A 458,484-nucleotide genomic window follows, 5' to 3' on the forward strand; every position below is an offset into this window, starting at 1 on the left:
GATCGCCGCCGCCGAGGAGTCCGCCGCCCACCTTCAGCTGCAGGAAGCTGAGGATCACCGCGTACACGCCGGGTGCGACGGTGAACAGCAGTAGCAGGATGACGGCGGGCGCGACGAGGAACACGGGCAGAAGCGTGCGCCTGCGGCGGGGTCGCCGTGCGGTGCCGGCTCCGATGACGGCCATGGGCGGGTCTCCAGTTCGGTGGGTGCGGGCGGTGGATGCGGGCGGTGGATGCGGGCGGTGGATGTGGTGAGGTTTCGGCGGGGACGACGTGGGGGTCGCCGCCCCCGCCGGGGGAAGCAAGGTCAGCCCGTGACCTTGAACCCGATCTTCTTCATGTCGGACACCGTGCTCGACTGCATCTTGTCGAGAGCCGCGGCGAGCGGCGTCTTGTTCTGCAGTGCGTCGCCGAAGGCGTTCGAGTAGGAGTCGAACGTGACGTTCGCGTTCGGTCCCCAGATGTCGAAGGTGCGGACGCCCTTCGCCAGCGTGCCCATGAGGGTGTAGTAGTCCGGCTGGTTCGACATGAACGGCGGCGGGGTCTGGAGCTCCGGAGCCGTCTGGTTCGACAGGCTCGCGGGGAAGACCTGCACGTTCTTGATCAGCGAGGCGACGCCCTCCTTGGAGGAGTTCATCCACTTCACGAACTTCGCGGCCTCGGCCGGGTGCTTCGAGTTGGCCGTCACGGCCTCGGTCTCGCCGCCCCAGATGCCGACGCTGTCGTCTCCGGCCGTCCAGGCGGGGAGGGGCGCCGCGACCCACTTGCCCGCGGTGTCCTTGGCGATGGACGGCAGCTGGTTGGGCGCCCACTGCGCGCTGACCCAGCCCACGAGGGTGCCGTTGTTCATGTCGGTGTTCCACTGGGCGGACCAGTTCGGCTCCGGGCTGACGACGCCCTGGTTGACGAGCCCGCTCCAGTAGTCGGCGACCTTCTTGGAGGCGGCGTCGTTGATGGCGACCGTCCACTCGTCACCGGAGGCCTTCCACCAGTCGGCGCCCGCCTGCTGGGCGAGCCCGGCGAACCAGCCGGGGTCGGCGGCGGTGAAGTTGCCGATGAACTTGGACGGGTCGGCCGCGTGGATCTTCGCGGCGTCAGCGGCGTACTCGTCCCAGGTCTTCGGTGCGGTCAGGCCGAGCGAGTCCCAGATGTCCTTGCGGTAGAAGAACACCATCGGGCAGACGTTCTGCGGGACGCCGTACGTCTTGCCCTCGAACTGCACCTGCGCCAGCGTCGACTTCGAGAAGTCGCCGGAGAGGTCGCCGACGTACTTGTCGATCGGGACGACGACCTTGTTGGCGATCAGGGCCGGGAGCGCCTGGTACTCGACCTCGGTGACGTCGGGATTCGTGCCGGCCTTGTTGTTGGTGATCAGCTTGTTGTACAGGGTGTACCCGGTGCCGGACGGCTTGGTCAGCTTGACCTGGATGTCCGGGTTGGCCTTGTTCCACTCGTCGACGACGGCCTGCATGCCGCCGTCCCAGTTGACGTAGGACAGGGTGACCTTGCCGCCGGAGGACGACGAGGTCCCTCCGCCGGAGCTCGAGCAGCCGGTCAGGACCGTGGCCGCGGCGGCGGCCACGCCGACCACCGCGCCGATGGTCCTCAGCGTTGACTTCCTCACTGTGTGCATCTCCTTCGATGATTCGTGGTGCGTTCTCGTGGTGCGTCGGGTGGGTTCAGCCCTCGGCCCATGCGGGGTAGCGCACGGGGGTGGTCTGGATGCCGATCCACTGCCGATGGGTGAAGCCGGCGAGCTGTCCCTCGCCGCCGTGGCGGGCGTACCCGTCGTTGACATGGACCTCGTTGCTCTTCACCTGTTCCGCGAACGCGAGTCCGCGCATCGGGTCGCCGGTGAAGACGGAGTTCATGAGCGTGCGGTGCCTGTTGACGAGGGCGAGTGCCTCCGCCTCACTGTCGACGACGGTGATCGGCATCACCGGGCCGAAGATCTCCTCCGTGAACACCGGCATGTCGGGGGTGACGCCGGTGAGGACGGTGGGCTGGTAGAAGAGGCCGTCGTGATCGCCGCCGACGGCCACGGTGGCGCCGGCCGCGATGGACGGCCGGACCAGGCCATCGGCGAAGCGGCGCAGCTGGGTCTCGCTGATGATCGGCCCGAGGTCGACGTCGTCGCGCAGCGGGTCGCCCACGCGGAGGGCGCGCACGCGCTCGACGACGGCGTCGGTGTATGCCGCCGCGACATCCCGGTGGACGATGTGGCGCCCGGCGGTGATGCAGGTCTGACCCTGGTACCAGAGCGACGACCACACGGCGCAGCTGGCGGCCTGGTCGATGTCGGCGTCGTCGAGCACGACGAAGGCGTTGTCGCCGCCGAGCTCGGTGGCGACGGGCCGGAAGGATCGCGCGGCGAAGTTGGCGATCTGGTGGCCGACCTCGAACGATCCGGTGAAGTGGATGAGGTCGAGGTCCGGGTGCTCGCTGAGCGTGCGGCCCGTGGTCGGCCCGTCGCCCGGGACGACCGCGAACACGCCGGCCGGGACGCCGGCCGCGAGCGCGGCCTCCGCGAGGATCTGGCCTCCGGCGATCGGGGTCAGCTCGGCGGGCTTGAGCACGACGGCGTTCCCGTAGGCGAGCCCGGGGGCGAGCGCACGCATGGCCAGGCTCATCGGGTAGTTCCAGGGGACGATCAGGCCGATGACGCCGAGGGGGACGGCGCGAGAGAGCGAGAGCTTTCCCGACTTGTACGGAGGGAGGATGCTCCCCGCGTTCTCGGTGAGCTGGGTGGCGGAGTTCTCGAGCTGCGTGATCGCCTGCCCGAGCTCCTCCTCCGCCTTCTCGAGCGTTCCGCCGGTCTCGCGGATGAGCAGGGTCAGGAGCTCGTCGCGCCGGTTCTCGAGCTCCGCGGCGAACCGGCGGATGATCGCGGAACGCGTGTTCCCGTCCACCTGCGCCCAGGCGGGCTGCGCGTGGCGGGCCGCGGCCACCGCGCGGTCGACCTGTGCGGGGGAGGCGTTGCCGTAGCTGCCGAACGGCACGCCGGCCGCTTTGTCGAGCACGGGGATGCCGTCGCCGGCCTCCGGTCGCTCGAACCGGCCGTCGATGAACATCTGGACGTCGTAGTCGCGGAGCTCGCGCATGGGGGATGCCTCCTGGATCGAAGGGGTGGTGGGTACGGTGACAGTCTCAGGCAACGGCGATCAGAGCTTCCTTCGTGACGGGATGTTCGGCCGGCTCCCCGGCGACGAATCGTTCGATCTCGTGCCGGGCGCACTCTCCCAGGCGACGGACCTCGGTGCCGAGCGCACCCGCGACGTGGGGTGTGAGCACCACTCCCGGCAGAGACCGCAGCGGGTGCTCCGCGGGGAGGGGTTCGGGCTCGGTCACGTCGAGGACGGCGCGCAGGCCGCGGTCGCGGACCGCGGCGGTGAGTGCCTCCTGGTCGACGATCGGGGCGCGGGCGGTGTTGATCAGGGTGGCGCCGTCGGGCAGCAGGGCGAGCTGCGCGGCGCCGACCATCCCGACCGTCTCGGGCAACAGCGGCGCGTGCACGCTGACGATGCTCGATCCGGCGAAGAGGTCGTCGAGGGTCACAGCCCGCGCTCGCTCGAGCACGGGGTCGCCCTGGCGCACTTGCGGGTCGTACAGCAGCACGTCGATGTCGAACGGCTCGAGCAGCTCGATCACCCGGCGGCCGACGCGGGAGGCGCCGATGATGCCGACCGTCCGGCGGAAGTTGCCGATCGCCGGGTCGGCCTCGCGCTCGTAGAGGGCCGGGTCGGTCGCGTATCCGCGGATGTAGTCCGGCACGCCCTTCCCGGCCAGCAGGATCATGGCGAGCGTGTACTCGGCGACGGGATAGGCGTTGGCGTTGGCCGCGCTGGTGACGAGCACTCCGCGATCCCACGCGGCGTCGTCGATGTGGCCCTTCACCGTGCCGGCGGCGTGGACGATGGCCCGCAGCAGGGGCATGCGGTCGAGCTCCGCCGGCCCGATGTGCGGGGCGCCCCATCCGGTGACGAGGATCTCCACGCTGTCGAGCAGCCCGGCGGGCGCGGTGGCGAAGTCGGTGATGGTGACGGTGGCGTCCAGCACGACGATCGACCGGAGGGCGGCGAGGTCGTCGGACGAGAACAACAGAGCCGGCAGGTCCGGTCGCATGGCGAAGGCGGCGACGGGCGTGCTCGCTGCGGTCATCGTCGACTCCTCGGGTGGGGCGGTGGTCCGGATTGCGCATTCCCAGAATGCGCATTCCCAATAATGCGCATCCCGGGTCGCCACGTCAAGCACGAATTTGGGAGAGCCCGGAAGCGGCTCAGGAGACGAGGCGACGCACCGCCCGGCGGAGGATCTCGCGGTGGGTCTGGGCGTCGTAGGAAGCGGCGTCATGGCCGAGCGCGTCGTAGAAGATCGTCGCAGGGCCGTACTCGCGCTCCCACATCAGTGGATGCTCGGTGCCGTCGTGCTCGTGCGAGGCGAGCGCCAGCACGTCCGGCTGCACGCGCAGGTCGGTGTACCGCTCGTCCGTCACCGAGAAGTCGTCGAGCCCCGCCACGATGGGGCTGCGATCGGCGTGAACATGGATTCGGGCCGGCCCGTAGTCGGGGTGGAACGTCGTGCCGCGCACCCAGACGCCGCCGAGGATGCTCTCCCACTCGGGGATGCCGCGCAGCGAGGTCGACGTGACGTGCGACGCGAGCAGCGGCCGCCCGGAGGCGAGGTACGCGAGCAGGCCGTCCCGGCCGCGGCGTTCGGCCTCCGGGTCCGGGGTGCCGGTGAGCGCCGGGTCGCCGATGTTGAGCACCAGCAGGTCGGGCGCGTCGGTGGTCAGCGCGGCCATGCGCGCATCCACCTCTTCGGAGATCTCGACCTCGAGCCCTTCGTCGCGAAGGATGCCCGCGAGTCTCTCCGACGTCTCGGCGAACGGGTGCCAGGGATCGGCGTACCGCCCGGCGCCGCTCAGGATCAGTGCTCGCATCACAACCTCCGTCGGTTCGGGTTGACACCCGCGAAACGGGGTCTATCGTAACGCGATGGTAAGCGCTTTCTCGCGCGCGTGCCGATCACCGTCGATCGGAAGGGAACCTGTGTCCGACACTGCTATCGCCTCCACCCGCCTGAACCCCGACCAGCGCAACGCGTTCATCGCGTCGCTCCTCGGCTGGATGATGGACGCCTTCGATTACTTCATCATCGTGCTCGTCTACGCCGAGATCGGGGCCGAGTTCCACGTCCCGCTCGAGCAGATGGCGTACCTCACGACCATCACGCTGATCATGCGCCCCGTCGGCGCGTACCTGTTCGGTCTATGGGCCGACCGGATCGGCCGGCGCATCCCGCTCATGGTCGACGTGTGTTTCTACTCGGTCGTGGGATTCCTCTGCGCCTTCGCCCCCAACTTCACCGTGCTCTTCATCCTGCGGCTGCTCTACGGCATCGGGATGGGCGGCGAGTGGGGCCTCGGCGCCGCGCTCACGATGGAGAAGGTGCCGCGCACCCGTCGCGGCTTCTACTCCGGCATCCTGCAGGCCGGCTACTCCGCCGGCTACCTGCTGGCGTCGCTCGCCTTCCTGCTGGTGCACTCGGTCCTCGGGCTGAACTGGCGGTGGATGTTCGCGCTGAGCATCCTGCCCGCGCTGATCACGCTCATCATCCGCTCCCGCGTCAAGGAGTCGGAGGTGTGGGAGAACACCCGCGAGAAGATGCGGAAGGCCGACACGTCCATCCGCCGCGTGTTCTTCGACGGCAAGGTGCTGCGCCGGTTCGTGTACCTGGTGCTGCTGATGGCTGCGTTCAACTGGATGAGCCACGGCACGCAGGACATCTACCCGACGTTCCTGAAGTCGACCGAGAACGGGGGAGCCGGACTGGATGCGGCGACGGCCGGCTGGATCGCCGTCGTCTACAACATCGGCGCGATCGTCGGCTGCGTCGTGCTCGGCTCTCTGTCGGACCGCTGGGGCCGGAAGGCGACGATCATCCTCGGGGCGGCTCTGACCATCCCGATCATCCCGATCTTCGCGTTCTCGCAGACGGCAGGGCTGCTGTGCCTCGGCTCCGCGCTCATCCAGTTCACGACGCAGGGGGCCTGGGGTGCCATCCCGGCGCACCTGAACGAGATGTCGCCGAACGCGATCCGCGGGTTCTATCCGGGCGTGACCTACCAGCTGGGCAACGTGATCGCGGCGTTCAACCTGCCCATCCAGCAGGCACTCGCTCCGCAGCTCGGCTACGGCTGGGCGATGGCGTCGACGGTCGGCATCGCGGCGATCGCCGTCATCCTGCTGACCGCCTTCGGCAAGCAGGCGCACGCCATCGACTTCACGCGGGACGACCCGGTGTCCGCCTCGATGCCCGCAGCGCGTCGAGCCGCGTGACCCCGCCCCGTTCGCGATTTGGCGCAAATCGCGGGAATCGCTCACCGATAACCGCGATTTGCGCCAAATCGGCGCGGGGGGCGGGCGGCTTGACCGGGCGGGGCGGCGGGCGTTAGGCTCGGTAAGCGCTTTCCAATCGAGTGCAGCACATACGAAGGAGTACACGTGTCGTCGATCGGCATCATCATGAACGGCGTCTCCGGGCGCATGGGATACCGCCAGCACCTGGTCCGCTCGATCCTCGCCATCCGCGACCAGGGCGGCGTCGAGCTGTCCGACGGCCGCCGTGTGCAGGTGGTGCCCCTGCTGGTCGGACGCAACGAGGAGAAGCTGGCCGAGCTCGCGAAGCGCCACGACATCGCCGACTACACGACCGACCTCGACGCGGCCCTCGCCGACGACCGCTGGCAGATCTACGCCGACTTCCTCGTCACGAAGGCGCGCTCGGCCGCCATCCGCAAGGCCATCGCCGCGGGCAAGGCGATCTACACCGAGAAGCCGACGGCCGAGAGCTTCGAGGAGGCGCTGGAGCTCGCGCGCCTCGCCGACGACGCGGGCATCAAGAACGGCGTCGTCCACGACAAGCTCTACCTGCCCGGCATGCGCAAGCTCAAGCGGTTGATCGACTCCGGCTTCTTCGGCCGCATCCTGTCAGTCCGCGGAGAGTTCGGGTACTGGGTGTTCGAGGGCGACTGGCAGGCGGCGCAGCGGCCGAGCTGGAACTACCGCGCGGAGGACGGCGGCGGCATCGTCGTCGACATGTTCCCGCACTGGAGCTACGTGCTCGAGAACCTCTTCGGCCGTGTGGAGTCGGTGTACGCGCAGGCGGTCACCGAGATCCCGCAGCGCGTCGACGAGCGCGGGGAGGCGTACGCGGCCACCGCGGACGACGCGGCCTACGCGATCTTCCAGCTGGCGGGCGGCATCACCGCGCAGCTCAACTCCAGCTGGACCACCCGCGTCAACCGCGACGAGCTGGTCGAGTTCCAGGTCGACGGCACGCTCGGGAGCGCGGTCGTGGGTCTGTTCGGCTGCAAGATCCAGCCCCGCAACGCGACGCCGAAGCCGGTGTGGAACCCGGACCTCGCCGACGCGCACGACTACGCGGCCGACTGGATCGAGTCGCCGGCCAACGAGGTGTTCGAGAACGGGTTCAAGACGCAGTGGGAGGAGTTCCTGCGGCACGTGCTCGAGGGCGGCCCCAACCGGTTCGACTTCCTCGCGGGTGCCCGCGGCGTCCAGCTGGCCGAGCTCGGGCTGCGCTCGTCGCGGGAGGGACGGCGGATCGAGTTGCCCGAGGTGACGCTCGACACCACGTCGGCGCCGACCGCGGGCGCCGCTGATCTGGAGGCGGCGGCACGATGACGGCCGCCGCGCTCTCCACCGCGACCGCCGTCACCCTGATCGGTGCCGACGGCGCCACGTCGTCCGCCGATCTCGGCTCCGCTCCGGCGTTCACGCGCCCGGCCGCCCCGCTGCGGTCGCGGGTCGCCTACGCGGCGGCTCACGTCATCCCGAAGCCCTGGGCGGAGAACGTGCCCGGAGCACCCGCCGACATCGACTGGGAGGCGACGCTCGCGTTCCGCAGGCACGTGTACTCCTGGGGGCTCGGTGTCGCCGACGCGATGGACACGGCCCAGCGCAACATGGGTCTGGACGCGGCGGCGACGCGTGAGCTGATCTCGCGGAGCGCCGCCGACGCCCGGGAGGTGGGCGGCTCGGTCGTCGCCGGTGTCAACACGGACCACGTCGACGAGCTGGTCATCCCGCTGGATGCCGTCATCGACGCGTACAAGACGCAGCTGCACTTCACCGAGGAGGCCGGTGCGGGGGTCGTCCTCATGGCCAGCCGGCACCTGGCCCGCGTGGCGGAGTCGCCGGCCGACTACGAGCGCGTCTACGGCGAGGTGCTCGCCGCGGCGTCCACGCCGGTCGTGCTGCACTGGCTCGGCCCGGCGTTCGACCCCGCGCTCGACGGGTACTTCGGCTCCGCCGATGTCGCGACGGCCGGCGAGACGGTGCTGCGGATCATCGAGGCCGCCGACGGCCGGGTCTCCGGGATCAAGATGAGCCTCCTGGACGCCGCGGCGGAGCGCTCGCTGCGGGCGCGCCTGCCCGAGGGCGTGCGCATGTTCACCGGCGACGACTTCAACTACGTCGAGCTGATCGAGGACGACGGTTCCGGCCACTCGGACGCCCTCCTCGGCGCGTTCGCGGCGCTCGCGCCGGCGGCGTCCGTGGCGATCCAGGCGCTCGACCGCGGCGACTCCGCACAGTACCGGAGCATCCTCGAGCCGACGCAGCAGCTCTCCCGCCAGGTCTTCGCGGCGCCGACCTTCTACTACAAGACCGGCGTCGCCTTCCTCTCCTGGCTGAACGGGCACCAGCAGTCGTTCTCCATGGTCGGCGGACTGCACTCCGCGCGCAGCCTGCCCCATCTGTCCGAGATCGTCCGGCTTGCGGGGGAGTGCGGTGCGCTGGAGCGACCGGACCTCGCCGCCGAGCGCTGGACGTCGCTGCTCCGGCTGAACGGGGTCGACGCATGACGGCCGATCCGCGCCTGTCGATCAACCAGGCGACCATCAAGTACGCGAACCTCGCCGAGGCGCTGCGCGTCGTCGGCTCGGCCGGAGTCGAGGCGATCGGCCTCTGGCGCGAGCCCGTGGCCGAGGTCGGGCTGGATGTGGCGGCTCGGATGCTCGCCGACTCCGGTCTGCGCGTCTCGAGCCTGTGCCGTGGCGGCTTCTTCACCGCGCCGGAGGGCGCCCAGCGGCGCGCGGCCCTGGACGAGAACCGGCGCGCCATCGAGGAGACGGCGGCGCTCGCCGCGGCCGGCGCCCCCGGCTCGGCGGCCGTCCTGGTCCTGGTCGCCGGCGGGCTGCCCGATGGCTCGCACGACCTCCCCGGTGCCCGCGCCCGGGTCGCGGACGCGATCGCGGAGCTGGAACCGGAGGCCCGCGCCTCCGGCGTCACCCTCGCCATCGAGGCGCTGCACCCGATGTACGCGGCCGACCGTGCAGTGGTGTCGACGCTCGGGCAGGCGCTCGACATTGCGGAACCCTTCCCGACCGAGTCCGTCGGCGTCGTCGTCGACACCTTCCACCTGTGGTGGGACCCCGACCTGTTCGCCCAGATCGCCCGCGCCGGTCGTGACGGTCGCATCGCCAGCTACCAGGTGTGCGACTGGGTGACGCCGCTCCCCGCCGACGTGCTCCTGGCGCGCGGGATGATGGGCGACGGCCACATCGACTTCGCGCCCATCAGTGCGGCGGTCGCCGAGGCGGGCTACACCGGCGATGTCGAGGTCGAGATCTTCAACGAGGCGATCTGGGCGGCGGACCCCGCAGCGGTCGTCGCGCGCACCGTGGACGCGTTCGATCGCGCGGTCGGACTGCGGTCGGCCGAGCGGGCGTGATCCGCGGGCCGGTGCCGGGGCGCGGCCACCGCATCCATGCGAAGGTGGGGGCATGAGCGTCATCGTCGTCGCGCCGGACTCCTTCAAGGGCTCGGCGTCCGCCGCCGAGGTCGCCGCTGCTCTCGCGGAGGGCTGGGCCTGCGAGCGCCCGGGTGACCGCGTCGTGCTCGCGCCCATGGCGGACGGCGGCGAGGGGACCCTCGACGCGTTCGAGGCGGCGGTGCCCGGCGCCGTCCGGCATCCCGTCCGTGTCGTCGGCCCCGACGACACGGAGGTCGACGCCTCGTGGTTGATGCTCCCAGACGGCACGGCGGTCGTCGAACTCGCCGAGACGAGTGGGCTGGGCAGGATGCCGCGGCTGGCGCCGTTCGCAGCGCACACGGTGGGGTTCGGACAGGCGATCGCGGATGCCCTGCAATCGGGGGCCGGGTCGCTGCTCCTGGCGATCGGGGGCAGCGCGTCGACGGACGGCGGCGCGGGGGCGCTCACTGCGCTCGGCGCGCGGTTGGTGGATGCGGCCGGGCGCGACATCGCGCGCGGCAACCACGGACTGGCGTCGCTCGCGCGGGCCGATCTCTCGCGCCTCGCGGCGCTCCCGGCCGGCGGCGCGCGCATCCTCAGCGATGTCACGAGTCCCTTGCTCGGTCCGCTCGGGGCCGCCGCGGTCTTCGGACCGCAGAAGGGCGCCGGCGAGCAGGATGTGGCGGTGCTGGAGGCGGGACTGCGGCGCCTCGCCGAGACGCTGCGGGCGGCCGGCGCTGCGACCGACCCGGACGAGCCCGGCGCCGGAGCCGCGGGCGGAACCGGCTTCGGCCTCCTGGTCTGGGGCGCGCGGATGGCGCCGGGCGCGGCCGCGGTCGGTGAGGCGCTGGGGCTGCCGTCGACGATCGCGGCGGCGGATGCGGTCATCACGGGGGAGGGGCGCTTCGACAGTCAGTCGGCGTCGGGGAAGGTGCCAACGTACGTCGCCGGTCTGGCGCGCGACGCGGGCGCGCGCGTCCTGCTGGCTGCCGGCAGCATCCAGGCGCCCACCGCCGGCTTCGCCGACGCCGTCGCCCTGACCGACCTCGCCGGCTCGTCCGCCGCCGCGATCGCCGACCCCGCACGCTGGGCGCGCGCCGCCGGCGCTGCCCTCGCCAGCCGCTTCCGCCCCTGACCCTCGCCCCCTCCCCCCACCGTCGAGTCCGCAAACTTTGCACACGATTCGCCATGTGGGCGTGCAATTTGTGCGTACTCGACGGTGGGCGGGAGGGGGCGGAGGGGAGGGATAGGGCGCGTCAGCGGGTGAGGGCGGCGCTCGCCTCCTCCACGATCGCGCGCATCGCGGCCTCGGCGGCTGCGGCGTCGCCCCGACGGACCGCCGCGGCGACCTCCTCATGCAGCCGGATCGCCTCCGGGTTCGCCGTGTCGGGCATCAGCGCGTGCACGGTCCGCCCGTTCAGCGCCTCCGCGACGGCGTCGCTGAGCGCCGAGAACACCGGGTTGCCGGATGCCTCCAGCAGCACGCGGTGGAAGTCGCGATCGTGCGCCAGATACTCCTCGCGGTCCGCCGACCGCTGGGTCGCCGACATCCCGACGATCGCGGCGGTGAGCGCGCCGCACTGAGCCGGCGTCGCCCGGGCGCTCGCCAGCCGCGCGGCGACCGGTTCGATCGCCATCCGCAGTTCGCCGAGCTCCGCGAGCGCGGTCAGCCGGTCGGGACCGGCGAGACGCCAGCTGAGGATGCGCGGATCGAGCGCCTGCCACGACGACTCGGGCAGCACGACCGTCCCTCGACGCCGCCTGGCCTGCACGAGCCCCAGCGACTCGAGCACGCGGATGCATTCCCGCAGGACCGTCCGCGAGATCCCGAGCCCTTCGGGCGTGAGCACCGCTCCGACGGGGATGTCGCCCGCGACGATGCGGGCGCCGAGGGAGGCGATCGCCTGCTCGTGCTGGGAGGCCTGCGTTGCCTGAGTCACGCTTCATTATCTGCGTACGGATGTGATCGGGTCAAAGCGACACGCATTGCCCATAAACCCGTCATTATTTACCTCGATTAGACACAAATCAGGTTTATTCCTAGAGTGTTCGTGCCCTATCCGGATTCACGACCAAGGACGTTCATGACCCCCACCCTGCTCGCTCACCTGGCGGCTGCCGCTCGCACTGCGGCCCCCGCCCCCGCTCCAACTCCCAGCGGCCCCGAAGGCCAGCTCATCTTCGCCGCCCTGGCGGGCATCGCGGTCATCGTCGTGCTGATCACCTGGCTCAAGCTGCACCCGTTCCTCTCGCTCCTGCTCGGCTCGCTCGTCGCGGGCCTCGCCGCGGGACTGGCGGCGGACGCGGCGATCGCCAGCTTCATCACCGGCTTCGGAAACACGATGGGCAGCGTCGGCGTGCTCATCGGCCTCGGTGCGATGTACGGCAAGCTGCTCGCCGATTCCGGCGGCGCCGACCGTATCGTCGACACCCTCGTCTCGCGCACCAGCGCGCGCCTGCTGCCGTGGACGATGGGCGCCGTCGGCGCGATCATCGGTCTGCCGATGTTCTTCGAGGTCGGCCTCGTGCTCCTGATGCCGGTGATCATCCTGGTGACCCGCCGGTCGGGCCTCCCGCTGATGCGCATCGCCCTGCCGACCATCGCGGGCCTCTCCGCCATGCACGGGCTGGTGCCGCCGCACCCCGGACCCCTGGTCGCGATCAGCGCGCTCGGCGCCAACCTCGGCCTCACGCTGGCCTTCGGCGTGCTCGTCGCCATTCCGACGATCGCCGTCGCGGGCCCGCTGTTCAGCCGGCTGGCCGCGCGCTGGGTTCCGGTCGGCGTCCCGGACCTGTTCGTCCCGGAGGAGGGCGACGGCCCCGCACGCCGCCGGCCGTCGTTCGGGGCCGCGCTGATCAGCATCCTGCTACCCGTCGTCCTCATGCTCGGCAAGGCCGTCGCCGACATCGCCGCCCCCGACGCGGCCCCCGTGTGGAAGGTCGTGCTCGACTTCCTCGGCACGCCGGTCATCGCCCTGACGGTCGCCGTGCTCGCCGGACTGCTGCTGCTCGGTGTCGGCGGCGGGATGGACCGCAAGGCCATGCAGACCAGCCTCGGCGCCTCCCTGCCCCCGATCGCGGGCATCCTCCTCATCGTCGGCGCGGGCGGCGGGTTCAAGCAGGTCCTCGTCGACACCGGCATCGGTCAGGTGATCGCGGACTGGGCGACCGGTGCGAGCGGGATCCTCGTGCTCCTCCTCGCCTGGACTGTCGCGGCGCTGATCCGCATCGCCACGGGCTCGGCGACGGTCGCGACCGTGACAGCCGCGGGCATCCTGCTCCCGCTCACCGAGCACCTGTCGACCCCGATGGTGTCGCTGATGGTGCTGGCGATCGGCGCGGGATCGGTGTTCCTGTCCCACGTCAACGACGCCGGCTTCTGGCTGGTGAAGGAGTACCTGGGCCTGAGCATCCCGCAGACCCTGAAGAGCTGGACCGTGCTGGAGTGCCTGGTCTCGATCGTCGGGCTGGCGGGTGTCCTGATCCTGAGCCTGTTCGTCGGCGGCCTCGGGTGACGCCGGTGCGCGCGGTCGTCGTCATGGGCGTCGCCGGATGCGGCAAGTCGACCGTCGCGGCGCTCCTCGCCGAGCGTCTGGGCTGGGAGCTGCTGGAGGGCGACGGACTGCATCCTGCGACGAACGTCGAGCGGATGAGCGCGGGGGTCCCGCTCACCGACGACGACCGCGCGCCCTGGCTCGCCGCCATCGCCGAGTGGATGCGGGAGCGGCTCGACGCCGGACGTCCGGTCGTCGTCGCCTGCTCCGCGCTCGCGCGGAGGTACCGCGATGTGCTCCGCCGGGACGACGTGCTGTTCCTGCACCTGAGCGGTTCGCCGGAGCTCCTCGAAGCCCGCTTGGCGTCGCGCGAGCATCACTTCATGAAGTCGGGCATGCTGCAGAGTCAGCTGGCGACGCTCGAGCCGCCCGCCGACGACGAACGCCACCTCACCCTCGATATCGCCGAGCCGCCGTCCGCCCTCGCCGCCCGAGCCGCCCTCGCCGCATCCGCCCTCACCCCCTGAACCCCACCGTCGAGTACGCAAACTTTGCACGCGAATCGCCGCGCGAGCGTGCAATTTGTGCGTACTCGACGGTGGAGGGTCAGGCGCGGGCGGCGGCGTACTGGGTGCGGATGACGGAGCGCGTGTCGACGGGGAGCGCGGCGGACGTCTCGACGGTCCAGGACGGACGCGTGCCGGTCAGCGCCCATGCGGCCTGCACCGCGCCGCCGTCCGCGACGTACTCGCCGGGCGCCGGCACCTCGACCGGCGCGTCGAACACCTGCGCGGCGACCTGCGCCACGGCCGGGTTCTGCGCCGCTCCGCCGATGAGAAGGATGCGGCGCTCGCGCACGCCGGCCGCCCGCACGGCGTCGAGGCCGTCGGCCAGCCCGCACAGCATCCCCTCGATGGCAGCACGCGCCAGGTTCGCCGGGGTCGTGGAGGCGAGGGTGAGCCCGTGGATGCTGGCCTTCGCGTCGGGCAGGTTGGGGGTGCGCTCGCCCTCGAAGTACGGGACGAGCACCACGCCGCCGGATCCGGGTTCCGCCGAGAGCGCCAGGGCGGACAGTCCGTCGTGGTCGACCGACAGCAGCCCGGCGACGGAGCCGAGCACGCGCGCGGCGTTGAGAGTCGCGATGAGCGGCAGGGAGAGGCCGGAGGCGTCCGCGAAGCCCGCGACGGTGCCCGACGCGTCCGCGATGGGCGCATCGGTCACGGCGAAGACCGTTCCGGACGTGCCGATCGAGACGACGACGTCGCCTTGCGCGGCGCCGAGTCCGAGGGCCGCACCGGCGTTGTCGCCCGCGCCCGGTCCGACGAGCACACCGGATGGCGTCCGTCCGGCCGACTCCGACGGGCCGAGCACGCGCGGGAGGACGACCGCGTCGCTCCCCGCACCGGCCGACGAGCCCGCCTCACGGCCCGGCCGGCCGAGCGCCCGCTCGAACAGGTCGAAGTCGTATGCGCCAGAGGCCGCGCCCCAGTAGGCGGTGCCGCTGGCGTCGGAGCGGTCGGTGGTCAGCGCCTCGAGGTCCGGTCCGAGCTCGCTCTCGCCCTCCGGCCCGTAGCCGCGGAGGCGCCAGGTCAGCCAGTCGTGCGGGAGCGCGACCGCGGCGACCCGCGCGGCGTTCTCGGGTTCGGCATCCCGCAGCCAGCGCAGCTTGGTCGCGGTGAAGGAGGCGACGGGAACCACGCCGACGCGGTTCGCGTACTCCTCGGCCCCGACCTCGTCGATCAGGTCGCGGGCGGCCTGCGCCGAGCGGGTGTCGTTCCAGAGCAGGGCGTCGCGGATGACCCGGCCCTGCGCATCCAGCACCACCATCCCGTGCTGCTGCCCGGCGACGGCGATCGCGTCGACGTCATCGAGCCCGCCTGCGGCCTCGATGGCCTCCTGCAGCGCGCTCCACCATGCCGCGGGGTCCACCTCGGTGCCGTCGGGATGCGCGGCGCGGCCGGACCGCACCAGCGCACCGGTCTCGAGGTCGCGCACGACCATCTTGCAGCTCTGCGTCGAGGAGTCGACGCCGGCGACGAGAGTCACGGGTGTCCTTTCACGGGCGATCCCACCCGCCGTCGAGTCCGCGAACTTTGCACGTTTTCGGAGCGAGAACGTGCAAAAAGTGCGGACTCGACGGAGGGTGGGAGCGGGAGGGGAGGGGGTGGATGCGGATCAGCGCGCGCCGAGCAGGTGCTCGAGGGCGAGCTGCTGCAGGCGGACGAACCCGAAGCCCTTCGCGCCGAAGTAGGCGCTCGGGTCGAAGTCCTCGTAGGCGCTGCGGTCGGCGAGCAGGTCGTCGTACGACTCGCCCTCGCCGAGGGTCGGGCGGGACAGCTCGATGACGCGGGACGCCTCCAGCTGCTCCTGCACCTCCGGGTCGGCGCGGAACGCCTGCGCCCGCTCCTTGAGCAGGAGGTAGGTGCGCATGTTCGCTGCGGCCGAGTCCCAGACGCCGGTGATGTCCTCGGTGCGGGACGGCTTGTAGTCGAAGTGGCGCGGACCCTCGTAGGCCGGGCCGCCGTCGGGGCCGCCGTTCTCGAGCAGGTCGACGAGGGCGAACGCGTTCTGCAGGTCGCCGTGACCGAAGACGAGGTCCTGGTCGTACTTGATGCCGCGCTGGCCGTTGAGGTCGATGTGGTACAGCTTGCCGTGGTACAGCGCCTGGGCGATTCCGGCGGCGAAGTTGAGGCCCGCCATCTGCTCGTGGCCGACCTCGGGGTTGAGGCCGACGAGCTCCGGGCGCTCCAGCGAGTTGATGAACGCGAGCGCGTGGCCCACGGTCGGAAGCAGGATGTCGCCGCGCGGCTCGTTCGGCTTCGGCTCGATCGCGAAGCGGATGTCGTAGCCCTTGTCGGTGACGTAGTCGCCGAGGAGGTTGACGGCCTCGCGGTAGCGCTCGAGCGCGGCGCGGATGTCCTTCGCGGCGTCGTACTCGGCGCCCTCGCGGCCGCCCCACATCACGAACGTCTTGGCGCCGAGCTCGGCGGCGAGGTCGATGTTGCGGAGCACCTTGCGGAGGGCGAAGCGGCGGACGGCACGGTCGTTGGAGGTGAATCCGCCGTCCTTGAAGACCGGAGCGCTGAACAGGTTGGTGGTCACCATCGGCACGATGATGCCGGTGTCGGCGAGGGCCTGCTTGAGGCGGTCGATCTGCTTCTGGCGCTCGGCGTCGGTCGAGCCGAACGCGAACAGGTCGTCGTCGTGGAAGGTGAGGCCGTAGGCGCCGAGCTCGTCGAGCTTGTGCACCGCCTCCACCACGTCGAGCTGCGGGCGGGTGGGGCCGCCGAACGGGTCGGTGCCGTTGTAGCCGATGGTCCACAGTCCGAACGAGAACTTGTCGGCGCGGGTGGGGGTGAGGCTCATGATGTTCCTTCAGCGTCGTCGGTGATTTGTTGTTTCAATAAACTTATACAGCACTGGCGGGGCGAGCGCGAGTCCGGGGAGTGAACTCGCGGCCCCGGTCAGCGGGCGTCCGTGAAGACGGCATCCACGGTAGCCGTCTCGACGTCCGCCGTCACCAGGCGGGCGTCCGCCGGGGTGACCTCGTGAACGGGACCGGTGATCGTCAGCGCCGCCGTGGTCTCGCGCAGGTCGCACGACGGCCCGACCCACAGGTCCACCGCGCCGGGCTCGACGATGCGGGTCAGCGACCGGTCCGAGAAGGCGAGGCGGGTCGTCGGCACGGCGAACCGCACGACGGCCTCCTCGCCCGGCTGCAGCTCCACCCGGCGGTAGCCGAGCAGCTGCGCGACCGGACGGGTGACGCTCGCCTGCACATCCCGTGCATACAGCTGCACCAGATCGGTTCCGGCGCGCTCACCCGTGTTGCGGATGCGGACGCTCGCGGCGAACGTCCCCCCGGCGGCCACCTCCCCGTCGACCACCAGATCGCTGTGCTCGAACGTCGTGTACGAGAGCCCGTGACCGAATGGCAGCACCGGGGTGCTGTCCGCGCTCGTGATCTCGTTGGGGCCGCCGAGCACGGGGTGCAGGTACGAGTACGGCTGCGCGCCGGCCGAACGGGGGAGCGAGACGGGGAGGTGCCCGGAGGGCGAGATCCGTCCCGAGAGCACCGCGGCCAGCGCACGGCCTCCCTCCTCGCCCGGGAAGAACGCCTGCAGCACCGCCGCGGGGGCGGTGACGCCCTCGACCGCCCAGGCGATCGCGTACGGGCGGCCGGAGAGCACGACGAGCACGACCGGCGTGCCGGTCGCGACGACACGCTCCACCAGCTCGCGCTGGATGCCGGGCAGCTCGAGGCTCTCCACGTCGTTGCCCTCGCCGACGGTCCCGCGGCCGAACAGGCCGGCGCGATCGCCGACGACGACCACGGCGACGTCCGCTGCGCTCGCCGCGGCCACCGCTGCGGGGATGCCGGAGCGGTCGTCGCCCTCCACGTCGCAGCCGCGCTCATAGGCGACCGAGGCGGATGGGAACTCGGCGCGCACCGCCTCCAGCACTGAGGGCAGCTCGAAGCCGAGCGGCACCTCCGGATGGTGTGCGAGCACGTGGTTCGCGAACGAGTAGCAGCCCATCAGGGCTTCCGGGGCGTCGGAGTTCGGGCCGAGCACCGCGATGCTCGCCGGTGCCGACGCGAGCGGCAGCGTGCCGTCGTTGGTCAGCAGCACCAGCGACTCCTCGGCCAGCCGCAGGGCGACATCCCGGTGGGCGGGAGTGTCGAGATCGATGGATGCGGGGGGCGCGTCGAAGGTCTCGTCCAGCAGGCCGAGCTCCTCCTTCTGCGCGAGCACACGGAGGACGGCGCGGTCGACCAGCGCCTCGTCGACCTCGCCCGATCGGATGCGGGAGGCCAGCGGCTCGAGGAACGCGTCGCCCGTCGGCAGCTCGACGTCGATGCCGGCCGCGAGCGCGATCGCCGCGGCCTCTCCCAGGTCGGAGGCGACGCCGTGCATGGTGTGGAGGAAGGCGACCGAGAAGTAGTCGGAGACCACCGTCCCGTCGAAGCCCCACTCGTCGCGCAGCACGCCCGTGAGGTATTCGGCACTCGCCGCGACGGGGATGCCGTCGATCTCGGCGTACGAGTTCATGACCGACCGGACGCCGCCGTCCCGCAGCGCCATCTCGAACGGAGGCAGCAGGGTGTCGCGCACCTCGCGGGGTCCGGCGTGAACCGGCGCGTGGTTGCGGCCCGCCTGCGACGCGGAGTACCCGACGAAGTGCTTCAGCGTCGCGTGGACGCCGGCGCCCTGCAGCCCGCGCACGTATGCGGTGCCGAGCGTGCCGACGACGTACGGGTCTTCCGCGATGCACTCGTCGACGCGCCCCCAGCGCGGGTCGCGGATGACATCCAACACAGGAGCGAGCCCCTGATGGATGCCCAGCTCGCGCATCGACATGCCGATCAGGCCGGCCATCTCCTCCACCAGCTCCGGGTCGAAGGAGGCGCCCCACGCCAGCGGCGTCGGGAAGGTCGCCGCCTTCCAGGCCGCGAGCCCGGTCAGGCACTCCTCGTGCACCAGCGCGGGGATGCCCAGCCGGGTCTCCTCCTTCAGCCGGCGCTGCTCCGCCCACAGCCAGGCCGCGCGCTCGACCGGCTCGACCGGTCGCGTGCCGTAGACGCGGGTGAGCTGCCCGAGGCCGTGCACGGTGGCGTCCGCGTACGCGCCCGGGTTGCCCATCTCGCCGGCCATCGGCGCCACGAGCTCGTCGCCCTTGTCGACCCAGAAGCCGACCAGCTGGGCGAGCTTCTCCTCCAGCGTCATGGAAGCGAGGAGGGCGCTCACGCGCTCGGAGGGCGCAGTGGAGCGCGGGAGGGATTCGGTCATGTCGATCTCACACTTCTTGACGTGCGGGCGTCAGCCCTTGACGGCGCCGGTCAGGCCGCCGACGATGCGGCGCTCGAACAGGCTGAAGAAGATCAGCGCCGGGATCATGGACAGCGACGTGAACGCGAGCACCTTGGCGGTGTCGACGGAGTACTGCGACGAGAACGCCTGCACCCCGAGCGGCAGCGTGAACGTCGCCTCGTTGTTGAGGAGGAAGAGGGGCAGCAGGTAGCTGTTCCAGCTCGCGATGAAGGCCAGGATGCCGACGGTGATGACGCCGGGAAGCGACAGCCGCAGCACCATCCGCCAGAAGAAGCCCAGGCGGCTGCAGCCGTCGATGAAGGCCGCCTCCTGGATTTCGTCGGGGATGGCGCGGAGGAACGGCACCAGGATGATGATCGTCGTCGGCAGGGCGAAGGCGATCTGCGGGAGGATCACCCCTCCGAGCGAGTTCATCAGGCCCAGGTTGCGGACCACGATGTACAGCGGGGTGATCGCCACGGTGATCGGGAACATCAGCCCGGCGGCGAACAGCGCGTAGAGGGCGCCGCGGCCGCGGAACTGGTAGCGGGCGAGCACATAGCTGGCCATCAGTCCGAGGATGATCACGCCGACCGTCGTCACGACGGCGACGATGGTCGAGTTGAGCACCTCCTGCCAGAACACCCCGCCCGTGAGCACGCCGATGTAGTTGGCGGCGTTCCACGGGTTGGGGAAGCCGGCCGGGTCGACCGTGATCTGGGAGTTGGTGCGGAACCCGCCGATCACGATGTACGCGATCGGCGCCAGCATCAGCGCGATGACGACGAGGGCGACGAAGTAGACGGTGGGGGAGCCCCAGGGCAGCCCCTTGGCCTTCTTGCGGTCGGGCGCATCCAGGACGCCCGGCGCGTCCGGCGCGTCGGGGATGACGGTGAAGGCGCTCATCGCTTCTTCCTTCCGGTGCGCCTGTCACCCGTGAGCGCGCCCTCGGTGTCGCGCCGCAGCACGAACCGCTGGTAGAACAGGGCGACGATCAGGGAGATAAGGAAGATGACGACGGCGACGGCGTTTCCGTAGCCGAAGTTGCCGGCGTTGCGGCCGTTGGCGACCATGTAGGTCGCCATGGTCGAGGTGCCGGCGGTGGAGGCGACGTACTGGCCCCAGATGATGTAGACGAGGTCGAACAGCTGGAGCGCTCCGATGATGGAGAGGAACGCCCAGATGCGCAGCGTCGGGCCGAGGAGCGGCAGGGAGATCCGTCGCTGGATCTGCCAGTACGACGCGCCGTCGAGGGCGGCCGCTTCGTACAGCTCCTCCGGGATGCCCTGGAGGCCTGCGAGGAAGAGGATGACGGCGAAGCCGACGTACTTCCAGGTCAGGATGGCCAGCAGCGTCCAGATCGCCAGGCTCGGGTTGGACAGCCAGTCCTGGGTGAGGAACCCGAGCCCGAGGTTCTCCAGGAGCCCGTTGAGGGCGCCCTTCGTGGAGAGCATCAGGCTCCACCCGGTGCCGACGACGACCTCGGCGATCACGTACGGCACGAAGATCAGGACGCGGATCAGGGACTGCCCGCGCATCTTGCGGTTGAGCAGGAGCGCCAGCAGGATGGCCGCCGGCCCCTGGAGCACCAGGGAGCCGATCACGATGATCCCGTTGTGCAGCAGAGCCTGCTGGAAGGCGGAGTCCTGGAGGATGGTGATGTAGTTCTGCAGGCCGATGAAGTCGGTGGCCGGCCCGTATCCCTGCCAGCGGAAGAAGCCGTAGTAGGCGGCGATCGCGACCGGGAAGATCACGAAGGCCAGGAAGACGATGGCTGCGGGTCCGGCCAGCAGAGCGATCTCCAGGCGCATGGCCCAGCCGGTGCGCTTGCGGCGGCGCGGCTGCGACGGGGGCGACGCGACTGCGCCGCCCCCGCCGTGCTGCGCGAGACCCGCGTTCGGCACGAGGCCGGGGGACGTGTTCTCGCGGATGTGTGTCACGAGGAGAGTCCTCAGCCCTTCTTGGCGGCGTCGTTGGCCGCCTGGATGAGCTGCTTCGGGTCGCTCTTGCCGGCCAGCATGTCGACGACCGCCACGTTGAGCGCGTTGCCGACGTTCTGTCCGAGAACGGTGTCGAGCCACTGCGAGACGTACGGGGCTGCGTTGTAGGCGGCCAGCACATCCTTCAGGTAGGGCTCGGTGACGACCTTCTGCGCCTCCGAGTTGACCGGCGGGGCGTTAAAGGCCTTGTAGTAGGCCTCCTGCTGCTCCGTCGATGCGACGAAGTTGAGGAAGTCGGCGCACTCCTTCGGAGCCTTGACCGAGCACGAGTAGCCGTCGACGCCGCCCATGATGGAGCCGGGCTCGCCCTTACCGCCCGGAACCTCCGGGAACGGGTAGAAGCCGAGGTCGGGGAGGGGCTTCTGGTCGGGGGTCAGGGACGCGATCACGCCCGGGTCCCACGCGCCCATGAGCTCCATCGCCGCCTTGTGGTTGGCGACGAGGCCCGCCGAGCTTCCGGCGCCCTGCTGTGCGGTCGTCGTGAGGAAGCCCTCGTTGAACGGCTGGGTCTTGGCGAAGTCGTTGAGGTCCTCAGCGGCCTTCAGCCAGCACGGGTCGTTGAACGACTTCGAGTCGGCCGACTTCTCCATCGTCGACCCTGCGCACTCGCGCAGAGCGAACCAGTAGAACCAGTGCGCGGCCGGCCAGGCGTCCTTCGCGCCGAGGGCGATCGGGGAGACCCCGGTGGCCTTCAGCTTGGTGACGTCGGCGTTGAGGTCGTCGATCGTCTTGGGCGCCTCGGTGATGCCTGCCGCCTTGAACAGATCCTGGCTGTAGAAGAGACCGCCCGGGAGCACGGCGATGGGCATGGCCCACACCTTGTCCTGGTAGGTCTCCGCCTTGAACGAGCCTTCGGAGATGTTCTTCTTGGTCTCGGACGACACCTTGTCGGTGATGTCCATCAGCTGACCCGCGTTGACCATCGCCGCCATCTTCCCGCCGCCTCGCTGCAGGAAGATGTCGGGTGCGTCGCCGCTGTTGAGAGCGGTCTGCAGTTTGCCGTCGAGGTCCTCGTTCTGGATGGACTGGACCTTGATGGTGACATTCGGGTTCGCCTTCTCGAATGCTGCGACGGCGTTCTTCCAGAACTCCTGGCCGGGGCCGGTGGTGGAGTTCTGCCAGAGGGTCATGTTGACCTTGCCGTCGCCGGAGCTGTCGGAGCCGCCACTGCACCCGGTGAGTGCGAGTGCGCCGGCCATCACGACGGCGGCCCCGGTGAGGAGCTTGGTGCCTTTCATGTGATTCCAACCTGTTCTCTTCGTTGAGGTGGGGACGTCGGAAGTGTCGCAAGCGACGGGGATTGTGTCAAACGTTTTCGAAAACCTTTTCTACGCTATGCTCGGTCGCCATGGGACGGCGTCCGACGATCAGCGATGTGGCTGCTGCTGCCGGCGTCTCGGTCGCCACCGTGTCCAAGGCCGTGAACGGCCGGTACGGTGTCGCGACCTCGACGGTGGAGCGCGTGCTGCAGGTGGTGCAGGAGCTCGGCTACGAGTCGAGCCTCGTGGCGAGCAGCATGCGCTCGCGACGTACCGGCGTCATCGGCGTGCTCGTCGCCGACTTCGAACCGTTCTCCGCCGAGATCCTGAAAGGTGTCGGGACCGCGCTCCACGACTCGCGCTACGACCTGCTCGCCTACAGCGGCTCACGCCAGCCGTCGAGCGAGGGATGGGAGCGGCGCTCGCTGAGCCGGCTCAGCGGCACGCTCATCGACGGCGTGATCATGGTCACTCCGACCGTCGTGAACGCCAACGCCGACGTCCCGATGGTGGCCATCGACCCGCACGCAGGACGCGCCGACCTGCCCACCGTCGAGTCGGACAGTTTCGGCGGCGCACGCAACGCGACCGCCTTCCTGATCGGGCTGGGCCACCGCCGAATCGCCTTCGTCGCCGGCCGGCCGGACCTCCGCTCGTCGAGCCTGCGCGACGCGGGATACCGCCGCGCGCTGGGCGAGGCCGGCATCCCGTTCGATCCGTCGCTGGTGGCCGTCGGCCGCTACGAGCACGACACCGTGCGCGAGGTGGCGCTGCCGCTCCTGCGGCGGGCGGACCGCCCGACGGCGGTGTTCGCGGCGAATGACATCTCCGCGATCGCGGTCATCGAGGTCGCGGCCGAGCTCGGCCTCGATGTTCCGCGCGACCTCTCGGTGGTCGGCTTCGACGACATCCCCGAGGCGTCGCAGTTCAGCCCGCCCCTGACCACCGTGCGGCAGCCGATGCAGGGCCTGGGCGCGACGGCCGCCGACCTCCTGATCCGGCTGATGAACGGCGAGACGCCGGAGCGCATCCACGTCCGCCTCCCCACCCGGCTCGTCCGCCGCGCGACGACAGCCCCGCCCGCCTGACCTTCCGCCTCTGCTGACACCGGTCCGGCCGCGATTTGGCGCAAATCGTGGTTATCGGAGCGCGAGAACCGCGATTTGGCGCAAATCTTCCGATGGGGAGGGGACAAGGGGTGCGGGCCGCGGTCAGCGGAAGCGCGGGGCCAGCCAGGCCGCCTGCGTGCGCCAGTGGGCGCCGCCGCCGCCCTCGTGGTCGTTGAACGGGTACACCTCGATCGCGCGGTCGGACGCCGCGACGTGGTTGTACGCCGCGAAGGTCGTCGACGGCGGCACCACCGTGTCCATCAGCGCCACCGAGAACAGCGAGGGCGCGTGGATGCGGCGGGCGAAGTTGACCCCGTCGAAGTACGACAGGGTGCGGAACACGTCAGCGACCTCGTCGCGATGCACCGACAGATAGGTCGCGAGCTCCAGGAAGGGTCCACCGGCCGCCACCTCCGCGCCGCGGCGGAACGCGCAGAGGAAGGCCACATCCGGCATCACGGCCGTGACGTCGCCCGCGAGTGCGCCGGCCGCGAGGGCGATCCCACCGCCCTGACTGCCGCCGGTCACAGCGATGCGGTCGGGATCGACGAACGGCAGCGACCGCGTGGCGTCGACGGCGCGCACGGCGTCCGTGAAGACGCGGCGGTAGTAGTACGTCTCCGGCGAGTGGATGCCCCGGGTCATCACGCCCGGAGTGGCCGGACCCGAGCCGTGCGGGTCGGGCGTGTCTCCGCCGCTGCCCCATCCACTGCCCTGCCCGCGGGTGTCGACGAAGACGTGCACGTAGCCGGCCAGCGCCCACGCCACGTTCTCGCCCGGCAGCCCGCGGCCGCCGCCGTACCCCTGGTACTGCACGACCGCAGGGAGCGGCCCGTCGTCGTGGAGCGGCCGTGACACCCAGGCGCGCACCGGCTCGCCTCCGAACCCGGGGAAGACCAGGTCGTCGATGCGCAGCTGCGTCACCGGCGAGTCCGCAGGGGTCAGCTCCGGCACGCCACCGGCGGCGCGCGCCTCGGCGATCGTGCGCTCCCAGAAGGCGTCGAAGTCGGCGGGCTCCTGGACCTCCGGACGGAAGGCGAGCAGTTCGGAGTGGGTCAGGTCGGTGAGCGGCATCGGTCTCGCTTTCTGAACGGTTTTCGCAACGCGGGCGGCAGGAGGCTGGGCGTCATTGTGGCACAGCCGGGCGCCGAGCGGGGGACCGGCCCGGCGTGCGACGGTGTGTGCGACAGTGGCTCCATGCCCGCTCCAACGCGCCCCACCCTGGAGGCCATCGCGCGCGAGGCGTCCGTGTCGCTGTCGACGGTGTCGAAGGTGCTCAACGGTCGCCCCGGCGTGTCCGCCGACACCCGCCGACGCGTCGAAGAGCTGCTGCACGACTCCGGGTACGCCCGCCGCGGTGTGGATGCGGAACGCGGCGAGACCGTCGAGCTCGTCATCGAGAACCTGGCGAGCGAGTGGTCCGTCGAGGTCATCCGCGGCGTGGAGCGCGTCACCCGCGAGAACGGGCTGGCGATGACCCTCTCGACCATCGGCGACTACCACGCGGTCGGAGACGAGCTGATCACCGGGGTGCTCCGCCGCAAGCCGATCGCGATCGTGCTGCAGTTCTCGAACCTGACGGCCGACCACCGCCGCCAGCTGCGCACCCGCAACATCCCCTTCGTCGTCGTCGATCCCGCCGGCGACCCTCCGCCGGACGTGCCCGCCATCGGGGCCACCAACTGGGCGGGCGGCGTCGCCGCCACCCGTCACCTGCTGGCGCTCGGCCATCGGCGCATCGCGGCGATCGCCGGCCCGCCCGATCTGATGTGCTCCCGCGCCCGGGTCGCCGGATACCAGTCGGCCCTGCAGGAGGCCGGCCTCCCTGTGCCGTCGGAGATCGGCGGGGGAGGGTTCTCGCGCGCGGAGGGCGAGCGGGAAGGGCGCAGGCTGCTCGCGTCGCCGGACCGCCCGACCGCCATTGTCTGCGGCAACGACATGCAGGCGCTCGGCGTGTACGACGCCGCCTTCGCGCTCGGCCTCGATGTGCCTCGGGATGTGTCGGTCGTCGGCTTCGATGACGCGCCGTCCGCGGCGTGGGCACGGCCGCCGCTGACGACCATCCGTCAGCCGCTGCAGGAGATGGCGGAGGAGGCGACGCGCCTCGCGCTGCGGCTCCGGGCCGGCGCGGTGGAGAACACCCGGCTCGAGCTTGCGACCGCCCTGGTCGAGCGCGGGTCGACGGCAGCGCCCGCCGCCTGACGAAAGTTTTCCAACCCCCGCAGGAAACTTGCTCCCCCGCCGCCCGCGAACTACCGTCGCACGGGTACCGCCAGACGAAGGGCCGACGATGACCGACGACAAGCCGCAGCTCCGGGTCGCCATGATCGGGTACGGGTTCATGGGCGCAGCGCACTCGCAGGGCTGGCGCACCGCCCCGCGCTTCTTCGACCTCCCCGCCGAGCCGGTCATGTCCGTGATCGTCGGCCGCGACGCCGCCCGCGTCGAGGATGCACGCCGCCGGTTCGGCTGGCAGCGCGCCGAGACCGATTGGCGCGCCGTGATCGACGACCCTGAGATCGACGTCGTCGACATCTGCACGCCCGGCGACAGCCACGCCGAGATCGCGATCGCCGCACTCGACGCCGGCAAGCACGTGCTCTGCGAGAAGCCGCTCGCCAACACCGTCGCGGAGGCGGAGGCGATGACCGCCGCCGCCGAGCGCGCCGCCGCCCGCGGCATCCGCTCGATGGTCGGCTTCAGCTACCGCCGGGTCCCCGCCATCGGCTACGCCCGCTCGCTGGTGCAGGCGGGGCGCCTCGGCGCCATCCGCCAGGTGCGAGCGCTCTACCTGCAGGACTGGCTCCGCGACGAGGACGGCCCGATGACCTGGCGCCTCGACAAGGCGCTCGCCGGCTCCGGCTCGCTCGGCGACATCGGGGCGCACGCCGTCGACCTCATCGAACACCTCACCGGCTCCCAGCTCGCTGCTGTCTCCGGGACGCTGACCACCTTCGTCGAGGAGCGCCCGCTGCTCGGCGAGGGCGTCGGCCTGTCCGGCACCGCATCCACCGAGCGCGGCAAGGTCACCGTCGATGACGCCGCCTGGTTCACCGCCCGGCTCGAAGGCGGGGAGGCGGATGGCGCCATCGGCGCCTTCGAGGCCACCCGGTACGCGACCGGCCGCAAGAACGCGCTCCGCATCGAACTCAGCGGCTCGCGCGGTGCGATCGCGTTCGACCTCGAGGAGATGAACGAACTGCAGTTCTACGACGCGACGGCCCCGGCCGGGGAGCAGGGTTTCACGCGGATCATCGTCACCGAGCCCGAGCATCCCTACATGGCCAACTGGTGGCCGACCGGTCACGCGATCGGCTACGAGCACGCGTTCAGCCACGAGGTCGTCGACCTGGTGACCGCCATCGCGTCCGGAACCGACCCCGAGCCGTCGTTCGCCGACGGCCTCCACATCCAGCGCGTCCTCGACGCCGTCGAGCGCAGCGCCGCCGACGGCAGCGCCTGGACCCCGATCCCCTGAACCACGCCCGCAGCTCCTGAGTTTTTCGGCCGAATCGCGTGCGAAGAGCAGAGAAACTCAGGAGCCGGCGGCGACCACCGGAAGGAAGCATGAGCAAGCAGGCACTGATCGTCCGTGGAGGATGGGATGGGCACATGCCCGTCGAGACCACGGAGCTGTTCCTCCCCTTCCTACGCGAGAACGGCTTCGACACCCGGGTCGAGGAGGGCACGGCCGTCTACGCGGACGACGCCTTCATGGACACCGTCGACCTCGTCGTGCAGGTCAACACCATGAACACGATCGAGGAGCCTGAGTTCCGCGGCCTCCAGCGGGCCGTGCTCAACGGGACGGGGATGGCCGGCTGGCACGGCGGGATCGCCGACTCGTACCGCAACAACGCCGACTACCTGCACATGATCGGCGGACAGTTCGCCCATCACGCGGGCAAAGATCCGGCCGAGCGCGTCGGCGAGCAGTCGGACAACTACATCCCGTACACCGTGCACATCACCGACTACGGCCGGACGCATCCCATCACGCAGGGGATCGACGACTTCGACCTGGTCACCGAGCAGTACTGGGTGCTCAGCGACGAGTACAACGACGTCCTCGCCACCACCACCCAGAGCGTCCGCCCGTGGGATGCGTGGAACCGCCCCGTCACCGCTCCGGCCATCTGGACCCGGCAGTGGGGGAAGGGACGCATCTTCGTCTCGGCACCCGGCCACCGGCTGGAGATCGTCGAGAGCCAGCCCGTCCGCACCATCATCGAGAGGGGGATGCTGTGGGCGTCCCGTTGAACGTCGGCGTCATCGGCGTCGGCAACATCAGCCGGCAGTACTTCGAGCACTTCCCGCAGCTGCCGAACCTGCGTCTGACCGCCGTCGCCGACCTGGATCTGGAGCGCGCCTCCGCGGTCGCCGCCGAGCAGGGCGTGCACGGGCTCTCGGTCGACGAGCTGCTCGCGCATCCCGAGGTGGATGCGGTACTCAACCTGACCATCCCGCAGGCGCACGCCGAGATCGCCCTCCGCGCGCTCGCCGCGGGCAAGCACGTCTACGGCGAGAAGCCGCTGGCTCTCTCGACTGCGGAGGCGGCACCGGTCCTCGAGCGGGCTGCGGCGCAGGGCCTGCGGATCGGCAGCGCTCCGGACACCGTTCTGGGCACCGGCATCCAGACCGCCCTCGCGCTGCTCGACGATGGGCGGATCGGCCACCCGGTCGCTGCCGCCGTCGCCTGGAGCGCACCGGGCCACGAGCTGTGGCATCCGGCTCCGGCGTTCTACTACCAGCCGGGCGGCGGCCCGCTGTTCGACATGGGGCCGTACTACCTGACCAGCCTGGTCAGCTTCTTCGGTCCGGTCGTGCGGGTGTCGGGGGCGACCGGCCGGTCGACGCGCGAGCGCACGGTCGCGACCGGCCCGCTCGCCGGCTCGACCATCCCGGTGGATGTGGACACCCACGTGACCGCCCTCCTCGAGCATGCGTCCGGCGTCATCTCGACCGTGACCGTCTCGTTCGAGGTGTGGGCGACGCGCGCTCCGAAGTTCGAGGTCTACGGGACCGCGGGGACGATCGCCGTGCCCGACCCCAACATGTTCTCCGACCCGGTGGAGCTGGCCACGGCCGACGACCGCGAGTTCCGCGAGGTGCCGGTCGCCGCCGGCTACGCGGACGCCGGTCGCGGCTACGGCCTCGCCGACATGGCGCGTGCGATCGAGACGGACCGCCCGCACCGGGCCTCCGGCGAGCTCGCCTTCCATGTGCTCGAGATCATGGAGTCGGTGATCCGGGCCGGGGCGACCCACACGGTGGTGGAGCTCGCGTCGACCGTCGAGCGTCCGGCCCCTGTGCCGCTGGGCGCGCGTCCGGAGAGCTGGTGAGCGACCGAACCCGGTGACCGAGCGGCTGCACGCCGCGCGTTATGGTCATTCCATGTCCGCATCCGAGCTGAGCACCGTGCGCCCGTCGTCGGGCGGCGCCACGGATGCGCTGCGCCGCAGCAACCTGGCGACCGTGCTCGGTTTCGTGCACCGCGACGGAGCTCTGTCGCGCAGCGACCTGACCCGCCTGACGGGGCTGAACCGCTCGACCGTGGGCGACCTGGTGGCGGAGCTCGCGGCCCTCGATCTGGTGGAGGTGGACGAGACGCCGGGAGGCGGTCGCGCCGGTCGTCCGAGTCCGGTCGTCCGCGTCTCGGGCAGTGTCGCCGCCGTCGCGGTGAACCCCGAAGTGGATGCGGTGATCGTCGGCCTCGTCGGTCTCGGCGGCCGTGTGCTCAAGAGGGTCCGCATCGAGACCGCGTCGGCCCGGTCGGCCGCGGAGACCGTCACCCTGGCCTCCGCGGGGATCGCCGGGATGCTGGCGGGGGAGTCCGGCATCCGCATCGCCGGGATCGGCGTCGCGGTGCCCGGCCAGGTGCGGCTGTCGGACGGCATGGTCCGGGAGGCGACGCACTTCGGCTGGGTGGACGAACCGCTGGCCGGGATGCTCTCCGCCGCGACCGGCTACCGGGTGTGGGCGGCCAACGCGGCCGTCCTCGGCCTGCGGGCCGAGAGTGCGTTCGGCGCCGGGCGCGGCGTCGACGACCTCGTGTACATGATCGGCGGAGCGTCAGGGATCGGCGGCGGCGCGATCGGCGGCGGCCGTCTGCTGACGGGTGCCGCCGGATACGCGGGGGAGTTCGGGCACACGTTCGTCCGGTCGGACGGCCGGCACTGCTCCTGCGGATCGCGCGGGTGCCTGGAGGCCGAGGTCACCCAGGCGGAGCTGCTGGCATCGGTGGGCCTCGCGTCGGCGGAGGCCGCATCCCTCGCCGATCGGCTGGTCGCCACGGAGGATCCAGCGGCGCTCGCCGTCATCGAGCGCGACTACGCACTGCTGTCGATCGCGGCGCGCAATGCCGTCAACGTGTTCAACCCCTCGCTGCTCGTGCTCGGCGGCTTCCTCGCCGCCCTGTACCGGGGAGCCCGCGCGCACGGCGCACCCGACCTACTCGACGATGTCGTGCACTCGGCGAGGGAGGGCGTCACCGTGGTCGAGGCGGAGCTCGGAACCGATCAGCTGCTCATCGGCGCGGCCGAGCTGGTGCTGGCCGACCTGATCGCGGACCCCGCTCGAGCGCTCGCCGCCGCCTGAGCCTGCGGGCGCCGCCGGGCGAGAATGCGCCCGCAGCGGCCCGTATGTTGTTGCCGAAAACTAACTGTTCTACCCAGCAATTGTGCGGTTTAGCATCCAAATGCGGACTTGCTTTCGCCACCTTCGTCGCTTATGTTGTGTTCACCAACAAAATGCATCGGAGTGGCTGCGAGGCCTGCAGACGCGCGTCCACTCCACTACAAGGAGGTAACAGATGCGCAAGAGGCACCTCGCAATCGGCGCCGTTCTGGCCGCCGGTGCCCTGCTGCTCGCCGGATGCTCCGGCACGTCCGGTTCGTCGTCCGACAGCACCGACGGGAAGGGCAAGACCCTCACCCTGTGGCACTTCGAGAGCGAAGACTCGGCGATGGGCAAGGCCTGGAACGAGGCCATCAAGGAGTTCGAGTCGGAGACCGGCGCCAAGGTCAAGTTCGAGGCGAAGGCCTTCGAGCAGATCCGCTCCACCGCGTCCCAGGTCCTGAACTCGGACCAGGCCCCCGACATCCTCGAGTACAACAAGGGCAACGCGACCGCCGGCCTCCTCGCCAGCCAGGGGCTGCTCACCAACCTCGACGACGCCGTCAAGAAGTACGGCTGGGACAAGAAGCTCGCGCCCAGCCTGCAGACCACGTCGCGATACGACGACAAGGGCATCATGGGTTCCGGCTCGTGGTACGGCATCCCGAACTACGGCGAGTACGTCGAGGTCTACTACAACAAGGACATGTTCGCGAAGTACGGCATCGAGGTGCCGAAGACGCAGGACGAGTTCGTCGCCGCGCTGCAGAAGTTCAAGGACAACGGGGTCACCCCGCTCGCGGAGTCGGCGGCCGAGTACCCGCTCGGCCAGCTCTGGTACCAGCTCGCGCTGACCAAGGCCGACCGTTCGTTCGTCGACGACTACCAGCTCTACAAGGGCAAGGTGAACTGGCAGGGCAGTGAGCTCCTCTCCGCCACCAAGACGGTCGACGACTGGGTGCAGAAGGGCTACATCTCCAAGGACGCCTCCGGCCTGAAGGCCGAGGACGCCGGGACCGCGTTCATCTCGGGCAAGTACCCGATCTTCTTCTCGGGCAGCTGGTGGTACGGCCGCTTCCAGACGGAGATCAAGGACTACCAGTGGGGCACGTTCCTCTTCCCGGGCACCAAGCTCTCGCCCGGATCCGCGGGCAACATGTGGGTGATCCCCGAGAAGGCGAAGAACAAGGGTCTCGCCGAGAAGTTCATCGACATCACGATGACCCCGAAGATCCAGGCGCTCATCGGCAACAACGGCGGCGTCCCCGTCGCGGCCGACACGGCCGACATCACCGACGAGAAGTCGAAGGAGCTCATCGCGAACTTCAACACCCTCACCGGGGAGGACGGCATCGCGTACTACCCCGACTGGCCCACGCCGACCTTCTACGACCAGCTGAACGCCGGTCTGCAGGAGCTCATCAACGGCACGAAGGACCCGTCCGCGGTCAACAAGGAGCTCGGCTCCGAGTACCAGGACGGCGTCGACCAGATCGTCAACCAGTAAAACTCCCCAGCCCCCACCGTCGAGTCCGCACAAATTGCACGCGCCACGCCGTTCCAGCGTGCAAAGTTCGCGGACTCGACGGTGGGGGAGGGAACGCAAAGGAGAGAACGCATGGTCGACGTGAGCGTGCGCGCGCCGGAAGGGCGCAAGCGGAAGGCGCAGAGCGAAGCGCTGGTGCCCGGCCGAGGGCACGGCCGGTTCTGGCTGTACCTGCTGCCGGGATTCGTCCTGCTGACGGTGATCGTCCTCGTCCCGCTGGTGTGGAACGTCTACCTCAGCTTCACGAGCTACCGCGGCATCCGCCCGCCGAAGTTCATCGGGCTGAACAACTGGGTCCGCCTGATGGGCGACGACAAGTTCTGGACATCGTTCGGCAACTCCATCGCGATGATCATCGCGATGGTCGTCATCCCGACCCTCGTCGGCCTCATCCTCGCGGCCATGCTGTTCGACCTGGTCGGCAAGAAGTTCGGCGGCAAGCTCGCCAGCTTCCTGCGGGCCACCTACTACCTCCCGCAGATCCTGCCCGTCGTCATCGCGGCGATCGTGATCGGCTGGATCCTGCGGCCCGACAACGGCGCGCTCAACACCATGCTGCAGGCCGTCGGTCTGGGGCAGTTCGCCCACAACTGGCTGGGCAGCCCGGACACGGCGCTCGCCTCCATCATGGCCGTGATGGTCTGGGTGCAGATCGGCTACCCGGTCGTGATCTTCATGGCGGCGCTCCAGCGGGTCGACCCCGAGCTGTACGAGGCGGCCGAGCTCGATGGAGCCAACTGGTTCCAGCGGTTCCGCTCGATCACCGTGTCCATCATCCGGCCCGAGATCTTCGTCGTCACCCTGACCTGCACCATCGCGGCCCTCAAGGTCTTCGGCCCGGTCTACACGCTGACCCGCGGTGGGCCCGGCACGGCGACCATGGTGCCCAGCTACTACTCCTACAGCGAGTTCTTCCAGAGCCAGCAGGTGGGATACGGCGCCACCATCGCGACCGCGCTGACGGTGGTCATCATCGCCGTCTCCGTCCTCTTCATGATCGCCCAGAACCGCGCGGAGCGCAGGGAGAACCAGATCTGATGTCGACCACCATCGAGCGCCCCCGCACGGATGCGGCGACGGCGCAGCCCCGCCGGCTAAAGCGGCAGAAGCCGCGCAAGACCGTGACCGACTGGGTCATCCTCGTCGTCGCGATCCTCATCGGGATCGGCATCGCCTTCCCGTTCCTGCTGATCCTCATCAACTCGTTCAAGAGCCCGGCCGACTACAACTCGGGTGGTCCGCTGCAGCTGCCGACGTCGTTCTACACGGACGGCATCGTCAACTTCTGGAACCGCGTCAACTTCCCCGAGAAGCTGTGGAACTCCATCTTCATCTCCGGGATGGTCGCCCTGCTGTCGGTCGTGCTGTCGGTCCTCAACGCGTACGCGCTCGGCATCGGCCGGGTGAAGGCGCGCACCTGGATCATCGTGCTGTTCCTGCTGGCCAACATGCTGCCGCAGGAGGCCCTGCTCTACCCGCTGTATTTCATGTTCAAGCAGGTCGGCCTGTACGACAATCCGTGGGCGGTCATCATCATCTTCACGGTGATCCAGAGCGCGTTCGGCACGTACCTGCTGTCGAGCGTGTACGGCACCTTCCCGAAGGAGGTGCTGGAGGCCGCATCGCTCGACGGCGCCGGCCGCTGGCGCATCCTGTGGCGCGTCGTCGTCCCGATCTCGCGCCCGACCCTGAGCGTCCTGCTCATCTTCTTCTTCATCTGGACGTGGAACGAGTTCCTGATCCCGCTGACCTTCCTGGTGTCGAACGACAACCAGACGGTCCCTGTCGCGATCAGCGCCCTGCAGGGCGACCGGCTGATGGATGTGACGACCACGTCCGCCTCGGCACTGCTCGGCCTCATCCCCACGCTCGTCTTCTTCCTCATCTTCCAGCGCACCCTGACCCGCGGCATCACCGCCGGCGCGGTCAAGTAACCGGAGCAGTCACCGCATGAAGTTCACCGATGGTTTCTGGATGCTGCGCGACGGCGTCACGCCCGTCTACGCCCAGGAGGCGTACGACGTGGTCGCCGGCGACGGCAGCATCACGATCACCGCGCCCGCCAAGGTCATCGAGCGCAGGGGGGACACCCTGAACCGCCCGACGCTGACCGTCACGCTCACTTCGCCGCTGCCCGGCGTGGTCGGCGTCCGCGTCGACCACTGGCAGGGCACGCAGCCGGAGCGCGGCTTCGACCTCAACGTCGAGGAGGGGCACGCGCACGTGTCCGTCGACGACGAGGCGGGCGTGCTCACGAGCGGCGGCCTCACGGCGACGGTGAAGCGCGGGGCGCCGTGGTCGCTGACCTTCTCGGCGGGTGACCGCGTGCTCACCTCGAGCGGACACAAGTCGCTCGGCTACATGACCGTCGCCGGCGAGGGGACGTTCGTCCACGAGCAGCTGGCGCTCGGCGTCGGCGAGCTGGTCTACGGCCTGGGGGAGCGCTTCGGACCGCTGGTGAAGAACGGCCAGGTGGTCGACATCTGGAACGCCGACGGCGGCACGTCCAGCGAACAGGCGTACAAGAACGTCCCGTTCTATCTGACCAACCGCGGCTACGGCGTGCTCGTCAATCACCCCGGCCACGTCTCGTACGAGATCGGGTCGGAGTCGGTGGAGCGCGTCCAGTTCTCGGTGCCGGGCGAGAGCCTGGAGTACTACCTCGTGTACGGCCCGACTCCGAAGGAGATCCTGGAGCGGTACACCGCACTGACGGGTCGGCCGGCGTCGGTCCCTGCCTGGTCGTACGGCCTCTGGTTGTCGACCAGCTTCACCACCGACTACGACGAGGCGACCGTCACCTCCTTCATCGACGGCATGGCCGAGCGCGACCTGCCGCTGTCGGTGTTCCACTTCGACTGCTTCTGGATGCGCGAGTTCAACTGGTGCGACTTCGAGTGGGACCCGCGCACGTTCCCGGACCCGGAGGGGATGCTCGCGCGCCTGCACGACAAAGATCTCCGGGTCTGCGTGTGGCTCAATCCCTACATCGGGCAGCGCTCGCCGCTGTTCGCGGAGGCCGCCGAGGCGGGCTTCCTGGTGAAGCGTCCGAACGGCGACGTCTGGCAGTGGGACCTGTGGCAGGCCGGGATGGGCCTCGTCGACTTCACGAACCCGGATGCGACCCGCTGGTACCAGGACAAGCTGCGGGGCCTGGTCGCCCAGGGCGTCGACTGCTTCAAGACCGACTTCGGGGAGCGCATCCCACTCGAGGTGGACTACTTCGACGGCTCGTCGCCGGAGCGCATGCACAACCTCTACACGCAGCTCTACAACGAGGCCGTGTTCGAGGTGCTGCAGGAGGCGAAGGGCGTCGGCGAGGCCGTGCTGTTCGCGCGATCGGCGACCGCCGGGGGTCAGCAGCTGCCCGTCCACTGGGGCGGGGACAACACCTCCAGCTACGAGTCCATGGCCGAGACCCTGCGCGGCGGCCTCTCGCTGGCGTTCAGCGGCTTCGGCTTCTGGAGCCACGACATCGGCGGCTTCGAGGGCACCCCCGACCCGGGCGTCTTCAAACGCTGGACCGCGTTCGGGCTGCTGTCGAGCCACTCGCGCCTGCACGGCAGCGACTCGTACCGGGTGCCGTGGGCGTTCGACGAGGAGGCCGTCGAGGTCACGCGTCTGTTCACGAAGCTGAAGCTGCGGTTGATGCCGTATCTGTTCGCGGCGGGCCAGGAGGCGCACGTCGCGGGGACGCCGGTCATGCGGCCGATGCAGCTCGAGTTCCCGGGCGACCCGGCCGTCGACTACCTCGACCGCCAGTACATGCTCGGAGCCGACCTCCTGGTCGCGCCCGTCTTCTCGCCGTCCGAGGTCGAGTTCTACCTGCCCGACGGCACGTGGACCGAGTACTTCTCGGGCCGGACGGTGGAGGGCGGACGCTGGCTGCGCGAGACCCACGGCTTCGACAGCATCCCGCTGTTCGTGCGCGAAGGCACCGTCCTGCCGCTCGGCGGCCGTGACGACCGCCCGGACTACGACTACCGCACCGACCTCACGCTCGCCGTGTACCCCGGGCCGGACGGAGTGCGCACGGTGACAGTCACGACCCCCGATGGCGAGGTCGCCGAGTACACGGTGAGCCGCCGCGGTGAGGCGCTGACGGCGACCGGGCCGAGCGGGCATCCTTTCACGCTGCGGGATGCGGTCACCGGCCGCACCGCGGCCTCGGAGTCGGGGACGGCGACCCTCGGCTGAGCCGGCGCATCCAGCCCGGCGGGCCGGTGGCGTGGGCGCGCGCCTGGCGCCCACGTCACCGGAGGCCGCGCCCGACGGTACAGTTACGCGGAGTATGAACGGCAGGGCGACGGGGACGAACCTCGACACGGTGCGGCGGCACAATCTCGCGACCGTGCTCGGGCTCGTCCACCGCGAGGGTCCACTGGCTCGCTCGGCGCTCACGCAGGCGACCGGACTCAACCGCTCGACCGTCGGCGCCCTGGTCGCCGAGCTGGCGGACCTGGGCCTCGTGCAGGAGCGCGAGCCCGAACTCAGCAACCGGGTCGGGCGGCCGTCTCCCGTCGTCGCGCCGGACGGTCGCGTCGTCGCGCTGGCCATCAACCCCGAGATCGACGCGGTGACCGTCGGCGTCGTCGGTCTGGACGCGACCGTGCATCGCCGCGTGCGGTACCCGACCGGGCACATCCCGTCGGCCGCGGAGGCCGTGGCCATCGCCGCAGCGGTCGTCGACGGACTGCGCGCGGACCTCGCGAAGGCCTCGCGCGTGGTCGGGATCGGCGTGGCCGTCCCCGGGCTCGTCCGCGAGGAGGATGGCGTCGTGCGGCTCGCTCCCCACCTCGAATGGGCCGAGGAGCCGTTCGCCGCCGAACTCGCCGCGGCCACCGGGTACCCCGTGCTCGCCGCCAACGACGCGAGCCTCGGCGCCGACGCCGAGCGGCTCTTCGGCGCCGGACGCGGTGCGAGCGACCTGGTGTACCTCAACGGCGGCGCGTCGGGCATCGGCGCCGGGGTGATCGTCAGCGGTGCGCCCCTCACCGGGATCAGCGGGTACGCGGGCGAGCTCGGGCACACCCTCGTCAACTCGGCGGGCGTCCGCTGCCACTGCGGCGCCGTCGGCTGCCTCGAGACCGAGGTGAGCCAGAGCGCGCTGCTGCGCGTGCTCGGGATGGATGCGGCCGACCCCGAGGAGCTCGACCGGGCGCTCTCCGCGGCGATCGCGGCGGGCGATCCGGCCGTGACCGCGGAGGTCGACCGCCAGGTCGGGTTCCTCGCGACCGCGCTGCGCAACGCCACCAATGTCTTCGACCCGCAGCTGATCGTGCTCGGCGGCTTCCTCGGTGCGCTCCACGCGCTGGATCCCGAGCGGCTGCCACGGCTCGTCGGGGAGCAGGCGCTCGCCGCCAGCGCCGAGCGGCTCTCGATCGTCCGTGCGGGGCTGGGCTCGGACATCCTCATGATCGGTGCGGCGGAGCTGGCCTTCCGCCCGCTCCTGGCCGCGCCCGCATCCTGACCGCATTCCGCTCGCATCCTGTCGCGTCGCCTCTGTGCGCCTCCGCGGTGCTCGAGATTTGGCGCAAATCCACCTTCTGGCGCCGCGATAACCGAGATTTGGCGCAAATCCATGTCCCGGCGGCGCTCTAAGGCGAAGAGAACCCGATGTGCACGTTCACATTCGGGGGCTGTACGGTATAGGATTCCTTGTAGTCGATCAATCGAATCGATTCGAACCACCACTCCCGACAGCACCGCTTCCGCGCGGTGCTGTTGTCATTGCGTCCGACGGCGGGCGCGGCCTCATCCACCTCGACCTGCCAAGGACCCTTTCGTGACCACCGTCGTGCATCCCGGAGACTCGCTCTCCGGCCGCCAGCGCCTCGCCTACATCCTGATCCTCGGCGCGCTCACCGCACTGGGCCCGTTCACGATCGACACGTACCTGCCCGCGTTGCCGACGCTGCAGAACGACTTCAACGTCTCGACTGCGGCCATCCAGCTGACCCTCACCGCCACGACCATCGGCTTCGGCGTCGGCCAGCTGCTGGTGGGCCCGTGGTCGGACAAGATCGGCCGGCGCACGCCGCTCATGGTCGCGACCGGGGTGCACATCATCGCGTGTCTGGCGGCCGCGATCGCCCCGAACGTCGAGCTGCTCGGCGTCGCGCGTGCCCTGCAGGGCATCGGCGCCGCGGCCGGTGGTGTCGTCGCGATGGCCATGGTCCGCGACCTCTTCGGCGGGCGTCCGCTGGTCCGGATGCTGAGCCGCCTCGCCCTCGTCAACGGCCTCGCTCCGGTGCTCGCGCCCGTGCTCGGCTCCTGGCTGCTGCTCGTGATGCCGTGGCGCGGAATCTTCGTCGTGCTCGCCTGCTACGGCCTGTTCGTGGTCATCTGCGTCGCCCTGTGGATCGTGGAGACGCTCCCCAAGGCGCGGCGTCACGACGCCGGGCACTCGACGGTCGGTCAGCGGTACAAGGCCGTCCTCAGCGACCGGGTGTTCGTCGGCATCGCCATCGTCGGCGCCGCCAACTTCACCGGCCTGTTCTCGTACCTCTCGTCGAGCTCGTTCATCTTCCAGGAGATCTACCGGTTCAACGCGCAGGAGTACGGCCTGCTGTTCGCGATCAACTCGATCGGAATCATCATCGGCGTGCAGTCGGCCGCACGCCTCACCAAGTACGTCGGTCCGCAGTGGATCCTGGCGTGCTCCACCATCGTCATGTTCCTGGCATCGGTGACCATCGTGGTGCTCGACCAGTCGCACGTCGGACTGTGGGGAACGGTCATCCCGCTGTGGTTCTTCATCGCGGCGTGCGGTTTCGGGTTCCCGTGCGTCCAGGTGCTCGCGCTCAACGGCCACGGTCACGAGGCGGGCACGGCGGCCAGCCTGCTCGGTGCTCTCAACTTCGGCATCGCCGGCATCGTGTCGCCGGTCGTCGGCATCCTCGGCGTCGGCAGCGCCGCCCCGATGGGCGCCGTCATGGCCATCTGCGCGCTCGTCTCGATCGCCTCGCTGTGGATCGTCGTGCGGCCGCGCACCGTCCCGCAACTCGCGCACTAGCCGCCGAGCCCCTACCGCCCACCGTCGAGTACGCGAAAACTGCACGCGCGCGCGGCGATTCGTGTGCAGTTTTCGCGTACTCGACGGTGGGCGGACTGTGGGCGCGGGTACGTTTGGGCGCATGACAGAATCGCATCCCGCTCCGCCGCCGCCCGAGGATGCTGAAGGCCACGACGTCGTCAAGGCGGCGCGGGTCACGCGGAGGTGGCCGGTCGTGGCGGCGTCGGTGGCCGTCGTTCTCGTCGTCGGCCTCGGCCTCATCATCGCGCTCCGTCCGCGGGAGCCGTTCGCGATCGACGCCGAGTGGATGGGTGAGATCGTCGAGCATCGCTCCCCGCTCTGGCTCGGACCGGCGCTCTTCTTCAACTACGTCGGGGGCAGCATCCTCGGTTCGGTCGTGATCCCCGTCCTGATCTTTCTGCTGCTGCTCGCGTTCCGGAGGCCCTGGGGCGCCACCTTCTTCGCGATCGCCAGCGTGCTGTCGGTCGTCTGCGTGCAGCTGATCAAGCACACGGTCGGACGAGCCCGCCCGACGGAGATCCTCGTGAACGCCGACACCGGCTCATTCCCGTCCGGGCATACGGCGAATGCGGCAACGATGGTGGTCGTGCTCGGCATCCTGTTCCCGAGGGTGTGGGTGTGGATCCTCGGCGTGGTGTGGGCAGTTCTCATGGCGGTCAGTCGCACGTACCTCGGCGCGCACTGGATCAGCGACACGATCGGCGGGCTGCTGCTCGGCGCCGGGGTCGCCGTGATCGTGTGGGCGCCACTCGCACACCGCCTCGCGAGAGAGGCGGCGGAGCCGCATCCATTCTGGCTCGTACGCCGTCACGCGCCAGTAGAGTGAGCCGCATGAGCGACGCGGACGCGCTGGCGAAGGCGCAGGCGGAAGCACTGGCGGCGGCCGAGGAGGCCGAGCGGCTGCAGGCGGAGGCGGCCGAGGCCGTCCGGAGGGCGCAGGAGGCGTCGGCCGCGGCGGAGGCCCAGGCCGCATCCCTACGCGAGGCCGCTTCGACCGCGGCGGCCGCGGCGACCGCTGCAGCGGCAACGCCCGCGGCTCCCGAAGCCGGCACCCCGCCGACCACCCCGCCGCCCCCGACCTCCGGCCCGCTGGACGCCGCAGAAATCGAGACCATCCGGGCCGGCTACGCGTTCGAGGGCGATGTGCTGGAGTTCGGCGCCCTCGTCAACGGCGATCCGCTGCCGGACGTGCCGATCCGCATCCCGATCGCCATGACCAACCGTCACGGCCTCGTCGCCGGAGCGACCGGCACCGGCAAGACCAAGACGCTCCAGGTGCTCGCCGAGCAGCTCTCGGCGGCGGGCGTCCCGGTGTTCGCGGCCGACATCAAGGGCGACCTCTCCGGCATCGCGGCACCAGGCGAGCCGAACGACAAACTGCTCGAACGCACCGGAGGCATCGGCCAGGACTGGGCGCCGCACGCGGCGACGACCGAGTTCTTCTCGCTCGGCGGCGTCGGCCGCGGGGTGCCGGTCCGGGCGACGGTCGCCGGGTTCGGACCGCTGCTGCTGTCGAAGGTGCTCGGCCTCAATGCGACGCAGGAGTCGAGCCTCGGGCTGGTCTTCCACTACGCGGAGCAGGCGGGGCTGCCGCTTCTCGACCTCGCCGATCTGCGTGCCGTGCTGACGTACCTTGCGAGCGACGACGGCAAGGAGGAGCTGTCGGGGCTGGGCGGGCTGTCCGGTTCGACCGTCGGCGTCATCCTGCGCGAGCTGATCGCCTTCGCCGACCAGGGCGCCGACGCCTTCTTCGGCGAGCCGGAGATCGACACGGCCGAGTTCCTCCGCACGGCTCCCGACGGCACGGGCGTCGTGAGCCTGCTGGAGGTGCCCGGCGTCCAGGACAAGCCGGCCGTGTTCTCCACCTTCCTGATGTGGCTGCTCGCCGATCTGTTCAACGACCTCCCCGAGGTCGGCGACCTCGACAAGCCGAAGCTGGTGTTCTTCTTCGACGAGGCGCACCTGCTGTTCCGGGATGCGTCGAAGGACTTCCTGGCGGCGATCACGCAGACGGTCCGCCTCATCCGCTCGAAGGGCGTCGGCATCTTCTTCGTCACCCAGACGCCGAAGGATGTGCCCTCGGAGGTGCTCGCGCAGCTGGGCTCGCGCGTCCAGCACCAGCTGCGGGCGTTCACACCGGATGACGCCAAGGCGCTGAAGGCCACGGTGTCGACGTATCCGACCTCCGGCTACGACCTCGCCCAGGTGCTGCAGTCGCTCGGCACCGGTGAGGCCGTCATCACGGTCATGAACGAGAAGGGCGCGCCGACGCCGGTCGCCTGGACCCGCCTCCGCGCACCGCAGGGCTCCATGTCTCCGGCTCCCGAGCAGCAGGTGGATGCGACGATCGCCGCCTCCCCGCTGCAGGCGAGATACGGCACCCCGCTCGACCGCGACTCCGCCCGCGAGATGCTCGGCCGGAAGCTCGACGCCGCCGCGGCCGCCGCAGCGAAAGCGGAGGCCGAGGAGGCCGCGGCCAAGGCGGCCGCCGAGGCGCAGAAGGCGGCCGAAGCGCAGGCCAAGGCCGACGCGAAGGCGCGCGAGGCCGCCGAGCGCGCAGCGCAGAAGGAGTATGACCGCATCCTGCGCCAGACCTCGCCGCGCAGCACGACGCGGCGCACGTCATCCGGCTCGTCGAAGACCGTGCTGGAGCAGGTGCTCGGTTCGAAGGCGACCCGCGACATCCTGGGCAGCGTGGTGGAGGGCATCTTCGGCACCCGCCGACGCCGCTGAGGCGCGCGGCCGGATCGCTGCGCCCGGGTCAGAGCCCGAGGAGCGTCCGCGCCCGCTGCGCCACACCGGCCGCCGAAGTGCTCGCGGTGCCGTCCTGCTCCGCCCAGACCGTGGATAAGGCGCCCCAGGCCAGCGCCCACCGCAGCACCCTGTTCTCGCTCAGGCCGGTCTCCGCGGCGATCACCGCGACCGCGCGCTCCAGGCGACCCGGCGCGAGCGCCGTCGCGGGGTCGGGGTTGCAGAGGATGTTGGCCGCGTCGAAACCGGGGTCGCCGTGCAGCGGCTTCGGATCGATGGCCAGCCACCCGCGCGGCCCGAAGTCGAGCACGTTGCCGTGGTGCAGATCGCCGTGCAGCACGACGTCCCCGTCGGGACGCTGCAACAGCTCCTCGGCGACGACGAACAGATCGTCGCCGGCCGCATCCCCTCTTTGCAGGAGATCGCGGAACCAACGGCGGAGGTCGAAGAGGCCGTCCGGGCGCGGCCCGGTCCCCGCCGCATGCAGCCGACGGCCGGCCCGGCAGAGGATGCGCGTCGCCTCGTCGTCGCCCGCGGCGCCCGAGCGCGAGAGCTGCCCGAGGTCGCGGGCCCCGGTCGCACGCTCGAGGAGCACAGCATCCGCGTCGGCTTCGACGACGGCCGCGGCTCCCTCGCCGCTCCACCAGGCGATCACGGTTCCGCCCGCCCGTTCCTCCTCAGCGGTCGCGACCTTGAGGAAGAGGGGCTCCCCACGGTGTCGGACGAGCTGGAGAACGCTCGACGCTGTCGTGAAGGCCTCCCCGTCGGGGTCGAGCTGCCACCGCTCACGCCACGGCGCCAGCGCGGCGTCGAGGTCGGTCACTCCTGCCCCTCGGCTGCGGTGTAGGCGCCGGGCGTCGAGCCGATGACCGACTTGAACTCCCGGCTGAAATGCGCTTGGTCGGCGTAGCCCAACTCCGCGGCGAGGTCCGCGAGCGGGGGAGGGGTGCTCGATCGCAGGGCGGCGGCCGCCTCCTGCAACCGGTACCGCTGGATGAGCCACTTGGGTCCGAAACCGATGTGCCCGGCGACCAGGCGCTGCAGGTGCCGGACGCCGAGCCCGAAGCGGTCGGCGAGCTGCTCCACCCGCAGGAGGGTGCGGTCCTCCTCCACGGCCGCGACGATGCGGTCGACCAGGCGGGCGTCGTCATCCGGCGCAGGGATGCCGTCCAGCCACGCCTCGAACGTGGCGATCGCGCCCGCGTCGTCGCCGTCGGCCATGCGCTCGCGGACGGCGGCCACCATCCCCGCCGCGCCCTGCCCGATCGGCAGCCGGTCGAGCGGGATTGAGGGCGGCAGGCCGCGCAACGAGGTGCCGGCCCACCCTCGCGAGACACCGGGATGAAGGAGCACGCCGAGCGCCCATCCCGGGCCTTCCAAGGTGCGGGAGCTCATCCCGCGGTGCGCCCGGTACAGCGCGGCGGACCGCTCCTCCACAACGAGGTTCGCCGTCGGGTACTCGAGCACGTCCTGTCGAATGCTCGTCCCGTCCGGAAGCTGCCAGCGGGGGAGCCAGTAGTGCCGCACGAACGCCGCCGCCCGACCTCCTGCGGCGTGCCGCGCGATGGATACCGGGGCGGCCGGGGCGATCCGGCTGGGCGTGAGCAGACCCTTGCTGCGCGGCTCGACCTCGGTGCGCGGCGTCACGCTGTCATCCTGCCACGCCCGCTGGGTGCGGGGCGTCGACTCCGGCGGGGAGCCGTCGGCGGCTCAGCGACCGACCGGGATGCGCTCGAACCAGTAGAGCAGGCGCGGCCACGCGCGGCGCAACTGCCCGTGCGTCATGGGCTCCTCGGGCCGGGTGACGGGCACATCCAGCTCCTCCGCGATGCGCTCCATGTCGTCCGCGGACCAGAACTGACCGCGCATGCGGATGAGCAGCCGCCCCTCGGGGGACGCCACGAAGAGCTGGGGGAGGACGTCGAGGGTGCTGCGCTCGTAGACCTGCACCAGGATCACCGCGCCCGCCTCGCCGTGGCCGACGCGTACGGTCCGCCCGAAGAATCCGCGCTCGCGCACGCCGTCCGGCCCGTAGGTGATGGTCGTGTTGAGGAACGATGCGACGCCGACGACCGTCGCAGTGATCACGACGAGGTGCGCGATGAGCACGAAGACCCAGGCCCCGGACGGGATGGTCAGCCAGTAGAGGACGGCGAACACCGGTGTGGTGAGTGCCAGCACCGCGACGATGCCCCGTGTGAACAGGTGCCGGTGCGGACGGAGGACGGTCTCACGGGTCGTTGCCACATCCGTCCCCACCTCGGCTGGTTCACTCACCAGACGAGCCTCTCCCAAACCGCAAGCGCTCGGTAGCGGCATTTTGGGGGACACCCATTCGTGGGACGGGCGGCTCCCGTCGCCGCCCGGATCAGCCGGCGGCGGTGCGCACCAGCTCGCGGATGCGCTGCTCCTCCTCCGGTCCGAGGTCCAGGATGGCGAACGCCGTCGCCCACATGGGCCCGTCGTCCAGCTTCGCCGGGTCGTTGAAGCCGAGCGTGGAGTAGCGGGTCTTGAACTTCGACGCCGGCTGGAAGAAGCAGAACGTCTTGCCCCCGATGGCGTAGGCCGGCTGCCCGTACCAGAGCTTCGGCCAGACGTCCGGCACCGTCTCGGTGACGATCGAGTGGATGCGCTCGGCGAGAGATCGGTCGTGCTCCGGGAGCTCGGCGATCTTGGCGAGCAGGTCGCGGGTGTCGTCCTCGCGCGTGGTCTTGCCCTTGCGCGCGGTCTTCACCTCTTTCGACCGCTCCTTCATGGCGGCGCGCTCCTCGTCGGTGAAGGCGGGAGCCGTGGATGAGGTCTCGGTTGTCTTGGTCATAGTCCGACCGTAGAACGGGCGGGGTGCTGTGCGCTTCTCCGAAACTGCTCACCTGACCGCTATGCGGTCGCCGCGGACTTCCGCCCATCGGTCCGGGCGGTGCCCCGCTTGCGGACCTCGCGCAGCACGATCTGCTCGGGGCAGACCGTCGACAGGAAGTCGCCGACCGAGAGCGCCAGCCGTTCGCCCGCCAGCGAGTACAGGATGCGGTTCGCATCCCGTCGTTCGGTGACGAGGCCCGCCTGGCGGAGCACGCTGAGGTGCCGGGAGATGGTCGGCCCGGTCGCGTTGAAGCGGGCGGCGATCTCGCCGGCCGCGAGCTCCCCGTCTTTCAGGTCCTGCAGGATCTGCCGCCGGGTCGGGTGGGCCAGCGCGGCGAAGATGTCGCTCGCTGAGTCTGTCATGTTTGCACTATAGCACCATTGCTATATACAGTTTAGCTACATTGCTAATAAGCGAAGGAGTGAAGGATGCGAACAGCCATCACCGGAGGGACCGGCTTCATCGGCCGCCATCTCGCCGAGCGTCTCGGCGATGAGGCCGTCGTGGTCTCGCGCCGCACCGGGGTCCACATCGACGACGTGGATGCGCTCGCGGCGGCCTTCGCGGGCTGCGACACGGTCGCGCACTGCGCCGGGATCAACCGTGAGATCGGCGACCAGACGTTCCAGCGCATCCACATCGACGGCACCCGAGCCGTGATCGAGGCGGCACGGCGAGCGGGTGTGCGCCGCATCGTGATGGTCAGCTTCCTGCGGGCACGGCCCGACTGCGGTTCCGGCTACCACGAGTCGAAGTGGGCGGCGGAGGAGCTGATCCGGGCCTCAGGCATCGACCACACCATCCTGAAGCTCAGCATGGTCTACGGCCCCGGCGATCACATGGTGGATCACGTCACCCGCGCGGTCCGGACCCTCCCGGCCTTCGCGACGGTCGGGTTCCGCGAGCGGACCGTGCGCCCGGTCCCGGTCGATGACGCCGTCGACGTGCTGGTGGCGGCGCTGCAGGGCCGGGTCGCGGAGCCGACTGTCGCCGTGATGGGTGCAGAGGAGTTCACGCTCGGCGAGGCGGTGCGCCGCATCGCGCGGGTGGCCGGCCGTCGTCCGATCTTCTTCCCGGCGCCGGTCTGGACGATCCGCGCGCTGGCGCAGCTGACCGAGTGGACGATGGTGGTCCCGCTGGTGGCGAAGGCGCAGGCCCGGATGCTTGCAGAGGGCGTCGCGGAGTCCGCACCGCACGCTCCGGAGCTGCCGGCCGACCTGCGGCCGTCGCGTCCGTTCAGCGACGACAGCATCCGCGCCGCGATGCCCGAGGGTCGCTTCTCTCTCGACGACCTGCGGATCGTGCGCGCCCTCGGCCGACGGCGCCGGGCGCTCGCGCACTGAGCCGGCCCTGATCAGCGCGGGTCGACTCGGACAGTGGCCGCCCGCGTCTTCGCGGTCACCATCGGCGGGTAGTAGGGACTCGAACCGTACTTCGCCTCGTACGCGCTGTCGATCCGGTCGTTCAGGGCGGTGTCGTCGATCGGCGTGAAGGTGACGTCCTTCTGGATGCCGCCCGCGGTGATGCGCCCCGCGCGCTGTGCCAGCGCCGACTGGTACCAGCGCGAACCCGTCCCGTTGTAGGCGCGCACGTAGACGCCGTCATCGACGACCACCGACCAGATCCAGGTGAGGGTGCCGAGCGTGACCCCGTCGGACCGGAAGGGCGCGATGTGGAAATCGTCGGTCGTGGCGATGGCGTGCAGCTCGTCGGGTGTCCAGGTTCGCTCGTCCATGCCCTCGAATCTATGTCGCTGTAGTCCGAGAAGGGATGCCCTGCCAGTACACCTCTCGTCAGGGACTCCCTCGATCGCGCCGACCACGGTGTGCTTGAGTGCGTGACAGCCTCCCTCACTTCCGCCTCCGTCTCGCGCGTGCGCGTCGGCCGTCCGCTGGCGACCCTGCTCCTGGTGCTCACGGTGTTCGGGCCCATCTCGATGGACCTCTACCTTCCTGCGCTGCCCGCGCTGACGAGCGAGCTCGGCGCGGCGACCTCGCTGGCGCAGCTGACCGTGACTGCGTGCCTGATCGGCCTGGCCGCCGGACAGCTGATCGCGGGTCCGCTCTCCGACCGGTTCGGACGCCGACGGCCCGCGCTGATCGGCGTGGTGGCGTATGTCCTCGTCTCTGCGCTGTGCGCGGTGAGCCCGACCATCGACGCCCTCGTCGCCGCCCGGCTGGTGCAGGGGCTGGCAGGCGGGGTCGGCATCGTGATCGCCCAGGCCGCCGGCCGGGACGTCTACGAGGGCGGTCATCTGATCCGCTTCTACGGGCGACTGACCGTCATCGGCGGGTTCGCCGCGATCGTCGGCCCGCTCCTCGGTGGGGCTCTGACCGCCGTTCTCGACTGGCGCGGGCTGTTCGTGGTCCTCGCCGCCATCGGTGCGATCATCCTCCTGTGGGTGGCGGTCGGCTTCCCGGAGACCCTCGACCGGGATGCTCGCACAGCGGCCGGATTCGCGGTGATCGGCCGCGACATCCGGCTGCTGCTCTCCGACCGCCGGTTCGTCGGTGCGGTGATCGCGCAGGGCTTCGTCTACGCCGCGCTCTTCGCGTACCTGAGCGGCGCGACCTACGTGCTGCAGGGCGTCTACGGTCTCTCCCCGCAGGGCTACGCCCTCGCGTTCGGCCTGAATTCGGCCGGCTTCATGGTGTTCGGCTACCTGGCCGGACGGGCCAGCGAGCGGTGGAGCGTCACCGGCACGCTGATCGTCGGACTCGTGGTCGCGGGTGTCGGCGCGGCGGGAGTCCTGCTCGCCGGCCTCACGGCCGTCCCCCTGGCGGTGGTGATTCTGTCGCTCTTCCTGCTCGCGGCGGGCACGGCGATCACCAGCCCGCCCTCGACGACGCTGGCGCTGGCGGACTATCCGCAGATGGCGGGCACTGCGTCTTCCTTGCTCGGCGCCGCGCGATTCGCATTCGGGGGAGTGGCCGCCCCGATCGTCGGGGTCGCCGGGTCGTTGAGCATCCTCCCGCTCGGCCTCGTCACCACCGCCTCGATCGCCCTGGCCGCTGTCGCGGCGACGATCTTCCTGCGCCGTCCTAGACAGGCGTCCGCTCGTCGGCGCGGCCGGTGATGAAAAGCAGACCGGAGGTGGCCGGGGGAGAGCCGCCGGACTATCTTGGGCGTCGAGCGCAAAAGGGGGCGCCAATCATGCCGTTCTTCGTGATCGAAAGACACTATGCGGAACATGTCGACGTCCCACTCGAAGCCGCCCCTGAGATCAATGTGATCAACGACGAGGAAGACGTCCGCTGGCTCTACTCTTTTCTCTCGATCGACCACCGCCGAAGCTACTGCCTCTATGAAGCTCCCTCCATTGAAGCGATTCGCACGGCTGCGGCGCGGGCCGGGTTGCCGGTCGACTCGGTGGTCGAAGTAGAGGGCGGCATTATACTGCCGAGCGGACAGTTGAGCCCGCTTCCCTAGCCACCGTGCTATCAGAGCAATCCTTCTTCGCGCGCGAACATGGCGGCCGCCGTGCGGTTGTTCGACCCGGTCTTCGCGAGGATGCTCCGCACGTGATTGGCCGCGGTGTTCTCCGTGATGACGAGCACGGTCGCGATCTCCTTGTTGCTCCGACCTTCCGCGACCAGCCGCAACACTTCGACCTCGCGGGGTGTCAGTCCGTGCGGGGGCGTGATGTGCTCCGGGCGTTTCGCGTCCAGCAGCCGCAGCACACGCGTCAGCCCGGCCGGTTCCGCGATCGATCGGGCTCGCGAGAGCAGGCCGGCGCCTTGCTCTGAATCCGGGGCGTCGCGGCGCAGCCACGCGGCCTTCGCGACCAGTGTGTATGCGACGTGCAGCGGAGCATCCATCCGCTCGTTCAGCTCGAGCGCCGCGGCGAATCGGTCGGCCGGCCTCCCGAAGCCGCACAGGGACTCGACCTGGCCCAGGTAGCAGTCGGTGCTTCCGAAAACGGCCACGAAGTAGCCGGCCATGAGGTTGAGGCCCTGATACTCGAGCAGCCAGGGATGGACGGCCGCGGCGAGGTCGACGTCGCCCAGCCATAGGGCGGCCTCCGTCATGAAAGCGAGGGACGCCGGCCAATCGGAGGAGTCGTGCGCAGCCGGAATGTCGTGCGCGAGCATCCAGGTCAGCACGCGGCGCGCGGGGTCGACCAGCCCGAGCTCGGTATAGAGCGCGAGGAGGCCGGGCGCCCATCGCCCGTCGGGAGACTCGTCGCCGGTGACGAACGGCCGTATGGTGTCAAGCGCGCCGCTTTCACGCCGGAGCATGAAGCCTTGCAGGGCGGCGACGCCCGAGGTGACGTCCGACCGGAACTCGTGCTCCGCACGATGGATCTCCCGGATCGCCGCCCGAGTGTCGCCGAGCGCACCGCGCGCGAGGGCGCGTCCGAAACGGACACATCGTTCGAAGTAGTCCCAATACGAGCCCCAGTGCCGCGCTGTCGAGGCCAGATCCAGCTCGCTCAGGTCGAGCTCCTCCCGATCGCCGACGACGTACGCCGTCGCGCTCCGCACATAGGCTGCCGCTCCGAACGCCTCATCGCCCGGTCCCCCGACGAGCCGCGCAAGTTCGATGCTGCGGGCGAGTCGTGCGGCGATGTCACGGGGCCCGAACGTCTGCGTGACCGTCACGCGGAGTGCCTCGGCCAGCACCTCGCGGTCTCCCAGCCGGCGTGCTGCGGCTATCGACCGGTCGCCGAGGTCCGTCGCTTCGTCCACATCCCCGGTGAAGGCAGTGGCCCGGCCAAGGGCCGCCAGCCCTCGCAAGTAGAGCCCTTCGTCGTCGGCAGCGTGCGTTTCGGACAGCGCCGTGCTCACCAGGGCGCGCGCCTCGCCTCCGTGGAGCCCCGGTCGCCAGGAGGCCTCTTCGTACTCGATGGCCGCACGCAGCCGCGCGCTGGGGTCTCCCTCGTGTATCACCCGGAGCGCCGTCGCCCGGGCTCGCGCGAAATCGGAGGCCAGAATCCAGCTGTGCACCGCTCGGAGCCGGAGGGAGTCGCGGACCGCCGGGTCGAGGGACAGGTCGGCAGCACGCTCGAACGAACGCGCAGCGTCCTCGTGCGCGAGCCGCGCGTCCGCCCCCTCCGCCGCACGAATGAGATACGCGGCCGCGAGGTCGGCGTATCCCAGAGCGCGCGCCTCCGAGTAATGATGAGCGAGTCGCTGGACGAGGCGGGGCGCCGTCGGGAAGCGCGCCTCGAGCGTGCGAGCGACCAGGGCGTTCATCGCCATCACCTCCGCGCTCGAACACTGCTCGATGACCGCCTGGCGGGCGATCGCGTGGGGGAAGCGCAGAGCGTGATGCGAACTCCGCGGCGCTTCAAGGAGGCCGGAGGACACGGCGACGTCTATCGCGGAAAGGGTGGCCTCTGTTGTCTCGCGACTCACGGCGATCAGTTCGGAGAGATCGAATTCCTGACCGAGAACCGCCGCCATCGCGAGTACATCGCGCTGTGGTCCCGTCAGCGCGGCGATGCGCGGCCGAAGGAGGTCCGGAGTCGCACTCGGCAGATCGAGCACGACGGTGTCGGCCGCGCCTGCGGATACCCACGAAGCGACGACGCGCTGCCAGGTCGCCCGCACCAGGAACGGATTGCCGCCCGTCAGCGCACGGAGGGCGAGTGCGGAGCCGGCGGCAGCGTCGGGCGCCACATCGCCGGCGGCACGGACGAAGCGGGCGATCTCCTCGACCGTGAAAGCGGCGAGCTCACATCTCTGGACGCCCGGCAGCCTGCCGACCGTGGCGAGCACATCGCCCAGTTGACCCGACTGGTCCGGACGGGTGGAGCGCAAAGTGCCGATCAGGAGCAGACGCGCATCCATTGTGTTCTCGACGATCCAGGAGAGCAGGCGCAACGCGGTCGGCGCCGCCCAGTGGAGGTCCTCCGCCACAAGGATGACCGGATGCACCTCGGTGACGGCCAACAGCACGTCGATGACGGCCTGGAAGAGGCGCGCCTGCCCAGCCTCCACCCCGTCCGTCGCAGGCGACCGACCGAACGCCCGGCCCAGCAGTTCGGCGGAGCGGGCGAGGTCGGAGTCGTCATCCGTCACGTGGACCATCGTGAGGAGGGCGCGGATCGGAGCATCGAACGGCTCATAGGGTGCGGCGAGATCCTGCACGCATGTTCCGGTCAGGACGACGGCGCCACGTTGATGCAGGGCGGTGCAGACCGTGGTGATCAGACGGGACTTGCCGATACCGGGTGCACCCTCGACGAACACCGCGCGGCCCGCACCAGACTGGGCGTCTGACCACGCGGACTCCAGTTCCGCGACCTCTTCGCGTCGGGCTATGAACGGCGGTTGACCGGGCACTCCCCATCGTGGCGGAAGGGTCGGGGCGGACCGATCCCGCATCCCCACAGGCTAGCGCGGGACTCGGCGACGGTGGATGGCCGGAAATGACCAGATCTCCGGACGGCAAGATGATCAGTTCTGGTCAGGTGCGCGATTCTCCGATGACCTAGCGTCGGACATGAGGGCGGAGCGGCCAGACGCTCGTCCTTGAGGAGGTCATCATGACCGTGACGACGAGCCAGCCGGGGGCGTCGGCCCAGGGGTACGCATCGGGCTTGCGCTCTTTCGAGCGATTCCTTGTCGACGGTGAGCGTCACTTCGGCCCTCTGGGCGCGGACGACCGCGGCCACTTCGCCGCATTCGTGCAAGCCCTCCCCGATGACCTGCGCCCGGCTGTCGAGTCATATTTCCGCGGGAGCGTCCCGAGGCAGCCGTTTGCTCTCGCGGCCCCCGCTTCGTCGGAGCCGAGCGGTTCGTTCGGGGGAGTGCCTGACTCCGTCGTCCGGGAGCATGGAGCGCCACCTGCGGGCCGCGTGGGCCGCGTCGAGCTACTGCTCGAGGAGCTGATGATCGACCCGTGCCGGACAGATCGGGCCGGGCGGCGTATCTCCATCTTCTTGGACGTCACCGCGATGGATGCCCTAGGACGGCTCCAGACGACGACCACCAAAGCATGCCTGCGGAGGGACTGCCTGCCTGCCGCATTCTGTGACACGGTGCTCGCGACGGTCGAGCTCGGTCCATTCGACGACGATGTGCCCCGGACGGTGTCATTCGCTGTGGCCGCAGCCGAGGGGACCGATGATCGCCTGCGGGAGCTGATCGAAGCGTCTCGCCACTATCTTCGATGGGACCTCGATGCGACTCGGGAGGCCGGGTGCGCGGCGCCGACCGGTGGCATCCTGCCCCAGAGTCGCGCGGCGCTGGTCGCCTCGCACACACGTGCGTGGCTGGACTGCCTGCTCGTCTGGTCGGGGGACGTTCTTCCGTCACTGGGCAAGAAGGCGGAGGCCCGGCTCGGCGGCGAGGCCCAGTTCACCGCGACCATCGTCGGGCCGGAGCTCGACTACGTCTATCGGAACACGTCCACCGGACGACTCGTGGAGATCATCGGCAGCAGCCGGGTGCGCGGAAGGCCCATGGTCCAGACGTTCTCGTCGGGGGACGCGGATCTCATCGGCCGGTTCCGGATGGGTTTCCGGACGTGCCTTGCGGCGCCCGCCCTCGTGGCGGAGAAGCTGCCTCGAGCCTTGCAGGAAGTCGGCAGGTAGTGCCGCACAGGGCGCTGGGATAGTGGACTCAGGCCCTGACATCGAACGTCCGAGTCGAGGGAGAAACGACGATGAAGAACACACCAGGGTCTGTCGACGCCGGGTTCGACGAGCTGGCTGCTCAGCTGAGCGGAACCGTGACGACAGCGCGTGACCCGGGGTACGACCGGGCCCGCTCCGTCTACAACGCGATGATCGACAAGCGTCCGGCAGCGATCGCCTCCTGCCGTGACTCCGCAGACGTGGCCGAGTGCATCCGTTTCGCCCGAGCGCACGGGAGGGAGATCGCGGTACGAGGAGGCGGCCACAACGCAGGCGGGCTCGGTGTCTGGGACGACGCTCTCGTCATCGATCTCTCACCGTTGCGCGAGATCGCGGTCGACGCTGAAGCGGGTACCGTCCGCGTCGGCGGCGGATGTACGTGGGCTGAGGTGGATCAGGCGACGGTGGCTCTCGGCATGGCCACACCGGCCGGCATCGTTTCGTCGACCGGTGTCGGGGGCCTCGCGCTCGGCGGTGGTATCGGCTATCTCGCCCGCCGGTTCGGCCTCACGGTCGACAACCTCCTGTCCGCCGATGTCGTGCTCGCCGACGGCTGGTCCGTGACCGCTGACGAGCGCAGCCATCCCGACCTGTTCTGGGCTTTGCGCGGCGGCGGCGGCAACTTCGGCGTGGTCACGTCTTTCACGTTCCGCTGCCACGAGATCGGGGAGCATGGCACGATCATCGGCGGACCGGTGCTCTACGACTTCGCCGACACCGCCGCGGTCATGCGCTGGTATCGCGAGACGCTGCCCGAGCTCCCGGAGGAGCTGAACGGGTGGCTCGGCATCCTTTCCATTCCGGCCGGGCCACCATTCCCGGAGGAACTGTGGGGTCGGAAGGCATGCGGGATCGTCTGGTGCTACACCGGGCCTCCGGAACGGGCGGACGCCGTCCTCGAGCCGGTCCGGACCTTCGGCTCACCCCTGTTGGTGGGCATCCAGCCCATGCCGTACTCCGTGCTGCAGGCGGCCTTCGACGCCATCTATCCAGCGGGGCTGCAGTGGTACTGGCGGGCCGATTTCTTCACAGAACTGACGGACGCGGCAATCGACGCACACGTCGAGTATGGGACGAAACTGCCGACCGCACTGTCGACGATGCACCTCTATCCGATCGACGGAGCCGTGAGCCGCGTGCCGGCGGATGCGACAGCGTTCGCCTACCGCGACGGCGGCTGGGCGGGCGTCATCGTCGGCGTCGACTCCGACCCGGCGAGCGCGGAACTCATCTCCCAGTGGGCACGCGAGTACTGGGAGGCACTGCATCCCACGTCGGCGGGCGGCGGGTACGTCAACTTCCTGATGAACGAAGGTGCAGATCGTGTCAGGGCGTCGTACCGCGGGAACTACGCGCGACTCGCGGCGATCAAGGAACGCTACGACCCGGACAACGTGTTCCATGTCAACCAGAACATCCCGCCGGACGGCAGGGGAGACCTCCTCGCCGGGTGAATCGTGCGGAGTGTCCGCCACAGACGTGCTGGAGTTCCGCGGGCCGACCCCGGATGCGGTGAGCGGTCAGGCCGCGGGCGTCACCCGCCCCTCGAGAGCGGCGCGGTACCGCGCGTACTTGCGCGAGCCGACCCACCGCCAGGCCAGGGCGACCGGTGCGGGGAGGTTCTTCCCGAGCCATTCCTTGCCGCCGTCCGGCTGCGCGGCGAGGATCGCTCCCAGCATGTTCCAGGTCTGACCCTTGGGCGTGCTGGCCCGTCCGTGCTTCGCGAACCACTCGACTTCGGGCTCGGTGAGCGTGTACTCCATCACCGGGACGATGTTCGCCTCCTCGTCGGGGAGGTGTTCCGCCAGGGCGGCGTTGATGCCCATCAGCGCCGCCTGCACCGGCGCGGCCGTCGTCGCGCCCGGCGCCGCCCTCCATGCAGGGACCGCGCGGTCCAGCTCCTGAAGGTGGACGAGCATCGCGGCGTGCTGCTGTTTCATCCGTTCGACGTGCAGGGCGCAGGAGGGACGCCTCTCGTCGATCGCCGGCCATAGCCGGGCGTCCTCTCCCTCGTGATGGCCGTGGAGCGAGACGGACACGAGGTCGAGCTGCGAGGCGACGACGTCCGCGTGCGCGGTGTCGCCGTCGGCCACACCCTGGACCAGGCCGGGAGCCTCGGCGAAGGAGTGGCGGAACAGCCGATGGATCTCGATCATCCCGCTCGCGTCGCAGGTCTTCGGGCCGGTGAGGGGAGGTTCGCCGGAGGAGGGCAGGGAGGTCGCCGACATGGCGGAACTCTACGACCCCGCGGCGGGATGCGCGCTCCCCAATTTCCCGCGACGAGCGGCATCCGAGGCTCACCGTGCGCTCTCGCCGGGCGTGAGTAGCATCCAGAACGTGACCGCAACCCTCCCGACCGACGCCGAACGCCGACTCGCCCTGCGGCGGATGAAGGCCCTCGCGACGAGCCTGCTCGCCGTGGCCGCCGTGGTGTTCGCCGTCGCCTTCGCACTGCAGGACCGCTACCCGTGGCTCGGGTTCGTGCGCGCCGCCGCCGAGGGGGCGATGGTGGGCGCGCTCGCGGACTGGTTCGCCGTGACCGCCCTGTTCCGGCATCCGCTCGGGCTCCGCATCCCGCACACGGCGATCATCCCGACCCGTAAGGACGAGATCGGGGCGACCCTCGGCGACTTCGTCGAGACCAACTTCCTCTCCGACGAGGTCGTCGCCGGCAAGCTTCGGAGCATCGACCTCGCCGGGGCGGTCGCCGACTGGCTCTCCGAACCGCAGAACGCGCGTCGCGTGGTGGCGGAGTCCTTCCGTGGCATGACCGGGCTGGCCGCGCTGCTCGACGACGATCGGATGCGGGAAGCCATCGAGGGCGTCATGCGCACGCACGTCGTCGCGCCCGAGTGGGGTCCGCCGCTCGGACGACTCGGGGAGCGTGTGCTCAGTTCGGGCGGCCACCATGAGGCGGTCGACCTGCTGCTGGACCGGCTGGACGAGTGGCTCGCGGCGAATCCGGAAGCGTTCGGACCTGTGGTGTCGCGGCGTCTCCCGTCGTGGCTGCCGTCGTTCGTGGATCGCGTGATCGACGAGCGTCTCCATGCGGAGGCGCGTCGGTTCGTCCGCGAGATGCGGGACGACCCGGACCACCGCCTCCGCCGCTCGCTCGACGACTACCTCGCCCAGCTGACCGACCGGCTGCAGCACGACGAGGCGACCATCGAACGCCTGGAGGCGGCGAAGGGCCGCGCGTTCGACGACCCGCGGATCCGCGAGCTCGCCGCATCCACCTGGTCAGCCGCACGCACGGCCGCGCTGGATGCGCTCTCGGAGGAGGACAGCGACCTGCGCCGCCGCGCGGAGGCCTTCGTCGCCGACGTGGCCCGGCGCGTCCTGGCCGACGACGACATGCGGGCATCCCTCAACACCCGGCTGACCGACGCCGCCCTGCACCTGGTGACGAACTATCGCAGCGAGATCTCGCACGTCATCACCGAGACGGTCCAATCGTGGGATGCGGCCGAGACCACCGACAAGATCGAGACCCAGGTCGGCCGCGACCTGCAGTTCATCCGCATCAACGGCACGGTCGTGGGCGCGCTCGCGGGCCTCGCGATCTACAGTGTGGCGACGGGTATCTCGGCGCTGCTCTAGCGTCGTGGTCACTCGTCGGCGAGAAGAGCCCTTCCGCGGCGCCAGACCTGGCGGATGTTGAGGGTGTCCGCGATCCGCGTTGTCGGATCGCCGTCCACGAGCACGAGGTCGGCTCGCAGCGATTCCCCGATCCGTCCACGGTCGTCGAGACCGAACCGTCGCGCGGGGACCGCTGTGGCGGCGCGGAGCGCTTCCGTGGGCGTGAGGCCTGCGCGGACGAGGAGCTGGAGTTCGTGGTGGACGCTGGCCCCGTGGGCCATCCCGCCGAGCGTGGGCAGCGGGAACGAAACGTCCGTACCGACGAGGATGTCGACGCCGGCTGCGTGGAGCGCGCGAACGGACGCGAGAACGTCGTCGAGGTCGCCCTGCGGGTACCGGTTGTAGCTGCTCTGCAGGGTGGAGATCCAGGCGTCGTCGAGCTTGGAGCGGACGCGCGGATCCTCGGCGAACTCGGCCGCGGAGATCCCCATCATGGAAGCGTTCAGGACGACGCAGGGTACGACGAACGCCCCGGATGCTGCGATGGTGTCGATGATCTGCGACGTGTGGGGGCGGTCCATGAAGAGGTGGACGAGTCCGTCGATGCCACCCGCGATCGCCGAGGCGGTCGCGTCCACGGTGAGTGTGTGGGCGACGGTCAGGAGGCCGCGGCGGTGGGCTTCTTCGACGCCGGCCGCGATCGTCGCGTCATCGAGCAGGGGGAGGCCGGGGGCGTCTTCGACGGTCCCGTCGTCGATCATGAACTTGATGTAGTCGGATCCGGTGGACTGGAGCCGGGGGATGAACGCCACGGCCTCCTCGGGCGTCGTGGCGAACGGCATGACGATGTCGGCCCACTGGTCCGCGTCGGCATCATCCGCCTCCCACGGAGCCTCGTCGCCGTCGTCGTGCCCCTCGCCGCCCATCAGCTCGCTGGGATGTCCGCCGGGCGGGGTGATGCCGAATCCCGCAGAACGCACATCTGCGACCCGATCGTCATCGGTGACCTGGCTCCGTCTGTTCCGGGTGAACATCCCCTGCATCTCCAGTTCGGTCGTCACCCCGAAGGTGAGGGCCAGCTCGAGCCCCTCCAGGGACGTGTGGACGTGCGAGTCGATCAGGCCGGGGATAACCGTCCCGCCGCGGCCGTCCACGACGTGCGCCCCGTCGGGGATGTCGTCGCCGATCGACCGGATCCAGGTTCCTTCGATCACGACCGACGCGGCGGGGAGCACCTCCTCGCCGTCGAAAATCCGTGCGCCGACGATCGCTGTCGTGTTCATCGCTTCTCCCTTGGTGTTCGTCCCGTTGCGGGATATCGTTTTCTGTAGTGACTACAGAAAACTAGTAATACCATAATTGAAGCTGCTGCCTCGATGCAGTACGCTCGTCTCGTGGCAGCCGGTACAGGACTTCGCGAGCGCAAGAGGGCGCAGACCCGTCGCGCCCTTCACCGCGCCGCCGTCCGGTTGTTCGTGGAACGCGGATTCGATGATGTGACCGTCGCTGAGATCGCCGATGAGGCGAATGTCGCGTTGACGACGCTTTTCACGTATTACCCGGCGGGCAAGGTCGGCCTGGTCTTCGAGCAGGAGGAGGACCGCGCGGCCGCGCTGGTGCGGGCCATACGCGATCGCCCCGCCGGGACGGACCCGCTGAGTGCCATCGAGGCGTTCATGGAAAGCCGAGTCCCGTTCGACGACGGTGACCCGCGTTCCCGGGAACTCCTCGATCTGATCTTCTCGACGCCGCAGCTTCGCGCCTACGTCCGGCAGAAATGGACCGACTGCGAAGATGCATTGGTCTCTGAGCTCGCCGCGGAGTGGCAGGAGCCCGACGGCGCGGCCCTCCGCTCCCTCGCGCGCTTCATCCTCGAGAGCCCCGACATCGCCGCGCGCGAGCCATCGCCCGAAGGCGCGCTACGGCTCATCTTCACGAATCTGCGCCGCGGCTGGAGATAGCGCCGTCCTGGGTTACGTGGTTCAGGCGGCGGTGTTGGCCGCGGTCGCGATGGCAGTGAGGACCGTTGCGTAGAGCCTTCGCGTCACGTCGAGATATGCGCTTTGCTGGGCCTCGTCTTGGAAGACCAGGTCATTCCAGGACCCCATGCCTCCGAAGACCCACGCTTGAACTGCGGCGGCCAGAAGCTGCCGGTTCTCTGTGGGAGCAGTCGACGGGGCGAGGTCGGGGTTGTACGGGATCACTGGTTCGCTCGTGTCGAGGAGCCCGAGTGCCTGAGCAAACCATCCCGCCCAGGAGCGGAGATCTGTCGATTGTGCAAAACGCTCGATGGCCTGCAGTGCAGTCCGGAGGTCAGTGCGCGCGGAGCCCAGATCAACGACCGGTTCCATCGCTGCGGGCAGGTCCCGGCTGGTCATCTCGACGGCCCAGATTCGATTGTTCGGGTCTGCCCGGTCTCGAACAGACCATGCGCAGAACCAGATCCGCGGCCGAGGGCCATCGGTGCATATCGCCCAGCGACCGCCGTTCGCGAACGATGCCTCTATGTGGCCTGGAAGCCCACTGGACGCGGCGCCGTCTCCAATGAGCAGTGTGAGCCGCTGGCTTCCGCCTTCCTTGACGTGCTGGAGCCAAGCGGCGACGCCGTCGCCCTCCCATGAACGGTGGCGGAACAGGCCGCGCTCCGAGCACTGCGACCGCCACGAGCTCACAAATCGGAAGGCCGAATTCGATGCATCCAACGCGGGTGCGGGCTCGGCGCTCCTGGACACCCAGTCGTTGCCATACAGGCACAGCGCAACAAGGGCTGCCAGTTCGCCGTTCATGCCTCGATCATGCCCGAGGATTCCCGAACCCGGATGGACGCTGCGCGGCATCCCAATTGGCGGAGAATGGGGGTTTCGAACCCCGGATGGACGCTGCGCGCGCACCCGGTGACGCATCCCAATTGGCGGAGAATGGGGGATTCGAACCCCCGAGGGCTTGCACCCAACACGCTTTCCAAGCGTGCGCCATAGGCCACTAGGCGAATTCTCCTGGTCGTCGCCTTTCGCTGTCGCGGCCGGCGGCTCCCAGTATCTTACCCGAATGCCGGAGGGCCTCGCGCACACGGCTCCCATCCGTAGCCGCTACAATTGTTGATGGCTCCCCACGTGGCGCCATCCAGGCCAACTCCCCCAGGGCGGAAACGCAGCAAGGGTAACCGGGCTCTGGCGGGTGCGTGGGGAGTCTTTTCATGTCCAGCCGCGTGTCACCGCCGCCGCGTATATTGTGGCCACCAGTGCCGGATCTTCTACGCCCTGTAGAATGGTCCGTGTCTTCCGTGGAGCGATGGACGGACGGGGTGCCGCAGTGACCGATCAGCTGATAGAGCTGTCGACCGAGGCGTACGTGGTGGGCTTCCCCCTCGTGTTCGACCTGGAGCAGGTCGTCCGGTTCACGGAGGAGGGCATCGGGTCGGTTCCTCCGACGCCGTACAACTCGTTCGGGCACGCGCGCGAGCTGGCCGGACCCGACGACACGTTCGTGTCGATCAACAACGACACCGTGTACTCGATCGCCCAGGTCGATCTGGGGGTCGGGCCGGTGAGGCTCAGCGTCCCCGCTGCCGGTGACCGCTATTTCGTCCTGCAGTTCGTGGACGCCTGGACCAACAACTTCGCCTACATCGGCACGCGGGCCACCGGGGGAGAGGGTGGCGAGTTCCTGCTGCTGCCGCCCGACGACGAGGCCGCGCCCGACACCTCCGGACTCCCGGCCATCCGCTTCCCCACACGCGTTGCGACGATCGTCGGACGGTGGGCGGTCGACGGCGCCGACGACCTCCCTGCCGTCCACGCGCTGCAGGACGCATTGATGCTGACGCCGCTCCGCCAGACCCTCGTCCCGCCGCAGGGCGTCCCCGCGGTGGACGGCGGCCAGGGCGAAGCGCTCGACTTCTTCGAGAAGCTGCGGGTGTGGTCGCAGGCCTTCCCGCCGGCGCTGCGCGATCGGCCCGCGCTCGAGTCGTATGCGCCGCTCGGGCTGGTGAGCCCGTACACGATCGCCGAACAGCCGGAGGGGGTGCGCCAGGCGCTCGCCGCCGGGTACGCCCTCGGCAAGGACGCACTGGAGTCGGCACTGCGCACCTCCGGGACGCTGACCGACCACTGGGCGGTCAACCTCCACGTCTTCGACTACAACCTCGACTTCTTCGAGCTGGGGGCCATCGACGCGCCCGAGTGGAAGCTGAACGACCCGCGCACCCGGTACGCGCACCGCGCTGCGGCGGCGCTCGGCGGGCTGTGGGGAAACCACGCCTACGAAGCGGCCTACATCATGACCTACGAGGACGCCGACGGTGAGCCGCTCAGCGGCGAGCACGTCTACCGCCTGCGGCTGAACCCCACGCCGCCGGTGGGCGCCTTCTGGTCGCTGACCATGTACGACCTCCCGCACTACTACCTCGTCGCCAACCCGATCGACCGCTACTCGGTCGGCGACAGGACCCGCGGGCTCGTGTACGACGACGACGGAGGACTGACCATCACGATGAGCGCCACCCGACCGACCGACGAGAAGGCGGCCGCCAACTGGCTGCCCGCACCGACCGGACGTTTCCGCCCGATCCTCCGCCTGTACCTGCCGGGTGACGAGGTGCTGGACGGGCGCTACGGAATCCCGGCGATCGAGCGGATCGGCTGACGTGGCGCGCTCCATCTACATCACCTCCGCCGAAGGGCACACCGGCAAGTCCACCGTGGCCCTCGGCGTGCTCGAGTCCCTGCGTCACTCGGTCGAGCGGGTGGGCGTGTTCCGACCGATCGCGCGGTCGACCGACGAACGCGACTACGTGCTCGAGCTTCTGCTCCAGCGGATCACGGCCGACATCTCGTACGAGGATGCGCTCGGCGTGACCTACGACGACGTCCATGCCGACGCGGATGCGGCCCTCGCCGAGATCGTGCAGCGCTTCCGCGCGGTGGAGGCGCGCTGCGACACCGTGGTCATCCTGGGCTCCGACTACACGGACGTCGGCAGCCCGACCGAGCTCGGGTACAACGCCCGGATCGCCGCGAACCTGGGCGCGCCGGTGCTGCTCGTTCTCGGCGGACGGATAGGCCAGGGTTTCGGGGAGCGCCTCGGGCAGGCCGACCCGCGCTCGCCGGAGGAGCTCCGCCAGCTGGCGGAGATCGCCGTCGCCGAGCTGCGGACCGAGCACGCCGGACTGCTCGCGGTCATCGCGAACCGGGCGGACGACGGGATGCTGGATGAGATCGTCGCAGCGGTCGGGTCGGTCGTCGGTGCGGCGGCGGCCGCGGCCGGCAGTGCGGACCGTCCGCCGGTGTGGGCCATCCCGGAGGACCCGTTCCTGGTGGCGCCGAGCATCCGCTCCATCATGGAGGAGACCGGTGCGACCCTGATCGCCGGCGAAGAGGCGCTGCTCACCCGCGAGGCGCTGGGCGTGGTCGTCGCCGGGATGTCGATGAACAACGTGCTCCCGCGCCTGGTGGACGGCGCGGTCGTCGTCGTGCCGGGCGACCGCACCGAGGTGCTGCTGGCCGTGCTGATGGCGAACGCGTCCGGCACCTTCCCGTCGATCGCGGGCATCGTCCTCAACGGCGGGTTCGACCTGCCGGAGCCGATCCAACGGCTGCTCGCCGGCCTGCGGTCGCCGCTGCCGATCGTGCGGACCGGGCTCGACACGTACGACACGGTGGTGCGGATCACGCACGCGCGCGGCCGGCTCGCCGCCGACTCGCAGCGCAAGTACGACACCGCGCTCGCCCTGTTCGAACGGCACGTGGATGCGGGCGCGCTCCTCGCCCGCCTCAACGTCTCCCGGCACGACGTCGTCACCCCGCTCATGTTCGAGTACGACCTGATCGAGCGCGCGCGGGCGGCGAAGAAGCACATCGTCCTGCCCGAGGGGGAGGACGACCGCATCCTGCGTGCCGCCCACACCCTGCTGGCGCGCGGGGTCGCTCAGTTGACCATCCTCGGCGAGCCGTTCGAGGTGCGTTCGCGGGCGATCGAGCTGGGTCTCGACCTCTCCGGCGCCGAGGTGCTCAGCCCCTTCGACGATGTGATGCGGCTGCGGTTCGCGACCGAGTACGCACGGTTGCGCGCGCACAAGGGCATCACGATCGAGCAGGCGTCCGACACCATCACCGACACGTCCTACTTCGGCACGATGATGGTGCACCTGGGGCTCGCCGACGGGATGGTGTCCGGCGCCGCGCACACGACGGCGCACACCATCCGGCCGGCTTTCGAGATCATCAAGACGACCCCGGGCGTCTCGGTCGTGTCCAGTGTCTTCCTGATGGCCCTCGCCGACCGCGTGCTCGTCTACGGGGACTGCGCCGTCATCCCGGACCCGACCTCCGAGCAGCTCGCCGACATCGCGATCTCGTCCGCTCGGACCGCCGAACAGTTCGGGATCGAGCCACGCGTCGCCATGCTGTCCTACTCGACCGGCGACTCCGGCGCCGGGGCGGACGTGGAGAAGGTGCGGACGGCGACGGAGCTGGTGCGGGAGCGCGCGCCGCAGCTCGCGGTGGCCGGCCCCATCCAATACGACGCCGCGGCGGATGCGGCGGTCGGCGCCGCCAAGATGCCCGGATCGGAGGTGGCCGGGCGGGCGACCGTGTTCATCTTCCCTGACCTCAACACCGGCAACAACACCTATAAGGCGGTGCAGCGGAGCGCGGGCGCCGTCGCGATCGGCCCCGTGCTGCAGGGCCTGCGGAAGCCGATCAACGACCTGTCCCGCGGCGCGACCGTCGACGACATCGTCAACACCGTGGCGATCACGGCGATCCAGGCGGCGCTGTCATGAGCGCCGTCCTGGTCGTCAACAGCGGTTCGTCGTCGTTCAAGTACCAGCTGATCGACAGCGAGACCGAGGAGTCGCTGGCCTCCGGGCTGGTGGAGCGGATCGGCGAGTCGAGCGGGCACACCACGCACCGCGGGCCGAACGGCACGACGGAGCGCACGCTTGAGATCCCGGACCACACGGCCGGGTTCCGCGCGATGCTCGACGCGTTCGCGGCGGAAGGCCCCAGCCTCGACGAGAACCCGCTGGATGCGGTCGGCCATCGCGTGGTCCACGGCGGCAAGCGCTTCTTCGAGCCGACGATCGTCACGCCGCTCGTCGAGATCAACATCGAGGACCTGTCCGACCTCGCGCCGCTGCACAACCCGGCGAACCTCGAGGGCATCCGTGCCGCCAAGAAGGCGTTCCCGGACGTACCGCACGTCGCGGTGTTCGACACCGCGTTCCACCAGACACTGGCGCCGGAGGCGTACACGTACGCGATCGACGCCGAGCTGGCCGACCGCCATCGCGTGCGGCGGTACGGCTTCCACGGCACGTCGCACAAGTACGTCTCCGAGACGGCGGCGGAGTTCGTCGACCGCCCGCTCGGCGAGCTGCGCCAGATCGTCCTCCACCTGGGCAACGGAGCGTCGGCCTGCGCGATCGACGGCGGCCGCTCGGTGGAGACGTCGATGGGCATGACGCCGTTGGAGGGCCTGGTCATGGGGACGCGGTCGGGCGATCTCGACCCGGCAGTGCTCATCCACCTGGCGCGGCGCGCGCAGCTGTCGACGGACGCCCTGGACGAGTTGCTGAACCGTCGGAGTGGCCTGCTCGGTCTCTCCGGCCGGGGCGACATGCGCGATGTGCGTCAGGCGGCGGGTCGAGGGGATGACGCTGCGCGCCTCGCTCTGGATGTGACGGTTCACCGGCTGAAGCACTACATCGGTGCGTACACGGCGCTGCTCGGGCGCCTCGACGTGCTGACCTTCACTGCCGGAGTCGGCGAGAACGACGCAGTGCTCCGCGCGGAGGTGCTCTCCGGGCTGGAGGTGCTCGGCATCCGGCTCGACCCGGAGCGCAACGCGAGCACGTCGCGCGACGCGCGGGTCATCTCGGCCGACGACTCCGCCGTGACGGTGCTGGTGGTGCCGACGAACGAGGAGCTCGAGATCTCCCGGCAGTCGCTCGAGGCGGTCCGGGCAGCGACCGGGGGCTGACGGGAGCGGAGAGGCCATGCGGCGACGGCGCGGCGACGGCGAACGGCACGGGATGCCGCGACGCGTGTCCGCCGCGCGCCGCCCGGGCCTGCTGCCGCGGATCGTGGCGGCCGTCGCCTCCGCACTCGTCGCGGTCACCGCGCTCGCCGGGTGCGCGACCGGGGACGTGGCGGCCGGCGCCCGGTTCGTGACCTCACCGCTCGTCCGCTACAGCGCCGTGCTCTGGCCCTTCCCACTGGAGCTGGTGGGCGCCGAGCCCGGGGCGCGCTTGCGGCTGACCGCGCGGCTCGCCACGGCGCACGGCACCTGGACGTCGGCGGCGACCTACACGGTCCCGGCTTCGGGGACGCTCGACCTCGCGTCCGCCCGGCCGCAGCTCGCCCCGTTCACCGAGCCCGACTCGGCCGGGCTGTTCTGGACGTTGCGCGGGCCGCAGCTGTCGGGTGAGGCGGCTGCCCGGCAGTGGATGCGCGACACCATCCGCGTCACCGTCGCCGCCTCCGACGCCGGCCGCGTCGTCGCCTCCCGATCGTTCGAACTCGACGGGCTGGCGTCGTCCCTCGCTGTGCGGACCATCTACACGCGCGACCTGCGGCCGGCCATCGACCCGCGCCTGCCGCGGCAGACGCACGAGGACGTCGCACTCGCCACCTTCTACAGCGCGGCGAGTCTGGAGCACCCGCAGACGCCGGTGGTGCTGATGTTCGACGACGCGCGGCCGGGTGCATCCGGCGACTACGTCGCCCCGGTGATCGCGCAGTTCGGCGCCTCGGTCCTGCGCATCCCGGTCGCCGCGGCGGCGGACGGCGTGCGTTCGACCGGCATCGTCGCGGACACGACCGTGCAGGCCGTGTTCGACTGGCTGTCGGAGCGTCCCGACATCGAGCAGGACCGCGTCTACGTCTACGGCACCGGGGCGGCCGAGCAGCTGGCCGTCTGGGCGGCGACACGGTTCCCGTCGCGCATCCACGGGCTGTTCGTCGCCGGGGGCGCGCCGGCGCTGCTGTGCCTGCCCGCGGCGCGGGTGGCCCCGGTCTTCGAGGACTCGTCCGGCCTTCCCTGCCTCACCGACGCGGAAACCGTCGTCCCCTCCGCGGTGCCGTCCATCGACGGCGTGGACGGCCCGGTCGTGCTGGCCTGCGGCACGCAGGACGCGACCTTGCCGTCGTCGTGCGCCTGGCAGCGCGCCCTGGCGGCCACCCGGGAGCCGCGCCCCGGCGACCGGACGATCTACGCCGACGGCGCGACGCATCCCGTCAGCGTGCCGCCGGGCCTGCCGATCGCCCTCCCGGCGACCGGCGGGCAGCCGACCGAGAAGGCCCGCATCGCGTTCTGGAACGCGGTCGGCCGCGACCTGCTCCGGGCGGTGCTCGGATGACCAGGCGGTGGGCGTGACCGGGCGGTGGGCGCTGCGACGGCTGCTGCGGGTCGCGGTGGTCGGAGCGGTGGCGGCACTCCTCCTCTCGGCCTGTGCGACGGGCTCGGGAGGGGGCGCGCGGTTCGTGTTCAGCCGGTTCGGCGACGGGATCACCGAGCCCGTCGGCATCCAGGTCGTCGGCCTGGAGCCGGGCGAGCCCGTCGTGCTCACCGCACGCGCGCACTCCAGCGCCGGCTCGTGGTCGTCGCGGGCGGTCTACGCCGTTCCGCCCACCGGCAGCATCCGGCTGTGGTCGCAGGAGCCGACGGCAGCGCCCTACCCGCGACCGGACAGTTCCGGTCTGTTGTGGAGCCTGACGGGACCGTCGCTCAGCCAGCAGCAGCTGGAGGCGCAGTGGGTGTACAGCCCGCTCGACATCCGGTTCTCGGCCGAGCAGGCGGGACACCAGGTGGCCTCCGGCGAGCTCCACCGCACTCCGCTCTCGGCGGGGACCATCAGCCGGGATGTGCTGCGCAGCGATCTCATCGACACCGGCGACCCCGAGGCGTCCGGGCTCGCGTCGACGGCCACCGTCGGGACGCTGGTCGACTCGGTGCCGACGCCGGTCGACCTGCGTCCCGGCGTGATCGTCATCGACGGCGACGACGGCGGAGCGTCCGGCGCGTTCGTCTCGCGGCGGATCGCATCGGCCGGCTTCCCCGTCGTCGTGCTACCGGCGTTCGTCCCGGCCGGGCGCATCCCCGGATCCGCCGCGCTCTCGGTCGAGACGTTCGACGCCGTGCTGACCTGGTTCTCCTCTCTTCCCGTCGTGGATGAGGGACGCATCTTCGTCTACGGAACCGGTCGTGCCTCGTCGCTGGCCCTCTGGTTCGCCGCGAACGACCCGGATCGCGTCCACGGAGCGTTCGCCGCCAGCGGCGCGACGGCGCTGCAGTGCACGTCGTCCGCGGGCAGCCCGCTGCTCATCCAGCACGGGAGGGCGCTGCCGTGCGCCAACCCGGAGCGCACGATCGCGGGCACGGACATCCTGCCGCTGCAGCGCATCAGCGGGCCGCTCGTGCTCGCCTGCGGCACCGATGACCGGCTGCTCCCGACCGCGTGCGACTGGACGCGGGCGGGGGAGCAGGTGCGCGGCGACGAACCGGGCGACGCCTTCCTCTACCTGGACGGCGCCGGCCACGACGTCACCACGCCGCCCCTGCTGCCGATCGGGCTGAGCGACCTGACTCCGGCGACCGCGCAGGCGACCGAAGCGGCGCGGGCGCAGTTCTGGCAGGTCGTCATCGCGAAGTTGGCGGGGGCGATGCGGCCGTGAGGCGGATGGTGGCGGGCGTGGTCCTCGCGCTGCTGGTCGCATCCCTCGCCGCCTGCGTCGCCGTTCCGGGCGCCGGGGGACCGCGCGTCGAGGTCAGCGAGGAGCCGAGCGGGGTGTGGAAGCCCGTCCACGTCCGGGTCGTCTCGCTGCCGCCGGGTGGACGGGTGACGGTGCGTGCGACGGCGCGGTCCGGCGCGGCGGTGGGTGAGCGGTGGAGCTCGCAGGCCGTCTACAGCGTCCCGTCGTCCGGAGTCGTCGACCTCGACCATGACGTGCCCGCCGAGGCCCCGTTCGGCGGAGCGGACGGGATGGGCCTGTTCTGGACGCTGCAGAGCGACTCGGGCCGCGAGGCGAACTCCCCGCAGGTGTGGGGCGGCTCGACCATGACCGTCGACCTGGAGGCCGTCATCGACGGTCGCCGGGTCGCCGCCCGCCGCCTGCACCGGGTCGGGCTGACCTCGGTGGCCCCGTCGCGGGCGGTGTTCGACGACGGGATCACGGGCGACTACTTCCAGCCCGCGTCGGCCGCCGCGGCGCCGCGCCCGGCGGTGCTCGTCTTCGACGGGACCGAGCCGGATGTGCAGAGCGGTGTGCTCTCGGCGGCCACCCTCTCCGCGATGGGGTACCCGGCGCTCGCCCTCTCGACCTACGGGTCGGCGGGCCAGCTCGGGCCGGTCCGCGTGCTCCCCGCCGAGCGCGTCGTCGCGGCGCTGAACTGGCTGCGCGCACAGCCGGGGGTGGATGCGCGGCGCGTCTTCGTCTTCGGGACCTCGCGCGGCGCGCAGCTCGCCCTGTGGACCGCGGTCGCGCATCCCGAGCTGGTCTACGGCGCCATCGCGCCCGCCGGCACCACCGGGCTGGTCTGCCCATCGCCCGTTCCCGGCCCGGCGATCACCGTCGGAGGCTCGTGGGTGCCCTGCCTCAGCGGCACCCACGTGGTGACGCGGGCCGCCGTGCTCGACCTGGACCGCATCCCCGGTCCGGTGGTGCTGGGATGCGCGGGAGAGGACGAGCAGCTCGGGAACGGCTGCCGGTGGCTCGACGTCGCGGCCGAGGTGCGGCCGGCGCGCGGGGGAGACGCGTACGTCCGGGCACCGAAGGCGACGCACACCTTCTACCTCCCGCCGTATACACCGCTCGACCTGCCTCCGGCGCCGCAGGCGCAGCCGACGGAGGACGCCCGGGTCGCCCTGTGGTCGGCGATCGGTCGTGCCCTCAACGTCCGGGGGCCGTGATCGTCGCCGACCCAGCCGAATGTCGGCGGCGGTGAGTAGCATGTGTGAGTGGTAACCGCCCTGTATCGCCGCTACCGGCCCGACACCTTCGCCGAGATGATCGGCCAGTCTCAGGTGACGGAGCCGCTGATGACGGCGCTGCGCACCAACCGGGTGAATCACGCCTATCTGTTCTCGGGTCCCCGCGGCTGCGGCAAGACCACTTCGGCCCGCATCCTGGCCCGCTGCCTGAACTGTGCAGAGGGGCCCACCGACACCCCGTGCGGGAAGTGCGCCAGCTGCATCGAGCTGAGCCGCGACGGCGGCGGCTCCCTCGACGTGGTCGAGATCGACGCGGCCAGCCACAACGGCGTCGACGACGCGCGCGACATCCGCGAGCGTGCGATCTTCGCCCCGGCCCGCGACCGCTACAAGATCTTCATCCTCGACGAGGCGCACATGGTCACCCCGCAGGGCTTCAACGCCCTGCTGAAGATCGTGGAGGAGCCGCCGGAGCACGTGAAGTTCATCTTCGCGACGACGGAGCCCGAGAAGGTCATCGGGACCATCCGCTCCCGCACCCACCACTACCCGTTCCGGCTCGTCCCTCCCGCGCAGATGCTGGAGTACGTGCAGAGCCTGTGCGACAGCGAGGGCATGACGGTCGCACCGGGCGTCCTCCCGCTGGTGGTTCGCGCGGGTGGCGGTTCGCCGCGCGACACGTTGTCCCTGCTCGACCAGCTGATGGCCGGGTCCGAGGGCAGCGCCATCGACTACGAGCGGGCGGTCGCCCTCCTCGGTTACACGCACGCCGCGCTGCTCGACGACGTCATCGACGCGATCTCGGCTCGGGATGCGGCGGGCGCCTTCTCCGCGGTCGACCGCGTCATCCAGACGGGACAGGACCCCCGGCGGTTCGTCGAAGACCTGCTGGAGCGGCTGCGCGACCTGATCGTGGTCGCCGCGACGAGTGTCGAGGGGGCTGCGGCCGTGCTCCGCGGCGTCCCGCAGGACGAGCTCGACCGGATGGGCGTGCAGGCCATGAAGTTCGGCGCGGCCGAGCTCAGCCGTGCCGCCGACATCGTGAACGCCGCGCTCACCGAGATGACCGGTGCGACATCGCCGCGGCTCCACCTCGAACTCATGATCGCCCGCGTGCTCGTGCCGTCGAGCGACGAGAGCGAGCGCGGTGCGCTCGCCCGCGTGGAGCGGCTCGAGCGCCGCGTCGGCGTGAGCGACGCCATCGGCTCAGAGCCCGGTCGTGCCGAGTCCGGTCGGACGGAGCGTGCGGGCGCTGAGCGCGGTGCGCCGGCCGCGGCGAGCTCTGCTCCGCCGCGCGAGCAGGTTCGTGCCGCAGCTGCTGCCCCCGCTGCTCCCGCGCCGGAGTCCGCTCCCGCGCCCGTCGCCGCATCCACTCCGGCCGTCGGTCCGGCTCCCGATGCTGCCCCGGCAGATTCGGGTGCCGAGGCAGAGCCCGCCGCAGAAGCCGCGACGGTCACGCCGCCGGCGGAGAAGCCCGCCGCGGCGCCGGCTCCCCCGGAACAGCCCTCCGCGCCCGCTGCGTCTCCGGCTCCCGCGGCGGCCGCCGTCGGCCCCGTCACCACGCAGCAGGTCAAGGACGCCTGGCCGCAGATCCTCGACGCCGTGCAGCGGGCGAAGCGCAGCGCTTGGATGGTCGTGTTCACCGCGCAGGTGCGCTCGCTGAACGGCGACGTCCTGTCGCTGTCGTTCCCGAGCGACAACGACGTCCAGAGCTTCCGGCAGCCCGACGCCGGCGGTGCTCCGGGCGTCAGCGAGTACCTCCGTCAGGCGATCGTCGACGTCCTCGGCATCCGCGTGAAGTTCATCGCGAAGGCCGACTCGGCTCCCGGGTCGGGCGGGTCGCCCCGTCCCTCCGCCGGTGCGCCCGCCGCGCCCGCGGCCGAGGCCTGGCCGGGCGCCGAGCCCGGCGACGCTCGCGAGGCGACGCCGGCCGCCCGCACGGCATCCGCTCCGAGCACTCCGGTTCAGCGCGACACCGCCTCCCCGCGGTCGACGGCAACCGACGCGGCGTCGACTCGCACCGCGTCCTCGGACGCCGCCGCCCCGGCGGCCGTGGTCACCGAGTGGGCGACCGTCACCATCCCCTCGTCGCGCGAGACGGCCGAGGCGGCCGCACCGGTGACGTCCGCGGTGGCGACCATGGAGCGTCCGGCTGCGCCGGCCGCAGCACCTCAGGCACCTGCGCCTGCCGCCGCTCCGCAGGGCGCCCCAGCGCCGGAGGAGCCGCCGTACGACGACGTCCCTCCGCCCGAGATAGAGCCGCCGTTCGAGCCGCCCGTCCCGGAGGAGCCCGTGGGCGACTGGGCCGCCGCTCCGTCCGCGACGGCCGCCGCCGCTCCGTCCGCAGCCCCGTCGGCGCAGCCCACGCGCAGTGCCGAGAGCGCATCGTCCGGCGATGCCTCACGCGCCGCGCGCCCGTCCTCCGCCCCGGCCGCAGGCTCCCGAACTCCGACCTTCCAGCAGCCGCAGCGGTACGGCGAAGCTGTGGTGCGCGAGATCCTCGGAGCCACCTTCATCGAGGAGCAGCCTGCACCTCCGACCCCGGGGATGAGGTAGCCGGTGTACGAAGGCATCGTCCAGGAGCTGATCGACGAGCTCGGGCGGCTGCCGGGCATCGGCCCGAAGTCCGCTCAGCGCATCGCGTTCCACATCCTTCAAACGGAGACGTTCGACGTCACCCGCCTCGCGGAGGTGCTGCTCGAGGTGCGCGACAAGGTGCGCTTCTGCGAGATCTGCGGAAACGTGTCGGAGGAGGTCACCTGCTCCATCTGTCGTGACCCGAGGCGCACGCCGAACCTCATCTGCGTGGTGGAGGAGGCGAAGGACGTCGTCGCGATCGAGCGCACCCGCGAGTTCCGCGGGCTGTACCACGTGCTCGGCGGGGCGATCAGCCCCATCGACGGCGTCGGGCCCGACGACCTGCGCATCCGCCAGCTGATGCAGCGACTCGCCGACGGCACGGTTCAGGAGGTGATCATCGCCACCGATCCGAACCTCGAGGGCGAGGCCACCGCCACCTACCTCAGCCGCCTGCTCACCACGCTCGAGATCCGCGTGACGCGGCTCGCCTCCGGCCTGCCGGTCGGCGGCGACCTCGAGTACGCCGACGAGGTCACGCTCGGTCGCGCGTTCGAGGGCCGCCGCCAGGTCTCCTGACCTCGCCCGGCCTGACCACCTGCGCTCAGCCCCCACTCCCGCGGTGCAGAACGGAGGAGCCTCACCCGCCACGCCGTGTGCCGCTCCTCAACGGAGGAAGACGACTCCGGAACGCCCCGCGAACTCCTCCGTTCGGGCACACCGCACGCACACCTCCTCCGATGACCGTCCTTGTCAACAGGTGTCGTCACATGAAGGAACGGTCATATCCCGATCGGTAGGATGGGAAGCCCGTGAGTTCAGGAGAGTCTGTGGCCCTCATCGTCCAGAAGTTCGGCGGTTCGTCCGTCGCGACAGCTGAGAGCATCAAGCGCGTCGCGAAGCGCATCGTCGAGACGCGCAAGGCAGGCAACGAGGTCGTCGTCGCCGTCTCCGCGATGGGCGACACGACGGACGAGCTGATCGACCTGGCGCACGAGGTCACCCCGATCCCCGCGCCTCGCGAGCTCGACATGCTGCTCACCGCGGGCGAGCGCATCTCCATGGCGCTGCTCGCGATGGCGATCAAGAGCATGGGATACGACGCGCGCTCCTTCACGGGCAGCCAGGCCGGCATGATCACCGACGCGCAGCACGGCTCCGCGCGCATCGTCGACGTCACGCCCGGCCGCATCCAGGATGCGCTGACCGAGGGCGCCATAGCGATCGTCGCCGGATTCCAGGGGTTCAGCCGCGAGTCGCGCGACATCACCACGCTCGGCCGCGGCGGGTCGGACACGACGGCCGTCGCCCTCGCCGCCGCCCTCGGCGCGGAGGTCTGCGAGATCTACACCGATGTCGACGGCGTCTTCACCTCCGACCCGCGGCAGGTGCCCCTCGCCCGCAAGATCGACCGCATCACCAGCGAGGAGATGCTGGAGTTGGCGGCCGCCGGCGCGAAGGTGCTGCACATCCGCGCCGTCGAGTACGCACGGCGACACAACGTGACGCTGCACGTGCGCTCGTCGTTCTCCAACAAGGAGGGCACGTATGTCCTCAACGAAGCAGCGGCCGCCGAGGCCGCCAAGAAGGATGGAACCGTGGAAGAGCCCATCATCTCCGGCGTGGCCACCGACCTGAGCGAGGCCAAGATCACCGTCGTCGGCGTGCCCGACGTGCCCGGCAAGGCCGCGCAGATCTTCAAGATCGTCGCGAAGGCGAACGCGAACGTCGACATGATCGTCCAGAACGTGTCCGCTGCGGCGACGAGCCTCACCGACATCTCCTTCACCCTCCCCAAGTCGGAGGGGCAGCGCGTGCTGACCGCCCTCACCGCCGAGCGCGACGAGGTCGGCTACCAGTCGCTGCAGTACGACGACCAGATCGGCAAGCTGGCCCTGGTCGGCGCCGGGATGCGCACCAACTCCGGCGTCTCCGCGAAGCTCTTCGAGGCGCTCTACGACGCGGGCATCAACATCGAGATGATCTCGACCAGCGAGATCCGCATCTCGGTCGTCACCCGCGCCGATACGGTCGCCGAGGCCGCCCGCGTCGTCCACACGGCCTTCGGGCTCGACGGAGACGAAAAGGCCGTCGTCTACGCCGGCACCGGCCGGTAGTTCGCACGCCGAACGGGAATGGCCGCGCGACCGGCGCGGTTGACCACACGAAACGACCCAAGGGGCTGACATGACCGAGTTCACCGATTTCGACAGCAACGGCGTCCGTCTGGCCGTCGTCGGCGCGACCGGCCAGGTGGGCGGCGTGATGCGCCGCCTGCTGGAGGAGCGCGCGTTCCCGGTGAAGAGCATCCGCTTCTTCGCCTCCTCCCGCTCGGCCGGAACGACCCTGCCGTTCAAGGGCCAGGAGATCACGGTCGAGGATGTAGCGACCGCCGACGTCTCCGGCATCGACATCGCGCTGTTCTCGGCGGGTGCCACCGGGTCGAAGGCTCACGCCCCCCGGTTCGCCGAGGCCGGCGCCATCGTGATCGACAACTCGAGCGGCTGGCGCATGGACCCGGACGTCCCGCTCGTGGTGTCGGAGGTCAACCCCGACGCCATCGCCGATGCGCGCAAGGGCATCATCGCGAACCCGAACTGCACGACCATGGCGGCCATGCCCGTCCTGAAGCCGCTGCACGACGAGGCGGGCCTGTCGCGCCTCGTGGTCAGCACCTACCAGGCGGTCTCGGGCTCCGGCCTCGCCGGCGCCGAGGAGCTCGCCGAGCAGGCGCGCGCCGCGATCGCGGACGAGCACCTGCTCGACCTGGTGCACGACGGCTCGGCGGTGACCCTGCCCGCGCCGGTCAAGTACGTCCGTCCGATCGCGTTCGACGTCATCCCGCTGGCCGGCTCCATCGTCGACGACGGGTTCAATGAGACCGACGAGGAGAAGAAGCTGCGCAACGAGTCGCGCAAGATCCTCGACCTGCCGGGTCTCCTCGTGAGCGGCACCTGCGTCCGCGTCCCCGTGTTCACCGGTCACTCGCTCTCCATCAACGCCGAGTTCGAGAAGCCGATCAGCCCCGAGCGCGTCGCCGAACTGCTGGCCGACGCCCCTGGCGTGCAGCTGACCGACGTCCCCACCCCGCTGCAGGCCGCCGGAAGCGACCCCAGCTTCGTCGGCCGCATCCGCGCGGACGAGGGAGCACCGGAGGGCCGCGGTATCGCGCTGTTCATTAGCAACGACAACCTGCGGAAGGGTGCGGCACTCAACGCGGTGCAGATCGCCGAGTTGGTGGCCGAGCGCCTGACGAATCCCGTCACCGCCTGATCCACTCGGGCCGTTCGGTCGCGGCGAGCGGAGTTGTCTCGATATCGAGACAACTTCCTCGCCGTCGGCCGTGTCCGCGCCTGCGGGCGGTCGGGTGGCCGCCGCATCATAGGATTGACGGGTGAGCAATTCTCCCATCGACGTCGTCCTGATCGGCGGCGGCATCATGAGTGCGACGCTCGGGGCCATGATCCAGCGTGTCCAGCCCGACTGGAGCATCCGCATCTACGAGCGCCTGGGCGAAGTGGCCCAGGAATCGTCGAACCCGTGGAACAACGCCGGCACCGGCCATGCCGCCCTCTGCGAGCTCAACTACATGCCCGAGGCCTCCGACGGCACCGTCGACCCCGCCAAGGCGATCAGCATCAACGAGCAGTTCCAGCTCAGCCGGCAGTTCTGGGCGAGCCTTGTGGCCGCGGGTGACCTGCCCGAGCCGCACACGTTCATCAACTCCACGCCGCACATGACCTTCGTGCGCGGCCGGGACAACGTGCGCTACCTCCGGAAGCGCTACGAGGCGCTGAAGGACCAGCCGCTGTTCGCCGGCATGGAGTACTCCGAAGACCCTGCCGTCATCGGAGAGTGGACGCCGCTGCTCACCAAGAAGCGCAACGCGAAGCAGCGCATCGCCGCGACCCGTCAGACGTCCGGCACCGACGTCGACTTCGGCGCTCTGACGCGTGCGCTCATCGACAACCTGATCGAGAACGGCGCGGAGCTCGCGCTCAATCACACCGTCCGCAGCATCAAGCGCACCAAGGACGGCCTCTGGCGGCTCTCCGTCAAGCACGAGGTCGGCAACACCCCGCACGTCGCGACCGCACGGTTCGTCTTCGTCGGCGCGGGCGGCGGCGCGCTGCACCTGCTCCAGAAGTCCGGCATCCCGGAGATCAAGGGCTTCGGCGGCTTCCCGATCTCGGGTCAGTTCCTGCGGACCACCAACCCGAAGCTGGTCGCTCAGCACCAGGCGAAGGTCTACGGCAAGGCCGCCGTCGGCGCCCCGCCGATGTCGGTGCCGCACCTCGACACCCGTGTCGTCGACGGCCAGGCCTCGCTGCTGTTCGGCCCGTACGCCGGGTTCAGCCCGAAGTTCCTGAAGACCGGCTCCTGGTTCGACCTGCCCGGCTCCGTCCGCCCCGGCAACATCGGCCCGATGCTGGCCGTCGCCCGCGACAACTTCGACCTCATCAAGTACCTCGTCGGCGAGCTCCTCGCCAACCGCGCGAAGAAGCTGAAGGCGCTGCAGGAGTTCATGCCGACCGCCAAGATGGAGGACTGGGAGCTCATCACCGCAGGCCAGCGCGTGCAGGTGATGAAGAAGGATGCCAAGAAGGGCGGCGTCCTCCAGTTCGGCACCGAGGTGGTCGCGGCGGAGGACGGCTCGATCGCCGGTCTCCTCGGAGCCTCGCCGGGCGCATCCACCGCCGTCCCGATCATGGTCGATCTGCTGAAGCACTGCTTCCCCGACCGTTTCGGCGACTGGCTGCCGACGCTGAAGGAACTGATCCCGACGGTCGGAACGACGCTGAACGATCGCCCGGACGAGGCCAAGCGCGTGCTCGACACCACGGCGGAGACCCTGCAGCTGCAGCAGTAGTCCTCTGGACAGCCGCGTGGACGGCCTGGTATGGTCGTCCACGCTATGAAGTGAGAACCTCCTGACGTCCCGCGCCTGAGGCGCCGTCGATGTGAGTGAGGACCCTTCGGTCGCTGCGCTGCCCGGTCAGGCACCTGGGCGCTCCGGCGCCACTCACGACGGAGATCGCCCGGCGGGAAACCGCTCCTCGTGGAGCGCCCGGAAAGGCGGTTCCCCATGCCAACGATCACTCTCACCCCGCTGCGCGCCGACGGCGTCTCTGTCACCTACGGCGAGCGTCGTGTGCTCACCGACGTCTCGCTCACGGTCGGCCCCGGCGCCCGGCTCGGCCTCATCGGCGAGAACGGTGCAGGCAAATCCACTCTTCTGCGCGTCCTGGCCGGTGCCGAGACACCGGACGCAGGCGCGCTGACCCGGCCGGAGCGGACCGGCTTCCTCTGGCAGGAGGTGCGGTTCGAGCCGGGCGCGACGCTCGCAGCGCTGATCGAGGATGCGCTCACCGATGTCCGTGCGATCGAGCGCGAACTCGAGGAGGCGGCCTCCGCGCTCGGCTCCGGCGACCCGGTCTCCGATGCGCGATACGACGCCGCCCTCGCGGCGGCCGAACGCGCCGAGATCTGGAGCGTCGAGGCGCGCCGGGACGAGTTGCTCGATGGACTCGGGGTCGGTGACATCCCGCTGTCGCGGAGGCTGAGCGAGGTCTCCGGCGGTCAACGCAGCCGGTTCGCTCTCGCCGCGCTGCTCCTCGCCCGCCCGGAAGCCCTGCTGCTCGACGAGCCGACGAACCACCTGGACGACGAGGCGGCGGCCTTCCTGGAGCGACAGCTGCGGGGGTGGGCGGGGCCGGTCGTATTCGCCAGCCACGACCGCGCGTTCCTCGATGCGGTGGCCACCAGCCTGCTCGACCTCGACCCCGCGCGCTCGGGCACCACGGTCTTCGGCGGAGGGTACAGCGCGTATCTGGCCGAGAAGGAGGCGGAACGGGCGCGATGGGAGAAGCAGTACGCCGATGAGCAGCACGAGCTCAAGGAGCTCGAGCATGCCGTTGACGTTACTGCCCGGTCCATCGCCTGGTCGGGGAAAGTGCGCGACAACGACAAGTTCGTGAAGTCGGTCAAGGGCAACGCGCTCGATCGCCAGATCAGCCGGCGCATCCGCAACGCGGACGGGCGGCTGCAGGAGCTGCGCGCCGGCCAGGTGCGGAAGCCGCCTGCGCGTCTGGGCTTCGCGGGCATCCCGTCGGGGTTCCAGGTGCTCGGCGACGGTTCAGAGCTGCTGGTCCAGGCACGCGGGGTGCACATCCCGGGCCGTCTCCGGGTCGAGGAGTTCGTCGTCGCGCCCGCGAGCCGCATCCTGGTGACGGGGGCGAACGGAGCGGGCAAGTCGACCCTGCTGTCGGTGCTCGCCGGCCGCCTCGAGCCGGCGAGCGGTGCCGTGCAGCGACGGCGCGGTCTCCGCGTCGGATTGCTGGAGCAGGATGTGCGGTTCGCCGATCCTGCGCTCTCACCGCGCCGGATCTACGAGTCGGCGGTGGGGGAGCGGCGGTCGGAAGCGGTGCCGCTCACCTCGCTCGGGCTCATCGCCCCGCGCGACGCCGATCGGGCGGTGGGCACACTGTCCGTCGGTCAGCAGCGGCGACTCGCGCTGGCTCTGATCCTCGCCCGTCCGCCGCACGTGTTCCTGCTCGACGAGCCGACCAACCATCTCTCGCTGACGCTCGCGTCGGAGCTGGAGGACGCACTGGGCGCCTATCCGGGCGCGGTCGTGGTGGCGAGCCACGACCGCTGGCTCCGCTCGGGCTGGAGAGGAGAGACGGTGCATCTTGCTTAAGATTCGAACATATGTTCGAATAGAGACATGCGCTGGAGTGGTCAGGAGTTGTCGGTCGATGAGCCGTCCGCCCTGCCCGGGCTTGCGCGGCTGAACAACCTGGTGCGCTCGGTGCGCACTCCCGACTTCGCCGGCATCACGTTCCACGAGGTGCTGGCGAAGTCGGCGCTCAACCGCATCCCGGGTGGTGGAGGGCCGATGCCGTTCGGGTGGACGATCAATCCGTACCGCGGGTGCTCGCACGCCTGCGTGTACTGCTTCGCCCGGCCGACGCACACCTACCTCGACCTCGACTCGGGCAAAGACTTCGACAACGAGATCATCGTCAAGGTGAACGTGGCCGAGGTGCTGCGTAAAGAGCTCGCCAAGCCCAGCTGGGGTCATCATCCGGTGGCTCTCGGCACCAACACCGATCCGTACCAGCGGGCGGAGGGGCGATACGGACTGATGCCCGGGATCATCGACGCGCTCGCCGACTCGGGCACGCCGTTCAGCATCCTCACGAAGGGATCCCTGCTGCGGCGCGATCTCGACCGACTGGTCGAGGCGAACAAGCGGGTGCCCGTCGATCTCGCCATGTCGATCGCGGTCTACGACGACGATCTGCAGCAGTCGATCGAGCCCGGCACTCCGACGACCAAGGCCCGCCTCGCCACGGTCACCGCGGTGCGCGAGCACGGCCTCGACTGCTCCGTGTTCCTGATGCCGATCATCCCGTACCTGACAGACACCCGGGCCCATCTCGACGAGGCGCTGCGGCAGGCGAAGGAGGCAGGCGCCACCTCCGTGCTCTATTCGGCGCTGCATCTGAAGCCGGGCGTCAAGGAGTGGTTCTACCTCTGGCTCGGGCGGGAGCATCCCGAGCTGTTGCCGCAGTATCGCCGCATGTACGGGCGCGGCACCTACGCGCCGCAGGAGTACCGCCGGTGGCTGGCCGGGCGCATCAAGCCCCTGATCCGAGCGCACGGTCTGGAGCGCGGCCGCGAAGACCCGATGACCGGCGGGGTCCGCTCCAGTGCGCTCGGGATGCTGCGCGACGACGAGGGGGAGCGCCAGTTGGTGGGGTCCGCTGTGCGTGCGGCGGGGTCCGCGGCGGGGTCGGCGGGATCCGCTGCGTCGCAGGGGGAGGCGCCGGACGCGGCGTCGATCGTGAGCGCCTCCCTGACGGGCTTGGGGGTGCAGCCGACCCTGTTCTGAGGGTGGTCCTCTCGCAGCCAACTCCACAGAGACATCTACGCCAGCCATGTCCGGGCGATCGGGGTACGAGCGACCGGGGTACACAGAGTCCGCGTCGGATGCCATAATCCGGGAGGGACCGATGAGTGCTCGGATCCGGAAGGGACGACGACGTGTCGCTCGGTCTGCCCAGCCATCTGGCACGACCTGCGAACTCGCGCGCCCTCGCAACGGCTGCCCGCTGGGCCGGCCTGATCTGCCTCGCCGCCGCCGTCGTGAACGTCGGCAGCGCCAGTCTGGCCGACGGCAACGTGACCTCCTGGGTGACATTGCTCGTGCTGGTGCCGATGGTCGCCCTCCTGCTGGCGCTGGCGCGCGGGCGCACCGCGGGGCTCACGATCGCGTACCTGCTCGTCGGCACCGTGTGCACGTATTTCTACGTCGTCGCCCTGTTCACCAGCACGCCGGCGTACCGGGACACCAACCTCTTCGTGGTCGCTCTGCCGGTAGTCGCGATGACGTTGGTCGGCGGGACGGGCACGGGGGCGCTCGCCGGGATCCTCTGGGCGACTCTCGGCTTCGCCCTCGCGGAGGCGGCCGTGATCTTCGGTGCTGCGACGACCGGCCGCGCCTACATCCCCGACGCCATCTCGCTCGGGGCGTACCTGCTGCTCGTCGGAGTGCTGACGTTCGACGGGCTGACCCGCGGAACGCGTTCACGTGCGCAAGCGGCTCTGCATCGCGCTGTACGCGATGCCCGGCTTGTCGACCTCCGCCGCGAGCTGCTGGCCGCATCCACCGCCGACCTTCACGACACGGTTCTCAGCGAGCTGGTGGCCGTCGCCGGTGCGCAGCCCGGGTCTCTAGACGATCGTCTCGCGCGTCGTATCGACGCCGACCTCCGCGGTCTCGCCGCTGGCGTGCCGGCAGCGGAAGGTGGCGGGGCCGAGGTGGCCGGGGTGGCCGGGGTCGCAAGGGTCGCGGTGCCTGACGCGGACCCGTGGTACGACAGCGAACTCCACCGCGCCATCGAGGCGGCCCGCGACGAGGGGCTCACGGTCGACATCTCGGGAGACCGCACGGCGTACACCACCCTCGGTGACGAGGCCCGTCGTGCCCTGGGGCTGGCGGTCCGGCAGTGCCTCGTGAACGTCGTCCGGCATTCCGGCAGCCCGAGCGCCGAAGTGGCCCTGTCTGCGGGCGGCGGGTCCCTCTCCGTCATGGTGGTGGATGGCGGCAGCGGCTTCCCGGCGTCGGCCCCCGCAGCCGATCGCCTGGGGCTCCGCCAGTCCGTCGGCGACCGGATCGCCCGGGTGGGCGGCACCGTCGACATCTACTCGAGTGCCGATGTGGGCACGACCGTCATCCTGACCGTTCCGATCGGGCCGGAAGCAGCCGTCTCCGAGGGGCGCGCCGGATGACCGCACTGAACCCCCGCACGATCGTCGGGGCCCGATCGGTGACGCTCGAGCGGACGCCTCAGCGGCTCGACCCGCTCGGAGCCCAGTCGGCGTGGCCGCTCGTGCCCCTGCTCGGGGCGGTCGCGCTGGCGTACGCCGTGTACTCGACGATCATCCACGCAGGCCAGCTGCGGAACACCTCCCTCGCGATCGTCGCCATCGGCGTCCTCCTCCTTGCCGTCGTGATCGCCGCCATCCGCACCCATCCCGGGTTCGCCCCGTTCGGGCGCTGGTCCCATTTCTCGGTCGTCGCGTTCGCTGTCACCGCCGCAGCGCTGTTCGACTCGGCCGTGTGGGGCCGCAACGAACGCATCCAAGACGACTGGGGGCAGATCGCCGTCGCCCTCCTGCTCGTCGCGATGCCGCTCTATCGCCCGATCGGAGAGGTCGCCGGCTCGGCGCTCGTCGCCGCGATCGTCCTCGGCGGATTGGCCGCGGTCCAGCACTCGCTCGTCATCGCGAATGACCCCCTGGTGTACGCCACGGTGGCGGCGACGCCGATCCTCGCCTTGGCCGCAGGAGGTGCCGGGTACGCCTGGACGTTGACGGGGGAGACGTTGCGCTGGCGGGAGGTCGCGCGGGAGGGTCAGCTCCGGTTGGAGTCCGAGCTCCGCCAGGCGGCCGAGCGCATGATCGCTCAGGAGCGCATGACCGCGCTGAACGCGGAGGCTGTGCCGTTCCTGACGGCCGTCGCGCATCGCGGCGCCGTGACCGAAGAGGACACCCTGCGCGCCCGCGCCATCGCCGAACGCCTCCGAGGGATGTCGGTGCGCGCCGTCTCGCGCACCTGGCTGGAGGACACCCTCGAGCTCGCCCTCGCCCCTCGACTGGTGGAGGCGCCCATCACCCCCGTCGACGAGGAGACCGGCCCGCGGGTCGACGACCCGGACCGCCTCGAGCGTGTGCTGACCGCCGACCAGCGCGCCATCGTCGGAGCCCTCATCGCCACCGTTGCCGCTCGCCCCGGCCTCGACCCTCGCTCCGTCCTCCTCGAAGCAAGCGACCCCGAACAGCCGTCGTTCGCACTGCATGCGAAGATCGCAGAGCCCCGCGCCGAGCTGCGTCGCGAGCTCCTTCCGTTCGTCAGCTCCCTCAACTCCGTCGCAATGCGCGCCACGATGCGGCTGCGCGGTGGCGACGTCACCATCCGATTCGCCTACCCCCACGGCGGATTCCCCGACAGCGAAGGCAGAAGACGATGAGAACCATGCGTCCGGATGACCCCGGAGCGCCGGCGACCTCGGCCGCCGGACGATCCACGGAGCCGCCGATCCGTCTGGCGATCCTGGACGACCACGAGATCCTGCTCGACAGCCTGGCGTCGTGGATCGAGAAGAACGCCCCCGAGTTCGACCTCGTCGTCCGCGCCGGCAGCTGGCTGGAACTGGTGCACAGCGACGCCTTCCCGACCGACCTCGTCATCATGGACCTGCAACTGAAGGAGTCGGTATCCATCGGCGCCCGGGTCCGCACCTGCCGTGCCGCGGGCGCGAAGGTCGTCGTCCTCAGCGCCGTCGACACACCGGAGGACCGGGATGCGGCGCTCGCCGCCGGAGCCGTCGCCTACGTCACCAAGTCGCAGCCGATGACCGAGCTGGTCGCCGCAGCGCTGTCGGCGTCCGGACGCGGTGTCGGCCGGACCGCCGCACCGACAGCCTGGCGCCCGAAGCCCCTCATCCCCGAGTCCGCCCGGCCGCGGCTGAGCGACGGCGAGCGTCAGGCCCTCGTCCTCTACGCCGACGGGCGGACCACCTCCGAGGTGGCGCGCGCCATGAACGTGCAGTACGAGACGGCCAAGACCTACCTGCGGCGGGTGCGCGAGAAGTACGGCAAGGCCGGACGTCCGACGAGCTCCCGCGCCGACCTGATCCGCCGGGCGGCGGAGGACGGATACCTCACCTGACGCGCCATCGGGCTTCCGTCATCCGTGCCGCATAGGATCGGTGCGTGGCAAAACTGTATTTCCGCTACGGAGCGATGAACAGCGGCAAGAGCACGGCCATGCTTCAGGCCGCCTACAACTACGAGGAGCGCGGCCACCGCGTCCTGCTCACGAAGCCGTCGATCGACACGAAGGGCGACCTGGGCATCCTCTCCCGCCTGGGCGTCACCCGGGAAGTCGACTTCCTCATCGCGCCCGAGACCGACGCGTACGGCGCCTTCCAGCGGCACCGCGAACGCACCATCAAGCGCTTCGACACCGACGTCAGCGCGCTCCTGGTCGATGAGGCCCAGTTCCTGACCGAGGCGCAGGTCGACGACCTCCTGCGCATCGCGCTGCTCGACAACGTCCCGGTGCTCGCGTACGGCATCCGCACGGACTTCCAGACCGTCGCGTTCCCGGGGAGCCGCCGGCTGCTCGAGGTCGCGCACAGCCTGGAAGAGCTGAAGACGATCTGCCGCTGCGGGCGCAAGGCGATCTTCAACGCCCGCAAGATCGACGGGGTGTTCGTCTTCGACGGCGACCAGGTCGCGATCGACGGTGCATCGGTGTCGTACGAGTCCCTCTGCGGGAACTGCTACCTTCAGGAAAGTCGAGGGGTGCTCAACAACGGCCGACGGCATTGGCCGGTCGAGGCGGCTCCCGCCTACGTCGACGAGCCCGACCCCGACTTCACCTGATCCGCACCACGCCCGAAGGCGACCTCACCCGAAGGAACTGCACACCATGAGAATCTCCGTGATCGGCTGCGGCTACCTCGGAGCGGTCCACGCCGCCTCGATGGCCCACCTGGGCCACGACGTCGTCGGTATCGACGTCGACGAGGCCAAGATCGCCCTCCTCTCCGCCGGTCGTCCGCCGTTCTTCGAACCCGGGCTGCCGGAGGTGCTCGAGTCGGCCGCGCCGTCCGGGCGCCTGCGCTTCACCACGGATTTCTCCGCCGTGTCCGAGGCCGACGTCCACTTCGTCGCCGTCGGCACGCCCCAGGTTGCCGACGGGGATGCGGCGGACATGCGCTTCGTCGACGCCGCATTCGCCTCCCTCCTGGAGCACGTGAAGCCCGGCGATCTCATCGTCGGCAAGAGCACCGTCCCGGTCGGGACCGCCGCGCGTCTGGCGGAGCTAGTCGCGCAGGCGCAGCCGGAGGTCACACTCGCCTGGAACCCCGAGTTCCTCCGCGAGGGATTCGCGGTGAGCGACACCGTGAGCCCCGACCGCCTCGTGTACGGCGTTCCCGAGGGCGAGTCGGGGGAGCGCGCCGCACGCCTGCTCGACGAGGTCTACGCGTCCGCGGTCGCCGCGGGCACACCGGTCATCGTGACCGACTACGCGACTTCCGAGCTCGTCAAGGTCTCGGCGAACGCCTTCCTCGCCACGAAGATCTCGTTCATCAATGCGATGGCCGAGATCGCCGAAGTGACCGGCGCGGATGTGACCAAGCTGGCGGACGCGATCGGGCACGACGCGCGCATCGGACGCCGCTTCCTCAACGCGGGAGTCGGGTTCGGCGGCGGCTGCCTCCCGAAGGACATCCGCGCATTCAGTGCCAGGGCCCGCGAGCTCGGCAAGGGCGACGCTGTCCGGTTCCTCGACGAGGTCGATCAGATCAACCTGCGCCGTCGGACGCGTGTCGTCGAACTGGTGCGCGAGGAGGCCGGTGGACTGGCCGGCGTGCGCGTCGGTGTGCTGGGACTCGCCTTCAAGCCGCACTCGGACGACATCCGCGACTCCCCGGCGCTGGATATCGCCATGCGACTCGCCGACGCGGGGGCGATCGTCACCGCGACCGACCCTCAGGCCGTCGAGAACGCACGACGTCGTGCGCCCCAGCTGCGCTTCGCAGAGACGGCGGAGGACGCGGTCCGGGATGCGGACGTCGTCGTCCTGATCACGGAGTGGCCGGAGTTCACGGGCCTGGACCCGGCAGCGGTCGGCGAGCTCGTGGCGCATCGCACGGTGATCGATGGACGCAATGCGCTCGACCCGGCGGCATGGCGCGGAGCAGGGTGGACGTATCGCGGTTTGGGCCGCTGAGCACCCTCCGCAGAACTCGCCCCATTTGGGGGCCGCCAAAAAAGTGAGGATTTGTTAGATTTGTCGCATGGCGACAGGTCTCACGGAGCCGGACGCGCCGCCGCGTCCCGCGGTTGGGCCGTCGGTCGCGCCGCGAAGACGTCGCAGGCTGCGGCATCCCGTCCTCGTCGGCATCCTCGTCGGGCTGGGCGCCATCCTGCTTTTCACCATCGTGTGGATCGGCGTCCGCGGCTTCCTGGCCCAGCGCGCGCTCACTGACGCCATCCCGGCAGCCGAGCAGGTGAAGACCGCGATCGCGACGGGGGACCTCGCCGCCGCGGGTCGCGCCGCCGACTCGCTCAGCCGGAAGACGCACGAGGCCGCGGCGCTCACCTCGGATCCGGTCTGGGTCACCGTCGAAGCCGTCCCGTGGCTGGGGCCGAACCTCGCGGCGGTCCGCACTGCTGCGGCCGCGTCCGACGATGTGGCCTCACGGGTCGTGCGGCCGCTGGTCGCCGCCGGCACCGGCGTGGACCTCCGCGCTCTGGCCATCACGGATGGCCGGATCGACCTCGCACCGATCACGGCGGCGCAGCCCGCGGTCGCGAAGGCCCGGTCGGCCTTCACCGACGCTCGCGCGAGCGTCGCGACCATCGAGACCGGCGCTCTCGTGAGTCCGGTCGCGTCGGGAGTCGATCGGCTGCACGATGTGCTCGACAAGGCGGCTCCGGAGATGGATGCGCTCGGCAACGCCGTCCGCCTGCTTCCTTCGATGCTGGGCGCCGACGGTCCGCGCGACTACCTCCTGGCCGCCCAGAACCCGGCCGAGCTCCGCGCGACGGGCGGTCTGATCGGCGCGGTCGCCCTCGTCCATGCCGACAACGGCGCTGTCACGCTGCAGCGTCAGGAGGCCGGCACCTCCATCGGTCCGTGGAAGACCCCGGTCGCCGACGTGCCGCTCAACACGGAGGGCCTCTACGGACCGCTCGTCGGCCGCTACCTTCAGGATGCCAATCTCACTCCGGACTTCCCGCTCGCGGCGGCGACCGCCTCGCGGATGTGGACGACGACCTACGGTGGCACCGTCGACGGCGTGATCGCCGTCGACCCGGTCGTCCTCAGCGGCCTCCTCAAGGCGACGGGCCCAGTGACGCTGCCGACCGGCGATCGGCTCACCTCCGCCAACGCCGTGAAGATGCTCCTGAGCGACGTCTATCAGCGCTACGAGGATCCGGCGCAGCAGGACGCCTTCTTCGCGTCCGCCGCGAGTGCCGTGTTCGACCGGATGTCGTCCGGGAACGTGGATGCGAAGAAGCTGCTGACCGCGCTGGCGGACGCCGGCGAGTCGCGCCGTGTGCTGATCTGGACCACGCACACCGAGGACCAGAAGGTGCTCGCGGGCACGACGCTCGCCGGAGGCCTTCCCGCGTCCGATCTGTCGACCGCGGGCATCGGCGTGTACTTCAACGACGCGACCGGCGCCAAGATGGACTACTACCTCCGCACCTCGGTCGCTGCCGGATCCGCCGTGTGCCGCGCGGACGGCAAGCCCTCGACGGTCGTCACGGTCACGCTGACCAACCGGGCCCCCGCAGACGCCGGGACGACCCTGCCTCGTTACGTGACCGGCGGTGGCACGTACGGCGTGACTCCCGGCAACATCCGCACGCGGGTGGCCGTCTACGGGCCGACGGGAGGACTCCTGGCCGCGACATTGAGCGGCGGGGAGAACTACACCACCGTTGCGGGCGTCGATCGCTCGCGGCCGGTCAGTCTGTACACGGTCGAACTGGCTCCGGGGGAGTCGAAGACCGTCACCGTGCAGTTCCTGAACGACCAGCAGACGTCGTCGGACCTCAGCGTCGTGACCACGCCGACGCTTCCGGGGGACGGTACGACCCCCGATGTGGGGGCACGCAACGCCGTCGCGCCCATTGTCGTACAGTGCTCGTCCGTCGTAAAGTGAGTATTACTCAACTAACCCGACCGTGAGCCGGGCCCCAACAGAAAGGCGGCCGATGTTCAAGAAGATTCTGGCGGCTATCGCCGTGACCGCGGGGCTGCTGCTTGCGGCTCCGGCCGCGGCGAACGCCGTCAACTACACCGACGGCGCCCAGTGCAAGTTCGATGTCAGCGTCGCAGAGGCGGGCGGCACGGCCACCCTCATCTGCATCCCGGGCACGTGGTCGCCCGGTGAGGCGATCAACTGGACCGTGACCGGCCAGGACGGCGCGGGCTTCAAGCTCGCCTCGCTCCGCACCGCCGACAGCAGTCTTTCGTTCGTGAAGCACGCGAACGCGGACGGCAGCGACGTCCTCACCGTGACGCTCCCCGCGAGCGCCTCGGGTACCTACAGCGTCGTCGGACACGGACAGAGCAGCGGCCACGAGTGCCCCGCCTCCCTGACCGTCCTGCCGGCCGACCAGGCGAGCACCGTCCTCGACCCGGGCAGCAGCGACGGACTGGCCCACACCGGTTCCGTCGTCGCCACCTGGGCGGCATGGATGGGCGGCTCGCTCGTCATCCTCGGACTGATCGCCCTGGCGATCGTCGGCTGGGTGCGCAAGCTCAAGGCGTCCTGACGATCCATACCCGGTGATTCCCGGTCGGCCTCGCGCCGACCGGGAATCGCTGTGTCCGGGGCTGCGTTGCACCTGGGGTGAGCAGCATCCCCCTCAACGTCCTCGACCTCGCCAGCCGCCCCGCCGGGGGCACCAACGCCGATGCCGTCGCCGGCACCATCCAGCTCGCGCAAGCGGCCGAACGGCTCGGCTACGAGAGGTTCTGGGTCGCAGAGCACCACGGCATGCCCGCCATCGCGTCGAGCGCCCCGGCTGTTCTCATCGCCGGAGTCGCGGCAGCGACCGAGCGCATCCGGGTCGGCAGCGGCGGTGTGATGCTGCCCAACCACGCGCCGCTGGTCGTGGCGGAGCAGTTCGGCACCCTGCGCGCCCTGTACGGCGACCGCATCGACCTCGGCATCGGCCGCGCGCCGGGAACTGACGGCGCCACAGCGATGGCTCTGCGCCGGAGCCCCGAGGGACTCGGCGTCGAGGACTTCCCACAGCAGCTCCTCGACCTGTACGGCTTCTTCTACGGCGGCATGAGCGACGCCAACCCTCTGCACGGCATCACCGCCATCCCCGGCCTCGGCGACGCGCCTCAGATCTGGCTGCTGGGCTCGAGCGGCTACAGCGCCCAGGTGGCCGCCGCCCTCGGCATCCCGTTCGCGTTCGCCCATCACTTCGCAGGCGAGAACACCGAGGCCGCGCTCAACCTGTACCGCTCGCGATTCGAGCCGAGTGACACCCTCGCCGAGCCGCACACGATGATCGCGGTCAATGTCATCGCGGACGAGGACCCGCAGACCGTGCGCGCCCTATCCCTTCCCGGCCAGCTGTCCTTCCTGCGGATGCGTCAGGGACAGAAGCCCGAGCCGGTCAGCGTGGAGGAGGCGCTCGCCCACGAGTTCACCCCGCTGGAGGAGGAGTTCATCGCTGCCCGCAACGCCCGTCAGGCGATCGGGACGCCCGCCGAGGTGAAGGCGCGACTCGAGGCGCTGCTGGCCTCCACCCAGGTGGACGAGCTGATGGTCTCGTCCGGCGCCGCGACGCTGGAGGGGCGCATCCGCTCGCTGGAGATCGTCCGGGAGCTGTACCCCGCAGCATGACGGACCGTGACGCCGCCCCGAGCGATGCGGGGCGGCTCCGGGTACCGTTGGGCGAAATCCCGGTCCCCAGCCAGAAGGCGGTTCCCACATGTCGCATCCACTCAACGTGGTCGGAGTGAGCGGAAGCCCGACCCACCCGTCGCGCACCACCGTGCTCGTGGACGAGGTCACGCGCGCCTATGCCGAGGCGTCCGGGGGCATCGCCCGCACCATCCGGCTGGCGCCTCTGCTGCCGGAGCTCGGCGCCGGTCCCTTCCGGAGCAGTCTCAGCCCGACGGTCACCGAGGCTCTGGAGGCGGTCGAGAACGCGGACATCCTCGTGGTCGGGTCACCCGCCTACCGGGCCACGTACACAGGCCTGTTCAAGCTGTTCTTCGACCACGTCGGCCAGTACGCCCTTGTCGACAAGCCGGTCGTCCTGACAGCCACGGGGGGCAGTGACCGGCACGCACTGCTGGTCGAGCACCAGATGCGTCCGCTGTTCGGGTTCTTCCAGTCGCTGACCCTGCCCCTGGGCATCTACGCGGCCGAGAGCGACTTCGAGGACTACGAGATCCGCTCCCAGGACCTGCGGGATCGCATCGACACCGCTGTGGCTCGGACGTTGCCTCTGGTGCGTTCGCGGATCGACCCGGAACTGCGGGTGGCAGAGGTGGAGTTCGCCCGGCCGGATGCGTTTTAGGTCATCACTTCTCCACGGGGGTCGCGCGGTGCGCCCCACCCGCTACCCCAGACGCCGGTCCTCGCTGGCGCTCGGAGCGGCGCCCGGGGCCCCTCGCGGGCGGGGACCCCAATAGACATCAGCGAGTAATGAAAAAGAGGAAGCCCCGGCTCGCATCGCGAGCCGGGGCTTCCTCTTTTTCATTACGTCGGGGTGACAGGATTTGAACCTGCGGCCTCTTCGTCCCGAACGAAGCGCGCTACCAAGCTGCGCCACACCCCGAAGGCCTCATCCAGGATACACGAGCGGGGGAGTGGTCATGACCACAGCACCCTGCTCGGCGCCTCGATTCACGGCGCGGGCGTCAGCGTGACCAGCGACGCCTCCGGCCGGCAGGCGAAGCGCACCGGCGCGAAGATCGACGTGCCGAGGCCCGCCGACACGTTGAGGTACGCAGAGCGGAAGGCATGGCGCCAGACGCTCAACCCCTTCACCTGTGCGCGTGGGATGTCGCAGTTCGTGACCAGCGCGCCGAACCCCGGAACGCAGACCTGACCGCCGTGCGTGTGGCCCGCGAAGATCATCGACGCACCGTAGGTGACGAAGGCGTCGAGGATGCGACGGTACGGCGAATGCGTGACACCGATGGTGACCGCCTGCCGCTGCTCGCTCGGGCCCTCATCCGGCCAGGCGTTGTCATCCGAGAACGGGTCGTCCTCGCGCAGCTGGTCCAGAGCGCCGGGGATGGCCTCCACCCGGTCGAAACGGATGTGCGGGTCGTCCACACCGAAGAACTCGAGGTGCGTTCCCCGGACCTCCAGGCCGGCCGCCCGGTTGTCCAGGTCGGTCCAGCCCAGATCGCGGAAGTACGCCGTCAGGGCGGCCGTGTCGAGCCGCGGGGCGGTCGACGGGCGCTTCTTCGACGGGCCCAAGAAGTACTTCAGCGGGTTCTTCGCCTGCGGGCCGAAGTAGTCGTTGGATCCGTGCACGAAGACGCCCGGGATGCCGCGGAAGCCGTCGTAGGCGGCACGGACGCCCTCGAGGCCCCGGGCATGGCCGAGTACGTCTCCGGTCTCGACGATCAGGTCCGGCTTCAGCCGGGCGAGGGAGCGGATCCACTCCTGCTTGTCCCGCTGCCAGGGCGCCATGTGCAGGTCGGAGAGGTGGAGCACGCGGATCGGCTGCGCCCCGGCCGGAAGGACCGGCGCGCTCACCTCGCGCAGGGTGTACGCGCGACGCTCCACCAGCGAACCGTAGGCGAACGCGGCGGCGCCCGCCCCGGCGAGGAACGCCAGGGCGGACGCCGCCGGTCGGAGGACTCCGCGCGCCACTATCCGCCCGTGCCCGGTGTCGGCTGGACGGCGGGTGCGGTCAGGGTCAGGGTCACCTGGGTTCCCGGCTTGGCAGGGGCATTGCCGGCGGGATCCTGAGCCTGAACGGTCGCGGTCGGACTGTTGCCGCCCGCGGTCTTGACCTTGAATCCGGCGGCAGTGAGCGTAGCGAGCGCGTCGCCGTACTTCTGGCCCACCACGTTCGGGACCGCCACGAGGGACCCGTTGCTGGTGAACAGGGTGATGGCGGTTCCCTTGGTGACCTGGGTTCCCGGGGCCGGATCGGTTGCCGAGATCGTTCCGGCGGGGGCGACCGAGTCCTGCGGGCCGCCGTCGGTCGAGTCCAGCCCGAGGCCGGTCAGGATCGACTTCGCCTCGTCGGGCGTCTTACCCGTCAGGTCGGGAACTGCGACCTGGACGCCGCGCGTCAGCTTGTCGGGCGCCGCCGGGAAGTCGTCGCCGCCGTACTTGCCGACCGCCGCGGTCATCATGATTCGCATGACATCGGTACGAGCCGACGCGGGCGACTTGCCGTGGGTCGGGTACACCTTGCGGAAGTCGACGTGGTTGTTGATGTTGCCGACCCAGTAGGCGCCGGCGACCTTCGTCGTGGCCGCCACGAGCCAAAGCTGGTCGTTGTACTCCGTCGTTCCCGTCTTGCCGAGCATGTCCTTGCCGGTGCGGTTCATCCCCGCCGCGGTGCCGTTCTGGATCGGACCCTGGAGCGCCTTCGCCATCGTGTTGGCGACCGCCGGATCGACGGACTGCGTGCAGGCGCTCTGCGGCACCTTCACGTCCTTGCCGTTCGCGTCGAGGATCTTGTCGATGGCGATCGGCGAGCACGTCATCCCGTTGTTGGCGATGCCCGCGAAGGCGGTGGCCATGGTCAGAGGGGCGATGTAGTTGGTGCCCAGCACCGACGCGGGGTTCGTGTCCAGAGGCTCGCCCTTGGCGGTGTGGACTCCGAACGCTTCGGCGTCCTTCTTGATCTCGCACAGGTCCACCTGGGAGGCCATCGAGATGAAGGCCGTGTTGATGGACAGCGTGGTCGCGCTCTGAGCGTTGCGGATGCCGGTCTCTCCCGGCGAGTCGTTCTGCGGCGTGTAGGTGCCGCTCCAGTTCCCCGCGCACGAGTCCTTGAACGACTTGTAGGTCCGGATGTTGGCGTTGACGGGCTCGCTGAGGGAGTGGCCCTGCTTGAGCCATTCGGCGAGGGTGAAGACCTTGTAGGTGGAGCCGACCTGGAATCCGCCCGAGCCGCCGTACTTCTGGTCGGTGGCCAGGTTCACGGAGGAGAAGTCGGTGCTCGTGTTGAGCACCTCCGGGTCCTGGCTGTACTTCTTGTTCTGCGCCATGTAGAGCACGCGCCCGGTGCCCGGCTGCACACCCACCAGCACTCCGCCGATGTCGGCCTTGGGATAGGAGGCCGGCACGTAGGAGTTGATGGTCTCCTCGGCGACCTGCTGCAGCTGGAGGTCGAGGCTGGTGTAGATCTTGTAACCGCCGCGGTTGAAGTTGGAGGTGCGGGTGTCCTCGTCGGCGCCGAAAGTGGGGTCGTTGAGGATGATCTTCTGGACGTAGTCGCAGAAGTACGCCGACCCGCCCGCGGTCTGGCAACCTCGCTCCGAGGGGGTGATCACCGGCTGGATCGGGGTCTTGACCGCTTCCTCGTACTGCGCCTTCGTGAGGCGCTTGTACTGGTACATCTTCTGAAGGATGTAGTCGCGGCGCTCCTTGTTCTTCGCGTAGCCGTTCGCGGCGCCGTTGGTCTCCGAACCGGGGTTGTCGATCTTCAGGCTGGTCGGCTCGTTCACGATCGCGATCAGGCTGGCCGCCTGCGCAGGCGTCAGCGCTGCCGCAGTCGTGTTGTAGTAGTAATGCGCTGCGGCCTCGATGCCGTAGACGGTGCCACCGAAGCCTGCGATGTTCAGGTACCCGACCAGGATCTGGTCCTTGGTGTACTTCTTCTCGATGCCGATCGCGTACTTCATCTCCTTGACCTTTCGGTCGGGAGACACGCCCGTGGAGTCATCCACGCACTGCTGGTACTTGGCCTTCTGCTCCTTGGACTTCACCGGGAGCGCCTCGCACTTCTGCAGCAGCACGTTCTTCACGTACTGCTGGGTGATCGAGGATCCACCCTGCACACCGCCGCCGGCGACGGTGGAGAGCACGCCGCGCACGGTGCCCTGGATGTCGACACCGCCATGCGTGTAGAACCGGGGGTCCTCACCCGCGATCGCGGCATCCTTCGCCGCCTGCGAGATCTGGTCGAAGGCGACCGGCAGGCGGTTCTGGGAGTAGAACGTGGCGAGCGGAACGTCCTGGTCGCCGTTCTTGGCATAGATGGTGGTCGGCTGGGCCAGCTGGTCGACGTTCAGGTACTCCGGGAGTCCCTCGAACACGCCGATGCTGTTATTGGCCGCCATCCCCGTCACAGCGATCGCAGGCGTGACGGCGGCGGTGACCAGAAGACCGGCCACAACACTCATGCCGATGAACGCACCGGCGGCGCCGAGCACACCTCTAGCCTGTGGTTTTTGCGCAGACATAGGATCAGAGTAGGTGATGAACCTGCAAAATCCCCCGATCCGAGGAGCACGATGCCGCGCTGGGAGTACCTGACCACCCCGCTGATGATCCACAACACCGCAGCGATCCTGAACAACTGGGGGTCGGAGGGCTGGGAGCTGGTGCAGATCGTCACCGGTCCGGAGGGCGGACTCGTCGCCTACCTGAAGCGCCCCGTGGCGGACGGGGAGCAGGCCTGATGGCGGACGTCGAGGCGCGTCTCGCCCAGCTCGGGATCGACCTGCCGGACGTGGTCCCTCCGGTCGCGGCATACACGCCGGCGGTGCTCGACGGACACCACGTCTACACCTCGGGGCAGCTGCCGATGGTGGCCGGAGCCCTTCCGGCGACCGGCAAGGTCGGTGAAGGTGCCGGCCTCGTCCCGCCCGCCGATGCCAAGGAGTACGCACGGATCTGCGCGTTGAACGCGCTTGCCGCCGCGAAGAGCGTCCTCGGCTCGCTCGATCGAGTGACCCGTGTGGTGAAGGTCGTCGGCTTCGTCTCCTCCGACCCCGCGTTCACCGGCCAGCCTGCGGTCATCAACGGGGCGTCCGAGGTGCTCGGCGAGATCTTCGGCGACGCCGGTGTCCACGCCCGCTCCGCCGTGGGCGTCGCCGTGCTGCCCCTCGACGCGCCGGTCGAGGTGGAGCTGATCCTCGCCGTCGACTGAGCGCGGATACGACGAAGGGGCGACACCGACCGGTGCCGCCCCTTCGTCGTCTCCGGCTAGGAGAGCTTGGCCTGGATCGAACTCATCACCGCGGTGTCCGCCAGGGTGGTGGTGTCGCCGACCTCCCGGCCCTCGGCCACATCCCGCAGCAGGCGTCGCATGATCTTGCCCGATCGCGTCTTGGGCAGCTCCGTGACGATGAAGATGTCACGGGGACGCGCGATCGCACCGATCTGCTCGGCGACGTGCTTGCGCAGCTCGGCCGCGACATCCATCGCGCCGGCCTGCTCCAGCTGGTTCTGCTTGATGATCACGAACGCGACGACGGCCTGGCCGGTCGTCTCGTCGTTCGCCCCGACGACCGCCGCCTCGGCCGTGAAGGGATGCGCGACCAGGGCGGACTCGATCTCCGCCGTCGACAGGCGGTGGCCCGACACGTTCATGACGTCGTCCACCCTGCCCAGCAGCCAGATGTCGCCATCCTTGTCGTAGCGCGCGCCATCGCCGGCGAAGTACTTGTCGCCGAACTTCGACCAGTAGGTCTCCCTGAAGCGCTCCGGGTCTCCCCAGATGCCGCGCAGCATGCTCGGCCACGGTTCCGTGACGACCAGCAGGCCGCCCTGGTCCTTGCCGACGGGTGTGCCCGACTCGTCGAGGATGTCGATCGAGATGCCCGGCAGGGGCACCTGGGCGCTCCCCGGCTTCAGCGTCGTGACCCCCGGGAGGGCCGAGACCATGATCGCGCCGGTCTCGGTCTGCCACCAGGTGTCCACGATCGGGGTCGTGTCGCCGCCGATGACCTCGCGGTACCACATCCACGCTTCCGGGTTGATCGGCTCACCGACCGAGCCGAGGACGCGCAGGCTCGACAGGTCGAACTGCTGCGGGTGCTGGCGGCCCAGCTTCATGAACGAGCGGATCGCGGTCGGCGCGGTGTAGAAGATCGAGACCTTGTACTTCTCGATCAGCTCCCACCAGCGGCCGGGGTGCGGCGTCTCGGGCGTGCCCTCGTACATCACCTGGGTCGCGCCGTTCGCGAGCGGCCCGTAGACGACGTATGTGTGGCCGGTGATCCATCCCACGTCGGCGCTGCACCAGTACACGTCGGACTCGGGGTGGAGGTCGAAGACGAACTTGTGCGTGAACGAGGCCTGCGTCAGGTACCCGCCGGTGGTGTGCAGGATGCCCTTCGGCTTACCCGTCGTGCCGGACGTGTAGAGGATGAAGAGGGGCTGCTCGGCGGGGAACGCCTTCGCCACGTGATCGGCGTCGACCAGCGCGAGCTCGTCGTGCCACCACAGGTCGCGGCCCTCGGTCCAGGCCACCTCGTTCTCGCCGCGCTTGACCACGAGCACGTGCTCGACCGTGGTCGCGTCGCCGGTGAGCGCCGCATCCACCGCGTCCTTCAGGGGGAAGACGCGGCCCTTGCGCCAGCCGCCGTCCGCGGTGATGACGAGCTTCGCCTCCGCGTCGTCGATGCGCGAGCGGAGGCTCTCGGCGCTGAAGCCGCCGAAGACGACGGAGTGCACCGCGCCGATCCGTGCGACAGCGAGCATCGCGATGACGGCCTCGGGGATCATCGGGAGGTAGATCGCCACGCGGTCGCCGGCGCGGATGCCCAGACTGGTGAGCAGGTTGGCCGCCTTCTTCACCTCGGCCGTCAGCTCGGCGTACGTGATCGTGCGGGTGTCGCCCGGTTCGCCCTCCCAGTGGATCGCGACACGGTCGCCGTTGCCGGCAAGCACATGCCGGTCGAGGCAGTTGTAGGCGACGTTCAGCTCGCCGTCGTCGAACCACTTGGCGAAGGGAGGCTCGCTCCAGTCGAGCGTGCGCGTGAACGGCGTGTGCCAGTGCAGCAGCTCGCGAGCCTGGTCGGCCCAGAATCCCAGCCGGTCGGCGGCCGCGCGCTCGTACAGGCCCGCGTCGGCGATCGCGTTCGCGGCGAACTCGTCGCTCGGTGGGAACCGGCGGGCTTCGTGCAGCAGGTTGTCGATTGTGTTGCTCATGGGGAGTCTTTTCGCTCCTTTGCGATGCGGTCGATACGGGTCGTGGCGCGACAATGCCTGACTCTACAACCTGCTCGAGCGACCGCCCCAGGAGACTTGCGTTTGCATCGATTCTGCGTAAACTGGACCCCGGCCGAATGTAAATTCGTGCGTGCGGCGCAATCGATTCCCCCCAATCCTGCGCCGCAGTGGCCGCACCTGTTCCCCCCAATAGGTGCGGCCCCCCTTTTTTAACCGGCAGGTCGACTCCTCCGGGCGGTTGTTCACAGCTGGATGCGGTGGTGGCTTCTCCACCGATGTGATGGAGAGTCGCCGGCCGTGGGTATGGCATCTCTAGCGTCGTCGCATGACGAACCACCAGCGCGGCGACGAGTCTCCCGGACTCTGGCGCACTTTCGGACCACTCGCTCCTTACCTCCTGCGCCCCGGGGTCACCGACCTCTTTGTGACCGCATCGGGGGAGCTCTGGAGCGACGGGCCACCGGAGGGGTTACGGCGGGAGGGCGGCTGGCGCGCAGACCGGTCGAGCGCGCGGGAGCTGGCGGTTCGGCTGATCGCCGCGGGTGGTCGCCACATCGACGAGGCGACTCCGTTCGTCGATGTCCGGCTGACCGGCGGCGTGCGAGTCCATGCGGTCCTCCCGCCGGTGTCGACCGGGGGCGCGCTGCTGTCGATCCGCGTGCCAGCGCGGGAGCAGCCGACCCTGGACGAGCTGGTCGCCCGCGGCGGGATGGAGCCGCTCGAACGGGATCGGCTGCTGCGGGCCGTCCGCGCCAGGACGAACCTGCTGATCACCGGCGCCGGCGGCGCGGGCAAGACGACGCTCCTGGCGGCGCTCCTCGGGAACGCCCCGCCGGATGAGCGGATCGTGGTGATCGAGGATGTCGCGGAGCTGCGCATCCGTCATCCGCACGTCGTCGGTCTCGAGACCCGGCAGCCGAATCTCGAAGGCGCCGGCGGCGTCGATCTGAGCCGGCTGGTGCGGGAGGCCCTGAGGATGCGCCCGGACAGGCTCGTGCTCGGCGAATGCCGGGGTGAGGAGGTGCGTGACCTTCTCGCCGCGCTCAATACCGGCCACGACGGCGGCGCCGGGACTCTGCACGCGAACTCGCTGGAGGACGTTCCCGCCCGGCTCGAGGCGCTGGGCGCATTGGCCGGGCTGGACGACCACGCGTTGGCGAGGCAGGCGGTGAGTGCGATCGGGCTGGTCGTGCACCTGTCGAGGGCCGACGGCGTGAGGAAGGTCTCGGGCTTCGGACGGCTGCACCTGGATGGAGCGGGCCGGTTGGCGATCACACCGCTCGGCGCCGGCGGCGGTGTGGTCGGCGACGGCGGTGCCGCCTGTGCCGGTTCGGGACCGTGAGACGACCGCGCGCGCCGGCCGGAGCGCAGCCGGATGCTGTCGCCGCACTCGCCGAGTCGCTCGCCGTGCTGCTCGATGCGGGACTGCCCCCGCGGTCCGCCTGGGAGGCCACTGCCGGGTACGGAGCGCATCCTCTGGCGGATCGGGTCGCGAACACCCTCAGGCATCAGCTGTCGTGCGCGTCCGCTCTTCTGCAGGCAGCCGACACCGACGACGTCCGCATGCTCGCGGTGGCGTGGCGGGTCGCCGAACGGGCGGGCGCACCGCTGGGCCACGCGCTGCGTGCGATGGCGGAGACGCTGAGAGACGCGGCGGAGACGGAACGGGAGGTGGACGTCGCCCTGAGCGGTCCCCGCGCGACGGCGCGGCTCGTCTCGTGGTTGCCGGCGGTCGGGGCGGTACTGGCTGGAGCGCTCGGAGCGGACCTCGTGGGCGCACTGGGGTCGGCACCCGGCGCGATATCCGTCGGTGCTGGCGTTCTGCTCATGCTGGCCGGCCGGTGGTGGATGCGTGCACTGGTCACATGCGCGGTCGCACGCCCGCTGCCGCAGGGGCTTGCCGAGGAGCTCATCGCCGTCGGATTGGCCGGTGGCGTGTCGATCGGCGCGGCGCGGGAGATCGTGAGAGAGGCCGCGGAGGAATCCGGGCTTGGCTCGCTGGATGAGCGAGGTGCCGCACGAGTACTCCGGCTGGCCTCCGCGGCCGGGGCACCCGCCGGCGAGCTGCTGACCGCCGCCGCGCGCCAGCAGCGCCGAACGGCCAGGGCCGAGGGTCGTCGACGCGCAACCACGCTCGGCGTCCGGCTGATGGTGCCCGTGGGCGCCTGTGTCCTCCCCAGCTTCGTTTTGCTGGCCGTCGCGCCGCTGGTGCTGTCCCTGTTGTCGTCCACAACCGCGGGTCTGTGATGACTGTCCACAGATCGGCCGTCCCGCATCCGCCAGGCGGCCCCGAACCGAAGGATGGAGTCATGAAGCACATGACGATCGAAGAACGAACGGGCGAGGGCGTTCCGCGTTCCCTCGGCAGCGACGGGCGATCCGCGCTGCGGCGACTCGGGCGACGATTCGGCCGACGGTTCCGGCGACGACTCGCCGACGACCGGGGCGCGGCGACCGCCGAATACGCCATCACGATCCTGGCCGCTGTCGGGTTCGCCGGGCTCCTTGTCGCCCTGTTGAAGGGCGATGAAGTGAAAGGAATCCTCTCCGACCTGGTGCATCGTGCGCTGTCGGGCGGATGACGGTCCGCGTGGCGTCCGTCCGAGACCTCCGCGACGAGCGGGGCAGCGTGACGGCCGAGTTCGCGGTCGTACTCCCGGCGGTGCTCGCGTGTCTCGCGCTCTGCATCGGCGCTCTCCATGGAGCGGTTCAGTACGGATCGCTCGCGGCCGGGGCGGCCGTGGCAGCGCGGTTGGAGGGCAGGGGAGACGACCCGGGTGGTTCGATCCCGGCTGGAGCGACAGCGATGGTCGAGAGGGAGGGGCGGACCGTATGCGTTCGACTGACGGCGGCAGGCGACACGGTTCTCAGCCGTCTCGGCGTCCTGCTCAGCGCGAGGGCGTGCGCCCTGGACGAGGCGGAGGCGGGATGAAGGGGAGGGTGTCCGAGTCGCCCGGTTGCCGGTCGGCGGTCGTGGCTGCACTGCATTCGGACGGGGGGAGCGGCTCGGTGCTCGCGCTCGCAGCGGTGTGCGCGATCGTCACGGTGTCGACGGGCGGAGTCGCGGTGGTCGGAGCCGGAGCGGCGCACGCGCGCGCAGCCATGGCGGCCGACCTGGCGGCGCTTGCCGGCGCCGACGTGGCGAGCGGCCGTGCGGGAGGGGTGCCCTGCGACGTGGCCCAGAGCATCGCGCAGCTGAACGGAGCGGCGATGACCGACTGCGATCAGAACGGGACGGTGGTCACCGTGACCACATCCACCCCGTACCTCGCCTTTGCCTCGACGGCATCGGCGCGTGCCGGACCGCCCGGCGGGTAGGTTCCGAAGCCGGAGGTGTCCGCGCGACGCCGACGGGTTCCGATCAGTCGAAGACGGTCTCGAGGTAGCGGTATGAGACGGCGGTGGGGCGCTGCCCGCGGCCGTCGTCGGAAGCGTATTCGAGCTCGGCCCCCGACGCTCTCACATAGAGGTAGTGCTTGGAGCCCACGGGTGCCGAGATCTCCAGGCGAGGGCGGGCGTCGCCGGAGTCGAGGAAACCGGTCGAGATCGTCTTGCCCTCCAGAGGTCCGTCGATCAATTTGGCGGTGTACATCATCGTCGTTGCCATACACGTATTGTCCTCCCCACGGGATCGTCGGCATAGGGTCGGTGGGTGCTCCGTCCCTGGGGCCGTCCGTTCGGTCCGGCGCGGGGAGGGCGTTCGCCTGGGCTGCGCCGACGGCGAACGCCGAACACTCGATTAGGCGGACAAGCGGCGAAGGTGTGTATGGTTTGCCTGTCGGCCGCACGGACCATCCCAACAATGGATCGGCGCCTTCAGGGGGAGCGCGCCACGCCGGTCCAGTCGTGACGACAACCGTGAGCTGTGGCGACACAGTGTGTGCATATATAAGAGGAGTCAGGTGCCTGACACGAAGAAGCTCGTCATCGTCGAGTCTCCGAACAAGGTGAAGTCGATCGCCCAGTATCTCGGCGACGGCTACGAGGTCATGGCCTCGGTCGGGCACATCCGCGACCTCATCGAGCCGAAGAACCTGCCGCCCGAGCTCAAGAAGGGGTCGCTGGGCAAGTTCTCCGTCGACGTCGAGAACGAGTTCGAGCCCTACTACGTGGTGTCCGACCAGAAGAAGAAGACGGTCGCCGACCTCAAGCGTGCTCTCAAGAACGCCGACGAACTCCTCCTCGCAACGGATGAGGACCGCGAAGGAGAGGCCATCGCCTGGCACCTCGTCGAGGTGCTGAAGCCCAAGGTGCCCGTCAAGCGGATGGTCTTCCACGAGATCACCCGCGAGGCCATCGAGAAGGCTCGCGACAACACCCGCGAGATCGACACGGCTCTGGTCGACGCTCAGGAGACCCGCCGCATCCTCGACCGGCTCTATGGCTATGAGGTGTCCCCCGTCCTCTGGCGCAAGGTCGGACCAGGCCTCTCGGCCGGTCGCGTCCAGTCCGCGGCCACCCGGCTCGTCGTCGACCGCGAGCGCGAGCGCCTGGCGTTCGTCCCGGCCTCGTACTGGGGGCTGACCGCACAGCTGGCTCCGGAAGACGCGAACGCCTTCGAGGCACGCCTCGCCCGGATCGACGGCGACCGCGTCGCCACCGGCCGCGATTTCGACGACCACGGCCGCCTCACCACGAAAGCCCGGACGCTCGACGAGGCCTCCGCGACCACGCTCGCGGCGGCGATCCGTCAGCCGAGCACGACCGTCGCCGTCTCCAAGGTCGACTCCAAGCCCTACTCGCGGCGCCCCGCCGCCCCGTTCACCACCTCGACCCTCCAGCAGGAGGCGGCGCGCAAGCTCCGCTTCTCCGCGCGGCAGACGATGAGTGTCGCGCAGACTCTCTACGAGAACGGGTACATCACCTATATGCGCACCGACTCCGCGTCGCTGTCGCAGCAGGCGACGAACGCTGCGCGGACGCAGGCGGCGAAGCTGTACGGTCCGGAGACGGTCCCCGACAAGCCGCGCACCTACGCATCCAAGAGCAAGAACGCGCAGGAGGCGCACGAGGCGATCCGTCCGTCGGGCGAGACCTTCCGCACCCCTGCCGAGCTGGAGCGCTCGCTGCGCGGACCCGAGCTGCGTCTGTACGAGCTGATCTGGAAGCGGACCGTCGCCTCCCAGATGGCCGACGCGAAAGGCCAGACGGCATCCGTCACCGTCGAGGCGCGCGTCTCGGAAGGACCGCTCGACGGCACCGTGGCCGAGTTCACGGCCAGCGGCACCGTGATCACGTTCCGAGGCTTCCTGAACGCCTACGAGGAGAGCCGGGACGAGGAGCGCAACAGCAGCGACTCGGCCGAGGCCAAGCTTCCGCCGCTCACCGAGAAGCAGGCTCTGACCGTCCGCGACATCGCCGCCGACGGCCACGAGACCACCCCGCCACCGCGCTACACGGAGGCGAGCCTCGTCAAGACGCTCGAAGAGCTCGGGATCGGGCGCCCCTCCACCTTCGCGAGCATCATCTCCACCATCATCGACCGCGGATACGTGACCCAGCGCGGCCAGTCCCTCGTCCCCAGCTGGGTCGCCTTCTCGGTCGTCCGGCTGCTCGAGGACTACTTCGGCGACCTGGTGCAGTACGACTTCACCGCCGAGATGGAGGATGACCTCGACCGCATCGCCGATGGCGAGGCCGAGCGCATCGACTGGCTGAACAGCTTCTACTTCGGCAGCGACAAGCACAAGGGTCTCCGACGGGTCATCGACAACCTCGGCGACATCGACGCCCGCAGCATCAACTCCATCGCCATCGACGACGGAGTGACGCTCCGCATCGGCAAGTACGGCCCCTACCTCGAGGTGTCCGAGCCCGATGCCGGTCCCGACGCCCAGCCGCGCCGCGTCAACATCCCGCCGGAGCTCGCTCCCGACGAGCTCACGCCTGCCAAGGCGCACGAGCTGATCGAGGCGCCGGTCCAGACCGACCGCGTGCTCGGGACGAACCCCGACAACGGCAAGCTCGTCCTCGCCAAGGACGGCCGCTTCGGACCGTACGTCACCGAGGCCGACCCCGAGGACGAAGCGGCAGCCGATCCCAAGACCGGTGAGGTGAAGGAGCCGGCGAAGACCAAGAAGACCGCCGCCGCCAAGCCGCGCACGGCATCCCTCTTCAAATCGATGGATCTGGCGACCCTCGACCTCGACACCGCGCTCAAACTGCTCGACCTCCCGCGGGTCGTGGGAGCCGACCCGGAGAGCGGCGAAGAGATCCAGGCGCAGAACGGTCGCTACGGCCCGTACCTCAAGAAGGGCGCCGACACCCGGTCGCTCCCGAGCGAGGATGACATCTTCGACATCGACCTGCCGGGCGCGCTGGAGCTGTTCGCCCAGCCGAAGTACGGCAACCGCCGGGCGTCGAGCGCTCTCAAGGAGTTCGACGCCGATCCGGTCAGCGGCAAGCCGATCCGCGTGAAGGACGGCCGCTTCGGCCCGTACGTCACCGACGGTGAGACCAACGCCACGATCCCGCGCGGCGAGACCGTGGACGAGGTCGACTTCGACCGCGCGGTCCAGCTGCTCGCCGACAAGCGAGCGAAGGGACCGGCCAAGAAGCCGGCGCGGAAGACCGCTGCGGCCAAGACGACGACCGCCAAGACGACGGCCAAGAAGCCCGCCGCCAAGAAGCCGGCGGCCAAGAAGTCCACGACCGCTGCGGCGAAGAAGTCCGCCGAGTGAGCGAGGGCCTCTTCATCACGCTCGAGGGCGGCGACGGGGTCGGAAAGTCCACGCAGGCGGCGCTCTTGGAGGAGTGGCTCACCGGGCGCGGCCGCACCGTCGTGCGCACCCGCGAGCCGGGCGGCACGGACGCCGGCGTCGAGATCCGCGAGATCGTCCTCCACCACCGCGGAGACATCGCGCCGCGTGCCGAGGCACTCCTCTACGCAGCCGACCGTGCTCACCACATCGCCACGGTGGTCCGTCCGGCCCTGTCCCGCGGCGACATCGTCGTTCAGGACCGGTACATCGACTCCTCCGTCGCCTACCAGGGCGCGGGGCGGGTCCTTGACGCGCAGCAGATCCGCGACCTGTCCCTGTGGGCGGCCGAGGGGTTGCTGCCGGACCTCACCATCCTGCTCGACCTCGACGAGGACACCGCGCGCACCCGGCTCGACTCCGCGCGCACCCGGTACGACCGCCTGGAGGCGGAACGCTCGGACTTCCACGCCCGCGTCCGCGCCGGCTACCTCGCGCTGGCCGAGCAGGAGCCCGAGCGCTTCCTGGTCGTGGATGCGAGCCGGCCCGTCGAGGAGATCGCCGCGGAGATCCGCGACCGCCTCGACCTGCGCGTCTGAGGACCGTCGTGCGGAGACCGAGCAAGCGTGTCCGTCGTGCCAGCTAGCCTGGACACCATGACGGTGTGGGACGAGCTCACGGGGCAGGACGAGGCGATCGAGGTCGTCCGCGCTGCCGCGATCGGCTCCGCCGCAGGCAACGGAGCCGGTGCTCCCGGCCGCGGGATGACGCACTCCTGGCTCATCACCGGCCCGCCCGGCTCCGGCCGATCGAACCTCGCATACGCCTTCGCGACAGCGCTGCTCAGCCCCGGCACGCCCGAAGGCGACCTCGCCACGCGCCGTCAGGTCGACGCCCGCACCCACCCCGACCTCGCCGTCCTGAGCACCGAGCGCGTCATCATCTCCATCGACGAGGTCCGCGCCCTCGTCGCCAGCTCGCAGTTCGCGCCGTCGGTCGGCAGATACCGCGTGATGGTGATCGAAGACGCCGACCGGATGACCGAACGCACCTCCAACGTCCTGCTGAAGGCGCTCGAGGAGCCGCCGGAGCGGACCGTCTGGATCCTCTGCGCGCCGAGCGACGCCGACCTTCTCCCGACCATCCGCTCCCGGGTCCGCACCGTGCGGCTGCGGGTGCCCAGCGTCGACGATGTCGCCCGCCTCATCCAGCGGCGGGACGGAGTGGATGCGGAGACCGCGGAGCGCGCTGCCCGCCACGCGCAGAGCCACATCGGCATGGCGCATCGCCTCGCCACCCACGAGGAGGCCCGCCGCCGGCGCGAGCAGACGCTCGAGCTGGCCCTCGGAATCCGCTCCGTCTCCGACGCCGTCCTCGCGGCGGCGACCCTGCTGGAGATCGCCGGCGCCGACGCGAAGGCGATCACCGAGGAGAGGGATGCCGAGGAGCGCGAGCACGCCCTGCGCTCGCTCGGAATCGAGCCGGGCGGGACGATCCCCCCGGCGCTCCGCGGCCAGCTGCGCCAGCTCGAAGAGGATCAGAAGCGCCGAGCGACCCGCAGCCTCCGCGACGGGATCGACCGCATCCTCGTCGACCTGCTCTCGCTGTACCGCGACGTGATGATGATCCAGCTCGGCAGCGACAGCGAACTGGTGAACCGCGAGCTGCGCGCCGAGCTGGACGCTCTCAGCACCCACACGACTCCGGCCGCTACGCTCGCCGCGATGGACGCCGTCGCGACCGCGCGTGAGCGCATCGACGGCAACGTCGCCCCGGCCCTCGCCCTCGAGGCCATGCTGACCACCATCCTGCGCGGCACGACCGCTCGAAAGGGGACCGACCTGTGATCACCCGACCCGGCCGTGCCCCGGTACGCGACCAGGCCGCGAGACGGCGCACCGCCCGCACCGCGGCCGTTGCGCTCGCCGCCGTCGTCGCCCTGACCCTCAGCGGCTGCGTGACCTGGTTCCTGCCCGCGAAGACGGTGACGACGTCCACTCCCGCTCCTGACGACGTCTCCGCCGAGCTGCAGCCGTACTACAGCCAGGTGCTGCACTGGACGAACTGCAGCGGCGGCAAGCAGTGCACGACCGTCAAAGCCCCTCTCGACTGGGACCACCCCGGCAAGGGCGACGTCGAGCTCGCGCTCATCCGTCAGCCCGCGAAGGGGACCAAGCAGGGCTCGCTGCTCACCAATCCCGGCGGCCCCGGCGCATCCGGCTTCGACTTCGTCAAGGACTCGGTCGACTTCGTCGCCGACGACACCCTCCAGCAGCACTTCGACATCGTCGGCTTCGACCCGCGCGGCGTCGGCCGGTCCACTGCGGTGAAATGCTACGACGCCGAGCAGATGGACCAGTACCTGTACGGCATCACCCCCGGTGAGCGCGGCTCCGACCAGTGGATCGCCGAGAACACCACCATCGCCAAGGACTTCGGCGAGGCGTGCAAGAAGAACACCGGCGCTCCGCTGCCGAAGGTCGACACGGTCAGCGCCGCGCACGACCTCGATCTGCTCCGGGCGACGCTCGGGGACAAGAAGCTCAACTACCTCGGCTACTCGTACGGCACCTACCTGGGCGCCGTGTACGCGGGGCTGTACCCGGGAAAGACCGGGCGGCTCGTGCTGGACGGCGCGCTCGATCCCGCCGCGACGAACTTCGACGTGACCGAGGTGCAGGCCAAGGGATTCGAGAGCGCGCTGCGCGCCTACCTGACCGACTGCCTGACCCGGAAGGACTGCCCGTTCACCGGCACGGTGGACGACGCGATGAGCACGGTCGGGCAGCTGCTCGCGTCGGTCGAGAAGAGCCCGATCCGCAACTCCGACGGTCGCGAGCTCGGCGCGAACACCCTCGTGACGGCGATCATCACGCCGCTGTACGACGCGACCGCGTGGTCGTACCTCGACAAGCTGTTCGAGTCGGTGATGAAGGGGAGCGCATCCGTCGCCTTCTCGCTGGCGGACACCTACAACAACCGCGACGCCGACGGCACGTACTCGGACAACTCCACCGAGGCGTTCGTCGCCATCAACTGCCTGGACTACACCTACGACGCCGATCCCGCGCTCATGCGCCAGCAGGCGGCGGAACTGGCCAAGGCGGCCCCCGTGATCGGCCCGTACATGGCCTACGGCGACATCGGCTGCGCCAACTGGCCGTACCAGTCGACCGGACAGCGCGGGCCGATCTCCGCGGACGGCTCGGCGCCCATCCTCGTCGTCGGCACCACCAACGACCCCGCGACGCCGTACGTGTGGGCCAAGAATCTCGCCTCCCAGCTGCAGAACGGGCACCTGCTCACCTATAAGGGCGAGGGGCACACCGCGTACAACAAGTCCAACTCCTGTGTGAACGACACGGTCGACGACTACCTCGTCAACGGCACCGTTCCGACCGACGGGAAGACCTGCTGATCCGTCGGCGTCCGCCGTTCGGGTGAGTGGTGCAATTTTGCAGGGAGTGAAATAATCGAAGTCGTGTCAGTGGCCCCCGATTCCACGCTGAACGAGCTCGGACTCCGCGAGCGGAAGCGCATCGCAACCCGTCGCGCGATCCAGTTCGCCGCCGTCGAGCTCGCCAGCGAGCGCGGATTCGACCGCGTGACGATCGACGAGATCAGTCACGTCGCGAACGTCTCGCCGCGGACCTTCTTCAACTACTTCCCCTCGAAGGAGTCCGCCATCATCGGCGAACTCCCGGAGCTCCCGGACGAGGAGACCATCGAGGAGTTCATCTCCGCGGGGCCGAGCCAGCCGATCCTCGACGGAATCAGCACCCTGCTGGTCGCCGCGATCGACCTGGGCGAGACCGTCGACGGGGAAGCCGAAGCGCCCCAGGCGCCCGAGAGCGTCCATCGCCTGCACACCCTCCGTCGGGCCCTCCTCAAGGACAACCCGGAGCTCTTCGCGCTGCGCATGGCCAGCATGCACAAGTTCGAGGATGCGCTGAGCGGCGTCGTCCAGCGCCGCCTCGCGCACGACGACCCGGCTCTCGCTGCCGACGAGGAAGCCCTGCACCAGCGCGCCCGATTGGTGACCTACGTGGCCTTCGCGGGTATGCGGCACGCGTGGTCCTGCTGGGCCGACCACGGCGGCGTCGAGCCGCTCTCCGACCGCCTGCGCAGCTCGTTCGAGCAGCTCTCAGCGCTCGGAACGCAGGTCCGCTGACGCCGTCCCGGCATGGTCGGCAGCACCCCGCATGATCGGGTAAGCTATCTTCCTGTGCGTCGGACGGAAGTCCGGCCCACGCCGCCCTAGCTCAGTCGGCAGAGCATCTCACTCGTAATGAGAAGGTCAAGGGTTCGATTCCCTTGGGCGGCTCCATCACTTCCTTCTTCCGAACATCCGGACAGATTCCTCGTGCACATGCGCGCCCCTCGGAGTAGCCTGAGGGCACAAACTGAGGATCAATCAAGTCTGCCCGAGGCTGTCATGGATGCAACATCGAAGTCCCGCCGGGCGCGTGCGCTCGGGCTGTTCACCGCGGTGCTGAGCGCGCTGCTGCTGATCGGGGGAGGTGTCGCAGGCCCGGCGTCGGCGGACACCATGCCACCCGATCCGAATGACCCCGCTTCTCCGCCCACCGTGGGGGCGACCGCGCTTCCCACCGTCCAGATCGACGGCGTCGCCTGGGCGCAGACCGTCGTCGGCGACACGGTGTATGTCGCGGGCAAGTTCGGCACGGCGCGCCCGGCCGGTTCGCCCGCCGGATCGAACACCACCCCGCGGAGCAACTTCCTCGCCTACAACATCACGACGGGCGCCCTCATCACGAGCATCAACGTGCCGCTGAACGGGCAGGCGCTGGCGATCGCGGCATCCCCCGACGGTTCCCGCGTGTATATCGGCGGCGACTTCACGTCGGCAGCCGGAGCCACCTACTACCGCATCGTGGCGATCAGCACGGCCACCGGCCAACCCATCAGCTCATTCCGGCCCGTCATGGAGAGCCAGGTCCGTGCACTCGCGGTGACGAACACGGCCGTCTACGCCGGTGGCACGTTCTCCAGCGTGAACGGCGTCTCCCGCGGCTACATCGCCAAGATCGACGCCTCCAACGGGTCGCTCGTCACCTCTTGGTCGGCATCGGCAGACAACGTGGTCGACGCGCTCGCGGTGAGCCCGGACGGGAACCGCGTCTACGCCGGTGGCCGCTTCAAGAACGTCAACGGATCCGCGCACTACGGGCTCGCGATGCTGAGCGGTTCGAACGGCTCGGCCCTGCCCTTCCCCGCGAACAGCGTGGTCCGGGATGCCGGAGCGAACGCCAGCATCACCTCCCTCCAGGCGACCAGCGACCGGGTCTACGGCTCCGGTTACGTGTTCGGCAGCGGGGGCAACCTCGAAGGGAGTTTCGCGGCGGACGGCGTGACGGGCGCCCTGATCTGGCTGGAGGACTGCCACGGCGACACCTACTCGATCGTTCCGCTCAACAATGCGCTGTATGCGGCCGGCCACCCGCATGACTGCCGCAATGTCGGCGGCTTCCCCGAGACCAATCCGCGTACGTTCCACCACACGATCGCGTTCTCGAAAGCTCGCACCGGGACGCTGACCAACGACGGCAACTCGTCGTACGCGAACTTCCGCGGCCAGCCGTCGCCGACTCTCCTCAACTGGTTCCCCGACTACGTGACGGGGTCGTACACCGGTCAGGGTCAGGCGGCATGGAGCGTTGCGGGAGACAGCCGCTACCTCGTCGTCGGCGGCGAGTTCCCGGCCGTCAACGGGACGGCCCAATACGGCCTCACCCGCTTCGCGGCCGATTCGGTCGTGCGCAGCACCACGGGCCCGAACAACAACACGGCGCTGACACCGAACGCCACCTCGCCGACGGCCGGGCAGGCGAAGATCAGCTGGACGGCGACGTACGACCAGGACAACGTCTCCCTCACGTACGCACTGGCACGGGACGGCGACACGGCGCATCCCATCTCCCAGGTCACCCGCACCTCCACCTTCTGGAACCGGCCCGGGATGTCCTTCACCGACACCGGACTCGCCGGCGGCAGCGCGCACACGTACACGCTGACGGTCACGGACCCTGACGGGAATCGGATCGCCCGGACCGGCAACCGCGTCGTGATCCTCGGCGGCGGCGCGAACCAGCCGCCGACGGCGAGCTTCACCGCCGGCACGAACGGCCTCGCGGTCGCGGTCGACGGCAACGCATCGAGCGACCCCGACGGCGCGATCGCCTCGTGGAACTGGAACTTCGGAGACGGCGGCACGGCCACCGGGGCGACCGCCGGACACACCTATGCGAACGCCGGCACCTACACGATCACGTTGACCGTGGCGGACAACGTCGGCGCCACCGCGTCGACCACGCGCCAGGTGACCGTCGCAGCGACCAGCGGAAGCACGGTCGCGAAGGACGGCTTCGAGCGGACGCTGACCAGTGGATGGGGATCTGCGGAAGTCGGCGGCGCGTGGACCGCTTCGGGCACGGCATCCTTCTACACGGTCTCGTCCGGCACCGCACGGATGAACGTCCCGGCCGGCTCGACCCGGACCGAGACGCTCGGCAGCGTGTCGTCGAGCCGGACGGACACTACGGTCACCTTCACGACGGATTTCGCCCCGACCGGCGGCGGGATCTTCGTCTCGGCGATCGGACGGCAGCTCGGTTCGGCCGTGTACGAGGGTCGTGCCTGGCTCAGCGCCAGCGGAGCCGTGCAGGTGCAGTTGCTCGCCAACGGAACGACGCTGCAGGCAGTGCCTGTCAGCGGGCTGACCTACAGCGCGGGGCAGCAGCTCTCGCTGCGGGTCCAGGCTGTCGGCTCCTCACCTACGACGTTGCGGGCGAAGGTCTGGCCGTCGACCCAGGCCGAGCCGGCCGCGTGGCAGGTCACGGCGACCGACTCGACGGCAGGCCTGCAGTCGGCCGGGGGTGTCGGACTCCGCGCGTACCTCTCCGCCTCCGCGACGGCGACGCCGGTCACGGTGCGCTTCGACAACTTCCTCGTCACCGCGGTGCCCTGACCCTCGCGCACGGTCGCTGTCGGTGGTTTGCTGCGGTCATGGCGGACGAACTGAAGCATGGCGACCATGTCGAGTGGTCCTCGCACGGCGTGGATGTGCCGGGCGAGGTCGAGAAGAAGCTCACCGACGACACCGAAGCGGCCGGACGGGCCGTACGGGCGTCGAAGGACGACCCGCAGTACCTCGTGAAGAGCGACAAGACCGGCAAGGAGGCCGTGCACAAGCCGGACGCGCTCCACAAGAAGAAGTGACGGACGGCTCCCGTCAGCCTCGAAACGATCCGTGCTCATACCCTCTACTATCCGCAGGCGCGCGGATCGTTCCCTTTTGGATCTGGAGGAATCGTCGCGTTCGCCGGCCGAGGGAGCGTAGCAGCATTCAGAAAGCCCAGGTAACATACCCGGATGCACGAATCGGATCAGCCGGTCACCGGACCCGACCCGTCGAACCTCCCGACCACTCCCACTCCGCTCGCCGACTCCGCAGCCGGCTCGGAGCCGGCCGCGACCACAGGTTCCGGCCGTCGCGCTGCCGCGCGGCCTGCGAAAGCCGCCGGCCTGTCGGGTGTTGCGGCCGGGGTGCTCGCGACGATCCGGAAGCACCCGAAGACGTGGATGGCCGCAGCGGCCGCCGTCGTCTTCCTGCTGCTCGGAGGCGGCAGTGTCGCGCTCGGGGCCACCGTCGGCTCGCCGGCAGCCGCGGCGGGACCCGTCAGCAGCGCGACCCCCTCGCCGACCCGTACGGCGACCGCCACCCCCACACCCACCCCGACCGTCGACCCGGCGCGTCCCGTTCCGGCGAACCAGGCCGCCGCGACGCGCGTCCGCACCTGCTCGGTCGCCGGTCTCGCGGCCGACGGCCGCCTCGGCAACCTCGAGGCGCAGGTCGTCAACGCCAAGACGGGTCAAACCCTGTTCGATCGCAACGGCGTGAAGCCCGGCCCGACCGCCTCCGTGCTCAAGACGCTCACGTCGGCCGCAGCCCTCGCGACCCTCGGTCCCGACTACCGCGTCTCGACGACCGTGGTTGCCGGCAGCACGCCCGGCCAGGTCGTCATCGTCGGCGGCGGGGATGTGACCCTGTCGCGGCTGCCCGACGGTCAGGCGTCCTTCTACACCGGAGCGCCGAAGATCCAGGACCTCGCCAACCAGGTGAAGCAGGCCATGGGCGGCCAGCAGATCACCTCGATCGTGGTGGACGCGACCCTCTTCGGAGCTCCCTTCTGGCAGCCGAGCTGGGACGAGCGCGAGGAGCGCGTCGTCGAGGGTTCGACCCCGTACATGACGGCGCTCATGGTCGACGGCGACCGCGACGACCCGACCGCCGTCGAGTCGCCGCGCAGCACCGATCCGGTGGGTCGCGCCGTGCAGTACTTCCAGCAGTACCTCGGCACCAATGTCGGCGTGAGCCAGGGCGTCGCGCCGGCCGGTGCTCGCCAGCTGGGCGTCGTCCAGTCGCAGCCGGTCACGACTCTGATCGATCAGGCGATGCGCGTCTCCGACAACACGATCATGGAGGAGCTCGCCCGCCTCGTCGCCATCAAGAACGGCGCGGGCAACACCTTCGACGCGCTGAACGCCGGCGTGCTCGCCGGGCTGAAGGGCTACGGGATCGACACCGCAGGCATCCACATCGCCGACGGCTCCGGCCTCAGCGGTGACAACGCCGTTCCGCCGTCGTACCTGACGCAGCTGTTCATCAAGGTGCTCAACCGCCAGAACGGCCTCGGCGTCGTCTACGACGGACTGCCCGTGGCCGGCCAGTCGGGAACGCTCGGCCCCGGCTACAACCGGTTCACCGGAGCCAACTCCGTCGCGCGCGGCGCGGTGTTCGCCAAGACCGGCTGGATCGACAACGGGTACACCCTCTCCGGCATCATCAACGCGGCCGACGGCACACCCCTGACCTTCGCTGTATTCGCGCTCGGACCGGTGAGCGACAACGCGAAACAGGCGATCGACACGCTCGTCACCGGCTTCTACAAGTGCGGTGACAACCTCTCCAACGGCTGAGCCTGCCGGCGCAGCGACGACCATCACCGGGAGGACGGGAATGGGCAAGGCGCTCTTCATCGTGGACGTGCAGAACGACTTCACCGAGGGAGGCGCGCTCGGCGTCGACGGAGGGGCCGCGGTCGCGGCGGGCGTCACCGCCTTCCTCCAGGAACACGCCGACGAGTACGAGGTGATCGTCGCCAGCCGCGACTGGCACGACGCCGACAACGACAACGGCGGCCATTTCGCGACCGACGACGAGCCGGATTTCGTGGAGAGCTGGCCGCGGCACTGCGTCGCGGGTACTCCCGGCGCCGAGTATCACCCGGCGTTCGACACCTCCCGCGTGACGTTCCACGTCCGCAAGGGCCAGGGCGTCCCGGCGTACTCGCTCTTCGAGGGCCGTACGGAGGAGGGCGCGACCGTGCACGAGATCCTCGAGGAGCGCGGCATCCACACCATCGACGTGACGGGGATCGCGACCGACTACTGCGTTCGGGCATCGGCACTGGATGCGCTCGCCCACGGCCAGCGCGTGCGCGTGCTGACCTCGCTGGTCGCCGGAGTGGCGGAGACGTCCTCGCAGGCGGCCCTCGCGGAGCTGGCGCACGCAGGGGCGGAACTGGTGGACTGACGCCCGCGGGCCTCCGCGTGGACGCTCGGCCGCATCCACGGTATGGTGATTGCTAGCTCATCTAGTAATCAGGAGGCGAAGTGTCGAAGGAAGCCCCCGAGCGGACCGCGCCGGCACGGGTGCCGGCGCGCTGGCTGCGCATCGTCGTGCCGACCGTGCTGGTGCTCATCTGGCTCGTACTCGCCGGTATCGGCGGTCCGACCTTCGGCAAGCTGTCCGGTGTCTCCAGCAACGACCAGGCGGCGTTCCTCCCGGCCAGCGCCGAGTCGACCGAGGTGCAGGACTGGCAGAAGCGGTTCACGGACTCCGGCTCCATCCCGGCGATCGTCGTCGTCGAGGCCGACGAGGCTATTCCGAAGAGCGAGCTGGGCACCACCTACGCCGATCTCGGCACGAAGCTGGGCGGAGTCGACGGTGTGGAGCCGGCACCCGAGGGGCAGCCCACGAGCGTCGCCGGCCCCATCCCCTCCGAGGACGGGCGCGCCGTCGAGTACATCGTCCCGATCTCCGACTCCGACGAACTGAAGACCGTGGTCGCCGACCTCCGCACGGTGGCAGACGGCGCCGTGCCCGAGGGTGCCCAGGCATGGGTCACCGGTCCTGCCGGCCTGACTGCGGATCTCGTGAACGCCTTCGGGGGCATCGACGGCATCCTGCTGCTGGTCGCCGTCGCGGCGGTCTTCGTCATCCTCCTGCTCGTCTACCGAGCGCTGCTCCTGCCGTTCCTGGTGCTGCTGACCTCGGTCTTCGCCCTGTGCGCGGCGATCCTCATCGTCTACCTCTTCGCCCTCTGGGGATGGATCAAGCTGTCCGGCCAGAGCCAGGGCATCCTGTCGATCCTCGTCATCGGTGCGGCGACCGACTACTCGCTGCTGCTCGTCTCGCGCTACCGGGAGGCGCTCGAGGTCGAGGAGTCGCGGTGGGTGGCCATCCTGCGCGCGTGGAAGGCGTCGTTCGAGCCGATCGTCGCCTCCGGTGCGACCGTGATCCTGGCTCTGCTGTGCCTGCTCTTCTCCGACCTGAACTCGAACAAGAGCCTCGGACCGATCGCGGCGATCGGCATCGTCTTCTCCCTGTTCTCGGCGCTGACCTTCCTGCCCGCCCTGCTCGCCGTGTTCGGGCGGGCGTCGTTCTGGCCGTTCCGGCCGGTCGTCGGCGGGCACGCGCACAAGCACGCCGACGGCACCACGCTGACCGGCCTCGAAGGAGTTCGCGGCGTCTGGCGACGCGTCGGCGGCCTCATCGCCCGCCGCCCGCGCGTCACCTGGATCGTGTCGTTCGTCCTGCTCGTGGCGTGTGCCCTGGGGCTCACGCAGCTGAAGGCGAACGGCGTGCAGCAGACCGACGTCATTCTGTCGCAGTCCGATGCCGTCGACGGCCAGGCCGTGGTCGCCAAGCACTTCGACGCCGGTTCCGGCTCGCCGGTGCTCATCGTCGCGCCGGAGAGCGAAGCGGAGGCGGTGCTCACCGCGACCGAGAAGACGGACGGCATCGCGTCGGCCGCCTACTACACCGGAGGAGGTCGGCCCCAGCCCGGAACTCCGGCCGACCCCGTCGTGAAGGACGGCCACGTGCTGATCCAGGCGACCCTCGCCTCCGAGCCCGACTCCGCTCAAGCCGAGAAGGTCGTGAAGGGACTCCGGGAATCGCTGTCGACCGACGGCTCGGTGCTCGTGGGCGGAGTCACCGCCATCGCGCTCGACACCAACGAGACGGCGCAGAGCGACCTGATCAAGATCATCCCGATCGTGCTCGCGGTGATCCTTCTCATCCTGATGCTGCTGCTCCGGTCGATCGTCGCGCCGGTGATCCTCATCGGCAGCGTCGTGCTGTCGTACGCGGCGGCGCTCGGCGTCTCGGCGCTCGTCTTCAACCATGTCTTCGGCTTCCCGGGGGCGGATGCGGCGGTGCCGTTGTTCGGGTTCGTCTTCTTGGTGGCGTTGGGCGTGGATTACAACATCTTCCTGATGACCCGGGTGCGGGAGGAGTCGCTGCGCATCGGAACGCGGCCCGGCATCCTGCGCGGTCTGGGGCTGACGGGTAGCGTCATCACGTCGGCCGGGATCGTGCTGGCGGCGACCTTCGCGGCGCTCGCCGTCATCCCGATCCTGTTCCTCGTGCAGATCGCGTTCATCGTCGCGTTCGGTGTGCTCCTCGACACGGTGGTGGTGCGCTCCCTGCTGGTCCCGGCCGTGTCGTACGACATCGGCCGCGCCATCTGGTGGCCGTCGAAGCTCTCGCGTAGCAAGATGCATAGTGAAAGGGCCGAAGTCTCGTCCTGATCGGACAGTCTGACCAGCTGGCACTGTGCGTGTTGCTCGATCATGGGCGGTGCGCGAAAGTGGCGTCATGACCATGACCACCACCGAGCGCGCCGCCGCGGCGCGCCCCGACGACGCAGCGCTGCTCCGGCGGCTGTACCGGACGATGGCGACCGTCCGGCGCCTCGACCTCGACGGGGTCGCGATGCAGCGCCAGGGCATCATCCCCGGCTACGCCCCGATGCGCGGTCAGGAGGCCGCCCAGGTGGGCAGCGCCGCCGCACTCGACCTCACCCGCGACTTCGCCTTCCCGACTTACCGCGAGCTCGGCGTCGCGGTCGCCATGGGCGTCGACCCGGTGGCGTACCTGGCATCGCACCAGGGCGCCTGGCACGGCGGACTCTGGGATGCGGCTGCCGCACGGCTCGCCCCGATCAACGCCGTGGTCGGCGGCGCCGTCACCCACGCCGTCGGCTGGGGGCTCGGCGCGAAGCTCGACCGCACCGGGGGAGTGGCGATCGCCTACTTCGGCGACGGCGCCAGCTCGCAGGGCGACATCCACGAGGCCATGAACACCGCGGCCGTCTCGCAGCTCCCCGTCGTGTTCTTCTGCCAGAACAACGGCTGGGCCATCTCCGTGCCCACCGAGCAGCAGGTCGCCGGCGGGTCCGTCGCGGCGCGCGGGGCCGGATACGGGATGCCGGGCGTGCGCATCGACGGAAACGACGTCCTCGCCGTCTACGACGCGACCACCGAAGCCCTCGATCGCGCCCGTACCGGCGGCGGACCGACCATCATCGAGGCGATGACCTACCGCATGGGCCCGCACTCCACGTCCGACGACCCCGGACGTTACCGCACCCTCGACGAGGAGCAGAGCTGGCTTGCCCGCGACCCCCTCGCCCTCTGCGAGGAGCAGCTGCGCCAGACCGGGACCGTCGGGGACGAGTTCTTCGCCGAGGTCGCCGACACCGCAGGCGCCCTCGCCGACCGGGTGCGCGACGACGTCGCCGCCCTCGGCGGACGCCCCGCCGAGGAGATGTTCGACTTCGTCTTCTCCGACCCGCCCGCCGCCCTCCTCGGGCAGCGCCGAGCCTGGGAGGAGTCGCGCCTTGGCTGAACTCAGCACGATGCAGCGCGCCCTGAACCGCGCGCTCGACGACGCGCTCGCCGCCGACGACCGCACCCTCGTCTTCGGTGAGGACGTCGGAACCCTCGGCGGCGTCTTCCGGGTCACGGATGGCCTGAAGGCCAAGTACGGCGGCGACCGCGTCTTCGACACCACGCTCGCCGAGTCCGGGATCATGGGCATGGCGGTCGGGCTCGCGATGGCCGGCTGGCGGCCGGTGCCGGAGATCCAGTTCGACGGCTTCTCCTATCCCGCCGTCGACCAGATCGTGAACCAGGTCGCGCGCATGCACTACCGCAGCCGCGGCGCGTTCGGGATGCCGATCACGCTGAGACTGCCGAGCTTCGGCGGCATCCGCGCGCCCGAGCACCACGGCGAGAGCCTGGAGGCGCTGTTCGCGCACGTCCCCGGCCTGAAGGTCGCGGTGCCCTCGACGCCGGCTGAGGCCTACACGCTGCTGCGGCAGTCGATCGACGACCCGGACCCGGTCATCTTCCTGGAGCCGAAGTCGCGCTACTGGCACAAGGAGCCGGTCTCGCTGGACGAGCCGGAGGAGCGCCTGCCCGTCGGGACCTCTCGCGTCGTCCGTCCGGGAAAGCACGTCACCCTGGTGGCGTGGGGTGCCATGGTCGCCCGCTGTCTTCAGGCAGCGGAGCTCGGCGCCGAGGACGGCGTGGAGATCGAGGTCGTCGACCTACGCTGGCTCAAGCCGATCGACGCCGACGGGGTCGCCGCCTCCGTCGCACGGACCCGCCGAGCCGTCGTCGTGCACGAGGCGCCGCTCACCGCCGGGCTCGGCGCCGAGGTGAGCACCCTCATCACCGAGCGCTGCTTCGACGACCTGAAGGCGCCCGTCCAGCGCGTCACCGGGTGGGACGTCCCCTATCCGTCGCCGGTGCTGGAGGATGAGTACCTGCCGTCCATCGACCGCATCCTGGACGCCGTCCAGAAGACCCTGGAGTACCGCCGTGGCTGAACGAACCTTCGACCTCCCCGACCTGGGTGAGGGCCTGCAGGAGGCGACCGTGCTGGAGTGGCTGGTCGCCGAGGGCGACCACGTCGAGCGCAACGCGCCCCTCGTCGAGGTCGAGACGACCAAGTCGGCCGTCGAGCTGCCCTCCCCGCAGTCCGGCGTGGTCGCGCGCTTCCACGTCGCCGAGGGCGAGGCGCTCGAGGTGGGCGCCCCTCTCGTGACGTTCACCGTCGAGGACGACCAGGCCGGCATCGTCGGCACTGTCCCGACGGAGGAGGCCCCGCGCCGCCGCGTTCGCCTCTCGCTGCCGGAGGACTGACCCGGGATGCGCATCCACGTCGACAGGTACCCGGGCGACGACCCCGTGCTGCTGGTCCACGGCTTCGCGTCGACCGGCTCGCTCACCTGGGACGCGACCGGCTGGATCCGTGCGCTCGCCGAGGCGGGTCGCGGCGCGATCGTCCCAGACCTCCGCGGTCACGGCGCCAGCGAGGCGCCGCACGACGCCGACGCGTACTCGCCCGACATCCTCGCCGGCGACGTCCTGGCCGTCCTCGACGAGCAGGATGTCGAACGCGTGGATGTGATGGGCTACTCGATGGGCAGCTGGGTGTCGCTCGCGCTCGCCGCACTCGCGCCCGATCGCGTCCGCCGGCTCGTGATCGGCGGCGTCGGCACGGTCGAGCAGTTCGGTCACTGGGGCGTCTCGGCGGTGCAGTCCGCCCTCCGTGACGACGCCTCCGCCCTCGACCCCGCCAGCCCGCTGGCGCCACTGCTCGCATCGCTACGCCAGGCTCCGGGCGTCGATCGCGAGGCGCTCGCGGCCTGTGCCGCCGGCATGGCCGCGCATCCGCTCCCGCTGGCGAGCTCCGTGCCCACGATGCTCGTCGTCGGCGATGCGGATCCCGTGGCGGAGGGTGCCGACGAGGCTGCGCGTCTGTTGAGCGCCGAACTCGTCGTGCTGCCGCGCCGCAACCACGTCACCACGTTGAGCGCCCGCGGCTTCAAGCAGGCTGCTCTGCCCTTCCTGGGAGCTTCGGTCAGCGTGCCGTAATCTTCTATCTGATATTCGCGTCATGAACGCGAACGAGGTGCGTCGTACTTAGTGTGCGGCGCATTTCTCATCTCCCCTCCGCAGCTTCCCGGCTGCTTCTCTCCGTCCTCGCCACGGCGCTGCTCTGCGCCGGGCTGACGCTGGCTGCTGCGCCGCTCGCGGCCACGGCAATCACATCCGCGGCGGCGCCGTGTCCCGCCACGGCGGACGTCGCCGCCTGCGACGCCGATCGCGACACCATCCCGGACACCGTGGAACGGGCCGTCTGCGGATCCGCCACCTGCGCGTCCGGTCGTGAGGACCGCGACGATGACGGCGTCCCCGACTGGGTCGAGGTCCTGGCGTGCGGCACGACCGCGTGCGCATCCCCGACGAAGGATTCCGTCGGCGATGGCATCCCGGACTTCGCCCGCCAGATCGTGTGCGGGTCTGCGACGTGCTACACGGGCAACGCCGATCTCAACGCCAACGGAGTTCCGCGCTGGGCCTCGGTCGTCATCTGCGGCACGACGGCGTGTGCCACCGGGCATGAGGACTACGACGCCGACGGTGTGTCCGACGCGATCGAGCTGGCCGCCTGTGTGATCGGAAGAGACGGTCTGGCCAGCACGGGGGCGACCATCGCGATCTGGCTGATCGCCGCACTCGCCGCCGGGCTGATCGCCACGGGCCTGGTTCTGGCACGCAAGCGTCACCTGTTCGCCGCCGCCGTTCGCACGGACGCGGTCGTCTGATGCGCGCAACCATCCTGCGCGGCCTCGTGGCCGCGACGGCGATCACCGCGCTGACCGTCAGCGGTACGGCGACCCCAGCAGAGGCGTCGCCCTGGGAGACGGCGCGGCGTACCGCCGCCGCGACGCTCGCCGAGGTCCGCGCGGCGGCGACGGAATCCGCGGTGCGAATCGCGGCCGCGACGCAGCCGCCGGCGCCGGAGACCGAGGGCACCGTCCGACCGGACGCAGAAGTGACGATCTCCGCCAAGGACGCGGGTGTCTCGGCCACGTTCTCCGGCAACGATCTGCCCGGAGAACTGTCCGTCTCCGTCGGCGCAGCCGCGCGAGACGCCCTCGTGTCCGCGCGGGCGGAGCAGCCAGGAGGCGGAATCCCGGTCTCCGAGCCGGTGCAGATCAGTGCGACCGACGCGGCGGGTGAACCCCACACCGCGTTCCCGGCCAAGCGCGTGCATACCCGCGGAGGTGGCAAGAAGGGTCCGATCGTCTCCGACATCGTCCCCGGAGTCGCGCTCTCCATCGCACCGGACACGGATGCGATCGAGGCGCAGGGCGTCGACCCGGCGAGCTTGAAGATCTACACCCGTGAGAAGGCGGGCGAGCCCTGGGCGGCCCTGCCGTCGTACTACGACGAGAAGAAGGGCGTGGTGCGGGGCGAGTCCACGCATCTCTCGCAGTTCGTCGTCATCGGCATCAAGTTCGTCCCACCGCCGGGCCCGGTCGTCGTTCTCGACCCGGACAACGATGAGGGCCATGTGACGACGCCGGCGCCGCCCGTCTCAGAGCTCGGATACAACATCCGGCTGGCCCAGCAGGTGGCAGCGCTTCTGCGGCAGGACTGCCGCGCCTCGGTCGTGATCACCCGTGAAGATCCGTCCGTCCCGTTCATCAGCCGGGAGACGCGAGCCGGCATGATCGCGGCGTCGAGCCCGGTTGCGACGTTGGGCATCGGCTTCAACACTCTCGACGGCGAATCGTGGGGTGGCGCCGATCCCGCGCTGGGCGGCTCTCAGGTCTACTCGCGCGGAAGGGCTCCTGACGACGCACTGTCGAACTCGCTTGTCGGGAACCTGCCCACCTATACGACGCGACCGGCGAAGAACATGGGGAACAACGGCAACTTCCCCGGCAGCGAGTTCGACGGCGTGCCCGGGGCGTTCACGCATCTCGAAGCCCTGTTCCTCGACAACAACCTCGACCGCGCGATGGCGGATGCCGGCTTCTCCTACATCGCAAGTGGAGTGCTCACCGGCTTGGGTAAATGGCTCGAGACGCAGGGCTTCGACTGCACCGACCCCGTCACCGGCGGCTGGCCCGCGCCGCCGACGGCCGCGGAGATCGCCCGCTGGCGCATGCTCGGACTGCAGAACTACCTCACCTACGGCGGCGAACCGTTCTCCTTCTCCACCGGCAATCTCGTGGAGCAGGAGAAGCTCTTCTCCTTGCCCGGGCTCGGCGGATCCAGCACCGAACTGACTCTCTTCTACAACTCGCAGGACGGCCGGCTCTCCCGCGTCGGGGCGGGATGGTCGTTCGGTCTGGGCGCGCGAGCCCAACGGTTCAGCGACGGCAGCGTGATGGTGGTCCGGGGCGACGGAGCGAGCTTCGTCTTCGCGCCGGACGGCCACGGAGGCTACTCCGCGGAACCGGGGTTGCATCAGACACTTTCCGAACAACCCGGCGGACACCTGCAGCTGAAGGATGTCTCCGGCGAGTCGTGGGTTTTCGATGCCGGCGACATCGAGGGCATCGGCGAGTTGATCTCTCACACGGACGCGAGCGGGAACACCACCGCGCTGAGCTATGGCCCGGCGAATCCCGAGGTGCACCAGTTCGCGCCGCTGAGCTCGATCACCGTCCCCGGAGGCCAGGTGATTCAGGTCGAATCGGATGCCGTCGGTCGCGTGGCGGCCTTCGTCCGACCCGGCGGAGACCGGTGGTCGCTGTCCTACGACGCGGCGGGTGACCTCACCACCGTGACTCTCCCGGACGGGCGGACGCATCGCTTCGGCTACGACGCCACGCATCAGCTGGTGACGGCGATCGATGCGACAGGCACGCAGTATCTGAAGAACGAGTACGACTCCGCCGGCAGGATCACCAAACAGTGGGATGCAGGGGGGAAGCTCCGGACGCTCGACTACTCCACCCCGGGCCAGACGACCTATACCGACACCCTCGGACGGGTCAGCGTCTACTCCTTCGACGCTTCGTTCCGGGTGACGAAGGTGAAGCATCCTGACGGCTCGACGGCATCGTTCCGCTTCGACGGCCAGAATAACGTCACGCGTTCGACGGACGAGAACGCGCACACCACGACGTACACGTACGACGGTTCCGGCAACATCCTGACCGAGACCGCCCCCAACGGCCGAGTGACCACGTACACCTACACACCGTCGGGTCGTGTCGCGACGAAGACGGACCCCGGCGGTGCGAAGGGTGCCGCCCGGACGTGGGCATACGAATACGACGGGGCCGGTCGCCTCACGACGATCCATCAGCCCGATGGAACCACCGTCACGAACCGGTACGACGCGAGCGGCAACCTCGTCTCCGTCACGCAGCCGTCGGGCGCCGTGACGACCTACGGCCACGACGCGTCGGGCAACGTCACGACGGTCACCGACCCAACCGGAGCCATCACCCGCTACGCGTACGACGGTGCCGGGCGCATCACCTCCGTGACGGACCCGAACGGCCAGGCGACCGCCTACGGGTGGGACAGCGGCGACCGGCTGACGCAGGTGACCGACGCCGCCGGCGGTGTGACCGCCTACGACTACGAGCCGAACGATCACGTCGCCGCGATCACCGATCCCCTCGGAGCGAAGAGCACGTTCGCGTGGGACGCGCTCTTCCATCTCACGTCGTCGACCGGCCCGAGCGGAGGGTCGATCGCCTATTCATACGATTCCGAAGACTCTCTGCTTGGTCAGAAGGATCCCCTCGGCGCCGCCACGACGTATGCGACAGACGGTCAGGACCGGGTGACCACGACGACCGATGCCAACGGCGGGACCTGGACCCGGGCATACGACGGCGTGGGGAACGTGACGTCGGTCACGTCACCAAGCGGCGCGACGACCACCTACCGGTACGACGCCATGGGCAACCTCATCGAGCAGAAGGACGCGACCGGCGCGACCACGCGGTACGGCTACGACGCCGTCGGCCGAATGGTCCAGCAGGTCGATCCGGACGGCGTCCGGACCCGCTACACGTACGACGTGCTGGATCGGGTCACCCGGATCACGGACGGCTTGGGCAAGCACACGGACTACGGGTACGACGTGGATGGCAACCTCACGTCGGTGACGAACCGCAATGGTCATGCCACTCTCTTCGCTTACGACGCGGCCGGTCGCGTCACCGCATCCACATCCCCCCTCGGCGAGACCACCTCTTTCGCGTACGACCCGGCGGGAAACCTGACCACGACCACCGACCCGCTGGGCCGGATCTCGAGCACCGCCTACACGCCGACGGGCCAGGTCGCGTCCACGACCGACCCTGCAGGCAACGTCACGACCTACGCCTACGACGCGGCCGGGCAGCAGACGTCGGTGACGGATCCCAACGGTCACACGACGCGGTTCGCGTTCGATGCAGACGGCAGGCAGATATCGGTGACCGACCCGACCGGCGCCGTCACCTCATACGGCTACGATGCCGCCGGCCAGCAGACCTCGGTGTCGACGCCGAATGGCAGCACGACGCGCTACAGCTACGACCCCACGGGCCAACTGACCGCGGTGGTCGAGGCCTACTCGAAGGGCGGGAAGACCACTCCGACCGCGAACGTCACAACCGGCTACGCGTATGATCCCGACGGCAATCTGGCCCGAGTCACCGATCCGAACGGTCATGCCACCACGTACACGGTGGATGCCGCCGGCCGGGTCACGAGTGAGCGCAACGCCGTCGGCAACACGACCAGGACCACCTACACCGCGGCGGGCCGGACGGCGTCGGTCGTCGCCGGGACCGGCGCGACGACGGCGTACAGCTACGACCGTCGCGGAAGCGTGACGCGTCAGGACGCGGCCGGCGCCGTAGCGTCCTTCGAATACGACGCCGAGCAGAATCTCATCGCGGTGAAGGACTCGGGCGGCGTCACCGGCTTCGTCTACGACGAGGACGGGCGCACGACGACGCAGGTGGACCAGCAGGGCGGCAGGCTGTCGACCGCTTACGACAAGGCAGGTCAGACCACTCAGGTGACGCTGCCCACGGGCCAGAAGCTCATGTACACCTACGACCAGGCGGGCAACGCGACGTCGCAATCGTCGCCGTGGGGCTCCCTGTCCTACCGGTGGGATGCGGCAGGGCTTCTGACGGAGCAGACACGCTCGACGGGCGTGACCAGTCGGTACACCTATGACGCCGCCGACCGGGTGACCGGGATCACCCACACGACACCGCAGCCGGCAAAGCCGTCCACGCCGTCGCCGACTCCGACCGCCGCGCCCTATGCGAAGGGCGATGCATCCGCAACGAAGTGCACGGGCGTCGCGGGCTACCTCGGTGCGCGCGCCCGGTCGACGAGCTCGGCCCCGCTCTGTGAGAGCACCGACGCCTACCTGAACGGTCGGGCGGTGCCCGCTCCCGCACATCCGGTGGCTGACGGCGGCTCGCTCTCGTACGGGTACACCTACGACGGAAACGGCAACGTTGTCGCGGCATCGCGGTCGATCCAGTCGGCGCCGAACCAGTTGGCGGAGGCCGGCTCCGACGGGCCGGTGAAGCCGGTCTCGGTGAAGAAGTCGACGGTGACCTATGCGTATGACTCGTTGGACCGGCTGACTGCGTCCAGGTCGTCGTCGGGTGAGAAGAACACGTACGCGTACGATCCGGCTGGGAATCGCACCGGGTGGTCGCGCTCGGGCGCGAAGGATGGCGATTTCCGTCAGCAGGCGACGTTCAACGACGCCAACCAACTGACCCAATCCGAGACGGCCGGCCGCGGTCGGGGCGTCGCGGCGGGGATCGCGTCGTACTCCTACGACGGCGCCGGCAACCGGGTCTCGCAGTCGGTGGGCGGAACCGCGACCCGGTTCGGCTACAACCCGGCCGGGCAGACCACGCAGGTGAGCCGGGAGGGCCGGACTACCTCGTACGGCTACGACGGTCTGGGTCGCCGCACCACGGCGACGGAGGAGACCCGGTACGGCACCTCCACCACGCGCACGAGCTTCGACGGCCTGGATCCCGTGCAGTCGACCACGACGGGTGCCGGCACGACGACGCTGATCCGGGATGCGGTGGGTGCGCTGGCCGAGCACGTCACCGCGAACGGGGAGGCGACCTGGGATCTGCTGGACCGGCTGGGTTCCACCGTCGCCGGTGCGACCGGTGCCTCGATCACCCAGCTGTCGTCCTACGACGACTGGGGTTCCCAGCAGTTCGAGACCAGCGGCTGGTCGGCCCCGGAGAACTTCACCGGTGAAACCACGGACCCCACCGCGGGCCTGAACCGCTACTACGCGCGCGCCTACGACCCGTCGGCCGCCGCCTGGACAAGCCAGGATCCGTGGCGGGGGACCACGGATGAGCCGCGGTCGCAGCACCGATACGGGTACACCTGGAACAACCCGACGAGCAATCGCGACATCGACGGCAACCTCTGCGCACGCGTAAACCCGAAATCCGATGCCCTCCCCGTGGGTTGTGGTGCGACTCCCGTGCAGGCGTACACCAACGTCGCGGACCGCTCCAAACCACCCGTCGCACCGCAGTACCCCCGCGAGACCCCGAAGGTGGACAAGCCGAAGGCCGTCGGGCCCAACTCGCAGAACGACGTCACCGATTCCCACGGGTGTGCGCCGGGCCAGCGCTGGTACACCAATCCGTATACCAATGGCCAGTGCATCAATTCGAAAGAGGCGGAGTCATTCTTCCAATGCGACGTGAACTGCCAGGGCGCCTGGGGCTCGTTCGGTGCAATGCTTGGCGACGTTTGGATGGAACTATCTTCGTTGGGAGCGTGCATCGCATCGCTGATCGCAAGGAATCCGGCGGGATGTACGAGTTGGGATCCCGACGCAGAGGCTTGGGCCGCCTTCTTCGTAGACCTAGACAAGTTCCTTCGCTACGAGGCCAACGTATGGGGGAACGTGCTTGGAGGCAATAACTACACTCCGATCCCCATACCGAAATAGAGAGTCTGATGCAACTAGTCGTTTTTGGCCGCCAACTCGCAAAATGGCCGCCCGCGTATCGAGTGCTTATCGTTACAGTCAGTTTGGCCTCATCAATTGGCGGGACATTGATTGTCACGTCGGCGATGGATGTCGTGCGGGTTTGGATGAAATCGAGCTTTCCAGCGGTTCCCGGTGTCCTGATGTTTGTGGTCGCCGTCCCGGCGGCGTGGTTCCTATATTTCCTCGTTCCGCAGTTTGCGCTCTATGCCGCCTCCACGCGCCGCGCCTGGGGAAAATGGGGGCTGACCGCCGCAGGTGTTATCTTTCTTGGGGCCGCCTTCCCGTATGGATCTGATCTCCTCACTTGGCTCCCGAGCGTGCTCGCCGGGATGCTGCTATCGACAGCAGCAGTAGTGTCGTGGGTTGCCTGGCGGCAAGCGCGTCGGAATCCGGCGGGCAAGGGCGCGCCACCATTGCGAACCCGAGCGAGCGGATCTGTGCGCACTGCCCGCAGATATTTCGTCTTCGGTGGTTTGCTTGGGCTCCACAGCATCTACCTTGGACGCGGCTGGCAAGCTGTGCTTTACATGTCGATGCTGCTGCTTTCCTTTCTCAACACAGGGACAGGGGCTGCAGTTCTTCTCGCGGGAGCCGTGTGCGTAATGCTGACGGTCGACTTTCTGCGGTTGGATGACTTCAACTCCCGACGGCCGAAGTCTTCCCTTTGGTGAACGAGGTATGGGCATGTATTGCGCAAAACGCGCCCGGGGCACTGCCGGTGAAGTCGGTCTCGGTGAACAAGTCGACGGTGACCTATGCGTATGACGCGTTGGACCGGGTGACCGCGTCCACGTCATCGTCGGGCGAGAAGAACGCATACGCGTACGATCCGGCTGGGAATCGCACCGGGTGGTCGCGCTCGGGCGCGAAGGATGGCGATTTCCGGCAGCAGGCGACGTTCAACGACGCCAACCAGCTGACCCAATCCGAGACGACCGGCCGCGGTCGGGGCGTCGCGGCGGGGATCGCGTCGTACTCCTACGACGGTGCTGGCAACCGGGTCTCGCAGTCGGTGGGTGGAACCGCGACCCGGTTCAGTTACAAACCGGCCGGGCAGACCACGCAGGTGAGCCAGGAGGGCCGGACCACCTCGTACGGCTACGACGGTCTGGGTCGCCGCACGATGGCGACGAACCACTATTTCGCGCGCACATACGACCCGTCAGCGGCCGCCTGGACAAGCCAGGATCCGTGGCGCGGGACCACGGATGCGCCGCGTCGCAGCGCCGATACGGGTACGCCTCGAACAACCCGACCAGCAACCTCGACATTGACGTTTCGGGTCACCGTTTACCGATGGGATTTCGCATGAGACCGAGCAATCGGACGTTCGACAGAAGCGTGAGAGCGGGGTTGATTGCCATCGGCCTTTGCTTCTTTGTCGCCGGCTGTTCGAGCGAGAACAGTCTTCGGACGTGGGGGCAAGTCATGGAAAGCCGGGGCATCAATGATGCCCGGGCGCGTGCCGAGTGCGAGCTCTGGCTCGGCTACAGCGCCACAGAGGAGCCCACCTGGAGGATCGTGGCTGCCGAAGACTCCCGGATAGAGGAAATCAGAGAGCAGGCGTTCCAAACCGGCTTGGACTTCTCCAATGATCCAAATCTTTCAGGAACGCGCGAGGGCTACGCTGCACTCTGCCTGGCTAGTCCTCGAAGTAGTCCAAGCCATCGGCAATTCGGCTATCAGCTTCCCGATGGCCAGAGCGGGCTCCTCGGCGAGTGGACCGTTGAGTCGTCTGGTTCGGTCGGCAGCAGCGTCGGATGATCTCTGACCGCTGCATGGCCGGCGTCGGCGTCGGGTGCGCTACGAGGAGTGTCGCGCGTTATGGATATTAGGTTCGCGAGCATTCTCTATTGGTCTCGAAGTCCGTTGAATGGTGCTGCATGGCTGCCGTGCATGCTATCGCTCGACGGAAGTGCGGTTGAACTCTTCTCCGAACGGGGCGTCGAACTCCGGTGCCCCGCCTCCGATCTCGTCGTCGAGGTGACCGGATTGGGCAACCTTCGGCTCATCTCTGCGCAAGGCAGCTTTGTGCTGTCGGTTATTGGAGGTACGACGGTTCCTTTACCCCTGCCAGCACTAGAAAAGCGTTTGAGATCCTTCCGACCGGCGGGATCACCGGGGGAGTCGTTGATGGACCCCGTGACTCAATGGCACAAGCTGATCGTGACAGCAGGAGCTCATCCTCGCGGTCGCACTCGTAGCCATTTGCGTTTGCTCTTGGTGCTGTCCGCCAGCGCTTTAGTAGCCGTGTTCACCAGCTTGGCGTTGTTGATCGGGTATGTGGCAGCGCGGTGACATCGACTGCACGAACTGAGACATCTCTGACCATCCAGTCCAAGGTTCAGCGGGAAGTGGCGAAAACCGATGTTTGATGACTGGGACTGGCAGGCACGGAAGCGATTTTTCTTCGCGGCCAAGCTGGCTGCGTGGGCGTTGTCGGTTCCCGTCATCTTGGTTCTGGTGAACCTCATGTTGCCGGGCATCTTCGCTGTACCCTGGCTCGCGTTGGTGGTCTGTGCGGGATTCTTGGCCGTACCCGCGTGGCTGCAGGTGATGTGGACGAACGAACCCGGCTACTTCATGATCTCCAGGCTGAGCTACGAGGACGCGGTAGCGCGTCAGGTCTCGCTGGCTGAACGCCGACGGTCGCTCGGGGCCGGGTCTGCCCCCGAGTCCGACTGGAAGAACCTCGTCACCAGCCCAAGAGACACCCGAACACCGCACTCACGGGTGTCCCTCCGGACCGATTGGGATCAGTGGCTCTTCGTCAGTGCGATGCTCCTCGGCGTCCAAGACCCGGATCCCCGCACGAGCTCGACTGCCCGAGTGGACGTGTCGCCCGAAGGCATTCGCATCCTGCCCGGTTACTTGTGGCCCGGCGTCATCCTCGATCTGGCCGCATCTGAGATCGTCGGCATCTGGATGGGCTCCGAGCTGACCACCATCGGCGGCAGGCAGGTTCTCGTCCTCACCGTCAGGAGCGGCCAAGATCAGATCCTTCTGCCCTTCCAGGTCCATAGCTGGCGAACGGAAGAGGGACGATCCAAGAACGTCGGTGACCTCGTGGCCGCTCTGGAACGCGTGTGGGGCGTGAGCAGGGATGTGCCCCCGCCCGCCCCGCCCATTCGCCCGCGCCGGATTCGATAGTGAAAAGCGGAAGCGCGGTGATGAATCCGATGGTCGAGCACAACGGGTTCGCCCTCATCGCTGTTGCAGTCGTACTGCTCGGCGTGCTCTCAGCGGCTGTCGCCCACGCTCTGGTCACCCGGCGCACCTGGCGCGATGGTGAGCCGGCACGAACGTCGAATGTCCGAAAGCTGGTGGGAGCGGCGCAGACGTTCAATGCCGTCTGGGGGCTGGACACCATATATGCGGTCAAGAAGATCGCGAAGCTCCGTGGCGGAAGCACACGACCGCGGGTGAGCCCCCACTTCGTAGTCACAGTGTCGAGCGAAGGTCTGTCGATCGTTCACGGGCATCGGGGCGACCAGGGCCTCACGGTTGTCCATCCCGCCGAGTTCCGGGGCATCCAGACAGGTGTGGCCGGTCCCGGCGCCTACACCGCTTGGTACCTCTCCTGCGAAGTCGAAGGAGCAAAGGTCACACTCCCGATCCGGGTGAGCCATCCCTCGAGCGACTTCCTCGTCGCCGAGTATGCCTGGGCGCAGGAGGCTGCTGCAGCTATTTCCGAGATCCTCGGACCACAGACTCCACCACGTTGAGCGCCCGCGGCTTCAAGCAGGCTGCTCTGCCCTTCCTGGGAGCTTCGGTCAGCGTGCCGTAGGCGCGTACCCTGCGTCGTACGATGTGCGAGGACCGAAGGAGGCCGCATGATCGACAAGCTCGACGCCGATCTGATCGCGCTGCTCACCGAGGAGCCGCGGCTCGGCGTGTTCGAGGCCTCGCGGCGTCTCGGGGTGGCACGGGGGACCGTGCAGGCGCGGCTGGATCGGCTCCAGCGGTCCGGGGTCGTGCGCGACTTCGCGCCGACGATCGACACCGACCGGCTCGGGTACCCGGTGACCGCTTTCGTGACCGCGGAGATCGCCCAGGGCGACCGGGATGTCACCGTCGTCGAGCACCTGCAGGCCATCCCCGAAGTGCTCGAAGTGCACACCATCACGGGTGCCGGTGACCTGATGATCCGCGCCGTCGCCCGCTCCAACACCGATCTGCAGCGGGTGATCGACCGCATCGTCAGCGATCCGGGCATCATGCGGACGTCCACGGTCATCGCCCTCGCCACCAAGATCGATCACCGAGCGGTACCGCTCGTCCAGGCGGCGGTGGCCCCCGACGACGACACGAAGAACGACGACACCCAGAACGATGCGCAGAACGACGCGAAGAACGAGGAGGAACGCGGCTGATGGATGAGAAGGCTCTGCTAGAGCGTGTGCCGGACGGACTCTACATCGGAGGGGAGTGGACGACCGGATCGGCGGGTACCTTCCCGGTGTACGACCCGGCGACGGGCGACAAGCTCATGGACATCGCCGACGCGTCGCCCGAGGACGGCATCCGTGCGCTCGACGCCGCCGTCGCCGCAGCCGATGCCTGGGCCGCGACGCCTGCCCGGACTCGCGGCGAGATCCTCCGCCGCGCCTTCGACCTGCTGCAGGAGCGGCGCGACGAGTTCGCGCTGCTGATGACGCTCGAGATGGGTAAGCCGCTCGCCGAGGCGAGCGGCGAGGTCACCTACGGCGGCGAGTTCCTCCGCTGGTTCTCCGAGGAGGCCGTCCGCATCTCCGGCCGCTACGGGAGCAACCCGGAAGGCACCGGGCGGATGATCGTCTCGCAGCATCCCGTCGGCCCCTGCTTCCTGATCACTCCGTGGAACTTCCCTCTCGCGATGGCGACGCGGAAGATCGCTCCGGCGCTCGCCGCGGGCTGCACGGTCGTCATCAAGCCGGCGGAGCTCACACCGCTGACTACGCTCTACTTCGCCAAACTGCTGGAGGATGCGGGGCTCCCCGGCGGCGTGCTCAACGTCGTCACGACGACGACCTCGGGCAAGGTATCCGCTCCGATCATCGCCGACCCCCGGCTGCGGAAGCTGTCGTTCACCGGCTCGACGGAGGTCGGCCGGAAACTGCTGCAGCAGGCGTCCGAGAACGTGCTCCGCACCTCCATGGAGCTCGGCGGCAACGCGCCGTTCGTCGTATTCGACGACGCCGACCTCGACAAGGCGGTCGACGGCGCGATGTTGGCCAAGTTCCGAAACATCGGCGAGGCCTGTACGGCGGCCAACCGGTTCATCGTTCACGAGGACGTCGCCGACGAGTTCGCCCGACGCGTGACCGAGCGCGTGAACGGGCTGAAGGTCGGCCGCGGAACCGACGACGGCGTCACCATCGGCCCCCTCATCAACGAGGATGCGATCGACAAGGCGTCGGAGCTGCTCCAGGATGCGGTCAGCCGAGGCGCGTCCGTGCTCACCGGCGGCTCGCGCGTCGGCGGAACGGGTACCTTCTTCGAACCGACGGTCGTGACCGATGTGCGTCCGGGCAGCGAGATCCTCCGCCAGGAGATCTTCGGGCCGGTGCTGTCCATCATCCGCTTCTCCGATGAGGACGAGGCGGTGCGGCTCGCGAACGACACCGAGTACGGGCTCGTCTCCTACGTCTTCACCAAAGACCTGGCCCGCGGCCAGCGGATGATCGAACGCCTCGAGACCGGGATGATGGGCCTCAATGTCGGCGTCGTCTCCAACGCTGCGGCTCCGTTCGGCGGTGTGAAGCAGTCCGGACTGGGACGCGAGGGCGGCTTCGAGGGCATCCATGAGTACCTGAACACGAAGTACACGCTCACCCCGAACCCGTTCGGAGCCTGACATGGCGCTGTCCGAAGCGGTCATCGTCGACGTCGTCCGCACTCCTTCCGGGCGCGGCAAGCCGGACGGAGAGCTGTCCGACATCCATCCGGCCGACCTCCTGGCCGGCGTGCTGCTCGAACTGGTGGGACGCACCGGCATCGATCCCGCCATCCTCGACGACGTGATCGGTGGATGCGTCACCCAGTCGGGCGAGCAGGCCGGCAACATCACCCGGACGGCGGTGCTGAGCGCGGGGTTCCCGGAGAGCGTCCCCGCGGTGACGATCGACCGGCAGTGCGGCTCCAGTCAGCAGGCCGCAGCGTTCGCGGCGCAGGGCGTGATGTCGGGGGCGTACGACGTGGTGATCGCCTGCGGTGTCGAGTCGATGAGCCGCGCGCCGATGGGGTCGAACGTGCAGGGCGCATCCCTCGGCGGCGAACTGCTGAAGACGCGGTACCCGGACGGACTGGTGAACCAGGGCGTCGCCGCCGAACTGATCGCCGACCGCTGGGGTTTCAGCCGGGCGCAACTCGACGACTACGCCGCGGACTCGCACGGCCGCGCCGCCTGGGCCGCGGCGAGCGGCGCGTTCGAGGGGGAGCTTGTCGGAGTCCCGACGCCCGACTCCGGCAGTGTCGTCGCGGACGAGACCATCCGTCCGGGGACGACCGTCGAGAAGCTGGCGCAGCTGCAGCCGGCGTTCCGCACCGACCGCCTGGCGGAGCGCTTCCCGCAGCTCGAGTGGCGCATCACCGCGGGCAACTCGTCGCCCCTGACCGACGGCGCCTCCGCCGCCCTGATCATGAGCGCCGATGCGGCCAAGCGGCTGGGCCTGCGTCCGCGCGCCCGATTCCACTCGTTCGCCGTCGCCGGGAGCGACCCGTTGCTGATGCTCACCGGCATCCTTCCCGCCACCCGCAAGCTGCTCGACCGCAGCGGGGTGCGGATGGAGGAGATCGACGCGTACGAGGTCAACGAAGCGTTCGCGCCGATCCCGCTGCTCTGGCGGGAGGAGTTCGACGCGGACCCGTCGCGGCTCAACCCGCACGGCGGGGCGATCGCGCTCGGGCATGCGCTCGGCTCGTCCGGCACGCGCCTGCTGGCGACGCTGCTCAATGAGGTCGAATCGCGTGGCGGACGCTACGGCCTGCAGACCATGTGTGAGGGCGGCGGCACCGCCAACGCGACCCTCATCGAAGTGCTGCGCTGACCGCGCATCGACGCAACGGCCCACAGAACGACACGAAGGAGAACCATGCTGCTCGACGGATGCTCGGCCATCGTCACCGGGGGAGCCAGCGGACTCGGAAACGCCACCGCACGCGCACTCACTGAGGCGGGCGCCCGTGTCGTCATCCTCGACCTCCCCAGCTCGGAAGGCGAGAAGGCCGCGATCGCTCTCGGCCCCGGCGCCCGGTTCGTCGCCGCGGATGTCACCGACGAGGCGCAGGTGCAAGCGGCGGTGGACACCGCATCAGGTCTCGCCCCGCTGCGCGTGGTCGTCAACTGCGCAGGCATCGCCACTGCCGAGAAGGTGCTGGGTCGCGACGGCGTCATCCCGCTCGAGCACTTCGAGCGCGTGATCCGCGTGAACCTGATCGGCACGTTCAACGTCGTGCGCCTCGCGGCCGCGGCGATCGCGCAGACCGAGCCGGTCGGCGAGGAGCGCGGCGTGATCGTCAACACGGCGTCGGTTGCCGCATTCGACGGCCAGATCGGCCAGCCGGCCTATTCCGCGTCGAAGGGCGGGGTCGCGGCCATGACGCTGCCGTTGGCGCGGGAGTTCGCGCGCAGTCTCATCCGCGTCATGACGATCGCGCCGGGGATCTTCGAGACCCCGATGATGGCGGGGTTGCCGCAGGCGGCGCAGGACTCATTGGCCGCGCAGGTGCCGCATCCCTCGCGGCTCGGCCGGCCGGCGGAGTATGCCGCGCTGGTGCGCGCGATCGTCGAGAACCCGATGCTCAACGGGGAGACGATCCGCCTCGACGGCGCGATCCGGATGCAGCCCAAGTAGTCCGGGTCCGCCTCGCGATTTGCGCCAAATCGCGGGAAAGGGCGGCCCAATCCCGCGATTTGGCGCAAATCTCGCACAATAGGCAGGCGGGTCACGCGCCCGAGTGCGCCTCCAGGAACGCGTACACGTCGGAGTCGTCGACGCCCGGGAACGACCCGGACGGCAGCGGCGACAGGATGTGCGCGTGCAGCCGCGCGCTCGGCCACGCCTTGCCCGCCCACCGTCCCGACAATGTCGCGGGCGGACGCTTGCAGCACGACTCGTCGGGGCAGCGCGACTCGGCGCGCACGGTCGTCTCACGTCCGCGGAACCACTTCGCCTCATCGAACGGCACGCCGACGCTGATCGAGAAGCCGCCCTCTGCGGTCGTGCCGGTCTGCGTCGCGCACCAGTAGGTGCCGGCCGGGGTGTCGGTGTACTGGTACAGCTCCGTGGTCCGGTTGGTGTGGGTGAACGCCGTGCGTGCTCCCCACTTCCGGCAGACGACCTGGCCCTCGATGGATCCCGTCACGTCTGTCGGCAGCGGGAGCCCGTCGTTCTCGTAGCCCTTGTACAGCGCTCCGTCGTCGCCGACGCGGAGGAAGTGCATCGTCATGTCGAGGTGGCTCGTCGCCAGGTTCGTCAGCCGGAGCGCGGCCGCCTCATGCGTGACACCGAAGGCGTCGCGGAAGTCCTCGACGGCGAGGTCCTTGTCCTTCTTCGCCTGCTGCAGGAACGCGACGGCGGCTTCGCGCGGCATGAGGCAGCAGGCCGCGAAGTAGTTGATCTCCAGACGCTGCCGGAGGAAGTCCGCGTACGACGCGGGGCGGGTGTGCCCGAGCAACCGGTGCGCCATCGCCTGGAGTGCCATCGAGCGGAGGCCGTGGCCGCCGGGGATGGACGCGGGCGGGAGGTAGATCCGCCCGTTCTCCAGGTCGGTGATCGACCGCGCCGACCGCGGGAGGTCGTTGACGTAGATGAGCTCGAAGCCCAGCTGCTCGGCCATGACGCTGACCTCGCGGTGTGTCAGGGCTCCGCGGACATGGCCCGATGCCCGGACCCGCTGCTCCGCGAGCTCCTCGATCTCGGGCACGTAGTTGTGCTGGGCGCGCATCCGCTCGCGCAGTTCGGTGTTCGCCCGCCGAGCCTCCTCGGGCGTCGCGATCGCCTCGCTCGCCCGTCGGCTCAGCTCGCGGTGCAGGCCGACGATGACCCGGAGCGTCTCGGTCGGGGTGCCCTTGGTCGGCTTGACCGTCGGCAGCCCGAGCGAGGCGTACAGCGGCCCGCGCTGCGCCCGGGCGAGTTCGATCTCGAGGGCGGCGCGCTCGTCCGGCGGCTCGGCCGACAGCAGGTCGGCCGGCTGGACGCCGAGCGCGGCCGCGAGCGAGCTCAGAAGCGAGATGCGGGGCTCGCGCTTGCCGTTCTCGATCAGCGACAGCTGGCTGGCGGCGACACCGGCCGCCGCGCCCAGTTCGTCGAGGGTCATGCCGCGCCGGGTGCGGAAGTGCCGGATGCGGTGGCCGAGCGTGGCGACGTCGATGTCGCCCGTGTCCACGGGAGTGCTCATCGCTTCACGATAGCGAAAGATTCGCAATTCTTACAGGGGAATTCGCGGTCACAACGCCCAGAACCTCGCGGATGCTAGAGGTGACTCCACTTCTTACGACGAAAAGGACTCCGTCATGAGCATCGCCGAGCTGACCCTCACCGACACGGCCCCGTCCGACGGGATGGACGCCGTGCGCGCCTGGGTCGACGACATCGCCGCCCTCACGCAGCCCGACGAGGTCGTCTGGTGCGACGGCTCCCTCGCCGAGACCGACCGGCTGACCAAGCAGCTCGTAGCGGAGGGCAAGCTCATCCGGCTGAACCCCGAATGGCGGCCGAACAGCTTCCTGGCGCGCACCGACCCCGGCGACGTCGCCCGGGTCGAAGACCGCACGTTCATCTGCTCGGAGGACGAGACGGACGCCGGCCCGACCAACAACTGGCGGGAGCCCGACGCGATGCGCGCCGAGCTCCGCGAGGTGTTCGCGGGCAGCATGCGCGGGCGGACCATGTACGTCGTCCCGTTCTCGATGGGACCCGTCGGCGGCCCGATCTCGCAGGTCGGCATCCAGCTCACGGACTCGGCGTATGTGGCTGTGAGCCTCGGGATGATGACCCGCGTCACCGAGACCGTGCTCGATCTGATCTCGGCCGGGCAGCCGTGGGTTCCGACCGTGCACAGCGTCGGCTTCCCGCTCGTCGACGCCGAGGGGACCCGTCGCGACGATGTGACCTGGCCGTGCAACACGACCAAGTACATCGTTCAGTTCCCGGAGACCCGGGAGGTGTGGTCGTACGGCTCGGGATACGGCGGCAACGCCATCCTCGCGAAGAAGTGCTTCGCCCTGCGGATCGCGTCGGTGATGGCCCGCGACGAGGGCTGGCTGGCCGAGCACATGCTCATCATCAAGGTGACGTCGCCCGAGGGCCGCGTCTTCCACTTCGCCGCGGCGTTCCCGTCGGCGTGCGGCAAGACGAACCTGGCGATGCTGCAGCCGAGCATCCCGGGCTGGACGGTCGAGACGATCGGCGACGACATCGCCTGGCTGCGCCCGGGTCCGGACGGCCGGCTGCGCGCGATCAACCCGGAGGCGGGCTTCTTCGGCGTCGCGCCGGGCACCGGCGAGAGCACGAACCGCACGGCGGTCGAGACGCTGTGGGGCAACACGATCTTCACCAACGTGGCACTGCGCGACGACGGCGACGTCTGGTGGGAGGGGCTGACCGACGAGCCGCCTGCCCACCTGATCGACTGGGAGGGGAAGGACTGGACGCCCGACAGCGGTCGCCCGGCCGCGCATCCGAACTCCCGCTTCACCGTGAGCGCCGCGCAGTGCCCGTCCATCGCCGACGACTGGGATGCCTTCGACGGGGTGCCGATCGACGCGATCCTGTTCGGCGGCCGGCGTGCGACGAACGTCCCGCTCGTGGCGCAGGCGCGCGACTGGCGGCACGGCGTGTTCATCGGGGCGACGATCTCGTCGGAGCGCACCGCCGCGGCCGAGGGGACGGTCGGCGAGCTGCGGCGCGACCCGTTCGCGATGCTGCCGTTCTGCGGCTACAACATGGCCGACCACTGGGCGCACTGGCTGGAGATGGGGGAGCGGCTCGGCGAGCACGCGCCGGCCGTGTTCCAGGTGAACTGGTTCCGCACGGGGGACGACGGGCGCTTCCTGTGGCCGGGCTTCAGCGAGAACGCCCGGGTGATCGAGTGGATCGCCCGGCGTGTGGAGGGGAGTGCGGGAAGCGTCACGACACCGATCGGGCAGTTGCCGGTGGTGGAGGAGCTGGACCTGGAGGGACTCGATCTCCCGGAGCGGGATGTGGAAGCCCTGTTCGAGGTCGACCCTCAGAGCTGGCTCGCGGAGTGCGACCTGACGGACGAGTTCTTCGCCCGTTTCGGCTCCCGTGTCCCCGCCGCTCTCCGCGCCGAGCTCGCCTCCCTCCGCTACCACCTCCGCGCCTGACCGCCCCCCGTCGAGTACGCAAAAACTGCACGCGATCCGAGCGGATCGCGTGCAGTTTTTGCGTACTCGACGGTGGGGGTAGGGGTCAGACGAGGAGTTGGTGCTTGGCGAGGTCGCGGTAGAGCGGCGTGGTCTCGACGAGCTCGGAGTGCGTGCCGCTGCCGATGACGCGACCGTGGTCGAGCACCACGATCTGGTCGGAGTCGACCACGGTGGACAGCCGGTGCGCGATCACGAGCAGCGTGCGGTCCTCCGCAACGGCGTCGATCGCCTCCCGCATGAGCTGCTCGTTGCGCCCGTCGAGGCTCGACGTGGACTCGTCGAGAAGCAGGACGGGCGGAGCCGCCAGCAGAGCACGGGCGATCGCGAGACGCTGCCGCTCGCCGCCGGAGAGCATGATGCCGTCCTCGCCGACCGGTGCGCCGAGGCCGAGCTCGCTCCGCTCCAGCACCTCGGTCAGGTTGACGGCGTGCAGGACGTCGATGCACTCCTGGTCGGTCGCGCCCGGCGCCGCCAGCGTCAGGTTGTCGCGCAGCGAGCCGGCCAGCACGGGCGCATCCTGCTCCACATAGCCGATCTGGGAGCGGAGGGAGACGCGGTCGAGGGTGCGCACGTCCATCCCGCCGAAGCGCACCTCGCCCGCCTGCGGGTCGTAGAACCGCTCGACCAGCGCGAGGATGGTCGACTTGCCCGCACCGGACGGCCCGACGAGCGCCGTCCGCTTGCCGCGCGGGACGCGGAAGCTGACGCCCTGCAGCACTCCGCCGTGCCAGTGTGTTCCCTCGTCCGAGCCGGCTCCGGCCGCAGCCTCCGCCTCGGCGACGACGTCCGCTCCGGTCAGCGCCTCGAACGCGAGTCGCTCCGGTGTCGGCTGCTCGGGCGTCTGCTGCTGGCCGCCGCTGGCCGTGCGGGACCCATCCGCCGAGTCCTCCGGCGCGGTGCCCTCCGGGTACGCGAACCGCACATCCACGAACTCGATCGCAGGCGCCTCCGGCGCGAGGGCCTCGTTCGCGGCGCCGACGGTCAGGGCCAGCGGCGCGATGTCGCGGTCGTGCTGGTCCTCGGTCGGCAGGTCGAGGATCTCCTGGATGCGGCCCAGCGCCCCGAGCGCCGAGTTGACCGCCGCGATGGCGCCGAACGCCTGTCCGAGCGGCAGGATCATCATGAACAGGAACAGGATGAACGCGACCAGGTTCGCGACCGTGATGGCCCCGCTGGCGACGCGGAACCCGCCCACGCCGAGCACGACCAGGAACGACACCTGCATCGCGATGCCGGCGACGGGGACGACGAGCGCCGAGATTTTCGCGACCCGGATGCCCATCCGCCAGGCTCCGGTCGCGTCCTCGTCCACCGCCGCGATCTCGCGCTCGGTGGCATTGGAGGCGCGGATGGTCCGCACCGAGCTGATCGCCCGCTCGACCGCGGCGGCCAGGTCGCCGACCTTGTTCTGCGCCTTCTGGCTCGCGACGCGGATGCGGCCGGAGAGCAGCACGACGACGACGATCGAGACCGCGACGACGAGCACGGTCAGCCCGAGCAGCACCGGGTCGATGATGAGCATCGCGATCAGGGCGCCGATGAACGTGAGCGCCCCGCCGATCGCCTCGACCAGGCCCTGCGTCAGGACGGCACGCAGCAGCGTGGTGTCCGAGCCGACCCGGGAGACCAGATCGCCCGTGCGCCGGGTGTCGAACTCGCTGATCGGCAGCCGCAGCAGCCGCCCGACGAGCTTGCGCCGAGACGACAGCACGACGCCTTCGCCGGTGCGCTGCAGCAGATAGTGCTGGTACCCCGAGATGATCCCGGAGATCACCACGAGGGCGATGAGGCCCCACACCAGGCCGCCGAGCGGCTCCTGCTTTCCGACCACCTCGATGACCTGGCTGACCAGGAGCGGCTGGGCGAGGCTCGCCGCGGCGCCCAGGATGCTGAGCACGATGACGAAGGCGAGGACGCGCTTGTGCTCCAGCAGGTACGGGAGCAGCTGCGAGAACCGCGCGCGGGGGCCGGCGTCGTCGGTGGGCCGTCCGAAGCCGCGACGGCGGCGGGCGGGGGCTGACGTGGTGGACATGACGGTGTCTCCGTTCGGGGGAGGAGGAGGGGCGTCGGGATCGTTGCTTTGCGCTAACTCCGACCGTACTTCTTGTGAACTGCCTGTTTGCTGACACCGAGGGCGAGCGCGATCAGCTGCCAGGTGGCGTTGGCGTTCCGGGCGCGCCGTACGGCGACCGCTTCGAGGCGGTCGAGCTCGCGGTGCATCTTCGCGATGGCCCGGAGGGCGACGATCGGGTCGTCGGAGTCGGCGTCGCCGGCGAGGGTCTGCAGTGTTCCGGAGTCCATGGCGTCAACCATAGTTGACCCCACGTGCAACGTCAACCTGGATTGACTTTTGCTACCCCCTCCGAATGTCCCCGGTCGCGGCTACAGTGCTGAACTATGCCGACGCCCGTCATCGCCGCCCGAGACCTGGTCAAGAAGTACAAGGACTTCCCGGCCGTCGACGGCATCAGCTTCGAGGTGGAGCCGGGGGAGTCGTTCGGGCTCCTCGGGCCGAACGGCGCGGGCAAGTCCACCACGATGCGGATGATCGGCGCGGTCTCCACCCGCACCGCCGGTTCGCTGAGCATCCTCGGTCTCGACCCTGACACGTACGGGCCGGAGATCCGATCGCAGCTCGGCGTCGTGCCGCAGGCGGACAACCTCGACACCGAGCTCCGTGTGCGCGACAACCTCATCGTCTACGGGCGCTACTTCGGCCTGCCGTCCTCCCGCGTGCGCGCTCGGGCGGACGAGCTCCTCGCCTTCGCCCAGCTCGAGGACAAGGCCAAGGCGAAGGTCGACGACCTCTCGGGCGGGATGAAGCGCCGGCTCACCATTGCCCGCGCGCTCATCAACGACCCGCGCATCCTGCTTCTCGACGAGCCGACGACCGGCCTCGACCCGCAGGCGCGCCACATCCTCTGGGACCGCCTCTTCCGCCTCAAGGAGCAGGGCACGACGTTGGTGCTGACCACCCACTACATGGATGAGGCCGAGCAGCTCTGCGACCGCCTGGTCGTCGTCGACAAGGGCACCATCATGGCGGAGGGTTCTCCGGCGGCCCTCATCCGCGAATACTCGACGCGCGAGGTGCTCGAGGTCCGTTTCGGCTCGGAGCGCAATGCGGAGGTCGCGGAGCGGCTCGACGGCATCGGCGACCGCATCGAGGTGCTGCCCGACCGCATCCTCGTCTACAGCGACGACGGCGAGGCCGAGCTGGTCCGCATCGCCGAGCGCGGACTGCATCCGCTGACGAGCCTGGTGCGACGGTCGAGTCTCGAGGACGTCTTCCTCCGGCTCACCGGACGGAGCCTGATCGAATGAGCGTGGCAGTCGGCCCCGCCGGGGGAGCGGCCGGCGACCCGGGCCCCGAGACCCGCGCCGAGGCGCGGGAGGCGCTCGCCGCTGCCGCACGGCCACGGCGCTTCGGCGCCTGGTACGTGGCCGAGCACCGCTTCCGGGTGATGCGCTCGTACCTGCAGACCGTGCTGGTCACCGGGTTCGGCAACCCGCTGCTCTATCTTCTCGCGATGGGCCTCGGGCTCGGCTCCCTGGTCAGTGCCAACATGGGCCCGAACGCCGTGGACGGCGTGAGCTACCTCGCGTTCGTCGCCCCTGCGCTCCTCTGCACGGCGGCGGTCACCGTGGCGAGCGAGGAGTTCACCTACCCGATCATGCTCGGGTTCAAGTGGAATCCGACCTTCTACGGCATCAACGCCTCGCCGATCTCGCCCGGCCAGATCATCGACGGCGTCGTCATCGCCGTCGTCGCCCGCATCCTGGGCACGAGCGCCATCTACTTCGCGTTCATGGTGCTGTTCGGCGCGGTCCCGAGCCCGTGGGGCTGGGTCAGCATCCTGGTCGGCACCCTCGGAGGCCTCGCCTTCGGTGCGCCGATCATGGCGTACGTGGCGACGCTGGAGCAGGACACCGGCCAGATCGCCATGCTGATGCGATTCGTGCTGCTGCCGATGAGCCTGTTCTCCGGCACGTTCTTCCCGCTGTCCTCCATGCCGTGGTTCCTCCAGTGGATCGGCTGGATCTCGCCGCTCTGGCACTCCACCGAGCTGAGCCGCGTGTTCACCTACGGCATGAGCGAGCCGCTCTGGCTGTCGGTCGTCCACGTCGTGTACCTCGCTGCGCTCTTCGTCGCCTTCTGGCTGTGGAGCCGCCGCATCGCCGCGAGGAGGTTGAACAAGTGACCGCGACCGACCAGCGTCTCGCCTCCTCGACCGCACGCCCGCGGGCGATGCGTGCGCTGTACGCCGGCAACGCCCGCTCCGTGATGCAGCGCGGCTGGTCGGCGACGCGCAGCACCAACTGGTTGGTGATCGTGTCGGGCTTCTTCGAGCCGATCTTCTACCTGCTCTCGCTCGGCATCGGCTTCGGAGCGCTCGTCGGCGACGTGCAGACGTCGTCCGGTCAGACGGTGCCGTACGCGGCCTTCATCGCTCCGGCGCTGCTCGCGACCGCGGCGATGAACGGCGCCGTGTACGACTCCACCTGGAACGTCTTCTTCAAGATGCACTTCGCGAAGCTGTACGAGGGGATGCTGGCCACCTCGCTCGGGCCGCTCGACGTCGCGCTGGGCGAGATCCTGCTGGCCCTTCTGCGCGGTGCGCTGTACGCGCTCGGCTTCATGCTGGTGATGCAGGCGCTCGGACTCAACCTGTCGTGGTGGGCCCTGCTCGCGCTGCCCGCGGTGCTGCTCATCGCGTTCGGCTTCGCCAGCTTCGGGATGGGCATCACCAGCTACATGAAGACGTTCCAGCAGATGGACTGGATCAACTTCATCCTGCTGCCCATGTTCCTGCTGTCGGCGACCTTCTACCCGATCACCGTGTACCCCGAACCGATCCAGGTGATCATCAAGGCGCTCCCGCTGTGGCACGGTGTCGAGCTGGTCCGTGGTCTCACCACGGGCATGGTCGACTGGGGGATGCTCTGGCACGTCCTGTACTTCCTGGTCATGATTGTGCTCGGCCTGATCCTGACCACCCGCCGTCTGCGCGCTCTCTTCCTCGACTGAAGGGAGAGACGGAGCGCGTCAGCTCACGTTGTCGGTGAATTCGATGTCGCGCGTCTCCTTCGAGAGCAGGAGGGCGATCAGCGTCAGCACACCGGCGAGCGACAGGTAGACGCCGACCCAGAATGTGCTGCCGTCCGCGAGTGTCCACAGCCACACCGCGATGGTCGGTGCGACGGCCGCACCGAGCACGCTGGACAGGTTGTAGGAGATCGCCGAACCGGTGTAGCGGACGTTCGTCGGGAACAGCTCCGGCAGCTCCGCGCCCATCGGCCCGAAGGTGAGTCCCATCAGCGTGAAGCCGATGATGAGGAGCGCCATCGTGCCGACCGTGCCGCCCGCGAACAGCGGGACGAACAGCAGACCGAACACGATGATCCCCAGGGTGACCCAGATCAGCGTCTTGCGGCGGCCGAAGCGCTCGGCGAGCGGACCGGCGACCAGCGTGAAGATGCCGAAGAACACGACACCGATGATGAGCATGACGAGGAAGTCGTTGCGGCTGTAGCCGAGGCCGGGCACGAAGGTCGACGCGTCGAAGGGCTTTCCGGCCTTCTCCGCCGCGGCCTGCGCCTGCTGGGCGGACGCCGCCGTGGTGCCGTAGGTCAGCGTGAACGCCGTCATCAGGTAGAAGAGCACGTACGTGGCCAGCATGATGAAGGTGCCGAGCACGATCTGCCACCAGCTGGTGCGGAAAACGCGGGCGAGCGGCAGCTTGGCGACCTCACCCGTGTCGACGACCTTCTGGAACGCCGGGGTCTCGACGAGCTTCAGGCGGACGTAGAGGCCGACGATGACGAGCACGGCGCTCAGGAGGAACGGGATGCGCCAGCCCCAGGCGGCGAAGGCGTCGGGGGAGATCGTCAGGCTGAGGATGAGGAACAGCACGTTCGCGACGATGAAGCCGATGGGAGCGCCGAGCTGCGGGAACGTCCCGTAGATGGCGCGCTTGCCGGCCGGGGCGTTCTCGGTGGCGAGCAGCGCGGCGCCGCTCCACTCACCGCCCAGGCCGAGGCCCTGGCAGAACCGCATCACGACGAGGAGGAACGGCGCCCAGAACTCCCAGCCCGGCACCTGCGCGGTCGGCAGGCACCCGATGAGCACCGTGGCGATGCCCATGGTGAGCAGCGAGCCGACGAGGGTGCCCTTGCGGCCGATCCTGTCGCCGAAGTGGCCGAAGAGAATGGAGCCGACCGGCCGTGCGATGAAGGCGACACCGAACACGGCGAACGACGACAGCAGGGCGGTCGTCGGGTTCTGGTTGGTGAAGAAGAGGGAGGGGAACACCAGGACGGCGGCGGTCGCATAGACGTAGAAGTCGTAGAACTCGATCGACGTGCCGATGAGGCTGGCGAGGATGACGCGTCCGCGGGTGTTCGCGGGCGCCGGGGTGGTGACGGGGGCCGTCGTAGACATGCGTGTGGAGAGCTTCCGGTGAAGGCGAGAGAGACCGCATGGCGTGCGCGGCGTCGGTCGGGCGGAAGGCGCGCGTGGGCGGGAGGTCGGAAAGCGCTTGTGGCGCACCTTCTACCCTATGCGGCCTCACGCGAGCCCGCCGAATCGGTGTGCTCGGTACGCTGAGGGCATGGAAACACTGTTCGCTGTGCTGCACGTCGTGACCGCCGTGTTCATCGTCGGCCCGATGGCCATCCTTCCCATGACGGCGATGCGCGCTGTCCGCGCGGGCGACGCCCGCCAGGTCGAGACGCTCGCGAAGTCGACCAACCTGCTGTCGCTGCTCTCCCTGCTGGTCGTGCTGTTCGGCTTCGGCGTCATGGGTCTGGCGGACAAGAAGTACGACCTCAGCGTGACGACGCCGTGGATCCTGTGGTCGATCATCCTCTACGTCGTCGCCCTGGGTCTGACGCTGTTCGTCGTCGTGCCGGCCATGCGCCGCGCCGCCGAGGCGCTGCGTGACGGCACCGCGTCCCGGTACCCGCAGATCGCCGCGGGGTCGGGGGTCGCGAGTCTGCTGCTTCTCACGGTGGTCGTGCTCATGGTCTGGAAGCCGTAGTCGCATCCGCTCGCTGCGCGCTCCGCTCTTGACGCGGGGCGCGCATTCTTCTACTCTCGTATTCAACAGAAACATTGATAAAGGAAACGGTTGATCATGCAGGATGAGGACGGTCTCGACCGGGCGTTCGCCGCTCTGGCGGATCCGGTGCGCCGGGCGATCGTCGCCCGCCTCAGCCGGGGTCCGGCGACGGTGAACGAGCTCGCGGAGCCGTTCGACATCACCCTGCAGGCGGTGTCGCGGCACATCGCCGTGCTCGAGGCGGCCGGCCTGGTCTCGCGAACGCGCGAGGCCCAGCGTCGCCCCGTCCACCTCGACGCCGCAGCGCTCGAGCGCCTCACCTCCTGGATCGACCGCTATCGCCTCGAGGCGGAGGCGCGTTACCGCCGCCTCGACGCCGTCCTCACCCACCAGCAGACCAGCAGCACCCCGAACAGGGAGAAGAGACCATGAGCAACCCCGTCGTCATCGAAGCCGTACCGGGCACGTCGTACGCCGACCTCACCCGGGAGTTCGACGCTCCCGCGGAGGCCGTCTTCCGCGCCCACGCCGATCGTGAGTCCTTCGCCGAGTGGATCGGCCCGCGCAGCCTCAGCACCACCATCACCGAGTGGGACTTCCGCACCGGCGGCGCGTACGCCTACGAGCAGCGCGACACGGACGGATCCGTGTACGCGTTCCGCGGCGTGTTCCACAGCGTCGTCGAGAACGAGCTGATCATCCAGACGTTCGAGTACGTCGGGATGCCGGACGAGGTGGCGCTCGAGCGCATGCGCTTCGAGCAGCTGCCGGACGGCCGCTCCCGCCTGTCCGCCCGGTCGGTCATGAGCTCGCGCGAAGCGCTCGAGAGCATGATCGAGAACGGGATGGAGTACGGCGTCCGCGAGGGATACGAGAAGCTCGACGAACTGCTGCTCCGGCGCGGTGCGTAAGCGGCGGAACGGCAGAAGGGACGCGACATGAGCACGACCTATCTCCACGCGGTGGCGTCGCTCGACGGCTTCATCGCCGACGACCACGACGACGTCGGACCGCTGCACGACTGGTACTTCAACGGCGACCATCCACTCGAGGTGGAGGACCATCCCGAAGTGCACAGCGGCCCGTTCCGGGTCTCCGCCGCCTCGGTCGACTACGTGAGCGGGATGTGGTCGCGGCAGGGCGCGCTCGTCATCGGCCGCCGGCTCTTCGACCTCACGAACGGATGGGAGGGGCACCCGCCGGCGAGCGAGCACGTGGTGGTCGTCTCCCACCGTCCGAAGCCGGACGGCTGGCATCCCGAGGCGTCGTACCATTTCGTCGACTCGGTGGACGGCGCGGTAGCGCTCGCGCAGGAGCTCGCCGGCGACGGCGAGGTCGGCGTCGCCGCCGGCGACATCGGCGGCCAGGCCCTCGCGCTCGGTCTCATCGACTACCTCGCGATGGATCTGGTGCCCGCCGTCTTCGGCAGCGGCAAGCGCTACTTCGGCTCGTTCCCGGGCGGACCGCTCGTGCTCGACGATCCGGACATCGTGATCCCGGGGGAGCGTGTGCTGCACCTGCGCTACCCGGTGCGCCGCGGACCCGCGTCGCAGAACACCCACCAGGAGGCATCATGACTACCGCTGACCCGCGTCGCAGAACACCCACCAGGAGGCATCATGACTACCGCTGACCCGACCGCCAATCCCACCGCCAATCCCACCCCGCCCGTGCCCGCCGGGGCGATGATGCTCGAACTGGTGATGCTGCCGGTCTCGGATATCGACCGCTCCCTCGAGTTCTACCGCGACCACGTCGGCTTCACGCTGGATGTGGATGTGCGCCCGGCGGAGGGCGTCCGCGTCGTCCAGCTGACGCCGCCGGGTTCCTACTGCTCGATCACGATGACGAGCGGGATCGGGCAGGCGCCGTCGGAGCCCGGCTCCGTGCGCGGACTGCATCTTGTCGTCGCCGACATCGAGGCGGCCCGCGCGGCGCTCGTCGAGCGCGGCGTCGATGTGTCGCCGGTCCAGGACATGGGCGGAGTGTTCTACGCCTGGTTCGCCGACCCCGACGGAAACACGTGGGCGCTCCAGCACATGCCCTGGCGGGCATAGACCGGAGCGCCCAGGCGCTTCGTCGTATCCTGCGTGATCAGCCGCGCAGCGATCGGAGGGCGATGGCCGTCGCGAGGGCGGCGTGAGCGGCCTCGGCGCCCTTGTCCTCCTTGGAGCCCTCGAAGCCGGCGCGGTCGATGCCCTGGGCCTCGTCATCGAGAGTCAGCACGCCGAACCCGACCGGCTTCCCGGTGTCGATGGCGACCCGGGTGAGGCCGTCGGTCGCGGCGGCCGACACGTACTCGAAGTGCGGGGTGCCGCCGCGGATGATCACGCCGAGCGCGACCACCGCATCCGCCCCCGCCTCCAGCGCGGCCTTGGAAACGACGGGCAGCTCGAAGCTGCCGGGAACGCGGACGAGCGTGTGGGTCGCGCCCGACGCATCCAGGGTCCGCTTCGCGCCGGCGATGAGGCCTTCGCTGATCGTCTCGTGCCAGCTGCCGGCGACGACGACGACGTTCAGGCCGCTCCCGTCGATCCGCTCCTCGGCGTTCGGGGCTCCCGCTCCGCTCATCGTGCAGTCCTCTCCGCCGCGAGTCCCGCGGCCGTCTCGGTGGTCGTGGACACCGGATCGATGTCCCCGATCGCGTGACCCATGCGGTCGCGCTTGGTCTCCAGATACCCCTCGTTGAAGGCGCCGACGCCGACGACGAGCGGAACGCGCTCCTCGACCTCGATGCCGTGCTCCTCCAGCTGGCGCACCTTCTCCGGGTTGTTGGTCAGCAGGCGCACCGACTCGATGCCGAGGTCCTGCAGGATGGCCGTGGCCGCCCCGTAGTCCCGGGCGTCGATCGGAAGGCCGAGGGCGAGGTTGGCGTCGAGCGTGTCGAGCCCCTCCTCCTGCAGCTTGTAGGCGCGCAGCTTGTTGATGAGGCCGATGCCGCGGCCTTCGTGTCCGCGCAGGTAGACGACGACGCCGCCCTCCCGCTGGATGGTGTCGAGCGCCGCGTCGAGCTGCGGACCGCACTCGCACTTCAGCGAGCCGAACGCCTCACCGGTCAGGCACTCCGAGTGGACGCGGATGAGCGTGCCCTCGCGCTGCGGGTTGCCCGCCACGATGGCGACGTGGTCGGCGCCCGTCATGCGGTCGCGGTAGGCGCGCATCCGGAACGGCCCGTGCGTCGTCGGCACGGTCGTCTCGACCTCGAAGATCACGCGGGAGGTCTCGGGGATGGGCGTCACCGTCTCCAGGGGCTGGTCGCAGTGGAACTCCTGCAGGTAGGCGATCAGCGACTCGATCGTGACGACGAGCACGCCCTCGCGCCGGCCCAGTTCGATGAGACCGGGGAGGCGCATCATCTCGCCGTCGTCGGCGACGATCTCGGCGATGGCGCCGACCGGCGTCATCCCGGCGAGCTTGAGCAGGTCGACCGCTGCCTCGGTGTGTCCGTCGCGTTCGCGGACGCCGCCCTCCACCGCACGGAGCGGCAGGATGTGGCCCGGCCGGTGCAGGCTCGACGGCGTCGAGTCCAGGTCGGCGAGCACGCGGAGGGTGTGCGCGCGGTCGGCGGCGCTGATGCCCGTGGAGAGGCGGTCCGCCGCATCCACGCTGACCGTGTAGTTGGTGCCGCGGGCGTCCTCGTTGTGGGCGACCATCACGGGCAGCTCGAGGCGGTCAGCGATCTCGTTCGTCATCGGCGCGCAGATGAACCCCGAGGAGTTCTTCACGGTCCAGGCGATCCACTCCTGGCTCGCCAGCTCGGCGGCGAGGACGACGTCGCCCTCGTTCTCGCGGCTCTCGTTGTCCACGACGATGACGGGCCGGCCCGCGCGCAGCTCCGCGAGGGCCTCGGGGATGGTGGCCAGGCTCATGATGCGCTCCGTTCGCTCAGTGCCGGTTCGAGCGCGAGCATGCGCTCCACATGACGGGCCAGGATGTCCGTCTCGATGTTGACCCTGTCACCCACGACCCGGTCGCCGAGGGTCGTCGCGGCCAGCGTCTCGGGGATCAGCGAGACCTCGAACCAGCCGTCCTCGCGTCCGCCGCCCACGGCGCTGACCGTGAGGGAGACGCCGTCGATCGCGATCGATCCCTTGCGCGCGACCAGCGGCGCGTGCTCGGGGTCGAGGCTCAGCCGCACGACGCGCCAGGCGCTGCCGTCGGTGATCGCCAGCACGGTCGCCGTGCCGTCGATGTGACCCTGGACGATGTGGCCGCCCAGACGGTCGCCGACCTGCGCCGCGCGCTCCAGGTTGACGCGCCGGCCGGGCTGGACGCCGTCCAGCGTGCTGATCGCGAGGGTCTCGGCCATCACATCCGCCGTGAACGTCTCTGCGTCCTTGTCGATGACGGTCAGGCAGACACCGCTGACCGAGATGGAGTCGCCGTGCCGGGCATCGCTGACGGCCAGCGGGCCGCGCACGGTGACGCGGGCGGCGTCCTCGGTGTGCTCGACGGCGGTGATCTCGCCCAGCTCTTCGATGATTCCGGTGAACATGATCGTCAGCCCTCCTGGCCGGTGGGGATCTGGGGTGTGGGGAAGATGTCGGCGCCGGCCACATCGACGCGATCGTTGATGGGTGCGGCAGTGCGGGGTGCGCCGTCGGGGAGGGGGACGGCTCGGATGAGCAGATCGCCGCCGAGGCGCTCGACGTCGATCACGCGCAGGCGGCGCTGGTCGGCGATGGTCTCGACACCGAGGTCGCCGAGGGCGACCCGCGGGCCGCCGAGGAGCGTCGGCGCGAGATAGATCGCGTACTCGTCGACGAGGCCGGCGGCGACGAACGCGCTCGCCAGCGTCGGACCGCCCTCGACGTAGACGCGGCGGAAGCCGCGCTGGTGCAGGTCGGCGACCACGTCGTCCAGGTCGTGCGTTCCCTCGAAGACGACGGGGTTGGGGTGGCGGAACACCGCCGCGTCCTTCGGGATGGCGCGGGTGCCCACCACGACCGGCGTCGGCTGGGCGCCCATCAGCTCGCCCGCGTCGCCCCGCGCCGTGAGGCTCGGGTCGTCGGCGAGCACCGTCCCGGTGCCGACGACGATGGCGTCGGACGCCTCCCTCTGCTCGTGCACGCGCTGCCGGGCCGCTGCGCCGGTGATCCACTTGCTGGTGCCGTCGGCCGCGGCGGCCCGGCCGTCGAGGCTGCTCGCCCACTTGACGACGATGTACGGCCGGCCGAGGCGGGCGGCGGTGAGCCAGTCGCCCAGGAAGGCGTCGATCTCGTCGCGCAGCACGCCGCCGATGACCTCGACGCCGGCCTCGCGGAGGCGCTGGGCGCCGCCGCTGGAGTGGTGACCCGGGTCGTCCGTTCCGTAGACCACGCGGGCGACGCCCGCCTCGATGAGTGCCTCGGAGCACGGGCCGGTGTGGCCCCAGTGGTTGCACGGCTCGAGCGTGACGACGGCCGTCGCCCCGCGGGCGCCGCCGTCGGGCAGCTGGCTCAGCGCATCCACCTCGGCGTGCGCGGTGCCGACGCCGCGGTGCCAGCCCTCGGCGAGCACGTGGCCCTCCGCGTCGAGGATCACGCAGCCGACCCGGGGGTTGACGCCCCGGGCGGGACCGTTCGCGGCGAGCTCGAGAGCCGTGCGCATGGGGGCTTCCCACGTCATCCCGTTGCCATCCTGTCTCGTGTCGAGACGTGTCGCCGGGGTCGCGTGGGCGCCAGCCCATGCGGGCTGCCCACCGTGCTTCCTCCCATCCGGACTGAGCGAGCGGGCTTTCGCCTGCACGCATTACCGTCGGTGCCGGAATTCCACCGGCTCAGCAGGACGCCTGGGCGTCCCGCTCGCGGACTGTCACCGCCGGTTCGGACTTTCACCGACCCCGGAGCACGTATTTCGTTGTCGAGTCTAGATCAACGCGCCGTCGCGCCGTCTATTCCCTGGTCGGTGCGACGCCGCGTTACGCGGCGGCGACGGCGGTCGGCTCGCCCGCCGGCTCCACCTGCGCGGGCTGCGTCAGCTGCACGAGCGCCCGTGCCGTCCCCTCGTCGACGATCAGGTCGGTGATGAGTCCGGCGGCGAGGGCGCCACGGAGGCTGTGCACCTTGGACGGGCCGGAGACGATGCAGACCCGGCGCGGCACGCGCTTGATCAGGTCGATGTCCGGGCCGCTCGCCCGTTCGTTCAGCGGGATGCCGTGGTGGCTGCCGTCCTCGCGGAAGAAGACGGTCGCGACGTCGCCGACCACACCGGACTCGTCGAGCGACGCGTAGTCGGCCTGGTCGAGGTAGCCGCCGGCATAGACGTGCGAGCGGACCTCCGAGAACGGGGATCCGAGACCGAAGAGGGCGACATCCATGCGCTCCTGGATGTCGAGGATGCGCCGGGTGCTGCGCTCGCGCCACATGGCGGTCTTGGTCTGCGGGTCGTCGAAGAGGGCGGGCACCGGGAACTCCTGGATGGTGCCCGAATACGTGTCGCCGAACCGGCGCAGGATCTCGGACGCATACAGCACACCGGTCGTGTAGGTGTTGCCGGCGCCGTTGAGCTGCACGAACTCGACGTTGTGCAGCTCCTTCGGGATGAGGTGCCTGCTCAGAGCGCTCATGGTCGAGCCCCACGCGACCCCCACGGTCTGGTTGGAGTCGATGAACCTGTCGAGAATTCGTGCAGCGGAGATGGCGACGCGCTCCAGGCGGTCGACGTCGCTGATGGCGCTCGGCATGGGGACGATGTGCGCCGCGATGCCGAAGCGGTCGTGGATCGTCTGCTGGATGCGGCTCGCACCTTCGTGCGGCTCGGCGATCTGGATGGTGACGAGTCCGGACGAGCGGGCGTAGCTGAGCAGCCGGGAAACGCTGGAGCGCGAGGTGTGCATCTCGTGCGCGATCGCTTCCATCGTGAGGTCCTGCATGTAGTACAGGTGGCCCGCCTTGAGGGCGTCGCGGACCTTGTCGGGCAGGTGCTCGGTGTCGGGCTGGGGCATTCGGGGCCTCTTTCTCCTCCGGCACGTTCTCTTCAAGCGGATCGGGGGGTGTGCACGTATGTGCATCCGGCTTGATCGAAGTTGTGCCGCCACGAAAACTATAGCTGCAGCACCACCCCAGAAGAGAAGCGATACAGGAGAAGACCGTGACGACGAAGTCGACCACACGCACCGAGGTCCAGCGCCTCCGCGAACGCCCCCGAGCACAGGTGCTCGTCGTCGGCGGCGGCATCAACGGACTCGGCACCTTCCGCGACCTCGCCCTGCAGGGCGTCGACGTGATCCTCGTCGAGCGCAACGACTTCGTCTCCGGCGCATCGGCGGCCTCCAGCCACATGATCCACGGCGGCATCCGCTACCTCGAGAACGGGGAGTTCCGCCTCGTCAAGGAGTCGGTGACGGAGCGCAACGGCCTGCTGAAGATCGCGCCGCACTACGTGAAGCCGCTCGAGACCACCATCCCGATCTTCTCCACCTTCTCCGGCATCCTCGCGGCCCCGCTCCGCTTCCTCACCCACAAGCAGGGCAAGCCGAAGGAGCGCGGCGCGTTCCTCATCAAGACCGGCCTGACGATCTACGACTCCTTCTCGCGCGACGGCGGCTCGGTACCGCGGCACACTTTCCACGGCCGCAAGAAGTCGCTGGAGACCCTGCCGGCGCTCAACCCGGACCTCAAGTACACGGCCACGTACTTCGACGCATCCGTGCACGACCCGGAGCGTCTCGCCCTCGACGTCCTGGCCGACGGCCTCGCCGCCGGTCCGCACGCCCGCGCCGTCAACTACGTCGAGGCGATCGGCGCGCGCGACGGCGGTGTGCTGGTGCGCGACCGCGAGACGGGTGAGGAGTTCACCATCACGGCGGACGTCGTCGTCAACGCCTCCGGCCCGTGGACCGACCTGACGAACGAGGCGCTCGGACAGGAGACGCGCTACATGGGCGGCACCAAGGGGTCGCACATCGTGCTCGACAACCCCGCGCTGCTGGAGGCCTGCCAGGGCCGCGAGATGTTCTTCGAGAACAACGACGGCCGCATCGTCCTCATCTACCCGCTCAAGGGCCGGGTCATGGTCGGTACGACCGACATCGACGCCGACATGTCCGAGCGCGCGGTCATCACCGAGGACGAGATCGACTACTTCATCGAACTGGTCTCGCACGTTTTCCCACGCATCCCGGTCACCCGCGAGCAGATCGTCTACACGTTCTCCGGCGTCCGCCCGCTGCCGCACCACGACGACACGGCCCCCGGCTTCGTGTCGCGCGACTACCGGATCGTGCCGGGCACCGTCGCAGGTCTCGGCGACACGACGGTGCTCAGCCTGGTCGGCGGCAAGTGGACGACGTTCCGCGCGCTCAGCGAGCACCTCGCCAACGAGACGCTGAAGGCGCTCGGCGCGACCCGCACCGTCCAGACCCTCGGACTGCCGATCGGCGGCGGCGCCGGCTTCCCGACCACTCCGCAGGCGGAGCGCGACTGGATCGCCCGCTACGGCGCGGATGTCGGCGACGAGCGGGCCGCGACGCTGCTCCACCGCTACGGCACCAAGGCCACCTATGTCCTCGATGCGATCGCCGGCTGGGACGGGGACGACGCCCCGCTCGCCGCAGCCCCGTCGTACTCCCGCGCGGAGATCGACCATGTCGTCCGGAGCGAGCACGTCGTGCACCTCGACGACGTGTTCCTGCGACGGACGAGCCTGGCGTTCACCGGTGCGGTGAACCTCGAGCTGGTGCACGAGATCGCCGAAATCACGGCAAACGCGCTCGGATGGTCGCCAAATCGACGCGCGGAGGAGGAAGATTCGTTCGTAGCGGACCTCGCCGACGCCCACCGGGTGCAGTTGAAGTCGGGGGACGGGAGCGAAGCCGCGGCGCTTCGATAATGCACGAACGTGCATGACACGGTTCTTGTCACGGTGGGCGTGACCGCAATAGCGTTCAAATGCCCACCCTGACAAGAGCCGCACCAGAACGCACAACAGGGTGCGGGTCAACTGAACAACTGGAAGGTCAACGTGGACAATATCGGTGTAGATTTCCTGTCCGAGCTGGTGGGCACAGCAATGCTGGTCCTGCTCGGTACCGGTGTCGTGGCGAACGTCGCCCTCATCAAGAACAAGGGCTTCAACGGCGGGTTCCTGATGGTCAACTTCGGTTGGGGCATCGCAGTGTTCTCGGGTGTGGTCGTGGCTTACAACTCGGGAGCGCACCTCAACCCGGCTGTGACCCTCGGACTCGTCGCCAACGGCGCCAAGACATTCGGCTCCGCGGCGGCGCACACCCTGGTGCCGGTCAACTTCATCACGGTGCTGCTGTACATCCTGGCTCAGCTGATCGGCGCGATCATCGGCGCCGTGCTGACGTTCCTGGCGTACAAGCGGCACTTCGACGAGGAGCCGGACCCGGCGAACAAGCTCGGCGTCTTCTCGACCGGCCCGGCCATCCGCGGCTACGGCTGGAACCTGGTCACCGAGATCATCGGCACGTTCGTGCTGGTCTTCGTGGTGATCGCGTTCGGCCACCAGCCCGGCCAGGCGGCCGGCCTCGCCGCCCTCGGCGCTCTCCCCGTCGCCCTCCTCGTGATCGGCATCGGTGCGAGCCTCGGTGGTCCGACCGGGTACGCCATCAACCCTGCTCGTGACCTCGGTCCTCGCATCGCTCACGCGATCCTCCCGATCAAGGGCAAGGGCTCGAGCGACTGGGCCTACTCGTGGGTGCCCATCGTCGGCCCGATCATCGGCGGTCTGATCGCCGGATGGCTCGCGCTGGTGCTCCTCCCGCTCATCAAGTGACATCGGGGGCCGGCCGGGAGCGATCCCGCCGGCCCCTCTCCGTTCCACCCCCAAAGAACAAAGGAGTTACCTATGGCCGACTACGTCGTCGCCATCGATCAGGGCACGACCAGCACCCGGGCGATCATCTTCGACAAGTCCGGGTCGATCGTCTCGACCGGACAGCTGGAGCACGAGCAGATCTTCCCGAAGGCCGGATGGGTCGAGCACAACCCGGTCGAGATCTGGAACAACACCCGCGAGGTCATCGGCCAGGCGCTCTCCAAGGCCGACCTGACCCGCCACGACATCGCGGCGGTCGGCATCACCAACCAGCGCGAGACCGCGGTGGTGTGGGACAAGAACACCGGCGAGCCGGTCTACAACGCCATCGTCTGGCAGGACACCCGCACGCAGCCGATCGTCGACCGCCTGGCGGCCGACGGCGGCACGGAGCGCTTCAAGCAGATCGTCGGCCTCCCGCTGGCGACCTACTTCTCCGGCACCAAGATCGTGTGGATCCTGGAGAACGTCGAGGGCGCCCGCGAGCGCGCCGAGGCGGGCGACCTGCTGTTCGGCACGACCGACACCTGGGTGCTCTGGAACCTCACCGGCGGCCCGGACGGCGGTGTGCACGCCACCGACGTGACCAACGCCTCCCGCACGCTGTTCATGGACCTCGAGACGCTGAGCTGGCGCGACGACATCCTCGAGGTGTTCGGGGTGCCGAAGTCGATGCTCCCCGCGATCAAGAGCTCGTCCGAGGTCTACGGTCAGGTCGAGGCGTCCAGCCTCCTCCGCGAGGTTCCCGTCGCGGGCATCCTCGGCGACCAGCAGGCCGCGACCTTCGGCCAGGCCGCGTTCGACACAGGCGAGTCCAAGAACACGTACGGTACCGGCAACTTCCTCATCTTCAACACCGGTGAGGAGATCGTCCACTCGAAGAACGGTCTGCTGACGACCCTCGGCTACAAGCTCGGGGACGCGGCGCCGCACTACGCGCTGGAGGGATCGATCGCTGTCACCGGCTCGCTGGTGCAGTGGCTGCGCGACAACCTCGGGATCATCTCGAGCGCGCCGGAGATCGAGGAGCTCGCCAAGACGGTCGACGACAACGGTGGCGCGTACTTCGTGCCGGCGTTCTCTGGCCTGTTCGCCCCGTATTGGCGGGCGGATGCGCGCGGTGCGCTCGTCGGACTCACCCGCTACGTGAACAAGGGCCACATCGCCCGCGCGGTGCTGGAGGCCACGGCCTTCCAGACCCGCGAGGTGCTGGACGCCGTCAACGCGGACTCGGGCGTCGACCTCACGGAGCTCAAGGTCGACGGCGGCATGATCGCCAACAACCTGCTCATGCAGTTCCAGGCCGACATCCTCGGCGTCCCGGTGATCCGTCCGGTCGTCGCGGAGACGACCGCCCTCGGTGCCGCGTACGCCGCGGGGCTCGCGGTCGGGTTCTGGTCGGACCTCGACGACCTGCGCAAGAACTGGCAGGAGGACAGCCGCTGGACCCCGAACATGGATGCGGAGGAGCGCGACCGTCAGATCCGTCTCTGGAAGAAGGCCGTCACGAAGACCTTCGACTGGGTCGACGACGACGTGCGCAACGCCTGAGCCGTCCACTCCACGAAGCGCCGTCCGGCATCCGCCGGGCGGCGCTTCGCCGTTCAGGCCAGGAGGGGAGCGAGCTCGGCGAGCGAGGCGATGGTCCGGACGCCGGCGGTGGCCGCGTCGAGTTCGTCCTCGGGGGAGGGGACGGCATTCCGCCGGTTGAGCCACACCCCGGTGAGGCCGGCCCGTGCGCTCCCGATCGCGTCCGTGCGGAGCCGGTCACCCACGTAGGCGGCCTGATCCGGTCGCACGCCGAAGGCGTCACACGCCGCGTGGAAGATCGCCGCGTCGGGCTTGGCCACGCCGACCTCGCCGGACGCGATCAGGTGCTCCATGCGAGCGTCGAGCCCGACCGCTTCCACCTTCCGGCCCTGGAAGGCCAGGTCGCCGTTCGTGATGAGGCCGAAGCGGACACCGGGGAGGGCGGCTTCCAGTGCATCCAGGGCAGGGAGGGCGTCGTCGTGCAGCGACCAGGCGGCCACGTAGTGCTCGAAGTAGTCGGCGAACCAGGCGCTCGCCTGGGCGTCGTCCAGCTCGACGCCGTGGCGGGCCGCGAAGTCGCGGGCGCGCGCCTGTCGCTGCCCCTCGAAGTCCAGGTCACCCGCGAGGTACGAGTGGTAGTGCTCCTCCTCGAGGTCGTGCCAGAGCGTGACGACCTCGTCCGCCTCGGCCGTGCCGTAGGGCGGCCCGAGCGTCTCGGCATACCGCAGGATGCCCGCCTCGACGGCCGCACGGTGCGCGAACAGGGTGTCGTCGAGGTCGAACAGCACGACGCGGATGTCGCTCACGCCGGAACCTGGACGAACGAGACATCGGGCCAGTCGCCCGCGGGCCGTCCGGCGTCCTGCGGCAGGAGAGTGCCACGCCACTCATCGAACCGCTCGCCCCGCTGCTCGGCGCCGCCCGGCACGATGCCGTCCCAGCGGAAGCCGGCACGGCGGGCGACGGCCGCGCTGGCGGCGTTCCCGGCGAGCGCACGCCACACCAGCTTGCGCAGCGCCAAGCCGCCCGGAGCCGGCGCGAAGCCGTAGTCGACGACCAGCGCTGTGGCCTCGGACATGATGCCCTTCCCGCGGGCCTCCGGCGCCATCCAGTAGCCGATCTCGCCCTGGTGCTCGCGGATGTCGCCGATGCTGATCATGCCGAGCAGCACGCCATCGACACGGACCGCCCACGTGCAGACCCGGCCGCTCGCCCAGCCGTCGGGGACGACACTCGTCACGAAACCCACGGCGTTCTCACGCGTGTAGGGCGACGGCACGGTCGTCCAGCGGGCGATGGCCGGGTCGGCGCAGACCTCGGCGATCCGGTCGACATCCGCGTGCCCGGGCGTCGAGAGCGTCACACGCGCGCCCGTCAGGACGACCGGCGCCGGCATCAGCGCGCTCGCCGGAGGAAGCCGATGCGGTCGTACGCCTTCTCGAGGGTGCCCTCGGCGACATCGCTCGCGCGCTCGGCGTTGACCGCGAGGATGCGGTCGAGCTCGGCGGGGTCGGCGAGAAGGTCGAGCGCGCGCTGGCGGATGGGAGCGAACTCCTCGACCACCACCTCCACGAGGCCCTTCTTGAAGTCGCCGTAGCCCTTGCCCTCGTACTCCAGCTCGATGGACTCGATCGAGCGGCCGCTGAGCGCCGAGAAGATCGAGAGCAGGTTGGAGATGCCCGGCTTGCCCTCGCGGTCGAACGACACGACGCCGTCGGTGTCGGTGACCGCGCGCATGATCTTCTTGCGCGTCACATCCGGCTCGTCGAGCATCCAGATGATGCCGGCGCCCGACTCGGCGGACTTCGACATCTTCGACTCCGGGTTCTGGAGGTCGTAGATGCGGGCGCTGTCCTTCAGGATCATCGCCTGCGGCACGACGAACGTCTGGCCGAAGCGGCTGTTGAAGCGCTCGGCCAGGTCGCGCGTCAGCTCGACGTGCTGGCGCTGATCGTCGCCCACGGGCACGACCTCGGTGTCGTAGAGCAGGATGTCCGCAGCCATCAGCACCGGGTACGCGAAGAGCCCGACCGAGGTCGCCTCGGCGCCCTGCTTCTGCGACTTGTCCTTGAACTGCGTCATCCGCGACGCCTCGCCGAACCCGGTAATGGTGTTCAACACCCAGGCCAGCTGCGCGTGCGCGGGCACGTGGGACTGCACATAGAGGGTGGAGGCGGACGGGTCGATCCCGGCAGCGATGTACTGCGCCGCCGTGCGGCGCGTCTTCTCACGCAGTTCCGCCGGATCCTGCGCCACCGTGATGGCGTGCAGGTCGACGACGGAGAAGAACGCGTCGTGCGTGCTCTGCAGCTCTTTCCACTGCAGGAGTGCGCCGATGTAGTTGCCGAGGTGCAGCGAGTCGGCCGACGGCTGCATGCCGGAGTAGAGGCGGGGGAGGGTTGTCATGGTTCTGCTTTCGAAATCTGGAGGGATGCGGAGGCTTAGGGCCGTCAGAGCGCGTAGTCGACGACCACAGGCGTGTGGTCCGACCATCGCTCGTCGTAGGCGGCCGCACGGTCGACCGACCAGCCCGTGACCCGCTCCGCGAGTGCGGGGGTCGCCAGCTGGTAGTCGATGCGCCATCCGGTGTCGTTGTCGAACGCCTTGCCGCGCCACGACCACCACGTGTACGGCCCCTCGACCTCGCCCGCGTGCTTGCGGACGACGTCGACCCAGCCGAGCCCGGCGCCGGCGTTGTAGGCCGGATCGCCTTCGGCGCCGAGGATGCGGTCGAAGTACTCCCGCTCCTCCGGCAGGAAGCCGGCGCGCTTGACGTTGCCCTTCCAGTTGCGGATGTCGAGCGTGCGGTGGCCGACGTTGAGGTCGCCCATCACCACGGCGAGCTCGTTGTGCTTCTGCAACTCGGGAAGCCGCGCCTCCATCGCGTCGAGGAAGCGGTATTTCTCGGTCTGCTTCTCCGTGCCGGCCTCGCCCGAGTGGACGTACGCGCTGACGACGGTGATCACCGTGCCGCCGACCTCGTAGTCGGCCTCCAGCCAGCGGCCCGCGCTGTCGAACTCGCTCGGGCCGAGCTCCACGCGGTGGATGGATGCGCGGTGCCTGCTCGCGATCGCGACTCCCGCACGGCCCTTGGCCGTGGCCGGGTCGTGGACGATGTCCCACTCGTCGCCGAGGAGGCCCTGAAGGTCTTCGGACGAGGCCCGGACCTCCTGGATGGCGAGGATGTCGACGTCGCGCCCGTCGAGCCAGGCGCCCATGCCCTTGCGGAAGGCGGCGCGGATGCCGTTGGCGTTGATCGTGGCGATGCGCAAGCGACTCGAGGGCATGGTTCCAGCCTACCGGGGGCGGCCGACAAGGTTTCAGGCGACCGGTTCTCCGTCGAGGAGGTCGTTCAGCCGCTGCTCCGCCCGGGCGACGCGGCGCTGCGCGGGCAGCCGGGAGAACCACCTCGCCGTCGCCAGATCGTCCTGTGCCTGCGCCAGTTCCGATCGAGCGACCAGCACACGCGCCTCGTGCTCGGCCGCGGCGCGCTCCGCGGCCGCCTCCTCCGGCGTGACGGCGCGCGGCGAGAGGCCGCGGTCGGCCATCCCGATGGCGATCCACGACGCCGACAGCAGGATGACGCGCGAGATGAGGTTGAACCACAGCAGGAGACCGATGAAGACGGCGAATGTCGCCAGGAGCGGGTTCTTGTAGGCGGCCCCGAGAAGCAGACCACCCAGGGCGCTCAGCCCGGCGAGCACGAGCGCGCCCAGCAGCGCGCCGAAGAACAGGTTGCGCCACGGGATCGCCACCCGGGACATGATGCGGAACATCGCCCCCAACGTGACGATGTTGAGCGCGACCGACACGACGAGACCCGAGAGACGCGTCGCAGCGTTGGTCCAGAACGAGTCCGACAGGCCCGTCAGATCCAGGAGGAGCGTCAGCGCCTGCGTGCTGACGATCGTGAGCAGCGCCGACAGCACGAACAGCACGCCGAAGATGAGCGCGAGTCCGAGGTCGCGCACCTTCTGGAGCACATAGCTGGTGGTGTCGCGGCTGAGGCGGAACACCGCCCGGACCGCCTGCCGTGTGTAGTAGAGCCAGCCGATCGCTGTCCAGATCAGGCCGATGGCGGCGATGACACCCGTCCAGCCGAAGGAGGAGGCGTTGCGCAGCTGCTCCTGCGGGATCACCCCGACCGTGGCGCTCGTCTCGATCAGGCCGGGCACCGCCCGGTTGATCAGGGCCACGAGAGCGTCGAACACTGCCTCGTTGCCGGAGAGCCAGTAGCTCGCGACGGAGAATCCCACCCACACCGCGGCGAACACCGCGAAGAGGGACTGGTACCCCATTCCGGCCGCGCGCAGGTTGCCGTCCGAATACGAGTAGTTGATGTAGACGCGATACGGCCGCAGAGCCTTGACCCACTTCGCCCAGACCGAGACGCGCGCCACCGGGCGCTCGAACCGGCGCACCAGGGGGTCGGCACGCTCCACCAGGCGCTCCCTCAGAGACTCGTCCACGTGCGGCTCCACGTTGCCCGCGGCGCGCTGGAGGTCCGGGTCCGGCGGGGAGGGCTCGCCTCGGGACTTCTTGGCCACGCCGTCAGGATAGCGAGCGGGCGTACCGCTCGGAGATGCACGACGGCCCGCTCCGATGCGGAGCGGGCCGTCGTGGACGTGTTCGCGGCTCGATCAGGCCTTGCCGCGCATGATCGCCTGCTTCACCTCGGCGATCGCCTGCGTGACCTGGATGCCGCGCGGGCAGGCGTCGGTGCAGTTGAAGGTCGTGCGGCAGCGCCACACGCCCTCCTTGTCGTTGAGGATGTCGAGGCGCACCTGGGAGTTGTCGTCGCGCGAGTCGAAGATGAAACGGTGCGCGTTGACGATCGCGGCCGGGCCGAAGTACTGGCCGTCCGTCCAGAACACCGGGCAGGACGATGTGCACGCGGCGCAGAGGATGCACTTGGTGGTGTCGTCGAAGCGGGCCCGGTCGGCGACCGACTGGATGCGCTCCTTGCCCTTCTCCGGCTTCGAGTTCGCGACGAGGAACGGCTGCACCTCGCGGTACGACTCGAAGAACGGCTCCATGTCGACGATGAGGTCCTTCTCGAGCGGCAGGCCCTTGATCGCCTCGACGTAGATCGGCTTCGAGATGTCGAGGTCCTTGATCAGCGTCTTGCAGGCGAGGCGGTTGCGGCCGTTGATGCGCATGGCGTCGGATCCGCAGATGCCGTGGGCGCACGAGCGGCGGAAGGTGAGCGAGCCGTCCTGCTCCCACTTGATCTTGTGGAGGGCGTCGAGGATGCGGTCGGTCGGGAACAGCTCGACGTCGAAGTCCTGCCAGCGCGGCTCGCTGTCCACATCCGGGTCGAAACGGCGGATGATGAGCGTCACGGTGAACGACTCGACCGGGGCCTCGGGGGCCGGGGGAGTCTCGAGCACGGCGTTCGACATCAGTACTTCCTCTCCATCGGCTGGTAGCGGGTCACCACGACCGGCTTCCAGTCGAGCGTGATGTGGTCTGCCGCATCGGACGAGTGCGGGTCGCCGGTGAGGTAGGCCATCGTGTGCTTCATGTAGTTCTCGTCGTCGCGCTTCGGGAAGTCGTCGCGCATGTGGCCGCCGCGGGACTCCTTGCGGTTGCGCGCGGAGTAGACGACGACCTCGGCGAGGTCGAGCAGGAAGCCGAGCTCGACGGCCTCCAGCAGGTCGGTGTTGTAGCGCTTGCCCTTGTCCTGCACCTGCACGTTGCGGTAGCGCTCGCGCAGCTGGTGGATGGTCTCGGTGACCTTGGCGAGGGACTCGTCGGTGCGGAACACCTGGGCGTTCCGGTCCATCTCGTCCTGCAGCTCCTTGCGGATGGCGGCGATGCGCTCGGTCCCGGTGGAGCCGCGGAGGTCGCCGATCATGCTGCGGACCGCGCCGGCCGGGTCCTCCGGCAGCGGGACGAACTCGGCGGTCTTGACGTACTCGACCGCGTTGTTGCCCGCGCGCTTGCCGAAGACGTTGATGTCGAGCAGGGAGTTCGTGCCCAGGCGGTTGGAGCCGTGCACGGAGACGCAGGCGCACTCGCCGGCGGCGTAGAGGCCGGGGACGACCGTCGTGTTGTCGCGCAGCACCTCAGCGGCCGTGTTGGTCGGGATGCCGCCCATGGCGTAGTGCGCGGTGGGCATCACCGGGACCGGCTCGACCACGGGGTCGACGCCGAGGTAGGTGCGGGCGAACTCCGTGATGTCGGGGAGCTTGGTCTCGAGCACCTCGGCGCCCAGGTGCGTGCAGTCGAGCAGCACGTAGTCCTTGTGCGGTCCGGCGCCGCGGCCCTCGGCGACCTCCTGCACCATGCAGCGGGCGACGATGTCGCGCGGCGCGAGGTCTTTGATGGTCGGGGCGTAGCGCTCCATGAACCGCTCGCCGGACGCGTTGCGGAGGATGGCGCCCTCGCCGCGGGCGCCCTCGGTGAGGAGGATGCCCAGGCCGGCCAGGCCGGTCGGGTGGAACTGGAAGAACTCCATGTCCTCCAGCGGCAGCCCCTTGCGCCAGATGATGCCGACGCCGTCGCCGGTCAGCGTGTGGGCGTTGGAGGTGGTCTTGAAGATCTTGCCGAAGCCGCCGGTCGCGAAGATGATCGCCTTCGAGTGGAAGACGTGCAGCTCGCCGGTGGACAGCTCGTAGGCGACGACGCCGGCGGGCTGGGGGACCCCGTCCACCTCGTTCATGATCACGTCGAGCACGTAGAACTCGTTGAAGAAGTTGATGCCGAGCTTGACGCAGTTCTGGAACAGCGTCTGCAGGATCATGTGGCCGGTGCGGTCCGCGGCGTAGCACGCCCGGCGGACCGGAGCCTTGCCGTGATCGCGGGTGTGGCCGCCGAAGCGGCGCTGGTCGATCTTGCCCTCGGGCGTGCGGTTGAACGGCAGGCCCATGTTCTCGAGGTCGATGACCGCGTCGATGGCCTCCTTGGCGAGGATCTCCGCCGCATCCTGGTCGACGAGGTAGTCGCCGCCCTTGACGGTGTCGAAGGTGTGCCACTCCCAGCTGTCCTCCTCGACGTTCGCGAGGGCGGCGGCCATGCCGCCCTGCGCCGCACCCGTGTGGGAGCGCGTCGGGTAGAGCTTCGAGATGACGGCGGTGCGGGCGTGGGGCCCTGCTTCGATCGCCGCGCGCATGCCGGCGCCGCCGGCTCCGACGATGACGATGTCGAACTCGTGGTAGTGGACGCCGTCGATGACGGTGGATTCAGTAGCTTCTGTTGTCACAGGTCTTCCGTTGTCGAAGGATCAGCGTGCCGGGCAGAAGGACGGCAGGTCGGAGGCCGCGGCGCCGGCCGGGCACGGGTCGAACGTGAAGATCACGAGCGTTCCGAGCACGATCAGCACGACGACCGCGGCGAGGACGGCCCACTTGAGGATGCGGTTGACCACCCGGTTGTAGGCGTAGTCGTTGATGAGCGTCCGCATCCCGTTGCCGCCGTGGATCAGGGCGAGCCACAGCATCAGGAGGTCCCAGACCTGCCAGAACGGCGTGGCGTACTTGCCGGCGACGAAGGCGAAGTCGATCTGCTTGACGCCGTCGCCGAGGACGAGGTTGATCAGCAGGTGGCCGAAGATGAGGATCACGAGCAGGACGCCCGAGAACCGCATGTAGATCCAGCCCCACTTCTCCCAGTTCTTGCCGCGGGAGGATCGGGCTGCGGGGGTGCGCGGCGCCTCGATGGTCGTCACGTCAGTTCACCTCCGAGAAGATGTGGACGAGCTGGACGGGCACGAAGCCGGCCATCAGGATCACCCACAGCGCGATGACGATCCAGAACATGACCTTCTGGTACTTGACGCCCTTGCTCCAGAAGTCGATCAGGATGATGCGGATGCCGTTGAAGGCGTGGAACACGATTGCCGCGACGAGGGCGATCTCGCCGAGCCCCATGATCGGGTTCTTGTAGGTGCCGATCACCGCGTTGTACGCCTCGGGGCTCACGCGGATGAGTGACGTGTCCAGGATGTGGACGAGAAGGAAGAAGAAGATGGCGACGCCGGTGATGCGGTGGAGGACCCACGACCACATCCCCTCACGGCCACGGTACAGAGTTCCGCCGGGCCGGGTCTTGGCCGGCTGCAGGGTCCCTGTCGCTTGGTCTGACACGGACAACCCTCCCTGGTTGCTGATCGCTGATGCGGCGCGGTGAGCGCAGCGCCAGTCTATGCCGGGTGGGGTCCAGCCGCCTCTTAGGGTGACCTCAGTTATCTCGATGTCGAGATAACCCGCCCTGTACGCCGGGATCGGCCGAGCGTACCGTCCACGCCATGACACAGGACGAACCGATCATGCAGGGAAGCACCGACGCGACGGACGAGAGCAAGGTCGCCGGCATCGTCGAGCAGGTCCGCGCGGACATGCAGCTGCGGGGCTCCGAGGACAGCGAGCGGCTGCTGAAGCAGCGGCTCGACGAGGCGGGCATCCAGCTCCCGCAGGAGGAGGTCTCGCGGCTGGTGCACGAGGTGCAGAACGGACCGTCGGTCGTCGACTGACTGACCGACCGACCGACCGACCGACTAGAGGACGTCGGTGGATCCGGTGATCTTCAGCGCATCCACCACGGCCTTCACCCGCTGCGCGTTCTCGCTCGTGGTGACGAGCAGCGCGTCCGGAGTGTCGACGACGACGATGTCCTTGACGCCGATGAGGCTGATCACCCGCTTGCTCTGGCTCACCACGATGCCGCTCGACGAGTCGGACAGCACCCGGGCGTTCTCGCCGAGGATGGCGAGGTCCGACTTGCGGCCGCCCGAGTTGAGCTTCGCGAGCGACGCGAAGTCGCCGACATCGTCCCAATCGAAGTAGCCGGGGATGACGGCGAGGCGACCGGCAGCGGCCGCCGGCTCCGCGACCGTGTAGTCGATGGCGATCTTCTCGAGCTCCGGCCAGATCCGGTCGACGGCGGGGCCGCGGGTCGCGGGGTCGTCCCACGCCTCCGCCAGCTCCAGCAGTCCGGCGAGCAGCTTCGGCTTGTTGCGGCCGATCTCCTCCAGCAGCTTGTCGGCCCGCGAGATGAACATGCTCGCGTTCCACAGGTACGAGCCGTTCGCCAGGTAGCGCTCGGCGGTCTGCAGGTCCGGCTTCTCCTTGAAGGAGTCGACGGCCAGCGCGCTGGGTGCGCCGGCGATCTCGAGCCGCTCGCCGTAGTGGATGTAGCCGAACCCGACCGCGGGCTCCGTCGGCTGGATGCCGATGGTCGTGATGTAGCCCGCGCGCGCAGAGGCGGCCGCCTCGCGTACGGCCGACTGGAAGAGCGGCAGGTTGTTGATCACGTGGTCCGCGGCGAACGAGCCGATGATCACGCCGGGCTCGCGGCGCTCCAGGATGGCGGCGGCGAGGCCGATGGCCGCGGTGGAATCGCGCGGTTCGGACTCCAGCACGACGTTCGGGTCGGTGAGCGACGGCAGCTGCGACTCGACGGCGGCGCGGTGGGCCCGGCCCGTGACGACCATGATGCGCTGCTCGCCTGACAGGGGAGCGACGCGATCCCAGGTGTCGCGGAGCAGCGTCTGGCCGGAGCCGGTCAGGTCGTGCAGGAACTTCGGGGCGTCCGCCCGCGACAGGGGCCACAGCCGCGAGCCGATGCCGCCGGCCGGGATCACGCTGTAGAAGCGCTCGATGGGCGGGCCCTGTGTGATCCTGCGCTTCTGAGTCATGCCGAAAGGATAGCGAGCGTCGCCGGACACCGGCTGTTCACGGTGACGACACCGGCGCCGCCTAGCGTGGCGTCATGCGGGTCGCGGTGGTCAGCGAGAGCTTCCTCCCCACAGTCAACGGGGTCACGACGAGTGTGCTGCGGGTGCTCGACCATCTGGCGGCCGAGGGACACGATGCGATCGTGATCTGCCCGGATGCGGGGGCGCCGGCGGAGTACAACGGGTTCCGCATCCACCAGGTGCCGTCGGTCGCGTACCGTCAGTTCCCGGTCGGGCTGCCGAGCCCACAGGTGCAGCGCATCCTCGCCGGCTTCGGCCTCGATGTGCTGCACGCCGCCTCGCCGTTCTTCCTGGGGGCGCAGGCGATCGCGGCGGCCAACCGGATGGGTGTGCCGTCCGTCGCCATCTACCAGACGGACGTCGCCGGCTTCGCGCGCCGCAACGGGCTGGGCGTCACCTCGGCCATCGCCTGGAAGTACGTCCGCTGGGTCCACGAAGGCGCCGACCTGACGCTCGCGCCGTCGGCGGCGAGCGAGTACGACCTCCGCACGGCCGGCGTCACACGGGTCGCCCGCTGGGGACGCGGCGTCGACCTGGTGCGGTACCACCCCAATAAGAGGAGAACGCCGGCGGCGGCCGCTCTGCGGGAGCGCCTGTCGCCCGACGGCGAGACCGTCGTCGGGTACGTCGGCCGCATCGCCCCGGAGAAGCAGGTGGAGCGGCTGCGCGCACTCCGCGGGATCGGGGGAGTGTCGCTCGCGATCGTCGGCGACGGCCCGTCACGCGACGCCGTCGCCCGCGAGCTCCGCGGCATCCCGGTGACGTGGCTCGGCCGGCTCGGCGGCGAGGATCTCGCCGCCGCCTACGCCGCCTTCGACGTCTTCGCGCACACCGGATCCGAGGAGACGTTCGGCCAGACGGTTCAGGAGGCCCATGCGTCGGGACTCCCGGTGGTCGCGCCGCGCGCGGGCGGCCCGATCGACCTCGTCGAGCACGGCGTGGACGGGCTGCTGTTCCGCCCGTCCGACGACCGCGCCTTGCGCGCAGCCGTCTCGATGCTCGTCCGCGATGGCGCCCTGCGTCGCCGCATGGGGGAGGCCGGACGCCGCGCCGTGCTCGGACGCAGCTGGGATGTCGTGTGCGGCGAGCTGACGCGCCACTACGAGCGCGTGATCCTCGACGCCGTCGCGGCGGTGGATGCGACCCGCGTCCAGCGTCCGGAGGGTTCGCGAGCGTACAGTTAGGTGGCCCCTCGGGCCGTCCTGAACTCGTGTCGACTCGACGTCGTCCGGACCACGGAGGTGACTTATGGCCAACCAGAACCGACGCGGCATCCCCATGCCCTTCGTGACGCGCACCCGCCGGGTCGAGCCTCCCTCTCCGGCCGTCGCGACGTCGCCGGTCGAAACTCCCGCGGGCCGGCGCAGCATGGTCGACAGCGCGATCTACGCCGACGGCGTCCGCGTCGCCTCCCCGACCTCCCTCGCCGAGACGTACGCGGCGCTCGACCGCACCCCGGGCGGGGTCGCCTGGATCGGCCTCTACCGGCCGAGCGAGCAGGAGCTGCTGTCGCTGTCGGAGGAGTTCAACCTCCACCCGCTGGCGATCGAGGACGCCATCGTCGCCCACCAGCGTCCCAAGCTGGAGCGCTACGACACCGTCCTCTTCGTCGTGCTCAAGGCGGCGAACTACCTGGACGTGCCGGAGGAGGTCGACTTCGGCGAGCTGCACCTCTTCGTCGGGCGCAACTTCGTCATCACGGTCCGCCACAGCGAGTCGCCGGACCTCTCCCACGTCCGGCAGAGGATGGAAAGCGAGCCGGAGCTGCTCGCGCTCGGGCCGCAGGCCATCCTCTACGCGATCATCGACGCGGTCGTGGATGCGTACAGCCCGGTCGTCGCGGGTCTCGCCAACGACATCGACGAGATCGAGACGCAGGTGTTCGGCGGAGACGCCCTGGTCTCCCGGCGCATCTACGAGCTGTCCCGGGAGGTCATCGACTTCCAGCGGGCGACGCATCCCCTGTCGGCGGTCATGCTGGCGCTCGAGCGCGGCTCGGTGAAGTACGGCGTGACGCAGGAGCTCGAACGCCGGCTCCGCGACGTCGCCGACCACCTCACGCAGGTCAACGAGCGCGTCGACGGGTTCCGCTACCTGCTGCGCGACATCCTGACGGTGAACTCGACCCTCGTCTCCGAGAGACAGAACGAGGAGATGACACGGTTGGCGCACTCCAGCAACCGGCAGGGCGAGGAGGTCAAGAAGATCTCCTCGTGGGCGGCCATCCTGTTCGCGCCGTCGCTCATCGCCGGCATCTACGGCATGAACTTCACGCACATGCCGGAGCTGTCCTGGCCGTTGGGATACCCGCTCGCGGTCCTGGCGATGCTCGGCCTGAGCGGTCTGCTGTACACCATCTTCAAGCGGCGCGGCTGGCTCTGAGCACCCCTCCCCGAATGGGGGACGGGCTGCTCGAATGAGCACGTGCCAACCGGGTGAGCGTTTGTAACGCTTGCATGAAGAACCCGGATTTTCGAACGGAGTGGTTCGTCACATTCGGTAACGTGAACCGCAGAAGCCTGCGATTACCCGCGCGGCTACGCATCTTGGAGGAACAACCTTGTCAATCACAGCCCGAAAGGCCGGACTCCTCGGCCTCGCGGCGGTCGGCGTCATGTCGCTGCTCGCTGCCTGCTCGGCTGCCCCGTCGGACAGCTCGTCCGGTGGCGCCGCGAAGAGCGACTTCCTGCCCTGTATGGTCTCCGACTCCGGTGGATTCGATGACCACTCGTTCAACCAGCTCGGCTACGAGGGTCTGCAGCAGGCCGCGAAGTCGCTCGACGTGAAGTACAAGCAGGCGGAGTCGAAGAGCGAGAACGACTTCGCTCCGAACATCCAGAGCATGGTCGACGCCAACTGCAACCTCGTCGTGACGGTCGGCTTCCTCCTCAAGGACGCGACCGAGAAGGCCGCGAAGGCCAACCCGGACGTGAACTTCGCGATCATCGACGACAACGAGATCCAGGCGAAGAACGTCAAGCCGATCATCTTCGACACGGCCCAGGCCGCGTTCCTGGCCGGCTACGCAGCCGCCAGCTACTCGAAGACCGGCATCGTCGGCACCTTCGGCGGAATGCAGATCCCGACGGTCACCATCTTCATGGACGGCTTCGCCGACGGTGTGAAGTACTTCAACGACCAGAAGGGCAAGTCGGTCAAGGTCGTCGGCTGGGATGTCGACAAGCAGAACGGCCTCTTCACCGGTGGCTTCGACGCCAACGAGACCGCGAAGAACACCGCTCAGGGCATCATCGACCAGAACGCCGACGTGATCATGCCGGTCGGCGGACCGATCTACCAGTCGGCCGCTCAGGCGATCAAGGACTCCGGCAAGCCGATCGCGATGATCGGTGTCGACGCCGACGTCTACGAGTCCGACCCGACCGTGAAGGACCTGCTCCTCACCTCGGTCATGAAGGGCATGAAGCCGGCGACCAACGACGTCGTCACCCAGGCCGCCAAGGACAAGTTCGACAGCACCCCGTACGTGGGCACGCTGAAGAACGACGGCGTCGGCATCGCCCCGTTCCACGACTTCGAGTCGAAGGTGGACTCGGGCCTGCAGGGCGAGCTCGACAAGATCAAGGCCGGCATCATCGACGGCTCGATCAAGGTCACCTCGCCCTCGTCGCCCAAGCAGTAACAGCGACGAGAACGCTCGACGGGGAGGTCAGCCACGGCTGGCCTCCCCGTTCCGTTCCCTCCCCGCCTTCCTCGCTCATCTGAGCACACACTGACATCTGCGCAGGAAGGTAGGGTTGAGGATGCGCGACGAGGCCACCAGCCGTTCCGCGTGCCCCCTCCTCACAAAGGCTCTTCGCTCCCCCCGGGCGAGTAGAGAAGGAAACCCACCCGAATGAAGCTCGAACTCCGCGGGATCACCAAACGGTTCGGTCCCCTGGTCGCGAACAACCACATCGATCTGACCGTCGAACCCGGTGAGATCCACTGCCTGCTCGGCGAGAACGGTGCAGGCAAGTCCACCCTCATGAACGTGCTCTACGGGTTCTACCAGCCCGACGAGGGCGAGATCCTGCTCGACGACGTCGTCCAGCACTTCTCCGGCCCGGGTGACGCCATGAAGGCCGGCATCGGCATGGTGCACCAGCACTTCATGCTCATCCCCGTCTTCACCGTCGCCGAGAACGTCATGCTCGGCCACGAGCAGACCAAGTTCGGCGGCCGTCTCGACCTCAACGCCGCCCGGGCCAAGGTCCGCGAGATCTCCGCCCGCTTCGGCTTCGACGTCGACCCGGATGCGCTGGTCGAAGACCTCCCGGTGGGCGTCCAGCAGCGCGTGGAGATCATCAAGGCGCTGTCGCAGGACGCCAAGGTGCTCGTCTTCGACGAGCCGACGGCGGTGCTGACACCGCAGGAGACCGACGAGCTCATGGCGATCATGCGCCAGCTCAAGGAGCAGGGCACCGCGATCGTCTTCATCACGCACAAGCTTCGCGAGGTGCGCGAGGTCGCCGACCGCATCACCGTCATCCGGCTGGGCAAGGTGATCGGCGAGGCGCAGCCCACCGCCACCAACGTCGAGCTCGCGTCGATGATGGTCGGCCGCGCGGTGTCGCTCACGGTGGACAAGAAGCCGGCGACACCGGGCGCCCCGGCGCTCGTGGTCAAGGACCTCTCGGTGATCGACCCGATCGGGCAGATCGTCGTGAACAACGTGAGCTTCGAGGTGGCCGCCGGTGAGATCCTGGCGATCGCCGGCGTTCAGGGCAACGGCCAGACGGAGCTGACAGAGGCGATCATCGGCCTCCAGCCGCGTGTGCAGGGCGAGATCCTGCTCGACGGCAAGCCGATCCAGGGCCACAGCGTCCGCAAGGTGCTCGACGAAGGTGTCGGGTTCGTGCCGGAGGACCGCAACGAGGACGGCCTGGTGGGGGAGTTCTCCATCCAGGAGAACCTCATGCTCGACCGCTCGACGAGCGACCCGTTCGTGAAGGCCGGCAACATCCAGTTCTCCTACCTCAAGCAGTTCGCCGAGGACAAGGTGCGCGAGTTCGACGTGCGCGCGCAGTCCATCGACGAGAAGGTCGGCCGGCTCTCTGGCGGCAACGCGCAGAAGGTCGTGCTGGCCCGCGAGCTCAGCCGCGAGCTGCGGCTTTTCGTGGCGGCGCAGCCGACGCGCGGTCTGGACGTCGGCTCGATCGAGTTCGTGCACAAGCGCATCGTCGAGACCCGGGATGCCGGCATCCCGGTGATCGTCGTGTCCACCGAGCTCGACGAGGTCGCCGCCCTCGCTGACCGCATCGCCGTGATGTACCGCGGCGGAATCGTAGGAATCGTGCCGGGCAACACGTCTCGCGACGTACTCGGCCTCATGATGGCCGGCGAGTCGCCGGAGCAGGCAGGAGCAGCAGCATGACGGGGACCCCCACGCCCGGCCAGCCCGTGGCGCCGGCCCAGCCCGTGGAGCCCGGCACGCCGGCTCCCGCACCAGCGGGCGAAGAGCCCTCGCGCTGGAACCAGGCGGTCCGCGAGATCATGAGCGGGCCCGTGGTCATCTCGATCCTCGCGGTCGTCCTCGCCCTGATCGTCGGCGCCATCCTCATCGCGGTCACCGACCCCGAGGTGCAGCGGGCGGCGGGGTACTTCTTCGCCCGGCCCGGCGACACCTTCGCCGCCATCTGGACGTCGGTCTCCGACGCGTACGTCTCGATGTTCCAGGGCGCTATCTACAACTTCCGCCGACCGTCGTTCAGCGCGGGGATCCGGCCGCTGACCGAGACGCTCACCTTCGCCACCCCGTTGATCGTCAGCGGTCTCGGCGTCGCGCTGGCCTTCCGCGTCGGCCTGTTCAACATCGGTGGTCAGGGGCAGATCCTCATCGCCGCCGCAGCATCCGCCTGGGTCGGTTTCTCGTTCGACCTGCCGCCGGTCATCCACCTGGTGCTGGCCGTCGTCGCCGGCATCGTCGGCGGAGCGATCTGGGCCGGCATCGTCGGCCTGCTGAAAGCGCGGACCGGTGCACACGAGGTGATCGTCACGATCATGCTCAACTACATCGCGTTCTATCTGATCTCGTACATGCTGCGCACGCAGGGGCTCCTGCAGGCGCCGGGGTCGAACAACCCGAAGGCGCCGGCGGTGCACGCCAACGCGATCTTCCCTCCGCTGCTCGGTGCGCAGTACAACCTCACCTGGGCCTTCGTGCTCGTGATCGGCGCGACGGTCTTCGTGTGGTGGCTGATCAACCGATCGAGCCTCGGCTTCCGCTTCAGGGCGGTGGGTGAGAACCCGAACGCCGCACGGGTCGCGGGCATCAACGTCAAGAACGTGTACGTCTACGCCATGCTCATCGCCGGTGGACTGATCGGCATCACCGGCGCCAGCCAGGCGCTCGGTGTCTTCCCGCAGGGCATCAGCTCCGGTGTGGATGCGGGCATCGGCTTCGACGCGATCACGGTCGCGCTGCTCGGTCGGTCGCGTCCGTGGGGTGTGTTCATCGCCGGCCTCCTCTTCGGAGCTCTCAAGGCCGGTGGGTACACCATCCAGGCGGCGAACGACATCCCGATCGACATCGTCCTGATCCTGCAGTCCCTCATCGTCCTGTTCGTCGCTGCGCCGCCGCTCGTGCGCGCGATCTTCCGCCTGCCTGCTCCGGGGAGCACTCCCCGGAGACAGCGCCCCATCGTCACGAAGGAGGTGGCGGCCAAGTGAGCACCACCGCCCCCGTCGTTCCCGACTCCTCGCCGATCGTCCTGGAGAAGGCGGAAATCCGCTCCTGGAAGGCGCCGATCGCTTTCGGCATCTTCGTGCTGGTCAGCCTCATCCTGTTCTTCGGGTTCTCCCGGCACGGCGAGAGCACGTTCCGCTTCTCGGAGAAGTCGGATGCCGTCCGTCTGCCCACCCTGACGGTCGACAGCTTCGTCACCACCACGGTCGTGACCATCCTCCTGATCGCGCTCACCCTGTGGAGCGCGTACCTCTCCTACCGGGCACGCAGGACGCCGATCTGGGTCGTCATCGTCTTCTCGCTTCTGTTCATGTTCGGCTTCCTGACCTGGGCGGACTCGGGCAGCCCGTATCCGGTTCCGGTGACGGGCCTCCTGCTCGGCACGATCAGCCTCGCGGTCCCGCTCGTCTTCGGCGCGCTCGGCGGCGTGGTCTCCGAGCGCGGCGGCGTGGTGAACGTGGCCATCGAGGGCCAGCTGCTCGCCGGCGCGTTCGTCTCGGCCATGACGGCGACGCTCACCGGCAGCTGGGTCGTCGGCCTCATCGCCGCGATGGTCGCCGGTGTGCTGGTGTCCTTCCTGCTCGGCGCGTTCGGGATCAAGTACCTCGTCGACCAGGTCATCGTCGGCGTCGTGCTCAACGTGCTCGTCGTCGGTCTCACGAGCTTCCTCTACTCGAAGGTGCTCGCGGGCAACCCGCAGCTGCTCAACCACCCGCCGCGCCTGCCGAACTGGCCGATCCCGGTGCTCAGCGAGATCCCGATCGTCGGCAAGGTGCTGTTCGACCAGTCGATCATCGAGTACCTCATGTACATCGCCGTGTTCCTGGTCTGGTTCGGCCTGTTCAAGACGCGTTGGGGCCTCCGGCTCCGGTCCGTCGGCGAGCACCCCGAGGCGGCGGACACCGTCGGCATCAAGGTCAACAGCACCCGGTTCTGGAACGTCTCGCTCGCTGGCGCCATCGCGGGCCTCGGCGGCGCGTACTACACGCTCGGCTCCGTCGGCGCGTTCTCGAAGGAGATGACCGCAGGTCAGGGCTTCATCGCCCTCGCGGCCGTGATCTTCGGCCGCTGGGATCCCATCAAGGCAACGCTCGCCGCCCTGCTCTTCGGCTTCGCCACGAACCTGCAGAACGTGCTCAGCACCATCGGCTCGCCGGTCCCGAGCGAGTTCATGCTGATGCTGCCGTACGTCGTGACGATCCTCGCCGTTGCGGGTCTCGTCGGCATCTCGCGCGCTCCTGCTGCCGACGGAAAGCCGTACATCAAGTCATGAGCGCCGTGGATCAGAACCCCGATTCGATCGACTGGGATGCGCTGCGGTCCGCCGCGATAGAGGCCATGTCGCACGCGTACGTCCCGTACTCCGAGTTCCCGGTCGGTGCGGCGGCGCTCGTCGACGACGGCCGGATCGTCAGCGGCTGCAACGTCGAGAACGCCAGCTACGGCGTGACGCTGTGCGCCGAATGCGGGCTCGTCTCGTCGCTCGCGATGACCGGCGGCGGCCACCTCGTCGCGTTCACGTGCGTGAACGGCGACGGCGACATCCTGATGCCGTGCGGCCGCTGCCGCCAGTTGCTCTACGAGCACTCGGCGGAGGGGATGCTGCTCGAGACGGTCTCCGGCATCCGCACCATCGACCAGGTGCTGCCCGACGCTTTCGGGCCGCGCCAGCTCGCCGCTTACGCGGCCGAGCACAACAACGACTGAACAGAGGAACACCTTCGTGACCGACCGTGCAGGAGAGGTCGAGGCGTTCGACGCCGTCGACCTGATCAGGACCAAGCGCGACCGCGGCGAGCTGAGCACCGCCGAGATCGACTGGCTCGTCGACGCGTACACCCGCGGCTATGTCGGCGACGAGCAGATGTCGGCGATGACCATGGCGATCTTCCTCAACGGGATGACGCGCCGCGAGATCAAGGACCTCACTCTCGCGATGATCGTCTCGGGCGAGCGGATGGACTTCTCGGGCCTCGGCAAGCCGACCGCCGACAAGCACTCCACCGGCGGCGTCGGTGACAAGATCACGCTGCCGCTCATGCCGCTCGTCGCGACGTTCGGCGTCGCCGTGCCGCAGCTGTCGGGGCGTGGTCTCGGTCACACCGGGGGCACCCTCGACAAGCTCGAGAGCATCCCGGGCTGGCGTGCGAACCTCAGCAACGAGGAGATGTTCGCCCAGCTCCGGAACGAGGGCGGCGTCATCTGCGCGGCCGGCTCGGGCCTCGCTCCGGCGGACGGAAAGCTCTACGCACTGCGCGACATCACCGGGACGGTCGAGGCAATCCCGCTGATCGCCTCCTCGATCATGTCGAAGAAGATCGCCGAGGGCACCGGCGCGCTGGTGCTCGACGTGAAGTTCGGCTCCGGCGCGTTCCTCAAGGACATCGAGCGCTCGCGCGAGCTCGCCCGCACGATGGTCGAGCTCGGTCGGGATGCCGGCGTCGCCACCTCCGCTCTGCTGACCGACATGAACGTCCCGCTCGGCCTCGCGATCGGCAACGCGAACGAGGTCCGCGAGTCGGTGGAGGTGCTCGCCGGCGGCGGGCCCGCCGACATCGTCGAGCTGACCGTCGCGCTCGCCCGCGAGATGCTGACCCTCGCCAGCCGCCCGGACGAGGACGTCGAAGCGGCCCTGAAGGACGGCCGGGCGATGGACAAGTGGCGCGAGGTCATCCGCGCCCAGGGCGGCGACCCGGATGCCGACCTCCCTGTCGCGAAGGAGACGCACACCGTCGTCGCCGACCAGGACGGCATCCTCGTCGAGCAGCAGGCGCTGCCCTTCGGCATCGCCGCCTGGCGGCTCGGCGCCGGACGCGCGCGCAAGCAGGACCCGGTGCAGCACGCGGCCGGGATCGACCTGCACGCGAAGCCCGGCGACGAGGTGCGGGCGGGTCAACCGCTGTTCACCCTGTCGGCGGACGAGCCCGCCCGGTTCGAGCGCGCACTCGAGGCTCTGGAGGGCGCCTACCGGATCGCCGCCCCCGGCACCCCGTACGAGCGCGGCCCGCTGATCGCCGACCGCATCGCCTAGGGTTGGACTCATGAGCGACGCCTGGAACGAGTACACGCTGGCCGACGGCACGGAGATCCGCCCGCTGCCGAAGGTCTCCCTCCACGACCACCTCGACGGCGGCCTCCGCCCCGCGACGGTGCTCGAGCTGGGCCAGGAGATCGGGCTGGAGCTGCCGGCGCAGGATGCGACCGAGCTGGGCCGCTGGTTCGCCGAGAAGTCGAACTCCGGCTCGCTCGTCGAGTACCTGAAGACGTTCGACCTGACCACGGCCGTGATGCAGTCCCGCGAGGGTCTCGTGCGGGTCGCCCGCGAGTCGGTCCAGGACCTCGGGGCGGACGGCGTCGTGTACGGCGAGCTCCGCTGGGCGCCCGAGCAGCACCTGTCCGGCGGCCTCAGCCTCGACGAGACGGTCGAGGCGGTCCAGGAGGGTATCGAGCAGGGCATCGCCGACGTCCGTGGCGCCGGGGGGCGCATCCGCATCGGTCAGCTCGTCACCGCCATGCGCCACAACGACCGCGGCCTCGAGATCGCCAACCTCGCCGTCCGCCATCGCGACCGCGGCGTGGTCGGCTTCGACATCGCCGGCGCCGAGGCGGGCTTCCCCGCATCCAACCATCGCGCCGCCTTCGACTACCTGGCGTCGGAGTTCTTCCCGGCGACCGTCCACGCGGGCGAGGCCGACGGGCTCGAGAGCATCCGCAGCGCCCTCCTCGACGGCCGGGCTCTGCGCCTGGGCCACGGCGTGCGTCTCGCCGAGGACATCACGGTGGAGCGCCAGGACGACGAGAACACCTATGTCACCCTCGGCACGCTCTCGCAGTGGGTCAAGGATCGTGAGATCGCCCTCGAGACGAGCCCGACGTCGAACCTGCAGACCGGCGCCATCGCCGCGTGGGGCGACGACATCCTCGACCACCCGTTCGACCTGCTCTACCAGCTGGGCTTCCGCGTCACCGTCAACACCGACAACCGGCTGATGAGCGGCACGACCCTGACCCGCGAGCTGAGCATCCTCGCCGACGCGTTCGCCTACGACCGCACCGACCTGGAGATCTTCCAGCTCAACGCCGCGGCGGCATCCTTCCTCCCGCTGGAGGAGCGCGAAGAGCTCGCGGAGATCATCACAGCAGGTTTCGAGGGTTCGTAACCCCTCGGGCGTTACGCTGAAGATATGTCACTGCCACCGCTGCCTGATTCCGCCATCACCGTCGGCGCGCACGCCGCCGACTGGCGTGAAGCGGTCGAGCTGGCAGGGCAGGCGCTGGCGCGCTCCGGAGCGACGGAGCAGGGCTACGCGCAGCGAATGATCCAGGTCATCGAGGAGTTCGGCGCCTACATCGTCATCGCGCCGGGCCTCGCTCTGGCGCACGCGCGACCCGGTCCCGACGTGAACGCGGACGGCCTCTCCGTCGTCACCCTCGACGAGCCGGTGGTCTTCGGTCACCCGCACAACGACCCGGTCTCGGTGGTCCTCGGCCTCGCCGTCTCGACGCCCGAGGCGCATGTGACGAGCGTGGCCGAACTGGCGAACGTCTTCAACGACCCGGAGGCGATCCCGGCCTTGGCCGCGGCGACGGACGTAGCCGACGTGCAGCGCATCCTCACGCTGAGCGAGGAGGCGTCGCGGTGAAGATCGTCGCGATCTGCGGCGTCGGCGTCGGCACGTCCGGCATCCTCAAGGTCAACGCCGAGCGCGTGCTCGACCGGCTGGGGATCGACGCGGACGTCACGGCGTCCGACGCGGCGAACATCGCCGAGGCGGCGTCCGACGCGCAGGTCGTGCTCACCTCGCCGGAGCTCGTCGACCGCATCGGTCGCACGAACGCCGACGTGATCGTGGTGGAGAACTACTTCGACCTGGACGAGCTGGAGCGGAAGCTCGACGAGGCGCTCGGCTGACTCAGCCCTGCAGAAGGGCCTCGACGAGCCCGGGGAAGCGGTCGTCCAGCTCCTCACGACGCAGCTGGATCTCGTGCGTGCGGCCGGAGACGATGGTGCGCGTGACACCGGCCTCGCGCAGCGTCTTGAAGTGATGCGCCATGGTCGACTTCTGGATGTCGACGCCCCACTCGGTCATCGACTTGGGATGCGGGCGGCCGTCCGCGAGGACCCGGACGATCTGCAGCCGAATGGGGTCGGCGAGGGCGCGCAGCACATCCACGAGCTGCACATCGGCCATGTCGGGCGTGGGGTAGTCGGTCATCTCACCACAATTGTTTGACAATCATCGAACAATAGTCGTACCGTAACGGTATGACGTTCATCGAACAATCATACCGCAGGACGCTTCCGGCCCTGCTGGTACTCGCCCTCGCCCTGTTCGTCGTCGGTACGAACGCGTTCGTGATCGCGGGCCTCCTGCCGCGCGTCGGCGAGAGCATCGGCGCGACGGCGACCCAGGTCAGCTGGTCGATCACCACCTACTCGCTGGTCGTGGCGGTCGCTGCACCGGCCGTCTCCATCCTCCTTCCGCGCGTGCCGCGCGCGACCCTCATGGCCGCCGGACTCGCGATCTTCGCCATCGGGACGGCCGCCTCGGCGCTTGCTCCGAACCTCCCGCTGTTCATCGCCGGACGCACCTTCTCCGGCCTCGGCGGTGCCGCCCTCGTCCCGACGGCCACCGCGGCGGCGGCCTCGCTCGCCCGGCCGGGCAAGCGTGGACAGGCCCTCGCGATCGTGGGAGCCGGTTTCACGCTGGCCACGGCGGTCGGTTCGCCGCTCGGCACCGCCCTCGGAGGCGTCGCGGGCTGGCGCTTCGCGCTCTGGTGCATCGTCGGCATCGCCGTGCTGCTGGTGGTGGCCATCCCGCTCGTCGTTCGCGGTGTGCCTGTGCCTCCGGCGGTCAGCCTGCGCCGACGGCTGGCCCCGCTGGCCGACCTCCGTATCGTGGCGCCGCTCGGGACCACGCTGCTCATGGTCGCCGGCTTCAACATCGTCTACATCTTCTCGGCGTCGGTGACCCATGCCTCGACCGGCGGCTCCGGGTCGCTGCTCGCCGTCCTGCTGCTCGCCTACGGTGTCGCCGGAATCGCGGGCAACTCGGTCGCGGGTCCGCTCACCGACCGCTTCGGCAGCAGGATCGTCGCGATCGTCGCGCTCGCCGGGCAAGCCGTGATGCTGGTGGTCCTGGCCTTCGCCGAAGCGTCCTTCGTCGCGTCCGTCGTCGTGTTCGCGCTGTGGGGCGTCGCGGCGTTCGCGATCGCCATCCCGGTGCAGCACCGCCTCGTCCACGTCGACCCGGAGAGCTCGGCTCTCGCGCTGTCGTGGTACTCGACGGCGATGTACGTGGGGATCGCGATCGCGCCGCCGATCGGGGCGCTCGCCCTGTCGGCGGGAGGGGCCGTGGCCGTGCCGCTGGCGGGAGCGGTGGTCACGCTCGGTGCGCTGGGCGTGTTCGTCGTCGGTTATCTGGCGCGGACTCCGCGCGCGGTGACCGTCTGAGGCGGGCCGAGCAGGTCTGAGCCAGGTCGGCCGGTCCGACGCGGCCCCGCGAAGGCGGGACCGCGCCAGACCGTCCGGATCAGGCGACGAGCAGGCGCATCGCCTCGGCCAGTGCGGCGACCCGGTTTGTCGCCGTCTGCCGGCGCTCCTCGACCGTACCCTCGTCGCTCGATGCGTCGATGTAGATCTTCAGCTTGGGCTCCGTGCCGCTCGGGCGGACCATGACGCGGGAGCCGTCTTCCAGCAGGATGCGCAGCACATCGCTCGGAGGCAGTCCGCCGAATCCGTCGCGCAGGTCGTCGATCTGCGTCACGCGCACGTCGCCCAGATGACTCGGCGGGGTGGACCGCAGCGCCGCCATGATCTCGCCGATGCGCGAAAGGTCCGTCACCCGTAGCGAGATCTGGTCGCTCGCGAAGAAGCCGAACCGCTCGGCGAAGGCCTCCAGGCGTCCGGCGATGGTGACGCCGTCCGCGGCGAGCCCGTTCGCCAGATCGAGCAGGGCGACGGCGGCCGAGATGCCGTCCTTGTCACGGACGGTGTCCGGATTCACCAGGTAGCCCAACGCCTCCTCATAGCCGTAGACGAGGCCAGGGGCGCGGGACACCCACTTGAACCCGGTGAGGGTGTCGGCGAAGTCGAGCCCATACGCGTGTGCGACCGCAGCGAGGGCGGGCGACGAGACGACCGAGCAGGCCAGCGTCCCGAAGGCGCCGCGCTCATCCGCTCGCTCTACAGCGATCTCGGCGGCGCGCCAGCCGAGCAGGGCGCCGACCTCGTTGCCGGAGAGCCGTCGGTAGCCGTCCGGACTCGACGGGTCGGGCACCGCGACGGCGAGCCGGTCGGCATCCGGATCGTTCGCGATCACCAGGTCGGCCCCGGCGTCACGGGCGGTCTGGAACGACAGGTCCATCGCGCCCGGCTCCTCGGGGTTCGGGAAGGCGACGGTCGGGAAGGCGGGATCCGGGTCGATCTGCGCCGTGACCGGGGTGGGGGAGGCGAATCCGGCACGCGCGAACACCTCGCGTGCGGTGCGCCAGCCGACGCCGTGCATCGCGGTGTACACGAACGACACGGCGTCACGCGGGGTGTCCGTGACGGCCACAGCGACGGTGGCGTCGAGGTAGGCCTGCTCCACGTCGTCGGGGGCGATCTCGTAGCGGTCGGAGCGCGGCAGGTCGGCCACGCTGCCCTGAGCGACCTCGAGGATGTGCGCGGCGATCTCGGCGTCGACCGGCGAGACGATCTGCGAGCCGTGGTCCTCTCCGCCGAGATAGACCTTGTACCCGTTGTCGTTCGGCGGGTTGTGGCTGGCGGTCACCATGACGCCGGCGCTCACCTCCAGGTGCCGGACCGCGAACGCCAGCACCGGAGTCGGCAGGAGGCGGGGGAGCAGCACGGCGCGGATGCCTGCCCCGGCCATCAGTTCGGCGGTGTCGCGGGCGAAGACGTCGGAGTTCTTGCGTCCGTCGTACCCGATCACGACCGACGGCGTTCCGCCCTCGGCGTGCTCCAGCAGCCAGCGCGCGAAGCCTGCGGCCGCCTGGGCCACGAGCACGCGGTTCATGCGGTTGGGGCCCGCGGCGATGGCGCCGCGCAGACCGGCAGTTCCGAACGCGAGCCGCTCGTCGAACCGCGAGTGCAGGTCGGCGATCGCCTCGGCCGAGCCCGCCTCGGCGGCGACGATGAGCGCATCCAGCTCGTCACGGGTCTCCGGGTCGGGGTCCTGCGCAAGCCAGGCGCGGGCCTCGCTGAGCAGCTCCGGGGTGTCCTTCTTCGTGGACGTCGCGTTGTCGGTCACAGGGCCTCCACGATCTGGGCGAGAAGGGCGCTGATCACCGGCTCCGCGGCACGACCGGCGTCGATGACCTCCTGGTGGCTGAGCGGCGTCTTCTGGATGCCCGCCGCCAGGTTGGTGATGAGCGACATCCCGAGGATCTCCATGCCGGCCTGGCGGGCGGCGATCGCCTCGAGCGCTGTCGACATCCCGACGATGTGGCCGCCGATGGTCTTGGCCATCTGGACCTCGGCCGGCGTCTCGTAGTGCGGACCGCGGAACTGCGTGTACACGCCCTCGTCGAGGCTGGGGTCGATGGTCCGGGCGAGCGCACGGAGACGCGGAGAGTAGAGATCGGTGAGGTCGATGAAGGTGGCGCCCTCGAGCGGGGAGTCCGCCGTGAGGTTGATGTGGTCGGAGATGAGGACGGGCGTGCCCGGCTTCCAGTGCTCCTTGATGCCACCGGCACCGTTGGTGAGCACCATCGTGGTCGCTCCGGCGGCCGCGGCGGTGCGGACGCTGTGCACGACCCGGCGCACGCCGTGCCCTTCGTAATAGTGGGTGCGCGCGCCGATCACCAGCGCGTGCTTGCCGTTCGGCAGCCGGATGGAGCGCAGCGTTCCGACGTGGCCCTCGAGAGCCGGCTTACTGAAGCCGACGATCTCGGTGGCGGGGACGGTGGCGACGGTCTCGCCGATCAGATCGGCGGCACGGCCCCAGCCGCTGCCCAGCGTGAGCGCGATGTCATGGCGCTCGACGCCCGTCTTCTCGGCGAGCTGGCCCGCGGCCTCCCGAGCGACCTCGAACGGGTCGGCAGAGGGGTCGTCGAGCGGGTTCGTGATGGATTCCAGCATGAGCCAACTCTACTGAGCGGCCGGCTTTCCACAGGCTCGGAGCCGAATGCGCATCGGTGCACCCCATACGGAAGAATGGAGCGCATGGCGTACGAATTCGAGCGGAAACAGCGCATCGCGGTCCTCGGCGGCGGCCCCGGCGGTTATGAGGCGGCGCTCGCGGGCGCGCAACTCGGCGCCGATGTCACGCTCGTCGAGCGCTCCGGCGTCGGCGGGTCCGCCGTCATCACCGACGTCGTGCCGTCGAAGAGCCTCATCGCCACCGCGGAGGCGACCAATGCGCTCGCCGAGGCGGCCGACCTCGGTGTCCAGTTCTTCTCGCGCGGAGAGACGGGCAAGCCCGTGCGCCCGGAGATCGCCGTGAACCTCGCCGCGGTCAACAAGCGGCTGATGGGCCTCGCGCGCCAGCAGTCGGAGGACATGCGGGCCGAGCTCGTGCGCGCCGGCGTCCGCATCGTGACCGGAGAGGGTCGGCTCGACGGGTCGAGCGCGATCATCGTCTCCACCTCGAAGGAGGCGGGGACCGACTTCGACCGGGTGGAGGCGGACACGATCGTGGTCGCCGTCGGCGCCCGGCCCCGCGTGCTGCCCTCCGCCGTGCCCGACGGGGAGCGCATCCTCACCTGGACCCAGCTGTACGACCTGCAGACGGTGCCATCGCACCTCATCGTGGTGGGCTCGGGCGTCACCGGCGCGGAGTTCGCTTCGGCGTACACGGCGCTCGGCTCGAAGGTGACGCTCATCTCGTCGCGCGACCAGGTGCTCCCGGGCGAGGACGCCGACGCCGCGCGTGTCATCGAGAACGTCTTCAAGCGGAACGGCATGCAGGTCCTCTCGAAGTCGCGCGCCGAATCCGTGGTCCGCACCGAGGACGGCGTCGTCGCCACGCTCACCGACGGACGCACGATCGAGGGCTCGCACTGTCTCATGGCGGTCGGCTCCGTCCCGAACACCGCAGGCATCGGGCTCGAGGAGGCCGGGGTGCAGGTGACCAACTCGGGGAACATCCGGGTCAACCGGGTCGCGCGCACGTCCATCCCGAACATCTACGCCGCCGGCGACTGCTCCGACTCCCTACCGCTCGCCTCTGTCGCGTCGATGCAGGGCCGCACCGCCGTCTTCCATGCGATGGGCGACGCGGTCAACCCGATCGAGCTGCGCAACGTCAGCTCCAACATCTTCACCCAGCCCGAGATCGCCACGGTCGGCTGGAGCCAGAAGCAGATCGAGGAGGGCATCGCCCAGGGCGACATCTACAAGCTGCCCCTCAAATCCAATCCGCGCGCCAAGATGCTCGGAATCCGCGACGGTTTCGTGAAGCTGTTCGCGCGCACCGGGTCCGGCACGGTGATCGGAGGCGTCATCGTGGCCCCGCGGGCATCCGAGCTGATCTTCCCGCTCGCGCTCGCCGTCGAGCAGCGTCTGACGGTGGATCAGGTGGCCCGGGCGTTCACGGTGTACCCGTCCCTCTCCGGCTCGATCACCGACGCAGCGCGCGCGATGCACATCGTGCTCTGACGGGAGGCCAGGGGGATGGAGGTCGGGCTCGTCATCGGAGTGCTCGCGGTGCTCACCATCGCCGCGGCGACGACGTTCGGGCCGCGGTTCGGCGTCGCGTCGCCCCTGATCCTGGTGGTCATCGGCATCCTGGTGAGCCTGTTGCCGTTCGTGCCGGCGATCGAGCTCGAACCGGAGTGGATCCTCGCGGGGGTGCTCCCACCGCTGCTCTACTCGGCGTCCGTGTCCATGCCGGCCATGAACTTCCGGCGCGAGTTCGGGGCGATCGGCGGGCTCTCCGTCCTGCTCGTGATCGTGAGTTCCGTGCTGCTCGGGCTGTTCTTCGCCTGGGTCATCCCTGGCCTGGGTCTCGGCTGGGGGATCGCCCTGGGCGCCATCGTCAGCCCGACCGACGCCGTCGCCACTGGCATCGTCAAACGAGCGGGCGTCTCGCCGCGCGTCGTGGCCATCCTCGAGGGCGAGAGCCTGCTGAACGACGCGACCGCGCTCGTGCTCCTGCGAGCAGCGGTGGCAGCCGCCGGCGCGTCGTTCACGATCGGCGCGGTCACACTCTCGTTCGTGTATTCGGTGCTCGTGGCCGTCGTCTTCGGCGTGGTGGTCGGCTGGCTGAACCTGCTCGTCCGTGCTCGCGTGAAGGACGCCACGGTCAACACCGTCATCTCGTTCACCGTGCCGTTCCTCGCCTCGATCCCGGCCGAGGCGCTCGGCGCCTCCGGCCTCGTCGCCGCTGTCGTCGCCGGCCTCGTGACCGGCAGCCGCGCGCCGCGCGTGCTCTCGCCGGAGCACCGGTTGTCGGACGCGCAGAACTGGCGCACGGTCGAGCTCATCCTCGAGGGGCTCATCTTCCTGACGATGGGCCTGGAGCTGTTCGGAATCGTGCAGGACGTGCAGGAGGACCATTCCGGGGTGGCGCCCGCCATCGGAATCGCTGCGGGCGCTCTCCTTCTCACAATCCTGGTGCGCGCCGCGTTCGTCGCGCCCCTGCTCGCTCTGCTTGCCCGGCGCAGCAAGCGAAGGCAACGGATTCGGCCGCGCCTGGAGCAGCTGCAGGAGCACCTGAGCGATCCGGAGGCGGTGCGGCGGGGGATCGCCGAGCGCATCGCGAAACCGGGGGAGCAGCGGGCGCTCGCGGCCGGCTCGTCGGCGGCCGCGGGGGAGGTCGGAGACGAGTCCGGCGCGGGATCGGGTGCCGACGTGCCGGCGGACACCTCGCCCGACCCGGCCGCCGCTGCGTCCTCCGCCGTCGCGGCGGCCGTTGTGCCCGATCCGACATTCCCGGACCCCGCGTTCCCGGACCCTGCCTTCGGCGACTCCGACGGCCGACGCCCCCTCTCGCCCAAGCAGGCCGAGCGGCGGCGTCGCCTGCTCGCGCGTCGCGGCATCCCGACCGTCGAGAACCTGACCCGTTTCGGCACGCGCCTCCGACGACTGCTGGCCGACATCGAGTACTTCACGGGAGCCCCGCTCGGGTGGCGTGAGGGCACGATCGTGGTGTGGGCGGGGATGCGCGGCGCCGTCACCGTCGCGGCCGCCCAGTCGCTGCCCGACAACACGCCGGGCCGCTCGGTGCTCGTGCTCATCGCCTTCCTGGTGGCGACGGGCTCGCTGCTTCTCCAGGGCGGCACCCTTGGGCTCGTGCTGAAGGCTGTCAAGCCCGCGGCGGCCGACCCGGAGGCCGAGCGGCAGGAACGGCGCAAGCTGATGGAACTCCTCTACGACGCGGCGAAGACCGTCCCGGTGCCGACGACGACCGAGCGCACACCGGAGGCGTTCGCCGAGCACAAGAGGGCGCGGCTCGCTCAGCTGCGGGCCCAGCGCGATGCCCTCCTCGATGCGCGCGACGACGGCGCGTTCAGCGCCGACGTCCTCGCCGGCGCGCTGAGCAACCTCGACGCCGACGAGATCAGCATCGACCTGAAGGGCGACCCAACGGAGGCGACCGGCTGACGCCTGCCGCTGGGCCGCCCGCGGAACGGAGGTATTCCGGCGGGTTTCCCGTCCCGATCTCCTCCGTTCGTGGCGTTCCGGCGGCGTGTCGGCAGCGATCTCCTCCCTTTCCGTCCCGCGGGATTCACGGTGTGCACAATCGACACCCGAGTGGATCTCTCCACAGATCGCCCCTGTCCGTCCTGAGGGCAGCCGCCGTTTCCGCAGGATGGGGACATGGATTGGATGACGGAACTCACTCGCCTCGGTGGCGCAGCGTCGCTCGGCCAATTGAAGGAGGCCGGGGCGCGGGGGCACGTCCTGTCCGCCGCCGTGCGCGAAGGTCGCCTCCTGCGGCCGCGGAACGGTCGCTATGCCCTTCCCGGGATCGGTGAGGCCGCCATTTCAGCCCTGCGGGCCGGCGGGCGCCTCTGCCGTGTCACCGCCGCCCGCACATACGGATTGTGGGGCGGCCAGGACGAACGGACACATCTGCTGGTTCCTCCCCACGCCGGACGGGCAGGAGCCGCCGATGACCGGACGGTCCGTCATTGGGGTCGCGCAGAGCGGCACAGCGAGGTGTGGCGTGTTTCGCTGGCCGATCGTCTGCGCAGCGCCGTGCGGTGCGCAGAGGACGAGACCGCCATCGCGGTGCTCGACACGGCGATCTCTACCGGCCAGGTGACACGCCACGGGCTGCGACGGGTGTTCGCGGATGAACCGCATCGGTCCAGACGTCTCGCCGAACGTGCGCGGCCCGGTTCGGACTCCGGTGTCGAGTCCTTCCTCCGGCAGCGTCTCACGGCTCGCGGTCGCATCGTCGAGCAGCAGTTGGCCGTCGACGGAGTGGGGCGCGTCGATGCCCTGGTGGATGGGGTGCTCTATCTGGAGATCGATGGATTCGAGTTCCACGCCGATCGCGAAGCGTTCGAGCGCGATCGCCGCCGCGATGTCGCCATGACACTGCAGGATCTGCCGAGGTTGCGGCTGACGGCGCGTCAGGTACTTCGGAGCCCGGACGCGACGGTGGCGACCATCGAGGAGTTGCTCGGGTCGCTGGAAAGGGAGGAGTTGCGTCGTGCGGCGGCGGGATGAGGCGCGAAAGGGAGGAGCTTCCGCCCGAATGTCGGCGGTGCTCCTCCCTTTCGCAAGGTGGTTGGCGGCGCGTCGGGCGCGCGTTATGGCGCGACTCGCGACGCGGACGCCGGTGTCGGACGATGCGGTGGTGCCAGACGATGCGGTGGTGTCAGACGATGTTGAGCAGCAGGTGGCCCGACGAGACGGTCTCGCCGACGCTCGCGTTGATGCCGGAGACGGTGCCGTCCTTGTGGGCGGTCAGCGGCTGCTCCATCTTCATGGCCTCGAGCACCAGCACCAGGTCGCCCTTGACGACCGGGTCGCCGTCGGCCACGGCGACCTTCACCACGGTGGCCTGCATCGGAGCGGTGACGGAGTCGCCGGTCGCGGTGTCCACCGCGTGCGCGGCGCCGCGGCGACGCGGAGCGGGGGCACCGGACGGCTCGCCGGCACCACCGCTGAGGAGGCGCGCGGGGAGGGAGACCTCGATGCGCTTGCCCTCGACCTCGACGACCACGTTGCTGCGGCGCTCCGCGGCCGGCTGGTCGCCGAGCTCGCCCGACCACGGCTCGATCTCGTTGACCCACTCGGTCTCGATCCAGCGCGTGTAGACGGAGAACGGCTCGCCGTCCTGCGGTGCGAAGGCGGGGTCGCGCACGATGGCACGGTGGAAGGGGAGGACGGTCGGAAGGCCCGCGACCTCGAACTCGTCCAGCGCGCGGCGGGAGCGCTCGAGGGCCTCCTCGCGGCTGGCGCCGGTCACGATGAGCTTCGCCAGCATGGAATCGAAGGAGCCGCTGATCACGTCGCCCGCCTGGATGCCGCTGTCGACGCGGACGCCGGGGCCGCTCGGGGCCTTGAACACGTGGACGGGCCCGGGGGAGGGGATGAAGCCGCGTCCCGCGTCCTCGCCGTTGATGCGGAACTCGAACGAGTGGCCGCGGGGAGCCGGGTCGTCGTAGTCGAGCTCGCCGCCCTCGGCGAGTCGGAACTGCTCGCGGACGAGGTCGATGCCGGTGACCTCCTCCGAGACGCAGTGCTCGACCTGGAGGCGCGTGTTCACCTCGAGGAACGAGACCGTGCCGTCCTTGCCGATGAGGAACTCGCACGTCCCGGCGCCCTGATAACCGACCTCCTTGAGGATGGCCTTGGACGACGAGTAGAGCTTCTCGGTCTGCTCGGGGGTGAGGAACGGCGCGGGCGCCTCCTCGACGAGCTTCTGGTGCCGGCGCTGCAGCGAGCAGTCGCGGGTGGAGACGACGACGACGTTGCCGTACGCGTCCGCGAGGCACTGGGTCTCGACGTGGCGCGGCTGGTCGAGGTACTTCTCGACGAAGCACTCGCCCCGGCCGAAGGCGGCGATCGCCTCACGCGTGGCCGACTCGAACAGCTCCGCCACTTCCTCGCGGGCGCGGGCGACCTTCAGGCCGCGGCCGCCGCCGCCGAACGCCGCCTTGATGGCGACCGGAAGCCCGTAGACGTCGACGAAGTCGAGCACCTCGGCCGCGTCCTTGACCGGGTTGAGCGTTCCGGGGGCGAGCGGCGCCCCCACCTTCTCGGCCACATGACGTGCGGAGACCTTGTCGCCCAGGCGCTCGATGGCCTCCGGGGACGGGCCGATCCAGGTCAGCCCGGCGTCGATGACGGCGCGGGCGAAGTCCGCGTTCTCGGCGAGGAAGCCGTAACCCGGATGCACGGCGTCGGCACCCGAGCGGCGCGCGACCGACAGGAGCTTGTCGATGACGAGGTACGTCTCGGCGCTCGTGGTCCCGTCCAGCGCGTAGGCCTCGTCGGCGAGGCGGACGTGGAGGGCGTCCCGGTCCTGGTCCGCGTACACGGCGACGGAGGCGATCCCGCTGTCCTTCGCCGCACGGATGACGCGGACGGCGATCTCGCCGCGGTTGGCGATCAAAACCTTGGTGATACGTGGCACAGTTCCCTAGCCTATTGCTCGAAATCGGAGTGGATTTGGGTGATCCCCACAAAAATGGGCGACCGAAGACTCCGGCAGCCTACAACGGCTTGCGTCAGTGCCCGCGGTTCCAGAGCGATGTCCACGGCACGCCGAGCTCGCGCACGAGCTCTCGCAGCGTCGAAAGGGAGAGGCCCACCACCGTGCTCGGATCGCCGTCCACCCGGGTGATGAAGGGTCCGCCCAGGCTGTCGATCGTGAAGGAGCCCGCCACCTCGAGCGGCTCGCCGCTCGCCACGTAGGCGTCGATCTCGTCATCCGTGACGTCCGCGAACGTGACGGAGGCGACGGCGGTCGCGCCGGCCGCGGCGTTCTCCCGACCGTCGCGATGGTCGATCAGCCAGTGGCCGGAATGGAGGGTGCCCGTGCGTCCGCGCTGCTGAATCCAGCGCTCGCGGGCGACCTCGGGGAGGTGGGGCTTGCCGTGGATGGCGCCGTCGATCGCGAAGGCCGAGTCGCCGCCCAGGATCAGCCCGTCGATTGGCTCGCCGTCCAGGGTGCCGCGCACAGCCTCCGCCTTCAGCCGCGCGAGGAGCTGGACCATCGCGTCGGCGCTCAGCGGACCGTGCTCGGCCTCCGCCGCGGCGACAGCGGCCGGTTCGTCGACGTGCGAAGGAACGACCACCGGCTCGACGCCGGCGGCGCGCAGCAACGCGAGGCGGGCGGGCGAGGTGGAAGCGAGGTAGAGGCGCATGGTCACCTGTGGGATGCTCGAAGGATGCCCCAGAAGGACGAGGTCGAGCTCGACATTACCAACGTGGCCCACGGCGGGGTGTTCGTCGCACGCCACGAGGGCCGGGTCGTCTTCGTGCCCGACACGATGCCGGGCGAGCGTGTTCGCGTCCGCATCGCGGACACCAGCCACGAGCGCTTCTGGCGCGGAGAGGTCGTCGAGGTCGTCGAGGCCGCGCCCGAACGGCAACCGCACGTGTGGAGAGCCGCCGCCATCGAGCGCCGGCCCACCGAGCGTGCGGGTGGCGCCGAGTTCGGGCACATCCGGCTCGACCACCAGCGCGAGCTGAAGCGGCGCGTGATCGAGGACGCCCTGCAGCGCACCGCCAAGCTGCCCGCCGACGCGATCGCGGCAGCCGGGGTCGACGGCTCCCCGGTCCGCGTCGAGCCGGTGGAGGGCGAAACGGGCGACGGCACGGGATGGCGCACCCGCGTCCGTCTGCAGGTCGACGGCGCCGGCCGCCTCGGTCCGTACGCGCAGCGCTCGCACACCGTCATCCCGGTCACCGACCTGCCCCTCGCGACCGACGCCGTCCAGGAGGCCACCCCGTTCGGGCAGCAGTTCCCCGGAGCCGAGTCGGTCGACGTCGTCGCCACCGGGCTCGGCGCCTCCCACGTGCTCGTCAACGACAAGCCCGTGCGCTCCGGACGGCGGAACGTCCGACCGCGGCGCCGTCCGGTCCCCATCCGCGAGCGTGTCGGCGACCGCGAGTTCCGGCTGGATGCGCGCGGCTTCTGGCAGGTGCACCGCGCCGCTGCCCAGACCCTCACCCAGGCGGTGCAGTCCGCCGTCGACGAGGCGCTCTTCGACCCCCGTGCGGCGAACCTCGACCTGTACGGCGGTGTCGGCCTCCTCGCCGCCGCGCTGGGCGACCGCTTCGGCTCGACGCTCCGCATCACCTCCGTCGAGAGCGACGAGGCCGCGACCGACGACGCAGCCGAGAACCTCGCCGACTGGGTCGGCGCCTCGGCGATCACCGACCGCGTCGAGCGCTACGTCACCCGGCTCGCCGGAGAGGCGTCGGCGGCGGAGCGCGCCCGGCTGCGGGCCGCGACGGTCGTCCTCGACCCGCCCCGCTCCGGTGCCGGCCGCGAGGTCGTCGACGCGATCGCCTCCCTCTCCCCCGCTCAGGTGGTCTACGTTGCCTGCGACCCCGTCGCGCTCGCCCGCGACCTCGCCTTCTTCGCCGGCCACGGCTACGACCTCCGGGGAATGCGCGCTTTCGACCTCTTCCCGAACACCCACCACGTCGAAGCCGTCGCCTCCCTCACCCGCTGATGGGCTGACGGGTTGACGGGTTGACGGGCTGACGCGCGGGCGCGAGTCGACGACCGACACGCGCCCACACGGACGCGCTGACGTCCGGACGACCCTCCGCATGCATTCACCCCCTACGATGGTCAACATGGTGCGGGTGGCAATCGTCGACGATCACGAGTCCGTGCGTCTCGGGCTGAAGGCGGCCTGCCAGGACGCCGGCTATGACGTGGTCCTGACCGCTCCGACGGTGGACGACTTCGTCGCCCAGCTCGGCTCCCAGGAGTGCGACGTCGTCGTCCTCGACCTGTCGCTCGGCGACGGCTCCAAGGTGACCGACAACGTCAAGCGGGCCCAGGCGACCGGGGCCGCAGTGCTGGTGCACAGCATCGCCGATCGCGTGGCCAGCGTCCGCGAGGCGCTCGCCGCCGGAGCTGCAGGCGTCATCCCGAAGTCGTCACCCACGACGACGGTCATCAGCGCCATCGCGACGGTGGCCCGAGGCGACGTCCTCAACAACCTCGAATGGGCGACGGCGATCGACGCCGACAGTGACTTCGCCAAAGCGCAGCTCGGGCGACGCGAACGCGACGTCCTGCACCTGTACGCCTCCGGCCTCCCTCTGAAGGCGGTCGCCGCCCAGCTGGGCATCGCGAACTCCACCGCCCGCGAGTACCTCGACCGCATCCGCGTCAAATACGTGGAAGTCGGGCGGCCGGCGCCGACGAAGGTGGACCTCCTCCGACGCGCCGTGGAGGACGGCATCCTTCCCGGGCTCGACCCCGAGACAGGCAATGAGCGCTCCTAGCGGGGTTCGCCCCGGGGCGCCGCTCGAACCGGCCAAGCCCCGCAACCCCCTCAGCCGGGCGCGGATCGAGCGCATCGCCGACCGCACGGTGTCCGCCTTCGGGCTCGTCTTCGGTCTGCAGACCCTCCCGACGGCACTCGGCCAGCTCAGCGCGCTCCGCGAGCCGTGGGGCGCCGTCTGGATGATCGGGATCTTCGGCGGCCTCGCCCTCACCGTGATCCTTGCGGTCGTTCAGCGCGGGGTGAAGATCGCGATGGGCGTCCTGTCGGTTCTGTACCTCGCGGCGATCGTCACCTGGCCGCTGCTCGTCCGCGACCCGAGTGCGTTCAGCTCCGACAAGCCGTGGGTGTGGTTCCTGTGTTCCGTCTTCACGGCCTTCGCGGCTGTCGCCTACCCGCTCTGGCTCGCGATCGCCTACACGTTCATCGCGCCCATCGCCTACGGCGTCGTCCGGGCGCTTCCGGCCGGCGGCGGCGTCGGATTCGAGTTGGGTGCGCTCGACGCGATCTACGCCATCATCCTCGGCGGTGTCATCCTCGCGATCATCGCGATGATGCGCCAGGCGTCGAGCGCGGTGGATGCGGCCCAGAGCCAGGCGCTCGCCCGGTACGCCACCGCGGTCCGCCAGCACGCGACTGAGGTCGAGCGCGTGCAGGTCGACGCCATCGTGCACGACAGCGTGCTCACGACCCTGCTCTCGGCCGCTTCCGCGAGGACACCGGAGCAGAAGGAGCTCGCGGCGGCGATGGCCGCCGACGCGATCGGGCACCTGCACGCAGCCGAGGCATCCACGCCTGAGGACCAGTCCCTGGTCGGCCTCAACCAGCTCGCAGAGCGCCTCGTGACCTCCGCCAACGCGTTCTCATCGCCGTTCGAGGTCGAGGTGCGCGACGTCGAGGTGCACATGCTGCCTGTGAACGTCGCCGAGGCGGTCTACTCGGCCGCGGTCCAGGCGATGGTGAACAGCATGCAGCACGCGGGCGGCCCGGAGGTGCACCGCGGCCTGTCGATCCGCGGCGGCGGACCGGCGGCCACGGTCGAGATCATCGTCGGCGACGACGGACGCGGGTTCACCGAGGCGGAAGTGCCGGCGGAGCGGCTCGGCCTGCGCATCAGCATCCGCGACCGTCTCGCCAAGGTCGGCGGTCGCGCGGACATCCGCTCCGAACCGGGCGAGGGCACGACCGTCACGATCCTCTGGCCGTCCGCCGAACCGCAGCCCGTCGGCGCCCAGGCGCCCGGGGCGGCCCGCTTCGATCAGCAGGGTCCTTTCGCGCCGGGCGAGGCGCGAGAGACGGAGGCGGCGGAGTGATCACCCTCAATCGCGTCCTCTTCCTCATCCTCGGCGCTCTTTTCTCCGCCTATCACCTCTTCCTCGCGCTGTCGTCGCTGTGGATGCCGCGCACGGCAGGCCCGATCGTCGTCGCGATGGTCTTGTACGGTGTCGCGACGGTGATGAGCCTGTGGCCCACCAGCCCGACCAAGATGCCGCTCTGGCTCGCCGCCTTCGACCTCGCCGTCTGCGTCGTCATCCCGATCCTCGTCACGAGCCAGCTGGATCCGTCCAAGGACAACGGATACGCCACCTGGTACGTCGCCGCCGTCGGCACGCTGATGACCATCTGCGCGGTCCGCCGGCAGCAGATCGTCGCATGGGCCGGCGTCGCCTTCCTGGCCGTGCAGACGGTCGTCTGGGCCGGTCTCGGCGCGCTCGCCGGGCTCGGCGTCATCGGCTCGGTCGTGTGGGTCGGTGTCGCCGTCGTGATCTCCGGCTCGCTCGCGAAAGCCGGCCGCGATGCCCTCCAGTTCGCCCGTGCCGAGCGCGAGGCGACGGAGTGGCAGGCCGCCCAGGAGGCGCACGTCATGGAGCGCCAGCTGCGGCTCCGCCAGACCTACCGGGTCGCCGCTCCGATGCTCGCCGAGATCGTCCGCCGCGGGGGAGACCTCACCGAGGCGGAGCGACGTGAGTGCCGGTATCTGGAGGGCGCGATCCGCGACGAGATCCGCGGCCGCCGCCTGCTCAATGATGACGTCCGGCGCGAGGTGATGGATGCGCGCCGCCGTGGCGTCGTCGTCAGCCTGCTGGACGAGGGCGGCATCGACGACATCGACCAGCGCGGGCTCGAGACCGTGCTCCGGCGGCTGGCCGACGCCATCCGCGGGACGACGACGGACAAGCTGATCATCCGGACCGTACCCCGGTCGTCGAAGACCGCGGTGACCGTCGTGGGCCTGCGCATGTCGGACGATGGCGCGGCGAATGCCCTCGGCGCGGAGTCGGAGGACGACGAGGTCGACCTCTGGTTGGAGATCCCCCGGCCGGTCGGCTGAACCTCGCCCGAGTTCGGTCGTCCCTGCCCGTGACGGGGAGAACGGCCCTTAACGAGGAGAAAGGGGCCGACACCCGAATTGTCGGCCCCTTTTCAAACCCCGAGTCAGGGCGACAACCCGAATATCGCCCTGACTCGCCCCCAAAGCACTCGCCCGCTTACCCTAGTCGGCGAGTGATTGGCGGTGTGACTCACGAGGAGAGACACCTAGCAATATCTATAGTGGCTGCGCTCCCAGAAAATACATAGTCGTCATTTTGGAGGACACCTGGGGGACATATCACGACCCCCGTTCGCGGGACATGCCGATGAATCCGCGTGTCCCTTACTCGGGGGACGCCCGGATCGGGGTACATCTCAGCCCGAGAACGACCGCCAGGCACCCGCTCCGGGCCGGAGCTCGCCGCGCAGGTTCCGCTGCGTGCGTGCCCAGGCATCCGGGCCCTGCTCGGCCCTGGCCTCCCGACCGGCGGCCGCCTGCTCGGCGGCAGCGGCGGTCAGGACGGCGGTGACGGCCGCGATCTCCTCCGCGGTCACGCCGCGGGTGAGGAACCGCAGCTGCGACGGATCGAGCGGCGCACCGCTCTGGGCCTCCTGGCCGGTCACAGCGGGATGTTCCCGTGCTTCTTCGGGGGCAGCGTGGCCCGCTTGGTGCGGAGCGCGCGCAGCGCCTTGATGACCGACACGCGCGTCGCCGCGGGCTCGATCACGCCGTCGAGTTCGCCGCGCTCGGCCGCGAGGAACGGGCTCGCGACGTTGTAGGTGTACTCGTTGGCGAGCTTCGTGCGGACGGCCGCCACATCCTCGCCGGCCTCTTCCGCGCGCTTGATCTCGCCGCGGTAGAGGATGTTCACGGCACCCTGGCCGCCCATCACTGCGATCTCGGCGGTGGGCCACGCGAGGTTCATGTCGGCGCCGAGCTGCTTGGAGCCCATGACGATGTACGCACCGCCGTACGCCTTGCGGGTGATGATGGTCACGAGCGGCACGGTCGCCTCGGCGTAGGCGTACAGCAGCTTCGCCCCGCGCCGGATCACGCCCGTCCACTCCTGGTCGGTGCCGGGAAGGTAGCCGGGCACATCCACCAGGGTGAGGATCGGGATGCTGAAGGCGTCGCAGAAGCGGACGAACCGGGAGGCCTTCTCGCCGGCGTCGATGTTCAATGTGCCCGCCATCGCGCTCGGCTGGTTCGCGACGATGCCCACCGACCGGCCCTCGACGCGGGCGAACCCGATGACGATGTTGGGGGCGAACAGCGGCTGGATCTCGAGGAACTCGCCGTCGTCGACCACGCCCTCGATGATCGTCTTCACGTCATAGGGCTGGTTGGGGGAGTCCGGGATGATCGTGTTCAGCCGGCGATCGGCGTCGGTGATCTCGAGCTCCGGCTCGGCCTGGAAGGTCGGCAGCTCGGCGAGGTTGTTCTGGGGCAGGTAGCTGAGCAGGGTCCGCGCGTAGTCGAGCGCGTCCTCCTCGTCGCTGGCGAGGTAGTGGGCGACGCCGGAGACCTTGTTGTGGGTCAGCGCGCCGCCGAGCTCCTCGAAGCCGACGTCCTCGCCGGTGACCGTCTTGATGACATCCGGGCCGGTGACGAACATGTGGCTGGACTTGTCGACCATGATGACGAAGTCGGTGAGGGCGGGGGAGTACACGGCGCCGCCGGCTGCCGGGCCCATCACGATGGAGATCTGCGGGATGACGCCCGAGGCCGCGGTGTTGCGGCGGAAGATCTCGCCGTACTTGCCGAGGGCGACGACGCCCTCCTGGATGCGGGCGCCGCCGGAGTCGAGGATGCCGATCATCGGAACGCCCGTCTTGAGCGCGTGGTCCATGACCTTGATGATCTTCTCGCCGGCCACCTCCCCGAGAGAGCCGCCGAAGATGGTGAAGTCCTGGCTGAACACCGCGACATTGCGGCCGTGGATGGTGCCGACGCCGGTGACGACCGCGTCGCCGTACGGGCGCTTGGCCTCCATGCCGAAGGCGTGGGTGCGGTGGCGGACGAACTCGTCGAACTCCACGAAGGAGCCCTGGTCGAGCAGGAGGTCGATGCGCTCACGCGCGGTCAGCTTGCCCTTGGCGTGCTGCTTCTCGATGGCCGCCTGACCGCTCGCGGTGACGGCCTCGTGGAACCGTTCCTTCAGGTCGGCGAGCTTGCCGGCGGTGGTGGTCAGGTCGGGGAGCTGATCGGTCTGACGAGGTTCGGTGTCGGTCACGTCGTTCACTCTACCGGCCAGCCGAATGGCCGTGCCGTTGACGAAACCCTACAAATCCACCGGCCTGCGCTGGCAGACTGGCCCAGTGCGAGAGACTGACCCCGTGGACTTCCGACGCAGCCGAACCATCGTCCCCGTGCTCGAGGTGCTCCCCGAGGCGGGTTCCACCAACGACGTCCTGAGTGCCCGGGCGGGCGACCTCCCGGACCTCGCGGTGGTGATCACGGGCAACCAGACCGGCGGTCGCGGCCGGCTCGGCCGGGTGTGGGTGACGCCGCCCGGGAGAGCGCTGGCGATCTCCGTTCTGCTCAAGCCGGTCGGCCTGCCGCCGGAGTCGTTCGGCTGGTTCCCGCTGCTCGGCGGCCTGGCGATGAGCCGCGCGCTCGGCCGGTTCGTCCCTGGCGGCGTGCAGGTCAAGTGGCCCAACGACGTCCTCATCGAGGGCGACAAGGTGTGCGGCATCCTCGCCGAGCTGCTGCCCGGGATGTCGGGGCTGGTGATCGGCGCGGGAGTCAACCTCACGCAGACCCGCGACGAGCTCCCGACCGAGACCTCGACCTCGCTGGCACTCGCCGGCGCGCACGATGTGGACGCGGATGCCGTGCTCTCGGCCTACCTCATCCAGTTGACGACGCTGTACCGCGAGTTCCTGGCCGCCGACGGCGATCCGCTCCGCAGCGCGCTGCGCGATGAGGTCGCCGAGGCCTGCCACACCATCGGCCGGCCGGTCCGCGTGCAGCTGCCGTCGGGCGACGACCTCCTCGGCACCGCCGTCGGCATCGACGAGAGCGGGAGGCTGATCGTGGAGTCGGATGCGGGCCGCACCGCAGTGGCGGCGGGCGACGTGACGCACCTGCGGTATTAATGGAGCATGAGCAGCAGCCCGGACGGGATACCCGCCCAGCCGCCCGAGCGCGTGGTGGCCCGGCTGCGTTCGAACGCCCGCCGGCTGTTCTTCCCGAGCCTCGTGCTGATCGCGACCGCCGGCGCGGTCGGGTACCTCGCGGGCCGGGACGGTGAGGTCTGGGAGATCGTCCTGCTGTGGTCCGCCGCGGCCGCCGTCGTGCTCCTGCTCTTCCTCCTGCCGCTGGCGGCGTGGCTGAGCCGCCGCTACACGATCACCAACCGCCGTCTGATCATCCGGCACGGATTCTTCGTGCGCGTGCGCCAGGAGCTGCTGCACAGCCGCGGCTACGACGTGAGCGTGCGGCGGACCTGGCTGCAGAGTATGTTCCGGTCCGGCGATGTGCTGATCAACTCGGGTCTCGACCATCCCGTCGTCCTGAAGGATGTGCCGAAGGCCGACCAGGTGCAGCGCGCGTTGTCCGAGCTGATGGACCACTCGCAGACCGTCGTGGCCGTGCGGCGTCAGCAGGCGCAGTCAGTCTCCGACGAGACCACGGTCTGGGGCGCTCGCTAGGGTCGAGCCGGTGATCGGCGCCTTCTCGCGGCCGCGGGCGGGCACGTGCCGGCTGTCCGAGACGGCGCCACGACGGCCGGAGCGAGCGATCGCGCGGTCGGGCGAGAACACCCACCAGCGGTAGAACGCGAACCGGAAGACCGTGCCGAGCGCGAGACCGACCACGTTGTTGGAGATGTTGTCGGCGAGCAGGCTCTGGTAGCCGAGAAGGTAGTGCGACACCCAGACGCAGAGGAGCGGGATGGCCATGCCCGCCAGGCTGACGATGAAGAACTCGATGCCCTCACGCGTGGCGTTCTCGTTGCGGTTGCCGGAGAACGCCCAGTAGCGATTGCCGATCCAGTTCGTGCCGATGGCGACCAGTGTCGCGATCGCCGTCGAGAAGAGCGTCTTGTGCGGCACGTTCACCAGCACGAAGAGCATCAGCACGTTGAACACGAGCAGATTGACCACGAAGCCGACGGCTCCGACCGCGCCGAACTTGATCAGTTGCGGGAGGAGCCGTGCGCGTCGCGCCGGTGTGCTGGTCTCGGTCGTCATGCCCCTGCCTGAGATGCGGGAAGATGGTCAGTACGTTCGTCACAGTACGCGGACCAGGTTTCGCGTTCCTGTGAGTCTTCCCGGCCAGCATGAAAAGTATCAGAGGAGCGGATGGTCCATGGCTAGTCACATCGTCGGAGTGATCGGCGGAGGTCAGCTGGCACGGATGATGATCCCCCCGGCCATCGAGCTCGGGGTCGACATCCGCGTGCTCGAGGAGGCGGAGGGCATGAGCGCCGACATCGCCGCGTCGGGCGTCGGCGACTACCGCGACCTCGACACCGTGCTCGCGTTCGCCGAGACGGTGGATGTGATCACCTTCGACCACGAGCACGTGCCGCAGGCGATCCTCCGCGAGCTGGTGTCCCGCGGCATCCCCGTGCACCCGGGACCTGACGCGCTCCTGTACGCGCAGGACAAGCTGCAGATGCGGGCCAAGCTCAGCGAGCTGGGGCTGCCGGTGCCGGACTGGGCCGCGGTGGAGTCCGCGGACGAGCTGGGCGCCTTCCTCGCCGATCACGGCGGCCGGGCCGTCGTCAAGACGGCGCGGGGCGGCTACGACGGCAAGGGCGTCCGCGTGGTGTCCGACGCGAGCGGGGCTGACGATTGGTTCCTGGCGCTCGCCGAGGACGGCCGCGGCGGGGCGCTTCTGGTCGAGGAGCTCGTGCCGTTCCGGAGGGAGCTCGCACAGCTCGTCGCGCGCCGTCCGTCGGGGGAGATCGCGGCGTGGCCGGTCGTCGAGACCGTGCAGCGCGACGGCGTCTGTGCCGAGGTGCTCGCGCCGGCCCCCGGCGCAGCCGGCCGGGTGGCGGAGGCCGCCGCCGACATCGCCCGCCGCGTGGCGGACGGACTCGGCGTCACCGGGGTCCTCGCCGTCGAGCTGTTCGAGACGACGGACGGGCGCGTGCTGATCAACGAGCTGGCGATGCGGCCGCACAACAGCGGCCACTGGTCGATCGAGGGCGCCGTCACCAGTCAGTTCGAGCAGCACCTGCGGGCCGTCCTCGACCTTCCGCTCGGGTCGACGGAGCCGCGCGCCGACTGGTCGGTCATGGTGAACATCCTCGGCGGCCCGTCGGAGGGCAGCCTCCAGGACCGCTACCCGGCCGCGCTCGCCGCGCATCCCGAGGCCAAGTTCCACGGCTACGGCAAGGAGCCGCGGCCCGGCCGCAAGGTCGGTCACGTGACCGTCGTTGGCGGTGAGGACATCGAGGACGTCGTGTACCGGGCCCGCGCGGCCGCAGCGTTCTTCGAGGGCTGAGCAGGCCGAGCAGGGCTGAGCCGAGGGCGGCGGGCCGCCGGTCAGCTCCCCTTCGGCTTCGCCGTCGCGGGGTTCACCGCCTGGCGCACCAGCTCCTGGATCTGCGCATAGTCCGGCTCGGTCGGGTCGATCGTCGGCGGCACCAGCTCCAGCTGTTGCACGGGCAGCTTGCGCGTCTTCATGCCCAGGTCGACGAAGTAGCCGAGCATCGACTGCGGGATGTCGGTCTTCATGACCTGCGCACCGGCGGTCGCGATGCCCTGGAACTTCGATACGACGTTGACCGGGTTGACCTGCTTCAGGATGGCGTCCTGCAGCTGCCGCTGGCGGGCCATGCGGTCGTAGTCGCTGGAGCCGTGGCGAGCGCGGGCATACCACTGGGCGTGGTAGCCGTCGAGGTGGCGCTTGCCCGGCTCGATCCACTCGGCGACCCCGTTGAGGTTCTCGTCGCCGCCGATCGGCACGCGGTCCGTGACGGTGACGTCGACGCCGCCGAGGGCGTCGATCAGGTCGGCGAAGCCCTGCATGTCGATCAGGACGTAGTACTGGATCTTCAGGCCGGTCGCGCCTTCGAGGGCGTCGCGCATGGCCTCGATGCCCGGCTCGCTCTTGTTCTTCTTCGCGTTCGGGTACAGGTCCGGCTTGTACAGCTCCACCTCGGTGTAGATGGAGTTGAGCTGGCAGACGTCCACGTCGCAGCGGTCGTTGTAGCCGTAGCCGTCCGGATACTCGGCGTGCAGGGGGGACGAGGCCGGGAACGGCACGGGGTCGAGGTCGCGTGGCAGGCCGATGGTGACGGCCTGACCCGTGTTCGCGTCGATGCTCACGATGGACATACTGTCCGGGCGCAGGCCGTCGCGGTCGGGACCGGCGTCGCCACCGAGCAGCATGATGTTGTAGCGGCCGTCGACGGGAGGCTGTGACGGCCCTGCCGAGAAGATGTCGCCGAGCGCACCCCGGGCGGAACCGGCGACGACCGACGCGTAGCCGGCGGTGCAGGCGAGGCCGACGAGGACGAGCACCGAGAACGCGGCGATCCAGCCGCGGGCGTTCGGTGCGGTGCGGATGAGGCGCACGAGACGGAGAGTGTCCAGGGTGAGCACGACCCAGAGCACCGTGTAGACGATCAGCAGTGTCTGGACGAGGGTCAGGCTGCCCGCCTGCGTGAACAGCGTGTAGATCGACGACGGCGAGACCAGGTAGACGACCAGCGTCACGATGCCGAGCAGCCAGAGCAGCAGGGTGGCGAGCACGCCGACCCGGCCGAGGACACGGTTTCCAGCGACGACCTGGGCGGAGCCGGGCAGCAGGATGTTCATGGTGACCAGCCACCAGCCCCGCTTCGTCATCGTCTGGGACGAGGAGGCGTCGGGGTGGCGCAGCGGCGTGGCGATCGTCATCGGGCGGTTCTCACAGCTGGGCTTGCAGGGCCCGGTTCTTCTGCTCGACGCTCGCCTCGAGGTCGGCGGCGAAGCGCGCGAGAGCCTCGGCGAGGGCGTCGTCGGAGGTGGCCAGGATCTTGACGGCGAGGAGTCCGGCGTTGCGCGCGCCGCCGATGGAGACGGTGGCGACCGGCACCCCGGCGGGCATCTGGACGATCGAGAGCAGGGAGTCGAGCCCGTCGAGACGGGCGAGCGGCACCGGGACGCCGACGACGGGGAGGGTCGTGACCGCGGCCAGCATGCCCGGGAGGTGAGCTGCGCCGCCCGCCCCGGCGATGATCACCCGGACGCCACGCCCGGCGGCCTCCTTGCCGAACGCGATCATCTTCTCCGGCGTCCGGTGGGCCGAGACGACCTCGACCTCGTGCGCGACGCCGAACTCGGTGAGAAGGCGCGAAGCCTCCTGCATGACCGTCCAGTCGGAGTCCGATCCCATGACGACGGAGACCAGCGGTGACGTGGATGCAGGCATAGCGAACATGCTAGGTGCCGCCCCGCGCATGACGGCGCCGCCACGCGGATGACCGCTCTCACGCACCCAGCTGACCCCTGAACGGGTCACAGGAACTGCCCAGGGCGCATGGGTACCGTCGCCCGCCTATGACGGGTACAGGTGTAACGGTGGCAGAGAAGACGAAACAGACGACGGGCGGCCGTTTGGCCGCGCTGGACGGTCTGCGCGGCATCGCCGCGGTGGTCGTCCTGCTCCACCACGCCGTGTACACGAACCCGGACTTCCCGGGCGCGCCCGGCACCGGATCCGCGCCGACGGGCTCCGCGATGTGGTGGATCAGCTACACGCCGCTGAAGCTCGCGACCGCCGGTGTCGAGTCGGTCATCGTCTTCTTCGTGCTCTCCGGGCTGGTGGTCACGCTTCCCGTGATCCGTCACCGCGGCTTCGACTGGATCGCCTACTTCCCGCGCCGCGCCGTCCGGCTTCTGGTGCCGGTCATGGCGTCCGTCGTACTGGCGGCCGTCTGGGTGATGGCCATCCCGCAGGTGTCCACCCAGCCGAAGGGCACCTGGCTGAGCAGCTCCTCCACCCCGAACTTCAGCTGGGAGTACATCGTCAAGGCGTGGGACCTCCTCGGCGGCGACGGGCAGATCAACAACCCGCTCTGGTCGCTTCGCTGGGAGCTGCTGTTCTCGCTCGCCCTGCCGATCTTCGCGGTGGCGGCCCTCGCCGTGCGGAAGTGGTGGATGGGCGGCCTGGCCGCCGCGTGCGCCCTCACCTACTTGGGCGTGCACGCCGACTCCGGTGCGCTGCAGTACCTCCCTGCGTTCTTCGTCGGCGCGGTCATCGCGGTCCGCCTCGAGGCGGTGCGCAACGTCGCCGACCGCATCAACACGCACTGGTACCGACACCCGCTGTGGGCCGGGCTCACCGTGGCCAGTCTGCTGCTCCTGATCGCTCCGTGGCTGGTCGGGCCGAACGTCGGCGAGATCCCCGAACTCGAGCCGGTGCTGAAGGGCCTGGTGCCGCTCGCCGCGGCCGGGCTCGTGGTGGCAGCGCTCGGCTGGAAGCCGCTCCGCGCCGTGCTCGACACGCGCCCCGTGCAGTTCACCGGGACCATCTCGTTCAGCCTGTACCTGGTCCACGTGCCGATCCTGATCTTCAGCACCTACCTCTTCGCGGACGAGCCCTGGTACGTCCCGCTGCTGTTCGGCATCCCGGTCGCGGTCCTCGTGGCCGTCGGTTTCACCTGGCTGATCGAGAAGCGCAGCCACGGCTGGTCGAAGGCGGCCGGGAAGTGGGCGTCCGACCGGTACCGCACCTGGTTCGGTCGCGACGAGGAGGAAGAGCGTGCGTCGGGCGCGAAGGCCGACGAGCGCACTCCGCAGGAGGCGGGTCAGAGGTCGGCGTGAAGCTGCCAGACCCGCTCGGCGGAGTCGCGCCAGCTGAACGCCCGCGCGCGGTCGGAGGCGAGCACCCGCAGTCTGGCGCTCAGCTCGGCGTCTGAGAGCACACGGCCGATGGCGGCCGCGAGACGCTCGGCGTAGGGCTCGTCGTCCTCACCCGGTGCCGGACGCTCGACGACGACACTCGCACCCGCGGCGACCTCGACGAGGGCGGCGTCGTCCGAGTGGATGACGGGCAGACCGAACTTGAACGCCTCGACGATCGGGAGGCCGAACCCTTCGGCGATGCTCGGGTACACGAAGAGGGTGGCGCGGTCGAGGGCGACGGCAAGGTCTCCGTCGTCGAGACGGCCGAGCGCGCGCACGCGGTCCTCCGGAAGCCCGGCCGCTGCGGCGACCCCGGTCGCGGAGCGCTCGCCGACGCGGTCGCGGCCGGCGATCAGGAGGGGGATGCCCTGTGCCTCGGGTCGGGCGATGGCGCGGATGAGAGGAGCGATCCCCTTGCGCGGCTCCACCGTCCCCAGCGTGAACGCGTAGCGCTCGGGGAGGCCGAGGCGCTCCGCGCGCTCATCGGCGTCCGGCGGCAGGCGCAGAGCGGTCGCGGGAGCCCCGCCGATGACGCGAACGCGATCGCCGAAGTCGAGGAAGTCACCGAGCCGGTCGGCGACGGCGTGGGTCGGAACGACGATCGCGTCCGCGTGCTTCCTGGCTCGTTTCGCCATCGTCTTCGTCCAGATCGTCGCGGCGGAGCCGAGCGATTCGGGATGCGTCCACGCCAGGGTGTCGTGGATGGTGACCGCGATCTGCTGCGGGGTATCCAGCTGCACGTGCTTCCGCAGCGGCGCGAGGAGGGTCGGAGCGTGCAGCATCCCGGGCGGGCCGCCCACCGAGAGGCCCGACTGCCAGGCCAGGGCCAGCTCCCGCCGGGCGAGAGGCAGGCGCGTGACCGCCGCGACGCCCGGCAGGCGGTCGCGGACCGCCTGCACCTGCTCGTCGCTCACGTTCGAGATGACGGCCTCGACGACGCAGTCGCGCGGCGCTGTGGCGATCAGCTGACGGGTCAGCTCCTCCGTGTACCGGCGCGCGCCGCCGGGCTCGTCTCCGACGAGCTCGTCGACGATCACACGGAGAGTGGTCATTCCGCGAAGAGGCCTTCCGCCGTCGCCGCGGCGAGGGCGTCCTCCCACGGACGCAGGGGAGCGAGGCCGGCGCGGACCCAGCCGTCGTGGCCGAGCACCGAGTACGAGGGGCGCGGAGCCGGCCGGACGAAGGTCGTGCTGTCCGTGGGCTTCACGCGCTCCGGGTCGAGTCCGGCCTGCGCGAAGACCGCACGGGCGAACCCGTACCAGCTCGTCTGGCCCGAGTTCGTGCCGTGGTACACCCCCGCCGGGGCGTCGCTGTCGAGGAGCGCGACGATCTGCGCGGCGAGGTCGCCGGTCCACGTCGGCTGGCCGAGCTGGTCGTCCACCACGCTGACGGTCTCGTGGCTGCCCGCGAGCTTCACCATCGTCTTGGCGAAGTTCGGGCCGCCGGCCCCGTAGAGCCAGGCGGTGCGCACGACGAACGTGCCGTCGGGATGCGCCGCGAGTGCAAGCTCCTCGCCCGCGGCCTTCGTGCGGCCGTAGGCGTTGATCGGGTCGCGCGGTGTGTCCTCGGCGTACGGCTCCGTCGCGTGGCCGTCGAAGACGTAGTCGGTCGAGACCGTGACGAACCGTGCGCCGTTGCGTTCGGCGGCGACCGCCAGGTTCTCGGTGCCCAGCGCGTTGATGGCGTAGGCGTCGTCCTCGTGCGTCTCGGCGTCGTCCACCTTGGTGTAGGCGGAGGCGTTGACGATCACGTCGTGGCCGGCGGCGGCCGCCAGCACGGCGTCGCGGTCGGTGACGTCGAGGTCGGCACGGGACAGTGCCGTGACGTCACGACCGGCCAGAGCCTTCTGCAGGTCCTGGCCGAGCATCCCGGCCGCGCCGGCGATGAGGATGCGCATCAGTTGTCGAGCGCGGCGCGGGCCTTCAGCGGCTCCCACCACGCGCGGTTGTCGCGGTACCACTGCACCACGTCGGCGAGACCCTGCTGGAACGGCACCAGCGGCTCGTAGCCGAGCTCGGACTGGATCTTGGAGATGTCGACCGAGTAGCGGAGGTCATGGCCGAGCCGGTCGGCGACGCGGTCGACGTATGACCAGTCCTTGCCGGTGGCGTCGAGCAGCAGCTGGGTGAGCTCCTTGTTGGTGAGCTCGGTGCCGCCGCCGATGTTGTAGATCTCGCCCGCGCGGCCGTTCACGAGCACCATCGCGATGCCGCGGGTGTGGTCGTCGACGTGCAGCCAGTCGCGGATGTTGTTGCCCTCGCCGTAGAGCGGGACGTGCTTGTCGTCGATCAGGTTCGTGACGAACAGCGGGATGACCTTCTCGGGGAAGTGGTACGGCCCGTAGTTGTTCGAGCAGCGCGTGATCGAGAGGTTGAGCCCGTGCGTGCGGAAGTAGCTGCGGGCGAGCAGGTCGCTTCCGGCCTTCGACGCCGAGTACGGCGAGTTGGGCTCGAGCGGGCGGTCCTCCGCCCACGAGCCTTCGGCGATCGAGCCGTAGACCTCGTCGGTCGAGACGTGCACGAAGCGCTTCAGGTTGTTGCGCAGCGCCGCGTCGAGCAGCTGCTGGGTGCCGAGCACGTTGGTCTCGACGAAGATGGAGGCGTCGCGCACCGAGCGGTCGACGTGCGACTCCGCCGCGAAGTGGACCACCGCATCCACCGTGGGGAACAGCTCGTCGAGCAGGCCGCCGTCGCGGATGTCGCCCTTCACGAAGGTGTAGCGGGGCGAGTCGGCCACCGGCGCCAGGTTGGCGAGGTTGCCGGAGTACGTGAGCGCGTCGAGCACGACCACCTCGGCGCCCTCCAGGCCCGGGTAGGCATCCTGCAGGGTGCGACGGACGAAGTTGGAGCCGATGAAACCGGCGCCGCCGGTGACGAGAATCTTCATGGGGATGTTGGGTGCCTTCTCCTACGATGGTCGCGAGCAATCCTAGCGAAAGTGTTCCCGGGCCACCTGAGACTCTGCAGCGCACCCCACGACGACTTGGAGACCGATGACCCGCCGCGTCGACCTGATGGACATGCTCGCGCTCTCGCGCGACTTCCTGCGCGACCCCGCGAAGCGGCAGGCGCTGCGGGCCGCGGCCGCCGCGTACGACGCGCAGCGGGGCGCTCCGGACGCGCCGGTGCCGGCCGTCGTCGTCGAGGAGACTCCGGCCGCTCCCGCGCGCCCGTCGTCGCCGTATCGCGGGCTGACGCCGTTCTCGGAGTCGTTCCTGCACTGCACCATCGCCGACGCCGACGCCGCGCTCGACCTCGTGCTGCCCGAGCTGCATCCCGACGGCATCTTCGCCGGGGTGAAGACGGCGCTCGAGTTCGCCGCGGCCCTCGGCCGGCGTCTCGGCCTGCCGGTCCGGATCGTGCTGCTCAAAGCGACGGACCAGGCTGACGCGATCCGCGCGCGCCTCGATGCGTTCGGGATCGGCGACGCCGCCATCGTGTCGGGCGACGAGATCGACTCCGCGACGTTCTCGCGGTCCGACCTCTGGGTCGCGACGCACTGGTGGACAGCGCACGCCCTGGATGTCGCCGCGCGCACGGGCCGGATCGCCGCGTCCGACGTCGTGTACCTCATCCAGGACTACGAGCCGGGGTTCGTGGGCTGGTCGACGGACTCCGCGGTGGCCGAGTCGACCTACCGGGCCGGGTTCGCTCCCGTGGTGAACTCGACGCCGGTCGCCGCCTACCTCGCCCGCAGCGGAGCGCCCGAGGTGGATCCGGACTTCGTGTTCGCGCCCTCCTTCGACCTCGACGCCCTGCGGGAGACGGCCGAGGCGCGTCGCCGGGCGGACACCGTGCGCATCTTCTTCTACGGCCGCACCGCGCGCCCGCGCAACATGTACGGGCTCGGACTCGCGGCCCTGCGGTACGCCTCCCGTCGGCTGGCCGCCGAGGGCATCCCCGCGTCGTTCGTCATGGCCGGTGAGGACGGCCCCGATGTCGACCTCGACGGCGCCGTGCTGGTCAACCGCGGCGTGCTGACGCGCGACGACTACTTCGCCCTGCTCTCGGAGGTGGATGTCGGCCTGAGCCTGCAGGCCAGCCCGCACCCGAGCCACCCGCCGTTCGACCTGGCGATCTCGGGGGCCGTGTCCGTCACCAACGACGTGGACGGCGCGCGCGGCGGCCTCCACGAGCGGCTCCGTGCGGTCGAGGCGCGACCGGACGTGCTCGGGGAGGCGCTCGTGACCGCCGCCCGGCAGGCGCTCGCCGAGGAACCGGGGGAGTGGGCGGCGCCCGCAGCACTCGGCCGTCCCTTCGCCGAGGTCGTCGACGCCGTCGCCGCGGCGCTCGGCGACCGCCTCGGGCGGAGCGCTCAGGCCGTCGAGGTCGAGGCACCGGTGCCCGCGAGCGAGTCCGTCCCGTACCGGCCCGCGGCCGGTGCCGACGATCGCACCGCCGGGTCGACCACCGTGACCGTCGACCCGAGCCGGGGATCCGGCGACTCGTGGGCGTCGGAGGCCAACCGCCTGCTCTCCACGGTCTCCACGCGCCACGCGCTCCTTCTCGACCCCGCCGTCCGGCTGGGCGACGACGCGGCCGCCGAGGTGCTGCGCGTTGCGGTCTCGACCGGCGCCGCGTTCGTCCAGCCCGTGATCGTACGGGAGTCGGGGACCGTCGTCGACGCCGGAGCGGTCTTCGCCTCACGCGGCGCCCCGCCGCTCCGACTGTTCGAGGGGCACCTCCCCGCCGACCTGCCCGCGGGCGAATCCCTGCCCGCGCGGGTGGTCGTCTCTCCGGCGGTCCTCGTCGACCTCGCCGTGTTCGACGGGTTCGCGCCCGGAGCCCCGGCCGACGTCGCGCTCGCCCGGGCCAGCGTCGGGAGCGGCGCCGTCGTCGCCCTGCGCGCCCGCGCCGAGATCGCCGACGCCGACAGCCGCAGGCTGGCCGCATCGCCCTCCAGCCGTACGGCCTGGAGCGGGGTGCCGAGCGAGAGCCTGGTCGAGCCGACGCCGTCGGCGGTCTACGGCCATGCCGGCCTCGCCCTCGTCGGGCTGGCGGGCGATCCGGTGCCCGACCTGCGGCGCCGTATCGTGCGCAACGACTTCGACGATGTGGCGCGCCGCGCCCGGCCGATCCTGGTGCGTGAAGCCGAGCAGGGGCCGGCCGACGCATCCCGTGCGCTCCGCTGGTCGATCCGCAGCGGCGCGCCGCTCGGTCCGGAAGGGCGCGTCTGGGGAGACACCTACTTCGCGGAGGACCTCGCCGCGGCCCTGCGCGAGCGCGGGCAGCAGGTCGTCATCGACACCCGGGAGTCGATGGTGCGGCCGGACTCCGACCACCTCGACGACGTGTCGATCGCGCTGCGAGGGCTCTACCGCCTGCCGACCAATCCGGCGGCCGTCAACATCCTCTGGGTCATCAGCCACCCCGAGCTCGTGACGCTCGACGAGATCGAGAGCTACGACCTGGTCTTCGCCGCCGGGCCGCGCTGGGCGGAGCGGATGGATGCGCTGTCGGCGGTTCCCGTCCGACCCCTGCTGCAGGCCACCTCGCCTACCCGTTTCGGGCCGGAGCCCTCGGACCCTGCTCTGGCGTCCGATGTGCTCTTCGTCGGGAAGACGCGGAACGTATTCCGCCCCGTCGTCCGCGATGCCGTCGAAGCCGGCGCCGACCTGGCGGTGTACGGCGACGGCTGGGAGCGGTTCATCGACCCGTCGTACATCCGCGCCGAGTTCCTGGACAACGACCGCGCCTCCGCCGCCTACGCCAGCGCGCGGATCGTACTCAACGACCACTGGCACGACATGGCGGCGGAGGGATTCCTCTCGAACCGCTTGTTCGACGCGGTCGCCAGCGGGGCGCGCGTCGTGACCGATCCGATCGACGGTCTCGAGATCTTCGGGGGTGCCGCGCGCGCCTACACCTCGGTGGACGAGCTGCGCGGGCTGATCGGCTCGGACGCCGGCTGGCCCGACCGGGAGGCGATGGTCGGTATCGTCGAGAGCATCCGGCAGCACCACTCGTTCGGTGCCCGCGCGGACGTCCTGATCGAGGCCGCCCGCGAGACGGCGCGGGTGCTCAGGAGGCCCTTGCTAGACTCCTCGGGTGCAAATCCGCGAGCTCTCCATCCCTGACGCCTACGAAGTGACGCCGCAGCAGCATGCGGACGACCGCGGCGTCTTCTTCGAGTGGTACCGCTTCGATCGGCTGGAGGAGGCGGTCGGGCACCCCCTGAACCTGCGCCAGGCCAACAGCTCGGTCTCCAAGCGCGGTTCCGTGCGCGGCATCCACTTCGCGGACATCCCGCCGAGCCAGGCGAAGTATGTCACCGCCCCCAAGGGCGCGGTGCTCGACTTCATCATCGACATCCGCGTCGGGTCGCCGACGTTCGGCAAGTGGGACAGTGTCCTGCTCGACGACGTCGACCGCCGCGCGGTCTACGTGGCCGAGGGCCTCGGGCACTGCTTCGTCGCCCTCACCGAGGGCGCGACCGTCAGCTACCTCGTCACCGACACGTACAACCCGACCCGCGAGCACGGAATCAACCCCCTCGACGCGGACATCGCGCTGCGCTTCCCGGACGAGGCGGGCGAGCCCCTGCTCTCCCCGAAGGACACCGACGCCCCCGGCCTGCACGAGGCCGCCGAGGCGGGACTCCTCCCCACGTGGGAGGCCGCACGCGCCTTCTACGCGTCACTCGACCAGGCAGCGAACCAGGGAGGCAAGTAACCCATGCGCGGAATCATCCTCGCCGGCGGATCCGGCACGCGGCTCTGGCCGATCACCAAGGGCATCTCGAAGCAGCTGATGCCGATCTACGACAAGCCGATGATCTACTACCCGCTGTCGACGCTGATGATGGCGGGCATCCGCGAGATCCTCATCATCACGACGCCGGAGTACAACGAGCAGTTCCAGGCGCTGCTCGGCGACGGGTCGTCGCTCGGCATCCGGCTCGAGTACGCGGTCCAGCCGTCGCCGGACGGCCTTGCGCAGGCCTTCATCATCGGCGAGGAGTTCATCGGCGACGAGTCCGTCGCGCTGGTGCTCGGCGACAACATCTTCCACGGCGCGGGCCTCGGCTCGTCGCTGCGCAACCACAACGACATCGACGGCGCGCTGATCTTCGCGTACCACGTGAGTAACCCGAGGGCGTACGGAGTCGTCGAGTTCGACGACAGCTTCACCGCGCTCTCCATCGAGGAGAAGCCGACCTCGCCGAAGAGCAACTACGCGGTCCCCGGCCTCTACTTCTACGACAACTCGGTGGTCGAAATCGCCAAGACGATCACCCCGAGCGCACGTGGCGAGCTGGAGATCTCGACCGTCAACGAGCGCTACCTCAACGCCTCGAAGCTGCAGGTGCAGGTGCTCGACCGCGGCACGGCGTGGCTCGACACCGGCACATTCGAGTCGATGATGCAGGCGTCCGAATACGTGCGCGTGATCGAGGACCGCCAGGGTTTCAAGGTCGGCTGCATCGAGGAGATCGCCTGGCGTGCCGGGTGGATCGACGACGAGCAGCTCGCCGAGCTGGCCAAGCCGCTCGTGAAGAGCGGCTACGGCACGTACATCATGGCGCTGCTCGCCGCGGAGGCCTGAGGCCGTCCTTCCCGGCCTTCGGCGCAGGCCGCCTCAGGCGCGACGCCGAAGACGGCCGACCCATTCGGCACCGGCCCGCAGGGGAGCGGTGATCCGCCAGGACGAGCTGGCCTCCATGCCTGCGACTCGCTTGCGCAGGTCGGCGGTGATCTGGTTGCGCTGGGAGATGACCCCCCGGACGCGATCCGCAGCCGGGTACGGCGCCCGCACGTAGCGAACCAGCGGTTCCAGGGTGGTCGACCAGTGCATCCGACCGGCGAACGCCTGTACGTTCTCGCGGATCCGCTCACGCTCGGCGTCATCGAACAGGAGTTCGCCGAGCGCTGCCTCCAGCGACTCCACGTCCTGCGGCGGCACGATGCGCCCCAGCCCGTTTTCGCGGACGAGCGGCGCGAAGGTGTCCCCGTCGGTGGCGACGACAGGCAGGCCCGCCCACCAGTAGTCGAGCACCCGGGTGCGGAAGCTGTAGGCCGTCTCGATGTGCTCGAGGTGGGTGCTCACGCCGAGGTCCGCATCGAGCAGGAAGTCCGCCCGCTGGTCGTAGGGCACCCAGGTCTCGTTGAAGAAGACCACGGAATCGGTCAGGCCCAGCTCGTCCGAGAGGCGGCGCGCTGCGCGCTCCATCTCCATCTGCGGCACGTCCGGGTTGGGGTGCTTCACCCCGAGGAAGAACAGCCGGACTTCGGGATGCTCCTTCGCGAGCCGGCCGACCGCCGAGATCAGTGTGAGCGGGTCGAACCAGTTGTAGACGCCGCCGCCCCACAGGATGACCTTGTCGTCCGCTCCGATGCCGTCGACGACACCGCGGATGCCGTGGGCCTTCTGCAAGGGAGGGGCGTCCTGAATACCGAACGGAGCGACATCAAGCAGGTTCCGGAGGGTGGGGTCGGCCGCGTACGTTGCCGGGTTCACCCGCGTCATGGCCGCGAGCTGGCCGAGCCAGAAGTCGCGCTGCTTCTCCGAGGCGCACACCATGAAGTCGGCGCGCTCGATCTGGTCGTTCATGACCTCGACGGCGTCGATCGTCGATGCGTAGTAATCGGCTTCTGGGAGGTCGCGGCCCTGTTCCAGCCATTCGAGATGGACGGGATCGTAGATGTCTGCCACGAGCAATCGGTCCATTGCCTTCATCCACGGGTGGGTCCGGAGGATGTGCCCCTGGAAGATGATAACGTCAGCCCACTCTGCATGAGGCTTGAGCGCCTCGCCACCGGCGTGAATGATAGAGAACCCTGGCGCGGTCACGGTCGCACCGACCGTGGACGCCAGCCGGACCTCGCCCACCTCGGTCAGCGCTTCCGAGATGTGCCAGGCACGGATCGCCGGGCCGGCCATTCTCTCCCCGATGGTGTCCGGGGTGACCACGAGGATGTGCGTACGGGTTTCGGGCATCAGTCGGATCCTTCTCTCATCGTGTGACCCACCACTGCCGCACACGGAGGCCGACCCACAGGACCACACGGACAGGCAGCAGGTACCAACCGGTGTATTTGCGCGACAGGTAGCGGTACGCACTCTCGTGGTGGACGGCCTCCATGCGTCGGGAGGCGGTGCTCGTCGAGTGGGCTCCGGTGTGCACGACGCTCGCTGTCGGCGCGTAGAGGTTGGCCCAGGCGGCCTTGCTGAGGCGGGCGCCGAGATCGACGTCCTCGAAGTACATGAAGTACGACGTGTCGAAGCCGCCGATCTGCTCGTAGGCGTCACGACGCACGACGAGGCAGGCGCCGGACAGCCAGCCGACCGGACGGACGGCGTCGCTCTCGTAGTCGACCCCGCGGTAGCGTCTCGTCCACGGATTGCCCGGCCAGATGCGGCCGAAGATCGCGTGCCCGATGCCCGTGCGGAGCGAGGGGAGGCTGCGGGCGGACGGGTATACGGTGCCGTCGACATTCAGGATACGCGGCCCCGCGGAGCCGGCGGCAGGCCGCTCACGCAGCACGCGCACCAGCTCGTCCACCGATCCGCGGGAGAACTCCACGTCGGGATTGGCGATGACCAGGAACTCGGCGTCGGGCGATCCGTGCCGGACGCCCTCCTCGATACCGCCGCCGTAGCCCAGGTTCTCGTCCAGCGCGAGGAACTCCGCGCCGAACTCGGCGCACGCTTCCCGCTCGACGGTCGTGTCGGCCGAGGCGTTGTCCACGACGACGATCTCGGTGGGCGCAGATGTCGCGGTCCGTGCTGACCGCAGGAAAGCGCGCAGCACCTCGCCGGTGTTGTGCGTGACGGTGACGATCAGGATGGGCGGGGAATCGGCTCCGGGCATCTCAGCTGCGAAGCCTCAGTCGCCGACGATCGAGAAGGTCGGCTTGGCGTAGAGCATCCCGACGGTCGTCGGATCCTGTGCCACGTCGAAGCTGGTCGCCTGCGGAAGGTCAGCGAAGTGGCGGCCCGTCGGGTCCATCAGAGACACATTGACGAAGTACTTGCCGGACCCGAATTGCGGCCGCTCGAGCTTCAACTGGACCGTCTGCGGTCCGGTTGTCGCGGGAAGCTTCATACCCGCACGCGGTGTCGAGGTGCCGAAGGCGACCTGGCCCATCGCATTGTCAATCTGGATGCCGCACGTCCAGCCCTCGACCGCCTGATAGTGGTCGATCTGCACCGTGATCACGAGGTTGTCATCACGCTCCAGGGGCGTGCCGACCGTACGACCCTCGGGCTTCGCCGACACGACGTTGATGCGCGCCTCACGGTCCGGCGCCGCCGGGCGACCCTGCGCATCGACTTCCGAGACGCGACGCTCCTCGAGGAGGTCTCGGAACTTGGACACGGCGTCGCGCGGCTCCCCGTCGAAGACCATCTCGCCCTTGTTGAGCAGGATGGCGCGGTCGCAGAGTTCCACGACCTGGCTGAGGTTATGCGTCACCAGCACGATCGTCCGGCCCTCCTCTTGGAAGGAGCGGATCTTGTCGAGGCATTTCCGCTGGAAGGCCTCGTCACCGACCGCCAGCACCTCGTCGACGAGAAGAAGGTCGGGGTCGGTGTGGATCGCGACGGCGAACGCGAGCCGCACATACATCCCCGACGAGTAGAACTTGACCTGGGTGTCGATGAAGTCGGCGATACCGGAGAACGCCACGATGTCGTCGAATTTGGACTCGGTCTCCGCGCGGCTGAGCCCCATGATGGACGCGTTGAGGAAGACGTTCTCGCGACCCGTCAAGTCGGGGTGGAAACCGGCGCCGAGCTCCAGGAGAGCGGCGAGGCGTCCACGGCGGCTCACCGTTCCGCTCGTCGGGTCGACGATGCCGCCGATCACTTTGAGCAGCGTCGACTTACCGGAGCCGTTGTGACCGATCAGAGCGACGGTGTGGCCGGCGGAGATGGTCGCCGAGACATTGCGGAGGGCCCAGAACTCCTCGCGGTGCTTCCGGCCGCGGCCGAAGGCGACGAGACGCTCCTTGAGCGAGTTGTCCTTGCGCAGAACGAAGCGCTTGGAGACGTCGTCGATCACTACGATCTCGGGAGAGGACTCCGCTGCCGTCGACTCGTGCTGCTTGGTCAAGTTGTCCGTCATACCGTTTCCTAGAGAGCCTGCGCGAAGTTGCCCTGGAGGCGCTGGAATACCCGCTGGAAGACCACGAGCAGCACGAGGCCGATGACAAAGGCGATGCCGAGCCTCAGCCCCAGGCCAGCAGGGTATTCAGCGACACCCTGGCCGCCCATCCAGAAAGCCTTCTGGAACCCCAGGACGGCGAGCGTGATCGGATTGTTCGTGTAGATCTGGAGAGCCAATCCGTTGCCGAGGATGCCCTTCACCATGCCCCACGAATACACGATCGGCGAGGCCCACAGCAGGAGGAGGAGCAGCACCTCGACAAGGTACTGGATGTCGCGCAGGTACACGTTGAGCGCCGAGAGCAGCAAACCGAAGGCCGTGCCGTAGACCAGCAGTACCAGCAGCGCCGGGAAGAAATAGAAGAAGTCGGGCGACCACGGGAAGGAGCCGACGATGGCCGAGAAGATCAGCAGGATTCCGAGCTGAATGGCGAAGTTGAACAGCGCGGAGCCGACGCTCGCCAGCGGGAACACCTCGCGCGGGAGGTACACCTTCTTGATCAGTCCGGCGTTGCCCACGATCGACGCCGTTCCGCCGCCGATGATCTCGCTGAGCAGCCCGTAGGCCGTCAGACCGGTGAAGACGTAGACCGCGAACTCGGGGATGCCGCGCTCGGCCTGAAGGAACTTGCCGATGACGATGTAGTAGATGAACAGCTGCGTCAGCGGCCGGATCAGCGTCCAGACGAAGCCGAGGGCGCTGTCCTTGTAGCGGGACTTCAGGTCGCGCCGGACGAGGAGCGCGAGCATCTCGCGGTGCGAGAAGATCTCCTTCAGCGCGGCAATCGATCGTCGTCCGGTGGGCGAGGCGGCTCCGACCGGCGCCAGTTTCTGGCGGGAGAGAGCATCGAATCGCGCCTGGGCTGACATGCACTTCTTTTCGTCGGGGGCGGGGGACCTCGCAAGTATAGTCGGCCGTTCGCCGAGGGAGCCGAGCGGTCGCTGAGTACGCTCGGTCTCGAATCAGGCGCGGTCGCGGCGCGTGGAAACGCCCCGGACGACGCGGGCGATTTTGCTGGAGAGGCGCTCATCGGCGCGCGTGCGGGCCTCCTGCAGCGCAGTCGACAGCTCGCCGATGCGGGCGTTCAGGTCGTTGACCTGATCGCTCAGGTCGAAGATCATGTCACGCTCGCGCACGCCTTGGCGCTCCAGTTCACGGATGCGTAGCTCCGAGGCCCCGAGCTCCCGGCCGTAGGCGTACTCCTGCGCGTACGCCTGCTCGTCCACCGGCTCGTCGGCCACGGGTGAGGGCCAGCGGTCGGCGATGCGCCGCTCCAGCCGGAAGGAGCCGTCGGCGAGTCCGCGCTCGAGCTCGTCGGCGGTCGGATTGCGCACCAGGTACGACGCAAGCAGGGTGCCGGCGCGGAGACGGCGGTAGTCGCGCATCCCATGATGATTCGGGCTCGGCGTGAGTTCCGGGTTGCTCTCGTACGCGAGCCCGGCATTCTCGACCTTGTGCGCGAATTGCCGCCATGACCGCCACGGGAAATGGAGCACCTCCACCGCATAGGCGGGATCGGGCTCGCCCCCGCTCTCGAGGTTCACGAAGTGGTTGCCCTGCGCGACCTCGATGCCGGGCTCGCCGACGTGCACTGCGTCTGGCGTGGAGTGGGCGTGCAGGCCGACGGCGTTCAGCTGCTCGACCGTCCGCTCGTCGCGGTAGATCAGCCGCTGCAGACCGGTGCCGTCAAGCGCTGCCGGGCCCGCCATGTCGACGACCGGAACGGTGAACGCGCGGAGCGCCGGGTCGATGTGCTCGAACGCCTGCTTGAGCGTGAGCGCAGGGTCGCGGGTGATCCAGAACTCGTCGGCGTCGGCGTTGATGACCCAGTCCGCTCCATAGCGGGTTGCCGCGTCGCGCGCCATTCCCGTCACGACGGAGCTCTGCTGCTTGCGTTGCACGGGATCGTGCCGCAGGTCGATCAGGCCGCTCGCGGCGAACTCGCCGAGGATCTCGGCGGTGCCGTCGACGGAGCCGTTGTCCGTCACGATCAGGACGTCGACCCCCTGATCGAGATGGTGCTCGATCATCGGCCGGATGATGTCCGCCTCATCGCGGACCATCACCGTCATAGCGAGTTTCACGGGTTTCCTTACCTGAGGAGCGCATCCTTCACGGCGAGCAGGAACGTCCGGCCGAAGCGCTGCGACGGTTCGAGCACAGCAGACTCCGCCCACTCGTTCCATGCGTTCACGAAGACGATGCGATGTTCGGGTTCACGGTCGGCGATGGCGGAGATAGTCGAGTTCAACCAGCGCCGGAACGTGTACGGATTGGAACCATACCAAAGATCAGGGCGCCACTGGCGCCGGGCGGTGTTGTCGAAATTGACCATCACGCCGGGGTACCGCGTGGGTTCGACCGGGTGGGCGAGGACGAGTTCGGAGTTGCGCGCCATCTCGGGATAGCTCATCACATGACCCTCGAAGCGGCTGTCGATCCCGTCGAGATCGGCGGGATTGAGCAGGCTCCAGCGTCGGTTGTGCGGTGCGAATTCGAGGAAGGCATCGATGTCGTACTCGCTCAGCTCGTCGACGCCGTCGAGCTCGCGGCCCACGTCGACCGTCACGATGAAGAGACCGGGGAGCCCTTCGCTGATCGCACGCTCCCGCCAGTGCGCCAGGGTGGCGTTGATATCCGGAAGCTGCGCGATCTTGTAGACGGCGATGAGCGGCTTGCCGTCGACCCGGATGTACCGGGGGTCGAGGAGCAGGTGCATCACGTCGTCGATGAACTGTTCGGGAGGCACGCTGTCGTAGTCCTGGGCGATGAGGATGCTGGCGTCGCTGCCGTCCCACCGCCGCGACCAGTTCTCGTTGGCCCACATCAGGCAGAAGGGCTGGTCTCCGTCGGCGGCGTGCAGCCGCTCCAGCGGGAGGTCCATGAGCTTCTTCCCGGAGAACCAGTAGTAGTAGTACATGAAGCCCTCGATGCCGGCGGACCGGGCGAGGTCGTACTGCCGGTCGCGCACACCCTCCACCGAGAGGTCGTAGAAGCCCAGCTCCGACGGGAGCAGCGGCTGGTTGTGCCCTTCGAAGACGGGCCGAGCCGCCGTGACGTTCGACCACTCGGTGAAGCCCGGTCCCCACCATTGGTCGTTCTCGGGGAACGTGTGGAACTGCGGCAGGTAGAAGGGGATGACGCGGGCGCGCGGAGTGCGGTCGGCGTCCAGCTCGAAGTGCCGCCAGCCGTCGTCGGCGGGGGCATCGACGGTTCCGCGGCCGGCGATCCGGTAGCCCGCCTCGAGCGTCACCAGCCCGAGCGCTCGCTCGACCGCGTGCGCGGTCGTGCCGTCGACCTGACCGGCCTCGGGCTCGAAGTCCTCCGCATCCATGGCGAACGCGCGCAGCCCCTGGAGCAGGAAGCCGCGGATCCAGTACACCGAGCCCGAGGCGAAGCGGAGGTCGTGCTCGCTGACCGAGAGTTGCAGACGGCGCATGAGGGCTCGCGTCCGCTCCAGGTCGCCGCCCCAGAACTCCGTGCCGACGATGTCCTCGTCCGCGGTGACGATCCCGATGCTCGGGTCTTCCGCGAAGGCGCCGAGCACGGTCTGCACGTTGTCGGCCGAGCCGAGCACGGTGCCGTAGAGAGAGGAGCGCCAGTCGTCGCCCGTGCCGGACAACTCGGCGTGCTCCTCCCGCCAGGTGCTCTTCTTCGTATGCACCTTGAGGACGAGCTCGTACGGGTCGAGGAGTCCCGCGTTGACGACCTCGATCATCGGCAGGATGTCGCGGCCGTGATTCGCGACGGGCAGCACGGCGACGTGCCCGGCCAGCGGGACGTCCTCCAGGGGAAGGTCCAGCTCCTCGCCGCTCGCGTTGGTGACGATGAGGTCGAACGGCACAGGGATGTTCCGCAGCTGTTCGCACAGCTCGGGAACCAGATCCGTGTAGAAGACGTGCATCAGCACGCCGATGCGGGCCGGCGCCGACGGGTACTCGTAGAGTCGGGACCACGCGTCGGGGAGGGTCGGGCGCAGCTTTCCGCTACGTCGATCGACCCACGCTTCGTGGTCGGCCGGGTGCGGCTTCGGCGGGGTCACCACCTCGTGCGGAGCGATGCCGCTTGCTGCGATCTGAAAGACGGCGCTGAGGTTCCGTCGGATCTGTCGTGCTCGCGACACGGGTGCCGCTCCTTCCTCGTCGCTCACAGCCAGTCGGCGATGTCGACGCCGAACCGCTCGCGGATGATCTCGGGGGCCCGGCGTGCGTCATGTGCGACAGTCGGGTTCTGGATGATCTCGCGCTTCACGAACGGGAAGCCCAACTCGACGAGCTTCTGCCAACCGTTGATGACCGGGTTGTCCGTCGGAGCGACGACGCGCTCGGAAGCGAACCACGCGCTCGATGTGAGGCCTTCGGCACGGAGGAGGCCGCTCAGCCCGAGTTCGTAGTCGCTGATGATTCGCGACTTGTCCTCCAAGTGATGGATCGAACGCCAGAATTGGCGCACGGCCGGATCGGCGAGGGCTCCATCGCGGAACCCCAGGAAGTAGCTCTGAAGGTGCGGTGCATATTGGAGAGTGCTCGTCGCACCCCAGACGTCGCTCGTGGATGCCTCAAAGGATGCGCTCATCTCGTCGAGGGGTGCGAACGGGCCCACCATGGAGTCATTCGCCAGGATCACGTGACGGCGCTTCGTGATGGACGGGAACATGTCGAGGGCGACGGCCCAGGAGCCGAAGTCGTAGCCGATGTTCGGCTTCCGTACGACGATCGTCGACGATGGCGGCGCTTCCGGCCATCTCAGCGGCGAGTGGTCATCGCTCGCCCTCACGACGATGACCGGATATCCGACCGCGTCGAGGGATCGGACGAGCTCCGCGAGTGACAGGCTGACCTGACCGTTCTGCCCCCAGCTGGCCACGACCGCGACTCGGTCGCCACGAGGGGGCCGCGAAGGCCCGCGCTCGATCGTGACATTTCCGCGGACAAGGCGAAGGACGCGCTCGGAGGCGCGAGGCTCAGCCATGCCGTCAGCCCCGGCGCCGCGACAGCATACGCAAGGGCTTCGTGATGCGCCAGGAGAGGGATGAGCGCAGTGCGGTGATCTGTCGTTGATACCGCTCGGCCTGTTGCTCGGCCGCCGTTACCTGTCGGCGCAGATCGTCGATCAGAGGGGCGCTCTCGGCGAGTGCGGATCGGAGCGCCCGGATCTCCTGCCTCGCTGCGGCGAGTTCGTTGTCCAAGAGCGGACGGGTTTGCGGGGAGGCCATGTCAACCGTTCTCTCTACGTACGTGCATCCATAGTACCGACCGCATCGTCGGAGCGGCAATTACCAGAAATGTTTCATACGATACCGGTATGGAAACCACATGTGTTAGTAAGCGCGCTTCCCTTCTGCGTCGTTCGGCGCTGGTGTTCGCTGCATCCGCATCCATTGCCGCGAGTCTCGTCGGCTGCGCCGAAGGTGGGTCCGTCGCGTCTAGCAAACCGTCGGTCACGACGACTGCTTCTCCGCGGCCTCACGTCCCGTCGGCGTCGGCGCGACCGAGTACTCCGCAATCGACGAAGCCGACGTCGTCGGCCAAGTCCGAAGGAGGACCCACTGGGGCTCCCGTCACTGGGGAGTCCGCCGCTGAGCCGGCTCCGGCTGTGCGCCAATACGCAGCTGATGCTTGCAAAGCGCTGCTCGACTCCGGCATGGAGTTCGAGAAATTGCCCGGAGCGTACTCGCTGGCCGTCGACTTGAGCGACCGGGCGGCCGCCGGCGACGGGGCCTGGCGATCATTCGCGCAGGTCGTGCGCGCATCGAAGAGATCTTTCGAAAAGGTGTCGGACGGCGCGGCGAGCGATGCCGAATTCCAGGCCTACCAGCGCGACGCCGCGTCGCTGGACTCTGCCTGTGCCGAGCTCGGTATCCGGCTTTTGGAGAACTAGCCATAAGCATGTAAAACGAAGATATGAAGTTATTTAATCGAACACTCAGTATTTTAGGTGTGAGTGCCGTCCTGACAAGCTTTGCCGTACTGGCCCCGAGTGCCAACGGCGAGCCTGCGAGCGCCGCGACGACGACCTGCACTGACGCTGCCTGCGCAGGAATCCCCGGTGATCGGGTAGGGGTCGCTCAGCTCCTGATGAGCTTCACTCAGGGCACGGCGGGCGTGCCTGGCCTGTCGGGCCTGTATCCGGGCATCATCCCGACCATCAGGGATATCGCGTCGGGCAAGACGCCCCTCGGTGGCGGGTGCGACGTCGATCTTCGCTCGCTGCAACTGGTGGCGATCGTGGCCAAGAAGTACGGCAGTGTTCAGCTGACCGACCTCAACCGCAACTGCGCAGGCGATTCGGGCGCGACCTGCGACGGAAAGACCATCTCCGTCAGCCCGGTCCATTGCGTGGAGAAAATGTCTCCCCCGCAGGGAATCGACTTCGGCTGGATCGGAGGCTTGGGGTCACCGTCGAAATCCACCTCGGAGAAACTGCTGACCTTCCTATCGGGTGTTGTTCCGGAGGGCTCGCGGGCGGAGACGAACTGCGAGTCAGCTGGTTACACCAACTTCTCGCGATTCGCGGCGACCGGTTGCAACCATCAGCACGTCGACTTCCTGAACTCGCAGGGCGCTGCCTTGAGAATTCCTGCGGCCTCTGCGCCAGCGCCCGCATTCCCCGCCCTGCGTAACAACTTCACCATCGGATACCAGACGTCCGCCGGAACTCTGCAGACGGTCAACAGCAGTGTGCAACTCAGCAACTGGGCTCGTCCGATGGCCCCGAAGACCAGCCCGTCGATCGCCTATCTGACGAAAGATACGTGGCAGATGGCGTACATCGGCAGCGATAGCACGCTGTGGATGCTCAACTCGGCCGGTCAGCTCGCTCATCCCGGAATGGCCGTAGCGCCGGGGACCAGCCCTTCGATCACGGTTCTCCCCAACGGCAAGTGGGTCGTTGCTTTCGTTGGTAGCGCCTCGGTTCTGTACACGCTCGACAGCGACTCGAATGTGCAGAATCTCGGGAGACCGATGGCGGCCGGCACCAGTCCTTCGATTGCGGCGCTTGCCGATAACCGATGGCTGGTCGCGTACCAGACCAACACCGGAACGCTCAGCATGGTCTCTAGCTCGCTCGAGATCAGCGCGTACGGCATCGGCATGGCGAAGGATTCCAGTCCCGACATCGCAGGTATGTCCAACGGCACCTTCGCGCTGACGTTCGTGGGGGCCGACAACGCGCTGTACGTCATCAACCGGTCGGGGCTCTCGAAGTTCGGTCATTGGATCGCTGGGGGGACGAGCCCGTCGATCGCGGCAATGCCCAACTCCGAGTTCGTCATCGCGTATCAGAACGCCGACTGCACGATCAGCGCGCAGACCAGCTCCCTGAAGATCGCTAACTACGGGATCTGCATGGCGGCAGGTTCGAGTCCCTCAATTCAGATGAGTTCCGACGGTAGGTGGTTCACCTCGTTCGTCACGAACACAAACCTCCTCTACGTTGTCGACAGCAACCAGAGCCTGTCGAACTTCGGCCGGCAGATCGCGCCAGGATCGAGCCCGTCTATCAACTAGGGTCGGGCGACCGCGAGTCTGGGATCCCCCATAAGGGGGGATCCCGGATATTGCAGCCACACGCTCCAGCTCCTCTCCTTCTGCACGAACCTGTCGTAACCTGAAAAACAGATGTGCATCCGACCTGCACGTCCGGGTCCCTGACGTCAGCCGCTGCAAGCGTCTCGGGCGACTCTCCGCCGATCGAGGAACCCCCACAATGAAGCGTGTCCTCTCCATCCTTGGTGCGCTGGTGCTCGCCGTCGCCGTTCTGGTGCCAGTGACCCAACTGTCATCGCCATCCCCGGCGCAGGCGGTCAGCGGAAGTGACTTCCAGGCCGGCAACATCATCAGCGACGGCAACTTCTACAACCCGGCGGCGATGACGGTTGCAGACATCCAGAATTTCCTGAACGCCCGGGAGCCGAGCTGCCAGTCGGGGTACACCTGCCTCAAGAGCTACACGCAGAGCACCTATAGCCGGGGCGCAGACCCCATGTGCAAGGCGTACGGCGGTGCCTCGAACGAGTCCGCGGCTCAAATCATCTTCAAGGTTCAACAGGCCTGCAGCATCAGCGCCAAGGTCATCCTGGTCACGCTCGAGAAGGAGCAGGGTCTCGTCTCCTCGACCGCCCCGTCGGCGGGCAGGTACCAGATCGCGATGGGGTATGCATGCCCGGACACCGCCCCCTGCGACTCCGAGTACTTCGGCTTCTACAACCAGGTGTACAAGGCCGCGTGGCAGTTCAAGCGCTACGGGAACCCGGCCGGAACCAGCCAATTCTTCACCTGGATCCCGGTCGGCGGCACCGCGAACATCCAGTACAACCCGAACGCAGCGTGCGGCACGAAGCCCGTGCAGATCCAGAACGCTGCGACCGCGGCCCTGTACTACTACACTCCGTACACTCCGAATGCGGCTGCGCTCGCCAATATGTACGGAACGGGCGACGGATGTTCGTCGTACGGAAACCGCAACTTCTTCCGCATGTATACCGACTGGTTCGGCCCGACGATCGCACCGTATTCCGGCGCGCTGGACACCGCTGTCGGCGTCTACAAGGGCATCCAGATCAGCGGCTGGTCGTACGATCCTGCGGTCAAGCAGTCCGGCGGCTACGTCTGGGTCAACATCGATGGTCAGGGCGGCCCCTACAACGCGAACAAGCCGCTCAGCTGGTTCAACAACATGTTCCCCGGCTGGGGCAACAATCACGGATACTCCGAGACGATTCCCGCCTCATCTGGTCCGCATCAGGTCTGCGTGTACAGCATGCTGGCCAGCACGAGCCCGCTGATCGGCTGCAAGGACGTCGTCGTGCCTTACGGCGACGGTCACTTGGACACCGCTACCTGGACCTGGGGCGGCGTGCGCGTGACCGGCTGGTCGGTGGACTTCAGCACGACGGCTCCCTCATACATCTGGATCAACGTGGACGGCCAGGGCGGCCCGGCGAACGCCAACCTGCCGACTTCGTGGGTGAACAACTATCACCCGGGGTCCGGCGTGAACCACGGGTTCGACACCACGGTGAAGGCGTCGCCAGGAACTCATCGCATTGACGTGTACGGCATGTTCGGTCCGGCGAGCGGAACTCTGCTCGGCTCCGCCACCGTCACGGTGCCCCGCGGTACAGGAGCTTTCGATTCGGTGACGGCAGTGCCGGGTGGATACCAGGTGACCGGATGGTCCGCCGACTACACGTCGCCCGATCAGTCCTACGTCTGGATCAACCTCGACGGATACGGCGGCTTCTACAAGACCAACAAGGCTCTCAGCTGGCTGCCTAATTACCTGCCCGGCATCGGTGCAGGCAGCGGATTCGACATCTTCATCCCCGCTTCGAAGGGCACCCATCAGTTGTGCGTCTACGGTGTCGGTGGCACGGTCAATCTGGGCTGCAAGAGCGCCACAGTGACGCAATCGGATGCCGGCGCCCTCGACGGGGTGGAGGCGGTCGCCGGAGGTCTCCGCGTGCACGGGTGGGCGGTCGACCTGACCCAGCGCAGCGTGCCGTCGTACGTCTGGATCGACATCAACGGCACGGGTACCGCGGCCAAGGCCAGCATCCCGCTGAGCTGGTTCAACGGCTTCTACGCCGGCGCCGGACCTAACCACGGGTACGACGTCACCATCCCGCGGCCACCGGGGACATATCAGGTCTGTGTGACGACCATGTCGGCGTTGACTCCGCTCGGCTGCCGCTCCGTGACCGTCCGCTGACAGTCGCGGCGCAGCCGTCGCCGAGGGGCCGATTGCTAAGATCGGTTTCCGCAAGCGAACAGGAAGGCCTCTATGCCGAACCTCCGTCCCGGCGTCGTCTCCGTCGTTCTCGTGAACTTCCGCGGGACCGACGACACCCTCCAGGCGATCCGTCATCTGCGTGAGCAGGACTGGCCCGCCGAGCGTCTCGAGATCGTCGTCGTCGAGAACGGTTCGGGGGACGACAGCGCCGAGCGGCTGCGCGCGATCGAGGGGATCACCCTGATCGTCTCGAAGAAGAACCTCGGCTTCGCCGGCGGGTGCAACCTCGGCGTGCGGTCGTCCTCCGGCGACATCGTCGCGTTCCTCAACAACGACGCCCGCCCGGATGCGCGATGGATCGCGGCCGCCGTCGAGCGCTTCGGCGAGAGCAGCGCGATCGGCGCCGTCGCGAGCAAGGTGCTCGACTGGGACGGCGAGCTGGTGGACTACATCGGCTCAGCCCTGACCTGGTTCGGTCAGGGCTACAAGCCGCTCACCGCCCAGCCCGTGCCCTCCAGTGCCGACGAGCCCGCCGACGTGCTGTTCGGCACCGGATCCGCGATGTTCGTCCGCCGCGATGTCTACGATGCGCTGGGCGGATTCGACGAGCGCTACTTCATGTTCTTCGAGGACGTCGACCTGGGCTGGCGGCTCAACCTGCGGGGCTGGCGCTACGTGTACGAGCCGCGTTCGCTCGCGTATCACAAGCACCACGCCTCGATGAGCAAGTTCGGGGCGTTCAAGGAGACGTACCTGCTGGAGCGCAACGCGCTGTACACGCAGTACAAGAACCTCGGAGATGAGGCGCTCGCCGACGCCCTGCCCGCCACTCTCGCGCTGGCGGTCCGTCGTGCGGTCTCCAAGGGCGACCTCGACTCCGCCTCCTTCGACCTCCGTCGGGGGATCGACGACGCGCCGACGCAGGAGGTGTCGCGCGAGACCCTCGCCGGCGTCTTCGCGATCGACCAGTTCGTGGAGAACCTTCCGTCGCTGGCCGAGTCGCGGCGCGAGATCCAAGCGTCGCGGGTCGTCTCGGACGCGCGACTGTGGTCGTTGTTCGGCGAGACGGACGCACCCTCGTTCCAGAACGACCACTACCTCGAGGGCTACGACAAGCTCGCGACCGCGTTCGCCGTCACCGAGCCGCCGCAGGTGACCCGTGTGCTGATCATCACCGGCGACCCCATCGGCGAGAAGATGGCCGGTCCCGCCATCCGGGCCTGGCACATGGCCGAGGCGCTCTCCGCCGACAACGAGGTCACCCTGGTCTCGCTTGCCGGCGTCGAGCCGGTCTCCGCGCCGTTCCGCGTCGCGCATGTCCGCCCCGGAGACGACCGCGCGATGAAGCCGTTCGAGCGCGAGGCCGACGTCATCGTCTTCCAGGGTCTGGCGATGGCGTTGTTCGACAGCATCCGCACCACCGACAAGATCATCGTCGCCGACATCTACGACCCCATGCACCTGGAGCAGCTGGAGCAGGGCCGCGAGCTCGGCGCGGCGCAATGGAAGAAGCAGGTCGGCGACGCGACGGACGTCCTCAACGAGCAGCTGGAGCGCGGCGACTTCTTCCTGTGCGCGTCAGAGCGCCAGCGCCACTTCTACCTCGGCCAGCTGGCGGCCCTCGGCCGCATCAACCCGTCCGTCTACGAGACCGACCCCGACCTCGAGCGGCTGATCGATGTCGTGCCGTTCGGACTCTCCAGCACGCCGCCGCGGCACGAGCGCGAAGTGCTCAAGGGCGTCCGCCCCGGCATCGGCGTCGACGACAAGGTGCTGCTCTGGAGCGGCGGGCTCTACAACTGGTTCGATCCGACGTCCCTGATCCGGGCTGTCGCCGCACTGAACGAGACGCACCCCGACGTCCGGCTGTTCTTCCAGGGCACCAAGCACCCGCATCCCGGTGTCCCGGAGATGGGCATCGTCGCGGAGTCGCGGACGCTCGCGCGCGAGCTCGGCGTGCTCGACAGCGCGGTGTTCTTCAACGACTCGTGGGTCGACTACGCCGACCGGCAGAACTACCTCACCGAGGCGGATGCTGGCGTCAGCACGCATTTCGCCCACATCGAGACGACCTTCTCGTTCCGGACGCGCATCCTCGACTATCTGTGGGCCGAGCTGCCCATGGTGGTCACCGAGGGCGACCACTTCGCCGACCTCGTGCGCGAGGAGAAGCTCGGCATCGTGGTCCCGTCCGGTGATGTCGCCGCCCTGCGCGATGCGCTCGAGAAGATCCTGTACGACGAGGCGTTCATCAAGGCCGCGAAGCGCAACATCCGTCGCGTGCGCGAGCGGTACTTCTGGGAGAACGTGCTGCGCCCGCTCACCGCGTTCGTCTCCGACGCCCGGCACGCGCCGGACCTCGTCGAGAGCGGTGCAGTGCGGTCGGCGCGACCGGTTGCCGGGCGCCCTGCGCGTCGCAAGAAGCACGGCATCCGCCACGACGTCGGGCTCTTCTTCCACTACCTCAGCAACGGCGGACCGAAGGTCGTCGCGAAGAAGATCACCAGCCGGGTCAAGCGGTCGCTGTGACCGGGCCGTCGGTCTCGGTCGCGCTGTGCACGTACAACGGCGCGGCCTTCCTCGATGCACAGCTGCGGTCGATCCGGGCGCAGACTCTGACACCGACCGAGATCGTGCTTTCGGACGACGGGTCCGACGACACCACGGTCGCCGTAGCAGGGAGGGCGCTCGCGGGGTTTCCCGAGGCACGACTGCTGCGCAACCCTCACCCGCTCGGCGTCGTCCGCAACTTCGAGCAGGCCGTGACCGCGACGCACGGCGAGTTGATCGCGCTGAGCGACCAGGACGACCTGTGGGCGCTCGAGAAGCTCCAACGGATGGCGGCGCGGTTCGCGGACGATCCTCGGCTCCTCCTCCTGCACACGGACGCCCGGTTGATCGACGGTGTCGGCGCGCCGTCCGGCGCGACGCTTTTCGGATCCCTCGAAGTCACCCGTACCGATCTAGACGCGGTGCACGCGGGCGACGCATTCCGCGTGTACCTCAGGCGAAACCTCGCTACCGGCGCGACCGTCGTGTTCCGGCGATCCCTGCTGGAGGCGGCCCTCCCATTCCCGGAGGAGTGGGTGCACGACGAGTGGCTGGCGATCATCGCCGCTGCACTGTCGGGTGCCGACGTACTCGAGGAGCAATTGACGGACTACCGCCGCCACGGTTCCAACCAGATTGGCGTCGCCGACCCGACGCTGCGCGGCAAGGTCGCTCGCGTGCTGCAGACGCGCGGCGATCGGAACCGTGGTCTGGCCCGTCGAGCCGCGCTTCTGGTCGAGCGGCTGGAGGCCCTGGGTGACCGCATCCCGCCCGCGACGCTGGATCTGGCGCGTGACAAGCACGCCTTCGAGGCGACCCGCGCAGCGATGCCCGCGATGCGGCTCGCCCGCCTCCCAGCGGTGGCCCGGCTGGCGCTGCTGCGCGACTATCGGCGGTTCGCCAGCCGCGGAAACGCTGACATCGCGCGCGATCTGTTGCAACCGGCGTGACGTTCCGGGTGATGTGCAGGTGATTGCTAAGCTGGCCCGCGACGAGCTCCGGTCGCCCGACGACACAGTCCGCCCGATGCCAGGCCCGCCTGCTGGGATTCCCGATTGACCGCAGCCAGGACACAGGAAGCGACGGATGGCGAAGTTCTCAACAGTTTGGCGCGCTACGAGAATGGCGCGGGTGGTGCTCGTTCCCGTGCTCGCGCTGGTGGTGCTCCTGGGCTGGGCGCTCGCGTCCCCGATCGAATCGAGTCCCGACGACGGCTTCCACCAGGCGAGCATCTGGTGCGCCGGCGGCGAGCAGAAAGGGATCTGCGAGGCCGTCCCCGGTCATCCCGATCAGCGGGCTGTCCCCGGTGAGGTCGAGGGCAACGGCGCCCCTTGTTACGCTGCCAGGCCCGACGTCAGCGCGTCCTGCCTGGCGCCGACGACGCGGGACGGGATGGTCCCGACCGAAAGGGTGAACTCGCGCGGTCAGTACCCGGTCCTCTACTACACCGCGATGCGCTTGTTCGTGTCGCCCGATGTGACCGTATCGCTCATGATCATGCGGGTCGTGAATGCTCTGCTCTTCGTCGGGCTGTCGACCCTGGTGTGTCTCCTGCTGCGCGGGTCGCGCCGGACGACGCTGGTGTGGGGATGGTTCATCTCCATGGTCCCGCTGGGGATCTTCCTGATCCCATCGGTGAACCCGAGCTCGTGGGCTCTGACCTCGGCGGGGCTGTTGTGGATCTCGCTGGTCGGCTACTTCGAGACGCGCGGATGGCGTCAGGCGGCCCTGGGAGCGCTGGCGGTGATTGCAGCCCTGATGGGCGGAGGAGCCCGGTCGGACTCGGCTCTGTACTCGATTCTCATGGTCGGAGTGGCGATGTTGCTGGCGGTCCGGTGGAAGGATCGGCGGTTCTGGCTGCAGTCGATCCTCGGCTTCGCCATCGCGGTCATCTCGTTCCTCCTCTACCTGACCGCGCAGCAGAGTCACAGTCCCCTCGGTCAAGGCGATTTCGTAGGGAGCCGGGTCGACCTGGCGTTCCACGACCTCATCAACATGCCGCTGCTCTGGGCGGGCACAGTGGGTCAGGAAGGACTCGGCTGGCGTGACACGCCCCTGCCGACGTCGGTATGGGTGATCGGGCTTGTGGCCTTCGGCGCCCTGACCTTCGGCGGTCTGCGGGCGATGAACGTCCGCAAGGGGCTCGTACTCGCAGGCGGCGTGGTCGTCCTCATCGTCCTGCCTCTCTACATCCTCGTATCGATCCGATCCGTGGTCGGGCCGTGGCTGCAGCCGCGATACCTGCTGCCCCTGATCATCGTGGTGGCCGGTGTCGCGTTGTTCCAGATCGGCAAGCACCGCATCGGCTTCACCCGCGTGCAATGGGCAGTCCTGGGCATCAGCTTGATCGTCATGCAGACCGTGGCGTTGCACGAGAACATTCGCCGCTACGTCACCGGCAACGACGTCTGGGGCTTCAACCTCAGCGCCAACGTCGAGTGGTGGTGGCACCTGCCCTTCGGGCCCCAGGCCCTCTGGGCGTTCACGAGTCTGGCCTTCGGCGTTCTCGTCGTGTTCGCGATCACCGAGTTCCGTAGCTGGACGCCCACGTCGGGCGTCGACGAGCCCGAGCTCGCCGGCCGCCGCGACGTTCTCGCATGACCGGGAGGCTCGCCGACGCCTGGCGTGCGACGCGGATCGCCAGGATCGTACTGGTGCCTCTGCTCGCACTGGTGGTGCTACTGGGGTGGGCGCTCGCGTCCCCGGTGCTGGCGAGCCCCGACGATGACTTCCATCAAGCCTCGATCTGGTGCGCCGGCGGGGAGCAGAAGGGTGTCTGCGAGGCCGTGCCGGGCCACCCGGACCAGCGGGCCGTGCCGCCCGGTGTGAGCACCAACGGCGCTCCATGCTACGGACACCTGCCCGCGGTGAGCGCCTCCTGCCTGGCCGCAACCACGCCCGAGGGTATGGTCACCACGGACCGCGTGAACTCTCACGGCCAGTACCCGGTGCTGTTCTACGCGACCATGCACTTGTTCGTGTCGAAAGACGTGACGACATCCGTCCTGATCATGAGGGCGGTGAATGCGCTGTTATTCGTCGCACTGTCGACGGCGGTCGCCCTGCTGCTGATCTCCTCGCGCCGCACCACGCTGGTGTGGGGATGGCTCATAACGCTGATCCCGCTGGGGATCTTCCTGGTGCCGTCCGTCAACCCGAGTTCATGGGCGCTCACCTCGGCAGGGCTGCTCTGGATCTCGCTCGTCGGCTACTTCGAGACGCGGGGCTGGCGCCAAGCGGGCCTCGGCGCGCTCGCGGTCGTGGCGGCCGTCATCGGGGGAGGTGCGCGGTCGGATTCCGCCCTGTACTCGATTCTGAGCGTCGGGGTCGCCATGCTGCTGACCGTTCGCTGGAAGGACCCCCGGTTCTGGCTCTCGTCGATCCTCGGCATTGTCATCGCCGTCATCTCGTTCGTGCTCTACCTCACCGCGGGCCAGAGCCACAGCCCCCTGGGACGGGGCGGATTCACAGGCAGCCTGCTGACACTCGGCTTTCACAACGTGCTGGACGTACCCCTCTTGTGGGCGGGCATCTATGGCGTGAACGGCGGGACGGGGTGGCTCGACACCACGATGCCGGCCTCCGTGTGGGTGATCGGCCTGGTCTGCTTCGGCGCGCTCACATTCGGCGGTCTGCGGGCGATGAACTGGCGTAAGGGACTGGTGCTCGCCGGCGGGGTGGTGGTGCTGGTCGCGCTGCCCGTGGCGATGCTGACCGCTATCCGGTACACGATCGACCCCATCCTTCAGCCGCGATATCTGCTGCCGCTCATCATCGTCGTTGCCGGTGTCGCGCTGTTCCAGATCGGCAGGCACAGGATCGGATTCACCCGGGTGCAGTGGGCGGCAGTGGGCGTGAGCCTCTTCGCTATTCAGGCGGTCGCGCTGCATGAGAACATCCGTCGCTACGTGACGGGGACCGAGGTCTGGGGGGCCAACCTCAGCGCGAATGTGGAGTGGTGGTGGCATCTGCCGTTCGGTCCGATGGCGATGTGGGCCGGTATCACTGTCGCCTTCGGGCTGCTGACCTTCTTCGCCGTCTCCGAGTTCCGGACCTGGACACTGCCGTCGCGCGGAGGGGAGCCGGCTACGGCGGCGACACCGCGCACTGAGGCACCGGTAGAATGATCGATCGTGCGTGCTGAACGGAGGAGGGGACGATGACGGCTGTGGTCCTCACGGGAGCCCGCGGCTTTCTCGGGTGGCATGTCCGGTGCGCGCTGCGAGCGAAGGGCTCCGATTCGCGGCCCATGGCGGTCGGTGACGGCTTCGACCTGATCTCCGCTACGGAGGCCCTGGAGGGTGCCGACCGGTTCATCCACATCGCCGGTGTCAACCGAGGCAGCGACGAGGAGGTGGCGCAGGGCAACCTCCGGTTCGCCCGTCAGGCGGCCGAGGCTCTGCGGGCGGCCACGACGCCGCCGTCGACAGTGGTGTTCGCCAACTCGACCCAGGCACTCGGCGACTCCGTGTACGGCTCGGCGAAGGCTCGGGCGGGCGAGATCCTGCGCGCGGCGGCTGACGCCGTCGGTGCCGACTACGAAGACGTCCTCCTGCCGAACCTGTTCGGCGAGCACGGGGTTCCGTTCTACAACTCCGTGGTCGCGACCTTCAGCCACCTCCTGGCGACCGGGGGCGCCCCGACCATCCAGACGGATCGCGAGCTCGACCTCCTGCATGCGCAAGATGCGGCAGAACTGCTCATCGGTACCGTCGCGTCTGTCGACGAGCGTGTCACCCGCGCGTCCGTGAGTGCGGTCCTTGCGAAGCTCACCGAGATCTCCGGGCTCTATCGGTCGGGCGAGATCCCCGACATCGGGCGAGCGTTCGACCGCGACCTCTTCAATACGTACCGTTCGTTCTCCTTCCCGGTCGACGGCCCCTTCGAATTGCGCGCGAACGCGGACCAGCGGGGGTCGTTCTTCGAGCTCATCCGGGCGGGTGGCGGAGAAAGCCAGGCGTCCTTCTCCACCACGGTGCCCGGCGTGACGCGCGGAGATCACTTCCATCGACGCAAAGTCGAGCGTTTCGCTGTCGTCGAGGGCGATGCTGTGATTTCCATGCGGCGGCTCTTCACCACCGAGATCCTCCGGTTCCCGGTCTCAGGATCCCATCCCGTAGCAATCGACATGCCGACGCTGTGGTCGCACAACATCGAGAACACCGGCAAGACGACCTTGGTAACCAGTTTCTGGGCGAACGAGCTGTTCCGCCCCGAGAGCCCCGACACGATCGCGGAGGCCGTGTGAGCACGCGCAAGAAAATGAAAGTCCTGACAGTCGTGGGGACGCGACCGGAGATCATCCGGCTCGCGGCGACGATCAAACGGTTGGAGCGGGAGACCGAGCACGTCCTGGTCCACACTGGTCAGAACTACGATTACGAGCTGAACGAGGTCTTCTTCGAGGACTTGGGGCTGCGGCGTCCTGACCACTTCCTGGAAAGCGACACCTCGTCACTCGGCGCCGTGCTCGGCTCGGTCCTCAGCCGGATCGAACCCGTACTCCTCGAGGAGCGACCGGACGCGATGGTCGTCCTCGGCGACACGAACAGCTGCATTTCCGCTGTCATGGCCAAGCGGCTCCAGATCCCCGTGTACCACATGGAGGCGGGGAACCGTTCGTTCGACGAGAACGTGCCCGAGGAGGTCAATCGCCAGCTGGTCGATCATGTCGCCGACTACAACCTGGTGTACACCGAGCACGCGCGGCGGAATCTCCTCGCCGAGGGCATTCAGCCGGCCCGGATCATGCTGACCGGATCGCCGATGCGCGAGGTCCTCGATGCCAACCGAGCTGGGATCGACGCGAGCGACGTGCTCCAGCGGCAGGGGCTGACCGAAGGAGAGTTCTTCCTGGTGAGCATGCATCGAGAGGAGAACGTCGACAACCCGGAACGTCTTGCTTCGGCGCTGGCGGCCCTTCAGGCGCTGGCCGCCGAGTACGAGGTTCCCGTGCTCGTCTCCACCCACCCGCGCACGCGAAACCGGCTCATCGAGCAGGGGGAGGACGCCAAGCGTGGCCTCATCTTCCATCCACCGTTCGGCTTCCACGACTACGTCCATCTGCAGAAATCGGCGAAGCTGGTGCTGTCGGACAGCGGGACCATCAGCGAGGAATCCGCCATCCTCGGCTTCCCGGCTGTCTCCTTGCGCGACGCCATCGAGCGGCCGGAGGCCATCGACACGGGGGTGACCATCACCGCGGGCGTCTCCACTGAGACGGTGCTGGATGCCGTTGCGATCACTCTCGCACAGTTCGCCGAGGATGGGCCGGCCTCGGCTCCCTTCGAGTACGACATCGATGACACCTCGCGTCGTGTCGTCAATTTCATCCGGTCGACCGTCGGGACACACCACGGCCGGCGCGCCATCCGCCGGAAGATCTAGGATCCCTTCTCGTGCGCATTCTCTTCATCCATGAGGTCAACTACCTCAATAAGGTGATCTTTGAGATGCACGAATTTCCTGAGCTGCTTGCTCTCAAAGGTCATGACGTCTCGTTCTTCCACTATCCGGAGGCTCCCGACGAGCCGGCGGTCTCCTGGCGGACAACGCGGACGACAATCGAGGGACGCGTTCATCCCGATGCCCGCATCCATCTCATCACTCCACCGACGTTCGGCGGTCGGGCGCTGGAACGGTATGTCGCGCCCATTCTCTCGACCCCGGCGCTGAGGCGCGAGATCCGCGACGGCCGGTACGACGTCGTGGTCCTCTACGCCGTCCCCACAACAGGCTGGCAGGCAGTTGCGTTCGCCGCGCGTGCCGGCGTTCCGATCGTCTACCGCGCACTGGATGTCTCGCATCAGATTCGCGCGAACGTGTTCTCCCGGATCATTCATCGGGCCGAGCGGTTCGTCACCCGCCGCGCGACCTGGGTCTCCGGAAACAATCCGGCGATGACGGAATATACCAACCAGATCTCCGGGCGGACGGGCCCGAGCAGCACGGATCTTCCTCCCATAGACCTGTCGCACTTCGAGCAGCGTGCGCCACAGGACATCCGGGCGACCATCGGGTTGTCGGCGTCGGACAAAGTCCTGCTCTACATGGGGACGTTCTTCGAATTCTCCGGTCTCGACGTCCTCATCGAGGACCTGACGGAGCAGTTTGCGGCACACCCTGAGCTGAAGCTCGTGCTCGTCGGCGGTGGAGAACTGGACGCGTCATTGCGTGCGATGGTCGCGGAGCGCTCTCTCGAGGACCGGGTCATCTTCACGGGAGTTGTCCCGTATGCCGCGCTTCCCGGTTACCTCGCGGCCGCGGACGTCGCCGTCAACCCGTTCCGCCAGGAACTGGTGACCAACGTCGCCCTGCCGCACAAGGTGCTGCAGTACATGGCGGCCGGCGTCGCCGCGGTGTCCACAGATCTTGACGGCCTCCGCGGCGTCCTCGGCACCGACTCGGGAGTCACGCTCGTGCCGGACCAGCGCGACGTAGCGAGGGTCGCGACGCGCTTGGCCTACGAGCCGGAGGCGGTGCGTTCCGCTATCACCACACGGCAGCGGGCGTACGTAGACCGCACTTTCTCCAAGCGGTTGGCGGTCGACGCCTTCGAGCGCACACTCGAATCCGTCGTCGCAGAAGCAGCCCAGTCGGCCCGCTAGAGCACTGGCGCGGAGGCTCAGCGCTCCGAGACGATCTTCTGGATCTCCGGGAGGGTCAACAGCAGCTTCTCTACTCCGGCGACGTCCAGACGCTCGGTGTTGTGCGAGGTGTACGACTCAAGGGTCGCGCCGTGGTCGGCGCCCTCCTCGAAGTACGGGCGGTAGTCGAGCGTCCGGGTGTCGAGCGGGACCCGGAAGTAGGCTCCCCGGTCTTCTGCGTTCGCCATCTCCTCCGAACCGAGCAGCGACTCGAACAGCTTCTCGCCGTGTCGCACCCCGATCGTCTGCACCTCCGGCTCGGGCATGCCGAGAACGTTAGCGACGGCCTGAACGAGAACGCCGACGGTGCTCGCGGGAGCCTTTCGAACGAACAGGTCACCCGTCACCGCCTGCGTGAACGCATACTCGACCAGGTCCACAGACTGCGCGAGCGACATCAGGAAGCGTGTCATGTTCGGGTCGGTCACGGTCACGCTGCCGCCCGAGGTCAACTGGTTGACGAACAGGGGGATCACCGAGCCGCGCGAGTACATGACATTGCCGTAGCGAGTCACGGAGATCACGGTGTCGGAGTCGAGCGAGTCGCGGGCCATCGCGAACGCCGTCTTCTCCATGACGGCTTTCGTCATCCCCATCGCATTGATCGGGTAGACCGCCTTGTCCGTGCTGAGGCAGACGACGGATGAGACGGAGCGGTTCACCGAAGCGCGGATGACGTTCGCGCTGCCGTTGATGTTGGTCGCGACCGCCTCCAGGGGGAAGAATTCCGCCGAAGGAACCTGCTTCAGCGCTGCTGCGTGGAAGACGTGGTCGCTGCCGCGGATCGCGCGGTCGACGCTCTCGGCGTCGCGCACATCGCCGATGTAGAACCGCAGACGCGAATCCTTGATGGCGTGACGCATGGCGTCCTGCTTCGACTCATCGCGACTGAAGATCCGGACCTCCCCGACGTCGCGAGTGAGCAGATGCCTCGCCATCGTGGAACCGAACGACCCGGTCCCGCCGGTGATGGTCACAACGGAATCTTTGATCTGTCTCTGCTTCATCTGCTTCTTTCCCCGCGAGGTGTCGCGGCGACGAAAGTGTGTGGGCGCGCGACGAAATCCATCCGAAATCCTATCGCACCGTGTCGTCCCGCCCGGTCAGAGCCGCGGTCGTACGCCGGCGTCGTCGACGAGCGCATCGTCCGTGCCGCGTGGCGGACGCGGCCAGGCGGCGACGGCGAGCAGAATGCCGGACCCGAGCATGACCAGACCCGCGATGACGAGCCAGAGGATCGTCCCGCCCGGAGGCGACCACGGAGAGCCCCCGAAGAGGAACTCGCCCGCCGTACCGTTCGATCCCACCGCGTAGCGGCGCAGTGTCGCTTCGAACGCCCACCACTGGGCGACGACGGTGACGACGATGGCGAGAAGGATGAGCCGCCTCCAGGTCGTCGCGGACAGACGCTCGGCCCTGCCTCCCAAGAGGGCAGCCGTCCCGACGACGAGGGTCAAGAAGAGCGGGAGGTTGTACCGCCCCTGCCAGATCAGCCCGCCGCCGTGGATGTAGGCGGCCTGCACGAGCGCGGGAAGCAGGAGGAACGAGCCGAGGAGGAGCAGGAAGGCGAGGAGCGATCGCGCCCGCAGCACCACGAGCGCGACGGCGACGAGGGCCGCGACCCCTGATCCGTAGGCGTACAGCACCACATCGGGAGCCGGGGTGTCCAGCCAGCCGAACAGCCCGATCAACCCCTGGCCGTACCCGACCGTCCCGAGAAGGATGCGGGTGAATCCGGTGACGGGGGAGGACCCGACACCGGGATAGTGCAGTGCGAACTGGGGGTTGGTGATCGCGTTCGACAGCGAATTGGATCCGAGAGTCCAGGCGAGCGCGAACGCCACAGCGACCGCAGAGACGGAGATGGCGATGATCGTCGCGCGGCGCTTCACGAGGTCGACGAGCCGGCGACGTTCGACCAGGATGAGCGGAGCGACGATCGCGACAGCGAGCCACAACGGTGAGAGTCCTCTCGCGCTCGCCCCGATGGCAACCCCGATCGTGACCAGAGTGAGGTTGCGGCCCAGTCTCGTGTCTTCCCGATTCAGGGCGATCGACAGCATCGCGATGAACACCAGCAGGGTTGCAGCTGCCTCGAGCGAATTCGGGTTCACCGTGCCGCCGAGAAACAGCATCATGGGCGTTATCGCCAGGGCGTAGGCGAGGGTCGCCAGACGGCTGCTCGGAAGACCGCGCGTCACGACGAAAGCCAGGGCTAGGAGCAACGTCGTCAGAAGCGCGCTGACCACCCGCATGGCGTAGATTCCGGCTGTGTCCTGGAAGATCAGAGTCGGCCATCCGACCGCGAGGTAGTAGACGGGGTTGTAGAGTCCCGCGCTGGTCACCGAACGGACATCGGCGAACGGACGCGCGGGTTCGGGAACATCGCATTCAGCGTTCCGCGCCGGGTTGAAGGCATAACAGGTCACCTGCTGGGATCGGGCGATGTACGCCGGTACGGTGACGGTGTTCCCGCTCGACGACGGGGCTCCGATCCACTCGCCGCGCACGACGCTCGCCGCTTTGACGATGTGTGCAGGCTCGTCGGGCGAGGCGGAGAGGGGGGTGGCGAACGCCCAGCACAGGCACAGCGCGAACAGCGCGGCCCACGACGCGAAGAAGGTGCGGAGGTCCAGCCGGCGCTGCGGGACATGATCGTGCGTGGCGTCCCCATGGGGAGGGCTCGGTACACGGTTCTGCTTCGTTGCGCTCATGCTGCTGGGTGCATCCTTTCCTCACGAACACCCTAGGCGACGCCGCCCCGGCCACGTCGCGCACCGGCGGCGAGATTTCACGGAAGGACTCGGTTAGTCTGCCCAGGTGACCTACGCCGCGACACCACCGAGCACGCGCGACCGCGCTGTCTCTTCGGGAAGCGGGACCGCAGAGACGGCGTTCGCCGCACTCCTCCTGTTCACGCTCTTCGCCGGAGAGTTCTGGCGCAACCTGATCAGCTGGCCGGGGTACTTCGTCCTCGCGGCCGTCCTCGCGGCCGGCTCCGTCGTGTTCGTCGTGCGTTCCCGTCCATCATTCCGTTGGCGCCGCACGCCGAAGACGCTCGTTCTGTTCCTCGCGCTCGCGGTCGTATCGATCGCCTGGTCCGCGTACCCCGGGGCGAGTGCCCTCGGCGTCGTCGCGCAACTGGCGACCACCGCCGGCGGAGTGTTCCTCGGACTGAGGCTGAGTCGAGAGGCTCTTCTCGGGGCGCTCTCTCACGCCTTCCGGTGGATCCTCGGGCTGTCCCTGCTCTTCGAGCTGATCGTCGCGGTCTTCGTTCGTCAGCCCATCCTGCCCCTCACCCCCGCCGAGGCGGAGCCGGCCGGCCGGGTGCCGCAGGCCTTCTACTGGAGCCGTGACCTTATATTCCACGGTGGCCCGATCCAGGGCATCGTCGGAAACAGCAACCTGCTCGCCATGATCGCATTGCTGGCTGTCATCGTCTTCTCCATCCAGGTGGCCGACCGCCGGCGCCGCCGCGGATCGGCGGTCGCGTGGCTCGTGATCGCCGTTCTCACGCTCGCGCTCACGCGGTCTGCCACGGTCACGGCGGCGATGCTCGCGGTCGTCGTCGTGCTCGCGTTCGCGCTCTGGGCCCGCCGCGTCGGCGCTGAACGACGAATGCCGGTCTATGTCGTGGCGATCGTCGGCCTCCTGGCGCTCGTCGCGCTCGTCTCCGGGTTCTCCTCCCGCATCCCTGCGCTGTTCGGCAAGAGCGAGGACCTCACCGGGCGGCTCGACATCTGGGACAAAGTGATCGGGCTCGCCCAGCAGCGACCCGTGTTCGGCTGGGGCTGGGTGAGCTACTGGGCCCCCTGGGTGAAGCCGTTCGATGGCCTTGCGACCCGCAACGGCGTCGAGTATCTGCAGGCACACAACGCGTGGCTCGACGTCTGGCTTCAGCTGGGCATCGTCGGACTGATCGTGTTCATCCTCCTGATCCTCAGCACCCTCGGCCGCGCGTGGTTCATCGCCGTGGACCGGCCGCGCGCAGGTGTGACCGACGACCGTCCCTACACCGCGACGACTCTCCTTCCGCTCCTGCTCCTGGCGGCCCTGCTGGCGCAGAGCTTTGCCGAGAGCCGCATTCTCATCGAAGGAGGCTGGGCTCTACTGGTCGCGCTGGCCGTCTCGACGAAACGTGCGAGATGACCTCGGCCGGCGGGGTCGCTCGCGTGCCCCCTCTCGCGTGAGCGCTCGGCGCCTGCCGCCCCATAGACTCGGGGCATGGCAACGCCCGGTCGCAACTCGGTGCCGCCCGCGGTGACGGAGTTCCTGGGGTCCGCCCGATTCACGTCGACACTCGCCCTGCTTGCGGTGGTCACCGCATTCTCCACGCACGCGATCCGCGGACTCATCGGCTGGCCGGGCCTGATCGGAGCGCTGGGAGTCCTCGTCGCCCTGGCCTCGCTCTCGTTCGCCGCACAATGGCGCCTCATCGAGTGGCATGGTCTGCTTCCGGTGTCGGCGCTGCTTTTCGTCGGATGGTGCGCGCTGTCGATCCTCTGGAGCCAGTACCAGTGGGCGACGCTCGGCGCGGTGATCTACCAGCTGATCTTTGCTTTTCTGGCCGTATACATCGCTCTCGTACGCGATGCGATCCAGATCGTGCGCGTCGTCGGCGATGCGCTGCGTTTCTTGCTGGCCTTGTCGCTGTCGCTGGAGGTGTTGAGCGGCTTGCTCCTCGACGCCCCGATCCGGTTTCTCGGGATCCAGGGCAATATCGCGCTCGGCGGCCCTATCCAGGGGCTGTTCGGCACGCGCAACCAGCTCAGCATCGTCGCCCTCATCGCGTTCGTGACCTTCTTGGTCGAGGTGCGCACGCGCTCGGTCCGGCCACCGATCGCGGCGTTCTCCATCGCACTGGCAGGGCTGTGCCTCCTGCTGGCCCACTCGCCGGTCGTCGCGGCCGTATCCGTCGTCGTCGGGCTGGCCACGCTCGCGCTCTATCTGATGCGAAAGGCGCCCGTCCATCAGCGGCTCTACTACCAGTGGGGGCTGGCGGTCCTCGCCGTCGCCGCCCTCGTCGCCGCGTACATCTATCGCACTCGCGTGATCGACCTGTTGAACGCGCGCGCGGACTTCCAGGTGCGCTACCAGCTGTGGATCCAGATCTGGCAGCTCATCCCCGTGCAGCAGACGATCGGCTGGGGCTGGGTGGGCACGTGGCCGACCGATCTCTACCCCTTCACCGCGATCCAGCAGGCCACCGGCGTATATCACTCCAACGCTCTGAATGCCTATCTCGACGTCTATCTGCAGGTCGGCGTGATCGGGCTGCTGCTCTTCGTCTCGCTCATCGCTCTGGCCTTCGGCCGGTCGTGGCTGCTCGCATCCAATCGACGCAGCGTGGTTTACGCGTGGGCGCCGCTGGTCCTGGTTGCGCTGCTGGTCACGAGCGTGTTCGAGAGCTCGATCCTTGTCGAGGTCGGGTGGATGCTGCTCGTCATCTGCACGGTCAAGGCGTCCCAGGGGATGAGTTGGCGGCTCCGGCTGCCGCATCGCGACGCGAGCTGACCGGCGCGAGGCCGAGCAGATGCACGGCGAGGCCGACCGCCGGCCCGAGCGCGAGCGCGAGCGCCGACCGGCCCGCGAGGGGCAGCGGGACGAAGAGCATCGCGAGAGTGACCACGGACGCGACGACCCAGCCGAGGGCGTACAGGGCGTGGCGATTCTGCGCGAGCACGGCCGAGCCGCTGACGAACAGTGCCCCGATGAGCCCCGACGACGCGATGAGGGCGACGAGTACGCCGGCCGAGAGATCGAAGCCGCTTCCGAAGACGAGGTGCATCACGGGCTCGCCCCAGAGCCAGGCGGCCCCGCACAGGACGAGGATGGCCACGGTGATCGCCGCCATCAGGAGGCCGAGAGTCCGGCCCATCGATTCGGGATGGTGGGAGAACCTGCTCACCAGGAAGCTCGACAATGCTGTCAACGGAACGAGGATCGGGGCGCGGGTCAGCGTGACGGCGAGCACTAGCGAGCCGAGTTCGGCATGGTTGTCGGGGCCGGCGAAGAAGGAGAGGATCAACGGGAACCCGTTGATCAGGACAGCCGTCGCCGATGCCGCAAGCATCGTCCGTCCCGTGTTCGCGATCAGGGCGCTCAGCGAGAAGCCGACCCGGGCCTTTTCGATCAGGGTCCGCGGTGCAGTGAGGAAGACGATTCCCAGGGCCACAGGGAACGGAAGGATCACAGCGACAGCGAGGGCAACGATGTCGTCGGTCACGGCGAGCACGGCGGTAACGCCCGTCACGCGGATGATGCCGTCGAGGGTGACCACGGCAGCCAGCTGGCGCCACATCCCTGCACCGGCCATCACACCGGATCCGACGGCGAGGAGACAGTTCAGGGCTGCACCGGCGGCCACGAGCCAGGCGAGGCCGGCGTTCGCCGCCCCGAGGGTCGGAGGCGCCCACAGGGAACTGCTGGCGATCGCGAGAACGCCCGTCACGAGAGCGACGAGACCACCGAGCATCCACAGCGACGTGCGGGTGCGCGGGCCCTCGGGAGCGACGATAGTCTGGGCGGTGGCCCGGGTCGACTCCTGCTGGAGACCGAATAGGATCCCCACGACGAGGAAGAGCGCCGACCAGAACACCGCGAAGACCCCGTATCCGGCCGGCCCCGTTTCCGTGAAGACTCGCCAGGTGACCACATATCCGGAGATCCCCGAAATGGCTGTCGATCCGAGGATGAGCACGACAGACGACCGGGCCGAACGAGGAGACGGTGAGCGCTCGACGTCAGGAATGGGCTCGTTGAGCGGTTCGAACGCGGTGATTGGGACTCCAGATAATGCATGCAATGATGGTGGAAACCGCGGATCGCGGCACGCCCACCCTATGACGAAAGTCCGCCCGTAGTGACGATCGACATCATGATGCCGTTCTACGGCGACCCGAGCCAGTTCCGGGAGGCTGTGGAGAGCGTTCGCTCCCAGTCGGACCCGGACTGGCGACTCGTCGTGATCGACGATTCGTACCCTGATCCGCGACCGGGCGAATGGCTCCAAGCGCTCCGGGACACACGCATCCACTATGTGCGCAACGAGACGAACCTGGGCGTGAACGGCAACTTCGCGAAGTCGCTCAGCCTGGTCCGGGCCGATTACTTCGTGTTGATGGGATGCGATGACCTGATGGAGACCGGCTACGTCGCCGGGCTCCGCTCTGCCATCGCGACGTATGCGGGAGCCAGTTACTTCCAGCCCGGAGTCACGGTCATCGACGACGACAGCGCGGAAGCCTGGCCGCTCGCCGATCGCGTCAAGGGCTGGTACAGCCCTCGCGTCGCTGGACCCGTGGTGCTTCGCGGGGAACGTCTGGCGGTGAGCCTGCTCCGCGGCAACTGGACGTACTTTCCCGCCATATGCTGGAAGGCCGACGTCGTGCGCCGCTTCGGCTTCTCCGCCCAGTACGAGATCGTGCTCGATCTGGCGCTCCAGCTCGAGATCGTCCTGGCCGGGGGGAGCATGGTCCTCCTTCCTGAGCGACTGTTCCGCTACCGGCGTCATGCGAACAGCGTCTCGTCGTACAGCGCAGCCGACGGTACGCGGTTCGACGAGGAGCGAATGTTCTTCATGGGGATCGCGGCGCGGCTTCGGCAGTTGGGATGGCGAAGAGCCGCACGCGTCGCCGTCGCGCACTGGACGTCGAGACTCAACGCCGTCACCAAGGTGCCGGCGACCGTCGCGAATCGCGATCGTGCGGGGATGAGGGCCCTCAGGCATCACATCCTCAGCGGGTGGAGATGAGGATCCTGATAGAATACGGTTCCGTGCCCGTTTCGCTCGAACAGACGCTCATCGTTGTGCCTGCGTACAACGAGGAGGCGTCCGTCGGAGCGGTCGTGCGCGAGATATTCGACACGCTGCCCGGGGTCACCGTCCTGGTGGTCGATGACGGCTCTGTCGATACGACGAGCGCCGTCGCCGCGGAGAGCGGAGCAACCGTCGCGACGCTGCCGTTCAACATGGGGGTCGGCGGCGCTATGCGGCTGGGCTTCAAGTACGCGCTGGAACACGGCTTCAGTGCCGTCGTCCAGATCGACGCAGACGGGCAGCACGACCCGAGAGGCGTTCCAGCGCTCCTCGCATCGCTGAACGAAGCGGACCTCGTCATCGGAGCGCGGTTCGCGGGTGCCGGCGACTATTCGGTACGCGGCCCTCGTAAGTGGGCGATGCGCATGCTGTCCCTCGTGTTGAGCCGCACCGCCGGGACGAAGCTCAGCGATACGACGTCCGGTTTCAAGGCGAGCGGCCCGCGAGCGGTCGCGCTCTTTGCGAGTAACTATCCGGCCGAGTACTTGGGGGACACGATCGAAGCGCTGGTCATCGCAGCACGGGCGGGATGCCGAATCGCGCAGGTACCGGTCGTGATGCGTCCCCGGGCCGCCGGCGTCCCCTCGCATAACCCGGTGAAGGCGGCCACGTACCTCGGGCGTGCGTTCCTCGCACTCGGCTTCGCTCTCTTCCGGCCGATCGCGCCGGCTCAGGGAGAGGTGAACCCGTCATGAGCGTGACCCTCTACGTCCTGGGGATCCTGGCCGCGCTGCTCACTCTCGGTGTCGTCATCGAGATGATGAGACGCAAGCGGTTGCGGGAACGCCACGCGATCTGGTGGTTGCTCGCCGGGACGCTGGCACTCATCGTCGGCATCTTTCCGAGCATCCTCGACTGGGCGGCCGGCGTCATCGGCGTCGGCGTCCCGGTCAACCTGGTGTTCTTCGTGACCATCGCGGTCCTGTTTCTGGTGTGCATCCAGGCGAGCTCGGAATTGACGACGCTGGAAGACAAGACCCGATCCCTGGGCGAGCAGACCGTGCTGCTCCAGCTCCGCCTGCAGGAACTCGAGCGGAGGTTGGCTGCGACCGAGGGAGCGGCCGCATCTCCGGAGGGCGTCCAGGAGCGGCGGGACGACGCGCTCGAGCAAGACCACCAGGGGATCGTCACTCACCGACCGGACGCCAAGAGGCCACCCGCCGCGTAGGCTCGGCCGCTCGGGGCGTCGAATGCCGGTCGCTCAGCTGTTTGCGTGGGCGATGAACACCGTCCCGACGCCGGACAACGTCACTTCGGCCTCATCAACAATGGCCGCTGCATTTCCGCGTGAAAGCGCAAGCGACGCCGACGAACCGCGGAGCGAGACGGAACCCTCCGTCAGCAGCGCGATTGCGGTCCCCGGCAGTACGACGGTGGCGGAGGGGTTCTCTTCCGTCAGGACGATGTGCTCCAGGGCGAAGTCGGGCACATCCGGCCGGAAGGTCTCCACCCCGGGGGTCGGGTGCTCCGGGGCGAGCGGAGTGGCCTCGATCGGCGTGAAGTCGAGCACGCTCACCAGCTCGGGCACGTCGATGCGCTTGCGGGTCAGTCCGCCACGGAGAACGTTGTCGGACGCCGCCATCAGCTCGATGCCGAGACCGCGGAGGTAGGCGTGGATGTTGCCCGCGGGCAGGTAGAGCACCTGGCCCGGGCGCAGGGTCGCACGGTTGAGCAGCAGGGCGAGGACGATCCCGGGGTCGCCCGGGAAGGCCTCGTCGAGCATCCGCACCGTGTCGGCGTCGCGGTCGTCCGGCAGGGCGCGCGCCGCGCGGACCACCTCTGCGACGAGCAGGTCGACCTCCGGGTCCTCGCCGAGCAGCCATTCGGTCGCCCGCCGCAGCACGGCGCCGGGCTCGCCGACGAGGGTGCGGGCGAATCCGGCGAGCACTGCGCCGCCGGGGGTGGCGGCCGCGAGGCGCTCGAAGGCCTGGCGCGACTCCTCCGGGTCACGGAACCCGCACAGGGCCTCGAAGGGATCGCTCAGCGCGAAGATGAGCTCCGGCTTGTGGAACGGGTCCTTGTAATTGCGCTCAGGAGAGTCGGGCGCGAGCCCTGCCGCGTTCTCCCGCTCGAAACCGGCACGGGCCTGCTCCGGCGAGGGATGCGCCTGCAGCGACAGCGGCCCTGCAGCGGCCAGCACCTTCAGCAGGTACGGGAGGTCGCTCGTGCGCTCCCAGGCGGCCAGATCGTGCGCGCCGCCGGCGAGGGCGGGGTCGAGCACCCGGGCGGGGGAGCCGGGATGCGCACCGAGCCACAGCTCCGCCTCCGGTCCGCCGCTCGGCTCCGTGCCGAGGAGGCCCGCGATCGCGGTCGTGGAGCCCCACGCGTAGTCGCGTGGGGTGTTGCCGATGCGCACAAACATCCGTCGCCATCCCTTTCGTTCCGTTGGACCAAACTACCAATCGCTTTGTCCGCGCCGCGCGCGTTCCTTAGGCTGACGGCGGCCCGACCATCCCTGTGGACGCAATGGAGCAGACATGCCCTTCGAGACCATCGCCGGCGACTTCTACGGCTTCGAGAACCTCCTCTCCGACCGCGAGAAGGACTTCATCACCACGCTCCGCGCGCAGCTGGAGTCCGAGGTGAAGCCGATCGTCAACGAGTACTGGGAGAAGGCGGAGTTCCCGCACCAGATCATCGACGTGCTGCACAGGAACGGCGCCATCGGACTCGGATTCCCGGAGACCGCTCCGTTCGAGAACTCCGCGGTGTTCCGCGGCTGGGTCGCTCTGGAGCTGGCACGGGTCGACGCCTCGGTGAGCACCTACGTCGGCGTGCAGAACGGTCTCGCCCTCGGCGCGATCGGCGTCTGCGGCTCGGACGAGCAGCGCGCCGAGTGGCTTCCGAAGCTGGCGAGCGGCGAGGTGCTCGGCGCCTTCGGCCTCACGGAGCCGACCTCGGGCTCCGACTCCGCGCAGGGCCTCAAGACCGTGGCGACCCGCGACGGCGACAACTGGGTGCTGAACGGCTCGAAGCGCTGGATCGGGAACGCCACGTTCAGCGACATCACCGTGATCTGGGCGAAGAGCGCGGAGGACGGCCAGGTCAAGGGCTTCATCGTCCCCACCTCGACGCCGGGCTACACGGCCACGAAGATCGAGGGGAAGCAGTCCCTCCGGATCGTGCAGAACGCCGACATCACGCTCGAGAACGTCGTCGTCCCCGAGTCGCTCCGCCTGCAGAACGCGAACAGCTTCAAGGACACCGCCCGGGTGCTCCGCCTCACCCGCGCCGAGGTCGCCTGGGCGGCCGTGGGTGTCGCGGTCGGCGCCTACGAGGCCGCCCTGCGCTACACGAAGGAGCGCGTCCAGTTCGGCAAGCCGATCGCCTCCCACCAGCTCATCCAGGACCTCCTGGTCAAGTCGATCGGCAACATCACGGCCTCGATCGGCCTGTGCACCCGCGTGTCGCAGATGCTCGACGACGGCGAGCAGCGCGACGAGCACTCGGCCCTGGCGAAGGCCTTCGCGACGGCGCGGATGCGCGAGACGGTCGCCTGGTGCCGCGAGGCCCTCGGCGGAAACGGCATCGTGCTCGACTACGACGTCGCCCGCTTCTTCGCGGATGCCGAAGCCCTCTACTCCTACGAGGGCACGCGCGAGATGAACACGCTCATCGTCGGCCGCGCGATCACGGGGCAAGCGGCGTTCGTCTGAGGTCTTCCGCGGCTGCTGTCCTCAATCAGCGGCCGGGGCGCTCGGCTCGCTAGTCTCGCTCAGACACATTGACGAGACTTCACGCGACCCTGTTACAGGGCTCGGCGGGTAAAGCACGAAAGAGCCGGTGGCGGTGGGCCTGATCTACGATTCTGCCGACTCGAGCGGCATGATGACGGCCCTCTCCGCGAATCTGTCGGCTGCTCGGTCGATGGTGGAAGACACGGAGAACGCCTGTCACCATCTGGTGGGCGCTCTGGGCACCGGCGAGCTGTCCGGGAAAGGCTATGCGGCAGTCGGATCGTTGTTCTCGCAGGCCATTGTGCCGACTCTGACGACGACACAGGGTCAGCTGGCATCCCTCCAGAAGGACCTCGAGACCTACCGGTGGGAAGACTCGAAGGTCAGCCGTTTCGGTGTGCTCAAGGAGGACGAGCTGACGGCGCAGCTGAAAGCGACGAAGGCGCAGCGGGATGCGACGGAAAGCCTCATCGAGCTCAACAGCGAGGCAGCGACTGCGCTGTCTGCTGTGCCTGCGTTGGGCGAGGCGTTGGGGGTGGCGAATCGCCGGTTGGAACTTGCGCTGGGGCAGCTGGAGAACGACATCCGAGACCTGGAAGACCGGCTGCTCGCTTTGCGGGCCTTCGACGCTGCGACCAAAAGGCTCTTCCAGAACGACCTGGTCGACACCGAGTCGCGCCGGCGGTCGCCACGCGGCGCCAGGGTAGGAAGTCCGCAGAACGGAAGCGTCCAGCCGGCGTCTCTGGTCGCGCCCGCACCGGGGGCCAGCGCCCAGCAGATCGCGCAGTGGCTGATCACCGGGGCTTACAGTATCGGCGCCCTCACTACAGCTTGCGGGGGAGCGGCCGTCATGGCCGCAATCACACTCATCACGATGACCGGTTCCGCCAGCGGGTCACGGTTCTACACGCCGGAAGAGCGAGTCCGGCGTGCGCGGCTGGACATCTACTACCGGACGCACAACCTGGACGGCAGTGTGCGGCAGCACATCGGGCCGATCTCGCCGTTTGACCAGTACCTCAACGAGTCGCCGACCTTCGAGGACGTTGGCGCGATCCTCAAGGAGAAAACCCGAAAAGGCAAGAACTCCGGCGTACGAGAAGTGGACACCCCCGAGGAAGTCCGCGACGTGTACGACGAAATCACTGGCGGCAGCGAAGCCGTCGAGGACGTCGGCACTTACAAAGGCGAGAAGCGCAGGCTTCCCGACGGCACGGAGATCGGAATCCGAGACGAAAGCAAGTCGGGCGGCCTCACCATCGATATCAAGTCGCCCAAAGGCCCGGAAATCAAAGTGCACTTGCCGAAGGGATGGGGAAAGTGAAGATCGAGCCGGACACTTTGGAACATCTGGTCCTCTACCTGGCCGAAGACGATTGGTTGCCAATCGGTAACGCCAGCGCCCACGCAGCCGCCTTCGAATCGGACATCCCGAAGAGGAAAGCTCGCCTCCTGGCTGTGATAAGAGCCTTGGCGGCGGAAGGCTATATCCGCATTGGTGATCTTGAGTATCGAAATTCGGTGACGAAGACAGGCCTTCACTGGGCGGAGTGGCCGGGCACCTTGGGGGACCGAATGGAACGGCTCGAGGAGGTGTATACGCCCGAGGTGAAGGACGACAAACACTGGTACTACGGGTGCTGGCTCGATCTCACCGAAGCTGGGGAGCAGGTACTCGAGACGCTCCCTGCACCCGATGGCCGCTTCTTCGAGGGTCTCGTCTAGCCGCCAGCATCGAACGCGTTCCCGAACCAGGAATATCGACGGGCCCGCCGGTCAATATTTCAATGACGGTCAAAGCGCCGAAGAGCTGGATGCGATCCTCAAAGAAAAGACGAGCAAAAGTAAGAGTCGAAATGTTCGCCAAGTGGACACTCCGGAAGAGATTGAGGAACTCGGGAATGAACTCATCCAAAGGGCAGATAATACGGACGCTTGGGGGGATTACGACGGCAGGGTCTACGAACAGCCTGGTGGCACGCAGATCGGCATCAGGAACAAGAGCAAGTCCGGCGGGCTTGAGATCGACATCAAGTGGCCCGGCGGTACCGAGACGAAAGTGCATCTCCCGAGAGGATGGGGGAAATGATGGTCGAGCCGAACAGTTTGGCGCATCTGTATCTCAACATGGCAGGTGATGACTGGCTTAATATCTCTGCTGCCGACAGCGAAGCGAGAGAATTCTTCGAGCCGGACCCGGACGAGCGAAAGTCGCTCGTTCTGGACTCCGTACGTTCCCTGGCTCAAGCTGGCTATATCAAGATCGGCGTGCTGAAACGTCCGGACCCGGAGAGACCGATCATCGACTTCTTCGAGTGGCCCGGAACGGTGGATGACCGGCTTGAGCACCTCTCTCAGGTGTACACGCCGGAACAGGACTCGAACGCGTGGGGTTGGTCCTGCGTGCTGGAGATCACGGACGAGGGGCGCCAGGCGGAGGCGTTGCTCCCAGAGCTCGATGAGCGGTTTAGAGACTGGTGAGCGGTGAGAATGCAGGTTTCGCGACATCGGGCGGCCTGAACGTCGAATTGGACGGATTGGCACATTTGGTGCTTCATCAGGCAGACGATGACTGGCTTGAGATAGGCAATCCGAACTACTACGCGGGCTTCTTTGAGCATGACCTGGAACGCCGAAGCGTGCTTGTCCTCAGTGTCGTCCGCGCGCTCGCCGAAGCTGGCTACCTCAGGATCGGCGAACTGAGCCGGGATTCCGACCACCTTGAGAACAGCGGCTGGGTGGAGTGGACAGGAACACTCGACGAACAGATGGATCGCCTGGCTGAGGTTTACAAGGCTGACGGTCCCGAGGATGACTGGTACTGGGCATGCTGGCTCCAGATCACCGACGCTGGACGCGCGGTTGTCGAAGTTCTCCCGAATCCCGCTGGCCGCTTCTTTCGAAAGTTGTAGGACAGGACGAACGCCCCTGATTGTCTGGAGAGGAACCTCGCGGGCCGCGCTCATTGCGATGGAGCGAGCGGATGTCCTCAATGACCGGTAAGCCTTGGGGGATGCCTAGCCTCGTCTGAGCTCCTCGGCGGCCTCCAGCCGCATCGTCAGCAGGTGGGCGAACAGCAGAGGGATGACCCCGAAGACCCCGAACGACATGTCGATCAGCTGCCAGCCGATCGGGATGCCTCGCACAGCACCCGCGATCAACGCGAGCGGGATGACGCCGGCGCAGGCGATCATCCCGAACCGGATGACCCAGATGTTGCGGACGGGATCGATCAGCGGCCCGATGAACGCCACCGCGATGACGAGGTGCGCGAACGCGAGCCAGTCCGTCCCGTAGGCGAGGAACGGGTAGCGCGTCCCAGTGTCGGTGAGCGCATCGCGGACGCGGTCCACCCAGTGGACGAGGTCGGGCAGCAGCGCGGGCGCCGAAGTGGAGTGCAGGGCCTGCGACGCCCAACGGAGCTCCGCCTCCAGCGGAAACGCGGTCAGTCCGCTGAGGACGAGTCCGACGACGAAGACGACGAGCCAGACCCGGACGGCCGTGATGGTGCGCATGCTCCGACCGTAGGACGGGGCGGGCGCCCGTCGCGTCCGTCGAGCGGACGATAGTCTGGCGGCATCCCGTTGACGAACGATCAGGAGGACCGCCGTGGCGTGGTTGGTGACCGGAGGCGCAGGCTACATCGGAGCGCACGTCGTGCGGGCGTTCCGCGACGAGGGGATCGACGTTGTCGTCGTCGACGACCTGTCCAGCGGTCACGAGGAGTTCGTGCCGGCGGATGTGCCGTTCTACCGGGGCACCATCCTCGACGGCGAGCTGCTGTCGCGCATCTTTACCGAGAACAGGGTCTCCGGCGTCGTGCACGTCGCCGGCTTCAAGTACGCCGGTGTGTCCGTTCAGCGGCCGCTGCACACGTACGAGCAGAACGTGACCGCCACCGCGGTGCTGCTCGCGGCGATGCAGGATGCGGGCGTCGACGCCATCGTGTTCAGCTCGTCCGCCGCGGTGTACGGCACGCCGGATGTCGACATCGTCACCGAGACGACGCCCAAGAACCCCGAGTCGCCCTACGGCGAGTCGAAGCTGATCGGCGAGTGGCTGCTGCGCGACCAGGGCGTCGCCGCGGGCCTCCGCCACACCTCCCTGCGCTACTTCAACGTGGTCGGGTCGGGTGACCCGGCGCTGCGCGACACCAGCCCGCACAACCTGTTCCCGCTCGTCTTCGACGCCCTGGTCGCCGGCCGCACCCCTCGCATCAACGGGAACGACTACCCGACCCCCGACGGCACCTGCGTCCGTGACTACATCCACGTCGCCGACCTGGCGGTCTCGCACGTCGCGGCCGCGAAGCGCCTCGACGCCGGCGAGGCGATCGAGCCCGTCTACAACCTGGGGAGCGGCGACGGCGTCTCCGTCGGCCAGATCATGTCGACGGTGGCCGAGGTGACCGGAATCGCCTTCACCCCAGAAGTGGGGCCTCGACGCGCAGGGGATCCCGCGAGGATCGTGGCATCGGGAGAGCTCGCAGCGCGCGATCTCGACTGGAGGATGCGTCACTCGCTCGAGGACATGGTGCGCAGCGCCTGGGAAGCACGCCAGGCGGCGTCCTGACACCGTTCCCGACAGGCCCGGTCGACCGGGCGTGTCGGGATTGTTGTCGTTCTCCGGCGCGTCGCGAACTCTCGACCTGCGGTCAAGGCTTTACGATTCGCGACTTGACGTGAGCGAATGACAACGGTGTAATTAGGGCAACGCGGGAATCTCGTGTTTCAGCAGTTCATGGGTGGGGAGACCGATATGCCAGTTCCTGAATATCGTTCTGGGGTACCCGACGACTGGTTCATCGACCCGGTCCGCCTCGGGGTCCCGGGCGTCCGACCGGCGGAGGTCGAAGAAGACAACCCGCTGGCCTGGCAGACAGACGCTCTGTGCGCTCAGACCGATCCGGAGGCGTTCTTCCCCGAGAAGGGCGGCTCGACCCGCGACGCGAAGCGCATCTGCACCTCGTGCGAGGTGCGGTCGCAGTGCCTCGAATACGCTCTCGCCAACGACGAGCGGTTCGGGATCTGGGGCGGCCTCTCCGAGCGCGAGCGCCGCAAGCTCCGCAAGCGCGCCGGCTGACTCGTTCGCTGAAACCGCGCCGCGCCCGACCCAAAGACGGGATCGGCGCGAGCCCGACCTAGGCTGACTGGCGATGTATCCGAGAGTCACCGCCATCGTCGTCGCCCACAGCGGCGGCCCCCGCCTGCAGCGCACTCTCGACGCCCTCGCGGAGCAGACCCGTCGACCGGACGCCGTGATCGCCGTCGACTGTGCGACCTCCGACGACGCCGCTCGTCTGCTCTCGGAAGCCCAGCCCACCCAGCTGCTCAACGTCCCCGAGAAGCTCCCGTTCGGCGCCGCGGTCGCGACGGCCGTGCGTGTCCTCCCTCCCGCTTCCGACTCGGGCCAGCTGCTCTGGCTCCTGGCTCAGGACACCGCCCCGGAGCCGGAGGCATTGGAGGCGCTTCTCGCGGCGCTCGAGGTGTCTCCCTCGGTCGCCGTGGTGGGCCCGAAGCTGGTCGACTGGGACGACCCGGCTCTGATCCGCGAGTTCGGCGAGGCGATGACCCCGTTCGGCGCCTCCGTGCCGCTGGTCGAGAACGAGCTCGACCAGGCCCAGCACGACGGCCTGAGCGACGTCCTGGCCGTGTCGAGCGCCGGGATGCTCGTTCGCCAGGCGCTCTGGGAGCGGCTGGAGGGCTTCGACCCCGCGCTCCCGACCGTCGACGACGGCCTCGACTTCTGCACGCGAGCGCGCCTGGCCGGGTTCCGCGTCACTCTGGTTGCTCAGGCGCGCATCGCCATCGCGGGCGACGGCGTCGCCGGGCCGAACCTCTCGTCGAAGTGGACGGTGCGCCGTCGTCTCTCAGGCGAGCGGCGCCGCGCTCAGTTGCATCGCCGGATGGTGTACGCCCCCGGATGGGCTGTCCCGCTGCACTGGCTGACCCTGGTGCCGCTCGGCATCCTGCGCGGGATCCTCCGGCTTCTGCGCAAGGAGCCGGGCTCGGTGGGCGGTGAGCTCGGGGCTGCGTTCCGTGTCGCCTTCTCCGGCCTCGCGGTGAGCAGCGCCCGGCGGCGGCTCGCAGCCGCCCGTGAGGTGAGCTGGACCGCAGTCGCCCCTCTGCGCATCCCGTTCGCCGAGGTGCGCCGCGCCCGCGCGCTGAAACGCGAAGCGGCGATGGTCCGCCAGCAGGGCGAGAAGCAGGACCTCGACTTCTTCGGGACCGGCGGGGGATGGGCGGTGCTCGCCGCACTCCTCGTCGGCGTCGCCCTGTTCTTCCCCCTCATCGGCTCCGGTGCCCTCTCCGGCGGCGGACTCCTGCCGCTCGATTCGTCGGTCGGCCAGCTCTGGGCGGACCTCGGCTATGGGTGGCGCGACACGAGCCTCGGGTTCGTCGGCGCCGCGGACCCGTTCTCCGCCGTGCTCGCGGTGCTGGGAACCCTCACGTTCTGGCAGCCGTCGCAGTCGCTCGTGCTGCTCTGGATCCTCGCCGTGCCGCTCGCGGCGCTCGGCGCCTGGCTCGCGGCCGCACGACTGACGACCCGGGCGACGCTACGTGCGTTCGCCGCGCTCGCCTACGCGTTGGCACCGACCTTGCTGGTGGCTCTGCAGGGCGGGCGCCCGTCGGCGGTGCTCGCGCACATCCTGCTGCCGTGGCTGTTCTTCGCCGGCCTCGCCGCCCGCCGGTCCTGGGCGGCCAGCGCCACCACGGCCCTGCTCGCCGCAGCGACGGCGGCGTGCGCCCCGATCCTCATCCCGGCGCTCGTCATCGCGTGGATCGCAGCCCTGGTCTTCGCCGGCCGTCGCGCCGCGCGGATCGCGTTCATCCCGCTGCCCGCCCTCGTGCTGTTCGCTCCGCTCGTGGTGCAGCAGGGAGCACGGGGAGCCTGGCTCTCGATGTTCGCCGACCCGGGCGTCCCGCTGGACGCACGGCAGACGCCGGCCTGGCAGCTCGCGCTCGGATTCCCGGACGGCACCCTTGGCGGCTGGCATGCTCTCGCCACCGCCCTGCAGCTGCCGACGGCGTCGGCCAACCTGATCGTCCCGATCCTGCTGGCCCCACTCGGCGTGCTGGCGATCCTCGCTCTCTTCCTGCGGGGCACGGTCCGGGCGATCGTCGCCCTCCTGGTCGCACTCGTGGGCTTCCTGACCGCCGTCGCCGCCCTCCACGTCCAGGTCGCGGTCTCCGGTGGCACTGTCGTCCCGATCTGGCCGGGCACGGCGGTGAGCCTCTACTGGCTCGGGCTCATCGGCGCCGCCGTCCTCGCGTTGTCCGCCATCGGACGCGCCGCCGTCTATCCGGCCTGGGTCGCGATCGTGACGCTCGCGATCGCCGTCGTGCCGGTCGGGATCGTCAGCCTCACCGGTCACGCCGACGTCGCGGAGAGCGACGGCCGCACGATGCCCGCGGTCGTTACGGCCAAGGCGGCCACGCAGCCGCGCACCGGGACGCTGCGCATCATCCCGCAGGGCGAGGGCGGCATCCGCGCCGAGATCGTGCGGGGCAGCGGTCAGACCCTCGACGACCAGTCGACGCTCGCGGACACGCAGCGCACCCTCACGGCCGACCAGCGCGCTCTGGCACAGCTGGCAGGCAACCTCTCCTCCCGCAGCGGATACGACGCCTCGGCAGAGCTGAAACGCCTCGGCATCGACTTCGTGCTGCTGACGCCTCCGCAGACCGCTCTGCCGGGGCAGGATGCCGCAGCAGGCGACGCCACACGCACGCGCGCCGCCGTGGCGATGGATGCGAACCCGCTGCTCGCGCCGGTGGGCGTCACCTCCACTGGCCGGCTCTGGGCGTTCGACCGCGGAACATCCGATGTCCCGGCCGCCGCGCAGATCCCCGCGGACGCCGGAGGTATCTGGCGCGTCATCGTGCTTCTCGTGCAGGGCATCGTCATCGGCCTCACGGTGCTGATGGCCATCCCGACCACCCGGTCCGCGGACCGCATCTCCGAGCTCTCCGCCCGCCGGCCCGACCGTCGACGCCGCGAGGAGGCCGCTGTCGAGCCCGACGACGAGCCGGAGAAGCCGGCCGCCGCCGACAGCGTGGCGGACGAGAGCCTGGATGAGTACGAGGCCGAGCCCGACGACGAGGCGATCGTGGAGTCCGCCGAGGAGGAGGACGTGCCCGAGGTCGAGCCGGTCGCGGAGAGCGAGCCGGCTGTGGAGAGCCAGCCAGCGTTGGAGAGCGAGCCGGCTGTGGAGACCCAGCCGGCCCTGGAGAGCGAGCCGGTTGTCGAGAGCGAGCCAGAGCTGCCGTCCGCGTCGGATGGCGAGCCCGAATCGAGCCGGGACGAGACCGTCGACGCCGCCCTCGACGACACCGATCGCCCCTTCGAGCGCGAGACGGAGCGCGTCACGACGCCCCCGTCGCCGACGACGCTCGAAGACGGACTGGAGGAGACCATCATCCGACCACGACGCAGCTTCGAGGGAGGCGACCGTGGCTGACCGCAGAGGCATCGCCCGCATCGGTGCACGCGCCGTCGGCGGCTTGGTGGGCGTCGGCATCGCCGTCGTGGCGGTCGCGGGAGCCACCCTGCTCCCCCTTCCCGACTTCGCGATCGGAGCACCCGCTCAGGTCGTGACCCCCGTACCGGCGGATCAGCAGCGCATCTGCCCCGGGCCGCTGCTCCAGCTGGCGGCCGACGCGGGAGAGGCCACCCGTCCGAGCGCGGTCGGCGCCCCGACCTACACCTCCCACGCGGAGGGCGCGGAGGTGCGCACGAGCACCCTGAAGCCGGACGCCGACACGTCCTCGTCGGAGGAGTCGCCGCTGGTGGCTGCCGTCCCCACTCCGCAGGGCGCCACGAAGCCGCCGCTGTTCGCCGCCGCCCAGTCCCAGACGGCCGCCGCGGACGACCTCTTCGGGCTGGCCGCCGCTGCGTGCGCCGAGCCGAGCGCCGACACCTGGCTCGCCGCCGGCTCGACCTCCCTCGGCCAGACGAGCCTCGTACTGCTGTCGAACGCGAGCGAGGTCGACGCGACGGTCGACCTGACGCTGTACACCGAGACCGGCCCGGTCAGCGCACCGGGCGCCGCCGGCATCCTGGTCCCGGCCGGATCCCAGAAGGTCGTCCCGCTCGCCGGGCTCGTGCCGTCGGCCGCGGCTCCGGTCGTCCGTGTGCAGACGACCGGCGGCGAGGTCGCCGCATCGCTCCAGCAGAGCTTCGAGCAGGGCATCCAGCCGCGCGGAGCCGAGCTCGCCGGGCCGACCGGCGCCCCGGCACGCCAGCAGATCATCCCAGGGGTCACGATCGCCTCGATGGCGGCGGTCCAGGCGGAGCAGTCGGCGGAGGGCGTCGGATTCACCTACCCGGTCGTCCGCCTCCTCGTCCCCGGCGACACCGACGCCCAGGTCACGATCGGCGCCGTCGGCGAGGCCGGCACGGCAGCGGGCGACTCGTACGCGACCACCGTCAAGGCGGGAACGGTCGCCGAGGTCCCGCTCGACCACCTCAAGGACGGCAACTACACGGTCAGCGTGAACGCGAACGTCCCCGTCGTCGCCGCGGTCCGGACCTCGGTCATCGGGACCAGGACGCGCGACTTCACCTGGTTCTCGTCGGCCCAGCCGCTCCAGAAGGATCTGCTCGCAACCGTACCGAAGGACGGCGCTGCCACCTTCCACTTCGCGAACGCCGGCGAGGCCGATAAGACGGTGACGGTGCAGGGGCTGGCGCCCGGCAGCAAGCCCGCCACACTGACGGTCCCCGCGGAGGGAGGCGCGCTGTTGCGCGTCGCCCCGGGCAGTTACCGCATCACCGGCGCGGACGGCCTGCGCGGCAGCATCAGCTTCGCCGCGGACGGCCGCGCGAGCAGCTTCGCGCTCACTCCGCCCGGTCCGCTCGCCGCACCGATCACGGTCTACCCGAACTGACCGGAGGGGCGGATCGCCCCTCGCCGATCAGACGTGCCGGATCAGAAGTGCCGGTAGCGGTCGGGGGCGAGGTCCCACGGGTCCTTGCCGAGCAGCTCGGCGACCGCGCGGAAGACGCATCCCTCGATGTACATGCGGCGGTGCAGCTCGTCGTCGTGGTGCAGCTTGGTCAGGCGCTGGATGGGCACCCGGTAGAGCACGATGCGCCGGTGCGCCGCATCCACCCGCCAGCGGTCGACGCCGTCGGCGCCCGAGTTGCCGATCGGAGTCGCTGCGACCTCGAAGTGCACGTTCGCCAGCTCCTCCGGCCAGACGCCCTTGAGGTAGTCGGCGGTGGATGCGACGGTCATGTCGAAGAAGTCGATCCGGTTCTGCAGCATCGGCAGGTGCGGGCCGGTCACCGGACCCCGCGCGCCTCGGCCGTGCCTGCTCCGCCAGCGGCTGGTCGCCGGGGTGGGACTGCTGGTGCGGCGGTTGCGGGGCATGTCGCCATCCTACGTCGGCCGCCGTCGGGTAGTCTGAGCCCGATGTTGAGCCGACCCTGTTCCCGTGTCGCGTGTCCTCGCGACGCCGTTCAGACGCTCACCTACGTCTACGCCGACTCGATGGCCGTGCTCGGACCGCTGAGCCTGAAGCACGAGCCGCACTCGTACGACCTGTGCGCCATCCACGCCGAGCGGCTGTCCGCGCCGCAGGGCTGGCAGATCGTCCGGCACGTCAGCGTCGCCGACGCCTGACTCCGGCGCCTGACTCCGGCGCCCGGCTCCGGCATCCAGGGCGGCCGTCGCGATAGGTTAGGGGCCATGAGCATCACCGACCCGCGTCTGCAGTCCGTCGTCAAGACCTACGACATCCGTGGACTGGTCGGGAAGGACCTCACGGAGGAGGTCGTCGAGGCCATCGCCGCGGCGTTCGTCGACGAGGTCCAGGCCGCGGGGACCGACGTCATCGTCGGCCACGACATGCGCGACTCCTCTCCGGCTTTCGCTGCCGCCTTCGCCCGCGGCGCGCAGGCGCGCGGTGCCGACGTCGTGTCGATCGGGCTGTGCTCCACCGACGAGTCGTACTTCGCCTCCGGCTACCTGCAGGCGCCCGCCGCGATGTTCACCGCGAGCCACAACCCCGCGACCTACAACGGCATCAAGCTCTCCCGTGCCGGCGCCCAGGGCCTCAGCATGGACACCGGCCTCGGCGCGGTGCGCGACCGCGCCGCCGAGTACCTGCGCGACGGGATCCCGGCCGTCGACCGCCCGGGGACCTTCCGTGAGGAGGACGTGCTCGAGCGCTACGCCGCGTACCTGCGCTCGCTCGTCGACCTGAGCGGCATCCGGCCGATCACGGTCGTCGTCGACGCGGGCAACGGGATGGGCGGCCTGACCGTTCCGGCCGTGCTCGGAGAGGCCGCCGGGCTCCCCGCGCTGCCCATCACCGTCATCCCGCTGTACTTCGAGCTCGACGGGACGTTCCCCAACCACGAGGCCAACCCGCTGGAGCCGAAGAACATCGTCGACCTGCAGCGCGCGGTCGTCGAGCACGGCGCCGACCTCGGTCTCGCCTTCGACGGCGACGCCGATCGCTGCTTCGTCGTGGACGAGCGCGGTTCGGCCGTCACGCCGTCCGCCGTTGCCGCGATCGTCGCCCTGCGGGAGATCGCGCGGGCACGAGCAGAGGATCCGGACGCGGAGATCACCGTCATCCACAACCTCATCACGTCGAACATCGTCCCCGAGACGATCGAGGCCGCGGGAGCCGTTCCGCTGCGGACCCGCGTCGGCCACACCCTGATCAAGGATGCGATGCGCCGCTCCGGCGCCGTGTTCGGCGGCGAGCACTCGGCGCACTATTACTTCCGCGACTTCTGGAGCGCCGACAACGGGATGCTCGCGGCGATGCACCTCCTCGCCGAGTTCGGCGCGCAGGACCGCCCGCTGTCCGAGCTGTCCGCCCGGTACACGCCGTACGCGATGTCGGGGGAGATCAACTCGACCGTCGCCGACGTGCCCGCCGCCTTCACCCGCATCGTGGAGGCGTTCACGCCGCGCGCCGACTTCGACGAGCTCGACGGGCTCACGGTCACCGGCCGGGTCGGGCAGGACGAGCCGTTCTGGTGGTTCTCGGTGCGCCCGTCCAACACCGAGCCGCTTCTCCGACTGAACGTCGAAGCGGCCGACCAGGCGACGATGGCGCGCATCCGCGACGAGGTGCTCGCGCTCATCCGCGCCTGAGCGTCATCCCCGGGACGCAGCGGGGAGGGCATGCCACAATAGAGGCCATGCCTGCTAGTGCCACCACCGCCCTGCCGTTCAAGGTCGCCGACCTCTCCCTCGCCGCCGCCGGGCGGCACCAGATCCGGCTCGCCGAGAACGAGATGCCCGGGCTGATGGCCCTCCGGGCCGAGTTCGGCGACGCGAAGCCGCTCGCCGGTGCGCGCATCGCCGGCTCCCTGCACATGACCGTGCAGACCGCCGTGCTGATCGAGACCCTGGTCGCGCTCGGCGCCCGGGTGCGCTGGGCCAGCTGCAACATCTTCTCGACGCAGGACGAGGCGGCCGCCGCGATCGCCGTCGGTCCGACCGGCACGCCCGAGGCGCCCGCGGGCGTCCCCGTGTTCGCCTGGAAGGGCGAGACGCTGGAGGAGTACTGGTGGTGCACCCAGCAGATCTTCGATTGGTCGACGGAGGCCGCTGCCGACGGAGCCGACTACCTCGGCCCGAACCTGATCCTCGACGACGGCGGCGACGCGACCCTGCTCGTCCACAAGGGCCGCGAGTTCGAGCTCGCGGGAGCCGTGCCGGAGGACGCCGCGTCCGACAGCCACGAGTACCGTGTCATCCTGGCGGCTCTGCGCGAGTCGCTCGCCGCTTCCACCGACCGCTGGACCCGCATCGCCGCCGACATCCTCGGCGTCACCGAGGAGACCACCACGGGCGTGCACCGTCTGTACGAGCTGGCCAAGGAAGGCCAGCTTCTGTTCCCGGCGATCAACGTCAACGACTCGGTCACCAAGAGCAAGTTCGACAACAAGTACGGCATCCGGCACTCCCTCCCGGACGGCCTGAACCGGGCGACCGACGTCCTCATCGGCGGCAAGGTCGCGTTCGTCGCCGGCTACGGCGACGTGGGCAAGGGCGCGGCGGAAGCGCTCCGCGGCCAGGGCGCCCGCGTCATCGTCAGCGAGGTCGACCCGATCAACGCGCTGCAGGCTGCGATGGACGGCTACCAGGTCGCCCGGCTCGAGTCGGTGATCGACCAGGTCGACATCCTCATCACCGGAACGGGCAACGTCAACGTGGTCACCCTCGACCATCTGCTCGGCCTCAAGCACCTCGCCATCGTCGCCAACGTCGGCCACTTCGACAACGAGATCGACATGGCGTCGCTGGAGGCGCTGCCCGGTGCCGAGAAGGTGGAGATCAAGCCCCAGGTGCACGAGTGGCGCCTGCCGACCGGTCGCAGCATCCTGGTGCTCTCGGAAGGTCGTCTGATGAATCTCGGGAACGCCACGGGTCACCCCAGCTTCGTCATGAGCAACTCGTTCACCAACCAGGTGCTCGCGCAGCTCGAGCTGTACGTGTCGCCGGAGAACTACCCCATCGGCGTGTACGTGCTCCCCAAGCACCTCGACGAGAAGGTCGCGCGCTTGCACCTCGACGCCCTCGGTGTCGAGCTGACGACGCTCACCGACGAGCAGGCCGCCTACATCGGCGTCCCGGTCGACGGTCCCTACAAGGTCGACCACTACCGCTACTGATGGCCCTCCACTTCGCCGACCGGGAGCTCCCCGGCGGCCTGATCCTCCGGGTGCGGAGAGAGCAGGACGCCGGGGCGCTCGCCGCCGCCTACCAGCGCAATCGCGGGCACCTGGCCCCGTGGGACCCGACCCGCACCGAGGACTTCTTCACGGAGGCCGGGCAGCTCGCCCAGACCCGTGAACTGCTGGCGTTGCGCGATGTGGATGCGGCCCTCCCGCTCGTGATCGCCGACGGCGACCAGATCGCCGGCGGTGTCACGCTCAGCCACCTCGTACGCGGCGCGTTCCAGTCGGCGAACGTCGGCTACTGGCTCGACCGCGACCACGTGGGCCGAGGGCTCGCCTCTGCGGCGCTCGGTGCGCTCATCGATGCGGCGCGGGACGAGTACGGCCTGCACCGCATCCAGGCGGCGACGCTGCTCGCCAACCACGCCTCGCAGTCCGTCCTGACCCGCGCCGGATTCGAGCGGATCGGGGTCGCCCCGAACTACCTCAAGATCGCGGGCCGCTGGCAGGACCACGTCCTGTTCCAGCGCATCCTGCACGACTGAGCGCGCTCGCGCGTCACTCGGCCGTCGGCAGCTCCGCGAAGGCCCGCACGGGGAACGTACCGAACCCTTCGACCGCGGGCGGCGCCGCCGTGAACAGGGCACCGCGCTCCGGAAGCGCGCCGAGCCCGGTGAGGTGCTCGACGACGTGGATGCCCGCGGCGAGCAGGATGCTGTGCGCCGGCCGGCTGCCGCCCGACTCCGTGTCGTCGATGTTGAGCGAATCGATGCCGACGAGCGCGACCCCGGCATCGGCGAGCAACCGCGCGCCCTCCTCGGTGAGGAAAGGCGCGCCGGCGGCGTACGCGGGCGTCCCGAAGTGCGCATCCCAGCCGGTGTGCAGCAGCACCGCGGAACCCGGCTCCGCTCGGCCCTCCAGCGCGGACGCCGGGATACCGCGTTCCTCCCGCCCGGTCAGGTGGACGACCTCCGCCGGCAGACCGACGAGTGTGTCGAGGTCGAGGCCGGCGAGATCCGAGCCGTCCGCATAGCGGTGGAAGGGGCTGTCCAGGTAGGTGCCCGTGTTGCCGATCATGGTGATGACATCCATCGCGAACTCGGTCCCCGCGGCGTAGACGGACCGGGACGCCTCGCGCGTCAGGTGCGGCTCGATCGTCGGCGCCGGGAGTCCGGGATACGTCACCAGACCCGCGTGGATGCAGTGGCTGAGGTCGACGATGCGGCGGCGGTGCGTCATGGCGTCTCCAGTCGGTGGTCGGGCGGCGACGGGGCGCGCGGTCAGCGGTCCGGGAAACCGTGGGGGAGGGCGCCGAGTACCGGGTCCAGCCGGTCGAGCCGCTGCTTCTCGAGCTCCAGCCCGCGGGCATCGCGGTCGCGGCGCAGCACGGCGACCGCGACGAGGAAGGTCTCGGCATCGACCGCGGGCAGCGGAGAGACGTACGGCGCGGCCTCGCGGGCGAGCTCGGTGCTGAGCCCGTGACGAGCCGCAGGGGTCAGATCGGGCGCCTGGCGGACGAACTGGGCGATGCGGCGCGACAACCGGTCGGGCAGGCGGGCGACATCCGCGGTCGCCGCCCAGGCACTCAGGTGCGGCGCGAGGTAGAGGGGGAGCGGTGTCGGCCGCGGCACACGGACGAGCTGGCTGTACGTGCCCGCGAGGAGGTCGCCGAGGCGCTTGGAGCGGCTGTTGAGGAGTCCGGTCAGTGCTGCGATGGACCCGAACGTCAGGAAGATCTCGAGCACGCCGACCAGGGCGCGGATGAACGCGTGACGGAACCCGGTGGCCCCGCCGTCGTCGCGGACGATCCGTGCCCCGACCGCCAGCTTGCCGAGGGATCGGCCATGCGACAGCAGCTCGACCGTGGTGGGCAGGATCACCATCCCGAACACCAGGATGAGGATGATCAGCGCTCGCGCGAGGGCCTCATCCAGCCCGCTGCCCGTGGAGACGAGAAGCATGATGCACCCGAACATGACGAGCAGGTACGTGAGCCAGTCGATGATGGTGCCGGCGGCCCGGAGGATGTAACTGGCGGGCTTCACGTCGAGTGCGACGGCCTCACCCGTGACCAGTTCGCGGTCGTCCTGGGACACGTTCCCCGCCCCGGCCTGCATCATAGATATCATCTAAGCAGATGGACCTCGACGCCTACACCGCCGCGCGCAGCGCCGACTGGGAGGAACTCTCCCGGTTGGCGTCGAAGCGACGTCTCGACGGCCCTGAGGCGGACCGCCTGATCGATCTCTACCAGTCGGGAGCGGCCGACCTGTCAGCCATTCAGACGAGCGCCGGCGCGACGGCCGCGGGCGACCGGCTGTCGCTCGCGCTCTCCTCCGCGCGGCTGCGCTTCACCGGCGCCGGAGCCAACCTGTTCGCGCAGCTGCCCCGCTTCTTCGTGCTCCAGCTGCCCGCCGCGCTGTACCGGCTGCGGTGGATCGTGCTCGCGGTGGCAGTCGCCACGATCGTGATCGCGACCCTGTACGCCCTGTGGATTACCGGCAACCCGGATGTGCTCCGCAACCTGGGCGACGACGCGAACCTCCGTAAGTACGTCGAGCACGACTTCATCGACTACTACTCCAACAACCCGGCGGCGTCGTTCGCCGGGCAGGTGTGGACGAACAACGCCTGGATCGCCGCCCAGTGCATCGCCTTCGGCATCACCGGGCTCTACGTGCCCTACGTGCTCATCCAGAACGCCGTGGGCGTCGGCACGGCCGCCGGCGTGATGTTCGCCTACGGGCGTGGCGACGTGATGTTCTCGTACATCCTGCCGCACGGCATGCTCGAGCTCACGAGCGTCTTCGTGGCGGCCGCGGCCGGCCTCCGTATCTTCTGGGCGTGGATCGCCCCGGGGGCGCGAACGCGCGGACAGGCGCTGGCCGAGGACGGTCGGGCCCTCTTCACGGTCGCCGTCGGCTGTGCGATCTCGCTGTTCGTCTCGGGGCTCATCGAGGGCTTCGTGACGCCGTCCGGCCTACCCGTGTGGGCGAAGATCAGCATCGGCGCGCTCGCACTCGCGGCGTTCCTCGCGTACATGCTGGTGCTCGGCCGGCGCGCGGTGCGCGCGGGGGAGACCGGCGACCTCGAGGAGTTCGAGGCGGGCGCACGCCGCATCGTCGCCGCCTGACGACGGTCGCGTTTCAGAGCCGGCCGGCCGCCTTCAGGGCCAGATAGCGGTCAGCCAGTGCGGGCGGCAGATCGGCCGGCGAACCCGTCACGACGTCGCCGCCGAGGCGCTTCACCGCCGCGGCGACCCGGCTGAGATCGAGCAGCGAACGCTCCGCCGCAGCGGCGCGGTACACCTCGTTGCGGTCATGGCGCTCGCTCGTGGCCGCAAGTGTGTCCGGATCCGTGACGCTGGCCACGACGACCAGGTGCTTCGCCGTGAGCTGCGGGAGGACCGAGAGCAGCCCCCGCGAGCCCCCCGGGGACTCGATCGAGGTGAGCAGCACGACCAGTGAGCGCTGCGAGGTCAGGGCGGAGACCTGTGCCGGGATGGCGGACCAGTCCATCTCGATCAGGGCCGGCTCGATGCCGGCCATCGCATCCACCATCCGTGAGAGCAGCTCCGGACCCGTCGCGCCCTGCACGCGACCGCGCACCATGCGGTCGTAGGCGACCATGTCGACGCGGTCGCCCGCGCGCGTGGCGAGGGCTGCGAGGAGCAGCGCCGACTCGAACGCGGTGTCGATGCGCGGCTCGTCGGCCACCCGAGCGGCGGAGGTCCGGCCGGAGTCGATCACGACGATGACGCGGCGGTCGCGCTCGGGGCGCCACGTCCGTACCATGACGCGTGCGCCGTGTCCGCCGTTGGGGTCGTGCCGCCGTGCGGTGGCTCGCCAGTCGATGGAGCGCACGTCATCGCCGCGCACGTACTCGCGCAGCGAGTCGAACTCCGTGCCCTGGCCACGGAGGAGGACGCTCGTGCTGCCCTCGAGCTCGCGCAGCCGGGCCAACCGGGACGGCAGGTGCTTTCTGGCGGTGAACGGCGGAAGCACGCGGATGCGGCCGGGAGCGTCGAGGGTCGCCTGGCGCGCCCACAGATGGAGGGGGCCCCACGACCGGACGGTCACGTTCCTCACGCGACGCTCGCCGCGACGCCACGGGCGCAGGGACGCCACGATCCGGCGCCGCTCGCCCGAGGGGATGTCGACCTTCGTCCGCGTCGGTTCCGCGGCGCCCGACGGCTCCCAGGCGTCGCGGACGGTTCCGCGCAGCGTCCGTCGGCCGGTGTTCGTCACGTACAGCTCCGAGACGGCCTCGGCGCCGAGACGCACCCGGCCGGGCAGGGTGCGCTCGACCGCGACCGCACGCGGGGACGCTGCCAGCAGGAGGTCGAGCAGCCCGAGGATGACGCAGAGCAGCAGCCAGCCGCCGAGCGCGGCGTACGCCATCCCCGTCGCACCGCCGAGCAGCACGACGGGAAGCACGCCGAGCGCGAGCAGGGCGACGAAACGTCCGGATACGGTCACAGCGGGGCCTAGATCGGAACCTGGACCTGCTGCACGATCGACCGCAGGATCGCGTCGGCGCCCACCCCTTCGAGCTCGGCCTCGGGGCGGAGCTGGATGCGGTGGCGCCACACCGGCACGAGCATCGCCTGCACGTGGTCCGGGGTGATCGAGTCGTAGCCCGAGAGCCACGCCCAGGCCTTGGCCGCGGCGAGCAGAGCAGTGGTGCCGCGCGGGCTCACGCCGAGGCGGACGGAGGGGCTGCGGCGGGTCGCGCGCGCGAGGTCGACGATGTAGGCCAGCACGTCGGCGTTCGCACCGACGCGGGCGGCGGACTCGCGGGCCGCCTGGAGCTCGGCGGCGCTGAGCACCGGCGTCACCCCGGCGGCAGCCAGATCGCGCGGGTTGAACCCGGCGGCGTGGCGGCGGAGCACCTCCACCTCGGTGTCCCGCTCGGGCACGTCGAGCGTGAGCTTGAGCAGGAAGCGGTCGAGCTGCGCCTCGGGCAGGGAGTACGTGCCCTCGTACTCGATCGGGTTCTGCGTCGCCGCCACGATGAACGGGTCCGGCAGGCGGCGGCTGACGCCGTCGACGCTGACCTGGCGCTCCTCCATGGCCTCGAGGAGGGCCGACTGGGTCTTCGGGGGCGTCCGGTTGATCTCGTCCGCGAGCAGGATGTTCGTGAACACCGGGCCCTCTCGGAACACGAAACCGCCGGTCTGGGCGTCGTAGACAAGAGAGCCGGTGACGTCGCCCGGCATCAGGTCGGGGGTGAACTGCACGCGCTTGGTGTCGAGGCTGAGCGCGTGGCTGAGCGAGCGGACCAGCAGGGTCTTCGCCACGCCCGGCACGCCTTCCAGCAGCACGTGGCCGCGCGCCAGGAGAGCGATCATGAGCCCGGTGACCGCGCCGTCCTGGCCGACGACCGCCTTGCCCACCTCGGTCCGCACGGCGGAGAGAGCGGAGCGGAGGCGTGCCGCGTCAGCGGGTGCGCCGGGGGAGGAGGGGAACGCCGTCCCCGTCGTGACGTCTGTCATTCATCCATTCTTCCGGTCGGGCCCGTGGAGGGCGTAACGGCGGATGCGGTGGCTCTCTCGAGCTCCGCGAGTTCGTCGGACAACGCGATCAGGTCGCGGTCGGTCTGGGGGATGCGCTCGACCAGAAGGTCGCGGACGGCCAGCCGGTCACGGCGGGTGAGCGCGGCGACGGCGTCGGCGACTTCCGGCACGGTCGCCGTACTCGGCAGACCCGCGAGGGCGGAGAGTCGGCCGATGGTGCCGACGCGCAGAGCGTCCACCGCACGGAGCCGGGCGGACGACCGCTGGTAGAGCCGCGCCCTGCCTTCGCGGGTCTCGCCGGCGCGCACCACCACCGGCAGACTCTCGACGACGAGCGGGCCGAAGCGGCGGCCGCGCCAGATGGCCGCCGCGATGAACACCACGACGAGCAGCAGCATCACCGGGGTCACCCACCCGGGTGTGAGCTCGGCGATGTCCGGTGGTCCGCTGACCGGGCGGTCGTCGAGGGAGGGCAGGTACCAGACCAGAGTGCTGTGGCCGCCGAGGAGGTTGAGGGCGAGCGCCGCGTTGCCGAGGCGGTCGACGCCGTCGTTGGTCAGCACGGCGGCCGACCCGAGCAGGTAGACGGGTGAGGCGTTGAAGGAGGTGCGCACGAGCGAGGCGCGACCGCCGGTGTCCGAGAAGCACGCGGCTGCATCGTCGGCCACCCGGAAGGTCCCGGGGACGACGACATCCTCCGTCGTGGACGTGGTGCGCGGGTCGATGCGCTCGGCGCGCTCTGCGGCCGGCACCGTGCAGTCGGCGGGAGCGGGCCCGCGGGGTGCGCCCGCCGCCGTCACATCGCGATCGAGGGTCTGCAGCGCCTCGAAGTCCGGTTCGACGACGACCAGCGTCCGTCCGTCGCCGGTCAGGGCGCGATAACCGTCCGAGGTCAGGTTGCCGAGCGGGTCGTAGACCAGCACGGTGGCACCGTCCGCCGCGGCCGCCGTGGCGCGGTCGAGTGTCGACACGTTCCGCACATCCACCCCCTGCCCGCGCAGGACCTGCGCGACGGCCTTCGCTCCGGCGGGCGCGGGGTTGGTCGCGTCGAGCGTCGTGCCCGGCGCGACGCGTCCGCCGGTGAGCAGCGCGCCGCCGAGGGCGATGACGATGGCGATCACGGCGAGCACGATCCAGGGGAGCGCTCGGCGTGCGGTCTGCCGGACCGTCAGGGTCTGTGCCGTCGCCGCCTGTGGTGTCGCCTGGCGGTCGCGCATCGTCTCGGGCTGCGCCGTCTCCGGGCCTCGGACGGGTGTCGGTGCGCTCATGCGTTCACCGCCGGCAGGGGGACGCGCACGCGCTGGAGCCGCTGATCCAGCGCGACGAGGTTCTGGTACGCCGCCTCGGTGCCGGGTCGGTCGAGGTAGCGGACCTCATCGAACGCGCGGGCGGCCTGCCGAAGCGCTTCGCCCTCGTCGGTCGCGATCCGGGCGGCATGCACGGCGAACTCGTTCGCCGTCGTTCCCGGCGTCACGTGGACGAGTGTGCGCTCGTCGAGGGAGACGGCGATCGCACGGAACTGCTCCTCGACAGCGGTCACCCAGTCGCCCTGACGTGCCGCCTGTTCTGCGGATGCACGCAGGTCGGCGGCGCTGCGCGCCTCGTCCGCTCCGAACAACGCGCGCCGATCGAGAGCGGAGCGGCGGTTGATCCGTGGCCGGCCGAAGAGGAAGAATGCGGCCACGATCAGGCCGGCGATCACCACGACGACGACCAGGAGCAGCACGGGCGCGGCGTCACCGCCCGCGCCCTGGAACAGCGACCCGATCCAGTCCTGCACCGCTTTGGAGGCGAGATCGAACCACGTCGGCTTGGCCGACTGGTATTCCGGGCGCGACAGTTCGTCGCGCAGCCAGTTCTGCGCTTCCGGCGAGCTGGGGTCGACCGGGACGTCGAAGCGGATCACGGTCAGGCGTTCGGCCACCCGGCGGGCGGCTGCGGAGGCTGGTGCTGCTGCGGTTGCTGCGCCTGCGGAAGATAGGGATCGGGCAGGTCTTGACCGGTCTGCCGCCCCTCGACGAAGCGCACCAACTGCAGGTCGAGTCCCTCCTTGCGCATACGGAGGTCGATGTAGAGGAGGGCGACGGCCGCCGTCTGGATGACGCTGCCGATCGCTCCGATGATCGACGTCACGATGCTGGAGAGCACGTTGACGCTCAGCTGCGTGACGAGGACCTCCTGCATGGGATCCGCCGAGGTCGCCGACGTCGGCGCGAACACCCCGCCTGCGAGTCCGCCGATCAGGCCGAAGGGGATCGCGACGGTCTGCGTGATGGCGTAGACGATCACCCACACGAGCAGGATGATGCCCAGCGTCCGCCAGAAGTAGCCGGTGGTGAGGCGCCACGACCGTGCGACCGCCTGCGTCAGCGGCAGGCGTTCGAGCACGATCACGCTCGGCACCATCGCGAGCTTGGTGTTGATCCAGAAGGCCAGCGGGATCAGGGCGAGGCCGCCGACGACGCCGACGAGTACGGCTCCGATGGCGCCGGCGGAGCCGCCCAGGGCACCCAGCGCGACCACGACGGCGACCACCAGGGCGATCGCGACGATCCAGGCGAGGGCGTAGAGCAGCGTCCAGCCGATCAAGGCCCCGATCCGACCGCGCACCAGCTGCCATAGCGCTCGGAACGTCAGCTTGTCGCCCAGGGACTCGCGGGCGACGTCGCCGACGATCACCCCCTGCAGCAGGGCGCTGAAAACCGTCGAGATGACGAGGGAGAGCACGCCGAGCAGGATCGCGCCTCCGACGAGGCCCGCCCGGAGCGCCGGCTGGTCTTGGGCCTCGCCCGAGAAGACGCGGACGGCCAGCAGCCCGATGCCGCCGGCGAGCACGACGCTGACCAGGATGGACGGGATGCCCTGCAGCAGCAGCGCCGAACCGACCGTGATGCGCGGGTTGCGACGCAGTGCCTGGAAGGGAGCAGCGAGGAGCGGACCGAGAGTCAGCGGCCGCAGCGGGATCAGACCGGGCTTCGGCGGAGGAGTCCATGCCGGCTGCGCGCCACCCTGCGGGTAGGCCTGCTGCCATCCGGGCTGGCCCGCCGGCGGCTGCTGCCATCCCGGCTGCTGACCGTACTGCCCGTACTGCGGCTGACCGTACTGCCCGTACTGCGGCTGCTGCTGCCCGTACTGCGGCGGTTGCTGCTGCCCGTACTGCGGCGGTTGCTGCGGCCCGCCCTCCGGCGTAGACCCGTTCGAGCCGGGCGCCTGCCAGTTCTGTTCGTCGCTCACGCCGTACCTTTCGTTCCCCCCGTGCGTTGCTCCCATGCTGGCACAGTGCTCTCGCGCGCGCTGTCCCATCCACAGGGCACGTAATGGTTTCATTCAAGCTGGTAGCAGACTGCTCCATTACGCTGGTCATGTCACTTCACGGCCAGAGGCCGCTCGAGAGGGGTTCGGGGAACTTCGCACATGACTAGTCGCATCCTGGTTGTCGACGACGACACCGCGCTTGCGGAGATGATCGGTATCGTCCTCCGCACCGAGGGATTCGACCCCGTCTTCTGCGAAGACGGATCCCTCGCAGTGGACACCTTCCGGTCGTCCAAGCCCGACCTCGTCCTTCTCGACCTGATGCTCCCCGGCCTCGACGGCATCGAGGTGTGCGGTCGCATCCGGGCAGAGTCGGGCACCCCGATCATCATGCTCACCGCGAAGTCCGACACCGCCGACGTCGTGAAGGGGCTCGAGTCCGGGGCCGACGACTACATGGTGAAGCCCTTCAACCCGAAGGAGCTGGTCGCCCGCATCCGCACCCGGCTGCGGCCCGCGCCCGCCACCCCGCCGACCGATGAGTTGACCGTCGGCGATCTGGTCGTCGATGTCGCCGGGCACGAGGTGCGCCGCGGAGACACCCGCATCGCGCTCACGCCGCTGGAGTTCGACCTCCTGCTCGCGCTCGCCTCCAAGCCCCAGCAGGTCTTCACGCGCGAGATGCTGCTGGAGCAGGTCTGGGGCTACCACTACAAGGCGGACACGCGTCTGGTGAACGTGCACGTGCAGCGCCTCCGCGCCAAGGTGGAGCAGGATCCGGACAACCCGAAGATCGTCATGACCGTGCGCGGTGTCGGCTACCGCGCCGGCGCTGCGGCCTAGCGACCGGAGCCACGGATGGGCGCGCGGTGGCCGACTCGGGACTGGTGGCGCCAGGCGCCCACCCGCCTCGCGCGCCTGTGGCGCAGTTCGCTGCAATTGCGGACCGTCGCCATCACGCTGCTGCTCACCGGCGTCGCCATCCTCGTCACCGGCGTGTACATGTCGCTGAGCATCAGCAACGACCTGTATCAGTCGCGCCTCGACCAGGCGCTCCGCGATTCCAGCCGCGCGACCACCACCGCGCAGTCGACTCTGAACGCCTCCGACGTGTCGTCGGGGGATGCGGGCAAGAACCTGCTCAACACCGTCCTGCAGAGCGTGCAGGCCTCGACCTCGAGCCGCCTCGTCGCGGCATACCGCGTGCCCGGACAGGACACCGGCATCCTCGCCCCTCCCGACCGCGGGAGCCCTGCCATGAACTCGGTCATCTCGCCCGAGCTGCGCGAGAAAGTGCAGAACGGCGGATCGAAGCAGTACTACCAGTCGGTCGCTCTGCCCGCCGCGGGCGACACAGACCCGGGGATCGTGGTCGGATCCCAGCTCACACTCCCGTCGTACGGCAAATACGAGCTCTACATCGGCTACAACCTGCGCGACTCGGAGAACACGCTGCTCTTCGTGCAGAACACGCTGCTGCTGGCCGGCCTCGCCCTCATCGTGCTCATCGGCGCCATCACCTGGGTCATCGTGCGGTTCGTGGTCGAGCCGATCCGCGTCGCGGCGCGCACCAGCGAGCGGCTCGCCGCCGGTGACCTGGCCGTCCGCATCCCGGAGCGCGGGGAGGACGTGTTCGCGACCCTCGCGCGGTCGTTCAACGGGATGGCCGACAGCCTCCAGAGCCAGATCAACCAGCTGGCGACGCTGTCGCAACTGCAGCAGCGGTTCGTCTCGGACGTGTCGCACGAACTGCGCACCCCGCTGACGACCATCCGGCTGGCCGGTGACGTCATCTTCGACCAGCGGGAGGGGTTCGCCCCGGCCACCGCCCGGACGGCCGAGCTGCTGCACACCCAGATCGAGCGGTTCGACCGCCTGCTCTCCGACCTGCTCGAGATCAGCCGGTACGACGCCGGGTCGGTCGTGCTCGACGCCGAGCCGACAAACCTGGTGCGGCTGGCTGAGGACTGCGTCGACGAGCTCCGGACGCTCGCCGAGCAGAACGGCTCCGAGCTGACGCTCGACGCGCCCGGCGGCTACTTCGACGTGCCGATGGACCCCCGCCGCATCCGCCGCGTCGTGCGCAATCTGATCGGCAACGCGATCGAGCACGGTGAGGGACGCCCGGTCGTCATCACGGTCGACAGCAACGAGAGCGCGGTCGCCCTCACCGTGCGCGATTACGGCATCGGGATGAGCCCGCAGGACACGGGGCACGTGTTCGACCGGTTCTGGCGGGCCGACCCGTCGCGCAAGCGGACCCTCGGCGGCACCGGTCTCGGACTCGCGATCTCGCTGGAGGACGCGACGCTGCACTCCGGCTGGCTGCAGGTCTGGTCGGCACCGGGAGCGGGCTCGTGCTTCCGGCTGACCCTTCCGCGCGTCGTCGGACGCGAGATCACCGCGTCGCCCCTGCCGCTTCCCCCGGTGGACGCCGGTGCGACCATGCCGGCGGCGAACCCGGCCACGACCGGGAGCGAGGCCCACGCATGAGCGGGCGCAGGCGGTCATGGGGCGTGCGTGCCGCGGTGGCGTCGGCGACGGCACTGGTGCTGGTGGCGCTCGCCGCGTGCGCGAGCATCCCGGACTCCGGCCCGGTGCGTCAGGGAGCGCCGGTGGCGCAGGTCAACGACCCGCTCGACCTGGACTTCAACCCGTCGCCGCCCGAGAAGGGCGCGACCCAGCAGCGCATCGTGCAGGGCTTCATCGATGCCGCCTCGAGCCCGAAGAACAACTTCGCCATCGCCCGCGAGTACCTGACCCGGTCCATGGCGGCCAACTGGAACCCGGACGAGTCGGTCACCGTCGACGACGGGCGCAACCGCAGCTACGACGATCAGGGCACGCTGTGGCGCGTGGATGTGACCCCCGTCGCGAACATCGACGCCGTCGGTGCGTTCCACCCCGTGGGGAGCACGGCCCCCGTCGGCCTGAACTACCAGCTGGTCAAGGAGAACGGGGAGTGGCGCATCTCCGTCGCTCCGAACGGTGTGGTGATCGACGATCCCACGTTCCGGGCCGTCTACACGCAGCAGACCCTGTACTTCTTCAGTCCCGGCTACGCCTACCTCGTCCCGGACGCGCGCTGGTTCCCGGCGCGTGTGGCATCGGCCGCGACACGCGTCGCGAGCTCCCTGCTCGCCGGCCCTGCGCCGTGGCTGACGGGGGCGGTGACGACCGCGTTCCCGAAGGGGACCCAACTCACCGTGCCCTCGGTGACGACCGCGGGCGGAGTGGCAAGGGTCGACCTCAGCTCGGAGGCGGCCCAGGCCGATCCCACCCAGCTGCAGCGGATGCAGTTCCAGCTCGAGCAGTCCCTCGGCAGCCTGGCTCAGAGCGTCCAGCTGTCGATCGAGGGCAATGTCCAGCAGGTCCCGTCGCTCAGCGCCGCCGCTCTGCCCATCCGAAATCCGTCCGTCGACTCGCATCCGTTCGTGGACCGCGGAGACGTGTTCGGCCCGCTCAACGGCGACACCGTGAGCGCGTTGAGCGGCCTCAGCGACAAGGTCGCGGCGCTGCACCCCTCGGCGATCACCCTCAGTGCCTCGCACGATCAGGCTGCTGTGCTGTCGCAGGCCGGTGTGTACTCGGTGCGCAAGAACGGCGATCCAGTGCGGGTGGATGCGCGGCCCGGCCTCATCGGACCGTCGCTCGACGCCGACGGCTGGGTCTGGTCGGTGCCCGCCGCGACGCCGAACGCCATCCAGGTCGCCACGGCGACCGGCGCAGAGCCGCATGCCGTGACGGCCGTCTGGCCGAACGCGACCGCCATCCTATCGCTCGCGGTCTCTCGGGACGGCACGCGGATCGCAGCGCTCCTCAGGACCCAGACCGGCTATTCGCTCATGGCCGCGGGGATCGTGCGAGGGGGCAACATGTCGCCCACTTCTCTCACCGAACCGGTCGAGCTCGCGGTGCCGACGTCGGAGCCGCGATCAGCTGCCTGGACCTCCGATCTCACCATCGCGGTGCTCACCTCGACGAACGGTGAAGCGACCAGCATCGCGCAGCAGACGGTCGGCGGCGAGCAGACGACGACCTCGGGCCCGGCCGGCGGGCGGACGATCGTCGGAGCGTCGGGCCTGGCTCCCTACGTCGTCCTCAGCGCGGACGGCACGCTTCTGGCGCCGACCGGCACGGGCTGGCAGGCGCAGACGGACAAGGTGGGCGCCGTGGCGGTGCAGCTCGGTCAGCCGTAGGCCGACCATCACGTGCTCACAGCCTCGGCGACGCGGGGGTTCTCCACAGATCGGGTGGTCGGAGGTCGGCCGACACGGCATCACCGGGATGCTCGAACCATGACAGCTCACACCCTGGTCCGTGAATCCCTGCTCGACGCCGCCGCGATCGTCCTCCCCGTGCGATGCGCCGGTTGCCGCCGCCCCGATCGCTCGCTCTGCGACGAGTGCGAAGCCGAGTTGAGTCCGGTCACTCGGCTCGACGCCGTCGGCGACATCCCGGTCTGGTCGGCGCTCAGCTACGAGGGCGTCGCCCGACGCGTGCTCCTCGCCTACAAAGACGGAGGGCGAGTGGATGTGGTGCGAGCGCTGGCGCGCGCCCTGCGGTCCGCGGTGGCCGAGGCGCAACGGCAGGCCGCCCGTGGAGCCGGTGATGCAGCAGGCGCTGCCGCCGCCGGTGCGGCGCTGCTGCCGGTGCTCATTCCCTCCACCCGATCCGCGTGGCGCCGGAGGGGCTACCACCCGAGCCGTTCGGTGCTCGCCCGTGCGCACATCCTGGTCCCGCCGCTCTGGCGAGCGCTCCGGCTGTCGCGTCAGACGGCCGACCAGGCCGGGCTGAATGCAGCGCAGCGATCCGGCAACCGGCGGGGCAGTTTCGTGGCTTCGAAGAGGTTGGCGGGCCGCACCTGCCTGATCGTGGACGACATCGTCACCTCCGGGGCGACCATCGCCGAGGCGGCCAGAGCCATCCAGGCGGCTGGTGGCCGCGTAGCGGGTGCGGCAGCGATCGCGCGGACGCCGCTCCGAGCCGGAGGACGTCTTCAGGGAGCACCCAGAAGACCCAGGGGGGATGCCGTATGTTTTCCGGTTTCTTAATGAGGTCGGCGGCACTACGGTAGTCGAAAAGGTGTGGTCGATCCGCCCTTCGTGATCCGGGCGGTCGTCACGCCGGAACAGGGAGGTCTCCATGGACATCAACATCATCGGACGCAACCTGGGTATCACTGATCGCTTCCGGGAGTACGCCACCGAGAAGTCTGAGAAAGTGGCGCACCTGGCCGAACGGGCGATCTCGTTCGAGATCAAGGTCAGCAGGCACAACGAGAAGCTGGGCAGCCAGAACGGCGACGACCGGGTCGAGCTGACCCTCGTCGGCCCGAAGGCGGTCGTGCGGTCGGAGGCGACCGGACAGGACAAGTACGCGGCCTTCGACATCGCGCTCGGCAAGCTCCTCGAACGGGTGCGCAGGGCGAAGGACCGACGGAAGGTCCATCGCGGTCAGCACAGACCGACCTCGTTGCGTGAGGCGAGCACCGACGGCTTCAGCGCGGTCGGCCTCGCGGCGGCTCCCGTCGCGGTGCTGGACCAGGTGAGAACCGGCGCACTGCCCGCCGTGTCCGATGAGACGGAGGAGAAATCGGAGGCTGAGGAGGAGTACTCCCCTGTCGTCATCCGTAAGAAGGTCTTCGCCTCCGTACCGATGACCGTGGACGACGCTCTGTATTACATGGAGCTCGTCGGTCACGACTTCTACCTGTTCGTCGAGCAAGAGACCATGCGCCCGAGCGTCGTCTACCGACGCAAGGGCTGGGACTACGGCGTGATCTCTCTCGACGAGGCGGCCGAAGAGCTGCAGGAGGTCGCGACCGCGGCACGCAAGCTCGGCTGACCGCGGCGAATCCGCGGGAGCGTCGATGGCGGCCGCCCGGGCGGCGGCCGCCATCGACTCCGTCACGGCTGCGGCGTCACAGCCCCAGCACCGTCGACAGGACCTTCGCGGTGTCCGCGACCAGCGCGTTGTCGTAGGCGGCGTCCTTGTCCGCTTTGCGGGAGAGTACGACCATCACGACCGGCGCATGGCCCGGTGCCGTCAACACGGCGATGTCGTTTCGCGTTCCGTAGGACGCGGCGCCCGACTTGTCGGACACGGTCCATCCGGTCGGCGCCCCTGCCCGGATGAGCGGGTCGCCCGTGGCGTTCCCGGTCATGTCGTCCACGAGGAGCTTCCGCCTGTTTGCGGGGAGCTCCTCGCCGAGGGCGTACGCGCGCAGATCGGCGGCGAGGGCGCGGGGGGTGCTCGTGTCGCGCGGGTCGCCCGGAGCGGCTTCGTTGAGGGCGGGCTCCGTGCGCTCGACCTCCGTCGTCTCGTCGCCCAGCGCGCGGAGTGACTTCTCGAGTTCGGCCGGCCCGCCCAGTTGACGGAAGAGCAGGTTCGCCGCGGTGTTGTCGCTCTTCTGCAGCGCCGCCGCGATGACGTCGCGCAGCGGCATCCCGGCGCCCGCCATGGTCTCGGTGATAGGAGAGTAGGAGACCAGATCGTCGCTGGTGTACGGCACCACGGCATCCAGCTGCTCGTCCGACGACCGCGCGAGCACTGCGCCGGCGAGCAGTACCTTCGAGGTCGACGCGTACGCGAAGCGGTCGTCCTGGCGGTAGCCCACAGACCGGCCCGTGCCGGTGTCCACGGCATACACGCCGAGGGTCGCCCCGTACTGCGACTCCAGTTCGGCCAGCGCGCGCGCCGCCGCCTCGGAGCGTGGATCGGCGGCGCGCGTCGACGTCGAGTGAGGCGACGCCGGGTGGGGCGACGTCGACGGCGACGCGACACCGGTGGTGGAGCAACCGGTGAGCGCGACGACGGCGATGACGAGCGCGGAGAGTGAGCGGATCGGGCGACGGATCATGACAAAGAGTCCTTTCACGGGAGGTGCTGCTCCCAGGCAATCGCAGCCCGGCCGACGGCGCTCAGACGCCCGCGCGCAGTTCGATGACGATCTGGCATGAGTCGCCGCCGACCTCTGTCTGCTCCCACGAAGCCCCGCTCGCTAGTATCCGGCCCCATGGATATCGTCGCCGCCTGCCGCGCGTTCGTGAGCGTCAGCGACCGCGGCAGCTTCACGGTCGGAGCCGCCGCCGCGGGGATGCAGCAGTCGGTCGCGAGCAGACGCATCGCCGCGCTCGAGGCACACCTCGGTGAAGCGCTCTTCGACCGCTCGACCCGCCGTCCGCAGCTGACCCCGTTCGGACGGGGTGTGCTGGGCGCCGCACGGCAGGTCACGGCGGCGGCCGGCGAACTCGAGGCTCAGGCGCGCCGCTCGCGCGCATCCGTTCTCCGGATCGCAGTCCCCGAGGACTGCGCGTCCACCGCGGTCGGCGCCTTCATCGCGGCGAGCCGGGGGAGCGGCGTTGCGGTGGAGACGATGTCCGGAGATCCCGACGCGCGGGCCGACGCCTTCGGATCGGGGGCCGTCCAGGCGGCCGTCCTGTCCGGGCCCCGGGAGGAGGCGCGGTGGCGCGTCCGACTCGGGGTCGCCTCGGCGCACGCGGAGCCCCGCCCCTTCTTCTTCGGCTCGATCCGTCCTCGGCGGTCGGACACCGCCGCCCCGACGCGCCTGCTCTACGGGGCCGAGGACGACATCCCGGCCATCCGGGACCCCCTCACCGCGCTCCGGGACGCTCACGCGCTCCTGCCGCACCAGCTCGGGAGGGCCGGGTCGCTCCCCAGCACGATCGCCGATGTCCTCGCCGGCGACCTGCTGCTGAGCACCGAGGCCCGCGCGGCGGAACTCGGGCTGTCCTGGAGCCCGCTCGCCGAGCTCGACCTGGAACGCGGCTACGGCTTGGCCTCGGACGAGCCAGACCTCATCGGCCGCCTCGGTTCACGTGCCGAGCGTGCGCTGGCACGCGCCCTCGGGGAGGACCGCCCGTGATCGACGAGCAGCAGCTCATCGATCGGCTGGTCTCGCAGCTGCAGGCGGGCGGGTTGAGCGGCGGGTTCCTGGTGCGCGACCTGGCCACCGGAGACGAACTCGCGATCGACGCCGATACACCGCGTCCGATCGCGTCGCTGGTCAAGATCCCCCTCGGCATCGCGACCCTGGAGCGCATGCGGCGCGGGGAGCTCGCGCCCGACCAGCCGGTCACCGTGCCGCCCGGCCGCGTGTCCACACCGGGTCCGACCGGGATCTCCCGGTTCCGGCATCCCGCCACCGTCGCCCTCGAAGACCTCGTCTACCTCAGCGTCGCCCTGAGTGACGGGTCCGCCTCCGACGCCCTCTTCGCCCTCACCCCGCCGGAACGAGTCGCTGAACTCCTCGCCGAGCTCGGCCGTCCTGGGCTGATCATCCGGCACGATGCGGGGGAGCTCTCGCGGACGCTGGCGGAGCAGCTCCCGCCGACGGATGCGCACCTCGCGCACCGGCTCGCCATCGCTGGCCGCACGCCCGGCGGGGGGAACACCGTCGCCCGTCTCGGCGCCGCCGACGCCACGCGTGCGAGCGCACGCGATCTGGCCGACTGGCTGGAGGACCTCTGGCGTCCCCGCGTGCCGGAGGCCGTCGCGTCGCGGATGCGCGAGCTCATGGCCGCGAACGTCCACCGCTCGCGCCTCGCACCCGAGTTCGTGTCGGACGCGTCGACCTGGTGGTCCAAGACGGGCACGCTGCTCACCCTGCGCCACGAAGCAGGCGTCGTGGAGCACGCGGACGGCTCGGCGTTCGCCGTGGTGGCGCTGACCGAGTCGAGCGTCGCCGCCGTGCAGCAGCCCGCCGCCGAAGCGCTCCTGGGGCGCGTCGCCCGCGAGCTGCATGACGAGCTCCGTCGACGCGCCTGGAGCTGACTCATCCCTTCGGCATAGACGACGTCGAGATTGCAGCCGACGCGCACGGTTTCCTACGATCGTGGTCAGCGACCGGTCGAACGGCACTCTCCACCATCCACAACAACCGGAAGGGCGTGCATGCGAATAGTCATCGTGCCGGGCATCGGAGGCTCGGATCGCGAGCATTGGCAATCGATCTGGGAGTCCCGTCATCCCGGGATGCGCCGCATCGAGCCGTCCTCCTGGGACGAACCGGATGCGGATGACTGGTCCCGTGCTCTCGATCGGGCGGTCGGCGGGGCCAGGGCGGTCCTGGTCGCCCACAGCCTCGGCTGCCTGCTCGCAGTCCGCTGGGCGCATCTCCATCCGGAGAACGTCGCCGGCCTGTTCCTGGTGGCAGCCCCAGATCCGGCAGGTCCCCGGTTCCCCCGGGAACCCGAGTCGTTCTCGGCAGGGCTCGATGTCACGCCCGCCGCCCCTGTCCTCATGATCACCAGCAGCGACGACCCGTACTGCTCGCCGGAGCGCGCGGAGCAGTTCGCAGCGCAGTGGGGTGCCGCCAGCGTCTCGCTCGGCCCACGCGGACACCTCAACTCGGCCAGCAACCTCGGCGACTGGGAGGAAGGAGCGCACCTCCTCACCGCGTTCGCCGCCGGCATCCAGAGTCCTCCCAGGCCGGGCAGGTCGAACGTCAGGGCGGAACAAGTAGCATGTCTCTAGCGTCGGCGGAGTATGCCGTCCGGCGTGCGTCCGCCGGGGCGCCGGGCTGTCAGCCCGACCGAGCGTAAGTGGAGTGCATCAGTGGCCTCAGTTCTGGAAAAGGTCCTCCGTGTTGGCGAGGGCCGTACCCTCCGTCGGCTGGAGGCGTACGCGAAGGCGGTCAACGCCCTCGAAGACGACTTCAGCGAACTCACCGATGAGGAACTCGCGCACGAGACCGTCGAGCTGCGCGAGCGCTACGGCAACGGCGAATCCCTCGACGACCTGCTCCCCGAAGCTTTTGCGGCCGTCCGCGAGGCGGCCAAGCGCACCCTCGGGATGCGTCACTTCGACGTGCAGATCATGGGCGGCGCGGCCCTTCACCTCGGCAACATCGCGGAGATGAAGACCGGTGAGGGCAAGACCCTCGTCGCGACCACCGCGGCCTACCTCAACGCGATCGCGAGCCGCGGCGTCCACATCGTCACCGTCAACGACTACCTGGCGAGCTACCAGTCCGAGCTGATGGGGCGCGTGTTCCGCGCCCTCGGGATGACGACCGGCGTGATCCTCGCCGGCCAGACCCCGGAGGAGCGCCGCGAGCAGTACGCGGCCGACATCACCTACGGCACCAACAACGAGTTCGGCTTCGACTACCTGCGCGACAACATGGCCTGGCAGGCGAGCGACATGGTGCAGCGCGGCCACTTCTTCGCGATCGTGGACGAGGTCGACTCGATCCTCATCGACGAGGCGCGCACACCGCTCATCATCTCCGGTCCGTCGTCCGGCGAGGCGAACCGCTGGTTCAACGAGTTCGCCAACCTGGCGAAGCGCCTCACGCCGGACGTGGACTACGAGGTGGATGAGAAGAAGCGCACCGTCGGTGTGCTCGAGCCGGGCATCGAGAAGGTCGAGGACTACCTCGGCATCGACAACCTCTACGAGTCGGCCAACACCCCGCTCATCTCGTTCCTCAACAACGCCATCAAGGCGAACGCGCTGTTCAAGCGCGACAAGGACTACGTGGTGATGAACGGCGAGGTGCTGATCGTCGACGAGCACACCGGCCGCATCCTGGTCGGCCGCCGCTACAACGAGGGCATCCACCAGGCGATCGAGGCGAAGGAGGGCGTGGAGGTCAAGGCCGAGAACCAGACCCTCGCGACCGTCACGCTGCAGAACTACTTCCGCCTCTACAAGAAGCTCTCCGGCATGACCGGTACGGCCGAGACCGAGGCCGCCGAGTTCATGAGCACCTACAAGCTCGGCGTCGTGCCCATCCCGACCAACAAGCCGATGCAGCGCATCGACCAGTCCGACCTCGTCTACAAGAACGAGAAGGCGAAGTTCGACCAGGTGGTCGAGGACATCGTGAAGCGTCACGAAAAGGGCCAGCCGGTGCTGGTCGGCACCACCTCGGTCGAGAAGAGCGAGTACCTCTCGCGTCTGCTCGCCAAGCGGGGCGTCCGACACGAGGTCCTGAACGCGAAGAACCACGCGCGCGAGGCCGCGATCGTCGCCCAGGCCGGGCGTCTCGGCGCCGTGACCGTCGCCACCAACATGGCCGGCCGCGGTACCGACATCATGCTCGGCGGCAACTCCGAGTTCCTCGCCGTCGCCGAGATGAACGCCCGCGGTCTGTCGCCGGTCGAGACGCCGGACGAGTACGAGGCCGCCTGGGAGGGCGTCTTCGAGAACGTCAAGGCGCAGGTCGCCGAGGAGGCCGAGAAGGTCATCGAGGCCGGCGGTCTCTACGTGCTCGGCACCGAGCGCCACGAATCCCGGCGCATCGACAACCAGCTCCGCGGTCGTTCCGGCCGTCAGGGCGACCCGGGCGAGAGCCGGTTCTACCTGTCGCTCACCGACGATCTGATGCGCCTCTTCAACGCGGGCGCGGCGGAGAGCCTCATGGGCCGCAGCAGCGTCCCGGACGACATGGCCATCGAGTCGAAGGTCGTCAGCCGCGCGATCCGCAGCGCGCAGTCGCAGGTCGAGGCCCGCAACGCCGAGATCCGCAAGAACGTGCTCAAGTACGACGACGTCCTGAACCGCCAGCGCGAGGCGATCTACAGCGACCGCCGTCACGTGCTCGAGGGCGACGACCTGCACGAGCGCGTGCAGCAGTTCCTCACCGACGTGATCGACGACATCCTCGACCAGCACACCGGCGAGGGGAGCGGCGACGACTGGGACTTCGACGCCCTGTGGGCCGAGCTCAAGACCCTCTACCCGGTCGGTGTCAGCATCGACGAGGTGATCTCGGAGGCCGGCAACAAGGGCAAGATCAACCGCGAGTTCATGCGCCGCGAGATCCTCTCGGACGCCCGGATCGCCTACCAGCGTCGCGAGGAGTCGCTGGGGGCTCCGGCGATGCGCGAGTTGGAGCGCCGCGTCGTGCTCTCGGTCATCGACCGCCGCTGGCGCGACCACCTCTACGAGATGGACTACCTGAAGGACGGCATCGGCCTCCGTGCGATGGCTCAGCGCGACCCGCTGGTCGAGTACCAGCGCGAGGGCTACGCCATGTTCCAGCAGATGATGGGCGCCATCCGCGAGGAGACCATCGGCTTCCTGTTCAACCTGGAGGTCGAGGTCAACCAGGCCCCCGGAGAGGTCGAGGCTCCTGCCGTCGCCGCGAAGGGCCTCGCGCGGGGCGAGAGCGACACGAAGCTCAGCTACTCGGCTCCCGCCGAGCAGGGCGGCGTCGAGGTGCGCAACCAGCGCGGTCAGCTCGAGCAGGCAGCGACCGCCCGTGCGCAGCGCGCTCAGCAGCAGGCCGCCCCGGCCGCTCCGCCCGCGCAGGCGTCCAACCAGCGCGGTGCCTTCGGCCAGCGCGTCGAGTCCTCGGACGAGGCCCCCGCGAACCGCGCAGAGCGTCGCGCGCAGGCGAAGAAGCGCTGATCGCGCAACCGATCACCATGACGATGGCGGCCCTGCGGGGCCGCCATCGTCGTCTTCCCGGCTAGAGGACGTTGATGGCCGTGGCGCGCCAGCGGGCGCGGTGTCGCTCCAGGCGGATCGCCACGGCGCGGGAACGAGCGGGCTGGTGGACCATGACGACCGCTTCGACGACGCCATCGACCGGGAACGCCAGGACAGGATCGCCGATGGTCATGCGCGGTCGCAACGGGTTCTCGGCCGCCGTGGTCCGCGCCTGGACGGTGAGCATGGTGCGTCGCAGCAGATGGACGTAGACGGAGTCGCTCACCCAGCGGCCGATCTGATCGAGCGGACGCGCGCCCGCGAGGATCTCCACGACCGATCTCGCGAGGTTGGAGCATAGCGTCCCCGGACTCGGCTCGTCGCCCGTGGGGAACTCGACGATGGTCCCTTCGCCCGTGCGCGTCTGCCCGAATCCGGTGACCGCAATTGGCGTGCGGCGGTCAGAGCGGCCCGGCGTCAGCCGCCCGGCAGGGTGTTCGTGCGGCAACGCGACAGCGGCCTCGGGCATCCCGGGACGGGGAGCGGGATGGGCTCCGGAGCGGTCTCCGGGTCGGATGCCGGAACGGCCGGGATCCGCGGCCCGATCACCGGGAATTCCGGCGGTGGACGGGGTCGCGGGTGCGAGGGCGAGGTGGTGCATTTTTTCTCCCGAGGGGGTGTGTCGGTGGTCGGTGCTGAAATAGACCCGTGATATGTACGATGCCTCACTCAAACAGGTCGGCGCGCGGCGGACCAGGGCATAAACGCGTTGTGGATAACTCTCGTCATGCCCGTCGGAGCGCCGTTTAGGATGGGGTGATGTCCACCCTCAGCGATCTCGTCCACGCTCACGGCCGCTCCTCGGAAGAGGACGTCGAGTGGCTGCACGGCCTCGTCGGCGACTGGCAGTTGCTCGCCGACCTCGCCTTCGCGGACATCGTGCTGTGGGTGCCGACCGCCGATGACGACTTCGTCGCGGTGGCGCACGCCCGTCCGTCCTCGGCGGCCACGCTCTTCTACCGCGACTTCGTCGGTCAGCGCATCAAGCCGGAGTGGCGCCAGCAGGTGACCGACGCCTATCGGTCGAAGCAGATCATCGACACGTCAGCGCCGGATTGGTACGAGGAGACCCCGACCCGGGTGCGCGCCGTTCCCGTGATCCGCCGCCTGACCGTCCACTCCCCGGACACCGCGCCTGAGCCGGTGGCGGTGATCACGCGCCACACCAACCTGAGCGAGGCGCGTACGCCGAGCCGGCAGGAGCTGACGTTCAACGAGTGCGCCAACGATCTCTTCAACATGATCGCGACCGGAGACTTCCCGGACCTCGGTGCCCCGGCCGCGCCTCGCCGAGGGGCGCCTCGCGCGGCGGACGGTCTCATCCGCCTCGACGTCGACGGGGTCACCACATTCGCCAGCCCCAACGCGCTGAGCGCTTTCAACCGGATGGGCTTCACCGGCGAGCTCGAGGGGGAGTCCCTCGCCACGGTGACGACCGGTCTGCTCGCCGGCACGATCACCGTCGACGAGTCGCTGCCGCTGGTGGTGACCGGCCGCGCCCCCTGGCGCACCGACATCGAAGCCCGCGGCGTCACGGTGTCGCTCCGCGCCATCCCCATCCGGAACCGCGGTGAGCGCGTCGGGGCCATCGTGCTCTGCCGCGACGTCTCGGAGCAGCGCCACCAGGAGCGCGAGCTGATCACGAAGGATGCGACCATCCGCGAGATCCATCACCGGGTGAAGAACAACCTCCAGACCGTGGCATCCCTCCTGCGAATCCAGGCGCGCCGCACGCACTCGGAGGAGGCGCGCGAGGCTCTCAGCCAGGCCATGCGCCGGGTCGCGGCCATCGCCGTCGTCCACGACACCCTGTCGACCGGGCTCGCGCAGATCGTCGACTTCGACGACGTTTTCGACCGCGTGCTGCTGCTGGTGGCCGAGGTCGCGGCGAGCCACACCACGACCGTGCACCCGAAGAAGTCGGGCACCTTCGGCCAGCTGCCGTCGGAGTACGCGACGCCGCTCGCACTGGCGCTCACGGAGCTCGTGACCAACGCGGTCGAGCACGGGCTGGCCGGGCGCGAAGGAGAGGTCGAGATCGTCGCCCACCGGTCCGAGGAGTCGCTGACCGTCAAGGTCGTCGACAACGGCTCGGGCCTCCCGGAGGGCAAGGTCGGGACCGGCCTGGGGACCCAGATCGTCCGCACGCTCATCCAGGGCGAGCTCGGCGGTGCGATCGACTGGCACACGATGATGGGGCAGGGCACCGAGGTGACCATCGAGGTCCCGTTGCGCTACCTCACCAAGATCTGACCGGCGACCAAGCCGCGTAGGAATCCGGGCATGAAAAATGCCGAGGGGCGCTCGATGCTAGGTGTGTGAGCGCCGCCTCGGCTGTGTCGGACGCGCGGGAGGGTATGGCCCGCGCCGACGAGTGGAAAAGCGGGTGGAGCGTCAGGACGCGCGGCGTGCGCGCGCGGCGCGGCGCTTGAGGGCGCGGCGCTCGTCCTCGGAGAGCCCGCCCCAGACACCCGAGTCCTGACCGGTCTCGAGGGCGTACTGAAGGCAGATCTCGGTCACGGTGCAGCGTGCGCAGACCGCCTTGGCCTTGTCGATCTGGTCGACCGCAGGGCCGGTGTTGCCAACCGGGAAGAAAAGCTCGGGGTCCGCGGTGAGGCAGGCGGCTTTGTCGCGCCAATCCATGAAGATGTGCTCCTTATTTACTGGGGTTCCTGACCCGAGAGGGCCATAGAATGCAGATAAGCAGTCGGGTTGCAGGGTGCTTAGATCCGTGGGGAATCAGACCTGCCCACGACCCTGTGAGCGTTAACTCGACCGTTGAATATGCTCCCATAGCGGTTATTGCGAATCAATAGTTTTGTATGGGATAACGCTGAGAACACGAGCCGGAAACGTCAGGATGCTATAGTGCCCGACCCCCAGAACGCCCCGGAGGCGGCCACGGAGCGCCGCCCGTCGCGTCCGCCCCTCCTCACGGTGCTGACCGTCATCCTCGCCCTGGAGACGGTCCTCGTGGTCGGTGTCGCGTGCTGGCTGGTGTACGAACTGCTCACGCAGAAGCCGGAGTCGTACCCGTCCGCGGTCGCGATCGTGGTCCTCGTCCTGCTCGCGGCGGCCTGGCTGATCGCGACGCTCGTCGGCATCCTGCGGCTGCGGAGCTGGGCGCGCGCGTCGGCGCTAACCATCCAGATCCTCCAGCTCGCCGTCGCCATCGGATGCTTCCAGGGGTTCTATGCGCGGCCGGACGTCGGCTGGGCGCTCCTGGTGCCGGCGGTCGTCGCGGGCGTCCTCGCCGTCTCCCCGGCGGTGGTCCGGGCCACGGCCCGCAACATGGAGCAACACGAATAGCGTCCACCGGGAACAAGGCGGAGACTCGGATGGTTATGTCCGGCATCGTGACTGATATCTCCACACAGACCTCCGCTTCCTCCGCGACCATCGAGCGCGCCCGCGCAGGCTGGGACGCCTGGCGTGCGAGCCGCCTGAGCAGCGTGACAGCGCCCACCGGCAACCTCGCTCTGATCGAGACGCGGTGGCTGCAGGAGGGCGACACCACGACTCCGGAGGAGGCCCTGGCCGGCCATCCGGCGACGGTCACCGCGACAGAGCTCACGCGCCGCAGCCTGGAGACCGGAGAGGTCGAGCGCGGCATCCGGCTCTGGGATGCGGCATCCCCAGCCGTCCAAGACTTCGAGACCATCGAGGTCTTCCCCTTCGACCCCAGCTGGGTCATCGAGGCGACGTTCACGCCCGTCAGCGACGACCGCACCATTCCGTTCGAGCACATCCGTGACAATGGGCTGACACGGGAGCTGGTGGTGCCTGGCGACATCACGTTCGAACGGGACGGCATCGCGTACACGTTGAGCGCTTTCGACGACGATGGGACGCTGCTCCTGGTGTTCGGCGACCCCACCAACGGCGCCGAGGGGGAGGACGGGACCTACGCGTCCGGCCGCTTCCTCTTCGTCGAGCACGTCGACGACCACGTCGTCCTCGACTTCAACCGCGCCTTCGTGCCGCCGTGCGGGTTCTCGGACCAGTACAACTGTCCGCTGCCGCCGCGCAACAACCGCTTCCCCGTCGCGGTCACCGCGGGGGAGAAGCGCGTGACCTTCCGCGGCGGCGCACAGCACTGAGCGGGCCGAGCGCCCGAAGCACCGAAGCATCCACCCCCCCACAGCACTGGAGAATCACCGTGAGAAAGACCCCATTGTTCGCTGCGCTCGCGATCGGCCTGGCGTCGGCCTTGACGCTCGCGGGCTGCGCGGGCGGCTCGTCGTCCGCCGGCGGTGACGGCGCGACCATCGCGATCGGCTCGCTCTATGAGCCGGTCAACCTCGACAACACCGCCGGAGGCGGCCAGGGCGTCACCGAGGCGCTCAACGGCAACGTCTACGAGGGGCTGTTCAAGCTCACCGACGAGGGCAAGGTGGAGCCGCTGCTCGCGACGAAGTACACCACGAGCGCCGACGGCCTCACGTACACGTTCACCCTGCGTGACGGGGTGAAGTTCCACTCCGGCAAGCCGCTCACCAGCGCCGACGTGAAGCGCAGCATCGAGCGCGTCACGTCCGACGACTCCCAGTCGGCGCGCAAGTCGCAGCTCGAGGTCATCAAGAGCATCGACACCCCGGACGACAAGACGGTGACTCTCACCCTGTCCTCGCGGTCCATCTCGCTGCCCTACAACCTCAGCTACGTGTGGATCTACGGCCCGGGCACCTCGAATTACAAGACTGCGGAGGACGGCACCGGCCCGTACACGCTCGGCACCTGGAAGCGCGGCAGCTCGCTCAGCCTCGAGCGCTGGAGCGGCTACTGGGGCGACAAGGCGAAGAACAAGGAGGTGGAGTTCGACTACTTCACCGACGCCTCCGCCCTGTCGAACGCGCTCCAGACCAAGCAGGTCGACATCGTGACGAGCATCCAGAGCCCCGACGCCCTCAGCACCTTCAAGGGAAACAAGGACTTCACGATCTCCGACGGCAAGTCGACGACCAAGGAGCTCTTGGCGTTCAACGACAGGGTGGCCCCCTTCAACAAGGTCGAGGTCCGGAAGGCGGTCTACTCGGCGATCGACACCAAGAAGCTGCTCAACTCGATCTGGGGCGATTACGGAACGCTGATCGGCTCGATAGTGCCGCCGAGCGACCCCTGGTACGAGGACCTCACGAAGGTCAACCCGTACGACGTGAACCTCGCTAAGAAGGAGCTGGCCGAGGCCGGTCTCGCGAACGGGTTCGCCTTCACGCTCGACACGCCCACGTACGACCCGCACCCCGCGGTCGCCGAGTTCCTGAAGAGCGAGCTGGCGAAGGTCGGCATCACTGTGAACATCAACTCCATCTCGGCGGACGAGTGGTACACGAAGGTGTTCAAGAACCACGACTTCACCGCGACGCTGCAGGAGCACGTCAACGACCGCGATGTGGTCTGGTACGGAAACCCGGACTTCTACTGGGGCTACGACAACCCGCAGGTGACCGCCTGGGTGAACGAGGCCGAGCAGGCGAGCACGACGGCAGATCAGACCGCCAAGCTGAAGCTGGTCAACGAGCAGATCGCGAAGGATGCGGCCAGCGCCTGGCTGTACCTGTACCCGCAGATCGTCGTCGCTGACAGCGACGTGAGCGGCTACCCGGTCAACGGACTGAACTCGCAGTTCTTCGCGTACGACATCGTCAAGAAGTAGGCCGGTTCTCCACAAGGACCGCTCTTCCACAACCCTGATGCTCGGGGAGCCGACCGGCTCCCCGAGCATCTACGCTGAAAACCACCATGGCTCTCTACCTCCTGCGTCGCACCGCGTTCCTCGTGGTGTCGCTGCTGCTGGCCATGGTCGTGCTGTTCTTCCTGCTCCGTGTGCTGCCGGGCGACCCGTCGAACGCGCTGCTCTCCGTCGGAGCGACGAAGGAGCAGATCGCGGCGGCGCAGCACCAGGTGGGCAGCGATCAGCCGCTGCTGCAGCAGTTCTTCTCGTGGTTCGGCAGCCTGGTGTCGCTCGATCTCGGCGAGTCGTTCATCAGCTCGCTGCCGGTCGGCCCCGAGATCGCCGCGCGGCTGTCCGTGACCATCCCGCTGACGCTCCTCTCGTTCGTCCTGGCGCTCGTGCTCGCGCTGCCGATCGGCTTCGTCGCGGCGTGGAAGGCCGACCGCTGGTACGGCATGCTGCTGTCCGCGTTCTCGCAGCTGGGCATCGCTGTCCCGGTGTTCTGGGTGGGCATCCTCCTGGTCGATGTCTTCGCGATCACCCTCGGGTGGTTCCCGTCCGGCGGATTCCCGCGTGACGACTGGTCCGATCCGGCCGAGGCCCTGACCTCCCTCGCCCTGCCGGTCGTGACGATCGCGATCGTGATGAGCGCCTCCATCTCCCGCTATGTCCGGAGCGCGACGCTGGATGTGATCGGCAGCGACTATCTGCGCAACGCCCGCGCACTGGGGTCGGGCTTCGCGGGAGCGATGTGGCGCCACGGTCTGCGCAATGGCGCTGTGCCCGTGATCTCCGTGCTGGGGATCGAGCTCGCCACGACGTTCCTCGGAGCGGTCGTCGTCGAAAGCGTCTTCACCCTGCCCGGGCTCGGCAGCATGCTGCTGAAGGCCATCGAGCAGCACGACTACCCGAACATCCAGGGCATCCTGTTCGTTTCGACGCTGCTCGTGCTGATCGTCGGCTTCCTCGCCGACATCGCACAGCGGCTCGTCGACCCGCGCCTCCGTCGCAGCATCTCGGGGAACACATGAGCGCGATCGTCGAGCAGGCGGCCGAGGCGGCCGCACCAGAAGCGCGGGGGCGGCGCCGCGCCCGCCGTTCGCTGACGCTCGGCATCGGGCTCGTCCTGGTCGGCCTGGTGGTGATCGTCGCCGTCGTGTCGTTCTTCTGGCTGCCGTACGCGCAGTCCGACACCTCCGGCACACGGCTCGAGCAGCCGAGCGCGGCGCACTGGCTGGGAACGGACCGATTCGGGCGCGACCTGGTGACCCAGCTGATGATCGGGGCGCGCATCGCCTTGGCCGTCGGCCTCGGTTCCGTCGCGATCGGTGCGGTGGTGGGCGGCACCCTCGGCCTGCTCGCCGCGTTCGCGACCAAATGGCTGGACGACACGCTGTCGGCCGTGCTCGACATCCTGATCGCCTTCCCCACATTGCTCCTGGCGATGCTGATCGTGGCCGCCCAGGGGGCGTCGCTCGGCACGGCCATCGTCGCGATCGGGCTCGCCATGTCGGCGGTCGTCGCCCGGCTGACGCGTGTACTCGCCAAGCGGGTGCTGTCGCAGCAGTACGTCACGGCCGCGCGCACCTCCGGCACCTCGTGGCCGGGGATCATCGCACGGCACATCCTGCCGAACATCTGGCCGACGCTCAGCGTGAACCTCGCGCTGCAGTTCGGAGTGGCCGTGCTTGCCGAGGCGAGCCTCTCGTACCTGGGGCTCGGGGCGCCGCCGCCCAACGCCTCCTGGGGGCGCCTGCTGCAGGAGGCTCAGGGGACGGTGTCCACGGCTCCTGCCGGTGCGATCGCCCCTGGCGTGGCCCTGGTCGTGCTCGTGATCGGCGTCAACCTGGTGGCCGACGGTCTTCGGGATGTGGCCGACCCGACCCGCAGGAGGTCGCGATGAGTGGCCACAACAATGCGGCGCGCGGCCTCCTCGAGGTCGACGGCCTGAGCATCGCGACACGGGACGGCGACGTGCTCGTACGCGACGTGTCGTTCCGTCTCGACGCGGGGGAGCGGCTCAGCCTGATCGGCGAGTCCGGCTCGGGCAAATCGCTGACGTCGTTCGCCCTCACCGGTCTACTGCCCGAAGGACTGCACGCGACCGGCAGCATCCTGCTCGACGGCGTGCCGGTCATCGGCGCGCGGGAGCGCGAGCTCGTCGCGCTGCGCGGCCGGGTGGCGTCGACCGTCTTCCAGGAGCCGATGACCGCCCTCGACCCGCTGATGCGTCTCGGGCGTCAGGTGGCCGAGCCGCTCCGCCGGCACCTCGGGCTGCGCGGCGATGCCCTGCGTCAGGCGGTGCATGGCGCGCTCGCCGAAGTGGGCCTCCCCGAACCGGAGCGCATCGCGCACGCCTACTCCTGGGAGATCTCCGGGGGTCAGCGGCAGCGCGTCGCGATCGCCGCGGCCCTCGCCTGCCGACCGCAGCTGCTGATCGCCGACGAGCCGACCACGGCGCTCGACGTGACCGTCCAGGCAGACGTGCTGGCGCTGCTCGAACGCTTGGTTGCAGAACGCGGGATGGCGCTCCTGTTCGTCAGCCACGACCTCGCCGTCGTTTCCCGTATGGCGCAGCGGGCGCTCGTGCTGCGTCAGGGTCGCGTCGTCGAAGAGGGTGCGATCGACGGCCTGCTGTCCGACCCGCACGACCCGTACACCGCCGAACTCGTGCGGAGCGCCCGCGAGCTCGATTCCGCGCTGGAGCTGCCATGACGCCCATCCTCGAACTGCGCGACGCGGGCTTCCGGTACCGCCGGTCGGCGAGCCCGGCGCTGGACGACGTCTCCTTCGCCGTGGAGGCGGGACGGAGCCTCGGCCTGGTCGGCGAGTCCGGGGCGGGCAAGACGACGGCTCTTTCGCTCCTCCTGGGGCTCACGACGCCCACCAGCGGCAGCGTGCTCTTCGACGGCAGGCCGCTGAACCCTCGCGATCGCACCCAGGTGCGCGACTTCCGCCGGAGCGTACAACCGGTCTTCCAGGACCCGTACTCCTCCCTCGACCCGCGGCAGAGCGTCGGCCGGATCGTCGGCGAACCCCTCGCCTCCCTCGGCCTCGCGGCCGGCGAGCAGGCGCGGGAACGTGTCGCGCAGGCGCTTCACTCCGTCGCCCTTCCTGCCGACGCGGCGCGTCGCTACCCGCACGAGTTCTCCGGCGGCCAGCGGCAGCGCATCGCCATCGCCCGGGCGATCGTGTCACGGCCGCGCGTGCTGCTGGCCGACGAGCCGGTGAGCGCGCTGGATGTGACGACGCGCATCCAGATCATCGACCTGCTCGGCGAACTGGCGGCGAACGAGGGGATGACCGTCGTCATGGTCTCGCACGACCTCAGCGTCGTCGCAGCCCTCTGCGCTCAGACGGTCGTGCTGCGCGGCGGGCGCGTCGTCGAGCAGGGCGCCACGAGCGAGGTGCTCAGGACGCCGCGCGACGACTACACCCGCCGCCTGCTGGCGTCGGTGCCCCGCTTGCCGGCTTAGGCGTCGATCCCCAGCTTCTTGCGCAGCGAGGCGACGTGTCCGGTCGCCTTGACGTTGTAGAGCGGCAGGCGGAGCGTGCCGTCCGGGTCGACGACGAACGTCGACCGGATGACACCCTCGACGGTCTTGCCGTAGAGCTTCTTCTCGCCGTAGGTGCCGTACGCGCGGTGGACGGCCAGGTCTTCGTCGGACAGCAGAGGGAAGTTGAGGCCCTCCTGCTCCTGGAACTCCTTATTTCTCGCCGGCACATCCTTCGAGATGCCGATCACCTGGTATCCGGCCGACTTGAGCGAGTTCAGGTTGTCGCGGAAGTCACAGGCCTCCGTCGTGCACCCCGGGGTCATCGCCGCGGGGTAGAAGTACACGATCACGTTCTCGCCGGCGAAGTCGGAGAGCGAGACGGCGGTGCCGTCCTGGTCCGTGAGTGTGAAGGCGGGTGCCGGAGTGCCGGCCTCGAGTCGAGCATCAGTCATGGGTCTATTCTCCTGCCACGGTGGTCTCGAGCGCGCGGTACCGGAAGCCGCGCAGCGCGTTGCGGCGTGCAGTCGAGAGCCCGAGCACCACGGCCGCCGCGACCGCGACGGCGAAGGCGAGGGCACCGAGCACCCACATCTGCATCGGCAGCACGGGGATGGGCCACCACCAGACGACCCCCGAGTTCAGGTTGAGGTACTGCGCATCGGTACCTGTCGTGTACCGGTGGATGTTCGTGTACAGCGCGATTCCGTTGGCCGTGATGAGCAGAACACCCATCACGATGAGCTGCAGGCGGCTGAGGCCGAGGTCGAAGCGGTTCAGCCCGTAGAGGCAGAGCCCGACGAGAAGGATCAGCAGGGGGTAGATGTACCGCGGTTGAACTCCCGTGCCCACATGGATCTGCTCGCGCATGAGGATGTACAGCGGCACGAACACGACCGCTACCGCGGAGATGGCAAGCACCACCACCTTGCGGCAGGTCATCCGCCCCAGCCCCCAGAAGCCGAGTCCGCAGACCACGAGAGTGACGGCACCCCAGACGCTCACCGGCATGAAGGTGTCGAGCCAGCCGATGGGGCCGTGGCCGAAGGAGCTCGCGTAGAACCACGGCAGGTCGAGCAGGTTCTTCCACAGCAGCCAGGCGAACTCGTACGGCGGGAGAGCCGAGTGCGGGCGAGTGATGACTCCGCCCTGCGAGGCGCTCAGGTAGAGCAGGACGCTGACGATCGCGAGCCCGACGGGCAGCAGGGAGCGCAGGAGGAAGGCACGACTGCGCTCCGCCTTGAGCACGACCACGAGGATCATCGCGAGCACGCCGTACGTGGCCGCGTCCGCTCGGGCGCCGGCGCCGATGACGGTGCTGATCGCGGCGACGACCCCGAGCCCGATCAATCGTCCTCGGCTCGTCGCCTCGTAGTAGCCGAGCAAGGCGAGCCAGAGCGTCGTGGCCGACAGCACCGCCCATCCACTCGGATTCGCGCTCGCGACGAGGAACAGTCCGAGCGGGATGAGCGTCGCCAGCGCGGACCACACGAGCAGACCGCGTCGCCGCGCCGGGAGAAGCAGGAACAAGGCCGTCAAGAGAGCTACATAGAGGAACGCGTTGAACACGCGGATCGAGATCACGGCGGTTCCCAGGTGCGGGGACGCGAAGACGCTCATGACGGCGTAGTAGACGGGCGGATAGCCGTGATCGTTGAAGTTGCCGCGGTCGGTCGGGACCAGCGCCTCCGCGTCCGGGATCGCGCATGTGCCAGGGATCTCGGAGCGGTGGGCGAAGCACAGCGAGGAGAGCGTCATCGCCCGGGGGACCGAGCGCTCGTCGGGCTTCGGCCCCGGCTCGCAGAGACCTGCTCGCTCACCTTGAGCGCACCAGATGCTCGTCAGGTGATAGTCGTCATCAGGCGCGGCACCCACCGGTGAGGCGAACGCCCATGCCACCAGCCCGAAGAACAGGGCGACGGGCATCAGAACCGCGACGACGATCCGCCACGGCCTCCACGCCGCCCTCATCGGCCCGAGCCGTTCCCGGCGAGGCGGCCCGCGAGGGCGCTGGGCAGCGTGTCAGGGTCGACTTCGATCTCGCGCTGTTCGTCGGCCGACCGCATGACGGCTTCGGCCACGGCGAGAGTGGTGAGACCCTCGTCCATCGTCACGATGCCGGGTCGGCCGTGGAGGATGGCGTCGCGGAAGGCTTCGTGCTCGATGCGCAGCGGTTCGCGCTTCTTCAGCGCGAACCGGATGACGGATCCTTCGGCGACCCCCCGGAAATTGGAGACGGCATCCCACTCGGTCGCGTCGGTGCCGTTCTCGTAGTACGTCAGGTCGCCGCTGAGAGTGTCGGCGACGAACGCGCCGCGCTCGCCGGTGACGACCGTGATGCGCTCCTTCATCGGCGACAGCCAGTTCACCAGGTGGTTGGTGATGATCCCGTCATCGAGGCGGCCGTTGAAGGCGACCATATCCTCGTGCGGTCGGCCGCTCCGCCGGGAGGTATTGGCGTGCACGGCCCGGAAGGGACTCTGCGCCAGCCAGGAGGTGAGGTCGATGTCGTGCGTCGCGAGGTCTTTGATGATGCCGACGTCGGCGATGCGGATCGGGAAGGGACCCTGTCGGCGCGTGGCGATCTGGTACACCGAGCCCAGCTCGCCGGCCTCGACGCGGCTCCGCAGGTTCTGCAGGGCCGGGTTGAACCGCTCGATGTGGCCGACCGCTCCGACGAGACCGTTCCGACGGAAGGCATCCGCCATCCGGCGCGCCTCATCCAGATCTGTGGCGATCGGCTTCTCGACGAGGGCGTGGACGCCGGCTTCGGCGAGCTCGAGTGCCGTCGACTCATGCAGCGTCGTGGGAACGGCGACGACGGCGGCGTCTACGTCCGCTTCGATGAGTTCGGCGACCGACCGGTAGACCGGGGCGTCGATGGAGGCGGCGCGCTCGGGGGCCGTCTCCACGACGCCGGCGAGCTCGAAGCCGTCCAGCTCGCGGACAACCCGTGCGTGGTGCGATCCCATCACTCCGAGGCCGACGACGCCGACCCGCAGCGCGGCCATCAGCTTCCCGCCTTCGCGAGCGTGTTCACAGCGGAGACGATGCGGTCGAGGTCCTGCTCGCTGAGCGACGGATGCACCGGGAGCGAGAGCGCCTCCCGAGCGGCCCGTTCGGTCTCCGGCAGGTCGAGCTCCAGCCCGAAGACCGGGAGCCGGTGCACCGGAGTGGGGTAGTAGACGCCGGTGCCGATCCCGTGCTCCTCGCGAAGCGCGCGGGCGAACCCGTCGCGGTCCTCCGCGACGCGGATCGTGTACTGGTGGTAGACGTGCTCTGCACCCTCGGCGACCGGGGGTGTGACCACGCCCGTCAGCTCGGCGTCGAAGCGGGCAGCGTTCCTGCGCCGCTGCTCCGTCCAGCCGGCCAGCTTTCGGAGCTGGGCACGGCCGATCGCGGCGTGCAGGTCGGTCATGCGGGCGTTGAATCCGGCGATCTCGTTCTCGTACGGCCGGGCCATGCCCTGGTTGCGGAGCAGACGGACGCGCTCGTCGGTGGCAGCGGAGGCGGAGACGACCATCCCGCCCTCGCCCGAGGTCATGTTCTTGGTCGGGTAGAGGCTGAACATCGCCCAGTCGCCGAAGGTGCCGACCTGCCGTCCGTCGAGGGTCGCGGCGTGGGCCTGCGCGGCATCCTCGAACAGGGCCAGCGAGTGCTCGGCTGCGAGGGCGGACAGGCGGCCCATGTCCGCAGGGTGGCCGTAAAGGTGCACGGGCATGATCGCCGCGGTGTTCGGACCGATCGCTCGAGCCACGGAATCGGGGTCGAGGTTGAACGAGTCGGGCTCGATGTCCGCGAACACCGGAACGGCGCCTGCGAGGACGACGGCGTTGGCGGTCGCGGCGAAGGTGAAGGAGGGGACGATGACCTCGTCGCCCGGGCCGATGCCCGCGGCGAGCAGGCCGAGGTGGAGACCGGACGTGCCGGAGTTCACCGCCGCCGTGGGGCGGCCCGCGACGAGAGCGTCGGAGAACTCGCGCTCGAAGGCGGCGACCTCGGGACCCTGCGCCAGCATCCCGCTCTGCAGTACGGCGTCGACCGCCGCGCGCTCCTCGTCGCCGATGAGCGGCCGGGCGGCCGGAATGAACTCCAGATCGGTCACGCGACCACCTCGAGCGTGCCGTCGTTCTCGCGATAGCGTTCGCCGGTGGCCGGGCAGACCCACCCTTCCGTGTCCTGCACCAGCGGGACGCCGGCGCGGCCCACCCAGCCGATCTTCCGTGCGGGGACGCCGCCGACGAGAGCATGGTCAGGTACGTTCCTGGTCACCACCGCACCCGCCGCCACCATCGCCCAGGATCCGATGACCACGGGAGCGACGCACACGGCGCCGGCGCCGATCGAGGCACCGCGCTCGACCACGACGGCGGCAGGCCTCCAGTCGCCTGTTGTCTTCCGCGCTCCATCCGGAGTCACAGCCCGCGGGAAAGGGTCGTTGGTGAGCACGGCGCCGGGGCCGACGAACACACCGTCCTCCAGATCCGCCGGCCCATAGATCAGCGCGTGGTCCTGGATCTTGCATCTGTCTCCCACGGTCGACCCAGCGCCGATGTGAGCAGCCCTGCCGATCGTGCAGTCCTCACCGATCCGTGCGCCTTCGCGCACCTGTGCGTGATCCCAGATCACTGTCCCGTCGCCGATTGTGCATGTGACGGCGATATCGGCTTTGTCGGCGATGAACAACGTGTCCTCCTCTCGACGCTGACGCGCCGGCTCGAACGTGGTACCTCAGTCGCGGAGATGTGAATGTAACATCGATCACCCCAGGCACATCCCGGAAAAAGGTCTCAACACCTCAAAATGATCACTTTCATCTACGGAACGACGGCGGAGGCCATCAAACTGGCCCCGGTCATCCGCCGGCTCCGTGAGCGAGGTGTTGCGACCCAGCAGTGGGTGACGATGCAGCACACAGAGGCTCTGATGACCGCGATGGAGCAGCTGGGACTCGGTACTCCCGATCAGGTCATCGCCCACGGTGCCGCAGGCAAGCCGCTCCGGGGCACCGGCGACGTCGTCCGCTGGGGTATGACATTGCTCGGCTGGCTGCGGAAGAACCGCAAGCGGGTCGCGGCATCGCTGCCGAAGAACACGGTCATCGTCGTGCACGGCGACACCATGACGAGCGTCGTCGGCGCCTGGATCGCCAAGCGCATGGGCTTCGACTGCGCCCACATCGAGGCGGGTCTCCGCAGCGGCAACTGGCGGCACCCCTTCCCGGAGGAGCTGGACAGGCGCATCGTCGGGACCATGGCGACGGTGCACTACACGCCGTCGATCGAGGCGACCGAGAACCTGAAGAAGCGTTCGAACGTCGTGTACACGCACGGCAACACGGCCCTCGACGCTGTGCTCGACCACGGGATGCGCGCTGCCGGCACGGATGGGCCGTACGGCGTCGTGCTGCTGCACCGGTTCGAGTTCGTCTCCAACAGCCAGCTCGTCGACGACACCCTCGAGGTTCTCGCGACCAGCGAGGTCCCGTTGCGGCTCATCGTCGACGCCTACAACAGGGAGACGCTGGAGAAGCTGCTCGCCAATCAGGGCGGCGACCGCATCACCGTCCTCCCCAAGCTGCGGCACGACGAGTTCGTCGCCCTGCTGGAGAACGCCGCGTTCGTGGTCACGGACTCCGGCGGAATCCAGGCCGAGTCGGCGCTGCTCGGCGTCCCGACGCTCATCCACCGCAAGACCACGGAGCAGGGTGAAGGCATCGGCCGCAACATCGTGCTGTCCGAATGGGACCTCGGCCGGCTGCGTTCGTTCCTGAGAGATTACGAATCCCTCCGGCACGAGCCCGACCGCCCGGAGCGGTCGCCGTCGGACATCATCGTCGACGACCTGATCAGCCGAGGGTATGCCGACTAGCGGGGGCGGCGAGCAGCCGCAGCGTCGAGCGCCGGGGATGATCAGCCGTCACGGTCGCGCGCTCGCCGAGATCGCCGGCGTCAGCATCGTGGGGATCGTGGCGACGACCGCGTTCCAGCTCATCACGATCCGCGGTCTCGGGCCCGCTTCGTACAGCCTCCTCGCTGCGGCCCTGGCACTCATCAACGTTGCGGCGATCGGGAGCTCGGCGCTCCGCAACTCCGTCGCGGTCACGACGGCCGAGGCGCTGCACGCGCCGCGCAGCATCCCCGGCGATCGCGTCCGCCGGGTGGACGGCGCCCTGGTCGAGGCGCTCGTGCTCGGCGGGATCGGGACGCTCGGCGTCTTCGCCCTGTCGTCGACCCTCGCTGCTCCCGGCGCCACCGGTGTCCTGACCGTCGTCCTCACGGCCGCTGCGATGATCCCGAACTTCCTGTTCGCGCTTGCTCAGGGGCGCCTGCAGGGGGCAGGCGACTCCCGCTCCGTGGTCTGGTGGTCGACGGGTGCCCAGGTCGCGCAGGCGGTGCTCGCCCTGATCGCCATGCTCGCCTACGCGGGCTCCGCGGCCATCCTGGCCATCCTCGTCCTGACCGCCCTCACCGGCGCGATCGGCGCAGGTGCCGTGGCCCGTCGCCGCTCCCTGGCGGTCGGCCGGTCGCCGTTCACGATGCAGAGCACCGTCGTGCTGCTGCTCACCGTCGGGTTCGCGTGGCTCACGAACGCCGACGTTGTGCTGGTCCGGGCCGGAACGCCGGAGGAGCTGGCCGGAGCGTACGCAGCGGCCGCCGTGCTGGTGAAGACGACCCTCATCATCCCGGCGACCTTCTCGCTCTATCTGCTGCCGCGGTTCGTCCGCTCCAAGGGCAACGCCGCACTGACGAACCTCGGTGTGACCGTGATCCTCGGAGTGACGCTGCTGACCGGGGTGGCGATGTTCCTCCTGGTCGTGCCGTTCGGGCCGTGGATCGTCGGCCTGCTGTTCGGCTCGCACTACGCCGCGACGGCGCAGATCGTGGTCGGCTTCTCTCTCGCCTGGATCCCGTGGGCGCTGGCCCAGGGTGTGCTCGTGCGCATCACGGCCGCGGCGTCGAAGGCGGCGCTCGCCGTCTTCCTGCTCGCCGCCGTCGCGCAGTGGCTCGTCGCCTCCGCGACCCTGCCCGACGTCGATGCCTGGCTGGTCGGCAACGGCCTCATCGGGCTGGTGACCTTCCTGGCGCTGTACGGCATCCACTGGGCGCTCCTGCTCCGCAGCAGGCGCACCGGGCGGGAGGCCGTCGTCGAGGAGCAGCCCGCGCCATGACCTCGCCTGCCCTCAGCATCGTCATCGCGTCGTACAACTCGGCGCCCTGGCTCCCCACCACGATCGGATCGCTGACGACCGCCCTCGGCAACAGCTCGGTTGAGGCGGAGATCGTGGTCGTCGATGACGGCTCCACCGACGACACCGCCGCCGTGCTCGCGGGCATCGCGGCGTCGTCCCCTGTTCCGCTCCGCGTGATCTCCCAGCCCAACAAAGGGCGGTTCCTCGCGCGCTGGGAGGGCGTCCAGGCTGCGCGGGCCGACCGCATCCTGCTGTTCGACTCGCGGCTCCTGATGGCTCCGGACGCATTCGCCTACCTTGAGAGCGTGGACGCGCTCCGCCCGGACGCCCGCGCGTGGGTCGGGCACGTGCCGACGGACCCTGCGGCACCGCTCGTCGGACGTTTCTGGGAGGTGCCCACCCACGTCTTCTGGGGTGGATACCTGGCGCATCCCGCGCCGACCGACATCACTCCGGAGAATTTCGACCGCGTGCCGAAGGGCACCGGGTGCCTGGTGATCGACCGTGCCGCCTTCGCCGACGCCTGCCGTGCGGCCTGGCCCGAGGAGAACGCCGATCTCGTATCGGACGACACGCGGCTGCTGCGGTACATCGCCGACCACGGCGCCCTCCGCATCGACCCGGGCTTCCGTGCGCTCTACCGGCCGCGCATCACGGTGGGCGGCTTCCTCCGTCACGGTTTTGTGCGGGGCACGTTGTTCGTCGACAGCTACGCAGGCACGGGCCTCCTCCGCAATCTGGTCCTCGTCGCTCTGGTCGTCGCACCGGTCGTCGCGCTCATCCTGCTCGTGCTCGCGATCGCGTTCGGCCTCTGGTGGCTGGTGATCGTCGTGCTGGCCCTGGCCGTCTCTGGCATCCTCGCCCTGGTGCTCGTCTCGGCGGCGCGAGCGGCGGCGGGGCGCGCCGTGCTGTCGTTCCTGCTCTACGTCATCCCGTTCGGTGCGGTCTTCTGGGCCGGACTCGCGCGCGGCGTCTGGGTACACCGCGCGGCGTTCCGCGGATCGCGGACGGACGCTCAGTCCAGTTCGACGCCCTGAGTCGGCGGTTCAGCGCGCGAAGGTCTCCAGCAGGCGCTGCAACGAGTCGAGGCGCGCGCGCCCGGCCTCGCCGAGCTTCCCGGCCTCGACGGCCTCGATGATCGCGCAGTCCGGCGCATCGGGAAGGTGTGTGCACCCGCGCGGGCAGTCCTCGGCGAGCTTCGCGAGATCGGTGAAGGCCTTCAGGATGCTGTCGGTGTTCACATGCCCGAGCCCGAACGAGCGGACGCCCGGGGTGTCGATGACCCAGCCGTGGCGTCCCTCGTCGTCTTCGACGCGGAGGGACACGGTCGACGAGGACGTGTGCCGTCCGCGACCGGTGACCACGTTGACGTGACCGGTGGCGCGGTGCGCGCTCGGGACGATCGCGTTGACCAGGGTCGACTTGCCCACCCCGGAGTGCCCGACAACGACCGTGTCGTGCCCGATCAGCGCCGCCGTGATGTCGTGCAGCGGGATGTCGTCCTGGCGGCTGGTGAAGACGGGCAGGTCGAGGCCGGCGAAGTTCGACAGGAACGGCTCGGGGTCGGCCAGGTCGGTCTTCGTCACGCACAGCATCGGGTCGATGCCGGCGTCGTAGGCGGCGACCAGGTAGCGATCGACGAGGCGTGTGCGCGGCTCCGGGTTGGCTGCTGCCACGACGATGAGCATCTGGTCGGCGTTGGCGACGACGATGCGCTCCACCTCGTCCGTGTCGTCGGCGCTCCGCCGGAGCAGGGTCGTGCGCGGCTCCACCCGGACGATGCGGGCGAGGGTGCCCTCCTCTCCGGTGGTGTCTCCGACGACGGCCACGCGGTCGCCGGTGACGATCGGGTTCCGCCGCAGCTCGCTGGCGCGGGCAGCGGTGACCTGCCGCTCCTCCGGGGTGTCCTCGTCGAGCAGCACCGTGTACCGGCCGCGGTCGACGCCCAGCACGCGAGCGATCTGGGCGTCGGCGTGCTCCGGCCGGGTCTTCGTCCGCGGGCGGTTGCCCTTCGGGTTCGGGCGGCTGCGGATGCTGGACTCGTCGTAGAGGTCGAGCTCGTCGTCGTCCTCGTCGTCGTCCGCCCACCAGGAGCCGCTGTTGTCCGTCACGCGACGTCGGCGCCCTTCTGCAGCATCCGGACCCACAGCTGGGTGAACTGCGGGAGCGTCTTGGCCGTCGTGGCCACGTTCTCGATCTCGACGCCGGGGACGACGAGCCCGACGATCGCGCCGGCCGTCGCCATGCGGTGATCCTCGTAGCTGCGCCAGACGCCGCCGTGGAGCGGGCGCGGGTCGATGCGCAGGCCGTCCTCCAGCTCCGTGACGGCGCCGCCGAGGCCGTTGATCTCGGCGGCGAGGGCAGCGAGGCGGTCCGTCTCGTGATGGCGGATGTGGCCGATGCCGGTGATCTCACTCGGGCCGTCGGCGAGGGCGGCGATCGCCACGAGGGCGGGCGCGAGCTCGCCGCCCGTCGTGAGGTCGAGCGTGATGCCCGTCGGGCGGTCGGGCCCGGTGACGGTGAGGCGGTCGCCCTCGCGCGTGACCGTCGCGCCGAAGAGCGGCAGCAGGTCGGCGAGATCCGCACCGACCTGCGTGGTGGACGCGGGCCACCCGGTGATGGTCACCGTCCCACCCGTCACGACGGCCGCGGCGAGGAAGGGGGCGGCGTTGGAGAGATCCGGCTCGATGTCGACGTCGCGGGCGGCGATCGTGCCAGGCGAGACGATCCAGCGGCCGACCTCCGGCGACTCGACGGTCACACCGCGGGCGGCGAGGGCCGCGATCGTCATCTCGATGTGGGGGAGGCTGGGGAGCCGCTCGCCGGCGTGTGTCAGATCGAGACCGTCGTCGAAGCGGCTGGCCGACAGCAGGAGCGCGCTGACGAACTGGCTGGAGCTGGACGCATCCACCTCGACCGCGCCGCCCGCGACCCGGCCGGTGCCGTGAACGGTGAACGGGAGGGAGCCGCGGCCGTCGTCGTTCACGTCGACGCCGAGCGCGCGCAGGGCGGCGATGATCGCGCCCATCGGACGGCCGCGGGCCGAGTCGTCGGCGTCGAACATGGTCGGACCGAGCGCCAGCCCCGCGATCGGCGGGACGAACCGCATCACGGTGCCGGCCTGACCGCATTCGATCGTCGTGCTGCCGAGCAGCTCCTCCGCAGGCCTGACGAGCAGGTCCGCGCCGAACTCTCCGTCGCCCGGCTTCTCCTCGACCGTCACGCCCAGGGCGCGGAGGGCCTCCACCATGTTGGCGCTGTCGCGCGAGTGCAGAGGCGCCCGCAGCAGCGACGGTCCGTCGGCGAGGGCGGCGAGCACCAGCTCCCGCGCGGTCAGCGACTTCGAGCCGGGCAGGGACACGGTCGCGGCGACCGGACCGCCGGCCACCGGAGCGGGCCAGAGCGTGTTCGGCTCCTCGACGCGGTTGTCGCCGTAGGGGTCGAAGTCGGGGGCGGAATATTTCGAGATCAGCATTGTTGTCCAGATTATCCGTGTTCCCGGTATCAGGAAGGATCCGCCCGTGGCCGCCACCGCCGTGCTCGACGCCCCCAGCGTCGCATCGCACGACCTCGTCGACCCCGAAGGCCTTCTCAGCGCGTCGCTGGCGTCGCAACTAGACTGGCCGGTGATGAGCACCGAGACCGAGGATCTGGGCCACCTCTTCGAGGATCAGGCCCTGCCTTTCATGGACCAGCTGTACGCGGCTGCCCTGCGCATGACACGCAACCCGTCCGACGCGCAGGACCTCGTGCAGGAGACGTTCGTGAAGGCTTATGCGGCGTTCGGCCAGTTCCAGCAGGGCACGAACCTGAAGGCGTGGCTGTACCGCATCCTCACCAACACGTTCATCAACACGTACCGCAAGAAGCAGCGTGAGCCCTACCAGGGGACGATCGACGAGCTCGAGGACTGGCAGCTCGGCGGCGCGGAGTCCATGTCCTCGTCGTCCAGCCGCTCGGCCGAGGCCGAGGCGATCGACCACCTGCCGGACAGCGCCGTCAAGGACGCGCTGCAGGCCATCCCGGAGGACTTCCGGCTGGCCGTGTACCTCGCCGATGTCGAGGGATTCTCCTACCAGGAGATCGCAGACATCATGAAGACCCCGATCGGCACCGTCATGAGCCGCCTCCATCGCGGCCGCCGGATGCTCCGGGAGCTTCTGACCGACTACGCGCACGAGCGCGGTCTCTCCGCCGTCCAGGGGGACCGGGCCGTGCAGACCCCCAGGAGCAAGAGATGACCGACTGCGGTTGTGAGAAGGCCAAGGCCGAACTCGAAGAGTACCTGCGCAACGAACTGTGCAGCGAGGATGCTGCCGACGTGCGCGAGCACCTGGCGAACTGCACCGGGTGCTCCGACGAGGCGCACCTGAACGTGGTGCTCACCGAGGTGGTGCAGCGGGCGTGCAAGGAGACGGCGCCCGAGACGCTGCGCACCGAGGTGCTGCTGCGCATCCGCTCGTTCCAGGCGAGCGTGCACTGAGCGCTGTCAGCGCGGTGCGCCCGGCTGCGATCGCCTAAGCGGAGCCGCCCGTCCCGACCTCGTGGAGGAAGAACAGACCGCCTAGCGGGTCGGTGACCTGCGCGAAGCGGCCGAACTCGCTGTCCCACGGATCGCGGATGACGGTCCCGCCCAGCTCGATCACGCGCTGTGAGGCGGCCGCCGCGTCCGCGACCCCGAAGTAGACGACCCAGTGCGACGGGACACCCGGCGGGAGCATCCCGTCCGCGTCGTAGACGCCGCCGGCGGGCGAGTCCGGGTCGCCGAAGGTGACGTACCGGAAGTCGGCGGTGTCGCCGAGCACCTGCGTCCTCCAGCCGAAGACCCGGGTGTAGAAGTCGACCTGCGCAGCGTAGTTGCGCGCGTACAGCTCGTGCCAGGCGATGCCCCCGACCTCGGCGACCAGTTCGAAGCCGCGGTGCTGCTCGGGATCCCACAGCCCGACGACCGCTCCGCCCGGGTCGGCGATGACCGCGAGCCGGCCCTGGTCGCCGACCGTCATGGTCGGAGCGATCACCTGTGCGCCGGCTTGCAGCGCCGCCTTCTCGGCCGTGTCCGCATCCTCGACGAGGAGGTAGGTGAGCCACGTGTTCGCCTGGGCGTCGCCCATCGTCGGACCGAGGCCCGCGACCGTACGTCCGTCTCGCCGGAACGTCACGTAGCCGCCGTACTCCTCGCCGGCGGTCTCGGCCGTCCAGCCGAACAGGCTCGTGTAGAACTCGGTCGCGCGCGGCACGTCGGAGCTGGTGTAGTCGACCCAGCAGGGCTCGCCGAGGCGGTGGGTGGTGACGACGGTCATGCGCTCACCATACGCCGCAGGCCGCCGGACCGGCCAGCGGTGACGGCGGTCTGTCCGCGAGCCTCCGGGGTCGATAGCGTGAGGCCATGGACGACATGGTTCCCCTGCCGGGCGGACGGTTCCGGATGGGCTCCGCCGAGTTCTATCCGGACGAGCAGCCCGTCCACGAGCGCTCTGTCGCCGCGTTCCGCATCGACCGGTTCGAGGTGACGAACGCCGACTTCGCCGCGTTCGTCGCCGACACCGGCTACGCCACTGTCGCCGAACGTCCCCTCGACGCGGCGGAGTTTCCTGAGCTGCCCGACGACGACCTCCTCCCGGGTGCTCTGGTGTTCACGGCGACGGACGGGCCGGTCGACCTCTCCGACTGGCGGCAGTGGTGGCGATGGGAGCCGGGAGCGGATTGGCGGCATCCCGAGGGGCCGAGGTCCGGCATCGACGAGCGGATGGACCGGCCGGTCGTTCAGGTCGCCTATGAGGATGCGGCCCGCTACGCCGCCTGGGCCGGGAAGCGCCTCCCGACCGAAGCGGAGTACGAGTACGCGGCCCGAGGCGGCGTGGACGGCGCGCGCTTCGCGTGGGGCGACGAGGCCTACCCGGGCGGGGAGGCGCAGGCGAACTCGTGGATCGGGCACTTCCCCTACGACAACCAGGGACGCTTCGGGGCGACCCCGGCGCCCGTCGGGTCGTACCCGGCGAACGGCTACGGGCTGCACGACCTGATCGGCAATGTGTGGGAGTGGACGAGCGACTACTACGCGCCGCGGCATGTCATCCCCGGCCAGAGCGCACCGGACACTGGCGGACGGCTGAACCTGCTCGGGGCGAGCAGTGCGGAGCCCGGGTCGGACATCCCTCGTCGGGTGCTGAAGGGCGGCTCGTACCTGTGCAGCCCCGAGTACTGCCTCCGCTTCCGGCCGGCGGCACGGTCGCCGCAGGCGGAGGACACGGCGACCACCCATATCGGGTTCCGCTGTGCGGCCGACGTCTGAGTCGCCGGCACGCGGCGCAACGACGGGAGCCCCGGTCCTGATCGGACCGGGGCTCCCGTGACGCGCGTGCGGACTACAGCGTGAGCGCCCGCTGGATCAGCACCTGCTGCTCCTGAGCGTGACGCTTCGCCGACCCGGCGGCGGGCGACGCCGACGGCGGACGCGACACCACACCGAGCGGGCGCGGGCCGAGCTTCGACGTCTCGAGGATCATGAACGGCCAGGCGCCCTGGTTCTCCGGCTCGTCCTGCACCCAGACCAGTTCGGCGTTCGGGTACGAGTCGACGACCGCCTTCAGCTCGGCGGCGGGCAGCGGGTAGTACTGCTCCACCCGCACCAGTGCGATCTCCGGGTTGGGATTCTTCTCGAGCTCGTTGAGGAGGTCGTAGTAGAGCTTCCCGGCCATCAGCAGCACCCGCTTCACCGAGCCCTTGTCGCTGATGCGCGCATCGTCGATCACCGGCTCGAAGCGGCCATTGGTGAAGTCCTCCACGTTGCTCGCCGCGCCGCGCAGTCGCAGCATCGCCTTCGGGGTGAAGACGACGAGCGGCCGGCGCGGACGGGCGTACGCCTGGCGGCGCAGCAGGTGGAAGTACGACGCGGGCGTCGACGGACGCGCCACAGTCATGTTGTTCTCGGCGCACATCTGCAGGTAGCGCTCGATGCGGGCGCTGGAGTGGTCCGGTCCCTGTCCCTCGTAGCCGTGGGGGAGGAGCAGCACCAGCGACGAGCGCTGGCCCCACTTCTGCTCGGCGGAGGAGATGAACTCGTCGATGATCGTCTGGGCGCCGTTGGCGAAGTCGCCGAACTGCGCCTCCCACAGCACGAGGGCGTCCGCGCGCTCGACCGAGTAGCCGTACTCGAAGCCCATCGCCGCGTACTCACTGAGGAGCGAGTCGTAGATCCAGAACTTCGCCTGGTTGTCGCTGAGGTTCGCGAGCGGCAGCCACTCCTGGCCGTTGACCCGGTCGTGCAGCACCGCGTGGCGCTGGACGAAGGTGCCGCGGCGCGCATCCTGTCCGGCGAGGCGCACCGGGGTGCCCTCCACCAGCAGCGAGCCCAGGGCCAGCAACTCGCCGAAGCCCCAGTCGATGCCGCCGTTGCGGCTCATCTCGCTGCGCTTGTTGAGCAGCTGCTGCAGCTTCGGGTGGACGGTGAAGCCGGCAGGCGGGTTGTTGAACGCGTCGCCGATCATGCCGATGACCTGCTCGCTGACCGCCGTCGTCTCCGGCTCGCCGACGTTGTCGTTGGCGTCCGACTGCGCCGGCTTCTCCAGGTCCGCGGACTCGTCGGAGTCGAGCACCGGCGTGGAGTTCGTCTGAGCCGCGTGCGTCTCCATGAACGCGCGCTCGAGGCGGTCCTGGAAGTCGCGGTGCGCCTGCTCGTACTCCTCCTCGGTGATGTCGCCGCGGCCGACGAGCGCCTCGGTGTAGAGGCGGCGGACGGACCGCTTCGCCTCGATGAGGCTGTACATCAGCGGCTGGGTCATCGAGGGGTCGTCGCCCTCGTTGTGACCGCGGCGGCGGTAGCAGACGAGGTCGATGACGACATCGCGCTTGAACTCCTGGCGGTAGGCGAACGCGAGTTCCGCGACGCGGACGACGGCCTCGGGGTCGTCGCCGTTCACATGGAAGATCGGCGCCTGGATGGTCTTGGCCACGTCGGTCGAGTACACCGAGCTGCGGGCCTCGCCGGGAGGGGTCGTGAAGCCGACCTGGTTGTTGATGTTGACGTGGATGGTGCCGCCGGTGCGGTACGCCCGCAGCTGCGACATCTGCATGGTCTCGACCACGACGCCCTGACCTGCCATCGCCGCGTCGCCGTGGATGAGGATCGGCAGGGTCAGGAACGTGCCTGCGGGGCGGCGGTCCTGCTTCGCGCGGACGATGCCCTCCAGGACGCCGTCGACAGCCTCCAGGTGCGAGGGGTTCGCGGCCAGGTAGACAGGGATCTCCTCGCCGCCGGCACCCTTGAAGGTGCCTTCGGTGCCCAGGTGGTACTTGACGTCGCCGGAGCCCTGGACGGTCCGCGGGTCCTGCGTCCCCTCGAACTCGCGGAAGATCTGACCGTAGGTCTTGCCCGCGATGTTGGTGAGGACGTTGAGGCGGCCGCGGTGCGCCATCCCGATGGCGACCTCGTCCATCCCGGCCTCCGCAGCGCCCTGCAGGATGGAGTCGAGCAGCGCGATCGTGGACTCGCCGCCCTCCAGGCTGAAGCGCTTCTGGCCGACGTACTTGGTCTGAAGGAAGGTCTCGAACGCCTCGGCCTCGTTGAGCTTGCCGAGGATGCGCAGCTGCTCGTCGTGTGTCGGCTTCTCGTACGGCCGCTCCAGCTTGTCCTGGAACCACTTGCGCTGAGCCGGGTCCTGGATGTGCATGTACTCGATGCCGACGGTGCGGCAGTAGGAGTCGCGCAGCACGCCGAGGATGTCGCGCAGCTTCATCTTGCGCTTGTCGCCGCCGAACTGGCCGGTGACGAACTCACGGTCGAGGTCCCAGAAGGTGAGGCCGTGGCTCTCGATCTCGAGGTCGGGGTGCGACCGCTGCTTGTACTCGAGCGGGTCGATGTCGGCCATCAGGTGGCCGCGCACGCGGAACGAGTTGATCAGCTCCTGGACACGGGCCGTCTTGTCGACGGCGCTGGCCAGGTCGACGCTGATGTCCGGGTTCCAGTGGATCGGCATGTAGGGGATGCGCAGCTCGGCGAAGATGTCCTCGTAGAAGTTGCGCTTCCCGATCAGCATCTCGTGCACGATCTTGAGGAACTCGCCCGAGCCGGCGCCCTGGATGACGCGGTGGTCGTAGGTGCTGGTCAGCGTGATCGTCTTGCCGATCGCGAGGCCGGCGAGTGTCTTCTCGCTGGAGCCCTGGAACTCGGCCGGGTACTCGAGGGCGCCGGCGCCGATGATGCAGCCCTGCCCCTTCATGAGACGCGGGACCGAGTGGACGGTGCCGATGCCGCCCGGGTTCGTGAGCGAGAGCGTGGTGCCCGCGAAGTCGCCGGCGGCGAGCTTGTTGTTGCGGGCCTTGCTGACGAGCTCCTCGTACGCGGCGAGGTACTCGCCGAAGCGCATGGTGTCGGCCCGCTTGATGCTCGGGACGAGCAGAGCGCGCGTGCCGTCGGGCTTCGGGATGTCGATCGCGATGCCGAGGTTGATGTGCGCCGGGGCCACCACGGAGGGCTTCCCGTCGACCTCGTCGTAGTAGACGTTCTGGCTCGGGAACTCCTTGAGCGCCTGGATGAGCGCCCAGCCGATGAGGTGGGTGAAGGAGACCTTGCCGCCGCGGGCGCGCTTCAGGTGGTTGTTGATGACGATGCGGTTGTCGATCATCAGCTTCGCCGGGATGGTGCGGACGCTGGTCGCGGTCGGCACCGTGAGCGACGCATCCATGTTGGTGGCGAGCGTCTTGGACATGCCGCGCAGCGGGGTGACCTTGTCCTCTTCGGCGGCCTCGACGGTCGCGTTCGGGGCGGTCACCGGGGCGTCGGCGGGAACCGGCTGCGGCTTGGGCGCGACCGAGGTCGTGCGGGCGACGGGCTGCTGTCCGATCACCGGGATGGGCGTGGTGACGGGCTTCGGCTCGTTCGGGTGCGGAGCCGGGGCACCGCCCGCCGGGGGAGCCGGTGTCGACGGCTCGGACGGGCCGGGCGCCGTCGGCTCCGACGGGGTCGGGACCGTCGGCTCGGCCGGGCTCGGGGCCGTCGGCTCCGACGGGGACGGGATGGTGGGCTCCGACGGCGTCTCCGTGGGGGTCTCACCGGGCGACGGGATCGATTCGTCCTTCACCGCCGGGTGGTAGTTCTCGAGGATGGGCCACCACGACCTGTCGACCGAGTTCTTGTCGTGCACGAACTGCTCGTACAGCTCGTCCACCAGCCATTCGTTGGCTCCGAATTCGCCCGCGGCGCCGTCTTCGGTCCCTACTCCGGTCAATTGGCTCGACACAGCCGATCGCCCACTCTCTCCATCGATTTCGTCGTGACCGGGCGGCCTGTCACCGCCCGCTTCCATCCGATCCTCAAGCCTAATCCCATCGGTACTCGCGTGCGGGCGCTCAGCCGAGCGGGATAGCGTTATTCCCATGCAGTTCTATGGAACATCGCCGCGCCACGATCTCACCTACTCGGATGTCTTCCTCGTGCCGTCGCGGTCGAACGTCACGAGCCGTCTCGACGTGTCCCTCGCCCCCAACGACGGCACCGGCGCGACCATCCCGATCGTGTCCGCGAACATGAACTCGGTCACCGGGAAGCGGCTCGCCGCCACCCTCGCCCGTCGCGGCGGTCTCGGCGTCCTCCCGCAGGACATGCACCTGCAGGACCTCGACGAGGCGATCCGCTGGGTGAAGGCGCAGCCGGTGATGTTCGACACCCCGTACGAGGCCCACCCGGATGAGAGCGTCGCCGACGTGCTCCGCCGCATCCCGGCCGTCGAAGGGCACGGCATCGTCGTCACCGGCGACGACGGCGCGTACCTCGGCTGCCTTGCGGCCGTCCAGCTCGGGTCGGCGCTCGCCGACGCGCGGGTCGGCGACCTGCTGCACGGCGCCCTGACCTCGCTCGACGCGGAGGACCTCTCCGACGGGCGCGCGGCGTTCCAGGTGATGGATGCGGCCGGCATCGACTTCGCGCCGGTCCTCGACCACGGCCGCGTCGTCGGAACGCTGTCGAAGCGCAGCGCCCTCCGCTCCACCATCTACACGCCGGCGCTGGATGCGCACGGCCGGCTCCGCGTCGCCGCGGCGGTCGGCATCAACGGCGACGTGGCCGGCAAGGCGAAGGCGCTCGCCGCAGCGGGCGTCGACGTGCTCGTCATCGACACGGCGCACGGCGACCAGGACGGCATGATCCGCGCGATCCGCACCGTCAAGGAGCTGGGTCTCGGCCTGCCGATCGTCGCGGGGAACGTCGTCACCGAGCAGGCCGTCCGCGACCTCGTCGCGGCGGGCGCCGACATCCTGAAGGTCGGCGTCGGCCCCGGCGCGATGTGCACGACGCGCATGATGACCGCCGTCGGCCGCCCGCAGTTCTCCGCGGTGCTCGAGACCAGCGCCGCCGCGCGCGAGCTCGGGGCGCACGTCTGGGCGGACGGCGGTGTGCGCTACCCCCGCGACGTCGCGCTGGCGCTCGCCGCCGGTGGCGCATCCGTCATGATCGGCTCCTGGTTCGCCGGGACGATCGAGGCGCCCGGAATGCTCGACCGCGACGCGAACGGCGGCCTCTACAAGGAGAGCTGGGGCATGGCGTCCACGAAGGCGGTGAAGGGCCGGTTCGAGCGACTCGACGCCTACGAGCTCGCCCGCAAGGAGCTCTTCGCCGAGGGCATCTCGAGCTCGCGCATCTACCTGGACCCGCTGCGGCCGTCCGTCGAGGATCTGCTGGACATGATCACGACCGGTGTGCGCAGCTCGTTCACGTACGCCGGCGCGCGCACCCTCGCGCAGTTCCACGAGCGTGCGCTGGTCGGCATCCAGTCCGCCGCCGGCTACGAGGAGGGCAAGGCGCTCCCCGTCAGCTGGTAGCCCCCGGCGCCTCCCCCCCCACCCCCCCACCGTCGAGTACGCACAAACTGCACGCCGAGCGTGTGGCTGGCGTGCAGTTTGTGCGTACTCGACGGAGGGTCGGAGGGTCGGAGGCCGGAGGGTCAGTTGGAGCGGGAGCGGACCAGTGCAGTGATCGCCGCACCGACGACCGCGAGAACCGCGGTGCCCAGGAACAGCAGGAGGAATCCGCCGGCGGCGGCGTCGGACCCGCTGCTTCCCGCGTCCAACAGCGTGGAGGTGCGGGCGGAGGCGATGCCGCCGAGGACGGCGAGGCCGAGCGCGCCGCCGATCTGCTGCGCGGTGTTGACCAGACCGCTGGCGAGGCCGGACTCCGACTCCGGCACACCACGGACGGCGAGCTGGGTGACAGTGACGAAGGAGGCGCCCAGACCGAGACCGATCACGATGCTCGGCAGGATGAACCCGGCGATGAATCCGGTGCTCCCGGCGAGGGCGAACCACACGACCCCGGCGGCGAGCACGACGAGCGCACCGGCGAGCGTCGTGCGCAGGCCCACCCGGGCGACGACGGCCGGGATCACACCGGCGATCGCGACGAGCGCGATGGCGAGGGGCAGCTGGCTGAGTCCGGCGGACAGCGCATCCAGGTGCAGCACCTCCTGCAGGTAGACCGAGAGCGCGAAGAACAGCGCGACCGTGGCGCCGCCGACCAGCAGCATCACGATGTCGCCGGCGAGGGCGTCGCGATTGCGGAAGAAGGAGAACGGCAGCAGGGGGTGGGCGGTACGGCGTTCGATCAGCACGAACGCGGTGAGGAGGACGACCGCGGCGGCAGCGAGCCCCAGGACGATCGGGTTGGTCCAGCCGAGCGCGCCGCCCTCGCTGAGGGCCGCGACGGCCGCCGCGAGTCCGAGCGTCGCGGTCGCGGCTCCCGCCGCATCCATCCGCTCGGCATCGCCGGCCGGGTCGCGGTTGATGAGGAACGGGATGACAGCGAGCACGAGGATGCCGACGGGCACGTTCACGAAGAAGACTGCGGACCAGCCGAAGGCCGCGGTGAGGACACCGCCGAGCAGGACGCCGGCCGCGCTGCCCATCCCGGCCACCGCACCCCAGAGGCCCAGTGCCTTCCCGCGCGCCTCGGCGTCGGGGAAGAGCTGCGTGAGGAGAGCGAGGGATGCGGGCGCCAGCAGGGCGGCGAACGCGCCCTGCACGGCCCGTGCCCCCAGGAGCATGGTGCCGTTCACGGCGAGACCGGCCGCGAGCGACGCCAGTGCGAAGCCGGCGACGCCGATGAGGAAGACCCGGCGGTGCCCGAACCGGTCGGCGAGACGTCCGCCGAGCAGGAGGAGACCGCCGAAGGGCAGGACGTAGGCGGTCACCACCCAGGCGAGCGCCGCGGTGTCGAGACCGAGGGCGGTGCCGACGGTCGGCAGTGCGATGTTGACGATGGATGCGTCCAGCACCACCAGGAACTGTGCGAGGGCGAGCACGCTGAGTGCCCACCAGCGGTGCGTGCTGCGGGGAGTGGTCGCGGCGGCAGGTGCCGCTGCGGTGGCGAGAGACGTTTCCATGGGACTGTCCTTTCGTTGTGAGTGATCGATCAATCACTCTTGGGAGCCGGGTGATGGCGGTGGGGTCGAAGGGGGGATCAGGGGTGCTGGATGCCGTTCGTGAGCGTTCGTGCCCATTCCTCGGGCACGTCCTCCAGGCCCGCTGTGACCACCAGGTGGCACAGCTGCCCGTAGGCGATGAAGCGCTGGACAGCGTCGGGCTCTGCGCCCGATCGGATCGTGGCGAAGCGGGTGATCCGAGCGAGTCCGCGCCGGAGCGCCTCCCGGATCTCCGGGACGTCCGAAGCGGACTGGGCGTGCACCTGCAGCATCAGGAGCGAGCGGTCTCCGATGAGCTCCGCGTACGCGTCGCCCATCCGGTCGAGGACCACCGTCGGCGTCTCGCCGTCGGCGCTCCGGGCGCCGGACTCCAGCGCGTTCTCGATCCGCTCGAAGCAGCGCTCCAGCGCAGCCACGAACAGACCCTCCTTGCTCGGGAAGAGCTTGAAGACGTATGCCGGGGAGATGTCCGCGTCCTTGGCGACCGCCGCGATGGGGGTGCCCAGGTAACCGCCGACGGCGAAGACGGCGATGGCGCTGTCGAGCACCGCCTCGCGGCGGTCGTCTGCGGTGGAGAGCGTTCGTGCCATGTGAGTGACTGTACACTCACTCTGTCGACGAGGTCAAGAAGTTTGTGGGGGAGAGCCGGCTCAGGTGCGCCGGGTCGCGTCCTGGACCTCGCCGACGAGCTCCTCGATGATGTCCTCCAGGAACAGCACTCCGGCGGTGGCGCCCTCCGCGTCGACGACCCGGGCCAGGTGGCTGCCGGACCGGCGCATGGTGGGCAGGGCGTCCTCCAGGTCGCTGCCGGCGAAGACGGTCACCAGGCGACGGATGCGCTTGGCCGGCACGGGGAGCTCGAAGCCGGTCTCCTCCAGGTCGAGCACGTCCTTGAGGTGCAGGTAGCCGGTCGGCTCGCCGTCGGCGTCCGGGACGACGTAGCGCGAGAAACCGTGCTTGGCGACGGCCTTCTCCACGTCGGCGGGAGTCGGGGCGGACGGAAGGGTCACGAGCGCGTCGAGCGCGACCGCGACATCCCGCACCTTCTTCTCGGTGAACTCGAATGCCGCCGTCAGGGCGCCGGTGCGGTCCGTCAGCACGCCCTCACGGGTCGACTGCGACACGATCGTCGCGACCTCATCGAGGGTGAACGTGCTGGCCGCCTCGTCCTTCGGCTCCACCCGGAACAGGCGCAGCACCGCGTTCGCCGTCGCGTTCAGGGCGACGATGATCGGGCGGACGGCACGGCCGATGCCGACGAGCGGCGGAGCCAGCAGCAGCGCGGCCTTGTCGGGCATCGAGAACGAGATGTTCTTCGGGACCATCTCGCCGAACACGACGTGCAGGAACGACACGACGATCAGCGCGACGATGAACGCGATGGTGCCGATGACCTCCTCGGACCACCCGGTCGCGTGCAGGGGCACCTCCAACAGGTGGTGGATCGCCGGCTCCGAGACGTTCAGGATCAGCAGCGAGCACACGGTGATGCCGAGCTGCGTCGTGGCGAGCATCAGCGTCGCGTGCTCCATGGCGTACAGAGCGGTCTTGGCGCTGCGCTTCCCGCGCTCCGCCAGGGGCTCGATCTGGGAGCGGCGTGCGGAGATCACCGCGAACTCGGCACCGACGAAGAAGGCGTTGACGGCGAGCAGCACGACCAGCCAGGCGATTCCGGCCCAGTCACTCATGAGCCGCCCCCTCTCCGTTCATGCCCTCGGTGACGGGCACCGGATCGGGCGTGTAGCGGATGCGGTCGACCCGGCGGCCGTCCAGGCGCTCGACGCGCAGGGTGCCGCCGTCGATCACGACCTCGTCGCCGACCTTCGGCAGCCGGCCGAGCTCGTTCATGACGAAGCCGGCGACGGTCTCGTACGGCCCCTCCTCGGGGACGGTGACGCCGGCGCGCTCCTCCAGCTCGTCCGGGCGCAGGATGCCGGGGAAGGTGATCGAGTCACGCCCGCGGATGACGCCCGCGCGCGTGCGGTCGTGCTCGTCCGCCACCTCGCCGACGATCTCCTCGACGAGGTCCTCCAGCGTCGCGATGCCGGAGGTGCCGCCGTACTCGTCGACGACGACCGCGAGCTGGTAGCCGCGGGCGCGCAGCTCGCCGAGCAGCGTGTCGAGACCCATCGTCTCGGGAACGCGCAGCGGGTCGGTCATCAGCGCGGAAGCGGGCACACGCGAGCGTCGCTGCCGCGGGACGGCGACCGCCTGCTTGACGTGGACGACGCCGAGCACGTCGTCGATGTCGTCGCCGATCACCGGGAACCGCGAGTATCCGGTCTTTCTCGCCAGCTCGCTGACCGCCTGGGCCGGATCGGTGCGCTGCACCGCTTCGATACGGGGCCGGGGTGTCATCACATCCGAGGCGGTGCGGCTCGAGAAGGCCAGCGTGCGGCTGAGCAGGGTGGCGGTGTCCTCCTCGAGGACGCCGGCGCTCGCCGACCGGCGCACCAGCGACGACAGCTCGTCGGCCGTGCGCGCACCGGACAGCTCCTCCTTCGGCTCGATGCCGAGCAGACGGAGGATCCCGTTCGCGGTGCCGTTCAGCAGGGCGACGAACGGCCGGAACACCGTCGTGAACACCGTCTGGAACGGGATCACCAGCTTGGCCGTCGCGAGCGGAAGGGCGAGGGCGAAGTTCTTGGGCACGAGTTCGCCGAGGATCATCGAGAGCAGCGTCGCGACGGCGATCGCCACGACGGACGCGATCGGCGTGACGGTGCCCTCCGGCAGCCCGGTCGCCGTGAGCGGTCCGCGCAGCAGCGAGCTGATGGCCGGCTCCATCGTGTAACCGGTGAGCAGCGTTGTCAGCGTGATGCCGAGCTGTGCGCTCGACAGGTGCGTCGAGGTGATCTTCAGCGCGGCGATGGTCATGCTGAGGCGCGACTCGCCCCGCTCGCGACGTGCCTCCAGGTCACCGCGATCGAGGTTGACGAGGGCGAACTCGCTGGCGACGAAGAGCCCGGTCCCGACCGTCAGCAGCAGGCCGACGGCGAGCATGATCCACTCATAGAGCACGGCCGTCACCTCGCTCGCATCCCAGCGGGCTCGACACGGGCAACGGGCTGGCAGAGGGAGGGTCGTCCATTTGCCCGCCAGTATATCGAGGCGGAGAGCGCTGGAGCCGGGGTTTCCGGGGCGGATTCCCAGGCGGCGTAGACCCGCGATTCCAGTGGCCCCGAACGCGTCGCACGCGCGTATGGTGCCGCCTGGATGAAGGAGGATCCCCATGTTGGAGTCTTATGTGACGTACTCCGTCCTTCCTGCTTCCGACCTGCAGCGGGCCATCGAGTGGTACCGCGACAAGCTGGAACTCGAACCGGAGCGGACGACCGAGGGCGGTGTGCTGTACGGCACCGGGTCTGAGGCGAAGATCTTCGTGTATGAGACCGGGAACGCCGGCACCGCACAGAACACGGCGATGTGCTGGCTGACGCCGGACATCGAGGCCACGATGGCCCACCTGAGGGAGCGGGGAGTCACGTTCGCGGACTACGACTTCCCCGGTCTGCACACCGAGAACGGGATCGCGACGGACGACATGGGCCGGTCGGCGTGGTTCCAGGACAGCGAGGGCAACTACCTCTGCCTGACAGAACCGGCCTGACCGCCGACGCAACGACCGGCGCGAACGCCGGCGCGCAGCTCAGCGCCAGCGCGCGCGGAGGTACTGCGGCGGCCAGTAGCCGATCTCGACGCCGAGCTCGTGAGCGGCCCGCAGCGGGAAGTGCGGGTCGCGCAGGAGTTCGCGCGCCAGCATGACCGCGTCCGCCTGGCCGCTCTCCACGATCTCCGCCGCCTGCTGCGGCGAGGTGATGAGCCCGACCGCGCTCACATCCACGTCGGACGTGCTGCGCACGTGGTGGGCGAACGGCACCTGGTAGCCAGGGCTGAGCGGGATGCGGATGCCGGCCTGGATGCCGCCGCTGGAGATGTCGAAGAAGTCGGCTCCGGCCTCTTCGGCCCACGCGGCCACTGTCGCGGTCTGGTCCTCGTCCCATCCGCCCTCGGTCCAGTCGCTCGCGGAGAAGCGGACGAAGAGGGGCGCGTCCGGCGCCTCCTCGCGGACGGCCGCGATGATGCGAAGGAGCAGCCGTGCACGGTTCTCCAGCGATCCGCCGTACTCGTCGGTCCGCCGGTTGGAGATCGGGGAGAGGAACTGGTGCAGCAGGTAGCCATGTGCCGCGTGCAGCTCGATCACCCGGAAGCCCGCCTCGACCGACCGGCGCGCGGCCGAGCGGAAGTCGTCCACGATCGTGTCGAGACCGGCCGCATCCAGCTCGTCGGGAGTGTCGAGCCCGTCGAAAGCGATGGGAGACGGTGCGACCGTCCGCCAGCCGCCTTCCGCCTCGGGCACGGAGCCGGTGCGGCCCTCGAAGCCCCACGCCGGCCACGACGACGCCTTGCGGCCGGCATGCCCCAGCTGGATGCCGGGAACGGCGCCCTGACTCTCGATGAACGCGGTGATCGGCTTCCAGGCGTCCCGCTGCTCGTCCGTCCAGATGCCGGTGTCGCGCGGGCTGATCCGCCCCTCCGGGTTGACCGCGGTGGCCTCGGTGAAGACGATGCCGCTGCCGCCGGTCGCGAACGATCCCAGGTGGATCAGGTGCCAGGTGCCGGGGACGCCCGACTGGTCGAGCACCGAGTACTGGCACATCGGCGAGGTCCAGATGCGGTTGCGGGCGGTGACGCCGCGCAGGGTCAGGGGATCGAAGAGAGAGGGCATACCTCCATCTAAGCGCCGAGACCTTCCAGATATGCCCGGAGGCCGCTCGGCGATGTGAACACGTGTCCGGAGATCCCGAGCGCTTCGGCGCCGCGGACGTTCGCCTCCTTGTTGTCGATGAAGACCGTCTGCTCCGGCGTCACCCCGAGTTCGGAGAGGACGTGCTGGAAGATCTCCGGGCTGGGCTTGATCGTGCCGAGCTCTCCGCTGACGAACACCTTCTCGAACAGGTCGCCGAGGGTCCCGTGACGGAAGTAGGAGCCGAAGTCGCGGCCGGCGTTCGAGAGCAGCGCCATCCGCGTACCGCCCTCCTTGAGGTCGAGCAGGACCTGGAGGGTGTCGTGGTCGATCGTCAGCCAGCTCCGGAAGTCGGCGAGCCACAGCCGGTGGATCTTCGCGTCGCCCCAGTTCTCGCCGAGCTCGCGCTCGATGCCGCGCCAGTACGACTGGATGCTCAGTGTGCCCTGGTCGAGCGCATCCCGGTGTCGCCAGTACGCCGGCCAGAACACGTGCGGGTCGCCGCCTGCGAGTTCGGTCAGGGCGGCGCGGTCCTCGTCGGACGGGGTCACCGAGATGACCTCGCCGTAGTCGAACACGATCACCTTTCCGGGGATGCTGATCGCCATGCTCACAACCTATCGTGAGGTCGGTAGGGGTTCGATGGGCCTGGGCCGGTGTGCGGCCGACAGGAGTGACGACGGGAGGCGCCGATGACCGACTGGCAGAGCTGGGACGAACGGGATGCCGCGGCATGGATCGCCGTGCCGCAGGAGTCGAGTGACAAGTATTCGCGCGGTGTCCTCGGGGTGGTGACCGGATCCGACCGCTACCCCGGCGCGGCGGTGCTCGGGGTGGAGGGCGCTTCGCGCACCGGTGTCGGCATGATCCGCTACCTCGGCGCCGACCGCCCGGCCGAGCAGGTGATGCGCCGCCGACCGGAGGTCGTGACCGCCCCCGGACGCGTGCAGGGCTGGCTGATCGGCTCCGGCATGGATGCGGCCAGCCGTCCAGCGGACGACGCGCAGCGCCTGCGTTCGGCCCTCCGCGACGGGACGCCGCTCGTGATCGACGCGGGAGCGCTCGACCTCGTCGGTCGCGCCTCCGCGCCGGTCGTCGTCACGCCGCACTTCCGCGAGTTGGCGACGGTGCTCGCCGCCGGGGCGGACGACGACTCGGATGCGGTGACCGCCGACGACATCGCGGCCGACCCGGCCGGCTGGACCATCCGTGCCGCCGAGAGCCTGGGCGTGACCGTCCTGCTCAAAGGACACACGACGTACGTCGCGGCGCCCGGTGGGCCGCGGTACGCCGTCACCGCCGGTCCTGCCTGGCTTGCGACGGCCGGGAGCGGAGACGTGCTGGGCGGCGTGCTGGGCGCCCTCGTGGCGACGCATGCCCGCGAGATCGACGAGGACGGCCACACGGCGCTCGCCGCGCTCGCCGCGACCGCCGCGTGGGTGCACGGTCGGGCGGGGGAGCGGGCGTCCGACGGCGGGCCGATCGTCGCGCTCGACATCGTTGGGGAGCTCCCCGGGGTGGTGCGCGAGCTGGTGCGGGCGGCGGGCTGAGAGACCGCGCAGCGCGGTTCAGGAAGGCGCCCATCGCATCCCCTAGGATGTGGCGCTATGGGGATGGATGCGGTGCCGCTGAGCGCCGCGCCGACCCCTCGGGCACAGCCCGGCCTGCTGCAGCGGGTGGCCTACAGCCCGCTGTCGCTGTGGATCGCCTTTCTCGCCGTCCACCTGATCATCAGCGGCCTCGCCCTCGACCAGGGCAAGGGCCTCGGCGACGTCTTCCTCGTCTACAAACCCTGGGCCCAGCTCGCGGCGCAGGGCACCCAGATCGTCGGCGTCGACTCCGACTGGGTGTATCCCTTCGGCGCGATCGTGCCGGTCATGCTGCCGCTGCTGTTCGGCGCGGACGGCTATGTCTGGGCGTGGCTCAACATGGTGCTGCTGCTGAACGCGGCGGCCTTCGCCGTGCTGATCGTCGGCCGCGAGCCGCGCCGCCTGATCGCGGCCTGGTGGTGGCTGGCCTTCCTGCTCCTGCTGGGGCCGATCGCCGTCGGGCGCCTGGACTCGGTCTCGGCGTCGCTGGCGATCGTCGGGCTGCTCTGGCTGACGCTGCACGAGCGCGCCGCGGTCGTGGTGCTGACGGCGGCGACGTGGATCAAGGTCTGGCCGGCCGCCATCCTGCTCGCGGCCGTCGTCGCTCTGCGGTCCCGCTGGCACATCGTGCTCGTCGCCGTGACCACCTCACTCGTGATCGCGGCGGTGCCGCTGATCTTCGGCGCAGGGTGGCACATCCTGAGCTTTATCACCATGCAGACCGATCGCGGCCTGCAGATCGAGGCGCCGGTCAGCACGTTCTGGATGTGGCAGGCCGCCTTCCACGTGCCGGGTGCGGAGGTCTACTACGACCGCCAGCTGCTCACGTTCCAGGTCAGCGGTCAGGGGACCGCCGCGGCCGGCGCGCTCATGAACCCGCTGTTCGCGGCGACCGCGATCGTCGTTCTGCTGATCGGCGTCCGGGCGTACCGGAGGGGCACCCCGTACACGCGCATCCTCCCGGAGCTGTCGCTCGCTCTGGTGACCGCATTCATCGCCTTCAACAAGGTCGGCTCGCCGCAGTACGTCGTGTGGCTGGCCGCACCGGTCGTCATCGGGTTGGTCTATCAGGGCCGGGGGTTCCGCATCCCGGCGCTCCTGGTGTTGGTCACCGCGGGGCTCACCCAGGTCTTCTATCCCTTCCTGTACGACTGGCTGCTCGTGCCGGACCCGGGGATGGTCGCCGTGCTGACCGTGCGCAACGTCATGTACTTCGTGATACTGGGGTGGACCGTTGCGGCGCTCTGGCGCCGGCGTCACCGCCAGGAGGCGGCCGGCGACCTGGTTCCGGCCCACGCGTGGCCGTTCCGCTCGGCCCCGGGAGCGCATCCCGAGCCGGTCGGCGGAAGCGCACGCTGAAAGAAGGAGGAAGACATGCTGGTGGCGTTCTCTGTCGCGCCGAGCGGCGGTGAGGGAGCGGACGCGTCGGTGCACGACGCGGTCGCCGCGGCCGTGCGCGTGGTGCGCGAGTCGGGCCTCCCGAACCGTACGGACGCGATGTTCACGACGATCGAGGGGGAGTGGGACGAGGTCTTCGACGTCGTCCGCCGTGCCACCGAAGCGGTCGGCCGGTACGGGTCGCGGGTCTCCCTCGTGCTGAAGGCGGACATCCGTCCCGGGTACTCCGGCGAGCTCGACGGCAAGGTCCAGCGGCTCGAGGCCGCGCTGGAGCGAGGCGACTGACGTGGATGTCGACACCCTCCTGCTCCTGCTCTTCGGCCTGTTCGTGCAGTTCGGACCCTTCCTGATCATCGTCGCGGTGCTGGTGGGCGGCGTCCTGCTGGGCTGCGTCGTCGTCGCCATCGTCGGCGCGGTGCGGGCCGGGGTGTCGAAGCCCGAGGAGACCCGCGACGTGGATGTCGCCCAGTTCTTCGAGGAGCAGACGGCCGCCGCCGGCGACCGCCGCGCCTAGCCTCCTCCTCCTTCTCCTCCTCCTCCGCCTCCTCTCCCGCGGTCGCGACATTCGTGCCGAATGTGCGCTTTGCGCCGCGCATTCCGCACTTTCGTGCCGAATGCGCGAGGGGGACCGCCGCGGGTCGAAACGATTCGATATAGGCTGGTGCGGTGACCCCGCTTATCGACGGGCCGACGAAGCTGTCGTCGGCCCGTATCCGTCTTGCGCTGCTGGCGCTCGCCCTCGGTGGATTCGGCATCGGATCGACCGAGTTCGTCGCGATGGGCCTGCTGCCCAACATCGCGCACGATCTGCTGCCGCAGCTGTACGCCGCCTCGCCGACCGACGCCAACGCGAAGGCCGGCTGGATCATCTCGGCGTACGCGCTCGGCGTGGTCGTCGGCGCGCCGACGATCGCGGCGGTCGCCGCGCGCTGGCCGCGTAAGAAGCTGCTGCTCTGGCTGCTCGTGGCGTTCACCGTCGGCACTCTCGCCTCGGCGGTCGCCCCCACGTTCCAACTCGTGATGCTCGCGCGCTTCATCTCTGCGCTGCCTCACGGCGCCTACTTCGGCATCGCATCCCTTGTCGCCGCCTCGCTGATGGGGCCGGGCAAGCGCGGGCGCGGGGTCGCCTTCGTGCTGTCGGGCCTGACGATCGCCAACGTGATCGGCGTTCCGACGATCACCTGGATCGGCCAGCACAGTGGATGGCGCATCGCCTACCTCGTCGTCGCCGCGATCTTCGCGCTGACGTTCGTCGCCGTCGCGCTGCTGGTGCCCTGGCAGGCGGGCGACGCCAAGGCGACCATGAAGAACGAGCTGCGGGCGTTCACCCGGCTGCAGGTGTGGCTCGCGCTGCTCATCGGCGCTGTCGGCTTCGGCGGCTTCTTCGCCGTGTACACGTACATCGCGCCCATCGTCACGACGATCACCGGGATGCCCGAGTCGACTGTTCCGCTGGTCCTCGTGCTCGCCGGCCTCGGAATGACGGTCGGCAACATCCTCGGCGGGCGTGCGGCCGACCACAGCGTCCCGCGCAGCATGCTGCTGTTCTTCGCGATCCTGCTGGTCGGCCTTGCGGCCCTCTGGCTGACCGCATCCACCATCCCCGGCCTGCTGATCTCGGTGTTCGTCGTGTCCGGAGCGTGCTCGGCGCTCTCGCCGACCATCCAGACCCGGCTCATGGATGTGGCGCGCGACAGCCAGTCGATCGCCGCGGCGCTCAACCACTCGGCGCTCAACATCGCGAACGCCGCCGGAGCGTTCTTCGGCGGCCTGACGATCGCGGCCGGTCTGGGTTACCTGTCGCCGGTCGTCGTCGGCGGACTGCTCGCTCTCGGCGGCATCGCGCTGGCGCTGATCTCGTTCGGCATCGACCGCTCGCGCATCCGGCGCGGTGTCGCCACCGGTTCGGTCGCGGCTCAGCGGCCGGAGCGGACCCCGGTCTCCGCGCCCGTCGACTGACGGACGCGGGTTCCGTCAGTCGTTCTGCAGCAGGATGCCGTCTTGGATGGCGCGCTTGCGCAGGGCGACCTTGGTGCCGACGTCGTAGCCCGCCACGCGGTACTTCTCGCGGATGCGCTTGAGGTAGCTCTTCGCAGTCTCGTCCGAGATGCCCAGCTGGAAGGCGACCGCCTTGACCGGCTCACCGGCGCCGTAGAGCGCCATGACGCGACGCTCCTGCGCGCTCAGCTTGGGGGCGCCGCCGACCTCGCCGGCGTTGAGCGCCAGGTCGAGTTCGGCCGAGATGAACGACTCGCCCTTGCGGGCGGCTCGGATCGCCTCGACGATCATCTCCGCATCCTCGCTCTTCACCAGGTAGCCCATCGCTCCGGCGGCCAGCGCCTCCCGGACCACCGCGGGCTCCGAGTAGGTGCTCATCAGCACCGTGGCGACACCGGTCGTCTTGAGCGTCGAGAGCTTCAGCGAGATCGGGATGTTGTCCTTGAGGTCGAGGTCGAGGAGGACGACGTCCACCGGGAACTCGGGATGCGTCAGCAGCTCCGGCCAGCTCGCGACGGCTGCGACCATGCTGATGTCGTCCGCTGCACTGCGGATCCACTCGGTCAGTGCTCCCAGCAGCATCTTGTGGTCGTCGACGATCGCGATCCGGATCGGGGGTTCCTCGGCCATGGGGTGCCTCTCTCTGTATCGAACCAGCTGGGTCAGACCAGCTCGGCTGATGTGTCGCTCACCGTCGTGATCTCGATGCGCAGGGTCGAACCCGAGAACGACTCGACGTAGCGGCCCACTTTACGGATAGCTTGCCATGCCGCGGGGTCTACCCCGTTTCGCGGCACACCGCTGGTCGAGATCACGATAGCCATTGTGGCCCCAGGATTCGCCGTTCTCGGGTAGGTGCCGACCGGTCGTGTCAGATCGAGCGTCAGCGTCCGCGGCTGGCCGGCCCCGCTGCGGACCGGGTCGCTGATGAGCAGCCAGACCGCGGTGAGGAGGCCGTCGCGTTGCTCGCGGTTGAGGCCGGCGGCGAGACCGTCCGGGTCGGTCAGCGTCACCGACGGCCCGAGGAGGGCGGACTCGGTGACGGCGTGGTACAGCCACGTCTCCCGGCGGCCCTGGATGAGGTGGAGGCGCAGCTCCGTCGCGATCGAGGCCGCGGCGTCGGCGGTGTCCTCGTCGAGCGGCAGCGCCGTGCGGCCCGTGGCGACGCCGTCGAGCAGGCGCTCGGCGGCGAGATCGAGACGGGCGAGCTCTTCGGAGGCCAGCATCCCGATGGCGTAGCCGGGGGAGACCACGGTGCTCTGCACCTGGACGAGGTCGAGCTCCAGCTGCACCAGTGTGCGGAGCGACCGCACGATCTGCACGCCGACGAGCGGAGGCGCGACCGCGATGGCGACCGTGACCAGACCCGGGCCGAGGAGCTGCAGGTTCGGCAGCGACCGCCAGATCTCGACGACGGCGAGCACAACCCCCAGCACCGCCGTGGCGAGGACGATGTCGCGCGCCGGGCGCACCGGAACGCACAGCAGCAGCGTCGGGCCGACTGCGGCGGCCGCCGTCAGGGGGACGATGGCCCCGCCGATCGGCCAGGTGCCCGCGATGTCCAGCGCCACAGCGGCGGCCCAGACGCCCAACGCACCGAGGAAGAGCCACGACGGCAGCTCGTCGGGCAGCCGGAAACGGAGGACGAGGGCGGCCACGAGGGTCACGGCGACGAGCACCCAGGCGGTCACGGTGAAGCCCAGCAGCGGGTACTCGGCGATGTTCAGGCCGAACAGCGTGAGCAGGAATGCGATGAAGGCGACCGTCGCCACGTTGAAGCCGAGGTCGAGGCGTGCGCGGCCGAGCGCATCCCGCTCGTCCCCGGCGGCGCCGCGCGCCAACGGGCTGCGGGGAACGGTCCGCTCGTCGACCCGGGTCACTTCGGCACCTCCAGCACGACGGTCGTCCCGCTGCCGGGCGACGAGAACAGGCGGGCGTTGCCGCCAACATCGCGGAGGCGCGCCACGATCGACTCGGTGAAGCCCAGCCTCCCGGTGTCGATGGAGGCGACGTCGAACCCCTTGCCGGCGTCCGTCACCATGGCGCGCACGTTCGTCTCGTCGTCCGTGATCGTCACGTGCGCCTCGAGAACGCCCGAATGCCTGCGTACGTTCTCCAGGCACTCGCCGAGGGCGAGGAGGAACGCGTCGAGCACGTCGCTGGGGAGCAGCACCTGACCGGCGCCGTGCCAGTTCACCTCGAGCCCCATGCGGCGGAAGCGCTGCTTCACCGACTCGAGCGTGTTGCCCAGCGTGGACTCCTCGACCGGCTTGAGCTTGTAGTCGCCGGACCGGGCCGGGTCGGGCGTGAAGCCGAGCCGCAGCTGCCGGAGGAGAGCCGCATCCTCGGCGGCCTGCTCGCGGAGGGCGCCGTGGCTGACGCCGACACCGGAGTGCGCGAGGAGCGTGAGGGTCGCCAGCACCGTGTCGTGCAGCAGCCGCGCGCTCTGGCGACGGCGGGCCTCCGTCTCGCTCGCCTGGCGCTCGACCCGGTAGGCGCGGCTCATCGTCGAGATGCGCTTGAGGGTCCGCGGGACGGTGCGTGACAGCCAGACGCCGGTGGCGGTCAGGGCGATCCACCCGGTCATCGTGAACACGAGCGTCTCGACCATGCGGGACTGGGTCACCCCGAGCGTGACGCCCTGCGCGGTCACCGTCACGGCCGCGGCCGCCACCAGCAGCACGAGCCGGCTGCGGGAGCTCACGCCGACAACGCACACGCACGCGACCGATGCCGCGCCGATCACGCTGACAGCGCTGATCGCGGACGGCCCGAGGGCGGTTCCCGGCAGCAGGTGGATGAGGATGAGCGCGACGCCCGCGACCACGATGACCCACATCCACAGGGTCAGTCGCAGCAAGCCGGCCAACTGCCACTGCGCGTAGCCGAGGCACACGATGAGCACCAGCGACGCCAGGTACAGGGGGAGCGGAAGCGAGCCCGGGATGCTCAGGCAGAAGAGCGCTGTGACCGTGGCCGTCAGCCCGACGGTGCGGGCCGTCGCAGCGAGGAGTCGATCACGCTCCTTCTGGATGCGCGACATGCCCCTCCGTCCTCCGTCACACGTCGAGCAGCCGCCTCAGCTGGGCGCTGACGGCGTCGTCCTCGATCAGGAACCCGTCGTGGCCGAAGTCCGACCGGATCACCACTGGAACTCTACCGTCCAGCGTGACCGGAACATGGTAGGCGATCTGCTCCTGTCCCTCGACCGGGAACAGGCGGTCGCTGTCGATGCCGACGACGAGGGTGCGCGCCGTCACCCGCGACAGCGCTGCGGCGAGGCCACCGCGCCCGCGTCCGACGTCGTGGGAGTTCATCGCCTCCACCAGCGTGATGTAGCTGTTCGCGTCGAAGCGGCGCGTGAACTTGTTGCCGTGGAAGTCGAGGTACGACTCGACGGCGAACCGTCCGCCGCCGCCGAGCGGGCTGATCTCGCTCTGCCATGCCCTCTGGAAGCGCTCGTTCAGCTCGGACGGGCTGCGGTAGTTCAGCAGAGCCATCCGCCGGGCGAGCGCGAGCCCGCGGTGCGGACCGTCGCCGTCCTCCGCGTCGTAGTACTGGCCGCCGCGGAACAGCGGATCGGTGCGCACCGCCTCGATCTGGACCGAGTTGAGGGCGATCTGGTCGGCGGTCGAATACGGGGGAGCGGCGATCACCGCGAGCCGCTCGACGCGCTCCGGGAACATGACCGCCCACTCCAGCGCCTGCATCCCGCCCATCGAGCCGCCGACGACCGCAGCCCAGCGGTCCAGCCCGATGGCGTCCGCGAGAGCGGCCTGCGCGGCGACCTGGTCGCGGATGGTCGTGAACGGGAAGCGGGCGCCCCACTCGGCGCCGTCCGGGGCGAGGGAGGCGGGACCGGTCGTGCCCTGGCAGCCGCCCAGCATGTTCGGCGCCACGACGTACCAGCGGTCGGTGTCGATCGCCTTGCCGGGGCCGATGATGCCCTGCCACCAGCCGGCCGTGCGGTGTCCGCGGCCGGCGGGCCCGACCGCGTGCGAGTCACCCGTCAGGGCGTGCAGCACAAGCACGGCGTTGTCGCGCTCCGGCGACAGCGTGCCCCAGGTCTCGTAGGCGACCCGGACGAACGGGAGGGTCTCGCCGCTCTCGAAGGAGAACGCGCCGATCCCGGCGAACTGCCGGTCGCCGGCCGGATCGGACTCCTTCCAGGCGCCGCTCGCCGGCGGCTTCCCGAGCAGCGTCCTCGCCTGCGCCTCCGTGATGAAACTCGACGGCGCCGTGTCGGCGGATGTCTGCCACTCCATACCGCTCATTCTCCCGGACGTCGCGCTCCGCCCTCGCTCTGTTACGCCGCGCACTCCCGCCCACCGTCGAGTACGCAAAAACTGCACGCGAAACCGGAGTCTCGCGTGCAGTTTTTGCGTACTCGACGGTGCGCGCCGAGCGGAGGGGCGGAGGGTTACGCGCGGGCGGCCTCGGCGACGGAGCGCGCGGCGGCGAGACCCGCGGAGAGGTCCGCCTTCAGGTCGTCGACGTTCTCCAGACCCACCGAGAGGCGGACGAGGCCCGGGGTGACGCCGGCGGTCAGCTGCTGCTCGGGCGTGAGCTGCGAGTGCGTGGTCGACGCCGGGTGGATGACGAGGCTGCGGACGTCGCCGATGTTCGCCAGGTGGCTGAACAGCGAGAGGTTGTCGACGAGGGCAGCGCCCGCATCCACACCGCCCTTGAGCTCGAACGAGAGCACCGCGCCGACACCCTTCGGGGCGTACTTGTTGGCCGTCGCGTACCACGGGCTGGTCGGCAGACCCGAGTAGTTGACCGACGCGACATCGGGGTGCGACTCGAGGAACTCGGCGATCTCCTGCGCGTTCTGCGTGTGACGCTCGACGCGGAGCGACAGCGTCTCGATGCCCTGGATGAGCTGCCAGGCGCTCGCCGGTGCGATCGCCGCACCGAGGTCGCGGAGCAGCTGCACGCGCGCCTTGATGATGTAGGCGAGGGCGTCTCCGACCGCTGCGGTGTAGCTGGCGCCGTGGTACGACGGGTCCGGCTCGGTGAGGCCCGGGAACTTCTCGACGTTCTTCGACCACTCGAACGAGCCGCCGTCGACGATGATGCCGCCGATGACCGTGCCGTGACCGCCGAGGAATTTGGTCGCCGAGTGGACGACGATGTCGGCGCCGTGCTCGAACGGGCGGATCAGGTACGGAGTCGCGATCGTGTTGTCGACGATCAGCGGGACGCCCGCCTCGTGCGCGACCTCGGCGACGAGGGCGATGTCGAGGATGTTGATCTTCGGGTTGCCGATGGTCTCGGCGAAGAACAGCTTGGTGTTCGGGCGGACCGCGCGACGCCACTCCTCGGCGTCGTCCTGGTTCTCGACGAAGGTGGTCTCGATGCCGAGCTTCGCGAGCGTGTACTTGAACAGGTTGTACGTGCCGCCGTAGATCGAGCTGGAGGAGACGATGTGGTCGCCCGCCTGCGCGATGTTCAGCACCGCGAAGGTCTCAGCGGCCTGACCGGAGGCGACGAGGAGGGCGCCGGTGCCCCCTTCGAGCGCGGCGACGCGCTCCTCGACGACCGCCTGGGTCGGGTTCTGGATGCGGGTGTAGATGTTGCCGAACTCGGCGAGGGCGAACAGGTTCTTCGCGTGCTCCGCGTTGTTGAACACGTACGACGTGGTCTGGTAGATCGGGGTCGCGCGGGCGTTGGTCACCGGGTCGGGAGCAGCGCCGGAGTGGATCTGCTTGGTTTCGAACTGCCAGTCTGCGGCGTCGGTCATGGCGTCTCTCCTTCGGGTCTGTGAGCGCATGATGCGCAGGGTCTGCGAGCGGTCGGCCACCGCCGTTGTCAGCAGGCTAGACGCGCCGTCCCGCGCGGGCAACGTATCCGAAACACGCCGTAACCCGCGACAATGAGGGCATGAGCAGACGTGTGGTCGTGACGGGAGCGAGTTCGGGCATCGGGGCGGCGACGGTCCGCGCCTTCCGCAGCGAGGGCTGGGACGTGGTGGCGGTGGCCCGCCGGGAGGACCGCCTGCGGGCGCTGGCCGACGAGACCGGCGCCGAGTTCGTCGTCGCCGACCTGACGAAGCAGGATGACGTGGATGCGCTCCGCGACCACCTGGCGTCGACCGGCGGCATCCACGCGCTCGTCAACAACGCGGGAGGCGCGCACGGGCTCGACTCCGTTGAGGCCTCCAGCGTCGACGACTGGGTGTGGATGTACGAGATCAACGTCATCGGCACGAAGCGGGTCATCTCCGCCCTCCTCCCGCTGCTGCGGGCCGGCGCGACCGAGACGGGTCACGCGGACATCGCCGTGGTCACCTCCATCGCCGGCCTGACCACGTACGTGGGCGGTGGCGGATACAACGCCGCGAAGTTCGCCGAGCACGCCCTGACCGAGGTGCTGCGGCTGGAGCTGAACGGGGAGCCGATCCGCGTCGTCGAGATCGCTCCGGGGATGGTCGCGACGGAGGAGTTCTCCCTGGTCCGTTTCGGCGGCGACAAGGCCAGGAGGGATGCCGTCTACGAGGATGTGCCCGAGCCGCTCTCGGCCGAGGACGTCGCCGACACGATCGTCCACGCGCTCACCCGCCCCCGCCACGTCGACCTCGACCTGATCGTGGTCAAGCCGGTCGCCCAGGCGGCGCCGTACCGGCTGCACAAGGGCGAGCTGACGGTCCGCGGCTGACATGACCGACGAGGACGACGCGAAGCGCCTCCGCTGGGAGCGCGCGACCGCCTGGCCCGGAATCGCCGCCAGCGCGCTCTTCCTCGTCGCCTACTCGTGGAACATCCTGGACGAGTCCCAATCGACCGCCGTGCACGTGACCCTGCTGGTGGTGCTCGTGGCGGTGTGGCTGTTCTTCTTCATCGACTACGTGATGCGCCTGCTGCTCGCCAAGCACAAACGTGAATTCATCCGCCGGAATCCGGTGGACCTGCTGTCGGTGTTCATCCCGATGGCGCGACCCTTCCGCTTGCTGACGGGGCTCCGTCATCTGAACGGGCTGCAGGGCAACAGCGGGTCTCACCTGCGGCGTCGCATCGTCATCATCGCGTCGAGCTTCATCGTCATGTTCATCTACGTCATCGCGCTCGCCGAGTTCCAGGCCGAGCGCTACGCGCCTGGGTCGAACATCCGCTCCTTCGGCGACGCCGTGTGGTGGGCATGCGTGACCATGGCGACGGTCGGTTACGGGGACTACTACCCGGTCACCATCCCGGGCCGGGTCCTCGCGGTCGTCCTCATGATCGGCGGCGTCGCGATCGTCGGCACCGCGAGTGCGACGATCGTCAGCTACCTGAACGACCGCACGCAGCACCTGCGCCACCACGAGCCGCGGCCGCACGACGCGCATCCCGGCCCGGAGGAGGAGAACGACGCCCCGAGCTGACGCGGTGGCCCAAGCGCATCAGCCGTCAGCGACGGCCACGCACGCCCGCAGCAGCTGGATGGCCTGGCGCGCGTCCTGCACCGAGAACTCCTGACGCTCGCCCGCCCGGTCGCGCACCGCCCGCTCGAGAAGCTCGGCGTGCTCCGGCCAGCGTTCGGCGGCGAACGCGGCGGCGGCGGTCTTCGAGAGCACCTCGCCCGTCTCGATGGTGGCGACCAGCCGGATGGGGCCGAGCGCCACCCAGCGCACGGTCTCCGCGCGCACAGGGCCGTCGTCCGGCCGGTCGGCGAGCTCGGCTTCGAGGCCGTCGCCGATCCGCTGCCAGTAGTCGAGCAGGTTGTCGCGCGAGAACGCGACGACCCCCTCCGCGGTCTGCGGGTGGCGGTCGGCGACCGGCGACCAGATGACGTCGCCGCCGTCGACGATGCCCTGAACACCAGACTCCAGCTCCCGCCAGGTGATCCAGCTGAGCTGCGCGCCCGCGAGCGCGGAGACCAGCACGCCTTCGACCACCTGGGGAGCGGTCTGGACCACATCCGGCCCGCGTGCGATCTCCGACTCGGTCAGGTACACGCCGTCGATGTGCGGCTGGGAGGAGGCGTGAAGCTCAGCGAGCGCGGGCAGGTCGTCGACCGGGTCGCGGGTGACGACGAACACGACATCGATGTCGCTTACTCCCGGATGCCAGTCCCCGGCGACCGCGGATCCGGTGACGATCGCGCGGCTCACGAGTCCGGGCGCGAGGCGTCTCTGCTCCAGGAGGAACGCGGTGAGCGCGTCGGCGACGGCGGGCGGGAGCTGCTGCTCGGACATGGTCACTCCAGGGCGGGTTCGGGATCCGCGAACGCGAGCCGCGGCACGAAGAAGAGGAGCACCGCGGCGACGAGCGCGCCGAGGCCGCAGATGGTCCAGACGAGCATGTAGCCGAAGAGGCTGGCGGCCGTGGCCGTCACGGTGGCGGCGCCGGCGAGCAGCACGACGCCGAAGACGGCGGACGCGAACGATCCGCCGATGGTCTTGGTGGTGTTCGTCAGGGCGGTGGCGACGCCGGTCTGCCCGCGCGGTGCGGCGGCCGCGGCCGCTGCGGGCAGCGCGCCGACGAGCGCGCCGGAGCCGATTCCTGCGATCGCCATGTTGGTGAACACCTCCCAGGTCTGGAGGTGGAACGGCAGGAACATCAGGTAGCCGATCGCGACGAGGAAGGCGGCGCCGATCAGGGTGACCCGCGGCGTCAGCCACGACGACACGAGCGGGAACAGCAGCGCTCCGACGATCATCGAGATGAGGTACGCGCCGATCAGGATGCTGCGCTGGCCGGCCGAGAGCCCGAGCCCGTAGCCGTTCGCCGGATCCGTGCCCGCATACGTGCTGAGCGGCGCCTGCGCGCCGAGGAGGCTGATCCCGATCAGGCCGGCGGTGAGCTGCACCGGCCACATGGTGGGGCGGCGGAGCACGCGCAGGTCGATGGCGGGGTCGGCCTGGCGCAGCTCCCAACGCCCGAACGGGAGGAACGCGAGCACGCCGACCGCGATCAGCACCCACACCCACCACGTCCCGACACCGTTGAGGCGGAGGAAGGTGAGGCCGGAGGTGATCAGGAGCAGGCCGAGCGCCAGCAGGGTGAAGCCGACGCCGTCGAGGCTGCGGCCGGGGACGGGCTCCGACTCGGGAACGCCGAAGAGGATCGCGAAGAACACGAGCGTGACCGCCACCGCCGGCACCAGGAGGGTGAGCGTCACATCCCCGCCGAGGGCCTCGAAGAGCAGTCCGGCGCCCACCGCGCCGACGATCGCCCCGGCCTCCAGGGCGACGACGAGCAGACCGGCGGCGCGTCGCGTGCCCGACGCGGCCGTCCCGGTGCGGCGTCCACGGTCGAAGATCAGGGCGACCTCCAGCGGAAGCCAGACCACGTAGAACCCCTGCAGCGCGAACGCCAGCAGATAGGTCGTGAAGTCGCCCGCGAAGGCGAGCCACCACGTCGAGAGGGCGGTCACGGCGGTGGCGATCAGCAGGATCCGCTTGTGCCCGAACATGTCGCCGAGCTTCGCCAGCACGGGCACCACCAGGGCGGAGACGAGCAGCTGGGCAGCCTCGAACCAGTTGTAGTCGGCGTCGTGGATGCCGAGGTGCTTCACGATGTCGGAGATCAGCGGGACGTAGTACCCCTGCAGGATGCCGCTGGTCAGCTCGACGAGGGCGAGCCAGCCGATCAGGCCCGCCGTGGTGCCGATGACGACCGCCGCCCGGCGTTGGGCCGACGTCTTCTCCGAAGTCATGCGCGGATGCTAACACCCGGGTGGCCCCGGTACGGTAGAGCAATGGCCAGCGAACTCGACGATTCCGGTGCAGACGTCCTTCAGGAGGCGGAACGGGAGGTCCTCGGCTGGTTGGAGTTCGGTGAAGCATCACGTCATCTGGCCGGCGAGGTCGTCGAGTCCGGGTTCGAGCCGGACATGGTGGTCGCGATCGCCCGCGGCGGCCTGCTGCTCGCCGGAGCCATCTCGTATGCCCTCGGCATCAAGGCGTGCGGCGCCCTGAACGTCGAGTTCTACACGGGCGTCGACACCCGTCTCCCCGAGCCCGTCGTCCTCCCGCCGATGCTCGACTCCGCGGCCCTGCAGTCCAAGCGCGTCCTGCTCGTCGACGACGTGTCCGACTCCGGCCGGACCCTCGCGATGGTCGTCGACCTGATCGCGGCCTCCGGCGCGGACGTCCGCACCGTGTGCCTCTACTCCAAGCCGCGGACCGTGCTCGAGCCCGACTTCGTGTGGCGACGCACCGACCGCTGGATCACCTTCCCGTGGTCCGCCCTCCCGCCGGTGACGGCCGCGACCCACTGAGCGGGACCGTGCCGAAGACGCTGGCGGAGCTGGCCGCCGACGGTTCGATGGACCCGGGATGGGCGGCCGCCCTCGAGCCGGTCGCCGACCGCATCGCCGCGATGGGCGACTTCCTCCGCGCCGAGGTGGCCGCCGGCCGCCCCTACCTGCCCGCCGGCGACGCCGTCCTGCGGGCGTTCCGCGCTCCGCTGGCCGACGTCCGCGTTCTGATCGTCGGCCAGGACCCGTACCCGACGCCCGGGCATCCCATCGGGCTGTCGTTCGCCGTCGACCGGCACGTGCGCCCTCTGCCGCGCAGCCTCCAGAATATCTACCGCGAGCTGCGCGACGATCTGGGCGTGGTGCCGCCGCCGCACGGCGACCTAGGCGCGTGGTCCGACCACGGGGTCATGCTGCTCAACAGGGTGCTCACGGTCCGGCCGGGGGAGCCGGCCTCGCACCGCGGGAAGGGATGGGAGGCCGTGACGGAGCACGCCATCCGCTCGCTCGTCGCGCGCGGCCGGCCGTTCGTGTCCATCCTGTGGGGGAGGGATGCGGCGACGCTCACTCCGCTGCTCGACGGCAACCCGGTGATCGAGTCGGCGCACCCCAGCCCGCTGTCGGCGTCGCGCGGCTTCTTCGGGTCGAAGCCCTTCTCGCGCGCCAACGCCCTGCTCACCAAGCTGGGCGAGAAACCGGTCGACTGGTCGCTCGAACCGTAACCCGCACGCAATACGCGCGACGTAGGCTTAACGGGTGCTGGAAGAGGAATACCAGGAACGTCGGGTGCTGCCGCGGCACCTGCGGAAGCCCGCGCCCACCGAGGCGCCGTTCGAGTACGCGATCCGCGAGGCGCGGCCCGAGGATCTCCCGCACATCCGTGAGATCTACAACCACTATGTGGCCAACAGCACCGTCACCTTCGACGAGGATGCGATGACGCTGCGCGAGTGGAAGAGCAAGTACGCGTACCTCAAGAAGCTCGGGATGCCGTTCATCGTGGCCGAGTCGCCGTCCGGGCAGATCCTCGGCTATGCGCTGGTGCAGCCGTGGAAGCAGAAGCGCGCGTACCGGTTCACGGTCGAGAACTCGATCTACCTGGGCGCCGCATCCACCGGCAAGGGCCTCGGTCCGGTCCTGATGCAGGAGCTGATCGACCGATCCAAGGCGGCGGGACTCAAGGAGATCATCGCGGTGATCGCCGACAAGGGCGCGGAGGCGTCCATCCGGATGCACGAGAACTTCGGTTTCACCGAGATCGGCCGGATGGGCCGCGTCGGCTACAAGTTCGATCGCTGGCTCGGCACGGTGCTGATGCAGAAGTCGCTGAAGTAACGCTTCGGCAACGCACGGTATCACGGGCTCGGGCATCCACTACCGTTCTCCTGAGCGCCCGTTCCGGGCGCATGCCGAGGGGGGAATATGAACGGGCGCATTGCTCGAAGTCTCGTGGTGTCCGCTGCGCTGGCGCTGGTCCTGACCGGATGTGCACATAGTGTTCCCGGGGCTCAGCCGACGCCGCATACGGCGTCGCCCACTCCGACGCCGACCCCGGTCATCACGACGCAGCCCGTCCGCGTCCCGACCACATGCGACCAGCTCGTGCCGGCGGGAGTGCTCGCCCGGATCGGTACGGGTCTCGTTCCCGAGGAGGCGTCGCACACCCCGTACCTGTCGTCGTGGATGAACGAGCGCGTCGGTGCGCTCACCTGTTCGTGGTCGAACGGTGCCGACGTGTCCAGCGCCGATCTTCTGCGACTCGTCGTGACGGTCGGTCCCGAGGTCACGCGCGAGGGCTTCGAGGGGTTCCTCAACGGCGAGCAGGGCGCAGGGATCCACTACCCGGCGGGCGGACCGGACTCGTACACGTTACGGGTTCAGGACAGGCCCGTCGGCTTCTTCTTCCTGACCCCGCACTACGGGGTCGCCGCGAATCTCGTGGCCGGGCTGGGCGCACATTTCCCGTCCGACGCGGACGCCATCGCCCTTAATCAGGTCTCCGGCGTGGTCTCGGCTCTCGCAGCCCCTGGTCCGCTGTGGACGCCGTCCCCGACGCTCACCGGTGCGACGGGATGCGACGGGCTGGCGACGGCGGACCAGCTCGGTTCTCTCGGCGGCCTGCCTTCCGCGCGGGAGGTCAAGAGCGACGCCGGGGAGTACTCGCTGTCGGTGTTCGACATCGACCGCCAGGTCGGCGGGTACTGGTGCACGTGGGTGTCCGACGATGCATCGGACACCGCCTCGATCAGCGCCGGCGTACTGCCCGGAGGGGCCGAGTATGCGAAGAAGGTGCGCCCAGCGGGATCCGTCGACGTTCCGGGAGTCGGGGCATCCGCGTACCGGAGCCCGGACGGCGAGCTGAATGTGATCGCGGACGGCGGCTGGGTACAGGTGCACGGCTACGACGGCGTCACGCCCGAGCAGCAGACGGCGTTGGCGAAACAGGTGCTCCTCAACGTCGGCTACAGCGGCTGACGGGCGCTAGGCTCGCCGCGTGAGCACCGTGACCCCTGGAACCGCGACGAGCGGAGTCGCCACCGCACCGGTGACGCCCGCCAACCTGCCTCTGCGCAAGCGTCCGGTCGACATCTTCTTCATCGTGATGTTCTCGCTGTTCATCGTGACCTGCATCATCAGCGATGCGATCCCCACGCTCGGGATCCCGCAGACCGCGACGACGACGAACATCCTGGCGCAGTGGAACTACACGTACTCGTCGCAGTACGACCCGCTCTACATGCAGGAGCCGCTCTGGCTGCGGTTCATCACCGGGACGAGCGCCTTCGTCTATCTGCCGTTCTACGTGCTCCTGGTCGTCTGCCTCGTGAAGGGTTTCAACTGGATCCAGCTGTTCGCGGTGATCTACGCGACGATGATCATCAGCCTCACGGCCATCCCGATCTTCGGGGTCGAGTTCTTCGGTCCGGTGGGGCAGCGCACGCCCAACCCGGTCGTCTTCCTGCTCTACAACGGGCCGTACGTGCTGGTGCCGTTGCTGCTGCTCATCCGGATGCGCAAACCGCTGCCGTTCACGAGGAGGTTCTGATGCCGCTGCTGGAAGACCTGACCGTCTACGAGGACGGCGATCGCTACGACGTCTACGACCACTCGTTCCCGGACGAGGATGCGGAGCTCGGCCGCGGCCGGCTGCTCGGCGCGGTGACCGTCACGCCGGAGGGGGAGTACATCCCGGCCGGGGAGGGCGCCCGCTACGAGTACATCGCCCCCGCCCGGACGCTGGACGAGGCGCTCGGCGCGTTCGTCGGCTCGGCCTGACCGACCGCTAGGCCGGGTGCTTCGCGCCCAGTTCGAGCAGTCCGACGCCGCCGATCACGAGCACAAGTCCGGCGATCTGCACCCAGGTGAGCGACTCCTTGAAGAACACCCAGGAGATGATCGCGATCGCCGCGACACCGACGGCCGACCAGATCGCGTACGCGATTCCGAGGGGCACGCCGCGGCCGAGCGCCAACGACAGTGCGAAGAACGACGCGACGTAGCCGACGACGACGATGACGAACGCCCACCACTTCGGGTTGTCGCCGGAGGTGAACTTGAGGAACGTCGTCGCGACGACCTCGGTCGCGATGGCGACGGCGAGAAACAGGTAGCCCAGCACGGAAGACACGCTAGCGAACGGTGAGCGCGTTCTCGCATCCCGCTATGAGTTCACCGCACGTTCTGTCGCGCGTCGCCGGCGCGGCTTAGCCTGACCTCGACGACATCGTCGGACGGCGTGGAGACCGCGCCGGCCGAGTGAGGCCGATGGCATGAAACCGTGGCCGGGAGTGCGAGACTCCCGGCCACGTCCATGCCCGGCATCCGCCGGTCCGCTCAGCTGCGCGGGGTCGCCCGCCCGAGCACCGCGTACCCGGCGATCGCCGCCACCGCGGTAGGGAGCAGCAGCCACGCCGAGACACCGAGGGGGCCGTTCGCGGCGAACCAGTCGCCCACAGCCGGCCAGCTCTGCGTGAGGGTGATCAGCGCGATGGCGCCGACCACGAGCAGGATGAAGACCGCACCGGCGGCGAGGATGCCGTTCATCCGCCAGCGCATGAAGAGCGCAGCGGAGAACGCACCGACGGCGAAGAAGAACAGCATGGTGGCGAACACCGTGAAGAGGCGGCCGCCGAGACTCTCCCCGTCGAAGTAGACCGACGTGAACAGGTGGCCGCCGAGGCCCCAGCCGTTCGTCCACTCCTCGATGGCCGAGAGCAGGGTGAACCCGACGGCGTAACCGGCGGCGAGCATCAGGAAGGTCAGCCCGGAGCCGAGGGCGAAGTCGCGCCGGGTGGTGCTGTAGCCGAGCGCGAAGGGGAACGTCCCCGTGATGACCTGGATGCCCACCACGAGCATGTAGACGAAGATGTAGAACGCGCCGCCGCTCCACTGCGTGCCGTCCATCGCATCGGCACGGTCGGCCGGGCTCGTCGCCGCCCAGATGATCCACCAGATCAGCCAGTTCACCAGCCCGATGAAGAACATGATCATGGCCGGGATCCAGATCACGGTCCACTTGTTGACGAGGTTGAGGCGCACGACGCGCCAGACGCGGCGCCCCAGCGGGGGAGCGGCGATCAACGCGGGTGCGGGGTTCGCGACGGTCATGCGGTCTGCTCGATTCCTGTCTCACGGACGTCGGTCTTCCGGACGATCAACTGCTGGAGGGACACCGGCGCGAGTTCGAGCCCCGCCGCCGCTGCCTGGGAACGGTCGGAGGCGCTGAGGCCGGCGACGGTCACGGAGGCGAGGCCGCCGACGCCGTCGCGGTGCAGCACCTCGCGTGCGCGGACGAACTCGTCGACGGCTCCGCGCGGGCCGACCACGGTGGTGGCGGAGGTGCGCAGGGTCTCGGCATCCTCATCCATCAGGATGCGGCCCTGGTCGATGACGATGACGTGCTCGAGGAGGTTCGCCACCTCGTCGATCAGGTGGGTCGAGAGCACCACGGTCCGTGGATGCTCGGAGAAGTCCTCGAGGAGGCGGTCGTAGAAGAGCTGGCGCGCGACGGCGTCCAGCCCGAGGTAGGGCTCGTCGAAGAACGTCAGCGGCGCGCGCGACGCCAGTCCGACGATCACGCCGATCGCCGAGAGCTGTCCGCGGGAGAGCTTCTTGATGCGCCGGTTGAGGGGCAGCCGGAACTCGTCCACGAGCTGCTCCGCGTACTCGGCATCCCAGTTCTCGAAGAACCAGGGCGCGCTGCGCAGGACGTGCTTCGGCTGGAAGTCCTCTGGGTACCGCTGGCTCTCCTTGATGAAGCAGATGTTCTGCAGCACGCGCGGGTTCTCGGTCGGCTTCTCGCCGAAGACGTGGATGTCGCCCTGTGTGGCGAAGTCCTGCCCGGTGATGAGCTGCATCAGCGTCGTCTTGCCTGCGCCGTTGCGGCCGAGGAGGCCGTGGATGCGGCCCGGCTTCATGGTGACGGACACGTCGTCGATCGCGGTGAACGATCCGAACCGTTTGGTCAGTCCCGACACCTGCACCGCCGGGGCGATGGAGGTCGGGGCGGGGGCGGCGCTCATGCGCTCACTCCTTTCGACGGGGACGCCGTCGGCGTCGTCTGGATGTGCGGGGTGGCCGGTCGCTCATCGGCGGCCGTCTGGATCATGCGGGTCAGCTGCTCTGCGCCGATGCCGAGCTTCGCGGCCTCGGCGAGCAGCGGGCGGAGGTACTCGTCGCTGAACGCGTCGCGGCGCTTGGCGACGAGCCGCTCGCGGGCGCCGTCGGAGACGAACATTCCGATGCCTCGTTTCTTGTATAGGATTCCGTCGTCGACCAGGAGGTTCACGCCCTTGCCCGCCGTCGCCGGGTTGATCCGGTAGAAGGCGGCGAACTCGTTCGTGGACGGCACCTGGGTCTCGGCGGGGTAGACCCCGTCGATGATGTCGTCTTCGATCTGCTCGGCGATCTGGACGAAGATCGGCTTGCCTTCGTCGATCACGTGAGCTTCACCGGTTCATTACTCATGTAACTAACCAACCAGGCTGATCGCGCGATGTCAAGAGCCGATTCCGCGTCACGAAGCGGCACCTCGTCTCGTCCCCCGGGTATGGGGTGGATTCTCGTGGCCGTCGCAGCGGCCGGCCTGCTCTGGGCCGGCGGGCTGTGGTGCGTCCGGCGTGCCCGAGTCGCGCTCGCGCGTGCAATCGTCGCGCCCGGCCCGCGGCCGCAGACCCGCATCCACGGCAGCACCGACACGACCGTCACACTCGAGGCCGACCGGCGCACGCTCCACCGGGGCCAGTTCGGCCTCTGGTTCGGCGACGGCGGGCACGCCGTCGTCGGTCACGCCGTCGCCTACGACCGCGACGCGGGAACCGTCGCCCGAGAACTGCTGGAGGTCACCGGCGACCTGTCCGCGGCGGACGAGGGGGTGTGGACGGGACACCTCCACCCCGATCCGGCCGCGCTTCGGCGACGATATGGGGAGGTTATGCTCCCCGTGTTGGGCGGAGCGGCGCCGGCGTGGGTGATCGTGCCGGAGGCGTCCGGGCATCCGGTCACCTGGGCCATCCACATCCACGGGCACAACAGCACGCGCGTGACGGCCCTCCGCTCCGTGCCGGCGACGGACGCCCTGGGCATGACCTCCCTCGTCGTCTCGTTCCGCGGCGACGGGGAGGGGCCGACCGTGCCGGGCGGTGCCTCCCAGCTCGGCCAGCGCGAATGGGAGGACGTGGATGCGGCGATCGCCTTCGCGCTCGCGCACGGCGCCGAGCGGGTGGTGCTCGTCGGCTGGTCGCTCGGGGGAGCGCTCGCACTGCAGCTCTCCGAGCGGAGCGCGCACCGGGCGGCCATCGATCGGCTCGTGCTCGTCGCACCGGTCACCGACTGGCGCGCAGCGATCCGCAACGTGGCAGCCGAGCGCGGGCTTCCCGGGTGGGTCGGGTCGCTCGCGATCCGGGCGCTCGCCGATCCGGTCACGGCCGCGAAGGCGGGCCTGCCGGAGCCGATCGACTTCGACCTGCTCGACTGGTCGCGACCGGGGAGGCTCACCGTCCCGACGCTCGTGCTGCACTCCGATGGCGACCGCGAGGTGCCGCTGTCGTCGTCCCTGCTGTTCGCCATGGCCAACCCGCGCCTGGTCCGGCTCGTAGAACTCCCTCCCGCCGAGCACACCTGGGAGTACAACGTCGACCCCGCGGCGTTCAACGCCGCCGTGATCGAGTTCCTGCAGCCGGCGCGGGAGGACGGCGCGGTCGGCTAGCCTGGCCCCATGGCCGACCTCCACGAGCTGACGGCGCTCGCCCTCTGGCAGGAACTCCAGTCCGGGCGGGTGTCGCCCCGGGAGCTCGCCACTCACTACCTGGACCGCATCGAACGCCTGAACCCCGAGCTGGGAGCGTTCGTCACCGTCACCCGCGAGCGGGCTCTCGAGCGGGCCGACGAGGTGGCCGAGCGTGTGCCCAAGACCGCCCCGCTGTGGGGGCTGCCCTCCGGCGACAAAGACCTGTGGATGCGCGCCGGCGTTCCCACCGGGTTCGGCTCCCGCGCGATGGCCGGCTTCGTTCCCGATACCAGCGACGAGATCGTCGAGACCCTCGATGCGGCGGGCGCGGTGAGCCTCGGCAAGACGAACGCGCCCGAGTTCGGGCTCCCGGCCTACACGGAGTCGCTCGCCGCGCCGCCCGCCCGCAACCCCTGGAATCCGGACCTCGGCGCCGGCGGGTCGAGCGGAGGGGCGGCGGTCGCGGTGGCGGCCGGGATGCTGCCCTTCGCCCCGGGGTCCGACGGAGGCGGCAGCATCCGCATACCCGCCGCCGCGTGCGGACTCGTCGGGCTGAAGCCCTCCCGCGGACTGGTGCCCGCCGGCAGCGGGATCGAGTCGCTCGCGGGGCTCGTGGTCGACGGGCCGATCGCGCGAACCACGGCCGATGCTGCGCTGCTGCTCGACGGGATCATCGCGAAGCGCAACGGCCGGATCGACCACCACTACACGCTGCGCGCGCCCTACGACGACGATGGTCCGTTCCTGGGGACCGCCGTGCGCGGGGAGGGCAGGTTCCAGCTGGGCGTGATGACGACGTCCGCCTGGGACAGCGCCTATGACATCCGTATCTCGCCAGAGGCGCGCGAGGCGCTCGCCGTGGCCGTCGATGCCGTCTCCGCTCTCGGGCACGGCGTCGAGGAGACGGCGCTGGAGCCGGACGATACGTACGCTCCGGCGTTCCGCACGATCTGGCAGGCGGGCGCGGCGCGCATCCCGGCCGAGGGGGAGACGCTCGCGCTGCTCGAGCCGTTGACGGCGTGGCTGGTCGGGCGCGGCCGCGCGCTCAGCGCCCGCGAGCTCAGCGAGGCGCTTTCGGCGCTCACCGCGTACGAGCGGTCCTTCATCCGTCAGCTGTCGTCGTTCGACGCCGTGCTGACGCCCGCGATGGCGCTCACCCCGCGCCCGGTCGGCTGGTACGACCAGGAGGACGGGGAGCGCAACTTCGAGCAGCAGGTGCAGTACACGCCCTTCACGTCCATGCTGAACGTCACCGGCCTCCCGGCGATCGTCCTCCCGGTGTCGCAGACCGCCGACGGCCTGCCGATGGGTGTGCAGCTGATCGGGCGCCCCGGCGGCGAGCGGACGCTGCTCTCGCTGGCCGCGCAGCTGGAGCGCCGCCTCCGCTGGACGGATCGCCGCCCGCCCGTCTGGTGACGAGGCGCTCGACGGCGCTGCATTCGGCCCCCGAAACGCAGCATCAACGAGCTCCTCGGGCCGCACTAGCATGCGCGTGTGACTGATCCGGAGGGATTTCGGGAGCCGCTCGACGAAGCGGTGCGGTCGGCGGAGCGTTGGCTCGACGGCATCCGCGACGGGCGCATCCCGCCCGAGACCGACGTGGAGCGGGTGAAGGATGCGCTGGGCCGCACCCTGCCCGACCGCGGCCCGGCCCCCGTCGAGGTGATCCGCCGGATGTCGGCGGCGATCGAGCCGGGGCTCATGCGCATCCACTCGCCCCGGTTCCACGGCTGGGTGATGGGAGGCGCGCAGCCGGTCGCGCTGGCCGCCGACTGGCTGACGTCGGCGTGGGATCAGAACACCGGTCTCCGCTCTGTCACGCCCGGTGTCGCGGGCGCGGAGGAGCTCGCGGCCGAGTGGCTCCTCGACCTGCTCGCCCTGCCCGAGACCGCGGAAGTGGGATTCGTCACGGGCGCGACGGTCGCGAACGTCGTCGGACTGACCTGCGGCCGCGACGTGCTGCTGCGACGGGCCGGATGGGACCCAGGCGACGGGTTGGCGGGGTCGCCGCGCATCCGCGTGCTGGTCGGCGCCGAACGGCACGGCTCGGTGGACAGTGCCGCCCACCTCGCCGGGCTCGGCCACGGCAGGATCGTGGCGGCCGACGCGCAGGGGCGGATGCTGCCGGAGGCCCTGCGCGAGGCCCTGGCGGACGGCGATGGTCCGGCACTCGTCGTGCTGCAGGCGGGTAACATCCACTCGGGCGCGTTCGACCCGTTCGCGGAACTGATCGAGATCGCGCACGACGCCGGCGCCTGGGTGCACGTGGACGGCGCCTTCGGGCTCTGGGCGGCCGCCGCCCCGGGCCTGCGCGCGCTGACCGACGGCATCGAGGGCGCGGACTCGTGGGCGACGGATGCGCACAAGACCCTCAGCGTCCCCTACGACTGCGGCATCGCGGTCGTCGCCGACCCCGCCGCCCTGCACGGTGCGATGGCCCAGCACGCGGCGTACCTCGCCTCCTCCGCCGACGTGGCCGACCCGAGCGACCGCGTCCCGGAGCTGTCTCGCCGCGCCCGGGGGCTGACGACGTACGCGACGCTCGCGCAACTCGGCCGCCTCGGCGTGGCCGAGCTGGTCCAGCAGCTGGCGGACGCGGCGACGGTGATCGCCGGCGGCATCCGCGGCATCCCCGGTGCGGAGGTGCTCAACGAGGTCGTCTACACGCAGGTGTGCGCGTCCTTCGGGAGCGACGACCGCACTCGCGCGGTCGGGGCGGCGCTCCTCGTCGACGGCGCCGCCCTCGCCTCCCCGTCCACCTGGCAGGGCCGGGCCGTGCTGCGCTTCTCCGTCAGCAACTGGCTGACCGACGCGGAGGAGGCGCGCCGAACGGTCGCCGCCGTCCGTCGCGCGGTCGAGGCCGCGGCCTGACGCGCCAGGCTGTCAGCGACCGGCGGCGTAGCCCTGCTGGCCGCGCGGGTTGGCGGCGGCGCTCAGCACGCCCGTCTGCGGGTCGCGACCGACGGACGACAGGCGGCCCAGCGTCCACTCGCCGGCGCGGGTGACCCGGTGGCCGCGCGCCTCCAGAGCCGCGATGACGTCGTCGCCGAGGCGGTCCTCGACCACGGCGCCGGCGGGAACCCAGGTGCGCGGCCAGAACGACTCCGCGATGGAGGTGGTGTGCAGCGCCGGGGCGTCGACGGCCTGCTGCGGGGAGTAGCCGCCCACGATCGTGCGCAGCAGGTACAGCAGCTGCCACTGATCCTGCTGGTCGCCGCCGGGGGAGCCGAGTGCGGTCACCGGGACGCCGTCGCGCAGCACCAGGGTCGGCGTCAGCGTCGTGCGGGGCCGGCGGCCGGGCGTCAGGGTGGACGCGGAGCCCTCCTCCAGCCAGGTCATCTGCAGGCGGGTGCCGAGGCAGAACCCCAACTCTGGGATGGTCGGGGACGACTGCAGCCAGCCGCCGGACGGCGTCGCCGAGACGATGTTGCCCCAGCGGTCCACGACGTCGATGTGGCAGGTGTCTCCGCGCGTCTCGCCGGTCCGCGACACCGTCGGCTCTCCGACGCCCTCCGCCGCGACGCCGGACGGCGGGGTGTACGCCGTGCGCAGTGCCGGTGCGAAGGGCTCGCGGCCGGGGAGCACCCCAGGACGGAACTCGGCGGACGCCCGGTCGCCGATCAGCGCGCGACGCTCGGCCGCATAGGCGGGCGAGAGCAGGGTGCCGAGAGGAACATCGTCGTCGCCGAAGTAGGCGTCGCGGTCGGCGTAAGCGAGCTTCTGCGCCTCCAGCACCGTGTGCGCGCCGAGCTCGGTCGACGGATCGAGGCGGTCGTCGTCGAAGCCGTCCAGGATGGCGAGGGTCGCGAGCAGCGCCGGCCCCTGGCTCCACGCGGCCGTCTTCGCGATGGTGTGCCCGCGGAACTCGAGGGTCACCGCCGACTCGTACGACGCCCGGTACCCCGCGAAGTCCGATGCCGCGATGACGCCGGCATGGTCGCCGCCGTCGGAATGGCGGTGTGGAGTGCGCACGAACTCCTCGACGGCCCGGGCGGCGAATCCCGTCGCCCACTCCGTGCGCGCCGCCTCGATCCGCTCCTCCCGGTTCGCTGCGCCGTCGCCCGCGGCGATGAGGCCGCGCAGCACCCGCGCATAGGCCGGGTCGACGATCAGCTCGCCGGGCACCGGGATGCGGCCGCCGGGCATCCAGCGCTCGGCCGACGTCGGCCAGTGCTCGGTGAACAGGGGTGCGACGCGTTCGATCGTCGCGCACACCCGCTCGAGTACGGGATGCCCACCCTCCGCGTAGCCGATGGCGAACGCGAGCACGTCGGCGAGCTCCCAGGTGCCGTGGTCCTTCAGCAGCAGGAGCCACGCATCCACGGCGCCGGGGACGGCCGCGGCCAGCGCGCCGGAGCCGGGCACCAGTTCCAGCCCTTCCGCGAGGTAGTGCTCGCGGGTCGCCCCGGCCGGCGCGGGGCCCTGGCCGGACAGCACGACCGGCGTCGAGTCCTCCGCCGTGGCGAAGAGCGCCACGAGGTCGCCGCCCGGGCCGTTGAGGTGCGGTTCGACGACGTGCAGCACGAAGGCGCCCGCCGCTGCCGCATCGAAGGCGTTGCCGCCGCGCTCCAGCACGGCCTGGGCAGCCGCTGTCGCGAGCCAGTGCGTCGACGCGCTCATGCCGAACGTCCCCCGCAGGGTGGGACGCGTGGTGAACGCGGGAGGCGGCGTGAACGCCATGGTCAGCTGACCGGGCCGGTGTACTTCTCGCCGGGGCCCTTGCCGATCTCGTCCGGGATCGCCGACGCCTCGCGGAAGGCCAGCTGCAGCGAGCGGAGCCCGTCGCGGAGGCTCCTGGCATGCTGGTCGCCCACGTGCGGCGCGCTCGCCGTGACGAGGCCGGCGAGGGCGTCGATCAGCTTGCGCGCCTCGTCCAGATCCGTCTGGTGCTCCGGGTCGTCCGCGAGGCCGCACTTGACGGCGGCGGCACTCATCAGGTGCACTGCGGTGGTGGTGATCACCTCGACGGCGGGCACCTCGGCGATGTCACGGGTGGCCTCGGCCACACCATCCTCGTCGTGGCCGGAGTCGTCGAAGGTGAAGGATGTGTCGCTCACTGCATTCCTCTGTTAGAATCGTTCGGGCTCCGGGACTTCTGTCCCGGTACGAAAGTGGAGATTCCTCCCACCCGCGCTTGACCGTTTTATAGGTTACCGGGTCGTTGCACTCCGCCACCGCGTGCGAACGCGAGGGTAGTCAGGGTGCTGTACCAGGCCTGTGATCGTCAGATCGCAGGCCACGCTGGTGCGTGGAACCTCCTCTTTCGCCGGACCGTCACCGACGGCCCGTGGCTCGCGAAGAATCGCTTGATCAGAGGAGACAGACATCAGCGAACCCCGTACGAATGACCGTATCCGCGTCCCCGAAGTACGACTCGTCGGCCCCAGCGGAGAGCAGGTCGGTGTCGTCAAGATCGAGGTCGCATTGCGACTCGCGCAGGAGGCCGACCTCGACCTGGTCGAAGTCGCGCCCAACTCCAAGCCGCCGGTCGCCAAGATCATGGACTACGGCAAGTTCAAGTACGAGGCTGCGCAGAAGGCCAAGGAGGCCCGGCGCAACCAGGCGAACACGATCCTCAAAGAGGTCCGTTTCCGCCTCAAGATCGACAAGCACGACTACGAGACCAAGCGCAAGCGCGCCGAAGGCTTCCTGAAGTCCGGCGACAAGGTGAAGGCCATGATCCTCTTCCGAGGCCGCGAGCAGTCGCGTCCGGAGCAGGGCGTGCGTCTGCTGCAGCGCTTCGCGGAGGACGTCGCCGAGCTCGGCACGGTGGAGTCCAACCCCACGATCGACGGGCGCAACATGGTGATGATCATCAGCCCGGTGAAGAACAAGTCCGAGGCCAAGGCCGAGGCCAACGCAGTACGTGCCGCTACCAAGGCGCGCGCCCAGGGGCGCGACCAGGACGCGGTTGCTGAGACAGCCGACGCTGCTCAGTCCGACGAGAGTTCGCCCGCCCAGGCGACGAACGAGGAGAAGTAATGCCCAAGCAGAAGACCCACTCCGGCGCCAAGAAGCGCTTCAAGATCACCGGCAGCGGCAAGGTCATGAAGCAGCAGTCCGGCATGCGCCACAACCTGGAGCTCAAGTCCAGCCGTCGCACCCGCCGGCTGAACCAGGAGCAGGTCGTCCCCGAGGTGGACGCCAAGGTCATCCGCCGGATGCTCGGCAAGTAACCCCCGACACGCACTTAAGAAGGAAATCGACTAATGGCAAGAGTGAAGAGGGCGGTCAACGCCCACAAGAAGCGTCGGGTCATCCTCGAGCGCGCCGAGGGCTACCGCGGTCAGCGGTCGCGCCTGTACCGCAAGGCCAAGGAGCAGGTCACCCACTCCCTGGTCTACTCCTACAACGACCGCCGCAAGCGCAAGGGCGACTTCCGTCGTCTGTGGATCCAGCGGATCAACGCGGCCTCCCGCGCGAACGGCCTCACCTACAACCGCTTCATCCAGGGCCTGGCCCTGGCGGGCGTCGAGGTGGACCGTCGCATCCTCGCCGAGCTGGCCGTGAACGAGCCCGCGACCTTCGCGGCCCTCGTCGAGACCGCCAAGAAGGCACTGCCGGCCGACACATCGGCCCCGAAGGCGGACGCCGCGGCGTAACACACGCATCCACGAACGGCCCGGTCGACTCATGTCGGCCGGGCCGTTCTGCGTGCCCGTCACGCCGGTGGGACGCAACACGCCGTTATGGCCCGGCCATAACGGCGTGTTGCGACCCACAGGCGCGGGGCCGTCCGCCCCTAAGCTGGTGCCATGCTGGACAACCCGCGCTCACCGCGCGTCAGGGCCGTCGCCAAGCTCGCCAAGCGCCCGGCCCGTGCCGAGACCGGGCTGTTCCTCCTGGAGGGGCCGCAGGCCGTCGAGGAGGCACTCGCCTTCCGTCCGGAACTCGTCGTCGATCTGTTCGCGACGCCGACGGCGCTCGAGCGGTACCCGGAGATCGCTCGCGCGGCGTCCGACGCCGGGATCGAGGTGGAGTTCGTCTCCGAGCACGTGCTGGATGCGATGGCCGACACCGTCACGCCGCAGGGCTTCGTGGCCGTGGCGCGGCAGTTCCCGACCTCCATCCGAGACATCTTCGCCGGCTCGCCGCGGCTCGTCGCCGTGCTCGAGGAGGTGCGCGACCCCGGCAACGCGGGCACGATCATCCGCGCGGCCGACTCGGCGGGGGCGGATGCGGTGGTGCTGAGCGGCCGCACGGTCGACCTCTACAACCCCAAGGTGGTCCGCTCGACGACCGGATCCCTCTTCCACCTGCCGGTCGCGGTCGGAGCCGACCTGGCCGACGTCGTCGGACGGGCGCACACCGCGGGCCTGCAGGTGCTCGCCGCCGACATCAAGGGGGAGGACCTCCTCTCCGCCCGACGCGACGGGGAGCTGGCGCGGCCGACCGCGTGGGTGTTCGGCAACGAGGCGCACGGGCTCGCCGACGAGCTGCTCGAGCTCGTGGATCGGGTGGTCACCGTCCCGATCTACGGCAAGGCCGAGTCGATGAACCTGGCGACGGCCGCCTCCGTCTGCCTGTACGAGTCGGCGTTCGCACAGCGCTCCTGAGCGCGTTTTCTCCACAGGCGGGCTCCATCCACAGGCCGGTCGCCGCGCCGAGACCGCGGGCTCGCGCCGACTAGACTGGGTGACCGTGTCAGATTCCACGGAGATCACCGAATCCGCGGTCGAGTCGGCGGTCAGCGCGGCGCTCGCCGCGATCGACGCCGCACACGACTCGGCGGCCCTGAAGGCGGTGCGCCACGACCACACGGCCGAGGGTTCGCCCCTCGCCCGGCTGAACGCGAGCATCCGTTCGCTCCCGGGCGATCAGAAGGCGGCCGCGGGCAAGCTCGTCGGCGGCGCACGCGCACGCGTCAACCAGGCGTTCACCGCCAAGGAGGCCGAGATCGCCGCGGCGGAGGAGGCGGCTCAGCTCACCGCCGAGGCCGTCGACGTCACGGCGCTCCCGTCGCGCTGGACCCCCGGCGCCCGGCACCCGCTCAGCCTGCTCCAGGAGCGCATCGCCGACGTCTTCGTCGGCATGGGCTGGGAGGTCGCGGAGGGCCCGGAGCTCGAGAGCGAGTGGTACAACTTCGACGCGCTCAACTTCGACGCCGACCACCCGGCGCGCGCCATGCAGGACACCTTCTTCGTCGAGCCGACGGACGCGCACCTCGTGATGCGCACGCACACCTCCCCGGTGCAGCTGCGCGCCCTGCTCGGAGACGACCTGCCGGTGTACCGGATCGCCCCGGGCCGGGTCTTCCGCACCGACGAGTTCGACGCGACGCACCTCCCGGTGTTCCACCAGACGGAGGGCATCGCGGTCGACAAGGGCCTCACCATGGCCCACCTGCGCGGAACGCTCGACCACTTCGTCAAGACGCTGTTCGGCGACGAGGCGCGCGTGCGCCTGCGGCCCAACTACTTCCCGTTCACCGAGCCGAGCGCGGAGCTCGACCTGTGGCATCCCACGTTCAAGGGAGGCGCCCGCTGGATCGAGTGGGGCGGCTGCGGCATGGTCAACCCCAACGTCCTGCGCTCCGCCGGCATCGACCCGGACGTCTACTCCGGCTTCGCGTTCGGGATGGGCGTTGAGCGGGCCCTGATGTTCCGTAACGACGTCAAGGACATGCGCGACATGGCCGAGGGCGATGTCCGGTTCTCCCAGCAGTTCGGAATGGTGGTCTGATGCGCGTCCCCCTGAGTTGGCTCGGCGAGTTCGTCGATCTGGAGCCCGGCACGACGCCGGAGGAGGTGCACGCCGCCCTCGTGTCCGTCGGACTCGAGGAGGAGGACATCCACACCTTCGACCTGAGCGGCCCGATCGTGGTGGGCCAGGTGCTCGAGTTCGTCGAGGAGCCGCAGAGCAACGGCAAGACCATCCGCTGGTGCCAGGTGCGCGTCGCCCCCGAGGGTCAGAGCGCCGCCGACGGCGGTGCCGACGTGCGCGGCATCGTCTGCGGCGCCCGCAACTTCTTCGAGGGTGACAAGGTCGTCGTGACCCTGCCCGGCGCCGTACTGCCCGGGCCCTTCCCGATCGCCGCACGCAAGACCTACGGGCACGTCTCCGACGGGATGATCGCCTCGGCCCGCGAGCTCGGCCTCGGTGAGGACCACGACGGCATCCTCCGCCTGTCCACGCTCGGGCTCGACCCGGAGGTGGGGACGGACGCCGTCGCCCTACTCGGGCTCGACGACGCCGCCGTGGAGGTCAACGTCACGCCCGACCGCGGGTACGCGTTCTCGATCCGCGGCATCGCCCGCGAGTACTCGCACGCGACCGGCGCGGCCTTCCGCGACCCGGCCGATGCGGTGCCCGTCGGCTCCGTGGCCGATCACCCGAGCGGCTTCAGCGTGACGGTCGACGACACCGCGCCCATCCGCGGCCGTGTCGGCGCGAGCGTCTTCGTGACCCGCGTCGTCCGCGACGTCGACGGGTCCCGCCCGACCCCGCCGTGGATGATCGCGCGCCTCAAGCTCGCCGGCGTCCGGTCGATCTCGCTCATCGTCGACATCACGAACTACGTCATGCTCGAGCTCGGCCAGCCGATCCACGGCTACGACCTCGACAAGCTGTCCGGCGGCATCGTCGTGCGACGCGCGACGCCGGGAGAGAAGCTCGTCACCCTCGACGACCAGACCCGCACCCTCGACCCGGAAGACCTCGTCATCTCCGACGACTCCGGCGCGATCGGTCTGGCGGGCGTCATGGGCGGCGCCTCCACCGAGATCGGCGACGGCACTCGCAACGTGCTCATCGAGGCCGCCAACTTCGACCCGGTGTCGATCGCGCGGACGGCACGCCGTCACAAGCTGCCGAGCGAGGCGTCCAAGCGCTTCGAGCGCGGGGTCGACCCGCAGGTCGCCGTCGCCGCGGCGGCACGCGTCGTCCAGCTGCTCGAGCAGCTCGCCGGCGGCCGCGCGGACGACCTCGGCTCGCTGCTGGACGCCTCGGAGACCGCCGAGGCCATCCGCCTGCCGAAGGGGTACATCGCCTCGCTGATCGGCGTCGACTTCACCGACGACGAGGTGCGCGGAGCGCTCGCCGAGATCGGCGGGACGGTGACCGAGTCGGGCGACGACCTGCTGGTCGTGCCGCCGACGTGGCGCCCCGACCTCCGCGACAAATCGGATCTCGCGGAGGAGGTCGCCCGCATCGTCGGCTACGACCGCATCCCGTCGGTGCTGCCGGTGGCGCCTCCCGGCCGCGGGCTCACGCGCGAGCAGCGTCTCCGTCGTGCTGTCGCGCAGACGCTCGCCGACAACGGCGCGACCGAGGTGCTGTCCTTCCCGTTCGTGAGCGAGGCCCAGAACGACCTCTTCGGCTCCGCCGAGGCGGGCGGCGTGCTCGCCGTACGGCTGGCGAACGCGCTCGACGCCACCGCGCCGTACCTGCGTACGTCGCTGCTCCCCGGCCTGTTGGATGCCGCCAAGCGCAACCTCGCGCGCGGGCTCGTCGACCTCAAGGTCTACGAGCTGGGCACCGTCTTCCGCCCCTCGGAGGGGTCGATCGGCAGCGAGACGCTCCCGCCGGGCGCCGCGCTTCCCGGAGCCGACATCCTCGCCGGGCTGAACGCGGGCATCCCGGCGCAGCCGCGCCACCTCGCGGGCCTCGTCGTCGGCAACGCCGTCGAGAAGCAGCCGGGCCTGACCGCCGTGCCGGCCGGACTGGTGGATGCGCTCGACATGGTGCGGCAGACCGCCGCAGCCGTCGGCGTGACGGTCGACCTCGTGCAGTCATCTCACCAGGCGCTGCACCCGGGCCGCACGGCGCGCCTGGTCGCCCTCGGCGCCGACGGAGCCGAGGTCCCGGTCGGCTACGCCGGAGAGCTGCTCCCGGCCCTGGCCCACGACCTCGACCTGCCACGCGTCGTCGCCGTGTTCGAGCTCGACCTCGACGCTCTGATCGCCGTTGCACCGGTCGACATCGTCGCCGGTGTCATCGCGGGCTTCCCGGCCGCGACGCAGGACCTCTCGCTCGTCGTGCGCGAGGACGTCCCGGCAGGAGAGCTGCTTCGCGCCGTCCGCGCGGGTGCCGGTGAGCTGCTCGAAGACATCCGGCTGGTCGACGACTATCGCGGCCCAGGACTCCCGGACGGGCACAAGAGCCTGACCTTCGCTCTGCGCTTCCGCGCGGACGACCGCACCCTCACCGCCGCCGAGGCGAGCGAGGCCAAGCTGGCCGGAGCCGCGCGCGCCGGCGAGCTGTTCGGCGCCACGATCCGCGAGTAGCTGTCACGCGATCCAGACGCGACACACCCGACCGGTCCCGGACCGCGGCGAGACACATCCCCTCGCCGCGGACCCGGACCGGTCGCGTGCATACCGGTCGCGTGCATCCCGGCCCGGATTTGGTGACCGCCCGGGCAGGAGCGCTAGGGTTGTCCCATGCTTTCCGTCCGGTGCACCGTTTCGACGCGTGCGGCTCTCGCCGCCCGCGCCATGCGCCGACGCCTGCGCGACCGCCGAAGCTAGGCGGCGTTCCGGGCGGTCCTGACCAGTGGATCGACGTGGGCGCCGCCGTCGCCGAGACAACCGTCGTCCACTCGAACAAGGAACAAGCATGACTTTCTCGGTCGCCGTCGCAGGCGCTTCCGGATACGCGGGCGGTGAACTGTTGCGCATCCTCGCCGGGCACCCCGATTTCGAGGTCCGCACCGTCACCGCGCACCAGAATGCGGGCCACCCGCTGATCGCGCACCAGCCGCACCTGCGCTCGCTCGCGCACCTCACCCTGCAGGAGACGAGCCCGGAGACGCTCAGCGGGCACGACGTCGTCTTCCTGGCGCTCCCGCACGGCACGTCCGGCGAGATCGCGGCGCAGTTGCCGGACGACACGGTCGTCGTCGACTGCGGCGCCGACCACCGGCTGGAGGATCCGGCCGACTGGGCGGCGTTCTACGGCGGTGAGCACTTCGGCGCCTGGGCATACGGCGTGCCGGAGCTGCCCGTTGGCAGTGGCGCCGCAGTGTCGGGCAAGCAACGCGACAACCTCGTCGGCGCACGGCGGATCGCCGCTCCCGGCTGCAACGCGAGCGCGGTCTCTCTCGCCCTCGCTCCCGGCATCCAGGCCGGGCTGATCGATGACGAGGACATCGTGGCGGTTCTCGCGGTCGGCCCGTCGGGCGCGGGCAAGTCGCTGAAGACGATGTATCTGGCCAGCGAGATTCTCGGCTCCGCCAACCCGTATGCGGTGGGCGGAACGCACAGGCACATCCCCGAGATCCAGCAGAACCTGCGGAAGGCGGGCGCCGGATCGCCGACGCTGTCGTTCACGCCGGTGCTGGTGCCGATGTCACGCGGCATCCTCGCGACCTCGACCGCGCGGGTGAAGCCCGGCGTCACCGCCGCGCAGGTCCAGGCCGCGTGGGAGGAGGCGTACGCCGGGGAGCCGTTCGTGCAGGTGCTGCCCGCGGGCGTGGTTCCGCGCACCTCCGACGTGCTCGGAGCGAACACCGTGCTGATCGGGGTGGCGCTGGATGCCGCAGCGGGCCGGGTCGTGACCGTGCTCGCGATCGACAATCTGTATAAGGGGACGGCCGGAGCGGCCATCCAATCCGTCAACATCGCCCTCGGACTCGACGAGACCGCGGGCCTGACCGTGAACGGAGTCGCACCGTGACGCGAACGTTGAGCCCTGCCCAGACGGCGGAACCGCCGGCGACGGGAGCACACTCGTGAGCGTCACAGCAGCCTCCGGGTTCGCCGCGGCGGGCGTCGTCGCCGGCCTCAAGGCCAGCGGGCGGCGCGACCTCGCCCTCGTGAAGAACCTCGGCCCGCTGAACGCCGCGGCCGCCGTCTTCACCACCAACCGGTGCAAAGCCAACCCGGTGCTCTGGAGCGAGCAGGTCATCCAGGACGGCGTGGTCTCCGCCATCGTCCTCAACTCGGGCGGGGCCAATTGCTACACCGGCTCGCAGGGCTTCCAGGTGACGCACGCGACCGCGGAGGCGGTCGCCACCGAACTGGGCGTCTCTGCCGGTGACGTCCTCGTCTGCTCGACCGGTCTGATCGGCGATCAGTTGCCGCTGGACAAGCTGGTCGCCGGTGTCACGACGGCCGCCAACGCGCTCGCCCGCGATGCCGGCCTCGGCGCGGCGGAGGCCATCATGACCACCGACACCCGCGCCAAGGAGGCGCAGTTCCGCTCGCCGAACGGCTGGACGGTCGGCGGCATGGCGAAGGGCGCCGGGATGCTCGCGCCCGGTCTCGCCACCATGCTCGTCGTCATCACGACCGACGCCGTGCGGACCTCTGACCAGCTGGATGCGGCCCTCCGCCGGGCGACGCACGTCACGTTCGACCGCCTCGACTCGGACGGCTGCATGTCGACCAACGACACCGTCGCGCTCCTCGCCTCCGGAGCGAGCGGTGTCGAGCCGGGTGACGACGAGTTCGCGCGGGCGCTCACGGACGTCTGCCGCGACCTCGCCGAGCAGCTGCAGGCCGATGCGGAGGGCGCCTCGCACGACATCGCGATCGAGGTCGTGAACGCCGCCAGCGAGGACGACGCGGTCGTCGTCGGCCGGGCGGTCTCGCGTAGCAACCTGTTCAAGGCCGCGATCTTCGGCAACGACCCCAACTGGGGCCGCGTGCTCGCCGCCGTCGGCACGACCGACGCCGAGTTCGACCCGTACGGGATCGACGTCGCGATCAACGGCGTGCAGGTGTGCACGGCGGGCGAGCCCGACCAGCCCCGCGAGCTGGTGGACCTGACGCCGCGCGCGGTCCACATCCTCATCGACCTGCACGCGGGCGAGGAGACGGCGACCATCCTGACCAACGACCTCACGCACGACTACGTGCACGAGAACAGCGCGTACGCCAGCTGATGACCGCGACGGACGACATGGACACCGACCAGACCGAGAGAGACCTGGCTGCGGACGAGGCCGAACGCGACCACGCGGCCGCTGCGGCGAAGGCCGAGACCCTCATCGAGTCGCTGCCGTGGCTCAAGACCTTCCACGACCGCATCATCGTGGTGAAGTTCGGCGGCAACGCCATGGTCAACGAGGAGTTGCAGCGCACCTTCGCCGAGGACATGGTCTACCTGCGCTACGCCGGTCTCCGCCCTGTCGTCGTGCACGGCGGCGGTCCGCAGATCTCCGCCATGCTCGACCGGCTCGGCATCGATTCGGAGTTCCGTGGCGGCTACCGCGTCACGACCCCGGAGGCCATGGAGGTCGTCCGGATGGTGCTGACCGGGCAGATCAACCGCGACATCGTGGGCAACATCAACAAGCACGGCCCGCTCGCTGCGGGCCTCTCGGGCGAGGACGCCGGGCTCTTCCAGGGCCGGCGCCGCGCGGCGGTCATCGACGGCGACGAGGTCGACCTCGGCCTCGTCGGAGACGTCGTCGCCGTCGATCCCGAGGCCGTGCTGGCGCAGCTGGCCGCCGGACGCATCCCCGTCGTGTCGTCGATCGCGCCGGACATCGACGACGCGGCCCAGGCGCTCAACGTCAACGCGGATGCGGCGGCGGCGGCGCTCGCGGTCGCGCTGGGGGCCGCCAAGCTGGTGATCCTGACGGACGTCGCCGGGCTGTACAGCGACTGGCCGAACCGCGACTCGCTGCTGTCGAAGATCGGCGCGGACCAGCTCCGCGACCTGCTGCCGTCGCTGGAATCGGGCATGATCCCGAAGATGGCGGCGTGCCTCGACGCGGTCGACGGCGGAGTGGAGAAAGCGGCGATCATCGACGGGCGGGTGCCGCACTCGATCCTGCTCGAGGTGTTCACGCAGTCCGGCATCGGGACGGAGGTGGTGCCCGCGTGAGCGAGGACCAGGAATGGAACAGGACCATGACGGAAGAGCCCGAGAGCCCGGCGCCCGGAGCGCAGTGGCGCGACGGAGCCTGGCGCACGCCGTTCGGCGAGACCATCATGCGCACGCTGGCGACGCCCAAGGTGATGCTGTCGCACGGCCAGGGCTGCCGGGTGTGGGACGTCGACGGTAACGAGTACCTCGACTTCCTCGCCGGGATCGCGGTCAACTCGCTCGGGCACGCACATCCGGTCCTGGTGGATGCGGTCAGCCGTCAGGTCGCGACGCTCGCGCACGTCTCCAACTACTTCTCGACCGCTCCACAGCTGGAGCTCGCCGGCCGTCTGCGCACCATCACGGGCGCCGGCGACCGCGGCCGGGTGCTGTTCGGCAACTCGGGCGCGGAGGCCAACGAGGCCGCGTTCAAGCTCGCCCGCCTGAATCGTGGCCCGCACGGCCGGAAGACGCGGGTGCTGGCTCTCAACAACGCGTTCCACGGCCGCACCATGGGGTCGCTCGCGCTCACCGGCAAGCCGCCGATGCGGGAGGCGTTCGAGCCGCTGCCCGGGGGAGTGCAGCACATCGACTCCACGATCGCGGCGCTCGAAGCGGCCATCGACGATCACGTGGCCGCGCTCTTCGTCGAGCCGATCAAGGGGGAGGCCGGGGTCCTCGACCTGCCCGCGGGCTTCCTGAAGCGGGCGCGCGAGCTCACGGAGCAGCACGGAGCGCTGCTGATCATCGACGAGATCCAGACCGGGGTCGGCCGCACCGGCGCGTGGTTCGCGTACCAGCACGAGGGCATCCTTCCCGATGCCGTCACCGTCGCGAAGGGCATGGCCGGCGGTGTGCCGATCGGCGCCCTGGTGACGTTCGGCTGGGCGTCCGACCTGTTCACCCAGGGTCAGCACGGATCGACGTTCGGCGGCAACCCGCTCGCGACCGCGGCGGGCAACGCCGTGCTCGCCGAGATCGAGCGCTCCGACCTGGTCGGCAACGCCGCCCGGCGCGGGGAGGAGCTGAAGGAGATCATCCGGTCGCTCGAGTCGCCTCTGATCGGAGATGTGCGCGGCCACGGCCTGCTCATCGGCATCGGCCTCACGGACGGCGAGGCGCACCGCCTCTCCGACGCCGCGCTCGCCAACGGTCTCATCATCAACGCCCCCAACGAGTCGAGCATCCGCCTGGCTCCGCCGCTCATCGTCGGCGACGCCGAGCTCGCGGAGTTCCGCGACCGCTTTGCTCGGGCTCTCGCCACCCTGTAACTCCGCGCCGTACCACCCCCGATCCACGAAAGGGCCAGCATGACCCGGCACTTCCTCCGCGACGACGACCTCACGCCCGCCGAGCAGGCGGAGATCCTGGACCTCGCAGCCGCGTTGAAGCGCGACCGCTTCTCGGCGAAGCCGCTCGCCGGCCCGCAGACCGTCGCGGTGATCTTCGACAAGACGTCGACGCGCACCCGCGTCTCGTTCTCCGTCGGCATCGCCGATCTGGGAGGCAGCCCGCTGATCATCCAGAGCGGCGAGAGCCAGCTCGGCGGCAAGGAGTCGCTGGCCGACACCGCCCGGGTGCTGGAGCGCATGGTCGCCGCGATCGTCTGGCGCACCTACGCGCAGGCGGGACTGGAGGAGATGGCCGAGGGGACGCGCGTCCCGGTCATCAACGCGCTGTCGGACGACTTCCACCCGTGCCAGATCCTCGCCGACCTGCTCACCGTCCGCGAGCACAAGGGTCGTACGGCCGGGCTCACCATGAGCTACTTCGGCGACGGAGCGAACAACATGGCGCACTCGTACCTGCTGGGCGGGGCGACCGCGGGCATGCACGTGCGTATCGCGGCGCCGGCGGACTACGCGCCCGCCGAGGCGATCGTCGCTGATGCGCGCGCCATCGCCGAGGGCACGGGCGGCTCGGTGACGGTGCTGACCGACCCGGCCGAGGCCGCGGCGGGCGCGGACGTCATGGTCACCGACACCTGGGTGTCGATGGGCAAGGAGGACGAGAAGGCGGAGCGCGTCGCCGTCTTCGGCGACTACACGGTCGACGAGCGACTGATGGGGCTTGCCGCACCGGACGCCGTCTTCCTGCACTGCCTGCCCGCCTACCGCGGCTACGAGGTGAGCGCCGAGGTGCTCGACGGCCCGCAGTCCGTCATCTGGGACGAGGCGGAGAACCGTCTGCACGCGCAGAAGGCGCTGCTCGCGTGGCTGCTCGCGAAGAACGAGGAGACTGCAGCATGACCGACACGGGCGAAACAGGCGAGACCGGCGGCGTCGGCCGCACCGGCGAGGGCTCCCTCTGGGGCGGCCGCTTCGCCGGCGGTCCATCGCCCGAGCTGGCGGCGCTGAGCAAGTCGACCCACTTCGACTGGCAGCTCGCCGCGTACGACATCGCCGGGTCCCGGGCGCACGCCCGGGCGCTCGCCGCGGCGGGGTACCTCACGTCCGAGGAACTCGACGGGATGCTGGCCGCTCTCGACAAGCTCGACCGCGATGTCGCGTCCGGCGCCTTCGTCGCGGCCGAGACCGACGAGGACGTGCACGGAGCCCTCGAACGCGGACTGATCGAGCGGGCGGGGGCGGAGATCGGCGGCAAGCTGCGCGCCGGCCGCAGCCGCAACGACCAGATCGCCACGCTCGTCCGGATGTACCTGCGTGACCACGCCGGCGTCATCGCCGAGCAGCTCATCGCGCTGATCGACGCCATCGCCTCCCAGGCGGACGCGCATCCCGCCGCCATCCTGCCGGGGCGCACGCACCTCCAGCACGCCCAGCCGGTGCTGCTCGCGCACCACCTGCTCGCGCACTGCTGGCCGCTGGTGCGCGACCTGGAGCGTCTGGCCGACTGGGACCGCCGGGCCGACGTCTCTCCGTACGGCTCCGGCGCCCTCGCCGGTTCGACCCTCGGACTCGACCCCCTGCTCGTCGCGCGCGAGCTGGGCTTCGCCCGCAGCTCCGAGAACTCGATCGACGGCACGGCGGCACGGGATGTGGTGGCCGAGTTCGCGTTCGTCGCCGCCCAGATCGGTGTCGACCTGTCGCGGTTCGCCGAGGAGATCATCCTCTGGAACACTCGCGAGTTCGGGTTCGTCACCCTCGACGACGGCTACTCGACGGGCTCGTCGATCATGCCGCAGAAGAAGAACCCCGACATCGCCGAGCTCGCGCGCGGCAAGGCCGGTCGCCTCATCGGCAACGCCACGGGCCTCCTCACAACCCTCAAGGGACTGCCGCTCGCGTACAACCGCGACCTGCAGGAGGACAAGGAGCCGGTGTTCGACTCGGTGCGGACGCTCGAGACGGTGCTTCCCGCCTTCACCGGCATGGTCGCCACGCTGCGCTTCCACACGGACCGGATGGCGGAGCTGGCACCGCAGGGCTTCTCGCTCGCGACCGACGTGGCCGAGTGGCTCGTCAAGCAGCACGTCCCCTTCCGCACCGCCCACGAACTGAGCGGCAGCCTGGTGCGCTTCGCCGAGGAGAACGGGCTGGAGCTGCACGAGGTGGACGACGAGCAGCTGGCCGCGATCTCACCCCTGTTGACGCCCGAGGTCCGCTCCGTGCTCTCGGTGGAGGGATCGGTGGCGAGCCGCGACGGCGTCGGCGGCACCGCGCCCGACCGTGTCGCCGAGCAGCTGGCGGCTCTCACCGACCATGTGAGGAAGGCCGCGCTGGCCCTCCGCGCATCCAGAAGGGACCTGGTCTGATGGCGCGTTTCGAACCGGAGCGGAAGCGACCGTGGATCATCCCGGCCGTCGTGGTGCTCGCCGTCGCCGTCATCGTGATCGGGCTGGTCGTCGCCGTCGCCGCGGGCGGCCGGATCTTCTGACGTGACGCTGTACCGGCCCGAGCGCGACGTCTTCCTGGCGTCGTCGCTCGAGGTCGCGCCGCAGCTGCTCGGCGCCGTGCTCCGGCACGAGACGCCGGAGGGGACGGTCGGGCTCCGGATCACGGAGGTGGAGGCGTACATCGGCGACGGCCTCGACCCCGGGTCGCACGCCTTCCGCGGCCGCACCCGCCGCAACGCCGTCATGTACGGGCCGCCCGGGCACCTGTACGCCTACTTCACGTACGGGATGCATGTGTGCGCCAACGTCGTGTGCTCTCCCGAGGGCGAGGCGACCGCCGTGCTGCTGCGCGCGGCGGAGGTGATCGAGGGGGAGGACCTCGCCGAGCTGCGGCGCGTCGGGGGCAGCGGCCGCCGCATCCCGCACCGCGACCTCGCGCGGGGACCGGCACGACTCGTCGTCGCCGCCGGGATGAGCCTCGCCGACGACGGCGCCGACCTCTTCCGCCCGCCGTTCGAGCTGCTGCTGCCGACGGAGCAGGCGGAGTACTCGACCGGACCGAGGACGGGAGTCTCCGGGGCGGGCGGCGGACTCGCGTACCCGTGGCGCTACTGGCTGACGGGCGACCCCACCGTTTCGCCGTACAAGCGGCATCCCAAGTCCGACGACTGACGGGATGCCGTGGCGGCGCGGTTCAGCCGGCCACGATCCGGAAGACGGCCGCGCAGACGCACGCCCAGATGATGCTGGTCAGGGTGCCGATGATGAAGCGCTCGCGCGCCTCGGCCTCCTCGAGCTCCGTGAAGCGGCCGACGCCCTTGATGGCGACCAGCACGGCCAGCCCCTCGGGGAAGCCGGCCATGATCGTCCCGGCCGCGGCCAGCCGCTCCAGCAGGCCGATGGTGGTGCCGCCTCGGAGCACCTCGCGGGTGGTCGTGCCGCCCTCCGGCGTCACCGCTCGCACCAGGATGCCGCCGTGGGCGCTCGGCTCGGTCGTGCTTCGCGTGGCCAGCGCGAGGACCAGTTGCGAGACCGGCCAGCCGCCGAGCACCGCCAGGGCGAGGGCGGCTGCACCGATCAGCAGTCTGAGCACGAAGGGCGCGTGCTGCGCCGAGATGAGGACGATCACCAGAGAGGCGGCCAGCAATGCGGTCGCGCAGTAGACGAGCGGGCGACGCGGTGTCCGCAACGTGGCCACGATGCAGCCGAGTGAGGCGAGCAGCAGGAGGAGGGCGAGCACCCAGAGCGCGTGCGGCGCCACCTGATTCAGCAGCACCGGCACCGGCGGCCACGTGGTCATGCGTCCTCCTCGGGTGTCCGCCGATCGGCCTGGGCCGCGTCGGCACGTGCCAACAGCCTAGTCAGGGCCGGGATGGCCGCCAGTTCTGCACGGAGCGCCCCGGCCCGCGCACGATCGCTGGCCGACTGCGGGGTGATGCCGAGCCGGGCGCCCGCCTCGGCCTGGGTGAGTCCGGACGAGACGAGGTCGTAGAGCTCCCAGCCGGCGGCGGTGCGCCCCTCGCGGAGGGTCAGCAGCAGGGTGAGCAGCGCCTCCGCATCTGCTGCGGGCTCCTCGGCGGCGACCGCCTCGACGGCGAATCGGGCGGGGGCGCGTTTTGCGCGGGTGACCGCCGCGCGCGCCGCGATGAACGCATCCCCGGTAGCCTCCCGGGTGTTGTCCGGCAGGGGGAGGCGCACGTCGCCCAGTCCGAGCCCCACACTCCAGGCCCCGTCACGGGTGAGATCGAGGACGAGGTCGAGTGCCGTCGCCGGATCCGCCGTCAGCGCCTGGAGCTCGTCTCCGGCGTTGCGGTCCGGTGGCAGGGCGAGACGCTCGCCGTAGCGCTCATGGATGGCGTCGAGCGTCGGGGCGACGATGTCGGCGCGCCGTCGGCTGTCGACCTGGTCGGCGGTGATCACGAACATCCGGGCCTCCTTCATCAGGGCCGTGGGCCTGATGAGCATGATATCAGGTCTCTCAGCCTGATGACCAGTCCATCAGGTCTGCTGCCCTGATCGCGGGACGCCCGCCGCGCTGCATCCGCCCGGACACCCGCTGATAACCTGAACGCGTGTCAGAAACCGCCCTCTCCCGCGATCCGAGCAGCAGCGCAGACAGCGTCCGTGCGCACGGCCTCGCCGCACAGGCCAACGACGCGTCCTTCGACGACGTCTGGGACGAGCTGAAGTGGCGCGGACTCATCCACGTGTCGACGGATGAGACCGCCCTCAAGGAGCTCCTGGCCGGCGGCCCGATCACGTACTACTGCGGCTTCGACCCGACCGCGCCGAGCCTCCACCTCGGCAATCTGGTGCAGCTGCTCACCATGCGGCGCCTCCAGCTCGCCGGCCACCGGCCGCTCGGGCTGGTCGGCGGTTCCACCGGCCTGATCGGCGACCCCCGGCCGACGGCCGAGCGCACCCTCAACACCAAGGAGACCGTCGCGGAGTGGGTCGGCTACCTGCAGGCGCAGGTCACCCGCTTCCTCTCCGACGAGGGCGACAACGCTGTCCGGCTGGTGAACAACCTCGACTGGACGGCGCCGATGTCGGCGATCGACTTCCTGCGCGAGATCGGCAAGCACTTCCGGGTCGGCACCATGCTCAAGAAGGATGCGGTGGCCGCGCGCCTCAACTCCGACGAGGGCATCTCGTACACCGAGTTCAGCTACCAGATCCTGCAGGGGATGGACTTCCTCGAGCTCTACCGCCAGTACGGCTGCGTGCTGCAGACCGGCGGAAGCGACCAGTGGGGCAACCTGACCAGCGGCACCGAGCTCATCCGCAAGGTCGAGGGCGCGCACGTTCACGCCATCGGGACGCCGCTGATCACCAACAGCGACGGCACCAAGTTCGGCAAGAGCGAGGGAAACGCCGTCTGGCTCGATCCGACGCTGACGACGCCGTACGCGATGTACCAGTTCTGGCTGAACACCGACGACGCCGACGTGATCGACCGGCTCAAGATCTTCACCTTCCTGTCCAGGGCCGAGATCGAGGAGCTGGCGCAGAAGGTTGCCGACGAGCCGTTCAAGCGCGAGGCGCAGCGACGGCTGGCGTTCGAGGTCACCTCGCTCGTGCACGGCGTCGCGGCGACCGAGGCAGCCATCGCGGCCTCCCAGGCGCTCTTCGGCCAGGGCGAACTGGCCGACCTGGACGCGGCGACGCTCGAGGCCGCCCTCCGCGAACTCCCCAACACGACCACCACCGCGCCGTCGACGACGGTCGCACAGGCGCTCGTCGACACGGGGCTGACGTCGAGCCTCGGCGAGGCGCGGCGCGCGGTCGCCCAGGGCGGCGTCTCCGTCAACAACGCAAAGGTCGAGGACGCGGAGCAGCCCATCGGCTCCTCGGTGCTGCCCGGCGACATGGTGGTGCTGCGACGCGGAAAGAAGACCCTCGCGGGTGTCTTCGTCGCGTGAGGCGCTGACGTACGGTTGAGCCATGTCCGATGAACCGCAGGGATCGGTCGACGAGGGCGGCCTCGTCGACCGGCTGGATGTGATCGAGGAGCAGCCGCTGGCCGCACGGGCCGACGCCTACGCGAACCTCCACGAGCAGCTCCGTCGCACCCTGGAAGGCGACGACGACCATGGCCGGAGCTGAGCAGCGGCTCGACGTCGCCCTGGCCGAGCGCGGCCTCGCCCGCTCTCGGTCGCACGCGGCCGCTCTGATCGCGGAGGGGCTGGTCACCGTCGACGGGCAGCCGGTGGTCCGCGCGGCGGCGAAGGTCGGCGACGGGCAGGAACTGCGGATCGCCGGAGCCGACCACTACGTCAGCCGCGGCGCTCACAAGCTCATCGCCGCCCTCGACGGCTTCGGAGTGGACCCGGCGGGCCGGATCGCTCTCGACGCCGGCGCATCCACCGGGGGCTTCACGCAGGTGCTGCTGGAACGCGGCGTCGCCCGCGTGATCGCCGTCGACGTGGGGCACGGCCAGCTGTCGCCCGCGCTGGCGGGGGAGGAACGCCTCGAATCGTACGAGGGCGTCAACGTCCGCTCCCTCTCGCCCGAGGTGCTCGCCGGTCTGACCGGCGACGACGTGCGCCCGGACCTCGTGGTGGCCGATCTGTCGTTCATCTCGCTCACGCAGGTGCTTCCCGCGCTGGTGGCCACGGCCGTCCGCGGCGCCGACTTCCTCCTGCTCATCAAGCCGCAGTTCGAGGTCGGGCGGCAGGGCATCCGCGAGGGCGTGGTCCGGGATGCGGGCCTCCGGGCCGACGCGGTGTCCGACGTGCTGTGGGCGGCTCACGACGTCGGCCTCGGAACGGCGGGCCTCATCCCGTCGCCGATCGCCGGAGGGCACGGCAACCGCGAGTTCCTGGTCTGGTTGCGCTCGGGCGCGCCGGACCCGTCCGGACTGCGCGACGAGGTCGTGCGACTTTCGCGCTAGGTGAACGTTCTCCACAAACCTGGCCGCGTGGCCTCGCCCTGCGCGTGAAAACAGACAGAATGGGAGAACGGCTTTTCGACAGGAGGGAACGTGACACTGATGGGTGCAGCGACGCGGTACATCCTCGTCGTCGCGCACACCGGTCGTCAGGACTCCCTCGAGGCGGGTGTCCGGGTGTCCCGGCAGCTGCTCGACGCGGGCGTCGTCCCGGTGCTGAGCGCCGATGAGCGACGAGATCTGCTGGAGGCCGATCCGTCGCTCGACGCGGTGGCGGTGCTCGGCGACGACGTGGCTCCGAGCGAACTGGAGCTCGTCATCGTCCTGGGCGGCGACGGCACCATCTTGCGTGCGGCCGAACTGGTGCGCGGCTGCTCGGCCCCGCTCCTCGGCGTGAACCTCGGCCATGTCGGGTTCCTCGCCGAGAGCGAGCGGGACGACCTCGAGACCGCGGTCGCCCGCGGGCTGGAGAAGGACTACGAGGTCGAGGAGCGCATGACGCTGTCGGCCCGGGTGAAGGTCGGCCGTGAGGTCGTCTACGAGAGCTGGGCTCTCAACGAGGCCACGGTCGAGAAGGCCAGCCGCGAGCGGATGCTCGAAGTCGTGATCGAGGTCGACGGCCGCCCGATGTCGAGCTTCGGCTGCGACGGCGTCGTCATGTCGACGCCGACCGGCTCGACGGCGTACTCGTTCTCCGCGGGCGGCCCGGTGGTCTGGCCCGGCGTCGCCGCGCTGCTGCTCGTGCCGCTGAGCGCACACGCCCTGTTCTCCCGGCCTCTGGTGGTGGATGCGGACTCCTCCCTCGCGGTCGAGCTGCTCGACCGTGCGGGCGGCGCCGGAATCCTCTGGTGCGACGGCCGCCGTCCGTTCGACCTCCCGCCGGGTGCGCGTGTCGTCGTGCGGCGCTCGCCCATCCCGGTGCGGCTGGCTCGGCTCCACCCTGGGCCCTTCACCGACCGTCTTGTGCACAAGTTCGACCTCCCCGTGACGGGTTGGAGGGGGCCGGTCGGTCGTGACTGACGCACGCGGAGGCATCGAGGAGATCTCGATCAAAGACCTGGGCGTCATCGCAGACGCCTCCCTCCCGCTCGGCGCGGGATTCACGGCCATCACCGGAGAGACCGGCGCGGGCAAGACCATGGTGGTTTCGGCGCTCGGCCTGCTGCTCGGGGAGCGTGCGGACACCGGCGCGGTCCGCCTCGGAAGCCCGCAGGCCTGGGTGGAGGGCCGTTGGCGCGTGCCGTCGTCGGGAGAGGTCGTCGCGCGTGTTCGCGACGCGGGCGGCGACGTCGACCCGATCGACACTGCGGAGGCGGAGCTCGTGCTGAGCCGTTCCGTCTCGGCCGAGGGCCGCTCGCGCGCCGTCGTCGGCGGGCGCAGCGCGCCCGTCTCGGTACTGACCGAGCTCGGCGAGCAGCTGGTGGTCGTCCACGGGCAGTCCGATCAGATCCGGCTGCGCTCGGCGATCGCCCAGCGGGCCGCCCTCGACCGGTTCGCCGGTCCGCAGTTCGCGGAGCAGCTGGCCACCTACGAGCAAGTCTTCCACCGCTGGCGCGACAACCGCGCCGAACTCGACGAGCTGATCGCCGATCAGGACCGCCGCGCACGTGAGGCGGAGGACCTGCGGGTCGCGATGGCCGAGATCGAGTCCGTCGCACCGCAGCCGGGAGAGGACGACGAGCTGGCCGAACGCGCCGAGCGCCTCACCAACCTGGAGGACCTCCGGCTCGCCGCGGGCGCCGCCCGGGAGCTACTGAGTGCCGAGGAGTCCGAGGGCACGGACGCCCTGGGCCTGCTCGACAACGCACGCCGCCAGCTGGAGCGCGTCGCACCCCACGACAGCGCCCTCCAGCCGCTCGCCGAGTCGGTCGCGGAAGCGAACTACCTGATCTCCGACATCGCGGCGCAGCTGTCGACCTACCTCGCGGCGCTCGACGCCGACGGAGCCAACGAGCTGGAGGTGGTGCAGGAGCGCCGCTCGGAGCTCGCGATCCTGATCCGCAAGTACGGCCCCACCCTCGACGACGTGATCCGCACGCTCGAGACGGGCAGCCTGCGCCTGCTGGAGCTCGACGGCGACGCCGACCGCATCGGAGAGCTGACGCAGGAGGTCGAGGCGGATGCCGCGCTGGTCGCCGAACTCGCCGCCGGCCTGAGCGCCGAGCGCACGGCCGCCGCCGCACGCCTGTCCGAAGCGGTCACGGAGGAGCTCTCCGCGCTGGCCATGCCCGACGCGCGCATCGTCGTCGAGGTGACGCAGCGCGACGACGCAGACCCGCAGGCCTACACCGCGAGCGGCCGCGACCAGGTCGCCATCCTGCTTCAGCCGCATCCCGGCGCCGAGCCCCGCCCGCTCGGCAAGGGCGCATCGGGCGGCGAGCTGTCGCGCGTGATGCTGGCGATCGAGGTCGTCATCGCGGGCAGCGACCCGGTGCCCACCTTCATCTTCGACGAGGTCGACGCCGGCGTCGGGGGCGCCTCCGCCATCGAGATCGGCCGCCGCCTCGCGCGGCTCGCCGAGACCGCGCAGGTCATCGTCGTCACGCACCTGGCCCAGGTGGCCGCGTTCGCCACCAACCACCTCACCGTGGTCAAGGGGAGCGACGGCGCCGTGACGGAATCGTCCGTGCGGCGACTCGACGGCGACGAGCGCATCGCCGAGATGGCCCGCCTGCTCTCGGGCCTCCCGGACTCCGAGAGCGGCCTCGCCCACGCCCGCGAGCTGGTCGACATGGCGTCCGCCGCGCGGCGCTGACGGTCAGCCAGAGCCCGGGCGGGTGATAGGCTATAAGCCCGTGGTGGATTATTCAGACGCGGGCACATCGAACGGCACTACCAAGCACATCTTCGTGACAGGTGGTGTCGTTTCTTCGTTGGGGAAGGGCCTCACGGCAGCCTCCCTCGGCAACCTTCTGACGGCCCGCGGTCTCCGCGTGGTCATGCAGAAGCTCGACCCCTATCTCAATGTTGACCCGGGGACGATGAACCCGTTCCAGCACGGTGAGGTCTTCGTCACCGACGACGGTGCGGAGACCGACCTCGACATCGGGCACTACGAGCGCTTCCTCGACATCAACCTCGGGCAGTCGGCCAACGTCACCACCGGGCAGATCTACTCCAACGTCATCGCGAAGGAGCGCCGCGGCGAGTACCTCGGCGACACCGTCCAGGTCATCCCGCACATCACCGACGAGATCAAGCGCCGGATGCGGCTGCAGGCGCAGCCCGGACCGGACGGAGAGCCCGCGCCCGACGTCATCATCACCGAGATCGGCGGCACCGTCGGCGACATCGAGTCGCAGCCGTTCATCGAGTCGGCCCGCCAGGTGCGCCACGAGCTCGGCCGCAAGAACTGCTTCTTCGTGCACGTCTCGCTCGTGCCGTTCATGAACGCGTCCGGCGAGCAGAAGACCAAGCCGACGCAGCACTCGGTCGCCGCCCTCCGCTCCATCGGCATCCAGCCGGACGCGCTCGTCCTGCGCAGCGACCGCCCGGTGTCCGACAGCAACAAGCGCAAGATCGCGCTGATGTGCGACGTGGATGAGCAGGCCGTCGTGAACGCCGTCGACGTGCCGAGCATCTACGACATCCCGACCATGCTGCACGAGCAGGGCCTCGACGCGTACATCATCGATCAGCTCGGCCTCGACAAGGCCGCCGACGTCGACTGGGACGGCTGGGCGCGCCTGCTGGAGTCGGTCCACGACCCCAAGCACGAGGTCACCATCGGCCTGGTCGGCAAGTACATCGACCTGCCCGACGCCTACCTCTCGGTCACCGAGGCCCTCCGGGCCGGCGGGTTCGCCCACCGCACCAAGGTGAAGCTGAAGTGGATCGCCTCCGACGAGTGCCAGACGCCGGAGGGCGCCGCGGCGCAGCTGTCGGACGTCGACGCCATCTGCGTGCCCGGCGGCTTCGGCGTTCGCGGCATCGAGGGCAAAGTCGGCGCTCTCCGGTTCGCGCGTGAGAACGGCATCCCCGCGCTCGGCCTGTGCCTGGGCCTCCAGTGCATGGTGATCGAGTACGCCCGGCACGAGGCCGGTCTCGGCGGCGCGTCGTCGTCGGAGTTCGACCCGGACACCGAGTTCCCCGTGATCGCCACCATGGCCGAGCAGGTGGACATCATCGCCGGCGGCGACCTCGGCGGCACGATGCGCCTGGGCCTGTACCCGGCGAACCTCGCCGAGGGCTCCCTGGTCTCCGAGCTGTACGGCTCGAACGAGGCGTCGGAGCGTCACCGCCACCGCTACGAGGTGAACAACAACTACCGGGAGCAGATCGCCGACGCGGGCCTCTGGTTCTCCGGCACGTCGCCGGACGGCCACCTGGTCGAGTACGTCGAGCTGCCGCGCGACGTCCACCCGTTCTACGTTGGCACGCAGGCCCACCCCGAGCTCCGCTCGCGCCCGAACCGCGCGCACCCGCTCTTCGCCGGGCTCGTCGGCGCCGCCCTCGACCGCCAGAAGGCGAGCCTCCTGTTCGAGGTCGCCGAGGCGGACGCCGAGATGGTCGCCGAAGCCTGATGACGGAAAATGTCGAGACCGCTGCAGCCGAGCTGAACGACCAGCCCTTCCGCCCGGAGATCGTCTCGTCCGAGATTGTCTTCGAGGGTGCGGTGTGGGATTTGCGCCGCGATGTCTTCCGCTACAACGGCGAAGAGATCACGCGCGAGTACGTCGATCACACAGGGGCCGTGGCCATTCTCGCCATGGACGACGACGGGCGTGTGCTGCTGATCCGGCAGTATCGGCACCCCGTGCGTCATCGCGACTGGGAGATCCCGGCCGGACTCCTCGACATGTCCGGGGAGAGTCCGCTCGCAGCAGCGAAGCGGGAGCTGAGCGAGGAAGCCGACCTTCAGGCGGACGAGTGGAATGTGCTCGCCGACATGTTCAGCAGCCCCGGCGGCAACGACGAGGTGGTGCGAATCTATCTGGCTCGCGGGGTCAGCTCGACCGGCTCCGCGTTCGCCCGCGAAGCCGAGGAGGCCGACATCGAGGTGCGCTGGGTGCCCCTCGACGAGGCGGTGGAGGCTGTGCTGCAGCGCCGCGTCCACAACGCTCCGCTGATCATCGCCCTGCTCGCCGCCCGCACCGCGCGCGACGGCGGATGGACCACGCTCGGCTCGGCGGACGAGCCCTGGCCGAGCCACCCCAAGCTCGCGAGATGACCGTCGCGGCCGATGTCGACGCCTTCCTGAGGCATGTCGCCATCGAGCGCGGCCTCTCGGCGAACACCGTAGCCGCCTACCGCCGCGATCTGGTCGTCTACGCCTCCTGGCTGGAGGAGCAGGGCATCGGGGATGTGTCGGTCGTCACCCCGGCAACCCTCTCCGAGTTCGCCGTGCACCTCGGGACGCGGGAGGAGTCGCCGCTGACGGCGTCATCCCTCGCCCGGATGCTGTCCACGGTCCGCGGGTTCCACCGGTTCCTGCTCGAGGAGGGGCGCGTGCAGGCCGACGCGGCCCGCGACCTGCGCCCGCCGAAACTGCCCAGCCGCCTGCCGAAGGCGATCACCGTCGACCAGGTGGCCGCGCTGCTCGCAGCGACGGACGGCGACGATGTCGCGGCACTCCGCGACAAGGCGCTCCTCGAGCTGATGTACGCCACGGGCGCCCGCGTCAGCGAGGCCGTCGACCTCAACGTCGATGACGTCATCGACACCGACGTCGTCCGTCTGACCGGCAAGGGCAGCAAGCAGCGCATCGTGCCGCTGGGCGGCTACGCCCAGGCCGCGCTCTCCGCCTACCTGGTGCGCGCCCGGCCGGTGCTGTCGGCGAAGGGACGGGCGACCCCCGCGTTGTTCCTCGGCATGCGCGGGGCGCGGCTGTCGCGCCAGAACGTCTGGCTCATCATCCGGGCGGCCGCGGAACGGGCGAAGCTCGACCTGGAGATCTCGCCCCACACGCTGCGGCACTCGTTCGCCACGCACCTGCTGGCCGGGGGAGCGGACGTGCGGGTCGTGCAGGAGCTGCTCGGCCACTCCTCGGTCGCGACGACGCAGATCTACACGCTGGTGACCGCGGACACCCTCCGCGACGTCTACACCGCCTCCCATCCCCGCGCACGCTGAACCCCGCGAGCCGCCCTCCGTCCCGCAGTAGGGAGTCGCGAGATTTGGCGCAAATCGCGGTTTTGGCGCTGCGATAACCGCGATTTGGCGCAAATCTTCGCCTACGGAGCCGTGCGATGCCGGCGGCGCGGGGCCCGGCAACGCAGCCACACGAACACGGAGCGTGCGTCCCCGCCGGCGCGGCGCGTCCCAGCGAAGCCGAGCTTCGCGAGCACACCGAACGAGGGCGCGTTCCACGTCGCCACCGTCGCCCACAGGGTCGGGAACCCCGCGTCGAACGCCGCGTCCGCGACGGCAGCCGCGGCCTCGGTCGCGTAGCCGTGCCCGACATGGCCCCGCAGCAGCTCGTAGGCGATCTCCGGCTGGAATGCGCTGGCCCGCCCGACCACGAGCCCGCAGTACCCGACCGCCTCACCCGTCGAGGCGAGCTCGATCGCATACAGGCCGAAGCCGGATTCCTCGAACGTCGCGCGCTGCGCATCCAGCCGCTCCCGCTCGTCCTCCACCGAGCCCGGAGCCCGGCCGAGGGGATGCTCGGCGAGCAGTGCGAGGTTCCACTCGGCATCGCGCCCATCGCGCGGGCGCAGACGCAGGCGCGGGGTCTCGAGGGCGGACGGCATCGGCTGCACGCCGCCAGCGTACCGAACCGCCGGGCGCGCGCCCCGCAAGCGGGGCACGGCGCGGATAGACTGTCCCCTTGAAAGACCGGCCACGAGAGGGACGAGGAACACCCAGGTGACGCGCAACGACGAGGTCGAGACCGAGCTGCCGGGCATGGATGTCGCATCCATCGCCACGAAGCCCGGACCCACCGGCCGTCCGCAGCGTGCGTTCCCGGTGCCCGCTCCGCTGAAGCAGCACGGTCCGGCGAAGATCATCGCCCTCTGCAACCAGAAGGGCGGCGTCGGCAAGACGACGACCAGCATCAACCTCGGCGCTTCCCTCGCCGAGTACGGCCGTCGCGTCCTCGCGGTCGACTTCGACCCGCAGGGTGCGCTGTCCGCCGGCCTCGGCGCCCACACCCACGACGCGACGACCATCTACGACCTGCTGCTGAACCGCAACGCGGACGTGCAGGGAGCGATCCAGACGACGTCGACGCCCGGGCTCGACATCATCCCGGCCAACATCGACCTCTCCGCGGCCGAGGTGCACCTCGTCAACGAGGTCGCCCGCGAGCAGATCCTCGCCGGCGTGCTGCGCAAGGTCGCCAACGACTACGACGTGATCCTGGTCGACTGCCAGCCGTCGCTCGGCATCCTGACCGTCAACGCGCTCACCGCCAGCCACGGCGTGCTCATCCCGCTCGAGTGCGAGTACTTCGCCCTCCGCGGCGTCGCCCTGCTCATCGAGACGATCGACAAGGTGCGCGAGCGGCTGAACCCCGCGATCGAGCTGGACGGCATCCTCGCCACCATGTACGACTCGCGCACGCTGCACTCGCGCGAGGTACTGGAACGCGTGGTCGACGCCTTCGGCGACCGCGTGCTCGAGACGGTCATCTCGCGCACGGTGAAGTTCCCGGACGCGTCGGTCGCGGCCACCCCGATCACGCAGTTCGCGCCCGAGCACCAGGCGGCGGAGGCGTACCGCCAGCTGGCGCGGGAACTGGTGTTCCGTGGCGCCGTCGCCTGATACGAGCGAACCGGGGACGACCGAACCGGCGGCGACCGAACCGGCGGCGACCCTTCCCGCCGAGGAGTCGTCCGGTTTCCGTGTCTCCCTCGGCGACTTCGAGGGCCCGTTCGACCTGCTGCTCTCACTGATCACCAAGCACGAGCTCGACATCACGGAGATCTCGCTCAGCCGGGTGACGGACGAGTTCATCGCCTACCTCCGGCAGCTCGACACCGACGAGAGCCTCGACGAGGCCAGCGAGTTCCTGCTGGTCGCGGCGACCCTGCTCGACCTGAAGGTGGCCGGTCTGCTGCCCCAGGGCGAGCTGGTGGATGCGGAGGACGTCGCCCTGCTCGAGGCCCGCGACCTCCTCTTCGCGCGGCTACTGCAGTACCGCGCTTTCAAGGAGGCGTCCGCATGGTTCGCGCAGCGGCTGGAGGCCGAGGGCGCCCGTCATGCCCGGCTGGTGCGCCTGGAGGACAAGTTCCGCCAGCGCACCCCGGAGCTCGTCTGGACGCTCAGCCTCGACGACTTCGCGGCCCTCGCCACCTTGGCGATGACGCCGCGCGAGGTCCCCGTCGTCGGGCTCGACCACCTGCACGCGCCGCTCGTCAGCATCCGCGAGCAGGCCGCCGTGGTCGTCGGGATGCTGCGCCACGGCGAGCCGATGAGCTTCCGGCAGCTGGTGGCCGGCGCCGAGCAGAAGGGCGTCGTCGTCGCGCGGTTCCTCGCCGTGCTCGAGCTGTACCGGCGAGCGGCGATCGCCTTCGAGCAGCTGGAGCCGCTCGGCGAGCTCACGCTGAGGTGGACCGCCGAGCACTGGTCAGAAGAGAACCTGTCGAATCTGGGAGCCGACTATGACGGTTGAGAACACGGACGTCGCGGACGCGACCGAGACGACCGAGGTGACCGACACCACGGAAGTGCCCGCGCCGGTCGAGGACGCGCAGATCGAGCGCGCCCTCGAGGCGATCCTCATGGTCGCGGACGAGCCGATGAGTGTGGTCACGCTGGCCACGGCCGTCGGAGCGCCGGTGAAGCGCGTCCGGGCGGCGCTCGCCACGATTGTCGCCGACTTCGACGGCGAGGGCGGCGGTGTCCGCCGCGGCTTCGAGCTGCGCGAGGTGGGCGGGGGATGGCGCATCTACGTCCGCGAGGAGTTCGACCACGTCGTGGCCGACTACGTGCTGCAGCAGAACCCGACAAAGCTCTCGCAGGCGGCACTGGAGACCCTTGCGGTGATCGCGTACAAGCAGCCGATCAGCCGCGGCGCCATCGCATCCATTCGAGCCGTCAACGTGGACTCCGTGGTGCGGACGCTGCTCGGCCGTGGCCTGATCACCGAGCTGTTCACCGACAGCGAGACCGGCGCGATCAACTACGGCACCACCGACCTGCTGCTCAGCCAGCTGGGCATCAACTCGATCGACGAGCTGCCCAAGATCTCGCCGCTGCTCGCGGACGGTGCGGACGGGTTCGAGGGCGATGTCCGCTGAGTCGATGCAGGGCGAGCGCCTGCAGAAAGTGATGGCGGCCGCCGGTGTGGCCTCGCGCCGGGTGTCGGAGGACATGATCGTGGCGGGCCGCGTGACGGTCAACGGGAAGGTCGTCCGCGAGCTCGGAACGCGGGTCGACCCGGAGGTGGATCAGGTGGCGGTGGACGGCACGGCCGTCCAGCTCGACACCTCCCGCCGGTACGTGATGCTCAACAAGCCGGTCGGCGTTGTGAGCTCGATGCGCGACGAGCAGGGCCGGCCCGACCTCTCGCGCTTCACGGCGGACTACCCGGAGCGGCTGTTCAACGTCGGCCGGCTGGATGCGGAGACCTCCGGGCTGCTCATCCTCACCAACGACGGCGAACTGGCGCACGTGCTCGCGCATCCATCGTTCGGGGTGACGAAGACCTACATCGCTCGTGTGCGCGGCGTCGTCACGCCGCAGACGATCGGGCGGCTGACGAAGGGCGTCGAGCTGGAGGACGGCCCGATCGCCGCCGACAGGGCGAAGCTGCTGCAGTCGAACCCGCGCGGCGACGACTCGCTCGTCGAGATCACCCTGCATTCGGGCCGCAACCGCATCGTCCGGCGGATGCTCGCCGAGGTCGGGCACCCGGTGGTCGAGCTGGTCCGGCGGCAGTTCGGGCCGCTGCACCTCGGCACGCTGAAGTCCGGTCAGCTGCGCGACCTCACGAAGGCGGAACTGGGCCAGCTGCTCACCATCTCGCGCGAGAACCGCTGAGCGCTCTCCCGCTCATCCCCGCGGCGGCCTCGGCGGGAACGGAGGAGGTTCGGCGCGTGCGCGCCGCAACGACCTCCGTTCGTCGTCGCGCGCCGGCGTGTCGGCCAGGGACTCCTCCGTTTGCGCGTACCCGCCTCAGCTGTGGCGAACGGAGGACTTCTCCCGCGCCGCGCCGGGCGCACGCCGAAAACGGAGGGGATCCGTGACGGATATCGACGGAGCCTCCTCCGAGACCGGTCGAGTGTGAAAACGGGCGGCACGCGCTGGCTAAGGTGGACGGGTGACTGAGATCTCCGCCCGCCTCTCCGGCCCCGTCCGCGTCGTCGGCGCGGGGCTGCTCGGCGCATCCGTCGGACTCGGGCTGCGCGCCCGGGGCGTCGACGTGCTGCTCGCCGACGCGTCGCCCGCGCACCTGCGGCTGGCGGCGGACTATGGGGCGGGTCGGCTCGACGACGGAGGAGCGGAGCCTGCGCTCATCGTGGTCGCCGTGCCGCCGGACCTCACCGGGAAGGTCGTCGCGGAAGAGCTGGCCGCGCATCCCGATGCCATCGTCACCGATGTCGCCAGTGTGAAGGTCGCTCCGCTCGCCGAACTGCAGGAGGCCGGCGTCGACCTCGCCCGCTACGTCGGGGGCCACCCGCTCGCCGGGCGGGAGCGCGGTGGGCCCTCGTCCGCGCGCGCCGACCTGTTCATCGGCCGGCCCTGGGTCGTCGCCGCGCGCCCTGAGAACCCGCGACCGGCCGTGAGCCTGGTGGAGGCGCTCATCCTCGACCTCGGCGCCACCCCGGTCGAGATGGATGCGGCCGAGCACGACGCCGCCGTCGCTCTCGTCTCGCACGCGCCCCAGCTCGTCTCCTCCCTCATGGCGAAGCGCCTGGCGGACTCACCGGACACAGCCCTCGCCCTCGCGGGGCAGGGCGTCCGCGACGTCACGCGCATCGCCGCGAGCGAGCCGGAACTGTGGGTCCAGATCCTCGGGGCGAACGCGCCCGCCATCGTCGAGATCCTCCGTGCCTACCGCGACGACCTCGACCGCGTGCTCATCGCCCTCGGCGACGTCGACGCCGCGGGAGCCCGCCGCACCATCGCGGAGGAGATCGCGGGCGGCAACATCGGGGTCTCCCGGCTCCCGGGCAAGCACGGCCAGGACCGGAAATATTCGCGCTTCGTGGTGATGGTGGAGGACCGCCCGGGCGAACTGGCGCGCCTGCTGAACGAGCTCGGCGAACTCGGCGTGAACATGGAGGACCTGCGCCTGGAGCACTCGCCCGGCGCGGCCTTCGGCCTCGCCGATATCGCCGTGCTACCCGAGGTGCTGCACCGCACCGTCGAAGACCTGACCGAACGTGGATGGAGGATCACCGGATGACCGAGACGATCGTGGTCGCGGTCGACGGACCGGCCGGCAGCGGCAAGTCGAGCGTGAGCAAGGCGGCCGCCAAGCGGCTCGGCTGGGCCTACCTCGACACCGGCGCCGCCTACCGCGCGCTCAGCTGGTACGTCGTGGAGCGGCAGGTCGACCCGACGGACGCCGCGGCGGTGATCGACTCCCTTCCCGACTTCGACTACCGGATCGGCACCGACCCCGACACGTACCACGTGTTCGTCGGCGACACCGACGTGACGGAGGCCATCCGGACGCCGGAGGTGACCGCCGTCGTCAGCGCGATCGCGCGGGTCCCCGAGGTGCGCGAGTTCCTCACCGGGCTGTTCCGGCACATCATCCGCACGACCGACCGCGACGGGATCGTGGTCGAGGGTCGCGACATCACAACAGTCGTCTGCCCGGATGCGCCGGTGCGCATCCTGCTGACCGCCGACGAAGCCGTTAGAATGGCCAGGCGTTCCGCCGAGCTGGCCGGCCATTCCGCCGCCCACGTCGGCGAGGCACTTCGGAGACGCGACGAGGCCGATGCCCGTGTCGTCGACTTCATGAACGCCGCGGACGGTGTGACCACCGTCGACTCCACCGACCTCGACTTCGACCAGACCGTCGACGCGGTCATCCAGGTCGTACAGAAAGCAGCACATGTCTGACATCGAAAACGAGCCGACCGGCGACGACGACCTCGTCACCCGGCTTTCCGAGCTCGACGAGGAACTCGCCGTCCAGCGCGCCAACGCGCTGCGCAGCGGTCTCGAGGAGTACGAGCTCGACGAGAGCGACCTCGACATCCTCGAGGTCGCCGGCGAGGACGTCGACGGCATCACCTACCTGCCGGCACTACCGGTGCTCGCGATCGTGGGGCGGCCGAACGTCGGCAAGTCCGCGCTCGTCAACCGCATCCTCGGCCGCCGTGAGGCCGTCGTCGAGGACACTCCGGGTGTGACGCGCGACCGCGTCTCGTACCAGGCGGAGTGGAACGGTCGCCGGTTCACCCTGGTGGACACCGGCGGCTGGGAGCCCGACGCCCGCGGGATCGACGCCTCGGTCGCCGCGCAGGCGGAGGTCGCCATCGATCTCGCAGACGCGGTGCTCTTCGTCGTGGACGCGACGGTCGGCGCGACGTCGACCGACGAGCACGTCGTCCGGCTGCTCCGCAAGACCAAGAAGCCCGTCTTCCTCGCCGCGAACAAGGTCGACGACGCACGCCAAGAGCCATACGCGACCGAACTGTGGTCGCTCGGGCTCGGCGAACCGCATCCCGTCTCCGCCCTGCACGGCCGCGGTGTCGCGGACCTGCTGGACGAGCTCCTGAAGGCGCTGCCGGAGGTGTCGGCCGTCGCCAAGCAGGAGGTCGGCGGTCCGCGCCGCGTCGCGATCCTGGGCCGGCCGAACGTCGGCAAGTCGTCGCTGCTCAACAAGGCCGCGGGGGAGGAGCGCGTCGTCGTCAACGAGCTCGCGGGCACCACCCGCGACCCGGTGGACGAGCAGGTCGAGCTCGGCGGCCGCATCTGGCGATTCGTCGACACCGCCGGAATCCGCCGCCGCGTGCACCTGCAGCAGGGCGCCGACTTCTACGCCTCGCTCCGCACATCCACCGCGCTCGAGAAGGCGGAGGTCGCCGTGGTCGTGCTCGATGTGAGCGAGCCGATCAGCGAGCAGGACGTCCGGATCATCGACCTCGTGCTCGAGTCGGGCCGCGCGCTCGTGCTCGCGTTCAACAAGTGGGACCTCCTCGACGACGACCGCCGGCGCTACCTGGAGCGGGAGATCGAGCAGGACCTGGCGCACGTCTCCTGGGCGCCGCGGGTCAACATCTCCGCGCGCACCGGACGCCACCTCGAGAAGCTCGTCCCTGCGCTGGAGCTCGCGCTCGAGTCGTGGGACACCCGCATCCCGACCGGCAAGTTCAACGCGTTCCTCGCCGAGCTCACGGCCGCGCATCCGCACCCGGTCCGTGGCGGCAAGCAGCCGCGCATCCTCTTCGGCACGCAGGCGACGAGCCGGCCGCCGACATTCGTGGTGTTCACGACCGGGTTCCTCGACCCGGGCTACCGGCGGTACATCATCCGCCGCCTCCGCGAGGTCTACGGCTTCGAGGGCACCCCGATCGTCCTCAACATGCGCGTCCGCGAGAAGCGCAAGCGCTGACCCCGCCCCCCGTCGAGTACGCAAAAACTGCACACAAAACCGCCCCGCGGTGTGCAATTTGTGCGGAGTCGACGGTGGGGCTGTGGGGCGGAGTGGCGGCGCGGAGGGGCGACGTCAGCGCTGGCGGGCCACGTCGAGGATGGGGTCGAACGCATCGGGGTCGTGGACGACCACGACCGGGGCGGTCCCTCCCGGGAAGAGGCGGCGCACCGCATCCGGATCGGCGCGGTCGTCGACCGTGATGTCGATGGACTCGCGCCAGCGCCCGTCCGAGAGCCGCTGCACTGTCGCCTCCCAGGTGATCCCGGGCGTCGACCGCGCCTGCAGCCGCAGGTGGATGCCGACAGCGCGCCGCCGCGCGAGCAACGACAGCAGCCCGCGATACACCGCGGTGCGCCCGGCGGCGATCAGCCACGGATCGAGCTCGCGGACCAGCATGTCGGCGTTCCACAGGATCGTCGTCGCGAACCCGCTGCGCGACTGGTAGACGTCCACCGCGATCACGCCCGGCAGTCGCCGAACGGTCTGCCGAAGCGTCCCGCGCGTGATGCCCTCCTCGACCGTGCTGTGCAGGTAGAACGGGACCGATGGCCGCGGCGGCAGTCCGCCCGCACGCACGGCGGCGCGGTCGTGGATGCGCTGGCCCGGCCCGAAGAACGGCGCCAGCCCGGCGAGCAGCAGGGCGACCGACGGATCCGGCGGGTCGGCCTCCACCATCGCCGCCGTGTCCGCGTAGGCGGTCGACTGGTGCAGCGCTCCGATGCGGAATCCGAGCGACAGCGGCGGCCGCGCCTTCACCGTCAGGAAGGGCGCCCCGAGCGACCCGCGAAGCGGATTCTCGCGCCCTTCGATGCGCGGAACCGGGTCGAGCACATGCTCCAGCGCCAGCACGCTCACCGTCGGCGGCACGACGATCCGCCCGAGCGGCGAGCCCGCCACCACCAGATGCGTGACGTCGAGCCCGTCGGCGACCGCCGAGGCGGCGATCTGCGCGGCGACCATCCCGCCCAGGCTGAACCCGGCCAGCAGCACGGGTTCGCCCGGCCGGATGCCCGCCTCCCGCATGGCCGCCAAGCTCGCGCGCGCCACGGTCGGCTCGTCGCCTGCCCCGATCAGCAGGTCCGCCGTGAGGTCGTTGGGCGCCGCGCCGGCCCGCGGATGCCAGGACTTCGTGCTCGCGAACTGCACGATCCAGCGCCGGCCCGAACGCCCGGACCGCGGCACCTCCACGATCCGTACGGTCGCGACGTCGGCGCGGTCGTCGAGGTCCGGGTCGCAGAGGTCGTCGATCTCCCGCTGGCTGAGCAGCACATCCCGCAGTGAGCGGATCGACCGGCGACGCATGGCTCCGGCGGCGATTCCCGGCTGCCCGAGGGGATCGGGGGAGGGCCCCAGCGGCAGCCCCAGCAATCCCGCGGGCACGTCGGGCAGTCCCGGCGTCGGTGTGTAGTCGTCGCCGGCGAGCGGGTCGTTCCACCAGTCGAGGACGTCACGGATGAGCGGGAACGCTCGCCCGAGGAAGTCGTCGTAGTCGGTCAGCACCGCGTCGTGGCCGTCGCGCAGCAGCCCGCGTCTCCGGCCGAGGTTGACCACCTTGCGCAGCAGCGAGGGCAGCGTGAACACCGCGAGGTAGGGTTTCGCCCGCCACCGGGGGAGGAACAGCCCGACCAGCGACACCAGCAGCGCGAGCGGCGAAAGCAGCCACCCGGTGACGCGTGCGACGCCTCCGACGGTCCGCGGCACGAGCGACAGGTACAGGCCACTGAGCGCGACGCGTCGGTTGCGTCGGGTCGTGGGCGGCGGTGCGCCGAAGGGATACGGGATGCGCCGGGTGCGCTGCACCGCGTACCAGACCCACGCCGCCGCTACGGAGAGCAGCCAGCCGACCGCCGCGAGGACACCGCCGAGCACACCGAGGGCCAGGAGCAGCATCCCGAACAGCAGGGCCACGGGGATTCCGACCACCAGGCCCACGATCAGGAGCAGAGTTCCGGCCGGGCTGCGCCCCCGCCACAGCTGCGGTGACGGCTGCGACGGCATGCGGCCAGCCTAGACCGCACCCTCCGACACGCTCCCGACCTTTGATGCATATGCATGGAGATCGGTCAGCGCAAGCGCGACACACCGGCCGGATCTGAGAAAGGAGACAGGGAAGCCACCCCAAAGAGGGGGCGACCCTAAAAGGGGTATTTGTACCCCGGATTGTCCTCACTAGTGTGGACAACCGGGAGCCACCCGACCGTGCCCACCCGAGGGCCGGGCTCCCGTCTTCTGAAGGACGCATACCCGATCATGAGTTCTACAACCGCATACACCCCTGCCCGAAAGCGCCAGCTCGGCTCCGAGAAGCGCACAGAGCCGCTCCCGACGGTCCACCCGAAGCCCTCCGACCGGAAGATCACCTGGAGCCGCGTCGCCATCGTGCTGACCGTCCTCTTCTGGGCGATCTACGTGGTGACCACGATCATCCGCCAGTTCATCGACAGCGGCAGCCAGAACTTCCGCTTCACGATGGAGGCCATCGGCTACACCGTCGTCGTCACCTTCCTCACCTTCTCCGCCCTCATGTATCTGGTGGCCCGGCAGGGAGCGCTCCAGCGCTTCCAGAAGCACGTCCGCGTGCCGCGTGCCGAGCTCGACCGCCACTTCGCCGACAACCAGCCGTCGATCACCGTGCTCGTCCCGTCGTACGCGGAGGAGCCCGAGGTGGTGCGGATGACGCTGCTCTCCGCCGCCCTGCAGGAGTTCCCCTCCAAGCGGGTCGTGCTGCTCCTCGACGACAACCCCGACCCGCGCGACCCGGATGTTCGCGAGCGCCTCGACGCGACCCGCGACCTCGCGCACGACATCAGCGCGACGCTGGCCGAGCCCCGTTTCCGGTTCTCCGACGCACTGATGCGGTACGAGCTCGGCGACACCGGCGTCTACGCGACCGACGAGGCCGCGCGGGAGCTCGCCGATCACTACCGCTGGGCCGCCCAGTGGCTGTACGCCCAGGCGGACGCCCACACCGTCGAGGACCACGTCGACGTCTTCTTCGCCGACCAGGTGCTCCGCGCTCTCGGCGACGACCTGGCGCTGACCGGCGAGGCCGTCTCGGCCGCGATCGCCGAGGGCGCCTCCCTCACCAGCAAGCGCGTCGCGCAGCTGTACCGTCGCCTGTCGTGGACGTTCGACGCCGACCTCGCCGTCTTCGAGCGCAAGAAGTGGGCGTCCCTCTCGCACGAGGCGAACAAGGCGATGAACCTCAACGCCTACATCGGCCTGATGGGCGGCACCTACCGCGTCGAGGAGACGCCGGAGGGACAGATCCTCAGCCCGGTCGCCGCCGGTCAGCGCCGCCCCGGTGACATCGAGATCCCGGACAGCGACTTCCTGCTGACCCTGGATGCCGACTCCATCCTGCTGCGCGAGTACTGCCTCCGGCTCACCTACTTCCTGCAGCAGCCCGACAACGCCCGCGTCGCTGTGACGCAGACGCCGTACTCGTCGTTCCGCGGCGCCGGCACCCGCATCGAGCGTCTCGCCGGTGCGACCACCGATATCCAGCACATCCTGCACCAGGGCAAGTCGTACTACGGCGCGACGTTCTGGGTGGGCGCGAACGCGGTGATCCGCAAGAGCGCGCTGGACGACATCGTCGAGACCGAGTTCGTCGGCGGCTTCGAGGTGCGCCGCTACATCCAGGACCGCACCGTCATCGAGGACACCGAGTCGAGCATCGACCTCGGCACCCACGGCTGGACGCTGTCCAACTACCCGGAGCGCCTCAGTTACTCCGCGACCCCGCCGGACTTCGGTTCGCTGATCGTGCAGCGTCGCCGCTGGGCGAACGGCGGTCTGCTGATCCTCCCGAAGCTGTGGCGTCAGGTGAAGGAGCGGAAGCGCCGCGGCGAGACCGTCTCGCGCATCGAGCTGCTGCTGCGCGTCAACTACATGGCGTCGATCAGCTGGGCGAGCTTCGGCCTGATCTTCCTGCTGGCGTACCCGTACGACGGCCGGCTGCTCAGCCCGATGGTGCTCCTCGCCGCGCTGCCGTACTTCATCAGCCAGGCGGCCGACCTGCGCTACAGCGGGTACAAGGCCACCGACATCTTCCGGATCTACGGCTTCAACCTCATCCTGCTGCCGGTGAACCTGGCCGGTGTGCTGAAGTCGATCCAGCAGTCGCTGACCGGCAAGAAGATCCCGTTCGCCCGCACGCCGAAGGTCAAGAACCGCACGGCCTCGCCGCTGCTGTACGTGATCGCGCCGCTCGCGATCGTCGCCTTCTCGCTGTTCACGCTGTGGCGTGATGTCAACGCGCAGAACTGGGGCAACGCCGCGTTCGCCGCGTTCAACGCCACCCTGGCGATCTGGGCGATCGTCGCCTACATCGGCATCTGGAACACCATCGTCGACATCTGGATCGGGATGACGAAGCCGCTGTACGTGGACAAGTCGCGCCGCCGTTCGACCGAGGAGGCCGCGCCGCAGACCGCATCCATCGACTGGCGTTCCGTGCTCTACCACGGCCACGCGGGCGGCGAGGTACCGCACCTCGCCCGGGTGGGCGCGGTCGTCGACGCGCGGACCGAGGACGCCGAGGTGCCGCTGCAGGGTTCGGAGGTCCCCGTGAATGGCGCTGCCGCCCAGGCGGTGGAGGCGTCCGGCGCCGAGGGCTCCGAGGCAGCGGCCGCCGCGAACGGATCCGCTCCGGCCGAGTCCGTCTCTGGCGAGAGGCAGGCCGCCTGATGGCTCGCGCATCCCAGAAGAAGATCTCGGCGGACGCCGTCGAGCGCGCACAGGCTCCCGAGTCCGCGAGCGGCCGCCGCCTGTCGCCGTGGCGCGTGATCGGCGCCGCCCTCGTCGCCATCGTCGTCGTGTCCGCCGGCGCGGTCGGCCTGCAGTGGTGGAGCGCCCGCGCGGCGGTCGACGCGAAGCCGTGGTTCGCCTCCTACGTGGATGTGACGGCGACGCCCCGGTTCGCATTCGAGAACCTGGGCGGCACGACGACGAAGGATGCCGTCCTCTCGTTCGTCGTGTCGTCGCCGTCGGACCCGTGCGCGCCCAGCTGGGGCGGTGCCTACTCGCTCGACCAGGCTCGTGGATCCCTGGATCTTGACCGCCGCATCGCGCGCCTCCAGCAGCAGGGCGGCACCGTCGCGGTGTCGTTCGGCGGCCAGCGGAACGACGAGCTGGCTGTGCACTGCGTCGACCCGTCCGCGCTGAAGAACGCGTACGCGTCCGTCGTCGACCGCTACAAGATCGGCACGATCGACCTCGACCTCGAGGGCGGCGGACTCGCCGACAAGGACGCCGCCGCCCGCCGCGCCGAGGCGATCGCCGCACTGCAGCAGGAGCGCCGTGCCGCGGGCAAGAGCCTCGCCGTGTGGCTGACCCTGCCCGTGGCGCCCACCGGGATGACCTCGGACGGCACGGATGCGATCGCCGCCATGCTGAAGGCGAAGGTCGACATCGCCGGCGTCAACGTGATGACCATGGACTTCGGCGACGCCAAGGACGCGAAGACCTCGATGGCCAAGACCGCGGAGTCCGCCGTGTCCGCCGCCCAGCGCCAGCTCGGCATCCTCTACGACCGCGCGAAGCTGCACCAGAGCGACCCCAGCCTCTGGGCGAAGCTCGGCGCCACCCCGATGATCGGCCAGAACGACATCGAGGGCGAGGTGTTCACGCTTGCGGACGCCGCCTCCTTCAACAGCTGGGCGGTGTCGAACGGCCTGGGGCGCATGTCGATGTGGTCGGCGAACCGCGACAAGACCTGTGGGTCGAACTATGTGGATGTGACCGTCGTCTCCGACGCCTGCAGCGGCGTCGACCAGGGCAAGACGTCGTTCGCGACCGTCCTGGCGAAGGGCTTCGACGGACACATCGCGCTGGGGGAGGGCGCTGTCACGACGGCCGAGCCGACCTCCACGGCGACCGCGGACGACCCGGCCCACTCGCCGTACCCGGTGTGGGCGTCGAAGAACTCGTACCTCAAGGGCACGAAGGTCGTCTGGCACCACAACGTGTACCAGGCGAAGTGGTGGACGAAGGGCGACGTGCCCGACAACCCCGTGCTGAACGCGTGGGAGACGCCGTGGGAGCTCGTCGGCCCGGTGCTCCCGGGCGAGACGCCCATCCCGCAGCCGACCCTGCCCGCCGGGACGTACCCGACCTGGGCCGGGACCAGCGCCTACGACAAGGGGCAGCGCGTCCTCTTCGACGGGGTACCCTACGAAGCTAAGTGGTGGACGCAGGGCGACAGCCCCGAGGCCGCCAGCGCAAACCCCGACTCGTCGCCCTGGACCCCGCTCAGCCAGGACGAGGTCGACCAGATCATCGGCGGCTCCAGCCGCTGAACCCAGCTCGGCGGCGGGACGCTGACTCCCCCCACTCGCGCCCCGTCGCCGACTCATACCTGGACACCCGCTGCGGGGCGGGGCGGTCCGGGCGCCCGTTCGCACAGGTCATTCGGCCGGTGCGACGGCGCAGTGCCGGCGGGGATCCGTGTGCCTTCGGGTGGCGCACCGCATCCCTGCCGGCACGAAAGACAGGCGATGACGCTCGCGGCGGGGGCCGACACCGACGGTGACCTTGACGTCGACTGCCACCGCGACGCCGGCTCCGGCCACCGCGTCGCCCGACGACCCGCTCGACGCGCAGGCCGCGTGGTCGTCATCTGTCACCTCGGCGGCACCCTGGGCTCGCCGAAGCTGATGGACTGGGTGACGAAGGACATCTGACCCGGCGTGCGCGGGGCACCTCTCCGACACGGTAGGATGGTCGAGTTGCCCCGCGCGGAGCCTCGGCTCGGGCGGCGACAACGGGCTGTGGCGCAGCTTGGTAGCGCACTTGACTGGGGGTCAAGGGGTCGCAGGTTCAAATCCTGTCAGCCCGACGCAGTGAAAAAGCCGGTGGGCACGAGGTCGCTTCGCGACCGACGTGCCCACCGGCTTTTTCACTGCTCGCTGCTGTCTATTGGGGTCCCCGCGCGCGAGGGGCTCCGGGCGCCGACCCGAGCGCAGCGAGAGCCGGCGTTTGGGGGAGCGGGTGGGGCGCAGCCCGACGCAGGGCTCGACGGGGCAATGGCTCTCACGCAATGCAACATGTCGTTGCTCTCTGTAAAGCTTCGCAGGCGAGCGAGCTTGTTGATCAATTCGTCGAGTCGATAGCGTTCGAGAGCGAGCGGCGAATGACGCCATTCGACGGGGTCCGTCGGCAGTGTTGTAGCGGACCATGGCCCGACCGGCCCACGTAGGCGATGAGGGAGATGCAAGAACGGTTCGGAATCGAGCTTGACGGCGCGGTAACGATGGACCTCACCGAGGACTTCCGGCCAATCAACCAGACGATTCCCGCTTTGTTGTCCCAACTTGACGGAAGCAACTCGTTCGCCGTGCTGGTCTGGAAGCTACCCGAGGGTGTCAAGAGCGTAGCTGACCTGAGTGCTGATTACTTCCCGGAGAGTTTTATTCAGTGTGCGGGCGCAGCCGACAAGCTGACCGTTGAAGTGCGACTTCAGTTCGATGGCACCGGGCGTCTCTTCACGGTCGGGAGGCGCTCGCGTAGCGAGGGCAGTGCCTCGAAGGTACAGGTGCAGTGGTCGAACTTTGAGGTACAGGTCGAACAGAGCGAAGCCTTCTCCTATCAAGAGGCCTCAGATATTTTCCTCGCTCACATCGAAAGTGGCGCGATCCCTCCCGTTTACGAATTGAGGGGCCACTGATGCGGCCAGCAAACGGGCGCCTAGGCGCGTCTTGCCGCCCTTCGACTCTCGGGTCGAGGGCCAAGTGGATTGGTGCTGAGAGTGAAACCTAGCGAGGCTCTACCCGATCTGGTAATGAAGGTTCGATTCCTTAGCACCGAGGAGGGGGGTCGCATGACGGACATAGGCGGGAATGCCGACCACTACTCCTGCCCGATCGGTCGTGGTGACCCGACCATGTACGACTGTCGCGTTTGGCTCCGCGGAAGGGTCCTGCGGTTGGGTCAGACCTACGATGTGGAGGCTTCGCTGCTGGACCCGGATGCATGGCTCGATCGCTTTTCCGTAGGCGACGTCATGGCACTCTGGGAAGGTCGGGCGATTGCGACCGGTGAAGTGGTGGCCGTCCGCGCGCACAAGACCGATAAATCATTGCCGAAGTAGGAGGTGTCAGTCGACGTGTCCCTCTCGCGGTCCACTGTGATTGAGCTCGTAACTCGGGCTGTCGAAGGTCTCCGGGGAGATGATCGGTTGCTGAGCTCACAGCTCCCCAACCTTGATGTGAGTGGCATTCACGGTACGGACAGTTTCCGATTGACTCCGACTCAGGGTGTGCAGTTGGGCGATGTCCGTGGAGTCTTTGCGGATGCGGAGGTCGCCGATACCGATGGGGTGTTCATACATCTCTTGCTGCATGTCGTGAACGGCAAGCTAGCGGAACTAGAGGTCTACCGAGATGATCTCGCGCCCGTCAGAGCACGTATCTCCGCGGATGACATCGCCTTCTACATCCATGGACCGTCGGAGGCGTAAGACCTCACTTACGTGACGAGGTTCTCTCCGAAGACGGTCACGCCCGCGCCGACCCGCGCAGCGCGACCGCGTCTTCACTGGGCGACGCGCCGAACTCGCGCCGGTACTCCCGGCTGAACTGCGACGGGCTCTCGTATCCGACCGCGTAGGCGGTCGCGCCGATGTCGCCCGGGTTCGCGATCAGGCGCAGCCGCGCTTCCTGCAAACGGATGCTCTTCTGGTATTGGATCGGGCTCATCGAGGTGACCGCGTGGAACGCTCGGTGAAACGCTGAGGGGCTCATCCTCGCGCGTTCGGCGAGCTCGTCGACGCGGAGCGGCTCGGAGAAGTGCTCCCGTATCCAGCGAACGACGTGGCGGACGCGGCTGAGGCTGCTGTCGGCGAGTCCCAGCTGTCGCACGGTCGCGCCCTGGTCGCCCGACATGATCAGCCAGAGGATCTCCCGTTCGATCATGGGGGCGAGCACCGGGATGTCCCGGGGGTGGTCGAGCAGTCGCAGCATGCGGATGGTCGCGTCCAGCAGCCGCGGCGAGGTCTCTCCGACGGCGATCGCCGGAGGGGATGACTCCCCGCGCGACGGCCGCGGGAACTCTGCCGCGGAGGCGGTCAGCATGAGTTCGGCGATCACTTCCGAGCGCAGCTCCAGACCGAATCCCAACGCGGGATGCTCGGGGGTGGCGTCGGTGAAGTGCCCGGAGACCGGGAGGTCCACGGAGGCGACCAGATATTGCCCGGCTCCGTAGTCGTGGACTGTTCCTCCCACCGAGAGTCGTTTGGTGCCTTGCGCGACGATGGCGAGGATCGTGCCCGTCGTGGATTCGTCCTGCGAACCGCCGTGGTCCATCCGCGACACGACCACGCCGGGGATCGCCGTCGGACTGACGCCACCCGGGGCGTGTTGCGCCACGAGGGCGCGGAACTCATCGAAGGACATGGGAAGAGTGAAACATCATCCCTCGAGGAAGGCATCCATTCCTGTCGAAGATGACAGTTTTGTGCAAGGAGTCGATGGGATTCCCCTAACTCGCCGCAGGGGGCTGACGGTTGTGTTGAAGCATGAGCGAACAGACATCCGACCAGAAGATCGTCGTCATCACCGGAGCGAGCTCCGGCATCGGGCGCGGCGCCGCCATTGAGATCGCCGCCCGCGGAATGGGCGTCGTCATCACCTACAACGCGCGCCCAGAGGGCGCTGAGAGGACCGTCGAGGAGATCCGGGAGAACGGAGGCACGGCGGTCGCGCTTCCGCTCGACATCAGCCGCACGGACACCTTCGCCGACTTCGCGAACACGCTCACCCGCGTGGTGAGAACGGAGTGGGGAGCGGATGGCATTCATGCGCTGGTGAACAACGCCGGTTTCGGCGGCGGGATGGGCTTCGAGGAGATGACGGAGGACGCGTTCGACGCCTACTACCGGGTACTCCTGCGCGGTCCGTACTTCCTCACCCAGGCCCTCCTGCCTCTGATCGAAGACGGCGGCGCGATCGTGAACACCTCCAGCAGCTCTGTGCGCCCCGGCGACACCGAGCCCGGCTACTCCGGGTACGCGGCGATGAAGGGCGGTCTCACCACGGCCACACGGTACCTGGCCAAGGAACTCGCCGGCCGGTCGATCCGCGTGAACTCCATCAGCCCCGGCCCGACCCGGACGCGCCTCGGCGACAACGCCTTCGAGCGCTTCCCCGAGGTGATCGACGGGCTCGCAGCGAAGACCGCCTTCGGCCGCATCGGCGATCCGGCCGATGTCGGGAAGGTCATCGCGTTCCTCGTCTCCGACGACTCGGCGTGGATCACGGGCGAAGACATCCTGGCGACCGGCGGGTACGCACTGTGAGCGCCGGGTTCGGGACGGTCGTCCTCACCGGGGCGACCAGCGGCATCGGCGAGGCGACCGCCCTCCGACTCGCCGGCATGTCGACCATCCTGATCGCGCTCGGCATCGAATCGGAGCGGGATGCCGCTCCCGCCCTCGAACGGATCCGCCGTGCGGGTAACGCCGAGGTCCACTACATCTCGGCGGATTTCACCCGCCTGGCCGACGTCGTCTCGGCAGCGGAGCGGGTCGGCACGGTGGCACGATCGATCGATCTGCTCATCAACGACGCGGGTGTTCCTGGAGCTGCGGAGCGGATCGTCACCCCCGACGGATTCGAACGCACATTGCAGGTCAACGCACTCGCACCGGCGCTGTTCACCCGCCTCCTCATCCCCCGACTCGCCGAGGGCGCTCGGATCGTCAACGTCGGCTCCTCGGCGCACCGCGTCGAGCACTTCGACTTCGACGACGTCGACCTGGAACACGACTACACCCCGATCGCCGCCTACGCGCGGGCGAAACTGGCGATGGTGACGTGGTCGTCGCTCCTCGCCGAGGAGGAGGCCGCCTCGTCCCACGATGTCGTCGCACTGTGCCCGGGGCTCAACGACACCCCGCTCAGCGCCGCGATGATGGGTCGCATCGGCGGCCCTGCGTCGCGCGGCGCGCAGCTGGTGCTCGCTGCGAGCCGCGCAGCTGTTCCGTCGGGCAGCTACCTCGAGAACGGCCACGTCGTCCGTCCCAGCGCTGACAGCCTCGATCCGGGCAACCGCGCCCGGCTCGCCTCAGTGTTCCGGGAGCGGCTGTCGCCTTTCGTCGTTCGCGGCGATGTCCGGGCCACGCCATGAGAGGGCGCCAACAGGGTTCAGGTGATCCGCTGATCCGAGCCGTCACCAGTCGCGAGGGCGACCGCGTCACGACGCTCGAACTCTTCTTCGACCTCGCGTTCGTGTTCGCCTTCACTCAGCTCAGCCGCCTGATGGCGCAGCAGCACGATGCCCTCGGCATCCTTCAGGCGCTGGTCATCCTCGCCCTGCTGTGGTGGGCCTGGACCGCCTACGGGTGGCTCTCGAACATCGCCCACGCCGACCAAGGCGTGGTCCGCGTGGCCATGATCATCGGCATGACGGCGATGTTCGTCGCGGGCATCGTCGTCCTGGAGGCCTACGACGACCTGCCCGACGGCCTGTTCGGCCCCCTCGTGTTCGTCGGCGCCTACCTCGTCGCTCGGATCACCCACGCGATCGTCTTCGTCTGGCTCGCCGCCCCCGAGCTCCGCCGACGCACGCTGATCACCGTCACTCTCTCCGTCGTTCCGTCCGGAGGACTGCTGGTCGCCGGAGCCCTGCTCGGTGCCCCGTGGCAGATCTGGTGCACCATCGCCGCGGTGGTGATCGAGCCGATCGTCTCCTACCGCACCAGCGTCGGCGTCGCCTGGCCGGTGCGCTCCACCGCTCATTTCACGGAGCGACACGGACTGATCGTGATCCTCGCCCTCGGCGAGTCCATTCTCGGCATCGGCACAGGGGCCTCAACCGAGCCGATCAGCCTCGCCATCCTTCTCGGCGTGGTGTTGTCGATGCTGATCTGCATCGCTCTGTGGTGGGCCTACTTCACCCGGCTCGCCGGCGACGCCGAGCGGGCTCTCATGGCTGTCCCCGTCGTCGACCGCGGCCGGGCTGCCACCGACGCGTACACCTACCTCCACCTGGCCCTGGTCGGCGGCATCGTGCTCGCGGCGCTCGGCCTCGAGGTCGCGATGGCACACGCCGAGTCGAACGAGGGCTTCGGACTGTTCGGCGCCGCCGCGCTCAGCGGGGGAGTCGCCTGTTATCTCGCGGGGACCGCAGCGTTCGCTCGACGCCTCCTCGGCCGCTGGAATGTCGTCCGTCTCGTGATCGCCGCGGCCTTCGTCGCTCTCGCGCCCGTGCTCGGCATGCTCTCCCCTCTGATCGCGCTTGCGAGCGTGGTGGGCGTACTCATCGTGTTGTTCGTCGCAGAGCGCAACCTGCCGGCTCTCGCGCCGAGTGGCGAGCGCTAGAGTCCCGTCGCCACCACCAGCCGGCCGCCGTCCCACGCCACCGGCAGGGGATCCGTGATCTCGCCCACGAAGGGTGTGTGCTCTCCTGTGAGGCGGAAAGCGAGCATCGCCCACGAGCCGTCTCGGAGGCGGGCGAGACGGCCGCTGTACAGGTTCGCGTCCGTGATCGGGTAGGTGGCATCGATGTCGAACGAGCCGACGAGTCCGCCGGCCGGCGCAGCCCACACGCCGCCGGTGTGCTCGCGACGCGCGGCGCTCGCGTGTTCCGCCAGACACGAGAAGATCAGCACCGACTGACCCTCCACCGACTCGGTCTGAGTGACCTCGAGCTGCCCGAAACCGTGGTCGACGGGGGAGGTCAGCGGAGGCTGCAGAACCCAGCGGTCCAGGTCCGTGGAGGTCGCGTGTCCCACGACCCCTCGGCTGAACGGGTCGCCGGTCTTCGCGCGCGCGGTGATCAGCATGTGCCACCCTTCGCCGGCGGGATCCCGGAACACCCAGGGGTCGCGGAACGCTTCGTCGTGCCAGTCGGGGGAGAGGGTCTCGTACCATCGCGGGTCGGCGGTCAGAATCGGGTTCGCGGCCGATTTCGTCCAGTCGCGCAGGTCTTCGGAGGTGGCGACGCCGATCGACTGGATGTTCTTCACCCCATCCGGTGCAAGCGTCGACCCGGTGTAGAACATGCGCCAGAGGCCATCGTCGCCGCGGACGATGGACCCCGTCCAGGTGGCGAGGTCGTCGAACGCGGGTGCGTCCGATCGCACCAGGGCGTCCTCCACACGGGTCCAGTCCGTCAGGTCAGTGGACACCGCATGCCCGATGGACGCCCGATAGTGGCGGGCTTCGGGATCTTTCAACGCGCGCGATGCGTAGAGGAAGAACAGGTGGTGCCGCTCGCCGTCGTCGGCCAACCAGAAGTCCCACACCCAGGAGTCCGGCAAAGAGAACATCGTGAACCTTTCGTGACATCGTCGTCTGCTTAAACGCTTGACCAGGATTGTAGCCTGAGTTATCGTGAGCTGGTCAAACGCTTTAGCAGGACTCGCTGGTGGGTTCAGAAAGGTCATCGACGCCGATGCCACGCCCCGTCTTCTTCCGCCCGGCCAACGGCTGGGTAGGAGACATCATCCCGTTCGAGAAGGACGGCAGGTTCTTCCTCTACTACCTCCATGAGCTCCGGGAGACGCCGAAGCCGGGGACGCCGTGGAACCTCGTCGTGACCGACGACCTCGTGACTTTCCGCGACCGCGGTGTCGCTCTTCCGGCCGGCAGCGCCGAGGATGCCGATTTCAACGCGTACACGGGAAGTGTCGTGGAGGGGCCGGACGGGCTCGTCCACCTGTTCTACACCGCACAGAACCCGCACCGGCTGGGCGCGGACGGGCTTCCGCTTCAGCTGGTCGCCCACGCGACGAGTTCGGATGGGATGGCGACGTGGGAGAAGCATCCCCGGCTGACGTTCGGTGCTCCATCGGGCTACGAGCCCGCTGATTGGCGTGACCCGTTCGTGTTCTGGGATGACGGAAAGGGGCTGTGGCGGATGCTGGTCGCCGCCCGTCACGCGGACGGCGCGGAGCGTCGCCGCGGCGTCATCGCGGAGCTGCGATCGACGGACCTGTACACCTGGACGCCGACAGCGCCGTTCTGGGATCCGCGCCGGTACATCACCCACGAATGCCCTGACGTGTTCCAGTGGGGTGACTGGTGGTACCTCGTCTACTCGGAGTTCTCGGAGTCGTTCACCACCCGGTACCGGATGGCCCGGACCCCGGACGGCCCGTGGGTCGTTCCCGATCACGACAGCATCGACGGCCGCGCGTACTACGCGGCGAAGACGGCGGAACGGGACGGCCGCAGGTTCTTCTTCGGGTGGATCGCCACCAAGGAGGGCGACGTCGACGACGGGCCCTGGCAGTGGGCCGGCACCATGTCGATCCTCGAGGCGACGCAACGTGGTGACGGGACGCTGGGCTTCGGATTCCCGCGGGAGCTCGTCGACAGCTTCGATGAGGAGGTTCCGCTGCGTTTCCCGGAGCCGCTGCCGGTCGGCTTCTCCACACCGGACGGGTACGCCGACACGGTGTCCATCGATGAGCTCCCGGACACCTTCTACGCTCGTGCGGAGATCGACATCGAGCCGGACACGACGGAGACGGGCTTCCTGCTGAGGGCGACCGAGGACGGCGACCGCTCCTACGTCCTCCGGTTGGAGCCCCGCCGGAACCGCGTCGTGTTCGACCGGTGGCCCCGGGAGCAGACCGGCGATGCTCAGTGGCACATCTCCGGCGACGTCCCGTTCGAAATCGAGCTGGAACGGCCCTGCACGCTGGAACCCGGTCGCCACACCGTGGAGATCATCGCCGACGACGACATCCTGGTCGCCGTCATCGACCGGGCGGTGTCGCTGAGCACCCGCATCTACGGCCACCCGGACGGGCGGCTCGGATTCTTCGCCGGAGAGGGCGGCGCGACCCTCCAGGCGCTTCACGTGTACCAGCGCGCCGACACCCTGCACCAGTAACCCGAACCGCCTAGCGATTCCAATCAAAGAAGATGGAGACACCATGAAGAAACTGCTCGGGACCATCGCCGCGACCGCGGCGGTCGCCCTCGCGCTCGCCGGTTGCAGCGGCGGAGGAGGAGGCAACGCCGGCAACGTGAACCCCAGCGGGGAGATCAAGCCGCGACAGATCTCCTGGCTGCTGTCCCGCCCTGCCGACGGCGGCGTGATCACCACTATGAAGCAGATCGCAGCCGACTACGCGAAGAAGCACCCCGGCTTCTCGCTGAACCTGATCACGACCCCGGATCGCCCCTCCTACATCCAGAAGTACGAGACCCTCGCTGCAGCCAACAAGCTTCCCGAACTGTTCGACACCGACGCCACCCCGTTCGCGGCGAAGCTGGCGAAGCAGGGCAGGATGATCGACGCGGAGAAGCTGCTGAAGAGCCTCGGCCTGTACGACGACTACCGGCCGGCTGCGCTGAACTATCAGCGTTTCGACGACGGGTCTCTGTACATGGTTCCGTTCGAGTTCCAGCTGGAGTTCTTCTGGTACAACAAGGCGCTGCTGGAGAAGGCGGGCGTGGCCGTGCCGACGTCGCTGGATGACATCCCGGCCATGTGCACCGCCCTGCGGAAGGCGGGGATCACCCCGATCGCGCTCGACGGTCAGGACCAGTGGCCGCTGGAGCGGTACATGGCCTATCACCCGTTCCGTACCGCCGGCCCCGACTACATCACCAAGCTGAAGAAGGGTGACGCCAAGCTCAGCGACTCCACCGGCACCGCCGCTGTCGACTGGCTGAACCAGCTCGGCCAGGCGAAGTGCTTCGAGGACGGGTTCTCCTCCACCGGCTACTCGGATGCGCAGGGTCTCTTCACCTCCGGGAAGGCGGCCATGTACAACATCGGCACGTGGGAGCTGGGCAGCCTCGCGACCGACAAGCTCGACCCGTCGGTCCGCTCCGACGTCGACTACTTCACGCTCCCGACCACGAAGGACTCGGTGACCGCGGCGAACGAGTACGTCTCTCCCTCCGGCATCGGCATGGCCGTGAACGCGAAGACTTTCGACCCGCTCGTGCGCGACTTCCTGAAGTACGCGCTGACCGAGTACCCGAAGCGGTACGCCGCGACCGGTGCGCTGTCTCCGACGTCGAATGTGGAGACGACCATCCCGGACAATGCGACCCCGTTGTACAAGAAGGCGGTCGACCAGGCGAACGATCTCGGTGACAAGATCGCCATGCCCTGGGACACGCAGCTCGACCCCACCTCCAACACCCGGTTGCAGCAGGAGCTGACCCTCCTCGTGCAGGGGAACATCAAGCCGGAGGAGTTCATCAGCACGATGGATCAGACGATTCAGCAGAACGGTCCGAAAGCGTTCAAGTAACCCGAGCTCGGTGAGGGCGGCGCATCCCCGGTGCCGCCCTCACCAGCCCTGAAAGGCATCCCATGCTTCCCAGCCGCTCCCGGCTCTCGGTGCTGGTCTTCCTGATCCCACCACTGGCGCTGTACTGCATCGCCGTGCTGTTCCCGATCCTGCAGTCGCTCTTCCTCTCCTTCTTCGAATGGGATGGGATCAGCGACCTCCAGTTCGTGGGAGTCGAGAACTACGTCCACATGTTCACGGGCGACACGGTGTTCTGGCGGGCGTTCTTCAACGCGCTCGGCTACCTGTTCATCTGCCTCGTGCTCCAGCTCGGCGGTGGCCTCGTCGTCGCCAGCCTGCTCACCTCCCTCCGCCGGGGACGGGAGTTCGTGAAGACGCTCTACCTGCTGCCCGCGGTGATCAGCACGGTTGCGATCGCGTTCCTGTTCGCCCGCATCTACTCGTCCGACCCTGTCGGCCTGCTGAACCAGGTGCTGCAGTGGGTGGGACTGGGCGACCTGGCTCGGCCGTGGCTGTCCGATGTGAACACGGTGCTGGCCGCGGTGTCCATCCCGGAAGGCTGGCGGTTCACCGGGCTGTATGTGCTGATCATCTATGCGGCTCTGATCGCTGTACCCGCCGAGCTGGAAGAGGCCGCCCGGCTCGACGGCGCGAACGCGTGGCGGATCTTCACCAAGATCCGGTTCCCGTACATCCGGCCGGTGTGGATCACCACGGTCATCATGGCGACCACCTACGCGTTGCGCGGCTTCGACATCCCGTACCTGCTCACCAACGGTGGTCCGGGCCAATCCTCCGAGCTCCTGACCACCTACATGTACAAGACCGCCTTCACCAGCACCAATTACGGATACGCCAGCAGCATCTCCGTCTTCATCGTCGTGGAGTGCCTGGTGGCCGTCGGTCTGATCTTCGTACTGCTTCGTCGAAAGGCCGACGCATGACCGCCCAGCTGACCCGCCCCGCTCCGTCACCGATCGCGACGGCGGCGCCGCGCCGACCGGTCCGCCGGCGGCGCCGGCCGAACATCTACCGCAGCCTCAACGGCGTGATCATCGCCGTCATCGTTGTCGTGCAGGTCTATCCGCTGGCCTGGCTGTTCCTCACCAGCGTCCGGACCGAGCACGACTTCACGACCGGAAACCCGTTCGCCCTGCCGACCTCGTTCACCCTCGACAATTACGCGCGCGCGTTCGGCACAGGCAATCTGGGCCTGAACATCCTCAACAGCTTCATCGTGACGATGGGCGCCAACATCCTCATCGTCATCTTGGGGATGATGGCCGCCTACGCCATCCAGGTCCTGGGATTCCGGTTCAGCCGGGCGGTGCGCGGGCTGTTCCTCATCGGGATCATCGTGCCGGTGCAGATCGCCCTCGTGCCGCTGTTCATCGACTATTCGTCGGTGAACCTGCTGGACACCTATCAGTCGATGATCATCCCGCTCGCCGGTTTCGCCCTGCCGATGTCGGTGTACCTGTTCTCCTCGTTCTTCGAGTACATCCCGCGCGAGACCTATGAAGCGGCATCCCTCGACGGCGCCGGCCCGTACCGGATCTTCGGCCAGATCACCTTCCCGCTGTCGGTGAACACGATCGTGACAGTGGTGCTGGTCAACAGCATCTTCATCTGGAACGACTTCATCTTCGCGAACACGTTCGTCCTCTCCGACGGGTTGAAGACGATCCCGCTGGGGCTGCAGAACTACATCGGCGCGATGGGGAAGGTCGATTGGACGGCCACGTTCGCCGCGGTCTGCGTCACCATCACCCCGCTGCTCCTGGTGTTCCTGGTGCTCAACAAGGCGATGCGGTACGGCTTGGAGAGCGGCGCGACCAAGGGGTGACGGCGTGCGCGTCGCTAAGCTGAAGCAGGAGGGGGCAATGACGTCCGAGACAACCCAGCATTCCGGGCATCCGGTGACGATGCGCGACGTGGCCGAAGCAGCCGGCGTCTCCATCGCGACGGTGTCGCTCGTGATCAACGACAAGAAGAACGCCCGCATCGGCGACGACGCTCGCAGGCGCGTCCGTGAGGCGATCCGCACCCTCGGCTACCGGCCGAATGCTCTCGCCAAGAATCTCGTCAGCGGGCATTCGAAGTTCATCGGCCTGGTCGCCGACGCGATCGCCACGACCCCGTTCGCCGGCCAGATCATCCACGGCGCTCAGGACGAGGCGTGGAAGCACGGGTACGTCCTCCTGGTCGCCAACACCGACGGCAACGCGGACGCCGAGCGCGAGGCGATCGGAATGATGCTCGAGCACAAGGTCCGCGGGATCCTCTACTCCACCTGGTACCACCGGGCGGCGGCCGTTCCTGAGTCGCTCCGTGAGACGGACTTCGTCCTCGTCGACTGCTTCTCGCCCGACGGCGACGCACCCGCCGTCGTCCCGGATGAGGTCCAAGGGGGTCGGGCAGCGACGCAGCTGTTGATCGACAGCGGTCACACGCGGATCGCCATCATCAACACGACGACACCGTCGCCGGCGCATGAAGGGCGCCTCCTCGGGTATCGCGAGGCGCTGGAGGATGCAGGCGTCGCTTTCGATCCGTCCCTGGTCTTCGACGCGCTGCCGGAGCAGGAAGGCGGATACGACTCGGTCGACGCCCTCCTCGCGAGCGGTGCGACCGCGGTCTTCTGCCACAACGACCGCGTCGCGATGGGGCTCTACGACGGTCTGCGCCGCCGGGGGCTCTCGATTCCGGAGGACATGGCCGTTGTCGGCTTCGACAACCAGGAAGTCATCGCCGCTCACCTGCGCCCCCCACTGACGACGGTCGCGCTCCCGCATTACGAACTGGGCGCAAAGGGTGTCCGGATGCTCCTGGGAGTGGACGAGCACCGACGCGACGAACTGGTGACCGTCGCGTGCCCGCCTGTTCTTCGCGAGTCGATCGGCGAAGCCCGCCGCGTGCCGACGGCGTAGCGCAACGCTCTCGCCCGACCTCGCGAAACTTCGCGCGGTGATTAAACGCTTGACCGCGCAATCTTGTGTCGACTAGAATCTGGTTAAGCGTTTAACCAGTTCATCGATGAACGGAAGCCCATGCGTGTCAACGAGCCCTCTCGCCACCTGATCACTCCACGACGCATCGTCAGCGGACTCGCAGCTCTCGCCGCGGCGGCAGCGCTCGTGATCGTGCCGGCAGCCACCTCCACCGCAGTGAATCCACCGGACCAATCGTTGCGGGCGCAGTACCATCTCACCCCGCCCGATCACTGGCTCTCCGACCCGCAGAGGCCGGTCTGGGCAAACGGAAAATACAACCTCTACTACCTGTACAGCAGCCCGAACAACAGTCCCGGGGGTTGGCGTCACGCCACGACGGTGGACAACGTCGTCTTCAAGGATCAGGGAGTCGCCATTCCCCTCGGCGGGGGTGGCACCTTCCCCGTATGGACCGGCTCGGGTGTGGTCGACACGAACAACACAGCCGGGTTCGGTGCCGGCGCCGTGGTCGTGCTCGCCACTCAGCCTCCCGGCGGTGACCGGTATCAACAGTCGCAGTACCTCTGGTACTCCACCGACGGTGGGGATACCTTCACCGCCTACGGGGCGCCGGTCATCGCCAACCCCGACGGCAATGACTGGTTCCGTGACCCGAAGATCGTGTGGGACAGCGCGCACAACACCTGGGTTGCCGTGATCGGCCGGCAGCAACAGCTGTGGTTCTACACCTCTCCGGACCTCAAGAACTGGACGTACAAGTCGCAGTTCGGATACTCGTCCCCGAACATCGGCGGCTTCGAATGCCCCGATATCTATCAGATCACTGCAGACGACGGTACGAGTCACTGGGTGCTCGCCGGCAGTATGCAGGGCGACTACTCCGGGCAGCCGGACACCTACGCCTACTGGACCGGCACCTGGGATGGAACGAATTTCATCACCGACGCCCGCGACCCGCAATGGCTCGACTACGGCTCCGACTGGTACGCCGCCGTCTCCTGGCCTGACCATGACAACCCGGACACATCCCGCTTCGCCCTCGGCTGGATGAACAACTGGAACTACGCGCCCAACGCCGTTCCCACCGATGCAAGCGACGGGTACAACGGCCAGATGTCGATCGTCCGCAAGCTCAACCTCGCGAAGAAGGGGACGACGTACAGCCTGATCTCGCAGCCGACCGCCGGCCTCGACGACATCGTCACCAAGACCGTGCATCCCGCCGACGTCACCGTGAACGGGTCCGCGGACCTCGACTATCACGGCTCGGCCTACGAACTCGACGCCGACATCTCCTGGCAGCAGCTGAACAACGTCGGCATTTCGATCGGTCAGTCCGCCGACGAGAGCAGGCACACCAACGTCGGTGTCTACCAGGGGAACGTCTACGTCGACAGGTCCGGCTCGAACCAGGCGGCGTACAGCTTCGGCTCAGCATTCCAGCACACTCAGGCTCCCATCGACCCGACGGCGAAGAGCGTCCACCTGCGCATCTTCGTCGACAGATCAAGTGTTGAAGTGTTTGTGAACGACGGCGAGCGCGTGCTTTCCAACAACGTGTTCTTCCAGTCTTCCGACCGTGGAGTCTCCCTGTACACCGACGGCGGCTCCGCCACCTTCTCCAACCTGACCATCAAGGAGTTTGCGAACACCTCCACCGCCGCCGCGCCGACAGCTCCTTTCGCAGACTTCGAGGGCGGCAGCTACGGCGCCTGGACAACAACCGGTGCCGCGTTCGGGAGCGGACCAGCCTCCGGCACTCTGCCCAACCAACAGCCGGTGAGCGGGTACGCGGGGAACAGACTGGTCAACAGCTTCAACGGCGGCGACGCCTCTACCGGAACGCTGACCTCACCGGCCTTCAACATCAACAAACCCTTCCTCAACTTCCTCGCCGGCGGAGGTGACCATCCAGCGCCGTCGTCCCTCTTCGCGGACTTCGAGGGGAGCACCTGGGGTGCCGGATGGACCGCAACCGGCGATTTCGCAGGGCAGGGCCCGTCCACTGAGACGCTTCCCGGCCAGGTCGGTGCGAAGGTGCTGGATACCTATGTCGGTGGTGGTGACGGATCGATGGGCACCATCACGTCGCCTGCCTTCACCATCACCCGGGACTACATCGACCTCCTGGTCGCAGGCGGGAACCATCCGTGGGGCGCCCCCGGTGCGACAGCGGTCAACCTCATCGTCGATGGCGCCGTCCACCGAACCGCAACAGGTGCCAACAGCTCCACCATGACGCCTGTCAGCTGGGACGTGCACAGTCTCATCGGCCACACCGCGCACATCCAGATCACCGATCAGACAACCACCGGATGGGGCCACCTCATGGTCGACCAGATCCTCGTGAGCAGTAGGCCAGGGGCGACAGTCGGGGAGCCCGACGACCAGACGACGGTGAACCTCATCGTCGGCGGAAAGACCGTTCGCACCAGCACAGGGCAGGACAGTGAGCACCTTGCCTGGTCCACCTGGGACGTGACAGACCTGCAAGGGCAGAACGCGACCGTTCAGATCATCGACCACAACACGGGAAGCTGGGGCCACATCGACGCCGACCAGTTCACGCTCGCGAACACCCCAGCCAACTGAGGTCGCCAGCGATTGCACGGTACGGTGAGGAGCCGCCTCGACGAAGGCGAAGGTGAAGAGGGGGCATGCCGGTGTTCAGCGAGACGGACCTGAGTCGCGCGGTGACCCATGCGTTGCGTCATGCGCCGGGCGAGTACGGGCTTGCGGTGGACAACGATGGCTGGGTGGAGATGCGGTCATTGGTGAATGCGCTGAGCGCGGCCGGCTTCGATGGTCTGACGGAGGACGCGGTGCTTCGGATGATCGCGAACTCGTCGAAGGTCCGGCACGAAGTCGTGGGCGACCGGATTCGCGCGACGTATGGTCATTCGATCCGCATTGCGGATGATCTCGTCAACCAGGAACCACCGGTGGAGCTCTTCCACGGCACGGTCGCCGAAGCGGTCAGCAGCATCCTGGAGGCGGGAATCCTGCCGATGAAGCGCCAGCATGTTCACCTCTCGCCGGATTCGGCAACGGCGCACGAGGTTGCTCGTCGGCACGGGACGGACACGGTCCTGCTGACCGTTCGAAGCCGCGAAGCGTTCGAGGCCGGTGTTCGATTCCAGCGGCGTGGAGAACTCATCTGGATTGCCGACGCCATACCGCCGGCATATGCCAGCCGGACAACGAGCGGACTCCGTGAAGAGAAGCCAGGCGGATGACTCCGTCCACCTTTCCCTACGACGCCTGCTCCCGCATCACCTGACGCAGCGCACGGCGCAGCTCGGCCTCGATGACGCGCGCCTGCTGCGCAGTGACGCCCTCGTTCTGGCTGCGGCGCTCGGAGCCGGCGCAGCGCTCGCCGTTCCCGGTGAAGTGGATCGCCGTCCGACCGTCCGCAAGCACCGGCTGCTGCTCGCCGCAGTGTGCGCATTCCCTGAACGTGAACGAGGTCATGAGACCACGCTACGGAGGGGGTATTTCGGCAGCGTTGCGCGTTGAAGAAGAGACGATGACGGGGTGAGCCCAATGTCGGTGGATCGCGCTACCGTCCACCCATGGACCTGCGCATCGAAGAGCTGTCGACGTCGAACCTGCGCGGGCTGCGCGACCTGCGGCTCGCGCCCGGCCAGGAGCGGTTCGTCGCGCCGGTCCTCGAGTCGATCGCCGAGGCGTACGTGACGCCGACGGCGTGGCCGCGCGCCATCGTCGGTGACGGTGAGGTGGTCGGCTTCGTGATGGCGAACTGGGATCCGGACAGCGAGCTGGAGGCGTTCCGCGCGGGCATCTGGCGGCTCAACGTCGACGAGAAGGCGCAAGGTCGCGGAGTCGGTCGGTTCGCCGTCAATGAGGTCGCCGCGGAGGCGCGGCGGCGCGGCATCCCGCGCATCACCGTGCTCTGGGAGCGCGGCGACGGCGGCCCTGAAGCCTTCTACCTCGCCTGCGGATTCGTCCCGACCGGGGAGGAGCTGTTCGGCGAGGTCGTGGGTGTGCTCGATCTGACCTGAGGTCGCGATGAGTCGCGCGCTGGATGTTCGCTCGGAACCGCGTGAATCGCTTCCCGTCGAAGCGTCAGCGATATATCGTTGACTATCGCTACCTGATCGAGGAGGCACCATGTCCAACTCATTCCCCACCGGCGGGTTCGGCGCCCGCATGGACCCGGACGCCATGTGGCAGGCGTTCGAACAACTGCGGTCGACGTTCGAGAAGAAGGTCGGCACCCGCATGGGCCGCGGCGATGTGCGCGCGGCCGTCCTCTCGCTGCTCAGCGAGAAGCCGATGCACGGCTACCAGATCATCCGCGAGATCGAGGAGCGCAGTGGAGGCAGCTGGAAGCCCAGCGCCGGCTCCGTCTACCCGACCCTGCAGCTGCTCGCCGACGAAGGGCTCATCTCGGCCGAGGAATCCAACGGGCGCAAGACCTACGCGCTGACCGAGGCGGGGCGCGAGGTCGCCGCCGCCGAGGCATCCACACCCTGGCAGACCGGCACGAGCGACTCCGGAACAACGACCGGAGAACGTCGCGGAGCCAACCTCCCGAAGGCCGGCGTCGAACTCGCCCAGGCGGCCGCGCAGGTGCACCGCAGCGGGACGGCCGAGCAGGTCAAGGAAGCCGCCGACGTGCTCGACGAGGCACGCCGGAAGCTGTACGCGATCCTCGCCCAGGGCTGACCGGGGTGACGTCGGACCAGGCGCCCGCCGCGCCGTCGAAGGCTCCGGCGGGGACGCCGGCCACCCGCGCGCGCTACCGCCGCATCCTCCGCTTCGCCGGCTGGAATCTCGCCGTGACCTGGTGGTACGAGCTGTTCCTGCCACGCATCGGGCTCGCCGGCGTCGCCGCGCGCAGCCGGTCGCGGCGGATGCGGCGGTTCGCGCAGCGGTTCCACGGGCTGGCCGTGGAGCTGGGCGGCCTGATGATCAAGGTCGGGCAGTTCATGTCCTCCCGGCTGGATGTGCTGCCGCCCGAGATCACCAGCGAGCTGGAGGGGCTGCAGGATGAGGTGCCGGCCGTCCCGTTCCCGGCGATCCGGGCGCTTGCGGAGGCCGAGCTCGGCGTGCCGCTGGAGAGCGCGTTCGCGTTCATCGACGAGACGCCGGTGGCCGCCGCATCCCTCGGGCAGGCCCACCGCGGGCGCCTCACCGCCGAGGTGGCGGCGGAAACCGGGCAGGACGCCGTGGTGCTCAAGGTGCAGCGTCCCGGCATCGACACCATCGTGGATGTGGACCTCGCCGCCCTGCGCAGGGTCGGGCGCTGGCTCAGCCATGTCCGGCTGGTCTCCGACCGCGTCGACGCACCCGGACTGGTGGAGGAGTTCGCGCGCACCAGCCTGCAGGAGATCGACTACCTGCACGAGGCCGCGAACTCCGAGCGGTTCGCCGAAGAGTTCGCCGGTGACGACCGCGTCGCCGTCCCTGCCGTGGTCTGGGAGCGGACCACCCGCCGGGTCCTCACCCTCCAGGACGTGACGGCGATCAAGATCACCGACGCCGACGCGTTGCGCGCCGCGGGCATCGACCCCGCCGAGGTCGCGCCGGTGTTCGCCGAGGTGATGTTCGACCAACTCTTCACCAACGGGTTCTTCCACGCCGACCCGCACCCGGGCAACATCTTCGTGACGCCGCGGCCCGCGGTGGCGGGGGAGCGACCCTGGCTGCTCACGTTCGTGGACTTCGGGATGATGGGCGAGGTTCCGGCGGGCACGCGCAGCGGCCTCCGCAAGCTGCTCATCGCCGCCGCCTCGCGCGACGGCAAGGGCCTGGTGGATGCGATCCGCGACGTGGGCGTGCTCCTCCCGACCGCCGACACGGCCGAGCTCGAGCGCGCGATGACCCACCTGTTCGCCCGGTTCGGCGGCATGGGATTCGCCGAGCTGCGCGAGGTCGACCCTCGCGAGTTCCGGGAGTTCGCGGTCGAGTTCGGCGACGTCGTCCGCTCGTTGCCGTTCCAGCTGCCCGAGAACTTCCTCCTCATCATCCGGGCGATGTCGCTGACCTCGGGCGTGTGCAGCGCGCTCGACCCGGCGTTCAACCTGTGGGACTCGGTCGAGCCGTATGCGGCCCAACTGCTCCGGGACGAGCGCGGCAACCTGGTGCAGGACCTCGGGCAGCAGGCGCTCGAGATCGCCGGGATCGCCTGGCGGTTGCCCAAACGATTGGATGCGCTGGTCACCCGGGTCGAGGACGGCACGGTGGCGGTCACCTCGCCTCGGCTCGAGCAGCGGGTCGGCCGGCTCGAGCGCGCGGCGCGACGTCTCGTCGCAGCGGTCGTCTTCGGAGGTGCGATCATCGCCGGAGCGATCGTGCACGCGTCGGACGCGGTGCTCGGCTCGGTGCTGATGATCGCGTCGGTCGTGCCTCTCGCATTCACCGTCTTCACAGGCCGGCGGGGGAGCTGAGCCGGAATACTGCCTGGTGAGCTTGCGTTTCATCCACCATGGCAACCACAGAGATCACGTCGACCAACCACGACCAGGCCGTCGCCGACGGCATCGTGCTTCTCGACTTCTGGGCCGACTGGTGCGGCCCGTGTCACATGTTCGCCCCGATCTTCGAGAAGGCGTCCGAGCAGCACTCCGACATCACGTTCGGCAAGATCGACACCGAGGCCCAGCAGGCCCTCGCCGCTTCCTACGGCATCCAGTCGATCCCGACCCTCGTCGCGTACCGCGACGGCATCCCGCTGTTCTCGCAGGCAGGCGCCCTCCCGGGCGAGGCCGTCGAGAACCTCATCGAGCAGATCCGCGCCCTCGACATGACCGAGGTCCGGAAGCAGTACGACGAGCTGAAGGCGGCGCAGCAGCAGAGCTGAGCGCGGCGACAGCCCCGGGCGCGGCCCCGTCATCCGACGGGGGCCGCGCCTTCGTCGTTTCGGAGGCGGTTCGCGCGGCACGGGATGGGGAATGCCTCCGTTTCCCGCTCGGCGGCGGCGTGTCGAGCCGGAAGTCCTCCGTTTCCGTCGCGGTGGGAAAGGGAGGACGCGGCGGCCGACACGCCGGGCGTGAGCGCGAAAGGGAGGGGCCCGTGGACCGAGCGGCCCGGGAGTCCTCCGTTTGCGGCGCGAGGGAAAGGGAGGTCGCGGCGGGCGACACGCCGGGCGGACGCGCGAAAGGGAGGAGCCGGCGGAGTGAGCCGCCCGGGAGCCCTCCGTTTGCGGCGCGAGGGAAAGGGAGGACGGGGCGAGCGACACGCCGGGCGCGGCCGGTACCGGCGGACTTGGGCTGGCCGGGGAGGCGGGACGTCCTTCCTTCGCGGCGGTCTGGGCCGGTGCGCGCCGGTCATTCCTCCGAAAGAGCGCGCTCGAGATCCGCGATCTCGCCGTCGAGCCCGTTGGCGCCTCCGATGCGGAAGCGCCGGAGTTGCGCCGAGTAGACCGCCCGAGCGGAGTCGGTGTCGCACTCGAGCAGAGCGGCGATACGGGAGACGGCAGCCCGGTCGTCCGGGGCGTCCGCGACAGCGTCGACCACCTCTGCGATCGCTTCACGGGCGCTGCGCAGCGCCCGCAGCATCCGCAGGCGCTCGGCCGTGGTCATGCCCGGATGGGGCGGGGCACCCAAGGGGTTCGTGCGCGGACGATGCGCCTCGATCACCTCGGCTGTGAGGTCGACCCGCAGCGGCTCGGACGTCAGCCGAAGATCGGGGGTGTACGCCACGATGTCGTGCGGCCCCGGCTTCAGGTCGCGCCACCGGCCGCTCTCGATGCGTGCGGTCACCCGTGCGTAGTCGCCGGGATCGAGCGGTACCGTGCCGCCATCACCGGTCCAACCGAAGTAGAGGTCGCTGACACCGCCGACGGCGGGCACGATCGACGCGAACGTGTTGAACGTGTCGCCGGTGGGCAGCCAGCGGGTCGACCCCTCGTTGACGATGTCGATCGACAGGCGATCGACGTCGGCCAGCTCGCGCGTCACTGCCGGCCAGCGGAGCACCAGGCCGCCGCGGCGTTCGGCGACGCTGGGGCGGACCGGCAGCGCATGCGGATAGAACGAGACTCGCGCGGGAGCCCCATCCCGTGCGCCATACACCTGCCCAACCGACCACGACCGATGGTCGCTGGAGACGGGTGCGCCGATCAGCAGGGGAACCCGCGCGGCAGGCGGCGGGCCGAGAACGCGCCAGCCGTTCGGCACGACGTCCCCGCCCTCGGACTCGGAGACCCCGAGCCGCGCCAGCAGCCCGACAAGCGGTTCGCCCTCGCCCGTGAGCGCCTCCGCGTCGACGTCGTACGAGCCGATCTGCGGCGACGTGTCGTCCCTCACTCGACCACCCTGTCGCTCGCGGGCGAATCGCCGGACGCGCCCCGCGCATCCCGGATGCCGTCCGCCACCCCGCGGCGGACCACCCAGTAGAGCGCGTACAGAGCAGCGCCGGAGAGGGTAACGGTCAGAGCGAAAGCGCTGAACGGATCCACGTCAGCTCTCCGGGACGCCGGTTTCGTCGGCTTCCGCATCCGCGCGCATCCCGAGCAGGCGGGCGATGTACGCCATCACCACCGAGGCGGCGATCAGGGCGATCCCGAGCGGCAGCAACGTCTGCCGGATGAGGTCGAGCACCACAGTCAACGCCGTGAGCATCCCCTGGTCCACACGGGTGGATGCATTCACCTGCACGGTGAGCGCATAGCCGACCTGCGGCAGCAGCATGTTCAGGAGCAGTCCCGCCGCAGCGAGGCCGATGCCCCACCACAGCACCACTTTCGGTCGCAGCCTGGATTCGGTCACGAGCGTCCCCCTTCGTCGCGGCGTCCGTGTCGAGACTAGCGGGCCACGCGCCTGTCGCGGCAGAACCGTCGGGACGAACGCGTTACTCGGCCGCGTCCGCCGAACTGCTCCCGCGCACGACGAGCTCCGGCTGGTACAGCACATGTCGGGGCTCGAGCTCCGGGTCCTGCGCCTCCTCGATGAGGATCTCGACGCCGGTGCGACCGATCAGAGCGCTGGGCTGCCGGATGGACGTGAGCGGCACGACGGACGCGCTCGCGAACATGATGTCGTCGTAGCCGACGAGCGAGATGTCCTCGGGGATGCGGATGCGGCCGTTGATGAAGAGCCCCTGCAGCAGTCCGACGGCGATGAGGTCGTTGGCGGCGAAGACGGCGTCCGGGCGGCGGTTCGCGCTCCGCTGGACCAGCTCCTCTCCGGCCCGTCGTCCCTCCAGCACGGTGAGGGCGTCGACCGGGACGACTTCGAGGGAGACGCCCGGGTGCTTCTCGACCTCCTGCCGAGCCCCCGCGAGGCGGTCGCTCACCTGGCGGATCTGCAGGGGGCCGCCGACGAACGCGAGCCGCGTCCGTCCCGATCGGATGAGGTGGGCCGCCGCGAGAGCGCCCCCGGCCACGTCGTCGACCGAGACGGAGCTGAACGAGTCGTCGCTGCTCACGCGGTCGACCAGGACGGCGGCGATTCCGCGATCCCGCAGCTGCCGCAGCCGGCGTGCGGGGTCGCCGACGGGGGAGAGCAGCACGCCGCGCACACGCAGCTCTTCGAACAGGTTGAGGTATCCCGACTCGCGGGTCGTGCTCTCGTTGCTGTTGCCGACGATGACGCTGTAGCCGGCGTCCGCGGCCGCATCCTCCGCCGCCGTGGCGAGGTCGGTGAAGAACGGGTTGCCGCCGCTCAGTGTGACGAGCCCGAGCGCCTGGCTGTGCCCCAGCCGCAACTGTCGCGCGGCCTCGTTGCGCACGTAGGAGAGCTTCTGCATGGCCGACATCACGCGCTCGACGGTCTCGGGCGCGACGATCTCCGGACGGTTGAGCACGTTCGAGACGGTGCCCACCGAGACCTGCGCCAGTGCGGCGACGTCTTTCACGCTTGCGGAAGCCATGCGATTCCTCCCTGGCTGCGATCGTAGCGGATGGATGCATTGAATCGATCAATCCTGCAGGATCAGAACGCGTGTCTTGAATCGTTATATTCCGCGCTTGACGGGAGCCGACGAATGCATTTATGGTCAGTGAAGCGTTTCAAGCGGACCCGAAAATTCCCCCGGGGCGTCGACGCTCACAAAATACAAGGAGGTATTTGATGTTCTCTCGGAGGACGGCGACACGGGTCGCCGCCACGCTCGGCGGCGTCGCGCTCATCGGCGCTGCTCTGGCCGGCTGCAGCTCATCCGGCGGGTCCGGCAGCACCACCATCTCCCTGCTCGCCGCAGGCAACGACCCGGCCAGCACCAGCTTCGCGAAAGACCTGTCCAAGGCATTCCACAAGGCCAACCCGTCCATCACCGTCAAGGTCGAGACCCGCCCCGGCGGAACCGACGGCGACAACCTGGTGAAGACGCGCCTGTCGACGGGAGACATGAACGACGTCTTCCTGTACAACTCCGGATCGCTGTTCCAGGCTCTTCGCCCGGACAGCCAGCTCCAGCCCCTCACCGACGAGTCGTGGGCGAAGGATGTGACGGACGACTTCAAGAACTCCGTCAGCACCGACAAGGGTCTGTACGGAGCGCCGACCGGCACCACCTTCAACGGCGGCATCATGTACAACAAGAAGGTCTACGAGAAGCTCGGGCTCACCGTTCCGAAGACCTGGAGCGAGTTCATCTCGAACAGCGAGAAGATCAAGGCCGCCGGAATCGCGCCGATCATCCAGTCGTACGGCGACACCTGGACCAGCCAGCTCTTCGTGCTCGGCGACTTCGCCAACGTGAGCGCGCAGGACCCGAACTGGGCGAAGGATTACACAGCCAACAAGGCCGACGCCAAGTATTCGAAGGAACCGGCGTTCGCCGGGTTCGAGCACACCCAGGAGGTCTTCGAGAAGGACCTGCTGAACAAGGACTACGCGTCGCTCACCAACGTGAACGCCCTGAAGATGCTGGCGACCGGTGAGGGCGCGCAGTATCCGATGATCACCGCGGTCATCAGCAACGTGCTGCAGAGCAACCCGGACCAGATCAACGACATCGGCTACTTCGCGATGCCCACCGACGCGGGCGAGCCGCACGCGACCGTCTGGGAGCCCACCGCGGCGTACATCCCGAAGTCGACGTCGGGCGACAAGCTGACGGCCGCGAAGAAGCTGGTGGCCTTCATCAACACGTCCGAGGGATGCGACATCCAGAACAGCGCGGGCACCCCCGCCGGGCCGTTCGCGATCAGCACCTGCACGATCCCCGACGACGCCCCTGCGCTCGTCAAGGACGAGCTGGCCTACCAGGACGCCAAGAAGACCGGGCTCGCGCTCGAGTTCCTCTCGCCGATCAAGGGCCCGAACCTGGAGAAGATCCTGATCCAGGTCGGCTCCGGAATCTCCTCGGCCAAGGAGGGCGCCGCCCTCTACGACCAGGACGTCAAGGCCCAGGCCCAGCAGCTGGGGCTCAAGGGCTGGTGAACCGCCCGGCCGGGTCGGCGGATGACGTCGGCCCGGCCGCAGGCACCACCAAACGGCCACACGAGACACTCGACGAGGAGCGGACATGTCGACGGCTACCCCTTCGACCGCGGCACAGGCGGCCGAGATCCTGACGGACGTGAGGAGTCCAGGAGGGAGGAGGCCCGGCGGGCGGAAGTCCGCGCGCAAGGCCATGCGGTCGCACTACCCGACCTGGTTCTTCATCCCGGCGCTGGTGCTCTACGCGGTCTTCTTCGCCATCCCGTCGCTGTCGTCGTTCTACTTCTCGCTCACGCGGTGGTCGTTGTTCGACGCCCAGTTCATCGGGTTCGCGAACTACGTCCAGTTCTTCCAGGATCCGCAGCTCTACACCAGTTTCATCCACACGCTCGTGTACGCGGTCCTCACCTCCGGAGCCAAGGTCATCATCGGCTTCTTCCTCGCCCTGCTGCTGACCTCCCCGGTCGTCGGCCGCGGCTACCTCCGGGCGATCGTGTTCTTCCCGGTGCTGCTGTCGACGATCGGCGTCGGCATCCTGTGGAAGGCACTGCTCGACCCGTTCCACGGCATGGTCAACGGGGTGCTCGGGTTCTTCGGGCTCCCGCAGCCCGGCTGGTTCACCGACCCGAACCTGGCGCTCTACACGATCGCCGGCGTCGACATCTGGAAGGGCGTCGGCATCGCGACGCTCATCTTCATGGCCGGCATCGTCGCCATCCCCGGCGAGTACTTCGAGGCGGCGAGGATGGACGGGGCCAGCGGCTGGCGCATCCTGCGGGACATCACCATCCCGCTCAGTCGCGGTGCGACAGCGACGGTCATCATCCTCTCGCTCATCGGCGGGCTGCGCTCGTTCGACATCATCTGGGCGACCACCGGCGGCGGTCCTGGCTTCACCAGCGACGTGCTCGCGTCGGTGATCTACAAGCAGTACCAGGCGGGCTTCTACGGCCTCTCGACCGCCGGCAACGTCGTGCTGTTCCTGGTCGTGACGATCATCATGGTGCCGCTGTCGTACTTCCTGAACAGAAAGCAGGTGGAGCTGTGAAGCGGCAGCGCATCCGTTCCTGGACGATCGGGATCATCGCGATCGCGGTCTCCGTCATCGTCTTCCTGGTCCCGCTCGCCTTCGTGCTCCTGCAGGCGGCGAAGACGCCGGACGACGCTTCCAGCCTCGCCTTCACCTGGCCGAAGGAATGGAGCTTCTTCCCGAACCTCGTCGCGGTGCTGGAGAGCGGCGACGGCCTCATCTGGCGCGCGTTCTTCAACTCGGCCGTCCTGACCGTCTTCTCGGTCACGCTCATGGTGATCATCGCGGCGATGGCCGGGTACGTACTCGCCCGCAAGCGCAGCAAGTGGGGCCCGGTCGTCAACTTCTTCGTCCTCGCCGGCCTGATCGTGCCGCCGGCGGTCGTGCCCACGATCTGGGTGCTGCAGGGGCTCGGGCTGTTCAAGACGATGCCGGGCATGATCCTGATCGAGACCACCTTCGGGCTGTCGTTCTCGATCCTGATGTTCCGCGCGTTCTTCGGGACCGTCCCCCGCGAGGTCGACGAGGCCGCCGTGCTCGACGGTGCCGGACGGGTGCGGATGTTCTTCCAGGTCATCCTCCCGCTGCTCCGGCCGGTCATCGTGACGGTCATCGTCGTGCAGTCGGTGTTCGTCTTCAACGACTTCCAGAACCCGCTGTACTTCCTCCCCGGCGCCGACAACGCGACGGTCCAGACGACGCTGTACAGCTTCGCGGGGCAGAACCTGAGCTTCTACAACCTGCTCTTCATGGACTTCCTTCTCATCACCATCCCGCCCCTCGTCGCCTACATCTTCTTCAACCGGCAGATCATCGCCGGCATGACGAGCGGCGCGGTCAAGGGCTGACCGCCATGCCCGCCGACGCTGCTATGAGCACAGACACCGCCATGAGCACCGCATCCGCGAACGACACGACACAGAACCGGAGAGACAACGCAATGAACTGGCACGCCCGCATGATCGCCGCTGGAGAGACCTTCGACGGAGCACCGCTGCTCCGACGCGAGTTCGCGCTCGAGACGGGACACGGGGCGGTGACGCGTGCGACGCTGCACCTCACCGCGCACGGCATCGTCGAGGCCTGGATCAACGGCCGCCCGGTGTCCGGAGACCTGCTCACCCCCGGCTGGAGCGCCTACGAGTGGCGCCTCCGGTACGCGGACTACGACGTGACCGAGCTGCTCGAGGACACGTCGGTGCTCGGGCTCGCCCTCGGCAAGGGCTGGTTCGGCGGCCGCCTCGGCTGGGCCGGCGGCGGCTCGTACTACGGCGACAGCCTCGGTGCGTTCGCCCAGCTGGAGGTCGAGTTCGCCGACGGCACGACGCAGCTCGTCGTGACCGACCAGGAGTGGACCTCCGGCCCCAGCGCCGTGCTCGCCAACGACCTGTACGACGGCGAGACGATCGACGCCCGCCTGCGCGACGACGCGTGGAAGCGCCCCGGCTTCTCGGGCGACGGATGGACCGGCGTGCGCGAGCTCGAATTCGACACGACGTCGCTGACGCCGTACATCGGCCCGCGGGTGACCCGCTGGGCGGCGCTGCCCGTGCAGGAGATCACGACCTCCCCGTCGGGCAAGACCCTGATCGACTTCGGCCAGAACCTGGTCGGCTGGATCAAGCTGCGAGTGCAGGGCGAGGCCGGAACGGAGATCGTCGTCCGGCACGCCGAGGTGCTGGAGCACGGCGAGCTGGGCACCCGTCCACTGCGCAGTGCGAAAGCCACCGACCGCTACATCCTGAGCGGCGGGGTCGACGAATTCGAGCCGACGTTCACCTTCCACGGCTTCCGCTACGCCGAGATCGAGGGATGGCCGGGCGAGCTGAAGGCGGAGGACCTGACGGCGATCGCGATCGGCTCCGAGCTGACGCGGATCGGCGAGTTCCGCACCTCCGACCCGCTGCTCAACCAGTTCCACGAGAACGTGGTGTGGGGGATGCGCGGCAACTTCGTCGACGTGCCCACCGACTGCCCGCAGCGCGACGAGCGTCTCGGCTGGACGGGCGACATCGCCGCGTTCGCGCCGACCGCGGCCTTCCTCTACGACGTCGACGGCTTCCTCTCGGACTGGCTGGTCGACCTCGACCTGGAGCAGCAGCACCACGACGGGATCGTCGGCTTCGTCATCCCCGACATCCTGAAGATGATCGACCAGCCGACGGACTTCGGTCCGGTCGATTCGACGGCGATCTGGAGCGACGCAGCGGTCTGGGTGCCGTGGACGCTGTACCAGGCGTACGGCGACGACGCGGTCCTGCGGCGGCAGTTCGGCTCGATGGCCGCCCACGTCCGCCGGGTGGAGTCGCTGCTCTCGCCCGCCGGCGTCTGGGACACCAGCTTCCAGTTCGGCGACTGGCTCGACCCGGACGCGCCGCCGGAGGACCCGGCTAAGGCGAAGGCCGACACGGGCGTCGTCGCGACGGCCTGCGCCTACCGCTCGGCGACGATCGTCGCCGAGACCGCGAAGCTGCTCGGCCGCACCGAGGAGCAGGCAGAGTTCGAGGCCCTGGCCGCGCGCCTGCGTCAGGCGTTCAACGCCGAGTACGTGCGCGACGGCGTCGTGAAGAGCGACTGCACGACCGTGTACGCCCTCGCCATCGTCTTCGGGCTGCTGAGCGTCGCGGACGAGGAATTCGCCGGCACCCGGCTCTCCGAGCTGGTCGCCGAGGCCGGCTACCGCATCTCGACCGGATTCGCGGGCACGCCGTTCATCACCGACGCCCTCACGCAGACCGGCCACCTGGATGACGCCTACCGACTCCTGCTCGAGCGCGAGTGCCCGTCGTGGCTGTACCCGGTGACGATGGGTGCGACGACGGTCTGGGAGCGCTGGGACTCGATGCTGCCCGACGGCACGATCAACCCGGGCGAGATGACGAGCTTCAACCACTACGCCCTCGGCGCCGTGGCCGACTGGATGCACCGCGTCGTCGGCGGCCTGTCGGCCCTGGAGCCCGGCTACGCCCGCGTGCTCGTCGCACCGCAGCCCGGCGGCGGTCTGACCGAGGCAGAGACCTCGCTGGCCACCCCGCACGGCACGGTCAGCGTGCGGTGGTCGCTCGACGGCGACGACCTCACCGTCGAGGCCGAGCTTCCCGACGGCGTGGAGGGTGTGCTCCGGCTCCCCGGACGCGACGACCAGACCATCGGCGCCGGGCGCACGACCGAGACGACCGCCCTCCCGGCGGTCGCCGACGTGGCCCGCTGACCGGCGACCGCTCCGACCACAACCGCGGCCGCGCATCCCGCAGCGGCAGAGAGAAAGCGAAACTCCCATGACCCTCCCCGTCGAGATCCGGGACCAGCTGGCGCTGCAGGCGATCGAGCTGCCGAGCTGGGCGTTCGGCAACTCGGGCACGCGGTTCCGCGTGTTCGGGACGCAGGGCACTGCGCGTGACCCGTTCGAGAAGATCTCGGATGCCGCGCAGGTGCACAAGCACACCGGGCTCGCGCCGACGGTCGCGCTGCACATCCCGTGGGACCGGGTCGATTCGTACGCCGATCTGCGTAACCACGCGGAGGACAACGGGGTCGAGCTGGGGACGGTGAATTCGAACACGTTCCAGGACGACGATTTCAAGTTCGGTTCGGTCACTCACGCGGATGACCGGATCCGGCAGAAGGCGATCGATCACCATTTCGAGTGCATCGATGTGATGAACGAGACGGGGTCGCGGGATCTGAAGATCTGGTTGGCGGACGGGACGAACTATCCGGGGCAGGATTCGATGCGTGCCCGGCAGGATCGGCTGGCGGACAGTCTGCAGAAGATCTACGAGCGGATCGGTGAGGGTCAGCGGCTGGTGCTGGAGTACAAGTTCTTCGAGCCGGCGTTCTATCACACGGATGTTCCGGACTGGGGGACCAGCTTCGTTCAGACGCAGGCGCTGGGCGACCGGGCGGTGGTGTGCCTGGACACCGGCCATCACGCGCCGGGGACGAACATCGAGTTCATCGTGATGCAGCTGCTGCGGCTGGGGAAGTTGGGGTCGTTCGACTTCAACAGCCGGTTCTACGCCGATGACGACCTGATCGTGGGCGCGGCGGACCCGTTCCAGCTGTTCCGGATCATCTTCGAGGTGATCCAGGGCGGCGGATACGCGAACCCGGAGGTCGCGTTCATGCTGGACCAGTGCCACAACCTGGAGGCGAAGATCCCGGGCCAGATCCGGTCGGTGCTGAACGTGCAGGAGGCCACGGCGAAGGCGTTGCTGGTGGACACCGAAGCCCTGGCCGCCGCGCAGGCCGCGAACGACGTGCTGGCCGCGAACACGGTGTTCATGGATGCGTTCAACACGGACGTGCGCGCCGACCTGGCCGCATGGCGGGAGTCGCGCGGGCTACCGGCCGACCCGATGGCCGCGTACAAGGCCTCCGGGTACCAGGAGAAGATCGAGGCCGACCGCGTCGGCGGCACCCAGGCCGGATGGGGGGCCTGAGCATGACGAACGACGCTGTCGCATCCCTGCTGGCCCGTTCGAACCGGCTGGGGTCGGACCCGGCGAATACGAATTACGCGGGTGGGAACACGTCCGCGAAGGGGACTGAGATCGACCCGGTGACGGGTGAGCCGGTCGAGTTGCTGTGGGTGAAGGGCTCGGGCGGTGACCTGGGCACGCTGACCGAGACCGGGCTCGCTGTGCTGCGGCTGGACCGTCTCCGCGACCTGCAGAACGTCTACCCGGGCGTGGAGCGTGAGGACGAGATGGTCGCCGCGTTCGATTACACGCTGCACGGGAAGGGTGGTGCGGCGCCGTCGATCGACACGGCGATGCACGGGCTGGTGGATGCGGCCCACGTGGATCACCTGCACCCGGATGCGGGTATTGCGATCGCGACGGCGGCGGACGGGGAGGAGCTGACCGGGAAGGTCTTCGGCGGCCGGGTGGTGTGGGTGCCGTGGCGGCGTCCGGGGTTCCAGCTGGGCCTGGACATCGCGGCGATCAAGGCGGCGAACCCGGAGGCGATCGGCACCATCCTGGGCGGGCACGGCATCACGGCGTGGGGGGACACGAGCGAGGAGGCGGAGGCCAACTCGCTGTGGATCATCCAGACCGCGGCGGACTACATCGCCGCCAACGGGCGTCCCGAGCCGTTCGGGCCGGTGCTGCCGGGCTACGAGCCGTTGCCGGAGGGCGAGCGGCGGGCGAAGGCGGCGGCGTTGGCTCCGCACCTGCGCGCCATCGCATCCACCGACCGGGTGCAGGTGGGGCACTTCACCGACGCGGACGTGGTGCTGGACTTCCTGGCGTCGGCGGAGCACCCGCGGCTGGCGGCGCTGGGCACCTCGTGCCCGGACCACTTCCTCCGCACTAAGGTGAAGCCGCTGGTGCTCGACCTGCCGGCCGACGCATCCATCGAGGAGTCGGTGACCCGGCTGGAGGAACTGCACGAGCAGTACCGGGCCGACTACCAGGCCTACTACGACCGCCACGCGACCCCGGACTCGCCCGCGATCCGTGGGGCGGACCCGGCGATCGTCCTGATCCCCGGGGTGGGGATGTTCTCCTACGGCAAGGACAAGCAGACGGCCCGGGTGGCGGGCGAGTTCTACGTCAACGCGATCAACGTGATGCGCGGGGCGGAGGCCGTGTCGTCGTATGCGCCGATCGATGAGGCGGAGAAGTTCCGCATCGAGTACTGGGCGCTGGAGGAGGCCAAGCTGCAGCGGATGCCGAAGCCGAAGCCGCTCGCCGGGCGCATCGCCCTGGTCACCGGGGCCGCGTCCGGGATCGGGAAGGCCATCGCGACCCGGCTCGCCGCCGAGGGCGCGTGCGTGGTCATCGCGGACCTCGACCTGGTCAAGGCGCAGGCCGCCGCGGCCGAGATCGGCAACGCGGATGTCGCGATCGGCGTGGCCGCGGACGTGACCGACGAGAAGGCGGTCGACGCATCCATCCGGGAGGCGCTGCTCGCGTTCGGCGGGCTCGACCTGGTGGTCAACAACGCCGGCCTGTCGATCTCGAAGCCGCTTCTGGAGACCACGAACGCCGACTGGGACCTGCAGCACAACGTCATGGCCAAGGGGTCGTTCCTGGTCTCCCGGGCCGCCGCGCGCGTGCTGATCGATCAGAAGCTCGGCGGGGACATCGTCTACATCTCCTCCAAGAACTCGATCTTCGCCGGACCGAACAACATCGCCTACTCGGCGACGAAGGCCGACCAGGCGCACCAGGTGCGGCTGCTCGCTGCGGAACTCGGCGAGCACGGCATCCGTGTGAACGGCATCAACCCCGACGGGGTCGTCCGCGGCTCCGGCATCTTCGCCGGCGGCTGGGGCGCCAAACGCGCCGCCGTCTACGGGGTGCCGGAAGAAGAGCTCGGCCAGTACTACGCCCAGCGCACCCTGCTCAAACGCGAAGTGCTGCCCGAGCACGTGGCCAACGCCGTATTCGTGCTCTGCACCAGCGACCTCGACCACACGACCGGCCTGCACATCCCGGTGGATGCGGGAGTCGCAGCCGCCTTCCTCCGATGAACGCCGCACCTCCCGGGGTCGGCACGGTCGCCGCCGTCGACCTCGGCGCGACCAGCGGACGCGTCATGCACGCCCGCGTCGGCGCGAACACGCTGGAGCTGACCGAGGCCGCCCGGTTCCCGAACACGCCCGTGCGGGTGTGGGAGGGTGACCGTGAGGCGCTACACTGGAACCTCGTCGGGCTGTACGAGAACGTCCTCGACGGACTCGCCTCCGTCGCGCGGTCCGATCCGGCGCTCGCGAGCATCGGCGTGGACGCGTGGGCCGTCGATTACGGCCTGCTGCGCGACGGGCGGTTGCTGGGCGAGCCGTACCACTACCGTGACGAGCGCACGGCGGCCGGGGTCTCTACGGTGCATGCCGCCGTCGAGCCGGGGGAGTTGTACCGCGAGGGCGGACTCCAGTTCCTGCCGTTCAACTCCCTCTACCAGCTGGCGGTGGATGCGGCGAGCGGCTCCCTGGAGCGCGCGGACCGCTTCCTGCTCGTCCCCGACCTCCTCACCTTCTGGCTGACCGGGGTCGCGCAGGCCGAGCGGACCAACGCCTCCACCACTGGGCTGCTCACCGCCGACGGCGCGTGGAACGACGCCCTCATCGCGCGGCTCGGGCTTCCGCGGTCCGTGTTCCCGCCGCTCGTGGATGCGGGGACGCCGGTCGGGCGCCTCCTGCCGTCCCTGCGCGGCGATCTGCCGTTCGACGGCGAGGGGCCGGTCGTCACGGCGGTCGGCTCGCACGACACCGCGTCGGCGGTCGTGGCCGTGCCGATGGACGCATCCCGCGCTGCGTACATCTCCTGCGGAACCTGGGGGCTGGTCGGTGTAGAGCTTCCGCAGCGCGTCGTGTCGGAGGAGGGCCGGGCCGCGAACTTCACCAACGAGGGCGGCGTGGATGGGCGCATCCGCTACCTCCACAACGTCATGGGCCTCTGGCTGCTGAGCGAGTCCGTGCGTGAGTGGCAGCGCCGCGGGCTGCGGGTGACCCTGGAGTCGCTGCTCGCCGAGGCGGCCGAGCTGCCCCGGCCGTTGGACCTCTTCGACCCCGACGACCCGCGCTTCATGGCCCCGGGCGACCTTCCGTCGCGCATCGCCGAGTGGTTCGCCGGGCACGGGTCGACCGCACCGGCCTCGCCGGCCGGGATGGTGCGCGTGATCGTCGAGAGCCTCGCTGCGGCGTTCGCCGACGCGGTGCACCGCGCGGCCGCACTGACGGGCGTGGGTGTGGACACCATCCACATCGTCGGCGGGGGAGCCCGCAACGCCCTGCTCTGCCAGGCGACCGCCGACCGCAGTGGGCTGCCGGTGCTCGCGGGCCCCGTGGAGGCGACCGCGATCGGCAACGTGCTCGTGCAGGCTCGCGCTGCCGGCCTCCTCACCGGCGACCTCGAAACGCTGCGCGCCCTGGTCGCCCGCACCACTCAGATCACGCGCTACGACCCCGTTAGGATCCTTGCCCATGGTTGATCGCCAGTTGCCTCGTCCGGCGGAGTTGTTGGAGTTGATGCAGTTCCGGAGGCCGGAGCTGAATGGGAAGAAACGGCGGCTGGAGTCGGCGTTGACGATCGAGGATCTGGCCAGGATCGCGCGTCGGCGGACGCCGCGTGCCGCGTTCGATTACACGGAGGGTGCGGCGGAGGGGGAGCTGTCGTTAGCGCGGGCGCGGCAGGCGTTTCAGGATGTGGAGTTCCATCCCTCGATCTTGCGGGACGTGTCGCAGGTGGATACGTCGTGCCGAATTTGGGGTGGGCCGTCGGCGTTGCCGTTCGGGATCGCCCCGACCGGGTTCACCCGGCTGATGCAGACCGAGGGGGAGACCGCGGGGGCCGGTGCTGCCGGGGCGGCGGGGATCCCGTTCACCCTGTCCACGTTGGGCACCACCTCCATCGAGGGGGTGAAGGCGGCGAACCCGCACGGCCGGAACTGGTTCCAGTTGTATGTGATGCGGCAACGCGAGATCTCCTACGGCCTGGTGGAGCGGGCGGCGGCTGCCGGGTTCGACACGTTGTTCTTCACCGTGGACACCCCGATCGCCGGGGCCCGGTTGCGCGATAAACGGAACGGGTTCTCGATTCCACCGCAGCTGACCCTGGGGACGATTCTGAACGCGATCCCCCGGCCGTGGTGGTGGTACGACTTCCTCACCACCCCGAAACTCGAGTTCGCGTCCCTATCCTCCACCGGCGGCACCGTCGGGGACTTGCTGAACGCGGCGATGGACCCGTCGATCAACTACGACGACCTGAAGATCATCCGGGACATGTGGCCCGGGAAACTCGTGATCAAAGGCGTGCAAACCCTGGAGGACGCTCGCACTCTTGTCGACCATGGGGTGGACGGGATCGTGCTCTCCAACCACGGCGGCCGGCAACTGGACCGGGCCCCGATCCCGTTCCACCTGCTCCCGTCCGTGGTGCGCGAGGTCGGCCGGCACACGGAGGTCGCGATCGACACCGGCATCATGAACGGCGCCGACATCATCGCCGCCTACGCCCTCGGCGCCAAGTTCACCCTCATCGGACGCGCCTACCTCTACGGGCTGATGGCCGGCGGCCGGGCGGGTGTCGACCGCACCATCCAGATCCTCACCGACCAACTCACCCGCACCATGAAACTCCTCCAAGTCACCTCCCTCGCCGAGCTCGGCCCTCACCACGTCACCCAACTCACCCGCTTGCAGCCCCTCCGCCCCGATGCCGCGCGCGAGGACGCCGACACCTGATCCCCTCGCGAGATTTGCGCCAAATCGCGGCAACGCACGCCGCCTCCGCGTGAGATTTGCGCCAAATCGCGGGAATGCGGCGCCCAAACCCGCGATTTGGCGCAAATCTCGCCGTGACGTGACGCCCAAACCCGCGATTCGACGCAAATCTCACAGCGACGTGACGCCCACACCCGCGATTGGGCGCAAATCTCGCGCCGCGGAGTCGGGACGAACGCTGTAAGGGCGCCCACATTCGTGCCGAATGTGCGCTTTGAGCGCCGCATTCCGCACATTCGGCACGAGTCTCGCGGAAATCAGCGAGAGGTGCGCACTCGGAGACGACGGATCAGCCCCAAGGATTTGCGCCAAATCGCGGGAATGCGGCGCTCAGAACCGCGATTTGGCGCAAATCTCGCGGAGACGTGACGCGCAGAACCGCGATTTGGCGCAACTCTCGCGCCGCAGAGACCGGGCGAATCGCCGTAAGGGCCCGCGCAGATTCGTGCAGAATGTGCGCTTTGCGCGCCGCATTCCGCACATTCGGCACGAATCTCGGGGGCGTCAGCGCGGGGTGTACTCGTAGACGACGGCGGACCAGTGGTCGCCGAGCTCGTCCCACGACTCGGGGCCGTGGAACGCCAGCCGATACTGCACGTTGAGCAGCGGGCCGAGCACATCGAGCACGTCCGGCTGGAACGGGGTGCCGGCCGGGAAGCCGAGGCCGAAGCTGTGGATGATGCTGTCGTCCGCCGCGCGCAGCCACACACCCCAGCCCTGGGAGACCGGCATCGCGACCACGCGGAAGACGTGGGCGGGGTCGTAATCGGCGGGGAGGGCGTCGGGCAGATCGCTCATGATGCAACGCTACAAGGCGCGCGCCATGGCGGGAACAAATCCACTCGGCCAGCGGTTGATTGACACGTCAGCTATCCGGCTGGCGTGATCGAGAACGAGGACCGCATGACCCCCACTGCAGCCCCTGAGCGACTCACCGACCGTGAACTCGCCGTGTGGCGCTCCCTGCTCGACACGACCGGCGAGCTGCGCCGGCTGTTGTCGTCCGAGCTGCAGCGCGTGGAGCTCTCGACCGGCGACTACGCGGTGCTGCTCGCGCTCACGGAGGCGGCCGACCGCACGCTGCGGTCGTCCGAGCTGGCCGACGCGATCGATTGGGAGCGCAGCCGGGTGTCGCACCACCTGGGGCGCATGGAGAAGCGCGGCCTCATCCGCCGCACCGAGTGTCCCGGCGACAACCGCGGGGCGCTCGTCGTCCTCACCGAGGACGGCTACGAGGCGATCCGCCGCGCGTCCGGCCCGCACCTGCGGGCCGTGAAGCGGCTCTTCGCCGACGCGCTCCGCCCCGACCAGCTCGACGCGCTCGCGGGGGCGCTCGAGAGCATCCAGAATCACCTCGACCGCGCCGCGGCCGACCCTGACATCAACACTGACACCAGCACCAACACCGACACGACAGAAGGACACCGCCGATGACCACCACCGCTTCCGTGCGACCCCGCGTCGCGATCCTCGGCGTCGGACATGTCGGCTCGGCGCTCGCGCGCATCCTGCTCGACGCCGGCTACGAGGTGGAGGTGGCGGCCTCGGGCGACCCGCAGCGCATCCAGCTCGTCGCCTCGGTCGTCATGCCGGGCGCCCGTCCGGCGTGGGCCGCGGAGGCCGTGTCCGCGGCGGATGTCGTGATCCTCGCCATCCCGCTGCACCGGTTCTCCGGACTCGACCGCGGGATGCTCGACGGCAAACTGGTCATCGACTCCATGAACTACTGGGCGCCGACCGACGGCGTGCAGCCCCTGTTCGAGGACACGGCCCTCACCAGCAGCGAGATCGTCCAGCGAGAGCTCCCGAACTCCACCGTCGTGAAGACGTTCAACCACATCGGCTACCACGAGATGGAGGAGGACCGCCGCCTCGCCGGAGACCCGGACCGCCGCGCTCTCGGCGTGGCCTCGGACGACCCGGAGGCCGCGGCACTCGTCGCCTCCCTCATCCAGGACGTCGGCTACGACACCGTGCTCGTCGAGAGTCTTCGCGACGGCGTCGCGTTCGAGCCGGGCGGCCCGGTCTTCGGTGCGCGCCTCGACGCGGGCGGCTTCCGGGCCGCCGTCGCGGGCGAGAGCGCGCCGGAGCTCGCCTCCGCCGAGGCCGCCGCCTGACCCGGCGGCGACCGCATCTTTTCCCTCGCATCCACACCCGAAAGCACACAAATGAACACCGCACCCCAGAGCTTTCCGCTCACCTTCGGCCTGAACACCTTCGGCGACGTCACGAGCGACGCCGACGGCCGGCCCATCTCGCACGCCCGGACCATCCGCGACCTCGTCGACCACGGCGTCGCCGCCGAGCAGGCGGGGATCGACTTCTTCGGCATCGGCGAGCACCACGTCGACGACATGCCCCTCTCGGCGGCCGACATCGTGCTGAGCGCGATCGCCGCACGCACCGAGCGCATCCACGTCGGGTCGGCGGTCACCGTGCTGAGCTCGGACGACCCCGTCCGGGTGTTCCAGCGCTACTCCACCCTCAACGCGGTGTCGGACGGCCGCGCCGAGATCATCCTCGGCCGCGGTTCGAGCATCGACTCGTTCCCGCTGTTCGGCTTCGATCTGTCCGACTACGAGCAGCTGTTCGAGGAGAAGACGAACCTGTTCGCGCACCTGCGTGAGGGCGGACCGGTCACCTGGGAGGGGAGCACCCGCAGCGGACTCCGCGAGCAGGATGTGGTGCCGCACCTCGAGACACCGCTGCCGACGTGGATCGGCGTCGGCGGCAGCCCGGAGTCCGTCATCCGCACCGCCCACTACGGCTTCTCGCTCATGCTGGCCGTGATCGGCGGACCGGCCTCCCGCTTCGCGCCGTACAGCGAGCTCTTCCACAAGGCGCTGGAGCAGTTCGGCCGCGAGCCGCAGCAGATCGGCCTGCATTCGCCCGGCCACGTGGCGGCCACCGACGAGCAGGCGCGCGAGGAGTTCTGGCCGCACTACCGCGACATGATCACGAAGGTCAGCGCGACGCGTGGCTTCGCGATCCCGACCGAGGCGTCGTTCCAGCGCGAGCTGGGCCCCGACGGCAGCCTCTACGTGGGCTCGCCGGAGACGGTCGCCGCGAAGATCGCCGCCAACCTGCGCGTGGTCGGCGCCAACCGTTTCGACCTCAAGTACGGCATCCCTGGGATGACGAACGAGTCGCTCCTCGCGGCGATCCGCCTGTACGGCACCGAGGTCGTCCCGCGCGTCCGCGCCCTCCTCGCCTGACCGCCTCCCTCGCGGATCCGCCCACCGTCGAGTCCGCACTTTTTGCACACTCCGACGGCGCGTCGCGTGCAAAGTTCGCGGACTCGACGGCTGCTAGCCTGCACCCAACCGACACACCGAGCTCAGGAGGACGCATGACGACGCACGCCGACAAGACCTACGCCCGCATCACCGGCTCCCCGGCGCCGCGCGACCTGGAGTGGACCGAGTTCATCAGCTTCTGGCAGGACCGCGCCGACCAGGTGGAGCAGGAGACCGGCGATCGTCTGGCCGTGAAGCTCAACGGGCACCGCGAGGTCTTCCGGCGTCAGCACGACGGCCGCGTCTCCATCGAGGACATCGAGCGCGCACGTCACCTGCTGGCGGCGACCCCGGAGCCGAAGGGCCACGGCGACCTGCTCGCGGTCGCGATCGACGCCGAGCACGCCCGCATCTTCGACTTCGACCTGGATGCGCGCACCGTCAGCGACTCGGAGCACACCGTCGCCGACGAGGACCGTCGCGCCCACCACCTGCGAACGGTGGAGCGGCACACCGGTCACGACGACGAGCGCGACCTCAAGCACTTCTTCGACGCCGTCGCCGAGGCGCTCCGGTCGACCGCCCCGGAGCGCTCGTTCGTCGTGATCGGGCACGGGTCGGGCAAGGCGGATGTCGCGGCCGAGTTCGTGGAGCGGCTGCGGGCGGCCCACGCGGATGTCGCGGCTCGCGTGACCGCGCTCACCGAGCTCGATCTCAGCGCGGCGAGCGACGCCGACATCGAGGCCGCGGCCCAAGCGGCCGTCCGCCTCTAGCCGCCCGCGCATCCCGTCCCATCCCGTCCCCTCCACCGTCGAGTCCGCAAACTTTGCACGAGACGCGCCGTCAGAGCGTGCAAAGTTTGCGGACTCGACGGTGGGGGATGGGGCGAGGGGTGGGCGCTACTGGTCGAGGGGGGTGCGGCTCAGGATGAGGAAGCGCGCGCCGTAGGCGGGGACGCTCACCGGGAAACTGGCCAGGTCATCCACCGTGCCGACCTCGCTGCCGTCGGCGGCATCCGTCACCGTCGCCCGATGCGGCAGTGCCTCCGAGCGGACGGTGCCGTCGACCGCCGAGTCGGTCATGTTCAGCACGGTCAGCTGAACGATGGGCAGCTCCTGCTCGTCGAGCGTCTCGAGTTCGTGCACCATGACGAGCATGCCCGGGTGCGCGACATCCGGCACGTCGACCTGGCGCGCGCTCGCGATGCCCCAGCGGTCGCGGATGCGCAGCAGCTCCCGAAGCCGGTTCGCGAACGAGTCGCGGTTGCGCAGCTGCTGGGGGAGCGGCCCGTACAGCGAGCGCGCCCGCGGCATCCCGTACGCGGAGCGCTCGGCGTCGGGGGCGGACCCCAGCAGGTCGTGCGCTCCCCGCTCGACCCAGCGCGTGTCGCCCTCCGCGATCAGGTCGGCCACCTCGCCGCGGGGCACGGTCAGTGCGCCCAGCAGGTCCCATCCCGACAGCGCGAAGACGCCCGGCTGCCACGCGTTGAACGCGGCGAGCAGCAGGTGCGCGTCCCGGATCGCCGGGATGTCGTCCTCGGTGATCGAGTCGAGGGTCGCGTGCCCCTGGGTGGCGGCGATGAGGGAGGCCGACGTGCAGGCGATCCCGTTGGTCGTGAACACCAGGTTGTAGTCTGCCGTCGGCTCGGTGATCGCCTCGACGAGGTCGGCGCGGATGCGCTGGGCCAGCTCGCCGCCGCTGATCTCCTCGCCGCGGAACGTGTAGAGGTCGTTCTGGTGCAGCGTCGCCCAGTGGACGAGCTCGTAGGTCAGCTCGTCGTGGTTTTGCATCCCGTGCACCAGGCTCACCGGCTCGACGCCCAGCTCCAGTGAGGTGCGCAGCGTGAGCCGCAGGAACTCGGTGTCGCCGGTTGCGAGGGCGTGGTGGTACGCCGGGCGGTTGATGAAGTCGTAGGAGAGGTCCGCGCCGACAGCGCCGGTGTCGCGGATGTCCTCCACGGTGAGGTTGAGCTCCTGGAAGGTGAAGCCGCCGACCTTGCGCACCATCCCAGCGATGATGTGGTTCGCGGCGTGCGACAGCGGGTGCCCCTCCGACCAGGCCGGCATCCCCTCCGCACTCTTCTCGACCCCGAGGAAGCCGTTCGCATCCAGTCGCAGGGCGCTCGTGCCCAGGTCGCCGAGCGAGTGCAGGGCGTCGCCGATGACCAGGCGCATGCCCGAGAACGTCGGGTCGAGCCAGTTCACCGACGGCTGGCCCTCCTTGAAGTAGTGGAGGTACACCCAGCGTCGGGTGATGCCGTCGACGCCGATGACGGGAGCGGTGGCGCTCCAGTTCGTCTCCTTCACGCCGGGGGCGTAGAAGATGACGCGCTGCAGCTCGCCGATGATGTAGCCGCGCTCGGCGAGCGCCGCCTCCGTCGACTCGTCGAGGTTGACGGAGTCGCGGCCCTCGGGCACCTCCGGCAGCAGGTGCCACTCGTCCGGAGGGATCTCGACCATGTGGTAGATCCCGGGGTAGTCCTTGTAGGCCATCTCGGCGAGGCGGAAGTCGGCGCCCTTGCCGGTGTGGCCCGGCACGATGTCGTCGATGACGCTGCCGCCGTGCTCCTCGGCGACGTCGGTCAGCCGCCGGAACGTCTCCTCGTCGCCGAACGCGGGGTCGATCTGGGTGCCGATGCGGTCGAAGTGGCCGTCGACGCTCGGGGTCTCCTGCCAGCCGCGGATGCCGCCGGCCCGCTTGACCGGACCGGTGTGGATGCCGTTGATCCCGATCCGCTGGAACGCCCGCCACAGCTCCGGGTCGGCGAGCGCCGTGAGGAACGACTCGCCCGGTCGCGTGATCAGCGAGATCGGGTACGCGGTGAACCAGACGTCCGAGGTGGAGACGGCGCGGCGGGCGTCCGGCCGGGCGTAGGGGTTGCGCCACATGCTGGGTGAGCCGGACAGCTGCCGGCTGAGCACGTCCGCATCCTTCAGCATGGATTGGCGCACCAGCCACTCGACGTAGGCCGGGTTCTGGCCGTTGGCCGCCCGGGGGTCGGAGAACGTGCGGCGGATGCTGCCGCCGCGCAGGTTGGCGCGCGGGCGCAGCCGGCGGGGCCGGGCGGGGTAGAGCTGTTCGTCGTAGGTGATCTCCTCCGGCGCCGCCTGCTCTTCCGCAGCTGCCTCGTCGGGTGCCGTCACCGCGTCCTGCTCCGTCACCTCGAGTGCCTCGTCGTCCACCTGGTCTCCTTCCGTGACTGCAAACGTAACCCCCGAAACGGTCCGCGTCTGCCGAACGGCGCGGTGGGATTCACCCGGTCATTCGCTGAGGCGCTCGATCAGCTGCCCTTTGGTCAGCCGGGAGACGTTCAGGAGGCCGCGGGCGCGTGCCGCATCGCGCAGGGCCTGCACGGTCAGCTGGTCGAGTTCCGGGTCGTGCGTGACGGATGTGGTGACCGACCCGGCGAACTCGACCGTCGCCTCCACGGTCTCGTCGCGGACGGAGGGGAGCGGCGGGGTGAGGTCGAGGTCGGCCGTGTCCGCAGCGCTGTCGGCGTGCTCGGCCGTGCTGCTGCCGGCGAGCGTCGCCAGCTCCTGCTCCAGGGTGCGAACACGCTTCTTCGCCTTCTTCTTGTCGAGCTTCTCGGCCGCTCTCCTGGCGTCGGCGACGGCCGCCTCCGCCCGCTCGAACGCCTTCTTCGCCGCCTTCTCGAGCTTCTTCTGCTTCGCCATGCGCGCTCCGTTCCGTCCCGTTCACCGTGCACGCTGCCACGTGTCCGCGGAAGGGGCAAGGCATGCCTACGTCATATCAGTGAGCGGTGATATCATGCACCCATGAACTCGTTTGCGGTGCTGGCCGACCCGGTCCGTCGCCGGATGGTGGAACTCCTCTCCGAGGTGGAAGCGCCCGCCGGTCGGATCGGCGCCGTCGTCATGGCGGAGTTCGGGATCGGCCAGCCGGCCGTCTCGAACCAGCTGCGCGTGCTCCGGGAGGCGGAGATCGTCTCGGCCGAGCGCCAGGGATCGCAGCGCATCTATCGCATCGTCCCCGGCGCGCTGGACGATATCGCGGCCTGGGTGGACCGGTACGGGCGGCTGTGGTCTCAACGGCTCGACGCCCTGGAGACCGAGCTCGCCCGCGGGAGCAGCGGCGGACACGGGAGCGCACGGCCCGACGGGGGACGATGATGGATGCGCGCACGATCCGCGCTCTCGTCGGCACCGACGACCATCCCGAGCTGATCCTCCGCCACGAGTACCGCTCGACCGCCGCGGAGTTGAGGGACGCATGCACGTCGCCGGAACGACTGTCCCGCTGGTTCGGCGTCGTCGCGGGCGAACCGTCGGGTGTCGGGTCGGAGTTCACCGTGCAGCTCGACGAAGACACCCGAGCGCAAGGCCGGGTGCTGCAGTGCGGCACGGACGCCCTGCGGGTGTCCTGGATCGTCGACGGGGAGCCGCCGAGCATCGTGACCGCCGAGTGGAGGGACACCGCCGACGGACGCGCCGAACTGACCCTGCACCATGGGCTCGCAGGGCGAGAGGAGATCGTGACGGCGGGCGGCGGATGGGATGACGCGCTCTCCGTGCTCGACGGGGTGCTTTCGGGCCGAGAGGATGACGCAAGCGGTTCTGCCGGGCGCGCGGCCGGGCGAGATGTCTGGCGGACGCTCGCCTCGCATCCCCTCGAACTGACGCGCACGATCGACGCGGACCGGTCCCGGGTCTGGAGCGCCATCGCCTCGGCCGACGGACTGCGCACGTGGTGGTGGCGGCACTGGCACGACGTGTCGATCGTCGCGGACGTGCGGGTGGGAGGCGCCTACCGGATCGTCGCACCAGGCGCGGGCATCGTCGTGGAGGGGCACTATCTCGCGGTCGAGCCGTTGGAGCGCCTCGCGTTCGAATGGAGGTGGAGCGACGACGACGGGCCCACCGCCGACGAAGCCGTGGAGTTGCGGCTGACCGACGAAGGCTCCGGCACACGGCTCGTCGTTCGCCACACCGGGCCCTGGACGGATGCGTCGCCCGCCGAGTCGTACCGGCAGGGCTGGGACTTCACCCTCGGCGAGCTCGCGGCCGTCCTCGCCGCCGAGTGACCGCGGGCGCGGGAGTCGCTAGAGTTTTTCCGTGACCACCCCGCTCACGCTCATCCAGCGTTCTCCCGACCCGGAGTCGGCCGGGCAGTCGCGCGACCGCCGGCCGAGCATCGCCGAGCGCTTCCGCTCGATGGGCCGGAGCCGGATCGGCGCGCTGCTGCTCGTCGCGGCGACGCTCGTCGCGATCGTGTGGGCGAACATCTCGTTCACGGGGTACGAGCAGTTCTGGGACACGCACCTGATCGTCGGGGTCGGCGACCTGCAGCTCGACTTCACCCTCCACGCGCTCGTCAACGACGCCCTGATGGCGATCTTCTTCTTCACCGTCGGCCTGGAGGTGCGGCGCGAGTTCGCGATCGGGGAGCTGACCAGCTGGGCGCGCGCCGTCGTCCCGGTGGTCGCCGCCGTCTTCGGGCTCGCCGTCCCCGCGGTCATCTTCGTGCTGTTCACCCTCGGGACGGGCATGGAGCACGCGTGGGGAGTCGTCATCTCCACCGACACCGCGTTCCTGGTCGGTGCCCTGGCCCTCATCGGCCCGCGCGCGTCTGGCCGTCTCCGGGTGTTCCTCCTGGCGCTCGCCGTGGTGGATGACATCGGCGCCTTGAGCATCATCGCGCTCGTGTACACGGAGAACTTCAACCCGTATCCGCTGATCATCGCCGCGGTCGGCCTGGTCGGCGTCTACTTCACCCGCTACCTGCGCGGCGGCCGCGGCCCGGTCTACGCGACCCTCGCCATCATCGTCTGGCTCGCGTTCCTCGCCTCGGGCGTGCACCCGACGCTGGCCGGTGTCGCGATCGCCCTGCTCGTGCCCGTCTACCGGCCCAACCGGCGGGATGTGGAGCACGCCCTCGATCTCGCCCGCACCTTCCGGCAGTCACCGAACACGGAGTACGCGCGGGCGGCGGCGAACAGCCTGCGCGAGTCCATCTCCATCAACGAGCGGCTGCAGTCGGCGTGGGGTCCGTACGTGGCGTATGTCGTGCTGCCGCTGTTCGCCCTCGCCAACGCGGGCGTGCGGCTGGACGGCGACATCCTCGCCGGCGCGCTCGTCTCGCCGATCGCGTGGGGTGTGCTCGCCGGCCTCGTCGTCGGCAAATTCGTCGGCGTGTTCGGCTCGGCCGCGGTGCTGCGCCTGCTCAAGATCGGCGACTTCGGGCCGGGGCTCACCCTCGACCGCCTGGCCGGCGGAGCGGCGCTGTGCGGCATCGGCTTCACGATCTCGCTGTTCATCGTCGACCTGGGCGTCCCGGATGAGGCGGCGCAGAACGCCGCCCGCGTCGGCGTGCTCGCGGCGACGATCGTGGCGTTCGTCGTCGCGACCATCGTCTTCCGGATCTCCGACGCGCGCCGGCCGAAGGAGGAGGCGGGCCTAACGCTGGTGCGCCCGGTGGACCCGGCACGCGACCACATCTTCGGTGCGCTGGACGCGCCGTACGAGATCGTCGAGTACGGCGACTTCCAGTGCGGCTTCTGCCTGAAGGCGACGGGTTCGGTGTTCGAGGTGCAGCGCGAGCTCGGTGACCGGCTGCGCTACGTGTGGCGGCACGCGCCGCTGACGCGATACCACCCCAACGCGCTCGCCGCGGCGGAGGCGTCGGAGGCCGCGTCGCGCCAGGGCAAGTTCTTCGAGTTCGAGCGTGCCCTCTTCGCCGACCAGGAGCACCAGCTGCCGTCCGACATCCTGCGTCGTGCCCAGGAGCTCGACCTCGACCTCGATCGCTTCGAGGCCGACCTGAGCTCGCCCGAGGTGGCCGCGCGCGTCCGCGACGACATGCTGGATGCGGAGGCGATGGACATCACGGCCGTCCCCACCTTCTTCATCAACGGCCGCCGTCACGTCGGTCCGTACGATGCCCAGTCGCTGATCCGCGCGCTGCAGGCGACCGAGGACACCGACACGGCCGCGACCGCCCAGCCCTGAGCGCGCCTGCCCGTCCCTGATCGCGACTGGCCGGGCCGGCATAGCGGCCACGCCGCCGCCCGGCGTCGGCGGTCGCCCCTACGATCGGGGCATGGCCGACGACCCGCAGCGAACAGCTCCCGAACCCCTGGTGGTCGCCGACCAGGCGGCGTGGCGCGCCTGGCTCGACGAGAACGAGCAGACCTCCGACGGTGTGTGGTTGGTGCTCGCCAAGAAGGGCGTCACCGACCCGACATCCCTCGGCTATCAGGAGGCCCTGATCGAGGCACTCTGCAGCGGCTGGATCGACGGACAGCGCCGGTCCCGCGACGACACGACCTTCGTGCAGCGGTACACCCCGCGACGCAAGACCTCGCTGTGGTCGGAGCGCAACATCGGCATCGTCGAGACGCTGATCGCCGAGGGGCGGATGCGGCCGGCCGGGCAGGCGGAGATCGATCGGGCCAAGGCGGACGGTCGTTGGGAACGCGCGTACGCGGGCGCCGGGCGGATCGAGATGCACGAGGATCTGGTGGCCGCGCTCGAGGCCTCACCGGCGGCAACGGCCACGTTCGAGCGGCTCAACGCCCAGAACCGCTACGCCGTGCTCTGGCGGGTGACCACCGCACCGAACGCCACCACCCGCGGCAACCGGCTGGCGAAGCTGATCGGGATGCTCGAACGCGGCGAGACGCCTTACCCGCAGTAGGCGTGCCAACACAAGCGTTGTCCTGACGGCCCGGTCGCCCCTAGCGTGACGGTGACACAACACCATCGACAGGGAGACCCGCATGCCCACGACCTCGCCGCACGTCGCTTCGCTCACCGATGCCACAGACACCTACGAGAACGACTTCGGCAGCATCTCGCAGCTCACCGCCGACGACTTCCCGATCCTGAAGCGCATGTCGCTCAAGCGCATCGTCCTCGAACCGGGCGGCGTCCGCGAGCCGCAGTGGAACGTGAACGCGAACCAGATCGCCTACGTGGTGCGCGGGACGGTGCTGGTGTCGATGCTGGCGAACGCGGACGAGTTCGCGTCATTCGTCGTGACGGCGGGGCAGATGTACCACGTCGCGTCCGGCGCGATCTACCACATCGAGAACGTGGGGGAGGAGACCGTGGAGATCATCGCCTCCCTCCGCACCTCGCGTCCGGCGCACTTCTCGCTGCAGAACAGCTTCAATGCGATGACGGATGCGGTGCTCGGCAACACCTACGACCTCCCGTCGTCGGCGTTCGCCGCCTTCGACCGGCACGACGCGCAGCAGATCGTGCGTCGGGAGGGCCCGGCCCGCATCCCGGACACCGCCGGCCTGCCGAACGCCCACCTGTTCGATGCCGCGGGGCAGAATCCACCGCTCTCGTACGCGTACGGCAGCGCGCGGCTCGCCCGTAAGCAGTTCTGGGCGGCGCTCGACGACCTCTCCATGTACTCGCTCGAGATCGCGAACACCGGGATGCGCGAGCCGCACTGGCATCCCGTCACGGCCGAGCTCGGGTACGTACAGAGCGGGCACGCGCGGATGACGGTGCTCGACCCGGACGGCTCGCTCGACACGTACGAGCTGGAGCCCGGGAACGCCTACTTCATCCCGCGCGCGTACCCGCACCACATCGAGGCGTTGGGCGACGAGGGCATCCACTTCCTGATCTTCTTCGACCAGCCGACGCCGGGTGACATCGGATACCGCGCCACGGCATCCGCCTTCTCGCGGGAGGTGCTGTCGTCGGCGTTCGGCGTGCCGGAGGCGCAACTGCCGCAGTTCCCGTTCACACCGGTCGATCCGCTGATCGTCGGGCGCACCAACCCCGTCGACCCGGTGAAGTAGGCGCAGCGGGTCAGCCGCCCGAGCGGGTCAGCCGCCCGACCGGGTCAGGCCGCGGAGCTCACCGGTCGATGATCCGAAGTCGATGTGGATGTGCGTGCAGTAGTCGGCGAAGCGCGAGATGTTGCGCAGCGGCGGCATCCAGTACGCCCCGCAGCCGTCGGCCCCCGAGGCCTGCCCGGCGCGCGATCCGGCCGGCAGGAAGGAGTCGAGGAACGGGAGCAGGATGTTCGTCGGACCGTCGTTGCCGCGCGTCCTGGCGGAGCCGATGTAGGTGAGGTCCATCGCGTTGGGGGCGCCCGGCGGCGTGCAGTGGCGGGAGGTCGGGTTGCTCGCGCAGGTGGCGACGCCGTCGTTGGCGCAGTGCCGGTTGAGGTCGCTCACCTGCACCGAGCCGTAGTTGCGGATGATGATCACCAGCGTCTGCAGCGTCCGCTTGTCGATGTTGCACTGCGGCGTCTGCCCGATGGTGCCGTTGGCGATCGGCTGCAACTCGTTCGGGATGATGGCGCGCTCGGCCCATTCGATGATGAGCGTGCCCTGGTTGTAGTCCTCGAGCAGCTTCTGTGCGGCGGCCTGCGCCGTCGCGGGCACATCCACGCACGTCTCGACACAGGTGCTCTCCGCCGGCTGTGCCAGGGCGGCTCGGGCGGAGGGCGCGGGCGCTGCGGCGGAGAACCCGGCGACCACGAGCACCGCGATCAGCGCGAAGGCGACGCGGAGGGACGTTCGGCGGAGGCGGCGCATGTCAGTCCTGACTCACGGTGACGCCGGCGAGCGTGAAGCAGTCGCGTGCGACGGCGGAGGAGTCGTCCACCGTCTTCTGCGGGCCCGCGCCGGTCTCCGGATTGATGGGGTTGGCATTGATGAAGGCGAGATTCGCGGCCAGCGGCTTCCAGACGCCGTCCTTCTCGGCGGCAGCGGCGGCGAGGGGCGTCGCGGCGGCGACTCGCGTCGCGGCGAAGCCGTCGGCGACCTGCTGGCACGCCTGCACGGCCAGCGCCTTCGCCCCGGCGGTGTCGACGGGCGCCCCGGTCGGTGCGGGGGCGTCCGGCGCGTCTGTGGCATCCGGGCCGGTCGTCGGCGCGGGAGTCTGCGTCGCGGGGGCCGTCGGCGTCGGCGTCGGGCTGGCGGTGAGCGTCGACGTCGGGAACGGCGTCTGGGTCCCGGCGTCGGCGCCGGACTCCGGCGCGCAACCGGCCAGCGCCAGCGCGAGCACGGCCGCCGCCACGGTGAGCGCGCGCACGCGCCCGAGCTGCGAGACCATCGGAACCACCCCATCCCCGAACGGGCGTAAATACTTGCATAGGCTACGGCGTCGGTCGCGCCGATCGGCGGAGTGACGCGCGCTCTGCGGGGAACGGCTGCCGGGTCAGACGCCGGTCTTCCCTGCCTTCTTGCGGGCACGGAGGTCGACCAACCCGACGACGAGGGCGACCGCGAGCAGCGCGAGGGTGACGAGGTAGCCGTCCCGGACCGCCTGGTGGTACTGATCGATCGGATGGTCGCCGCCGCCCGGGACGGTCGCGAAGAACACCGCCGTGACCAGTGCGACGCCGACGGCCGTTCCGACCCGCTGGCCCAGCTGCGCGATCGACCCGGCCGCGCTGCCCTCCTCCGGCGGCACCTCCGAGAGCGTCAGCGTCTGGTTGGGGGAGATGACGAACCCGCCGCCGATGCCGCCGACCAGGGTGGATGCGGCCATCAGCCATTCCGCCGCGGCCGGCGGTGCCAGGGTCGCCGAGGCGAGCAGGGCGCCGATGCCCACGATCACGATGACGAGCCCCACGACGACGAGGGCGCGTCCGAAGCGCTGGACGAGACGGCCCCCGATGAACGCCGATACCGCCGCGCCGAGGGCGAAGGGGACGCTGACCAGTCCGGCGGCCAGCGGCTGAGCGTGCAGCCCCTCCTGGAGGAACAGGGTGGTGACGAGGAAACTCGCCGGAAGACCGGCGAAATACACCGCGGCGATGAGGATGCCGTTGCGGTACGACGCCAGCCGGAACAGGTCGAGGTGGACGATCGGCGAGAGCCCGCGCTTCGCGTAGCGGCGCTCCCAGAGGAGGAATGCCGACCCGAAGGCCGCGAACGCGATGAGCCACAGCCAGCGGAGCGGGTCGTCGGTGGGGGAGCCCGTGGTGAGCAGGAAAGGCAGCATCAGGCCGAGGATGGCCCCGGCCAGCAGGATCAGCCCGACCGGATCCAGCTGCGTCCCTCCCGCGGGCCTCTCCTGCCTGCGCGGCAGGAACCGCAGAGCGAAGAAGAGCGCGACGGCTCCGCATGGCACGTTGAACCAGAAGAGCAGCCGCCAGCCCTCCTCCGCGCCGCCGAGCGCGATCAGGGAGCCGGCGAGGCTCGGGCCGATCGCCGTGGCGATGCCGACCATCGCACCGAAGACCCCGAACGCACGCCCGCGCTCGGGTCCGCGGTAGAGCTGCTGGATCATCCCGAGCACCTGGGGCATCTGGACGCCGGCCGCGGCCCCCTGCACGAAGCGCGCGATGGTCAGCCAGAGGATGTTCGGGGCGAGCGCGCAGAGGGCGCTCGCGAGGCTGAAGCCGACGAGGCCGATGACGAACATCGCCCGGCGTGATCGGGTGTCACCGAGGCGCCCGGAGGGCACGAGCGTGAGACCGAAGGCGAGCGCGTAGCCCGCGACGATCAGCTGCAGCTGCGTCGAGTCGGCGTGCAGGGAGCGCTGGATGGACGGCAGCGCGACGTTCACGCCGGAGAGATCGAGGATGGTCAGTGCGCCCACGGCGATGCAGACCGCGAAGGCCGGACCGCGCGCCGCACGGGTTCCCTGAGCGGTGTCCTCTCCGGAGGGGCCCTGTGAAACGTCGGTCACGCCGACACCGTACGCCCCGCTCAGTCGGCGAGCGCTCCGGTCAGGTATGCGCGGAGGATGCGGCGGAGCCGTGGCTCCAAGTCGATCAGCGCGTGCCCGAGCCGCGGGTCGGTCCGGTAGAGCTCGGCGATCTCCGGCGGCGGGGTGGAGATCTGCCAGAAGGTGCCGGCGAGGGAGGTGGCGGCGGCGACCAGATCGCGTGCGGCGGTGTCCGAGAGGGCCGGGAGCGCATCCCGGACCGCGTCGCTGATCGCCGCGAGGCTCTCACCGCTCGTGAGCTTGTAGCTGCGCACGGCCTCGACGGAGACGTTGCGCTCGAGGTTCAGGGGCGCCTGCGCGAGCAGGTCGCAGAACGCTCCGCGCGCGGCGAGGGTGGAGGCGAAGGCGGCGGCGACGCCGTCGGCGGTGGAGGCGCGACGGACCCGCTCGCACAGCACGGGCGTCCACTCCCTCCACGCCTCGGCGGTGAGCCGGAGGAAGATCTCCTCCCGGGTCTCGAAGTACCGCAGCATGGCCGACTTGTGCATCCCGACTGCGTCGGCGATGTCGGTCAGAGTGACCGTGCGGATGCCACGATCGCGGCCGAGGGCGCGGGCGGCGTCGAGGATCGCCTGCTCGCGGGCGGCTTTCGCCTCGGGGGATCGGGCTCGTCGCTGCCCGCTCTCTCGCGTCTCCTGCTGGGTCATGCCGCCAGTTTAGCGCAACCGAGTTGCATTATTTAAAGAAACGGTGTTTCATTAACGTCATGGAACAGACATGGTTCATCACAGGCTCCTCCCGCGGCTTCGGCCGCTCCCTCGTCGTCGCCGCGCTCCGCGCCGGTGACCGCGTCGCCGCCACCGCCCGTCGCCCAGAGCAACTCGACGACCTCGTCGCCGAGTTCGGCGACCGCATCCTGCCGCTCCGGCTCGACGTCACCGACCCCGCCCGCGCCGCCGAGGCGCTCCGCGAGGCGCACCAGCGCTTCGGTCGGCTCGACGTGATCGTCAACAACGCCGGCTATGCGAACGTGTCGCCGATCGAGACGACGGACGACGCCGACTTCCGCACCCAGTTCGAGACCAACTTCTGGGGCGTGTACAACATCAGCAAGGCGGCCATCCCGCTGCTGCGTGCGCAGGGCGGCGGGCTCGTCATCCAGTTCTCGTCGGTCGGCGGGCGCGTCGGCGGGTCGCCCGGCATCGCCTCCTACCAGGCCGCGAAGTTCGCGATCGACGGCTTCAGCCGCGTGCTCCGGACGGAGACGGCTCCGTTCGGGGTGAAGGTCCTCGTCGTCGAGCCGAGCGGTTTCCGCACCGACTGGGCGGGCTCGTCGATGGAGGTGCGCGAGATCCCCGAGGGATACGAGAGCACCGTCGGCGCGATGAACCGCCGGGTCCGTCAGTCCGACGAGGGCCCGGCCGGCGACCCGGACCGCGCGGCCGAGATCCTCGTCCGCCTCGCCAAGAGCGACGACATCCCGCAGAATCTCCCGCTCGGGGTGAACGCCACCGAGATGAGCGTCGCGCAGGACCGTCGCCTCTTGGCCTCCGACCTCGCGTGGGCGCCCGTCTCGCGTTCCGCCGACGCCGCCGAGCCCTACCCCGTCCCCTTCCCGCCCGCGGCCTGACCCTCGCGCGCCTCTCGCGCCCCACCGTCGAGTCCGCGAACTTTGCACATCCCCGCGGCGTTCCGCGTGCAGTTTGTGCGTACTCGACGGTGGGGCGGAGGGGCGGGTAGGGTTCGCGTATGACGGCGGCGTCACCGGAGCGGGGCATGCGCACCTTCGCGCAGGTGCTCGTCAACACGGCCGTGGCCAACGTCACGACGAGCTACCTCTGGTTCGCCCTGACCTTCTGGGTCTACCTCGAGACCCGGTCGGTGCTCGCGACCGGCATCGTGGGCGGCGCCTACATGCTCCTGGTCGCGGTGTTCTCCATCGTCTTCGGCACGATCGTCGACCGGCATCGCAAGCAGTCCGTCATGATGCTCGCCTCGCTGCTGACGCTCGCGTCCTTCTCGATCGCCGGTGTGCTCTACCTGATCTTCCCCGAGGAGACGCTGCTCGACCTGGGCGGCCCGATGTTCTGGATCTTCGCGGGCATCATCCTGTTCGGCGCCGTCGTCGAGAACCTCCGCAACATCGCCCTGTCGACCACCGTCACCCTGCTCGTCCCGGTCGAGCGCCACGCCAACGCCAACGGTCTCGTCGGCACGGTCCAGGGTCTCGCCTTCATCGTCACCAGCGTCTTCAGCGGCCTCTCGATCGGCCTGCTCGGGATGGGGTGGACCCTCGTCATCGCGATCGTCCTGACCGGGCTGGCCGCCTTCCACCTGCTCATGCTGCGCATCCCCGAGGAGCTCCCGGAGCGCGACGCGTCGGCGTCGGCCGTCGACCTGCGCGGGAGCATCGCGGCGATCCGCCAGGCGCCCGGACTGTTCGCCCTCATCATCTTCTCGACGTTCAACAACCTGATCGGCGGCGTCTACCTCGCGCTGATGGATCCGTACGGTCTCGAGCTCTTCGCCGTGGAGGTGTGGGGCATCGTCCTCGGTGTCGCCTCCACCGGGTTCATCATCGGCGGGCTGGTCGTGGCGAAGTTCGGCCTCGGCAAGAACCCCATCCGGACCATGCTGATCCTGGTCGCCATCATGGGACTGCTCGGCGCGACCTTCACCCTCCGTGAGTGGTGGCTGCTGTACGCGGCCGGCATCTGGGCGTACATGGCGCTCATCCCGGCCGTGGAGGCGTCGGAGCAGACGGTCATCCAGAAGATCGTGCCGTTCGCCCGGCAGGGTCGCGTGTTCGGTTTCGCGCAGGCGCTGGAGTCGGCCGCGGCCCCGATCACCGCGTTCCTGATCGCGCCGGTGGCGCAGTTCCTGATCATCCCGTACATGGCGTCCGAGTCGGGCTCGGCGACGTGGGGCTGGCTCCTCGGCGACGGCAGCGCGCGGGGGATCGCCCTGGTGTTCCTCGTCTCCGGCCTCATCATGGTCGCGCTGGCGCTCGGCGCCTTCCTCACCCGCTCCTACCGCCTCCTCTCGGCGGAGTACCGGGGGAGCGCCACCGATGCGGTGATGACGATTCGGTGAACAGGCCGAGTCGGGTCTGCCCCGTAAGCTGTGGACTGGCTATGCTTCGGATCGTTCGGGGGGAAAGGCCATCCGGAGGGGGAAGGGCCATGTACGGTCTGTCATCGGCGGGAGCATTCGCCGCAGCGGTCGCTGTCGCGGCGATCGTCCTGCTGCTCGCGCCCGTGGGCGAGGCGGTGTCGCCTGTCGTCCAGGCGGTGGATCTGGTGGTCGCCGGGGTCGCGGGGGCGGCCGCAGCGACGTTCTTGAGCATCGCGGGAGGTCAGCGGCACCGCCGCCGACGCGCCCGCTAGCGCCACACCCCCGTTCTCCGCAAGGGGTCCCTCAAAAGTTGACAACCCAGCCTGGCGTGGGAATCATCACGAAGGTGACGTTGGTGGACGGGACCCTCGAGGACTTCGCCCGCGATTTCGAGATCGCGCTGGCGCAGCGCCAGGTCACGGCCGCCTACCAGCCGCAGATCGACGTCGCCGACGGCACGGTCGTCGGTGTGGAGGCGCTCGCCCGCTGGACGCATCCGGAGCACGGTGAGGTCGCTCCCGACGTCTTCGTCGACGTCGCGCAGAAGACCGGGCTGCTCCCGCTGCTGACGGCTCGGATTATCTCCGACGTGACGTCGGAGTACATCCCGGGCTGCACCATCGATGTGGCGGTCAACGTCTCGGCGACCCAGCTGGAGGATCCCTCCCTCTACGACATGTTCGAGGGCGCCTTCGCGACCGGCCGGTGCGACCCGGAGACGCTCATCGTCGAGGTGACCGAGAGCTACAGCATCGAGCATCCCGAGCGGGTCGCTGCTCCGCTGGAGGCGCTCGCCGCGGCCGGCGTCACGATCTCGGTGGACGACTTCGGGACAGGGCATTCGTCGTTCGCGCGGGTCGAATCCCTGCATGCCAGCGAGCTGAAGCTCGACAAGAGCCTGGTGCAGGCGGATGACCGGGTTCACGAGGTCGCCCAGATCATCGGCGAGGCGCACCGCCGCGGCATCCGCGTCGTCGGCGAGGGCGTCGAGAGCCGCGGGCAGCTCGACCGGCTGGCCGCCGCGGGCTGCGACCGTGCCCAGGGGTACTGGATCGCACGCCCGCAGCCGGCCTCGTCGCTGCTGTCGTGGTACCGGATGCGCACCCGCGAGTCCTGACACAGAACGCGCCCGGCCTGTGGTCAGGCCGAGCGCGTCCAGGTCGTCCGGTGAGCGGTGCTCAGAGTGCGTCGAACGAGTCGATGTCGACGCGCGACTCCTCCTGACGGGGAGCGGGCGGGTCGACCTCGATCTGCGCCCAGGTGACCGGCATGCCGGGGGAGAAGAGCACGTCCACGCCGGGGCCGCCGCGGAGTGGGGGGATGGTGACGTAGCCGCCGCCGGCTCGTACGGCCTCGAGGATCTTCCCGCGCAGGTCGTCCACCGGATCGGGGAGGAAGTAGTCCTTTCCATCGACCGTGAGGCGGTGAACGATCATGCGGTGATCCTTTCCGTGGGGATGATGTAGAAGACTATCGCGCGGTCACGATACACCTGTATTCCGGACGGGTAAGCTCGCAGCAGCGCCGCAAGGCGCCACGAACGACCAGAGGAAAGGCATCCGTGGGCACACTGCGCTACGACGGCGAAAGCTACGAACTCGACGACCGCCTGCTGTTCCACATGCAGATCGCGATCAGCACCAAGCTCCGCCGCGGGGAGAACTTCTTCCTCACCTGGCCGGTGCCGGCCGAGCTCGGCAGCGGTCGTCACACCGTCTGGGTCGACAACGGCGTCCCCCTGCACATCTTCTTCTCCGGCTCCAAGGTCCCGACCCTCAACAAGGACTGGATCGAGGCCATGATCCAGACCGCCAGCAGGGCCTCCGGGATGATCGTGATGGAGGAGTCCGAGATCCGCCCGAACCAGGGTCGTTGACGCTGGCCCAGCACTTATAGCGGAAGCGTTTCACGAAAACAAGGCCCCCCGATTTTCTTGCTTCACCGAGCGGGTAGTTCGATCATCTAACTAGATCTTCGAATCGCCCCACGACGGAAGAGAAGTAAGGAAAGAGCCATGGCCGAGTCCCTCGCAGAAATCGTCGACCTGCCCACCGAGTACGTCTCGTGGCACTCGCCGGCGGCCGCCCTCTGGGTCGCCTCGACGCCGACCGCGTACGTGGGCATGGTGGACCGCAACCACGACGGTTTCGTCGCCACCGACTGCACCGGCCGCGAGCTGGGCGTGTACGGGACGCTGGAGTCCGCGCGCGTCGCCGTCTACGGCGCCTGGGTCGCCCCGGCCCCGGCCGAGGAGCAGGCGCTCATCGCGTGACCCCCTGAACCATCCTGGCCGGCGTTTCGGGTGCGCCCACCGGGATTCGACGGAGCCCCGGCACCTCCTCTGGTGCCGGGGCTCCCATCGTTGACGAGCGCTCAGTTCAGGCTCGGCTCCGCGAGGGCTTCGGCGACGGCCTGTTCGACGCTGAGCTCGCGACCCTCGGACACCGCGGCGGCCAGCCGCCCGGCCGGCGCGACGGAGGCGAGGCGGTCCAGGTACCGCTGGTGGAAGGTGAACGTCGGACCGTTGTGGGTTCCCGACCGCTCGCGCAGTGCGTGCGCCGCCCCGGCGAGGCGTCCGGCCCGCTCGACATCGCCGGCGAGGGCGGCCACGGCCGCAAGGCCCTCCAGCCCGTACGCGATCCCCTCGATGTGTCCGAGCGACGTGGACAGGGTCACGCTCAGCGAGAAGTCCTTCCTGGCGTCCTCGGGCGAACCGAGCAGGAGGTGCGCCCAGCCCAGGTGGTAGGAGGCGATCCGGCCACCGACGGCATCCCCGGCCCGCTGCGTGAGGGCGAGGGACTCGTCGAACCGCTCGAAGGCGGCGTGCAGCTCCTGCCGCAGCAGCGCCACCCGGCCGAGGAGGACGAGCGCCATCGCCTCGCCCCACACGTCGCCGGTCTCGCGGAACAGCCGCAGGCTCCGCTCCATCACGTCGGATGCGCGGTCGGTGTCCGGCTTCTCGCCGGCGAGGAGCGCGAGGGCGAGGGAGATCTGCGCCATCGCCTCGCCGGAGCGGTCGGCGCAGCGGCGGAACAGGTCGGCGCTCTCCGCGAGGTCGGCGGCGACGCGCCCGTCCGGGTCCTTCCAGAACCGGATGGTCCGCGTGAAGTAGAGCGCGACCGCGCGCGTGCGGTCGTGGAGGGCCTCACCCGACTCGAGCGGTTCGTCCATCCACGTGCGCACCTCGCCGAGCAGGCCGATCACCCAGAAGTACAGGAAGAGGTTGAAGGCGAGCTCGGCTGCCCGGTCCCAGTCGCGGGCGTCCAGCAGGTAGCGCTCGGCGGCGCGGAGATTGTCGCGCTCGTCGCCGAGCCGCTGCATCCACTCGCGCTGCCCTCCGCCTTTGAGGGGCAGCCGCGCCCGTGCGCCGAGGTCGATGAAGTAGCGGGCGTGGGCGTCGCGGGCGCTCTCGAGCTCGCCGTCGCCGTGGAGCTGCTCCCTGGCGTACTCGCGGACGATCGCCTGCATCGTGAAGCGCGGCCGGTCGTCGCTGTCGTGCTGGGCGACGAGGCTGGAGTCGACGAGCACGGCGAGATCGGACAGCACGTCGGCATCGTCGCCGTCCGCGCCGACGAACTCCGCCGCCTCCAGGGTGAAGCCGCCCTCGAACACTCCCAGCCGGGCGAGCAGACGGCGCTGCTCCGGCGCGAGCAGCTGCGTGCTCCATTCGATCGTGCGGCGGATGGTCTGTTGCCGTTCCGGGAGGTCGCGCGACCCGCCGACGAGCACCGAGAGTCGCCGGTCGAGGCGGTCCAGCAGTTCGGCGGGGGAGAGCACGCGGATGCGCGCGGCCGCCAGCTCGATCGCCAGCGGCACGCCGTCGAGCGCCGTGCACACCCGGGCGACCGCATCGGCGTTCTCCGCGGTGATCTCGAAGTCGGGCTTCACGGCGTGCGCCCGCTCGACGAAAAGGTTGACCGAGGAGTCCTCGGCGAGCGGTCCGACGTCGTAGCTCTGCTCGGCACTCACCCGCAGCAGCGTCCGGCTGGTCACCAGCAGTGCGACGCCGGGTGCGGCCGCGAGCAGACCGGTCAGCAGGGGCGCCGCATCCAGCACCTGCTCGAAATTGTCGAGGACCAGCAGGATGCTGCGGTCCCGAAGCGCCGTCGCGAGGTTGTCGAGGATGGGCGCGTCTCCGGTGTCGCGCACGCCCAGGGCCTGCGCGATGCGGTTCGGCACCCGCTGCGGGTCGTGCACTGCCGAGAGGTCGACGAACACCGCGCCGTCGTCGAAGTGCTGGGCGGCGGCGCGCGCAGCCGCGATCGCGAGCCGGCTCTTCCCGATGCCACCGGGGCCGACCAGTGTCACGAGGCGGGTGCCGCGCGCGAGCCGATCGCCGATCGCCGTGATGTCCGCCTCCCGCCCGACGAGCCCGGTCAGCGGGACCGGCAGGCGCACGGGCTCAACGACGCGGTCGGCGTCGCTCGCCACATCGGCGGTGATGAGGGCGCGGCTCTGGTCGAAGCGCTCGGCGAGCAGCGTGGCGAGGTCGTTCTCGATCAGCTGCGCGAGCTCCTTGGGCGTCTCGAAGTACTTGTACGCGGCACGGTCGTCGTCGCGGATGCGCGCAAGCAGCGTGGCGAGGCGCGGCTCGCGGTTGTCGGCCGGGCTCTTGACGTAGAGCAGGCGAGGCAGCTCGGTCGGGCAGAGGTTGTACTCGTCCTCGAGGCCGGAGACCTCCTCGTCCGGGGCGACCCAGCCGTAACGCTCCCAGTACAGCCCGAGGAAGACGTCGCTCTGTTCCAGGTAGGCGCGGTAGAGCTCGCGCGGAGGATGCGGCCGGGCGCCCAGTTCGAACATGACGGGGGCGAGATGCAACCGCTCGATGGCGGTCCGCGCTGCCCGGCGCTCAGCGGCGAGCTCCTGCAGCGTGGAGGAGACGAAGATCCGCAGCCTCTGGTCCGGCGTGCGGATTACATGAGGGTGGCTCATGTAACGTCATTGTGTTGCGTTCCTGTGCAAATGTACAGAGGGCGTGCCGCGCGAGCCTTGTAGCACTCCCCATCGGTCCTGCGCAAGGAGGTTCAGAGGATCCGCGATCGGAGGTTAGCTAGGAAGGTGAAGGAAATCGCGTGGTACGTACTGGGCTTCGCGCTGGCGGTCTGCGCCATCGCTGTGGGGCTGCTCCTGTCGCCTGACGCCGCCGACGCCACCGAGGGTCCGGGCGGCCTGCTGCAGCATCTGACCCCCACCGAGTGGGCGGATCTCGTGGTGGCTCTGGTGTTCGCCGCGATCGCGTTCGTCAGCGGCAGCTACCTGTCGTCGCGTGCGGCTGCGGAGGCCGACGACGCCGCACTGACGGTGGAGCTCGTCACCGCGCAGCGCGCGGGCTGACGGGCCGGGGCGCGACGGGATGACGCGCCCCGGCTCTTGTCACATGTCGCGGTAGCGCTTCGCGGCGGCGAGCGCCTCACGCAGGCCGGCGGCGTCGTAGCGGCGGACGTAGGCCGGTGTGTCGCGCTGAGCACGCCATCCCTCGGACAGCTCGCCGACGTCGACGGTGTCGAATCCGAACTCGTCGATCAGCGCGGCGACGCGCTCGCGGGCGGCCGGGTCGTCTCCGGCGACGATGAGGGCGCGGCGGTCCGGGGTGCCGGCGGGGAGGCTCTGGCTGGTCAGCTCGGCGGCGCCGATGTGGTTGAAGGCCTTCACGACGTGCGATGTCGGCAGCACCTTCTGCAGGCGCTCGGCGACGGTGGTGGACTCGTCGTCCAGTTCCGCGATGTGCCCGTCGCGCTGCGGGTAGTAGTTGTTCGTGTCGATGACGATCTTGCCGGCCAGCTCCTCGACCGGCAGCGTCGCTTCGGCGGCGAGCGGGGTCGTGACCACGACGATGTCGCCGGCGGCGGCCGCCTCGGCGGGGGTGGCGGCTCGGGCGTGCTCGCCGAGCTCGTCCACGAGGCCGCTCAGCGTCTCCGGGCCGCGCGAGTTGCTGAGCACGACGTCGTAGCCGCGGGCGACCGCGAGGCGGGCGAGCTGGGAGCCGATGTGTCCTGAACCGATGAATCCGATTGTCGTCATACCTGCCGGAACCGGAACGGGCTCTGGATGATTCCCGCCGGTCGCATCCCGGTCAGCCGCAGAGCCCGACGCCCGCCGAGGTGAGGATGACGGTGCGGTTCTGCTCGGCGACGGCGTCCGAGTACGCGCCGGACGCGTCGGTCTCCTTCTTCCAGCCGCACCATTCGAAGCCGACCCCCGCGGTCTGGAGCAGCGTGGCGGGCACGCCGAGACCCACCAGCGCCGCCTTGACCGCATCCGCCCGCTTCAGCGAGAGCGCGGTGTCGGCGGTGTTGTCGGTCGCCTGGTCCTTGGACGCGGTGCCCGTGATGGTCACCGGCTTGCCGTTCTGCTCGATCGCGGGCACGAGCGTCGCGAGCACATTCTGGGCCGCGGCCGGGTCGGAGAAGTCCGCCGTGTCCTTGGTGAAGAGCAGCTCGCTGTTGCGGATGACGACGGGCTTCGACCAGTCCGTCTTCGTGGCGACCGGCTCGATGGTCACCGGGGTCACGGCCGGGAGACCGGCGGCCGCGTTCCCGGAGGCCGGCTCGGGCAGCAGGGAGAGGGTTCCGCCGGCCGCCGTGATCACGGCGGACCAGATCGCCTCCAGGTTGCTGCGCGCGGGGACGGTCAGCGGCTGCTGCGCGCCCGCGGTGTCGCCCATCCCGGACCAGTACACGGTGACGCCCTTCAGGTCCGTCGGGAGCAGCTTTCGGGAGGTCAGGTCGGAGACCACCTGCGCCGGGTCGGCGTAGAGCAGGCCGGTTCCGGCGAAGTTCAGCGGATCCGTCGTCTGCAGCCCGCTGCCGACGACGATGGCGCCCATCGGGTCGCTGCCGAGGTTGCGCGACGCCTGGTCGATCGCGCCCAGGTAGTCGACCTCCGGCGCCGACGCCTTGAGGCCGTCGATGTAGGAGGTGATCTGCGTGAGCTTGGTGCGCTGGTCGTTCTGGCAGACGATCGCATCCTGAGCCGACGACCCGAGGGCGGTCGTGCCCATGACCTGCGGGGTGCCGGACGGCACGACGACGGTCACGCTGCCGTTCGTCTTGCCTGCTGCCTGCAGCTGGGCGGACGCGGATGCGGGGATGCTCACGGCCGGCGCATTCGCCGTGCTCCCGGCGACGACCCCGAGGTTGCGCTTGTGCGACTGGTCGCACGCCTCGCCGGATGCCGTCGCCGGCGCGCACGCTGCGAGTCCCGCGACGACCGCCACGACCACCCCCGCAACCGCTCCCGCCCGCACGCCGCGCTTCCCCCACCGTCGAGTCCGCGAAGACTGACCGCTCTCGTGGCGCGTCGCGTGCAATTTGTGCGTACTCGACGGGGGGAGGTGGGGCATGTGGGGGCCTTTCACGCGGTGGGGGAGGTCGGGGAGGTCGGGGAGGAGGGGGCGGTGGGGGATGCGGAGGCCCCGGGCGGCAGGGGTGGGGCGAGGTCGGGGGATTCGACGCTGCGGCGGGCGCGCAGCTCGCGGATGATCTGGCTGGTGCTCTCCGGGTCGCGCTCGCGCTGAGCTAGACGGGTCGCGAGCTGGGCGCGCACCACATCCATCCGGGAGTGGAACGTCACGCGGGCGCCGGTGTAACGGACGGCGTCGTGCGCATCGAGCTGCAGGGCCAGGCGCGTGCGCTCCTCTGCGGCGACCGCCTCGCCGTGCAGCCGGTCGCGGAGCAGCCGCAGCCTGGCGGCCTGCGCGTGCGCCTTCTCGGCCGCGGTGAGGAGCGGTTTCGTCGTCAGCCACGCCACGACGAAGCTGAGGGCGCCGGAGGTGGCCAGCACACCCAGCATGAGGAACGCCATGATCGTGTCCGGCGCTGTCCACGAGAACCCGGCGGGCGCGGCCGTCTGTTCGCCGCCCACGAGCCCGGTGAGTCCGCCCGCGTTCTGCGCGTCGATGCCCGCTTTGATCCGGGCGATCGTGATGGCGGCGAGGATGGCGGCCCAGACCAGTCCGAGCACGACCGAGGTGATGATCCACCTGCGCGACATGACGCCCGCCTGGACGCGGCGGAGCAGGATGGCCACGACATGCGGCAGCGTGACGACCGCGAGCGAGATGCCGAGCGTGATGACGTACATCTGCAGCCCGATCAACCCGTACTGGCTGTCGTTGCGCAGCAGAAGGGTCAGTGCCTGGGCGAGCAGGATGTAGTCCACCGCGATCATGGCGACGAGCAGCACGTAGACCATGACGTGGGCGAACGGGGAGACGTGGCCGACGTGGGGACGCAGGCGCGGAGGGCGGGTGACGATGTCGCGAGCCATGGGCGGCCTCTCAGGCGTAGGAGTGGAAGTCGGGGTCGTGACCGGCCAGCTTGGCGTCGAGCCGCTCGACGTCCTGGTCGGCCCGGCGGATGTCGTCCTCGGCCCGTTGCAGCGCCCGGCGGATGAGCTCCTGCCGCGCCTGCGCTTCGGCGACGCGGGCCGAGGCCGCTGCGACGTTACGGGTGCGCTGGCGCTCGAGCTCGGCGACCCCGGCACGCTCGAACGCGGCGAGCTCGTGCTCGAACACCTCCAGGGTCTCGACGTCGACGGCGTGGCGCATGCGGCGCAGCCGTCGGAGCAGCCGTCGGCGGAGGCCGCCGGTGGCGGGGACGCGGTAGTCGGTCAGTCGGTCACGCCGAGGCATCGGTCCTCCTGTGGTGGTCGTCGTTGCCGGCGGCGGCGACGCCGGCGGTCTCCTCACCCGCTGTGCGGGCTGCGGCGATGGGGTGCAGAGCGTCGACGGCGGTGCCGCGGGAGGTGAGCCAACCGGAACGCTGCAGCGCGGGTGGATGCGCGGACACGCGTCCCGATGTCGCCTGGCGGAGGGCGCCCCAGTACACGGCGGCCTTCTCGTCGGAGCGGTCGAACATCCGTGCCGCCCGCAACTGCGCCGCAGTGAACCGCGCGTTGATCAGGGCGCTGAGCTCGTCGCTGCGCCGGTGTGCCCGGCGGATGCGCCGCTCCAGCCGTCGCAGCTCCTCGAACGCGGTGCCCTGTCCTTCGGCGATGCGGAGCCGGTCGCCCTCGGGAAGCCGGTCGATCCGTTCCTCGTACGTGTCGAGGTCGGAGCGGAGGGCGGAGGTGAGGACGCGGTGCTCGGTGAGCTCGCGTCGCATGCTGCGGAAGAAGCGCTGCTCCTCGCGGCGGGCGAAGGCATCGGCCCTGGCCTGCAGGGTGGCGACGGTCGGCGATGTCCGGTCGCCCGCATCCACCTCGGTGTCGTGGACGGTGGCCGCGTCGCGGCGCGCCAGCCGGACCAGGCGGCGTCGGGCGAACGGCCCGAGTCTCAGCGGCTGCGTCGTCATAACGGGCGAGCGTAGGGAGTCGGCCTGTGCGTCCCCTAGGTGTAGGTCGAAGGAAGCCCGAACGTGACCCAACTGTGACCGCGGTCAGCGGTCGGCCGCCAGCGCCTCCAGATAGCCCGCGTACCCCTCCGGCGCCCGCCCGCGGAGCCGCGCGGAGGTGACGACCGGCTCATGCTCGGACGACAGCATCACGATGCCCGATTCCCGCAGCCGCGCGGCAAGGCGGACGTCCTCCGCGGTGGCGAGTGGCGGGAAGCCGCCGGCCCGGCGGTAGGCGGATGCCCGCATCCCCAGGTTCGCGCCGTGCACGTGGCCGAGGGTGGCGCCGGGGGGATGCCGGTCCTCCCAGACGCGGCGGCGCTCAGCGTCGAGGTCGTCGAGCACCGGGACGACGGCGCCGGTGTAAGCGTCGGCGTGCCGGGCCGCGCGCAGGTGCTCGGCGAGCCACCCGCGCGGAACCGTGCCGTCGGCATCGGTGAACGCCAGCCACACGCTCTCCGGGCGCTGTCTGCCGCCGGCGAGCGCCGTCTCGACGCCGAATGCACGGCTGCGGCCGACGTTCCCGAACTCCACGGTCACCGTGCGAACAGCAGGATGCCGTGCCGCGATCGCCGCCGAGCCGTCCGTGCACGCGTCGAGCACGAGGACGATGTCCGTCGGCACGTCGACGATCGCGCCGGCGGCCTCGACCGACGCGAGGCACGCGTCGAGTGTCGGAGCCTCGTCGCGGGCCGGGATCACGACGACCGCTCGACGGATCGCGGGCCTCATCGCAGAACCTCCAGCACGAACTCCTCATCGCGATGCACGACCGCAGTCCGTAGACGGGAGCGCTCGCGGAACCGGTCGTGCGCTGCCTCTCCTGACTGGGCGAAGTCGTCGGAGTCGCCCGTCCAGTGGCAGAGCAGCACCTCGCCGCCCGGCGCGAGGGAGCCGACGATGCGGTCGATGACGGCATCCCACTCGTCTTCGGCAAGGTAGTACGCCAGCTCGGAGACGATCACGAGGTCGGTGCCGTGGTCCGCGGCCACCGGCCACTGCTGCGGGACGCGCATGCGCTCGACCACGACGCTCGGCCGGTCGCGCAGCCGCTCCGCCGCGGCCTCCACGGCCGACGCGGAGCCGTCCACCGCGATGAGCTCATCGCACCGATCGGCGAGCACCAGGGTCGTCTCCCCGATCGAGCAGCCGAGCTCGACTGCTCGGCCATACCGCTCACGGGGGAGGGAGGCGGCGAGCACCGCCCGTCGCCGCCGTTCGTACCAGCGCGTGCGGACACGCCACGGGTCGTCGCGTTCGTGGTGCATCCGCTCGAAGTGCTGATCCGCCGGCTCGGGCGGCTCGATGACGACCTCGCGGCCGTCGGCCGCACGCGCCACGAAGCCCGGCTCCAGCACGCCTCCCGGGTTCTGCGAGGTCCGCAACTGCGAGGCGAATGCGGCGAGAGCTGTGCGCTTGCTGGTCCGCTCGCCGGCGTCGAGGACGACCTCGCGCACCCGCCGCCACGGGACGTCGGCCGGAGTGCCCCACTGCCAGAGCCACACCGGGTAGAGCAGGATGCGCAGCCCGCGCTCGCGGGCGGCCGCGACGACCTCCCGCCCGAGGGTCCGGTGGTCGCCGTGCCGGTCGCCGGTCCACGGCGCGAGCACCAGGCGGTTCCGCGCCTCCGACGCCGCGTCGAGGATCTCCGCGATCGCGGCGCGGAGGTCAGCCGTGTGGTGTTTCAGGGCGCCGTCGGGCAGACCGAGCGGCACGACGGGCTGCGCCGCGGGAGTCGTGGGGAGGCCGAGGGACGCGAGTGCGGCATCCAACTCATCCAGCCTTCCGTCATCGCACGCGGCGGCGACCACGACCCGGGCCGGGATCCCGGCCCCGGCGGCACGCGCGAGCAGACCACCGACGCCGAGCGTCTCGTCGTCGGGGTGGGCGGAGAAGACGATCAGTTCGTCCGGCTGTTCGTCGAACGCGGGGACACCGGACCACTGCTCCAGCGCCTCCCACGCTTCCGGGGCCGTTACGGCGGTCCGCGGGTCGAAGCTCACCACCAGACGGACCGCGCATCCAACTGGGCGAGCCGCTTCGCGAGCGACTCGTCGTCGCGGCCGCGGTGGTACTGCGACACGTACAGTTCGAGGTCGGCGGCGCGGCGGGCGTGCGCCTCGTCGAAGGCGAGGGCCGCCGGTCCGAGCAGGTCGCGCACGGCCGCGAGGGTCAGCACGACCGCGTCGGCGACCGTTCCGCGCACGGTGTGGGCGAGCGCCGCCGCATCGTCGCCTCCCGCTCCGGCGTCGATCAGGCCGGCCGCATGCTCCAGCTGGATGCGCCCCGACTCCAGCGCGCGGTACAGCTCCCCGACCCGTGCGGCCAGGAGCGGATTCCCGGGGGCGGCGGCCCGCTTCGTCAAGGCGCGGAACAGCGGGAGGCAGCCGCCCCACCAGCACGCGGCGACGCCGATGCCGCCCCAGCGGAATCCAGGTCGATCCAGATACCAACCGGCCGCGCCCACCGGTTCAGCGGCGGCCTTCTCGAAGCGGAGCGGACCGCTCTCCACCTCGGCGAGCCCGCGCGCGACCCAGGCTGCCGGCTCGGCCGTCACGGCGTCCTGGCGCAGGTCGACCGCGAACATCCTCCGCTCGTCGGCGACGCTCGCGGTGACGAGACCATGGGTCAGGCGACCGCCGAGCGAGCACCACGGCTTGACGCCGTCGAGCGTCCATCCGTCGGCACTCCGCACGGCTTCGAGGACCGTGCCGGGGGCCTCCGCCGCGAACACGCCCCACGTCGTCCCTGTCGCGGGGTGTGGGAGCCCGGCCTCAGCGAGGATCGCGAGCGCATCGAGGTGCGGTTCGAGCACCCGCGCGGCCGTCAGGTCGATCGCCGCGATCTGCGAGAGCGTGCCGAATCGCTCCGCCGTCCGCCCGCCGCCGGGCAGAGGGACCGCATCCGGTGGCACTCGCGAGAGGGCCTCCAGCAGCGGGACCACCCGGCCGGGCGACTCCGCCGCGACCTCCTCGTATCCGGCGAGGGCGGTCGGCGTGGGGGTCGTCATATCCACACCGTCGCACGATGCGGGCATGCGGACGAGTCCCTTGACGGCGACCGGGTGGATGCGCAACGCCCTCGCCGCCCAGGACAGGGTGCTGCCCCGGATAGGGTGAATCGGTGACCCCGACCGCCGCAGACAGCGTCCTCGAACTCCGCGATGTCACGTTCCGCCGTGACGGCACCCAGATCCTCGACGGGATCGACCTCACGGTCCGGGCGGGAGAGCACTGGGCACTGCTCGGGCCGAACGGCGCGGGCAAGTCGACGGTGCTCGGGTTCTGCGGCGCCCTCACCTTCCCGACCTCCGGGACCGTGGATGTGCTGGGCCGCCGGCTGGGACGCGTCGAGCTGCAGGAGCTGCGGCGGCACATCGGGCACGTCAACCCGCGGCACCCCGTCCGGTCGCCGCTCACCGTGACCGAGGTCGTGCTCACCGGCATCACCGGCACACTGGAACTGCCGATGCGGTGGGAGCCGACCGAGGAGGAGGTCCGCCGTGCGCACGATCTCATCCACTCGGTCGGTCTCGACGAACGCCGGGAGGCGCGCTGGCCCACGCTCTCGCAGGGCGAGCGCGGCCGCTCACTGATCGCGCGGGCCCTCATCTCGGAGCCCCGGCTGCTGCTGCTCGACGAGCCGACGACCGGCCTCGACGTGGCGGCGCGGGAGCAGCTGCTGGAGACGATCGGCGGGCTCGCGCACACGGCGCCGGAGCTCGCCAGTGTCCTGGTCACCCATCACCTGGAGGAGCTGCCGGAGACGACCACGCACGCCCTGCTGATCGCGCACGGACGCATCGTGGCGCGCGGCGGCATCGACGAGGCGGTCACGACGGAGACCGTCACGCGGGCCTTCGAGCACCGCATCCGGGTCGAGAAGGCCGACGGCCGGTGGAGTGCGCGCGCGGTGCGGGAGCGCGCGATCCCCGCATGAGCAGCTTCGCGACCGCCGACGACGGAACGCCGATCGCCTTCGACGAGCGCGGCGTCGGGGTGCCGGTGCTGCTGATCGCCGGGCAGGCGACCGGGATGCACGGCTGGGGCCCGTTCGCCGACGCGCTGGCGCAGGACTTCCGCGTCATCGTGTTCGACCATCGCGGGATCGGGGCCAGCGGCGAGGGCGACACCTCGCGTTACACGACGCGCGAGTTCGCCTCCGACGCGATCGCCGTGCTCGATGCCGCAGGCGTCGCCGCCGCCCACGTCGTCGGCCACTCGATGGGCGGCCGCGTCGCGCAGTGGATGGCCGCTGAGGATCCCGCGCGTGTACGGCGGCTGGTCCTCATCGCCACCTCCGCCGGCGACCGCACAGCGCAGCGCCGCGATCCCTCGGCGATCGCCGACCTTCTGAGCGGCGACCGCGGCCGCATGCTGCCTCTGTTCTTCGACGATGCGTGGGCGGCCGAGCATCCTGGCGACGTCGACCGCTTCTTCTCGCGCGTCGCCGGCCGTCCGGCGCTCCGCGGGCACTTCGCCGCCAGCAGGGACCATGACGGGACGGGCGCGCTGGCACGCATCCGCGCCGAGACGCTGGTGATTCACGGCACCCGGGATGTGCTCACCCCGCTGGAGCACGCGCGCCTGCTCGCGGGCGGCATCCCGAACGCGACGCTGCTCGAACTCGACGCCCGCCACGGCCTCCACCTCGACACCCCGGCGGTCGAGGATGCCGTGCGGGCATTCCTCGACCGTGGCGCCGCGGGACTCCGCCCCGCCGTCAGTTGACCGCGAAACCTCCCGCTCGGGCGACCTCGACGAACTCGCGGTAGTCGGCCTCCGCCTGATCGGCGTATCGCTCCGCCCACGTCGTCGCGGCGTGGGCGAACGCCGGTCCGGAGCCGAGGTAGCCGGAGACGAATGCCGACTTGGGGGAGCGCGCGTGCGCCCGGGCGAGCACGACGGCGCACACCCGGGCGTAGTCCGAGAACTGTGCGGCGTTCATCGACGGGATGTCGAACGACGCGTTGCGGTTGCGGAACTGGCGCAGGTAGAAGGCGAATCCTTCGACCCGGATGAAGCCGAGGAACGGGTCGGACACCGCCTGCAGGATGCGCTGGCACGCGACGACGCGGTAGCCCTGGTCGTCCGGGAGCAGGGAGAGGTCGAGGTAGCCGGGGAGAGGTGCCACCCCGCCGAACCGTTCGACGACCGAGGCGCTCGCCTCCTTCAGCTGCAGGATCACCGGCTCGCCGATCGGCCCGCGCAGCGCGATCACGAAGCAGCGCGTGCCGACGCTGCCCACCCCGACGACGCGCCGGGCCACGTCGTCGACGCGCAGCTGCGAGGCGAGGAGGGCGGTGTTGGGCGGCAGCGTGCGGCGGTAGCGGTCGTACGCATCCTGGGCCAGGGCCTGGATCTCGGGCTCCGCCCGCCGCAGGATCGGCGGCCGGTCGACGAAGCGCAGCACACCGTCCTCGTCGGCGCGGAGCGTGCGTCGGGCGGCATGCTCGGTCGTCCGCTTCTTCGACTCCTTGGTGACCTGGCGGATCAGCTGCTCCATGTCCGCGCTGAGCCGTCCGTGGCCGGACGTCACGGAAGTCGGCGTGAAGTAGCGGGCGGTCAGCGGCTCGGTCAGCGCCTCCTGCAGCCAGCGGCGGTAGGCCTCCCCGGCCGACCGCGTCGTGTCCCGCACGAATTCGGGCGACATCCCGAGCGACCGCCCGGCGAGGACGATGCTGGTGAGCATCCGCTTGACGTCCCACTCCCACGGCCCGACCGTCGACTCGTCGAAGTCGTTGATGTCGAACACCATCGCGTTCTCGGGTGAGCGGTACATGCCGAAGTTGGAGATGTGGGCGTCCCCGCAGACGACGACCTCCGCCCCCGTCGTGGGCGGCGCCGCCAGGTCGGCGGCCTGGATCGCCGCCGTGCCCCGGTAGAAGGCGAACGCGTCGGCGCTCATCCGCTCCACCCGGAGGTCGACGAGGTTCTGCAGGCGGTCCTCGTGCTGGGAGCGGAGGATGCCCATCGGGTCCCGCCCGGGCGGGGGCGCGTAGTCCGCGTGGGCGGAGCGCGGCAGCGTGGCTCGGGCTGCACGCCCGGCCGCCGCCAGCTCCTCGGGAGTGAGCGGGGTCTCCGCGCGCTCACCCGCTTCTGCGACATCCAGAGTCATGCCGCACCTCCTTCGGGAGCGACGTGCCCGCCCTCGCCGTCGGCTCTTCCGGCGAGCACGCGCTCATCATAGGTCGCGGTCTGCCGCTACGGTAAGCAGGATGCGGGAACAGATCGAGCAGGAGTGGATCGAGCACCGCCGTGAGGACGGCGAGCGCGTGGGCTGGCTGCGCCCGGACGGCGACGGCTTCGTGCCGATCGACCTCCTCGGACGCGAGCTGTCCGGCCCGACCGACTGGCTCACCGGCGAGGAGATGCTGGAGTCGGCGGGCATCGGCTACCTCGCCGACCGCTACCAGCTGCGCCTGGACGACGGCCGGTGGATGCGCGTGCGCATCACCGAGGTCTCCACTGACCGGATCGTGGTCAAGAAGGACGACTTCGGCGCCATCGACGCGCCCCAGATCGTCTACACGCTGCCGTTCCCCCTCCCGGAGAACCTCCGCCCGGAGTGAGGGGAGGCCGCCGGATTCCGGTCTGTCCGCGACGGGTGGCCCCGCGCTAGCATCGGCGCCACGCGGACGGGACACGGCCGCAGAACGGGGGACGAGCCGGATGATCCCGCTCACTGTCGGCACCACGGTAGATACACCGGAACGACCCGCCATCATCGACGGCTCGCGCTTCAACAGGCACACGTTCTGGTGCGGCCAGAGCGGCTCGGGCAAGACCTACGCGCTGGGCGTGGTGCTGGAGCAGTTGCTGCTCCACACCGAGCTGCCCGTTGCCGTGCTCGACCCGAACGCCGACTTCGTGGAGCTGGCGCACACACGCGACGGATCCGACGGAGACGCGGCCGAGCGGTGGGAGGGCTTCGACATCCGCGTGCTGCACTCCAGCACGCCGCGGGAGCCGCAGGTGCGCATCCGCTTCATCGACCTCAGCGTTCGCTCGAAGGGAGCCGTCGGCCGGCTCGACCCCATCGCGGACGCGGAGGAGTTCAACGCGCTGCTGCATCTGGAGGCGCGGCCGGAGCACTTCGAGCGCGGGACGTTCCTCAGCTCGCTGCTCGAGGCGGACGACCCCGCCCACCGGCGGCTCGGGCTGCGCATCGACAACCTGCAGATCCTCGACTGGCCGCTGTGGGCCATGGGCGGTGGATCCGCGGCCTCGGTCGTCGACGAGCGGCCGCGCGCCACCGTGCTCGATCTGGGCGGCTTCTCTCACCCCGGGGAGCCGCAGGCGGCGGCGCTCGGCATCCTCGAACAGCTGTGGGAGCGTCGGATGGAACGGCGGCCGCTCCTGATCGTCATCGACGAGGCGCACAACTTCTGCCCGCCGGTCGCTCGCACCACGGTGGAGGCGCAGCTCACCGAGCAGCTCATCCAGATCGCCGCGGAGGGCCGCAAGTTCGGGCTGTGGCTGTTCCTGTCGACGCAGCGGCCGACCAAGATCCACCCGAACGTGCTCTCCCAGTGCGACAACCTCGGCCTGATGCGCATGAACTCGCCGCGCGACCTCGCGGAGCTGGCCGAGGTCTTCGGCTTCGTTCCGCACCACCTGCTGGAGCAGTCGCCGACCTTCCGCAAGGGCGAGGCGCTCTTCGCGGGCGCGTTCACCGAGGAGCCGCAGCTGGTCCGCATCGGCCGTCGCCTGACCGCCGAGGGCGGCGGCGACCTGTCCGTGCAGGGCAGCGGGGTCTAGCCCGGCGTCTCGTCCCCGGGGCGTCGCGGGTTCGCGACGCCCCGCTCCCCACTACTTCTGCGCGTGCTGCTGCTTGCGCTCCGTCTTCCGTTCGACGGCTTGCTCCTTCATCAGCTCGCGCGTGTGCGTGAGGTCGCCGATGATCGGCCGCCACAGGCGGGATCTCGGGTCGGAGTCGACGAGCACCGCGCGGACGAGCAATGTCAGCGGGATCGCCAGGATGGCGCCGATCGGGCCGAGGACCACGGCCCAGAACAGCACGGAGAAGAAGGTCAGCGTCTGGCTGAGGGCGACGGCGTTGCCGACCACCTTCGGCTGGACGATCGACTGCACGACGGCGTTGATCACCCCGTAGATCACGATGATGGCCACGACCGTGCCCCACCCGCCGGTCAGGAACCCGAAGACGAGCGGCGGCACGATGGCGATGAAGTAGCCGACGTTCGGGATGAAGCTGCATAGGAAGGACAGGATCGCCCACAGCAGAGCGGCCGGGACTCCGAGCAGCCACAACGCCACCCCGTTGATCACGCCCTGCACGATGCCGAGCAGCGTGGTGACCACCATGTACCGGCGCACCGAGTGCGCGAAGCCGCCGAACGCGTAGACCAGGTTCGGCCGGGTCGGCTGCAGCTGTCGCAGCAGGGTCGGCGTGTATGCGGCATCCGCCGGCATGAGGATGAGCATCGTCAGCACGATCACCAGGAACGCGACCAGCCCCAGCGCATTGCCGAGGAGGCCGCCGAAGAACGACAGGAAGGTTCCCGGATCGAAACCCGCCTTGATCTGCTGCACCTGCTGCTGCCCGACGCCGATGCTCTGCAGCCAGTTCGTGAATTCCGTCCCAAGCTGCTGGAGCTGCGGCTTGTACTGCGGGAGCATCCCGATGAACTGCGCGGTCGCGATCCACAGCACGGCGATGAACCCGGCGAGGAGGGCGAACACGGTCAGGCCGACCGCGCCCGTGGCGAGGCCCTGCGGGGTGCCGTGGCGCTCCAGCCAGACCCGCACCGGCTGGGCGCAGATGGTCAGGACGAGCGCGAGCAGGGTCGGGGCGAGGATGCCGCCGATCGCGGCCATCCCGAACGAGATCACCACACCGGCCGCCAGGCCGAGCAGGATGCGCACGCCGCGCCCCATGCCACCGGCCGGCCCCAGTTCGGTGTCCGGGTCGACGGGTTCCGCCGGTGCGACGGGGTGCTTGCGCCTGCGCGAGAAGGGCCAGCGGGTCCGGTGGTCGGGCTCCGCCGGGGCCGAGGGCGGTGCCGGGATGGGGGCATCCTGGGTCATGAGCCGCTCCATTTCTGCGTCAAGAGCCGCGAAGCGGCCCGCGTGTGCGCCGGCTCATCCGCCGGGAGGGCGTGGCCGGACCGGACGCGACGCGGCAGTCGTCTGGCGACTGCTGCGCCGCGCCCGTTCGTCACGACGAACGCCCGACCGCGGGGGTCAGACCGTCGGCGCTGCCGGCGGCGGTGTCGCCGGTCCGGCCGGTGCGGCGGGTGCCGCGGGTGCCGCTGCGGAGGCGGCCGGAGCCGACCCGCCCGTCGCACCGTGGCTGCTGAGTGCGTGCGCCTTCAGGTGCGCGAACTCCTCGGGAGTGATCGCGCCGCTGTCGAGCAGCGCTTTCGCCTTGGCGATCTCGTCCGCTGGGCTCGATCCGGCGACCTGCCGGATGTAGTCGTCCGTGGCCGCTTGATACTGCCTGGCTTCCTTCTGGTTGCGCTCCGCCATGCCGGGGCCGCGGGCGATCAGGTACACCAGCGCCGTCAGGAAGGGCACGAAGATCAGGAAGATGATCCACAGCGCCTTCCACCACCCGTTCAGCTTGTGATCACGGAACAGATCGCTGATGATCGCGAACAGTGCGAACAGATAGGCCACGAAGGCGAAGCTCCAGAAGAAGAGCCAGATGACGCTCCAGAAGTTGCTCCAGTCCATGTTCGGTTTCCCCTCTCCACTCCAGCTCGGCGAGCCTGGATGTGGGCTGAGAGTAACGCCGCACCTGTTCGCGCGGCTAGACATATTCCGCGGCTGATGCCGAACTGCCGCCGGGGTCAGGAGAGGGCGTCGAGCTCCACGGTGAGGCGGTCGACGATCTCGGAGGCCAGGTAGCCGAGCCGGCCGACACTCGCGGCGAGCGAGTCGCCCGCCGAAGCGTGCAGGTAGGTGCCCCACACGGCGGCCTGGAGAGGGTCGGCGCCGCGCGCGGCAAGCCCGGCGATCGCGCCGGCCAGCGCATCCCCGCTGCCGGAGGTGCCGAGGCCGGGGTCCCCGTTGCCGACGGTCAGCAACCGGCCGTCGGGGGAGGCGACCCGTCCGAAACAGCTCACGGTCGCGCGGTAGCGGCGGGCGAGTTCGAAAGTGTCGGCATCCAGGTCGTCGGTGTCCCGGCCGAGCAGCCGCGCCGCCTCCTCGGTGTTGGGAGTGAGGATGCGCGGGACGTTTCCGACCAGCCGCGGATGCCCGGCGAGGGCTCCGAGGGCGTAGGCGTCGAGGACGAGCACGGTGTCGTGGCCTGCGGCGTGTGCGGCGCGGGGCAGCATCCGGGCGGTCTCCGCAGCGTCGTCCAGTCCCGGCCCGATGAGGACGGCGTCTGCGGACGCCAGGTCGGCGGCCGCGGCGCGGACACCGGCACCGCGCACGCTTCCGGACGAGGTCTCGGGAAGGGGCACGACGCCGCACTCCGGCAGGGCCACGGCGACCGGGGCGGCGACGGACGCGCCGACCGCGAGCGTCAGCCTCCCGGCTCCGACCCGCAGGGCCGCACGCCCGGCGAGCAAGGCGGCGCCGGGGGAGCGCAGGGCACCGCCGACCACGAGCACCTCGCCACGGGACCGCTTGGATCCGGACGGCTGGGGCAGCGGCCAGGCGCGCAGCAGCTTGGGGGTGACGCGCTCCGGTGCGGGCGTCGTCGTGCGCTCACGCATCGGTGCGCGCCTGGCCGGGGTGCTGGGTGGCAGGGAGCCCGGCCACCGCGAGGTGGGCGTCGTCGGCGAATGCCCGCAACGTCCACTCGGCGCCGTCGCCGGTCAACTCGGTGACCGAGGCGTTCGCGACGGGATGCGTCAGCAGGTGCTCGGCGAGCTGCCCCTCGGTCATGCGCAGCAGCACGTACAGGAAAAGACTGACCACGGCGTCGTGGGCGAAAACGACGACCGTGCCGGTCTCCGGGAGATCGCGCAGGAACGAGCGGATGCGCAGCGCCACATCCGTCCACGCCTCGCCGCCCGGCGGGCGGTAGTAGAACTTGCCCGCCCAGCGCCGGCGCTCGGCCTCCAGCGGAAGCCGCCGCTCCACCCCGAGGGCGGTGAGGCGGTCGAGGATGCCGAGCTCGCGGTCGCGCAGGCGCTCGTCGAGCCGCAGCGGCACCTCCTCGCCGAGCGCGAACCGGGCGGTCTGGATGGCACGACGGTAGGGCGAGCTGAACAGAACGGCGTCCGACGGGAGTGCGTCGCGAAGCCGGGCGCCGAGGGCGGCGGCCTGCAGCTCGCCGAGCGGCGAGAGCGTGATGTCGGGGTCGCGCGCCTCGACGGAGATCACTTCGGCTCCGGCCACCTCCGCGGCGGCCGCGGCGACGTTCGCCGTGCTCTCGCCGTGCCGGATCAGGAGCAGGGTGCGAGCGGTCATGCCCTGGACTGTACGCCCGCCCAGTCGAGCACGCGCAAGGCCCGCAGCGTGTTCCAACGGCTGGGCTCGCCGATCTCCTCGAGCGGGATGGCCGGCCGTCCCGGCAGCAGCCGTTCGAGCGTCCAGCGACCGTCCGGTCCGCGGCGGGAGAGCACGGCCTCGACCGCTTCGGCGATGCGCTCGGCGATCCAGCCCTCGGCCGTGAGGCCGGAGGCGCGCAGGTGGTCGAGTCCGCGCAGCACGTCGTAATGCCAGTAATAAGGGAAGGAGAAGCGCAGCCACTGCTCGTCGATCAGCTCGCCGGTGGACCGGCGCCGCATCATCCCGCGCACCAGCAGGTAATCCTGACCGCGCTTCAGCGGATCGTCCAGATCGGTGCGCCCGGTCGCATCGCGATAGGCGGCGAGGCCCTCCACGACGCAGATCGTGCTGTGGAACGAGCCGGGCGCATCCTTCGTCTCGGCGTAGCAGTTCCACCCGCCGTCGGTCTGCTGGCCGTCGAGCAGCTTCTCGACGAGAACGTCCGCGGGCCGGCCGAGCGCCGCCGCCGCGGTGAGCACCCGGCCGTTGATGCACGGCTCGACCTCTCCGTCGAAGAACGGGCTGTCATCCCACTCCTCGCCCCAGTCGACGTTGGCGGCCACGCGGTCGATGGCTTCGCGCGTCCGCTCGCCCTCCGCGCCGAACAGCCCGAGCAGCAGCACGATGCTGTCGGTGGCGTCGCGGTCCTCCGGCTTCCACACCGTGCCGCCCCACGTCCCGCGGTCGTCCTGGCGGCGCAGCAGCTCGGCGCCCCAGCCATCCCGCTCGACGCGGGAGCGCTCCTCGGCCACCTCGTCCGCCGGCGCTCCGAGCAGATCCTGCAGTGTCTGCCAGCGGATGGCGGGGTCGCCCTCCAGCAGCCAGCGGATGACCGCGTCGTCCCGGCTCCATCGCGCTTCGCCCACGCGGCCAGGCTACTCCCGCGGTGTCGCGGCGGCGAACGACTGGGTGCCCAGCACACCGAGCAGCGCCAGCTTCTCGGCGGCCTCGGTGCGCGGAGCGGCCGTCAGCACCAGCAGGCACTGCGACTGGTCCTCGGTGAACAACGCCTGGCAGTCGAGCTCGATCGCGCCGAGTTCGGGATGGAGGAGGGTCTTGTGGTCCTCGAAGCGACGGGCGACCTCGTGACGCTCCCACAGCTCCGCGAACTCCGGGCTCTCCGCCAGCAGCGCCCGGACCAGCTCGCCGGCGCGCGAGCGCGGACCGAGCGCCCCGTACGCATCCCGCAGCGAGGCGACCTGTGCGCGGCTCTGGCGGGCGCGGTCCTCCTCCGGGTACTGCGCTCGCGCGTTGTCGGGATCGGTGAACCAGCGGTAGTACTCGCTGCGGGCGAGACCCGTGTAACCGGAGCGGTCGCCGAGCAGCGCGACCGCCATGCGGTTCTGGACGAGCGTCTCGCCGAGATTGGAGAGCACCAGCGCGGGGGTGTCCTCGAGCCGGTCGAGCACACGCTGCAGCGCGGGGGAGACGTGGCCGCCGCCGGAGAACCGGTCGGGGGTGTTGTGACCCGCGACCCGGTACAGGTAGTCGCGCTCGTCGTCGGTGAGGCGGAGCGCCCGGGCGAGCGACGACAGCATCTGCTCGCTGGGCTGCGGGCCTCGGCGCTGCTCCAGGCGCGTGTAGTAGTCGGTGGACATCGCGGCGAGCAGGGCGACCTCCTCGCGACGGAGCCCGGGCGCGCGACGGCGGAGTCCGTTCGGGAGTCCGACGTCCTCCGGGCGCAGCGTCTCGCGGTGGCGGCGCAGGAAGTCGGCGAGTGCAGCACGGTCCATCCCTCCATGATGACGCCGACCGCTGCCGCGAACCAGGGATCGGCGATCCCTGGATGACCGCTCCACTTCCTCGCCTGGCACGGCGCTCGCACAGTGGAGGCATGAACATCACAGGGAACACCGTCTTCATCTCCGGCGCCACCAGCGGCATCGGGCTCGCCCTCGCCGTGGCTCTGCACGAGCGCGGCAACTCCGTCATCGTCGGCGGCCGACGCACCGAGCTGCTCGAGCGGATCGCCGCGGAGCACCCCGGCATCGACACCGTCCGGATCGACACCGCGGACGCCGAGAGCATCCGCACCGCGTCCGCCGAGGTGCTGGCCTCTCATCCCGACCTCAACGTGCTGATCGCGATGGCCGGAATCATGCGCGTCGAGGACTGGCACACGCCCGCCGGATTCCTCGACTCCGCCGAGTCGGTCGTGACCACCAACGTCCTCGGGCCGATCCGGCTGATCGCTTCCTTCGTCGAGCACCTGCAGACCCGCCCGGATGCGACCATCATCACCGTGTCGTCCGGTCTGGCGTTCACGCCGCTCGCGGCGACGCCCAGCTACAACGCCAGCAAGGCAGCCATCCACATGCTCAGCGAGAGCATCCGGCTGCAGCTGGCCGACACGTCCGTGCGGATCGTGGAGCTGGAGCCTCCGGCGGTGCGCACGGGCCTCCTGCCCGGTCAGGAGGAGAGCGAGTTCGCCATGCCGCTCGACGAGTTCGTCGGCGAGGTCATGACGCTCATCGAGACGCAGCCCGACGCGAAGGAGCTCCAGGTGGAGCGCGTGAAGTTCCTGCGCTACGGCGAAGCGCGCGGCGACTACGACCGTGTGGTCGAGGTGCTCAATGCATCCGACCCGCACGGCAAGGACGCGGCGGCCTGACCGGGCGCTGGCGGGCGGTCAATCGCGGGTGACCGTCAGCCCCAGCCACGCGGCCAGGTCGTCGATTGCGGCATCGACGGCGTCGCGCGTGCTGGGGCCGAACGGCTCGTCCTCGTGGACCGCGGCGACGCGCAGCACTCCGGCCTTCCGGTCCGCCGCGGCGTCGAGCTTGCCGACCAGGCGGTCCTCGTGCAGGATCGGCAACGCGAAGTAGCCCCAGCGGCGCTTCGCGGCCGGTTTGTACATCTCCAGCAGGTACTCGAACCCGAACAGCTCCTGCGACCGCACCCGGTCGTGGATGAGCCGATCGAAGGGCGACAGCAGCGCCGTGCGGCCGGCGAACGGGTGCCCGACAGCGGCGGGATCGACCCGCCACTCCCGGTCGCTGCCCTCGACGCGCACGGGGACGCCCGCGTCTCCGACGAGCTGCGGACGGGCGATGCCGAGCGCGCGCAGGCGGCGCTCGTCGCGCAGCCGGGTCGCCTCCGGTTCCGGGATGACGTCGATGCCGGTCGGGTACACCCGTTCGGCGAGGTCCCACGTGCGCTGGCGGCCGATCCGCCCGGCGACGGCGACCTCGCCCAGACCCTGCAGCAGTTCCAGCATGTGGGTGACGTTCTTCTCGTGCGTCCATCCACTCGACTGCCAGGGCACCTCCGCCGTGTCCGGGATGTCCTTCGAGAGCAGGGGACCCGCGTCGCGCAGCCGGTCGAGCACGTCGCGCCGGAACCTCGGGTTCGCTTCGAGCCACGCCCGCCACCCGCGGTGGATGGGACCGGCCGCCATCCGGTCCAGGTTCAGCCCGAGATCGGTCACCGGGCGGACCATGGCGAACGGAGGCTGCACAGGGTCGTCCTGCGCCTTCAGCTCATACAGGGTGCGGTCATGCTCGACCGCCTCGGCGAGTTGCTCCGGTCGATACGACGCCCCGAGTCGCGTGAAGGCGATCAGGTCCGCACTCGGGGCGATGGCGGCGGTCGGGTCGAGCTGCAGGAAGGTCAGGTGCTCGACCAGCGGGACGAGGCCGACCGGCCGTTCGGCGTCGAGCCGTTGCGCGCGCACCGCGATGCGGCGCGCCTCATCGCGATCCAGCATCTCCGTCATGGCTACGGCGATCTCGCAGCGCTCAGCGGTCCGCGAGCTCTGCCAGGAGCGCGCCCAGCTCCGACGGCCGGGTGAACATCGGCCAGTGCCCGGTCGGCAGTTCCACCACGTCCCAACATTCCAGGCGGCCCACCTCGGCCACGGCCGGCTCGCCGCCATCGATCCACGAGCGCAGGTCGGCAGGAGTGAACTCGCACGCGACGATGGTGGCCGGCACCGCGCGCCGGTGGGCGTCGTCGGCGAGCTCGATCGGTCCGGCGACGACGTCGGCCGGTTCCGGCACGGCTATCCGGCGGAACTCGTCGCGCTGCTCGTCGGTCAGGTCAATGAGGTCGGCGTCCTCGAAGTCCTCCCAGTCGGGAAGCTCGACCTGGCCGTCGGCCGCCGGTAGGTCGGGTGCGACGGTCCCGCCGGGCCCGAGCGGCCAGGAGTCGACGTACACCGTGCGCGCGATGCGATCCGGACGCTCGCCGGTCGCCGCATAGGCCAGGGGACCGCCGCCGGAATGACCGACGAGCACCACATCCCGCTCGTCGCCGCCCAGCTCGTCGATGGCGCGCACGATCGCGTCCACATGGTCGCGCACACGGATGCGGCTGCGGTCGGTATCGCGGGACTCGAGGCCGGGAAGCGTCAGCGGATGCGCCGTGTGGCCCGCACTCTCGATGGCCGGGATCACCTCCCGCCATGCGTCGGCGCCGAGCCAGAAACCGGGGACGAGAACCATCTGCATGGGGCGACGCTACCGCGGGGCACCGACATAGGGGCAGGGGCCGCGCATTCATAGCAGGGCGAGCCGCCCCACGATCTTGTCGACGCGGTTTCGCGGACCCACAACGCTCACGGCGTAGTAGGGGAGGGCGTCGGATGCTGTCCCGGCGACCGTCTCGAGGTACTCGTCGTAGACCCGCGTCAGCTGCGCGGCGGCGGGCATGTCCGCAACGAAGACGCCCTCCGATGCGGCCGCCTTCGCCCGGATCGCCGCCAGCTGCTCACCGCTTGCGCGAAGCACCGAGCATCCCGCCCAGGGGAGCCCGGGATGCGTGCTGCCGTCCGCATCCACCGCGTCCGGTCCGAGCAGCCCGGTGACGCCCGCAGCCGTCGCCGCTGCGGTACAGATCGCCGCGTTGGCCGCGATGCCCGTCGGAAGGGACTCGTCGACGACGACGACCCACTTCAGGCGCGCCGCGCGCGTGGGCGCCGCCGTGTCCACTTCGTCGGGCTGGAAGCCGACCTGATCCGCCATTCGTTGTCCTTTCGTTCGGTGGGATGGGGCCGAAGCTACAGAATCCAAGGAGGCAGCGCTTGAACTCCGAACTTCGTTCGGCGAGTGCTCTATCTTGGGCGTCATGGACGAACTTGATCGGGCGATCCTGCGCGAACTGCAGTCGGATGCACGGAAGAGCAATCGCGACGTCGCCGCGGCCGTCGGCGTCTCGCCGAGCACCGCGTTGGAACGGACGCGGGCGCTCCGGCGCAGGGGAATCATCCGCGGGGCCGTGCTCGATGTCGACCTCGCATCCATCGGACGGCCCGTTCAAGCACTCATCGCCGTGCGCATCCGCCCGCCGTCCCGGCCGGTCATCGAGGGGTTCCGCGACTGGGTGGCGTCCCTACCGGAGACCCTCGGCGTCTTCGTCACGAGCGGCAACGAGGACTTCATCGTCCACGTCGCCGTCGCCGACAACGACAGCCTGTATGCGTTCGTGATCGACAGGCTGACGCAGCGCCGGGAGATCGCCGACGTGCGCACCAGCGTCGTCTACGAGCACCTCCGTAACGGGAGCCCGGAGCCGGTGGACTGAATCCGCGCGCGGGCTACGATGTGCGGCACCGCATCCTTCCGAGAGAGGAACAACGCATGCCCGCACTCACCGACACCTTCACCCTGTCGAACGGCGTCACCATCCCGAAGATCGGGTTCGGCACCTGGCAGATCCCGGACGGCTCCGAGACGTACGACTCGGTCCGCACCGCTCTCGACGCGGGCTACCGGCACATCGACACCGCGCGCGCCTACGGCAACGAGGCCAGCGTCGGCCGCGCGGTCCGCGACAGCGGCATCCCGCGCGAAGAGCTCTTCATCACCACCAAGTGCCCCGCCGAGGTCAAGGATGCGGACGGCGCCCGGCACGCCTTCGACCGGTCCACCGCGCTGCTCGACCTCGGCCCGGTCGACCTCTATCTCATCCACGCGCCGTGGCCGTGGAACGCGATCGGCAGCGACCACCGGGCCGGGAACATCGAGGTGTGGAAGGTCTTCGAGGAGCTCTACGAGCAGGGGCGCACCCGCTCGATCGGCGTCAGCAACTTCGAAGTCGCCGACCTCGAGTCGCTGATCGACGCCACCGAGGTGGTGCCGCACGCGAACCAGATCCGCTGGTTCGTCGGGAACACCCAGCCCGAGACGACGGCGTACAGCAAGGAGCACGACATCCTCGTCGAGGGCTACTCGCCGCTCGCGACCGGGCGCCTGCTCGACAACCGCGACATCAAGGAGATCGCCGACAAGTACGGCAAGTCGGTGGCCCAGGTGAGCATCCGCTACCTGCTGCAGAAGGACATCCTGCCGCTGCCGAAGTCGACGACCCCCGAGCGCATCCGCGAGAACGCCGACGTCGACTTCGAGCTGTCGGCAGAGGATGTGGCCGCGCTCGACGCCCTCGATTCGGGTGAGTGACGCGTCGGGGAGGCTTCGGGCATGACGGAAACGGACACACGGGAATAAGGCCGTCCCTCCTGCGTTGGACTTGAGTGCACAAGGCTCAACTTTCAGAAACAGGAGAACACGTGCCTGAGAACTTCACTCCCGACGGTGACGGCGCCAACTCGTTCGACGAGTTCCTCGCCCGGTACCTCGCGGGTGAGCGTGCGCGTAACGCACGCTCCATCGACATCAGCCGCTTCCTCAGCCGGCGCACCCAGGAGATCCTGGCGGAGGCCGGACGGTTCGCGCTGCAGCACGGCCACAGCGAGCTCGACGCGCTGCACGTGCTGCGCGTGATGGCCGAGCAGGAGCCGGCCGCCGACGCCATGCGCCGCATCGGCGTCGACCCCTCCCGGGTGGCCGAGGCCGCCGAGTCGCGCCTGCCCGCCGCGGGCGACGTGATCCAGGCGGACGGCGCCTCCATCACCGGGCCGCTCCAGCGCGCCCTCTTCCACGCGTACCAGGTGGCGCAGGCCTCCGGTTCGACCTACATCGACCCCGAGCACGTCTTCTTCGCGCTCGTGATCGGGCGGGACGCCCCGGCCGGTCGCGTGCTGCAGGCCGCCGGCGTGACGCCGGAGGCCCTCACCGAGGCGATGCGTCAGAGCACCACCGTCGGCGCCGGCCAGCCCGGCGACCCGGACGCTGCGCAGGACGACTCGCAGACCCCGATGCTCGACCAGTTCGGCACCGACCTGACCGCGCTCGCCCGCGACGGCAAGCTCGACCCGGTGATCGGACGCCTGGACGAGATCGAGCAGACCGTCGAGATCCTCTCCCGCCGCACCAAGAACAACCCGGTGCTGGTCGGTGAGGCCGGCGTCGGCAAGACCGCGATCGTCGAGGGCCTCGCTCGCGCGATCGTCTCCGGCGACGTGCCCGAGCAGCTGCAGGACAAGAAGGTCGTCTCGCTCGACCTGGCCGGCATGGTCGCGGGGACCCGGTACCGCGGCGACTTCGAAGAGCGGCTCACCAAGCTCATGGACGAGATCAGCGACGGCAAGGACGAGCTGATCGTGTTCATCGACGAGTTGCACACCGTGGTCGGCGCCGGAGGGTCCGGCGAGTCCGGCGGGATGGACGCGGGTAACATCCTGAAGCCGCGCCTGGCCCGCGGCGACCTGCACCTGGTCGGCACGACGACGCTCAAGGAGTACCGCCGCATCGAGAAGGACCCGGCGCTCGAGCGCCGCTTCCAGCCGGTGACGGTCGGCGAGCCGTCGGTGGAGGACGCGGTCCTCATCCTCGACGGCCTCCGCGGCGCATACGAGGAGCACCACGGCGTGACCTACACGGCCGACGCGATCCGCGCCGCCGTGGAGCTCTCCGACCGGTACATCTCCGACCGCTTCCTGCCCGACAAGGCCATCGACCTGATCGACCAGGCGGGCGCGCGTCTGCGCCTGTCGCTGGGCAAGCGCGTCGACACGTCCGCTCTGATGGAACGCCTGGCCACGCTGGAGTCCGAGAAGAACTCCGCCGTCGCGGCCGAGCACTACGAGGAGGCGTCGCGTCTGCGTGACGAGATCGAGGCCGTACAGCGTTCGCTGGACGAGCTCGGTTCCGCTCCGCGGGTCGAGGCCGTCGTCGGCGAGCCCGAGATCGCGGCCATCGTGTCCCGGTCGACCGGCATCCCGGTGTCGCGCATCGGTGAGGCCGACCGTGAGCGCCTCGCGCGTCTCGAGTCGGAGCTGCACCACCGCGTGATCGGTCAGGACGACGCGGTCGTCGCGGTCGCGAAGGCCGTCCGCCGCAACCGCACCGGCCTCGGTGACGAGCGCCGCCCGGTCGGCAGCTTCCTCTTCCTCGGCCCGACGGGCGTGGGGAAGACCGAGCTGGCCAAGTCGCTCGCGTCGTCGCTGTTCGGCGACGAGAAGGCGATGCTGCGCTTCGACATGAGCGAGTTCGGCGAGCGCCACACGGTCGCGCGTCTGGTCGGCGCCCCTCCCGGGTACGTCGGCTACGACGAGGCCGGTCAGCTGACCGAGCGCGTGCGCCGCAACCCGTACTCGGTGGTGCTGTTCGACGAGATCGAGAAGGCTCACCCGGACGTGTTCAACCTGCTGCTGCAGGTGCTCGACGACGGCCGCCTCACCGACGGCCAGGGCCGGACGGTCGATTTCCGCAACACGGTCGTCATCATGACCTCCAACCTGGGTTCGGAGTTCCTGGCGTCGCGGAGCGGCGCGCTCGGCTTCGTCCCGGCGGGCTCTGACGGCTTCTCCTCGGAGAAGGACATCCGCGACCGGGTCATGGGCAAGCTGCGCGAGGCCATGCGCCCCGAGTTCCTGAACCGCATCGACGAGATCGTGCTGTTCCGGAAGCTGGATGCCGAGCAGCTCCGCGACATCGTCCGCCTGCTGCTCACCGCGACGGCCTCCCGGCTGTCCGCCCGCGACATCGCCTTCGAGGCGACGGATGCGGCGGTCGCCTGGATCGCCGACGCCGGCTACGAGCCGGAGTACGGCGCCCGCCCGCTCCGCCGCGTCATCCAGCGCGAGGTCGACGACCGCATCGCCGAGCTCATGGTCAGCGGCGAGCTCTCCGGGGGCGGCCGCGTGATCGTGGACGCCGAGGCCGGCGACCTGCGGGTCGCCGCGGCTCCCGCGGCACTCCCGCTCGCGGCGTAACCCGCCCCGCACCGACAGAAGGCGCCGACCCACCCGGGTCGGCGCCTTCTGGTTGAACCGGGCAGCCTACGCGTAGCGCCGTACAGAGGCGCGGATGTCCTCGGCGTAGCCGTAGATCTCGTCCAGAGACGCCAGCTCATGGCGGCTTTCGTTCTTGTCCTCGTCAAAAAGCCCGAGGTACTTCTTGGACTTCCCGTTGAAGTGAAGCCTCGCGATGGGCTTCCGGTTGTTGTCGTCGAGGAGGACCGCGAAGTACGACTTCGAGTCTCTTTGCGAAACTCGCTGCGGCTTGACTTCGCTGCACGCGATGGCCTTGATGATCTGGTAACCCTCAAGCTCTTCGAGGGTGGTCTCAATCTCGGTGTCGCGGTTCAGGTCGTCCTCTGCCGCTGGCTGGCTCGAGACGCTCTCGCCCGGAGCTGGCTCCACAGACGCATAGCTCGCGCCCCCGAGTGCCGTCTTCAGGCGCTCGTTTGCTTGGTCGTTGAGGAACTGCTTCGTGGCTTTCGTCACGAGTGGGGTGAACTGGTCGCGCACGCGCTGGGTGATGACCCCGTCGTAGACCCGGCTGATGAAGAACCGGATCCACTCGTCCTCCGGCTCGCGGAACTGCGTGGCAAGCACGCGCTTGATCTGACCGATGTACTTGAGTTCGCCCGCCGCGTTGATGACGGAC

General features: G+C 69.6%; 421 protein-coding genes, 4 tRNA genes, 1 other RNA gene and 1 riboswitch (2 of these 427 running past the window's edge). Of the genes, 274 read left to right on the plus strand and 152 right to left on the minus strand.

Annotated features, from left to right (window positions below; all coding sequences use genetic code 11):
- The 5 genes from AXZ95_RS04720 to AXZ95_RS04740 form a co-directional block, all read right to left on the minus strand.
- Positions 1-184 carry the 5' end (the start) of a sugar ABC transporter permease gene (locus AXZ95_RS04720; RefSeq protein ID WP_018189863.1) on the minus strand. Its footprint begins 731 nt before the window's first position, so 184 of the gene's 915 nt are visible here — the first part of the coding sequence; its start codon is at positions 182-184; its stop codon lies beyond the left edge, outside the window.
- Between the two features lie 122 nt (positions 185-306).
- Positions 307-1,623 (minus strand): sugar ABC transporter substrate-binding protein, encoded by a 1,317-nt coding sequence (locus AXZ95_RS04725; RefSeq protein WP_231374346.1) that lies wholly within the window; start codon positions 1,621-1,623, stop codon positions 307-309.
- A 55-nt stretch (positions 1,624-1,678) separates the two neighbouring features.
- Positions 1,679-3,100, minus strand: coding sequence for an aldehyde dehydrogenase family protein (locus AXZ95_RS04730; protein ID WP_018189865.1), 1,422 nt, complete (start codon positions 3,098-3,100; stop codon positions 1,679-1,681).
- 46 nt (positions 3,101-3,146) lie between these two features.
- On the minus strand, positions 3,147-4,157 hold the full coding sequence (locus AXZ95_RS04735; protein WP_018189866.1) for a hydroxyacid dehydrogenase: 1,011 nt from the start codon (positions 4,155-4,157) through the stop codon (positions 3,147-3,149).
- A gap of 118 nt (positions 4,158-4,275) precedes the next feature.
- Positions 4,276-4,938, minus strand: a complete 663-nt coding sequence (locus tag AXZ95_RS04740) for a ThuA domain-containing protein (protein ID WP_018189867.1) — start codon at positions 4,936-4,938, stop codon at positions 4,276-4,278.
- 109 nt (positions 4,939-5,047) lie between these two features.
- On the opposite strand from AXZ95_RS04740, the gene AXZ95_RS04745 reads away from it, so the two are divergent.
- The 5 genes from AXZ95_RS04745 (at position 5,048) to AXZ95_RS04765 (ending at position 10,908) form a co-directional block, all read left to right on the plus strand.
- Positions 5,048-6,337 (plus strand): MFS transporter, encoded by a 1,290-nt coding sequence (locus AXZ95_RS04745; RefSeq protein WP_018189868.1) that lies wholly within the window; start codon positions 5,048-5,050, stop codon positions 6,335-6,337.
- 165 nt (positions 6,338-6,502) lie between these two features.
- The gene (locus tag AXZ95_RS04750; RefSeq protein WP_018189869.1) at positions 6,503-7,702 is read left to right on the plus strand and encodes a Gfo/Idh/MocA family oxidoreductase; all 1,200 of its coding nucleotides are present in this window, start codon (positions 6,503-6,505) and stop codon (positions 7,700-7,702) included.
- The gene (locus tag AXZ95_RS04755; protein ID WP_018189870.1) at positions 7,699-8,883 is read left to right on the plus strand and encodes a dihydrodipicolinate synthase family protein; all 1,185 of its coding nucleotides are present in this window, start codon (positions 7,699-7,701) and stop codon (positions 8,881-8,883) included. The genes AXZ95_RS04750 and AXZ95_RS04755 overlap by 4 nt, the downstream gene beginning before the upstream one ends.
- Positions 8,880-9,752 carry a sugar phosphate isomerase/epimerase family protein gene (locus AXZ95_RS04760; protein ID WP_018189871.1) on the plus strand — a complete coding sequence of 291 codons (873 nt, stop codon included), beginning with the start codon at positions 8,880-8,882 and terminating at the stop codon, positions 9,750-9,752. The genes AXZ95_RS04755 and AXZ95_RS04760 overlap by 4 nt, the downstream gene beginning before the upstream one ends.
- A gap of 52 nt (positions 9,753-9,804) precedes the next feature.
- Positions 9,805-10,908: a glycerate kinase gene (locus tag AXZ95_RS04765; protein ID WP_018189872.1), complete on the plus strand. Its 1,104-nt coding sequence runs from the start codon at positions 9,805-9,807 to the stop codon at positions 10,906-10,908.
- A 121-nt stretch (positions 10,909-11,029) separates the two neighbouring features.
- Here AXZ95_RS04765 and AXZ95_RS04770 read toward each other — a convergent pair whose 3' ends face one another.
- Complete coding sequence (locus AXZ95_RS04770) at positions 11,030-11,713, minus strand: FCD domain-containing protein (protein ID WP_018189873.1); 684 nt, start codon at positions 11,711-11,713, stop codon at positions 11,030-11,032.
- A gap of 144 nt (positions 11,714-11,857) precedes the next feature.
- Between AXZ95_RS04770 and AXZ95_RS04775 the strand changes: the two genes are divergently transcribed.
- Both AXZ95_RS04775 and AXZ95_RS04780 read left to right on the plus strand, forming a co-directional pair.
- Positions 11,858-13,288, plus strand: coding sequence for a gluconate:H+ symporter (locus tag AXZ95_RS04775; RefSeq protein WP_018189874.1), 1,431 nt, complete (start codon positions 11,858-11,860; stop codon positions 13,286-13,288).
- Entirely contained in the window at positions 13,285-13,794 is a 510-nt protein-coding gene (locus AXZ95_RS04780; protein ID WP_018189875.1) for a gluconokinase, read from the plus strand. The genes AXZ95_RS04775 and AXZ95_RS04780 overlap by 4 nt, the downstream gene beginning before the upstream one ends.
- A gap of 79 nt (positions 13,795-13,873) precedes the next feature.
- Here AXZ95_RS04780 and xylB read toward each other — a convergent pair whose 3' ends face one another.
- The 6 genes from xylB to AXZ95_RS04810 form a co-directional block, all read right to left on the minus strand.
- Positions 13,874-15,313, minus strand: a complete 1,440-nt coding sequence (xylB, locus tag AXZ95_RS04785) for a xylulokinase (RefSeq protein WP_018189876.1) — start codon at positions 15,311-15,313, stop codon at positions 13,874-13,876.
- A gap of 129 nt (positions 15,314-15,442) precedes the next feature.
- Positions 15,443-16,633 (minus strand): xylose isomerase, encoded by a 1,191-nt coding sequence (gene xylA / locus AXZ95_RS04790; RefSeq protein WP_018189877.1) that lies wholly within the window; start codon positions 16,631-16,633, stop codon positions 15,443-15,445.
- 98 nt (positions 16,634-16,731) lie between these two features.
- Positions 16,732-19,056, minus strand: a complete 2,325-nt coding sequence (locus AXZ95_RS04795) for a glycoside hydrolase family 3 N-terminal domain-containing protein (RefSeq protein WP_018189878.1) — start codon at positions 19,054-19,056, stop codon at positions 16,732-16,734.
- 30 nt (positions 19,057-19,086) lie between these two features.
- Entirely contained in the window at positions 19,087-19,983 is an 897-nt protein-coding gene (locus AXZ95_RS04800) for a carbohydrate ABC transporter permease (protein ID WP_018189879.1), read from the minus strand.
- Positions 19,980-21,017 (minus strand): sugar ABC transporter permease, encoded by a 1,038-nt coding sequence (locus tag AXZ95_RS04805; RefSeq protein WP_018189880.1) that lies wholly within the window; start codon positions 21,015-21,017, stop codon positions 19,980-19,982. The genes AXZ95_RS04800 and AXZ95_RS04805 overlap by 4 nt, the downstream gene beginning before the upstream one ends.
- 11 nt (positions 21,018-21,028) lie before the next feature.
- A complete protein-coding gene (locus AXZ95_RS04810; RefSeq protein ID WP_018189881.1) occupies positions 21,029-22,315 on the minus strand; it encodes an extracellular solute-binding protein in 1,287 nt (428 codons plus the stop codon).
- A 110-nt stretch (positions 22,316-22,425) separates the two neighbouring features.
- On the opposite strand from AXZ95_RS04810, the gene AXZ95_RS04815 reads away from it, so the two are divergent.
- Positions 22,426-23,424, plus strand: a complete 999-nt coding sequence (locus AXZ95_RS04815) for a LacI family DNA-binding transcriptional regulator (RefSeq protein WP_018189882.1) — start codon at positions 22,426-22,428, stop codon at positions 23,422-23,424.
- Between the two features lie 123 nt (positions 23,425-23,547).
- On the opposite strand, the gene AXZ95_RS04820 is transcribed toward AXZ95_RS04815, so the two are convergent.
- A complete protein-coding gene (locus AXZ95_RS04820; RefSeq protein WP_018189883.1) occupies positions 23,548-24,519 on the minus strand; it encodes an acetylxylan esterase in 972 nt (323 codons plus the stop codon).
- Between the two features lie 123 nt (positions 24,520-24,642).
- Between AXZ95_RS04820 and AXZ95_RS04825 the strand changes: the two genes are divergently transcribed.
- The 13 genes from AXZ95_RS04825 to AXZ95_RS04885 all read left to right on the plus strand — a co-directional run bounded on the left by AXZ95_RS04825 (position 24,643) and on the right by AXZ95_RS04885 (position 41,375).
- The gene (locus AXZ95_RS04825) at positions 24,643-25,647 is read left to right on the plus strand and encodes a LacI family DNA-binding transcriptional regulator (protein ID WP_026307057.1); all 1,005 of its coding nucleotides are present in this window, start codon (positions 24,643-24,645) and stop codon (positions 25,645-25,647) included.
- A gap of 88 nt (positions 25,648-25,735) precedes the next feature.
- Entirely contained in the window at positions 25,736-26,923 is a 1,188-nt protein-coding gene (locus tag AXZ95_RS04830; protein WP_018189885.1) for a Gfo/Idh/MocA family oxidoreductase, read from the plus strand.
- An 89-nt stretch (positions 26,924-27,012) separates the two neighbouring features.
- Positions 27,013-27,705, plus strand: coding sequence for a ThuA domain-containing protein (locus tag AXZ95_RS04835; protein WP_026307058.1), 693 nt, complete (start codon positions 27,013-27,015; stop codon positions 27,703-27,705).
- Positions 27,690-28,787, plus strand: a complete 1,098-nt coding sequence (locus AXZ95_RS04840; protein ID WP_018189887.1) for a Gfo/Idh/MocA family oxidoreductase — start codon at positions 27,690-27,692, stop codon at positions 28,785-28,787. Before AXZ95_RS04835 ends, AXZ95_RS04840 begins: the two co-directional genes overlap by 16 nt.
- A gap of 52 nt (positions 28,788-28,839) precedes the next feature.
- On the plus strand, positions 28,840-30,042 hold the full coding sequence (locus tag AXZ95_RS04845) for an ROK family transcriptional regulator (RefSeq protein ID WP_051087289.1): 1,203 nt from the start codon (positions 28,840-28,842) through the stop codon (positions 30,040-30,042).
- Positions 30,043-30,256: 214 nt separating this feature from the next.
- On the plus strand, positions 30,257-31,567 hold the full coding sequence (locus AXZ95_RS04850) for an extracellular solute-binding protein (protein WP_018189889.1): 1,311 nt from the start codon (positions 30,257-30,259) through the stop codon (positions 31,565-31,567).
- Between the two features lie 111 nt (positions 31,568-31,678).
- Entirely contained in the window at positions 31,679-32,644 is a 966-nt protein-coding gene (locus AXZ95_RS04855) for a sugar ABC transporter permease (RefSeq protein WP_018189890.1), read from the plus strand.
- Entirely contained in the window at positions 32,644-33,540 is an 897-nt protein-coding gene (locus AXZ95_RS04860; RefSeq protein WP_018189891.1) for a carbohydrate ABC transporter permease, read from the plus strand. The genes AXZ95_RS04855 and AXZ95_RS04860 overlap by 1 nt, the downstream gene beginning before the upstream one ends.
- Positions 33,541-33,556: 16 nt before the next feature.
- Positions 33,557-35,803 (plus strand): alpha-xylosidase, encoded by a 2,247-nt coding sequence (yicI, locus tag AXZ95_RS04865; RefSeq protein WP_018189892.1) that lies wholly within the window; start codon positions 33,557-33,559, stop codon positions 35,801-35,803.
- A 94-nt stretch (positions 35,804-35,897) separates the two neighbouring features.
- Positions 35,898-37,076, plus strand: a complete 1,179-nt coding sequence (locus AXZ95_RS04870; RefSeq protein WP_018189893.1) for an ROK family transcriptional regulator — start codon at positions 35,898-35,900, stop codon at positions 37,074-37,076.
- Between the two features lie 315 nt (positions 37,077-37,391).
- A complete protein-coding gene (locus AXZ95_RS04875; RefSeq protein WP_018189894.1) occupies positions 37,392-38,621 on the plus strand; it encodes a multidrug effflux MFS transporter in 1,230 nt (409 codons plus the stop codon).
- A 121-nt stretch (positions 38,622-38,742) separates the two neighbouring features.
- Positions 38,743-39,468: a phosphatase PAP2 family protein gene (locus AXZ95_RS04880; protein ID WP_026307060.1), complete on the plus strand. Its 726-nt coding sequence runs from the start codon at positions 38,743-38,745 to the stop codon at positions 39,466-39,468.
- A 5-nt stretch (positions 39,469-39,473) separates the two neighbouring features.
- Positions 39,474-41,375: a helicase HerA-like domain-containing protein gene (locus tag AXZ95_RS04885; RefSeq protein WP_018189896.1), complete on the plus strand. Its 1,902-nt coding sequence runs from the start codon at positions 39,474-39,476 to the stop codon at positions 41,373-41,375.
- 28 nt (positions 41,376-41,403) lie between these two features.
- Here AXZ95_RS04885 and AXZ95_RS04890 read toward each other — a convergent pair whose 3' ends face one another.
- The 5 genes from AXZ95_RS04890 to AXZ95_RS04910 form a co-directional block, all read right to left on the minus strand.
- Positions 41,404-42,216, minus strand: a complete 813-nt coding sequence (locus AXZ95_RS04890; protein WP_018189897.1) for an aminoglycoside phosphotransferase family protein — start codon at positions 42,214-42,216, stop codon at positions 41,404-41,406.
- The gene (locus AXZ95_RS04895) at positions 42,213-43,040 is read right to left on the minus strand and encodes a helix-turn-helix domain-containing protein (protein WP_018189898.1); all 828 of its coding nucleotides are present in this window, start codon (positions 43,038-43,040) and stop codon (positions 42,213-42,215) included. Before AXZ95_RS04895 ends, AXZ95_RS04890 begins: the two co-directional genes overlap by 4 nt.
- 63 nt (positions 43,041-43,103) lie before the next feature.
- Positions 43,104-43,670: a hypothetical protein gene (locus AXZ95_RS04900; RefSeq protein ID WP_231374347.1), complete on the minus strand. Its 567-nt coding sequence runs from the start codon at positions 43,668-43,670 to the stop codon at positions 43,104-43,106.
- Positions 43,671-43,761: 91 nt separating this feature from the next.
- Entirely contained in the window at positions 43,762-44,211 is a 450-nt protein-coding gene (locus AXZ95_RS04905) for a DUF1801 domain-containing protein (RefSeq protein ID WP_018189900.1), read from the minus strand.
- A gap of 59 nt (positions 44,212-44,270) precedes the next feature.
- Positions 44,271-44,615 (minus strand): metalloregulator ArsR/SmtB family transcription factor, encoded by a 345-nt coding sequence (locus AXZ95_RS04910; RefSeq protein ID WP_018189901.1) that lies wholly within the window; start codon positions 44,613-44,615, stop codon positions 44,271-44,273.
- Positions 44,616-44,681: 66 nt separating this feature from the next.
- Here AXZ95_RS04910 and AXZ95_RS04915 point away from each other — a divergent pair, with 66 nt between their 5' ends.
- Positions 44,682-45,596: an NAD-dependent epimerase/dehydratase family protein gene (locus tag AXZ95_RS04915; RefSeq protein ID WP_018189902.1), complete on the plus strand. Its 915-nt coding sequence runs from the start codon at positions 44,682-44,684 to the stop codon at positions 45,594-45,596.
- A gap of 11 nt (positions 45,597-45,607) precedes the next feature.
- Here the strand turns inward: AXZ95_RS04915 and AXZ95_RS04920 are convergent, their stop codons facing one another.
- Positions 45,608-45,988, minus strand: coding sequence for a DUF2255 family protein (locus tag AXZ95_RS04920; RefSeq protein ID WP_018189903.1), 381 nt, complete (start codon positions 45,986-45,988; stop codon positions 45,608-45,610).
- A gap of 102 nt (positions 45,989-46,090) precedes the next feature.
- Between AXZ95_RS04920 and AXZ95_RS04925 the strand changes: the two genes are divergently transcribed.
- The gene (locus tag AXZ95_RS04925; protein ID WP_018189904.1) at positions 46,091-47,329 is read left to right on the plus strand and encodes a multidrug effflux MFS transporter; all 1,239 of its coding nucleotides are present in this window, start codon (positions 46,091-46,093) and stop codon (positions 47,327-47,329) included.
- Positions 47,330-47,406: 77 nt separating this feature from the next.
- The gene (locus tag AXZ95_RS04930; protein WP_018189905.1) at positions 47,407-47,682 is read left to right on the plus strand and encodes a DUF4242 domain-containing protein; all 276 of its coding nucleotides are present in this window, start codon (positions 47,407-47,409) and stop codon (positions 47,680-47,682) included.
- An 11-nt stretch (positions 47,683-47,693) separates the two neighbouring features.
- On the opposite strand, the gene AXZ95_RS04935 is transcribed toward AXZ95_RS04930, so the two are convergent.
- Positions 47,694-50,540: a helix-turn-helix transcriptional regulator gene (locus AXZ95_RS04935; protein WP_166645314.1), complete on the minus strand. Its 2,847-nt coding sequence runs from the start codon at positions 50,538-50,540 to the stop codon at positions 47,694-47,696.
- 515 nt (positions 50,541-51,055) lie between these two features.
- On the opposite strand from AXZ95_RS04935, the gene AXZ95_RS04940 reads away from it, so the two are divergent.
- Positions 51,056-51,793 (plus strand): hypothetical protein, encoded by a 738-nt coding sequence (locus tag AXZ95_RS04940; RefSeq protein WP_133638787.1) that lies wholly within the window; start codon positions 51,056-51,058, stop codon positions 51,791-51,793.
- A 71-nt stretch (positions 51,794-51,864) separates the two neighbouring features.
- Positions 51,865-53,289, plus strand: a complete 1,425-nt coding sequence (locus AXZ95_RS04945; RefSeq protein WP_018189908.1) for an FAD-binding oxidoreductase — start codon at positions 51,865-51,867, stop codon at positions 53,287-53,289.
- Positions 53,290-53,355: 66 nt separating this feature from the next.
- On the opposite strand, the gene AXZ95_RS04950 is transcribed toward AXZ95_RS04945, so the two are convergent.
- On the minus strand, positions 53,356-54,063 hold the full coding sequence (locus tag AXZ95_RS04950; protein WP_018189909.1) for a hemerythrin domain-containing protein: 708 nt from the start codon (positions 54,061-54,063) through the stop codon (positions 53,356-53,358).
- Positions 54,064-54,172: 109 nt separating this feature from the next.
- On the opposite strand from AXZ95_RS04950, the gene AXZ95_RS04955 reads away from it, so the two are divergent.
- On the plus strand, positions 54,173-55,435 hold the full coding sequence (locus AXZ95_RS04955) for a DUF445 domain-containing protein (RefSeq protein ID WP_231374348.1): 1,263 nt from the start codon (positions 54,173-54,175) through the stop codon (positions 55,433-55,435).
- Between the two features lie 8 nt (positions 55,436-55,443).
- Here the strand turns inward: AXZ95_RS04955 and AXZ95_RS04960 are convergent, their stop codons facing one another.
- The gene (locus AXZ95_RS04960; RefSeq protein ID WP_018189911.1) at positions 55,444-56,697 is read right to left on the minus strand and encodes an amidohydrolase family protein; all 1,254 of its coding nucleotides are present in this window, start codon (positions 56,695-56,697) and stop codon (positions 55,444-55,446) included.
- A gap of 111 nt (positions 56,698-56,808) precedes the next feature.
- Between AXZ95_RS04960 and AXZ95_RS04965 the strand changes: the two genes are divergently transcribed.
- Positions 56,809-57,375: a TetR/AcrR family transcriptional regulator gene (locus AXZ95_RS04965; protein WP_133638789.1), complete on the plus strand. Its 567-nt coding sequence runs from the start codon at positions 56,809-56,811 to the stop codon at positions 57,373-57,375.
- Positions 57,376-57,396: 21 nt separating this feature from the next.
- On the opposite strand, the gene AXZ95_RS04970 is transcribed toward AXZ95_RS04965, so the two are convergent.
- Both AXZ95_RS04970 and AXZ95_RS04975 read right to left on the minus strand, forming a co-directional pair.
- The gene (locus AXZ95_RS04970) at positions 57,397-58,200 is read right to left on the minus strand and encodes a hypothetical protein (protein ID WP_133638791.1); all 804 of its coding nucleotides are present in this window, start codon (positions 58,198-58,200) and stop codon (positions 57,397-57,399) included.
- A 123-nt stretch (positions 58,201-58,323) separates the two neighbouring features.
- Positions 58,324-58,411 (minus strand) — tRNA-Ser (locus AXZ95_RS04975).
- Positions 58,412-58,514: 103 nt separating this feature from the next.
- On the opposite strand from AXZ95_RS04975, the gene ffs reads away from it, so the two are divergent.
- The 23 genes from ffs (at position 58,515) to msuE (ending at position 87,563) form a co-directional block, all read left to right on the plus strand.
- Positions 58,515-58,611: signal recognition particle sRNA small type (gene ffs, locus AXZ95_RS04980), an RNA gene on the plus strand.
- A gap of 115 nt (positions 58,612-58,726) precedes the next feature.
- Positions 58,727-60,058: a DUF1254 domain-containing protein gene (locus AXZ95_RS04985; protein WP_026307061.1), complete on the plus strand. Its 1,332-nt coding sequence runs from the start codon at positions 58,727-58,729 to the stop codon at positions 60,056-60,058.
- 1 nt (position 60,059) lies between these two features.
- Positions 60,060-62,195 carry a phosphate acetyltransferase gene (gene pta, locus AXZ95_RS04990; RefSeq protein WP_018189915.1) on the plus strand — a complete coding sequence of 712 codons (2,136 nt, stop codon included), beginning with the start codon at positions 60,060-60,062 and terminating at the stop codon, positions 62,193-62,195.
- Positions 62,192-63,394 carry an acetate kinase gene (locus tag AXZ95_RS04995; RefSeq protein WP_018189916.1) on the plus strand — a complete coding sequence of 401 codons (1,203 nt, stop codon included), beginning with the start codon at positions 62,192-62,194 and terminating at the stop codon, positions 63,392-63,394. The genes pta and AXZ95_RS04995 overlap by 4 nt, the downstream gene beginning before the upstream one ends.
- Positions 63,395-63,410: 16 nt before the next feature.
- Positions 63,411-64,772 carry an acyl-CoA thioesterase/BAAT N-terminal domain-containing protein gene (locus AXZ95_RS05000; RefSeq protein WP_018189917.1) on the plus strand — a complete coding sequence of 454 codons (1,362 nt, stop codon included), beginning with the start codon at positions 63,411-63,413 and terminating at the stop codon, positions 64,770-64,772.
- Between the two features lie 13 nt (positions 64,773-64,785).
- Positions 64,786-66,087: an acyl-CoA thioesterase/BAAT N-terminal domain-containing protein gene (locus tag AXZ95_RS05005; protein WP_231374350.1), complete on the plus strand. Its 1,302-nt coding sequence runs from the start codon at positions 64,786-64,788 to the stop codon at positions 66,085-66,087.
- Positions 66,088-66,092: 5 nt separating this feature from the next.
- Complete coding sequence (locus AXZ95_RS05010) at positions 66,093-67,322, plus strand: acyl-CoA thioesterase/BAAT N-terminal domain-containing protein (RefSeq protein ID WP_018189919.1); 1,230 nt, start codon at positions 66,093-66,095, stop codon at positions 67,320-67,322.
- A gap of 48 nt (positions 67,323-67,370) precedes the next feature.
- Complete coding sequence (locus AXZ95_RS05015) at positions 67,371-69,899, plus strand: DNA polymerase III subunit gamma and tau (RefSeq protein WP_018189920.1); 2,529 nt, start codon at positions 67,371-67,373, stop codon at positions 69,897-69,899.
- Positions 69,900-69,902: 3 nt separating this feature from the next.
- The gene (gene recR / locus AXZ95_RS05020) at positions 69,903-70,499 is read left to right on the plus strand and encodes a recombination mediator RecR (RefSeq protein ID WP_018189921.1); all 597 of its coding nucleotides are present in this window, start codon (positions 69,903-69,905) and stop codon (positions 70,497-70,499) included.
- A 251-nt stretch (positions 70,500-70,750) separates the two neighbouring features.
- Entirely contained in the window at positions 70,751-72,037 is a 1,287-nt protein-coding gene (locus tag AXZ95_RS05025) for an aspartate kinase (protein ID WP_018189922.1), read from the plus strand.
- Between the two features lie 70 nt (positions 72,038-72,107).
- Complete coding sequence (locus AXZ95_RS05030) at positions 72,108-73,193, plus strand: aspartate-semialdehyde dehydrogenase (protein ID WP_018189923.1); 1,086 nt, start codon at positions 72,108-72,110, stop codon at positions 73,191-73,193.
- 121 nt (positions 73,194-73,314) lie between these two features.
- Positions 73,315-74,790 (plus strand): malate:quinone oxidoreductase, encoded by a 1,476-nt coding sequence (locus tag AXZ95_RS05035; RefSeq protein WP_018189924.1) that lies wholly within the window; start codon positions 73,315-73,317, stop codon positions 74,788-74,790.
- Positions 74,791-75,006: 216 nt separating this feature from the next.
- Positions 75,007-76,620 carry an ABC-F family ATP-binding cassette domain-containing protein gene (locus AXZ95_RS05040; protein WP_018189925.1) on the plus strand — a complete coding sequence of 538 codons (1,614 nt, stop codon included), beginning with the start codon at positions 75,007-75,009 and terminating at the stop codon, positions 76,618-76,620.
- A gap of 27 nt (positions 76,621-76,647) precedes the next feature.
- On the plus strand, positions 76,648-77,817 hold the full coding sequence (locus AXZ95_RS05045; protein WP_018189926.1) for an Rv2578c family radical SAM protein: 1,170 nt from the start codon (positions 76,648-76,650) through the stop codon (positions 77,815-77,817).
- A gap of 125 nt (positions 77,818-77,942) precedes the next feature.
- Complete coding sequence (locus AXZ95_RS05050; protein WP_018189927.1) at positions 77,943-79,217, plus strand: ATP-binding protein; 1,275 nt, start codon at positions 77,943-77,945, stop codon at positions 79,215-79,217.
- Positions 79,214-80,458, plus strand: a complete 1,245-nt coding sequence (locus tag AXZ95_RS05055; RefSeq protein WP_018189928.1) for a hypothetical protein — start codon at positions 79,214-79,216, stop codon at positions 80,456-80,458. Before AXZ95_RS05050 ends, AXZ95_RS05055 begins: the two co-directional genes overlap by 4 nt.
- A 5-nt stretch (positions 80,459-80,463) precedes the next feature.
- Positions 80,464-81,159, plus strand: coding sequence for a response regulator (locus AXZ95_RS05060; RefSeq protein WP_018189929.1), 696 nt, complete (start codon positions 80,464-80,466; stop codon positions 81,157-81,159).
- 44 nt (positions 81,160-81,203) lie between these two features.
- Entirely contained in the window at positions 81,204-81,878 is a 675-nt protein-coding gene (locus AXZ95_RS05065) for a thymidine kinase (RefSeq protein WP_018189930.1), read from the plus strand.
- Between the two features lie 46 nt (positions 81,879-81,924).
- Positions 81,925-83,232: a UDP-glucose/GDP-mannose dehydrogenase family protein gene (locus tag AXZ95_RS05070; RefSeq protein ID WP_018189931.1), complete on the plus strand. Its 1,308-nt coding sequence runs from the start codon at positions 81,925-81,927 to the stop codon at positions 83,230-83,232.
- A gap of 67 nt (positions 83,233-83,299) precedes the next feature.
- On the plus strand, positions 83,300-85,177 hold the full coding sequence (locus AXZ95_RS05075) for a DUF4012 domain-containing protein (RefSeq protein ID WP_018189932.1): 1,878 nt from the start codon (positions 83,300-83,302) through the stop codon (positions 85,175-85,177).
- A gap of 52 nt (positions 85,178-85,229) precedes the next feature.
- Positions 85,230-85,793 (plus strand): hypothetical protein, encoded by a 564-nt coding sequence (locus tag AXZ95_RS05080; RefSeq protein WP_018189933.1) that lies wholly within the window; start codon positions 85,230-85,232, stop codon positions 85,791-85,793.
- Positions 85,794-85,870: 77 nt separating this feature from the next.
- A complete protein-coding gene (locus tag AXZ95_RS05085; RefSeq protein ID WP_018189934.1) occupies positions 85,871-86,881 on the plus strand; it encodes an LLM class flavin-dependent oxidoreductase in 1,011 nt (336 codons plus the stop codon).
- 88 nt (positions 86,882-86,969) lie between these two features.
- A complete protein-coding gene (gene msuE / locus AXZ95_RS05090) occupies positions 86,970-87,563 on the plus strand; it encodes an FMN reductase (protein WP_018189935.1) in 594 nt (197 codons plus the stop codon).
- Positions 87,564-87,750: 187 nt separating this feature from the next.
- On the opposite strand, the gene AXZ95_RS05095 is transcribed toward msuE, so the two are convergent.
- The 3 genes from AXZ95_RS05095 to AXZ95_RS05105 form a co-directional block, all read right to left on the minus strand.
- Positions 87,751-87,824, minus strand: a tRNA-Pro gene (locus tag AXZ95_RS05095).
- 68 nt (positions 87,825-87,892) lie between these two features.
- Positions 87,893-88,873 carry a metallophosphoesterase gene (locus AXZ95_RS05100; RefSeq protein WP_018189936.1) on the minus strand — a complete coding sequence of 327 codons (981 nt, stop codon included), beginning with the start codon at positions 88,871-88,873 and terminating at the stop codon, positions 87,893-87,895.
- Positions 88,873-91,395, minus strand: a complete 2,523-nt coding sequence (locus tag AXZ95_RS05105; protein ID WP_018189937.1) for a transglycosylase domain-containing protein — start codon at positions 91,393-91,395, stop codon at positions 88,873-88,875. The genes AXZ95_RS05100 and AXZ95_RS05105 overlap by 1 nt, the downstream gene beginning before the upstream one ends.
- A gap of 81 nt (positions 91,396-91,476) precedes the next feature.
- On the opposite strand from AXZ95_RS05105, the gene AXZ95_RS05110 reads away from it, so the two are divergent.
- Positions 91,477-91,644: a DUF4177 domain-containing protein gene (locus tag AXZ95_RS05110; RefSeq protein ID WP_018189938.1), complete on the plus strand. Its 168-nt coding sequence runs from the start codon at positions 91,477-91,479 to the stop codon at positions 91,642-91,644.
- Positions 91,644-92,114, plus strand: coding sequence for a RidA family protein (locus tag AXZ95_RS05115; RefSeq protein ID WP_018189939.1), 471 nt, complete (start codon positions 91,644-91,646; stop codon positions 92,112-92,114). Before AXZ95_RS05110 ends, AXZ95_RS05115 begins: the two co-directional genes overlap by 1 nt.
- A gap of 56 nt (positions 92,115-92,170) precedes the next feature.
- Here the strand turns inward: AXZ95_RS05115 and acs are convergent, their stop codons facing one another.
- Positions 92,171-94,120: an acetate--CoA ligase gene (acs, locus tag AXZ95_RS05120; protein WP_018189940.1), complete on the minus strand. Its 1,950-nt coding sequence runs from the start codon at positions 94,118-94,120 to the stop codon at positions 92,171-92,173.
- Between the two features lie 346 nt (positions 94,121-94,466).
- Here acs and AXZ95_RS05125 point away from each other — a divergent pair, with 346 nt between their 5' ends.
- From AXZ95_RS05125 to AXZ95_RS05145, 5 genes are all read left to right on the plus strand, one after another.
- Entirely contained in the window at positions 94,467-95,483 is a 1,017-nt protein-coding gene (locus tag AXZ95_RS05125; protein WP_018189941.1) for a TadA family conjugal transfer-associated ATPase, read from the plus strand.
- Positions 95,480-96,388, plus strand: a complete 909-nt coding sequence (locus AXZ95_RS05130) for a type II secretion system F family protein (protein WP_026307063.1) — start codon at positions 95,480-95,482, stop codon at positions 96,386-96,388. The genes AXZ95_RS05125 and AXZ95_RS05130 overlap by 4 nt, the downstream gene beginning before the upstream one ends.
- 62 nt (positions 96,389-96,450) lie before the next feature.
- Positions 96,451-96,723, plus strand: coding sequence for a DUF4244 domain-containing protein (locus AXZ95_RS05135; RefSeq protein WP_018189943.1), 273 nt, complete (start codon positions 96,451-96,453; stop codon positions 96,721-96,723).
- 8 nt (positions 96,724-96,731) lie between these two features.
- Positions 96,732-97,073, plus strand: a complete 342-nt coding sequence (locus AXZ95_RS05140; RefSeq protein WP_018189944.1) for a hypothetical protein — start codon at positions 96,732-96,734, stop codon at positions 97,071-97,073.
- A gap of 41 nt (positions 97,074-97,114) precedes the next feature.
- A complete protein-coding gene (locus tag AXZ95_RS05145; protein ID WP_231374351.1) occupies positions 97,115-97,459 on the plus strand; it encodes an Rv3654c family TadE-like protein in 345 nt (114 codons plus the stop codon).
- A 43-nt stretch (positions 97,460-97,502) separates the two neighbouring features.
- Here AXZ95_RS05145 and AXZ95_RS05150 read toward each other — a convergent pair whose 3' ends face one another.
- A complete protein-coding gene (locus AXZ95_RS05150) occupies positions 97,503-97,748 on the minus strand; it encodes a hypothetical protein (protein ID WP_018189946.1) in 246 nt (81 codons plus the stop codon).
- Between the two features lie 295 nt (positions 97,749-98,043).
- Between AXZ95_RS05150 and topA the strand changes: the two genes are divergently transcribed.
- The 25 genes from topA (at position 98,044) to AXZ95_RS05275 (ending at position 130,641) form a co-directional block, all read left to right on the plus strand.
- Positions 98,044-100,821 (plus strand): type I DNA topoisomerase, encoded by a 2,778-nt coding sequence (gene topA / locus AXZ95_RS05155; RefSeq protein WP_018189947.1) that lies wholly within the window; start codon positions 98,044-98,046, stop codon positions 100,819-100,821.
- Complete coding sequence (gene tmk, locus AXZ95_RS05160; protein ID WP_018189948.1) at positions 100,818-101,438, plus strand: dTMP kinase; 621 nt, start codon at positions 100,818-100,820, stop codon at positions 101,436-101,438. Before topA ends, tmk begins: the two co-directional genes overlap by 4 nt.
- A 57-nt stretch (positions 101,439-101,495) precedes the next feature.
- Positions 101,496-102,686, plus strand: coding sequence for a DNA polymerase III subunit delta' (locus AXZ95_RS05165; protein WP_018189949.1), 1,191 nt, complete (start codon positions 101,496-101,498; stop codon positions 102,684-102,686).
- Positions 102,683-104,257: an alpha/beta hydrolase gene (locus AXZ95_RS05170; RefSeq protein ID WP_018189950.1), complete on the plus strand. Its 1,575-nt coding sequence runs from the start codon at positions 102,683-102,685 to the stop codon at positions 104,255-104,257. The genes AXZ95_RS05165 and AXZ95_RS05170 overlap by 4 nt, the downstream gene beginning before the upstream one ends.
- Positions 104,258-104,320: 63 nt before the next feature.
- Positions 104,321-105,010: a TetR family transcriptional regulator gene (locus AXZ95_RS05175; protein ID WP_231374352.1), complete on the plus strand. Its 690-nt coding sequence runs from the start codon at positions 104,321-104,323 to the stop codon at positions 105,008-105,010.
- Positions 105,011-105,090: 80 nt separating this feature from the next.
- Positions 105,091-105,166 (plus strand) — tRNA-Thr (locus AXZ95_RS05180).
- Between the two features lie 108 nt (positions 105,167-105,274).
- Positions 105,275-107,827 carry a PKD domain-containing protein gene (locus AXZ95_RS05185; RefSeq protein ID WP_018189952.1) on the plus strand — a complete coding sequence of 851 codons (2,553 nt, stop codon included), beginning with the start codon at positions 105,275-105,277 and terminating at the stop codon, positions 107,825-107,827.
- A 38-nt stretch (positions 107,828-107,865) separates the two neighbouring features.
- Complete coding sequence (locus AXZ95_RS05190; protein ID WP_018189953.1) at positions 107,866-108,078, plus strand: DUF2945 domain-containing protein; 213 nt, start codon at positions 107,866-107,868, stop codon at positions 108,076-108,078.
- Between the two features lie 153 nt (positions 108,079-108,231).
- Positions 108,232-109,839, plus strand: coding sequence for a D-alanyl-D-alanine carboxypeptidase (locus tag AXZ95_RS05195; RefSeq protein ID WP_018189954.1), 1,608 nt, complete (start codon positions 108,232-108,234; stop codon positions 109,837-109,839).
- A gap of 40 nt (positions 109,840-109,879) precedes the next feature.
- Positions 109,880-110,455 (plus strand): isochorismatase family protein, encoded by a 576-nt coding sequence (locus AXZ95_RS05200; RefSeq protein ID WP_018189955.1) that lies wholly within the window; start codon positions 109,880-109,882, stop codon positions 110,453-110,455.
- 80 nt (positions 110,456-110,535) lie between these two features.
- Positions 110,536-112,737, plus strand: coding sequence for an MMPL family transporter (locus tag AXZ95_RS05205; protein ID WP_018189956.1), 2,202 nt, complete (start codon positions 110,536-110,538; stop codon positions 112,735-112,737).
- A gap of 67 nt (positions 112,738-112,804) precedes the next feature.
- Positions 112,805-113,836, plus strand: a complete 1,032-nt coding sequence (locus tag AXZ95_RS05210) for a thiamine pyrophosphate-dependent enzyme (RefSeq protein ID WP_018189957.1) — start codon at positions 112,805-112,807, stop codon at positions 113,834-113,836.
- A 10-nt stretch (positions 113,837-113,846) separates the two neighbouring features.
- Positions 113,847-114,821 carry a 2-oxoisovalerate dehydrogenase subunit beta gene (locus AXZ95_RS05215; protein WP_018189958.1) on the plus strand — a complete coding sequence of 325 codons (975 nt, stop codon included), beginning with the start codon at positions 113,847-113,849 and terminating at the stop codon, positions 114,819-114,821.
- Complete coding sequence (locus AXZ95_RS05220) at positions 114,814-115,137, plus strand: biotin/lipoyl-containing protein (protein ID WP_018189959.1); 324 nt, start codon at positions 114,814-114,816, stop codon at positions 115,135-115,137. The genes AXZ95_RS05215 and AXZ95_RS05220 overlap by 8 nt, the downstream gene beginning before the upstream one ends.
- Before the next feature lie 6 nt (positions 115,138-115,143).
- A complete protein-coding gene (locus AXZ95_RS05225) occupies positions 115,144-115,872 on the plus strand; it encodes an alpha/beta fold hydrolase (protein ID WP_018189960.1) in 729 nt (242 codons plus the stop codon).
- A gap of 53 nt (positions 115,873-115,925) precedes the next feature.
- Positions 115,926-116,606, plus strand: a complete 681-nt coding sequence (locus AXZ95_RS19765; RefSeq protein ID WP_018189961.1) for a hypothetical protein — start codon at positions 115,926-115,928, stop codon at positions 116,604-116,606.
- Positions 116,606-122,764: an RHS repeat-associated core domain-containing protein gene (locus tag AXZ95_RS05235; RefSeq protein WP_018189962.1), complete on the plus strand. Its 6,159-nt coding sequence runs from the start codon at positions 116,606-116,608 to the stop codon at positions 122,762-122,764. Before AXZ95_RS19765 ends, AXZ95_RS05235 begins: the two co-directional genes overlap by 1 nt.
- A gap of 8 nt (positions 122,765-122,772) precedes the next feature.
- The gene (locus AXZ95_RS05240; protein ID WP_133638793.1) at positions 122,773-123,477 is read left to right on the plus strand and encodes a hypothetical protein; all 705 of its coding nucleotides are present in this window, start codon (positions 122,773-122,775) and stop codon (positions 123,475-123,477) included.
- The gene (locus AXZ95_RS05245) at positions 123,474-124,118 is read left to right on the plus strand and encodes a hypothetical protein (protein ID WP_231374353.1); all 645 of its coding nucleotides are present in this window, start codon (positions 123,474-123,476) and stop codon (positions 124,116-124,118) included. The genes AXZ95_RS05240 and AXZ95_RS05245 overlap by 4 nt, the downstream gene beginning before the upstream one ends.
- A 1,055-nt stretch (positions 124,119-125,173) precedes the next feature.
- The gene (locus AXZ95_RS05250; RefSeq protein ID WP_018189964.1) at positions 125,174-125,956 is read left to right on the plus strand and encodes a hypothetical protein; all 783 of its coding nucleotides are present in this window, start codon (positions 125,174-125,176) and stop codon (positions 125,954-125,956) included.
- 29 nt (positions 125,957-125,985) lie between these two features.
- A complete protein-coding gene (locus AXZ95_RS19580) occupies positions 125,986-126,531 on the plus strand; it encodes a hypothetical protein (RefSeq protein WP_026307067.1) in 546 nt (181 codons plus the stop codon).
- 108 nt (positions 126,532-126,639) lie between these two features.
- Positions 126,640-127,179 carry an Lrp/AsnC family transcriptional regulator gene (locus AXZ95_RS05260; protein ID WP_018189966.1) on the plus strand — a complete coding sequence of 180 codons (540 nt, stop codon included), beginning with the start codon at positions 126,640-126,642 and terminating at the stop codon, positions 127,177-127,179.
- Complete coding sequence (locus AXZ95_RS05265; protein WP_018189967.1) at positions 127,179-128,642, plus strand: NAD-dependent succinate-semialdehyde dehydrogenase; 1,464 nt, start codon at positions 127,179-127,181, stop codon at positions 128,640-128,642. Before AXZ95_RS05260 ends, AXZ95_RS05265 begins: the two co-directional genes overlap by 1 nt.
- A gap of 7 nt (positions 128,643-128,649) precedes the next feature.
- On the plus strand, positions 128,650-129,834 hold the full coding sequence (locus tag AXZ95_RS05270; RefSeq protein WP_026307068.1) for a thiolase family protein: 1,185 nt from the start codon (positions 128,650-128,652) through the stop codon (positions 129,832-129,834).
- A 45-nt stretch (positions 129,835-129,879) separates the two neighbouring features.
- The gene (locus tag AXZ95_RS05275) at positions 129,880-130,641 is read left to right on the plus strand and encodes a 3-hydroxyacyl-CoA dehydrogenase (RefSeq protein WP_018189969.1); all 762 of its coding nucleotides are present in this window, start codon (positions 129,880-129,882) and stop codon (positions 130,639-130,641) included.
- A gap of 91 nt (positions 130,642-130,732) precedes the next feature.
- Here the strand turns inward: AXZ95_RS05275 and AXZ95_RS05280 are convergent, their stop codons facing one another.
- Positions 130,733-132,187 carry an XRE family transcriptional regulator gene (locus AXZ95_RS05280; protein WP_018189970.1) on the minus strand — a complete coding sequence of 485 codons (1,455 nt, stop codon included), beginning with the start codon at positions 132,185-132,187 and terminating at the stop codon, positions 130,733-130,735.
- 115 nt (positions 132,188-132,302) lie between these two features.
- Between AXZ95_RS05280 and AXZ95_RS05285 the strand changes: the two genes are divergently transcribed.
- Positions 132,303-134,135: a phosphoenolpyruvate carboxykinase (GTP) gene (locus AXZ95_RS05285; RefSeq protein WP_018189971.1), complete on the plus strand. Its 1,833-nt coding sequence runs from the start codon at positions 132,303-132,305 to the stop codon at positions 134,133-134,135.
- An 85-nt stretch (positions 134,136-134,220) separates the two neighbouring features.
- Here the strand turns inward: AXZ95_RS05285 and AXZ95_RS05290 are convergent, their stop codons facing one another.
- Both AXZ95_RS05290 and AXZ95_RS05295 read right to left on the minus strand, forming a co-directional pair.
- Positions 134,221-136,209: an ABC transporter ATP-binding protein gene (locus AXZ95_RS05290; protein WP_018189972.1), complete on the minus strand. Its 1,989-nt coding sequence runs from the start codon at positions 136,207-136,209 to the stop codon at positions 134,221-134,223.
- A gap of 53 nt (positions 136,210-136,262) precedes the next feature.
- Positions 136,263-136,478: a hypothetical protein gene (locus AXZ95_RS05295; RefSeq protein WP_018189973.1), complete on the minus strand. Its 216-nt coding sequence runs from the start codon at positions 136,476-136,478 to the stop codon at positions 136,263-136,265.
- Between the two features lie 96 nt (positions 136,479-136,574).
- Between AXZ95_RS05295 and AXZ95_RS05300 the strand changes: the two genes are divergently transcribed.
- Genes AXZ95_RS05300 through AXZ95_RS05310 form a run of 3 tightly spaced genes read left to right on the plus strand, consistent with a single transcriptional unit; the run spans position 136,575 to position 139,206 of the window.
- Entirely contained in the window at positions 136,575-137,501 is a 927-nt protein-coding gene (locus AXZ95_RS05300; protein ID WP_018189974.1) for an ATP-binding cassette domain-containing protein, read from the plus strand.
- Positions 137,498-138,379, plus strand: coding sequence for an ABC transporter permease (locus AXZ95_RS05305; RefSeq protein ID WP_018189975.1), 882 nt, complete (start codon positions 137,498-137,500; stop codon positions 138,377-138,379). Before AXZ95_RS05300 ends, AXZ95_RS05305 begins: the two co-directional genes overlap by 4 nt.
- A gap of 47 nt (positions 138,380-138,426) precedes the next feature.
- A complete protein-coding gene (locus AXZ95_RS05310) occupies positions 138,427-139,206 on the plus strand; it encodes an ABC transporter permease (protein ID WP_172823277.1) in 780 nt (259 codons plus the stop codon).
- A gap of 18 nt (positions 139,207-139,224) precedes the next feature.
- Here AXZ95_RS05310 and AXZ95_RS05315 read toward each other — a convergent pair whose 3' ends face one another.
- A complete protein-coding gene (locus tag AXZ95_RS05315) occupies positions 139,225-140,619 on the minus strand; it encodes an MFS transporter (RefSeq protein WP_018189977.1) in 1,395 nt (464 codons plus the stop codon).
- A gap of 169 nt (positions 140,620-140,788) precedes the next feature.
- Here AXZ95_RS05315 and AXZ95_RS05320 point away from each other — a divergent pair, with 169 nt between their 5' ends.
- The 5 genes from AXZ95_RS05320 to AXZ95_RS05340 all read left to right on the plus strand — a co-directional run bounded on the left by AXZ95_RS05320 (position 140,789) and on the right by AXZ95_RS05340 (position 143,295).
- Complete coding sequence (locus tag AXZ95_RS05320) at positions 140,789-141,217, plus strand: DUF2269 family protein (RefSeq protein WP_018189978.1); 429 nt, start codon at positions 140,789-140,791, stop codon at positions 141,215-141,217.
- 96 nt (positions 141,218-141,313) lie between these two features.
- On the plus strand, positions 141,314-141,670 hold the full coding sequence (locus AXZ95_RS05325; RefSeq protein ID WP_018189979.1) for a metalloregulator ArsR/SmtB family transcription factor: 357 nt from the start codon (positions 141,314-141,316) through the stop codon (positions 141,668-141,670).
- On the plus strand, positions 141,667-142,149 hold the full coding sequence (locus AXZ95_RS05330; protein ID WP_018189980.1) for an SRPBCC family protein: 483 nt from the start codon (positions 141,667-141,669) through the stop codon (positions 142,147-142,149). Before AXZ95_RS05325 ends, AXZ95_RS05330 begins: the two co-directional genes overlap by 4 nt.
- A 27-nt stretch (positions 142,150-142,176) precedes the next feature.
- A complete protein-coding gene (locus tag AXZ95_RS05335) occupies positions 142,177-142,815 on the plus strand; it encodes a hypothetical protein (protein ID WP_018189981.1) in 639 nt (212 codons plus the stop codon).
- A gap of 42 nt (positions 142,816-142,857) precedes the next feature.
- On the plus strand, positions 142,858-143,295 hold the full coding sequence (locus AXZ95_RS05340) for a VOC family protein (protein ID WP_018189982.1): 438 nt from the start codon (positions 142,858-142,860) through the stop codon (positions 143,293-143,295).
- A 37-nt stretch (positions 143,296-143,332) separates the two neighbouring features.
- Here AXZ95_RS05340 and ribH read toward each other — a convergent pair whose 3' ends face one another.
- From ribH to AXZ95_RS05365, 5 genes are all read right to left on the minus strand, one after another.
- Positions 143,333-143,809, minus strand: a complete 477-nt coding sequence (gene ribH, locus AXZ95_RS05345; protein ID WP_018189983.1) for a 6,7-dimethyl-8-ribityllumazine synthase — start codon at positions 143,807-143,809, stop codon at positions 143,333-143,335.
- The gene (locus AXZ95_RS05350; RefSeq protein ID WP_018189984.1) at positions 143,806-145,107 is read right to left on the minus strand and encodes a bifunctional 3,4-dihydroxy-2-butanone-4-phosphate synthase/GTP cyclohydrolase II; all 1,302 of its coding nucleotides are present in this window, start codon (positions 145,105-145,107) and stop codon (positions 143,806-143,808) included. The genes ribH and AXZ95_RS05350 overlap by 4 nt, the downstream gene beginning before the upstream one ends.
- On the minus strand, positions 145,104-145,733 hold the full coding sequence (locus tag AXZ95_RS05355) for a riboflavin synthase (RefSeq protein WP_018189985.1): 630 nt from the start codon (positions 145,731-145,733) through the stop codon (positions 145,104-145,106). Before AXZ95_RS05355 ends, AXZ95_RS05350 begins: the two co-directional genes overlap by 4 nt.
- A 5-nt stretch (positions 145,734-145,738) precedes the next feature.
- Positions 145,739-146,827 carry a bifunctional diaminohydroxyphosphoribosylaminopyrimidine deaminase/5-amino-6-(5-phosphoribosylamino)uracil reductase RibD gene (ribD, locus tag AXZ95_RS05360; protein WP_133638797.1) on the minus strand — a complete coding sequence of 363 codons (1,089 nt, stop codon included), beginning with the start codon at positions 146,825-146,827 and terminating at the stop codon, positions 145,739-145,741.
- Positions 146,828-146,916: 89 nt separating this feature from the next.
- Positions 146,917-147,072: riboswitch (FMN riboswitch) on the minus strand.
- 65 nt (positions 147,073-147,137) lie between these two features.
- Entirely contained in the window at positions 147,138-148,163 is a 1,026-nt protein-coding gene (locus AXZ95_RS05365) for a sugar-binding domain-containing protein (protein WP_018189987.1), read from the minus strand.
- A 146-nt stretch (positions 148,164-148,309) separates the two neighbouring features.
- Here AXZ95_RS05365 and AXZ95_RS05370 point away from each other — a divergent pair, with 146 nt between their 5' ends.
- The 3 genes from AXZ95_RS05370 to glpK all read left to right on the plus strand — a co-directional run bounded on the left by AXZ95_RS05370 (position 148,310) and on the right by glpK (position 152,551).
- Positions 148,310-150,049: a glycerol-3-phosphate dehydrogenase/oxidase gene (locus AXZ95_RS05370; protein WP_018189988.1), complete on the plus strand. Its 1,740-nt coding sequence runs from the start codon at positions 148,310-148,312 to the stop codon at positions 150,047-150,049.
- 132 nt (positions 150,050-150,181) lie between these two features.
- Positions 150,182-150,958, plus strand: coding sequence for an MIP/aquaporin family protein (locus tag AXZ95_RS05375; protein ID WP_081626590.1), 777 nt, complete (start codon positions 150,182-150,184; stop codon positions 150,956-150,958).
- Between the two features lie 72 nt (positions 150,959-151,030).
- Positions 151,031-152,551 (plus strand): glycerol kinase GlpK, encoded by a 1,521-nt coding sequence (gene glpK, locus AXZ95_RS05380; RefSeq protein WP_018189990.1) that lies wholly within the window; start codon positions 151,031-151,033, stop codon positions 152,549-152,551.
- Between the two features lie 53 nt (positions 152,552-152,604).
- Here the strand turns inward: glpK and AXZ95_RS05385 are convergent, their stop codons facing one another.
- The 9 genes from AXZ95_RS05385 to sdhC form a co-directional block, all read right to left on the minus strand.
- Positions 152,605-153,336, minus strand: coding sequence for an HAD family hydrolase (locus tag AXZ95_RS05385; protein WP_018189991.1), 732 nt, complete (start codon positions 153,334-153,336; stop codon positions 152,605-152,607).
- Positions 153,333-153,926 (minus strand): GNAT family N-acetyltransferase, encoded by a 594-nt coding sequence (locus tag AXZ95_RS05390; protein ID WP_018189992.1) that lies wholly within the window; start codon positions 153,924-153,926, stop codon positions 153,333-153,335. Before AXZ95_RS05390 ends, AXZ95_RS05385 begins: the two co-directional genes overlap by 4 nt.
- Positions 153,926-154,936 (minus strand): tryptophan--tRNA ligase, encoded by a 1,011-nt coding sequence (gene trpS, locus AXZ95_RS05395; protein WP_018189993.1) that lies wholly within the window; start codon positions 154,934-154,936, stop codon positions 153,926-153,928. Before trpS ends, AXZ95_RS05390 begins: the two co-directional genes overlap by 1 nt.
- A 44-nt stretch (positions 154,937-154,980) precedes the next feature.
- Positions 154,981-155,817, minus strand: a complete 837-nt coding sequence (locus tag AXZ95_RS05400; RefSeq protein ID WP_018189994.1) for an exodeoxyribonuclease III — start codon at positions 155,815-155,817, stop codon at positions 154,981-154,983.
- Between the two features lie 33 nt (positions 155,818-155,850).
- Entirely contained in the window at positions 155,851-157,077 is a 1,227-nt protein-coding gene (locus tag AXZ95_RS05405; protein ID WP_018189995.1) for a YihY/virulence factor BrkB family protein, read from the minus strand.
- Positions 157,078-157,170: 93 nt separating this feature from the next.
- On the minus strand, positions 157,171-157,932 hold the full coding sequence (locus AXZ95_RS05410) for a succinate dehydrogenase iron-sulfur subunit (protein ID WP_018189996.1): 762 nt from the start codon (positions 157,930-157,932) through the stop codon (positions 157,171-157,173).
- Positions 157,932-159,734, minus strand: a complete 1,803-nt coding sequence (gene sdhA, locus AXZ95_RS05415) for a succinate dehydrogenase flavoprotein subunit (protein ID WP_018189997.1) — start codon at positions 159,732-159,734, stop codon at positions 157,932-157,934. Before sdhA ends, AXZ95_RS05410 begins: the two co-directional genes overlap by 1 nt.
- Before the next feature lie 21 nt (positions 159,735-159,755).
- On the minus strand, positions 159,756-160,199 hold the full coding sequence (locus tag AXZ95_RS05420; protein ID WP_018189998.1) for a succinate dehydrogenase hydrophobic membrane anchor subunit: 444 nt from the start codon (positions 160,197-160,199) through the stop codon (positions 159,756-159,758).
- A 1-nt stretch (position 160,200) separates the two neighbouring features.
- On the minus strand, positions 160,201-160,617 hold the full coding sequence (gene sdhC / locus AXZ95_RS05425) for a succinate dehydrogenase, cytochrome b556 subunit (protein WP_081626591.1): 417 nt from the start codon (positions 160,615-160,617) through the stop codon (positions 160,201-160,203).
- 161 nt (positions 160,618-160,778) lie between these two features.
- On the opposite strand from sdhC, the gene AXZ95_RS05430 reads away from it, so the two are divergent.
- Positions 160,779-161,003, plus strand: coding sequence for a hypothetical protein (locus AXZ95_RS05430; protein WP_018190000.1), 225 nt, complete (start codon positions 160,779-160,781; stop codon positions 161,001-161,003).
- 24 nt (positions 161,004-161,027) lie between these two features.
- On the opposite strand, the gene AXZ95_RS05435 is transcribed toward AXZ95_RS05430, so the two are convergent.
- Entirely contained in the window at positions 161,028-162,167 is a 1,140-nt protein-coding gene (locus AXZ95_RS05435) for a mannose-1-phosphate guanylyltransferase (RefSeq protein ID WP_018190001.1), read from the minus strand.
- A gap of 74 nt (positions 162,168-162,241) precedes the next feature.
- Between AXZ95_RS05435 and AXZ95_RS05440 the strand changes: the two genes are divergently transcribed.
- The 11 genes from AXZ95_RS05440 (at position 162,242) to AXZ95_RS05490 (ending at position 173,827) form a co-directional block, all read left to right on the plus strand.
- On the plus strand, positions 162,242-163,411 hold the full coding sequence (locus AXZ95_RS05440) for a glycosyltransferase family 1 protein (protein WP_018190002.1): 1,170 nt from the start codon (positions 162,242-162,244) through the stop codon (positions 163,409-163,411).
- A 64-nt stretch (positions 163,412-163,475) separates the two neighbouring features.
- A complete protein-coding gene (locus tag AXZ95_RS05445; RefSeq protein ID WP_018190003.1) occupies positions 163,476-164,609 on the plus strand; it encodes a magnesium and cobalt transport protein CorA in 1,134 nt (377 codons plus the stop codon).
- Positions 164,610-164,787: 178 nt separating this feature from the next.
- Positions 164,788-165,870, plus strand: coding sequence for a BMP family ABC transporter substrate-binding protein (locus AXZ95_RS05450; RefSeq protein WP_018190004.1), 1,083 nt, complete (start codon positions 164,788-164,790; stop codon positions 165,868-165,870).
- A gap of 213 nt (positions 165,871-166,083) precedes the next feature.
- Positions 166,084-167,604 (plus strand): ABC transporter ATP-binding protein, encoded by a 1,521-nt coding sequence (locus AXZ95_RS05455; RefSeq protein ID WP_018190005.1) that lies wholly within the window; start codon positions 166,084-166,086, stop codon positions 167,602-167,604.
- Positions 167,601-168,899 (plus strand): ABC transporter permease, encoded by a 1,299-nt coding sequence (locus tag AXZ95_RS05460; protein WP_018190006.1) that lies wholly within the window; start codon positions 167,601-167,603, stop codon positions 168,897-168,899. The genes AXZ95_RS05455 and AXZ95_RS05460 overlap by 4 nt, the downstream gene beginning before the upstream one ends.
- A complete protein-coding gene (locus AXZ95_RS05465; protein ID WP_018190007.1) occupies positions 168,896-170,188 on the plus strand; it encodes an ABC transporter permease in 1,293 nt (430 codons plus the stop codon). The genes AXZ95_RS05460 and AXZ95_RS05465 overlap by 4 nt, the downstream gene beginning before the upstream one ends.
- Entirely contained in the window at positions 170,185-170,622 is a 438-nt protein-coding gene (locus AXZ95_RS05470; RefSeq protein WP_018190008.1) for a cytidine deaminase, read from the plus strand. Before AXZ95_RS05465 ends, AXZ95_RS05470 begins: the two co-directional genes overlap by 4 nt.
- 16 nt (positions 170,623-170,638) lie before the next feature.
- The gene (locus AXZ95_RS05475) at positions 170,639-171,946 is read left to right on the plus strand and encodes a thymidine phosphorylase (RefSeq protein ID WP_018190009.1); all 1,308 of its coding nucleotides are present in this window, start codon (positions 170,639-170,641) and stop codon (positions 171,944-171,946) included.
- Between the two features lie 10 nt (positions 171,947-171,956).
- The gene (locus AXZ95_RS05480) at positions 171,957-173,075 is read left to right on the plus strand and encodes an adenosine deaminase (protein ID WP_018190010.1); all 1,119 of its coding nucleotides are present in this window, start codon (positions 171,957-171,959) and stop codon (positions 173,073-173,075) included.
- Between the two features lie 24 nt (positions 173,076-173,099).
- On the plus strand, positions 173,100-173,558 hold the full coding sequence (locus AXZ95_RS05485) for a PTS sugar transporter subunit IIA (RefSeq protein WP_018190011.1): 459 nt from the start codon (positions 173,100-173,102) through the stop codon (positions 173,556-173,558).
- A complete protein-coding gene (locus AXZ95_RS05490; protein ID WP_018190012.1) occupies positions 173,555-173,827 on the plus strand; it encodes a PTS sugar transporter subunit IIB in 273 nt (90 codons plus the stop codon). Before AXZ95_RS05485 ends, AXZ95_RS05490 begins: the two co-directional genes overlap by 4 nt.
- Position 173,828: 1 nt before the next feature.
- Here AXZ95_RS05490 and AXZ95_RS05495 read toward each other — a convergent pair whose 3' ends face one another.
- Entirely contained in the window at positions 173,829-174,131 is a 303-nt protein-coding gene (locus AXZ95_RS05495) for a helix-turn-helix domain-containing protein (protein ID WP_018190013.1), read from the minus strand.
- A gap of 50 nt (positions 174,132-174,181) precedes the next feature.
- On the opposite strand from AXZ95_RS05495, the gene AXZ95_RS05500 reads away from it, so the two are divergent.
- Entirely contained in the window at positions 174,182-175,369 is a 1,188-nt protein-coding gene (locus tag AXZ95_RS05500; protein ID WP_018190014.1) for an MFS transporter, read from the plus strand.
- Positions 175,370-175,448: 79 nt separating this feature from the next.
- Here the strand turns inward: AXZ95_RS05500 and AXZ95_RS05505 are convergent, their stop codons facing one another.
- Positions 175,449-177,170, minus strand: a complete 1,722-nt coding sequence (locus tag AXZ95_RS05505; RefSeq protein WP_018190015.1) for a phospho-sugar mutase — start codon at positions 177,168-177,170, stop codon at positions 175,449-175,451.
- Positions 177,167-178,000: a purine-nucleoside phosphorylase gene (locus AXZ95_RS05510; protein ID WP_018190016.1), complete on the minus strand. Its 834-nt coding sequence runs from the start codon at positions 177,998-178,000 to the stop codon at positions 177,167-177,169. The genes AXZ95_RS05505 and AXZ95_RS05510 overlap by 4 nt, the downstream gene beginning before the upstream one ends.
- Before the next feature lie 84 nt (positions 178,001-178,084).
- Here AXZ95_RS05510 and AXZ95_RS05515 point away from each other — a divergent pair, with 84 nt between their 5' ends.
- The 3 genes from AXZ95_RS05515 to AXZ95_RS05525 all read left to right on the plus strand — a co-directional run bounded on the left by AXZ95_RS05515 (position 178,085) and on the right by AXZ95_RS05525 (position 182,539).
- Positions 178,085-179,518: an NAD(P)H-quinone dehydrogenase gene (locus tag AXZ95_RS05515; protein ID WP_018190017.1), complete on the plus strand. Its 1,434-nt coding sequence runs from the start codon at positions 178,085-178,087 to the stop codon at positions 179,516-179,518.
- 15 nt (positions 179,519-179,533) lie between these two features.
- On the plus strand, positions 179,534-181,465 hold the full coding sequence (locus AXZ95_RS05520; RefSeq protein ID WP_018190018.1) for a cation:proton antiporter: 1,932 nt from the start codon (positions 179,534-179,536) through the stop codon (positions 181,463-181,465).
- Positions 181,466-181,681: 216 nt separating this feature from the next.
- Positions 181,682-182,539, plus strand: coding sequence for a hypothetical protein (locus AXZ95_RS05525; RefSeq protein ID WP_018190019.1), 858 nt, complete (start codon positions 181,682-181,684; stop codon positions 182,537-182,539).
- A 151-nt stretch (positions 182,540-182,690) separates the two neighbouring features.
- Here the strand turns inward: AXZ95_RS05525 and AXZ95_RS05530 are convergent, their stop codons facing one another.
- Together AXZ95_RS05530 and AXZ95_RS05535 are read right to left on the minus strand one after the other, a co-directional pair.
- A complete protein-coding gene (locus AXZ95_RS05530) occupies positions 182,691-184,454 on the minus strand; it encodes a biotin carboxylase N-terminal domain-containing protein (RefSeq protein ID WP_026307072.1) in 1,764 nt (587 codons plus the stop codon).
- Between the two features lie 94 nt (positions 184,455-184,548).
- On the minus strand, positions 184,549-185,187 hold the full coding sequence (locus AXZ95_RS05535; RefSeq protein WP_196802427.1) for a Maf family protein: 639 nt from the start codon (positions 185,185-185,187) through the stop codon (positions 184,549-184,551).
- A 24-nt stretch (positions 185,188-185,211) separates the two neighbouring features.
- Here AXZ95_RS05535 and AXZ95_RS05540 point away from each other — a divergent pair, with 24 nt between their 5' ends.
- The 4 genes from AXZ95_RS05540 to AXZ95_RS05555 all read left to right on the plus strand — a co-directional run bounded on the left by AXZ95_RS05540 (position 185,212) and on the right by AXZ95_RS05555 (position 189,622).
- Positions 185,212-186,504 (plus strand): TRAM domain-containing protein, encoded by a 1,293-nt coding sequence (locus AXZ95_RS05540; RefSeq protein WP_018190022.1) that lies wholly within the window; start codon positions 185,212-185,214, stop codon positions 186,502-186,504.
- Positions 186,505-186,631: 127 nt separating this feature from the next.
- Positions 186,632-187,291, plus strand: coding sequence for a response regulator transcription factor (locus AXZ95_RS05545; RefSeq protein ID WP_018190023.1), 660 nt, complete (start codon positions 186,632-186,634; stop codon positions 187,289-187,291).
- The gene (locus AXZ95_RS05550) at positions 187,278-188,603 is read left to right on the plus strand and encodes an ATP-binding protein (protein WP_018190024.1); all 1,326 of its coding nucleotides are present in this window, start codon (positions 187,278-187,280) and stop codon (positions 188,601-188,603) included. Before AXZ95_RS05545 ends, AXZ95_RS05550 begins: the two co-directional genes overlap by 14 nt.
- Positions 188,600-189,622 (plus strand): hypothetical protein, encoded by a 1,023-nt coding sequence (locus AXZ95_RS05555; RefSeq protein WP_018190025.1) that lies wholly within the window; start codon positions 188,600-188,602, stop codon positions 189,620-189,622. Before AXZ95_RS05550 ends, AXZ95_RS05555 begins: the two co-directional genes overlap by 4 nt.
- Positions 189,623-189,978: 356 nt before the next feature.
- Here the strand turns inward: AXZ95_RS05555 and AXZ95_RS05560 are convergent, their stop codons facing one another.
- Entirely contained in the window at positions 189,979-190,227 is a 249-nt protein-coding gene (locus AXZ95_RS05560; RefSeq protein ID WP_018190026.1) for an acyl-CoA carboxylase epsilon subunit, read from the minus strand.
- The gene (locus AXZ95_RS05565; protein ID WP_018190027.1) at positions 190,224-191,846 is read right to left on the minus strand and encodes an acyl-CoA carboxylase subunit beta; all 1,623 of its coding nucleotides are present in this window, start codon (positions 191,844-191,846) and stop codon (positions 190,224-190,226) included. The genes AXZ95_RS05560 and AXZ95_RS05565 overlap by 4 nt, the downstream gene beginning before the upstream one ends.
- Before the next feature lie 94 nt (positions 191,847-191,940).
- Here AXZ95_RS05565 and AXZ95_RS05570 point away from each other — a divergent pair, with 94 nt between their 5' ends.
- Both AXZ95_RS05570 and AXZ95_RS05575 read left to right on the plus strand, forming a co-directional pair.
- Positions 191,941-192,702 (plus strand): biotin--[acetyl-CoA-carboxylase] ligase, encoded by a 762-nt coding sequence (locus AXZ95_RS05570; protein WP_018190028.1) that lies wholly within the window; start codon positions 191,941-191,943, stop codon positions 192,700-192,702.
- Positions 192,703-192,708: 6 nt separating this feature from the next.
- Entirely contained in the window at positions 192,709-193,257 is a 549-nt protein-coding gene (locus tag AXZ95_RS05575; RefSeq protein WP_231374354.1) for a PH domain-containing protein, read from the plus strand.
- Here the strand turns inward: AXZ95_RS05575 and AXZ95_RS05580 are convergent.
- Positions 193,219-193,797, minus strand: coding sequence for a GtrA family protein (locus AXZ95_RS05580; protein ID WP_018190030.1), 579 nt, complete (start codon positions 193,795-193,797; stop codon positions 193,219-193,221). The genes AXZ95_RS05575 and AXZ95_RS05580 overlap by 39 nt on opposite strands.
- 118 nt (positions 193,798-193,915) lie before the next feature.
- Here AXZ95_RS05580 and AXZ95_RS05585 point away from each other — a divergent pair, with 118 nt between their 5' ends.
- The gene (locus tag AXZ95_RS05585; RefSeq protein ID WP_026307074.1) at positions 193,916-195,058 is read left to right on the plus strand and encodes a 5-(carboxyamino)imidazole ribonucleotide synthase; all 1,143 of its coding nucleotides are present in this window, start codon (positions 193,916-193,918) and stop codon (positions 195,056-195,058) included.
- A gap of 41 nt (positions 195,059-195,099) precedes the next feature.
- On the opposite strand, the gene AXZ95_RS05590 is transcribed toward AXZ95_RS05585, so the two are convergent.
- Positions 195,100-196,458 carry an LCP family protein gene (locus AXZ95_RS05590; RefSeq protein ID WP_018190032.1) on the minus strand — a complete coding sequence of 453 codons (1,359 nt, stop codon included), beginning with the start codon at positions 196,456-196,458 and terminating at the stop codon, positions 195,100-195,102.
- A gap of 10 nt (positions 196,459-196,468) precedes the next feature.
- Positions 196,469-196,972: a 5-(carboxyamino)imidazole ribonucleotide mutase gene (purE, locus tag AXZ95_RS05595; protein WP_026307075.1), complete on the minus strand. Its 504-nt coding sequence runs from the start codon at positions 196,970-196,972 to the stop codon at positions 196,469-196,471.
- Between the two features lie 149 nt (positions 196,973-197,121).
- On the opposite strand from purE, the gene AXZ95_RS05600 reads away from it, so the two are divergent.
- Positions 197,122-198,366, plus strand: a complete 1,245-nt coding sequence (locus AXZ95_RS05600) for an acyltransferase (RefSeq protein ID WP_231374355.1) — start codon at positions 197,122-197,124, stop codon at positions 198,364-198,366.
- Here AXZ95_RS05600 and AXZ95_RS05605 read toward each other — a convergent pair.
- The 3 genes from AXZ95_RS05605 to rfbB are packed head-to-tail and all read right to left on the minus strand — an operon-like array spanning position 198,351 to position 201,333.
- Positions 198,351-199,499 carry a glycosyltransferase family 1 protein gene (locus AXZ95_RS05605; RefSeq protein ID WP_018190035.1) on the minus strand — a complete coding sequence of 383 codons (1,149 nt, stop codon included), beginning with the start codon at positions 199,497-199,499 and terminating at the stop codon, positions 198,351-198,353. The two genes, AXZ95_RS05600 and AXZ95_RS05605, sit on opposite strands and share 16 nt — an antisense overlap.
- Positions 199,496-200,344 (minus strand): dTDP-4-dehydrorhamnose reductase, encoded by an 849-nt coding sequence (rfbD, locus tag AXZ95_RS05610; RefSeq protein ID WP_018190036.1) that lies wholly within the window; start codon positions 200,342-200,344, stop codon positions 199,496-199,498. Before rfbD ends, AXZ95_RS05605 begins: the two co-directional genes overlap by 4 nt.
- Positions 200,344-201,333, minus strand: coding sequence for a dTDP-glucose 4,6-dehydratase (gene rfbB, locus AXZ95_RS05615; protein WP_018190037.1), 990 nt, complete (start codon positions 201,331-201,333; stop codon positions 200,344-200,346). Before rfbB ends, rfbD begins: the two co-directional genes overlap by 1 nt.
- 106 nt (positions 201,334-201,439) lie before the next feature.
- On the opposite strand from rfbB, the gene AXZ95_RS05620 reads away from it, so the two are divergent.
- Genes AXZ95_RS05620 through rfbA form a run of 3 tightly spaced genes read left to right on the plus strand, consistent with a single transcriptional unit; the run spans position 201,440 to position 205,991 of the window.
- The gene (locus tag AXZ95_RS05620) at positions 201,440-204,523 is read left to right on the plus strand and encodes a hypothetical protein (RefSeq protein WP_018190038.1); all 3,084 of its coding nucleotides are present in this window, start codon (positions 201,440-201,442) and stop codon (positions 204,521-204,523) included.
- Positions 204,495-205,118, plus strand: coding sequence for a dTDP-4-dehydrorhamnose 3,5-epimerase family protein (locus AXZ95_RS05625; protein WP_018190039.1), 624 nt, complete (start codon positions 204,495-204,497; stop codon positions 205,116-205,118). Before AXZ95_RS05620 ends, AXZ95_RS05625 begins: the two co-directional genes overlap by 29 nt.
- A 3-nt stretch (positions 205,119-205,121) precedes the next feature.
- Positions 205,122-205,991, plus strand: a complete 870-nt coding sequence (gene rfbA / locus AXZ95_RS05630) for a glucose-1-phosphate thymidylyltransferase RfbA (RefSeq protein ID WP_018190040.1) — start codon at positions 205,122-205,124, stop codon at positions 205,989-205,991.
- A gap of 33 nt (positions 205,992-206,024) precedes the next feature.
- Here rfbA and AXZ95_RS05635 read toward each other — a convergent pair whose 3' ends face one another.
- The 8 genes from AXZ95_RS05635 to AXZ95_RS05670 all read right to left on the minus strand — a co-directional run bounded on the left by AXZ95_RS05635 (position 206,025) and on the right by AXZ95_RS05670 (position 214,768).
- Positions 206,025-207,326 (minus strand): glycosyltransferase family 4 protein, encoded by a 1,302-nt coding sequence (locus AXZ95_RS05635; protein WP_231374356.1) that lies wholly within the window; start codon positions 207,324-207,326, stop codon positions 206,025-206,027.
- A 73-nt stretch (positions 207,327-207,399) separates the two neighbouring features.
- Positions 207,400-208,257, minus strand: coding sequence for a glycosyltransferase family 2 protein (locus AXZ95_RS05640; protein ID WP_018190042.1), 858 nt, complete (start codon positions 208,255-208,257; stop codon positions 207,400-207,402).
- Positions 208,258-208,272: 15 nt separating this feature from the next.
- Positions 208,273-209,511, minus strand: a complete 1,239-nt coding sequence (locus AXZ95_RS05645) for an ABC transporter ATP-binding protein (RefSeq protein ID WP_018190043.1) — start codon at positions 209,509-209,511, stop codon at positions 208,273-208,275.
- Between the two features lie 8 nt (positions 209,512-209,519).
- On the minus strand, positions 209,520-210,422 hold the full coding sequence (locus AXZ95_RS05650) for an ABC transporter permease (RefSeq protein ID WP_018190044.1): 903 nt from the start codon (positions 210,420-210,422) through the stop codon (positions 209,520-209,522).
- Between the two features lie 93 nt (positions 210,423-210,515).
- Positions 210,516-211,637: a glycosyltransferase family 2 protein gene (locus AXZ95_RS05655; RefSeq protein ID WP_231374358.1), complete on the minus strand. Its 1,122-nt coding sequence runs from the start codon at positions 211,635-211,637 to the stop codon at positions 210,516-210,518.
- A gap of 8 nt (positions 211,638-211,645) precedes the next feature.
- Entirely contained in the window at positions 211,646-213,676 is a 2,031-nt protein-coding gene (locus tag AXZ95_RS05660; protein ID WP_018190046.1) for a glycoside hydrolase family 99-like domain-containing protein, read from the minus strand.
- Positions 213,677-213,699: 23 nt separating this feature from the next.
- Positions 213,700-214,419, minus strand: a complete 720-nt coding sequence (locus AXZ95_RS05665) for a rhamnan synthesis F family protein (protein ID WP_018190047.1) — start codon at positions 214,417-214,419, stop codon at positions 213,700-213,702.
- 109 nt (positions 214,420-214,528) lie between these two features.
- Positions 214,529-214,768 carry a hypothetical protein gene (locus AXZ95_RS05670; RefSeq protein WP_018190048.1) on the minus strand — a complete coding sequence of 80 codons (240 nt, stop codon included), beginning with the start codon at positions 214,766-214,768 and terminating at the stop codon, positions 214,529-214,531.
- A 428-nt stretch (positions 214,769-215,196) separates the two neighbouring features.
- Between AXZ95_RS05670 and AXZ95_RS05675 the strand changes: the two genes are divergently transcribed.
- The 10 genes from AXZ95_RS05675 to AXZ95_RS05720 all read left to right on the plus strand — a co-directional run bounded on the left by AXZ95_RS05675 (position 215,197) and on the right by AXZ95_RS05720 (position 229,445).
- Entirely contained in the window at positions 215,197-215,433 is a 237-nt protein-coding gene (locus tag AXZ95_RS05675; RefSeq protein ID WP_018190049.1) for a hypothetical protein, read from the plus strand.
- A gap of 59 nt (positions 215,434-215,492) precedes the next feature.
- Positions 215,493-217,064 (plus strand): hypothetical protein, encoded by a 1,572-nt coding sequence (locus AXZ95_RS05680; RefSeq protein ID WP_133638799.1) that lies wholly within the window; start codon positions 215,493-215,495, stop codon positions 217,062-217,064.
- A gap of 199 nt (positions 217,065-217,263) precedes the next feature.
- Positions 217,264-219,267, plus strand: a complete 2,004-nt coding sequence (locus AXZ95_RS05685) for a hypothetical protein (protein ID WP_018190051.1) — start codon at positions 217,264-217,266, stop codon at positions 219,265-219,267.
- A gap of 72 nt (positions 219,268-219,339) precedes the next feature.
- Positions 219,340-221,817 (plus strand): glycosyltransferase, encoded by a 2,478-nt coding sequence (locus AXZ95_RS05690; protein WP_018190052.1) that lies wholly within the window; start codon positions 219,340-219,342, stop codon positions 221,815-221,817.
- Positions 221,814-222,788, plus strand: a complete 975-nt coding sequence (locus tag AXZ95_RS05695; protein ID WP_018190053.1) for a glycosyltransferase family 2 protein — start codon at positions 221,814-221,816, stop codon at positions 222,786-222,788. Before AXZ95_RS05690 ends, AXZ95_RS05695 begins: the two co-directional genes overlap by 4 nt.
- A gap of 172 nt (positions 222,789-222,960) precedes the next feature.
- A complete protein-coding gene (locus tag AXZ95_RS05700) occupies positions 222,961-224,439 on the plus strand; it encodes a DUF2142 domain-containing protein (protein WP_051087272.1) in 1,479 nt (492 codons plus the stop codon).
- Entirely contained in the window at positions 224,436-225,965 is a 1,530-nt protein-coding gene (locus tag AXZ95_RS05705; RefSeq protein ID WP_018190055.1) for a DUF2142 domain-containing protein, read from the plus strand. Before AXZ95_RS05700 ends, AXZ95_RS05705 begins: the two co-directional genes overlap by 4 nt.
- A gap of 32 nt (positions 225,966-225,997) precedes the next feature.
- Complete coding sequence (locus AXZ95_RS05710; RefSeq protein WP_018190056.1) at positions 225,998-227,086, plus strand: NAD-dependent epimerase/dehydratase family protein; 1,089 nt, start codon at positions 225,998-226,000, stop codon at positions 227,084-227,086.
- A 14-nt stretch (positions 227,087-227,100) separates the two neighbouring features.
- A complete protein-coding gene (gene wecB / locus AXZ95_RS05715) occupies positions 227,101-228,225 on the plus strand; it encodes a UDP-N-acetylglucosamine 2-epimerase (non-hydrolyzing) (RefSeq protein ID WP_026307077.1) in 1,125 nt (374 codons plus the stop codon).
- A gap of 11 nt (positions 228,226-228,236) precedes the next feature.
- Entirely contained in the window at positions 228,237-229,445 is a 1,209-nt protein-coding gene (locus tag AXZ95_RS05720) for a glycosyltransferase (protein WP_018190058.1), read from the plus strand.
- 17 nt (positions 229,446-229,462) lie between these two features.
- Here the strand turns inward: AXZ95_RS05720 and AXZ95_RS05725 are convergent, their stop codons facing one another.
- Entirely contained in the window at positions 229,463-230,491 is a 1,029-nt protein-coding gene (locus AXZ95_RS05725) for a polysaccharide biosynthesis protein (RefSeq protein WP_026307078.1), read from the minus strand.
- 96 nt (positions 230,492-230,587) lie between these two features.
- Complete coding sequence (locus AXZ95_RS05730; RefSeq protein ID WP_018190060.1) at positions 230,588-232,198, minus strand: DUF2142 domain-containing protein; 1,611 nt, start codon at positions 232,196-232,198, stop codon at positions 230,588-230,590.
- Between the two features lie 106 nt (positions 232,199-232,304).
- Here AXZ95_RS05730 and AXZ95_RS05735 point away from each other — a divergent pair, with 106 nt between their 5' ends.
- Positions 232,305-233,633 (plus strand): O-antigen ligase family protein, encoded by a 1,329-nt coding sequence (locus AXZ95_RS05735; protein WP_018190061.1) that lies wholly within the window; start codon positions 232,305-232,307, stop codon positions 233,631-233,633.
- Positions 233,634-233,798: 165 nt separating this feature from the next.
- Positions 233,799-234,998, plus strand: coding sequence for an O-antigen ligase family protein (locus tag AXZ95_RS05740; RefSeq protein WP_231374360.1), 1,200 nt, complete (start codon positions 233,799-233,801; stop codon positions 234,996-234,998).
- On the opposite strand, the gene AXZ95_RS05745 is transcribed toward AXZ95_RS05740, so the two are convergent.
- On the minus strand, positions 234,940-236,139 hold the full coding sequence (locus AXZ95_RS05745) for a hypothetical protein (protein ID WP_018190063.1): 1,200 nt from the start codon (positions 236,137-236,139) through the stop codon (positions 234,940-234,942). The genes AXZ95_RS05740 and AXZ95_RS05745 overlap by 59 nt on opposite strands.
- Positions 236,140-236,346: 207 nt before the next feature.
- On the opposite strand from AXZ95_RS05745, the gene AXZ95_RS05750 reads away from it, so the two are divergent.
- From AXZ95_RS05750 to AXZ95_RS05760, 3 genes are read left to right on the plus strand one after another with little or no spacing between them, the layout of a single operon-like run.
- Positions 236,347-237,237: a glycosyltransferase family 2 protein gene (locus AXZ95_RS05750; RefSeq protein ID WP_018190064.1), complete on the plus strand. Its 891-nt coding sequence runs from the start codon at positions 236,347-236,349 to the stop codon at positions 237,235-237,237.
- Positions 237,238-237,260: 23 nt separating this feature from the next.
- Positions 237,261-237,998: a glycosyltransferase family 2 protein gene (locus tag AXZ95_RS05755; protein WP_018190065.1), complete on the plus strand. Its 738-nt coding sequence runs from the start codon at positions 237,261-237,263 to the stop codon at positions 237,996-237,998.
- A complete protein-coding gene (locus tag AXZ95_RS05760) occupies positions 237,995-238,471 on the plus strand; it encodes a DUF2304 domain-containing protein (protein ID WP_018190066.1) in 477 nt (158 codons plus the stop codon). Before AXZ95_RS05755 ends, AXZ95_RS05760 begins: the two co-directional genes overlap by 4 nt.
- A 33-nt stretch (positions 238,472-238,504) precedes the next feature.
- Here the strand turns inward: AXZ95_RS05760 and manA are convergent, their stop codons facing one another.
- Positions 238,505-239,665, minus strand: a complete 1,161-nt coding sequence (manA, locus tag AXZ95_RS05765) for a mannose-6-phosphate isomerase, class I (RefSeq protein WP_026307079.1) — start codon at positions 239,663-239,665, stop codon at positions 238,505-238,507.
- 115 nt (positions 239,666-239,780) lie between these two features.
- Between manA and AXZ95_RS05770 the strand changes: the two genes are divergently transcribed.
- The 6 genes from AXZ95_RS05770 (at position 239,781) to AXZ95_RS05795 (ending at position 243,892) form a co-directional block, all read left to right on the plus strand.
- The gene (locus tag AXZ95_RS05770) at positions 239,781-240,959 is read left to right on the plus strand and encodes an acyl-CoA dehydrogenase family protein (protein WP_018190068.1); all 1,179 of its coding nucleotides are present in this window, start codon (positions 239,781-239,783) and stop codon (positions 240,957-240,959) included.
- Between the two features lie 133 nt (positions 240,960-241,092).
- On the plus strand, positions 241,093-242,304 hold the full coding sequence (locus tag AXZ95_RS05775) for a hypothetical protein (RefSeq protein ID WP_043742222.1): 1,212 nt from the start codon (positions 241,093-241,095) through the stop codon (positions 242,302-242,304).
- Positions 242,292-242,705 (plus strand): hypothetical protein, encoded by a 414-nt coding sequence (locus tag AXZ95_RS05780; RefSeq protein WP_231374362.1) that lies wholly within the window; start codon positions 242,292-242,294, stop codon positions 242,703-242,705. The genes AXZ95_RS05775 and AXZ95_RS05780 overlap by 13 nt, the downstream gene beginning before the upstream one ends.
- 142 nt (positions 242,706-242,847) lie before the next feature.
- Positions 242,848-243,069 carry a hypothetical protein gene (locus tag AXZ95_RS05785; protein ID WP_133638803.1) on the plus strand — a complete coding sequence of 74 codons (222 nt, stop codon included), beginning with the start codon at positions 242,848-242,850 and terminating at the stop codon, positions 243,067-243,069.
- Positions 243,066-243,461 (plus strand): hypothetical protein, encoded by a 396-nt coding sequence (locus AXZ95_RS05790; protein ID WP_018190071.1) that lies wholly within the window; start codon positions 243,066-243,068, stop codon positions 243,459-243,461. The genes AXZ95_RS05785 and AXZ95_RS05790 overlap by 4 nt, the downstream gene beginning before the upstream one ends.
- Entirely contained in the window at positions 243,458-243,892 is a 435-nt protein-coding gene (locus AXZ95_RS05795) for a hypothetical protein (RefSeq protein WP_231374364.1), read from the plus strand. Before AXZ95_RS05790 ends, AXZ95_RS05795 begins: the two co-directional genes overlap by 4 nt.
- A gap of 105 nt (positions 243,893-243,997) precedes the next feature.
- On the opposite strand, the gene AXZ95_RS05800 is transcribed toward AXZ95_RS05795, so the two are convergent.
- Complete coding sequence (locus tag AXZ95_RS05800; RefSeq protein WP_018190073.1) at positions 243,998-244,495, minus strand: hypothetical protein; 498 nt, start codon at positions 244,493-244,495, stop codon at positions 243,998-244,000.
- 94 nt (positions 244,496-244,589) lie between these two features.
- Between AXZ95_RS05800 and galE the strand changes: the two genes are divergently transcribed.
- From galE to AXZ95_RS05820, 4 genes are all read left to right on the plus strand, one after another.
- A complete protein-coding gene (galE, locus tag AXZ95_RS05805; protein WP_018190074.1) occupies positions 244,590-245,552 on the plus strand; it encodes a UDP-glucose 4-epimerase GalE in 963 nt (320 codons plus the stop codon).
- A 186-nt stretch (positions 245,553-245,738) separates the two neighbouring features.
- On the plus strand, positions 245,739-246,062 hold the full coding sequence (locus tag AXZ95_RS05810; protein WP_018190075.1) for a WhiB family transcriptional regulator: 324 nt from the start codon (positions 245,739-245,741) through the stop codon (positions 246,060-246,062).
- A 73-nt stretch (positions 246,063-246,135) separates the two neighbouring features.
- Positions 246,136-249,441, plus strand: a complete 3,306-nt coding sequence (locus tag AXZ95_RS05815) for a glycosyltransferase (RefSeq protein WP_018190076.1) — start codon at positions 246,136-246,138, stop codon at positions 249,439-249,441.
- Positions 249,434-250,870 carry a DUF5719 family protein gene (locus AXZ95_RS05820; RefSeq protein ID WP_018190077.1) on the plus strand — a complete coding sequence of 479 codons (1,437 nt, stop codon included), beginning with the start codon at positions 249,434-249,436 and terminating at the stop codon, positions 250,868-250,870. The genes AXZ95_RS05815 and AXZ95_RS05820 overlap by 8 nt, the downstream gene beginning before the upstream one ends.
- Before the next feature lie 41 nt (positions 250,871-250,911).
- Here AXZ95_RS05820 and AXZ95_RS05825 read toward each other — a convergent pair whose 3' ends face one another.
- On the minus strand, positions 250,912-251,355 hold the full coding sequence (locus tag AXZ95_RS05825) for a metallopeptidase family protein (protein WP_018190078.1): 444 nt from the start codon (positions 251,353-251,355) through the stop codon (positions 250,912-250,914).
- A 42-nt stretch (positions 251,356-251,397) separates the two neighbouring features.
- Here AXZ95_RS05825 and AXZ95_RS05830 point away from each other — a divergent pair, with 42 nt between their 5' ends.
- The 4 genes from AXZ95_RS05830 to AXZ95_RS05845 all read left to right on the plus strand — a co-directional run bounded on the left by AXZ95_RS05830 (position 251,398) and on the right by AXZ95_RS05845 (position 255,172).
- Entirely contained in the window at positions 251,398-251,607 is a 210-nt protein-coding gene (locus AXZ95_RS05830) for a DUF3499 family protein (RefSeq protein ID WP_026307082.1), read from the plus strand.
- Between the two features lie 66 nt (positions 251,608-251,673).
- Entirely contained in the window at positions 251,674-253,095 is a 1,422-nt protein-coding gene (locus tag AXZ95_RS05835) for a phosphomannomutase/phosphoglucomutase (RefSeq protein WP_018190080.1), read from the plus strand.
- Positions 253,096-253,142: 47 nt separating this feature from the next.
- Positions 253,143-254,621: an adenosylhomocysteinase gene (gene ahcY / locus AXZ95_RS05840; protein ID WP_018190081.1), complete on the plus strand. Its 1,479-nt coding sequence runs from the start codon at positions 253,143-253,145 to the stop codon at positions 254,619-254,621.
- Positions 254,621-255,172 (plus strand): GNAT family N-acetyltransferase, encoded by a 552-nt coding sequence (locus tag AXZ95_RS05845; RefSeq protein WP_018190082.1) that lies wholly within the window; start codon positions 254,621-254,623, stop codon positions 255,170-255,172. The genes ahcY and AXZ95_RS05845 overlap by 1 nt, the downstream gene beginning before the upstream one ends.
- Positions 255,173-255,185: 13 nt before the next feature.
- Here the strand turns inward: AXZ95_RS05845 and AXZ95_RS05850 are convergent, their stop codons facing one another.
- Complete coding sequence (locus AXZ95_RS05850; protein ID WP_018190083.1) at positions 255,186-255,866, minus strand: cyclase family protein; 681 nt, start codon at positions 255,864-255,866, stop codon at positions 255,186-255,188.
- 41 nt (positions 255,867-255,907) lie between these two features.
- A complete protein-coding gene (locus tag AXZ95_RS05855) occupies positions 255,908-256,747 on the minus strand; it encodes an RDD family protein (RefSeq protein ID WP_018190084.1) in 840 nt (279 codons plus the stop codon).
- 17 nt (positions 256,748-256,764) lie between these two features.
- Between AXZ95_RS05855 and AXZ95_RS05860 the strand changes: the two genes are divergently transcribed.
- Complete coding sequence (locus tag AXZ95_RS05860) at positions 256,765-257,760, plus strand: stage II sporulation protein M (RefSeq protein WP_018190085.1); 996 nt, start codon at positions 256,765-256,767, stop codon at positions 257,758-257,760.
- Between the two features lie 13 nt (positions 257,761-257,773).
- Here the strand turns inward: AXZ95_RS05860 and AXZ95_RS05865 are convergent, their stop codons facing one another.
- The 5 genes from AXZ95_RS05865 to AXZ95_RS05885 are packed head-to-tail and all read right to left on the minus strand — an operon-like array spanning position 257,774 to position 263,376.
- Positions 257,774-259,105, minus strand: coding sequence for a DUF58 domain-containing protein (locus AXZ95_RS05865; RefSeq protein ID WP_018190086.1), 1,332 nt, complete (start codon positions 259,103-259,105; stop codon positions 257,774-257,776).
- Positions 259,106-259,113: 8 nt separating this feature from the next.
- A complete protein-coding gene (locus tag AXZ95_RS05870; protein WP_018190087.1) occupies positions 259,114-260,121 on the minus strand; it encodes a MoxR family ATPase in 1,008 nt (335 codons plus the stop codon).
- The gene (locus tag AXZ95_RS05875) at positions 260,118-261,410 is read right to left on the minus strand and encodes a DUF4350 domain-containing protein (protein ID WP_231371077.1); all 1,293 of its coding nucleotides are present in this window, start codon (positions 261,408-261,410) and stop codon (positions 260,118-260,120) included. Before AXZ95_RS05875 ends, AXZ95_RS05870 begins: the two co-directional genes overlap by 4 nt.
- Positions 261,407-262,066: a DUF4129 domain-containing protein gene (locus AXZ95_RS05880; RefSeq protein ID WP_018190089.1), complete on the minus strand. Its 660-nt coding sequence runs from the start codon at positions 262,064-262,066 to the stop codon at positions 261,407-261,409. Before AXZ95_RS05880 ends, AXZ95_RS05875 begins: the two co-directional genes overlap by 4 nt.
- Positions 262,051-263,376 carry a hypothetical protein gene (locus tag AXZ95_RS05885; protein WP_018190090.1) on the minus strand — a complete coding sequence of 442 codons (1,326 nt, stop codon included), beginning with the start codon at positions 263,374-263,376 and terminating at the stop codon, positions 262,051-262,053. Before AXZ95_RS05885 ends, AXZ95_RS05880 begins: the two co-directional genes overlap by 16 nt.
- A gap of 180 nt (positions 263,377-263,556) precedes the next feature.
- Here AXZ95_RS05885 and mtrA point away from each other — a divergent pair, with 180 nt between their 5' ends.
- The 5 genes from mtrA to raiA all read left to right on the plus strand — a co-directional run bounded on the left by mtrA (position 263,557) and on the right by raiA (position 269,244).
- Positions 263,557-264,240 carry an MtrAB system response regulator MtrA gene (mtrA, locus tag AXZ95_RS05890; protein ID WP_018190091.1) on the plus strand — a complete coding sequence of 228 codons (684 nt, stop codon included), beginning with the start codon at positions 263,557-263,559 and terminating at the stop codon, positions 264,238-264,240.
- A 15-nt stretch (positions 264,241-264,255) separates the two neighbouring features.
- On the plus strand, positions 264,256-265,890 hold the full coding sequence (mtrB, locus tag AXZ95_RS05895) for an MtrAB system histidine kinase MtrB (RefSeq protein ID WP_018190092.1): 1,635 nt from the start codon (positions 264,256-264,258) through the stop codon (positions 265,888-265,890).
- Positions 265,887-267,596, plus strand: coding sequence for an LpqB family beta-propeller domain-containing protein (locus AXZ95_RS05900; RefSeq protein WP_231374366.1), 1,710 nt, complete (start codon positions 265,887-265,889; stop codon positions 267,594-267,596). The genes mtrB and AXZ95_RS05900 overlap by 4 nt, the downstream gene beginning before the upstream one ends.
- Positions 267,597-267,695: 99 nt before the next feature.
- Entirely contained in the window at positions 267,696-268,451 is a 756-nt protein-coding gene (locus AXZ95_RS05905; RefSeq protein ID WP_081626593.1) for a phosphoribosyltransferase family protein, read from the plus strand.
- A 91-nt stretch (positions 268,452-268,542) separates the two neighbouring features.
- Positions 268,543-269,244, plus strand: coding sequence for a ribosome-associated translation inhibitor RaiA (gene raiA, locus AXZ95_RS05910; protein ID WP_018190095.1), 702 nt, complete (start codon positions 268,543-268,545; stop codon positions 269,242-269,244).
- Positions 269,245-269,320: 76 nt separating this feature from the next.
- On the opposite strand, the gene bla is transcribed toward raiA, so the two are convergent.
- Positions 269,321-270,259, minus strand: coding sequence for a class A beta-lactamase (gene bla / locus AXZ95_RS05915; RefSeq protein ID WP_018190096.1), 939 nt, complete (start codon positions 270,257-270,259; stop codon positions 269,321-269,323).
- Positions 270,260-270,415: 156 nt separating this feature from the next.
- On the opposite strand from bla, the gene AXZ95_RS05920 reads away from it, so the two are divergent.
- From AXZ95_RS05920 to secA, 4 genes are all read left to right on the plus strand, one after another.
- Positions 270,416-271,285 carry a LysR family transcriptional regulator gene (locus AXZ95_RS05920; RefSeq protein WP_018190097.1) on the plus strand — a complete coding sequence of 290 codons (870 nt, stop codon included), beginning with the start codon at positions 270,416-270,418 and terminating at the stop codon, positions 271,283-271,285.
- Positions 271,282-272,193: a serine hydrolase gene (locus AXZ95_RS05925; RefSeq protein WP_018190098.1), complete on the plus strand. Its 912-nt coding sequence runs from the start codon at positions 271,282-271,284 to the stop codon at positions 272,191-272,193. Before AXZ95_RS05920 ends, AXZ95_RS05925 begins: the two co-directional genes overlap by 4 nt.
- 120 nt (positions 272,194-272,313) lie before the next feature.
- On the plus strand, positions 272,314-272,895 hold the full coding sequence (locus tag AXZ95_RS05930; protein ID WP_081626594.1) for an alpha/beta fold hydrolase: 582 nt from the start codon (positions 272,314-272,316) through the stop codon (positions 272,893-272,895).
- A gap of 81 nt (positions 272,896-272,976) precedes the next feature.
- Entirely contained in the window at positions 272,977-275,778 is a 2,802-nt protein-coding gene (secA, locus tag AXZ95_RS05935; RefSeq protein ID WP_018190100.1) for a preprotein translocase subunit SecA, read from the plus strand.
- Positions 275,779-275,839: 61 nt separating this feature from the next.
- On the opposite strand, the gene AXZ95_RS05940 is transcribed toward secA, so the two are convergent.
- Positions 275,840-276,328, minus strand: coding sequence for an Rv3235 family protein (locus AXZ95_RS05940; RefSeq protein WP_018190101.1), 489 nt, complete (start codon positions 276,326-276,328; stop codon positions 275,840-275,842).
- A 290-nt stretch (positions 276,329-276,618) separates the two neighbouring features.
- Between AXZ95_RS05940 and AXZ95_RS05945 the strand changes: the two genes are divergently transcribed.
- Positions 276,619-278,112, plus strand: a complete 1,494-nt coding sequence (locus AXZ95_RS05945; protein WP_018190102.1) for a PAS domain-containing sensor histidine kinase — start codon at positions 276,619-276,621, stop codon at positions 278,110-278,112.
- Between the two features lie 141 nt (positions 278,113-278,253).
- Here AXZ95_RS05945 and AXZ95_RS05950 read toward each other — a convergent pair whose 3' ends face one another.
- The gene (locus AXZ95_RS05950; protein WP_018190103.1) at positions 278,254-278,502 is read right to left on the minus strand and encodes a WhiB family transcriptional regulator; all 249 of its coding nucleotides are present in this window, start codon (positions 278,500-278,502) and stop codon (positions 278,254-278,256) included.
- A 225-nt stretch (positions 278,503-278,727) separates the two neighbouring features.
- Between AXZ95_RS05950 and AXZ95_RS05955 the strand changes: the two genes are divergently transcribed.
- The 7 genes from AXZ95_RS05955 (at position 278,728) to AXZ95_RS05985 (ending at position 285,009) form a co-directional block, all read left to right on the plus strand.
- Complete coding sequence (locus AXZ95_RS05955; protein ID WP_018190104.1) at positions 278,728-279,168, plus strand: hypothetical protein; 441 nt, start codon at positions 278,728-278,730, stop codon at positions 279,166-279,168.
- Between the two features lie 35 nt (positions 279,169-279,203).
- Positions 279,204-279,959 (plus strand): DUF1684 domain-containing protein, encoded by a 756-nt coding sequence (locus tag AXZ95_RS05960; protein ID WP_018190105.1) that lies wholly within the window; start codon positions 279,204-279,206, stop codon positions 279,957-279,959.
- Between the two features lie 59 nt (positions 279,960-280,018).
- Positions 280,019-281,515: an ABC transporter substrate-binding protein gene (locus AXZ95_RS05965; protein ID WP_231374368.1), complete on the plus strand. Its 1,497-nt coding sequence runs from the start codon at positions 280,019-280,021 to the stop codon at positions 281,513-281,515.
- An 86-nt stretch (positions 281,516-281,601) separates the two neighbouring features.
- Positions 281,602-282,564: an ABC transporter permease gene (locus AXZ95_RS05970; protein ID WP_018190107.1), complete on the plus strand. Its 963-nt coding sequence runs from the start codon at positions 281,602-281,604 to the stop codon at positions 282,562-282,564.
- Positions 282,561-283,436, plus strand: a complete 876-nt coding sequence (locus AXZ95_RS05975) for an ABC transporter permease (protein ID WP_018190108.1) — start codon at positions 282,561-282,563, stop codon at positions 283,434-283,436. The genes AXZ95_RS05970 and AXZ95_RS05975 overlap by 4 nt, the downstream gene beginning before the upstream one ends.
- The gene (locus tag AXZ95_RS05980; protein WP_018190109.1) at positions 283,433-284,248 is read left to right on the plus strand and encodes an ABC transporter ATP-binding protein; all 816 of its coding nucleotides are present in this window, start codon (positions 283,433-283,435) and stop codon (positions 284,246-284,248) included. Before AXZ95_RS05975 ends, AXZ95_RS05980 begins: the two co-directional genes overlap by 4 nt.
- Positions 284,245-285,009, plus strand: coding sequence for an ATP-binding cassette domain-containing protein (locus AXZ95_RS05985; RefSeq protein ID WP_018190110.1), 765 nt, complete (start codon positions 284,245-284,247; stop codon positions 285,007-285,009). The genes AXZ95_RS05980 and AXZ95_RS05985 overlap by 4 nt, the downstream gene beginning before the upstream one ends.
- On the opposite strand, the gene bcp is transcribed toward AXZ95_RS05985, so the two are convergent.
- From bcp to AXZ95_RS06010, 5 genes are read right to left on the minus strand one after another with little or no spacing between them, the layout of a single operon-like run.
- A complete protein-coding gene (gene bcp / locus AXZ95_RS05990; RefSeq protein WP_018190111.1) occupies positions 285,006-285,482 on the minus strand; it encodes a thioredoxin-dependent thiol peroxidase in 477 nt (158 codons plus the stop codon). The two genes, AXZ95_RS05985 and bcp, sit on opposite strands and share 4 nt — an antisense overlap.
- Before the next feature lie 4 nt (positions 285,483-285,486).
- Entirely contained in the window at positions 285,487-286,998 is a 1,512-nt protein-coding gene (locus tag AXZ95_RS05995; protein ID WP_043742057.1) for a DUF2142 domain-containing protein, read from the minus strand.
- On the minus strand, positions 286,995-288,038 hold the full coding sequence (locus AXZ95_RS06000) for a Gfo/Idh/MocA family oxidoreductase (protein ID WP_018190113.1): 1,044 nt from the start codon (positions 288,036-288,038) through the stop codon (positions 286,995-286,997). The genes AXZ95_RS05995 and AXZ95_RS06000 overlap by 4 nt, the downstream gene beginning before the upstream one ends.
- Positions 288,038-289,132 carry a DegT/DnrJ/EryC1/StrS family aminotransferase gene (locus AXZ95_RS06005; RefSeq protein ID WP_018190114.1) on the minus strand — a complete coding sequence of 365 codons (1,095 nt, stop codon included), beginning with the start codon at positions 289,130-289,132 and terminating at the stop codon, positions 288,038-288,040. The genes AXZ95_RS06000 and AXZ95_RS06005 overlap by 1 nt, the downstream gene beginning before the upstream one ends.
- A complete protein-coding gene (locus AXZ95_RS06010; protein ID WP_018190115.1) occupies positions 289,129-289,713 on the minus strand; it encodes an acyltransferase in 585 nt (194 codons plus the stop codon). The genes AXZ95_RS06005 and AXZ95_RS06010 overlap by 4 nt, the downstream gene beginning before the upstream one ends.
- A 117-nt stretch (positions 289,714-289,830) precedes the next feature.
- On the opposite strand from AXZ95_RS06010, the gene AXZ95_RS06015 reads away from it, so the two are divergent.
- The 3 genes from AXZ95_RS06015 to AXZ95_RS06025 are packed head-to-tail and all read left to right on the plus strand — an operon-like array spanning position 289,831 to position 293,256.
- The gene (locus tag AXZ95_RS06015) at positions 289,831-290,898 is read left to right on the plus strand and encodes a UDP-N-acetylglucosamine 2-epimerase (protein WP_018190116.1); all 1,068 of its coding nucleotides are present in this window, start codon (positions 289,831-289,833) and stop codon (positions 290,896-290,898) included.
- Entirely contained in the window at positions 290,888-292,198 is a 1,311-nt protein-coding gene (locus tag AXZ95_RS06020; protein WP_231374369.1) for a hypothetical protein, read from the plus strand. Before AXZ95_RS06015 ends, AXZ95_RS06020 begins: the two co-directional genes overlap by 11 nt.
- On the plus strand, positions 292,195-293,256 hold the full coding sequence (locus AXZ95_RS06025; protein WP_018190118.1) for a glycosyltransferase family A protein: 1,062 nt from the start codon (positions 292,195-292,197) through the stop codon (positions 293,254-293,256). The genes AXZ95_RS06020 and AXZ95_RS06025 overlap by 4 nt, the downstream gene beginning before the upstream one ends.
- 9 nt (positions 293,257-293,265) lie before the next feature.
- On the opposite strand, the gene rsgA is transcribed toward AXZ95_RS06025, so the two are convergent.
- Both rsgA and aroA read right to left on the minus strand, forming a co-directional pair.
- Positions 293,266-294,330: a ribosome small subunit-dependent GTPase A gene (gene rsgA, locus AXZ95_RS06030; RefSeq protein ID WP_018190119.1), complete on the minus strand. Its 1,065-nt coding sequence runs from the start codon at positions 294,328-294,330 to the stop codon at positions 293,266-293,268.
- A complete protein-coding gene (aroA, locus tag AXZ95_RS06035) occupies positions 294,327-295,694 on the minus strand; it encodes a 3-phosphoshikimate 1-carboxyvinyltransferase (protein ID WP_018190120.1) in 1,368 nt (455 codons plus the stop codon). Before aroA ends, rsgA begins: the two co-directional genes overlap by 4 nt.
- Before the next feature lie 154 nt (positions 295,695-295,848).
- Between aroA and AXZ95_RS06040 the strand changes: the two genes are divergently transcribed.
- On the plus strand, positions 295,849-296,460 hold the full coding sequence (locus AXZ95_RS06040) for a sigma-70 family RNA polymerase sigma factor (RefSeq protein ID WP_172823274.1): 612 nt from the start codon (positions 295,849-295,851) through the stop codon (positions 296,458-296,460).
- A complete protein-coding gene (locus tag AXZ95_RS06045; protein ID WP_018190122.1) occupies positions 296,457-296,702 on the plus strand; it encodes a zf-HC2 domain-containing protein in 246 nt (81 codons plus the stop codon). Before AXZ95_RS06040 ends, AXZ95_RS06045 begins: the two co-directional genes overlap by 4 nt.
- A gap of 34 nt (positions 296,703-296,736) precedes the next feature.
- Here the strand turns inward: AXZ95_RS06045 and AXZ95_RS06050 are convergent, their stop codons facing one another.
- A complete protein-coding gene (locus AXZ95_RS06050) occupies positions 296,737-297,519 on the minus strand; it encodes a VOC family protein (protein WP_018190123.1) in 783 nt (260 codons plus the stop codon).
- An 86-nt stretch (positions 297,520-297,605) separates the two neighbouring features.
- Between AXZ95_RS06050 and AXZ95_RS06055 the strand changes: the two genes are divergently transcribed.
- The gene (locus AXZ95_RS06055) at positions 297,606-298,511 is read left to right on the plus strand and encodes a formylglycine-generating enzyme family protein (RefSeq protein ID WP_018190124.1); all 906 of its coding nucleotides are present in this window, start codon (positions 297,606-297,608) and stop codon (positions 298,509-298,511) included.
- A gap of 73 nt (positions 298,512-298,584) precedes the next feature.
- On the opposite strand, the gene AXZ95_RS06060 is transcribed toward AXZ95_RS06055, so the two are convergent.
- Positions 298,585-302,457: a multifunctional oxoglutarate decarboxylase/oxoglutarate dehydrogenase thiamine pyrophosphate-binding subunit/dihydrolipoyllysine-residue succinyltransferase subunit gene (locus AXZ95_RS06060; RefSeq protein WP_026307086.1), complete on the minus strand. Its 3,873-nt coding sequence runs from the start codon at positions 302,455-302,457 to the stop codon at positions 298,585-298,587.
- 136 nt (positions 302,458-302,593) lie between these two features.
- On the opposite strand from AXZ95_RS06060, the gene AXZ95_RS06065 reads away from it, so the two are divergent.
- Complete coding sequence (locus AXZ95_RS06065; RefSeq protein WP_018190126.1) at positions 302,594-304,033, plus strand: GuaB1 family IMP dehydrogenase-related protein; 1,440 nt, start codon at positions 302,594-302,596, stop codon at positions 304,031-304,033.
- A gap of 122 nt (positions 304,034-304,155) precedes the next feature.
- Here AXZ95_RS06065 and AXZ95_RS06070 read toward each other — a convergent pair whose 3' ends face one another.
- From AXZ95_RS06070 to AXZ95_RS06085, 4 genes are all read right to left on the minus strand, one after another.
- Positions 304,156-305,589 (minus strand): DHA2 family efflux MFS transporter permease subunit, encoded by a 1,434-nt coding sequence (locus tag AXZ95_RS06070; protein ID WP_018190127.1) that lies wholly within the window; start codon positions 305,587-305,589, stop codon positions 304,156-304,158.
- 77 nt (positions 305,590-305,666) lie between these two features.
- Positions 305,667-306,218, minus strand: coding sequence for a TetR/AcrR family transcriptional regulator (locus AXZ95_RS06075; RefSeq protein ID WP_018190128.1), 552 nt, complete (start codon positions 306,216-306,218; stop codon positions 305,667-305,669).
- A 60-nt stretch (positions 306,219-306,278) separates the two neighbouring features.
- Complete coding sequence (locus AXZ95_RS06080; RefSeq protein ID WP_018190129.1) at positions 306,279-307,316, minus strand: hemolysin family protein; 1,038 nt, start codon at positions 307,314-307,316, stop codon at positions 306,279-306,281.
- Positions 307,309-308,631, minus strand: a complete 1,323-nt coding sequence (locus AXZ95_RS06085) for a hemolysin family protein (protein WP_043742227.1) — start codon at positions 308,629-308,631, stop codon at positions 307,309-307,311. Before AXZ95_RS06085 ends, AXZ95_RS06080 begins: the two co-directional genes overlap by 8 nt.
- A gap of 229 nt (positions 308,632-308,860) precedes the next feature.
- Between AXZ95_RS06085 and AXZ95_RS06090 the strand changes: the two genes are divergently transcribed.
- Complete coding sequence (locus AXZ95_RS06090; RefSeq protein ID WP_018190131.1) at positions 308,861-309,238, plus strand: VOC family protein; 378 nt, start codon at positions 308,861-308,863, stop codon at positions 309,236-309,238.
- A gap of 39 nt (positions 309,239-309,277) precedes the next feature.
- On the opposite strand, the gene AXZ95_RS06095 is transcribed toward AXZ95_RS06090, so the two are convergent.
- Both AXZ95_RS06095 and AXZ95_RS06100 read right to left on the minus strand, forming a co-directional pair.
- The gene (locus AXZ95_RS06095; protein WP_018190132.1) at positions 309,278-310,357 is read right to left on the minus strand and encodes an NADH:flavin oxidoreductase/NADH oxidase; all 1,080 of its coding nucleotides are present in this window, start codon (positions 310,355-310,357) and stop codon (positions 309,278-309,280) included.
- An 8-nt stretch (positions 310,358-310,365) separates the two neighbouring features.
- Complete coding sequence (locus tag AXZ95_RS06100) at positions 310,366-310,983, minus strand: HAD family phosphatase (protein WP_018190133.1); 618 nt, start codon at positions 310,981-310,983, stop codon at positions 310,366-310,368.
- 84 nt (positions 310,984-311,067) lie between these two features.
- On the opposite strand from AXZ95_RS06100, the gene AXZ95_RS06105 reads away from it, so the two are divergent.
- The 5 genes from AXZ95_RS06105 to AXZ95_RS06125 all read left to right on the plus strand — a co-directional run bounded on the left by AXZ95_RS06105 (position 311,068) and on the right by AXZ95_RS06125 (position 315,321).
- Positions 311,068-311,925, plus strand: a complete 858-nt coding sequence (locus AXZ95_RS06105) for an ADP/ATP-dependent (S)-NAD(P)H-hydrate dehydratase (RefSeq protein ID WP_018190134.1) — start codon at positions 311,068-311,070, stop codon at positions 311,923-311,925.
- 57 nt (positions 311,926-311,982) lie between these two features.
- Positions 311,983-313,323 (plus strand): glycosyltransferase 87 family protein, encoded by a 1,341-nt coding sequence (locus AXZ95_RS06110; RefSeq protein ID WP_018190135.1) that lies wholly within the window; start codon positions 311,983-311,985, stop codon positions 313,321-313,323.
- Positions 313,324-313,338: 15 nt separating this feature from the next.
- On the plus strand, positions 313,339-313,647 hold the full coding sequence (locus AXZ95_RS06115; protein ID WP_018190136.1) for a thiamine-binding protein: 309 nt from the start codon (positions 313,339-313,341) through the stop codon (positions 313,645-313,647).
- Position 313,648: 1 nt separating this feature from the next.
- Positions 313,649-313,876, plus strand: a complete 228-nt coding sequence (locus AXZ95_RS06120; RefSeq protein WP_018190137.1) for a hypothetical protein — start codon at positions 313,649-313,651, stop codon at positions 313,874-313,876.
- A 152-nt stretch (positions 313,877-314,028) separates the two neighbouring features.
- Entirely contained in the window at positions 314,029-315,321 is a 1,293-nt protein-coding gene (locus tag AXZ95_RS06125) for an MFS transporter (RefSeq protein ID WP_018190138.1), read from the plus strand.
- A 15-nt stretch (positions 315,322-315,336) separates the two neighbouring features.
- Here AXZ95_RS06125 and AXZ95_RS06130 read toward each other — a convergent pair whose 3' ends face one another.
- From AXZ95_RS06130 to AXZ95_RS06150, 5 genes are all read right to left on the minus strand, one after another.
- Positions 315,337-315,990 carry a response regulator transcription factor gene (locus tag AXZ95_RS06130; RefSeq protein ID WP_018190139.1) on the minus strand — a complete coding sequence of 218 codons (654 nt, stop codon included), beginning with the start codon at positions 315,988-315,990 and terminating at the stop codon, positions 315,337-315,339.
- 32 nt (positions 315,991-316,022) lie between these two features.
- The gene (locus tag AXZ95_RS06135; protein ID WP_018190140.1) at positions 316,023-317,240 is read right to left on the minus strand and encodes a hypothetical protein; all 1,218 of its coding nucleotides are present in this window, start codon (positions 317,238-317,240) and stop codon (positions 316,023-316,025) included.
- Complete coding sequence (locus tag AXZ95_RS06140; protein WP_018190141.1) at positions 317,237-318,403, minus strand: ATP-binding protein; 1,167 nt, start codon at positions 318,401-318,403, stop codon at positions 317,237-317,239. Before AXZ95_RS06140 ends, AXZ95_RS06135 begins: the two co-directional genes overlap by 4 nt.
- A gap of 16 nt (positions 318,404-318,419) precedes the next feature.
- A complete protein-coding gene (locus tag AXZ95_RS06145; protein ID WP_018190142.1) occupies positions 318,420-319,625 on the minus strand; it encodes a homoserine O-acetyltransferase in 1,206 nt (401 codons plus the stop codon).
- Between the two features lie 155 nt (positions 319,626-319,780).
- A complete protein-coding gene (locus AXZ95_RS06150; RefSeq protein WP_018190143.1) occupies positions 319,781-321,103 on the minus strand; it encodes a bifunctional o-acetylhomoserine/o-acetylserine sulfhydrylase in 1,323 nt (440 codons plus the stop codon).
- Positions 321,104-321,243: 140 nt separating this feature from the next.
- On the opposite strand from AXZ95_RS06150, the gene AXZ95_RS06155 reads away from it, so the two are divergent.
- Together AXZ95_RS06155 and AXZ95_RS06160 are read left to right on the plus strand one after the other, a co-directional pair.
- On the plus strand, positions 321,244-322,017 hold the full coding sequence (locus AXZ95_RS06155; protein ID WP_196802419.1) for an SDR family oxidoreductase: 774 nt from the start codon (positions 321,244-321,246) through the stop codon (positions 322,015-322,017).
- A gap of 1 nt (position 322,018) precedes the next feature.
- Positions 322,019-322,723 (plus strand): potassium channel family protein, encoded by a 705-nt coding sequence (locus tag AXZ95_RS06160; RefSeq protein WP_018190145.1) that lies wholly within the window; start codon positions 322,019-322,021, stop codon positions 322,721-322,723.
- 18 nt (positions 322,724-322,741) lie between these two features.
- Here the strand turns inward: AXZ95_RS06160 and AXZ95_RS06165 are convergent, their stop codons facing one another.
- Together AXZ95_RS06165 and AXZ95_RS06170 are read right to left on the minus strand one after the other, a co-directional pair.
- Positions 322,742-323,536: an aminoglycoside adenylyltransferase domain-containing protein gene (locus tag AXZ95_RS06165; RefSeq protein ID WP_018190146.1), complete on the minus strand. Its 795-nt coding sequence runs from the start codon at positions 323,534-323,536 to the stop codon at positions 322,742-322,744.
- A gap of 2 nt (positions 323,537-323,538) precedes the next feature.
- Entirely contained in the window at positions 323,539-324,999 is a 1,461-nt protein-coding gene (locus AXZ95_RS06170; protein WP_018190147.1) for an MFS transporter, read from the minus strand.
- Positions 325,000-325,041: 42 nt separating this feature from the next.
- On the opposite strand from AXZ95_RS06170, the gene AXZ95_RS06175 reads away from it, so the two are divergent.
- The 6 genes from AXZ95_RS06175 to AXZ95_RS06200 all read left to right on the plus strand — a co-directional run bounded on the left by AXZ95_RS06175 (position 325,042) and on the right by AXZ95_RS06200 (position 328,818).
- The gene (locus AXZ95_RS06175; RefSeq protein ID WP_018190148.1) at positions 325,042-325,563 is read left to right on the plus strand and encodes a phosphoribosyltransferase; all 522 of its coding nucleotides are present in this window, start codon (positions 325,042-325,044) and stop codon (positions 325,561-325,563) included.
- Positions 325,564-325,571: 8 nt separating this feature from the next.
- Positions 325,572-326,264, plus strand: coding sequence for a uracil-DNA glycosylase (locus tag AXZ95_RS06180; RefSeq protein ID WP_026307087.1), 693 nt, complete (start codon positions 325,572-325,574; stop codon positions 326,262-326,264).
- Positions 326,265-326,298: 34 nt separating this feature from the next.
- Positions 326,299-326,877, plus strand: a complete 579-nt coding sequence (locus tag AXZ95_RS06185; protein WP_026307088.1) for a GNAT family N-acetyltransferase — start codon at positions 326,299-326,301, stop codon at positions 326,875-326,877.
- Positions 326,878-326,964: 87 nt separating this feature from the next.
- The gene (locus AXZ95_RS06190) at positions 326,965-328,017 is read left to right on the plus strand and encodes a hypothetical protein (RefSeq protein ID WP_231374370.1); all 1,053 of its coding nucleotides are present in this window, start codon (positions 326,965-326,967) and stop codon (positions 328,015-328,017) included.
- A gap of 19 nt (positions 328,018-328,036) precedes the next feature.
- On the plus strand, positions 328,037-328,588 hold the full coding sequence (locus AXZ95_RS06195) for a DUF2781 domain-containing protein (RefSeq protein WP_018190152.1): 552 nt from the start codon (positions 328,037-328,039) through the stop codon (positions 328,586-328,588).
- Entirely contained in the window at positions 328,588-328,818 is a 231-nt protein-coding gene (locus tag AXZ95_RS06200) for a hypothetical protein (protein ID WP_018190153.1), read from the plus strand. The genes AXZ95_RS06195 and AXZ95_RS06200 overlap by 1 nt, the downstream gene beginning before the upstream one ends.
- 7 nt (positions 328,819-328,825) lie before the next feature.
- Here the strand turns inward: AXZ95_RS06200 and AXZ95_RS06205 are convergent, their stop codons facing one another.
- The 4 genes from AXZ95_RS06205 to AXZ95_RS06220 all read right to left on the minus strand — a co-directional run bounded on the left by AXZ95_RS06205 (position 328,826) and on the right by AXZ95_RS06220 (position 331,483).
- Positions 328,826-329,161 (minus strand): multidrug efflux SMR transporter, encoded by a 336-nt coding sequence (locus tag AXZ95_RS06205; RefSeq protein WP_018190154.1) that lies wholly within the window; start codon positions 329,159-329,161, stop codon positions 328,826-328,828.
- A gap of 215 nt (positions 329,162-329,376) precedes the next feature.
- Positions 329,377-330,150 carry a hypothetical protein gene (locus AXZ95_RS06210; protein WP_018190155.1) on the minus strand — a complete coding sequence of 258 codons (774 nt, stop codon included), beginning with the start codon at positions 330,148-330,150 and terminating at the stop codon, positions 329,377-329,379.
- Positions 330,147-331,064 carry an ABC transporter ATP-binding protein gene (locus tag AXZ95_RS06215; RefSeq protein WP_018190156.1) on the minus strand — a complete coding sequence of 306 codons (918 nt, stop codon included), beginning with the start codon at positions 331,062-331,064 and terminating at the stop codon, positions 330,147-330,149. The genes AXZ95_RS06210 and AXZ95_RS06215 overlap by 4 nt, the downstream gene beginning before the upstream one ends.
- Positions 331,061-331,483 (minus strand): GntR family transcriptional regulator, encoded by a 423-nt coding sequence (locus tag AXZ95_RS06220; protein WP_018190157.1) that lies wholly within the window; start codon positions 331,481-331,483, stop codon positions 331,061-331,063. Before AXZ95_RS06220 ends, AXZ95_RS06215 begins: the two co-directional genes overlap by 4 nt.
- A 123-nt stretch (positions 331,484-331,606) precedes the next feature.
- Here AXZ95_RS06220 and AXZ95_RS06225 point away from each other — a divergent pair, with 123 nt between their 5' ends.
- The 3 genes from AXZ95_RS06225 to AXZ95_RS06235 all read left to right on the plus strand — a co-directional run bounded on the left by AXZ95_RS06225 (position 331,607) and on the right by AXZ95_RS06235 (position 335,641).
- Positions 331,607-332,749: an alpha/beta hydrolase gene (locus AXZ95_RS06225; RefSeq protein ID WP_231374371.1), complete on the plus strand. Its 1,143-nt coding sequence runs from the start codon at positions 331,607-331,609 to the stop codon at positions 332,747-332,749.
- Positions 332,750-332,758: 9 nt separating this feature from the next.
- Positions 332,759-334,186 carry an amidase gene (locus AXZ95_RS06230; RefSeq protein ID WP_018190159.1) on the plus strand — a complete coding sequence of 476 codons (1,428 nt, stop codon included), beginning with the start codon at positions 332,759-332,761 and terminating at the stop codon, positions 334,184-334,186.
- 78 nt (positions 334,187-334,264) lie between these two features.
- Positions 334,265-335,641 carry an aminotransferase class V-fold PLP-dependent enzyme gene (locus tag AXZ95_RS06235; RefSeq protein ID WP_026307090.1) on the plus strand — a complete coding sequence of 459 codons (1,377 nt, stop codon included), beginning with the start codon at positions 334,265-334,267 and terminating at the stop codon, positions 335,639-335,641.
- Positions 335,642-335,653: 12 nt separating this feature from the next.
- Here the strand turns inward: AXZ95_RS06235 and AXZ95_RS06240 are convergent, their stop codons facing one another.
- A complete protein-coding gene (locus AXZ95_RS06240; protein WP_018190161.1) occupies positions 335,654-337,450 on the minus strand; it encodes a gamma-glutamyltransferase in 1,797 nt (598 codons plus the stop codon).
- A 2-nt stretch (positions 337,451-337,452) separates the two neighbouring features.
- Positions 337,453-337,827 (minus strand): DUF1844 domain-containing protein, encoded by a 375-nt coding sequence (locus AXZ95_RS06245; protein ID WP_018190162.1) that lies wholly within the window; start codon positions 337,825-337,827, stop codon positions 337,453-337,455.
- A 268-nt stretch (positions 337,828-338,095) separates the two neighbouring features.
- Here AXZ95_RS06245 and infC point away from each other — a divergent pair, with 268 nt between their 5' ends.
- From infC to AXZ95_RS06310, 14 genes are all read left to right on the plus strand, one after another.
- Positions 338,096-338,752: a translation initiation factor IF-3 gene (infC, locus tag AXZ95_RS06250; RefSeq protein WP_081626596.1), complete on the plus strand. Its 657-nt coding sequence runs from the start codon at positions 338,096-338,098 to the stop codon at positions 338,750-338,752.
- The gene (gene rpmI, locus AXZ95_RS06255) at positions 338,752-338,946 is read left to right on the plus strand and encodes a 50S ribosomal protein L35 (RefSeq protein WP_018190164.1); all 195 of its coding nucleotides are present in this window, start codon (positions 338,752-338,754) and stop codon (positions 338,944-338,946) included. The genes infC and rpmI overlap by 1 nt, the downstream gene beginning before the upstream one ends.
- A 33-nt stretch (positions 338,947-338,979) precedes the next feature.
- Entirely contained in the window at positions 338,980-339,372 is a 393-nt protein-coding gene (gene rplT, locus AXZ95_RS06260; protein ID WP_026307091.1) for a 50S ribosomal protein L20, read from the plus strand.
- Between the two features lie 153 nt (positions 339,373-339,525).
- Positions 339,526-340,326, plus strand: coding sequence for an RNA methyltransferase (locus tag AXZ95_RS06265; RefSeq protein WP_018190166.1), 801 nt, complete (start codon positions 339,526-339,528; stop codon positions 340,324-340,326).
- Between the two features lie 85 nt (positions 340,327-340,411).
- Positions 340,412-341,452: a phenylalanine--tRNA ligase subunit alpha gene (gene pheS / locus AXZ95_RS06270; RefSeq protein WP_026307092.1), complete on the plus strand. Its 1,041-nt coding sequence runs from the start codon at positions 340,412-340,414 to the stop codon at positions 341,450-341,452.
- Entirely contained in the window at positions 341,452-343,995 is a 2,544-nt protein-coding gene (gene pheT / locus AXZ95_RS06275) for a phenylalanine--tRNA ligase subunit beta (protein ID WP_018190168.1), read from the plus strand. The genes pheS and pheT overlap by 1 nt, the downstream gene beginning before the upstream one ends.
- 331 nt (positions 343,996-344,326) lie before the next feature.
- Entirely contained in the window at positions 344,327-345,385 is a 1,059-nt protein-coding gene (gene argC, locus AXZ95_RS06280; protein ID WP_018190169.1) for an N-acetyl-gamma-glutamyl-phosphate reductase, read from the plus strand.
- Positions 345,386-345,440: 55 nt separating this feature from the next.
- On the plus strand, positions 345,441-346,595 hold the full coding sequence (gene argJ / locus AXZ95_RS06285; protein ID WP_018190170.1) for a bifunctional glutamate N-acetyltransferase/amino-acid acetyltransferase ArgJ: 1,155 nt from the start codon (positions 345,441-345,443) through the stop codon (positions 346,593-346,595).
- A complete protein-coding gene (gene argB / locus AXZ95_RS06290) occupies positions 346,595-347,542 on the plus strand; it encodes an acetylglutamate kinase (protein ID WP_018190171.1) in 948 nt (315 codons plus the stop codon). The genes argJ and argB overlap by 1 nt, the downstream gene beginning before the upstream one ends.
- 26 nt (positions 347,543-347,568) lie before the next feature.
- Positions 347,569-348,795: an acetylornithine transaminase gene (locus tag AXZ95_RS06295; RefSeq protein WP_020075341.1), complete on the plus strand. Its 1,227-nt coding sequence runs from the start codon at positions 347,569-347,571 to the stop codon at positions 348,793-348,795.
- A gap of 39 nt (positions 348,796-348,834) precedes the next feature.
- Complete coding sequence (gene argF, locus AXZ95_RS06300; RefSeq protein WP_018190173.1) at positions 348,835-349,773, plus strand: ornithine carbamoyltransferase; 939 nt, start codon at positions 348,835-348,837, stop codon at positions 349,771-349,773.
- Positions 349,770-351,239 (plus strand): argininosuccinate lyase, encoded by a 1,470-nt coding sequence (gene argH / locus AXZ95_RS06305; RefSeq protein ID WP_018190174.1) that lies wholly within the window; start codon positions 349,770-349,772, stop codon positions 351,237-351,239. The genes argF and argH overlap by 4 nt, the downstream gene beginning before the upstream one ends.
- Entirely contained in the window at positions 351,239-351,361 is a 123-nt protein-coding gene (locus AXZ95_RS19855; RefSeq protein WP_018190175.1) for a hypothetical protein, read from the plus strand. Before argH ends, AXZ95_RS19855 begins: the two co-directional genes overlap by 1 nt.
- A 1-nt stretch (position 351,362) precedes the next feature.
- On the plus strand, positions 351,363-351,992 hold the full coding sequence (locus AXZ95_RS06310) for a DNA-3-methyladenine glycosylase (protein WP_018190176.1): 630 nt from the start codon (positions 351,363-351,365) through the stop codon (positions 351,990-351,992).
- A 22-nt stretch (positions 351,993-352,014) separates the two neighbouring features.
- Here the strand turns inward: AXZ95_RS06310 and AXZ95_RS06315 are convergent, their stop codons facing one another.
- The gene (locus tag AXZ95_RS06315) at positions 352,015-352,620 is read right to left on the minus strand and encodes a hypothetical protein (protein ID WP_018190177.1); all 606 of its coding nucleotides are present in this window, start codon (positions 352,618-352,620) and stop codon (positions 352,015-352,017) included.
- Positions 352,617-353,246 carry a hypothetical protein gene (locus AXZ95_RS06320; protein WP_043742059.1) on the minus strand — a complete coding sequence of 210 codons (630 nt, stop codon included), beginning with the start codon at positions 353,244-353,246 and terminating at the stop codon, positions 352,617-352,619. Before AXZ95_RS06320 ends, AXZ95_RS06315 begins: the two co-directional genes overlap by 4 nt.
- 146 nt (positions 353,247-353,392) lie before the next feature.
- On the opposite strand from AXZ95_RS06320, the gene tyrS reads away from it, so the two are divergent.
- The 8 genes from tyrS to xerD all read left to right on the plus strand — a co-directional run bounded on the left by tyrS (position 353,393) and on the right by xerD (position 361,782).
- Complete coding sequence (tyrS, locus tag AXZ95_RS06325) at positions 353,393-354,742, plus strand: tyrosine--tRNA ligase (RefSeq protein WP_018190179.1); 1,350 nt, start codon at positions 353,393-353,395, stop codon at positions 354,740-354,742.
- Between the two features lie 22 nt (positions 354,743-354,764).
- Positions 354,765-354,926 carry a hypothetical protein gene (locus AXZ95_RS19585; RefSeq protein ID WP_018190180.1) on the plus strand — a complete coding sequence of 54 codons (162 nt, stop codon included), beginning with the start codon at positions 354,765-354,767 and terminating at the stop codon, positions 354,924-354,926.
- Entirely contained in the window at positions 354,913-355,713 is an 801-nt protein-coding gene (locus AXZ95_RS06330) for a TlyA family RNA methyltransferase (protein ID WP_018190181.1), read from the plus strand. Before AXZ95_RS19585 ends, AXZ95_RS06330 begins: the two co-directional genes overlap by 14 nt.
- Before the next feature lie 99 nt (positions 355,714-355,812).
- Positions 355,813-356,730, plus strand: coding sequence for an NAD kinase (locus AXZ95_RS06335; protein WP_018190182.1), 918 nt, complete (start codon positions 355,813-355,815; stop codon positions 356,728-356,730).
- Positions 356,723-358,465 carry a DNA repair protein RecN gene (gene recN, locus AXZ95_RS06340; RefSeq protein ID WP_018190183.1) on the plus strand — a complete coding sequence of 581 codons (1,743 nt, stop codon included), beginning with the start codon at positions 356,723-356,725 and terminating at the stop codon, positions 358,463-358,465. The genes AXZ95_RS06335 and recN overlap by 8 nt, the downstream gene beginning before the upstream one ends.
- Before the next feature lie 40 nt (positions 358,466-358,505).
- Complete coding sequence (locus AXZ95_RS06345; protein ID WP_081626597.1) at positions 358,506-360,233, plus strand: CTP synthase; 1,728 nt, start codon at positions 358,506-358,508, stop codon at positions 360,231-360,233.
- Positions 360,233-360,880, plus strand: coding sequence for an NUDIX hydrolase (locus AXZ95_RS06350; RefSeq protein WP_018190185.1), 648 nt, complete (start codon positions 360,233-360,235; stop codon positions 360,878-360,880). The genes AXZ95_RS06345 and AXZ95_RS06350 overlap by 1 nt, the downstream gene beginning before the upstream one ends.
- On the plus strand, positions 360,877-361,782 hold the full coding sequence (gene xerD, locus AXZ95_RS06355; protein WP_018190186.1) for a site-specific tyrosine recombinase XerD: 906 nt from the start codon (positions 360,877-360,879) through the stop codon (positions 361,780-361,782). The genes AXZ95_RS06350 and xerD overlap by 4 nt, the downstream gene beginning before the upstream one ends.
- A gap of 101 nt (positions 361,783-361,883) precedes the next feature.
- Here the strand turns inward: xerD and AXZ95_RS06360 are convergent, their stop codons facing one another.
- On the minus strand, positions 361,884-362,402 hold the full coding sequence (locus AXZ95_RS06360) for a GNAT family N-acetyltransferase (RefSeq protein ID WP_231374420.1): 519 nt from the start codon (positions 362,400-362,402) through the stop codon (positions 361,884-361,886).
- Positions 362,403-362,517: 115 nt separating this feature from the next.
- Between AXZ95_RS06360 and AXZ95_RS06365 the strand changes: the two genes are divergently transcribed.
- The 7 genes from AXZ95_RS06365 to der all read left to right on the plus strand — a co-directional run bounded on the left by AXZ95_RS06365 (position 362,518) and on the right by der (position 369,172).
- On the plus strand, positions 362,518-363,417 hold the full coding sequence (locus tag AXZ95_RS06365) for a ParA family protein (protein ID WP_018190188.1): 900 nt from the start codon (positions 362,518-362,520) through the stop codon (positions 363,415-363,417).
- Positions 363,401-364,267, plus strand: a complete 867-nt coding sequence (locus AXZ95_RS06370; protein ID WP_018190189.1) for a ScpA family protein — start codon at positions 363,401-363,403, stop codon at positions 364,265-364,267. The genes AXZ95_RS06365 and AXZ95_RS06370 overlap by 17 nt, the downstream gene beginning before the upstream one ends.
- The gene (gene scpB, locus AXZ95_RS06375) at positions 364,257-364,895 is read left to right on the plus strand and encodes an SMC-Scp complex subunit ScpB (RefSeq protein WP_018190190.1); all 639 of its coding nucleotides are present in this window, start codon (positions 364,257-364,259) and stop codon (positions 364,893-364,895) included. Before AXZ95_RS06370 ends, scpB begins: the two co-directional genes overlap by 11 nt.
- Positions 364,885-365,637 (plus strand): pseudouridine synthase, encoded by a 753-nt coding sequence (locus AXZ95_RS06380; RefSeq protein WP_018190191.1) that lies wholly within the window; start codon positions 364,885-364,887, stop codon positions 365,635-365,637. The genes scpB and AXZ95_RS06380 overlap by 11 nt, the downstream gene beginning before the upstream one ends.
- A gap of 280 nt (positions 365,638-365,917) precedes the next feature.
- Entirely contained in the window at positions 365,918-367,006 is a 1,089-nt protein-coding gene (locus AXZ95_RS06385; protein WP_018190192.1) for a prephenate dehydrogenase, read from the plus strand.
- Positions 367,003-367,674: a (d)CMP kinase gene (gene cmk / locus AXZ95_RS06390; protein WP_018190193.1), complete on the plus strand. Its 672-nt coding sequence runs from the start codon at positions 367,003-367,005 to the stop codon at positions 367,672-367,674. The genes AXZ95_RS06385 and cmk overlap by 4 nt, the downstream gene beginning before the upstream one ends.
- Positions 367,667-369,172, plus strand: coding sequence for a ribosome biogenesis GTPase Der (gene der, locus AXZ95_RS06395; RefSeq protein ID WP_018190194.1), 1,506 nt, complete (start codon positions 367,667-367,669; stop codon positions 369,170-369,172). Before cmk ends, der begins: the two co-directional genes overlap by 8 nt.
- Positions 369,173-369,286: 114 nt before the next feature.
- Here the strand turns inward: der and AXZ95_RS06400 are convergent, their stop codons facing one another.
- Positions 369,287-371,212, minus strand: coding sequence for a hypothetical protein (locus AXZ95_RS06400; protein WP_026307098.1), 1,926 nt, complete (start codon positions 371,210-371,212; stop codon positions 369,287-369,289).
- Between the two features lie 252 nt (positions 371,213-371,464).
- On the opposite strand from AXZ95_RS06400, the gene AXZ95_RS06405 reads away from it, so the two are divergent.
- The 6 genes from AXZ95_RS06405 (at position 371,465) to AXZ95_RS19770 (ending at position 377,306) form a co-directional block, all read left to right on the plus strand.
- A complete protein-coding gene (locus AXZ95_RS06405) occupies positions 371,465-373,906 on the plus strand; it encodes a glycosyltransferase family 2 protein (RefSeq protein WP_018190195.1) in 2,442 nt (813 codons plus the stop codon).
- Positions 373,906-375,516, plus strand: coding sequence for a carbohydrate-binding protein (locus tag AXZ95_RS06410; protein WP_018190196.1), 1,611 nt, complete (start codon positions 373,906-373,908; stop codon positions 375,514-375,516). The genes AXZ95_RS06405 and AXZ95_RS06410 overlap by 1 nt, the downstream gene beginning before the upstream one ends.
- 198 nt (positions 375,517-375,714) lie before the next feature.
- A complete protein-coding gene (locus tag AXZ95_RS06415) occupies positions 375,715-375,900 on the plus strand; it encodes a hypothetical protein (RefSeq protein WP_018190197.1) in 186 nt (61 codons plus the stop codon).
- An 81-nt stretch (positions 375,901-375,981) separates the two neighbouring features.
- Positions 375,982-376,055, plus strand: a tRNA-Pro gene (locus tag AXZ95_RS06420).
- A 372-nt stretch (positions 376,056-376,427) separates the two neighbouring features.
- A complete protein-coding gene (locus tag AXZ95_RS06425; protein ID WP_231371068.1) occupies positions 376,428-376,883 on the plus strand; it encodes a hypothetical protein in 456 nt (151 codons plus the stop codon).
- A 258-nt stretch (positions 376,884-377,141) separates the two neighbouring features.
- The gene (locus tag AXZ95_RS19770) at positions 377,142-377,306 is read left to right on the plus strand and encodes a hypothetical protein (protein WP_231371067.1); all 165 of its coding nucleotides are present in this window, start codon (positions 377,142-377,144) and stop codon (positions 377,304-377,306) included.
- Between the two features lie 406 nt (positions 377,307-377,712).
- Here the strand turns inward: AXZ95_RS19770 and AXZ95_RS06440 are convergent, their stop codons facing one another.
- Entirely contained in the window at positions 377,713-378,609 is an 897-nt protein-coding gene (locus AXZ95_RS06440) for an AraC family transcriptional regulator (RefSeq protein ID WP_018190201.1), read from the minus strand.
- A 122-nt stretch (positions 378,610-378,731) separates the two neighbouring features.
- On the opposite strand from AXZ95_RS06440, the gene AXZ95_RS06445 reads away from it, so the two are divergent.
- The 3 genes from AXZ95_RS06445 to AXZ95_RS06455 are packed head-to-tail and all read left to right on the plus strand — an operon-like array spanning position 378,732 to position 381,534.
- Complete coding sequence (locus AXZ95_RS06445; protein ID WP_018190202.1) at positions 378,732-379,511, plus strand: SDR family oxidoreductase; 780 nt, start codon at positions 378,732-378,734, stop codon at positions 379,509-379,511.
- On the plus strand, positions 379,508-380,341 hold the full coding sequence (locus AXZ95_RS06450; protein WP_018190203.1) for an SDR family NAD(P)-dependent oxidoreductase: 834 nt from the start codon (positions 379,508-379,510) through the stop codon (positions 380,339-380,341). The genes AXZ95_RS06445 and AXZ95_RS06450 overlap by 4 nt, the downstream gene beginning before the upstream one ends.
- Positions 380,338-381,534, plus strand: a complete 1,197-nt coding sequence (locus AXZ95_RS06455) for a low temperature requirement protein A (RefSeq protein WP_018190204.1) — start codon at positions 380,338-380,340, stop codon at positions 381,532-381,534. The genes AXZ95_RS06450 and AXZ95_RS06455 overlap by 4 nt, the downstream gene beginning before the upstream one ends.
- Here AXZ95_RS06455 and AXZ95_RS06460 read toward each other — a convergent pair.
- Entirely contained in the window at positions 381,531-382,484 is a 954-nt protein-coding gene (locus AXZ95_RS06460) for a hypothetical protein (RefSeq protein WP_018190205.1), read from the minus strand. The two genes, AXZ95_RS06455 and AXZ95_RS06460, sit on opposite strands and share 4 nt — an antisense overlap.
- Positions 382,485-382,609: 125 nt before the next feature.
- Here AXZ95_RS06460 and AXZ95_RS06465 point away from each other — a divergent pair, with 125 nt between their 5' ends.
- The 7 genes from AXZ95_RS06465 to AXZ95_RS06495 all read left to right on the plus strand — a co-directional run bounded on the left by AXZ95_RS06465 (position 382,610) and on the right by AXZ95_RS06495 (position 391,623).
- Entirely contained in the window at positions 382,610-384,055 is a 1,446-nt protein-coding gene (locus AXZ95_RS06465; RefSeq protein ID WP_018190206.1) for a GH32 C-terminal domain-containing protein, read from the plus strand.
- Between the two features lie 43 nt (positions 384,056-384,098).
- Positions 384,099-385,433 carry an ABC transporter substrate-binding protein gene (locus tag AXZ95_RS06470; RefSeq protein WP_018190207.1) on the plus strand — a complete coding sequence of 445 codons (1,335 nt, stop codon included), beginning with the start codon at positions 384,099-384,101 and terminating at the stop codon, positions 385,431-385,433.
- Positions 385,434-385,495: 62 nt separating this feature from the next.
- The gene (locus AXZ95_RS06475; protein WP_018190208.1) at positions 385,496-386,377 is read left to right on the plus strand and encodes a sugar ABC transporter permease; all 882 of its coding nucleotides are present in this window, start codon (positions 385,496-385,498) and stop codon (positions 386,375-386,377) included.
- The gene (locus AXZ95_RS06480; protein ID WP_018190209.1) at positions 386,374-387,279 is read left to right on the plus strand and encodes a carbohydrate ABC transporter permease; all 906 of its coding nucleotides are present in this window, start codon (positions 386,374-386,376) and stop codon (positions 387,277-387,279) included. Before AXZ95_RS06475 ends, AXZ95_RS06480 begins: the two co-directional genes overlap by 4 nt.
- Before the next feature lie 37 nt (positions 387,280-387,316).
- A complete protein-coding gene (locus AXZ95_RS06485; RefSeq protein WP_018190210.1) occupies positions 387,317-388,363 on the plus strand; it encodes a LacI family DNA-binding transcriptional regulator in 1,047 nt (348 codons plus the stop codon).
- A gap of 120 nt (positions 388,364-388,483) precedes the next feature.
- The gene (locus AXZ95_RS06490) at positions 388,484-390,979 is read left to right on the plus strand and encodes a GH32 C-terminal domain-containing protein (RefSeq protein WP_018190211.1); all 2,496 of its coding nucleotides are present in this window, start codon (positions 388,484-388,486) and stop codon (positions 390,977-390,979) included.
- 65 nt (positions 390,980-391,044) lie between these two features.
- A complete protein-coding gene (locus tag AXZ95_RS06495) occupies positions 391,045-391,623 on the plus strand; it encodes an RNA 2'-phosphotransferase (RefSeq protein WP_018190212.1) in 579 nt (192 codons plus the stop codon).
- A gap of 16 nt (positions 391,624-391,639) precedes the next feature.
- Here the strand turns inward: AXZ95_RS06495 and AXZ95_RS06500 are convergent, their stop codons facing one another.
- Positions 391,640-391,858, minus strand: coding sequence for a hypothetical protein (locus AXZ95_RS06500; protein WP_018190213.1), 219 nt, complete (start codon positions 391,856-391,858; stop codon positions 391,640-391,642).
- 101 nt (positions 391,859-391,959) lie between these two features.
- Here AXZ95_RS06500 and AXZ95_RS06505 point away from each other — a divergent pair, with 101 nt between their 5' ends.
- From AXZ95_RS06505 to trxA, 4 genes are all read left to right on the plus strand, one after another.
- Positions 391,960-392,409 carry a GNAT family N-acetyltransferase gene (locus AXZ95_RS06505; RefSeq protein ID WP_018190214.1) on the plus strand — a complete coding sequence of 150 codons (450 nt, stop codon included), beginning with the start codon at positions 391,960-391,962 and terminating at the stop codon, positions 392,407-392,409.
- Positions 392,410-392,518: 109 nt separating this feature from the next.
- Entirely contained in the window at positions 392,519-393,076 is a 558-nt protein-coding gene (locus AXZ95_RS06510) for a PadR family transcriptional regulator (RefSeq protein WP_018190215.1), read from the plus strand.
- Positions 393,077-393,081: 5 nt separating this feature from the next.
- Positions 393,082-394,800, plus strand: a complete 1,719-nt coding sequence (locus AXZ95_RS06515) for an AarF/UbiB family protein (RefSeq protein WP_018190216.1) — start codon at positions 393,082-393,084, stop codon at positions 394,798-394,800.
- 38 nt (positions 394,801-394,838) lie between these two features.
- Entirely contained in the window at positions 394,839-395,213 is a 375-nt protein-coding gene (gene trxA / locus AXZ95_RS06520; protein ID WP_018190217.1) for a thioredoxin, read from the plus strand.
- A 466-nt stretch (positions 395,214-395,679) separates the two neighbouring features.
- Here the strand turns inward: trxA and AXZ95_RS06525 are convergent, their stop codons facing one another.
- From AXZ95_RS06525 to AXZ95_RS06540, 4 genes are all read right to left on the minus strand, one after another.
- A complete protein-coding gene (locus tag AXZ95_RS06525) occupies positions 395,680-396,660 on the minus strand; it encodes a hypothetical protein (RefSeq protein WP_018190218.1) in 981 nt (326 codons plus the stop codon).
- On the minus strand, positions 396,657-396,812 hold the full coding sequence (locus tag AXZ95_RS06530) for a hypothetical protein (RefSeq protein WP_018190219.1): 156 nt from the start codon (positions 396,810-396,812) through the stop codon (positions 396,657-396,659). Before AXZ95_RS06530 ends, AXZ95_RS06525 begins: the two co-directional genes overlap by 4 nt.
- Before the next feature lies 1 nt (position 396,813).
- Complete coding sequence (locus AXZ95_RS06535) at positions 396,814-397,122, minus strand: hypothetical protein (protein ID WP_043742063.1); 309 nt, start codon at positions 397,120-397,122, stop codon at positions 396,814-396,816.
- Positions 397,123-397,204: 82 nt separating this feature from the next.
- Positions 397,205-398,224: a LacI family DNA-binding transcriptional regulator gene (locus AXZ95_RS06540; RefSeq protein ID WP_026307099.1), complete on the minus strand. Its 1,020-nt coding sequence runs from the start codon at positions 398,222-398,224 to the stop codon at positions 397,205-397,207.
- Positions 398,225-398,424: 200 nt separating this feature from the next.
- Between AXZ95_RS06540 and AXZ95_RS06545 the strand changes: the two genes are divergently transcribed.
- The 8 genes from AXZ95_RS06545 (at position 398,425) to AXZ95_RS06580 (ending at position 409,964) form a co-directional block, all read left to right on the plus strand.
- Positions 398,425-399,738, plus strand: a complete 1,314-nt coding sequence (locus AXZ95_RS06545) for an ABC transporter substrate-binding protein (RefSeq protein WP_018190222.1) — start codon at positions 398,425-398,427, stop codon at positions 399,736-399,738.
- A gap of 85 nt (positions 399,739-399,823) precedes the next feature.
- Positions 399,824-400,786, plus strand: a complete 963-nt coding sequence (locus AXZ95_RS06550) for a sugar ABC transporter permease (RefSeq protein ID WP_026307100.1) — start codon at positions 399,824-399,826, stop codon at positions 400,784-400,786.
- On the plus strand, positions 400,783-401,616 hold the full coding sequence (locus tag AXZ95_RS06555) for a carbohydrate ABC transporter permease (protein ID WP_018190224.1): 834 nt from the start codon (positions 400,783-400,785) through the stop codon (positions 401,614-401,616). Before AXZ95_RS06550 ends, AXZ95_RS06555 begins: the two co-directional genes overlap by 4 nt.
- Before the next feature lie 92 nt (positions 401,617-401,708).
- Positions 401,709-403,979 carry an alpha-L-rhamnosidase gene (locus AXZ95_RS06560; RefSeq protein WP_043742233.1) on the plus strand — a complete coding sequence of 757 codons (2,271 nt, stop codon included), beginning with the start codon at positions 401,709-401,711 and terminating at the stop codon, positions 403,977-403,979.
- Positions 403,980-404,046: 67 nt separating this feature from the next.
- Positions 404,047-405,210 (plus strand): L-rhamnose isomerase, encoded by a 1,164-nt coding sequence (rhaI, locus tag AXZ95_RS06565; protein ID WP_018190227.1) that lies wholly within the window; start codon positions 404,047-404,049, stop codon positions 405,208-405,210.
- A 2-nt stretch (positions 405,211-405,212) separates the two neighbouring features.
- Positions 405,213-407,249 (plus strand): bifunctional rhamnulose-1-phosphate aldolase/short-chain dehydrogenase, encoded by a 2,037-nt coding sequence (locus tag AXZ95_RS06570; protein ID WP_026307102.1) that lies wholly within the window; start codon positions 405,213-405,215, stop codon positions 407,247-407,249.
- The gene (locus AXZ95_RS06575; RefSeq protein WP_018190229.1) at positions 407,246-408,709 is read left to right on the plus strand and encodes a rhamnulokinase family protein; all 1,464 of its coding nucleotides are present in this window, start codon (positions 407,246-407,248) and stop codon (positions 408,707-408,709) included. Before AXZ95_RS06570 ends, AXZ95_RS06575 begins: the two co-directional genes overlap by 4 nt.
- The gene (locus tag AXZ95_RS06580; protein ID WP_018190230.1) at positions 408,702-409,964 is read left to right on the plus strand and encodes an alpha-hydroxy acid oxidase; all 1,263 of its coding nucleotides are present in this window, start codon (positions 408,702-408,704) and stop codon (positions 409,962-409,964) included. Before AXZ95_RS06575 ends, AXZ95_RS06580 begins: the two co-directional genes overlap by 8 nt.
- 543 nt (positions 409,965-410,507) lie before the next feature.
- Here the strand turns inward: AXZ95_RS06580 and AXZ95_RS06585 are convergent.
- On the minus strand, positions 410,508-410,801 hold the full coding sequence (locus tag AXZ95_RS06585; RefSeq protein WP_018190231.1) for a hypothetical protein: 294 nt from the start codon (positions 410,799-410,801) through the stop codon (positions 410,508-410,510).
- A 105-nt stretch (positions 410,802-410,906) separates the two neighbouring features.
- On the opposite strand from AXZ95_RS06585, the gene AXZ95_RS06590 reads away from it, so the two are divergent.
- From AXZ95_RS06590 to AXZ95_RS06605, 4 genes are all read left to right on the plus strand, one after another.
- Positions 410,907-411,437: a MarR family transcriptional regulator gene (locus AXZ95_RS06590; protein WP_043742236.1), complete on the plus strand. Its 531-nt coding sequence runs from the start codon at positions 410,907-410,909 to the stop codon at positions 411,435-411,437.
- Positions 411,434-412,120 carry an NAD(P)-binding domain-containing protein gene (locus AXZ95_RS06595; RefSeq protein WP_018190233.1) on the plus strand — a complete coding sequence of 229 codons (687 nt, stop codon included), beginning with the start codon at positions 411,434-411,436 and terminating at the stop codon, positions 412,118-412,120. The genes AXZ95_RS06590 and AXZ95_RS06595 overlap by 4 nt, the downstream gene beginning before the upstream one ends.
- 51 nt (positions 412,121-412,171) lie before the next feature.
- Positions 412,172-413,218: an LLM class flavin-dependent oxidoreductase gene (locus AXZ95_RS06600; protein ID WP_018190234.1), complete on the plus strand. Its 1,047-nt coding sequence runs from the start codon at positions 412,172-412,174 to the stop codon at positions 413,216-413,218.
- Positions 413,219-413,352: 134 nt separating this feature from the next.
- The gene (locus AXZ95_RS06605) at positions 413,353-414,012 is read left to right on the plus strand and encodes a hypothetical protein (protein ID WP_018190235.1); all 660 of its coding nucleotides are present in this window, start codon (positions 413,353-413,355) and stop codon (positions 414,010-414,012) included.
- Positions 414,013-414,138: 126 nt separating this feature from the next.
- Here AXZ95_RS06605 and treS read toward each other — a convergent pair whose 3' ends face one another.
- Positions 414,139-416,382 carry a maltose alpha-D-glucosyltransferase gene (gene treS, locus AXZ95_RS06610; protein ID WP_196802428.1) on the minus strand — a complete coding sequence of 748 codons (2,244 nt, stop codon included), beginning with the start codon at positions 416,380-416,382 and terminating at the stop codon, positions 414,139-414,141.
- Positions 416,383-416,499: 117 nt separating this feature from the next.
- Positions 416,500-416,913: a Rho termination factor N-terminal domain-containing protein gene (locus AXZ95_RS06615; RefSeq protein ID WP_018190237.1), complete on the minus strand. Its 414-nt coding sequence runs from the start codon at positions 416,911-416,913 to the stop codon at positions 416,500-416,502.
- A gap of 102 nt (positions 416,914-417,015) precedes the next feature.
- Here AXZ95_RS06615 and AXZ95_RS06620 point away from each other — a divergent pair, with 102 nt between their 5' ends.
- The 5 genes from AXZ95_RS06620 (at position 417,016) to AXZ95_RS06640 (ending at position 422,015) form a co-directional block, all read left to right on the plus strand.
- Positions 417,016-417,369, plus strand: coding sequence for a metalloregulator ArsR/SmtB family transcription factor (locus AXZ95_RS06620; RefSeq protein WP_020075307.1), 354 nt, complete (start codon positions 417,016-417,018; stop codon positions 417,367-417,369).
- Positions 417,366-418,280 carry an SRPBCC family protein gene (locus AXZ95_RS06625; RefSeq protein WP_231374372.1) on the plus strand — a complete coding sequence of 305 codons (915 nt, stop codon included), beginning with the start codon at positions 417,366-417,368 and terminating at the stop codon, positions 418,278-418,280. Before AXZ95_RS06620 ends, AXZ95_RS06625 begins: the two co-directional genes overlap by 4 nt.
- Before the next feature lie 31 nt (positions 418,281-418,311).
- Positions 418,312-420,204 carry a Na+/H+ antiporter NhaA gene (gene nhaA, locus AXZ95_RS06630; RefSeq protein WP_018190240.1) on the plus strand — a complete coding sequence of 631 codons (1,893 nt, stop codon included), beginning with the start codon at positions 418,312-418,314 and terminating at the stop codon, positions 420,202-420,204.
- 91 nt (positions 420,205-420,295) lie between these two features.
- On the plus strand, positions 420,296-420,892 hold the full coding sequence (locus tag AXZ95_RS06635) for a YdeI/OmpD-associated family protein (RefSeq protein WP_018190241.1): 597 nt from the start codon (positions 420,296-420,298) through the stop codon (positions 420,890-420,892).
- A gap of 82 nt (positions 420,893-420,974) precedes the next feature.
- A complete protein-coding gene (locus AXZ95_RS06640) occupies positions 420,975-422,015 on the plus strand; it encodes a cupin domain-containing protein (protein ID WP_018190242.1) in 1,041 nt (346 codons plus the stop codon).
- A 27-nt stretch (positions 422,016-422,042) separates the two neighbouring features.
- Here AXZ95_RS06640 and AXZ95_RS06645 read toward each other — a convergent pair whose 3' ends face one another.
- The 4 genes from AXZ95_RS06645 to AXZ95_RS06660 all read right to left on the minus strand — a co-directional run bounded on the left by AXZ95_RS06645 (position 422,043) and on the right by AXZ95_RS06660 (position 425,549).
- Positions 422,043-422,759, minus strand: a complete 717-nt coding sequence (locus AXZ95_RS06645; protein WP_018190243.1) for a hypothetical protein — start codon at positions 422,757-422,759, stop codon at positions 422,043-422,045.
- 1 nt (position 422,760) lies between these two features.
- Positions 422,761-423,279 (minus strand): hypothetical protein, encoded by a 519-nt coding sequence (locus AXZ95_RS06650; protein WP_018190244.1) that lies wholly within the window; start codon positions 423,277-423,279, stop codon positions 422,761-422,763.
- Positions 423,280-423,384: 105 nt separating this feature from the next.
- On the minus strand, positions 423,385-424,863 hold the full coding sequence (locus AXZ95_RS06655) for an MFS transporter (protein ID WP_018190245.1): 1,479 nt from the start codon (positions 424,861-424,863) through the stop codon (positions 423,385-423,387).
- Between the two features lie 20 nt (positions 424,864-424,883).
- A complete protein-coding gene (locus tag AXZ95_RS06660) occupies positions 424,884-425,549 on the minus strand; it encodes a TetR family transcriptional regulator (RefSeq protein ID WP_018190246.1) in 666 nt (221 codons plus the stop codon).
- A gap of 59 nt (positions 425,550-425,608) precedes the next feature.
- Between AXZ95_RS06660 and AXZ95_RS06665 the strand changes: the two genes are divergently transcribed.
- The 4 genes from AXZ95_RS06665 (at position 425,609) to AXZ95_RS06680 (ending at position 429,073) form a co-directional block, all read left to right on the plus strand.
- A complete protein-coding gene (locus tag AXZ95_RS06665; protein ID WP_018190247.1) occupies positions 425,609-426,472 on the plus strand; it encodes an SDR family NAD(P)-dependent oxidoreductase in 864 nt (287 codons plus the stop codon).
- Between the two features lie 119 nt (positions 426,473-426,591).
- On the plus strand, positions 426,592-427,935 hold the full coding sequence (locus AXZ95_RS06670; protein WP_026307103.1) for an MFS transporter: 1,344 nt from the start codon (positions 426,592-426,594) through the stop codon (positions 427,933-427,935).
- Positions 427,936-428,024: 89 nt separating this feature from the next.
- The gene (locus AXZ95_RS06675) at positions 428,025-428,228 is read left to right on the plus strand and encodes a hypothetical protein (RefSeq protein WP_018190249.1); all 204 of its coding nucleotides are present in this window, start codon (positions 428,025-428,027) and stop codon (positions 428,226-428,228) included.
- Between the two features lie 56 nt (positions 428,229-428,284).
- Positions 428,285-429,073 (plus strand): EAL domain-containing protein, encoded by a 789-nt coding sequence (locus tag AXZ95_RS06680; RefSeq protein WP_018190250.1) that lies wholly within the window; start codon positions 428,285-428,287, stop codon positions 429,071-429,073.
- 61 nt (positions 429,074-429,134) lie between these two features.
- Here AXZ95_RS06680 and AXZ95_RS06685 read toward each other — a convergent pair whose 3' ends face one another.
- Positions 429,135-429,392 carry a hypothetical protein gene (locus AXZ95_RS06685; protein ID WP_018190251.1) on the minus strand — a complete coding sequence of 86 codons (258 nt, stop codon included), beginning with the start codon at positions 429,390-429,392 and terminating at the stop codon, positions 429,135-429,137.
- Positions 429,393-429,517: 125 nt separating this feature from the next.
- On the opposite strand from AXZ95_RS06685, the gene AXZ95_RS06690 reads away from it, so the two are divergent.
- Positions 429,518-429,832, plus strand: coding sequence for a hypothetical protein (locus AXZ95_RS06690; RefSeq protein WP_018190252.1), 315 nt, complete (start codon positions 429,518-429,520; stop codon positions 429,830-429,832).
- Positions 429,833-429,970: 138 nt separating this feature from the next.
- On the plus strand, positions 429,971-430,228 hold the full coding sequence (locus AXZ95_RS06695; RefSeq protein ID WP_018190253.1) for a hypothetical protein: 258 nt from the start codon (positions 429,971-429,973) through the stop codon (positions 430,226-430,228).
- A 101-nt stretch (positions 430,229-430,329) separates the two neighbouring features.
- Here the strand turns inward: AXZ95_RS06695 and AXZ95_RS06700 are convergent, their stop codons facing one another.
- Complete coding sequence (locus AXZ95_RS06700) at positions 430,330-432,888, minus strand: DUF4062 domain-containing protein (RefSeq protein ID WP_026307104.1); 2,559 nt, start codon at positions 432,886-432,888, stop codon at positions 430,330-430,332.
- 126 nt (positions 432,889-433,014) lie between these two features.
- Here AXZ95_RS06700 and AXZ95_RS06705 point away from each other — a divergent pair, with 126 nt between their 5' ends.
- Entirely contained in the window at positions 433,015-433,290 is a 276-nt protein-coding gene (locus AXZ95_RS06705) for a hypothetical protein (protein ID WP_018190254.1), read from the plus strand.
- A 39-nt stretch (positions 433,291-433,329) separates the two neighbouring features.
- On the opposite strand, the gene AXZ95_RS06710 is transcribed toward AXZ95_RS06705, so the two are convergent.
- The 8 genes from AXZ95_RS06710 to AXZ95_RS06745 form a co-directional block, all read right to left on the minus strand.
- Entirely contained in the window at positions 433,330-433,977 is a 648-nt protein-coding gene (locus tag AXZ95_RS06710; RefSeq protein ID WP_018190255.1) for an NAD(P)-binding domain-containing protein, read from the minus strand.
- A gap of 52 nt (positions 433,978-434,029) precedes the next feature.
- Positions 434,030-435,172, minus strand: coding sequence for an OmpA family protein (locus AXZ95_RS06715; protein WP_133638808.1), 1,143 nt, complete (start codon positions 435,170-435,172; stop codon positions 434,030-434,032).
- Positions 435,173-435,309: 137 nt separating this feature from the next.
- Positions 435,310-436,224, minus strand: a complete 915-nt coding sequence (locus AXZ95_RS19590) for a hypothetical protein (protein ID WP_018190257.1) — start codon at positions 436,222-436,224, stop codon at positions 435,310-435,312.
- A 10-nt stretch (positions 436,225-436,234) separates the two neighbouring features.
- The gene (locus tag AXZ95_RS06725) at positions 436,235-436,588 is read right to left on the minus strand and encodes a hypothetical protein (RefSeq protein WP_018190258.1); all 354 of its coding nucleotides are present in this window, start codon (positions 436,586-436,588) and stop codon (positions 436,235-436,237) included.
- A complete protein-coding gene (locus AXZ95_RS06730; RefSeq protein ID WP_018190259.1) occupies positions 436,575-437,249 on the minus strand; it encodes a hypothetical protein in 675 nt (224 codons plus the stop codon). Before AXZ95_RS06730 ends, AXZ95_RS06725 begins: the two co-directional genes overlap by 14 nt.
- An 84-nt stretch (positions 437,250-437,333) precedes the next feature.
- A complete protein-coding gene (locus AXZ95_RS06735) occupies positions 437,334-438,020 on the minus strand; it encodes a glycosyltransferase (RefSeq protein ID WP_018190260.1) in 687 nt (228 codons plus the stop codon).
- Positions 438,017-439,291, minus strand: coding sequence for a bifunctional PIG-L family deacetylase/class I SAM-dependent methyltransferase (locus tag AXZ95_RS06740; RefSeq protein ID WP_231374373.1), 1,275 nt, complete (start codon positions 439,289-439,291; stop codon positions 438,017-438,019). Before AXZ95_RS06740 ends, AXZ95_RS06735 begins: the two co-directional genes overlap by 4 nt.
- The gene (locus AXZ95_RS06745) at positions 439,288-440,298 is read right to left on the minus strand and encodes a hypothetical protein (RefSeq protein ID WP_231374375.1); all 1,011 of its coding nucleotides are present in this window, start codon (positions 440,296-440,298) and stop codon (positions 439,288-439,290) included. The genes AXZ95_RS06740 and AXZ95_RS06745 overlap by 4 nt, the downstream gene beginning before the upstream one ends.
- 113 nt (positions 440,299-440,411) lie before the next feature.
- Between AXZ95_RS06745 and AXZ95_RS06750 the strand changes: the two genes are divergently transcribed.
- Both AXZ95_RS06750 and AXZ95_RS06755 read left to right on the plus strand, forming a co-directional pair.
- Positions 440,412-441,227, plus strand: a complete 816-nt coding sequence (locus tag AXZ95_RS06750; protein ID WP_018190263.1) for an ATP-binding cassette domain-containing protein — start codon at positions 440,412-440,414, stop codon at positions 441,225-441,227.
- Positions 441,224-442,018: an alpha/beta fold hydrolase gene (locus tag AXZ95_RS06755; protein WP_026307105.1), complete on the plus strand. Its 795-nt coding sequence runs from the start codon at positions 441,224-441,226 to the stop codon at positions 442,016-442,018. Before AXZ95_RS06750 ends, AXZ95_RS06755 begins: the two co-directional genes overlap by 4 nt.
- On the opposite strand, the gene AXZ95_RS06760 is transcribed toward AXZ95_RS06755, so the two are convergent.
- The gene (locus tag AXZ95_RS06760) at positions 442,011-443,405 is read right to left on the minus strand and encodes a DUF2252 domain-containing protein (protein ID WP_018190265.1); all 1,395 of its coding nucleotides are present in this window, start codon (positions 443,403-443,405) and stop codon (positions 442,011-442,013) included. The two genes, AXZ95_RS06755 and AXZ95_RS06760, sit on opposite strands and share 8 nt — an antisense overlap.
- A gap of 100 nt (positions 443,406-443,505) precedes the next feature.
- On the opposite strand from AXZ95_RS06760, the gene AXZ95_RS06765 reads away from it, so the two are divergent.
- Both AXZ95_RS06765 and AXZ95_RS06770 read left to right on the plus strand, forming a co-directional pair.
- Positions 443,506-443,859, plus strand: coding sequence for a hypothetical protein (locus tag AXZ95_RS06765; protein ID WP_018190266.1), 354 nt, complete (start codon positions 443,506-443,508; stop codon positions 443,857-443,859).
- Positions 443,860-443,959: 100 nt separating this feature from the next.
- Positions 443,960-445,048 carry an ATP-binding protein gene (locus AXZ95_RS06770; protein ID WP_018190267.1) on the plus strand — a complete coding sequence of 363 codons (1,089 nt, stop codon included), beginning with the start codon at positions 443,960-443,962 and terminating at the stop codon, positions 445,046-445,048.
- A 51-nt stretch (positions 445,049-445,099) separates the two neighbouring features.
- Here the strand turns inward: AXZ95_RS06770 and AXZ95_RS06775 are convergent, their stop codons facing one another.
- The 6 genes from AXZ95_RS06775 to AXZ95_RS06800 form a co-directional block, all read right to left on the minus strand.
- Positions 445,100-446,338: an AI-2E family transporter gene (locus AXZ95_RS06775; protein WP_018190268.1), complete on the minus strand. Its 1,239-nt coding sequence runs from the start codon at positions 446,336-446,338 to the stop codon at positions 445,100-445,102.
- Between the two features lie 156 nt (positions 446,339-446,494).
- Positions 446,495-446,986: an SHOCT domain-containing protein gene (locus tag AXZ95_RS06780; RefSeq protein WP_018190269.1), complete on the minus strand. Its 492-nt coding sequence runs from the start codon at positions 446,984-446,986 to the stop codon at positions 446,495-446,497.
- 116 nt (positions 446,987-447,102) lie between these two features.
- Positions 447,103-447,975 (minus strand): NAD(P)H-hydrate dehydratase, encoded by an 873-nt coding sequence (locus tag AXZ95_RS06785; protein WP_018190270.1) that lies wholly within the window; start codon positions 447,973-447,975, stop codon positions 447,103-447,105.
- Positions 447,968-448,675 carry a histidine phosphatase family protein gene (locus tag AXZ95_RS06790; RefSeq protein WP_018190271.1) on the minus strand — a complete coding sequence of 236 codons (708 nt, stop codon included), beginning with the start codon at positions 448,673-448,675 and terminating at the stop codon, positions 447,968-447,970. The genes AXZ95_RS06785 and AXZ95_RS06790 overlap by 8 nt, the downstream gene beginning before the upstream one ends.
- Complete coding sequence (locus AXZ95_RS06795; RefSeq protein WP_018190272.1) at positions 448,672-449,622, minus strand: hypothetical protein; 951 nt, start codon at positions 449,620-449,622, stop codon at positions 448,672-448,674. The genes AXZ95_RS06790 and AXZ95_RS06795 overlap by 4 nt, the downstream gene beginning before the upstream one ends.
- Positions 449,623-449,631: 9 nt before the next feature.
- The gene (locus AXZ95_RS06800; RefSeq protein ID WP_018190273.1) at positions 449,632-450,489 is read right to left on the minus strand and encodes a helix-turn-helix transcriptional regulator; all 858 of its coding nucleotides are present in this window, start codon (positions 450,487-450,489) and stop codon (positions 449,632-449,634) included.
- A 101-nt stretch (positions 450,490-450,590) separates the two neighbouring features.
- On the opposite strand from AXZ95_RS06800, the gene AXZ95_RS06805 reads away from it, so the two are divergent.
- A complete protein-coding gene (locus AXZ95_RS06805; RefSeq protein WP_018190274.1) occupies positions 450,591-451,367 on the plus strand; it encodes an SDR family NAD(P)-dependent oxidoreductase in 777 nt (258 codons plus the stop codon).
- Positions 451,368-451,385: 18 nt separating this feature from the next.
- Here the strand turns inward: AXZ95_RS06805 and AXZ95_RS06810 are convergent, their stop codons facing one another.
- From AXZ95_RS06810 to AXZ95_RS06820, 3 genes are read right to left on the minus strand one after another with little or no spacing between them, the layout of a single operon-like run.
- The gene (locus AXZ95_RS06810; RefSeq protein WP_018190275.1) at positions 451,386-452,471 is read right to left on the minus strand and encodes a crosslink repair DNA glycosylase YcaQ family protein; all 1,086 of its coding nucleotides are present in this window, start codon (positions 452,469-452,471) and stop codon (positions 451,386-451,388) included.
- A gap of 22 nt (positions 452,472-452,493) precedes the next feature.
- Positions 452,494-453,204, minus strand: a complete 711-nt coding sequence (locus tag AXZ95_RS06815; RefSeq protein ID WP_018190276.1) for an alpha/beta fold hydrolase — start codon at positions 453,202-453,204, stop codon at positions 452,494-452,496.
- Positions 453,205-453,252: 48 nt separating this feature from the next.
- Positions 453,253-453,717 (minus strand): DUF2000 domain-containing protein, encoded by a 465-nt coding sequence (locus AXZ95_RS06820; protein ID WP_018190277.1) that lies wholly within the window; start codon positions 453,715-453,717, stop codon positions 453,253-453,255.
- Between the two features lie 103 nt (positions 453,718-453,820).
- Here AXZ95_RS06820 and AXZ95_RS06825 point away from each other — a divergent pair, with 103 nt between their 5' ends.
- From AXZ95_RS06825 to AXZ95_RS06835, 3 genes are all read left to right on the plus strand, one after another.
- The gene (locus AXZ95_RS06825) at positions 453,821-454,276 is read left to right on the plus strand and encodes an Lrp/AsnC family transcriptional regulator (RefSeq protein ID WP_018190278.1); all 456 of its coding nucleotides are present in this window, start codon (positions 453,821-453,823) and stop codon (positions 454,274-454,276) included.
- Positions 454,277-454,332: 56 nt separating this feature from the next.
- On the plus strand, positions 454,333-455,151 hold the full coding sequence (locus AXZ95_RS06830; protein ID WP_018190279.1) for an aldo/keto reductase: 819 nt from the start codon (positions 454,333-454,335) through the stop codon (positions 455,149-455,151).
- Positions 455,152-455,261: 110 nt separating this feature from the next.
- The gene (locus AXZ95_RS06835; RefSeq protein ID WP_018190280.1) at positions 455,262-457,808 is read left to right on the plus strand and encodes an ATP-dependent Clp protease ATP-binding subunit; all 2,547 of its coding nucleotides are present in this window, start codon (positions 455,262-455,264) and stop codon (positions 457,806-457,808) included.
- Between the two features lie 66 nt (positions 457,809-457,874).
- On the opposite strand, the gene AXZ95_RS06840 is transcribed toward AXZ95_RS06835, so the two are convergent.
- Positions 457,875-458,484: the 3' portion of a type I restriction endonuclease gene (locus tag AXZ95_RS06840; RefSeq protein ID WP_026307107.1), read on the minus strand. It continues 482 nt past the right edge of the window; the window shows 610 of its 1,092 coding nt (coding positions 483-1,092); the start codon falls outside the window, past its right edge — the gene reads right to left on this strand; the stop codon is at positions 457,875-457,877.

Origin of the sequence: Leifsonia sp. 115AMFTsu3.1 (assembly GCF_004362795.1) — a bacterium.
GTDB lineage: Bacteria > Actinomycetota > Actinomycetes > Actinomycetales > Microbacteriaceae > Leifsonia.

Excerpts from the sequence above, each read along its gene's own strand:
- rhaI (WP_018190227.1), top strand. The coding sequence starts at position 404,047 with ATGACCCTCCCCGTCGAGATCCGGGACCAGCTGGCGCTGCAGGCGATC.
- AXZ95_RS06070 (WP_018190127.1), bottom strand. The coding sequence starts at position 305,589 with ATGGAAACGTCTCTCGCCACCGCAGCGGCACCTGCCGCCGCGACCACT.
- raiA (WP_018190095.1), top strand. The coding sequence starts at position 268,543 with ATGGACATCAACATCATCGGACGCAACCTGGGTATCACTGATCGCTTC.
- AXZ95_RS06360 (WP_231374420.1), bottom strand. The coding sequence starts at position 362,402 with ATGCCGTCCGCCCTCGAGACCCCGCGCCTGCGTCTGCGCCCGCGCGAT.
- AXZ95_RS05705 (WP_018190055.1), top strand. The coding sequence starts at position 224,436 with ATGACCGGGAGGCTCGCCGACGCCTGGCGTGCGACGCGGATCGCCAGG.
- AXZ95_RS06825 (WP_018190278.1), top strand. The coding sequence starts at position 453,821 with ATGGACGAACTTGATCGGGCGATCCTGCGCGAACTGCAGTCGGATGCA.
- AXZ95_RS19580 (WP_026307067.1), top strand. The coding sequence starts at position 125,986 with ATGGTCGAGCACAACGGGTTCGCCCTCATCGCTGTTGCAGTCGTACTG.
- AXZ95_RS05430 (WP_018190000.1), top strand. The coding sequence starts at position 160,779 with ATGACACAGGACGAACCGATCATGCAGGGAAGCACCGACGCGACGGAC.
- AXZ95_RS06585 (WP_018190231.1), bottom strand. The coding sequence starts at position 410,801 with ATGAGCGATCTGCCCGACGCCCTCCCCGCCGATTACGACCCCGCCCAC.
- der (WP_018190194.1), top strand. The coding sequence starts at position 367,667 with ATGTCTGACATCGAAAACGAGCCGACCGGCGACGACGACCTCGTCACC.
- AXZ95_RS06810 (WP_018190275.1), bottom strand. The coding sequence starts at position 452,471 with ATGACGGAGATGCTGGATCGCGATGAGGCGCGCCGCATCGCGGTGCGC.
- AXZ95_RS06000 (WP_018190113.1), bottom strand. The coding sequence starts at position 288,038 with ATGGCCGCGCTGCGGGTCGGCGTCGTCGGCCTCGGAGTGATGGGATCG.
- AXZ95_RS06055 (WP_018190124.1), top strand. The coding sequence starts at position 297,606 with ATGGACGACATGGTTCCCCTGCCGGGCGGACGGTTCCGGATGGGCTCC.
- AXZ95_RS04970 (WP_133638791.1), bottom strand. The coding sequence starts at position 58,200 with ATGAACGGCGAACTGGCAGCCCTTGTTGCGCTGTGCCTGTATGGCAAC.
- AXZ95_RS04730 (WP_018189865.1), bottom strand. The coding sequence starts at position 3,100 with ATGCGCGAGCTCCGCGACTACGACGTCCAGATGTTCATCGACGGCCGG.
- AXZ95_RS04920 (WP_018189903.1), bottom strand. The coding sequence starts at position 45,988 with ATGGACGAGCGAACCTGGACACCCGACGAGCTGCACGCCATCGCCACG.
- AXZ95_RS06625 (WP_231374372.1), top strand. The coding sequence starts at position 417,366 with ATGATGGATGCGCGCACGATCCGCGCTCTCGTCGGCACCGACGACCAT.
- AXZ95_RS06200 (WP_018190153.1), top strand. The coding sequence starts at position 328,588 with ATGCCGCTGCTGGAAGACCTGACCGTCTACGAGGACGGCGATCGCTAC.
- AXZ95_RS06165 (WP_018190146.1), bottom strand. The coding sequence starts at position 323,536 with ATGTCCGAGCAGCAGCTCCCGCCCGCCGTCGCCGACGCGCTCACCGCG.
- AXZ95_RS05455 (WP_018190005.1), top strand. The coding sequence starts at position 166,084 with ATGAAGCTCGAACTCCGCGGGATCACCAAACGGTTCGGTCCCCTGGTC.
- AXZ95_RS06110 (WP_018190135.1), top strand. The coding sequence starts at position 311,983 with ATGGGGATGGATGCGGTGCCGCTGAGCGCCGCGCCGACCCCTCGGGCA.
- AXZ95_RS06410 (WP_018190196.1), top strand. The coding sequence starts at position 373,906 with ATGGCTCGCGCATCCCAGAAGAAGATCTCGGCGGACGCCGTCGAGCGC.
- AXZ95_RS05310 (WP_172823277.1), top strand. The coding sequence starts at position 138,427 with ATGCGTGCGCTGTACGCCGGCAACGCCCGCTCCGTGATGCAGCGCGGC.
- trpS (WP_018189993.1), bottom strand. The coding sequence starts at position 154,936 with ATGACAACCCTCCCCCGCCTCTACTCCGGCATGCAGCCGTCGGCCGAC.
- AXZ95_RS06575 (WP_018190229.1), top strand. The coding sequence starts at position 407,246 with ATGAACGCCGCACCTCCCGGGGTCGGCACGGTCGCCGCCGTCGACCTC.
- AXZ95_RS06765 (WP_018190266.1), top strand. The coding sequence starts at position 443,506 with ATGCGGGAACAGATCGAGCAGGAGTGGATCGAGCACCGCCGTGAGGAC.
- yicI (WP_018189892.1), top strand. The coding sequence starts at position 33,557 with ATGAAGTTCACCGATGGTTTCTGGATGCTGCGCGACGGCGTCACGCCC.
- AXZ95_RS05850 (WP_018190083.1), bottom strand. The coding sequence starts at position 255,866 with ATGACGCACCGCCGCCGCATCGTCGACCTCAGCCACTGCATCCACGCG.
- AXZ95_RS06600 (WP_018190234.1), top strand. The coding sequence starts at position 412,172 with ATGAACACCGCACCCCAGAGCTTTCCGCTCACCTTCGGCCTGAACACC.
- bla (WP_018190096.1), bottom strand. The coding sequence starts at position 270,259 with ATGATCCGTCGCCCGATCCGCTCACTCTCCGCGCTCGTCATCGCCGTC.
- AXZ95_RS04910 (WP_018189901.1), bottom strand. The coding sequence starts at position 44,615 with ATGACAGACTCAGCGAGCGACATCTTCGCCGCGCTGGCCCACCCGACC.
- AXZ95_RS05445 (WP_018190003.1), top strand. The coding sequence starts at position 163,476 with ATGGCCAACCAGAACCGACGCGGCATCCCCATGCCCTTCGTGACGCGC.
- AXZ95_RS06025 (WP_018190118.1), top strand. The coding sequence starts at position 292,195 with ATGACCTCGCCTGCCCTCAGCATCGTCATCGCGTCGTACAACTCGGCG.
- AXZ95_RS05315 (WP_018189977.1), bottom strand. The coding sequence starts at position 140,619 with ATGTCTACGACGGCCCCCGTCACCACCCCGGCGCCCGCGAACACCCGC.
- AXZ95_RS06475 (WP_018190208.1), top strand. The coding sequence starts at position 385,496 with ATGCTTCCCAGCCGCTCCCGGCTCTCGGTGCTGGTCTTCCTGATCCCA.
- AXZ95_RS04800 (WP_018189879.1), bottom strand. The coding sequence starts at position 19,983 with ATGAGCGCCTTCACCGTCATCCCCGACGCGCCGGACGCGCCGGGCGTC.
- AXZ95_RS04905 (WP_018189900.1), bottom strand. The coding sequence starts at position 44,211 with ATGACCAAGACAACCGAGACCTCATCCACGGCTCCCGCCTTCACCGAC.
- AXZ95_RS06710 (WP_018190255.1), bottom strand. The coding sequence starts at position 433,977 with ATGACGACAATCGGATTCATCGGTTCAGGACACATCGGCTCCCAGCTC.
- AXZ95_RS05060 (WP_018189929.1), top strand. The coding sequence starts at position 80,464 with ATGCGTCCGGATGACCCCGGAGCGCCGGCGACCTCGGCCGCCGGACGA.
- AXZ95_RS06695 (WP_018190253.1), top strand. The coding sequence starts at position 429,971 with ATGGCCGAGTCCCTCGCAGAAATCGTCGACCTGCCCACCGAGTACGTC.
- AXZ95_RS05580 (WP_018190030.1), bottom strand. The coding sequence starts at position 193,797 with ATGACGACCGAGACCAGCACACCGGCGCGACGCGCACGGCTCCTCCCG.
- AXZ95_RS05335 (WP_018189981.1), top strand. The coding sequence starts at position 142,177 with ATGAGCACGACCTATCTCCACGCGGTGGCGTCGCTCGACGGCTTCATC.
- AXZ95_RS04960 (WP_018189911.1), bottom strand. The coding sequence starts at position 56,697 with ATGAACACGACAGCGATCGTCGGCGCACGGATTTTCGACGGCGAGGAG.
- AXZ95_RS06790 (WP_018190271.1), bottom strand. The coding sequence starts at position 448,675 with ATGACCGCTCGCACCCTGCTCCTGATCCGGCACGGCGAGAGCACGGCG.
- AXZ95_RS06665 (WP_018190247.1), top strand. The coding sequence starts at position 425,609 with ATGGAACAGACATGGTTCATCACAGGCTCCTCCCGCGGCTTCGGCCGC.
- AXZ95_RS04930 (WP_018189905.1), top strand. The coding sequence starts at position 47,407 with ATGCCGTTCTTCGTGATCGAAAGACACTATGCGGAACATGTCGACGTC.
- AXZ95_RS04820 (WP_018189883.1), bottom strand. The coding sequence starts at position 24,519 with ATGCCGCTCACCGACCTGACCCACTCCGAACTGCTCGCCTTCCGTCCG.
- AXZ95_RS05115 (WP_018189939.1), top strand. The coding sequence starts at position 91,644 with ATGGCGGACGTCGAGGCGCGTCTCGCCCAGCTCGGGATCGACCTGCCG.
- AXZ95_RS04885 (WP_018189896.1), top strand. The coding sequence starts at position 39,474 with ATGAGCGACGCGGACGCGCTGGCGAAGGCGCAGGCGGAAGCACTGGCG.
- AXZ95_RS05070 (WP_018189931.1), top strand. The coding sequence starts at position 81,925 with ATGAGAATCTCCGTGATCGGCTGCGGCTACCTCGGAGCGGTCCACGCC.
- AXZ95_RS04815 (WP_018189882.1), top strand. The coding sequence starts at position 22,426 with ATGGGACGGCGTCCGACGATCAGCGATGTGGCTGCTGCTGCCGGCGTC.
- AXZ95_RS05585 (WP_026307074.1), top strand. The coding sequence starts at position 193,916 with ATGGCTAGTCACATCGTCGGAGTGATCGGCGGAGGTCAGCTGGCACGG.
- rfbB (WP_018190037.1), bottom strand. The coding sequence starts at position 201,333 with ATGAAGATTCTCGTCACCGGCGGCGCCGGTTTCATCGGCTCCAACTTC.
- AXZ95_RS06105 (WP_018190134.1), top strand. The coding sequence starts at position 311,068 with ATGACCGACTGGCAGAGCTGGGACGAACGGGATGCCGCGGCATGGATC.
- AXZ95_RS06050 (WP_018190123.1), bottom strand. The coding sequence starts at position 297,519 with ATGACCGTCGTCACCACCCACCGCCTCGGCGAGCCCTGCTGGGTCGAC.
- AXZ95_RS06495 (WP_018190212.1), top strand. The coding sequence starts at position 391,045 with ATGCCGGTGTTCAGCGAGACGGACCTGAGTCGCGCGGTGACCCATGCG.
- AXZ95_RS06405 (WP_018190195.1), top strand. The coding sequence starts at position 371,465 with ATGAGTTCTACAACCGCATACACCCCTGCCCGAAAGCGCCAGCTCGGC.
- AXZ95_RS05275 (WP_018189969.1), top strand. The coding sequence starts at position 129,880 with ATGCTGCTCGACGGATGCTCGGCCATCGTCACCGGGGGAGCCAGCGGA.
- AXZ95_RS05305 (WP_018189975.1), top strand. The coding sequence starts at position 137,498 with ATGAGCGTGGCAGTCGGCCCCGCCGGGGGAGCGGCCGGCGACCCGGGC.
- AXZ95_RS05545 (WP_018190023.1), top strand. The coding sequence starts at position 186,632 with ATGGTGCGGGTGGCAATCGTCGACGATCACGAGTCCGTGCGTCTCGGG.
- AXZ95_RS04810 (WP_018189881.1), bottom strand. The coding sequence starts at position 22,315 with ATGAAAGGCACCAAGCTCCTCACCGGGGCCGCCGTCGTGATGGCCGGC.
- AXZ95_RS05930 (WP_081626594.1), top strand. The coding sequence starts at position 272,314 with ATGCGAATAGTCATCGTGCCGGGCATCGGAGGCTCGGATCGCGAGCAT.
- AXZ95_RS05845 (WP_018190082.1), top strand. The coding sequence starts at position 254,621 with ATGGCCCTCCACTTCGCCGACCGGGAGCTCCCCGGCGGCCTGATCCTC.
- AXZ95_RS05780 (WP_231374362.1), top strand. The coding sequence starts at position 242,292 with ATGGGGAAAGTGAAGATCGAGCCGGACACTTTGGAACATCTGGTCCTC.
- rfbA (WP_018190040.1), top strand. The coding sequence starts at position 205,122 with ATGCGCGGAATCATCCTCGCCGGCGGATCCGGCACGCGGCTCTGGCCG.
- cmk (WP_018190193.1), top strand. The coding sequence starts at position 367,003 with ATGACCGAGACGATCGTGGTCGCGGTCGACGGACCGGCCGGCAGCGGC.
- AXZ95_RS05495 (WP_018190013.1), bottom strand. The coding sequence starts at position 174,131 with ATGACCGACTACCCCACGCCCGACATGGCCGATGTGCAGCTCGTGGAT.
- AXZ95_RS05995 (WP_043742057.1), bottom strand. The coding sequence starts at position 286,998 with ATGAGGGCGGCGTGGAGGCCGTGGCGGATCGTCGTCGCGGTTCTGATG.
- AXZ95_RS06620 (WP_020075307.1), top strand. The coding sequence starts at position 417,016 with ATGAACTCGTTTGCGGTGCTGGCCGACCCGGTCCGTCGCCGGATGGTG.
- AXZ95_RS05150 (WP_018189946.1), bottom strand. The coding sequence starts at position 97,748 with ATGGCAACGACGATGATGTACACCGCCAAATTGATCGACGGACCTCTG.
- AXZ95_RS04760 (WP_018189871.1), top strand. The coding sequence starts at position 8,880 with ATGACGGCCGATCCGCGCCTGTCGATCAACCAGGCGACCATCAAGTAC.
- AXZ95_RS06170 (WP_018190147.1), bottom strand. The coding sequence starts at position 324,999 with ATGACTTCGGAGAAGACGTCGGCCCAACGCCGGGCGGCGGTCGTCATC.
- AXZ95_RS04765 (WP_018189872.1), top strand. The coding sequence starts at position 9,805 with ATGAGCGTCATCGTCGTCGCGCCGGACTCCTTCAAGGGCTCGGCGTCC.
- AXZ95_RS06085 (WP_043742227.1), bottom strand. The coding sequence starts at position 308,631 with ATGCTCGCCGTCGGCCTGCTGCTGACGGTCGGGACCGGGCTCTTCGTC.
- AXZ95_RS06745 (WP_231374375.1), bottom strand. The coding sequence starts at position 440,298 with ATGACGACCCCCACGCCGACCGCCCTCGCCGGATACGAGGAGGTCGCG.
- AXZ95_RS06150 (WP_018190143.1), bottom strand. The coding sequence starts at position 321,103 with ATGACCGACGCCGCAGACTGGCAGTTCGAAACCAAGCAGATCCACTCC.
- AXZ95_RS06485 (WP_018190210.1), top strand. The coding sequence starts at position 387,317 with ATGACGTCCGAGACAACCCAGCATTCCGGGCATCCGGTGACGATGCGC.
- AXZ95_RS05435 (WP_018190001.1), bottom strand. The coding sequence starts at position 162,167 with ATGACTCAGAAGCGCAGGATCACACAGGGCCCGCCCATCGAGCGCTTC.
- AXZ95_RS19585 (WP_018190180.1), top strand. The coding sequence starts at position 354,765 with ATGTCCGATGAACCGCAGGGATCGGTCGACGAGGGCGGCCTCGTCGAC.
- AXZ95_RS06660 (WP_018190246.1), bottom strand. The coding sequence starts at position 425,549 with ATGACCCAGCAGGAGACGCGAGAGAGCGGGCAGCGACGAGCCCGATCC.
- AXZ95_RS04775 (WP_018189874.1), top strand. The coding sequence starts at position 11,858 with ATGACCCCCACCCTGCTCGCTCACCTGGCGGCTGCCGCTCGCACTGCG.
- AXZ95_RS05190 (WP_018189953.1), top strand. The coding sequence starts at position 107,866 with ATGGCGGACGAACTGAAGCATGGCGACCATGTCGAGTGGTCCTCGCAC.
- AXZ95_RS06640 (WP_018190242.1), top strand. The coding sequence starts at position 420,975 with ATGCCCACGACCTCGCCGCACGTCGCTTCGCTCACCGATGCCACAGAC.
- ahcY (WP_018190081.1), top strand. The coding sequence starts at position 253,143 with ATGCCTGCTAGTGCCACCACCGCCCTGCCGTTCAAGGTCGCCGACCTC.
- AXZ95_RS04845 (WP_051087289.1), top strand. The coding sequence starts at position 28,840 with ATGTCCGCATCCGAGCTGAGCACCGTGCGCCCGTCGTCGGGCGGCGCC.
- AXZ95_RS05235 (WP_018189962.1), top strand. The coding sequence starts at position 116,606 with ATGCGCGCAACCATCCTGCGCGGCCTCGTGGCCGCGACGGCGATCACC.
- AXZ95_RS05330 (WP_018189980.1), top strand. The coding sequence starts at position 141,667 with ATGAGCAACCCCGTCGTCATCGAAGCCGTACCGGGCACGTCGTACGCC.
- AXZ95_RS05810 (WP_018190075.1), top strand. The coding sequence starts at position 245,739 with ATGCCAGTTCCTGAATATCGTTCTGGGGTACCCGACGACTGGTTCATC.
- purE (WP_026307075.1), bottom strand. The coding sequence starts at position 196,972 with ATGCCTGCATCCACGTCACCGCTGGTCTCCGTCGTCATGGGATCGGAC.
- AXZ95_RS05980 (WP_018190109.1), top strand. The coding sequence starts at position 283,433 with ATGAGTGGCCACAACAATGCGGCGCGCGGCCTCCTCGAGGTCGACGGC.
- bcp (WP_018190111.1), bottom strand. The coding sequence starts at position 285,482 with ATGACTGATGCTCGACTCGAGGCCGGCACTCCGGCACCCGCCTTCACA.
- AXZ95_RS06685 (WP_018190251.1), bottom strand. The coding sequence starts at position 429,392 with ATGATCGTTCACCGCCTCACGGTCGATGGAAAGGACTACTTCCTCCCC.
- AXZ95_RS06175 (WP_018190148.1), top strand. The coding sequence starts at position 325,042 with ATGGCCAGCGAACTCGACGATTCCGGTGCAGACGTCCTTCAGGAGGCG.
- AXZ95_RS05790 (WP_018190071.1), top strand. The coding sequence starts at position 243,066 with ATGATGGTCGAGCCGAACAGTTTGGCGCATCTGTATCTCAACATGGCA.
- AXZ95_RS05410 (WP_018189996.1), bottom strand. The coding sequence starts at position 157,932 with ATGTCGAACGCCGTGCTCGAGACTCCCCCGGCCCCCGAGGCCCCGGTC.
- AXZ95_RS05260 (WP_018189966.1), top strand. The coding sequence starts at position 126,640 with ATGATCGACAAGCTCGACGCCGATCTGATCGCGCTGCTCACCGAGGAG.
- AXZ95_RS05365 (WP_018189987.1), bottom strand. The coding sequence starts at position 148,163 with ATGCCCCAGCCCGACACCGAGCACCTGCCCGACAAGGTCCGCGACGCC.
- AXZ95_RS05550 (WP_018190024.1), top strand. The coding sequence starts at position 187,278 with ATGAGCGCTCCTAGCGGGGTTCGCCCCGGGGCGCCGCTCGAACCGGCC.
- AXZ95_RS04950 (WP_018189909.1), bottom strand. The coding sequence starts at position 54,063 with ATGTCGGCGACCTCCCTGCCCTCCTCCGGCGAACCTCCCCTCACCGGC.
- AXZ95_RS05265 (WP_018189967.1), top strand. The coding sequence starts at position 127,179 with ATGGATGAGAAGGCTCTGCTAGAGCGTGTGCCGGACGGACTCTACATC.
- AXZ95_RS05875 (WP_231371077.1), bottom strand. The coding sequence starts at position 261,410 with ATGAGCGCACCGACACCCGTCCGAGGCCCGGAGACGGCGCAGCCCGAG.
- AXZ95_RS05970 (WP_018190107.1), top strand. The coding sequence starts at position 281,602 with ATGGCTCTCTACCTCCTGCGTCGCACCGCGTTCCTCGTGGTGTCGCTG.
- AXZ95_RS05950 (WP_018190103.1), bottom strand. The coding sequence starts at position 278,502 with ATGGATTGGCGCGACAAAGCCGCCTGCCTCACCGCGGACCCCGAGCTT.
- AXZ95_RS06805 (WP_018190274.1), top strand. The coding sequence starts at position 450,591 with ATGAACATCACAGGGAACACCGTCTTCATCTCCGGCGCCACCAGCGGC.
- AXZ95_RS05280 (WP_018189970.1), bottom strand. The coding sequence starts at position 132,187 with ATGAGCACTCCCGTGGACACGGGCGACATCGACGTCGCCACGCTCGGC.
- AXZ95_RS04795 (WP_018189878.1), bottom strand. The coding sequence starts at position 19,056 with ATGACCGAATCCCTCCCGCGCTCCACTGCGCCCTCCGAGCGCGTGAGC.
- AXZ95_RS06130 (WP_018190139.1), bottom strand. The coding sequence starts at position 315,990 with ATGGCCGAGGAACCCCCGATCCGGATCGCGATCGTCGACGACCACAAG.
- AXZ95_RS04735 (WP_018189866.1), bottom strand. The coding sequence starts at position 4,157 with ATGACCGCAGCGAGCACGCCCGTCGCCGCCTTCGCCATGCGACCGGAC.
- AXZ95_RS04830 (WP_018189885.1), top strand. The coding sequence starts at position 25,736 with ATGACCGACGACAAGCCGCAGCTCCGGGTCGCCATGATCGGGTACGGG.
- AXZ95_RS05900 (WP_231374366.1), top strand. The coding sequence starts at position 265,887 with ATGAGCGGGCGCAGGCGGTCATGGGGCGTGCGTGCCGCGGTGGCGTCG.
- AXZ95_RS05525 (WP_018190019.1), top strand. The coding sequence starts at position 181,682 with ATGGATTGGATGACGGAACTCACTCGCCTCGGTGGCGCAGCGTCGCTC.
- AXZ95_RS05325 (WP_018189979.1), top strand. The coding sequence starts at position 141,314 with ATGCAGGATGAGGACGGTCTCGACCGGGCGTTCGCCGCTCTGGCGGAT.
- AXZ95_RS06770 (WP_018190267.1), top strand. The coding sequence starts at position 443,960 with ATGATCCCGCTCACTGTCGGCACCACGGTAGATACACCGGAACGACCC.
- AXZ95_RS05400 (WP_018189994.1), bottom strand. The coding sequence starts at position 155,817 with ATGCCCTCGAGTCGCTTGCGCATCGCCACGATCAACGCCAACGGCATC.
- AXZ95_RS06140 (WP_018190141.1), bottom strand. The coding sequence starts at position 318,403 with ATGTCGCGCATCCAGAAGGAGCGTGATCGACTCCTCGCTGCGACGGCC.
- AXZ95_RS06785 (WP_018190270.1), bottom strand. The coding sequence starts at position 447,975 with ATGCGTGAGCGCACGACGACGCCCGCACCGGAGCGCGTCACCCCCAAG.
- AXZ95_RS04825 (WP_026307057.1), top strand. The coding sequence starts at position 24,643 with ATGCCCGCTCCAACGCGCCCCACCCTGGAGGCCATCGCGCGCGAGGCG.
- AXZ95_RS06830 (WP_018190279.1), top strand. The coding sequence starts at position 454,333 with ATGCCCGCACTCACCGACACCTTCACCCTGTCGAACGGCGTCACCATC.
- xerD (WP_018190186.1), top strand. The coding sequence starts at position 360,877 with ATGACCGTCGCGGCCGATGTCGACGCCTTCCTGAGGCATGTCGCCATC.
- aroA (WP_018190120.1), bottom strand. The coding sequence starts at position 295,694 with ATGCTGATCTCGAAATATTCCGCCCCCGACTTCGACCCCTACGGCGAC.
- xylA (WP_018189877.1), bottom strand. The coding sequence starts at position 16,633 with ATGAGCCTCACCCCCACCCGCGCCGACAAGTTCTCGTTCGGACTGTGG.
- AXZ95_RS06675 (WP_018190249.1), top strand. The coding sequence starts at position 428,025 with ATGTACGGTCTGTCATCGGCGGGAGCATTCGCCGCAGCGGTCGCTGTC.
- AXZ95_RS06650 (WP_018190244.1), bottom strand. The coding sequence starts at position 423,279 with ATGGTCTCGCAGCTCGGGCGCGTGCGCGCGCTCACCGTGGCGGCGGCC.
- mtrB (WP_018190092.1), top strand. The coding sequence starts at position 264,256 with ATGGGCGCGCGGTGGCCGACTCGGGACTGGTGGCGCCAGGCGCCCACC.
- AXZ95_RS05855 (WP_018190084.1), bottom strand. The coding sequence starts at position 256,747 with ATGATGCAGGCCGGGGCGGGGAACGTGTCCCAGGACGACCGCGAACTG.
- argH (WP_018190174.1), top strand. The coding sequence starts at position 349,770 with ATGACCGACACGGGCGAAACAGGCGAGACCGGCGGCGTCGGCCGCACC.
- AXZ95_RS05165 (WP_018189949.1), top strand. The coding sequence starts at position 101,496 with ATGACGGTGTGGGACGAGCTCACGGGGCAGGACGAGGCGATCGAGGTC.
- AXZ95_RS05710 (WP_018190056.1), top strand. The coding sequence starts at position 225,998 with ATGACGGCTGTGGTCCTCACGGGAGCCCGCGGCTTTCTCGGGTGGCAT.
- AXZ95_RS06735 (WP_018190260.1), bottom strand. The coding sequence starts at position 438,020 with ATGAGGCCCGCGATCCGTCGAGCGGTCGTCGTGATCCCGGCCCGCGAC.
- AXZ95_RS05605 (WP_018190035.1), bottom strand. The coding sequence starts at position 199,499 with ATGACCACTCTCCGTGTGATCGTCGACGAGCTCGTCGGAGACGAGCCC.
- AXZ95_RS05725 (WP_026307078.1), bottom strand. The coding sequence starts at position 230,491 with ATGAAGCAGAGACAGATCAAAGATTCCGTTGTGACCATCACCGGCGGG.
- AXZ95_RS05830 (WP_026307082.1), top strand. The coding sequence starts at position 251,398 with ATGTTGAGCCGACCCTGTTCCCGTGTCGCGTGTCCTCGCGACGCCGTT.
- AXZ95_RS05685 (WP_018190051.1), top strand. The coding sequence starts at position 217,264 with ATGAAGCGTGTCCTCTCCATCCTTGGTGCGCTGGTGCTCGCCGTCGCC.
- AXZ95_RS05500 (WP_018190014.1), top strand. The coding sequence starts at position 174,182 with ATGACGTTCATCGAACAATCATACCGCAGGACGCTTCCGGCCCTGCTG.
- AXZ95_RS06080 (WP_018190129.1), bottom strand. The coding sequence starts at position 307,316 with ATGAGTGACTGGGCCGGAATCGCCTGGCTGGTCGTGCTGCTCGCCGTC.
- AXZ95_RS06645 (WP_018190243.1), bottom strand. The coding sequence starts at position 422,759 with ATGCGCCGCCTCCGCCGAACGTCCCTCCGCGTCGCCTTCGCGCTGATC.
- AXZ95_RS05350 (WP_018189984.1), bottom strand. The coding sequence starts at position 145,107 with ATGAGCCTGGCCACCATCCCCGAGGCCCTCGCGGAGCTGCGCGCGGGC.
- AXZ95_RS06775 (WP_018190268.1), bottom strand. The coding sequence starts at position 446,338 with ATGACCCAGGATGCCCCCATCCCGGCACCGCCCTCGGCCCCGGCGGAG.
- AXZ95_RS05300 (WP_018189974.1), top strand. The coding sequence starts at position 136,575 with ATGCCGACGCCCGTCATCGCCGCCCGAGACCTGGTCAAGAAGTACAAG.
- AXZ95_RS05290 (WP_018189972.1), bottom strand. The coding sequence starts at position 136,209 with ATGTCCACCACGTCAGCCCCCGCCCGCCGCCGTCGCGGCTTCGGACGG.
- AXZ95_RS05535 (WP_196802427.1), bottom strand. The coding sequence starts at position 185,187 with ATGCGCCTCTACCTCGCTTCCACCTCGCCCGCCCGCCTCGCGTTGCTG.
- AXZ95_RS05510 (WP_018190016.1), bottom strand. The coding sequence starts at position 178,000 with ATGCTGGAATCCATCACGAACCCGCTCGACGACCCCTCTGCCGACCCG.
- AXZ95_RS06190 (WP_231374370.1), top strand. The coding sequence starts at position 326,965 with ATGAACGGGCGCATTGCTCGAAGTCTCGTGGTGTCCGCTGCGCTGGCG.
- AXZ95_RS06350 (WP_018190185.1), top strand. The coding sequence starts at position 360,233 with ATGACGGAAAATGTCGAGACCGCTGCAGCCGAGCTGAACGACCAGCCC.
- AXZ95_RS05590 (WP_018190032.1), bottom strand. The coding sequence starts at position 196,458 with ATGACGATCGCCACGCCGCTGCGCCACCCCGACGCCTCCTCGTCCCAG.
- AXZ95_RS05295 (WP_018189973.1), bottom strand. The coding sequence starts at position 136,478 with ATGGACTCCGGAACACTGCAGACCCTCGCCGGCGACGCCGACTCCGAC.
- AXZ95_RS06540 (WP_026307099.1), bottom strand. The coding sequence starts at position 398,224 with ATGGCTTCCGCAAGCGTGAAAGACGTCGCCGCACTGGCGCAGGTCTCG.
- AXZ95_RS19855 (WP_018190175.1), top strand. The coding sequence starts at position 351,239 with ATGGCGCGTTTCGAACCGGAGCGGAAGCGACCGTGGATCATCCCGGCC.
- AXZ95_RS05515 (WP_018190017.1), top strand. The coding sequence starts at position 178,085 with ATGGCGTACGAATTCGAGCGGAAACAGCGCATCGCGGTCCTCGGCGGC.
- wecB (WP_026307077.1), top strand. The coding sequence starts at position 227,101 with ATGAAAGTCCTGACAGTCGTGGGGACGCGACCGGAGATCATCCGGCTC.
- AXZ95_RS05470 (WP_018190008.1), top strand. The coding sequence starts at position 170,185 with ATGAGCGCCGTGGATCAGAACCCCGATTCGATCGACTGGGATGCGCTG.
- AXZ95_RS05815 (WP_018190076.1), top strand. The coding sequence starts at position 246,136 with ATGTATCCGAGAGTCACCGCCATCGTCGTCGCCCACAGCGGCGGCCCC.
- AXZ95_RS06800 (WP_018190273.1), bottom strand. The coding sequence starts at position 450,489 with ATGGACCGTGCTGCACTCGCCGACTTCCTGCGCCGCCACCGCGAGACG.
- AXZ95_RS05835 (WP_018190080.1), top strand. The coding sequence starts at position 251,674 with ATGAGCATCACCGACCCGCGTCTGCAGTCCGTCGTCAAGACCTACGAC.
- AXZ95_RS05975 (WP_018190108.1), top strand. The coding sequence starts at position 282,561 with ATGAGCGCGATCGTCGAGCAGGCGGCCGAGGCGGCCGCACCAGAAGCG.
- AXZ95_RS06265 (WP_018190166.1), top strand. The coding sequence starts at position 339,526 with ATGCTGGACAACCCGCGCTCACCGCGCGTCAGGGCCGTCGCCAAGCTC.
- AXZ95_RS06215 (WP_018190156.1), bottom strand. The coding sequence starts at position 331,064 with ATGAGCGCCGCCCCCGCCCCGACCTCCATCGCCCCGGCGGTGCAGGTG.
- AXZ95_RS06160 (WP_018190145.1), top strand. The coding sequence starts at position 322,019 with ATGACCGACGAGGACGACGCGAAGCGCCTCCGCTGGGAGCGCGCGACC.
- AXZ95_RS05340 (WP_018189982.1), top strand. The coding sequence starts at position 142,858 with ATGACTACCGCTGACCCGACCGCCAATCCCACCGCCAATCCCACCCCG.
- AXZ95_RS05355 (WP_018189985.1), bottom strand. The coding sequence starts at position 145,733 with ATGTTCACCGGAATCATCGAAGAGCTGGGCGAGATCACCGCCGTCGAG.
- AXZ95_RS06480 (WP_018190209.1), top strand. The coding sequence starts at position 386,374 with ATGACCGCCCAGCTGACCCGCCCCGCTCCGTCACCGATCGCGACGGCG.
- AXZ95_RS05210 (WP_018189957.1), top strand. The coding sequence starts at position 112,805 with ATGACCATGACCACCACCGAGCGCGCCGCCGCGGCGCGCCCCGACGAC.
- AXZ95_RS06545 (WP_018190222.1), top strand. The coding sequence starts at position 398,425 with ATGTTCTCTCGGAGGACGGCGACACGGGTCGCCGCCACGCTCGGCGGC.
- AXZ95_RS05195 (WP_018189954.1), top strand. The coding sequence starts at position 108,232 with ATGCACGAATCGGATCAGCCGGTCACCGGACCCGACCCGTCGAACCTC.
- AXZ95_RS05825 (WP_018190078.1), bottom strand. The coding sequence starts at position 251,355 with ATGCCCCGCAACCGCCGCACCAGCAGTCCCACCCCGGCGACCAGCCGC.
- AXZ95_RS05620 (WP_018190038.1), top strand. The coding sequence starts at position 201,440 with ATGACCCGCCGCGTCGACCTGATGGACATGCTCGCGCTCTCGCGCGAC.
- AXZ95_RS06445 (WP_018190202.1), top strand. The coding sequence starts at position 378,732 with ATGAGCGAACAGACATCCGACCAGAAGATCGTCGTCATCACCGGAGCG.
- AXZ95_RS05460 (WP_018190006.1), top strand. The coding sequence starts at position 167,601 with ATGACGGGGACCCCCACGCCCGGCCAGCCCGTGGCGCCGGCCCAGCCC.
- argB (WP_018190171.1), top strand. The coding sequence starts at position 346,595 with ATGACCGCGACGGACGACATGGACACCGACCAGACCGAGAGAGACCTG.
- AXZ95_RS05960 (WP_018190105.1), top strand. The coding sequence starts at position 279,204 with ATGTCCGGCATCGTGACTGATATCTCCACACAGACCTCCGCTTCCTCC.
- AXZ95_RS05010 (WP_018189919.1), top strand. The coding sequence starts at position 66,093 with ATGGTGGCGGGCGTGGTCCTCGCGCTGCTGGTCGCATCCCTCGCCGCC.
- AXZ95_RS06780 (WP_018190269.1), bottom strand. The coding sequence starts at position 446,986 with ATGGACTGGAGCAACTTCTGGAGCGTCATCTGGCTCTTCTTCTGGAGC.
- ribH (WP_018189983.1), bottom strand. The coding sequence starts at position 143,809 with ATGAGCGGAGCGGGAGCCCCGAACGCCGAGGAGCGGATCGACGGGAGC.
- AXZ95_RS06020 (WP_231374369.1), top strand. The coding sequence starts at position 290,888 with ATGCCGACTAGCGGGGGCGGCGAGCAGCCGCAGCGTCGAGCGCCGGGG.
- AXZ95_RS05045 (WP_018189926.1), top strand. The coding sequence starts at position 76,648 with ATGCGCTGGAGTGGTCAGGAGTTGTCGGTCGATGAGCCGTCCGCCCTG.
- AXZ95_RS05200 (WP_018189955.1), top strand. The coding sequence starts at position 109,880 with ATGGGCAAGGCGCTCTTCATCGTGGACGTGCAGAACGACTTCACCGAG.
- AXZ95_RS06095 (WP_018190132.1), bottom strand. The coding sequence starts at position 310,357 with ATGCCCTCTCTCTTCGATCCCCTGACCCTGCGCGGCGTCACCGCCCGC.
- AXZ95_RS04995 (WP_018189916.1), top strand. The coding sequence starts at position 62,192 with ATGAGCGCCGTCCTGGTCGTCAACAGCGGTTCGTCGTCGTTCAAGTAC.
- AXZ95_RS06460 (WP_018190205.1), bottom strand. The coding sequence starts at position 382,484 with ATGTTCTCTTTGCCGGACTCCTGGGTGTGGGACTTCTGGTTGGCCGAC.
- AXZ95_RS05700 (WP_051087272.1), top strand. The coding sequence starts at position 222,961 with ATGGCGCGGGTGGTGCTCGTTCCCGTGCTCGCGCTGGTGGTGCTCCTG.
- AXZ95_RS19590 (WP_018190257.1), bottom strand. The coding sequence starts at position 436,224 with ATGGCTCGCGACATCGTCACCCGCCCTCCGCGCCTGCGTCCCCACGTC.
- AXZ95_RS06075 (WP_018190128.1), bottom strand. The coding sequence starts at position 306,218 with ATGGCACGAACGCTCTCCACCGCAGACGACCGCCGCGAGGCGGTGCTC.
- AXZ95_RS04755 (WP_018189870.1), top strand. The coding sequence starts at position 7,699 with ATGACGGCCGCCGCGCTCTCCACCGCGACCGCCGTCACCCTGATCGGT.
- AXZ95_RS05800 (WP_018190073.1), bottom strand. The coding sequence starts at position 244,495 with ATGCGCACCATCACGGCCGTCCGGGTCTGGCTCGTCGTCTTCGTCGTC.
- AXZ95_RS05770 (WP_018190068.1), top strand. The coding sequence starts at position 239,781 with ATGCCCTTCGAGACCATCGCCGGCGACTTCTACGGCTTCGAGAACCTC.
- AXZ95_RS06440 (WP_018190201.1), bottom strand. The coding sequence starts at position 378,609 with ATGTCCTTCGATGAGTTCCGCGCCCTCGTGGCGCAACACGCCCCGGGT.
- AXZ95_RS05690 (WP_018190052.1), top strand. The coding sequence starts at position 219,340 with ATGCCGAACCTCCGTCCCGGCGTCGTCTCCGTCGTTCTCGTGAACTTC.
- AXZ95_RS06230 (WP_018190159.1), top strand. The coding sequence starts at position 332,759 with ATGGCCGACCTCCACGAGCTGACGGCGCTCGCCCTCTGGCAGGAACTC.
- AXZ95_RS06615 (WP_018190237.1), bottom strand. The coding sequence starts at position 416,913 with ATGGCGAAGCAGAAGAAGCTCGAGAAGGCGGCGAAGAAGGCGTTCGAG.
- pheT (WP_018190168.1), top strand. The coding sequence starts at position 341,452 with ATGCGCGTCCCCCTGAGTTGGCTCGGCGAGTTCGTCGATCTGGAGCCC.
- AXZ95_RS05440 (WP_018190002.1), top strand. The coding sequence starts at position 162,242 with ATGCGGGTCGCGGTGGTCAGCGAGAGCTTCCTCCCCACAGTCAACGGG.
- AXZ95_RS05215 (WP_018189958.1), top strand. The coding sequence starts at position 113,847 with ATGCAGCGCGCCCTGAACCGCGCGCTCGACGACGCGCTCGCCGCCGAC.
- AXZ95_RS05905 (WP_081626593.1), top strand. The coding sequence starts at position 267,696 with ATGACAGCTCACACCCTGGTCCGTGAATCCCTGCTCGACGCCGCCGCG.
- AXZ95_RS05240 (WP_133638793.1), top strand. The coding sequence starts at position 122,773 with ATGCAACTAGTCGTTTTTGGCCGCCAACTCGCAAAATGGCCGCCCGCG.
- AXZ95_RS04835 (WP_026307058.1), top strand. The coding sequence starts at position 27,013 with ATGAGCAAGCAGGCACTGATCGTCCGTGGAGGATGGGATGGGCACATG.
- AXZ95_RS05540 (WP_018190022.1), top strand. The coding sequence starts at position 185,212 with ATGCCCCAGAAGGACGAGGTCGAGCTCGACATTACCAACGTGGCCCAC.
- AXZ95_RS05485 (WP_018190011.1), top strand. The coding sequence starts at position 173,100 with ATGTCACTGCCACCGCTGCCTGATTCCGCCATCACCGTCGGCGCGCAC.
- AXZ95_RS04880 (WP_026307060.1), top strand. The coding sequence starts at position 38,743 with ATGACAGAATCGCATCCCGCTCCGCCGCCGCCCGAGGATGCTGAAGGC.
- AXZ95_RS04870 (WP_018189893.1), top strand. The coding sequence starts at position 35,898 with ATGAACGGCAGGGCGACGGGGACGAACCTCGACACGGTGCGGCGGCAC.
- AXZ95_RS06725 (WP_018190258.1), bottom strand. The coding sequence starts at position 436,588 with ATGCCTCGGCGTGACCGACTGACCGACTACCGCGTCCCCGCCACCGGC.
- AXZ95_RS06700 (WP_026307104.1), bottom strand. The coding sequence starts at position 432,888 with ATGAGCCACCCTCATGTAATCCGCACGCCGGACCAGAGGCTGCGGATC.
- AXZ95_RS05635 (WP_231374356.1), bottom strand. The coding sequence starts at position 207,326 with ATGGCCGGCCCGGCGATCCGTGCCTGGCACATCTCGGAAGCGCTGACC.
- AXZ95_RS06755 (WP_026307105.1), top strand. The coding sequence starts at position 441,224 with ATGAGCAGCTTCGCGACCGCCGACGACGGAACGCCGATCGCCTTCGAC.
- AXZ95_RS06210 (WP_018190155.1), bottom strand. The coding sequence starts at position 330,150 with ATGACCGTCGCGAACCCCGCACCCGCGTTGATCGCCGCTCCCCCGCTG.
- AXZ95_RS04740 (WP_018189867.1), bottom strand. The coding sequence starts at position 4,938 with ATGCGAGCACTGATCCTGAGCGGCGCCGGGCGGTACGCCGATCCCTGG.
- AXZ95_RS06605 (WP_018190235.1), top strand. The coding sequence starts at position 413,353 with ATGACGACGCACGCCGACAAGACCTACGCCCGCATCACCGGCTCCCCG.
- AXZ95_RS05520 (WP_018190018.1), top strand. The coding sequence starts at position 179,534 with ATGGAGGTCGGGCTCGTCATCGGAGTGCTCGCGGTGCTCACCATCGCC.
- AXZ95_RS06040 (WP_172823274.1), top strand. The coding sequence starts at position 295,849 with ATGAGCACCGAGACCGAGGATCTGGGCCACCTCTTCGAGGATCAGGCC.
- AXZ95_RS06315 (WP_018190177.1), bottom strand. The coding sequence starts at position 352,620 with ATGACCACGTGGCCGCCGGTGCCGGTGCTGCTGAATCAGGTGGCGCCG.
- AXZ95_RS06505 (WP_018190214.1), top strand. The coding sequence starts at position 391,960 with ATGGACCTGCGCATCGAAGAGCTGTCGACGTCGAACCTGCGCGGGCTG.
- AXZ95_RS05250 (WP_018189964.1), top strand. The coding sequence starts at position 125,174 with ATGTTTGATGACTGGGACTGGCAGGCACGGAAGCGATTTTTCTTCGCG.
- rpmI (WP_018190164.1), top strand. The coding sequence starts at position 338,752 with ATGCCCAAGCAGAAGACCCACTCCGGCGCCAAGAAGCGCTTCAAGATC.
- AXZ95_RS04945 (WP_018189908.1), top strand. The coding sequence starts at position 51,865 with ATGAAGAACACACCAGGGTCTGTCGACGCCGGGTTCGACGAGCTGGCT.
- AXZ95_RS06500 (WP_018190213.1), bottom strand. The coding sequence starts at position 391,858 with ATGACCTCGTTCACGTTCAGGGAATGCGCACACTGCGGCGAGCAGCAG.
- AXZ95_RS06590 (WP_043742236.1), top strand. The coding sequence starts at position 410,907 with ATGACCCCCACTGCAGCCCCTGAGCGACTCACCGACCGTGAACTCGCC.
- AXZ95_RS06820 (WP_018190277.1), bottom strand. The coding sequence starts at position 453,717 with ATGGCGGATCAGGTCGGCTTCCAGCCCGACGAAGTGGACACGGCGGCG.
- AXZ95_RS06760 (WP_018190265.1), bottom strand. The coding sequence starts at position 443,405 with ATGACTCTGGATGTCGCAGAAGCGGGTGAGCGCGCGGAGACCCCGCTC.
- AXZ95_RS06560 (WP_043742233.1), top strand. The coding sequence starts at position 401,709 with ATGAACTGGCACGCCCGCATGATCGCCGCTGGAGAGACCTTCGACGGA.
- AXZ95_RS05080 (WP_018189933.1), top strand. The coding sequence starts at position 85,230 with ATGTTCAAGAAGATTCTGGCGGCTATCGCCGTGACCGCGGGGCTGCTG.
- AXZ95_RS06240 (WP_018190161.1), bottom strand. The coding sequence starts at position 337,450 with ATGGCGTTCACGCCGCCTCCCGCGTTCACCACGCGTCCCACCCTGCGG.
- rplT (WP_026307091.1), top strand. The coding sequence starts at position 338,980 with ATGGCAAGAGTGAAGAGGGCGGTCAACGCCCACAAGAAGCGTCGGGTC.
- AXZ95_RS05390 (WP_018189992.1), bottom strand. The coding sequence starts at position 153,926 with ATGCCGGCGCCGGTCGTCCTGACGGGCGCGCGTGTGACGCTCTCGACG.
- AXZ95_RS06550 (WP_026307100.1), top strand. The coding sequence starts at position 399,824 with ATGTCGACGGCTACCCCTTCGACCGCGGCACAGGCGGCCGAGATCCTG.
- AXZ95_RS05030 (WP_018189923.1), top strand. The coding sequence starts at position 72,108 with ATGACCGAGTTCACCGATTTCGACAGCAACGGCGTCCGTCTGGCCGTC.
- ribD (WP_133638797.1), bottom strand. The coding sequence starts at position 146,827 with ATGCGCACGGCTCTCGAGCTCGCCGCGAACGGTCCCGCCCGGGGCGTC.
- AXZ95_RS06100 (WP_018190133.1), bottom strand. The coding sequence starts at position 310,983 with ATGGCGATCAGCATCCCCGGAAAGGTGATCGTGTTCGACTACGGCGAG.
- AXZ95_RS06145 (WP_018190142.1), bottom strand. The coding sequence starts at position 319,625 with ATGGAGTGGCAGACATCCGCCGACACGGCGCCGTCGAGTTTCATCACG.
- AXZ95_RS05670 (WP_018190048.1), bottom strand. The coding sequence starts at position 214,768 with ATGGCCTCCCCGCAAACCCGTCCGCTCTTGGACAACGAACTCGCCGCA.
- AXZ95_RS06730 (WP_018190259.1), bottom strand. The coding sequence starts at position 437,249 with ATGACGACGCAGCCGCTGAGACTCGGGCCGTTCGCCCGACGCCGCCTG.
- AXZ95_RS05675 (WP_018190049.1), top strand. The coding sequence starts at position 215,197 with ATGGAGTTCGAGAAATTGCCCGGAGCGTACTCGCTGGCCGTCGACTTG.
- argC (WP_018190169.1), top strand. The coding sequence starts at position 344,327 with ATGACTTTCTCGGTCGCCGTCGCAGGCGCTTCCGGATACGCGGGCGGT.
- AXZ95_RS06465 (WP_018190206.1), top strand. The coding sequence starts at position 382,610 with ATGCCACGCCCCGTCTTCTTCCGCCCGGCCAACGGCTGGGTAGGAGAC.
- AXZ95_RS05940 (WP_018190101.1), bottom strand. The coding sequence starts at position 276,328 with ATGCCCGAGGCCGCTGTCGCGTTGCCGCACGAACACCCTGCCGGGCGG.
- AXZ95_RS05870 (WP_018190087.1), bottom strand. The coding sequence starts at position 260,121 with ATGACAGACGTCACGACGGGGACGGCGTTCCCCTCCTCCCCCGGCGCA.
- AXZ95_RS06295 (WP_020075341.1), top strand. The coding sequence starts at position 347,569 with ATGACGGAAGAGCCCGAGAGCCCGGCGCCCGGAGCGCAGTGGCGCGAC.
- AXZ95_RS06580 (WP_018190230.1), top strand. The coding sequence starts at position 408,702 with ATGGTTGATCGCCAGTTGCCTCGTCCGGCGGAGTTGTTGGAGTTGATG.
- AXZ95_RS05225 (WP_018189960.1), top strand. The coding sequence starts at position 115,144 with ATGCGCATCCACGTCGACAGGTACCCGGGCGACGACCCCGTGCTGCTG.
- argF (WP_018190173.1), top strand. The coding sequence starts at position 348,835 with ATGACCCGGCACTTCCTCCGCGACGACGACCTCACGCCCGCCGAGCAG.
- AXZ95_RS06470 (WP_018190207.1), top strand. The coding sequence starts at position 384,099 with ATGAAGAAACTGCTCGGGACCATCGCCGCGACCGCGGCGGTCGCCCTC.
- AXZ95_RS05575 (WP_231374354.1), top strand. The coding sequence starts at position 192,709 with ATGAGCAGCAGCCCGGACGGGATACCCGCCCAGCCGCCCGAGCGCGTG.
- AXZ95_RS06045 (WP_018190122.1), top strand. The coding sequence starts at position 296,457 with ATGACCGACTGCGGTTGTGAGAAGGCCAAGGCCGAACTCGAAGAGTAC.
- AXZ95_RS05285 (WP_018189971.1), top strand. The coding sequence starts at position 132,303 with ATGAGCATCGCCGAGCTGACCCTCACCGACACGGCCCCGTCCGACGGG.
- AXZ95_RS05320 (WP_018189978.1), top strand. The coding sequence starts at position 140,789 with ATGGAAACACTGTTCGCTGTGCTGCACGTCGTGACCGCCGTGTTCATC.
- rfbD (WP_018190036.1), bottom strand. The coding sequence starts at position 200,344 with ATGCGCATCCTCATCGCCGGCGCGGCCGGGATGCTCGGCCAGGACCTG.
- AXZ95_RS06335 (WP_018190182.1), top strand. The coding sequence starts at position 355,813 with ATGGGTGCAGCGACGCGGTACATCCTCGTCGTCGCGCACACCGGTCGT.
- AXZ95_RS06635 (WP_018190241.1), top strand. The coding sequence starts at position 420,296 with ATGGCCGACGACCCGCAGCGAACAGCTCCCGAACCCCTGGTGGTCGCC.
- AXZ95_RS04855 (WP_018189890.1), top strand. The coding sequence starts at position 31,679 with ATGGTCGACGTGAGCGTGCGCGCGCCGGAAGGGCGCAAGCGGAAGGCG.
- AXZ95_RS05645 (WP_018190043.1), bottom strand. The coding sequence starts at position 209,511 with ATGACGGACAACTTGACCAAGCAGCACGAGTCGACGGCAGCGGAGTCC.
- AXZ95_RS06415 (WP_018190197.1), top strand. The coding sequence starts at position 375,715 with ATGACGCTCGCGGCGGGGGCCGACACCGACGGTGACCTTGACGTCGAC.
- AXZ95_RS06490 (WP_018190211.1), top strand. The coding sequence starts at position 388,484 with ATGCGTGTCAACGAGCCCTCTCGCCACCTGATCACTCCACGACGCATC.
- AXZ95_RS06115 (WP_018190136.1), top strand. The coding sequence starts at position 313,339 with ATGCTGGTGGCGTTCTCTGTCGCGCCGAGCGGCGGTGAGGGAGCGGAC.
- AXZ95_RS05920 (WP_018190097.1), top strand. The coding sequence starts at position 270,416 with ATGGATATCGTCGCCGCCTGCCGCGCGTTCGTGAGCGTCAGCGACCGC.
- AXZ95_RS05985 (WP_018190110.1), top strand. The coding sequence starts at position 284,245 with ATGACGCCCATCCTCGAACTGCGCGACGCGGGCTTCCGGTACCGCCGG.
- AXZ95_RS05125 (WP_018189941.1), top strand. The coding sequence starts at position 94,467 with ATGACGAACCACCAGCGCGGCGACGAGTCTCCCGGACTCTGGCGCACT.
- AXZ95_RS06570 (WP_026307102.1), top strand. The coding sequence starts at position 405,213 with ATGACGAACGACGCTGTCGCATCCCTGCTGGCCCGTTCGAACCGGCTG.
- AXZ95_RS05185 (WP_018189952.1), top strand. The coding sequence starts at position 105,275 with ATGGATGCAACATCGAAGTCCCGCCGGGCGCGTGCGCTCGGGCTGTTC.
- AXZ95_RS05945 (WP_018190102.1), top strand. The coding sequence starts at position 276,619 with ATGTCCACCCTCAGCGATCTCGTCCACGCTCACGGCCGCTCCTCGGAA.
- AXZ95_RS06330 (WP_018190181.1), top strand. The coding sequence starts at position 354,913 with ATGGCCGGAGCTGAGCAGCGGCTCGACGTCGCCCTGGCCGAGCGCGGC.
- AXZ95_RS05480 (WP_018190010.1), top strand. The coding sequence starts at position 171,957 with ATGAGCGACGCCTGGAACGAGTACACGCTGGCCGACGGCACGGAGATC.
- AXZ95_RS06380 (WP_018190191.1), top strand. The coding sequence starts at position 364,885 with ATGTCCGCTGAGTCGATGCAGGGCGAGCGCCTGCAGAAAGTGATGGCG.
- AXZ95_RS06425 (WP_231371068.1), top strand. The coding sequence starts at position 376,428 with ATGCAAGAACGGTTCGGAATCGAGCTTGACGGCGCGGTAACGATGGAC.
- AXZ95_RS05040 (WP_018189925.1), top strand. The coding sequence starts at position 75,007 with ATGCCAACGATCACTCTCACCCCGCTGCGCGCCGACGGCGTCTCTGTC.
- AXZ95_RS06815 (WP_018190276.1), bottom strand. The coding sequence starts at position 453,204 with ATGCAGATGGTTCTCGTCCCCGGTTTCTGGCTCGGCGCCGACGCATGG.
- AXZ95_RS04860 (WP_018189891.1), top strand. The coding sequence starts at position 32,644 with ATGTCGACCACCATCGAGCGCCCCCGCACGGATGCGGCGACGGCGCAG.
- AXZ95_RS06155 (WP_196802419.1), top strand. The coding sequence starts at position 321,244 with ATGAGCAGACGTGTGGTCGTGACGGGAGCGAGTTCGGGCATCGGGGCG.
- AXZ95_RS05650 (WP_018190044.1), bottom strand. The coding sequence starts at position 210,422 with ATGTCAGCCCAGGCGCGATTCGATGCTCTCTCCCGCCAGAAACTGGCG.
- AXZ95_RS06065 (WP_018190126.1), top strand. The coding sequence starts at position 302,594 with ATGCAGTTCTATGGAACATCGCCGCGCCACGATCTCACCTACTCGGAT.
- manA (WP_026307079.1), bottom strand. The coding sequence starts at position 239,665 with ATGTTTGTGCGCATCGGCAACACCCCACGCGACTACGCGTGGGGCTCC.
- AXZ95_RS06670 (WP_026307103.1), top strand. The coding sequence starts at position 426,592 with ATGACGGCGGCGTCACCGGAGCGGGGCATGCGCACCTTCGCGCAGGTG.
- AXZ95_RS05640 (WP_018190042.1), bottom strand. The coding sequence starts at position 208,257 with ATGCCCGGAGCCGATTCCCCGCCCATCCTGATCGTCACCGTCACGCAC.
- AXZ95_RS06595 (WP_018190233.1), top strand. The coding sequence starts at position 411,434 with ATGACCACCACCGCTTCCGTGCGACCCCGCGTCGCGATCCTCGGCGTC.
- glpK (WP_018189990.1), top strand. The coding sequence starts at position 151,031 with ATGGCCGACTACGTCGTCGCCATCGATCAGGGCACGACCAGCACCCGG.
- AXZ95_RS05000 (WP_018189917.1), top strand. The coding sequence starts at position 63,411 with ATGCGGCGACGGCGCGGCGACGGCGAACGGCACGGGATGCCGCGACGC.
- AXZ95_RS05075 (WP_018189932.1), top strand. The coding sequence starts at position 83,300 with ATGGCGACAGGTCTCACGGAGCCGGACGCGCCGCCGCGTCCCGCGGTT.
- AXZ95_RS05730 (WP_018190060.1), bottom strand. The coding sequence starts at position 232,198 with ATGAGCGCAACGAAGCAGAACCGTGTACCGAGCCCTCCCCATGGGGAC.
- AXZ95_RS05055 (WP_018189928.1), top strand. The coding sequence starts at position 79,214 with ATGACCGCACTGAACCCCCGCACGATCGTCGGGGCCCGATCGGTGACG.
- AXZ95_RS04915 (WP_018189902.1), top strand. The coding sequence starts at position 44,682 with ATGCGAACAGCCATCACCGGAGGGACCGGCTTCATCGGCCGCCATCTC.
- acs (WP_018189940.1), bottom strand. The coding sequence starts at position 94,120 with ATGAGCAACACAATCGACAACCTGCTGCACGAAGCCCGCCGGTTCCCA.
- AXZ95_RS06510 (WP_018190215.1), top strand. The coding sequence starts at position 392,519 with ATGTCCAACTCATTCCCCACCGGCGGGTTCGGCGCCCGCATGGACCCG.
- msuE (WP_018189935.1), top strand. The coding sequence starts at position 86,970 with ATGTCGCATCCACTCAACGTGGTCGGAGTGAGCGGAAGCCCGACCCAC.
- AXZ95_RS06400 (WP_026307098.1), bottom strand. The coding sequence starts at position 371,212 with ATGCCGTCGCAGCCGTCACCGCAGCTGTGGCGGGGGCGCAGCCCGGCC.
- AXZ95_RS06455 (WP_018190204.1), top strand. The coding sequence starts at position 380,338 with ATGAGAGGGCGCCAACAGGGTTCAGGTGATCCGCTGATCCGAGCCGTC.
- AXZ95_RS06015 (WP_018190116.1), top strand. The coding sequence starts at position 289,831 with ATGATCACTTTCATCTACGGAACGACGGCGGAGGCCATCAAACTGGCC.
- AXZ95_RS05760 (WP_018190066.1), top strand. The coding sequence starts at position 237,995 with ATGAGCGTGACCCTCTACGTCCTGGGGATCCTGGCCGCGCTGCTCACT.
- AXZ95_RS04850 (WP_018189889.1), top strand. The coding sequence starts at position 30,257 with ATGCGCAAGAGGCACCTCGCAATCGGCGCCGTTCTGGCCGCCGGTGCC.
- scpB (WP_018190190.1), top strand. The coding sequence starts at position 364,257 with ATGACGGTTGAGAACACGGACGTCGCGGACGCGACCGAGACGACCGAG.
- AXZ95_RS05110 (WP_018189938.1), top strand. The coding sequence starts at position 91,477 with ATGCCGCGCTGGGAGTACCTGACCACCCCGCTGATGATCCACAACACC.
- AXZ95_RS06320 (WP_043742059.1), bottom strand. The coding sequence starts at position 353,246 with ATGTTCGTGATCACCGCCGACCAGGTCGACAGCCGACGGCGCGCCGAC.
- AXZ95_RS05860 (WP_018190085.1), top strand. The coding sequence starts at position 256,765 with ATGGACCTCGACGCCTACACCGCCGCGCGCAGCGCCGACTGGGAGGAA.
- AXZ95_RS06090 (WP_018190131.1), top strand. The coding sequence starts at position 308,861 with ATGTTGGAGTCTTATGTGACGTACTCCGTCCTTCCTGCTTCCGACCTG.
- mtrA (WP_018190091.1), top strand. The coding sequence starts at position 263,557 with ATGACTAGTCGCATCCTGGTTGTCGACGACGACACCGCGCTTGCGGAG.
- trxA (WP_018190217.1), top strand. The coding sequence starts at position 394,839 with ATGGCAACCACAGAGATCACGTCGACCAACCACGACCAGGCCGTCGCC.
- AXZ95_RS05135 (WP_018189943.1), top strand. The coding sequence starts at position 96,451 with ATGAAGCACATGACGATCGAAGAACGAACGGGCGAGGGCGTTCCGCGT.